General features: G+C 67.3%; 429 protein-coding genes, 2 tRNA genes, 1 other RNA gene, 4 pseudogenes and 2 riboswitches (2 of these 438 running past the window's edge). Of the genes and pseudogenes, 269 read left to right on the top strand and 167 right to left on the bottom strand.

The window, feature by feature from the left end; all coding sequences use genetic code 11:
- Positions 1 to 9130, top strand: partial view of a non-ribosomal peptide synthetase gene (locus ERC79_RS05930; RefSeq protein WP_131576576.1) — the 3' portion only. The gene continues 1556 nt to the left of window position 1, outside the view; the window shows 9130 of its 10686 coding nt (coding positions 1557-10686); its start codon lies beyond the left edge, outside the window; the stop codon is at positions 9128 to 9130.
- Between the two features lie 116 nt (positions 9131 to 9246).
- On the top strand, positions 9247 to 21435 hold the full coding sequence (locus tag ERC79_RS05925; protein ID WP_131576574.1) for a non-ribosomal peptide synthetase: 12189 nt from the start codon (positions 9247 to 9249) through the stop codon (positions 21433 to 21435).
- A 78-nt stretch (positions 21436 to 21513) separates the two neighbouring features.
- Here ERC79_RS05925 and ERC79_RS05920 read toward each other — a convergent pair whose 3' ends face one another.
- From ERC79_RS05920 to ERC79_RS05905, 4 genes are all read right to left on the bottom strand, one after another.
- Entirely contained in the window at positions 21514 to 22431 is a 918-nt protein-coding gene (locus tag ERC79_RS05920) for an alpha/beta fold hydrolase (RefSeq protein WP_131576572.1), read from the bottom strand.
- Positions 22432 to 22582: 151 nt separating this feature from the next.
- Positions 22583 to 23455: an ABC transporter permease gene (locus ERC79_RS05915; protein ID WP_131576570.1), complete on the bottom strand. Its 873-nt coding sequence runs from the start codon at positions 23453 to 23455 to the stop codon at positions 22583 to 22585.
- The gene (locus ERC79_RS05910) at positions 23452 to 24312 is read right to left on the bottom strand and encodes an ABC transporter permease (protein WP_131576568.1); all 861 of its coding nucleotides are present in this window, start codon (positions 24310 to 24312) and stop codon (positions 23452 to 23454) included. Before ERC79_RS05910 ends, ERC79_RS05915 begins: the two co-directional genes overlap by 4 nt.
- The gene (locus tag ERC79_RS05905; RefSeq protein ID WP_131576566.1) at positions 24309 to 25280 is read right to left on the bottom strand and encodes an ATP-binding cassette domain-containing protein; all 972 of its coding nucleotides are present in this window, start codon (positions 25278 to 25280) and stop codon (positions 24309 to 24311) included. The genes ERC79_RS05910 and ERC79_RS05905 overlap by 4 nt, the downstream gene beginning before the upstream one ends.
- A gap of 665 nt (positions 25281 to 25945) precedes the next feature.
- Here ERC79_RS05905 and rpsJ point away from each other — a divergent pair.
- The 24 genes from rpsJ (at position 25946) to map (ending at position 38574) form a co-directional block, all read left to right on the top strand.
- Complete coding sequence (gene rpsJ / locus ERC79_RS05900) at positions 25946 to 26251, top strand: 30S ribosomal protein S10 (protein ID WP_003938093.1); 306 nt, start codon at positions 25946 to 25948, stop codon at positions 26249 to 26251.
- Between the two features lie 28 nt (positions 26252 to 26279).
- The gene (rplC, locus tag ERC79_RS05895) at positions 26280 to 26933 is read left to right on the top strand and encodes a 50S ribosomal protein L3 (RefSeq protein WP_131576564.1); all 654 of its coding nucleotides are present in this window, start codon (positions 26280 to 26282) and stop codon (positions 26931 to 26933) included.
- The gene (gene rplD, locus ERC79_RS05890; RefSeq protein WP_131576562.1) at positions 26930 to 27595 is read left to right on the top strand and encodes a 50S ribosomal protein L4; all 666 of its coding nucleotides are present in this window, start codon (positions 26930 to 26932) and stop codon (positions 27593 to 27595) included. Before rplC ends, rplD begins: the two co-directional genes overlap by 4 nt.
- Positions 27592 to 27897 carry a 50S ribosomal protein L23 gene (gene rplW, locus ERC79_RS05885; protein WP_005518367.1) on the top strand — a complete coding sequence of 102 codons (306 nt, stop codon included), beginning with the start codon at positions 27592 to 27594 and terminating at the stop codon, positions 27895 to 27897. Before rplD ends, rplW begins: the two co-directional genes overlap by 4 nt.
- A 40-nt stretch (positions 27898 to 27937) precedes the next feature.
- Positions 27938 to 28774: a 50S ribosomal protein L2 gene (gene rplB / locus ERC79_RS05880; protein ID WP_131576560.1), complete on the top strand. Its 837-nt coding sequence runs from the start codon at positions 27938 to 27940 to the stop codon at positions 28772 to 28774.
- Between the two features lie 13 nt (positions 28775 to 28787).
- Entirely contained in the window at positions 28788 to 29069 is a 282-nt protein-coding gene (gene rpsS, locus ERC79_RS05875; protein WP_031937763.1) for a 30S ribosomal protein S19, read from the top strand.
- Positions 29066 to 29470, top strand: coding sequence for a 50S ribosomal protein L22 (rplV, locus tag ERC79_RS05870; protein WP_131576558.1), 405 nt, complete (start codon positions 29066 to 29068; stop codon positions 29468 to 29470). The genes rpsS and rplV overlap by 4 nt, the downstream gene beginning before the upstream one ends.
- On the top strand, positions 29470 to 30276 hold the full coding sequence (gene rpsC / locus ERC79_RS05865; RefSeq protein ID WP_131576556.1) for a 30S ribosomal protein S3: 807 nt from the start codon (positions 29470 to 29472) through the stop codon (positions 30274 to 30276). The genes rplV and rpsC overlap by 1 nt, the downstream gene beginning before the upstream one ends.
- 3 nt (positions 30277 to 30279) lie before the next feature.
- Complete coding sequence (rplP, locus tag ERC79_RS05860) at positions 30280 to 30696, top strand: 50S ribosomal protein L16 (protein ID WP_131576554.1); 417 nt, start codon at positions 30280 to 30282, stop codon at positions 30694 to 30696.
- The gene (gene rpmC / locus ERC79_RS05855) at positions 30696 to 30932 is read left to right on the top strand and encodes a 50S ribosomal protein L29 (RefSeq protein WP_131576552.1); all 237 of its coding nucleotides are present in this window, start codon (positions 30696 to 30698) and stop codon (positions 30930 to 30932) included. Before rplP ends, rpmC begins: the two co-directional genes overlap by 1 nt.
- Positions 30929 to 31219, top strand: coding sequence for a 30S ribosomal protein S17 (rpsQ, locus tag ERC79_RS05850; protein ID WP_131576550.1), 291 nt, complete (start codon positions 30929 to 30931; stop codon positions 31217 to 31219). The genes rpmC and rpsQ overlap by 4 nt, the downstream gene beginning before the upstream one ends.
- Before the next feature lie 170 nt (positions 31220 to 31389).
- Positions 31390 to 31758, top strand: a complete 369-nt coding sequence (rplN, locus tag ERC79_RS05845) for a 50S ribosomal protein L14 (protein WP_131576548.1) — start codon at positions 31390 to 31392, stop codon at positions 31756 to 31758.
- Complete coding sequence (rplX, locus tag ERC79_RS05840) at positions 31758 to 32075, top strand: 50S ribosomal protein L24 (RefSeq protein ID WP_131576546.1); 318 nt, start codon at positions 31758 to 31760, stop codon at positions 32073 to 32075. The genes rplN and rplX overlap by 1 nt, the downstream gene beginning before the upstream one ends.
- A 1-nt stretch (position 32076) precedes the next feature.
- On the top strand, positions 32077 to 32643 hold the full coding sequence (gene rplE, locus ERC79_RS05835) for a 50S ribosomal protein L5 (protein ID WP_131576544.1): 567 nt from the start codon (positions 32077 to 32079) through the stop codon (positions 32641 to 32643).
- 4 nt (positions 32644 to 32647) lie between these two features.
- A complete protein-coding gene (locus tag ERC79_RS05830) occupies positions 32648 to 32833 on the top strand; it encodes a type Z 30S ribosomal protein S14 (protein WP_005239644.1) in 186 nt (61 codons plus the stop codon).
- Between the two features lie 193 nt (positions 32834 to 33026).
- Positions 33027 to 33425, top strand: coding sequence for a 30S ribosomal protein S8 (gene rpsH / locus ERC79_RS05825; protein ID WP_131576542.1), 399 nt, complete (start codon positions 33027 to 33029; stop codon positions 33423 to 33425).
- A 14-nt stretch (positions 33426 to 33439) separates the two neighbouring features.
- Positions 33440 to 33976: a 50S ribosomal protein L6 gene (gene rplF / locus ERC79_RS05820; protein WP_131576540.1), complete on the top strand. Its 537-nt coding sequence runs from the start codon at positions 33440 to 33442 to the stop codon at positions 33974 to 33976.
- Between the two features lies 1 nt (position 33977).
- Positions 33978 to 34385: a 50S ribosomal protein L18 gene (gene rplR / locus ERC79_RS05815; protein WP_131576538.1), complete on the top strand. Its 408-nt coding sequence runs from the start codon at positions 33978 to 33980 to the stop codon at positions 34383 to 34385.
- Between the two features lie 31 nt (positions 34386 to 34416).
- A complete protein-coding gene (gene rpsE / locus ERC79_RS05810) occupies positions 34417 to 35064 on the top strand; it encodes a 30S ribosomal protein S5 (RefSeq protein ID WP_131576537.1) in 648 nt (215 codons plus the stop codon).
- Positions 35064 to 35243, top strand: coding sequence for a 50S ribosomal protein L30 (rpmD, locus tag ERC79_RS05805; protein WP_131576535.1), 180 nt, complete (start codon positions 35064 to 35066; stop codon positions 35241 to 35243). The genes rpsE and rpmD overlap by 1 nt, the downstream gene beginning before the upstream one ends.
- A gap of 2 nt (positions 35244 to 35245) precedes the next feature.
- Positions 35246 to 35686, top strand: coding sequence for a 50S ribosomal protein L15 (gene rplO / locus ERC79_RS05800; protein WP_131576533.1), 441 nt, complete (start codon positions 35246 to 35248; stop codon positions 35684 to 35686).
- Positions 35687 to 35906: 220 nt separating this feature from the next.
- Entirely contained in the window at positions 35907 to 37229 is a 1323-nt protein-coding gene (gene secY / locus ERC79_RS05795; RefSeq protein WP_131576531.1) for a preprotein translocase subunit SecY, read from the top strand.
- The gene (locus ERC79_RS05790; protein WP_131576529.1) at positions 37226 to 37771 is read left to right on the top strand and encodes an adenylate kinase; all 546 of its coding nucleotides are present in this window, start codon (positions 37226 to 37228) and stop codon (positions 37769 to 37771) included. Before secY ends, ERC79_RS05790 begins: the two co-directional genes overlap by 4 nt.
- The gene (gene map / locus ERC79_RS05785; protein ID WP_131576527.1) at positions 37771 to 38574 is read left to right on the top strand and encodes a type I methionyl aminopeptidase; all 804 of its coding nucleotides are present in this window, start codon (positions 37771 to 37773) and stop codon (positions 38572 to 38574) included. Before ERC79_RS05790 ends, map begins: the two co-directional genes overlap by 1 nt.
- Before the next feature lie 82 nt (positions 38575 to 38656).
- Here the strand turns inward: map and dtd are convergent, their stop codons facing one another.
- Complete coding sequence (gene dtd / locus ERC79_RS05780) at positions 38657 to 39094, bottom strand: D-aminoacyl-tRNA deacylase (protein WP_131576525.1); 438 nt, start codon at positions 39092 to 39094, stop codon at positions 38657 to 38659.
- Positions 39095 to 39352: 258 nt separating this feature from the next.
- On the opposite strand from dtd, the gene infA reads away from it, so the two are divergent.
- The 8 genes from infA to truA all read left to right on the top strand — a co-directional run bounded on the left by infA (position 39353) and on the right by truA (position 44102).
- Entirely contained in the window at positions 39353 to 39574 is a 222-nt protein-coding gene (gene infA / locus ERC79_RS05775; RefSeq protein ID WP_003418601.1) for a translation initiation factor IF-1, read from the top strand.
- Positions 39575 to 39652: 78 nt separating this feature from the next.
- Entirely contained in the window at positions 39653 to 39766 is a 114-nt protein-coding gene (gene rpmJ, locus ERC79_RS05770; RefSeq protein WP_003938068.1) for a 50S ribosomal protein L36, read from the top strand.
- A 223-nt stretch (positions 39767 to 39989) separates the two neighbouring features.
- Positions 39990 to 40364: a 30S ribosomal protein S13 gene (gene rpsM, locus ERC79_RS05765; protein WP_131576523.1), complete on the top strand. Its 375-nt coding sequence runs from the start codon at positions 39990 to 39992 to the stop codon at positions 40362 to 40364.
- Complete coding sequence (gene rpsK / locus ERC79_RS05760) at positions 40364 to 40777, top strand: 30S ribosomal protein S11 (RefSeq protein WP_005239680.1); 414 nt, start codon at positions 40364 to 40366, stop codon at positions 40775 to 40777. Before rpsM ends, rpsK begins: the two co-directional genes overlap by 1 nt.
- 22 nt (positions 40778 to 40799) lie before the next feature.
- The gene (gene rpsD, locus ERC79_RS05755) at positions 40800 to 41405 is read left to right on the top strand and encodes a 30S ribosomal protein S4 (protein ID WP_131576521.1); all 606 of its coding nucleotides are present in this window, start codon (positions 40800 to 40802) and stop codon (positions 41403 to 41405) included.
- Between the two features lie 118 nt (positions 41406 to 41523).
- Complete coding sequence (locus ERC79_RS05750) at positions 41524 to 42588, top strand: DNA-directed RNA polymerase subunit alpha (RefSeq protein ID WP_131576519.1); 1065 nt, start codon at positions 41524 to 41526, stop codon at positions 42586 to 42588.
- 54 nt (positions 42589 to 42642) lie between these two features.
- Positions 42643 to 43194, top strand: a complete 552-nt coding sequence (gene rplQ, locus ERC79_RS05745; RefSeq protein WP_131576517.1) for a 50S ribosomal protein L17 — start codon at positions 42643 to 42645, stop codon at positions 43192 to 43194.
- Between the two features lie 83 nt (positions 43195 to 43277).
- Positions 43278 to 44102: a tRNA pseudouridine(38-40) synthase TruA gene (gene truA / locus ERC79_RS05740; RefSeq protein ID WP_242676750.1), complete on the top strand. Its 825-nt coding sequence runs from the start codon at positions 43278 to 43280 to the stop codon at positions 44100 to 44102.
- Positions 44103 to 44105: 3 nt separating this feature from the next.
- Here truA and ERC79_RS05735 read toward each other — a convergent pair whose 3' ends face one another.
- Entirely contained in the window at positions 44106 to 45248 is a 1143-nt protein-coding gene (locus ERC79_RS05735) for an acyl-CoA dehydrogenase family protein (RefSeq protein ID WP_131576513.1), read from the bottom strand.
- A gap of 54 nt (positions 45249 to 45302) precedes the next feature.
- Between ERC79_RS05735 and ERC79_RS05730 the strand changes: the two genes are divergently transcribed.
- Together ERC79_RS05730 and ERC79_RS05725 are read left to right on the top strand one after the other, a co-directional pair.
- Positions 45303 to 45872 (top strand): TetR/AcrR family transcriptional regulator, encoded by a 570-nt coding sequence (locus ERC79_RS05730; protein ID WP_131576512.1) that lies wholly within the window; start codon positions 45303 to 45305, stop codon positions 45870 to 45872.
- A 29-nt stretch (positions 45873 to 45901) separates the two neighbouring features.
- Positions 45902 to 46450 carry an NAD(P)H-dependent oxidoreductase gene (locus ERC79_RS05725; RefSeq protein ID WP_131576510.1) on the top strand — a complete coding sequence of 183 codons (549 nt, stop codon included), beginning with the start codon at positions 45902 to 45904 and terminating at the stop codon, positions 46448 to 46450.
- Between the two features lie 20 nt (positions 46451 to 46470).
- Here the strand turns inward: ERC79_RS05725 and eccE are convergent, their stop codons facing one another.
- Positions 46471 to 48129, bottom strand: a complete 1659-nt coding sequence (eccE, locus tag ERC79_RS05720) for a type VII secretion protein EccE (RefSeq protein ID WP_131576509.1) — start codon at positions 48127 to 48129, stop codon at positions 46471 to 46473.
- Positions 48130 to 48241: 112 nt separating this feature from the next.
- Here eccE and eccB point away from each other — a divergent pair, with 112 nt between their 5' ends.
- Positions 48242 to 49714 carry a type VII secretion protein EccB gene (eccB, locus tag ERC79_RS05715; RefSeq protein WP_131576507.1) on the top strand — a complete coding sequence of 491 codons (1473 nt, stop codon included), beginning with the start codon at positions 48242 to 48244 and terminating at the stop codon, positions 49712 to 49714.
- 10 nt (positions 49715 to 49724) lie between these two features.
- On the opposite strand, the gene mycP is transcribed toward eccB, so the two are convergent.
- Both mycP and eccD read right to left on the bottom strand, forming a co-directional pair.
- A complete protein-coding gene (mycP, locus tag ERC79_RS05710; RefSeq protein ID WP_131576506.1) occupies positions 49725 to 51098 on the bottom strand; it encodes a type VII secretion-associated serine protease mycosin in 1374 nt (457 codons plus the stop codon).
- Complete coding sequence (gene eccD / locus ERC79_RS05705) at positions 51095 to 52564, bottom strand: type VII secretion integral membrane protein EccD (RefSeq protein WP_131576504.1); 1470 nt, start codon at positions 52562 to 52564, stop codon at positions 51095 to 51097. Before eccD ends, mycP begins: the two co-directional genes overlap by 4 nt.
- Positions 52565 to 52780: 216 nt before the next feature.
- Here eccD and eccCa point away from each other — a divergent pair, with 216 nt between their 5' ends.
- From eccCa to ERC79_RS05655, 10 genes are all read left to right on the top strand, one after another.
- Positions 52781 to 56794, top strand: coding sequence for a type VII secretion protein EccCa (gene eccCa, locus ERC79_RS05700; protein WP_131576503.1), 4014 nt, complete (start codon positions 52781 to 52783; stop codon positions 56792 to 56794).
- Positions 56776 to 58137, top strand: coding sequence for a type VII secretion-associated protein (locus ERC79_RS05695; protein WP_131576501.1), 1362 nt, complete (start codon positions 56776 to 56778; stop codon positions 58135 to 58137). Before eccCa ends, ERC79_RS05695 begins: the two co-directional genes overlap by 19 nt.
- A gap of 156 nt (positions 58138 to 58293) precedes the next feature.
- Positions 58294 to 58608 carry a WXG100 family type VII secretion target gene (locus ERC79_RS05690; protein WP_131576500.1) on the top strand — a complete coding sequence of 105 codons (315 nt, stop codon included), beginning with the start codon at positions 58294 to 58296 and terminating at the stop codon, positions 58606 to 58608.
- A 50-nt stretch (positions 58609 to 58658) separates the two neighbouring features.
- The gene (locus ERC79_RS05685) at positions 58659 to 58943 is read left to right on the top strand and encodes a WXG100 family type VII secretion target (RefSeq protein WP_131576498.1); all 285 of its coding nucleotides are present in this window, start codon (positions 58659 to 58661) and stop codon (positions 58941 to 58943) included.
- Between the two features lie 185 nt (positions 58944 to 59128).
- On the top strand, positions 59129 to 60340 hold the full coding sequence (gene rocD / locus ERC79_RS05680) for an ornithine--oxo-acid transaminase (protein ID WP_165497203.1): 1212 nt from the start codon (positions 59129 to 59131) through the stop codon (positions 60338 to 60340).
- 170 nt (positions 60341 to 60510) lie between these two features.
- Complete coding sequence (gene rplM / locus ERC79_RS05675; protein WP_131576495.1) at positions 60511 to 60954, top strand: 50S ribosomal protein L13; 444 nt, start codon at positions 60511 to 60513, stop codon at positions 60952 to 60954.
- Positions 60951 to 61457 carry a 30S ribosomal protein S9 gene (rpsI, locus tag ERC79_RS05670; RefSeq protein WP_131576494.1) on the top strand — a complete coding sequence of 169 codons (507 nt, stop codon included), beginning with the start codon at positions 60951 to 60953 and terminating at the stop codon, positions 61455 to 61457. The genes rplM and rpsI overlap by 4 nt, the downstream gene beginning before the upstream one ends.
- Before the next feature lie 126 nt (positions 61458 to 61583).
- Entirely contained in the window at positions 61584 to 62915 is a 1332-nt protein-coding gene (gene glmM, locus ERC79_RS05665) for a phosphoglucosamine mutase (RefSeq protein WP_131576493.1), read from the top strand.
- An 84-nt stretch (positions 62916 to 62999) separates the two neighbouring features.
- Entirely contained in the window at positions 63000 to 63302 is a 303-nt protein-coding gene (locus ERC79_RS05660; RefSeq protein ID WP_131576491.1) for an N-acyl-D-amino-acid deacylase, read from the top strand.
- The gene (locus ERC79_RS05655; RefSeq protein WP_131576490.1) at positions 63302 to 64828 is read left to right on the top strand and encodes a hypothetical protein; all 1527 of its coding nucleotides are present in this window, start codon (positions 63302 to 63304) and stop codon (positions 64826 to 64828) included. Before ERC79_RS05660 ends, ERC79_RS05655 begins: the two co-directional genes overlap by 1 nt.
- A 181-nt stretch (positions 64829 to 65009) precedes the next feature.
- Here ERC79_RS05655 and ERC79_RS05650 read toward each other — a convergent pair whose 3' ends face one another.
- Positions 65010 to 65876, bottom strand: a complete 867-nt coding sequence (locus ERC79_RS05650) for a dienelactone hydrolase family protein (protein WP_131576488.1) — start codon at positions 65874 to 65876, stop codon at positions 65010 to 65012.
- A gap of 98 nt (positions 65877 to 65974) precedes the next feature.
- Between ERC79_RS05650 and glmS the strand changes: the two genes are divergently transcribed.
- On the top strand, positions 65975 to 67840 hold the full coding sequence (glmS, locus tag ERC79_RS05645; protein ID WP_131576487.1) for a glutamine--fructose-6-phosphate transaminase (isomerizing): 1866 nt from the start codon (positions 65975 to 65977) through the stop codon (positions 67838 to 67840).
- Positions 67841 to 67870: 30 nt separating this feature from the next.
- On the opposite strand, the gene ERC79_RS05640 is transcribed toward glmS, so the two are convergent.
- Positions 67871 to 68224, bottom strand: a complete 354-nt coding sequence (locus ERC79_RS05640; protein ID WP_131576485.1) for a cupredoxin domain-containing protein — start codon at positions 68222 to 68224, stop codon at positions 67871 to 67873.
- 60 nt (positions 68225 to 68284) lie between these two features.
- Between ERC79_RS05640 and ERC79_RS05635 the strand changes: the two genes are divergently transcribed.
- The 5 genes from ERC79_RS05635 to tsaE all read left to right on the top strand — a co-directional run bounded on the left by ERC79_RS05635 (position 68285) and on the right by tsaE (position 73345).
- Entirely contained in the window at positions 68285 to 69064 is a 780-nt protein-coding gene (locus tag ERC79_RS05635; RefSeq protein WP_131576483.1) for a VOC family protein, read from the top strand.
- 2 nt (positions 69065 to 69066) lie between these two features.
- Positions 69067 to 70518 carry an NAD(P)H-hydrate dehydratase gene (locus ERC79_RS05630; protein ID WP_131576481.1) on the top strand — a complete coding sequence of 484 codons (1452 nt, stop codon included), beginning with the start codon at positions 69067 to 69069 and terminating at the stop codon, positions 70516 to 70518.
- A 109-nt stretch (positions 70519 to 70627) separates the two neighbouring features.
- Entirely contained in the window at positions 70628 to 71773 is a 1146-nt protein-coding gene (gene alr, locus ERC79_RS05625; RefSeq protein ID WP_242676849.1) for an alanine racemase, read from the top strand.
- The gene (locus ERC79_RS05620; RefSeq protein WP_131576477.1) at positions 71770 to 72855 is read left to right on the top strand and encodes an alpha/beta hydrolase; all 1086 of its coding nucleotides are present in this window, start codon (positions 71770 to 71772) and stop codon (positions 72853 to 72855) included. The genes alr and ERC79_RS05620 overlap by 4 nt, the downstream gene beginning before the upstream one ends.
- Positions 72845 to 73345, top strand: coding sequence for a tRNA (adenosine(37)-N6)-threonylcarbamoyltransferase complex ATPase subunit type 1 TsaE (gene tsaE, locus ERC79_RS05615; RefSeq protein ID WP_131576475.1), 501 nt, complete (start codon positions 72845 to 72847; stop codon positions 73343 to 73345). Before ERC79_RS05620 ends, tsaE begins: the two co-directional genes overlap by 11 nt.
- A gap of 10 nt (positions 73346 to 73355) precedes the next feature.
- Here the strand turns inward: tsaE and ERC79_RS05610 are convergent, their stop codons facing one another.
- Entirely contained in the window at positions 73356 to 74234 is an 879-nt protein-coding gene (locus tag ERC79_RS05610; protein WP_131576473.1) for an oxygenase MpaB family protein, read from the bottom strand.
- Positions 74235 to 74411: 177 nt separating this feature from the next.
- Here ERC79_RS05610 and tsaB point away from each other — a divergent pair, with 177 nt between their 5' ends.
- From tsaB to tsaD, 3 genes are read left to right on the top strand one after another with little or no spacing between them, the layout of a single operon-like run.
- Positions 74412 to 75068 carry a tRNA (adenosine(37)-N6)-threonylcarbamoyltransferase complex dimerization subunit type 1 TsaB gene (gene tsaB / locus ERC79_RS05605; protein WP_131576471.1) on the top strand — a complete coding sequence of 219 codons (657 nt, stop codon included), beginning with the start codon at positions 74412 to 74414 and terminating at the stop codon, positions 75066 to 75068.
- Positions 75065 to 75538 (top strand): ribosomal protein S18-alanine N-acetyltransferase, encoded by a 474-nt coding sequence (rimI, locus tag ERC79_RS05600; protein ID WP_131576469.1) that lies wholly within the window; start codon positions 75065 to 75067, stop codon positions 75536 to 75538. Before tsaB ends, rimI begins: the two co-directional genes overlap by 4 nt.
- A gap of 2 nt (positions 75539 to 75540) precedes the next feature.
- On the top strand, positions 75541 to 76581 hold the full coding sequence (gene tsaD, locus ERC79_RS05595) for a tRNA (adenosine(37)-N6)-threonylcarbamoyltransferase complex transferase subunit TsaD (RefSeq protein ID WP_131576467.1): 1041 nt from the start codon (positions 75541 to 75543) through the stop codon (positions 76579 to 76581).
- Here tsaD and ERC79_RS05590 read toward each other — a convergent pair.
- Positions 76535 to 77806 (bottom strand): exopolyphosphatase, encoded by a 1272-nt coding sequence (locus ERC79_RS05590; RefSeq protein WP_131576465.1) that lies wholly within the window; start codon positions 77804 to 77806, stop codon positions 76535 to 76537. The two genes, tsaD and ERC79_RS05590, sit on opposite strands and share 47 nt — an antisense overlap.
- A gap of 195 nt (positions 77807 to 78001) precedes the next feature.
- On the opposite strand from ERC79_RS05590, the gene ERC79_RS05585 reads away from it, so the two are divergent.
- A complete protein-coding gene (locus ERC79_RS05585; protein WP_131576463.1) occupies positions 78002 to 78583 on the top strand; it encodes a potassium channel family protein in 582 nt (193 codons plus the stop codon).
- Here ERC79_RS05585 and ERC79_RS05580 read toward each other — a convergent pair.
- Both ERC79_RS05580 and ERC79_RS05575 read right to left on the bottom strand, forming a co-directional pair.
- Positions 78580 to 80313, bottom strand: coding sequence for a TIGR03767 family metallophosphoesterase (locus tag ERC79_RS05580; protein ID WP_131576461.1), 1734 nt, complete (start codon positions 80311 to 80313; stop codon positions 78580 to 78582). The genes ERC79_RS05585 and ERC79_RS05580 overlap by 4 nt on opposite strands.
- Before the next feature lie 89 nt (positions 80314 to 80402).
- Positions 80403 to 80987, bottom strand: coding sequence for an XRE family transcriptional regulator (locus ERC79_RS05575; RefSeq protein WP_131576459.1), 585 nt, complete (start codon positions 80985 to 80987; stop codon positions 80403 to 80405).
- Positions 80988 to 81178: 191 nt separating this feature from the next.
- Between ERC79_RS05575 and ERC79_RS05570 the strand changes: the two genes are divergently transcribed.
- From ERC79_RS05570 to ERC79_RS05560, 3 genes are all read left to right on the top strand, one after another.
- Complete coding sequence (locus tag ERC79_RS05570; RefSeq protein ID WP_131576457.1) at positions 81179 to 81985, top strand: IclR family transcriptional regulator; 807 nt, start codon at positions 81179 to 81181, stop codon at positions 81983 to 81985.
- 61 nt (positions 81986 to 82046) lie between these two features.
- On the top strand, positions 82047 to 82979 hold the full coding sequence (locus tag ERC79_RS05565) for a 3-carboxyethylcatechol 2,3-dioxygenase (protein ID WP_131576455.1): 933 nt from the start codon (positions 82047 to 82049) through the stop codon (positions 82977 to 82979).
- A gap of 166 nt (positions 82980 to 83145) precedes the next feature.
- Positions 83146 to 83463 carry a hypothetical protein gene (locus ERC79_RS05560; RefSeq protein ID WP_131576453.1) on the top strand — a complete coding sequence of 106 codons (318 nt, stop codon included), beginning with the start codon at positions 83146 to 83148 and terminating at the stop codon, positions 83461 to 83463.
- Between the two features lie 67 nt (positions 83464 to 83530).
- On the opposite strand, the gene ERC79_RS05555 is transcribed toward ERC79_RS05560, so the two are convergent.
- The gene (locus tag ERC79_RS05555) at positions 83531 to 84046 is read right to left on the bottom strand and encodes a hypothetical protein (protein WP_131576451.1); all 516 of its coding nucleotides are present in this window, start codon (positions 84044 to 84046) and stop codon (positions 83531 to 83533) included.
- A gap of 214 nt (positions 84047 to 84260) precedes the next feature.
- Here ERC79_RS05555 and ERC79_RS05550 point away from each other — a divergent pair, with 214 nt between their 5' ends.
- Positions 84261 to 85313 carry a DUF222 domain-containing protein gene (locus ERC79_RS05550; RefSeq protein WP_131576449.1) on the top strand — a complete coding sequence of 351 codons (1053 nt, stop codon included), beginning with the start codon at positions 84261 to 84263 and terminating at the stop codon, positions 85311 to 85313.
- A 39-nt stretch (positions 85314 to 85352) separates the two neighbouring features.
- On the opposite strand, the gene ERC79_RS05545 is transcribed toward ERC79_RS05550, so the two are convergent.
- The 20 genes and pseudogenes from ERC79_RS05545 to ERC79_RS05455 form a co-directional block, all read right to left on the bottom strand.
- Complete coding sequence (locus ERC79_RS05545; RefSeq protein WP_131576447.1) at positions 85353 to 85685, bottom strand: hypothetical protein; 333 nt, start codon at positions 85683 to 85685, stop codon at positions 85353 to 85355.
- A 166-nt stretch (positions 85686 to 85851) separates the two neighbouring features.
- Positions 85852 to 86244 (bottom strand): hypothetical protein, encoded by a 393-nt coding sequence (locus tag ERC79_RS22925; protein ID WP_165497041.1) that lies wholly within the window; start codon positions 86242 to 86244, stop codon positions 85852 to 85854.
- A 606-nt stretch (positions 86245 to 86850) separates the two neighbouring features.
- Positions 86851 to 87831: an endonuclease/exonuclease/phosphatase family protein gene (locus ERC79_RS05535; protein WP_207390431.1), complete on the bottom strand. Its 981-nt coding sequence runs from the start codon at positions 87829 to 87831 to the stop codon at positions 86851 to 86853.
- A 117-nt stretch (positions 87832 to 87948) separates the two neighbouring features.
- Positions 87949 to 89412 (bottom strand): aldehyde dehydrogenase family protein, encoded by a 1464-nt coding sequence (locus ERC79_RS05530; protein WP_131576445.1) that lies wholly within the window; start codon positions 89410 to 89412, stop codon positions 87949 to 87951.
- Positions 89409 to 90056, bottom strand: a complete 648-nt coding sequence (locus ERC79_RS05525; protein ID WP_131576443.1) for an HD domain-containing protein — start codon at positions 90054 to 90056, stop codon at positions 89409 to 89411. Before ERC79_RS05525 ends, ERC79_RS05530 begins: the two co-directional genes overlap by 4 nt.
- Positions 90057 to 90064: 8 nt before the next feature.
- Positions 90065 to 91372, bottom strand: coding sequence for an FAD-dependent oxidoreductase (locus ERC79_RS05520; protein WP_131576441.1), 1308 nt, complete (start codon positions 91370 to 91372; stop codon positions 90065 to 90067).
- A gap of 2 nt (positions 91373 to 91374) precedes the next feature.
- Complete coding sequence (locus ERC79_RS05515) at positions 91375 to 91695, bottom strand: 2Fe-2S iron-sulfur cluster-binding protein (RefSeq protein ID WP_131576439.1); 321 nt, start codon at positions 91693 to 91695, stop codon at positions 91375 to 91377.
- Positions 91696 to 91706: 11 nt separating this feature from the next.
- Complete coding sequence (locus tag ERC79_RS05510; protein WP_131576437.1) at positions 91707 to 92465, bottom strand: SDR family oxidoreductase; 759 nt, start codon at positions 92463 to 92465, stop codon at positions 91707 to 91709.
- Position 92466: 1 nt separating this feature from the next.
- Positions 92467 to 94281, bottom strand: a complete 1815-nt coding sequence (locus ERC79_RS05505; protein ID WP_131576435.1) for a PEP-utilizing enzyme — start codon at positions 94279 to 94281, stop codon at positions 92467 to 92469.
- A 141-nt stretch (positions 94282 to 94422) separates the two neighbouring features.
- A pseudogene (locus ERC79_RS23235) lies at positions 94423 to 95463 on the bottom strand (PEP/pyruvate-binding domain-containing protein); the annotation flags it as partial.
- Positions 95452 to 96705 (bottom strand): annotated as a pseudogene (locus ERC79_RS05500) (cytochrome P450); the annotation flags it as partial. The pseudogenes ERC79_RS05500 and ERC79_RS23235, both read right to left, overlap by 12 nt.
- Positions 96706 to 96957: 252 nt before the next feature.
- Positions 96958 to 97755 (bottom strand): IclR family transcriptional regulator, encoded by a 798-nt coding sequence (locus ERC79_RS05495; protein ID WP_131576433.1) that lies wholly within the window; start codon positions 97753 to 97755, stop codon positions 96958 to 96960.
- A 137-nt stretch (positions 97756 to 97892) separates the two neighbouring features.
- Positions 97893 to 98279 (bottom strand): hypothetical protein, encoded by a 387-nt coding sequence (locus ERC79_RS05490; RefSeq protein WP_131576431.1) that lies wholly within the window; start codon positions 98277 to 98279, stop codon positions 97893 to 97895.
- Positions 98276 to 99877 (bottom strand): long-chain fatty acid--CoA ligase, encoded by a 1602-nt coding sequence (locus ERC79_RS05485; protein ID WP_131576429.1) that lies wholly within the window; start codon positions 99875 to 99877, stop codon positions 98276 to 98278. Before ERC79_RS05485 ends, ERC79_RS05490 begins: the two co-directional genes overlap by 4 nt.
- Entirely contained in the window at positions 99874 to 100710 is an 837-nt protein-coding gene (gene hcaB, locus ERC79_RS05480) for a 3-(cis-5,6-dihydroxycyclohexa-1,3-dien-1-yl)propanoate dehydrogenase (protein ID WP_131576427.1), read from the bottom strand. Before hcaB ends, ERC79_RS05485 begins: the two co-directional genes overlap by 4 nt.
- Entirely contained in the window at positions 100707 to 101588 is an 882-nt protein-coding gene (locus ERC79_RS05475) for an alpha/beta hydrolase (protein WP_131576425.1), read from the bottom strand. The genes hcaB and ERC79_RS05475 overlap by 4 nt, the downstream gene beginning before the upstream one ends.
- Positions 101589 to 101653: 65 nt before the next feature.
- A complete protein-coding gene (locus ERC79_RS05470) occupies positions 101654 to 102211 on the bottom strand; it encodes a 3-phenylpropionate/cinnamic acid dioxygenase subunit beta (RefSeq protein ID WP_131576423.1) in 558 nt (185 codons plus the stop codon).
- An 8-nt stretch (positions 102212 to 102219) separates the two neighbouring features.
- On the bottom strand, positions 102220 to 103446 hold the full coding sequence (locus ERC79_RS05465) for an FAD-dependent oxidoreductase (RefSeq protein WP_131576422.1): 1227 nt from the start codon (positions 103444 to 103446) through the stop codon (positions 102220 to 102222).
- Complete coding sequence (locus ERC79_RS05460) at positions 103443 to 103793, bottom strand: bifunctional 3-phenylpropionate/cinnamic acid dioxygenase ferredoxin subunit (RefSeq protein ID WP_131576421.1); 351 nt, start codon at positions 103791 to 103793, stop codon at positions 103443 to 103445. The genes ERC79_RS05465 and ERC79_RS05460 overlap by 4 nt, the downstream gene beginning before the upstream one ends.
- Complete coding sequence (locus tag ERC79_RS05455) at positions 103790 to 105130, bottom strand: aromatic ring-hydroxylating dioxygenase subunit alpha (protein ID WP_131576419.1); 1341 nt, start codon at positions 105128 to 105130, stop codon at positions 103790 to 103792. Before ERC79_RS05455 ends, ERC79_RS05460 begins: the two co-directional genes overlap by 4 nt.
- A 162-nt stretch (positions 105131 to 105292) precedes the next feature.
- Between ERC79_RS05455 and ERC79_RS05450 the strand changes: the two genes are divergently transcribed.
- The 4 genes from ERC79_RS05450 (at position 105293) to groL (ending at position 110014) form a co-directional block, all read left to right on the top strand.
- Positions 105293 to 106264, top strand: a complete 972-nt coding sequence (locus tag ERC79_RS05450) for a zinc-binding dehydrogenase (RefSeq protein WP_131576418.1) — start codon at positions 105293 to 105295, stop codon at positions 106262 to 106264.
- A 237-nt stretch (positions 106265 to 106501) separates the two neighbouring features.
- Positions 106502 to 107800 carry an MFS transporter gene (locus tag ERC79_RS05445; protein WP_131576416.1) on the top strand — a complete coding sequence of 433 codons (1299 nt, stop codon included), beginning with the start codon at positions 106502 to 106504 and terminating at the stop codon, positions 107798 to 107800.
- A gap of 183 nt (positions 107801 to 107983) precedes the next feature.
- Positions 107984 to 108286, top strand: a complete 303-nt coding sequence (groES, locus tag ERC79_RS05440) for a co-chaperone GroES (protein ID WP_031938674.1) — start codon at positions 107984 to 107986, stop codon at positions 108284 to 108286.
- Between the two features lie 114 nt (positions 108287 to 108400).
- Entirely contained in the window at positions 108401 to 110014 is a 1614-nt protein-coding gene (groL, locus tag ERC79_RS05435) for a chaperonin GroEL (protein ID WP_131576415.1), read from the top strand.
- Positions 110015 to 110100: 86 nt separating this feature from the next.
- Here the strand turns inward: groL and ERC79_RS05430 are convergent, their stop codons facing one another.
- From ERC79_RS05430 to ERC79_RS05415, 4 genes are all read right to left on the bottom strand, one after another.
- Positions 110101 to 110805, bottom strand: coding sequence for an anti-sigma factor (locus ERC79_RS05430; protein WP_131576413.1), 705 nt, complete (start codon positions 110803 to 110805; stop codon positions 110101 to 110103).
- Position 110806: 1 nt separating this feature from the next.
- The gene (locus ERC79_RS05425) at positions 110807 to 111472 is read right to left on the bottom strand and encodes a sigma-70 family RNA polymerase sigma factor (RefSeq protein ID WP_131576411.1); all 666 of its coding nucleotides are present in this window, start codon (positions 111470 to 111472) and stop codon (positions 110807 to 110809) included.
- Positions 111473 to 111537: 65 nt separating this feature from the next.
- On the bottom strand, positions 111538 to 112209 hold the full coding sequence (locus tag ERC79_RS05420) for a fasciclin domain-containing protein (RefSeq protein WP_131576410.1): 672 nt from the start codon (positions 112207 to 112209) through the stop codon (positions 111538 to 111540).
- A 189-nt stretch (positions 112210 to 112398) separates the two neighbouring features.
- Entirely contained in the window at positions 112399 to 112689 is a 291-nt protein-coding gene (locus ERC79_RS05415; RefSeq protein WP_131576408.1) for a WhiB family transcriptional regulator, read from the bottom strand.
- Between the two features lie 494 nt (positions 112690 to 113183).
- On the opposite strand from ERC79_RS05415, the gene ERC79_RS05410 reads away from it, so the two are divergent.
- From ERC79_RS05410 to ERC79_RS05400, 3 genes are all read left to right on the top strand, one after another.
- Positions 113184 to 113978, top strand: coding sequence for a hypothetical protein (locus ERC79_RS05410; RefSeq protein WP_131576406.1), 795 nt, complete (start codon positions 113184 to 113186; stop codon positions 113976 to 113978).
- Between the two features lie 129 nt (positions 113979 to 114107).
- The gene (locus ERC79_RS05405) at positions 114108 to 114686 is read left to right on the top strand and encodes a sigma-70 family RNA polymerase sigma factor (protein WP_131576405.1); all 579 of its coding nucleotides are present in this window, start codon (positions 114108 to 114110) and stop codon (positions 114684 to 114686) included.
- Positions 114679 to 115644 (top strand): anti-sigma-D factor RsdA, encoded by a 966-nt coding sequence (locus ERC79_RS05400; protein ID WP_131576403.1) that lies wholly within the window; start codon positions 114679 to 114681, stop codon positions 115642 to 115644. The genes ERC79_RS05405 and ERC79_RS05400 overlap by 8 nt, the downstream gene beginning before the upstream one ends.
- 87 nt (positions 115645 to 115731) lie before the next feature.
- On the opposite strand, the gene ERC79_RS05395 is transcribed toward ERC79_RS05400, so the two are convergent.
- Positions 115732 to 116136 (bottom strand): DUF5319 domain-containing protein, encoded by a 405-nt coding sequence (locus ERC79_RS05395; protein ID WP_131576402.1) that lies wholly within the window; start codon positions 116134 to 116136, stop codon positions 115732 to 115734.
- A gap of 190 nt (positions 116137 to 116326) precedes the next feature.
- Here ERC79_RS05395 and guaB point away from each other — a divergent pair, with 190 nt between their 5' ends.
- The 4 genes from guaB (at position 116327) to guaA (ending at position 122558) form a co-directional block, all read left to right on the top strand.
- Complete coding sequence (gene guaB, locus ERC79_RS05390; protein WP_131576400.1) at positions 116327 to 117850, top strand: IMP dehydrogenase; 1524 nt, start codon at positions 116327 to 116329, stop codon at positions 117848 to 117850.
- 30 nt (positions 117851 to 117880) lie between these two features.
- Positions 117881 to 119020 (top strand): GuaB3 family IMP dehydrogenase-related protein, encoded by a 1140-nt coding sequence (locus tag ERC79_RS05385; protein ID WP_131576399.1) that lies wholly within the window; start codon positions 117881 to 117883, stop codon positions 119018 to 119020.
- A gap of 174 nt (positions 119021 to 119194) precedes the next feature.
- Complete coding sequence (locus ERC79_RS05380; protein ID WP_131576397.1) at positions 119195 to 120955, top strand: GMC family oxidoreductase; 1761 nt, start codon at positions 119195 to 119197, stop codon at positions 120953 to 120955.
- Positions 120956 to 120986: 31 nt separating this feature from the next.
- Positions 120987 to 122558 carry a glutamine-hydrolyzing GMP synthase gene (gene guaA / locus ERC79_RS05375; protein ID WP_131576395.1) on the top strand — a complete coding sequence of 524 codons (1572 nt, stop codon included), beginning with the start codon at positions 120987 to 120989 and terminating at the stop codon, positions 122556 to 122558.
- 72 nt (positions 122559 to 122630) lie between these two features.
- On the opposite strand, the gene ERC79_RS05370 is transcribed toward guaA, so the two are convergent.
- Together ERC79_RS05370 and ERC79_RS05365 are read right to left on the bottom strand one after the other, a co-directional pair.
- Positions 122631 to 122876 carry a hypothetical protein gene (locus ERC79_RS05370; protein ID WP_131576393.1) on the bottom strand — a complete coding sequence of 82 codons (246 nt, stop codon included), beginning with the start codon at positions 122874 to 122876 and terminating at the stop codon, positions 122631 to 122633.
- Positions 122869 to 124218, bottom strand: coding sequence for a PspC domain-containing protein (locus tag ERC79_RS05365; RefSeq protein WP_131576391.1), 1350 nt, complete (start codon positions 124216 to 124218; stop codon positions 122869 to 122871). Before ERC79_RS05365 ends, ERC79_RS05370 begins: the two co-directional genes overlap by 8 nt.
- A 66-nt stretch (positions 124219 to 124284) precedes the next feature.
- Between ERC79_RS05365 and ERC79_RS05360 the strand changes: the two genes are divergently transcribed.
- Complete coding sequence (locus ERC79_RS05360; protein WP_131576389.1) at positions 124285 to 125634, top strand: ATP-binding protein; 1350 nt, start codon at positions 124285 to 124287, stop codon at positions 125632 to 125634.
- Between the two features lie 25 nt (positions 125635 to 125659).
- Positions 125660 to 126334, top strand: coding sequence for a response regulator transcription factor (locus tag ERC79_RS05355; protein WP_131576387.1), 675 nt, complete (start codon positions 125660 to 125662; stop codon positions 126332 to 126334).
- A gap of 14 nt (positions 126335 to 126348) precedes the next feature.
- Here the strand turns inward: ERC79_RS05355 and ERC79_RS05350 are convergent, their stop codons facing one another.
- A complete protein-coding gene (locus ERC79_RS05350) occupies positions 126349 to 127512 on the bottom strand; it encodes a serine/threonine-protein kinase (RefSeq protein ID WP_207390489.1) in 1164 nt (387 codons plus the stop codon).
- A 227-nt stretch (positions 127513 to 127739) separates the two neighbouring features.
- Between ERC79_RS05350 and ERC79_RS05345 the strand changes: the two genes are divergently transcribed.
- From ERC79_RS05345 to ERC79_RS05335, 3 genes are read left to right on the top strand one after another with little or no spacing between them, the layout of a single operon-like run.
- Positions 127740 to 128501 carry a hypothetical protein gene (locus tag ERC79_RS05345; protein WP_131576383.1) on the top strand — a complete coding sequence of 254 codons (762 nt, stop codon included), beginning with the start codon at positions 127740 to 127742 and terminating at the stop codon, positions 128499 to 128501.
- Complete coding sequence (locus ERC79_RS05340; protein WP_131576381.1) at positions 128465 to 130054, top strand: DNA polymerase Y family protein; 1590 nt, start codon at positions 128465 to 128467, stop codon at positions 130052 to 130054. Before ERC79_RS05345 ends, ERC79_RS05340 begins: the two co-directional genes overlap by 37 nt.
- A gap of 29 nt (positions 130055 to 130083) precedes the next feature.
- On the top strand, positions 130084 to 130851 hold the full coding sequence (locus tag ERC79_RS05335) for an alpha/beta hydrolase (RefSeq protein WP_207390488.1): 768 nt from the start codon (positions 130084 to 130086) through the stop codon (positions 130849 to 130851).
- 30 nt (positions 130852 to 130881) lie between these two features.
- On the opposite strand, the gene ERC79_RS05330 is transcribed toward ERC79_RS05335, so the two are convergent.
- Positions 130882 to 131664, bottom strand: a complete 783-nt coding sequence (locus ERC79_RS05330; RefSeq protein ID WP_131580770.1) for a class I SAM-dependent methyltransferase — start codon at positions 131662 to 131664, stop codon at positions 130882 to 130884.
- 280 nt (positions 131665 to 131944) lie between these two features.
- Here ERC79_RS05330 and ERC79_RS05325 point away from each other — a divergent pair, with 280 nt between their 5' ends.
- Entirely contained in the window at positions 131945 to 132865 is a 921-nt protein-coding gene (locus ERC79_RS05325) for a sucrase ferredoxin (RefSeq protein WP_131580768.1), read from the top strand.
- Here the strand turns inward: ERC79_RS05325 and ERC79_RS05320 are convergent.
- Positions 132823 to 134289: an NAD(P)/FAD-dependent oxidoreductase gene (locus tag ERC79_RS05320; RefSeq protein ID WP_131576379.1), complete on the bottom strand. Its 1467-nt coding sequence runs from the start codon at positions 134287 to 134289 to the stop codon at positions 132823 to 132825. The genes ERC79_RS05325 and ERC79_RS05320 overlap by 43 nt on opposite strands.
- 138 nt (positions 134290 to 134427) lie before the next feature.
- Entirely contained in the window at positions 134428 to 136422 is a 1995-nt protein-coding gene (locus ERC79_RS05315) for an SDR family oxidoreductase (protein WP_131576377.1), read from the bottom strand.
- Between the two features lie 293 nt (positions 136423 to 136715).
- Here ERC79_RS05315 and ERC79_RS05310 point away from each other — a divergent pair, with 293 nt between their 5' ends.
- The 8 genes from ERC79_RS05310 to ERC79_RS05275 all read left to right on the top strand — a co-directional run bounded on the left by ERC79_RS05310 (position 136716) and on the right by ERC79_RS05275 (position 146217).
- Positions 136716 to 137537 (top strand): DUF4261 domain-containing protein, encoded by an 822-nt coding sequence (locus tag ERC79_RS05310; protein WP_131576375.1) that lies wholly within the window; start codon positions 136716 to 136718, stop codon positions 137535 to 137537.
- A 37-nt stretch (positions 137538 to 137574) separates the two neighbouring features.
- Positions 137575 to 138567 (top strand): helix-turn-helix domain-containing protein, encoded by a 993-nt coding sequence (locus ERC79_RS05305; RefSeq protein WP_131576373.1) that lies wholly within the window; start codon positions 137575 to 137577, stop codon positions 138565 to 138567.
- Between the two features lie 118 nt (positions 138568 to 138685).
- On the top strand, positions 138686 to 139876 hold the full coding sequence (locus ERC79_RS05300) for a serine hydrolase domain-containing protein (protein ID WP_131576371.1): 1191 nt from the start codon (positions 138686 to 138688) through the stop codon (positions 139874 to 139876).
- A 136-nt stretch (positions 139877 to 140012) separates the two neighbouring features.
- The gene (locus ERC79_RS05295; RefSeq protein ID WP_131576369.1) at positions 140013 to 143291 is read left to right on the top strand and encodes an error-prone DNA polymerase; all 3279 of its coding nucleotides are present in this window, start codon (positions 140013 to 140015) and stop codon (positions 143289 to 143291) included.
- Positions 143292 to 143356: 65 nt separating this feature from the next.
- Positions 143357 to 145000: an FAD-dependent oxidoreductase gene (locus ERC79_RS05290; RefSeq protein ID WP_207390487.1), complete on the top strand. Its 1644-nt coding sequence runs from the start codon at positions 143357 to 143359 to the stop codon at positions 144998 to 145000.
- Positions 145001 to 145026: 26 nt separating this feature from the next.
- Positions 145027 to 145335, top strand: coding sequence for a rhodanese-like domain-containing protein (locus ERC79_RS05285; protein WP_131576365.1), 309 nt, complete (start codon positions 145027 to 145029; stop codon positions 145333 to 145335).
- A 167-nt stretch (positions 145336 to 145502) separates the two neighbouring features.
- Positions 145503 to 145769 (top strand): metal-sensitive transcriptional regulator, encoded by a 267-nt coding sequence (locus ERC79_RS05280; protein ID WP_131576363.1) that lies wholly within the window; start codon positions 145503 to 145505, stop codon positions 145767 to 145769.
- Positions 145770 to 145830: 61 nt separating this feature from the next.
- The gene (locus ERC79_RS05275; protein WP_131576362.1) at positions 145831 to 146217 is read left to right on the top strand and encodes a DUF302 domain-containing protein; all 387 of its coding nucleotides are present in this window, start codon (positions 145831 to 145833) and stop codon (positions 146215 to 146217) included.
- Positions 146218 to 146235: 18 nt separating this feature from the next.
- On the opposite strand, the gene ERC79_RS05270 is transcribed toward ERC79_RS05275, so the two are convergent.
- Positions 146236 to 147303, bottom strand: coding sequence for a TDT family transporter (locus tag ERC79_RS05270; RefSeq protein WP_131576359.1), 1068 nt, complete (start codon positions 147301 to 147303; stop codon positions 146236 to 146238).
- 92 nt (positions 147304 to 147395) lie between these two features.
- On the opposite strand from ERC79_RS05270, the gene ERC79_RS05265 reads away from it, so the two are divergent.
- A complete protein-coding gene (locus ERC79_RS05265; RefSeq protein ID WP_131576357.1) occupies positions 147396 to 148310 on the top strand; it encodes a LysR family transcriptional regulator in 915 nt (304 codons plus the stop codon).
- 41 nt (positions 148311 to 148351) lie between these two features.
- Here the strand turns inward: ERC79_RS05265 and ERC79_RS05260 are convergent, their stop codons facing one another.
- Positions 148352 to 148816, bottom strand: coding sequence for a tRNA (cytidine(34)-2'-O)-methyltransferase (locus tag ERC79_RS05260; RefSeq protein ID WP_131576355.1), 465 nt, complete (start codon positions 148814 to 148816; stop codon positions 148352 to 148354).
- 85 nt (positions 148817 to 148901) lie between these two features.
- Here ERC79_RS05260 and ERC79_RS05255 point away from each other — a divergent pair, with 85 nt between their 5' ends.
- The 4 genes from ERC79_RS05255 (at position 148902) to ERC79_RS05240 (ending at position 151275) form a co-directional block, all read left to right on the top strand.
- Positions 148902 to 149252, top strand: a complete 351-nt coding sequence (locus tag ERC79_RS05255) for a zinc ribbon domain-containing protein YjdM (RefSeq protein WP_131576353.1) — start codon at positions 148902 to 148904, stop codon at positions 149250 to 149252.
- Between the two features lie 41 nt (positions 149253 to 149293).
- Entirely contained in the window at positions 149294 to 149911 is a 618-nt protein-coding gene (locus tag ERC79_RS05250; RefSeq protein ID WP_131576351.1) for a pentapeptide repeat-containing protein, read from the top strand.
- A gap of 218 nt (positions 149912 to 150129) precedes the next feature.
- The gene (locus tag ERC79_RS05245; RefSeq protein ID WP_207390486.1) at positions 150130 to 150990 is read left to right on the top strand and encodes a bifunctional methylenetetrahydrofolate dehydrogenase/methenyltetrahydrofolate cyclohydrolase; all 861 of its coding nucleotides are present in this window, start codon (positions 150130 to 150132) and stop codon (positions 150988 to 150990) included.
- A 39-nt stretch (positions 150991 to 151029) separates the two neighbouring features.
- Positions 151030 to 151275 carry a DUF3017 domain-containing protein gene (locus ERC79_RS05240; RefSeq protein ID WP_131580766.1) on the top strand — a complete coding sequence of 82 codons (246 nt, stop codon included), beginning with the start codon at positions 151030 to 151032 and terminating at the stop codon, positions 151273 to 151275.
- 12 nt (positions 151276 to 151287) lie between these two features.
- On the opposite strand, the gene ERC79_RS05235 is transcribed toward ERC79_RS05240, so the two are convergent.
- Together ERC79_RS05235 and ERC79_RS05230 are read right to left on the bottom strand one after the other, a co-directional pair.
- Positions 151288 to 152427 carry a homoserine O-acetyltransferase gene (locus ERC79_RS05235; RefSeq protein ID WP_131576347.1) on the bottom strand — a complete coding sequence of 380 codons (1140 nt, stop codon included), beginning with the start codon at positions 152425 to 152427 and terminating at the stop codon, positions 151288 to 151290.
- The gene (locus ERC79_RS05230) at positions 152424 to 153737 is read right to left on the bottom strand and encodes a bifunctional o-acetylhomoserine/o-acetylserine sulfhydrylase (protein ID WP_131576345.1); all 1314 of its coding nucleotides are present in this window, start codon (positions 153735 to 153737) and stop codon (positions 152424 to 152426) included. Before ERC79_RS05230 ends, ERC79_RS05235 begins: the two co-directional genes overlap by 4 nt.
- Before the next feature lie 137 nt (positions 153738 to 153874).
- A riboswitch (SAM riboswitch) is annotated at positions 153875 to 153990 on the bottom strand.
- A gap of 311 nt (positions 153991 to 154301) precedes the next feature.
- Here ERC79_RS05230 and ERC79_RS05225 point away from each other — a divergent pair.
- From ERC79_RS05225 to yhjD, 5 genes are all read left to right on the top strand, one after another.
- The gene (locus tag ERC79_RS05225) at positions 154302 to 155519 is read left to right on the top strand and encodes an NADP-dependent isocitrate dehydrogenase (protein ID WP_131576343.1); all 1218 of its coding nucleotides are present in this window, start codon (positions 154302 to 154304) and stop codon (positions 155517 to 155519) included.
- Positions 155520 to 155699: 180 nt separating this feature from the next.
- Positions 155700 to 156815 (top strand): MFS transporter, encoded by a 1116-nt coding sequence (locus ERC79_RS05220; RefSeq protein ID WP_131580764.1) that lies wholly within the window; start codon positions 155700 to 155702, stop codon positions 156813 to 156815.
- 37 nt (positions 156816 to 156852) lie between these two features.
- Positions 156853 to 157656 carry an exodeoxyribonuclease III gene (locus ERC79_RS05215; RefSeq protein ID WP_131576341.1) on the top strand — a complete coding sequence of 268 codons (804 nt, stop codon included), beginning with the start codon at positions 156853 to 156855 and terminating at the stop codon, positions 157654 to 157656.
- A 52-nt stretch (positions 157657 to 157708) separates the two neighbouring features.
- Positions 157709 to 158764 (top strand): tryptophan--tRNA ligase, encoded by a 1056-nt coding sequence (gene trpS, locus ERC79_RS05210; protein ID WP_131576339.1) that lies wholly within the window; start codon positions 157709 to 157711, stop codon positions 158762 to 158764.
- 8 nt (positions 158765 to 158772) lie between these two features.
- The gene (gene yhjD / locus ERC79_RS05205; RefSeq protein ID WP_131576337.1) at positions 158773 to 159798 is read left to right on the top strand and encodes an inner membrane protein YhjD; all 1026 of its coding nucleotides are present in this window, start codon (positions 158773 to 158775) and stop codon (positions 159796 to 159798) included.
- A 6-nt stretch (positions 159799 to 159804) separates the two neighbouring features.
- On the opposite strand, the gene ERC79_RS05200 is transcribed toward yhjD, so the two are convergent.
- From ERC79_RS05200 to sdhC, 5 genes are all read right to left on the bottom strand, one after another.
- A complete protein-coding gene (locus ERC79_RS05200) occupies positions 159805 to 161169 on the bottom strand; it encodes a D-alanyl-D-alanine carboxypeptidase family protein (protein ID WP_131576335.1) in 1365 nt (454 codons plus the stop codon).
- A 181-nt stretch (positions 161170 to 161350) separates the two neighbouring features.
- Complete coding sequence (locus ERC79_RS05195; RefSeq protein WP_131576333.1) at positions 161351 to 162127, bottom strand: succinate dehydrogenase iron-sulfur subunit; 777 nt, start codon at positions 162125 to 162127, stop codon at positions 161351 to 161353.
- A complete protein-coding gene (gene sdhA / locus ERC79_RS05190) occupies positions 162127 to 163878 on the bottom strand; it encodes a succinate dehydrogenase flavoprotein subunit (protein ID WP_131576331.1) in 1752 nt (583 codons plus the stop codon). The genes ERC79_RS05195 and sdhA overlap by 1 nt, the downstream gene beginning before the upstream one ends.
- Before the next feature lie 15 nt (positions 163879 to 163893).
- Positions 163894 to 164337 carry a succinate dehydrogenase hydrophobic membrane anchor subunit gene (locus ERC79_RS05185; protein WP_114721834.1) on the bottom strand — a complete coding sequence of 148 codons (444 nt, stop codon included), beginning with the start codon at positions 164335 to 164337 and terminating at the stop codon, positions 163894 to 163896.
- 1 nt (position 164338) lies between these two features.
- Positions 164339 to 164674, bottom strand: coding sequence for a succinate dehydrogenase, cytochrome b556 subunit (gene sdhC, locus ERC79_RS05180; RefSeq protein ID WP_347563593.1), 336 nt, complete (start codon positions 164672 to 164674; stop codon positions 164339 to 164341).
- 322 nt (positions 164675 to 164996) lie between these two features.
- Between sdhC and ERC79_RS05175 the strand changes: the two genes are divergently transcribed.
- The 3 genes from ERC79_RS05175 to ERC79_RS05165 are packed head-to-tail and all read left to right on the top strand — an operon-like array spanning position 164997 to position 167823.
- Positions 164997 to 165407, top strand: a complete 411-nt coding sequence (locus tag ERC79_RS05175; protein ID WP_131576327.1) for a cytidine deaminase — start codon at positions 164997 to 164999, stop codon at positions 165405 to 165407.
- A complete protein-coding gene (locus tag ERC79_RS05170) occupies positions 165404 to 166738 on the top strand; it encodes a thymidine phosphorylase (RefSeq protein ID WP_131576326.1) in 1335 nt (444 codons plus the stop codon). Before ERC79_RS05175 ends, ERC79_RS05170 begins: the two co-directional genes overlap by 4 nt.
- Positions 166735 to 167823 (top strand): adenosine deaminase, encoded by a 1089-nt coding sequence (locus ERC79_RS05165; protein ID WP_131576324.1) that lies wholly within the window; start codon positions 166735 to 166737, stop codon positions 167821 to 167823. Before ERC79_RS05170 ends, ERC79_RS05165 begins: the two co-directional genes overlap by 4 nt.
- A gap of 5 nt (positions 167824 to 167828) precedes the next feature.
- Here ERC79_RS05165 and ERC79_RS05160 read toward each other — a convergent pair whose 3' ends face one another.
- Genes ERC79_RS05160 through ERC79_RS05140 form a run of 5 tightly spaced genes read right to left on the bottom strand, consistent with a single transcriptional unit; the run spans position 167829 to position 171272 of the window.
- Complete coding sequence (locus ERC79_RS05160) at positions 167829 to 169052, bottom strand: primosomal protein (RefSeq protein WP_131576323.1); 1224 nt, start codon at positions 169050 to 169052, stop codon at positions 167829 to 167831.
- Between the two features lie 48 nt (positions 169053 to 169100).
- On the bottom strand, positions 169101 to 169430 hold the full coding sequence (locus ERC79_RS05155) for a YbaB/EbfC family nucleoid-associated protein (RefSeq protein ID WP_131576321.1): 330 nt from the start codon (positions 169428 to 169430) through the stop codon (positions 169101 to 169103).
- Complete coding sequence (locus tag ERC79_RS05150) at positions 169427 to 169771, bottom strand: hypothetical protein (protein WP_131576320.1); 345 nt, start codon at positions 169769 to 169771, stop codon at positions 169427 to 169429. The genes ERC79_RS05155 and ERC79_RS05150 overlap by 4 nt, the downstream gene beginning before the upstream one ends.
- A 20-nt stretch (positions 169772 to 169791) precedes the next feature.
- On the bottom strand, positions 169792 to 170958 hold the full coding sequence (locus ERC79_RS05145; RefSeq protein WP_131576318.1) for a C40 family peptidase: 1167 nt from the start codon (positions 170956 to 170958) through the stop codon (positions 169792 to 169794).
- Positions 170955 to 171272: a type VII secretion target gene (locus ERC79_RS05140; protein ID WP_131576317.1), complete on the bottom strand. Its 318-nt coding sequence runs from the start codon at positions 171270 to 171272 to the stop codon at positions 170955 to 170957. The genes ERC79_RS05145 and ERC79_RS05140 overlap by 4 nt, the downstream gene beginning before the upstream one ends.
- Positions 171273 to 171381: 109 nt before the next feature.
- On the opposite strand from ERC79_RS05140, the gene upp reads away from it, so the two are divergent.
- Positions 171382 to 172005 carry a uracil phosphoribosyltransferase gene (gene upp / locus ERC79_RS05135; RefSeq protein WP_131576315.1) on the top strand — a complete coding sequence of 208 codons (624 nt, stop codon included), beginning with the start codon at positions 171382 to 171384 and terminating at the stop codon, positions 172003 to 172005.
- 11 nt (positions 172006 to 172016) lie between these two features.
- Here the strand turns inward: upp and ERC79_RS05130 are convergent, their stop codons facing one another.
- Entirely contained in the window at positions 172017 to 173507 is a 1491-nt protein-coding gene (locus ERC79_RS05130) for a phospho-sugar mutase (RefSeq protein ID WP_131576314.1), read from the bottom strand.
- Complete coding sequence (locus ERC79_RS05125; protein WP_131576312.1) at positions 173504 to 174289, bottom strand: purine-nucleoside phosphorylase; 786 nt, start codon at positions 174287 to 174289, stop codon at positions 173504 to 173506. Before ERC79_RS05125 ends, ERC79_RS05130 begins: the two co-directional genes overlap by 4 nt.
- Positions 174290 to 174354: 65 nt before the next feature.
- On the opposite strand from ERC79_RS05125, the gene ERC79_RS05120 reads away from it, so the two are divergent.
- The 3 genes from ERC79_RS05120 to ERC79_RS05110 all read left to right on the top strand — a co-directional run bounded on the left by ERC79_RS05120 (position 174355) and on the right by ERC79_RS05110 (position 177438).
- Positions 174355 to 175053, top strand: a complete 699-nt coding sequence (locus ERC79_RS05120; RefSeq protein WP_131576311.1) for an enoyl-CoA hydratase/isomerase family protein — start codon at positions 174355 to 174357, stop codon at positions 175051 to 175053.
- 121 nt (positions 175054 to 175174) lie between these two features.
- Complete coding sequence (locus ERC79_RS05115; protein WP_242676847.1) at positions 175175 to 176290, top strand: M20 family metallopeptidase; 1116 nt, start codon at positions 175175 to 175177, stop codon at positions 176288 to 176290.
- Complete coding sequence (locus ERC79_RS05110) at positions 176287 to 177438, top strand: M20 family metallopeptidase (RefSeq protein WP_131576307.1); 1152 nt, start codon at positions 176287 to 176289, stop codon at positions 177436 to 177438. Before ERC79_RS05115 ends, ERC79_RS05110 begins: the two co-directional genes overlap by 4 nt.
- 59 nt (positions 177439 to 177497) lie before the next feature.
- Here the strand turns inward: ERC79_RS05110 and ERC79_RS05105 are convergent, their stop codons facing one another.
- Positions 177498 to 177959, bottom strand: a complete 462-nt coding sequence (locus ERC79_RS05105) for a gamma-glutamylcyclotransferase (RefSeq protein WP_131576305.1) — start codon at positions 177957 to 177959, stop codon at positions 177498 to 177500.
- Between the two features lie 187 nt (positions 177960 to 178146).
- Between ERC79_RS05105 and ERC79_RS05100 the strand changes: the two genes are divergently transcribed.
- From ERC79_RS05100 to ccsB, 3 genes are all read left to right on the top strand, one after another.
- Positions 178147 to 179550: an NAD(P)H-quinone dehydrogenase gene (locus ERC79_RS05100; protein ID WP_131576303.1), complete on the top strand. Its 1404-nt coding sequence runs from the start codon at positions 178147 to 178149 to the stop codon at positions 179548 to 179550.
- A gap of 197 nt (positions 179551 to 179747) precedes the next feature.
- Complete coding sequence (locus tag ERC79_RS05095; protein ID WP_242676749.1) at positions 179748 to 180947, top strand: PLP-dependent aminotransferase family protein; 1200 nt, start codon at positions 179748 to 179750, stop codon at positions 180945 to 180947.
- A 104-nt stretch (positions 180948 to 181051) separates the two neighbouring features.
- Positions 181052 to 182026, top strand: a complete 975-nt coding sequence (gene ccsB, locus ERC79_RS05090) for a c-type cytochrome biogenesis protein CcsB (protein WP_131576301.1) — start codon at positions 181052 to 181054, stop codon at positions 182024 to 182026.
- A 13-nt stretch (positions 182027 to 182039) separates the two neighbouring features.
- Here the strand turns inward: ccsB and glpK are convergent, their stop codons facing one another.
- Positions 182040 to 183530 (bottom strand): glycerol kinase GlpK, encoded by a 1491-nt coding sequence (gene glpK, locus ERC79_RS05085; RefSeq protein ID WP_131576299.1) that lies wholly within the window; start codon positions 183528 to 183530, stop codon positions 182040 to 182042.
- Positions 183531 to 183611: 81 nt separating this feature from the next.
- Between glpK and ERC79_RS05080 the strand changes: the two genes are divergently transcribed.
- Entirely contained in the window at positions 183612 to 185366 is a 1755-nt protein-coding gene (locus tag ERC79_RS05080) for a glycerol-3-phosphate dehydrogenase/oxidase (RefSeq protein ID WP_131576297.1), read from the top strand.
- Here the strand turns inward: ERC79_RS05080 and ERC79_RS05075 are convergent.
- Complete coding sequence (locus ERC79_RS05075) at positions 185344 to 185883, bottom strand: hypothetical protein (RefSeq protein ID WP_131576295.1); 540 nt, start codon at positions 185881 to 185883, stop codon at positions 185344 to 185346. The genes ERC79_RS05080 and ERC79_RS05075 overlap by 23 nt on opposite strands.
- A gap of 19 nt (positions 185884 to 185902) precedes the next feature.
- The gene (locus ERC79_RS05070) at positions 185903 to 186841 is read right to left on the bottom strand and encodes an oxygenase MpaB family protein (RefSeq protein ID WP_131576293.1); all 939 of its coding nucleotides are present in this window, start codon (positions 186839 to 186841) and stop codon (positions 185903 to 185905) included.
- 80 nt (positions 186842 to 186921) lie between these two features.
- Here ERC79_RS05070 and ERC79_RS05065 point away from each other — a divergent pair, with 80 nt between their 5' ends.
- A complete protein-coding gene (locus ERC79_RS05065; RefSeq protein ID WP_131576291.1) occupies positions 186922 to 187527 on the top strand; it encodes a TetR family transcriptional regulator in 606 nt (201 codons plus the stop codon).
- Here the strand turns inward: ERC79_RS05065 and ERC79_RS05060 are convergent.
- Together ERC79_RS05060 and ERC79_RS05055 are read right to left on the bottom strand one after the other, a co-directional pair.
- Entirely contained in the window at positions 187512 to 188297 is a 786-nt protein-coding gene (locus ERC79_RS05060) for a DNA-formamidopyrimidine glycosylase family protein (protein ID WP_131576289.1), read from the bottom strand. The two genes, ERC79_RS05065 and ERC79_RS05060, sit on opposite strands and share 16 nt — an antisense overlap.
- Before the next feature lie 4 nt (positions 188298 to 188301).
- The gene (locus ERC79_RS05055) at positions 188302 to 192870 is read right to left on the bottom strand and encodes an ATP-dependent helicase (protein WP_131576287.1); all 4569 of its coding nucleotides are present in this window, start codon (positions 192868 to 192870) and stop codon (positions 188302 to 188304) included.
- Positions 192871 to 193067: 197 nt separating this feature from the next.
- Here ERC79_RS05055 and ERC79_RS05050 point away from each other — a divergent pair, with 197 nt between their 5' ends.
- Both ERC79_RS05050 and ERC79_RS05045 read left to right on the top strand, forming a co-directional pair.
- Complete coding sequence (locus tag ERC79_RS05050; RefSeq protein ID WP_131576285.1) at positions 193068 to 193829, top strand: nucleotidyltransferase domain-containing protein; 762 nt, start codon at positions 193068 to 193070, stop codon at positions 193827 to 193829.
- A 246-nt stretch (positions 193830 to 194075) separates the two neighbouring features.
- Positions 194076 to 194675 carry a hypothetical protein gene (locus ERC79_RS05045; protein ID WP_242676748.1) on the top strand — a complete coding sequence of 200 codons (600 nt, stop codon included), beginning with the start codon at positions 194076 to 194078 and terminating at the stop codon, positions 194673 to 194675.
- On the opposite strand, the gene ERC79_RS05040 is transcribed toward ERC79_RS05045, so the two are convergent.
- Positions 194669 to 195301, bottom strand: coding sequence for a TetR/AcrR family transcriptional regulator (locus ERC79_RS05040; RefSeq protein WP_131576283.1), 633 nt, complete (start codon positions 195299 to 195301; stop codon positions 194669 to 194671). The genes ERC79_RS05045 and ERC79_RS05040 overlap by 7 nt on opposite strands.
- 62 nt (positions 195302 to 195363) lie before the next feature.
- Here ERC79_RS05040 and ERC79_RS05035 point away from each other — a divergent pair, with 62 nt between their 5' ends.
- From ERC79_RS05035 to ERC79_RS05025, 3 genes are read left to right on the top strand one after another with little or no spacing between them, the layout of a single operon-like run.
- On the top strand, positions 195364 to 196320 hold the full coding sequence (locus ERC79_RS05035; RefSeq protein ID WP_131576281.1) for a patatin-like phospholipase family protein: 957 nt from the start codon (positions 195364 to 195366) through the stop codon (positions 196318 to 196320).
- Positions 196317 to 197795 carry an NAD(P)/FAD-dependent oxidoreductase gene (locus ERC79_RS05030; RefSeq protein WP_131576279.1) on the top strand — a complete coding sequence of 493 codons (1479 nt, stop codon included), beginning with the start codon at positions 196317 to 196319 and terminating at the stop codon, positions 197793 to 197795. Before ERC79_RS05035 ends, ERC79_RS05030 begins: the two co-directional genes overlap by 4 nt.
- On the top strand, positions 197792 to 198619 hold the full coding sequence (locus ERC79_RS05025) for an SDR family oxidoreductase (RefSeq protein WP_131576277.1): 828 nt from the start codon (positions 197792 to 197794) through the stop codon (positions 198617 to 198619). The genes ERC79_RS05030 and ERC79_RS05025 overlap by 4 nt, the downstream gene beginning before the upstream one ends.
- Here the strand turns inward: ERC79_RS05025 and ERC79_RS05020 are convergent.
- Together ERC79_RS05020 and ERC79_RS05015 are read right to left on the bottom strand one after the other, a co-directional pair.
- The gene (locus ERC79_RS05020; RefSeq protein WP_131576274.1) at positions 198616 to 200145 is read right to left on the bottom strand and encodes an aldehyde dehydrogenase family protein; all 1530 of its coding nucleotides are present in this window, start codon (positions 200143 to 200145) and stop codon (positions 198616 to 198618) included. The genes ERC79_RS05025 and ERC79_RS05020 overlap by 4 nt on opposite strands.
- The gene (locus ERC79_RS05015) at positions 200142 to 201410 is read right to left on the bottom strand and encodes a VOC family protein (RefSeq protein WP_131576272.1); all 1269 of its coding nucleotides are present in this window, start codon (positions 201408 to 201410) and stop codon (positions 200142 to 200144) included. The genes ERC79_RS05020 and ERC79_RS05015 overlap by 4 nt, the downstream gene beginning before the upstream one ends.
- Positions 201411 to 201474: 64 nt before the next feature.
- On the opposite strand from ERC79_RS05015, the gene lat reads away from it, so the two are divergent.
- The 3 genes from lat (at position 201475) to ERC79_RS05000 (ending at position 205428) form a co-directional block, all read left to right on the top strand.
- A complete protein-coding gene (lat, locus tag ERC79_RS05010) occupies positions 201475 to 202827 on the top strand; it encodes an L-lysine 6-transaminase (protein ID WP_131576270.1) in 1353 nt (450 codons plus the stop codon).
- Between the two features lie 109 nt (positions 202828 to 202936).
- Positions 202937 to 204544 carry an MBL fold metallo-hydrolase gene (locus tag ERC79_RS05005; protein WP_131576268.1) on the top strand — a complete coding sequence of 536 codons (1608 nt, stop codon included), beginning with the start codon at positions 202937 to 202939 and terminating at the stop codon, positions 204542 to 204544.
- Between the two features lie 80 nt (positions 204545 to 204624).
- On the top strand, positions 204625 to 205428 hold the full coding sequence (locus ERC79_RS05000) for a tyrosine-protein phosphatase (protein WP_131576266.1): 804 nt from the start codon (positions 204625 to 204627) through the stop codon (positions 205426 to 205428).
- 3 nt (positions 205429 to 205431) lie between these two features.
- Here the strand turns inward: ERC79_RS05000 and ERC79_RS04995 are convergent, their stop codons facing one another.
- The 7 genes from ERC79_RS04995 to ERC79_RS04965 form a co-directional block, all read right to left on the bottom strand.
- On the bottom strand, positions 205432 to 205776 hold the full coding sequence (locus ERC79_RS04995) for a VanZ family protein (RefSeq protein WP_131576264.1): 345 nt from the start codon (positions 205774 to 205776) through the stop codon (positions 205432 to 205434).
- A 5-nt stretch (positions 205777 to 205781) separates the two neighbouring features.
- Positions 205782 to 206123: a hypothetical protein gene (locus ERC79_RS04990; RefSeq protein WP_131576262.1), complete on the bottom strand. Its 342-nt coding sequence runs from the start codon at positions 206121 to 206123 to the stop codon at positions 205782 to 205784.
- A complete protein-coding gene (locus ERC79_RS04985; RefSeq protein ID WP_131576260.1) occupies positions 206123 to 206530 on the bottom strand; it encodes a DUF1707 domain-containing protein in 408 nt (135 codons plus the stop codon). Before ERC79_RS04985 ends, ERC79_RS04990 begins: the two co-directional genes overlap by 1 nt.
- 82 nt (positions 206531 to 206612) lie before the next feature.
- Positions 206613 to 208403: an acetyl/propionyl/methylcrotonyl-CoA carboxylase subunit alpha gene (locus ERC79_RS04980; protein WP_131576258.1), complete on the bottom strand. Its 1791-nt coding sequence runs from the start codon at positions 208401 to 208403 to the stop codon at positions 206613 to 206615.
- A 156-nt stretch (positions 208404 to 208559) separates the two neighbouring features.
- The gene (locus ERC79_RS04975; protein ID WP_131576256.1) at positions 208560 to 209987 is read right to left on the bottom strand and encodes a condensation domain-containing protein; all 1428 of its coding nucleotides are present in this window, start codon (positions 209985 to 209987) and stop codon (positions 208560 to 208562) included.
- A 107-nt stretch (positions 209988 to 210094) separates the two neighbouring features.
- Positions 210095 to 210526: a SufE family protein gene (locus tag ERC79_RS04970; RefSeq protein ID WP_207390485.1), complete on the bottom strand. Its 432-nt coding sequence runs from the start codon at positions 210524 to 210526 to the stop codon at positions 210095 to 210097.
- Positions 210520 to 211431, bottom strand: coding sequence for a sulfurtransferase (locus ERC79_RS04965; protein ID WP_131576253.1), 912 nt, complete (start codon positions 211429 to 211431; stop codon positions 210520 to 210522). The genes ERC79_RS04970 and ERC79_RS04965 overlap by 7 nt, the downstream gene beginning before the upstream one ends.
- 116 nt (positions 211432 to 211547) lie before the next feature.
- On the opposite strand from ERC79_RS04965, the gene ERC79_RS04960 reads away from it, so the two are divergent.
- Positions 211548 to 211934 (top strand): group III truncated hemoglobin, encoded by a 387-nt coding sequence (locus ERC79_RS04960; protein WP_131576251.1) that lies wholly within the window; start codon positions 211548 to 211550, stop codon positions 211932 to 211934.
- Here ERC79_RS04960 and ERC79_RS04955 read toward each other — a convergent pair.
- From ERC79_RS04955 to ERC79_RS04945, 3 genes are read right to left on the bottom strand one after another with little or no spacing between them, the layout of a single operon-like run.
- On the bottom strand, positions 211931 to 212575 hold the full coding sequence (locus ERC79_RS04955; RefSeq protein ID WP_131576249.1) for a nucleoside triphosphate pyrophosphatase: 645 nt from the start codon (positions 212573 to 212575) through the stop codon (positions 211931 to 211933). The genes ERC79_RS04960 and ERC79_RS04955 overlap by 4 nt on opposite strands.
- Before the next feature lie 16 nt (positions 212576 to 212591).
- Positions 212592 to 212930 (bottom strand): acyl-CoA carboxylase subunit epsilon, encoded by a 339-nt coding sequence (locus tag ERC79_RS04950; RefSeq protein ID WP_131576247.1) that lies wholly within the window; start codon positions 212928 to 212930, stop codon positions 212592 to 212594.
- Positions 212927 to 214567, bottom strand: a complete 1641-nt coding sequence (locus ERC79_RS04945; protein WP_131576245.1) for an acyl-CoA carboxylase subunit beta — start codon at positions 214565 to 214567, stop codon at positions 212927 to 212929. Before ERC79_RS04945 ends, ERC79_RS04950 begins: the two co-directional genes overlap by 4 nt.
- A 128-nt stretch (positions 214568 to 214695) precedes the next feature.
- On the opposite strand from ERC79_RS04945, the gene ERC79_RS04940 reads away from it, so the two are divergent.
- Positions 214696 to 215526 carry a biotin--[acetyl-CoA-carboxylase] ligase gene (locus ERC79_RS04940; RefSeq protein WP_131580758.1) on the top strand — a complete coding sequence of 277 codons (831 nt, stop codon included), beginning with the start codon at positions 214696 to 214698 and terminating at the stop codon, positions 215524 to 215526.
- Positions 215527 to 215529: 3 nt separating this feature from the next.
- On the opposite strand, the gene ERC79_RS04935 is transcribed toward ERC79_RS04940, so the two are convergent.
- Positions 215530 to 215949, bottom strand: coding sequence for a hypothetical protein (locus ERC79_RS04935; RefSeq protein ID WP_131576243.1), 420 nt, complete (start codon positions 215947 to 215949; stop codon positions 215530 to 215532).
- 237 nt (positions 215950 to 216186) lie between these two features.
- On the opposite strand from ERC79_RS04935, the gene ERC79_RS04930 reads away from it, so the two are divergent.
- From ERC79_RS04930 to ERC79_RS04910, 5 genes and pseudogenes are all read left to right on the top strand, one after another.
- Positions 216187 to 216783 (top strand): DUF308 domain-containing protein, encoded by a 597-nt coding sequence (locus tag ERC79_RS04930; protein WP_131576241.1) that lies wholly within the window; start codon positions 216187 to 216189, stop codon positions 216781 to 216783.
- A gap of 42 nt (positions 216784 to 216825) precedes the next feature.
- Positions 216826 to 217959: pseudogene (locus ERC79_RS04925) on the top strand (AI-2E family transporter).
- A 35-nt stretch (positions 217960 to 217994) separates the two neighbouring features.
- Positions 217995 to 218600, top strand: coding sequence for a PH domain-containing protein (locus ERC79_RS04920; RefSeq protein WP_131576239.1), 606 nt, complete (start codon positions 217995 to 217997; stop codon positions 218598 to 218600).
- A 39-nt stretch (positions 218601 to 218639) separates the two neighbouring features.
- Positions 218640 to 219320, top strand: coding sequence for a response regulator transcription factor (locus tag ERC79_RS04915; RefSeq protein ID WP_131576237.1), 681 nt, complete (start codon positions 218640 to 218642; stop codon positions 219318 to 219320).
- A 12-nt stretch (positions 219321 to 219332) separates the two neighbouring features.
- Positions 219333 to 220655, top strand: a complete 1323-nt coding sequence (locus tag ERC79_RS04910) for a HAMP domain-containing sensor histidine kinase (RefSeq protein WP_131576235.1) — start codon at positions 219333 to 219335, stop codon at positions 220653 to 220655.
- Here ERC79_RS04910 and ERC79_RS04905 read toward each other — a convergent pair.
- Positions 220652 to 221191: a GtrA family protein gene (locus ERC79_RS04905; RefSeq protein WP_131576233.1), complete on the bottom strand. Its 540-nt coding sequence runs from the start codon at positions 221189 to 221191 to the stop codon at positions 220652 to 220654. The two genes, ERC79_RS04910 and ERC79_RS04905, sit on opposite strands and share 4 nt — an antisense overlap.
- A gap of 113 nt (positions 221192 to 221304) precedes the next feature.
- Here ERC79_RS04905 and ERC79_RS04900 point away from each other — a divergent pair, with 113 nt between their 5' ends.
- The 6 genes from ERC79_RS04900 (at position 221305) to ERC79_RS04875 (ending at position 228361) form a co-directional block, all read left to right on the top strand.
- Entirely contained in the window at positions 221305 to 222609 is a 1305-nt protein-coding gene (locus ERC79_RS04900) for a 5-(carboxyamino)imidazole ribonucleotide synthase (protein WP_131576231.1), read from the top strand.
- A complete protein-coding gene (purE, locus tag ERC79_RS04895; RefSeq protein WP_131576229.1) occupies positions 222606 to 223115 on the top strand; it encodes a 5-(carboxyamino)imidazole ribonucleotide mutase in 510 nt (169 codons plus the stop codon). Before ERC79_RS04900 ends, purE begins: the two co-directional genes overlap by 4 nt.
- A 31-nt stretch (positions 223116 to 223146) precedes the next feature.
- A complete protein-coding gene (locus ERC79_RS04890) occupies positions 223147 to 224328 on the top strand; it encodes a histidine kinase (RefSeq protein ID WP_131576227.1) in 1182 nt (393 codons plus the stop codon).
- A gap of 10 nt (positions 224329 to 224338) precedes the next feature.
- The gene (locus ERC79_RS04885) at positions 224339 to 225028 is read left to right on the top strand and encodes a response regulator transcription factor (RefSeq protein ID WP_131576225.1); all 690 of its coding nucleotides are present in this window, start codon (positions 224339 to 224341) and stop codon (positions 225026 to 225028) included.
- Between the two features lie 124 nt (positions 225029 to 225152).
- The gene (locus ERC79_RS04880) at positions 225153 to 225905 is read left to right on the top strand and encodes an ABC transporter ATP-binding protein (RefSeq protein ID WP_131576223.1); all 753 of its coding nucleotides are present in this window, start codon (positions 225153 to 225155) and stop codon (positions 225903 to 225905) included.
- A complete protein-coding gene (locus ERC79_RS04875; RefSeq protein ID WP_131576221.1) occupies positions 225905 to 228361 on the top strand; it encodes an ABC transporter permease in 2457 nt (818 codons plus the stop codon). The genes ERC79_RS04880 and ERC79_RS04875 overlap by 1 nt, the downstream gene beginning before the upstream one ends.
- A 45-nt stretch (positions 228362 to 228406) precedes the next feature.
- Here the strand turns inward: ERC79_RS04875 and ERC79_RS04870 are convergent, their stop codons facing one another.
- Positions 228407 to 229111, bottom strand: coding sequence for a TIGR03089 family protein (locus ERC79_RS04870; protein ID WP_131576219.1), 705 nt, complete (start codon positions 229109 to 229111; stop codon positions 228407 to 228409).
- Between the two features lie 98 nt (positions 229112 to 229209).
- On the bottom strand, positions 229210 to 230700 hold the full coding sequence (locus tag ERC79_RS04865; RefSeq protein WP_131580756.1) for an LCP family protein: 1491 nt from the start codon (positions 230698 to 230700) through the stop codon (positions 229210 to 229212).
- A 128-nt stretch (positions 230701 to 230828) separates the two neighbouring features.
- Here ERC79_RS04865 and rfbD point away from each other — a divergent pair, with 128 nt between their 5' ends.
- From rfbD to ERC79_RS04835, 6 genes are all read left to right on the top strand, one after another.
- A complete protein-coding gene (rfbD, locus tag ERC79_RS04860; RefSeq protein WP_131576217.1) occupies positions 230829 to 231689 on the top strand; it encodes a dTDP-4-dehydrorhamnose reductase in 861 nt (286 codons plus the stop codon).
- A gap of 35 nt (positions 231690 to 231724) precedes the next feature.
- Positions 231725 to 232627, top strand: a complete 903-nt coding sequence (locus tag ERC79_RS04855) for a glycosyltransferase family 2 protein (protein WP_131576215.1) — start codon at positions 231725 to 231727, stop codon at positions 232625 to 232627.
- Positions 232624 to 233703, top strand: a complete 1080-nt coding sequence (locus ERC79_RS04850) for an NDP-sugar synthase (RefSeq protein ID WP_131576213.1) — start codon at positions 232624 to 232626, stop codon at positions 233701 to 233703. Before ERC79_RS04855 ends, ERC79_RS04850 begins: the two co-directional genes overlap by 4 nt.
- A 49-nt stretch (positions 233704 to 233752) precedes the next feature.
- Entirely contained in the window at positions 233753 to 234529 is a 777-nt protein-coding gene (locus tag ERC79_RS04845) for an SGNH/GDSL hydrolase family protein (protein ID WP_131576211.1), read from the top strand.
- 111 nt (positions 234530 to 234640) lie between these two features.
- Positions 234641 to 235357, top strand: a complete 717-nt coding sequence (locus tag ERC79_RS04840; RefSeq protein ID WP_131580754.1) for an IclR family transcriptional regulator — start codon at positions 234641 to 234643, stop codon at positions 235355 to 235357.
- A gap of 117 nt (positions 235358 to 235474) precedes the next feature.
- A complete protein-coding gene (locus tag ERC79_RS04835; protein ID WP_131576209.1) occupies positions 235475 to 236662 on the top strand; it encodes a 4-hydroxybenzoate 3-monooxygenase in 1188 nt (395 codons plus the stop codon).
- Positions 236663 to 236831: 169 nt separating this feature from the next.
- Here ERC79_RS04835 and ERC79_RS04830 read toward each other — a convergent pair whose 3' ends face one another.
- Genes ERC79_RS04830 through pcaH form a run of 6 tightly spaced genes read right to left on the bottom strand, consistent with a single transcriptional unit; the run spans position 236832 to position 242793 of the window.
- Positions 236832 to 238043, bottom strand: coding sequence for an acetyl-CoA C-acetyltransferase (locus tag ERC79_RS04830; RefSeq protein ID WP_131576207.1), 1212 nt, complete (start codon positions 238041 to 238043; stop codon positions 236832 to 236834).
- Positions 238036 to 238872 carry an IclR family transcriptional regulator C-terminal domain-containing protein gene (locus ERC79_RS04825; protein WP_207390484.1) on the bottom strand — a complete coding sequence of 279 codons (837 nt, stop codon included), beginning with the start codon at positions 238870 to 238872 and terminating at the stop codon, positions 238036 to 238038. The genes ERC79_RS04830 and ERC79_RS04825 overlap by 8 nt, the downstream gene beginning before the upstream one ends.
- A complete protein-coding gene (gene pcaD, locus ERC79_RS04820; RefSeq protein WP_131576203.1) occupies positions 238869 to 240056 on the bottom strand; it encodes a 3-oxoadipate enol-lactonase in 1188 nt (395 codons plus the stop codon). Before pcaD ends, ERC79_RS04825 begins: the two co-directional genes overlap by 4 nt.
- Positions 240053 to 241420 carry a lyase family protein gene (locus ERC79_RS04815; protein WP_131576201.1) on the bottom strand — a complete coding sequence of 456 codons (1368 nt, stop codon included), beginning with the start codon at positions 241418 to 241420 and terminating at the stop codon, positions 240053 to 240055. The genes pcaD and ERC79_RS04815 overlap by 4 nt, the downstream gene beginning before the upstream one ends.
- Positions 241421 to 241433: 13 nt before the next feature.
- Complete coding sequence (pcaG, locus tag ERC79_RS04810) at positions 241434 to 242078, bottom strand: protocatechuate 3,4-dioxygenase subunit alpha (protein WP_131576199.1); 645 nt, start codon at positions 242076 to 242078, stop codon at positions 241434 to 241436.
- Positions 242071 to 242793, bottom strand: a complete 723-nt coding sequence (gene pcaH / locus ERC79_RS04805; protein ID WP_131576198.1) for a protocatechuate 3,4-dioxygenase subunit beta — start codon at positions 242791 to 242793, stop codon at positions 242071 to 242073. The genes pcaG and pcaH overlap by 8 nt, the downstream gene beginning before the upstream one ends.
- A 185-nt stretch (positions 242794 to 242978) precedes the next feature.
- Here pcaH and ERC79_RS04800 point away from each other — a divergent pair, with 185 nt between their 5' ends.
- Together ERC79_RS04800 and ERC79_RS04795 are read left to right on the top strand one after the other, a co-directional pair.
- Positions 242979 to 243725, top strand: a complete 747-nt coding sequence (locus ERC79_RS04800) for a CoA transferase subunit A (protein WP_131580752.1) — start codon at positions 242979 to 242981, stop codon at positions 243723 to 243725.
- Positions 243722 to 244372, top strand: coding sequence for a CoA transferase subunit B (locus ERC79_RS04795; protein WP_131576196.1), 651 nt, complete (start codon positions 243722 to 243724; stop codon positions 244370 to 244372). Before ERC79_RS04800 ends, ERC79_RS04795 begins: the two co-directional genes overlap by 4 nt.
- A gap of 41 nt (positions 244373 to 244413) precedes the next feature.
- Here the strand turns inward: ERC79_RS04795 and ERC79_RS04790 are convergent, their stop codons facing one another.
- Genes ERC79_RS04790 through cofD form a run of 3 tightly spaced genes read right to left on the bottom strand, consistent with a single transcriptional unit; the run spans position 244414 to position 247340 of the window.
- Positions 244414 to 244977 (bottom strand): NUDIX domain-containing protein, encoded by a 564-nt coding sequence (locus ERC79_RS04790; RefSeq protein ID WP_131576194.1) that lies wholly within the window; start codon positions 244975 to 244977, stop codon positions 244414 to 244416.
- Positions 244978 to 246345 (bottom strand): coenzyme F420-0:L-glutamate ligase, encoded by a 1368-nt coding sequence (locus ERC79_RS04785; protein ID WP_131576192.1) that lies wholly within the window; start codon positions 246343 to 246345, stop codon positions 244978 to 244980.
- Complete coding sequence (gene cofD / locus ERC79_RS04780) at positions 246342 to 247340, bottom strand: 2-phospho-L-lactate transferase (protein WP_131576190.1); 999 nt, start codon at positions 247338 to 247340, stop codon at positions 246342 to 246344. Before cofD ends, ERC79_RS04785 begins: the two co-directional genes overlap by 4 nt.
- A 441-nt stretch (positions 247341 to 247781) precedes the next feature.
- Here cofD and ERC79_RS04775 point away from each other — a divergent pair, with 441 nt between their 5' ends.
- On the top strand, positions 247782 to 248051 hold the full coding sequence (locus ERC79_RS04775; RefSeq protein ID WP_207390483.1) for a WhiB family transcriptional regulator: 270 nt from the start codon (positions 247782 to 247784) through the stop codon (positions 248049 to 248051).
- Positions 248052 to 248125: 74 nt separating this feature from the next.
- Here the strand turns inward: ERC79_RS04775 and ERC79_RS04770 are convergent, their stop codons facing one another.
- Entirely contained in the window at positions 248126 to 248908 is a 783-nt protein-coding gene (locus tag ERC79_RS04770; protein ID WP_131576187.1) for a helix-turn-helix transcriptional regulator, read from the bottom strand.
- A gap of 155 nt (positions 248909 to 249063) precedes the next feature.
- Between ERC79_RS04770 and ERC79_RS04765 the strand changes: the two genes are divergently transcribed.
- Positions 249064 to 249561, top strand: coding sequence for an ester cyclase (locus ERC79_RS04765; RefSeq protein ID WP_131576185.1), 498 nt, complete (start codon positions 249064 to 249066; stop codon positions 249559 to 249561).
- A complete protein-coding gene (locus ERC79_RS04760; protein ID WP_131576183.1) occupies positions 249558 to 250409 on the top strand; it encodes an alpha/beta hydrolase in 852 nt (283 codons plus the stop codon). The genes ERC79_RS04765 and ERC79_RS04760 overlap by 4 nt, the downstream gene beginning before the upstream one ends.
- Positions 250410 to 250495: 86 nt before the next feature.
- On the opposite strand, the gene ERC79_RS04755 is transcribed toward ERC79_RS04760, so the two are convergent.
- Positions 250496 to 250987 carry a metallopeptidase family protein gene (locus tag ERC79_RS04755; protein ID WP_131576181.1) on the bottom strand — a complete coding sequence of 164 codons (492 nt, stop codon included), beginning with the start codon at positions 250985 to 250987 and terminating at the stop codon, positions 250496 to 250498.
- Between the two features lie 90 nt (positions 250988 to 251077).
- Between ERC79_RS04755 and ERC79_RS04750 the strand changes: the two genes are divergently transcribed.
- The 19 genes from ERC79_RS04750 to secA all read left to right on the top strand — a co-directional run bounded on the left by ERC79_RS04750 (position 251078) and on the right by secA (position 273084).
- Positions 251078 to 251488, top strand: coding sequence for a DUF3499 domain-containing protein (locus ERC79_RS04750; protein WP_131576179.1), 411 nt, complete (start codon positions 251078 to 251080; stop codon positions 251486 to 251488).
- A 196-nt stretch (positions 251489 to 251684) separates the two neighbouring features.
- Positions 251685 to 253067: a phosphomannomutase/phosphoglucomutase gene (locus tag ERC79_RS04745; RefSeq protein ID WP_131576177.1), complete on the top strand. Its 1383-nt coding sequence runs from the start codon at positions 251685 to 251687 to the stop codon at positions 253065 to 253067.
- A 76-nt stretch (positions 253068 to 253143) separates the two neighbouring features.
- A complete protein-coding gene (locus tag ERC79_RS04740; RefSeq protein ID WP_131576175.1) occupies positions 253144 to 254259 on the top strand; it encodes a tobH protein in 1116 nt (371 codons plus the stop codon).
- Positions 254259 to 255509: a mannose-6-phosphate isomerase, class I gene (gene manA, locus ERC79_RS04735; RefSeq protein WP_131576173.1), complete on the top strand. Its 1251-nt coding sequence runs from the start codon at positions 254259 to 254261 to the stop codon at positions 255507 to 255509. Before ERC79_RS04740 ends, manA begins: the two co-directional genes overlap by 1 nt.
- Positions 255510 to 255591: 82 nt before the next feature.
- Positions 255592 to 256512 carry a cation diffusion facilitator family transporter gene (locus tag ERC79_RS04730; protein ID WP_131576171.1) on the top strand — a complete coding sequence of 307 codons (921 nt, stop codon included), beginning with the start codon at positions 255592 to 255594 and terminating at the stop codon, positions 256510 to 256512.
- A gap of 91 nt (positions 256513 to 256603) precedes the next feature.
- The gene (locus ERC79_RS04725) at positions 256604 to 258100 is read left to right on the top strand and encodes an amino acid permease (protein ID WP_131576169.1); all 1497 of its coding nucleotides are present in this window, start codon (positions 256604 to 256606) and stop codon (positions 258098 to 258100) included.
- 130 nt (positions 258101 to 258230) lie between these two features.
- On the top strand, positions 258231 to 259448 hold the full coding sequence (locus ERC79_RS04720) for an alkane 1-monooxygenase (RefSeq protein WP_131576167.1): 1218 nt from the start codon (positions 258231 to 258233) through the stop codon (positions 259446 to 259448).
- Positions 259445 to 259606, top strand: a complete 162-nt coding sequence (locus tag ERC79_RS04715; RefSeq protein WP_131576165.1) for a rubredoxin — start codon at positions 259445 to 259447, stop codon at positions 259604 to 259606. The genes ERC79_RS04720 and ERC79_RS04715 overlap by 4 nt, the downstream gene beginning before the upstream one ends.
- Before the next feature lie 20 nt (positions 259607 to 259626).
- Positions 259627 to 259809 carry a rubredoxin gene (locus ERC79_RS04710; protein ID WP_131576163.1) on the top strand — a complete coding sequence of 61 codons (183 nt, stop codon included), beginning with the start codon at positions 259627 to 259629 and terminating at the stop codon, positions 259807 to 259809.
- A gap of 10 nt (positions 259810 to 259819) precedes the next feature.
- On the top strand, positions 259820 to 260428 hold the full coding sequence (locus ERC79_RS04705) for a TetR family transcriptional regulator (protein WP_131576161.1): 609 nt from the start codon (positions 259820 to 259822) through the stop codon (positions 260426 to 260428).
- Positions 260429 to 260504: 76 nt separating this feature from the next.
- Positions 260505 to 261983 carry an adenosylhomocysteinase gene (gene ahcY, locus ERC79_RS04700; RefSeq protein ID WP_131576159.1) on the top strand — a complete coding sequence of 493 codons (1479 nt, stop codon included), beginning with the start codon at positions 260505 to 260507 and terminating at the stop codon, positions 261981 to 261983.
- Positions 261984 to 262101: 118 nt separating this feature from the next.
- Complete coding sequence (locus ERC79_RS04695) at positions 262102 to 263430, top strand: amidohydrolase family protein (RefSeq protein WP_131576157.1); 1329 nt, start codon at positions 262102 to 262104, stop codon at positions 263428 to 263430.
- An 11-nt stretch (positions 263431 to 263441) separates the two neighbouring features.
- Positions 263442 to 264101, top strand: coding sequence for a dTMP kinase (locus ERC79_RS04690; RefSeq protein WP_131576155.1), 660 nt, complete (start codon positions 263442 to 263444; stop codon positions 264099 to 264101).
- 67 nt (positions 264102 to 264168) lie between these two features.
- On the top strand, positions 264169 to 264846 hold the full coding sequence (gene mtrA / locus ERC79_RS04685) for an MtrAB system response regulator MtrA (RefSeq protein ID WP_131576153.1): 678 nt from the start codon (positions 264169 to 264171) through the stop codon (positions 264844 to 264846).
- On the top strand, positions 264843 to 266642 hold the full coding sequence (gene mtrB, locus ERC79_RS04680) for an MtrAB system histidine kinase MtrB (protein ID WP_131576151.1): 1800 nt from the start codon (positions 264843 to 264845) through the stop codon (positions 266640 to 266642). Before mtrA ends, mtrB begins: the two co-directional genes overlap by 4 nt.
- Positions 266639 to 268432 (top strand): MtrAB system accessory lipoprotein LpqB, encoded by a 1794-nt coding sequence (gene lpqB / locus ERC79_RS04675; protein ID WP_131576149.1) that lies wholly within the window; start codon positions 266639 to 266641, stop codon positions 268430 to 268432. Before mtrB ends, lpqB begins: the two co-directional genes overlap by 4 nt.
- A 47-nt stretch (positions 268433 to 268479) precedes the next feature.
- The gene (locus ERC79_RS04670) at positions 268480 to 269154 is read left to right on the top strand and encodes a ComF family protein (RefSeq protein WP_131576147.1); all 675 of its coding nucleotides are present in this window, start codon (positions 268480 to 268482) and stop codon (positions 269152 to 269154) included.
- Positions 269155 to 269414: 260 nt separating this feature from the next.
- On the top strand, positions 269415 to 270086 hold the full coding sequence (raiA, locus tag ERC79_RS04665) for a ribosome-associated translation inhibitor RaiA (RefSeq protein WP_131576145.1): 672 nt from the start codon (positions 269415 to 269417) through the stop codon (positions 270084 to 270086).
- A 112-nt stretch (positions 270087 to 270198) separates the two neighbouring features.
- Positions 270199 to 273084: a preprotein translocase subunit SecA gene (secA, locus tag ERC79_RS04660; protein WP_207390429.1), complete on the top strand. Its 2886-nt coding sequence runs from the start codon at positions 270199 to 270201 to the stop codon at positions 273082 to 273084.
- Between the two features lie 8 nt (positions 273085 to 273092).
- Here the strand turns inward: secA and ERC79_RS04655 are convergent, their stop codons facing one another.
- Entirely contained in the window at positions 273093 to 273593 is a 501-nt protein-coding gene (locus ERC79_RS04655; protein WP_131576143.1) for an Rv3235 family protein, read from the bottom strand.
- Between the two features lie 221 nt (positions 273594 to 273814).
- On the opposite strand from ERC79_RS04655, the gene ERC79_RS04650 reads away from it, so the two are divergent.
- From ERC79_RS04650 to ERC79_RS04620, 7 genes are all read left to right on the top strand, one after another.
- On the top strand, positions 273815 to 274276 hold the full coding sequence (locus ERC79_RS04650; protein ID WP_131576141.1) for an HAD-IA family hydrolase: 462 nt from the start codon (positions 273815 to 273817) through the stop codon (positions 274274 to 274276).
- Between the two features lie 5 nt (positions 274277 to 274281).
- The gene (locus ERC79_RS04645) at positions 274282 to 275718 is read left to right on the top strand and encodes a wax ester/triacylglycerol synthase family O-acyltransferase (RefSeq protein ID WP_131576139.1); all 1437 of its coding nucleotides are present in this window, start codon (positions 274282 to 274284) and stop codon (positions 275716 to 275718) included.
- A gap of 60 nt (positions 275719 to 275778) precedes the next feature.
- Positions 275779 to 276303 carry a hypothetical protein gene (locus ERC79_RS04640; RefSeq protein ID WP_131576137.1) on the top strand — a complete coding sequence of 175 codons (525 nt, stop codon included), beginning with the start codon at positions 275779 to 275781 and terminating at the stop codon, positions 276301 to 276303.
- 107 nt (positions 276304 to 276410) lie between these two features.
- The gene (locus tag ERC79_RS04635; RefSeq protein WP_131576135.1) at positions 276411 to 277526 is read left to right on the top strand and encodes a ferredoxin reductase; all 1116 of its coding nucleotides are present in this window, start codon (positions 276411 to 276413) and stop codon (positions 277524 to 277526) included.
- Positions 277527 to 277697: 171 nt separating this feature from the next.
- The gene (locus ERC79_RS04630) at positions 277698 to 278951 is read left to right on the top strand and encodes a fatty acid desaturase (protein WP_131576133.1); all 1254 of its coding nucleotides are present in this window, start codon (positions 277698 to 277700) and stop codon (positions 278949 to 278951) included.
- Positions 278952 to 279011: 60 nt separating this feature from the next.
- Positions 279012 to 280250 (top strand): acyl-CoA desaturase, encoded by a 1239-nt coding sequence (locus tag ERC79_RS04625; protein ID WP_131576131.1) that lies wholly within the window; start codon positions 279012 to 279014, stop codon positions 280248 to 280250.
- A gap of 178 nt (positions 280251 to 280428) precedes the next feature.
- Positions 280429 to 280818, top strand: coding sequence for a PLD nuclease N-terminal domain-containing protein (locus ERC79_RS04620; RefSeq protein ID WP_131576129.1), 390 nt, complete (start codon positions 280429 to 280431; stop codon positions 280816 to 280818).
- A gap of 53 nt (positions 280819 to 280871) precedes the next feature.
- Here the strand turns inward: ERC79_RS04620 and rsgA are convergent, their stop codons facing one another.
- Both rsgA and aroA read right to left on the bottom strand, forming a co-directional pair.
- A complete protein-coding gene (gene rsgA, locus ERC79_RS04615; RefSeq protein WP_207390482.1) occupies positions 280872 to 281864 on the bottom strand; it encodes a ribosome small subunit-dependent GTPase A in 993 nt (330 codons plus the stop codon).
- A complete protein-coding gene (gene aroA, locus ERC79_RS04610; protein ID WP_131576127.1) occupies positions 281861 to 283189 on the bottom strand; it encodes a 3-phosphoshikimate 1-carboxyvinyltransferase in 1329 nt (442 codons plus the stop codon). The genes rsgA and aroA overlap by 4 nt, the downstream gene beginning before the upstream one ends.
- A gap of 92 nt (positions 283190 to 283281) precedes the next feature.
- Here aroA and ERC79_RS04605 point away from each other — a divergent pair, with 92 nt between their 5' ends.
- Positions 283282 to 284046 carry an SOS response-associated peptidase gene (locus tag ERC79_RS04605; protein ID WP_131576125.1) on the top strand — a complete coding sequence of 255 codons (765 nt, stop codon included), beginning with the start codon at positions 283282 to 283284 and terminating at the stop codon, positions 284044 to 284046.
- On the opposite strand, the gene ERC79_RS04600 is transcribed toward ERC79_RS04605, so the two are convergent.
- On the bottom strand, positions 284033 to 285049 hold the full coding sequence (locus ERC79_RS04600; protein ID WP_131576123.1) for an LLM class flavin-dependent oxidoreductase: 1017 nt from the start codon (positions 285047 to 285049) through the stop codon (positions 284033 to 284035). The two genes, ERC79_RS04605 and ERC79_RS04600, sit on opposite strands and share 14 nt — an antisense overlap.
- Before the next feature lie 95 nt (positions 285050 to 285144).
- Entirely contained in the window at positions 285145 to 285639 is a 495-nt protein-coding gene (gene ybaK, locus ERC79_RS04595; protein ID WP_131576121.1) for a Cys-tRNA(Pro) deacylase, read from the bottom strand.
- Positions 285640 to 285814: 175 nt separating this feature from the next.
- Between ybaK and ERC79_RS04590 the strand changes: the two genes are divergently transcribed.
- The 4 genes from ERC79_RS04590 to ERC79_RS04575 all read left to right on the top strand — a co-directional run bounded on the left by ERC79_RS04590 (position 285815) and on the right by ERC79_RS04575 (position 288870).
- On the top strand, positions 285815 to 286525 hold the full coding sequence (locus tag ERC79_RS04590; RefSeq protein WP_131576119.1) for a sigma-70 family RNA polymerase sigma factor: 711 nt from the start codon (positions 285815 to 285817) through the stop codon (positions 286523 to 286525).
- Complete coding sequence (gene rsrA, locus ERC79_RS04585; protein WP_131576117.1) at positions 286522 to 286821, top strand: mycothiol system anti-sigma-R factor; 300 nt, start codon at positions 286522 to 286524, stop codon at positions 286819 to 286821. Before ERC79_RS04590 ends, rsrA begins: the two co-directional genes overlap by 4 nt.
- Positions 286822 to 287120: 299 nt before the next feature.
- Complete coding sequence (locus tag ERC79_RS04580) at positions 287121 to 287336, top strand: biotin/lipoyl-binding carrier protein (RefSeq protein ID WP_131576115.1); 216 nt, start codon at positions 287121 to 287123, stop codon at positions 287334 to 287336.
- Between the two features lie 28 nt (positions 287337 to 287364).
- Positions 287365 to 288870, top strand: coding sequence for a PAS domain-containing sensor histidine kinase (locus ERC79_RS04575; protein WP_131576113.1), 1506 nt, complete (start codon positions 287365 to 287367; stop codon positions 288868 to 288870).
- 109 nt (positions 288871 to 288979) lie between these two features.
- On the opposite strand, the gene ERC79_RS04570 is transcribed toward ERC79_RS04575, so the two are convergent.
- Together ERC79_RS04570 and ERC79_RS04565 are read right to left on the bottom strand one after the other, a co-directional pair.
- Positions 288980 to 289234, bottom strand: a complete 255-nt coding sequence (locus ERC79_RS04570; protein ID WP_131576111.1) for a WhiB family transcriptional regulator — start codon at positions 289232 to 289234, stop codon at positions 288980 to 288982.
- Positions 289235 to 289515: 281 nt separating this feature from the next.
- On the bottom strand, positions 289516 to 290472 hold the full coding sequence (locus ERC79_RS04565; RefSeq protein ID WP_131576109.1) for a diacylglycerol kinase family protein: 957 nt from the start codon (positions 290470 to 290472) through the stop codon (positions 289516 to 289518).
- 46 nt (positions 290473 to 290518) lie between these two features.
- Between ERC79_RS04565 and ERC79_RS04560 the strand changes: the two genes are divergently transcribed.
- Positions 290519 to 290935, top strand: a complete 417-nt coding sequence (locus tag ERC79_RS04560; protein WP_131576107.1) for a hypothetical protein — start codon at positions 290519 to 290521, stop codon at positions 290933 to 290935.
- A gap of 9 nt (positions 290936 to 290944) precedes the next feature.
- Here ERC79_RS04560 and ERC79_RS04555 read toward each other — a convergent pair whose 3' ends face one another.
- Positions 290945 to 291439: a GNAT family N-acetyltransferase gene (locus tag ERC79_RS04555; protein ID WP_131580747.1), complete on the bottom strand. Its 495-nt coding sequence runs from the start codon at positions 291437 to 291439 to the stop codon at positions 290945 to 290947.
- Between the two features lie 53 nt (positions 291440 to 291492).
- Positions 291493 to 292095, bottom strand: coding sequence for an acid phosphatase (locus ERC79_RS04550; RefSeq protein WP_131576105.1), 603 nt, complete (start codon positions 292093 to 292095; stop codon positions 291493 to 291495).
- 66 nt (positions 292096 to 292161) lie between these two features.
- Between ERC79_RS04550 and ERC79_RS04545 the strand changes: the two genes are divergently transcribed.
- Positions 292162 to 292965, top strand: coding sequence for an AAA family ATPase (locus tag ERC79_RS04545; RefSeq protein WP_131576103.1), 804 nt, complete (start codon positions 292162 to 292164; stop codon positions 292963 to 292965).
- Positions 292966 to 292975: 10 nt separating this feature from the next.
- On the opposite strand, the gene ERC79_RS04540 is transcribed toward ERC79_RS04545, so the two are convergent.
- The 3 genes from ERC79_RS04540 to ERC79_RS04530 form a co-directional block, all read right to left on the bottom strand.
- Positions 292976 to 293800 carry an SDR family oxidoreductase gene (locus ERC79_RS04540; RefSeq protein ID WP_131576101.1) on the bottom strand — a complete coding sequence of 275 codons (825 nt, stop codon included), beginning with the start codon at positions 293798 to 293800 and terminating at the stop codon, positions 292976 to 292978.
- An 88-nt stretch (positions 293801 to 293888) separates the two neighbouring features.
- Positions 293889 to 295097: a hypothetical protein gene (locus ERC79_RS04535; RefSeq protein ID WP_131576099.1), complete on the bottom strand. Its 1209-nt coding sequence runs from the start codon at positions 295095 to 295097 to the stop codon at positions 293889 to 293891.
- A gap of 29 nt (positions 295098 to 295126) precedes the next feature.
- On the bottom strand, positions 295127 to 296803 hold the full coding sequence (locus ERC79_RS04530) for a DEAD/DEAH box helicase (RefSeq protein ID WP_131576097.1): 1677 nt from the start codon (positions 296801 to 296803) through the stop codon (positions 295127 to 295129).
- A 392-nt stretch (positions 296804 to 297195) separates the two neighbouring features.
- Between ERC79_RS04530 and ERC79_RS04525 the strand changes: the two genes are divergently transcribed.
- Both ERC79_RS04525 and ERC79_RS04520 read left to right on the top strand, forming a co-directional pair.
- On the top strand, positions 297196 to 297876 hold the full coding sequence (locus tag ERC79_RS04525) for a ferritin-like fold-containing protein (RefSeq protein ID WP_131576096.1): 681 nt from the start codon (positions 297196 to 297198) through the stop codon (positions 297874 to 297876).
- A 106-nt stretch (positions 297877 to 297982) separates the two neighbouring features.
- Positions 297983 to 298216: a DUF3107 domain-containing protein gene (locus ERC79_RS04520; RefSeq protein ID WP_165497039.1), complete on the top strand. Its 234-nt coding sequence runs from the start codon at positions 297983 to 297985 to the stop codon at positions 298214 to 298216.
- Positions 298217 to 298292: 76 nt separating this feature from the next.
- On the opposite strand, the gene ERC79_RS04515 is transcribed toward ERC79_RS04520, so the two are convergent.
- Positions 298293 to 298964: a TetR/AcrR family transcriptional regulator gene (locus ERC79_RS04515; protein WP_131576092.1), complete on the bottom strand. Its 672-nt coding sequence runs from the start codon at positions 298962 to 298964 to the stop codon at positions 298293 to 298295.
- 308 nt (positions 298965 to 299272) lie between these two features.
- Here ERC79_RS04515 and ERC79_RS04510 point away from each other — a divergent pair, with 308 nt between their 5' ends.
- The 4 genes from ERC79_RS04510 to ERC79_RS04495 all read left to right on the top strand — a co-directional run bounded on the left by ERC79_RS04510 (position 299273) and on the right by ERC79_RS04495 (position 303327).
- Positions 299273 to 300367: a DUF3152 domain-containing protein gene (locus tag ERC79_RS04510; RefSeq protein WP_131576090.1), complete on the top strand. Its 1095-nt coding sequence runs from the start codon at positions 299273 to 299275 to the stop codon at positions 300365 to 300367.
- A gap of 52 nt (positions 300368 to 300419) precedes the next feature.
- Positions 300420 to 301163, top strand: coding sequence for a beta-phosphoglucomutase family hydrolase (locus tag ERC79_RS04505; protein WP_131576088.1), 744 nt, complete (start codon positions 300420 to 300422; stop codon positions 301161 to 301163).
- Positions 301164 to 301206: 43 nt separating this feature from the next.
- Complete coding sequence (gene moeZ / locus ERC79_RS04500) at positions 301207 to 302391, top strand: adenylyltransferase/sulfurtransferase MoeZ (RefSeq protein WP_131576086.1); 1185 nt, start codon at positions 301207 to 301209, stop codon at positions 302389 to 302391.
- Positions 302392 to 302472: 81 nt separating this feature from the next.
- Entirely contained in the window at positions 302473 to 303327 is an 855-nt protein-coding gene (locus ERC79_RS04495) for a TIGR02569 family protein (protein WP_131576084.1), read from the top strand.
- A 10-nt stretch (positions 303328 to 303337) separates the two neighbouring features.
- Here ERC79_RS04495 and ERC79_RS04490 read toward each other — a convergent pair whose 3' ends face one another.
- Positions 303338 to 304024: a FadR/GntR family transcriptional regulator gene (locus ERC79_RS04490; protein WP_131576082.1), complete on the bottom strand. Its 687-nt coding sequence runs from the start codon at positions 304022 to 304024 to the stop codon at positions 303338 to 303340.
- Between the two features lie 211 nt (positions 304025 to 304235).
- Between ERC79_RS04490 and ERC79_RS04485 the strand changes: the two genes are divergently transcribed.
- The 8 genes from ERC79_RS04485 to ERC79_RS04450 all read left to right on the top strand — a co-directional run bounded on the left by ERC79_RS04485 (position 304236) and on the right by ERC79_RS04450 (position 315609).
- On the top strand, positions 304236 to 305483 hold the full coding sequence (locus ERC79_RS04485; protein ID WP_131576080.1) for an MFS transporter: 1248 nt from the start codon (positions 304236 to 304238) through the stop codon (positions 305481 to 305483).
- A gap of 183 nt (positions 305484 to 305666) precedes the next feature.
- Positions 305667 to 307064 (top strand): nitrate/nitrite transporter, encoded by a 1398-nt coding sequence (locus ERC79_RS04480; protein WP_207390481.1) that lies wholly within the window; start codon positions 305667 to 305669, stop codon positions 307062 to 307064.
- Positions 307065 to 307129: 65 nt separating this feature from the next.
- Entirely contained in the window at positions 307130 to 309169 is a 2040-nt protein-coding gene (locus tag ERC79_RS04475) for a molybdopterin oxidoreductase family protein (RefSeq protein WP_207390480.1), read from the top strand.
- Positions 309166 to 310692, top strand: a complete 1527-nt coding sequence (locus tag ERC79_RS04470; RefSeq protein WP_207390428.1) for an FAD-dependent oxidoreductase — start codon at positions 309166 to 309168, stop codon at positions 310690 to 310692. Before ERC79_RS04475 ends, ERC79_RS04470 begins: the two co-directional genes overlap by 4 nt.
- Positions 310689 to 313214, top strand: coding sequence for a nitrite reductase large subunit NirB (nirB, locus tag ERC79_RS04465; RefSeq protein WP_131576076.1), 2526 nt, complete (start codon positions 310689 to 310691; stop codon positions 313212 to 313214). Before ERC79_RS04470 ends, nirB begins: the two co-directional genes overlap by 4 nt.
- A 63-nt stretch (positions 313215 to 313277) precedes the next feature.
- Positions 313278 to 313706, top strand: a complete 429-nt coding sequence (gene nirD / locus ERC79_RS04460; protein WP_131576074.1) for a nitrite reductase small subunit NirD — start codon at positions 313278 to 313280, stop codon at positions 313704 to 313706.
- Entirely contained in the window at positions 313703 to 314875 is a 1173-nt protein-coding gene (locus tag ERC79_RS04455) for a uroporphyrinogen-III synthase (RefSeq protein WP_131576072.1), read from the top strand. The genes nirD and ERC79_RS04455 overlap by 4 nt, the downstream gene beginning before the upstream one ends.
- Positions 314872 to 315609 (top strand): sirohydrochlorin chelatase, encoded by a 738-nt coding sequence (locus ERC79_RS04450; protein WP_131576070.1) that lies wholly within the window; start codon positions 314872 to 314874, stop codon positions 315607 to 315609. The genes ERC79_RS04455 and ERC79_RS04450 overlap by 4 nt, the downstream gene beginning before the upstream one ends.
- Here the strand turns inward: ERC79_RS04450 and ERC79_RS04445 are convergent.
- A complete protein-coding gene (locus ERC79_RS04445) occupies positions 315563 to 316369 on the bottom strand; it encodes a thioesterase family protein (protein WP_131576068.1) in 807 nt (268 codons plus the stop codon). The two genes, ERC79_RS04450 and ERC79_RS04445, sit on opposite strands and share 47 nt — an antisense overlap.
- A gap of 262 nt (positions 316370 to 316631) precedes the next feature.
- Between ERC79_RS04445 and ERC79_RS04440 the strand changes: the two genes are divergently transcribed.
- On the top strand, positions 316632 to 317612 hold the full coding sequence (locus tag ERC79_RS04440) for a R2-like ligand-binding oxidase (RefSeq protein ID WP_131576066.1): 981 nt from the start codon (positions 316632 to 316634) through the stop codon (positions 317610 to 317612).
- Positions 317613 to 317848: 236 nt separating this feature from the next.
- Here ERC79_RS04440 and ERC79_RS04435 read toward each other — a convergent pair whose 3' ends face one another.
- A complete protein-coding gene (locus ERC79_RS04435) occupies positions 317849 to 319180 on the bottom strand; it encodes an HNH endonuclease signature motif containing protein (protein ID WP_131576065.1) in 1332 nt (443 codons plus the stop codon).
- A 153-nt stretch (positions 319181 to 319333) separates the two neighbouring features.
- Here ERC79_RS04435 and ERC79_RS04430 point away from each other — a divergent pair, with 153 nt between their 5' ends.
- The 5 genes from ERC79_RS04430 (at position 319334) to ERC79_RS04410 (ending at position 322427) form a co-directional block, all read left to right on the top strand.
- Positions 319334 to 320575, top strand: coding sequence for a transposase family protein (locus ERC79_RS04430; protein ID WP_242676610.1), 1242 nt, complete (start codon positions 319334 to 319336; stop codon positions 320573 to 320575).
- Between the two features lie 91 nt (positions 320576 to 320666).
- Entirely contained in the window at positions 320667 to 321011 is a 345-nt protein-coding gene (locus tag ERC79_RS04425; protein ID WP_207390427.1) for a transposase, read from the top strand.
- Between the two features lie 101 nt (positions 321012 to 321112).
- Positions 321113 to 321406, top strand: coding sequence for an IS3 family transposase (locus ERC79_RS04420; RefSeq protein WP_131576061.1), 294 nt, complete (start codon positions 321113 to 321115; stop codon positions 321404 to 321406).
- 163 nt (positions 321407 to 321569) lie between these two features.
- A complete protein-coding gene (locus ERC79_RS04415) occupies positions 321570 to 321833 on the top strand; it encodes a hypothetical protein (protein ID WP_131576059.1) in 264 nt (87 codons plus the stop codon).
- A 90-nt stretch (positions 321834 to 321923) separates the two neighbouring features.
- Positions 321924 to 322427: a DUF6301 family protein gene (locus ERC79_RS04410; protein ID WP_131576057.1), complete on the top strand. Its 504-nt coding sequence runs from the start codon at positions 321924 to 321926 to the stop codon at positions 322425 to 322427.
- Positions 322428 to 322677: 250 nt separating this feature from the next.
- Here ERC79_RS04410 and ERC79_RS04405 read toward each other — a convergent pair.
- Positions 322678 to 323890 (bottom strand): annotated as a pseudogene (locus ERC79_RS04405) (transposase).
- A 67-nt stretch (positions 323891 to 323957) separates the two neighbouring features.
- Here ERC79_RS04405 and ERC79_RS04400 point away from each other — a divergent pair.
- Both ERC79_RS04400 and ERC79_RS04395 read left to right on the top strand, forming a co-directional pair.
- Positions 323958 to 324443, top strand: coding sequence for a DUF6301 family protein (locus ERC79_RS04400; protein ID WP_131576055.1), 486 nt, complete (start codon positions 323958 to 323960; stop codon positions 324441 to 324443).
- 261 nt (positions 324444 to 324704) lie between these two features.
- The gene (locus ERC79_RS04395; protein WP_131576053.1) at positions 324705 to 325055 is read left to right on the top strand and encodes a PLDc N-terminal domain-containing protein; all 351 of its coding nucleotides are present in this window, start codon (positions 324705 to 324707) and stop codon (positions 325053 to 325055) included.
- Between the two features lie 68 nt (positions 325056 to 325123).
- Here ERC79_RS04395 and ERC79_RS04390 read toward each other — a convergent pair whose 3' ends face one another.
- From ERC79_RS04390 to ERC79_RS04380, 3 genes are read right to left on the bottom strand one after another with little or no spacing between them, the layout of a single operon-like run.
- Complete coding sequence (locus tag ERC79_RS04390) at positions 325124 to 326872, bottom strand: NTP transferase domain-containing protein (RefSeq protein WP_242676747.1); 1749 nt, start codon at positions 326870 to 326872, stop codon at positions 325124 to 325126.
- Between the two features lie 45 nt (positions 326873 to 326917).
- Positions 326918 to 327214 (bottom strand): MGMT family protein, encoded by a 297-nt coding sequence (locus ERC79_RS04385; protein ID WP_131576049.1) that lies wholly within the window; start codon positions 327212 to 327214, stop codon positions 326918 to 326920.
- A gap of 9 nt (positions 327215 to 327223) precedes the next feature.
- Positions 327224 to 328000, bottom strand: coding sequence for an alpha/beta hydrolase (locus ERC79_RS04380; protein WP_165497038.1), 777 nt, complete (start codon positions 327998 to 328000; stop codon positions 327224 to 327226).
- 56 nt (positions 328001 to 328056) lie between these two features.
- Between ERC79_RS04380 and ERC79_RS04375 the strand changes: the two genes are divergently transcribed.
- From ERC79_RS04375 to nudC, 4 genes are all read left to right on the top strand, one after another.
- Positions 328057 to 331371 carry an ATP-dependent DNA helicase gene (locus ERC79_RS04375; RefSeq protein ID WP_131576045.1) on the top strand — a complete coding sequence of 1105 codons (3315 nt, stop codon included), beginning with the start codon at positions 328057 to 328059 and terminating at the stop codon, positions 331369 to 331371.
- Positions 331368 to 334742, top strand: coding sequence for an ATP-dependent DNA helicase (locus tag ERC79_RS04370; protein ID WP_131576043.1), 3375 nt, complete (start codon positions 331368 to 331370; stop codon positions 334740 to 334742). Before ERC79_RS04375 ends, ERC79_RS04370 begins: the two co-directional genes overlap by 4 nt.
- Before the next feature lie 188 nt (positions 334743 to 334930).
- Positions 334931 to 335998, top strand: a complete 1068-nt coding sequence (locus ERC79_RS04365) for a potassium channel family protein (RefSeq protein WP_131576041.1) — start codon at positions 334931 to 334933, stop codon at positions 335996 to 335998.
- A 62-nt stretch (positions 335999 to 336060) separates the two neighbouring features.
- Complete coding sequence (gene nudC / locus ERC79_RS04360) at positions 336061 to 336975, top strand: NAD(+) diphosphatase (protein ID WP_131576039.1); 915 nt, start codon at positions 336061 to 336063, stop codon at positions 336973 to 336975.
- Between the two features lie 4 nt (positions 336976 to 336979).
- Here nudC and ERC79_RS04355 read toward each other — a convergent pair whose 3' ends face one another.
- Complete coding sequence (locus tag ERC79_RS04355) at positions 336980 to 337204, bottom strand: mycoredoxin (RefSeq protein ID WP_131580739.1); 225 nt, start codon at positions 337202 to 337204, stop codon at positions 336980 to 336982.
- 133 nt (positions 337205 to 337337) lie between these two features.
- Between ERC79_RS04355 and ERC79_RS04350 the strand changes: the two genes are divergently transcribed.
- The gene (locus ERC79_RS04350) at positions 337338 to 339512 is read left to right on the top strand and encodes an ATP-dependent DNA helicase UvrD2 (protein ID WP_131576037.1); all 2175 of its coding nucleotides are present in this window, start codon (positions 337338 to 337340) and stop codon (positions 339510 to 339512) included.
- Between the two features lie 577 nt (positions 339513 to 340089).
- A complete protein-coding gene (locus ERC79_RS04345; protein ID WP_131580737.1) occupies positions 340090 to 340377 on the top strand; it encodes a WhiB family transcriptional regulator in 288 nt (95 codons plus the stop codon).
- 121 nt (positions 340378 to 340498) lie between these two features.
- Here ERC79_RS04345 and ERC79_RS04340 read toward each other — a convergent pair whose 3' ends face one another.
- Positions 340499 to 341080, bottom strand: a complete 582-nt coding sequence (locus ERC79_RS04340; RefSeq protein WP_131576035.1) for a heme-binding protein — start codon at positions 341078 to 341080, stop codon at positions 340499 to 340501.
- 198 nt (positions 341081 to 341278) lie between these two features.
- Positions 341279 to 342181, bottom strand: coding sequence for a LysR family transcriptional regulator (locus ERC79_RS04335; protein WP_131576033.1), 903 nt, complete (start codon positions 342179 to 342181; stop codon positions 341279 to 341281).
- A gap of 73 nt (positions 342182 to 342254) precedes the next feature.
- Here ERC79_RS04335 and dapA point away from each other — a divergent pair, with 73 nt between their 5' ends.
- Entirely contained in the window at positions 342255 to 343154 is a 900-nt protein-coding gene (gene dapA, locus ERC79_RS04330) for a 4-hydroxy-tetrahydrodipicolinate synthase (RefSeq protein ID WP_131576031.1), read from the top strand.
- A 10-nt stretch (positions 343155 to 343164) separates the two neighbouring features.
- Here dapA and ERC79_RS04325 read toward each other — a convergent pair whose 3' ends face one another.
- Both ERC79_RS04325 and ERC79_RS04320 read right to left on the bottom strand, forming a co-directional pair.
- Positions 343165 to 344526, bottom strand: coding sequence for an AarF/UbiB family protein (locus tag ERC79_RS04325; RefSeq protein ID WP_131576029.1), 1362 nt, complete (start codon positions 344524 to 344526; stop codon positions 343165 to 343167).
- Between the two features lie 7 nt (positions 344527 to 344533).
- On the bottom strand, positions 344534 to 345424 hold the full coding sequence (locus tag ERC79_RS04320; RefSeq protein ID WP_131576027.1) for a hypothetical protein: 891 nt from the start codon (positions 345422 to 345424) through the stop codon (positions 344534 to 344536).
- A 157-nt stretch (positions 345425 to 345581) separates the two neighbouring features.
- Here ERC79_RS04320 and ERC79_RS04315 point away from each other — a divergent pair, with 157 nt between their 5' ends.
- Positions 345582 to 346178, top strand: coding sequence for a M48 family metallopeptidase (locus ERC79_RS04315; protein ID WP_242676746.1), 597 nt, complete (start codon positions 345582 to 345584; stop codon positions 346176 to 346178).
- On the opposite strand, the gene ERC79_RS04310 is transcribed toward ERC79_RS04315, so the two are convergent.
- A complete protein-coding gene (locus ERC79_RS04310) occupies positions 346175 to 347584 on the bottom strand; it encodes a zinc-dependent metalloprotease (RefSeq protein ID WP_131576025.1) in 1410 nt (469 codons plus the stop codon). The two genes, ERC79_RS04315 and ERC79_RS04310, sit on opposite strands and share 4 nt — an antisense overlap.
- Positions 347585 to 347706: 122 nt before the next feature.
- On the opposite strand from ERC79_RS04310, the gene ERC79_RS04305 reads away from it, so the two are divergent.
- Entirely contained in the window at positions 347707 to 348741 is a 1035-nt protein-coding gene (locus ERC79_RS04305; RefSeq protein WP_207390426.1) for a PDZ domain-containing protein, read from the top strand.
- 6 nt (positions 348742 to 348747) lie between these two features.
- Here ERC79_RS04305 and ERC79_RS04300 read toward each other — a convergent pair whose 3' ends face one another.
- Positions 348748 to 349371: a PPA1309 family protein gene (locus ERC79_RS04300; RefSeq protein ID WP_242676845.1), complete on the bottom strand. Its 624-nt coding sequence runs from the start codon at positions 349369 to 349371 to the stop codon at positions 348748 to 348750.
- Between the two features lie 173 nt (positions 349372 to 349544).
- Between ERC79_RS04300 and ERC79_RS04295 the strand changes: the two genes are divergently transcribed.
- Positions 349545 to 352484 carry a UPF0182 family protein gene (locus tag ERC79_RS04295; protein ID WP_242676745.1) on the top strand — a complete coding sequence of 980 codons (2940 nt, stop codon included), beginning with the start codon at positions 349545 to 349547 and terminating at the stop codon, positions 352482 to 352484.
- 72 nt (positions 352485 to 352556) lie between these two features.
- Here ERC79_RS04295 and ERC79_RS04290 read toward each other — a convergent pair whose 3' ends face one another.
- A complete protein-coding gene (locus ERC79_RS04290; RefSeq protein WP_131576021.1) occupies positions 352557 to 353120 on the bottom strand; it encodes a transglycosylase family protein in 564 nt (187 codons plus the stop codon).
- Between the two features lie 453 nt (positions 353121 to 353573).
- On the opposite strand from ERC79_RS04290, the gene ERC79_RS04285 reads away from it, so the two are divergent.
- Positions 353574 to 353650: transfer RNA gene (locus tag ERC79_RS04285), tRNA-Met, on the top strand.
- A 93-nt stretch (positions 353651 to 353743) separates the two neighbouring features.
- On the opposite strand, the gene ERC79_RS04280 is transcribed toward ERC79_RS04285, so the two are convergent.
- On the bottom strand, positions 353744 to 355393 hold the full coding sequence (locus tag ERC79_RS04280; protein WP_131576019.1) for an acyl-CoA synthetase: 1650 nt from the start codon (positions 355391 to 355393) through the stop codon (positions 353744 to 353746).
- A 139-nt stretch (positions 355394 to 355532) separates the two neighbouring features.
- Here ERC79_RS04280 and ERC79_RS04275 point away from each other — a divergent pair, with 139 nt between their 5' ends.
- The 3 genes from ERC79_RS04275 (at position 355533) to ERC79_RS04265 (ending at position 358196) form a co-directional block, all read left to right on the top strand.
- Positions 355533 to 356069 carry a hypothetical protein gene (locus ERC79_RS04275; RefSeq protein ID WP_131576017.1) on the top strand — a complete coding sequence of 179 codons (537 nt, stop codon included), beginning with the start codon at positions 355533 to 355535 and terminating at the stop codon, positions 356067 to 356069.
- Positions 356070 to 356232: 163 nt separating this feature from the next.
- Positions 356233 to 357720 (top strand): PepSY domain-containing protein, encoded by a 1488-nt coding sequence (locus ERC79_RS04270; protein WP_131576015.1) that lies wholly within the window; start codon positions 356233 to 356235, stop codon positions 357718 to 357720.
- Entirely contained in the window at positions 357717 to 358196 is a 480-nt protein-coding gene (locus ERC79_RS04265; protein ID WP_131576013.1) for a hypothetical protein, read from the top strand. The genes ERC79_RS04270 and ERC79_RS04265 overlap by 4 nt, the downstream gene beginning before the upstream one ends.
- Positions 358197 to 359403: 1207 nt before the next feature.
- Here ERC79_RS04265 and ERC79_RS04260 read toward each other — a convergent pair.
- The 4 genes from ERC79_RS04260 to hisN form a co-directional block, all read right to left on the bottom strand.
- Positions 359404 to 360609, bottom strand: coding sequence for an acyl-CoA dehydrogenase family protein (locus ERC79_RS04260; protein WP_131576011.1), 1206 nt, complete (start codon positions 360607 to 360609; stop codon positions 359404 to 359406).
- Between the two features lie 43 nt (positions 360610 to 360652).
- Positions 360653 to 362056 carry an acyl-CoA dehydrogenase family protein gene (locus ERC79_RS04255; RefSeq protein WP_131576009.1) on the bottom strand — a complete coding sequence of 468 codons (1404 nt, stop codon included), beginning with the start codon at positions 362054 to 362056 and terminating at the stop codon, positions 360653 to 360655.
- Between the two features lie 231 nt (positions 362057 to 362287).
- Entirely contained in the window at positions 362288 to 362614 is a 327-nt protein-coding gene (locus ERC79_RS04250) for a hypothetical protein (protein ID WP_131576007.1), read from the bottom strand.
- A 103-nt stretch (positions 362615 to 362717) separates the two neighbouring features.
- Positions 362718 to 363509: a histidinol-phosphatase gene (gene hisN / locus ERC79_RS04245; RefSeq protein WP_131576005.1), complete on the bottom strand. Its 792-nt coding sequence runs from the start codon at positions 363507 to 363509 to the stop codon at positions 362718 to 362720.
- 186 nt (positions 363510 to 363695) lie between these two features.
- On the opposite strand from hisN, the gene ERC79_RS04240 reads away from it, so the two are divergent.
- The 3 genes from ERC79_RS04240 to ERC79_RS04230 are packed head-to-tail and all read left to right on the top strand — an operon-like array spanning position 363696 to position 366449.
- Complete coding sequence (locus ERC79_RS04240; RefSeq protein ID WP_131576003.1) at positions 363696 to 365195, top strand: aldehyde dehydrogenase family protein; 1500 nt, start codon at positions 363696 to 363698, stop codon at positions 365193 to 365195.
- Positions 365188 to 365979: a gamma-glutamyl-gamma-aminobutyrate hydrolase family protein gene (locus ERC79_RS04235; RefSeq protein ID WP_131576001.1), complete on the top strand. Its 792-nt coding sequence runs from the start codon at positions 365188 to 365190 to the stop codon at positions 365977 to 365979. Before ERC79_RS04240 ends, ERC79_RS04235 begins: the two co-directional genes overlap by 8 nt.
- Entirely contained in the window at positions 365976 to 366449 is a 474-nt protein-coding gene (locus tag ERC79_RS04230; RefSeq protein ID WP_131575999.1) for a DUF3830 family protein, read from the top strand. Before ERC79_RS04235 ends, ERC79_RS04230 begins: the two co-directional genes overlap by 4 nt.
- 199 nt (positions 366450 to 366648) lie before the next feature.
- Here the strand turns inward: ERC79_RS04230 and ERC79_RS04225 are convergent, their stop codons facing one another.
- The 6 genes from ERC79_RS04225 to ERC79_RS04200 all read right to left on the bottom strand — a co-directional run bounded on the left by ERC79_RS04225 (position 366649) and on the right by ERC79_RS04200 (position 371618).
- A complete protein-coding gene (locus ERC79_RS04225; protein ID WP_131575997.1) occupies positions 366649 to 367644 on the bottom strand; it encodes an Lrp/AsnC family transcriptional regulator in 996 nt (331 codons plus the stop codon).
- Positions 367645 to 367710: 66 nt separating this feature from the next.
- The gene (locus ERC79_RS04220; RefSeq protein ID WP_131575995.1) at positions 367711 to 368751 is read right to left on the bottom strand and encodes an ABC transporter ATP-binding protein; all 1041 of its coding nucleotides are present in this window, start codon (positions 368749 to 368751) and stop codon (positions 367711 to 367713) included.
- Positions 368751 to 369551 carry an ABC transporter permease subunit gene (locus tag ERC79_RS04215; protein ID WP_207390425.1) on the bottom strand — a complete coding sequence of 267 codons (801 nt, stop codon included), beginning with the start codon at positions 369549 to 369551 and terminating at the stop codon, positions 368751 to 368753. The genes ERC79_RS04220 and ERC79_RS04215 overlap by 1 nt, the downstream gene beginning before the upstream one ends.
- Positions 369551 to 370378: an ABC transporter permease gene (locus ERC79_RS04210; protein WP_131575993.1), complete on the bottom strand. Its 828-nt coding sequence runs from the start codon at positions 370376 to 370378 to the stop codon at positions 369551 to 369553. The genes ERC79_RS04215 and ERC79_RS04210 overlap by 1 nt, the downstream gene beginning before the upstream one ends.
- Entirely contained in the window at positions 370375 to 371430 is a 1056-nt protein-coding gene (locus ERC79_RS04205; protein ID WP_131575990.1) for an ABC transporter substrate-binding protein, read from the bottom strand. Before ERC79_RS04205 ends, ERC79_RS04210 begins: the two co-directional genes overlap by 4 nt.
- Positions 371427 to 371618 (bottom strand): hypothetical protein, encoded by a 192-nt coding sequence (locus ERC79_RS04200; protein ID WP_131575988.1) that lies wholly within the window; start codon positions 371616 to 371618, stop codon positions 371427 to 371429. The genes ERC79_RS04205 and ERC79_RS04200 overlap by 4 nt, the downstream gene beginning before the upstream one ends.
- Positions 371619 to 371906: 288 nt before the next feature.
- Here ERC79_RS04200 and prfB point away from each other — a divergent pair, with 288 nt between their 5' ends.
- The 6 genes from prfB (at position 371907) to smpB (ending at position 376668) form a co-directional block, all read left to right on the top strand.
- Positions 371907 to 373010, top strand: a complete 1104-nt coding sequence (gene prfB / locus ERC79_RS04195) for a peptide chain release factor 2 (protein ID WP_131580727.1) — start codon at positions 371907 to 371909, stop codon at positions 373008 to 373010.
- Positions 373011 to 373015: 5 nt separating this feature from the next.
- Entirely contained in the window at positions 373016 to 373915 is a 900-nt protein-coding gene (locus tag ERC79_RS04190) for a mechanosensitive ion channel family protein (RefSeq protein WP_131575986.1), read from the top strand.
- Complete coding sequence (locus ERC79_RS04185) at positions 373912 to 374394, top strand: hypothetical protein (RefSeq protein ID WP_131575983.1); 483 nt, start codon at positions 373912 to 373914, stop codon at positions 374392 to 374394. The genes ERC79_RS04190 and ERC79_RS04185 overlap by 4 nt, the downstream gene beginning before the upstream one ends.
- Positions 374395 to 374459: 65 nt before the next feature.
- The gene (gene ftsE / locus ERC79_RS04180; protein ID WP_131575981.1) at positions 374460 to 375149 is read left to right on the top strand and encodes a cell division ATP-binding protein FtsE; all 690 of its coding nucleotides are present in this window, start codon (positions 374460 to 374462) and stop codon (positions 375147 to 375149) included.
- Positions 375150 to 375209: 60 nt separating this feature from the next.
- Complete coding sequence (gene ftsX, locus ERC79_RS04175; RefSeq protein ID WP_131575979.1) at positions 375210 to 376115, top strand: permease-like cell division protein FtsX; 906 nt, start codon at positions 375210 to 375212, stop codon at positions 376113 to 376115.
- A gap of 73 nt (positions 376116 to 376188) precedes the next feature.
- Positions 376189 to 376668 carry an SsrA-binding protein SmpB gene (gene smpB, locus ERC79_RS04170; protein ID WP_131575977.1) on the top strand — a complete coding sequence of 160 codons (480 nt, stop codon included), beginning with the start codon at positions 376189 to 376191 and terminating at the stop codon, positions 376666 to 376668.
- 101 nt (positions 376669 to 376769) lie between these two features.
- Here the strand turns inward: smpB and ERC79_RS04165 are convergent, their stop codons facing one another.
- Both ERC79_RS04165 and ERC79_RS04160 read right to left on the bottom strand, forming a co-directional pair.
- Positions 376770 to 378854: a membrane dipeptidase gene (locus ERC79_RS04165; RefSeq protein ID WP_131575975.1), complete on the bottom strand. Its 2085-nt coding sequence runs from the start codon at positions 378852 to 378854 to the stop codon at positions 376770 to 376772.
- A gap of 152 nt (positions 378855 to 379006) precedes the next feature.
- On the bottom strand, positions 379007 to 380212 hold the full coding sequence (locus ERC79_RS04160; RefSeq protein ID WP_131575973.1) for an alpha/beta fold hydrolase: 1206 nt from the start codon (positions 380210 to 380212) through the stop codon (positions 379007 to 379009).
- A 223-nt stretch (positions 380213 to 380435) separates the two neighbouring features.
- On the opposite strand from ERC79_RS04160, the gene ssrA reads away from it, so the two are divergent.
- The 13 genes from ssrA (at position 380436) to ERC79_RS04095 (ending at position 391613) form a co-directional block, all read left to right on the top strand.
- Positions 380436 to 380807, top strand: a transfer-messenger RNA (tmRNA) gene (ssrA, locus tag ERC79_RS04155).
- A 427-nt stretch (positions 380808 to 381234) separates the two neighbouring features.
- Positions 381235 to 381840: an alpha/beta hydrolase gene (locus ERC79_RS04150; RefSeq protein WP_242676744.1), complete on the top strand. Its 606-nt coding sequence runs from the start codon at positions 381235 to 381237 to the stop codon at positions 381838 to 381840.
- A gap of 25 nt (positions 381841 to 381865) precedes the next feature.
- Positions 381866 to 383158 (top strand): FAD-dependent oxidoreductase, encoded by a 1293-nt coding sequence (locus tag ERC79_RS04145; protein ID WP_207390424.1) that lies wholly within the window; start codon positions 381866 to 381868, stop codon positions 383156 to 383158.
- Between the two features lie 8 nt (positions 383159 to 383166).
- A complete protein-coding gene (locus tag ERC79_RS04140) occupies positions 383167 to 383898 on the top strand; it encodes a DUF1365 domain-containing protein (RefSeq protein ID WP_131580725.1) in 732 nt (243 codons plus the stop codon).
- The gene (locus ERC79_RS04135) at positions 383898 to 385169 is read left to right on the top strand and encodes a cyclopropane-fatty-acyl-phospholipid synthase family protein (RefSeq protein WP_131575969.1); all 1272 of its coding nucleotides are present in this window, start codon (positions 383898 to 383900) and stop codon (positions 385167 to 385169) included. Before ERC79_RS04140 ends, ERC79_RS04135 begins: the two co-directional genes overlap by 1 nt.
- 32 nt (positions 385170 to 385201) lie before the next feature.
- Positions 385202 to 385993, top strand: coding sequence for a DUF1295 domain-containing protein (locus tag ERC79_RS04130; RefSeq protein ID WP_131580721.1), 792 nt, complete (start codon positions 385202 to 385204; stop codon positions 385991 to 385993).
- A gap of 245 nt (positions 385994 to 386238) precedes the next feature.
- Positions 386239 to 386601, top strand: a complete 363-nt coding sequence (locus ERC79_RS04125; RefSeq protein ID WP_131575967.1) for a CrcB family protein — start codon at positions 386239 to 386241, stop codon at positions 386599 to 386601.
- Positions 386598 to 386942, top strand: coding sequence for a fluoride efflux transporter CrcB (crcB, locus tag ERC79_RS04120; RefSeq protein WP_165497036.1), 345 nt, complete (start codon positions 386598 to 386600; stop codon positions 386940 to 386942). The genes ERC79_RS04125 and crcB overlap by 4 nt, the downstream gene beginning before the upstream one ends.
- A 68-nt stretch (positions 386943 to 387010) precedes the next feature.
- A complete protein-coding gene (gene pgm, locus ERC79_RS04115) occupies positions 387011 to 388648 on the top strand; it encodes a phosphoglucomutase (alpha-D-glucose-1,6-bisphosphate-dependent) (RefSeq protein WP_131575964.1) in 1638 nt (545 codons plus the stop codon).
- 35 nt (positions 388649 to 388683) lie between these two features.
- The gene (locus ERC79_RS04110; protein WP_131575962.1) at positions 388684 to 389976 is read left to right on the top strand and encodes an MFS transporter; all 1293 of its coding nucleotides are present in this window, start codon (positions 388684 to 388686) and stop codon (positions 389974 to 389976) included.
- Positions 389977 to 390088: 112 nt separating this feature from the next.
- On the top strand, positions 390089 to 390577 hold the full coding sequence (locus tag ERC79_RS04105) for a MauE/DoxX family redox-associated membrane protein (RefSeq protein ID WP_131575961.1): 489 nt from the start codon (positions 390089 to 390091) through the stop codon (positions 390575 to 390577).
- A gap of 74 nt (positions 390578 to 390651) precedes the next feature.
- Entirely contained in the window at positions 390652 to 391401 is a 750-nt protein-coding gene (locus tag ERC79_RS04100) for a thioredoxin domain-containing protein (RefSeq protein ID WP_131575959.1), read from the top strand.
- Positions 391402 to 391540: 139 nt separating this feature from the next.
- Positions 391541 to 391613, top strand: a tRNA-Ala gene (locus tag ERC79_RS04095).
- 617 nt (positions 391614 to 392230) lie between these two features.
- On the opposite strand, the gene ERC79_RS04090 is transcribed toward ERC79_RS04095, so the two are convergent.
- From ERC79_RS04090 to ERC79_RS04080, 3 genes are all read right to left on the bottom strand, one after another.
- On the bottom strand, positions 392231 to 393358 hold the full coding sequence (locus tag ERC79_RS04090; protein ID WP_278249722.1) for a Fic family protein: 1128 nt from the start codon (positions 393356 to 393358) through the stop codon (positions 392231 to 392233).
- An 845-nt stretch (positions 393359 to 394203) separates the two neighbouring features.
- Entirely contained in the window at positions 394204 to 394866 is a 663-nt protein-coding gene (locus ERC79_RS04085) for a response regulator transcription factor (protein ID WP_131575956.1), read from the bottom strand.
- Positions 394867 to 394924: 58 nt separating this feature from the next.
- Entirely contained in the window at positions 394925 to 396076 is a 1152-nt protein-coding gene (locus ERC79_RS04080) for a histidine kinase (protein WP_131580719.1), read from the bottom strand.
- 524 nt (positions 396077 to 396600) lie between these two features.
- Here ERC79_RS04080 and ERC79_RS04075 point away from each other — a divergent pair.
- Complete coding sequence (locus tag ERC79_RS04075; protein ID WP_131575954.1) at positions 396601 to 397236, top strand: DUF4352 domain-containing protein; 636 nt, start codon at positions 396601 to 396603, stop codon at positions 397234 to 397236.
- Positions 397237 to 397660: 424 nt separating this feature from the next.
- Here ERC79_RS04075 and ERC79_RS04070 read toward each other — a convergent pair whose 3' ends face one another.
- Positions 397661 to 398005 (bottom strand): hypothetical protein, encoded by a 345-nt coding sequence (locus ERC79_RS04070; RefSeq protein ID WP_131575952.1) that lies wholly within the window; start codon positions 398003 to 398005, stop codon positions 397661 to 397663.
- Positions 398006 to 398123: 118 nt separating this feature from the next.
- Positions 398124 to 398483, bottom strand: a complete 360-nt coding sequence (locus tag ERC79_RS04065) for an Rv2640c family ArsR-like transcriptional regulator (protein WP_131575950.1) — start codon at positions 398481 to 398483, stop codon at positions 398124 to 398126.
- A gap of 95 nt (positions 398484 to 398578) precedes the next feature.
- On the opposite strand from ERC79_RS04065, the gene ERC79_RS04060 reads away from it, so the two are divergent.
- Positions 398579 to 399049, top strand: a complete 471-nt coding sequence (locus ERC79_RS04060; RefSeq protein ID WP_131575948.1) for an ArsI/CadI family heavy metal resistance metalloenzyme — start codon at positions 398579 to 398581, stop codon at positions 399047 to 399049.
- Between the two features lie 164 nt (positions 399050 to 399213).
- Positions 399214 to 399600, top strand: coding sequence for a hypothetical protein (locus ERC79_RS04055; RefSeq protein ID WP_131575946.1), 387 nt, complete (start codon positions 399214 to 399216; stop codon positions 399598 to 399600).
- Between the two features lie 128 nt (positions 399601 to 399728).
- Here the strand turns inward: ERC79_RS04055 and ERC79_RS04050 are convergent, their stop codons facing one another.
- The 4 genes from ERC79_RS04050 to ERC79_RS04035 all read right to left on the bottom strand — a co-directional run bounded on the left by ERC79_RS04050 (position 399729) and on the right by ERC79_RS04035 (position 404411).
- Positions 399729 to 400292, bottom strand: a complete 564-nt coding sequence (locus ERC79_RS04050; protein ID WP_131575945.1) for a hypothetical protein — start codon at positions 400290 to 400292, stop codon at positions 399729 to 399731.
- Positions 400289 to 402088 carry an ATP-binding cassette domain-containing protein gene (locus ERC79_RS04045; protein WP_242676743.1) on the bottom strand — a complete coding sequence of 600 codons (1800 nt, stop codon included), beginning with the start codon at positions 402086 to 402088 and terminating at the stop codon, positions 400289 to 400291. Before ERC79_RS04045 ends, ERC79_RS04050 begins: the two co-directional genes overlap by 4 nt.
- Entirely contained in the window at positions 402085 to 403107 is a 1023-nt protein-coding gene (locus tag ERC79_RS04040; protein WP_131580715.1) for an iron ABC transporter permease, read from the bottom strand. The genes ERC79_RS04045 and ERC79_RS04040 overlap by 4 nt, the downstream gene beginning before the upstream one ends.
- 101 nt (positions 403108 to 403208) lie before the next feature.
- Positions 403209 to 404411 carry an ABC transporter substrate-binding protein gene (locus ERC79_RS04035; protein ID WP_131575943.1) on the bottom strand — a complete coding sequence of 401 codons (1203 nt, stop codon included), beginning with the start codon at positions 404409 to 404411 and terminating at the stop codon, positions 403209 to 403211.
- Between the two features lie 279 nt (positions 404412 to 404690).
- Positions 404691 to 404882, bottom strand: a riboswitch (cobalamin riboswitch).
- Positions 404883 to 404961: 79 nt separating this feature from the next.
- On the opposite strand from ERC79_RS04035, the gene ERC79_RS04030 reads away from it, so the two are divergent.
- A complete protein-coding gene (locus ERC79_RS04030) occupies positions 404962 to 406020 on the top strand; it encodes a GTP-binding protein (protein ID WP_131575941.1) in 1059 nt (352 codons plus the stop codon).
- A 46-nt stretch (positions 406021 to 406066) separates the two neighbouring features.
- Positions 406067 to 406696, top strand: a complete 630-nt coding sequence (gene bluB / locus ERC79_RS04025) for a 5,6-dimethylbenzimidazole synthase (RefSeq protein ID WP_131575939.1) — start codon at positions 406067 to 406069, stop codon at positions 406694 to 406696.
- A gap of 14 nt (positions 406697 to 406710) precedes the next feature.
- On the opposite strand, the gene ERC79_RS04020 is transcribed toward bluB, so the two are convergent.
- The 4 genes from ERC79_RS04020 to glp all read right to left on the bottom strand — a co-directional run bounded on the left by ERC79_RS04020 (position 406711) and on the right by glp (position 411057).
- Positions 406711 to 408063, bottom strand: coding sequence for a DEAD/DEAH box helicase (locus tag ERC79_RS04020; RefSeq protein WP_131575938.1), 1353 nt, complete (start codon positions 408061 to 408063; stop codon positions 406711 to 406713).
- A gap of 363 nt (positions 408064 to 408426) precedes the next feature.
- Positions 408427 to 408840, bottom strand: coding sequence for a molybdenum cofactor biosynthesis protein MoaE (locus tag ERC79_RS04015; RefSeq protein ID WP_131575936.1), 414 nt, complete (start codon positions 408838 to 408840; stop codon positions 408427 to 408429).
- Complete coding sequence (gene moaCB, locus ERC79_RS04010) at positions 408833 to 409825, bottom strand: bifunctional molybdenum cofactor biosynthesis protein MoaC/MoaB (RefSeq protein WP_131580713.1); 993 nt, start codon at positions 409823 to 409825, stop codon at positions 408833 to 408835. The genes ERC79_RS04015 and moaCB overlap by 8 nt, the downstream gene beginning before the upstream one ends.
- An 11-nt stretch (positions 409826 to 409836) precedes the next feature.
- Positions 409837 to 411057, bottom strand: a complete 1221-nt coding sequence (gene glp, locus ERC79_RS04005; RefSeq protein ID WP_131575934.1) for a gephyrin-like molybdotransferase Glp — start codon at positions 411055 to 411057, stop codon at positions 409837 to 409839.
- 61 nt (positions 411058 to 411118) lie between these two features.
- Between glp and moaA the strand changes: the two genes are divergently transcribed.
- The 3 genes from moaA (at position 411119) to ERC79_RS03990 (ending at position 413454) form a co-directional block, all read left to right on the top strand.
- On the top strand, positions 411119 to 412192 hold the full coding sequence (moaA, locus tag ERC79_RS04000; RefSeq protein WP_131575932.1) for a GTP 3',8-cyclase MoaA: 1074 nt from the start codon (positions 411119 to 411121) through the stop codon (positions 412190 to 412192).
- On the top strand, positions 412185 to 412454 hold the full coding sequence (locus ERC79_RS03995) for a MoaD/ThiS family protein (RefSeq protein WP_242676742.1): 270 nt from the start codon (positions 412185 to 412187) through the stop codon (positions 412452 to 412454). Before moaA ends, ERC79_RS03995 begins: the two co-directional genes overlap by 8 nt.
- Positions 412455 to 412794: 340 nt before the next feature.
- Complete coding sequence (locus tag ERC79_RS03990; RefSeq protein ID WP_131575930.1) at positions 412795 to 413454, top strand: leucine-rich repeat domain-containing protein; 660 nt, start codon at positions 412795 to 412797, stop codon at positions 413452 to 413454.
- An 860-nt stretch (positions 413455 to 414314) separates the two neighbouring features.
- Here the strand turns inward: ERC79_RS03990 and nadE are convergent.
- Positions 414315 to 415160 (bottom strand): ammonia-dependent NAD(+) synthetase, encoded by an 846-nt coding sequence (gene nadE / locus ERC79_RS03985; protein WP_131575928.1) that lies wholly within the window; start codon positions 415158 to 415160, stop codon positions 414315 to 414317.
- Between the two features lie 113 nt (positions 415161 to 415273).
- Between nadE and ERC79_RS03980 the strand changes: the two genes are divergently transcribed.
- Positions 415274 to 415828 carry a nucleosidase gene (locus ERC79_RS03980; RefSeq protein WP_131575927.1) on the top strand — a complete coding sequence of 185 codons (555 nt, stop codon included), beginning with the start codon at positions 415274 to 415276 and terminating at the stop codon, positions 415826 to 415828.
- Positions 415829 to 415845: 17 nt separating this feature from the next.
- Here ERC79_RS03980 and ERC79_RS03975 read toward each other — a convergent pair whose 3' ends face one another.
- Positions 415846 to 416670 (bottom strand): META domain-containing protein, encoded by an 825-nt coding sequence (locus ERC79_RS03975; RefSeq protein WP_131575925.1) that lies wholly within the window; start codon positions 416668 to 416670, stop codon positions 415846 to 415848.
- Positions 416671 to 416679: 9 nt separating this feature from the next.
- Positions 416680 to 417294, bottom strand: a complete 615-nt coding sequence (locus ERC79_RS03970; protein WP_242676741.1) for a TetR/AcrR family transcriptional regulator — start codon at positions 417292 to 417294, stop codon at positions 416680 to 416682.
- Positions 417295 to 417407: 113 nt separating this feature from the next.
- Here ERC79_RS03970 and ERC79_RS03965 point away from each other — a divergent pair, with 113 nt between their 5' ends.
- Entirely contained in the window at positions 417408 to 417971 is a 564-nt protein-coding gene (locus ERC79_RS03965; RefSeq protein ID WP_131575921.1) for an NAD(P)H-dependent oxidoreductase, read from the top strand.
- A 91-nt stretch (positions 417972 to 418062) separates the two neighbouring features.
- Here the strand turns inward: ERC79_RS03965 and ERC79_RS03960 are convergent, their stop codons facing one another.
- Positions 418063 to 418998, bottom strand: a complete 936-nt coding sequence (locus ERC79_RS03960) for a siderophore-interacting protein (RefSeq protein WP_242676740.1) — start codon at positions 418996 to 418998, stop codon at positions 418063 to 418065.
- A 529-nt stretch (positions 418999 to 419527) separates the two neighbouring features.
- Between ERC79_RS03960 and nrdH the strand changes: the two genes are divergently transcribed.
- From nrdH to nrdF, 4 genes are read left to right on the top strand one after another with little or no spacing between them, the layout of a single operon-like run.
- Positions 419528 to 419761: a glutaredoxin-like protein NrdH gene (gene nrdH, locus ERC79_RS03955; protein ID WP_131575919.1), complete on the top strand. Its 234-nt coding sequence runs from the start codon at positions 419528 to 419530 to the stop codon at positions 419759 to 419761.
- 50 nt (positions 419762 to 419811) lie between these two features.
- On the top strand, positions 419812 to 420270 hold the full coding sequence (gene nrdI, locus ERC79_RS03950; protein ID WP_131575918.1) for a class Ib ribonucleoside-diphosphate reductase assembly flavoprotein NrdI: 459 nt from the start codon (positions 419812 to 419814) through the stop codon (positions 420268 to 420270).
- Complete coding sequence (gene nrdE / locus ERC79_RS03945) at positions 420228 to 422414, top strand: class 1b ribonucleoside-diphosphate reductase subunit alpha (protein WP_131575916.1); 2187 nt, start codon at positions 420228 to 420230, stop codon at positions 422412 to 422414. Before nrdI ends, nrdE begins: the two co-directional genes overlap by 43 nt.
- Positions 422415 to 422460: 46 nt before the next feature.
- On the top strand, positions 422461 to 423468 hold the full coding sequence (gene nrdF / locus ERC79_RS03940) for a class 1b ribonucleoside-diphosphate reductase subunit beta (RefSeq protein WP_131575914.1): 1008 nt from the start codon (positions 422461 to 422463) through the stop codon (positions 423466 to 423468).
- 79 nt (positions 423469 to 423547) lie between these two features.
- On the opposite strand, the gene ERC79_RS03935 is transcribed toward nrdF, so the two are convergent.
- From ERC79_RS03935 to ERC79_RS03925, 3 genes are all read right to left on the bottom strand, one after another.
- Entirely contained in the window at positions 423548 to 424057 is a 510-nt protein-coding gene (locus ERC79_RS03935; RefSeq protein ID WP_131575912.1) for an RDD family protein, read from the bottom strand.
- 71 nt (positions 424058 to 424128) lie between these two features.
- Entirely contained in the window at positions 424129 to 424602 is a 474-nt protein-coding gene (locus ERC79_RS03930) for an NUDIX domain-containing protein (RefSeq protein ID WP_131575910.1), read from the bottom strand.
- 8 nt (positions 424603 to 424610) lie between these two features.
- Positions 424611 to 425573, bottom strand: a complete 963-nt coding sequence (locus tag ERC79_RS03925; protein ID WP_131580707.1) for an ABC transporter substrate-binding protein — start codon at positions 425571 to 425573, stop codon at positions 424611 to 424613.
- Between the two features lie 593 nt (positions 425574 to 426166).
- On the opposite strand from ERC79_RS03925, the gene ctaD reads away from it, so the two are divergent.
- The 8 genes from ctaD (at position 426167) to ERC79_RS03885 (ending at position 434930) form a co-directional block, all read left to right on the top strand.
- Complete coding sequence (ctaD, locus tag ERC79_RS03920) at positions 426167 to 427903, top strand: cytochrome c oxidase subunit I (RefSeq protein WP_131575908.1); 1737 nt, start codon at positions 426167 to 426169, stop codon at positions 427901 to 427903.
- A gap of 153 nt (positions 427904 to 428056) precedes the next feature.
- Complete coding sequence (serB, locus tag ERC79_RS03915) at positions 428057 to 429283, top strand: phosphoserine phosphatase SerB (RefSeq protein ID WP_131575906.1); 1227 nt, start codon at positions 428057 to 428059, stop codon at positions 429281 to 429283.
- On the top strand, positions 429280 to 430029 hold the full coding sequence (locus ERC79_RS03910; protein ID WP_131575905.1) for a peptidyl-tRNA hydrolase: 750 nt from the start codon (positions 429280 to 429282) through the stop codon (positions 430027 to 430029). Before serB ends, ERC79_RS03910 begins: the two co-directional genes overlap by 4 nt.
- 60 nt (positions 430030 to 430089) lie before the next feature.
- A complete protein-coding gene (locus tag ERC79_RS03905; RefSeq protein WP_131575903.1) occupies positions 430090 to 430920 on the top strand; it encodes an ABC transporter ATP-binding protein in 831 nt (276 codons plus the stop codon).
- Positions 430921 to 431015: 95 nt separating this feature from the next.
- Entirely contained in the window at positions 431016 to 431852 is an 837-nt protein-coding gene (locus ERC79_RS03900; protein ID WP_131575901.1) for an NUDIX hydrolase, read from the top strand.
- Between the two features lie 10 nt (positions 431853 to 431862).
- Complete coding sequence (locus ERC79_RS03895) at positions 431863 to 432642, top strand: enoyl-CoA hydratase-related protein (RefSeq protein ID WP_131575899.1); 780 nt, start codon at positions 431863 to 431865, stop codon at positions 432640 to 432642.
- A 130-nt stretch (positions 432643 to 432772) separates the two neighbouring features.
- Positions 432773 to 433756, top strand: coding sequence for a class I SAM-dependent methyltransferase (locus ERC79_RS03890; protein ID WP_131575897.1), 984 nt, complete (start codon positions 432773 to 432775; stop codon positions 433754 to 433756).
- 16 nt (positions 433757 to 433772) lie between these two features.
- Entirely contained in the window at positions 433773 to 434930 is a 1158-nt protein-coding gene (locus ERC79_RS03885) for a class I SAM-dependent methyltransferase (protein WP_131575895.1), read from the top strand.
- 7 nt (positions 434931 to 434937) lie between these two features.
- Here ERC79_RS03885 and ERC79_RS03880 read toward each other — a convergent pair whose 3' ends face one another.
- Positions 434938 to 436245, bottom strand: a complete 1308-nt coding sequence (locus tag ERC79_RS03880; RefSeq protein ID WP_131575893.1) for a PQQ-binding-like beta-propeller repeat protein — start codon at positions 436243 to 436245, stop codon at positions 434938 to 434940.
- Positions 436246 to 436395: 150 nt separating this feature from the next.
- On the opposite strand from ERC79_RS03880, the gene ald reads away from it, so the two are divergent.
- From ald to ERC79_RS03865, 3 genes are all read left to right on the top strand, one after another.
- Positions 436396 to 437520: an alanine dehydrogenase gene (gene ald, locus ERC79_RS03875; protein WP_131575891.1), complete on the top strand. Its 1125-nt coding sequence runs from the start codon at positions 436396 to 436398 to the stop codon at positions 437518 to 437520.
- Between the two features lie 113 nt (positions 437521 to 437633).
- Complete coding sequence (locus tag ERC79_RS03870; RefSeq protein ID WP_131575889.1) at positions 437634 to 438026, top strand: hypothetical protein; 393 nt, start codon at positions 437634 to 437636, stop codon at positions 438024 to 438026.
- Between the two features lie 57 nt (positions 438027 to 438083).
- Positions 438084 to 438869, top strand: coding sequence for an acyltransferase (locus tag ERC79_RS03865; RefSeq protein ID WP_131575887.1), 786 nt, complete (start codon positions 438084 to 438086; stop codon positions 438867 to 438869).
- A gap of 81 nt (positions 438870 to 438950) precedes the next feature.
- Here the strand turns inward: ERC79_RS03865 and ERC79_RS03860 are convergent, their stop codons facing one another.
- The 3 genes from ERC79_RS03860 to ERC79_RS03850 are packed head-to-tail and all read right to left on the bottom strand — an operon-like array spanning position 438951 to position 442644.
- Positions 438951 to 440198 (bottom strand): glycosyltransferase family 4 protein, encoded by a 1248-nt coding sequence (locus ERC79_RS03860; RefSeq protein WP_131575885.1) that lies wholly within the window; start codon positions 440196 to 440198, stop codon positions 438951 to 438953.
- A complete protein-coding gene (locus ERC79_RS03855) occupies positions 440198 to 441724 on the bottom strand; it encodes a glycoside hydrolase family 57 protein (RefSeq protein ID WP_131580705.1) in 1527 nt (508 codons plus the stop codon). The genes ERC79_RS03860 and ERC79_RS03855 overlap by 1 nt, the downstream gene beginning before the upstream one ends.
- Positions 441725 to 441774: 50 nt before the next feature.
- Positions 441775 to 442644: a class I SAM-dependent methyltransferase gene (locus ERC79_RS03850; protein ID WP_242676739.1), complete on the bottom strand. Its 870-nt coding sequence runs from the start codon at positions 442642 to 442644 to the stop codon at positions 441775 to 441777.
- Between the two features lie 186 nt (positions 442645 to 442830).
- Between ERC79_RS03850 and ERC79_RS03845 the strand changes: the two genes are divergently transcribed.
- Both ERC79_RS03845 and ERC79_RS03840 read left to right on the top strand, forming a co-directional pair.
- A complete protein-coding gene (locus ERC79_RS03845; RefSeq protein WP_131575881.1) occupies positions 442831 to 443631 on the top strand; it encodes an electron transfer flavoprotein subunit beta/FixA family protein in 801 nt (266 codons plus the stop codon).
- Positions 443632 to 443675: 44 nt separating this feature from the next.
- Positions 443676 to 444632, top strand: a complete 957-nt coding sequence (locus ERC79_RS03840) for an electron transfer flavoprotein subunit alpha/FixB family protein (RefSeq protein ID WP_131575879.1) — start codon at positions 443676 to 443678, stop codon at positions 444630 to 444632.
- 125 nt (positions 444633 to 444757) lie between these two features.
- Here ERC79_RS03840 and ERC79_RS03835 read toward each other — a convergent pair whose 3' ends face one another.
- Positions 444758 to 445723, bottom strand: a complete 966-nt coding sequence (locus tag ERC79_RS03835) for a hypothetical protein (RefSeq protein WP_242676738.1) — start codon at positions 445721 to 445723, stop codon at positions 444758 to 444760.
- 277 nt (positions 445724 to 446000) lie between these two features.
- Here ERC79_RS03835 and ERC79_RS03830 point away from each other — a divergent pair, with 277 nt between their 5' ends.
- From ERC79_RS03830 to ERC79_RS03800, 7 genes are all read left to right on the top strand, one after another.
- A complete protein-coding gene (locus ERC79_RS03830; RefSeq protein ID WP_242676844.1) occupies positions 446001 to 446789 on the top strand; it encodes a GNAT family N-acyltransferase in 789 nt (262 codons plus the stop codon).
- Positions 446786 to 447634: a 1-acyl-sn-glycerol-3-phosphate acyltransferase gene (locus ERC79_RS03825; protein WP_207390423.1), complete on the top strand. Its 849-nt coding sequence runs from the start codon at positions 446786 to 446788 to the stop codon at positions 447632 to 447634. The genes ERC79_RS03830 and ERC79_RS03825 overlap by 4 nt, the downstream gene beginning before the upstream one ends.
- A gap of 54 nt (positions 447635 to 447688) precedes the next feature.
- Positions 447689 to 448915 (top strand): cysteine desulfurase family protein, encoded by a 1227-nt coding sequence (locus ERC79_RS03820; protein ID WP_131575873.1) that lies wholly within the window; start codon positions 447689 to 447691, stop codon positions 448913 to 448915.
- Positions 448915 to 450033, top strand: a complete 1119-nt coding sequence (gene mnmA, locus ERC79_RS03815) for a tRNA 2-thiouridine(34) synthase MnmA (RefSeq protein ID WP_131575871.1) — start codon at positions 448915 to 448917, stop codon at positions 450031 to 450033. The genes ERC79_RS03820 and mnmA overlap by 1 nt, the downstream gene beginning before the upstream one ends.
- A complete protein-coding gene (locus tag ERC79_RS03810) occupies positions 450030 to 451061 on the top strand; it encodes a methionine synthase (RefSeq protein ID WP_131575869.1) in 1032 nt (343 codons plus the stop codon). Before mnmA ends, ERC79_RS03810 begins: the two co-directional genes overlap by 4 nt.
- A gap of 146 nt (positions 451062 to 451207) precedes the next feature.
- Positions 451208 to 453295: an NAD-dependent DNA ligase LigA gene (gene ligA / locus ERC79_RS03805; protein WP_165497202.1), complete on the top strand. Its 2088-nt coding sequence runs from the start codon at positions 451208 to 451210 to the stop codon at positions 453293 to 453295.
- Between the two features lie 340 nt (positions 453296 to 453635).
- Complete coding sequence (locus ERC79_RS03800; protein WP_131575864.1) at positions 453636 to 454124, top strand: GNAT family N-acetyltransferase; 489 nt, start codon at positions 453636 to 453638, stop codon at positions 454122 to 454124.
- A gap of 8 nt (positions 454125 to 454132) precedes the next feature.
- On the opposite strand, the gene ERC79_RS03795 is transcribed toward ERC79_RS03800, so the two are convergent.
- Positions 454133 to 454783, bottom strand: coding sequence for an ACT domain-containing protein (locus ERC79_RS03795; RefSeq protein ID WP_131575862.1), 651 nt, complete (start codon positions 454781 to 454783; stop codon positions 454133 to 454135).
- A 197-nt stretch (positions 454784 to 454980) separates the two neighbouring features.
- Here ERC79_RS03795 and gatC point away from each other — a divergent pair, with 197 nt between their 5' ends.
- The 3 genes from gatC to ERC79_RS03780 all read left to right on the top strand — a co-directional run bounded on the left by gatC (position 454981) and on the right by ERC79_RS03780 (position 458380).
- Entirely contained in the window at positions 454981 to 455280 is a 300-nt protein-coding gene (gatC, locus tag ERC79_RS03790) for an Asp-tRNA(Asn)/Glu-tRNA(Gln) amidotransferase subunit GatC (protein ID WP_131575860.1), read from the top strand.
- Positions 455277 to 456761 carry an Asp-tRNA(Asn)/Glu-tRNA(Gln) amidotransferase subunit GatA gene (gene gatA, locus ERC79_RS03785; RefSeq protein ID WP_131575858.1) on the top strand — a complete coding sequence of 495 codons (1485 nt, stop codon included), beginning with the start codon at positions 455277 to 455279 and terminating at the stop codon, positions 456759 to 456761. The genes gatC and gatA overlap by 4 nt, the downstream gene beginning before the upstream one ends.
- 104 nt (positions 456762 to 456865) lie before the next feature.
- On the top strand, positions 456866 to 458380 hold the full coding sequence (locus tag ERC79_RS03780) for an NAD(P)/FAD-dependent oxidoreductase (RefSeq protein ID WP_207390422.1): 1515 nt from the start codon (positions 456866 to 456868) through the stop codon (positions 458378 to 458380).
- Here ERC79_RS03780 and ERC79_RS03775 read toward each other — a convergent pair.
- From ERC79_RS03775 to ERC79_RS03765, 3 genes are read right to left on the bottom strand one after another with little or no spacing between them, the layout of a single operon-like run.
- The gene (locus ERC79_RS03775) at positions 458307 to 458834 is read right to left on the bottom strand and encodes a DUF664 domain-containing protein (protein ID WP_131575856.1); all 528 of its coding nucleotides are present in this window, start codon (positions 458832 to 458834) and stop codon (positions 458307 to 458309) included. The genes ERC79_RS03780 and ERC79_RS03775 overlap by 74 nt on opposite strands.
- A gap of 45 nt (positions 458835 to 458879) precedes the next feature.
- Positions 458880 to 460247: an alpha/beta-hydrolase family protein gene (locus ERC79_RS03770; RefSeq protein ID WP_131575854.1), complete on the bottom strand. Its 1368-nt coding sequence runs from the start codon at positions 460245 to 460247 to the stop codon at positions 458880 to 458882.
- Positions 460244 to 460897: a hypothetical protein gene (locus tag ERC79_RS03765; RefSeq protein WP_131575853.1), complete on the bottom strand. Its 654-nt coding sequence runs from the start codon at positions 460895 to 460897 to the stop codon at positions 460244 to 460246. The genes ERC79_RS03770 and ERC79_RS03765 overlap by 4 nt, the downstream gene beginning before the upstream one ends.
- A gap of 187 nt (positions 460898 to 461084) precedes the next feature.
- Here ERC79_RS03765 and ERC79_RS03760 point away from each other — a divergent pair, with 187 nt between their 5' ends.
- A protein-coding gene (locus tag ERC79_RS03760) for a histidine kinase (RefSeq protein WP_242676843.1) crosses the window boundary here: on the top strand, positions 461085 to 461373 show its 5' end (the start). Its footprint extends 938 nt past the window's final position; only the first 289 of its 1227 coding nucleotides appear in the window; it begins with the start codon at positions 461085 to 461087; the stop codon falls past the right edge of the window.

Here is a 461373-nt window from a genome sequence, read left to right as displayed (position 1 = left end):
CGAACTCGGCGAGATCGAGTCGGCGCTGCTGGACCACCCGGCCGTCTCGCAGTCCGTTGTGGTGGTGCACGCCGACGCGGACCTGGGCGATCACCTCGTCGCGTACGTCGTCACCGATGGCGGCGCCGACGTCGACCGACACGAACTCGCCGCCGCGGTGAGCGCGCGCCTGCCCGAGTACATGGTGCCGTCGCTGTTCGTCGCGCTGGCGGAGTTCCCGCTCAACGCCAGCGGCAAGCTCGACCGCAAGGCTCTTCCGTCGCCGGACTTCTCGTCGCTCGCGAGCGAGTACCGGGCCCCGAGCACCCCCACCGAGGAGATGCTCGCCGCGACGTTCGCGGAGGTCCTGGGCGCCGATCGGATCGGCGTCGACGACGACTACTTCGCCCTCGGCGGCAACTCGCTGAGCGCGACTCGCGTCGTCGCGCGGATCAACGCCGATCTCGGCATCCATATCGACGTGCGCGACTTCTTCGATGCGCCGACCGTGGCCCGGCTCGCGGCTCTCGTGGACGCACAGGCCGCGCAGGTCGCCGCGGGCGGCGACACGCGCGCCCCGCTTGTGCCGCAGCCGCGCCCGGAGATCGTGCCGCTGTCGCTCGCACAGCAGCGGATGTGGTTTCTCAACCGGTTCGACACCGACTCCGCGGCGAACAACATCGTCGTGGCGATCCGGCTGTCGGGCTCGCTCGACGTCGCCGCGCTGAGTGGAGCGGTGAACGACGTTGTCGCTCGCCATGAATCGCTGCGCACGGTGTTCCCGGAACGTGACGGCGCCGCGCACCAGGTGATCCTGGCCGCGAATGAGGCCACCGTCGACCTGGACGCCGAGTCGATCTCCGAAGCCGAGATCGTCGGCGCGATCCAGGAGACGATCTCGCGGGGATTCGATGTCACGGCAGCGGTCCCGATCCGGCTGCGATTGCTGGCGGTGTCCGCCACTGAGCACGTGCTCGTCGTCGTGGTCCACCACATCAGCGCCGACGGCTTCTCGATGGGACCGCTGACCCGTGACGTGATGGTCGCCTACGCCGCGCGATCGACGGGAAACCTGCCGGCCTGGGCGCCACTCGACGTGCAGTACGCGGACTATGCGCTGTGGCAGCGCGAGGTGCTCGGCAGCGAGGACGATCCGGAATCGCTGATCGCTCGCCAGGTGGACCACTGGCGCAGCGTTCTCGCCGACCTGCCCGATCGGCTGGATCTGCCCACGGACCGCCCGCGTCCCGCTATCGCCTCGAATATTGGTGCATCGCATCGGTTCTCGATAGATGTGGAGCTCGCGACCCGACTCCACGCCGTCGCGCGCGAACACGGAGCGACACCGTTCATGGTGGTGCACGCCGCGCTGTCGGTGCTGCTGGCCCGGCTCAGCGGCACCACCGACATCGCGATCGGCACGCCCGTCGCGGGCCGCGGCGAGGCGGCGCTCGACGACCTGGTCGGCATGTTCGTCAATACGCTCGTGCTGCGCACCGACGTCCGAGGTGATCTACCGTTCGCCGAACTGCTCGCGCGGGTTCGCGCGTCCGATCTCGAGGCATTCGGTCATGCCGACGTGCCGTTCGAGCGGCTGGTGGAGATCCTGAGCCCGGCCCGCTCGCAGGCCAGGCATCCGCTGTTCCAGGTGGTGCTCTCGTTCCAGAACCTGGACCGGACCGAACTTGTCCTCGGTGACCTCACCGTCGCGGGCGTGGACTTCGATGCCGCCGTCGCGAAGTTCGATCTGGCGGTGACGCTCGCCGAGCCCGATTCGGGTGAAGCAGGATTCGACGTCGACCTCACGTATGCGACGGATCTGTTCGATGCGGCCACGATGCGCGCGTTCTCGGAGCGGTTTCTGCGAGTGCTCGGTGCGGTCGCGAGCGACCCGTCCGTGGTGGTCGGTGACATCGAGATCCTCGACAAGGCTGAGGCATCCCTGCTGACCGCCGCCGGTGAGTCTGCGATCGAATCGGCGTCCCTCCCTCAGATTCTCCGGTCAGCCGCAGGTCGCGATCCGTCCGCGATCGCACTCGTGTCCGGCGACAAGACTGTCACCTACCGAGAGCTCGACGAGCGTTCGTCCAGGCTCGCTCGGGCCCTGATCGCGCGCGGTGCCGGTCCGGAGACGGTGGTGGCCGTCGCGCTGACCCGGTCGATCGAGTCGGTCACGGCCGTCTGGGCAGTCGCGAAGTCCGGTGCCGCGTTCGTTCCCGTCGACCCCAACTACCCGGCCGACCGGGTCGCCCATATGGTCTCGGATTCCCTTGCAGTACTTGGTATCACGATCGCGGAGCACATCGAATCGCTGCCGGGCGCGCTCTCCTGGCTGCTGCTGGACGAGCCGGAAACTGCCGAGCAAGTGGCATCCGAGTCCGAGTCCGTGGTGACCGATTCCGATCGGCTGTGCCCGCTGCACGTGACCCACCCCGCATACGTCATCTACACGTCGGGATCGACGGGTCTGCCCAAGGGCGTAGTCGTCACGCACGCCGGACTCGCCGCGTTCGCGGCCGAACAGATCGAGCGGTACGGGCTTTCGGCCCGTGCCCGTACCCTGCACTTCGCGTCGCCCAGCTTCGACGCCTCGATCCTCGAAATGCTGATGGCGTTCAGCGTGGGTGCCGCCATGGTGATCGCGCCGACCTCGATCTACGGCGGTCGCGAGCTGGCCGACCTGCTTCGCACGCAGCACGTCACGCACGCCTTCATCACGCCGGCGGCGCTGGCATCGATCGATCCCGCGGGGCTCGATGCCCTGCGCGTGGTTGTGGTCGGCGGAGAAGCATGCTCGGCGAACCTCGTGTCCCGTTGGGCCCCCGGACGGCAGCTGTTCAATGCCTACGGCCCCACCGAGGCGACCGTGGCGTCGAACATCTCCGATGCGCTGGTACCGGGGGAGCCCGTCACGATCGGCCGCGCGATCCGCGGCGCCACCGCGTACGTGCTCGACTCCCGGCTGCGGCCGGTGCCGGCGGGGGTGTCCGGCGACCTGTATCTCGAGGGTGCCGGCGTCGCGCGAGGCTATCTGGGCCGTCCCGGACTGACGGCTGAGCGGTTCGTCGCGAACCCGTTCGGAGCGCCCGGCACCCGGCTGTATCGTACCGGCGATGTCGTGCGCACCAGCTCGGACCGCGTGCTCGAGTATGTGGGCCGGGCCGACGACCAGGTGAAGCTGCGTGGCTTCCGGATCGAGCTCGGTGAGATCGAATCGGTCCTGGCTGCACACGAATCCGTCGCGCGGGCCGTTGTACTGGTCGTTCGGGAACAGCTCGTCGCGTACGTCGTCGCCGCGGAAGATCGTGCGATCGACGTGGCCGCGCTCGAGGAGTTCGCGGCGCGGTCGCTGACGTCGTACATGGTTCCATCCGCGGTGGTCGTGGTCTCCGAGATACCGCTCACCGGCAGCGGCAAACTGGACCGCAAGGCCCTGCCGGAGCCGGAGTTCGAGGCAGCAGTGTTCCGGGCGCCGTCCACACCGATCGAGGAAGCCGTGGCCGCGGTGTTCGCCGACGTGCTCGGCGCCGAGCGGGTGGGGCTCGCCGACGACTTCTTCAGCCTGGGCGGTAACTCGTTGCTTGCGACCCAGGTCGCCTCCCGGCTGGGCGCGGCATTGGAGACCCAGATTCCGGTTCGGATGCTGTTCGAGGTGTCGACCGTGGAGGCCCTGGCGGCTCGCGTCGCAGGCGCGGCGGTCGGCACCACGAGGGAACTGACCGCCATGTCACGCCCCGAACGGATCCCGCTGTCACTGGCGCAGCAGCGCATGTGGTTCCTGAACCGATTCGAGCCCGCGTCGGCCGCGAACAACATTCCGCTCGCGATCCGGTTGTCGGGCGCATTGGATGTCGAGTCCCTGCAGGCCGCGATCGGCGACGTTCTCGACCGGCACGAGTCGCTGCGGACGGTGTTCCCCGACATCGACGGCACGGGGCACCAGTTGATCCTGCCCACGGCCCAGGCGATGACGGGCCTTTCGGTCGAACGGGTCTCGGAGACGGAACTGCTCGGCCGGATCGAATCGATGGTGACGTCCGGATTCGATCTGACGACCGATCTACCGGTCCGGGTGCGGCTGTTCGCACTCTCGGCGAACGAGCACGTACTCGTTTTGGTCGCACATCATATTGCCGCCGACGGCTTCTCGATGGGTCCGCTGAGCCGCGACGTCGTGACGGCCTATGCTGCGAGGTCGACCGGTGTGTTGCCCGGCTGGGCACCGCTCGCGGTGCAGTACGCCGACTACACGCTGTGGCAGCGCGAGGTTCTCGGCTCCGAGGACGAACCGGACTCGCCGATCGCCCGCCAGCTCGACCACTGGACTGCGGCCCTGGCTGGGCTGCCCGATCAACTGGACCTCCCGTCGGATCGTCCGCGTCCGGCCGTGGCGTCGAATCGGGGAGCCTCGCATCGTTTCTCGATCGACGCGCAGACCCGAGCGGGAATCGACGCGACCGCGCGCGCACACGGTGCGACCCCGTTCATGGTGGTGCACGCGGCTCTCGCGGCACTGCTGTCGCGGCTGAGTGGCACCTGCGACATCGTGATCGGCACTCCGGTCGCGGGCCGCGGCGCGGCCGCGCTCGACGACCTGGTCGGCATGTTCGTGAACACTCTCGTGCTCCGGACCGACGTGCAGCCGGACCGGACGTTCGAGGACCTGCTCGCTGTCGTTCGTGAGTCGGATCTGGTCGCGTTCGAACACGCCGACGTGCCGTTCGAGCGATTGGTCGAGGCACTCGATCCGCCGCGGTCGCAGGCACGGCACCCGCTGTTCCAGGTGATGTTGACCTTCCAGAACCTCGGTAGCGCGTCCCTGGAACTCCCAGGTCTGACAGTTGCTGGTGTCGAGTTCGACACGGCCGTCGCGAAGTTCGATCTGCAGGTGACGGTGTCGGAATCGGCCGGCGAGTCCGACCCGCCCATGCTCGCGGTGGACCTCACGTACGCGACGGATCTGTTCGACGAGTCGACCGTCATCGCGTTTGCGGAACGCTTCCAGCGGGTGCTGCAGGCGGTGACGGCCGACGGATCGGTGACGACCGGGGATATCGACATCCTGTCGGCGGTCGAACGCGACCGCGTGCTGACGGAATGGAGCGGGCCGGAGCGCGCGGTCGCGCCGTCGACGCTCGTCGAACTGTTCGACGCGCAGGTGGCAGCGTCGCCGGAGGCAACCGCCGTCGTGTCCGATGATGCGGCGCTCACGTATGCCGGGTTCGCTTCTCGGGTACGCCGATTGGCCCGCTTCCTGATCGCGCAGGGCGTCGGCCCCGAATCCCTCGTCGCCGTCGCGATGGGGCGGTCGACGGACCTGCTCGTGGCGGTGCACGCCGTGCTCGCGGCCGGTGGCGCATACGTGCCGCTCGATCCCGATCAGCCGGTCGAGCGGGGCCGTTTCGTCCTCGAACTGGTCCAGCCGGTCCTGCTGCTGCGAACCGCCGGTGAGAATCACATCGAGGCCGACGGCACGCCGGTCGCCGAGGTGGACTCGCTCGAGCTCTCGGGGTACTCCGATGGACCGATCGCCGACGCGGACCGCCGGTCACCACTGGGTGGCGCGAACACCGCCTACGTGATCTTCACCTCCGGCTCGACCGGCCGCCCCAAGGGCGTTGCCGTCACACATGCTTCGGCGACGAACCTGTCGCTGTGGATGCAGGACGAGTACGGCCTCACGGAGCTGGATCGGGTGCTCGTGAAGACCCCGTTCACATTCGACGCATCCGTCTGGGAGCTGTTCTGGCCGTTGCAGACCGGTGCGAGCGCGGTGATCGCGCCCCGCGATGCCCATCGTGATCCGACCGCGCTGGCGGCGGTGATCCGCGATCACGCGGTGACGGTGGCGCAGTTCGTGCCGTCGGTGCTCGACGCGACGATCGACCACCTCGGCAGCGCCGGCGCGGCATCGCTGACCCAGGTGTTCTGTGGCGGTGAGGCACTCACCGCGCGAACGGTCTCGCGCTTGCGCGAGATCACCGGTGCGGCGATCCACAACGTGTACGGGCCGACCGAGGCCACGGTGCAGGCGACCCGGCAGACCGTGGCTGGTCTCGACGGTGCCGGCGTGCCGATCGGTGCGCCCGCGTGGAACACAAGTGCCCTGGTGCTCGACGCCCGCCTGCACCCGGTGCCGGCGGGGGTGGCGGGTGAGCTCTACCTTGCGGGCGCGCAGTTGGCCCGCGGCTACCTCGGCCGCGCCGACCTGACGGCAGAGCGGTTCGTCCCGAATCCGTTCTCCGGCAGTGGTGAGCGAATGTACCGCACCGGTGACCTGGTGAGGTGGAATGCCGGGGGTGAGCTCGAGTACCTGGGCCGCACGGATTTCCAGGTGAAACTGCGCGGTCTGCGGATCGAGCTCGGTGAGATCGAGGCCGCACTGCTCGCGCAGTCGGCCATCGCGCAGTCAGCGGTACTGGCGAAGGCGGATCAGCTGGTGGCCTACCTGGTTCCGGCTTCTGGCCGGAGCCTGGACACCGGGGCCGTGCAGGCGGAGTTGGCGACCTCGCTCGCGTCGTACATGGTGCCGTCCGTGTTCGTCGTCCTCGACCATTTCCCGTTGAACCCGTCCGGCAAGCTCGACCGGAAGGCGTTGCCGGAGCCGGTGATCGAGGCTACGGCGTTCCGTGCCCCGGTCACCCCGGTCGAGGAGATCGTCGCCGGGGTGTTCGCGGATGTGCTCGGAGTCGAGCGAGTGGGTCGAGACGACGACTTCTTCGCCCTCGGTGGCAACTCGCTGGTGGGCACGCAGGTGGTCTCGCGTCTGGGTGCGGCCCTGGACACGACGGTGCCGGTACGGCTGCTGTTCGAGGGATCGACGGTGGAGGCGCTGGCGGCTCGGGTCGCGCGCCTTGACGGCGCCGGCCGGAAGCCGCTGGTGGCCGGTGTGCGGCCGGAACGGATCCCCCTTTCGCTGGCGCAGCAACGCATGTGGTTCCTGAACCGGCTCGAGCCGGAGTCGACCACGTACAACATTCCGTTGGCGATGGAGCTGACCGGCAACCTCGATGTCGCCGCTCTGCAGACCGCGCTGCGCGACGTTCTCGGGCGCCACGAGGCGCTGCGCACGTACTACCCGGAGGACGCCGACGGCCCGCATCAGGTGATCATGTCCGTCGACTGTGTCGGGGCGGATCTCACGCCGATCGTGGCCGAGGACGAGACCGCCCTGCACCGTCGGATCACCGAGCTGCTCGGTGGCGGATTCGACGTCACGGTGGGAGTTCCGCTGCGGGCCGGGCTGTTCCGCACCGGTCCCGACCACCACGTCTTCGCGTTCGTGGTGCACCACATCAGTGCCGACGGCGTATCGATGGCACCCGTCGCACGGGACCTGGTGACGGCGTATGCCGCTCGCGTGCAGGGCGAGGCGCCGCGGTGGACGCCGCTCGCGGTGCAGTACGCGGACTTCGCGCTGTGGCAGCGGGACATTCTGGGCTCCGCGGAGGAGCCCGGCACGGCGGCCGCGGGCCAGCTCGAGTACTGGGCGCGGACCCTCTCGGGCGCACCCGATCTGCTGGCCCTCCCCACCGACCGTCCTCGGCCACCCGTGCAGTCGATGCGGGGAGCCGAGACCGGATTCACCGTCCCCACCGAACTGCACGTGGCTCTGGAATCCCTGGCGCGGCAGCAGAATGCCTCGCTCTTCATGGTCGCCCACAGCGCACTCGCGGTGCTGCTGGCGCGGTTGAGTGGGACCTGGGATGTCACGATCGGTACGCCGATCGCCGGACGCGGCGATGCCGAACTCGACGACCTGGTCGGAATGTTCGTGAACACCCTCGCACTGCGTACCGAGCTCGCGTCGTCGATGACGTTCGCGGAGGTTCTGGCGCGTGCACGCGAGACGGACCTGTCGGCATTCGGCAACGCGGACCTGCCATTCGAGCGCGTGGTCGAGGCCGTGGCCCCGGTCCGGTCCACCGCCCGGCACCCGCTGTTCCAGACGGTGCTGTCATTCCAGAATCAGGAGCAGGCGAGCCTCGAGCTACCCGGGTTGACGGTGAGCGGGGTTCCCGGAACCGAGCCGGCGGCGAAGTTCGATCTTCAGCTGACGTTGGTTCCGGCGGATTCCGGAGCCCTGGAAGCGGTACTGACGTACGCGACCGATCTGTTCGACGAATCCACCGCCGCGATGCTGGGCCGGCGGTTCGTCCGTATCCTCGAGGCCGTCGCCGCGGACTCCGGCGCGGTGATCGGCGACATCGAGATCGCATCCGAGCAGGAAAGGGTGCTGCTGCAGGGAATCTCGACGTCGACCGGGCGGAGCGGGCGGGTCGATTCCACCGGAGCCGTGGAGCCCAGCGACCGGACTGTGCCGCAGGTCCTCGCCGCCGTCGTCGAGGCCGATCCCGAGGCCCCCGCGATTTCGGGCGACGGTGCGGAGACCACCTACCGTGAGCTCGGCGAGCAGTCGTCCCGGTTGGCGCGCCTGCTGATCGCCGAGGGCGTCGGCCCTGGTCATTGCGTGCCCGTCGCGGTGCCCCGTTCGGTCGATGCGGTGGTCGCGGCGTGGGCCGTGCTCGAATCCGGCGCGGCGCTGACTCTGATCGACACGGCAGCGGCGGACGCGGATCGGGGCCCGTCGGAGCTGGCGGCGAAGATCGGCATCACGACATCCGCGTATGCCGACGGTCTCCCCGACAGTGTGGAATGGATCGTGCTGGACGCCGACGCGAGCCGCATCCGCATCGACGAGCAGTCCGGAAGGCCGGTCGGATACTCCGAGCGGATCCGTCGTCTGGGTCCCGAGGATCCCGCCCTCACCGCGTCCGACGGTTCATGGTCCATCACCCACGGGCACCTGGTCGCGCTCGCGGAACGCGATCGAGCGCGTTACGACGTCACCTACGAGTCGCGCGTCGTGTGCACCGGTCCTGTGAGTGGTGTGTGGTGGGCCACAGCGTTACTCCTGGCCTCCACCGCGGGGGCGGTGACCGTGGTCACCGAAGTACCGGGCAGTAACGTCACCGACATTCTGGCCGACGAATGGGTGACCCATGCATTCGTGTCGGCAGCGTGCGCGCAGGCCGTCGACATGGAGGAACTCGAGGATCTCGAGGTCCTGGTGCTCACCGACGGAGCTCCGCCGGAGCAACGGCAGGACGTCCGGCGGGTCGTCGCCGATGCGGAAGCGTGGTTCGCGTGAGGCGATAATGATGGTTTGTTCGGGCGATGTATGTGTAAGGAAAGAGTCATTGTGGTGCGTTGCGAGATGCCAAGTCCTCACGTGTCGGCGATCGACACACGAGGTGTTCGGAACGCATGAGTGAGCAGAGTCGGGAACTGAACGGGAGCGACGGGGACGAGCGCAAGCGCACCAGGCGTCCGCGCCCGGAGCGCAGGCAGCGCCCGGCACGGCGGGCCCGCTCCCGGTCGACGACGTTGCCGCAGCTGCTGGCGATGGCCGTCGAGCGGGACCCATCGGCCATCGCGCTCGTGTGCGGCGACCGCGCCCGCTCCTATGCGGACCTCGACCAGTGGTCCTCGCGGCTCGCCCGAGTCCTGATCGAACAGGGCATCGGACCCGGTGACTGCGTTGCGGTGGCCGTTCCGCGCTCCATCGAGTCCGTGTCGTCCGTGTGGGGTGTCGCGAAGTCCGGGGCCGCGTACGTGCCTGTCGACCCGAACTATCCCGCCGACCGTGTCGCGCACATGGTCACGGACTCCGGCGTCGTCCTAGGACTGACGACCGCCGAATCTCGTGACTCTCTTCCGGACTCCGTCGAGTGGCTGGTCCTCGACGAAGACTTCGAACGCGCACTCTCCGAACGCTCCCCGGAACCGATCTCCTTCGCCGACCGCACCCGCATGTTGGCCGACGCCGATCCCGCGTACGTGATCTACACGTCCGGTTCGACCGGCCGTCCGAAGGGCGTCGTTGTCACCCAGGCCGGTCTGGGCGATTTCTGCGCTGAACAGGTCCGGCGGTACCAGCTCACCCCGGCGGCCCGGACGCTGCACTTTGCCTCGCCCAGCTTCGACGCCTCGGTTCTCGAGCTTCTCCTCGCGGTGGGCGCCGGTTCGACGATGGTGATCGCGCCGCCGACGGTGTACGGCGGCGATGACCTCGCAGAACTGATTGCGACGCAACGGGTCACGCACGGTTTCGTGACACCGGCGGCGCTCGCATCGGTCGATCCCACGGGCCTCGACACCTTCCTCGACGTCGTTGTCGGCGGCGAGGCCTGCCCACCCGAGCTCGTCAGCCGCTGGGCCATCGCCGGACGCAGGTTCTTCAACGGCTACGGCCCCACCGAGACCACCATCATGACGGCAATCTCGGATCCGCTGACCCCAGGCGAGTCGATCACGATCGGCGGCCCCACCCAGGGTATGGCACTGGCGGTGCTCGACGACCGGCTGCGCCCGGCGCCGGTCGGCGTGGCCGGTGAGCTCTACGTCTGCGGCCCCGGTGTCGCCCGCGGCTATCACGACCGATTCGCGCTCACCGCCGAGCGATTCGTCGCCTGCCCGTTCGGTGAGCCCGGTACCCGGATGTACCGCACCGGCGACCTCGTGCGCTGGAACGCGAACCAGCAGCTCGAGTACGTCGGACGCTCCGACTTCCAGGTCAAGATCCGCGGCTTCCGCATCGAGCTCGGTGAGATCGAAGCGGCGCTCACCGACCACGACGACGTCGACTTTGCGGCGGTCCTCGCGCACGAATCGGTCACGGGCAGCAAGGTTCTCGTGGCCTATGTGCGCTACGTCGCTGGGCGCACCGTCGACACTTCGGCGCTGCTCGGGTTCGTGGGCCGATCCCTGCCGCGGCATATGGTGCCGTCAACGGTCATGGTTCTCGACGAGATCCCGCTGACACCCGTGGGCAAGCTGGACCGGCAGGCGTTGCCGGCGCCGGTGTTCGAGGCTCGAGAGTTCCGGGCACCGGTCACTCCGGCGCAGAACCTTGTCGCGTCGGTGTTCGCCGATGTGCTCGATGCCCCGCGGGTGGGACTCGACGACGACTTCTTCGAGCTCGGCGGCAACTCGCTGATCGCGACACAGGTGGTCTCGCGCCTGTCGGCAGCCGTCGATGCACAGATTCCGGTGCGGGCAGTGTTCGAGGCATCCACGGTGGAAGCGCTCGCAGCGCTGGTGTCCGAGCGCACGGGCTCGGGGGCACGTAAGGCGCTGGTGGCAGGTCCGCGCCCCGAGCGGATTCCGTTGTCCCTGGCGCAGCAGCGGCTGTGGTTCCTGAACCGGTTCGATCCCGAATCGTCCGCCTACAACATCCCTCTCGTTCTGCGGATGTCCGGTTCGCTCGATGAGGACGCGCTACAGACCGCGGTCGCGGATGTCGTGGCGCGGCACGAAGTGCTGCGAACTGTCTATCCGACATTCGACGGCGTCTGCTTCCAACAGGTTCTCGAAGTCGGGCTGGGTATCCCGGACCTGGACCCGGCGGATGTTCCCGAAGGCGAGCTGCTCGACCGGGTCACCGACTGGGTCCGGACCCCCTTCGACGTCACGAACGAGGTGCCGTTGCGTGCTCGCCTCTTCCGCCTCGCGGAGGACGACTACGTGCTCGCGGTAGTGGTGCACCACATCGCGGGCGACGGCTTCTCGATGGGCCCACTGTCGCGTGATGTGATGACGGCGTACGCGGCGCGCGCGACCGGTCAGGCACCGGGCTGGGCGCCCCTGCAGGTGCAGTACGCCGACTATGCGCTGTGGCAGCGGGAAGTGCTCGGATCCGACGACGATCCCGACAGTGTGCTGTCCCGCCAGATCGGGTACTGGACGAACGCACTCGCCGGACTTCCCGACGTGCTCGATCTTCCTCTTGATCGTCCCCGGCCGGCGATCGCGTCCGGCCGGGGAGCGACCCGTACCGTGCGCCTGGACGCCGATGTGCATGCGGGGGTGGAGGAGCTCGCCCGGGCACACGGCGCGACGCCGTTCATGGTCGTCCACGCCGCCCTGGCAGTGCTGCTGGCGCGCTACACCGGGACCGGCGACATCGTCGTCGGAACCCCGGTCGCCGGCCGCGGTGAGGCCGCGCTCGACGATCTGATCGGAATGTTCGTCGGAACGCTCGTGTTGCGTGCGGCGGTCGATGACGACCTCGGGTTCGTCGATCTGCTCGCGGCGGTTCGAGACACCGACCTTGCAGCGTTCGAGCACGCCGACCTGCCGTTCGAGCGTCTGGTCGAAGCCGTGGATCCGGTTCGCTCGCAGTCCTACTCGCCCCTGTTTCAGGTGAGCCTGGCGTTCCAGAACCTCGACCGGTCCGCATTCGCCCTGGGCGAGCTGAGCATCGAGGCTGTGGATGCGTCCGTCGCCACGACGCAGTTCGACCTGGACTTCGTGTGCGCCGATCTCCACGACGATTCCGGTCACGCAGCCGGTATCGACGTCCACCTGACCTACGCGACCGACCTGTTCGACGAGCCGACCGCTCGCAGACTCGTCGACGGACTCTCGCGGATCCTGGCGGACGTTGTCGCCCGGCCCGACGTTCGGATCGGATTGCTCGAGATCGAGGATCCGGCCGAGCGCCGCGCCCTCGTCGCGGCGTCCGGTGACGCGGTGCGCGTCGTGGAGCCGGGAACCCTGGTGGACCTGCTCGACGCGCAGGTCGCTGCCCGCCCCGACGCGCCGGCACTGTCGTTCGAGGGGGAGTCGCTGACCTACCGCGAGTTCGACATCCGTGTCAATCGTCTGGCGAGGTTTCTGATCGCGCAGGGTGTGGGCACGGAGTCGCTGGTGGGACTTGCGCTCGAGCGGTCGTTCGAGATGCTGGTGGCAATGTACGCGATCGTCAAGGCCGGCGGCGCGTATGTGCCGATCGATCCGGAACATCCCGCCGAGCGCATCGCCTACGTATCGTCCTCGGCCGCACCGGAGTTGGTGTTGACCACCTCGGCGTACACCGCGGTACTGCCGGACGGGCAGCGGCACGTAGAGCTCGACGGCCTCGAGCTCGACGAGTACGACGCCGCGCCTGTCACCGACGCCGATCGACTGCGGCCGCTACGCGAGACCAACACCGCCTACGTCATCTACACGTCCGGATCGACGGGCCGACCCAAGGGCGTCTCGATCGGCCATGCCGCGATCGTGAATCAGTTGCGCTGGCTCGCGGACGAGTACGCGGTCACTGCTGCGGACCGGATCATGCAGCGCGCCCCGTTCACCTTCGACGTCTCGGTGTGGGAGTGCTTCCTACCGTCGTCGGTCGGTGCGCATCTGGTCATCACCCGGCCCGGCGGACACCGTGAACTGGACTACCTGGCCTCGCTGATGCGCGAGTACCGCATCACTGTGGCCGAGTTCGTGCCGTCGGTGCTGGCGGCGCTGCTGGCCGAGGGGGAGGGCGACGCGCTGGCCTCGCTTCGGCACCTGTTCGCCGGCGGAGAAGAGCTGACCGCCGAGCTGGCCGACGAGCTGCGCGCCCACTGCTCGGGCGCGCTGCACAACACCTACGGTCCGACCGAGGCTGCCATCACCACGACGTACCACGAGCTCACCGGTCCGCCGGGTGCGAGCGTGCCGATCGGACGGCCGGTGTGGAACACGCGGGCTCATGTGCTCGATGCGCGGCTACGTCCGGTGCCGATCGGTGTCGCCGGTGAGCTGTACCTTGCCGGTGCCCAGCTGGCGCGCGGGTACCACCGCCGGGCCGATCTGACGGCCGACCGGTTCGTTGCCAGCCCGTTCGATGCCGGCCGGCGGATGTACCGGACCGGCGACCTGGTGCGGTGGACCAACGAGGGTGAGCTGGTGTACCTGGGCCGTACCGACTTCCAGGTCAAGATCCGCGGATTGCGCATCGAACTCGGCGAGATCGAGTCCGCACTGGCTTCGCAGCCAGGTGTCGCGCAGGCAGCCGTGGTGGCCGTGGCCGACGATCGACTCGTCGGGTATGTCGTGGCGGATCATTCGGTCGGCGATCTCGATGCGTCCGAACTTCGCAGTGCCGCAGCGAGAATGCTGCCGTCGTACATGGTGCCCGCGGCGGTCGTCGTGCTGGCCGAGTTCCCGCTCAGCTCGGCGGGCAAGCTCGACCGGAAGGCGCTACCGGCGCCGGTGTTCGAATCGAAGGCGTTCCGGGAGCCGTCCACGCCGGCCGAGACGATCGTCGCGGGAGTGTTCGCGGATCTACTCGGCGTCGACCGCGTCGGATTGGATGACGACTTCTTCGAGCTCGGTGGCAACTCGCTGGTCGCGACCCAGGTGGTCTCCCGGCTCGGCGCCGCAGTGGACGCCAGGGTGCCGGTGCGAGTGATGTTCGAGGCATCGACGGTGGAGGAGCTCGCGCAGCGGCTGCCCGCGCTGTCCGCGACCGGGGGCCGCGTCCCGCTGGCGCCACAGCCGCGGCCCGAACGGATTCCGTTGTCTCTCGCGCAGCAGCGCATGTGGTTCCTGAACCGGCTCGATCCGGACTCCGCCGTCAACAACGTGCCGATCGCGATCCGCTTGTCGGGGAACCTCGATGTCGAGGCTCTCCGCGCGGCGATGCTCGATGTGGTGCAGCGGCACGAGTCGCTGCGCACCTACTACCCGCAGATCGACGGTGTCGGATTCCAGGAGATCGTTCCGGCGGACGGCGCCGTGACGCTGACGGTCGAGCACGTGACGGAGTCGGAGACGGTCGCGCGGGTCGCGGAGCTGGTGACAACCGGATTCGATGTCACCGCGACGGTTCCCGTCCGGGCCGCGGTGCTGGAGATCGCCGAGACCGAGAGAGTTCTGGTTCTCGTGCTCCACCACATTGCGGCGGACGGCTTCTCCATGGGGCCGCTGACCCGGGATGTGATGACGGCGTACGCCGTCCGCTCGGCTGGTGCGGCCCCGCAGTGGGCCCCGATGCCGGTGCAGTACGCCGACTACGCGCTGTGGCAGCGCACGGCACTCGGCTCGGAGGACGATCCGGAATCGACGATCGCGAAGCAGGTCGGCTACTGGCGGACGGCCCTCACGGGCCTGCCGGACCAGCTGGACCTGCCCACCGATCGCCCGCGACCCGCGATCGCATCCAATCGTGGTGCCACGTACGAGTTCTCTATCGACGCGGCATTGGCGTCGGCAGTCGACGGGCTGGCCCGGAAGCACGGCGCCACTCCGTTCATGGTGGTCCACGCAGCACTGGCGGTGTTGCTCGCCCGGCTCAGCGGCACCACGGACATCGCGATCGGCACCCCCGTCGCGGGCCGTGGTGAGGCCGAGCTCGACGACCTCATCGGCATGTTCGTCAACACCCTCGTCCTGCGCGCCGATGTCCGCGGAGACCGCCCGTTCGCCGAACTGCTCGCACAGGTACGCGCGTCCGATCTCGCGGCCTTCGAGCACGCCGATGTGCCATTCGAGCGGCTCGTGGAGGTACTCAACCCGGAGCGCTCCCAGGCTCGGCACCCACTGTTCCAGGTGGCGTTGGCTTTCCAGAGTATCGAGCAGCCATCGCTGGAGCTGCCCGGGTTGACGGTGTCGGGGGTCGACTTCGACGTCGCACTGGCCAAGTTCGATCTCCAGGTGACGGTCGCGGACACCGTCGACGCGGACACGGCGCAGACGGGCATGGTCGTCGCATTGACCTACGCGACCGATCTGTTCGACGAGTCGTCGATGCGGCTCTTCGGTGAGCGGTTCGTGCGGATTCTCGAATCGGTGGCCGCGGACGCGGCACGGCCGGTAGGCGACCTCGAGCTCCTCTCAGTCGTGGAACGTGACCAGCTCACCCGCATCGCGGGTCCCGCCGTCCCGCATCGGGAGACGTTGGCCGGCATCCTCACCCGGAGCGCGTCGTCCAACCCGGACGGTGCCGCGCTCAGTTGTGATGCGACCACGTTGACCTACCGCGAGCTGGACGAGCGGTCGAGCACCCTGGCTCGTGAGCTGATTGCCGCGGGCGTCGGCCCGGAAAGTGTCGTGGCGCTGAGTTTTCCGCGTTCGTGGGAGATGGTGCTGTGCGTCTGGGCTGTCGCGAAGACCGGGGCCGCGTTCGTGCCCGTCGATCCGACCTATCCGTCCGACCGGGTCTCGCACATGGTGACCGACTCGGGGGCCGTGCTCGGTATCGCGGCCGACACCGGGGCACTGCCCGAGGCGGTGCAGTGGTGGTCGCTCCACGACCTCGAGCGGCAGGCCGCGGCGCAGGGTCGATCGGCTGAGCCGGTCGGCGATGCCGATCGCACTGCGCCGCTGCGCCTCGATCACGTTGCATACGTGATCTACACGTCGGGCTCGACGGGGCGTCCCAAGGGGGTCGCGGTGACGCACCGGGGTCTTTCGGGTCTGGTGGACCAGTCGGTCGATCTCTACGGCGTGACGGCGTCCGACCGGGTGCTGCACATCTGTAGTCCGAGCTTCGACCCGTCGGTGTTCGAGTGGATGCTGGCGGCCGCGGTCGGTGCCGAACTCGTCGTGGTGCCGCCGTCGATCCTCGGTGGTGCGGAACTGCATTCGCTGCTCAGCGAGCGCCGCGTGAGCCTCGCGATCATCACCCCCGCGGTCCTGGGGTCGATGGATGCCCGAGGACTCGACGATCTGCGGCTGTTGTCGGTCGGCGGCGACGCCTCCACCAGCGAACTGGTGGGCCGGTGGGCGCCGGATCGGCAGTTCTTCAATGCGTACGGGCCCACCGAGACCACGATCGTCTCGACTCGATGCGAGTTGTTCGCCGGCAAGCCGGTCACCGTGGGGGCCCCGGTTCCGGGAGTCGGTGCCGTCATCCTGGACCACCGCCTCCAACCAGTACCCGTCGGTGTGTCCGGCGAGCTCTACCTCACCGGAGGCGCGCTCGCCCGCGGATATCGGGGTCGCCCGGGGCTGACCTCGGATCGCTTCGTCGCCAGCCCGTTCGGCGAGCCGGGTGAGCGAATGTACCGGACCGGTGACGTCGTCCGCTGGACCACTGGGGCGGGCGGAGCTGCGGGGAGTGCCACCGACCATTCGATCGAGTACGTCGGCCGCTCCGATTTCCAGATCAAGGTGCGTGGCTACCGCATCGAGCTCGGCGAGATCGATGCGGCCCTCACCGAGCACCCCGGCGTGACCTTCGCGGCGACGCTGGGGCAGTCGATGCCGTCGGGGCAGACGGCGCTCGTCTCCTACCTCGTTGCCGACGCGGGCGTCGAGGTCGCGGCGGTGACCCGGCATGTGCAGTCGAGGCTGCCGTCGTACATGGTGCCCGTATCGATCGTGCTCCTCGACGAGGTGCCGCTGACCCCGGTCGGCAAGCTCGACCGCGGGGCGCTGCCGGTACCTGCCTTCGAGGCCAAGGAGTTCCGGGCACCCGTATCCGCAGCCGAGGAGACCGTTGCGGCGGTGTTCGCGGACGTCCTGGGCGTCGGTCACGTCGGATTGGATGACGACTTCTTCGATCTGGGCGGAAACTCGCTGATCGCGACCCAGGTTGTGTCGCGGCTCGGCGCGATCCTCGGTGCCCGGATCCCGGTCCGTGAGGTCTTCGAGGCTTCGACGGTGGAAGCTCTCGCCGCCCGCGCACAGTCGCTCGTCGGCGACGGCCGCCCCGCGCTGGTCGCGGGGGAGCGGCCGGAGCGGATTCCGCTGTCGCTCGCACAGCAGCGGATGTGGTTCCTCAACCGACTCGAGCCCGAATCTGCGGTCAACAACATTCCGGTCGCGGTTCGACTGTCCGGCGACCTGGACGTGTCGGCGCTGCGCGCCGCGGTCGCGGACGTCATCGAGCGCCACGAATCGCTCCGGACGAGGTACCCCGAGGACGCTGCCGGCGTCGGGTATCAGGTTGTCCTCCCGATCGAGGAGGCGCTGTCCGGTTGGGACATCGGGCCGGTCGCCGTCACCTCCGCGGACCTGCTCGCCCGCGTCACCGAGGTGGCGAAGACCCGGTTCGACGTCACATCCGAGGTGCCGCTGCAGGTGCGACTCTTCGCGGTCACGCCGACGGAACACGTCCTTGCGCTCGTGGTGCATCACATCGCTGCCGACGGTGTGTCGATGGGTCCGCTCGTCCGGGACGTCATGACGGCGTACACCGCGCGTGCTGCAGGCGAGGCTCCGAACTGGGCGCCGATCGCGGTCCAGTACGCGGATTACGCGCTGTGGCAGCGGGCCTCGCTCGGCGACGAGGCCGACCCCGCTTCGGTGGTTGCCAAGCAGATCGCATTCTGGAACACCCGGCTGTCCGGAATCCCGGATCAGCTCGACCTGCCCACCGATCGTCCTCGTCCCGTGCAGCAGTCGTACGCGGGCGCGACGGTCGAAGCCGAGATCGATGCCGCAACGCACCGCGGTCTGGTCGAGCTGGGCAAGGCGTACAACGCGAGTTCGTTCATGGTCATGCATGCCGCGCTCGCCGTCCTGCTGGCGCGCCTGTCCCGATCGGACGACATCGTGGTCGGAACCCCGATCGCGGGGCGCGGCGAGGCGGCCCTCGACGACCTGGTGGGTATGTTCGTGAACACGCTCGCGCTCCGGGCCCGGGTCGATCCGGCGGAGCCGTTCACCGATCTGCTGGCTCGTGTACGGACGGCGGATCTCGATGCCTTCGAGCACGACGACGTTCCGTTCGAGCGTCTCGTCGAGGTGCTCAACCCGGTTCGCTCGACGTCCCGGCATCCGCTGTTCCAGGTCGGATTCTCGTTCCAGAACATGAAACTCGGGTCCCTCGCCCTACCGGGGCTCGAGGTCGGGCCGCTCGAGATCGACTTCGATCTCGCCAAGTTCGATCTGCACGCGACCATCGTCGACAGCACCGACGAGCAGGGCGATCCGGCCGATTTCGCGGTCCATTTCACCTACGCGACCGATCTCTTCACCGAGGAGACGGTGCGGCGGTTCGCCCACATGTACGCCCGGATCCTGCGCGCCGTCGTCGCGGACCCGCTCACTGCGGTCGGCGATCTCGCCATGATCGATCCGGGTGAACGTGATCGGGCGCTGACCGAATGGAACGCCACCGAGCACGCGCTCGACCCGAGTCTGACGCTCGTCGACCTCTTCGTCGCATGTGTCGAGGCCACTCCGGATGCTCCGGCTGTCGTCGCCGGGGGAGAGCGTCTCACCTATGCCGAGTTCGATGCGCGAGTCAACCGTCTCGCGCGCCGGCTGATCGCGATAGGTGTCGGACCGGAGTCCCGGGTGGTGCTGGCGATGCGCCGCTCCGTCGAACTGCTCGTCGGGATGTACGCAATCTCGAAGGCAGGCGGCGCGTACGTGCCGATCGACCCGGACCATCCCGCAGACCGGACCGGATACATCCTCGAGACCGTAGACCCACTCTGTGTGTTGACCACCGTGCGTGACGGTTTCGAGGCCGAACCGCATCTTCCCGTCGTGTATCTCGACACCTTCGACGGCGCCGAGTTCGGTTCCGGCCCGGTCGCGGATCACGAGCGGACCGCGCCGCTGCGCGCTGCGAACACCGCCTACGTGATCTTCACGTCCGGATCGACGGGCCGCCCCAAGGGTGTTGCGGTGAGCCATTCGGCGATCGTCAACCAACTCGAGTGGAAACGTCACGAGTACGGGCTGGACGGGTCGGACGCGTCATTGCTGAAGACCGCGGCGACGTTCGACCTGTCGGTGTGGGAGTTCTGGTCTGCCCTGACGTCCGGCGGACGCGTGGTCGTCGCTGCTGCAGACGGTCACCGCGACCCCGGTTATCTCAACGCCCTCATGCGGCGCGAGGGTGTCACGACGCTGCACGTCGTACCGTCGATGTTGCAGGCACTGCTCGGCGAGTCGGGCGATCGGCTGCCCGAATCGCTGCGCCGCGTTCTCGCGATCGGCGAGGTGCTGCCTGCGGACACTGCGGCCCGGGTTGCCACTGCCGGTGCGGCCGAGCTGTTCAACCTCTACGGGCCCACCGAGGCCGCGGTGTCGGTGACCGCGCAGCGGGTCGGCGAGGTGGACGGTTCCGCGGTTCCGATCGGCGGTCCCGAATGGAACACCCGCTTGCTCGTGCTCGACGACCGTCTCCGTCCGGTGCCGGTCGGTGTCCCCGGCGAGCTGTATCTGGCCGGTTCGCAGCTGGCCCGGGGCTACTACGGTCTCGCGACGCTCACCGCCGACCGGTTCGTGGCCGACCCGTACGGTCCTGCAGGCGACCGGATGTACCGCACCGGAGACGTGGTGTCCTGGCGCCGCGACGGCACGCTCGACTACGTCGGGCGAGCCGATTTCCAGGTGAAGGTCCGTGGCTTCCGGATCGAGCTGGGGGAGATCGAGGCCGCACTGCGGTCGCGGGACGACGTCGCCGAGGCCGTGGTCACGGTGTGGACCGATTCGCGGGCCGGTGACCGTCTCGTCGCCTACGTCGTATCGGCCGCATCCGGCCCGCTCGACACCGCAGCGGTCGAATCGGCACTGGAGGAGGCATTGCCGTCGTACATGGTGCCGTCGGTGTTCGTCGAACTTGGGGCGCTCCCGCTGAACGTGAACGGCAAGATCGACCGAAAGGCGCTACCGGACCCGGTGATCGAGGCCCGCGAGTTCCGTGCACCCGCGACGTCGTGGGAGAAGGCGGTTGCCGAGGCCTTCGGCGAGGTGCTCGGGCTCGAACAGGTCGGTCTCGACGACGACTTCTTCGAACTCGGCGGCAACTCGCTCGTCGCTGTCACCGTAGTCGCCCACTTGCGCAACACGGCCGATGTCGATGTCCCATTGCAGTGGATGTTCATGGATCCGACGGTCGCGAGCATCGCGGCCCGCATCGAAGCCGGTGCCGCGGCCGTGCCGGGCACCACCGAATCTGGCGGACTCGGCGTCGTGCTGCCCTTCCGCGAGTCGGGTGACCAGGCCCCGCTGTTCTGCATCCATCCGATAACCGGACTGTCCTGGGGATTTGCCGGTCTGGCCGGTTACGTCGCCGAAGACCGCCCGATCTACGGAATCCAGTCGCCGGCGCTGAGCGAGGACACCGAGCTGCCGGCCACGATCGAGCAGTGGGCGGCGCGGTATGTCGAGGAGATCCGCCGCATTCAGCCGAGCGGCCCCTACCATCTGCTCGGGTGGTCGATGGGCGGGTCGGTGGCCTACGCGATGGCCGTGCAACTGCGTGCGCTGGGGGAACAGGTACACACCCTCGCGATGCTCGACAGCTACGTCGCTGATCCCGATGCCACCGTCAAGGAGGATCCGTCGCTGGCCGACCTGCTCGGTGATTTCGCAGCGCAACTCGCCGGTGGAGACGTCGCTCTACGGGACCTCGATGCGGCGAAGGTCGAGGACATCCTGCAGGGTCTGCCCGCACCGTTCGATCAGATCACCGAAGGGCGTTGGGACCGGATCCTGGACGGGATCCGGCACTCGTCGGCCCTGCTGGAGCGGTATCGTCCGGCCGACTTCGACGGAAACGTACTGTACTTCAGTGCGGATCTGGAGGGGGAGGCGGGCGTAGACGGATGGCGGGACTCGATCCGCGGGACCGTCGACGTGGTTTCCGTGGCCGTCCTGCATCGCGAGATCACCTCGCCGAAGGCGCTCGAGGTGATCGGACCCGTACTCGACAGGTACCTGCGCGCCTGACACCGCGTCGGACAGAATCGGCGGGCCCCTTCTCACCAGGAGAGGCCCGCCGAGTGTTCCGCGACCGGATAGGCCGGATCAGCAGGGAGCGCTTCGCTGCCCGCGTGCCGGGTCGAGGGCGGCTTGCACCAGGAAGACCGGGCGCGGATCGTACAGAAGGTCGGCATGTGACAGACGTGCGCCCGGGCAGACATCCTGTACCCACATGTTGCGGACCGACGATCCGGGATCGGGCAAGAGGAACGATCCGATTGGCGGTGTGACGATCTCATCGGTCTGAGACGCGATGACCGTGTAGTCGACACCGGGCATGGTTTCCCGGCCGGAGTTGAGCTGCTCGAGGAACCTCGACCCGATCAGCTGCTGGTATGACGCCAAACCGAAGGTGAACTCGACGATCGCCTGGTTGGTCGCCTCGTCCGTCAGCCGGAGTGAGGTGAAGGCGTTGAACAGGTCCTGCATACCGTTGAACGTCGTGCCGTGGGTGGTGGGGGCGAGCATCACGAGACTGCGAACCTTGTTCCGGGCCGGGGTAACCGGATCGGTGCCGCCTTCGAACCGGAGGTACTGGCGGGCCGTGGTGCCACCCTGGGAATGGCCGACGATGTCGACCTGTGCGGCACCGGTACGTGCACGGACGGTGTCGACGAAGGCTGCGAGTTCGCGAGCGGAGTTGCGGATGTCGCCGCTACCCCAGGATTTGGCCGCAGCACCGTAGTTCAACGCGAAGACGCAGTAGCCCTCACCCCGCAGCACGGGGGAAAGCGTGCTCCAGCTCTGCTGCATGCTCATGCCGGTGCCGTGCACGAGAATCACCGGCCGAGGGTGCTGCGGCGAGGGGCGGCAGGCCCAGTCATTGGAGCCCGCGGGGGCCGAATCAGCGCCGGCGCCGCTCGGATCGGCGGCAGCTGTGGCGGTGGTCGACCACACAGACCCGAAGAGGACAAGCACCACAATGGCGAGGACCTCCGCCACCGTGCGTCGTCGCTGCGTCATACTCGTGCTCCTGAAAAGGTCCGAAATGTCCAGTGTAGTCGCTGCAATTCATATCAGACGAACATGCCCGGATTCGGGCGAGTACGGCAAACTTCCCATGGCCGGAACGTGCACCGGTGGCCGAACCGATTCAGACTCGGACGAGCCGTCCTCAGCCGGTGGCCGCCGCGTGCCGGTAGCCGCGGATTGCGGGATAGATGAAGACCGCGATCATGCCGAACGACCATGCGAGGGTCTGCAGCACGGGCTCGAGCACGGGACCGCCGAGCGCGAGACCCCGCATCGCATCCACTGCAACCGACATCGGCTGGGCCGCGACCACCGGCTGCAGCCACGTGGGATAGGCCATGACCGGGACGAATCCGGAGTTGAAGAACATCAGCAGCGTGCACCCGATGGAGACGAGTTCGACGAGCGGAGCGTCACCGGACACGGTCGCCAGCGCCGTCACCATCATCGCGAAGCCCATTCCGAAGAGGATCGGCAGCAACAGCAACAGGATGCTCGGCAGAATCCCCTGATCCATTCGGAAGCCGAGCCCGAAACCGACTGCCAGGATCACGAGTGTCGTGACGAAAACACGGACGGCCTCGGCCATCATGCGGCCCACGAGACCGGATGCGCGGTGCACGGGCAGGGTCCAGAAGCGGGAGAGGAGCCCTGTCTTGCGTTCGGCCCGCAATCCGACGGCGCTGACGATCGAGCCGAACATCGCCCCGACGAGGATGATCATCGGCACATTGCCGTAGATCGCGGGTTGGCCGGTAGCGGCAGTCACTGTGTTGCCGATGACGATGCGGAACATGATCAGCGTCAATGCCGGGTACAACAGCGCCTGGATCATCGTGGAAGGGTCGCGCGCCCAGCGGGTCAACAGCCGCTTGCACTGGATGAGGCTGTGCGTCCACAGCGCCCGGGTTGAATTCTCCCGCCAGACATTGACCGGCGGCGGGAAATCGAAGGTGCCGTGGTCATAGCTCGCCTGTTCGGCTGCGCCGACGGTGGACTTGGTGGACTCGGTCATCGGCGCCTCATACTCGCCCATACGGCCAGCGGTGCGAACACCGCGGCCAACCCGATGCACCACGCGACGGCGGGGAACAACGTCGCGGCGGTCAGACCGCCCTCGGCCATGTCACGCATCGCGAACGAGAACTGGGAGATCGGCTGATTTCGCACGAACGGCCGAATCCACTCGGGAAACCCTGTCTCCGGTACGAACCCGCACGAGAGCATGCCGAGGATCAGCTGCGGCAGGGTCAGTGCCTGGGCAGTGGCCTCGGGCGATTTGGCCATCGTTCCGATCGCATCCGCACCCAGCGACAGCGCCAGGCTGATGGTCAGAGCCATCAGGCAGAAGAGCGCGGCCTGGCCGATGCCGGCACTGAATCGGAATCCGATGACGTAGCCGTAGGCAAGCGCTGCCGTGAGCGCGATCGCGGAACGCACCAGCCCACTGGTCATGCGTGAGATCAGTGGTACCGGACCCGCCACCGGCATCGTCTTGAGCCGGGTGGTGAGGCCGTGCAGTGCCTCGGTAGACGCCAGTTGCGACGCCGAGATCGCCGTGAAGGCCATCGCCTGCAGCACGATGATCGGCATCAGGAACTGTGCGTAGTCGATGCCCTGCAGCTTCATCACGAACCGGAGCGGCAGGTAGAACCCGACCGTGAAGATCAGCGGGGCGATGATTGCCACGGCGAGCTCGCCCGTCTTCACCATCGTCTTGAGAGTCCGCCCGGTCAGCGCCAGCCACTGCTGGAATCCGTTCGGGTCAGGACGGCGATGGGAGCCGACGCGCTTGTCGGGCAGGCTCACGGCGGCCCGCTGGGTGGACGACACCGTAAGACCGGTCGCGGTGCTCTTTGCCGTCGCCGTCACCGCTCGACCTCCGGTGCGGAGTGGCCGGTCAACGACAGGAAGACGTCGTCGAGAGACGGGCGGCGCAGAGCTATGTCGGCGAGTTCGATACCCGCTCGATCTAGTCGTCGGAGGGCTTCGGACAGCGTCGCTGCGCCGTCCGCGGCGGGGATTGACAGCCGGTCGCCGCCCTCCGCGATCTTGGCTCGCACATCGGCCGGAACGAGGTCGCCCAATGCGTGAACGGCCCACGGCAGCTGCTGCGGATCGAGCGGAACCACTTCGCAGTAGCTGCCGCCGGTTCGTGCCTTGAGCTGATCGGCAGTGCCTTCGGCGATGACGGTGCCGCGATCGATGACGATGATGTTGTCGCTCAGCAGGTCGGCCTCCTCGAGGTACTGCGTGGTCAACAGCACGGTGATGCCCTGTGCTTTGAGCGAACTCACCAGCGCCCACACTCCCTGACGGCTGCGCGGATCGAGGCCGGTGGTCGGTTCGTCGAGGAACACCACCTCGGGGCGGACGACGAGCCCGCAGGCGATGTCGATCCGCCGCCGCATGCCGCCCGAGTAGTGCCGCACCGCGCGCTTTCCAGCGTCGAGGAGATCGAACTCACGGAGCAGGTTCTGGGCGCGGTGGCGGGCCGACGCGCGGTCGAGGCCCATCAGACGCCCGAAGAGCTCTATGTTCTCTCGTCCGGAGAGTGTTTCGTCGAGCGCCGCGTACTGACCGGTCATCATGATCGACCGGCGGACCTCGGCGGCGTGGCTCACCACGTCGTGACCGGCGACCACCGCGCGTCCGCGATCGGGTCGCAGCAGTGTCGACAAGACCTTCACCGCGGTCGTCTTCCCGGCGCCGTTCGGCCCGAGAATGCCCAGTACCGTTCCTCGCTCGGCCTGGAAACTGACGCCCCGCAGAGCCTTCACCTCACCGAAGGACTTGTGGACATCGTCGACCAGCACCGCTGAGTCCTGGAATTTGGGCATCGACACTCCGCTGTTCACCTGGGTTGGATGGGCGACCGCTTACCAGGGTCCACGCGTCCATCCATTCGTCGACGTGTATTCCCATCGCTTCCCGGAAATGTTACCCGGCTGAATGATCGAATTCGTTCCGCAGCATCGCCCTGACCGAACCGCTGAGGTGAGAGCCGCAGGTGGCGCAGCCCGAAGTCGCCGATTCGTTCACCTGCTCGGGCAGTTCCAGATTCTGCCGGGCTCGAGGTGGTCCCGGACCCGATTTGAACTCTCGGGTCGCCTACGGCATACTGATCGGGTTGCCTTGGCTGAGACGTGATACGTCACGACTCGAATCGGGCTGGATGAACGTCGAGCGTCGGGCCGAAAGGCCTGGTCACGGCGAATGCAAGACGGAAGCAGTACCCATACTTGTGCCCATTACGGGCGCATTCGGTCCAAGTTTTCGTGGCTCTCGAGGAGAAATTCTCGGCGCCCGAGATTGAGTGGCTGGGCGACACGCCCGACCGCGTGGACCGGAGAACCATGACAGATGAACAGCGGCAGCGGATCGAGTGATGTCTCGATCGCCATTCCATTGTTCGTGTCGTGTTTTCAGTCGGGGGACTGTGCAGACGAGGTAGTCCCCGGCTCGTTCGGGTTCTACGAAACGCGGCAAGAAAAGGACACTAAGCGTGGCGGGACAGAAGATCCGCATCAGGCTCAAGGCCTATGACCATGAGGCGATCGATGCGTCAGCGCGCAAGATCGTCGAGACGGTGACCCGTACCGGGGCCCGTGTGGTCGGCCCTGTGCCGTTGCCTACCGAGAAGAACGTGTACTGCGTCATCCGCTCGCCGCACAAGTACAAGGACTCGCGCGAGCACTTCGAGATGCGTACTCACAAGCGGCTGATCGACATCCTCGACCCGACGCCGAAGACGGTCGACGCACTCATGCGTATCGACCTTCCGGCCAGCGTCGACGTGAACATCCAGTGAGCTTGGGAAGACGCAGCGGAGATATCAAATGACTAATCAGATCAAGGGAATCCTGGGCACCAAGCTCGGCATGACCCAGGTCTTCGACGAGAACAACCGGGTCGTTCCGGTCACCGTCGTCAAGGCTGGACCGAATGTCGTCACCCAGATCCGTACCGAAGAGCGCGACGGCTACAGCGCCGTGCAGCTGGCGTTCGGCGCAATTGACCCGCGCAAGGTGAACAAGCCGACTTCCGGCCAGTTCGCCAAGGCCGGCGTCACCCCCCGTCGCCACGTCGTGGAGTTCCGCGTCGCCGACACCTCCGAGTACGAGGTCGGCCAGGAACTCACCGCCGAGGTCTTCGAGGACGGCGCATACGTCGACGTCACCGGAACCAGCAAGGGCAAAGGCTTCGCCGGCACCATGAAGCGTCACGGCTTCGCCGGTCAGGGTGCTTCCCACGGTACGCAGGCTGTTCACCGTCGCCCGGGTTCCATCGGTGGCTGCGCCACCCCCGGCCGCGTGTTCAAAGGCATGCGTATGTCGGGTCGGATGGGTAACGACCGCATCACGACGCAGAACCTCTCGGTCCACAAGGTGGACGCCGAGAACGGTCTGCTGCTGATCAAGGGTGCGATCCCTGGCCGCAAGGGCGGCCTCGTGATCGTCAAGAGTGCAGTGAAGGGTGGTGCGTCGGCATGACCGAGACCGCAACCAAGCTGACCCTGGACGTCAAGGCTGCCGGTGGGCAGACCAATGGCACTGTCGATCTCCCCGCGGAGATCTTCGACGTGACCTCGAACATCGCTCTGATGCATCAGGTCGTCGTCGCGCAGCTCGCCGCCGCACGTCAGGGCACCCATTCCACCAAGACCCGCGGCGAGGTCCGCGGTGGTGGAAAGAAGCCGTACCGGCAGAAGGGCACCGGCCGCGCCCGTCAGGGCTCGACCCGTGCGCCTCAGTTCGCCGGCGGTGGCATCGTCCACGGTCCGCAGCCGCGTGACTACAGCCAGCGCACCCCCAAGAAGATGAAGGCCGCCGCACTGCGTGGCGCTCTCTCCGATCGGGCTCGCAACGAGCGCATCCACGTCATCACCGAGCTGGTCGCCGGGCAGGTCCCGTCCACCAAGTCGGCGAAGTCCTTCCTGGGTGAGATCTCGGATCGCAAGAAGCTTCTGCTCGTCGTCGGGCGCGAGGACATCGCTGCCTGGAAGAGCGTGCAGAACCTGGAAGGTGTGCATCCCATTGCGCCCGACCAGCTCAACACCTACGACGTGCTCAATAGCGATGACGTCGTGTTCAGCGTCGAGGCTCTGAACGCCTTCATCGCGGGCCCGGCCAAGAACGAGGAGGAGAGCAAGTGACCACCATCGCCGACCCCCGCGACATCTTGCTGGCCCCGGTCATCTCCGAAAAGTCCTACGGACTGATCGAGGAAGGCACCTACACCTTCCTGGTGCACCCGGACTCGAACAAGACGCAGATCAAGATTGCCGTCGAGAAGGTCTTCGGCGTCACCGTGACCAGCGTCAACACCGCTAACCGTCAGGGCAAGCGCAAGCGGACCCGCTTTGGTTACGGCAAGCGCAAGGACACCAAGCGTGCGCTCGTGACCCTCTCGGCCGATAGCAAGCCCATCGAGATCTTCGGAGGCCCGGTCGCGTAAGCGGACGGGACTTGACGAGATATAGAGGACGAGAAGACTCATGGCAATCCGTAAGTACAAGCCGACTACCCCGGGCCGTCGTGGCTCGAGTGTCTCGGACTTCGCCGAGATCACTCGGTCGACGCCTGAGAAGTCGCTGGTTCGCCCGCTGCACGGTCGCGGTGGTCGTAACGCCCACGGTCGCATCACCACCCGTCACAAGGGTGGCGGTCACAAGCGCGCCTACCGCTTGATCGATTTCCGTCGCAACGACAAGGACGGCGTGCCGGCCAAGGTCGCTCACATCGAGTACGACCCCAACCGCACCGCTCGGATCGCGCTGCTGCACTACGCGGACGGCGAGAAGCGCTACATCATCGCCCCCAAGGGCCTGGTGCAGGGTGCCCCGATCGAGTCCGGCGCTGCAGCCGACATCAAGCCGGGCAACAACCTGCCGCTGCGCAACATCCCCACCGGTACCACCATCCACGCGGTCGAGTTGCGTCCGGGTGGCGGCGCCAAGATGGCTCGCTCCGCCGGCGCCAGCATTCAGCTGCTGGGCAAGGAAGGCACCTACGCCACGCTGCGTATGCCGTCCGGCGAAATCCGTCGTGTCGACGTGCGCTGCCGCGCCACCGTCGGCGAGGTCGGCAACGCCGAGCAGTCGAACATCAACTGGGGCAAGGCCGGCCGCATGCGCTGGAAGGGCAAGCGCCCGACCGTTCGTGGTGTGGTCATGAACCCGGTCGACCACCCGCATGGTGGTGGCGAGGGTAAGACCTCCGGTGGTCGCCACCCGGTCAGCCCCTGGGGCAAGCTCGAGGGCAGGACCCGCAAGAACAAGGCGAGCGACAAGCTGATTGTCCGCCGTCGCCGTACCGGCAAGAACAAGCGCTAGGAGGGAGTGAAGGATGCCACGCAGCCTTAAGAAGGGCCCGTTCGTCGATGACCACCTCCTTGCGAAGGTGGACGTGCAGAACGAGAAGGGGACCAAGCAGGTCATCAAGACCTGGTCCCGTCGTTCCACGATCATCCCGGACTTCATCGGTCACACGTTTGCCGTCCACGACGGACGCAAGCACGTTCCGGTGTTCGTGTCGGATGCGATGGTTGGCCACAAGCTCGGAGAGTTTGCACCGACCAGGACGTTCAAGGGCCACATCAAGGACGACCGGAAGAGCAAGCGTCGATGAGTACTGAAACACAGAACCCCACTGCGAAGGCGGTCGCGCGCCATGTGCGCGTGACCCCGATGAAGGCGCGTCGTGTTGTGGACCTGGTCCGCGGACGTTCGGTCGAGGACGCCCTGGCGATCCTCAAGTTCGCGCCGCAGGCCGCCAGCGAGCCGGTTGCCAAGGTGATCGCCAGCGCTGCTGCCAACGCGCAGAACAACCTGAATCTGGATCCGTCCACGCTCGTCGTCGCGACCGCGTTCGTGGACGAGGGTGCGACCCTCAAGCGGTTCCAGCCGCGCGCTCAGGGCCGGGCCTTCCGGATCCGTAAGCGTTCGAGCCACATCACCGTCATCGTGGAAAGTGTTGCGAGCCGGGCCGCTGCGTCGGGCCGTAACCGCCGGAAGGGAAGTGGTCAGTAGTGGGCCAGAAAATCAACCCGCACGGCTTCCGTCTCGGCATCACGACCGACTGGAAGTCGCGCTGGTACGCAGACAAGCAGTACGCGGAGTACGTCAAGGAAGACGTCGCGATCCGTAAGCTCCTCGCCACGGGCATGGAGCGGGCCGGTATCGCGAAGGTCGAGATCGAGCGCACCCGTGACCGTGTGCGTGTGGACATCCACACCGCGCGTCCGGGCATCGTCATCGGGCGCCGCGGCGCCGAGGCCGACCGCATCCGCGCCGAGCTCGAGAAGCTGTCCGGCAAGCAGGTTCAGCTGAACATCCTCGAGGTCAAGAACGCAGAGGCCGAGGCTCAGCTGGTGGCACAGGGTGTCGCCGAGCAGCTGTCGAATCGTGTCGCGTTCCGTCGTGCAATGCGCAAGGCCATCCAGTCGGCCATGCGTCAGCCGAACGTCAAGGGCATCCGTGTGCAGTGCTCGGGCCGCCTCGGCGGCGCCGAGATGAGCCGCTCGGAGTTCTACCGTGAGGGTCGGGTCCCGCTGCACACGCTGCGTGCCGACATCGACTACGGGCTCTACGAGGCCAAGACCACCTTCGGTCGCATCGGCGTGAAGGTCTGGATCTACAAGGGCGACATCGTCGGTGGCAAGCGTGAACTCGCTGCCAACGCTGCAGCGCCGGCGGGCGACCGCCCCCGCCGCGAGCGTCCGACCCGCCCGCGTCGCTCCGGTGCCACCGGCACCACGGCGACCAGCACCGAGGCGGGCCGCGCTGCGACCGCTACGGCCGATGCACCCGCTTCGACTGAACAGAAGGAGGGCTGACGCATGTTGATCCCACGGCGGGTCAAGCACCGCAAGCAGCACCATCCGAGCCGTTCGGGTGCCGCCAAGGGTGGAACCCAGGTGACCTTCGGCGATTACGGCATCCAGGCTCTCGAGCCGGCCTACATCACCAACCGGCAGATCGAGTCCGCTCGTATCGCCATGACCCGACACATCAAGCGTGGCGGCAAGATCTGGATCAACATCTTCCCGGATCGCCCGCTCACCAAGAAGCCTGCCGAGACCCGCATGGGTTCCGGTAAGGGTTCGCCGGAGTGGTGGATCGCGAACGTCAAGCCCGGACGGGTGCTGTTCGAGATGAGCTACCCGAACGAGGAGATCGCCCGCGAGGCCCTGCGCCGCGCGATGCACAAGCTCCCCTGCAAGTGCCGGATCGTGACGAGGGAGGAGCAGTTCTGATGGCAACCGCAAGCCCTGCTACAGAGCTCCGCGAGCTGACCGAAGAAGAACTGGTCACCAAGCTCCGTGAGGCGAAGGAAGAACTGTTCAACCTTCGTTTCCAGATGGCCACCGGCCAGCTGGACAACAACCGCCGACTGCGCACGGTCCGTCACGAGATTGCGCGCATCTACACCGTCCTGCGTGAGCGCGAGCTCGGCCTGGCTACTGGTCCGGACGCAGGTGACGCGGCATGAGTGAGGAAAAGGCAGTGAGCACCAACAGCACCGAAGAGCGCGGTAGCCGCAAGGTCCGCACCGGGTACGTGGTCTCCGACAAAATGGAGAAGACGATCGTGGTCGAGCTCGAAGACCGGGTCAAGCACCCGCTCTACGGCAAGGTCATCCGTCGGACCTCCAAGGTCAAGGCGCACGACGAGAACGGCACCGCCGGCATCGGCGACCGCGTCCAGCTGATGGAGACCCGACCGTTGTCGGCCACCAAGCGCTGGCGTCTGGTCGAGGTCCTTGAGAAGGCCAAGTAAGCACCGAATAGCGTATCCAGTACGATGGTGGGGTTGCCCTGTGTAGAACAGAGGCGGCCCCACCATTGGTGGGCACAGACCGCGCGCGTCGGGTCGGAAATCTGCCGCGCAAGACTGGGCGATTCCTCGGATGTCGCCCGGTCGAACCAAGCCAGGTCAAGGAGAAGTAAGTGATTCAGCAGGAGTCGCGACTGCGTGTCGCCGACAACACGGGTGCCAAGGAGATTCTTTGCATCCGCGTTCTCGGTGGCTCGGCCCGTCGCTACGCCGGGATCGGCGACATCATCGTCGCCACCGTCAAGGACGCCGTCCCGGGTGGAAACGTCAAGAAGGGCGAGGTCGTCAAGGCCGTCATCGTCCGTACCACCAAGGAGCGTCGTCGTCCGGACGGCTCGTACATCAAGTTCGACGAGAATGCTGCCGTCATCATCAAGGCGGACAACGATCCTCGCGGCACTCGTATCTTCGGCCCCGTCGGTCGTGAGCTGCGCGAGAAGAAGTTCATGAAGATCGTTTCGCTCGCCCCGGAGGTGCTGTGATGAAGGTGCACAAGGGTGACACCGTGCTGGTCATCGCCGGCAAGGACAAGGGCGCGAAGGGCAAGGTCATTCAGGCTTTCCCCGCGACCAGCAAGGTCCTCGTCGAAGGCGTGAACCGCATCAAGAAGCACACCGCGGTTTCTGCGAATGAGCGTGGCGCCTCCTCGGGCGGCATCGTGACGCAGGAAGCCCCGATCCACGTTTCCAACGTTGCAGTCGTCGACTCGGACGGTAACCCCACTCGGGTGGGCTACCGGACCGACGAGGAGACCGGCAAGCGCGTTCGGATTTCCCGGAAGAACGGGAAGGACATCTGACATGACCTCCACCGAGAACAAGACTCAGCCGCGTTTGAAGGCCCGCTACCGTGCGGAGATCAAGGACGCGCTGAACGCTGAGTTCGCGTACGCGAACGTCATGCAGATCCCCGGCGTGGTCAAGGTCGTCGTCAACATGGGCGTCGGCGACGCTGCCCGCGACGCGAAGCTGATCAACGGCGCGGTTGCCGATCTCGCTCTGATCACCGGTCAGAAGCCCGAGATCCGCAAGGCCCGCAAGTCCATCGCGCAGTTCAAGCTGCGTGAGGGCATGCCGATCGGCGCGCGCGTCACGCTGCGTGGTGACCGCATGTGGGAGTTCCTGGATCGCCTGGTGTCGATCGCGCTGCCCCGTATCAGGGACTTCCGCGGTCTGTCGGGCAACCAGTTCGACGGCAATGGCAACTACACGTTCGGCCTCAACGAGCAGTCGATGTTCCACGAGATCGATGTGGACAAGATCGATCGTCCGCGCGGTATGGACATCACCGTCGTGACCACCGCCACCAACAACGAAGAAGGCCGTGCGCTGCTCAAGCACCTCGGCTTCCCGTTCAAGGAGAACTGAGCCCATGGCTAAGAAGGCACTGGTCAACAAGGCCAACAAGAAGCCGAAGTTCGCGGTGCGCGCCTACACCCGCTGCCAGCGTTGCGGCCGTCCGCACTCCGTGTTCCGCAAGTTCGGCCTGTGCCGAATCTGCGTTCGCGAGATGGCGCACGCGGGCGAGCTGCCGGGCGTTCACAAGAGCTCCTGGTAGTCAGTTTCTCCGAGCGCCGCTCGCGGAGTGAAAGACTTCCGTCCCGCACCCGCGGAACGGTGAATGTAAGACCCACTTCGTTGTAGGCCCACGGCCGAACCGGCCCCCGGTCTCCCTCACCTGCTGAGGGAGACCGGGGGAGCGGACCGGTGTTGTATGGGAACCGCAACGAGAAAGGTGCACAGGTCGAACTATGACCATGACAGATCCGATCGCAGACTTCTTGACTCGTCTGCGTAATGCCAACTCGGCGTACCACGACGAGGTGAAGCTCCCGCACTCGAAGCTCAAGGCGAACATCGCCGAGATCCTCAAGCGTGAGGGCTACATCGCGGACTACCGCTCCGAGGACGCCGAGGTCGGCAAGACGTTGATCGTCGACCTCAAGTACGGCCCGAGCCGCGAGCGCAGCCTCGCCGGCGTGCGCCGTGTTTCCAAGCCCGGTCTGCGCGTTTACGCGAAGTCCACCAACCTGCCCAAGGTCCTGGGCGGCCTCGGCGTGGCGATCATCTCCACGTCTTCCGGCCTGCTCACCGATCGTCAGGCGGCCAATCAGGGAGTGGGCGGGGAAGTCCTCGCCTACGTCTGGTAAGGGAGGCCACCACAATGTCGCGTATTGGAAAGATTCCGGTCGCCGTCCCCGCGGGCGTCGACGTGACCATCAACGGACAGGACGTCGCGGTCAAGGGCCCCAAGGGCACCCTGACGATGACCGTCTCCGAGCCGATCTCGGTCGCACAGGCGGACGGTGCCTTGCAGGTCACTCGTCCCGATGACGATCGCCGCAGCCGCGCGCTGCACGGTCTGTCGCGCACCCTGGTGCAGAACATGATCACCGGTGTGACCACTGGTTACACCACCAAGATGGAGATCCACGGCGTTGGTTACCGTGTGGCGCTGAAGGGCCAGGACCTCGAGTTCGCCCTCGGCTACAGCCACCCGGTGCCGATCGAGGCTCCGGAGGGCATCACCTTCGCTGTCGAGACGCCGACGCGGTTCTCGATCACCGGCATCGACAAGCAGAAGGTCGGCCAGATCGCGGCCAACATCCGTCGTCTGCGGAAGTCCGACCCGTACAAGGGCAAGGGCATCCGCTACGAGGGTGAGCAGGTCCGTCGCAAGGTCGGAAAGACGGGTAAGTGATATGAGCCAGACTGCAAATCAGAAGGCCAAGCGGATTCCGCTCGGCAAGGACGCGTCCACGACGCGTCGTCTGTCGAAGGCGCGTCGTCACTTCCGTCTGCGCAAGAAGGTCTCCGGTACCCCCGAGCGTCCCCGCCTGGTGGTGAACCGCTCCGCGCGGCACATCCACGTGCAGCTGGTGGACGATCTGGCCGGCAAGACCCTCGCCGCTGCGTCGACCATCGAGGCCGACGTGCGTGCGCTGGACGGCGACAAGAGCGCCCGTGGTGCCAAGGTCGGTCAGCTGATCGCCGAGCGTGCGAAGGCAGCCGGTGTGGAGTCCGTGGTCTTCGACCGCGGTGGCCACACCTACACCGGTCGTATCGCGGCCCTGGCTGACGCCGCTCGCGAAGGCGGGTTGAAGTTCTGATGACCAACGTTACTAACGGAAGGAATGCCTGATGCCGGGACGTCAAAGGCGTGACGGCGGAAGCGGACCCGCCGGACAGAATGGGCCGAACAGCGGCAGTGGCGACAACCGTGGCGGCCGTGACCGTCGCGACAACCGCCGCGACAACGCTGCCGAGAAGTCGAACTTCATCGAGCGGGTTGTCTCCATCAACCGCGTCTCGAAGGTCGTCAAGGGTGGTCGTCGCTTCAGCTTCACCGCTCTGGTGATCGTGGGCGACGGAAATGGACTCGTCGGCGTCGGTTACGGAAAGGCCAAGGAAGTTCCCGCGGCCATCCAGAAGGGTGTCGAGGAGGCTCGCAAGAGCTTCTTCCGCGTTCCCATGATCGCCAAGACCATCACTCACCCGGTTCAGGGTGAGGCGGCGGCCGGTGTGGTCATGCTGCGCCCGGCCAGCCCGGGTACCGGTGTCATCGCCGGTGGCGCGGTGCGTGCCGTGCTCGAGTGCGCGGGAATCCACGACATCCTGTCGAAGTCGCTCGGTAGCGACAATGCGATCAACGTCGTGCACGCGACGGTTGCTGCTCTCAAGGCTCTGCAGCGTCCGGAAGAGGTTGCGGCTCGCCGCGGCCTCCCCATCGAGGACGTTGCACCGGCCGGCATGCTGCGCGCTCGTGCACAGGCTGGGAGCGTGAAGTAATGGCACAGCTCAAGGTCACCCAGGTCAAGAGCACCATCGGCACGAAGCAGAACCAGCGGGACAGCCTGCGCACCCTCGGCCTGAAGGGCATCCGTCAGGAAGTCGTTCGTGAGGACAACGCGCAGAACCGCGGTCTGATCAACGTGGTGCGCCACCTCGTCACAGTTGAGGAGGTCTAACCATGACCATCAAGTTGCACCACCTCCGCCCCGCGCCGGGCGCCAAGACCGACAAGACTCGCGTCGGCCGCGGTGAGGGCTCGAAGGGCAAGACCGCCGGTCGCGGTACGAAGGGCACCAAGGCCCGGAAGAACGTCTCGGCCGGTTTCGAGGGTGGACAGATGCCGCTGCATATGCGTCTGCCCAAGCTCAAGGGCTTCACGAACCCGTTCCGCACGGAGTACCAGGTCGTCAATGTCGGCGACATCGCTCGTCTGTTCCCTGAGGGTGGACAGGTCGGCGTTGCCGAGCTCGTTGCGGCGGGCGCGGTTCGCAAGAACCAGCTCGTCAAGGTTCTCGCCGAGGGTGAGCTCACGGTCGCCGTCCAGGTGACCGCGAACAAGTTCTCCGGCGCTGCCAAAGAGAAGATCGCCGCTGCTGGTGGTACCGCCACCGAGCTGTGATTTCGCTCAGCTAGTCGTCGAATGGCCGCAGTACAGCCTCCGGGTCGTACTGCGGCCATTCGCCGCTCAGGCGTGCTCGAGAACGGGCATACTGGTGAGCGGCTCAGCCTCCGCAACGGGGCTGTAGTTTCATGTGTCACTGTTAGAGTTCTAGAGTTCTTCAATCCATTGGGACGGGTCGCTCGGCCTGCCTCCCCGCTAAGTCGTGCCAGGAGGATCTTTGCTTTCCGCCTTTGTCTCGGCCCTCAGGACTCCGGACCTGAGGCGGAAGATCCTTTTCACTCTCGGTCTCGTAGCGTTGTATCGGCTCGGTGCCACTCTGCCGTCGCCCGGTGTCGACACCGGCAATATCCGGGAATGTATAGACCAGGTATCCGGCGGCGATTCGGCCGGTATCTATTCGCTGATCAACCTGTTCTCCGGTGGCGCGCTCCTGCAGCTGTCGGTGTTCGCGATCGGCATCATGCCCTACATCACGGCGAGCATCATCGTCCAGCTGCTGACTGTTGTGATCCCGAAGTTCGAAGAGCTTCGCAAGGAGGGCCAGTCAGGGCAGGCGAAGATGACGCAGTACACGCGTTATCTCTCGATCGCACTGGCGATTCTGCAATCGACCGGCATCGTAGCCCTCGCCGCCCGTGGCCAGCTACTGCAGGGTTGTACCCAGCCGATCATTGCCGATGAGAGCGTGTTCGGGCTGGTCATCATCGTGCTCGTCATGACGGCCGGTGCGGCCCTCGTGATGTGGTTCGGCGAGCTCATCACCGAACGCGGCGTCGGCAACGGCATGTCCTTGCTGATCTTCGCGGGTATTGCCTCGCGTATCCCGTCGGAGGGTAAGGCGATCCTGGACAGCCGTGGCGGGCTGACGTTCGCGCTGGTGTGTGTTGCCGCGCTGGCGATCATCGCAGGTGTCGTGTTCGTCGAGCAGGGCCAGCGCCGTATCCCCGTGCAGTACGCCAAGCGGATGGTCGGCCGCAAGATGTACGGCGGCTCGTCGACGTACCTCCCGCTCAAGGTCAACCAGGCCGGCGTCATCCCGGTGATCTTCGCGTCGTCGCTGTTGTACCTGCCGAACCTCATCGCGCAGCTCACTGGCGCCAGCACGAATGCCGATCCGAGTTGGTGGCAGCGGTTCATCAACGAGTACCTGGTGAACCCGGCCAACCCCGTGTACATCCTGATCTACTTCGGGATGATCGTCTTCTTCACCTACTTCTACGTCGCGATCACCTTCAATCCGGAAGAGCGCGCGGACGAGATGAAGAAGTTCGGCGGATTCATCCCGGGCATTCGTCCGGGGCGTCCGACCGCCGATTACCTGAACTATGTCCTGAGTCGCATCACCCTGCCGGGTGCCATTTACCTCGGCACCATCGCTGTCCTGCCGAATCTGTTCCTCGATATGGGCAACTCGGGCGGCGCGGCGAACCTGCCGTTCGGCGGCACGGCGGTGCTGATTATGGTCAGTGTGGGTCTCGATACCGTGAAGCAGATCGAGAGCCAGCTAATGCAGCGAAACTATGAAGGGTTCCTCAAGTGAGACTTGTCCTCCTTGGTCCTCCCGGTGCCGGTAAGGGCACCCAGGCCGCGATCCTGTCCGAGAAGCTCGGCGTTCCGCACATCTCCACCGGAGATCTGTTCCGCGCCAACATCGGGCAGGAGACCCCGCTCGGACTCGAGGCCAAGAAGTACCTGGACGCGGGCGACCTGGTACCCAGCGAGATCACCAACAACATGGTCAAGGCGCGTGTGGGCGAGCCGGATGCGGCCAGCGGATTCCTGCTCGACGGTTTCCCGCGCACAGTCGATCAGGCCGAGGCGCTCGAGGGCATCCTCGAGGGTCTGGGTGAGAAGCTCGACGGCGTGCTGGCATTCGACGTCGATGACGACGTTGTCGTGGAGCGCATGCTCGCCCGCGGTCGTGCAGACGATACGGAGGACGTCATCCGCAATCGGATGCGCGTCTACCGCGAGGAGACCGCCCCGTTGCTCGAGTACTTCGCCGGCCAGATCGTCACCGTTGATGCCGTCGGCACTGTCGAAGAGGTCAGCGCGCGTGCGCTGGCTGCGCTGGGGAAGTAATGGCATTCGGCCGCAAGCGCAAGGTCGTCCCGTTCCGCACGGCGGGTGAGCTCGACGCCATGGCGGCGGCGGGCGCGATCGTCGGTACCGCCCTTGTGGCGGTGCGTGACGCGGCCAAGCCGGGGGTCAGCACTCTCGAACTGGATCAGGTTGCCGAGGCAGTGATTCGGGATGCGGGCGCGGTGCCGTCATTCCTCGGCTACCACGGATTCAGCGGATCCATCTGCTCATCGGTCAATGATCGGGTGGTGCACGGCATCCCGTCCGCCGACGACATTCTCGTCGAGGGCGACCTCGTGTCGGTCGATTGTGGGGCCATTCTCGACGGTTGGCACGGCGACTCGGCGTGGACTTTCGGCGTCGGAACTCTCAGCGAGGCCGATGCTCAGCTCAGCGAGGCGACCCGGCTGTCGATGGACGCCGGCATCGCGGCGATGATCGAGGGCAACCGCCTGACGGACGTCTCACACGCAATCGAGTTGGGTACGCGCGCTGCCGAGTCGGCGCACGGGCGTCATTACGGAATCGTCGACGGCTACGGCGGTCATGCGATCGGTCGTGAGATGCACATGGATCCGTTTCTGCCGAACGAGGGTGCGCCGGGTAAGGGACCGCATCTCGTGATCGGCTCGGTCCTGGCGATCGAACCGATGCTGACGCTCGGCACCCACGAGACCGAAGTGCTGGGCGACGACTGGACTGTGGTCACCACAGACGGCAGTCGTGCCGCCCATTGGGAGCACACGGTTGCTGTCACGGAGGACGGTCCGCGGATTCTGACGCTTCGCCCCGGCGGCAACTGAGCTCGGGACGATCTCTACGACGAAACACCGAACGGGCAGTGATCACGTCACTGCCCGTTCGGTGTTTCTGCGTTCGGGCGGGTCAGGCGTCGAGCAGCACGGTGACGGGGCCGTCGTTGACCAGGCTTACCCGCATGTGCTCGCCGAAGCGTCCCGTTTCGACGGTGGCGCCGAGCTCCCGAAGCGCGTCGGCGAACGCGTCGACGAGTGCTTCGGCCACCGGCCTGGATGCGGCTGGTGACCAGGAGGGTCGACGGCTGCGCCGGGTGTCGGCCATGAGTGTGAACTGGCTGACGACCAGAATTGGCGCGCCGACGTCGGAGGCAGACTTCTCGCCGTCGAGGATTCGCAGTCGCCACACACGGCGCGCAAGGTTCGATGCCGATGTCGGATCGTCGTCGTGACCGACGCCGACGAGTACGAGCAGGCCCTGTGCGCCGGCCGGTGGCGCGATCCGGGCTACCTGTTCACCGTCGACATCGACGGAGGCGGATGTGACTCGCTGCACCAGTGCGCGCATGTGCGTGACGTCCCTTCGAGGAAGGCTGCGACACAGGGCGTCCGGCCGCAGGAGACAGCATTTGGCCTGGTCGGCAAATCCCGGTAGGATGGATCAACGGTGCGCCCTGCGTATCGGTTGTTTGCGCGTTCGGCCTTGTGTCGGCGATTCGTTTTCGGCCGGTGAACTGCACTTCGCAGTGTTCAGGGCCACCGCTGTAGCGGATACCGGAGACGGTAGCCGATGCATCCAAACGCCACTCAACGGATCGCGGAGGATATGGCTAAGAAAGACGGGGCCATCGAGGTCGAGGGACGAGTTGTCGAACCGTTGCCCAATGCGATGTTCCGCATTGAGCTCGAGAACGGCCACAAGGTCCTCGCGCACATCAGCGGCAAGATGCGTCAGCACTACATTCGCATCCTTCCCGAGGATCGCGTGGTCGTGGAGCTGTCGCCCTACGACCTGTCGCGTGGACGCATCGTTTACCGCTACAAGTAGAAGCTTCCCCGGCCGCATCCGGCCGGGGAGAACTATGCTCACCGTCCGGTGGGCACACAACAGGAGATCAGACGCAACGTGAAGGTTCAGCCTAGCGTCAAGAAGATCTGCGAGAAGTGCAAGGTGATTCGCCGGAACGGGCGCGTCATGGTGATCTGCGAGAACCTGCGTCACAAGCAGCGTCAGGGCTAAGTCTCTCGGACTGAGTCCAGTAGTTCATCGGCTTCTTCGAAGATCTGCTTGGCAACAAGCAAAGAAGACCTCTCAGCACCAGCCAGTACCGGGGCCCTCGGGCAGGTACTGGTAAACCCCCGGCACGGAGGCCGGGGCCCCACTGCGATGTTGAACCGCAGAGTTTTCTGACGCAGGGGACGGACTGGGAGCAGACCTCCGCACACCGATAGGAAATGCCGACATGGCACGTCTCATGGGTGTCGATCTTCCCCGCGAAAAGCGGATGGAGATCGCACTGACTTACATCTACGGCATCGGCCGTACCCGTTCCAAGGAGATCCTGGACGCGACCGGCGTCAGCCCGGACCTGCGTAGCAAGGATCTCGGCGACGACGACCTGACGAGGCTGCGCGATTACATCGAGGGCTCCGAACTCAAGGTCGAGGGTGACCTGCGCCGCGAGGTTCAGGCCGACATCCGCCGCAAGATCGAGATCGGCTGCTACCAGGGCCTGCGCCACCGTCGTGGTCTGCCCGTGCGTGGACAGCGCACCAAGACCAACGCTCGTACCCGTAAGGGCCCGAAGCGCACGATCGCAGGGAAGAAGAAGAAGTAATGCCCCCTAAGTCACGTAGCACCGGTCCGAAGAAGACCCAGAAGGCGCGCCGCAGGGACAAGAAGAACGTCCCGCACGGTGCCGCTCACATCAAGAGCACCTTCAACAACACGATCGTCTCGATCACCGACCCGGCCGGCAACGTCATCTCCTGGGCGTCGTCGGGCCACGTGGGCTTCAAGGGCTCGCGTAAGTCGACTCCCTTCGCTGCTCAGCTGGCCGCCGAGAACGCCGCCCGCAAGGCGCAGGAGCACGGCGTGAAGAAGGTCGACGTCTTCGTCAAGGGCCCCGGCTCGGGACGCGAGACCGCGATCCGTTCGCTCCAGGCTGCAGGTCTCGAGGTCGGCACGATCTCCGATGTCACCCCCCAGCCCCACAACGGCTGCCGTCCGCCCAAGCGGCGTCGGGTCTAGCGGGAAGGATAGGTAGAAGAAAATGGCACGTTATACCGGACCCATCACCCGCAAGTCGCGTCGTCTGCGCGTCGACCTCGTTGGAGGCGACCAGGCGTTCGAGCGTCGTCCTTACCCGCCGGGCCAGCATGGCCGCGCGCGGATCAAGGAGAGCGAGTACCTGCTCCAGCTGCAGGAGAAGCAGAAGGCTCGCTTCACCTACGGCGTCATGGAGAAGCAGTTCCGCCGCTACTACCAGGAGGCAATCAACCGTCCCGGTAAGTCCGGCGAGAACCTCCTCCAGATCCTGGAGTCACGTCTCGACAACGTCGTGTACCGCGCAGGCCTCGCTCGCACCCGCCGCCAGGCGCGTCAGCTGGTCTCGCACGGCCACTTTCTCGTGAACAACAAGAAGGTCGACATCCCCAGCTACCGCGTCTCGCAGTACGACATCATCGATGTCCGCGAGAAGTCGCTGTCGACGCTGCCCTTCCAGATCGCCCGCGAGACCCAGGGTGACCGCCCGATCCCGGGTTGGCTGCAGGTTGTCGGCGGACGTCTTCGCATCCTGGTGCACCAGCTCCCCGTGCGCGCGCAGATCGAGGTTCCGCTGCAGGAACAGCTGATCGTCGAGTTCTACTCGAAGTAGGGCGCTGCGTGTCCGTGAGGTGGTCGGCGGGTCTCAGGACCGGCCGGCCCCTCACGGGCCCAAGGCCCCTTCCCATCGTGGACGTCAAATAGCGGACGTCCGTACAGGAGGAAATCCAATGCTCATTTCTCAGCGACCTACGCTGACCGAAGAGGTCATCGCTGAAAACCGCTCGAAGTTTGTCATCGAGCCCCTCGAGCCAGGCTTCGGGTACACCCTCGGCAACTCGCTGCGCCGCACCCTGCTGTCGTCGATCCCCGGCGCTGCTGTCACCAGCATCCGTATCGACGGCGTTCTCCACGAGTTCACCACCGTTCCCGGCGTGAAGGAGGATGTCACCGACATCATCCTGAACCTCAAGGGCCTGGTCGTGAGCTCCGAAGAGGATGAGCCGGTCACCATGTACGTCCGCAAGCAGGGCCCCGGGGCCGTGACGGCAGGCGACATCGTTCCCCCGGCCGGTGTGACGGTCAACAACCCGGATCTGCACATTGCCACCCTGAACGACAAGGGAAAGCTGGAGATCGAGCTCGTTGTCGAGCGCGGTCGCGGCTACGTCCCCGCCGTCCAGAACAAGGCGTCCGGCGCCGAGATCGGCCGGATCCCGGTCGACTCGATCTACTCGCCGGTGCTCAAGGTCACCTACAAGGTGGAGGCCACTCGCGTCGAGCAGCGCACCGACTTCGATCGGCTCGTGCTTGACGTCGAGACCAAGAATTCCATCACCGCTCGGGACGCGCTCGCTTCGGCGGGCAAGACCCTGGTTGAGCTCTTCGGCCTGGCCCGTGAGCTGAACGTCGAAGCAGAAGGCATCGAGATCGGACCCTCGCCCGCCGAGGCCGATCACATCGCTTCCTTCGGACTCCCCATCGAGGATCTGGACCTGACGGTCCGTTCCTACAACTGCCTCAAGCGCGAGGGTGTTCACACCGTCGGTGAGCTGGTTGGTCGCACCGAGTCCGATCTGCTGGACATCCGCAATTTCGGACAGAAGTCCATCGACGAGGTGAAGGTCAAGCTGCATTCGCTCGGCCTCGCCCTCAAGGACAGTCCTGCGTCCTTCGATCCCACCACCGTGGCCGGCTACGACGCCGCGACCGGTACGTGGAGCGACACGGACGGCGGTACCTTCAGCGACGCTGAGGGCGCCGAGCAGGACTACGCCGAGACCGAACAGCTGTAACCCGTATCACCCGGCACATGGGCAAATGTGCTGGGCGAGCCCAGAGGAGCTCCAATGCCCAAGCCCAAGAAGGGTGCTCGCTTCGGCGGGTCGGCTTCGCACCAGAAGGCGATCTTCGCCAACCTGGCGACTGCTCTCTTCGAGCACGGCCGAATCACCACCACGGAGTCCAAGGCCAAGGCCCTGCGTCCGTACGCCGAGAAGCTCGTGACCCACGCCAAGGCCGGAACGCTCGCGCACCGTCGCGAGGTTCTCAAGGTCATCCGCAACAAGGATGTCGTGCACACCCTGTTCGCGGAGATCGGTCCGTTCTACGCCGACCGCAACGGCGGCTACACCCGCATCATCAAGACTGTCCCCCGCAAGGGTGACAACGCTCCGATGGCGATCATCGAGCTGGTGCAGGAGAAGACCGTCACCTCCGAGGCCGACCGCGCTCGTCGCGTCGCGGCTTCGCAGGCTCCGGCCGACAGCTCGGAGAACGTGGTGGAGGCCGTCGAGGCCGATGCCACCGAGGCCGAGGTCGAGAATGCTGACGCAGTGATCGAGGCCGTCGAAGACGAGACCGCGACCGCAGCCGACGCCGACGAGGCCAAGAAGGACTAGTCCACTTGGTTTCGGCACACATTTCGCACGATGCCGAATCGAACGAACCCGTCGTCCCCGCTGGGGGCGGCGGGTTCGTTCGATTGCGCCTCGACATAGCGTACGACGGCACCGACTTCTCCGGCTGGGCGCGTCAGCCCGGCCGCCGCACCGTGTGCGGCGAGATCGAGGAGAAGATCGGCGCGATCGTCCGTACCCCTGTTCTACTCACGGTCGCCGGCCGCACCGACGCGGGTGTGCATGCGAGTGGTCAGGTCGCGCACGTGGATGTCCCGGCCGATATGATCCCCGACGATCCGTCGCGTCTGGTGCGTCGACTGGCGCGGTTCCTGCCCAAGGACGTACGGGTGAAGAACGTCTCGTTGGCGCCCGAGCACTTCGACGCGCGGTTCTCCGCGATCCGCCGCCACTATGAGTATCGACTCTCGACGGCACCGTACGGCGTCGACCCGTTGCGGGCGCGGGATACCGTCGCCTGGCCCAAGGACGTGGATCTCGACGCGATGAGTGACGCCTCGTCCCGGCTGCTGGGTCTGCACGATTTCGCTGCGTTCTGCAAGCGGCGGGAGGGCGCGACGACGGTGCGCGAATTGCAGCGCTTCGAGTGGGAGCGCCGTGGCGACGAGTTGACGGCCTTCGTGAGTGCCGACGCGTTCTGCTGGTCGATGGTCCGCAGCCTGGTCGGCGCGATGCTCTCGGTCGGCGAGGGCCGTCGCTCGATCGAGTGGGCCGCAGGACTTCTCGCGGAGCGTGAACGCGCGAGCGCCGTGGCGGTCGCCCCGGCGCACGGGCTGTCGCTCGTGCGGGTGGACTATCCCGCCGACGAGGATCTGGCCGCGCGCAACGAGGCCACCCGGGAGACGCGTAGCGCGGTCGATCCGGGCGGCCTCGGGTGCTGCGGAGGCTGAGCGTCAGCCCGCGAGCTGCCGGGCGATCACCAGACGCTGAATCTGGTTGGTGCCCTCGAAGATCTGCGTGATCTTCGCTTCCCGCATGTACCGCTCGACGGGGAAGTCCTGCGTGTAGCCGTAGCCGCCGAACACCTGGACGGCGTCAGTGGTGACTTTCATGGCGGCGTCGGTTGCGACGAGCTTGGCTACGGATGCGTTGCGGGAGTAGGGCAGCCCCGCATCACGACGGCGGGCAGCGTCGATGTAGGTGGCGCGGGCCGAGTCGACGGCGGCGGCCATGTCGGCGAGTACGAACCCGAGCCCTTGATGGTCGATGATTCGCTTCCCGAATGCCTTGCGCTCCTTGGCGTATGCGACGGCATCGTCGAGCGCGCCCTGCGCCAGCCCGACTGCAACGGCGGCGATGCCGAGGCGTCCGGAATCCAGCGCGCTGAACGCGATGGGCAGGCCCTGTCCGGTCTTGCCGATCAGCCGTTCGCCCGGGACGAATGCGTCGTCGTAGTGGGCGGCGGTGGTGGGGACCGCGCGCAGTCCCATCTTTTCCTCGGGCTTCCCGAAGCTGAGCCCCTCAGTGTCCTTCGGGACGAGGAAGCACGAGATCCCGCGGGCACCTTCGTCGCTCGTGCGAGCGAAGAGGGTATAGAAGTCGGCCCGGCCGCCGTTGGTGATCCACGCCTTGCTGCCGTTGATGCGGAAGCCGCCGTCCACCTCGGCGGCGCGGCATGTCAGCGCGGCGGCGTCGGAGCCGGCCTGCGGTTCGGACAGGCTGTAGGCGCCGATGGTCTCGCCGCCGAGCATGTCAGGAAGCCACTGCGCCTTCTGCTCGTCGGTGCCGTGGGTCGCGAGCGCGAAGCACGACAGGCTGTGCACGCTCGTCGCGACGGCGACGGCCGCCCAGCGCGCCGCGATCTCCTCGAGTACCTGCAGGTAGACCTCGTACGGCTGGTTGCCGCCGCCGAACTCCTCCGGGTAGGGCAGGCTCAGCAGTCCCGCCCGTCCTAGCGCGGGGAACGCTTCATCCGGGAAGGTCTCGTGCTTCTCGTGCTCGTCGACGAGCGGTGCCAGGACCTTGTCGGCAATCTCGCGGGTGAGGTCGATCAGGTCGTGGGCTTCGGGTGTGGGCAGCAGGCGTTCGACGGGCACGTAGTCTCCTCGGGAATATGGTACTAGATTCGATACTGCAGTACTGTCTAGCGTATGGCAACCCCTGTGAAGACGACGGCCCGGCAGTTCGCGCTGTTCGATGCCCTGGTCGAGTTGATCCTGGCGGAAGGGTTCGCGGCTCTCACGCTGGACGACATCGCGGCGCGTCTGCACTGCTCGAAGTCGACCCTCTACCGGCTCGCCGACAGCAAGGACCAGCTGGTCCGCGCGGCGACTGTTCACTTCTTCCGGGGAGCAACCGATCGGGTGGAGGCGAGCCTGGAGGGGGTCGTCGGTGCCCGGGAGCGTATCCGCACGTACCTCGAGGCCGTGGGGGAGCAGCTACGTCCCGCGTCCGCGCGGTTCATGGAGGACCTGTCCGGGGTTTCTGCCGTGCGGGAGGTCTACGAGCGAAACACCCGGTTCGCCGCGCGGCGGGTGCAAGAACTGATCACCGACGGCGTCGAGGCCGGGGAACTGCGGGACGCACACGCGGCCTTCGTGGGCGATGTCGCGGCGGCGGCGATGGTGCGCATCCAGCAGCGCCAGGTGGCGACGTCGACCGGGCTCGACGATGCGCAGGCCTACCAGGAGTTGGCGATTCTGCTGACCGAGGGCCTCTAGGATCGGCGAAAAGGAAAGCGAGTAGGCCGATGGACGAACCCCTGCGTCTCGAAGTGATCGTCGGCAGCGTCCGCACGAAGCGGTTCGCACCGACGATCGCCGACTGGTTCGTCGAGCGCGCCCATGGGCGCGACGCATTCGACACCACAGTCCTCGATCTCGCAGATACTCCGCTGCCCCAGGACCTTTCGAGCACTCCCGGCGTCGAGCGCTTCACCGAACGTATCGGGCAGGCTGACGCATTCGTTGTGGTGACCAGCGAGTACAACCACGGCTACCCGGCCGCCCTGAAGACCGCCCTCGACACAGTCAAGTACGAATGGCGGGCCAAGCCTGTCGGATTTGTCGCGTACGGGGGCATGTCCGGCGGTTTGCGTGCCGTCGAGCAGCTACGTCAGGTCGTTGCCGAACTGCACATGGTCTCGATCCGGGAGAGCGTCAGTTTTCACCAGGCGCGCAAGCACTTCGACCCAGCTGACGGCGCCGCGAACGACGCGGCCGAGCGGATGCTGACCCAGTTGGCCTGGTGGGCGGACGCGCTCCGGATGCAAAGGCGGCGCGCACCCTATCCGGGCTGAGGTGCAGCCGGACTGGAGAGTCAGCGTGCCGGAGCGAGTCGGGTGGCGCTGCGCGGGCGTCCGATGAACGCGGTTTCCGAGGGGATCGTCACCAACACCAATTCGACGCGATGTTCACCCGCGGTGAGCACTACCCGATCGCCACCTGCGCCCGGCTGCACGATCGAGACGTCCGTCGTCGCCGAGAGCCGCAGGCCCGGATCGCTCGACAGGTGGATGGTGGTGACGCCGGCGCGCGCCGGGGGAGCCCCGATGCCGTCGAGCAAGATCGTGTCGAATCCGGTGTCCGACCACGATCCGGTGTCCGACCACGCCGGACCGCCCGCGATCCGCAGTAGATCCGGAGTGGCGACCGCGTCGACCAGGGGTGCCCAGGCGTGCGGTCTGTCGGTGTGGATCAGGATTCGGGCACCGGTCGCCACAGCGCGGAAGACGATCTGTTGCGCGAGGTACAGCTCGCCGGCGACGTGCACATTCGAGACACCTGGTCCCGTGATCCGGGCTGAGACCGCGTGTCCGTCGGAGTCGGAGCCGATGAGCTGACCGCATCCGGACACAGGGAGGCACAGTGCGTCGAGTGTCCGGGGATCGACCTCGGTCATCGGCGCGATGCCGTCGAGTTCCGGTGGTGCGGTGGGAAGCTGGGACAGCAGTCCGTCGCGGTGCCTGCCCTGCATCGAGACCAGCCCGCGCAGGCCGAGCCGTCCGGGCAGCGTACGAGTCGTGCGCCGGAAGGTCGCGCCCACCCGTACCGACTGGGACGCGCGGCCCGGACGCAGATGTATTGCGACGGTCGTATCCAGCCCGGGTGCCGCCCACACCGCGGCGAGCAACTCGCGGGTGAGGCGGCGAGGATCGATCGCGTTGCCCACGTTGTGTGCTCCGGGAGTGGGTACGTGGGACCATTCCTGACCCATGTCGGCTGGGCTCACGCCGTGCGAGAGACGCGCGGCGACCGCTTCGATCTCGGACGCGGTCAGTATCCGGGAGTGGCAACCGGCATCGGCGATCGCTCGGACGATCCGGGTCGCAGCTACGGTCACGGTCCGCGAAGCGCCCTCCTCGCCGCCGCCCCGGCGCGCGACCGAGGCGGCGTTGTCGGCGGCGTCGAAGCGGAGTACGACCCAGACACTGCGTTGTGCGATTGCCGGAAGCGGTCCGATCAGGGTGTCGTAGACGTCGGCAGCGGGGATGCCCGGGGCGGATCGTCGGCCGTGGCTGAGAACGTCGATCCCGCTGAGCGTCACGTCGTGCTGTTCCAGACACTGCGCAAGCGTCGTGACGGGCAGCTGTCCGGGGGAGTCGAAGCCTTCACGTGTGATGCGAGTGAGGCTGCGGGACGGCGGAATCAGCTCCACGACCGCGAGTACCTGCCCGCCGCTCCAATGCAGACCCACGGACTGGCCGGGCGCTCGGAAGTCGACGGTGCGGCCGCTGTCGGGCCGGGTGTCACGCAGGTACCGCCAGCCGTTCTCGGCCCAGGAGAGCACCGGTCGTCCCCCGAAACGCGCGAACGGCAGTGCGCCGACGAGGATCCCTGCCACGACGGCGGCCCATACCGCAGACCCGGCAGACAATGCGAGACAGGCAACCAGAACGGCAAGCGCCTCTCCGGTGATGATCGTGGCGACCAGAACGGCCGCCGATCGTGGACGGCGTCCGACACGGCAATGGTCCACGGTTCCTCCCCGATACCTGAACCAGACGGACAGTGCAGTTGTCCGTCGAAAGGTGTGTTGCAGCGAACTGTACTGTGTGGATCCGTAGCGTGCGCCTCACGGGGGAGGGAAGATGGCAGCACAGCCGACGACGCGATGGCAGGTCAGCGGATACCGGTTTCTGGTCCGGCGGATGGAACACGCGCTGGTCCGTAGAGATGTGCGCATGTTGCACGATCCCATGCGGTCGCAGTCGAGGGCGCTCGCCGTGGGGGCAGTTCTCGCGTGCCTCGGGCTTGCGGCCTGCGCTGCACTGGCTCTGATCCGGCCGCTGGACAAGATCGGTAACGCGTCGATTGTCGTCGGAAAGGACTCGGGCGCAATGTTCGTCGTCGTCGACGGCGCGCTGCATCCCGTCCTCAATCTGGCCTCGGCGCGGCTCATCCTCGGCGAGTCCGCGCAGCCGGTGACGGTCAAGGAGTCCGAGCTCGACACGATGCCGCGTGGCGCCCTCCTCGGAATACCCGGTGCACCCTCCTCACTGCCGAGCGGCGGCACGGACGGGCATCCGTGGACGGTGTGCAACACGGTGTCCTCAGGTGGAAGCCGTTCCGTTGCAACGTCGGTGATCGTGGGAGATCCCGACTGGAGCGATCGGGTCGGCAGGCTCGACCCGGACGAGGCCCTGCTGGTAGAGAGCGATGAGACGACATTCCTGGTGTACGACGGCCGACGCGCACCGATCGATCTTCGCGATCAGGCGGTAACCCGGGCACTCGGGTTGGAGGGCGCGCGCCCCAGGCCCGTCAGCCGCGGCATGCTCAATGCCATCCCGCAAGTGCTGCCGATCGCGCCGCCCGTCATCCCAGGTGCGGGAACGGCCCCCACCTTCGACATCAATGGCAGGACTGTCGGTTCCGTCGTCAAGGTCATGCGCGACGACACCGCCCACTATTACGTGGTACTACGGGACGGGGTGCAGGAGGTGAGTGCCGCTACCGCCTTCCTCATCCAGTTCGCGGACTCGCAGGGACAGTCGGCAATGGCCGCCGTCACCCCCGACGCGCTCGCGAAGGCGCCGACCGCACATGAACTCGAGGTGTCGACATTCCCCCGGTCCGCACCGCGTCTCGTCGGCGATGGCGACGACCCGGTCAGCTGTCTGACCTGGACTCCGATGGGGACTTCCGAGGGCGACGACTCCGGACGCGTCGCTGCCACCCTGTCGTTGTCGGCGGGGCGGGCGCTGCCGATCCCCGAGCAGGCTCGTACGGTCCGGCTCGCGCAGGCGGACGGGTCCGGAGACAAGGCGGACGCGGTCTATTTCCGCCCGGGCAGTAGCGGATTCGTCCAGACCACCGGACTCGAGTCGGGCAGCTCGCGCAAGGGCGCAATGTTCTTCGTCGCGGACACCGGTGTGCGGTACGGCATCCCGAATTCCGACGCTGCCGAGGCGCTCGGATTCGAGGTCCCCGGCCCACCCGCACCCTGGCGGATCGTCGAACTACTCGCGCCCGGACCGACACTGGGCCGGGACGAGGCACTCGTCGCCCATGACGGCGTGGCATCCGATGAAAAGGCCGCACCGATCGCGGCGGGCAACTAGGCAATCACCGCTACCGGCGCCACCGCCGCAGGGGGAACGAGGCGAGTACTCCGAGGAACGCCAGCGCCACGATTGCGCCGGTCCCGGCCAGCGCCACGGTTCGCGGCCGGTTATCCGGTGCCGGTGCCGGTTTCGGAGCGGGCAGGGCGGTCGAGTGCGGCGCGTTGTCGAGGACGAAATCCAGGGGGATGTCGTCACTGACAGCGGCCAGCGGATCGACAACGCCATGCCCCATATAGGGATTCCAGCCTTCGGCCGGAGCGTGCGCGGTGGCTTCGATTCGTGTGATGACCTGCCGTGCCGTCAACTGCGGGTATCGCGCCCGGACCAGTGCGGCGGTCGCGGACACCAGGGGAGCTGCGAAGCTGGTGCCGTCGAACGCGTTCTGCTGGCCTTGCGGGGTGATCCACTCGCGGGTCTGGCCCCGGCCATCGGAATTGAGCGAGACGATCCCGGTTCCGGGCGCGGCGACGTCCACCCACGGCCCGCCGAGGCTGAACTGTGACGAGGATCCGTCGGGGTCGACGGATCCGACGGTCAGCACGTAGTCGTCGTACCACGCCGGTGTCGCGATGGTGACCACTGAATTCCACAGGTCGGCGCCCGGATCGAGCGGATCGGCCGACAGGTTCTGCGGCGTGCACCCGCCGGACTCGTAGTTGCCGGCGGCGGCGACCACCACCGCGTTCTTGACCGTCGCGGCGTACTGGATTGCCGCACCGAGGGACTGGTCACCGATGCCGTCAGCGGCGGATCGGCAGGCAACCTCCGAGATGTTGATGACGGTCGCACCCATGTCCGCGGCGTGCCGGACGGCCATCGCCATGGTCTGGGTATTGCCGTAGCCGGTGGAATTCTGCACGTCGTTCGTGTTCTCGCGGCGCCGGGCCTCGGAGAATTTGGCGCTGGACTGGCGGATCGTGATGATCCGTGCCTCGGGTGCTCCACCCGCGAAGCCGGAACCGGGCACCGGTTCGGCGGCGATCAGTCCGGCGACGATGGTGCCGTGGGCGTCGCAGTCCCCGATGCCATCGCCGTTCGACACGTAGTCGCCGCCGGGAATCAGGTTCGGCAGGCGTGGGTGTCGTGACACCCCGGTGTCGATGACGGCGACCGTCTGGCCGCGGCCGCGGCTGAGTGGCCACACCGACTCGAATCCCATCGTCCGTTGCGGCAGTGGCATATCCGGGTTGTCGGCCATCGGCAGTGCCAACGCACACGCATTGCGCTGTTCGGTCGGCTCGAGCGGTGCCGGCCGACTGGGCGGTGGTAGGCGTCCGGGATCGATCGGGGCCGGTACGACTGCGGCGGCACTGCCCTGGCCGAGCGTGGCGGTGAGCGTGACGATGACGGCGACGAGGGACACCCGCAGGCCGCGGTTCACAGGCCGCGTAGGGCAGCGAAGAGGCCGGAGACCCAGCACACCAGCGGCAACACGGCCGCGATGGCCGTGTAGTCGACCAACTCCGCGAGCCGGCGCTGCACGGGAGAGAAGGATCGCTGCGGTGCGAGAATACCCAGGGCTAGGGCGGCCGCGACGAACACTGTCGCCGCGACGAACAGGGCGAGGCCCGCATGCGGCACCGCGACAGCGGTGCCGGCGAACAGCAGCACGAGGATCGCGCCGCCGCCGGCGATCAGAGCGACTGCCTGCTCGGCGGAACTGTAGGTGCGCCCCCGGAACATCAGCACCGATGCGGCGGCTATGGCGAGACCCGTTCCCGGCCAGTAGATGCTGGACGATCCCGATGGTGTGCAGGCGAGGAGGGCGCCGAAGACGGTGAGCAGACTCATCGCGCTCACCAGCCCCGTGAGATACCGGCGGGCGCGGTCCGCGCGGGCCTCGATGGTCGCGAACGACGGGGACTGCCTGCTGTCGTCGGGGTCGTCCTCGGCGGGGTCGACCGACGTGCCGGGCGCGGGTACCGGCGGGAGGGGCAATTTCGCCAGCAGCATTGCACTGCGCGGTGCGAACACCAATCCGGTGAGTGCTGCACCGGTGAGCAGTGCACCCACCGCGTGCGGGGTTTGTTCGGTGAGGGTCGCCACCGCGGCCGCCCCGGATCCGAGCAATGCGACAGCCGCGGCACCGGTGAACACGGCGGGCCCGACACCGCTGACCCGCAACGAAAGAACGGACGACGCCCCGACGATGACAAGGCCGAGCATCAGGTGGGGTGCGCCCCGGTCACCGGGCACGAGCAGGATGCCCGCCGCGAAGGCGACGGGCAGCGCCGCGGTGCCCAACACAAGTGCGGATGCGCGGTCGTCGTAGATTCGGCTGCTCACGACACCCGCCACGAGGAACAGGACCATCGTGAACAGTCCGCACGCCGCGGCGATGACGGACGTTGTGCCGCCGTCGGTCTGGAGTAGCGCGAACGCGCCCGCGACAGTCGCGGCGATCGCCAGTGCGGAGCCGGTGAGCCGCGCAGCGCGCGGCGTCCACGGATGGCTGTGACCAGCGTCGGCCACCGCGACGTTGTACATGATGTCGTCGAACAGCGGTGGCGGAGCACTCGCCTCAGCGGTGTCGAACACCAGGAGTTCGCCGTCGAGGACACCGTGCTCCTGCAGGCTCATCGCGGGTGACAGCGGCGGTTGGCCCACCCGCGAGAGCGTCCACCGGACCGGCTCGGTGCGGACGCTCGTGACGTCGAACTCGTTCGTGGCGCTGTGCTTTTCGATCAGATCCGCAATTCCCGGAATCAGCAACTCGACGGGGACTGCATTGGGCAGGGCCAGATCGATCTGCGTCCGCGGCGCGAGGACCGTCAGACGGCACAGGTCGGCCGCCCCGCGCGGCCGCGCGCCGACGCTCGATGCATGGTCTGCCTGCACAACTGTCACGATCGACCCCCCGGATTCCGCGACCCGGATCCCCACCCGGATCGCTCGCTACGAAAACACCGGAACTCTACGTCACGGGCTGTCGGGGCCTCGACCGCGTGCAGCGCGTGCCGTGCGGTAGTTTCTCACTTCGCGCGCCGGACCGGTGGGGGAGACTCGGTTTCGGGGTGACGGCGGTTCGGACGCGGACCGCACTTCGTCTTGGGGGGTGAGGCTGTGGGGACCGTGCGTTTCGTAAGGAAGGCGCGTCGGGAGGCGCCGAGGACACCTGGCGGTGAGGTGAGCCTGCAGACACCGCCCGAGATTCCACGGATCACCCCCGGCAACCTGATCACGAAGCTGCTCCCGCTGGTGATGGTCGCGGCGATGATCGGAATGGTCGCGCTGATGTTCACCTCGGGCATGGCGAAGAACCCGATGTCCTTGCTGTTCCCGGCGATGATGATGGTCTCGATGCTGGGCATGCTGGCCGGATCGGGCCGTGGTGGCGGGGCGAAGGCCGCGGAGGCCAATGAGGAGCGCAAGGACTACCTGCGCTACCTCGACCAACTGCGACGCGACGCACTCGACACCGGGCGCCAGCAGCGCAAGGCTCTCGAGTGGAGCCACCCTGACCCACAGTTGCTGTGGACGCTGGCCGGTACCGGGCGGATGTGGGAGCGCCGCGTCACCGATGCGGACTACTGCCATGTGCGCGTGGGGCGGGGCGGCCAGCGGCTCGCGACGCGCCTGATTCCTCCGGAGACCGGACCCGTCGAGGACCTCGAGCCGGTATCCGCGGTGTCGTTACGGCGATTCGTGCGCGCGCATTCGGTGGTCGCGGAACTGCCGACGGCGGTGTCGTTGCGGGGATTCGCGGCGGTTTCGATCGACGGTGATCGGCACGAAGCCCGTGCGCTGGTGCGTTCGATGCTGCTGCAACTGTGCGTGTTCCACGGGCCGGACCAGCTACAGCTGGCGATCGTGTGTGGCCCCGACACGGCGGCGGAGTGGGAGTGGGCGAAATGGCTGCCCCACGCACAGCATCCGGATGCGTTCGACGGCGTCGGGCCGTCCCGCATGGTCTACGGCTCGGTCCTCGAGCTCGAGTCCGCCCTGGGGACGCAGCTGGCCATGCGTGGTCGCTTCGCGCGGAGTGCGCCGCCCACGCTCGGCGTACCGCAGATCGTCGTCGTGATCGACGGCGGAATTCTCGACGGCGAAACCGGATTGGCCGCCGACGGCGGACTGGATTCGGTGACACTGCTCGATCTCAGCGGCTTCTGCCCGCGACTTGCGGCCACTCGCGGTCTGCAGCTCGTGGCCTCCGACGGTTCACTCGGTGCGCGCAGCGGCGCGGGCGTCGAGACGTTCGCTGCGGCGGATCTGCTCACCGAGGCGCAGGCGCGGGCGGCAGCACGCCGATTGGCGCCGTACCGGGCTGCGGACCGCACGTCTACGGACAGCGAGGGCACCGGCATCCCGATAGCCGCGGGGTGGAGCAAGCTGCTCGGACTCGGTGACATCGGGAAGTTCGATCCCGACCGCGCATGGTTGCCACGGCAGGGGCGGGAGCGGTTGCGGGTGCCGATCGGGGTCGGCGTCGACGGCAGCCCGGTCGAGCTCGACCTGAAGGAGGCGGCCGAGAACGGCATGGGTCCGCACGGTCTCTGCATCGGCGCTACGGGGTCGGGCAAATCCGAGTTCCTGCGTACCCTCGTGCTCGGCTTGCTCGCCACCCACTCGCCCGAGGCTCTCAATCTCGTGCTCGTCGACTTCAAGGGCGGCGCCACGTTCCTCGGTCTCGACGAGGCGCCGCACGTAGCCGCGGTCATCACGAATCTGGCCGAGGAACTGGCCATGGTCGACCGGATGAAGGATGCGCTGGCGGGCGAGATGAACCGGCGTCAGGAACTGCTGCGGGCCGCCGGCAACTTTGCGAACGTGACCGACTACGAGAAGGCCCGCACCGCCGGTGCCGAACTGCCGCCGCTGCCGGCTCTGTTCATCGTCGTCGACGAGTTTTCCGAATTACTCAGCCAACAGCCTGAGTTCGCGGATTTGTTCGTCGCGATCGGCAGGCTCGGCCGTTCGTTGCACATGCACCTGCTGCTCGCGAGCCAGCGACTCGAGGAAGGGAAGCTGCGCGGTCTCGACAGTCACCTGTCGTACCGAATCGGGCTGAAGACATTCTCGGCGAACGAGTCCCGAACAGTTCTCGGTGTACCTGATGCGTACCACCTGCCGGCCTCGCCCGGAGCCGGCTACCTCAAGTGCGATTCGGCCGAGATCGTGCGCTTCGCTGCGGCGTACGTTTCGGGGCCGTACGAGAGCGAGCGGGTCCGGAGATCCGCGGGCGTGGCGCAAGCTGCGGTGGACCTGAGGCCGCGGCCGTTCACCGCGGCGCCGGTCCCGCTCGCGGTCTACGGCGGACCGGAGCTGCCGGTACTTCCGGATCCTCTGCCGGAGAACGACTCCGACGGCCGATCGGTCCTCGAGGTGCTCGTCGACCGGATCCGTGGACGCGGTCCGGCCGCGCACGAGGTGTGGCTGCCGCCGCTCGAGTTCGCGCCGACCCTCGATCAGCTGCTGCCGCCGTCGACGCTCAGCGGCCCGGTGCCCGCGACGAGTACGCTGCGAACCCCGATCGGTGTGATCGATCGGCCGTTCGACCAGCGGCGTGATCCGCTGTTCGCGGACTTGTCCGGGGCAACCGGCAACGTGGCCGTCGTGGGCGGCCCGCAGTCCGGGAAGTCCACCGCCTTGCGCACGCTGATCATGTCGATGGCGGCGACGCATTCGCCGGAGCAGGTTCAGTTCTACTGCCTCGATTTCGGCGGTGGCACCCTGTCCGGGGTGGTGGGGCTGCCGCACGTGGGGTCGGTGGCGAACCGTCTCGACGTGGACCTGGTGCGCCGCACCGTCGCCGAGATGAGCACGCTGGTTCGCCGGCGCGAACGCCGGTTCCGGGAACTGGGGATCGAATCGATGGCCGAGTTCCGGCGCTTGCGCGGCATGGACGGCGATGCCGGCCCCGACTCCTCCGGTGTTGCCGCCGATCCGTTCGGCGACGTGTTCCTCGTGGTCGACGGCTGGCCTGGTATCCGGCAGGACTTCGAGGCGCTCGAGGCGCAGATCGGTGCACTCGCCGGGCAGGGGCTCTCGTTCGGCGTCCACGTCATGCTCGCGACCCCACGCTGGGCCGATATCCGGCCCGCGCTCAAGGACCAGCTCGGCACGCGCATCGAGCTGCGGCTGGGAGATCCCGCCGATTCCGATGTGGGACGGGCGAAGGCGATGCGCGTTCCCGCGGGCCGGCCCGGACGCGGGATCACCCGCGACGGGCTGCACCTGCTGACCGCTCTCCCGCGGATCGACGGAATCTCCCGCAGTGACGATCTGGGTGTGGGAGTCGCCGACGCGGTGGCCGTGATCGGGGCCCTCCGATCCGGACGCCCCGCTCCGCCGGTGCGCATGTTGCCGGACCGGATTCCGCGGGAGGAACTGGTCGCGGCGACCGCCGGAGTCTGGCCGGTTCCGGACGCCCTGAGCGGCGCCTGCCTGTCCGTGCCGATCGGAATCAACGAATCCGAGCTGGCACCGGTGTATCTCGACTTCGCCGATCAGCCGCACTTCCTGGCCTTCGGTGACGGCGGCTGCGGCAAGACGACGCTGCTTCGCGGAATCTGCATGGGGCTCATGGAATCGAACACTCCGCAGCAGGCCAAACTGATCGTCGGTGACTACCGGCGCACCATGCTCGGGGTCGTCGAAGGTGATCATCTCGCTGGATACGCCGCCTCCGCAGCCACATTCACCACAATGATGAACGATCTGGCCGGAATTCTCGCCAGCCGCATGCCGGGTCCGGACACCACCCAGCAGCAGTTGCGTGAGCGCTCCTGGTGGTCGGGGCCCGAGATCTACGTGGTGGTCGACGATTACGACCTCGTCGCGACATCGAGCGGAAATCCGCTCACGCCGCTCCTCGACTATCTCGCGCACGCGAAGGATCTCGGCCTCCACCTCATCATCGCGCGCCGGTCCGGCGGTGCAGCGCGTGCACTCTATGAACCGGTCGTAGCGCGCCTGCGCGATCTGGTGTCCGCGGGATTGGTGATGAGTGGAAGCCGTGACGAGGGGAACCTGATCGGTGCTGTCCGTCCCAGCGAGATGCCGCAGGGGCGAGGAACTTTCATTGATCGCAGCGGTACGTCCCTGGTGCAGCTCGCGTGGTTGCCGCCGCTGTGACGACCGGTGGAGTGCATCTGCGGCTGCACCTGACCGACGATGCGGTCTGGGTGGGAATCGGTTCGATGGTCACCTGTGCCCCGAACACCCTCGCGCGGGACTGCATCGACAGAATCGACGACCGCTCGATGACCGTGTCGGGGCGGCCGTGCGCAACTGTCGAGGTGCTGGCCGGGGTACTTCAGCGTGCGATCGAGGGAGTCTGCCGCGAAAACCAGCCCATCAAGGCGGCGACGCTTTCGTGTCCCTCGCATTGGGGCGCCGGACGGCGTGCGGTACTGGAATCGGCCGCGCGGCGAACGGTCCGCGAGGCTTCGGCAGTCCCAGTGGCGCTCCTGGCTGCAGCGGCGCAGGAGAGTGAACGCTGCGTAGTCGTCGAGTGTGCATCGCTGACGACCACGGTGACGCGGATCGAGCGGGGCCGCGACGGCCGACGGCGCATTGCCGCGTGTGAACTTGCGCCGGAAACCGGCAGTGCGGACATACGCGAAGACGGTGATCGAGTGGCGGTGATAGACCGGCTGATCGACGCCGCCGGGGGCGACTGCACACCAGATCTCGTCCTACTCACCGGGAGCGTGACCGCGGATCCCGAGCTGTGCAGCGTCATCACGGACCGACTCGACCGGCCGGTCCTGGTGGTTGCGGACGCGGAGCTGGTGGCCGCCAGCGAGAGCGCGGACGCGGCAGACGGGATTCTTCGCGACGCGCCCGTGGCCCAGTCGCAAGCGCAGTTGCAGGCACGGCCGGACCTGACGTCGACGCCCCGGCCGCGGCGACGGCCGAAAATGCTGGTGGCGTCGGCGGTAGTCGTGCTGATCCTCGCAGGTGCTGCGGCGGTCGTGTGGCAGGTGCGGGCCGACGGAGCCGGTCCGGCTGCCGTGCCCGCGCCGGTGCAGGCCGTAGCTGAGCCGCCGGAACGCTTCGCGATGGGGCGCGTGAGTGTGCAGCTGCCGGGAACCTGGCGCTCGCGGTCGGGTGCGGGTGGCCGCCTGGATCTGGTTCCCGACTCGGGTCCGGATCGGCGGATCGTACTGGTCGGCAAGGACATTGACCAGTGGATCGATACCGCTGCTGTCGCAGCAGCACTCGAACGGAGGATCGCCGAGCGAGGACCCGGCGGACCGTTCTCGGAGTTCGACCCGGAGGCGCGGTTCGCGGGTCGTCGTGGGATTGCCTACACCGAGTCTCCGGATGGGGTGTCCCGGGTGCGGTGGCACGTGCTTGTCGAGGACGGTATGCAAGTGAGCGTGGGATGCCAGTTCCTGGAAGGGGACTGGGGCGACCTGGCGGCCGACTGCGAGCAGGCGCTCCGCAGCCTCGAGGTTTCGCCGCGTCGATGACAGGCGTCGGAGAAACTTTGCGATCGACGGAACCGAACCGGCACACGGATACGTCCAACCATATGTAGGCGCGAACTGGCTGCGGCTGAGGAAGAGTCGATCGGGTGCTCCAGCAGCGGGACGCGGAAGCGCGAGAACGATTCCGAAGGAGTCAATGTGAGCGATCAGATGAGGACCACTGTCGAGACCATGGAGGCCACCTCCCGTCGCGTCAGCGACGTGCGAGCGGAGATCCACGGTCTGCTCAGCACCCTCAGAGGAGAGGTCGAGGGGATCCGCGGCGGCTGGGAGGGGTCGGCAGCCATCGCGTTCCACAGTCTGATGGAGCGATGGGACGGAAGTGCCAACAAGCTGAACCAGGCGCTCGAGGCCATCAGCGAGAACATCAAGTCCAACAGCGTGTCCTACGACGGTGCGCAGCAGGATCACACGAGTTCGCTCAACAACGTCGCAGGAAGCCTGAACATCTGATTCCGAGATCTCTATCGACCGTCTGATCCACCGGACAAGCAGGAGTAGTCATGACCATGCGTTACTCGTTCGCCCAGATCGAAGCGCTCAAGCTTCGGATCGACTCCATCCAGGCCCAGATGAATTCGAAGCTCGACGACCTCAAGGCGCATGTCGCGCCGATGGTTGCCGATTGGGAGGGTTCGGCCTCGGAGGCCTACCAGGCGCAGCAGGCGAAGTGGGACTCTGCGGCGCTCGAGCTCAACCAGATCCTCGACGCCGTAGGCCGGGTCGTCGGCCAGGGCAACGCGGATATGCAGCAGGTGAACACGGCCGCTGCCAACAGCTGGGCGTAGTTCTACTGCGTCCGACTCGTGTGCCCCGGCGGAGGAGAGCCGTCGGGGCACACGTCCGTTTCGGACGAGCACGATTGCTGCCGAGCGCTGGTGAGCGGATACTTGCGGGATCCGAATACGGTGGCGCCGAGCGCCGGACCGGGAGGCGGATCGTGACGGACAAGCTACACCCGAATGCCGCACTCGTGCCGGTCACGGCCGAGACGGCGGCAGCACTCGCTCGGGCAGACGAACACAGCGCGCACAACTATTCGCCGCTGCCGGTGGTGATCGAGTCCGGGGCTGGGGCGTGGGTGCGTGGCATCGACGGCGTCGACTACCTCGACGTCCTGGCTGGATACTCGGCGCTCAACTTCGGTCACGCGCATCCGGAACTGCTCGCGATCGCTCATGAGCAACTGGGGCGGCTCACTCTCACCAGCCGCGCATTCCAGCACGACCGGTTCGCCGCGTTCTGCGCCGACGTCGCGCGACTGTGCGGCAAGGATGCGGTCTTGCCGATGAACACCGGGGCCGAGGCGGTGGAAACGGGGCTCAAGCTCGCCCGTAAATGGGGATACGAGGTCAAGGGCGTGCGCGCCGACTGCGCCGAAATCATCACGTGCTCCGGAAACTTCCACGGCCGCACGATCGGCATCGTGGGGTTCTCGTCCGACCCAGACGCCCGCGAGGGATTCGGCCCGTTCCCGGCGGGCTTCCCATCCGTGGAGTACGGCAGCCTCGATGCGATGGCGAACGCGATCAGCGCCGACACAGTCGCGGTGCTCGTCGAACCGATCCAGGGTGAGGCCGGGGTACTGGTACCGCCGGACGGCTACCTCGCCGGTGTCCGCCGGTTGTGCGACGACCACGGGATCCTGATGCTCGCCGACGAGATCCAGAGCGGCCTCGGGCGGACCGGGGACACCTTCGCATGCGATCACGAGGGGGTGGTCCCCGATGTCTACATCCTGGGGAAGGCGCTGGGTGGCGGCATCGTCCCGGTGTCGGCGGTGGTCGCCGATCGGGACGTGATGGATGTCATCGGCCCGGGCCGGCACGGCAGCACGTTCGGAGGCAATGCCCTGGCCTGCGCGGTCGGTAGCGGCGTCGTGCGGTTGCTCGAGACCGGCGAGTACCAGCGCCGCAGCCGCCAGTTGGGAGAGCATCTGCACGGCCTGCTGAAGGAACTGCCGCCCGACCGCGTCACCGAGGTACGCGGCCGAGGCCTGTGGGCGGGGGTACAGCTAGCGCCGGGCCAGCCGTCGGCGCGGGTGATCTGTGAGCGGCTCCTCGCTCGTCGGGTGCTCGCGAAGGACGCGCACGAGGGCACCATCCGGATTGCTCCGCCCCTCGTGATCACCCGTGAGGAGCTCGCCTGGGCGGTCGGGCAGCTTGCGGATGCGCTGGTCGGATAGCGGCTGCTTTGACCCTGCTCTGCCCAAACCGGTATCGTTCTACGACGGTGTGCCGTCTCTCCTCGTGCCTTGGGTGCGGAGGGATAACGTTCTCGGGTCTCAACTGGCCGCCGAGAACCATCTGTGCGCCATGTGTGGCCAGCAGCAAAACGAACAGACGAGGAAGTTCTGTGCCTACGTATTCCCCGAAGGCCGGAGACGTGACCCGTACCTGGCACGTCATCGACGCCACAGACGTGGTGCTCGGTCGCCTTGCCGTGCAGGCAGCAAACCTGCTCCGCGGCAAGCACAAGCCCACCTTTGCACCACACGTTGACGGCGGCGACTTCGTCGTCATCATCAATGCCGACAAGGTTGCCATCAGCGGCAACAAGCGTCAGGACAAGTTCCTGTACCACCACTCCGGACACCCGGGTGGCCTCAAGGCCCGTTCGGTCGGCGAGGTTCTCGAGAAGAACCCCGATCGTCTCGTGGAGAAGGCCGTCGTCGGCATGCTCCCCAAGAACAAGCTGGGCCGCGCCATCGCGGGCAAGCTGAAGGTCTACGCAGGCCCGAACCACCCCCACGCCGCGCAGCAGCCGGTTCCGTTCGAGATCAAGCAGGTCGCCCAGTGAGCAACGAAGACTTCAACGAGGCCGTCGAGGTCGCGGCAGACGAGATCTCGGAGTACACCACCGAGACCGAGGTTGTCGAGGAGCACGAGGCTGCTCCCCAGGCCCCGATCGTGATCGATCGCCCCGTCCAGACCGTCGGCCGTCGTAAGGAGGCGGTCGTCCGTGTCCGCCTGACCCCCGGCACCGGTGAGTTCAAGCTGAACGGCCGCACCCTCGAGGACTACTTCCCGAACAAGGTGCACCAGCAGCTGATCAAGGCTCCGCTGGTCCTGGTCGAGCGCACCGAGTCGTTCGACATCACCGCGCTGCTGACCGGCGGCGGCCCCTCGGGACAGGCCGGCGCGCTGCGCCTCGCCATCTCCCGTGCGCTCATCGAGGTCACCGCTGAGGATCGCCCCGCGCTCAAGCGCGCCGGCTTCCTGACGCGTGACGCCCGCGCCGTCGAGCGCAAGAAGTACGGTCTGAAGAAGGCCCGCAAGGCATCTCAGTACTCCAAGCGCTGATGTGTCGCCGGAGCCGACATTCGTGTCGGCTCCGGCACCTGTTTCTCCACGAGAGCAGGCGTTCGTAGAGTTCTTCGCTACCGGACGCCTGCTCTTGTGTTTTCCCGGATGTGAAGGGTCGGTTCTATGGGGCGAATGTTCGGCACGGACGGTGTGCGCGGCTTGGCGAATGCCGAGTTGACCGCGGAGTTGGCGTTGAGAGTGGCCGCCGCGGCCGCTGAGGTGCTCGCGCCGTCGGGACCCGAGCGGCCTGTGGCCGTCGTCGGTCGCGACCCGCGCGCGAGTGGCGAGATGCTCGAGGCCGCAGTGACGGCCGGGCTCACCGCCGCCGGTGTCGATGTCGTTCTCGCCGGAATCCTGCCGACTCCCGCCGTCGCCTATCTGACGGGAGCGTACGGCGCCGCGCTGGGTGTGATGATCTCCGCCTCGCACAACCCGATGCCCGATAACGGCATCAAGATCTTCGCCGCCGGCGGCCACAAGCTCGACGACGAGTCCGAGAATCGGATCGAGGCCGCGATCGCCGCAGGCCCGCGACGTCGCCCGACCGGCGCCGGCATCGGCCGCGTCGACGTCGCATTCGACGCCACCAGCAGGTATCTCGCGCATCTGGCCACCGCCCTCAGCACACCACTCGACGGCCTCACCGTGGTGGTGGACTGTGCCCACGGCGCTGCGTCCACCGTCGCTCCGGCCGCCTACCGCGCTGCGGGTGCGACCGTGATCGCGATCAACGCAGACCCGGACGGGCTCAACATCAACGATGGCTGCGGGTCGACGCACCTCGAAACGCTGCAGCGGGCCGTGGTCGAGCACGGCGCCGACCTCGGGCTCGCGCACGACGGAGATGCGGACCGGTGCCTCGCCGTCGACGCGACCGGTGCGGTGGTCGACGGTGACGCAATCATGACGGTGCTGGCAATTGCCATGCGGGACGCCGGTGAGCTGGTGGCCGACACGCTCGTCGCGACGGTGATGAGCAATCTGGGTTTGCACATCGCGATGCGGGAGGCCGGGATCGCGCTGCGCACCACCGCGGTCGGCGACCGGTATGTGCTCGAGGAGTTGCGTGCGGGTGGATTCAGCCTCGGCGGCGAGCAGTCCGGCCATGTCGTGCTGCCGGGACATGGAACGACCGGTGACGGGGTGCTGACCGGCCTGCGGTTGATGGGCCGGATGGCGGTGACCGGCGCGTCGCTCGCTGAGCTGGCGGGTGCGATGACTGCGTTGCCGCAGGTTCTCGTCAATGTCCGCGTCGCCGACAAGGCAGCGGTCGCGGCGGCGCCGCAGGTGCAGGCGGCGGTGGCCGAGGCAGAGTCCGAGCTGGGCGAGACCGGCCGGGTGCTGTTGCGGCCGTCCGGAACCGAACAGCTGGTGCGTGTCATGGTCGAGGCTGCCGATCTCGAGGCCGCGCAGCGTATTGCGGACACGCTCGCTGCGACGGTTGCGTCGGTCTGACGCACGACCCGGGGAACCACCGGACCGCCCGCTGCGTCGAACAGGACATAAGCATCCTGACCGACGAGACGAAGGGCGGACCCCATGGCAGACGCGGTAGTGATCGATCTCGCAGAGGTGCGGGCAGCGGCGCGGGCGCTGCGCACGAGCGCTGACGCGGTCGGGGGCGCGGCACGGACCGTCTCCGACTGCGGGTTCGGGCCCTCAGTCGCCGGACGGGACTGCGGCGCGCACGGCGCCGCGATCCGGGAGGGGTACCTCCGCCTGGCCCGTGCACTCGGCATGTGGGCGTCGGCTTCGGCAGGTTCCGCGCAGGTGCTCGACTCGACGGCGGCCGGTTACAGCCGTCAGGAATCCACGAACACCTCGCGATTCGGCTTGCGGTAATGGACGCGATCCTCGATTCCGGCGCGATCGGTCTGCGCCACTTCGCCGAGTTGCTGCCGCGTGCTCGGTTGGTTGCGCCGATGTCGATCACGTACCAACAGCTGCAGTCCCGCTACTTCGAACAGCGCGGCATGAATCCTGACGTACTCGACGCCGACGCCGAAGCGGTGGGGCGTGTCGCGACGGTCCTGGACCGGCAGCTCGACGACCAGTCGTCCGTAGTCGCAGAGCTGCGAGACGCATGGTCCGGGCAGGGCGCCGACAACGCCGCGGCCCACCTCGCCGATCAGCTGGCACGAGCCGACGGGGTCCGCGCGTCCACGTGGGACCTCGAGGTGGCGCTCGCCGAATCTGCTTGTGCGCTAAGGAAGATCGTCACCGCGAAGGCGCAGTGGGCTGGAAGTCTCGATGCACTGACGATCGGCGGTCTGCCACTCGAGCGGATCGACCGGATGCTCGCCGCGGCCGGGTATCTGCCGGGCTTCGCCAACGGTCTGAACGCGCCCCCGGCGGAGACATGCCGCGAGTGGCTCGTCGATCAGTTCGTTCCGCACGTGCGCGCAGCCGCCGAGGCGTTCGTGACGATGTGCGACCTCACCGCGGCCGCCGTCGACGACGTCTACCTCGCGCTGGCCGAGGTGTTCGCGCTAGTCGACGACAGTGCGTATCCCGTCCCTGACGACGCGGGGCCCGCGTCCACCGGCCCAGTCGCACCGCTGTGTCCGCCCGCTCCGGTACGGGCCTTCACTCCCGCTCCCGCGGCCGTCAGTTCGGATTCCGGCGGATCGTGTCCCGCGCCGAGCCCGGGCGGCTCGGGCTCGCTGGCCACCTCGGTAGCGGCAGGTCCGATGCTCGGTGGGTTGCAGGGCACGCTCGGGTTGCAGGGCACGCTCGGGTTGCAGGGCACAGTCGGGGCACAGGGCCCACCTGGTGTGCCGAACGCACCTGACGTCGATGGTGCCGCTCACGCACTGGGTTCGGTGGTGGGCGCCCTGGCCGGGGTGGCGATCGACGTCGTCGGCGGTGTAGTTCGCGAGATCGTGGAGTCGAGTCGGAGCTTCAGCCTCAATCTGGAGCTCCCACCATCGCCACCCCCACCACCGCCACCGCCCGAACCCCCGCAGCCCACCGAACCCCCGCAGCCCACCGAACCTCCGCAGCCCACCGAACCCCCGGAGTGCGCCGAACCGCCCGAGCCCCCGCAGCCGCCCGAACCCCGGGAGTGCGTCGAACCCACCGCGCCGGCGGAACCGGTCGACGAGTGCGTCGCGCCGCCGGACCCTGACGTCACCGTACGCGTCACCACGGACGAGCCCGTCGACGTTGTCGTGCGAATCGACAGTGACGGCGAGTCGATGGATGCGGCTCCGCGACCCGCAGAGCCTGTGCTGGGCCCGCCGGCGGCCCCGGCGGTACGGCCGCGGCAGGAACCTGCACTCGCCGAGGTAGGCGGAACCACACCGTCAGGTGAGGATCCGGGCGCTGACGCGTCGGGACCGGCGCTCGCCGAGGCCGGTCCGCTGTGAGCCGTGCGGGTCGATTCGGGCAGATCGCGGCTGATCACGCGGCGGCGCTCACTCGGATCCGCGAGCAACTCGACACCACGTGCGGAGCCTTGCGCGGCGCGGCGCCGAATCGGCCAGGGGAGCAGCCGAGTACTGCCGACGCCCGGCCGGCAGCGGCAACCGACGAGGTTGAAGCGGAGGGTTACCGTCCCAGCAGCTGGCTGATCTGAACCCCGGCGCGGTGCTCGGCGGTCTCGGGCTCGCCGGCGGAGTCCGCAGCGACCGGCGGGTGCGCGCCGGGGAATTCGGCGTCCGCATCACCGAATGGCGCGTATGTCTTGTCGCCGGTGAGGTGGAAGAGCAGGAATCCGGTGAGCAGCGCTCGGGTGAGTTGCTGGGTGCGGCGTTCGGACCCCCCGATGCCGAGGGCGCCGAGCAGGCGTCGGCCCTCGATCAGACCGGACGCGGACGCCTTGTCGAGTGTGCGCCGCAGCGCCGGACCCTGCCACGCCGCGCCGAGGGCGAGGGCGTCGCTGGTCAGTGAATCGACGTCCTTCGAGCCGGAGAGGACGAGTCCCGGTGCGGTGATCCTCGCGGCGACGACCACAGCCGACGGTGCGGTCGGGGCAGGGAACAGGGCCGCGACGGCCGCGACCTGTTCGCGCTGGGCGGCGGCGAGGACGGCGATTCCCCCGCCCATCCCGTGCCCCGCGAAGGCGAGGCGGTCCGGGTGGACGCTGATCCGGCCGGGCCCGAGCCGCACACCGGTGCAGATGTCCAGGCACGTGCCGAGGTCGGCGGCGAGCCCGATATGCGATGGCACCGGGCCGCGTTCGGTGTTGGGGGCGGCCGCGACGATGCCCCACGAGGCGAGGTGCTCGAGTGTGTCGGCGTAGTTGCCGACGCCGACCATCCAGTCGTGTGCGAAGGCCACGGCTGGGAGATTGAAGCCCTCCGCCGGCGTGTAGACCAGGCCGGGCTGGCCGGCTAGTGCCAGATCGCCGCGCAGGACCCGGTGTGGGCCACGCTTGGACAGCTTGGATACCAGGGACTTCGGTGTCTGCGCCACGGGGGAGACGTTATCCGATGGCACGCGACACTTGGGAGTGGCGGCAGTCCGCCTGTCCGAGTTCGTTCCGCACTGCGGCCCAAGTACGCTGGTGAACCATGTGCGGAATCGTGGGTTACGTGGGCCACCGCCAGGCTTTGGGTGTCGTCGTGGAGGCGTTGCGGCGGATGGAATACCGCGGTTACGACTCTGCTGGGATCGCGGTGGCAGACGGCGCGGGCGGGCTGGCCACCGAACGCAAGGCAGGGCGTCTGGCCAACCTCGAGGCGGAGCTGGCCGAGACCGGAGACGGCAGGTTCGTCGGCACCACAGGTATGGGTCACACCCGCTGGGCGACCCACGGCAAGCCCACCGACCGCAACGCGCATCCACACCGGGATGCGAGCGGCAAGCTGGCCGTGGTGCACAACGGCATCATCGAGAACTTCGCTCTGCTGCGAGCCGAGCTCGAGGCGGCCGGTGTGGATCTGCTCAGCGATACCGACTCCGAGGTGGCCGTGCACCTCGTGGCGAAGGCGTACGAGAGCGGCCCGACGGCCGGTGACTTCGTGGAGAGCGCGCTGTCGGTGCTGCGTCGGCTCGAGGGTGCGTTCACGCTCGTGTTCACGCACGCCGACCATCCCGACATGATCATCGCGGCCCGCCGTTCGACGCCGCTCGTCATCGGTGTCGGAGAGGGCGAGACGTTCATCGGCTCGGATGTGGCCGCCTTCATCGAACACACGCGTGACGCGGTGGAGTTGGGTCAGGACCAGGTAGTGGTCATCACTGCGGGTGGCTACGCGGTCACCGACTTCTTCGGGAATTCGGACGTCCCGACGCGGCCTTTCACAATCGACTGGGATCTGCAGGCCGCCGAGAAGGGCGGTCACGACTACTTCATGCTCAAGGAGATCCAGGAGCAGCCGCAGGCCGTCTCCGACACCCTGCTCGGGCACTTCGCGGACGGCAGGATCGTGCTCGACGAGCAGCGGCTCTCCGATCAGGAACTGCGTGATGTCGACAAGATCTTCGTCGTCGCGTGCGGCAGCGCGTACCACTCGGGTCTGCTCGCGAAGTACGCGATCGAGCACTGGACCCGGCTTCCTGTCGAGGTGGAGCTCGCGAGCGAGTTCCGCTACCGCGACCCGGTACTGGACCGTTCCACGCTTGTCGTCGCGATCTCGCAGTCGGGCGAGACCGCGGACACGCTCGAGGCCGTCAAGCACGCCAAGGACCAGAAGGCACGTGTCCTCGCGATCTGCAACACCAACGGTGCGCAGATCCCGCGCGAGGCCGACGCGGTCCTCTATACCCGGGCGGGTCCGGAGATCGCTGTGGCCTCCACCAAGGCGTTCCTCGCCCAGGTGACCGCGAACTACCTGGTGGGATTGGCCTTGGCGCAGGCCCGCGGCACCAAGTATCCGGACGAGGTGGCGCGTGAGTATGCAGACCTTGCTGCGATGCCGGAGCTGGTGAGCCGGGTGCTCGGGACCGTCGAGCCGGTACGTGCGCTCGCCCGCGAGTTCGCGCAGTCGCCGGCGGTGCTGTTCCTGGGTCGCCATGTGGGGTACCCGGTGGCGCTCGAGGGTGCGCTCAAGCTCAAGGAGCTCGCGTACATGCACGCCGAGGGTTTCGCTGCCGGCGAGCTCAAGCACGGCCCGATCGCGCTGATCGAGGACGGGCTGCCGGTCATCGTGATCATGCCGTCGCCGAAGGGACGGGCGGTGCTGCACTCGAAGCTGGTGTCGAACATTCAGGAGATCAAGGCCCGCGGTGCGAAGACGATCGTCATCGCCGAGGAGGGCGACGAGGCGGTTCGTGCGCACGCCGATCACCTGATCGAGATTCCGGCGGCGCCGACGCTGCTGCAACCGTTGCTCTCGACGGTGCCCCTGCAGGTGTTCGCGGCGGAGGTTGCGCAGGCCCGAGGCCTCGATGTCGACAAGCCGCGCAACCTCGCGAAGTCCGTCACTGTCGAGTAGTACTCACACAGACCCGGACGCTCGGTGTCGTCACGTCACGATGACGACACCGAGCATGTCCGGATGCAGCGAGCATGTGTAGTTGTAGGTACCCGGCTGGGTGAAGGTGAATTCCCAGGACCCGGACGTCTTCAGCGGACTGCGCAGGACGGCCTTGGCATCGCCGACTCCGACGACATCGTGGGGGGTGCCGCGATCGTCGAAGACCCATGTGACCTTCTGTCCTGCGGAGATGGTGATCGAGGTCGGTGAGTACGTCATGTTCGCGACCTTCACCGTGAGCTCGCTGCCGACCTCGGGCTCGTCGGCTGAGGTGTCGGTGCACCCGGAAAGTACTGCGGCCAAAGTGATTCCGGTGATCGTGGCGGTTGCCAGTCGGTTCATGGGATTCAGCGTAGTCTGGGCACGAGTGTGTCCCTGACCTCGAGCCCACGAGGAGTTGTCATGCCCACCCGTGATTCCGCGCCGCTCGGCGCGCCCTGCTGGGTCGATCTGCAGACCTCCGGCGTCGATCGCGCCGCAGCGTTCTACGACGCGATGTTCGGCTGGACCCATGAGACATCCGGCGAGGAGTACGGCGGCTATGTGATGTTCTTCAAGGATGCGAAGCCGGTGGCCGGCATGATGCCCGGCGAGCCCGGCAATCCGTATGTCGACGTCTGGACCACCTACCTTGCGACTGCCGACGCAGATGCCACCGCGAAGGCGGTGGCCGACTCGGGCGGTCAGGTGATGATGGAGCCGATGACGGTGCCGGCGGCGGGCCGGATGGCGATGTTCATGGACCCGTCGGGTGGTGTCGTCGGGGCCTGGCAGCCGGCCGAGCACAAAGGCTTCGGGGTGATGGGTGAGCATGGTGCCCCCGCGTGGTTCGAACTGGTCAGCAAGAACTACGACGCGGCGCTGCCGTTCTACCGCGACGTGTTCGGGTGGAACCTCGAATCTCTCAGTGACACCGATGAATTCCGTTACACCACAGGGAAGTTCGATGACAACGTCCTCGCCGGGATATTCGACGCGAGCACCGCGATGCCGGCGGAGGTACCGTCGCACTGGCAAATGTTCGTTCAGGTAGACAACACCGACGACGCCGTCGCCAAGCTCGTGGAACTCGGCGGGACGGTGCTGCGCGATCCGTGGGATTCCGAACACGGGCGGATGGCGAACGTCGCCGACCCGAACGGTGCGCAGTTCATGATCGTCGGCCCGTCGGCGGCCGGGTAGCGATGCGGAAGTACTTCACGACGTCGCAGGTCAAAGCCGCCGAGGCGCCGCTGCTCGCGAGCCTGCCGGACGGCGCTCTGATGCGGCGCGCAGCGTACGGGCTGGCGCGGGTCGCGACCGCGGAACTGCGTGCCCGGACCGGCGGCGTGGTCGGTCGCACTGTCACGCTGCTGGTGGGGTCGGGCGACAACGGCGGAGACGCGCTGTGGGCCGGGACGATGTTGCGTAGGCGGGGAGCGTCGGTCACAGCGGTCCTGCTCGACCCGGCCCGTGCCCATGCAGCGGGGCTCGCGGCGTTCACCGCGGCGGGCGGCCGAGTCTCATCGGACCCGGGCACACCTGATCTGGTGCTCGACGGCATTGTCGGGATCTCCGGCAAGGGTCCGCTGCGTCCTGCGGCCGCCGCGATGGTCGCGGACCTCGATGCCCCGATCGTCGCGGTGGACCTGCCGAGCGGCGTCGACCCCGACACCGGTGCCGTCGAGGGTCCCGCCGTCACCGCCGAGGTGACGGTCGCGTTCGGGGCGCTCAAACCCGTGCACGTGCTGGCCGGCGCCCGGTGCGGTCGCGTCGAACTGGTGCCCATCGGCCTGGAGCTGCCGGATCCCGACCTGACCGCGCTCGACGCGTCGGAGGTGGGTCGGTTGTGGCCTGTGCCCCGCGCCTCCGACGACAAGTACTCGCAGGGCGTGGTGGGGATCGTGGCCGGGAGCGACCGCTATCCGGGCGCCGCAGTACTGTCCTCGGGCGCCGCGGTGACCGCGACGGCCGGCATGGTGCGGTACGCGGGCCGAGCCGCCACGCATGTGCTCGACCACTGGCCCGAGGTGGTCGCGGCGCCGTCTCCGGCAGAAGCCGGGCGAGTGCAGGCGTGGGTCGTCGGACCCGGAATCGGCACCGACGCCGTGGCGCTCGACGACGTACGCACGGTCCTGGCATCGGATCAGCCGGTGCTGGTCGACGCTGACGGCTTGAACCTGCTGGCCGAGCGCCCGGAGCTGGTGCGTGGCCGCAGTGCCGCGACGCTACTGACCCCTCATGCGGGCGAGTTCGAGCGGCTCACCGGCGTAGCGCCCGCCCCGGACCGGGTGGCTGCGACGAGGGCGCTGGCCGCCGAGTGGGGTGTCACGGTCCTGCTGAAGGGGCGGTCGACGGTGATCGCCGATCCGCACGGCCGCGTGTACGTCAACGAGGCGGGCAGTTCGTGGGCGGCCACCGCCGGGTCGGGCGACGTGCTCTCGGGCATCGTGGGAGCCCTGATGGCGACAGGCCTCGAACCGGCTCTTGCCGCTGCGGTGGGTGCGCGGGCGCATTCACTCGCGGCCAACCTTGGTGCGCGCGAGGGCGCCGAGGAGACCGGAGAGGCCGGGCTTGCGCCGATCTCGGCGTCGACTCTGCTCGGGCACTTACGGGCGGCGGTCCGGATTCTTCGCTCACATGTGTGCGAATCGTGACTGGTCGGAGTGCACCCGCGGGCCTGCTTTGTCCCGGTGAGTGGCAGGATCGAATGCCGTGAGTACCGCGCAGGAGTCCGAGACCGAACCCAGCAACCCGAGCGGCACCGTGACGGGGGCGCCGCAGGCGGAAGCGGTGATCGATCTCGACGCGGTCGCCCACAACGTCCGGATACTGCGCGAACATGCGGGCGATGCGGCCGTCATGGCGGTAGTGAAGGCGGACGCGTACAACCACGGTGCGGTGCCGGTTGCGCGGGCCGCGCTGGCGGCGGGGGCGCGTGAGCTGGGTGTGACGACACTCGCCGAAGGCCTCGAACTCAAGAATGCGGGCATCGACGTCCCGGTGCTGTCGTGGCTGCATACCGCCGATTCGGACTATGCCCCGGCGATCGCCGCGGGCGTCGAGCTGGGGCTGTCGTCGCCGCGACATCTCGCGGCCGTCGCTGCTGCCGCGCGTGAGGTCGGTGTGGCCGCGGTCGTGACGATCAAGGTCGATACCGGACTCAACCGCAACGGTGTCTCACGGGAAGAGTGGACCGACTTCCTGAAGGAGCTTGCGCGTGTGCAGGCGGAGGGGGCCGTCCGGTTCAAGGGCGTCTTCTCACATCTCGCGCACGCCGACGAGCCGCATCACCCGGTAATCGACGATCAACGCGACCGCTTCATGGGTGCACTCGCGGATGCCAAGCGGATCGGGCTGATGCCGGAGGCGGCTCACCTGTCGAACTCGGCGGCCACCCTCACACGCGCTGACCTGCGATTCGACATGGTTCGGCCCGGAATTGCGATATACGGACTGTCCCCGGTACCGGACCTGGGGACGTTCGGCCTACGGCCGGTCATGACGTTCCGATCGAGGGTGGCGCTGGTGAAGAAGGTGGCAGCTGGTGAGGGTGTGTCCTACGGGCACACATGGGTGGCCCCGCACGACACGACGGTCGCGTTGCTGCCGGTCGGATACGCGGACGGTGTTCCGCGGGCTCTCGGTGGCCGGTTCGAGGTCTGGCTCGGCGACGATCGGCGACCGGGCATCGGGCGCGTATGCATGGATCAGCTGATCGTGGACCTGGGGCCGGACGGTGCAGGCGTCCGTGAGGGGGATACCGCGGTGTTCTTCGGAAGTGGTCAGGACGGCGTACCGCACGCGCAGGACTGGGCCGACGCCCTCGGCACCATCCACTACGAAGTGGTGACATCGGTGCGGGGACGAACGGTGCGAACCTATGTCGGCGGATCGGGCGGTATGTCGTGAACATCCTGAACAGGCTGGGCCTGTTCGGAGGTGTGGCGGGGCTTGCCGCCGTCGGCACGCTCGCGGGACTCAACGCTGTCAAGGCCGTGACGACGCGCCGCGGCCCCGAGATCTACGGTGCCGAGGACTTCGCGTCGATGTCCCGGGACCGGAGCCGGACAGTCAGGGCGGAGGACGGCGTCGCGTTGCTGGTGCGGGAGGTCGGCCCGGATGACGCGCCGCTCACGGTGATCTTCGTGCACGGGTACTGCCTGCGGATGGAGTCGTGGCACTTCCAGCGACAGCAACTCGCCGAACTCTGGGGCAGCGATGTCCGCATGGTGTTCTACGACCAGCGTGGCCACGGTGAATCGGGGATGCCCGCGGTGGAGAGTTGCACCATTGCGCAGCTCGGACGCGACCTCGTGACGGTGATCGAGGAGGTGGCGCCGTCCGGACCGGTGGTACTCGTCGGGCACTCGATGGGTGGTATGACAATCCTCGCGATGGCTCGGCAGTTCCCGGAGTTGTTCGACGACAAGGTGATCGGCGTCGGCCTGTTGGCGACGACTGCGGCGGGCCTGAACAAGTCGGGCCTTGGCCGCAACCTCGACAACCCGGTGATCGACGCCTTCCGGCTCGCGGTGCGTACTGCCCCCGGGATGGTCCAGCAGGCACGCGGGGCGGCGCGCGCGGTGATCGCACCGATCCTGCGGGCCGCGTCGTACGGCACGGACGTCAGCCCGCGACTGGTGGACTTTTCCGAGGGCATTCTCAACTCGACTTCAGTCGTGACCATCGTCAACTTCCTCGAGTCGCTCGAACTGCACGACGAGTCCGAGGCCCTGCCTGTGCTGTCGGATACGCCGGTCCTGGTGCTGTGCGGCGACGCCGACATGATCATCCCGTTCTCGAGCTCCAGGTCGCTCGCCGCCGCGCTGCCGTGTGCGGAGCTGGTCCGGGTCCGCGACGCAGGCCATCTCGTGGAGCTCGAGTTCCCGCAGGTAACCTCCGATGCTATCGATCGGCTGGTCCGGCGCGCCGTGTCGATACGAAGGAATGTGGCGCCGGCAATCGAACTGGAGCGCAGCGATGCCGGCTGACACTCGGATGGCGAGCGAGGGCACGGTGACGCTGCCCACAGTCGAGGACACCGAGGCGTTCGGGCGGCGCCTGGCCCACGACCTGGTCGCGGGTGCCCTGGTGGTGCTCGACGGCCCACTCGGCGCTGGTAAGACTGCGCTGACCCGGGGCATCGCCGCCGGACTCGGGGTCCACGGACGGGTGACGTCGCCGACGTTCATCATCGCACGCGAGCACCGTCCCGGGACGAGACCTGGTGGCGGCGCACCCGTTTCGATGGTTCACGTAGATGCCTATCGGCTCAGTGAGAGCGCCGCCGACATGCTCGACGAACTCGACGCGCTGGATCTCGACACCGATCTGGCCGATGCAGTCGTCGTCGTCGAATGGGGAGAGGGCGTCGTCGAACACCTCGCCGAGCGACACCTGCGGGTGCGGCTGCGGCGCGAACCAGATTCCGACGTGCGTACTGCAAGCTGGGAGTGGGTGTCCGGTCCCGCCGCCCGCTGACTCGGGTCGGTCAGCGGCGTACCCCGTCGATGCCGCGCACCTTGCGGTACGGGTGCGCATCGACCTGCTTCAGAATGTCTGCGATCAGCTTCTCGTAGGGCTTGTTGCGCCGGGCGGCGGCCATGAGCAGGCGGGTCGCCCGGGCGGCGCCGCCGAGGCTCATCGGGCGGCCGGCGACGCCGAACATGGTGCGCGCCCACTCGGGCAGCAGCGCGATGATGCCGTCCTGGATCACGACCGACGACACGACCTTGATCGGGTTGCCCTTCAGCGTCGGCTTGCGCAGCGCGACGGTGGCCTCCGCGGCGGGCAGCGTGACGGCCAGCCACTCCACCTGGGCATGGATGTAGGCGTCGAGTTCGGCCTCGGTGGAGGCCAGCGTCGCCGGGTCGATGCCGACGAGTTCGGCCGCCTTGTGCTGCTCGACGACGAAGCGGTCGCGTTCGGCCGCCGTGAGGCTCGGTCCGTACAGTTCGGAGCTGCGCAGGATGCCCCACACGAGGGTGTTGTGCGTCCACACGAGCCAGTCGGGCTCGTCGGCGACCAGGACGCGGCCGGTGCGCTCGTCGGTCCACTTGGCGTGGCGGTGCATGCGCCGCACCGCTTCGCCGGCAGCGAGGGCGTGCGCGGTGTCCCCGAAGACGGTGGTGTCGAGGTACTTGACGGTGCGCGCCGCCCGGCCTGCCGGATCGCCGTAGTTGTCGGAGACCTTGCTGAACAGCGTCATCATGTCAGGGTTCAGGGTCTGGAGCAGGATGCCGCAGACCGCGCCCAGCGAGGACGCCGGATCGGCGAACAGGCGCCAGGTGATGCTGTCCGGGCCGAAGAGCCCGTCGTCCTGCCGTCGGCTCGGTTCCTGGTCTGCAATGTTCCCGACCGCCTCGCTCATTGGTGGTCCCTTCCGTCTGATGCAACTGCGCTGTGATGAGACTGCCCGGCGGGCATCGAGAGTGATCGTCCCGAAGTTGGACGTTTGTACCAAGCGTGACGCGCGGACGAGTTCGCGGCGGGTGCGTCGGTCGGCCGGTCCGGGAAGCCACTCGAATGGCGAGTAGCCTGGTACATCGTGCTTGTCCTTGCCATCGATACCTCCACTCCCGCCGTCACCGCGGGTGTTGTGAGCCTCGACCGTGATTCGGATTCCGGTGATGCCCGGCTACTCGCGGTCCGGATCACCGTCGACGCCCGCGCGCACGCGGAGGTCCTGACCCCGCAGGTCCTCGAGTGCCTCACGGAATCGGGGCATACCGCTGCCGATCTGGATGCCGTCGTCGTCGGTGTCGGTCCCGGACCGTTCACCGGTCTGCGTGTCGGGATGGCGACCGCCGCGGCGTTCGGTGATGCGCTGGGCATCCCGGTCCACGGCGTGTGCAGCTTGGATGCGATCGCCGCCGACGTCGCCGGCGACGGGGACCTGCTGGTGGTCACCGATGCCCGGCGCCGCGAGGTGTACTGGGCTCGCTACTCGGGTGGCGAGCGGGTGGCGGGGCCGGACGTGATCAAGCCGTCCGAACTCGATGCAGCCCCGTCTCGGGTGATCGCCGGATCGGCGTCGCACGTGGACATGTTCGATCTGCCGGTCGAGCCGGTCGAGACGCCGTCTCCCGCTGGTCTGGTGGCGGTCGCGGCGCAGGCGTTGCGCGTCGGTGTGGAGCCGGAACCGCTGGTGCCGCTCTACCTGCGCCGCCCGGACGCGGTGGAGTTGGCGGACCGGAAGAAATGAGCATCCGGATCGTGCCGATGACCGACGCCGACGCCGACCGGTGCGCCGAACTCGAGCAGGTGCTGTTCCCCGGTGACGATCCGTGGACGGCGCACGCGTTCCGGTCGGAACTTGCGGGTGGGCACAACCACTACTTCACGGCGCGGGACGGTGCCGACACACTCATCGGATACGCGGGGGTGTCCCTGCTCGGCAGCAGCGTGATCCCCGAGGCCGAGGTCCACACGATCGGGGTCGACCCGTCCGCGCAGCGCGGCGGCATCGGCACGGCGCTGCTGGCCGAGCTGTTGCGCGTGGCGGACAAGTGGGGCGGGCCGGTGTTCCTCGAGGTCCGCACCGACAATGCCCCGGCGATCGCGCTCTACGAGCGTGAGGGCTTCGAGATCGTCGGGACCAGGAAGAGGTACTACCAGCCGAGCGGCGCGGACGCGTACACAATGCGCCGCCCGGTGCGGGGCGAGGAGTCATAGCCATGATCGTGATGGGTATCGAAAGCTCTTGCGACGAGACCGGAGTCGGCATCGTCCGGTGGCTCGACGGCGGGCACTGCGAGTTGCTCGCCGACGAGGTGGCCTCCAGCGTCGATCAGCATGCCCGCTACGGCGGCGTCGTGCCCGAGGTGGCTTCGCGCGCGCACCTCGAGGCAATGGTGCCGACCATGCGCCGCGCGCTCGCGGCGGCGGGCATCGAGAAGCCGGACGCGCTTGCGGTGACCATCGGCCCCGGACTGGCGGGCGCGTTGCTGGTCGGGGTCGCGGCCGCGAAGGCGTACGCGGCGGCGTGGAATGTGCCCTTCTATGCGATCAATCATCTCGGTGGGCACGTTGCGGTCGACACCATCGAGCACGGGCCGATGCCGCCATGCGTGGCCCTGCTAGTTTCGGGCGGTCACACCCATCTGCTGCACGTGGAGGAGCTGGGACGCAAGCCGATCGTCGAGCTGGGCACCACCGTCGACGACGCCGCCGGCGAGGCGTTCGACAAGGTGGCCCGGTTGCTGGGGCTCGGGTTCCCGGGTGGTCCGGCGTTGGATCGCCTTGCACAGCAGGGGGACCGCGAGGCGATCGTCTTCCCGCGCGGCATGACCGGATCGCGGGACGCGCGGCACGACTTCTCGTTCTCCGGCCTCAAGACGGCAGTCGCCCGGTTCGTCGAGGCGAAGGAGCGCGCCGGTGAACAGGTTCCGATGGCCGATGTCGCGGCGGGATTCCAGGAGTCCGTCGCGGACGTGCTGACGATGAAGGCGGTGCGTGCGGCCCGAGACGTCGGCGTCGACACTCTGGTCCTCGGCGGCGGAGCCACCGCGAATTCCCGGATCCGGTCACTGGCCGAGGAACGCTGTGCCGCAGCTGGATTGACTCTGCGCGTGCCGAGTCCCAGGCTGTGCACCGACAACGGCGTGATGATTGCGGCGCTGGGCGCTCACATCATCGCAGGCGGCGCGGAGCCGTCCGAGTTCACCTCGGCTACGAATCCGGGGCTTCCGGTGTCGGTGAGCCAGATTCGGGACTGACTGGCGGATCGACCTCGGTCGTGGGGAGTTCCACGCTGGCCGACGTTTCGGGCGCCGACGGTGTGGTGGATACCGTTGGTGACGTCGTCGGAGTCTGACTCGGTTGCTGTGAACTCGAGGTCGGTGGCGGCACCAGGTCAGGCAGGCCGGTCGGCAGTTCGGGCCACTTCGGCGGGATCCACGGCAGTTCGGGCTTGGTAGACGGGGTTTCCGATGTGACCGTCCGAGGGGGAACGGCGGTGCTCGTGTGCGACGACATCGGGGCAGTTGTCACGATCGGCGGCGTGTACGGCAGCGGCTGCTCGGATGTCGGGTCCGGATCTTCGGTGGGGATGCCGGTTTCCTCCGGCAGGACCGCCGGCACATCGTCGGGGACCTGCACGACATCGCTGCTGGTGGGAGCGAAGTTCTCCGGGCTCCGCGGCACGACGGTCCGAAGGCCGTACCCGAGGACCAGCAGTCCGACCACCAGCGCACCGATCAGCGCGCCGGATACGTGGCCCCCTGTCCCGGCGACCACCGGATACTCCTGTCGCTCACCCGATACCGCAAGTAGCGCGGTGCCTTTTGCGGTGGCGGCCTCGGGCTCGGGAACCATGATCACCGGGCCCTCGAATTCGGGTTCGAGGGTCTGACCGACTTCGGGGATGTTTGCTCCGCCGCCAACCAGAACGACGGCCTCGGGTACGCGGAGTGCCTGCCGACAGATCCGGTTGGTGAACTCCGCTACGCGCTCGCCGATTGTGGAACCGGGCGTCGTGGCCGCTGCGTCGCCGCTGACGTCATGGGTCCGTTCGCGGCGATGGACGGTCCCCTCGGCCCGGTCGACGACTGTGACGGTGAGCCCGGACGCGCCGAGGTCGACGATCCCGATGGTTCCGTACCGATCGACGAGTCCGGTGCTGCGTAGATAGGTGAGGGTCGCGACGGTCTCCGGCACGAGACGGATGTCGCGCCGCTGACGCTTCGCCGCCGAACGCAGCGTGGACGCATGGCTCTCCGAACGGTAGGCGACCGCGATCGCGTCCGGTTCGATCCTGCAGTCCGGCACCTGGATGGTCATCAGATCGATGGCAGAGAGCGTCAGATCACCGAGCCCGGTGTCCGAGCCCGTGTCCAGGGACAGTGTCCGGTACTCGACGTAATGAGTTCCCGACTCGTCGGTGGTGACGAGTGCGGTGCACACGCCCGCTGCTCCTGCAGAGATTCCGAGTGAGTTTCGCATTGTCCACCTCCTGCTTGTCGGCGTCTGCGAATCCGACTCGTCCGGCTCCGCAGATACTCGAAAGCTGAGATACTTCCCTTCCAGGCGTTGGGCGTCGTTACCCGAACGTTACAGAACATCGCGCCTCGGTGCTGGGTTCGAGGATGTCGAGGATGTCGCCGCACATCGCACAGGTGGGTGGCAAGGTGGGTTGGTATGGCCGACAGGCACACATTGAAGGAGCTGAGTACGGGGGGTCGGCTGCGGCTCGTGTGGGTGATGTTCGTGCGGCCGTCGGTCCTGGTTGTTGTGCTGACCGTCGCGTACTTCACCTTGCCGATGGACCGATTGTCCGACACCGGCGCGGTCGTCGTCCTGTTCAGTGGTCTCGGATCCGTGGTTGCCCTGTGCGCGTGGCAGGTGTGGCGGATCATTCGATCGAAGACCCCCGCACTGCGCGCCGCTCAGGCACTTCTGGTGACGTTGCCGATCTATCTCCTGGGTTCGGCAACTGCGGATTTCCTGCTGGCACAGTTGGATCACGAGTCGTTCAATGAGCCGCTGACCCGACTGGATGCCCTCTACTTCACCCTCACCGTGTTCGGTACCGTCGGCTTCGGCGACATCGTGGCTATCGGCCAGACGGCGCGCGCGGTCGTCACGGTGCAGATCATGGGCAACCTGGTGATGATTGCAGTCGGCGTGAAACTCCTGCTGCAGGCTGCGAAATGGGGTAAGGCCCGGCGGGAGAACGAAGGCGGCGCGGACGCCCCGGAGGACGCCCGCGCCGACAGCTAGCGCAGTGTGGCCAGGACCAGTTCGACGTTGTGGTCCGGCGAACCGCCCAGCAGCTTCGGGTCGGCATGGATGTCGTTGAACGACAGCTCGCGGTACAGCGACGCGAGTCCGAGCTGGGAGAAGTCGTCGTAGTCGGCCTGATAGGGGCTGTCGGCCTCGATCAGCGTGGTCAGCAGCGAGACCGTGCCGTCCGCGTTGTCGACTACCTCGATGATGCGCCCCTGCTGCGGGAAGTCGATGTGCGAGGCCGTGTTGATCTCCCAGAAGCCCTGGGCCGGGGTCTGTCCCACCTGCGGGGTGATCCGGTTCTCGTGGGTGTGACCGTTGACCCAGGCGAGCACATTCGGGAAGCGGTGCAGCATATCCACGAGCTGGGCGCCCTTGTAGCGCGGCTCGAGTGGACGCTCCGGATCGGGGAGCGTGTTCGCCATCGTCGTGCTCGTGTGGTGGCTGAACAGGACGAAGTAGGTGTCGGTGCGGCTTTGCGTGACCAGCGCGCCATTGGTGTCGTAGTACTTGCTACTGCCGGCCAGCAGGACCTGTTCGATCCACTTGAACTGTGCCTCACCCAGCGAGCCGTCGACGAAACCGGCACGGTTGGTCGAGTCCATGCTGATCCCGATGACGCCGGGTGCGATCTCGAAGGTGTAGTAGCCGATTCCGGTCTCGGCGGCATCGGGCGCGAATCCGTGCCCGATCGGGCCGGGACCCTTGTTCGCCGGATCCAGGTGCGCCGCAATGTACTCGCGCGGGGTGAACGGCTTGCGCCGGGCATCAGGGGTGACGATGCGTGGCGGGGTCGTGATCGCGGACAGCAGATTGAGCAGCGCGGTCGGGTCCGAGCTGAGCGCGCTGGAGATCTGCGCCGACTGCTCGGACGAGTCCGGGACCTCGAACTTCTTGTCGCCCGTGTACATCGCCTCGAGCGGGGGGATTCCGCTGGGGAGAGTGCCCTCGACGGAGTCGTCGTGATTGCCGAATACGCTGTACCACTTGGTCTGTAGTCCGGGGCTGGTGACGGGCTGCAGGGCTGCGGACAGCAAACCCGGGATCTCCGGGAAGCCGACCTTCTTGTAGATGTCGCGGATCGACGATTCGGGGTTCCAGTACAGGTCGGCACCCGAGTTCTGCACGCCCTCGTACCGCGTCGGATCGCCTGTGTTGGGGGTGATCGTGCCGCCGTTGAGAGCGGTGAGGAACCAGCCGAGTTCCACGAACTCCTTGTTGTCGGAGTTGTCGCCGGTGGTGACCACGGCGTCGAAGTCGCGACGGGTGTGGGGGCCCATCCGCAGCGAGTTCACGCGGGAGATCAGTGAGATCAGGCCCTGTGCCGTCATCGTCTCCTGAGGCCGGAACGCGGCGCCCTGGAAAGGATGGACGTATTCGAAACGCACGGGCGACTGGGAGTCGAGCACGTGGACGTCGGTGAGCTGGACGACGGAGGCGAGCGCCGTGCGTCGGTCTTCGCGCCCCGATTGTGGCGCGGCCAGGTCGGTGCGGACCACCAGTGGCCAGCCGGGCCCCGCCGTCAGGCGGCGATACCCGCTGGTGCCCAGGGGAACTGCCACCGACTCGAGGGTGGTGCCGGCGATCGAAGCGGTCGGCGGTGCGGCCGCGGCCCGCGCGGTGAGGGGATTCCACGAGCGGCTGCCGAGGAGCGGGATCCCGGAAAGCCCGAGCGCTCCGACACCGGCAGCACCGAGGAAGGTGCGGCGGTTCAACCTGTTCATCTGATGTTCATGTTGGCCCACGGCGCTCACTGTAAGGGACGAATCAGCCGTACGAGCCCAGTTCGGGGTTACTACGGTGACGTGTCGGGTCAGGTGGTCTCGTCGGTGAGTGGGCCGAACTGCGGAACCTGGGGCATTGTGGTGACGATGTGCACGGTTGCTTCGGCGCTCAACGCGGTCAGCACGTGGGGTACGTCGCTGGGGAACTGGACGAAGTCGCCGGTGTCGAGGTCGGTGAGTTCGTTCGCGGGGCCGACGCGGACCCTTCCGGCGATCACATAGGCATGGATCAGCGTCCCGGTGGAATCGGGGGTCCGGAGCAGTTCGGCGTCGTCCGCCGCGCGTAGTCGAGTCAGGCTGGTGCGTACATAGCCGGAGCCGTAGATCTGGTCGAGCACCTTGGTGGCTCCGCCGGGCTTGCCGGCCCAGGTGCCTTCGCTGGCGCGGACGATGAAGACTCTGGTGCCCCATTCGGTAACGAGGCGACGCAGTGGGACGTCGAGGGCCTCTGCGATCGCGTCGATAGTCTCCACCGTCGGATTGCCTACGCCCTGTTCGATCTTCGAGAGGGTCTGCTTGGACAGGTTGGCGCGCTTGGCGAGTTCGCCCATGCTCATTTGCCGTTCGCCGCGGAACCGCTGCACGTTGCGTGCGATCAGGCCGTTGCTGTCCATCGAACCTCCTCTCCTCGAGCGTCACGGGAATGCGCTCACTGCTTCGCATGATTAAAGCCGAGCGAGCATGGGTGTCACTTTTAATATAACTATCGTCCATCTTGACATATAAACGGCCGGTGGGCAGACTCGATCGCGTCGACGCGCTGCGTCTGGGATGGCCGTTTCCGGAAGTGAATGGGTAGGGACCGATGGATGTGCAGGAGCTGACCGATCTGTCGCATTCGAGCTCGGCGCGTGACGGGCGTGCGGCCGTTGACAAAGCGATGAGCCTGCTCACCAGCTTCGGCCGTGAAGCGCATTCGGGCGTCGGGGTCAGCGAGCTGGCCCGCCGCTCGGGGTTGAGTAAGTCCACCGCGCACCGCATTCTCGGGATGCTCGAGCGCAACCACGCCGTCGAGCGGGTCGGCAGCGACTACCGGCTCGGGGCAGAACTGCACAACCTCGGCGAGCGGGTCTACGCGCCGCACCACTCGGTGATTCGCGACGTCCTTACACCGTATCTCGCGGACCTGTACGAGGCGACGCGGCAGACCGTCCATCTCGCGGTGCTCCACGGGCCGGATGTGCTCTATATCAACAAGCTCTACGGGCACCGGCACGTCGCATCGCCGTCGCGTGTGGGTGGACGTTCGCCGGCCCACTGCACCGCGGTCGGCAAGGCGTTGCTTGCGTACTCGAACGAAGACATCGAAGGTCTGCTCGGCCGGGACCTCGTCGCCCGCACCGAACGCACTGTGACGGACGCGGTCCGGCTGCGTGCCGAACTCGGCCAGGTCCGTCGGACCGGGGTGGCGTTCGACCGCGAGGAGACCCGCGACGGTCTGGTCTGCATCGGCGGGGCGGTCGCGGGGCCGGGTTTGCGTGTGGCAGCAGCTTTCTCGGTGTCGGGCCCCGTGTCGAGCTTCTCCCCGGCGAGTGTCGAGCCCGCGCTGCGCAGGGTGAGCCTGGCCGCATCGCGGGCGCTGTGCGCCGCGCACAGCGCACTCGCGTCGTAACGCCGTCACAACTTCCCGGAACGAATGTTGCCGGAAACGGATTCAGGCGAAGGAGTCTTTCATGACAGTAGCGCTGGTTGCGCTGTCCCATTCACCGTTGATCGGGCTCAACGATCCGGACCAGGAGGTGCTCGACGAGGTCGATCACGCCGTCGCCGGGGCCCGCACATTCATCGAGGAGTTCGATCCCGAGATCGTCGTGCTGTTCGCGCCGGATCACTACAACGGCTTCTTCTACGAGAAGATGCCCCCGTTCGCGATTGCGACGGGCGCGATCGCGGTGGGCGACTTCGGATCCGCCGAGGGGGAGATTCTGGTCGACGCGGAGTCGGCCAATGCGATGGCAGAGGGCGTGCTCGAGCGTGACATCGATCTGACGATCTCGGCTCGCATGGTGGTCGATCACGGGTTCGTGCAGCCGCTCGAGATGCTGTTCGGCGGAATCCGGTCGGTCCCAGTGGTGCCGGTATTCATCAACGGCGTTGCGGCGCCACTCGGTCCGGTGCGCCGGATCCGCCAGTTCGGCAAGGCGCTCGGCGAGGCGGCGAGGCTACTCGACAAGCGTGTGCTGTTCCTGGCGTCAGGCGGTCTGTCGCACGATCCGCCGGTACCGATCCTCGCGGGTGCCCCGCCGCGGGTCGCGGAGGCGCTGATTCTCGGTAATCCGCCCACGCCCGAGCAGCGCGCTCGGGGTGAGCAGCGCGTCGTGCAGTCCGGAATCGACCTGGCTGCAGGAACTTCCACGCGTAAACCGCTGAACCCGGAGTGGGACAACGATGTTCTCGACATCGTCGCCGCAGGCGATCTCGAGGTGTTCGACGGCTGGACCAACGAGTTCTTCGAGGAGCAGGCCGGCGGTTCGTCGCACGAGGTGCGGACATGGATCGCTGCGTATGCGGCACTCGCGGCCTCGGGTTCGTACGAGGTGCGGTTGCGTTACTACCGGCCCATTCCCGAATGGGTCGCGGGATTTGCGGTGACCACGGCGCGGTAGAGGTTCGGCAGCGGCTCCGGCGCCGACGGCGGAACGGTCGATCGATGATGCCGGAGCCTCGCCGGCTTCTCGGGCCGGCGGCAAACGAACAATGTGGGTGCACCGGCAGATCGAGAAGAACCTGGCGTCACGCTTGGCCAGTGTTCAGGCTTGTTACTGTGAGCATATGCCCGTCCGCTACCACGTCACTTCGGCACTGAACCGAACGTCGATTCAGCGATTCGGCTTGGACTGGCGCCGCATGGGTGCTGCGCCCGGTATTGCAGGCAGTCGTCTACCGGAACAGGAAGGCTGCTTCCTGGCTGCCGACGAGTTCGAGCGTGATTGGTTTGTGCGGATGAACAGCACCGGTGGCCCCGTGGATGTCTGGGAGGTCCACGGCGTCGATGCTGCCGACCTGGTTCTGTCGCCGGAGGGCCACCACTACCTTCCCGGTGTCATTCCGATCGGGAATGTTCGGTTGGCGCAACGCGACCTGCCGTAGCTCTTTCGGTCCAGTCGGTGATCGATGCACAGGGCGCTGTCCGAATGGACTTTGCGGTGATCTGCACTCATGTTGCGTACTCGAATTCGTACCAGGAACCGTCGATGTGCCTGAGCGATATGAAGTTCCGCTGCTCACCCGGGTTTCCGGTCGGCGAGTAGATCCATCCGTGTGTCGTCCCGAACGAGGTATCGGATTCTATGAAGTACACGGCTCCGCCGCTGCGCTGTTCGACTCGGCTGATATCGATCCCGCCGACGTCCAGACCGCTCCGTGTGCTCCCTGGAGCAGCGATGATCTCGAGCGCGATTTCCTCGAGCCGAGGGCGGGCTTCGTCGAAACCGGCTGGCGGAAGCGCCAGGGCAACAAAAGCTGCTGTGACGACGACACCGGGGGGGGCTGGAAGACCCCACCACGACCAACCTTCCCTACCGCGGACGTACGGCAACGCTCGATGAATCCAGAACAGTGCAGCAGCACCAAGTATCAGGAGCATCGGCGCCGCGATGAACAGCTTGCGGTCATAGTCCGCATCGCCTCCGACCAGAGGCCACCGGTAGTAGAGGCCCAACAACACGATCACCGGCAGCGTGGTCAGTATCAGGACGCAAATGTCCGCGGCTACTCTCGGATGCTCAACGACGCGGGCTGAAACTGAGATGTCTGCGTAACTACGGGCTTTGAGAGGGGCTGTCGCTCAGTGTGTGCCTCGCGAAGCCGCTCTGACGGCCGCGCGTCTGGAATGACCTTCTCGATTCCGTCCGTGTTTGTCGGTGGGGTTCGATAGAATCGAAACTATGTTCGATATCGGGGGTGGGGTCGGTGAGGCGCTGACGGACGCGGTCGTGGGGGACGCGGCACGGTTCGTGGAGTTGTCTGTGTTGGCGCGGGTGGAGAACGTGTGTGCGGCGCGGAAGGTGTTGTTGGCGGGTGAGTTGACGTTGTCGGCGCTCGAGCGGGACGTGCGGTTGCGGGGTGGGGATGTGCGTGACTGCGGTAACGAGGCGATCGCGGAGGTGTCGACGCGGTTGGGGTGTTCGCACACGATGGCGTCGCATTTCTGTGATCTGGGGGTGGATCTGCGGTTACGTCTGCCGGTGACGCGGGCGGCGTTCCTGGCGGGGGATGTCGATTATGCGCGGGTGTGGCGGATTCATTGTGAGACGACGGGGTTGTCGGCGGAGACGGTGGTTTTGTTGGAGGCGGAGATCGTGGCGGGCGAGTCCGCAGGAGCCCCTCACACCGCCCCAGAAACCACCCATCCCACCGAGCTCGAGCACACCATCCACACCAAAGCGGCGGCTCTCATCCCGTCACCTGACGGGACATGCCATCACCCCAGGTCACGACATGAGAAATCGCCCACACCCAGCGTGGGTGTGAGGGTCGAATCCTACGTGGAGCCCTCCCTAAAGAGGATCGACAACCAGCCACCACACAATGCCTCTGACATTCCAAAGCTCGCCTGGATTATCGAGTGCCGCCGCGTACACGGCTTCAGCTTGCTCTCCAGTGATCTCGCCGCTCGAGCCCGACGGTGGACTGGGCCCAAGGAACTCGTAAGGGTCGGGTCCGGGCCACACAGGAACCTCATCAGCCGGGAAGCCGATATCGACGAACCCCGGCTGATGTACCACGACCCGGTCGGGACGAGGCACGGTTGCCACCACCGCCGCGATATCCGTTGTCCCCGAGCCTGCATCACCTCCGCTACCGCAACCTCCAACTGCAAGAGCAAGTCCCACCCCTGCGAACCCCGCCACCACGCGACGTACCCACACCGCTACCCCCTCCTGTCACCTGCCCCTTACGACACCATCATCTCACCCACAAGGCGTTCCCGAACCTGAATGCGACACCTCGGACCCGGGATCCTCCCAGCTCAGCCACTAAAGGCCCTCAAATCCACCGTGGGTGCGAAGGCCGAACCGTGCTGCGCCGACGCTATCGACCACACTGACGAACGGGACCGGCCCGGCGACTTCGGGCCGGTCCCACCCGCATCCGATCGGGCCTAACCTCGGGGCAGCCGCATCGTGCTCGACAGGACGGACCGCGATCCCCTCCCGCTCGACACCGGTGAACCCCGCGTCGAACGGGGCAGCGAGCGCGTCGCTCAGGTCCACACAATCGAGGCCCAGGCCCGGAGCCACGTTCACTGCCACCCGGTGGTGTGACACCTCGGTCCACTCGATCTCCACGGTCTGCATCTCGCTCGTCATCCGTCGGTTCCCTCCCCCCGCCCCCGCGCGGGACGTGTCGTTTTCGCTGGGCACAGTCTCAGAGTCGATCCGAACCTCGACATCTCCCGTGAACGTCAAGGTCTCGGCATCAACGATCAGGCCGCCCGTCTCCGGGTCGATCCATGCGTTAACCCCCGCCGCCTGGTCAGCGGACAACGCGAAGTAGATGTGCGCGCCCGGCCCACCGTCCAGCGGGCACGTCGCCGTTGCGGGCGACCGCCACCGAGTTGGGCATCTCGAGAAGCACCCTGACCCGGAACGTGTGGAACGAGCGAACGGCGGGTCGGGCGATGTCGACTCGGGCCAGCGAGTTCGAGGACGAGGTCTTCCTTCGTGTCGGTCGCGACAGGCTCGCATCTCCACAGGCGCGGTTCGCGGCGGAACTGATCAGCGAGTACGAGCGGGACGCGCTGATCGACGAACACCGACGCGGGCAGATGCAGATCCCGGACCAGATCCGGGAGGCCGTCGAGAAGTACCCGGGCATCAGCAACCTCGATCTCCCGCGAATGATCGTGATGGCCGTCGCGAAGGGCACCGTCCCGGACCTGCGGCATCATGCCGAAGCGGCGCGGCCCGAATCCGGTTGTGACATAGCCGACGTGGTTCTGCAGTGTGTTAGGCGGGAAGGTGGCCTGGCATCTGACACCAGTGGGATCTGGATCAGTACGCCGAGACCGATGAGGTCGAAGATGAGCCGAATCGGCGGTTGCTTGGCGTTCCTTCGGAGCCGTGGTCGAATCGCCGGTCGACGAGTTCAACCGGCCGGTGCACCGTGGGTGACTTCCGTCTGCGTGTCCCGCGTTCCCAGCGCAAGATGCGTGATTTCTTTGCGCGCAGCCCTGCGATGCCTCCCGAGTCACTCGACTGTCCGGCTCGTGGGCCTGTATGTGCGGGACTACCTCACGCTGCGTCGCCGTCGGCAAAACATGTGGTGTCGGAGGAGATTCGGGGAGCCGGAGCAGTTTTCCTACCTGCGGCCCAGCACCGCGGAGAGAGTCGTTGCCCGCATTACGGACTGGTGGGGCTGGTTCCCTCCGGGCATGACGTGTCGGCTTGTTGACGTCGTGACGAAGGAAAGCGTGACGATCGGGCCCGAGACAACTACGAGGAACCCGCACGGTCCTGCGAATCGGTGGCCGCGTCAGGACCCGTTGCTCAACTGCACGTCCGCGATGAGGCCGTGGTGGTCCGAGCCGACGATGGCGATGCGCTCGAGCGATGTCGCAGCGGCACCCTTCGTGAGAATGTGATCGATTCCGACGACGGCGGGGTAACGCTTGTCGGTGGGATACGTCGGCAGAATTCCAGCGCCCAATTGATCGGCGGCGTCGACGTATCCGCCGCGGCGCAGGTCGCGGAACTTGCTGTGCGAGTAGGTCGCATTGAAGTCGCCGCTGACGATGACGTTGTCGCTTCCGGCGGTCGAGTCGAGGGCGTCGCGTAGCCGATCGAAATCCTCGGTCCAGTGCGCTGCCGGAGCGATGTACGCGGGAACTGGATGCACGTCGTACACGATCACCGGCCTCGCCAGCCCGGCGTCGACCTCGGTCACCAGATTGGTGAGCGCCATCCCGTCGACCCGACTACCGTTCGCCAACGGCAGCCTGCTGTAGATGCCGCCGCCACCACCACCGGTCGCGTAGGGCGCGAGAAACTGATGGGGCAGCAGTTTCTCGAGTCCGGCTGCGCGTAGCGCCTCGACGGACGGGTCGGTCAGTTCCTGAATCGTCAGTACATCGATGCCGCGCTCCCGCACCGTCTGCACCAGCGCCTCCGGATCGGCCGACCCCACCATGATGTTGGCCTGCATCACCCGGATCGACGGCCCGCTAGCGTCCACAGCCGGCTCGCCGGACGCTCCAGCGACGAACAACGGGCCGTATGCCCAGGCGCCTAGGCCGACAACGACAACCGAGGCCGCGAGCAGCAGCCACCGACGGGCGACGGCGGATACGATCGCGCCGACCACCGTCGCGAGCAACAGCAGCGGTGCGAACGACGCGAGCACGATCACCAGATTGTTGGAGGCGCCGGATTTGAACGCGGCCAAGGCTGCGACCCCGGCCACGAGTCCTGCCGCGCCGACTCCTGCGGCGAGCAGTCGTAGCGTTCTGGATCCCATCACCGACACTTCGCCCCCATCGCCTCCGTAACCGGTTTGTGATGGGCAGTCTATCCGTTTCGTCCCGTCCGAGGGTTCAGTCGAGTCCGATATGCCACGAGCTGGGTTCGCGTCGCCCTACGTTCGGTGGTGAACCGATTGCGGGGTCAGGTACGCGTTGAGACCTTCGATTCCGAACTCGACTCCCAGCCCCGAGTCGCGTCGACCGCCGAACGGCGCACTGTGGTTCGAGGCGAAGAAGTTGATTCCGACCGATCCCGTGTCGATTCTGCGTGCCAGCGCGATGGCCTGAGTCTCGTTACGGGAGAAGATGATTCCGCCGAGCCCGAAATCGGTGTCGTTCGCAATCCGGATTGCGTCGTCGACGGTCTCGTACGGCAGGATTGTGACAACCGGGCCGAAGATCTCCTCGCGAGCAATGGTCATGTCCGGGGTTACATCGGCGAGGACGGTGGGCTGCACGAAGTACCCGCGGTCGGTGGCGGCGCGGCCACCGCCGGTAGTGACACGGGCTCCCTCGGCTCGGGCGCTGTCGAGGTACTTCAGGACGATCTTGTACTGCTCCTCGGTGGCCGACGGACCGAAGTCGGTGTCCGCGTCGAGCGGGTCGCCCTGCTTGGCAGCGGCGACGGTTCGGGTAACCGTGTCGACCACTTCCGCGTACCGCGCCGCAGGCGCCAGAATTCTGGTCGAGATGTAACACGTCTGGCCCGTGTTGCGCATGCAGGACCGGATCAAGACCTGTGCGAAGGCGTCCAGATCGGCATCCTCGAGCACGATCGCCGACGACTTGCCGCCGAGTTCGAGTGTGACCGGCCGCAACAGTTCACCGCAGGCCGCGGCGATCTTCCTTCCGACGGGTGTCGACCCGGTGAAGGCGACCTTGCGGACCAGCGGATGACGCACGAGGCGATCCCCGACGGCACCCGTGCCGGTCACCAGGTTGACCACGCCGGGCGGGACACCGGCCGCCGAGACGGCCTCGATGACGAACCGAATCGACAGCGGAGTCGACTCGGCAGGTTTGATCACCACCGTGCAACCGGCAATCAGCGCGGGCGCCAGCTTGGCGACGACGAGGTTGATCGGGAAGTTCCACGGCGCAATGAGTGCACAGACACCGACGGGGTCGCGAAAGACGGTGGTCGTTCCCAGACCGTTCGGATAGGGACGCTCGTCGTCGTTCTCGAGATACGAGGCCAGTGACGCGAAGTATCGGAAGATCCCGGCGGCGTTGGAAGCGCTGCCCGAGGTCTCGGCGACAGGGCTGCCGTTCTCCCGGGTGTTGGTCCACGACATGGGTTCGGCCCGCTCTTCGATCTCGTCCGCGATCCGCAAGAGATATTCTGCCCGCGCAGACGGACGCAGATCCGACCAGCCCGGGGTGTGAAAGGCACGGTCCGCGGCGCGCACCGCCGCATCGACATCCTCGGTGGTCGCATCGGGCACCGAACCCCAGACCTCCTCGGTGGCCGGGTCGACGACCTCGATGCGTTCGGTTCCGGCCGACGTGACCCAACGGCCTCCCACAAACAGGTCGTCGACGTGGGTGTAGGGGAGCGCGAGCGATGCCCGGTTCATCGCAGCACGTCCGTCCTCAGCAAGGCACGCGATCTGGCGAGATCGGCGACTGCGATCTGATGGGCGGCTTCGGTTTTCAGCTCGGGCAGGATCTCGATCTCGAGGCGATCGCAGTACAGCGCCGGGGTCATTCCGAACCACGACGACGCCAATGCGATCCCGGTGGGCCCGAAGCGCCACAGCCGGTCCGCGTCGCGCACCAACTCGTCTTCGAGGGAGTGTGCGTCCTGGCGAGTGTCGTGGCCGTCGATGATTGCGCAGACGCGTTCGACGAAATCCTCGCTGTATCCCAGAGGCGGTAGGACCTCGCGTGCGATGAGGCAGCCCTGGCGCTCGTGCTCGTAACGGATCGCGGCCTTGCGCCAGTCTCCGCTGAAGCCTTCGGAAATAATGCGCGATTCATCCACTCGACCCCATCCGGTGTCGTGCAGCAGGATTGCGACGCGGACGACGAGTGCGTCCGCGTCCGGATAGCAGTCGCACAGGCGCTCCGCATAGGCGAACGACGTGGGCAGGTGGATGTCGTTGCCACGCGTTCGCGTCTCGGGGACGACGGACTTCCAGATCGGATCCAGGTCGGTGGCAGCGTCGGGCGCCGCGGCGATCGGGGAAGTGTCGACGGGGCGGGTGGTGGGGGTACGCATCGGTGCGTTTACCTCGATTCGGGCGATGGCGGAGCCGAGAGAACGAGAGCGCCCTCGGTCGTGATCGTCTTCAGAGCTGTCGTGGGATCGGCCGCCAGGTCGGCGGGGATGTCAGCGCGTTTCGCCAGGGCGTTCCTGACGGCCATGAAGTCGAGTGGGTTGTTGACACAGTCGGCGGCGATGATGCGCCCGTTGCGGTAGTACAGGACGGAGAACTTGCCTTTCGCGTCGTCCCGACGCACCACGGTGTCGTCGTATCCGGTGGCCAATCCCGCGATCTGCAGTTTCAGATCGGCTTGGTTCGACCAGAACCACGGTGTACCGGTGTATTCGGTGTGCCGGCCGGTAAGGGAGTACGCCGCAACCTTGGCATGCTCGATCGCGTTGTTGACGCTTTCGACGCGGATCCGGTCGCCGGGCGGTGCCCCTGGTACGGGGTTGGGCATGTTCGCGCAGTCACCCACGGCAACGGTCGTTCCATCCGAGGCCAGGGCGTACTCGTCGACACGGATACCGTTGTCGCACAACAGACCCATCGACTGCGCCAGTTCGACGTTGGGCACCACTCCGATGCCCACGAGGACGATCTGCGCGGCTATGACCCGTCCGTCGGCGAGCTCGACACCGGTGACCGTGCCGTTCTCGCCGACGATTCGAGCGACCGTCGCATCGAGCTCGATCCGGAGACCGCGGTCGCGGTGTGCCTGCAGGAAGAACGCGGACGTTTGTTGGCCCACAGCCCGTCCGATCAGCCGCGGACCTGCTTCCAGAACGGTTGCCCGTTTGCCCATCTTCCGTGCGCTCGAAGCGGCCTCGAGTCCGATGAATCCTCCGCCGACCACGACGACATCGGTGGCGTCGGGCATGCGTCGTCGCAGATCGAGCGCGTCGTCGGCATTGCGCAGGTACAGCACTCCGTCCAATCCGCTGCCCTCTACCTGGAGGGGCCGAGGCCGGGCACCGACGGTGAGCGCCAATCGGTCGAAGGGGAACTGCGCTCCGGACGCCGCGGTTGCGACACCCGACCCGTCGACTCGGCGGTCGACGGTCGTGATGCGCTCGCCCATGATCAATCGGATGCGGTGCTCGTCCCAGTACTCGGCGGTCCGGAAGATCAGCGACTCGGAGGTGACCAGTCCCTGGAGGAACTCCTTGGACAGCGCCGGTCGCTGGTACGGGCGGTGGTTCTCGTCTCCCAGGAGCGTGATGGGCGGTTCGTATCCGAGGGCGCGCAGTGAGCCGGCGAGCTGTACCCCGGCCTGGCTCGCCCCGACGATCAGCAGTCCGTCCTCGCCGGCGGAGGTGTGAGAGTCCATCGCTAGACCTGCGTTTCCGGTGTGCTCACGTCCAGATCGAGGTCCTCGGTGAGCTTGATCTGGCAGGACAGCCGCGAGTTCGCCTGTCGTTCCACTGCTGTGCCGTACAGCATTTCGTCCTCCATGTCGTCCATGGCGGGCAGTTCGTCGAACTGGTCCGGGCGGACGAAGACATGGCACGTCGCGCACGACAGCGAGCCGCCGCATTCGGCAACGATGCCGGCTACTCCGTTGCGCATCGCGACTTCCATGACGGAGTCACCGACATTGCCTTCGACTGCTCGGGCGTTCCCGTCGCAGTCGGTGTACGTAACTTTGGGCATTGCTGCTTCTCCTAGATGAACTGTCGTCCGCCGTCGACGACGAGAGTTTGGCCGGTGATGTACTCGCTGTCCGGGCTGGCCAGGAACAGTGCGGCACCGACGATGTCCTCGGGCCGGCTGGCCCGCTTGAGTGCGCCGCGGTCGACACCGTAGGTTTCGGCCCCTTCCATCAGGCCGTAGCTGGCCTCGGTCAGGGTGAAGCCCGGAGCGATGGCGTTGACGGTGATCGACCTAGCCCCCAACTCCTTGGCCATCACTCGGGTGAGGGCCACGACACCGCCCTTCGAGGCGACGTAGTGCATCCAGTTCGCGGAGCCGCTGAGGATCGTGGCCGAGGACAGGTTCACCACAGAGCCGCCGTCCGCGAGGTGTGGGCTGCACGCCCGCGCACACATCCAGGGGCCCTTCAGATTCACTGCCATGACTCGGTCCCATTCGGCGGGATCGATCTCCTCGAAGCGCGACCGCGTCACACCCGCATAGATCGCAGCGTTGTTGACCAGGACGTCGATATGGCCACCGCCGAACTCCGCAACCGAGGCGGCCATCGCGTCCGTGGATTCGACCGAGGTCACATCCACTGTGACCGACGTTGCAGCGGCGCCACTCTCACGCAGAAGCCTTGCGGTCTCGTCCGCGCCGGTTCCGTCGATATCGGCCACCGCGACCCGATAGCCTCGTTCGGCGAAGCCCAGAGCGAATGCGCGACCCAGTCCGCCGGCCCCGCCGGTGATCAAAACCGTTCTGCCCGTGCCATTTTTGTCTGTCATGTCATTCGCTCAGAACGGTGACGACACCCTTGGTGCCGTCGACGTGGAGCCGCTGTCCGGTCTTGATCTGGGTGGACGCGGATCCGGTGCCGGTCACCGCCGGCAGGCCGTATTCGCGGCACACGATCGCGGCGTGGCTCATCATGCCGCCGATGTCGGTAACGGTGGCCTTGATCTTTCCGAAGATCGGACCCCACGACGGTGCGGTCACAGGTGCGACGAGGATTTCCCCGTCCTGGATCTCGGATAGTTCGTCCGAGCTGGTGATCACGCGGGCGATGCCCTCCACGACGCCCGGCGATGCTGCCATCCCGCGCAGATGGTCGCTGGATTCCTCGTCGTCACTGAGCCACTGCTGGACCTGCTCGGTGGTGATGCCGTACAGCATGCTGGTGAACGGCTCGGTGATGAACTCGGGAGGGGTGTTCAGCGCCGGTTCCGGTCGGCGGGACTTGAGCGCGTCGATGATGCCCCTCCGGCGGTCGATCTCCGCAGGCCAGTAGTGCGGTCCGATCGGCTCCGCGCCGACACCCCAGGCGGTGGCCAGGTCGAACAGTGCCTCGCGCACCTCACCGCGGTTGAGGTACAGCAGGTCGTCCGGCTCGGCCCAGAATCCCTCCTCGTGCAGCATGCGGGACAGTTCACGCACCTTGCGCCAGAACACGCCCATCGTCCAGTGCTCGATGTAGAAGTTGTGGTTCTCGACGTACGGGTAGGCGGTTCGGGCGAGGGCGATCTTGGCGTCGAACGTCTCTCGTGCCTCGCCGTCGAGGACATCGCGGTACTCGGCGGCGATCCGGTCACGCTCGACGGCGAGCTCGGCGACCGGACGCATGATGTCCTGTCCCTCGTTCAAACGGCGGATGTAGTCGGCGATATAGCCCAGTGGCAGGTCCTGGTGCTCGATCCAGTACTTGTCGTGCCCGTAGAAGCCGTTGCCGACCGTGAAGTTGAACCACGGATCCTGGGCGGCTTCGTACTGGGAGATCCACCGGGCCCCGTTCTCGGCCTGAGCGATCCGGGCCAGGGTTCCGTCGACGTCCGCGGTGTCGTCGAACAGCGAGGTGAGGTCGAGCTCGACGGCAAGCTTGGCCAGTTCCTTCAGTTCGTCGTCTGGGCGGAACAGTTCCATGTCCACGCCCTGGACCATGGTTGCAATCGACTGGTCCGGGATGTTCGGGAAGGCCTCTTTGCAGAAGCCGAAGAAGTCGAGGTAGGCGATGTACCCGAGGTTGAGGAACTCGAAGTGGTACTGCCAGTTCTGGTAGCAGAGCTGGATCAGCCGATCGTAGTTCTCGAGCAGGACCTCGGTGCCGTCCTTGGCCTTACCGGACCGGATGTCCTCGATCGGCACCATGGCCGGCAGCTTCTCGAAGGACAGCGCCTCCATCTCGTCGATGGTCAGCCGAACCTTCTTGTGCCACTTCTCGAGCAGCGGCTCCCAGTTCTGGTAGTAGTACGCGGCCCGCTCTTCGAACAGTGGCACCCGCGCGTCGAACTCCTCCTCGGGAGCGGGGATCGGCGACATGTACAGGTAGCCGAGGTGGATCCGGAACTCGATGCCGTTCGAGTTGGGAATCAACAGATGCTTGGTGTTGTACTGCCCCAGGCATTTGACGGCGAACTCGCCGCCGATCGTCTCGAACGGTTTGAACACGGTGGGCCAGTGCTGGCTGTCGCAGAACCAGAACTTGCCGTCCTCGACGTCCTTGCGGCTCGGCTGGAAGACCAAGTTGTAGGGGTAGAGCTCCTCCCATCCCTCGGCGCCCGCAGGGGTTTCGAGGTCGAAGGGGCTTGGGAAGGACTTCATCGTCATGTGAGGTTTCCTTTCGCGATCGCCGAGGAGGGGATCGGCGACGGAGGTCAGTGGTTACGCGGTGCGGGGCCGGGTCATCGCCCGGCTGATTCCGGTCAGGTCGAGCCCCGGCCGGGCAGACTTCTTTGATTCGGTCACTTTGTCCTGCTTGGGTTTCGAGGACCACACCGTTTCGGGTCGGGACTGTAGGAGCAGCAGGTTCTCGCCGTCCGGCAGGTCGGCGTCGAGCGCCCATTCGATGTCCTGCGGGCACCCGTAGTGCTTCTCGGCGCGCTTGGCGATCGCGGCGACGGCCTGCAGTTCCTGGTCGGTCAGGCTTCGTCGGGTGCGGCGGTCGGCGTCGACGTCTCTTTCCACGAGGCGGTGTGATCCGGGGTCTGGAACGAGCTCGGCGTGCTTGTCGCCGATGGTCTCCGAAACCACGGTCAACATCACTTTGTCCATGACGATGTTGTCCGGGGTGACCTGTCCGGAGACCACCATCTCGCCGACGCCATACGATGCGTCGACGGTGATCTTGGATCGATCGCCATTGGTCGGATCCATCGTCATCGCGACGCCGGCGACCTTGGCGCTGACCATCTTCTGGACCGCGACGGCCATGGACAGCCCCGTGTCGGGAATGTTGTTCTTGAGCCGGTAGATGATGGCGCGGCTGGTGTACAGCGATGCCCAGCAACAACGGATGCGTTCGAGTACCTCGTCGATTCCGTTGAGCCACAGGTATGTGTCCTGCTGCCCGGCGAAGCTTGCGTCGGGAAGGTCCTCCGCCGTCGCCGAGGATCGCACAGCGACCGGTACGGGCTGATCGAAGCGGGCCTGCAATCTGTGGTAGGCATCGATCGTCAGGCGCCGGAGCGGTTCGGGGACCGCACGCGAGGTGATCGCATCGCGGATCTGGGCGGAGACCGCGTCGACGTGAGCAACGTCTTCGGGGTCGAGGCCGTCCAGCAACCGCTGGATCTCGTCGGCGATGCCGGCTTCCTCGATGAAGGAATCGTAGAGCGCGGTGGTCAGTGCAAACCCGGGCGGCACCGGCATCCCCGCCGTGGTCAGAGATACCAGTGATGCGCACTTGCCGCCGAGCTGATCGTGCTGCGGCGCTTGCAGGTCGTCGAAGAACTGGATGTACCGGGCGGGGGAGTCCTCGGTTGTGTCGCTGCTCGGATCGTCCCAGCGCACTGGTACCGCCGTCGGGGCCCGGAACGAGAGGTTGTCGCCGAAGGTGATGGCCTCGGGGTCGACGAGTTCGAGGAACGGAGCAGTCTTCAACAGCTCCTCGACAACGATCTTCACCTGGAGTTTGGCGAGCATGTTTCCCAGGCAGTAGTGCAGGCCGAACCCGAATGCGAGATGCTCACGTGCATTGCCTCGGGTGATGTCGAAGACCTCGGGATCGGTGAACTTCGATTCGTCCCGGTTCCCGGATCCCATGACGAGCAGGATCTCGGCACCGGCAGGAATCGGGGTTTCTCCGATCACCGTGTCCTCGAGTGCCTTACGTCGCCAGCCGACGATCGAGGGACTGAATCGGAGGACCTCGTCGATTGCCTGCGGAATCTTCTTCGGGTCCTGGGCGAGGGCCTCCCACTGATCGCGGTGGGCGAGCAGGAGACGAAGCGTGTTCGAGATCAATGTCGTGGTCGTCTCGTGGCCGGCGAACAGCAGGCTGTAGCAGACCGACGCGATCTCGTGATCGGTGATCTCGCTTCCTTCTTCCTGCGCGCGGACGAGATCGGCGACCAGATTGTCGCCGCCGTGCTCGTGGGCGTGCGCCACCAGACGCAGGCACTCGTGCCAGTACTCGACGAGATTGTGTGCGTGCGGGACCTGCTCGTCGTCGCTGAGATCACCCCAGGTCATCGCCGCGCGCGAGTCGGACCAGCGCTTGAACTGGTCGACCTTGTCGGCGTCCGCGCCGATCAGCGTCAAGATCGTGACGGTCGGCACGTCGTAGGCGAGGTCGCGCAGCAGGTCGCCCCGGCGATCCTCATGCGCGAGCAGCGCGCGCAGCTGCCGGTCCACGTTGTCGCGGATGAATGGTTCGAGAGCCTTGTAGCGGCGCGGGGTGAACGCCTTGGATACCGCTTTCCGGATCCGCGTGTGCTCCGGAGGCCGTCGGGCCGACAGCCCTGAATAGGCCGTGAAACCGCCGTCCGCCATGATCTTCTTCGCCTGCGATCCACGTTCGCGGACCGGCGCCTGCGCGTTCTCGCTGCTGAAGGTCTCCCAGTCGTCGAAGACCGCCTTGATGTCCTCGTAACGGCTGACTACCCAGCATCCGATTCGTTCGTCGAACATCACCGGCTCCTCCGATCGGAGGCGCGCATAGGCGGGGAACGGGTCGTTCATCTTGAACGGCTCGTAGCCATGGTGGTCGACGGGATAATTACGCGTGGCAGCAGGGTCGGTGGGGGCGGGCATTGTCACTCCTGGATCTGGGAGGGCGCGGGCGCGCGTTGTCTGTTGCTTCGGCAGACGACTATGGAAGGCCGGCGCTACTGTGCGGGTTCGTCGATAGCGGCTGTGGGCGCATCGACGTCGGCGAGGAGGCCGTTGTCGTCGTTGTCGCCTCGATGTCGTGTGGTGACAGTCTCCATGCGGTCCTCCTTATGACATGGACCACTCTTGCGCCCGACCGCGAAGCAGCCAAGCGAATCCTTCCGATGAACGGAATCAGCCGAGCCAGAAGGTTCGTATTGCCTGTTCAACGGGCTGCGGAAGAGCCTTGAAGACCCTCTCCAGGCGTGCGCCGGTGCCTCGGAGCGGTGGCAGGAAGCGCGCCATGTCGGCTGATCGGCTGCTGGGGAGTACGACGCCGATGGCAGCGACAACTTCGTCGTTCGGCGCCCGAACCGGGATCGCAATCGAACATGACCCGAGGGCCATCTCCTCCTGCGTCTTCGCAAAGCCTTGCTCTCGGATGGTGTCGAGTTCCCGCGCGAGCCGCGCCGGTTCGGTGATTGTGAATCTCGAGCGCCGCTCCAGCGAATGGGCGAGGTACGTCTCCCTGAACCACGGGTCCTGATATGCCAGCATCACCTTTCCGACAGCGGTCGGGTGCAGGGGCAATCGGCTACCGACGCGCGCCAGTCGTGGGACGCGCCTGCTTCCGTAGATGCGATCTACGTAGATCACTTCGGTTCCGCGCCGCACCACGAAGTGAACCGTCTCGTGAGTCAGATCGAACAGGTCCTGCAGTGGCGGATGGACGATGTCACGAAGCCGAAGCCCGGCATTCTGGCCGATCGCCCACAGCCGGATGCCGATCTGGTAGCGGCCGTCCGGTCCGCGCAGGAGTGCGCCCCACTGCTCGAGTTCGCCTACCAAGCGATAGACCGTCGTCAACGGCATGCCCGTCGTGGCCGCAATGTCGCTCAACGCCAGCGGCCCAGGGTCCTCCTCGAACACTTCCAGGATCGCAAGTATCCGCGACGCTGTGGTTCGGCCGGCTTCTCGAGGAGTACCTGCCATGTCGAACCGCCTCCTTCCTCGATCCGCCCTCGCTATGGAGATGCTGCTCCGAGCGGTCGATCGTCTCCACCCTGGAAATGGTGAAAGGGCGGTGGGTTCCGATGTGGAACCCACCGCCCTGAGTTTGTCAGACGAAACTACCTCTGCGACCGACCGATCTCGGTGACCCATCCAGGTTCCAGGACCATGAGGGAAAGCTCGGTGATCTGGCTCAGCTCGCCTCGAACGTCAACGTCGACGACGTATCGAAATCCGGCGTCCTCGGCGTGGCCGATCGCCACGAGATCGCCGGCCGCGACGGGCAGCACGACGCGGCGACACGCGGGATGGTCAGCCAGGATGCGGCGGCCGAGGACTGTCAGCGCCTGGGCGTCGCGCAATCCCTCGATGTCGATCTCCAGGTCGGCTACACCGGCCGGGTACGCGTTGCCGAGAGGTCCGCGCACGGCGTAACGTGCGCGGACCTCGAACGGGGCACCATCGACGTCCATCGTGTACTTCAGTGGCCAGCCCGGTGTGCTCATCGGTTCAGTGCGCGATGGCCGTCGGCTGCGAGCTTGCGCAGTGAGACCTTGTCGAGCTTGCCGGAGCCGTTGCGCGGCAACGAATCCAAGACGAGCAGTTCCTTGGGGAGCTTGTACCGGGCGAGGCGCTCGCCGGTGAACGCGCGGATCTCCTCGAGCGTCGGGTCCTTCTCGCTCGACACGCAGAGCACCGCGACCACAACCTCGCCCCACTTGGGATCGGGGGCACCGACGACGGCCGCATCGGTCACTCCCGGGTACTCGACGAGCACCCGCTCGACCTCGGCGGGATAGACGTTCTCGCCGCCCGTGATCACCATGTCCTTGATCCGGTCGACGATGTAGAGGAAGCCCTCCTCGTCCAGGCAGCCCAGATCGCCGGAGTGGAACCAGTTCTCGGCGTCGAATGCAGCGTCGGTGGCCTGCTGGTTGGCCCAGTAGCCGGGCGTGACGTTCGGGCCGCGCACGCAGATCTCACCGGCCGCATTGGCCTCGGTGAGTGTCGCACCCGTCACCGGATCGACGATCTTGATTTCCGTGAACGGCATCGGCAGGCCCGCCGACGACGCCCGCTCGAGCGTCCGCTCGGGCGGCAGTGACGTCGCGAACGGTGCCGTCTCGGTCAGACCCCACGCCTGCTGCAGCGAGACACCGCGGCGGCCGTACTCCTTGACCAGGCTCGGCGGCACCGGAGCCCCGGCGACGATCGCCGAGCGCAGCTGCGACAGGTCCGCGTCCGCGAACTCGGGCAACTGTGCGATCGCGGAGAACATCGCGGGTACCGCGAAGATCGTGTTGACCTTGTGCTCCACCAGGTCGGCGAGCGTGCCCGCGGGGTCGAACGTGCGACGGACCAGCGTCGCGCCGCCGCGGCTGAGGCTGCGCAGTGTGAACGAGTTGAGGCATCCGATATGGAACAGCGGAGCCACTGCGAGGTTGATGTCACGGCGGTTGGTGTCCACCACCGAGTCCACGTTGAACGAGTTCCACCAGATGTTGCCGTGCGTGAGCATGACGCCCTTGGGACGTCCCGTGGTGCCCGACGTGTACATCAGCGCAGCCAGGTCGTCCGCGAAGCGGGGTAGCGGTGTCAGCTCCGTCTCGAGTGCAGCGCCGCGCGCGAGTGCGGTGGTCAGCTTCTCCCAGCGTCCCGACGGCGCATCGCTGAGCGGCACCGCGTCGTCGTTGTCGACCGCGATCATCCGCGGCGGCTGGACTGCTGGGTCGATCTCCTCGATCACCGGCATGTGCCCGGGCTCGACGATCAGTACACGAGGTCCGAAATCGCCTAGCTGATACGCGATCTCGGCGGCGGCGAGACGGAAGTTGACCGGTACGTACACCGCGCCCACCCAGGCCGCTGCCAGGTAGGTCACCAGGAACGTCGGGCTGTTGAGGCCGAGGTATGCCACGCGGTCGCCTTTGCGGACACCCGAGGCGTGCAGTGCCAGCGCCATTGCGTGTACGCGAGCGGTGAGATCGCGGTAGTCGATCGTGTGGTCCTCGTAGATCAGCGCGGTGCTGGCGCCGTGCAGGCGGCCCAGTGATTGCAGTGCGCGGGCGGGGCTGATATCGACGGGGGCCTTGTCGGTGCTCACAGATCGTCACCGCCTGCTGCGGTGCGGAATCCGCGGGCGGCGATGCCGCCGTCGACGGGGATGATCGCACCGGTGATGTTGGAGCTGTTGGCTGCGGAAGCCAGCAGCACGTAGGGCGCCGTGAAATCGGCGGGATCGACGCTGGCGTCGTGCAACGGCAGCAGCGGGTTGTCACCGGTCGTGGTGCCGCGTGCGAACGACGCCTCGATGGACCGATCGGCCAGACCGATCGACTCGGGGCCACGCAGATCGGTGCGCATACCGCCGGCCGCGACGCCGTTCACCCGGACCTTGGGGGCCAGTTCGTACGCCAGCTCGAGCACGAGCCCGCGGCAGGCGTGCTTGCTCGCGGTGTACAGCGGTCCGCCTCCGTTCGGATAGAAGGCCGAGTTCGACAGCGTCATCACGACACTGCCGCGGGTCTTGACCAGCTCACGCCACGCGGCCTCGACGGCCAGCAGGTAGCCCTTGACGTTGATCGCGAACAACTCGTCGAACGCCGCGGACAGGGCTTCGCCATCCAGGCGGGTGATGCTGCGCTGGTAGTCCCAGATACCCGCGTTCGGCACCAGGGTGTCGAGCTTACCGAAGCGCGCGACGGCCTCCGAGACCGCGCGATGCTGGTCGGCGGTCGACCGGACATCGGCCTCCACCGTGTGGACGCGATCGGCGCGATCGCCGGCCGCCTCCACCAGCTCGCTCAGCTTGGCCGGATCACGGTCCGCGACGACGACCGAGGAGCCCTCGTCGAGGAACCGTTCGGCGACGGCCCGGCCCAGTCCGGAACCGCCGCCGGTGATGAGGGCGACATTGCCCTCGAGCCACCCGGTCACGCGTCCTCCGAACAGTCGGTCAGGAAGTCCACCACGAGCCGCTCGAACTCCTTCTGGCGCTCGACCTGCACCCAGTGGCCGCACTTGCTGAACGCGTGCAGCTGCACGTCGGGGATCTGCTTGAGCATCAGTTGCGAGCCTTCGAACGTGATGGTGCGGTCCTCGGTGCCCCACAGCAGCAGCGTCGGGGCCTTGATCTTGTGGGCGTCGCGCCACAGCGGATCCATGCCGTGACGACGCGCGAACGCGGCGTTGTAGCGGTGATAGAACTCCATGTGGCTCTCGTCCAGCGACGCCTCGTAGCGGGCCTCGATGTTGGCGTCGTCGAACTGCTTGGGATCGGCGACCATGGTGCGGACGAAGTCCTTCATCTTCTTCACGGTCGGGCCGCCGCCGTTGTAGTAGCGGAACATCGCCTTCTGACCCTCGGTCGGCGTCGGGCCGAACGGCAGCCAGCCACCGCCCGGAGCCATCAGCACCAGACGGGTGACGCGGTGCGGGATCGCCAGCGCGAGGGCGATCGCGGCGGCACCACCGAGGCTGTTGCCCATCAGGTGGAACTCCTCGATGCCCATCGCGTCGAGCGTCTGGATCAGTGCGTCCACCGTGATCTGCGTGATGCTCCGCTGCTGGAGGTCTTCCTCCGTAGGGCGGTAGCTGCCACCGAAGCCCGGCTGGTCCGGCAGCACGACGGTGAAGTGCGGCGTCAGAGCGGGGAGGTTCTGGCTGTAGTTCGCGATCGCCGACGCACCCGGGCCACCGCCGTGCAGCATCACCAGGACCGGGCCGCCGCCGGCCTCGCTCACCTTGATGGTGCCGAGCGAGGTCTCGACCTCGCGGCTGGTCACGGCCGTCTCTACCGCTGCATTCGTTGTCACTGTGTCACGCGCTCCTTGTGTCTGGGGAGGATCGTCGCCTGGTAGTTCCGAGGGGGAATGAGAGATCAGAAGAAGGTGCTGATGTTCTTGGCCAGCAACACGTTCTGATCGAGCAGGATCTTGCGGCGGGCGACCACCAGGCCGCCGCTCTCGGTCTCGCGGAGGATGTCCTCCCGGCCGCCGGAGTAGATGTCGACCTCGCGCTCGAGCCGGTTGCGGTAGACGATGAAGTTCGAGCGTGCGTACCACTGCCCGATCTTCTGCTCGTCCTCGTCCGCGTGGCGGACGACGACGTTGCTCACCAGGTGCCGGGTGCGCGACGGCGGATCCTCGGCCCAGGCCATGCCCGAGTCGAAGCGGCGAATGCGCCAGGCCAGGCTCGCGCGGGTCTCGTCGTAGAAGGCGGCCTCACCGCGCGCGGCGACCGCGAGCGACTGCTGACGCCGCAGCCGGTTGGTACGCGTAGGTGCCCAGTAGTGCAGGTCCTCGGCCAGCAGGTCCAGCCAGTCGGTGAATCGGCCGTCGTCGATCAGTTCGGCCTCACGGAAATACAGCTGCTGGACGCGGAAGTGAGTGTCGGCGTCAGCGAGGTCACGGTGTGCGGGGGTGGTGTCAGAAGCCATCAGTCAGGTCATCCTTTGGCGAGCTTGCGCAGGTTCACGGTCGGGTCGGCCAGTGCGGCCGGATCCACCGCAAGAGCGCGGTCGATGATGATGCGGGCGGCCCGCACGGCCGGGCCGCCGTCGATGAACGCTGCTCCGACCAGGGTGTTGCCCCGGACTCGGAACACCATCTGCGGGCGGGTGGCGTCGTCGGGGTGCGGCCGGATCACGGTCTCGCCCGCCGCCGTCATCGACCCGACGCCCTGCACGTGGATGCCGTGCCGATCGGACCAGAACCAGCCCGAGCACTCGGGCTCGGGTTCCTGTCCCAGGACGCGGGCGGCGACGGCACGAGCACTGAGTTGTGCTGCTTCCCAATGCTCCTCGCGTCGGTGCAGGGCGCCGTCGGCATCGCGTCGACGGGCGACGTCACCGGCGGCGAATACCGCCGGGTGGCTCGTGCGGAAGTGCTCGTCGACGAGCACGCCCCCGTCGACGTCGAGGCCCGCGGCCTCCGCGAGCTCGGTCGACGGGATCGACCCGATACCCACGAGCACCGCGTCGGCGGGCAGTTCCTCGCCGGTGGTGAGCACGACGGTCACCGCATCACCGGTGCTCCGGATCTCCGTGACGCCCGCGGTGTGTACGGCGATGCCGTGCTCGGTGTGCTGGTCGTGCAGGTAGCGCGCCAGCTCCGGGCCCACCGCGGGAACGATCGGCGGGTCGGCTGGGTCGACCAGAGTGACCTGGGCGCCGAGCTGCAATGCCGCCGAGGCGGTTTCGGCGCCGATCAGGCCGGCCCCGATCACGACCAGACGTGCGCCGGGGACGAGCCGGGCCTTGAGGGCACGGGCGTCGTCGATGGTGCGGAGCAGATGGACCTGCGGCAGGTCGCCGCCCGGCACCGGCAGCGGACGGGCGCCCGCACCCGTGGTCAGGATCGTCACATCCGCGTCCAGGCGGGTGCCGTCGGCGAGTTCGACCACGCCCTCATCCGGCTTCAGCGCCGTCGCCGGCATTCCGGTCCGCAGCGTGATCTTCTGCGCAACATACCAATCCGGCTTGGCCAGGGCGAGATCCGCCTCGTCCGCGGTACCGAACATGAACGCCTTGGACAGCGGCGGACGGTCGTACGGGGTGGGTCCGCCGTCGATCAGCGTGATCTCACCCTCGAAGCCGCGGGTGCGGAGTTCGCCGGCGGCACTGACGCCGGCGAGCCCGCCGCCGACCACGACGACGCTGGCGGGGGTGCTCATTGCGCGACTGCGCTCTGGCCCGGGTACAGCCAGATCTCGTCGCCCTCGATCTCGACCCTGTGCGTCGGGGCGTTCTCGGTGGCCGGCATCGACAGTACCGCGCCGGTGCGCAGGCAGAACTTGCCCGAGTGCAGCGGGCACTCCACCTGGCCGCCCTCGATCCAGCCGTCCGCGAGGGACGCTTCGCCGTGGCTACAGCGGTCGTTGAGCGCGAAGTACTCGCCCTCGTCGTGGAAGACCGCGATCGGCTCGCCCGTGCCGGTCTGCTCGGCGTCGACGACCAGCGCCTCGCCGTCCTCGATGTCGCCGACCGCGCCGACCTTGAACTTGGTGGTGGTCTCGCTCACTTCGCGCCCTTTTCGTGCCAAGCCGGTGTGTTCATCAGTTCTGCCCAGCGCCGGTAGAAGCCGCGGCCGGCAGCGTCGCTGTACAGCTCGCTGGTCTTGCCGGGGTAGACGCCGTCCTCGCGCTCGGAGCCCAGGCCCATCTGGTAGTTCAGCGGCACACTGTTGGTGATGAAACCGCCTGCGATGGACTGGCACTCGCTCCAGTTCTCTCCGTCGTCCTGCTCGAAGATGCCGCTGGGGCCGAACGTGCGGAGGTTGTAGAGGCGCTGCGCCTCACGCACGTCCTCGGGCATCGACCTGTCGACGATGGTCCACGCCCACACCTCCATCTTGTCCGGTCCCTTGGGGTGCCAGACGCGGATGCTGCCGTTGACCGGCAGGTACGAGAAGTTGGGGAAGACGGTCGCGTGACCGGTGGTCATCGGACCCTCGACGCGCTCGTCGCCGAGACGCTCACGCAGCACGTCGTAGTCGTAGTACTCGTGCACCGGCTGCGCGTCGAAGCGGCTGCGCGGGTGCGTCGGGAAACCGGCGCCGTGACCCATCGGGTCGCTGAACTGGCGGCCCGGGGTGTTGACGATCTCGGCCTTCGGCCCGCGGCCGGTGGGGGAGAGCACCATCAGCGCGGACGCGTGCGACATGTTGACGTGGTACCAGTCGGTGGCGAACTGCTCGGCCGCCAGCTTCCAGTTGCCGTCGAGCACCCACTTGTGAATGCCGCCGACGGCGACCGTGCCTTCCGGATCGCGATCGAGCATCGCGTCCATGTAGTAGGTCATGCCCCCGAGGGCTTCCTTCAGCGGCGGCGCCGCCGGGTTCCACGTCGCGAAGATCAGTCCGTGGTAGGTGTCGAGCTGGGCGACCTCGACCAGGCCCCAGTCCTTCTTGTCGAAGGACTCCGGGTAGCCGGCCTCGTTCGGGACACTCACCAGCTGCCCGGCAGTGTCGAAGCTCCAGCCGTGGTAGGTGCAGGTGAAGTTCTTGGTGGCGCCGAAGTCCGCGCGGCACACCCGCGCACCGCGGTGGCGGCACGAGTTGAGGAACGCCCGGATCTTGCGGTCCTTGCCCATCGAGACGATGACCGGGTCCTCACCCATGTAGGTGGTGAGGAACTCGCCAGGCTTGGAGATCTGCGACGTGTGACCCAGGAACAGCCAGCTCGGCGCGAAGATGCGGCGCAGCTCCTGCTGGTAGATCGAGTGGTCGGTGAAGACCGCGCGATCGACGTAGCCGTTGTCGGTGTCGACCATCGTCGCCACGTCGACGAACTTGGTGAGGGCGGCCGGCCGCTGGATCGAGCCCTGAGGCACGGCGCCGCCGTCGGAGGTACTTGGCATGCATACAGGAGACTCTCGCGGTGACCTCCGATGCCAGCAGTCGTGCCGAGGTACGGAACGGCTCCTCGCGTGGGATCCGGGTGGCGTCGAACATGGTTACCCGAACACGTATTTCGCAACCGCAGCATCGGCGTGGTTGTGTCCGACAGCACAGGAGAATCCATGCTCGCAGCCGTCGCCGTCGCCCAGAACGCGGACGATCCGCTCAGTGGCCTCGAACTCCGCGAGGTTCCCGACCCGGTCGTTCCCGACGGCTGGGCCAAGGTCGCGGTGCGATCGTCCGCTCTCAACATGCACGACGTGTGGACGCTGCGCGGTGTCGGGCACCCGGCCGACCGGATCCCGATGATTCTGGGCTGTGACGCGGCGGGTGTCGACGAGGACGGCAACGAGGTGATCATCTACCCGGTGATCGCCGACGCGGACGGTGGCGGCGGCGACGAGACACTCGACCCGGGCCGCGCACTGCTGTCCGAGCAGCACGACGGAGCCTTTGCCGAGTACCTCGTGGTGCCCCGGCGCAACCTGATCCCCAAGCCCGAGTGGCTGTCGTTCGACGAGGCCGCATGTCTGCCCGTCGCGTGGACCACGGCGTACCGAATGTTGTTCACGCAGGCGCAGATCAAGGCCGGTGACCGGGTGCTCGTGCAGGGTGCCGGCGGCGGCGTCGCGACCGCCGCGATCAGCCTGGCTTCAGCCGCGGGTGCCAAGGTGTACGCCGCGAGCCGCAGCGCGGAGAAGCGCGCTACCGCGCTCGAACTGGGTGCGCACACCGCGGTCGAGGCCGGCGCGCGGCTGCCCGAGAAGGTCGACGTCGTGATCGAAACCGTCGGTGAGGCCACGTGGGCGCACTCGATGCGTTCGCTGCGCCCCGGCGGCACCATCGTGATCGCCGGTGCGACGTCGGGCTCCAACCCGCCGGCCGACCTCACCCGCATCTTCTACCTGCAGCAGCGGATCCTCGGGTCCACCGGATGCACCCGTGCCGAGCTGGTGTCGATGCTCCGCATGATGGAGGCGACCGGCCTGCGACCCAAGATCGACCGTCGAATTTCTCTGCAGGACATTCACGCTGGGTTCCAGGCAATGATCGACGGCGACGTGAACGGCAAGGTCGTGGTGAAGGTCTCGTGAGCATCTGGATCGGGTTGTAGTACTGACAGTCGATGACGGTCAAGTGGCGCTGGGGCATTCGCCTCGGCGCCACTTTCGTTTCGCGAGTGCGAGGCATCGGTTCCGCCAGGTGTTCCATCTGACGGCACATGCACTCGCACGTGGTGTGGGTCACGGCGAGGATTTCGGCCGACGTGGTCTCAGTCACACCTTCGCCCGAGCGATCCGCACGGGCGGCTCCCATGAAAGGCGTTCTCCATGACGGCAATTGCTCCGCCGCAACCGGACACCTCCGCGAAACACCGCATGCCACTTCGGGCCCTGTTTGCCGCCGGCCTCGGCAATGCGATCGAATGGTTCGACTGGACCGTGTACGCAACGTTCTCGATCTACTTCGCGACACAGATCTTCCCGCCTGGCAACCAGGCGCTGGCGCTGATGAGTACCTTCGCGACGTACGCCCTCGCGTTCTTCTTCCGTCCGCTCGGCGGAATCATCATCGGCCGAATCTCCGATATGCGCGGTCGCAAGGTGGGCCTCGTCGTCACGGTCTCGATGATGGCCGGCGGCTCGTTGGTCTTCGCAATCCTGCCCACCTACGGGCAGGTGGGCTGGCTCGCCCCAGTCCTGCTGCTGCTCGCACGCATCGTCCAGGGCATCTCGATGGGCGGTGAGACATCCAGCGCAGCATCGTATCTGGCGGAGATCGCGCCGCCGGACCGGCGTGGCCGGTACTCGTCGGTCTACTACATGTCGACAGGTGTCGCGGTGCTGCTGGCATCGCTGCTGGGCGTCGCCGCTACCAACCTGCTCACCGACGGCCAGCTCGATGCGTGGGGCTGGCGCGTCCCGTTCGTGATCGGGGGCCTGCTCGGCCTGCTCGCGCTGTGGCTGCGCCGCAACCTCGATGAGACCGAGATGTCCAAGAAGGCGCAGGCCGACGCCGCCGAGATGCGGAACCCGCTGCGGACCACGCTACGCACGCATCCGCGGTCCGTGGTGCACCTCATCGGTTTCATCATGATGCCCTGCCTGGCCTACTACACCTTCTACTCGGCCATTACGCCCTATGCGGTCAAGAGCGAGGGCGCCGACGCGTCCGACGTCTTCACGGCGCTGGCGATCGGCAGCGTCTTCTTCATCGCGCTCCAGTACCCGGCCGGCGCGATGTCCGACCGCTTCGGGCGTAAGCCGCAGCTGCTGTTCTACTGCGCCTTCATGGCGGTGTTCACCGTTCCGGCATCGTTCCTCATCGGCCCCGGTCTGGGGAACATGCTGATTCTGTTCGTGATCGGGCTGTCGGTGTTCGCTATCAATACCTCGATCGTGCCGTGCACCATGGCCGAGATGTTCCCGACGAAGCTGCGGGGAGTCGGGATCGGTACCTGGTACAACGTCACCGTCGCCTTGTTCGGTGGTACGGCGCCGCTGCTCATGACCTCGCTGATGTCCGCCGGAATCGGCCGCTACTTCTTCGTCTATCTCGCTGTGTGCGCCGTGATCTCCGGTGTGATCGTCTCTACGATGCCCGAGACCAAGGGCAAGGTGCTCGATTAGGCGCGCTCGAACGGCCACTGCCCTTGAGTGCTGGCACTCGCATGTATAGAGTGCTAGTCGACACCGAGCGAGTCCCGGCACCCGCGACGACGGGCCTTGTGAAGGGTCACTGTGATGACTGAACAATCGTGGTCCGAGGAGCAGCTTCGGGCCCAACAAACCCCTGAAAGTGGAGGGCTCATCGTGGCGAGCGTGAACATCAAGCCGCTCGAGGACAAGATCCTCGTCCAGGCCAACGAGGCCGAGACGACGACTGCCTCCGGCCTCGTCATCCCCGACACGGCGAAGGAGAAGCCCCAGGAGGGCACCGTCGTCGCTGTTGGTCCCGGCCGCTGGGACGAGGATGGCGAGAAGCGCATCCCCCTGGACGTCCAGGAAGGCGACACCGTCATCTACAGCAAGTACGGCGGAACCGAGATCAAGTACGCCGGTCAGGAGTACCTGATCCTTTCGGCGCGCGACGTTCTGGCTGTCGTCTCCAAGTAAGCCTCACGCATACCGCCCCGGAGTTCCGCATCGGACCCGGGGCGGCGTGCGTTCCGGCTGAACCCTGAATCCGTTTCGGGACGAAACCCTGAAAGTCCAGGAGTAGCTGAATCAATGTCCAAGCAAATTGAGTTCAACGAGAACGCACGCCGGGCACTCGAGCGTGGCGTCGACCAGCTCGCCGACGCTGTCAAGGTCACCATCGGCCCCCGCGGCCGCCACGTGGTCCTTGCCAAGGCGTTCGGCGGCCCTACCGTCACCAACGACGGTGTGAGCATCGCCCGCGAGATCGAGCTCGAGGATCCGTTCGAGAATCTCGGTGCCCAGCTCGTCAAGAGCGTCGCCACGAAGACCAACGACGTCGCGGGCGACGGCACCACCACCGCCACCGTGCTCGCCCAGGCGCTGGTCAAGGCCGGCCTCAAGAACGTTGCCGCGGGCGCCAACCCGATCGCTCTCGGTGTCGGCATCAGCAAGGCCGCCGACGCCGTGTCCGAGGCGTTGATCGCCGCGGCTACCCCGGTCGAGGGCAAGGAAGCCATCGCGCAGGTTGCCACCGTTTCCTCGCGTGACGAGGAGATCGGTGAGCTGGTCGGCGAGGCGATGACCCGCGTCGGCGTCGACGGCGTCGTCACGGTCGAGGAATCCTCGACTCTGCACACCGAGCTCGTCGTCACCGAGGGTGTCCAGTTCGACAAGGGCTTCCTCTCGCCGTACTTCGTCACCGACGTCGATGCCCAGCGCGCCGTGTTCGAGGACGCGCTGGTGCTGATGTACCGCGAGAAGATCAGCTCGCTGCCGGATTTCCTGCCGCTGCTCGAGAAGATCGCCGAGTCCGGCAAGCCTGTCCTGATCATCGCCGAGGACGTCGAGGGTGAGGTGCTCTCCACGCTGGTGGTGAACTCGATCCGCAAGACGATCAAGGCTGTTGCCGTGAAGGCGCCGTTCTTCGGTGACCGCCGCAAGGCGTTCCTCGAGGACCTCGCCGTCGTGACCGCGGGCACCGTCATCAACACGGACATGGGTCTGACGTTGAAGGAAGCCGGTCTGGACCTCCTCGGCAGCGCTCGTCGCGTCGTGGTCACCAAGGACGAGACCACCATCGTCGACGGCGCCGGCACCGAGGCCGACATCGCGACCCGCGTCGCGCAGCTGCGTCGTGAGATCGAGAACACCGACTCCGACTGGGATCGTGAGAAGCTCGAGGAGCGTCTGGCGAAGCTCTCCGGCGGTGTCGCGGTCATCAAGGTCGGCGCGGCCACCGAGACCGACCTCAAGGAGCGCAAGTTCCGCGTCGAGGACGCGGTCAACGCGGCCAAGGCTGCGGTCGAGGAAGGTATCGTCCCCGGCGGCGGGTCGGCGTTGGTGCAGGCCGGACAGGTCCTGCCGGCACTCGCCGCGTCGCTCTCGGGCGACGAGGCTACCGGTGTCGAGGTTGTCCGCACCGCGCTCGCGGCTCCGCTGTACTGGATCGCCTCCAATGCCGGCCTCGACGGCTCTGTCGTGGTCAGCAAGGTTGCCGACGCACCGAAGGGTCACGGCTTCAACGCCGCGAACCTCACCTACGGTGACCTGCTCGCCGACGGTGTCGTCGATCCGGTCAAGGTGACCCGTTCAGCTGTCGTCAACGCGGCCTCGGTCGCACGGATGGTGCTCACCACCGAGAGCGCTGTCGTCGAGAAGCCCGCCGAGGCTGTAGCGGACACCGGCCACGGCCACGCTCACTGATCCACTCGGCAGTTGCCGAAATGTCGAGGCCCCCCGGACGAAATCGTCCGGGGGGCCTCGACATTCTCGAGGTCGACCGAGTGCGGTCAGGTGAGCGGGATCGCGGCGAACATGGTTCCCGTCGGGGTTGCCGAACCGCCGGGCGGCTCGATCGTGAAGCCGAGCTTCGTGGCACCGTCGATGCCCTCGAGGACCGCGGTCGTGGTTGGGGAGACCTGTTCGGGTGACATCGTTCCCGCCGACACCGGCTGCGCGCCGCCCATGAGCCACATCTGGTACACCGAATCCGGCTGGGGCGGAGCGACACCGTTCATCACGAGCATGGCCGCGTTGGCTTGCTTGGAGTACATCGCGGTCGCGGTGCCGCCCCCGGGAATCGCGGCCGAGGACGACTGCATATCGGGGGCGTCCATGATCTGCGCGGAGATCGACGGGGGCGGTACGGTTTCCGTGATTTGACGGCCGACCACGACGCCACCGGCCAGCAGGGCTGCGGCTGCGGCCACCGATGCAATGGCAATCCGCCAGCCGCGCCTCGGGTTTCGCCGGGCGGCGATCTCGTCACCCGGCACCTGCTCCAGCAGATTGTGGCGCAGTGAGCTGGGTGGGGTGACCGCGACGAGGGAGCTGGCCACCGCCATCGTCTCGCGGGCGAGCCGCACCGCGGTGTCGAACTCGGCTCGGGCCGCCGCGTCTGCCGCGGCCAGTCGTGCGTCGAGTTCGCGCCGGTCGGAGTCGTCGAGGGCGTGCAATGCGTCGGCGTGCGCCCACTCGATCAGGTCGTCGTCCATCTCACATCACCCCCAGACATCCTCTGAGCCTTGTCAATCCGTCTCTGATCCGGGACTTGACCGTGGGCACCGCGACCCCGAGGTCGGCAGCCACCTCACGATAGGTTCGGCCGCCGTAGTAGGCGAGTGTCACGGATTGCCGCTGTATGTCGGTGAGTGTCTGGAGACAGTCCAGAACTGCCTGCCGTTCGGCACGGTGCTGGACCTCTTCCGTCACTTGGTCGAACGCATCCACGCGATTCGTGGTCTCGTAGACCACCTCGCGGTCGGAGTGAGACTGCTCCGAGCGGACCCGGTCGATCGCCCGTCGATGGGCGAGAGTCATGAGCCACGACATCGGTGACCCGCGTTCGGGATCGTAACTTGTCGCCGACTTCCATACCTGGAGGTAGACCTCCTGTGTGGTCTCCTCCGAGAAGCCTGGATCGCGCAGGACCCGCAGGACCATTCCGTATACCCGCGCGCCGGTCCGGTCATAGAAGTCTGCGAACGCCGCACGATCGCCCTCGGCGATACTCGCCAACAGCTTTCGCAGCCGAATCGACTCTTCGTGGCGGGCGGCGATGAGATTTCGGTTGTCGGCAGGGCAGAAGTCATCGCCGCCGGAGGATCCGGCCGAATTCACGTGGCGCCGTTCGATTGCATCGAGGACTACCGTAGCGTCCATCGGCCGGATCCTCTCGGATTGGGGCGGCTAGTCGTTCTGTGGTCGAAGACCGCCGGCCCTCGTGATTACTGCGGCATCAGGACCGAGTCCACGAGGTACACCGTTGCATTGGCGGTCTTGACGCCGCCGCATACGACGCCGGCCGTGTTGACCTTCAGGTTGTCGCCGGACCCGGTGACGGTGACGTCGGAGCCCTCGACCGTCGTGTGTGTGCCGTCGATCTCGCTGGGCGCCAACTGTCCCGGAACGACGTGGTAGGTGAGGATCTTCGTCAGCAGCGCGTCATCGGTCTTCAGTGTGTCCACGGTCGCCGGATCCAGCTTGGCGAAAGCCGCGTCCGTCGGTGCGAACACCGTGAACTGGCCACCGTTGAGGGTGCCGACGAGGTTGACGTCCGGATTGAGCTCGCCGGACACCGCGGCCGTGAGTGTCGTCAGCATCGGGTTGTTCGACGCTGCGACCGCGACCGGGTCCTGCGCCATTCCGGCAACGGAGCCGGGGCCGGAGGGGACGGTTGCCGCGTACTCCGCGCAACCCGGGCCGACCAGGTCCGCGGCAGGTGCGGCGCTGCCGGACGGCGCCATTGCGGACTCGCTCGATTGGGTGCTGGACATCGTGGCGGAACTCGAGGTCGTGGAGTTGTCCGACGAGTCGTCGGACGAACACGCAGCGACGCCGAGGAGCGCGATCGAAGCGGCGGCGGCGACGGCAACTGTGCGGGACGTCTTGATGCTCATGAGACTGCCTTCCTGACGGGTGGTGTTCTGCACTGTCAGGGAGGGCTTCGGAGCGCGGACTGTCCCGGATGGGTCGGGGGCAGAGGTGACGTCGAAAGGAGGGCGCACAGCCCCCGGGGCGCCGAGATCTCGGCGCCCCGGGGGCTGCATGTGGCTCCTTCACCCCCCGGATGAACGGGGGTCGTCGGCTCAGGCGATCCGGCGACGCATCTGGCGAGTGTGAAGTTCGCGCTCGGCCTCCGACATCCCGCCCCAGATGCCGTACGGCTCACACACCGCCAGCGCGTGATTGCGGCACTGGGCGAGCACGGGGCACCGTCGGCACATCTCCTTGGCTCGGTTCTCCCGCTGTGCGCGGGCACGGCCACGCTCACCGTCGGGATGGAAGAACACTGCGGAATCCACCCCACGACACAGTCCGTGGATCTGCCAGTCCCAGACGTCGGCATTCGGGCCGGGAAGGTGATTCGGAACAGCCATCAGGACTCCTCTGTATGCAGGCTCACGGTGAAGCTGCGAGCGGCCCGAACGCCTCACGACGCCGGGACCATGTAAACGGTCACGCCCCGCAACCGTAAAGGCGTATATGAAATCTCGTCAATAGTTTCGACAAGTGGCGATTTGCATATCCCGCGGTCACAGAATTAACGCGTTGGACATTTACATCGCGCAGGCGCTGTGATTGTGTTTGGTCCCGTGCGGGATAGCGCCAGCGTAGCCCTGCCCGGTCCTCACCTGGACGATCGTCTTATTTGAGGCCGCGGACTGAGTCCGTGTGAGCCGTCGGCGACGATTCCCGTTAACCTCACTGTCGCATATTCTTCAAGATTGAATCATGTTTCGAACCATGCACCGCACTTATGGTGCAGATATGAGCTTAAACGGTCGTCCAGTTTGAGGGATCGGGTCGGTTGGACTGTTCTTCAAGCGGTATCGGATGAAATCAGCGGGGCGGGCAGTGCGATGATCGCCCGATGCTGCGCGACGTTGCGTTCGGATCAAACCCGGGCCGGTTCCCCCTGCCGTTGCCCTCCGATCCGGTGGGGCGGTGGATGGGTGCCGTCGCGCTCGGCGGGCAGGGGCGCTACGCCCGAGCGCGGGCCGAACTCGACGATCTGCGGCAGTTGTCGACGACCCGGCCGGAGATCGCGGCGCTGGCCGCGAGCACGCAGGCATCGCTGCTGCGTCAGCTCGGATCGCACGCTCGCGCGTCGGCCTTCGACGGCGCCGCCCTGGCATTGGTCGGGATGCGGCGCGCGGACGACCACTGGTGGCTTGAGGCACGCTGCGACGCACTGACCGGGCTGGCGGCCGCCGCCCTCGGGTGCGGCCGGTTGGCGCTCGGACGCCGGTTACTCGAACGATGCGGGACCTACCTGACAATGGTGGGTGACGAGAATCGGCTCTGGCGTCAGCACATCCGCTTGAACTGGGTCACGGCGGAGATATCACTCGCGTCCGGCGACTTCGTCACCGCGACGGTGCACGCGCAGGCCGCCGTCGATCGGGCCGCGGACGGTCCGTCGGTCCGCCACCGGATCAAGTCGGAGCTCTTGCTGGCGGCCGCAGCCACGGGCCGTCCCGAACCGGACCTCGCGCTCGAGACGGCGGAGCGCGTTCTCGCTGCGGCCGGTGCCCACGGGCTCGTGCCGTTGCGGTGGGCGGCGGCCATGCTCCTCGAGAACTTGGCGCCGAGCTCCCGTGCGGGCGAGGTTCGGGACGAATGCCGCGCCATGATCGCCCGTCGAGGCGGAAGGTTCCAGGAATGATGACCCGATTTTCGAACGATGCACGGTCGGGCCGAACGGTGTCGTTACTCTTACAAGCGTTCCGCCGTGAGGCGGAAGCACACCCGGCTGGGGGGACGTGCCACTGTAACGCCAGGATTCTTGCTGACGATGTCTAACACGGGTGAGGAGTTGAACTCCGCCGTCACTGCAGCCGCGCAGGGCGATCGGAATGCTCTGGCCCAGGTCCTCAAGAGTATTCGCCCCCTGGTTGTGCGGTATTGCAGAGCGAGGGTCGGTGCTGCTGAGCGGGGTCAGCTCTCAGCGGATGACGTGGCGCAGGAGGTGTGCCTTGCTGTCATGACGGCACTTCCGCGGTACCAGGATCAGGGTCGCCCCTTCATGGCATTCGTCTACGGTATCGCCGCTCACAAGGTGGCGGATGCACACCGAAACGCGGCGCGTAACAAATCCGATCCGGTTGCAGAAGTACCAGATGTCGTATCCGCCGAGGACAGTCCAGAGGAACGGGCGCTGAACTCGGAAGCGAGCCGACAGATGAGCGCATTGCTGGAAACGCTTCCCGAGAAGCATCGCGAGATCCTCGTGCTCCGGCTGGTCGTCGGTCTGTCGGCCGAGGAGACGGCGGCCGCGGTCGGAAGCACCGCGGGAGCTGTGCGGGTGGCTCAACACCGAGCCCTCGCCAAGTTGAAGAAGGAAGTGACGAGAGCAGGTGAGAGGCATGGCTAGGGGAGACAGGGGTGGCGAGCAGCGCGATCCCTTTGCCGATCTCGCCGGAAACGGCATGCCGGTCGATGTTGCGGCGGTGCGCCGCGACGACGCGCTGATCGACGCGATCGTCGGCGACGGTCCAGTTGCCACCGACAGCCCGGAGGAGTATCAGGTCGCCGCCTTGCTGGCGAACTGGCGCACCGAGATCCTGGCGCAGCCCATGCCGGCCGAGCCGGACCTCGACGACATCGTCGCTCGGGTCAGCCGGGAGCTGGGGGCGCAGGAGGCGCTCACCACCCGCAGCCGCTCCGGCCGGAACCAACTCCGTCTGCTCCGCCCCGTTGCCGCGGCGGCTGCCGTCGTGGCGATCGCGATGGGGGGCATGACGGTCTTCTCGTACAACGCCGAACCCGGCGATCCGCTGTGGGGGATCACGCAGGTCGTCTTCTCGGAGAAGGCGAACTCGACCGTCGCGAAGATCGACACGACGTCCAATCTCGAGGACGCCGAACGGCTCATCGCGTCGGGCGATGCGGCCGGTGCGCGGGCCAAGCTCGATTCCGCCAGTGCACGGGCCAGCGCCGTCAACGAGGCGAGAACACGCGATCAGCTGAATGGATGGCGGGAGCGTCTGCTCGCCGAGTTGCAGAAGGCAGTTCCGCCGCAGGTGCCTTCGTTACCGGCTGGGCCCCCGTCGAACACTCCGGGAGGCAGCACATCGGGCGTTCCGCAGACTCCGGCGCCGCAGACCGGATCACCTGGCACGTCCGTCATCCCGCTGCCGCTCACTTCGGCCACGTCGGTGCCCGTCGAGCCGTCCGCACCCGTGACGACGCTGCCGTCGCCCACCCAGACGCCGAGCCCCGGCGACTCGGGCACGGAGTCGCCCGGGCCGACGACGTCTCCCCCGTTCACGACCACCACCAGCAAACTGCCGAGCGGGTCGACCGGCAGTACACAGCAGTCGACTCCCTGACAGTGGCGTCCTGACAACCGAACGGCGGAGGCCCGGCAAGTTCAACTTGCCGGGCCTCCGCCGTTTCAGGCTGTCAGTTCCAGGTTCTCAGAGATCGAATCCGTCGCCGTGCAGCGCGTCGTTCATCGAGGCATCCGCATACCCGCGGCAGTAGTCCCACGTCACATACGCCTCGGGCGACGGATCGTACGCAGGCTCGTGGGGGCGGACCGTGCCGTCGACGAGCAGCTGAAGCAGGTTCGCCCGCAGCATGTCCCAGTCGTGGTAGTGATCCTGTTGGCAGTCCTCGCAGCACACGACGAGGCCACGGATGCCGCGGTGGCCCAGCAGTGCTTCGTAGACGGCCAGGTCTGCCAGGTCCTCTTCCACAGCCAAGCGCTCGTGGGGATCCAGGGGCTGGCCCGGCTCGATCGCGTCGAGCGCAGCAGACGGGTCGGCGGGGTCGCCGGCGAAGGGGTCCGGCGGTAGGCCGGGAGGCAATTGATCGCGCACAACACCACGGTACGCAGGTCAGCCCGGTCCGCGCTAGCTGATACCGGCCGGAGCGTCGTCGGGAGGGCTCGCGTGCGCTCCGGGACGAGCCGATACCATGGTGGTCGTAGGTTGCAGGCGGCCGGAATATTCTCCGCCGCCTGTCCCTTCTTCCTTTACCATTCGACGCTTCATGGAGGGCCCGAGCCGCATGAGTAGTACCGGAGGGCACGTGCACACCGGGGGAGACGACCCGAACAAGGTCGCGATGTTGGGTCTCACCTTCGACGACGTGCTGCTACTGCCGGCGGCCTCGGACGTCGTTCCCAATCAGGTGGAGACCTCGAGCCAGCTGACTCGCGAGATTCGTCTGAACGTGCCGCTGGTGAGCTCGGCGATGGACACCGTCACCGAGGCCCGCATGGCCATCGCGATGGCTCGCGCCGGCGGTATGGGTGTGCTGCATCGCAACTCGTCGGTCGAGACGCAGGCTGGCCAGGTCGAGACGGTCAAGCGGTCCGAGGCGGGCATGGTGACCGATCCGGTTACCTGCAAGCCGTCGGACACCCTCGCCGAGGTCGACGCGAAATGCGCACGGTTCCGTATCTCCGGTCTGCCCGTCACGGACGAGACCGGCACCCTGGTCGGCATCATCACCAACCGCGATATGCGGTTCGAGGTGGACGAGAGCCGTCCGGTGGCTGAGGTGATGACCAAGGCGCCGCTGATCACGGCGCGTGAGGGCGTCACCGCGGAGGTCGCGCTGGGCCTGCTGCGTCGCCACAAGATCGAGAAGCTGCCGATCGTCGACGGTCAGGGCAAGCTCACCGGTCTGATCACGGTCAAGGACTTCGTCAAGACCGAGCAGCACCCCAACGCCACCAAGGACAGTGACGGACGCCTGTTGGTCGGCGCGGCAGTCGGTGTCGGTGACGACGCCTGGGTTCGCGCCCTCACACTGGCTGATGCCGGCGTGGACGTGCTGGTCGTCGACAGTGCCCACGGGCATTCCCGCGGCGTGCTCGAGATGATCACCAAGCTCAAGGGTGAGATCGGTGATCGCGTCCAGCTCATCGGCGGCAACGTCGCAACGCGTGCAGGCGCCCTTGCACTGGTCGAGGCCGGCGCCGACGCCGTCAAGGTCGGTGTCGGACCCGGCTCCATCTGCACCACTCGCGTCATCGCCGGTGTCGGTGCCCCGCAGATCACCGCGATCCTGGAAGCAACTGCGGCTGCCGCGGCGCACGGCGTCCCGGTCATCGCCGACGGTGGACTGCAGTTCTCCGGCGACGTCGCCAAGGCCCTCGCGGCCGGGGCGTCCACCGCGATGCTCGGATCGCTCCTGGCCGGTACCGCCGAATCCCCGGGCGAGCTCATCCTGGTCGGCGGCAAGCAGTTCAAGAGCTACCGCGGAATGGGTTCGCTGGGCGCGATGCAGAGCCGTGGCCAGGGCAAGTCCTACTCCAAGGATCGCTACTTCCAGGATGACGTGCTGGCCGAGGACAAGCTGGTTCCCGAGGGGATCGAGGGCCGGGTCCCGTTCCGCGGTCCACTGTCGCAGGTCATCCACCAGCTCACCGGCGGTCTTCGGGCAGCCATGGGCTACACCGGTTCCGGCACGATCGAGGAGCTGCAGAAGGCGCAGTTCGTGCAGATCACCGCGGCTGGGCTCAAGGAGAGCCATCCGCACGACATCACGATGACGGTCGAAGCGCCCAACTACGCTGCCCGTTAAGCACACCTCACAATCGAGAAAGGGGCGCGCGTGCGCGACCTCGTTGAGATCGGCATGGGCAGGACTGCCCGACGTACCTACGAGTTGGACGATGTCAACATCGTTCCCTCTCGCCGGACCCGCTCCTCGAAGGAGGTGTCGACGGCCTGGCAGATCGACGCCTACCGCTTCGATATCCCGGTGCTGGCCCATCCGACCGACGCGCTGGTGTCGCCGTCGTTCGCGATCGAACTGGGCAAGGCTGGTGGTCTGGGGGTCATCAACGGTGAGGGCCTGTGGGGCCGGCACCCCGACGTCGAGGCGGAGCTGACCAAGCTCGCCGAACTGGCCGAGGCCGAGATCGATCCCGACGCGGCCGTCGCGCGTCTGCAGGAACTGCATGCCGCGCCGCTGCAGCCGGAGCTGCTCGCGGCGGCCGTCGCACGGGTTCGTGACGCCGGTGTCACCACCGCCGTCCGGGTGAGCCCGCAGAATGCGCTCGCGCTCACCCCGGAGCTGGTGAAGGCCGGGATCGATCTCCTGGTCATCCACGGCACGATCATCTCCGCCGAGCACGTCGCACATGGGGAGAGTGAACCGCTCAACCTCAAGACGTTCATCTCCGAGCTGGACGTGCCGGTCATCGCCGGTGGCGTCAGTGATCACCGCACCGCATTGCACCTGATGCGTACCGGCGCGGCCGGTGTGATCGTCGGTTACGGCTCCACCGAGGGCGCGACCACCACCCGCGAGGTGCTCGGCATCGGTGTTCCGATGGCAACCGCGATCGCCGACGCCGCCGCGGCCCGCCGGGACTACCTCGACGAGACCGGCGGACGCTATGTCCACGTCATCGCCGACGGCGATATCACCTCGTCCGGCGACTTCGCCAAGGCCATCGCATGCGGCGCCGACGCTGCGGTTCTCGGAGCACCCCTCGCCGTCGCGCAGGAGGCTCCCGGCGGCGGCTGGTACTGGCCTTCCGCGGCCGCGCATCCGTCTATGCCGCGCGGCTCGCTGCTGCCGGTCGCCTACGGTGAGCGTCCCGGCCTGGACCAGGTCCTCAACGGCCCCTCGGACGACCCGTACGGTTCGCTCAACTTCGTCGGCGGCCTGCGCCGGTCGATGGCGAAGGCTGGCTACTCCGACCTCAAGGAGTTCCAGAAGGTCGGCCTGAGCGTTCGCGCCTGAAATCGGATCTCGGCGAGTGGCCCGGCACCGTGGTGCCGGGCCACTCGCGTGTTTCGGGGAACCCGCACCGTTTGTGGAACCTGTAGTTACAGTTAGGGCACCCTTGTGGCTCGAGTCACAGAGTTACGGTGCATACTGGCGAGTAGCAAATCCGGTTCATGGTGGAGGTGTGCAATGGGGCAGCGGGACAAGCAGCGCGCAACCGACTACGACGTGCTCATCGTCGGTTCCGGATTCGGTGGCAGTGTCACCGCGCTCCGGCTCGTCGAGAAGGGTTACAAGGTCGGCGTGCTCGAGGCGGGACGCCGGTACGCCGATGCGGACTTCGCCAAGACCAGCTGGGACCTCAAGCGGTTCCTGTGGGCGCCGGCGCTCGGCTGCTACGGCATCCAGCGCGTACACCTGCTGCGCGATGTGTTGATCCTCGCCGGTGCGGGCGTCGGCGGCGGGTCACTCAACTACGCCAACACTCTCTACAAGCCGCCGGCGTCGTTCTTCGAGGACCCGCAGTGGCGCGATATCACCGACTGGGATGCCGAGCTCACGCCGCACTACGAGCAGGCCCGCAAGATGCTCGGCGTCGTGCAGAACCCGCACATGACCCCCGCCGACGAGGTCATCAAGTCCGTCGCCGAGGACATGGGTGTGGGCGAGACGTTCATCCAGACGCCGGTCGGCGTGTTCTTCGGCGAGCCCGGCAAGACCGTGGAAGATCCGTACTTCGGCGGCGCCGGCCCCGCTCGCACCGGCTGCATCGAGTGCGGTGAGTGCATGACCGGCTGTCGGCACGGCGCCAAGAACACGCTGATCAAGAACTATCTCGGGCTCGCCGAGAAGGCGGGCGCCACGATCGTCCCGATGACGACCGTCGAGTCGCTGTACGAGGCGTCGGACGGCACGTGGGACGTCGTGACCCGCCGCACCGGCGCCAAGGTTCGCAAGAACCACAAGACCTACACCGCCAAGCACGTCGTCGTCGCGGCCGGCACGTGGGGCACCCAGCAGTTGCTGCACAAGATGAAGGACACCGGCGCGCTGCCCAGGCTGTCGGACCGGCTGGGCGAGCTCACCCGCACCAACTCCGAATCCATCGTCGGGGCGGGGAAGATGAAGGTCGATCCCGCGATGGACCTCACTCACGGTGTCGCGATCACGTCGTCGTTCTATCCGACGTCGGACACCCACATCGAGCCGGTCCGCTACGGCAAGGGCTCCAACGCGATGGGCCTGCTGCAGACGCTCATGACCGACGGCGGCGGTTCCACGCCGCGCTTCGTGAAGCTCCTGAAGGCAATTGTCGCGAATCCCGGGCAGATGCTGCGCATGCTGTCGGTGAAGGATTGGAGCGAGCGCACCATCATCGCGCTGGTGATGCAGAACCTCGACAACTCGATCACCACGTACACCAAGAAGGGGATCCTCGGCCGCCGCAAGGTCACCAGCAAGCAGGGCCACGGTGAGCCGAACCCGACGTGGATTCCCGCCGGCAACGACGCCACCCGGCGGATCGCCGAGAAGATCGACGGTGTCGCGGGCGGCACCTGGGGTGAGGTCTTCAACGTCCCACTCACCGCGCACTTCCTCGGCGGCTGCGCGATCGGATCGGACGCGGACCATGGCGTGATCGATCCCTACCACCGCGTGTACGGTTACCCGACGCTCAGCGTCGTCGACGGCGCCTCGGTGTCCGCGAACCTGGGCGTGAACCCGTCGCTGACGATCAGCGCGCAGGCCGAGCGGGCGGCGTCGCTGTGGCCGAACAAGGGCGAACAGGACACCCGGCCCGCGCAGGGCGCCGACTACCAGCGGATTGCGCCGGTTGCGCCGAAGAACCCGGTGGTCCCGGCAGGTGCTCCCGCCGCGTTGACATTGCCGATCGTGGAGATCCGCGGGGGCGAGAAGGCCGGTACCGGTAGCGGGAGTGGGGTCGCGTAGGGGTCGGAGCTGGGCATATTAGACTGTCCGGGTGTCAGAAACCCAGCAGGACAGGCCGGTTCTCGTCGTCGACTTCGGTGCCCAGTACGCGCAGCTGATCGCTCGCCGCGTCCGTGAGGCCAAGGTCTACTCGGAAGTGGTGCCGCACACCACGACCGTCGAGGAGATTGCGGCGAAGAACCCGCTCGCGGTCGTCCTGTCCGGCGGACCGTCCAGTGTGTACGAAGAGGGGGCGCCGAAGCTCGACGCCGCTCTCTTCGACCTGGGCATCCCCGTCTTCGGTATCTGCTATGGCTTCCAGGCGATGGCGGATGCGCTCGGCGGCACCGTCGCGCACACCGGCGCCCGCGAGTACGGCCGTACCGAGATGACCGTCAGCGGCGGCGTTCTGCACGACGGCCTGCCCGCGATGCAGCCGGTATGGATGAGCCACGGCGACGGCGTCACCGCAGCACCCGAGGGCTTCGAGGTCACCGCGTCCAGCGCCGGTGCGCCGGTCGCCGCGTTCGAGAACCGTGCCCGCAAGCTCGCCGGCGTCCAGTACCACCCCGAGGTCCTGCACTCCCCGCACGGCCAGCAGGTGCTCAGCCGCTTCCTGCACGAGATCGCCGGCATCCCCGGTGCGTGGACGGCGGCCAACATCGCCGACTCGCTCATCGAGCGGGTCCGCGAGCAGGTCGGCGACGGCAAGGCCATCTGCGGTCTGTCCGGCGGTGTCGACTCCGCCGTCGCCGCGGCGCTGGTGCAGCGCGCGATCGGTGACCGCCTCACCTGCGTGTTCGTCGATCACGGACTCATGCGTGCCGGTGAGCGCCAGCAGGTCGAGAAGGACTTTGTCGCCGCGACCGGTGCCCGCCTGATCACCGTCGACGCGTCTGAGACGTTCCTGCGCGAGCTGGCCGGCGTGTCCGATCCGGAGACCAAGCGCAAGATCATCGGCCGCGAGTTCATCCGCAGCTTCGAGGACGCGGTGTCCGAGGTGCTCGGCGAGAGCGCCGCGCACGGCGAGACCGTCGACTTCCTCGTCCAGGGCACCCTGTACCCCGACGTCGTCGAGTCGGGCGGCGGCACCGGTACCGCGAACATCAAGAGCCACCACAACGTCGGCGGCCTGCCCGAGGACCTGCAGTTCAAGCTCGTCGAGCCGCTGCGCCTGCTGTTCAAGGACGAGGTGCGCGCCGTCGGTCGCGAACTGGGTCTGCCCGAGGAGATCGTCGGACGCCAGCCGTTCCCCGGCCCCGGTCTGGGTATCCGCATCATCGGCGAGGTCACGCAGGAGCGCCTCGAGATCCTGCGCCACGCGGATTCCATTGCGCGCGAGGAGCTCACCGCTGCGGGGCTCGACGACCAGATCTGGCAGTGTCCCGTCGTACTGCTCGCCGATGTCCGCAGCGTCGGCGTCCAGGGCGACGGCCGCACCTACGGGCATCCGATCGTGCTGCGTCCGGTCTCGAGCGAGGACGCGATGACCGCCGACTGGACCCGTCTGCCGTACGAGACCCTCGAGCGCATCTCCACCCGCATCACCAACGAGGTCGCGGATGTCAACCGCGTCGTGCTCGACGTCACCAGCAAGCCGCCGGGAACGATCGAGTGGGAGTGATTCCCGGGTGAAAGCAAGCGCCCCGACCGGACGGTCGGGGCGCTTTCGTCTGCTCGGTTCTGTTTGAGGCAGCTACTTTCGCCTGCCCGGCGAGAACACCAGAACCGCGCCGACCGCGACCGCCACGATCACGAACAGCCAGCGGAACTCCACATTCGCGAGCGGGTCCAGGGAGAACGGCCCGATCAGGGCCCATGCGCTGACCAGGAGAGCTGCGAGACCGGTGAGGAACAGCGGCCAGGAAGCGCGCCGGGGTGTCCTCGATGTGCTCGACGCATTCGGCTCGTCTGGCGCTTGCGTCTGTCCGAACTCAGCCATGCTGCACCCCTACACTTCCCATCGTTCCGTGGGCCTTGACGGTCAGGACCGGACTGCCATCCGGGGCATTCGTTCCTCGATGCACGCCCGAGTCGAGACACCCGCTCGCGTCACCGAGCGTGACGGTGCAGATGTTCTCGACGCTCATGGTGGGCGGCACGATCACATTGAACTCGCCGAACTTCGTATCGACTTCCACTGTCGTGTCTTTCGTCAGTTTCATCATGCTCAGATCGAGGGTGAAGTCCCCGAATCCGCCGGAGTACGACGACTGGAGTTCCGCGGCAGTGGCCGGGAACCATCTCTGTTGCCCGGTCGCATCGAAGTTGAGCGGTCCGACCAGGGACGCGAGAACGACGAATCCGATCAGCGGTCCGGTGACCACGAGCAGTCCGTAGCCGCGGCGCAGGAACCCGCCGAGCACCAGGCCGATGCCGACAACGGCGAGTGAGATTGCACCGATCCGGCCGGGGGACAACCACTCCGAGCCCACTGCGGCCGACACCGCTGCTGCTGCGGCGGCGGCCAGCACAGCGAGCCCGAGGATGACCGATGTGAACCGGGTGCGCTTGCGCGGCAGCTCCGCCGGGAGTCCCGGTGGTGTCGCCGGGTCGGGTAGATCCCACGCAAACGGGGCGACTCCGAGGGGATCCCAAGCCGGGGGAGTCGGGTACGGCTGCGCGGTTGCCTCTGCGTTCGGGGCCTGAGGTTGCGCCGGTGCCGGTGCCGGTGCCGGTGTCGGTGACGGTTCGTAGTGGTCCGGTAGCAGGGTGTACGGGCTGTACGCCTGGCCCGGGAAGGTGGCCGCCGACACCGTCTGGAACGGCGTCACGGGGAAGCCCTGCGGCGTCCCTGCGGGAAGCGGCGGGGGGACCGGCTGGCGCTGGAACAGCAACCACAGACCGCCCAGCATGAGCGCGAAGCTGATCAGCCCCGACCCGCCCATCCCTATCCCGATCGGGCCGAGCGTACTCATTGCGATCGCGAGGGCGACCAGCAGCACGACGGTCTTGGTCCCGGACTGTGAACTCTGGCCGCGTCCCAGCAGCGACTCGGCGGGCGACACCTGATCGCCGGGCTTGCTCAGCAGCAGCCACCCCGCGAGATACAGGACGATGCCCGCACCGCCGAAAATCGTCGACACTACGAACGCGACGCGCACCAGTACGGGGTCTACGCGGTAGCGGTGGCCGATACCGGCCGCGACACCGGCGATGTGACCCTGCACCGGCAGCCGGACAGGGCGGGTCCGCCACAGGTCGTGAAGCTGATCGGTGAAGCTCCCGGTGGTCCTTTCAGTGCTCATGGAACCATCGTCGCGATCGGACTGGCGCCGCACCATCGGGAACTACCCTGATCTTTCCCTGAAGCCGCGGCCAGGTCCCACAGATCTCAGGGTCGGGCCCTGATGTCGGACGACGGCTGCCGTGCCAGTATCGGGACTGTGCAACCTTTGGCCGACCCGAACCAGGCTGTGAACACGGCGCTGGACCCCGCCCGGGACGAGACTCTCTACCCCCAGCTCCGGCGTCGGGTCGGAGGCCGAATCGTGGGCGGTGTCGCCGGTGGTGTCGCGGATCATCTCGGCGTCGATCCGTTCAAGGTGCGGATCGCGTTCACCTTGCTGGCATCGCTCGCAGGCGCCGGAATCATGGCTTACGGGCTGTTGTGGATCTTCACCCCGCCCGGAACCGACACCGAGAAACCCAGCCCCGCCGAGCGCCGGCGAGCAGTTGGCCTGGCGGTGCTCGGCCTCGGTGTCGCGGCAAGCCTGAGCTGGTTGGTCAACGGGACCGCTGCGTCGGTGATCACGCCGTTCATCGTCGTCGCGGTCGGTGCCGCGCTGGTGTGGCGGGAATTCGACACCGACGGATCTCGCTCGGTGCTGGGGCTGCCGCACCGCCCGACGGTGCTCACCTGGGCTCGCGTCCTGGGCGGTGTGACACTGATCGTGGCCGGCCTCGGGGTGGTGATCCTCGCGCAGGTGGACATCGAGGCGCTGCGCTCGTCGCTGCTCGCGGTGGTGGTGACCCTGATCGGGGCGGGGCTGCTGACGGTCCCGCTGTGGCTGCGGATGTGGCGAGCGCTCGGTGAGGAGCGGGCGGCCCGCATCCGCAACGAGGAGCGCGAGGAGATCGCCTCGCACCTGCACGACTCGGTGTTGCAGACCCTCGCACTGATCCAGAAGCAGGCCGATTCTCCGCAGGAGGTGACCCGGCTGGCCCGCGGGCAGGAGCGGGAGCTGCGCCGGTGGCTGTTCAGTGGCGGCGAGACGGCGCACACGAGCCTGGCGGAGGCACTGCAGACGATCGCAGGGGAGGTCGAGGACCAGCACGGGGTGACCGTGCGGCCGGTAACCGTCGGTGATGTCGACCTGGACACCGGCGATGGGTCCGGGCTGTCCCGGGAGTGCTTCACCGCGCTGCTGGGGGCGACCCGGGAATCGCTGGTCAACGCCGCGAAGCATTCGGGGGTGCCCAATATCGACCTGTTCGCCGAAACGGAACGCGACCAGGTGAGCATCTTCGTGCGCGACCGCGGGGTCGGCTTCGACCCCGCGTCGGTGCCCGAGGATCGGCAGGGTCTTGCGAAGTCGATCCACGCGCGCGTCGAACGCCGGGGCGGACGGGTCGACATCCGCTCGACGGTGGGGAAGGGGACCGAGGTGCGGATCCACATGCCGCGGCCGGTGTCCGAAGACGGCGCTGTACACACCTCCGCCGAGGAGGTCTCGGGAGAGTCCGAAGCGATGTCATAGGGAAGCGATGTCCTAGGGTAGGGCCGTGACTCTTCCGTCCTTCGCTGCGTCCAGCCCCGACAAGTTTCGCGTGTTCCTCGTCGACGATCACGCGGTCTTCCGGGCCGGGGTGCGCGCCGAACTCGGCCGTGAACCGGACATGGAGGTCGTCGGTGAGGCCGGTGGTGTCGCCGAGGCGGTGGCGGGTATCAACGCCCTGCGTCCACAGGTGGTACTGCTCGACGTCCATATGCCGGACGGTGGCGGCGTCGCAGTGCTGAACGGAATCGACTCGGGGCCGGTGTGTCTGGCGCTGAGCGTCTCGGATGCCGCTGAGGACGTGATCGCGGTGATCCGGGCCGGTGCGCGCGGGTACGTCACGAAGACCATCTCGGGTACCGAGCTCGCCGACGGGGTACGCCGGGTCGCCGGTGGTGACGCGGTGTTCGGCCCGCGGCTCGCGGGATTCGTCCTGGACTCGTTCACGGGACGCTCGAATGTGCCGGAGCCGCCGCTGGATCCGGAGCTGGACTCGCTCACACCGCGCGAGCTCGAGGTGCTACGGCTGCTGGCACGCGGCTATACCTACCGGGAGATCGCGGAGGAGTTGGTGATCTCGGTGAAGACCGTCGAGACCCACGCATCCAATGTGCTGCGAAAGACGCAGCAGTCCAACCGGAATGCGCTCACCCGGTGGGCGCATCGCCGTCGTATCGACTGAGCGGCCCGCCTCTCCTACTGCAGGAGTGCGACGATCAGGACCACGACGAAGGCCAGCACGATGATGCCGACCATGACCGCCATCGCCAGCGGAGCTGCCGCGATCACCTTGCCCCGCAGATCGGTCGGGGCCTGCGGGCCCGTCAGACCCTCGGTGAGCTGGCGGAGCCACGCTCGACCGGCTGGGCGTGGAACTGAGCTGAGCGGCGTGTTCATCTGTGCGGCAGGAAGATCCGTGGCAGTGGTTGAAGCCAGGCGGCGACGAGGGATAGCTGCCGGTGCCGACCGATAGGCCCAGTTGGGGGTGGTGCCATCGGTGGTTTTGACCGGTTCCCCGATCAGCTGACCGACGTGCACGCTGGGGTCGGAGCCGAGCGCGACGGCCGCGAGGGCGTCACGCGCCTGTGCCATGGTCGGGCGTCGGCGCGGATCGGGTTCGAGCATGTGCAGCAGTGTGTCGGTGAGGGGACCGCTGCGGCTGGGCCGGTAGATCTCGGCCTTCGCCACGCGGTGCAGTAGGGCGATGGGATCGTCGTCCAGTCCGAATGGGGGCAACCCCTCGACCGCGGTGTACAGGGTGGCGCCGAGGGAGAATACGTCGCTGGCCTCGGTGGGGTCGTCGCCCCGGGCCACCTCGGGTGCAAAGTACGCCGGCGTTCCGGTGATGACGCCCGGCTTGCCGCTGGGGGCGTCACCCTTGGCGCGGGCAATTCCGAAGTCGCTGATCTTGACCGTGCCCAGTGTTGGGCCGCGGTCGGCGACGAGGATGTTGCCGGGCTTGATGTCCCGGTGCAGGATCTCGGCCGCGTGCGCCTCGGTGAGGGCGGCGGCGATCTGTGCGCCGATCTGCGCGACCTCGAGCGGGGGCAGCGAGTCGACGAAGTTCATCGCCTGGGCCAGGCTGCGTGAGGGCAGGTACTCCATGACGAGCCACGGCTCGCCGGACTCGACGGCGACGTCGTACATCGCGATGGCGTGCTCATGCGACAGCTGTGCGGCATTGCGGCCCTCACGCAGGGCACGTTCGCGGATCTCGCGGGCCTCTGTGTCGCCGAGGCCTGCAGTCGAGGTCACCTGTTTGACGGCGACGTCCCGCTCGAGCAGTGTGTCGTGCGCGAGCCACACCGCGCCCATGCCGCCGCCCCCGAGCTTGGACTGCAGCCGGTACCTGCCCGCCATCAGGTAGTCGGGTCCGACCACCGCCCGGTTCTCCCTGCGTCGTCGGGTGCGTTCCTGCTCGGTCACGTCTTCGAGGTTAGTGGATCGGCGGCGCTCTTCTTGACGTGCCGACCGGGAGGGGCTTTACTGGACTTGATTCGAAACTATGTTCGAATCAAGATCGAATGCCGCGTCTTCCCCGTGGCCGAACAGCCCAGAAGAACCAGAAGTGTGTCCGGGGAGTGAATATGGCCGAACCAGCTCGACTGACCGAACCCCCGTCAGCGGTATCCGACCGGTTGGCGGGGCTGTCGCGGCGGGAACGCCTGGAGTATCTGCGTCGCCGGATCGCGGCCGTGCCGGCGCGGGGTGGGGCGGTATCCGATGCGTCCGTTCCCGGTGAGTCTGCTCAGGTGCTCCCGGTGCCGACGCCGCTGGCCACGCTCCTGCCGAATGGCGGGCTGGCGCGGGGGTCCGTGGTTGCGGTCTCCGGGGCGACGTCGTTGTTGCTGGGTCTGCTGGCGACGGTGACGGCGGCGGGTGGTCACGCAGCGGTGATCGGCCGCCCCGGGCTCGGGCTGCTCGCGGCCACCGAGATGGGGGCGCAGTTGCAGCGGCTGGCGTTCGTTCCGGATCCCGGGCCGGATCCGGTGGAGGTGGCGGCGGTGCTGCTCGACGGCATGGACCTGGTGGTGCTCGGGCTCGGCGGCGCCTCGGTGCCGCCGTCGCGGGCGCGGGCTGTGGTGGCGCGGGTGCGGAGCAAGCGGTCCACACTGGTGGTAACGGACGGGCACTGGGACGGGGCCGAGGTCCGGTTGGACGCGCAGGTGCGTGGCTATGACGGGGTGGGCAGCGGCGCCGACGCCGGACGCGGGCGAGTATGCGCGGTCCGGTTGGCGGTGCGGGCACAGGGCCGGGCGTTTCGCCCGCGGAGCACATGCCTGGACCTGCGCTCGGCGCAGGGGCGGGTGGAATGGGTGCCGGAGACGGCGATGTCGGTGGCACTGTGAGTACACGGGTACTGGCCCTGTGGTGTCCGGACTGGCCCGCCGTGGCAGCGGCGGCGTCCGCGGAGCTGCCGGTCACTCGTCCGGTCGCGGTGCTGTCCGCCAACCGTGTGATTGCGTGTTCGGTGACGGCCCGGGCAGAGGGGGTGCGCCGCGGGCTGCGGCGTCGCGAGGCGCAGGCGCGATGTCCGGAACTATATGTGGCCCAGTCGGATCCGGACCGTGATGCCCGATTGTTCGAGCCGGTGGCCGCCGCAGTGGATGCGACGGCGCCCGGGGTGGAGGTGCTGCGCCCGGGGCTGCTGGTGCTGGCGGCGCGCGGCGCGATCCGGTACTTCGGATCCGAGGAGTCTGCGGCCGAACGGTTGGTGGACGAGGTGTCCGCGGCCGGGGCGGAATGCCAGATCGGCATTGCCGATGAGTTGTCTACTGCGGTGATCGCGGCCCGCCACGCGGCGCTCGTGCCGACCGGCGACGGCGCCCGATTCCTGGCGTCGTTGCCGATCACGGAGATCGCGGTCGAGCCGAGCCTGGCGGACCCGGGCCGGGCGGATCTGGTGGACCTGCTGCGTCGGCTCGGGTTGCGCACTGTCGGAGCCTTCGCGGCGTTGTCCGCGGTGGATGTGGCATCGCGGTTCGGCACGGACGCGGTGCGCGCCCACCGCAGCGCTCGCGGCGAGCCCGAGCGCCCGCCGTCGGCGCGGGTGCTCCCGCCGGACCTGGAGGTGGAGCAGCACTGCGATCCGCCGATCGACCGCGTCGACGCAGCGGCCTTCGCCGGACGGGCGCTGGCGGAGCGTCTGCATACGAAACTCGCGGCGGCGGCTGTGGCGTGTACGCGTCTGCAGGTCTCTGCGAGTACCGGGAACGGTGAGCACCTGTCGCGTACGTGGAGGTGTGCCGAACCTCTGACCCCGGAGGGGACGGCAGACCGCGTTCGCTGGCAGCTGGACGGCTGGCTCACCGGCCGTAGCGAGTCCCGGCCCACCGCCGGCATCACGGTGCTGCGGCTCGAACCGATTGAGGTGGTGGCAGCGAGTGCCCTGCAATTGGGGCTGTGGGGCGGAGTCGGGGAGGAGGAGGAACGGGCCCGCCGCTCCCTGGTGCGAGTGCAGGGTCTACTCGGCGGTGAGTCGGTACTGGTGGGGGTGCTCAGCGGCGGACGCGGCCCGATGGAACGAATCACATTGGTGCCGTTGGGAGACGAGCTGATTCCCGGCGCAGATCCGGCAGCACCGTGGCCTGGGCGGTTGCCCGAACCGGCGCCGGCGACGGTCCTGCCCGCTACCCCGACGGTGTCGCTCGAGGACGGTTCGGGAAGCTCCGTGCGGGTCACCGACCGGGGCGAGTTCAGTGCCGCACCTGCCCGGCTGAGGTGGGGGAGCAAGGAGTGGCGGGTACAGGGCTGGGCGGGGCCGTGGTCGGTGGACGAACGCTGGTGGGACACCTCGAGTGCGCGGGCAGCAGCCCGCGCACAGGTATTGCTTGCCGAATCACGAGCATTGCTTCTGATCTGCGATGAAGGAAGATGGGCGGTGGAGGGCATCTACGAGTAGTCGTGGCAGCACGATTACGCTCGGTGACCGTGGAGATGACCGAGACGACAGTGGGCCGGAGCGGCCACACGATCGCGTATCGCGACAGTGGTCTTACCGGATCTGCTGTGACACATGATGTTCCGGTAGTGCTGGTGCACGGGATGGGTGGAGACAGTCGCACGTGGGATCGGTTCGCTCGTGCGGTGGCCGCCAAGGGCCGCCGGGTACTCGCGGTGGACCTGCGCGGACACGGGCGCAGCGCACACGCGGAGTCGTACCTGTTCGGTGAGTTCGGCGACGATGTGCTCGGACTCTGCGAGGATCTCGAGTTCGACCGGGTGGATCTGGTGGGGCACTCACTGGGCGGTCACGCGATCTCGCTGGTCGCGCAGCAGCGGCCGGATCTGGTGCGTCGGCTCGTGCTCGAGGAGGCGCCACTGCCGTTGCGTCCCGGCGATCCCGCTCCGACCTTCGGCGGGCGGCTGCCCTCGCCGGTCGAGCTGTGGCACGCAGCCACCAGCCTTCTGCGTAGCCCGCGTGCGGTCTGGGCGTTCGACCGGTCGATGACAGCATCGGCGCTCACTCAGTTCCACGAGCCGAACCCTGCATGGTGGCAACGGCTCCCGAACATCGAAGCAGCCACACTGGTTCTGCGCGGCGGCCCCACCGGAATGGTGGATCCGGTGCTGCTCGAGGCAATGGTCGCCGCCATACCCGACTGCGAGGTGGTCTCGTTCACATGCGGTCACAGCATCCACCGCGACCGGTACCGGGATTTCGAGGCCGCAGTCCTGCCGTTCCTGATGGTGCCCTGACGGCCGTCCCAGGTGTGCAGACAGCGCTGCTCAGCTGCGGATTGCCTCGAAGGTCCACACGTCATCGGCGGGGGTCGGGGCATGGTCGACGCGGTAACCGCCATGGACGGATACTTCGGTGAATCCGGCGTGGCGCAGCATGGCGGTGAACTCGGCCATTCCGAACCACAGCAGCGAGAAGATCTGCAGTTCGGTTCGGCTCAGCGTGCCGGCTTCCCAGAGTTCGTAGCGGAGCCAGCTGGTCGATCGCTGGGCGATCGGGTCGACAGTCTTCTGCCAGGTGCTGAGCGTGAGCAGGTCCCCGTCGCGCCACCAATGGCGAACCGGGTCGTGCCCGGGGTCGATGCGCAGGGCCGGCGGCTCGATATCGACGATGAGCCGTCCTCCCGGCGTGAGGTTGCCGTGCATCGCTTCGAGTGCGGCGAGGGCGCTGTCACGGTCCGGGAGCAGCGCGAAAGAGCCGGTCGGGATGACGATTGCCTCGTACGCGTGTTCGTCGCGGTAGCTGGTCATGTCGCCCTCGACGACGTCGGCGGTGAGTCCGTATCGCGCGCAGTTGGTGCGGCACTGTTCGAGCATGGTGGCCGACGTGTCGTATCCCCGTACGGAAAGGCCCTGCTCGAGAAGGGGAATGAGGATTCGGCCCGTGCCCACCGCGGGTTCGAGCACGCGCCCCGTCACGCCGTGCAGACGCGACGAGTAGAACTCGACGTCCCCGAACGATGTTCCGATCGGCTTGTCGAGTTCGTATGCCAGCGTGGCCAGTGGCCCGTATTCCCACGCTGCGCCTGCCGCTGCTGCGCCCGCTTCCATCGACACCAATCCACCTCACGATCCAGTCGGCGCCGCGGCGCCGGTAACGACATCGCAGTGCACGTTATCCGCCGTAGCATGTTCCGGTCGAACCTATTTCGGGCAGCTCGCGGGACGGCTGGAAAGTCTCGTCCTCGCCGTCGACCCGCGGCACCTTCGGGCGTGGGTCGGCGCGCCGATTGCGACGTGCGTGGAGCGGTTCACCGAGGGCCGCAAGTTCCATGGCTGGACGCCGGTACACAATGGCAGGGTGAGTGAATCTGCGCCCCAGCCCGGCCCCATGACGTGTTCCGCGCTGTCCGCGGCCGATGAGCCGCTGCCCGGTACCGCGGCGCAGGTCGGCGGCTGGGTATGCATCGAGTACCCGGGCGCCTGGGGGAGGGACGTGCTCGACGGGACGGCGCTCGGTGCCGAGCTGGCCCGCGAGCTCACCCTACGAGCCGACGCGGCAGGGGTGCGTATCATGTTCATTCGCCGGCCGGGGCGGTCCGAGACGGCGCACGGCTCCCGCACGGTGCTGCTGGCCAATTCTCGTCCGGAGCACTCATGGTGCGAGCGGCTCGCGATCGGGGACGTCTCCGACCTGCTGAGCCTGGACCTGGCCCGGGTTTCCGGACCGGCTCCGGGGCTGGGTGAGCGGGTGACCGATCCGGTGGTCCTGGTATGTGCGCACGGCAAGCGGGACCAATGCTGCGCCGTCCTGGGGCGCCCGGTGGCCGCTGTTCTGGCCGCGGAGTTCGGCGACGCCGTATGGGAGTGCTCGCACACCGGTGGGCACCGGTTCGCGCCGTCGATGATTCTGCTGCCCAGCGGCAACACCTACGGCCGGCTCGGATCGGACGGGAGTCTCCTCGCGGTGCATGCGGCCGCCGACGGCCGGGTGTACCTGCCCGGGTTGCGGGGCCGGAGCAGCTGGAGTCCCCGTGGACAGGTCGCGGAGGTCGCGGTGCGGCAGCAGGTGCTCGCCGGGGTGGACGAACTAGCAGTGGACGAGCGTGCCGGCGACGACCCCGTCGTGGTGCATCGCGACGGCCGACGGTGGCAGGTCACATTGGAGCAGCGTGAACTCGCGCCCCGGCCGGCGAGCTGTGGCGCCGAGGCCAAGCCCGTCCGGCCGGTGGTCGCGGTGAGGGTGCAGGAGCTCCCGGACCGGGAGGGTCAGCCCGACAGTTCGGAGGATGTCGCCACCGGGCGGGTGTGAGCGCGCGCCCGTCGGGTTGCCATACGCGTGACGTTCTTCGGCGCGGATACACCTGCCGTGCCGAAATCATTGTTCAGGAACGATTCCGCAGAATCGTCGAGAATGTTGAGCCACTCGTCGTGCAGAGGAGGGGCGACCGTGCCGGTCAGCGTCGAGGTGTAGCTGCGATTCCGGTAGCCCATGATGTCGGACTTCTTGTCCTTCTTCCACTGCTTGAAGAGCTCGCCCTGTTCTTCGACATGGAATTCTGGATAGTCGGTCCGGTCTACGAGATCACGAATATAGGCGGCCTGGAAATCGATCTCCTCGATCGCGGATCCCAGAGCCTGCTCGCGATTTCGCCATTCCTCGATGTCGCGTTCCCGGGTTTCTGCGTCCGGCAATTCGATTCGACCGAGAATGATGTCGCGGGTGTACCACGCCTGTGCGTCGAACATATTGAACGTGAAATACTGATCCTGCATTCCGAGATAGAACAGCTGCGAATTCGCCTGCGAGACGATGCCCTTGTAGATCCCCGCCGGGTACAGCCGATTGTTGGTCCGCAGCGCCAGCTCGTCCGGCAGGAACGGGAAGTGGTGCTGGTAGCCGGTGCACAGCACGATCGCGTCCACCTCGCGGGTGCTCCCGTCCTGGAAGCGGGCGGTGTCGCCGTCGATTCCGGTCAGCAGCGGGACCTCGGAGAAGCCCTCCGGCCAGTCGTGTCCCATCGGTTTGGTTCGGTAGCTGAAGGTGACCTCGGCCGCGCCGTACTTGAAGCACTGGGTGCCGATGTCCTCCGCTGAGTAACTGCTGCCGATCAGTAGAAGCCGTTTGCCTGTGAATTCCCGCGCATCCCGGAAGTCGTGGGCATGCAGGATGCGGCCGGGGAAGTTCTCGAGGCCGTCGAAGTGCGGAACGTTGGGTGTGGAGAAATGTCCGGTCGCCACAATCACGTGGTCGAACAGTTCGGTTTCGAGTGAGTCGGTCTTGTGGTCGGCGACCGTTACCGCGAACCGTCCGGCCTCAGCCTTGTTCGTGGGTTCGACGTACTCCACCCAGCGCACGACGGTGTCGAAGCGGATGTACTTGCGCACGTCGCTCTGATCGACCCTGCCCATGATGTAGTCGCGCAGCACGGCGCGCGGCGGGTAGGACGGAATCGGTCGGCCGAAATGTTCCTCGAAAGAATAGTCGGCGAACTCCAGGCATTCCTTCGGTCCGTTGGACCAGAGGAATCGGTACATGCTTGCGTGCACCGGCTCGCCGTATTGATCGAGTCCGGTGCGCCATGTGTAGTTCCACATGCCGCCCAGATCGCTCTGCTTTTCGAAACAAACAATTTCGGGCATCGACCCAAGACCTGATTTACGTGCTGACTCGAATGCCCTCAGCTGTGCGAGGCCGCTCGGACCGGCTCCCAAAATCGCGATCCTTGGCGTCAAAGTTTTCTCCCTATTTTCGTTGGTCCCCTATCCTGCTTAGCACAGCGAAAGACGGTTTGGCGAATTTCCGAGGCTGAAAAACCGGAAATTTTACGCGGTTGGCCTCCTGGGAAACGCCGGTTCACCAGCGCCGATGCGTCACCAGTGCACGCCGGGAAGCAGCCGGGCCAGCTGGCGGGCGAATCGGGTCGCCGCGACCACCGGACTGCGCGGGGGATCGGCGGTCGCCACGGTGTCGGGGACAGGCTCCGGTTCGGCGGTCACCTCGCCCCGGGCCGCGGGGGAATCCGGGAATGCGTGGTACAGCTGCGACAGCGCGCGGTCTTTGATGCGGGGCGCGAAGATGCCACCGAGTTCCGCGAGCGTACCGACCGGGACGTCGATGCGCTTGGGGCGTTCGACGAGCGCCCGCACCACCATTGCGGCGGCCTTCTCGGGACTCGCCACGGGCCCGGCGTTGTACTGACCGGTCGGTGCGATCATCGGCGTCCGGACGAGTGGCATGTGGATTGTGGTGAACGTGATGCCGTCGGAGAGCGTCTCGGCCGCGGCCACGTCCGAGAATCCGTCGAGCGCCGACTTGCTTGCCACATACGCCGCGAAGCGGGGCGTGCGGGCCTGGACGCCTGCCGAACTGATGTTGACGATGTGGCCGAACCGCCGCCGCCGCATATGGGGAAGCAGTGCGAGAACCATGCGCACCGCACCGAAGTAGTTGACCGCCATGGTGCGTTCGAAGTCGTGCAGGCGGTCGGTGGACCGGTACAGGCCGCGGCGGATGGAGCGGCCCGCGTTGTTGACGAGCATGTCGACGTGATCATGGTCGGCAAGAATCGTCTGCACGGTTCGATCGACGGCCTCGGTATCGGTGATGTCGCACTGGTACGCGAACGCGGACCCTCCCGACTCGCGGATCTGTGACACGACGACGTCCAGTTCGTCGGCGCGGCGGGCGATGAGCAGCACGATGGCCCCCTCGGCGGCCGTCGCGATCGCGGCTGCGCGGCCGATGCCGGAGGAGGCGCCGGTGATGACGATATGACGGCCGACGAGGGAACCGGCAGGATCGTCACGCCGGGCCCGGTCCGGATCGAGGTGTTCGCGCCAATACGACCACAGTTTCGATGCGTAGGACGCGAACGGGGGCACCGAAATTCCGCTGTCCTCGAGCGCTTCACGGGTGCGGTCGGTGGTGAACTGTGTCGGCAGGGTCAGGTGGTCGAGCAGCACCGGCGGGATGCCCATCCGGCGCAGGACGAGGTTGCGGGCGGGCCGGATCCGATCCGGTGGGTTCAGCAGCGGTGCGGCCAGTCCGCCGGGTAGGTCGGCCACCGGTGTCGGCGCGTGGGCGGCCTCGGCGAGGGCGGCGTAGATCTCCCGGACCGGTTGCGGCTCGGGGGAGACGAGGTGGAACGTGCGGCCGTCGAGACCGGGCCGAAGCATCAGCTCGACGATCGCGGCGGCGACGAAGTCGACCGGAACCACGTTGGTGCAGCCGAGTTTCGGTACGGCGACCGGCAGGACGGCAGGCAGTTTCGACAGTGCAGCGAGAGCGGGAAAGAAGTAGTAGGGTCCGTCGACCTTGTCCATCTCGCCGGTGCCGGAACTTCCCACGACGGCCGACGGCCGAAAGATCCGCCACCGCACATTCGATGCGCGTACCAGACGTTCGGCTTCGAACTTGGTGCGGTGATAGGGCGTCGGAAACCCTTGGCCCAGATCGAAGTCGTCCTCGGTGAAGCGGCCGTGATGATCCCCCGCAACTGCGATAGATGAGATGTGGTGCAGGGTGGCGCCGGTCCGGGCGGCGAGTTCGATGATCGATCGGGTGCCGTCGATGTTCGTCGACGACTGCTCCTCGCCGGCCGTCAGATCGTAGATCGCGCCGAGGTGCAGGATGTGATCGGCTGACGGCGGCGCGGTGTCCAGGCCCAGCGCCGGTTCGGTGAGATCGCCGACCAGCGGGTGGACGCGCTCGCCGCCAGGCCAGGCCATCGACATCCGCTCGAGCTTCGAGACCGAGGCCGGTCGGACGAGAACGTGGATCTCCGCGCCCGGGTCACGATCGAGCAGTCGCTCGATCGTGTGCCTGCCGAGGAATCCGGTGCCGCCCGTGACGATGTACGTGGCCATGAGCCGAAACTTACTCCGAAGTAAGAAAGGGCGCCAGGGGTGGCGGCGTCTTCACCGACGAGGACCTCGCTGCCAGCCGCGGGAGACTGTGGTGTCGGCTAGATGTATGCCGCCTCGAGCCACGAACAGCCCGGGTATGCCCTGATTCGATCGCGGGGCCGACAGCCGTGAGTCGCGCTGGCAGACCGCCGAGGGTCTTCCGGTCTGCGGATAGGGTGTAGCGCGACGCGGCCACTGGAAGCATCCCCTCTGGTGGCCGATCGTGTTGGCAGACATAAGTCTCGGAGGAACCCATGCCCGCGCTCGCGATGCTGTTCCAGGATCGGCTCGACGCCGATATCACGGCCGAAGCCCTCGCTGCGCAGCTGCACCTGGACTGGCCGGACGTCGACTTCTCCGACCTGGCCGCCGATCAGGACGCATCCGCGGACCGGGACGGGCCGGTGTGCCTCGATCTGGACGGCCGGATGATCGCGCTGCTCACAGTTCCTTCCCCGGTGGGTGACGACGTCGCCGACATCGCCGAGCACAGTCGCCTGTGGCCGAAGCACGTGCCTGCGCCGACCGACTACGCCGCGCACACGATTGTCACCGTCCTTCGCCCCGGGAGTGCAGAGGACGAAGCGATCGCCGACGCGGTGTTGTTGTCCCGCGTCATTGCGTCACTCGTCGCGCTCAGTGGCACCATCCGTGCCGTGTACTTCGGCAGTGCGAATCACATCATCCTGCCTGAACTCTTTCGAGACCTCGTGAAGGACGTGCTGCCCGAGCCGCCGCTGCTCGCGTGGGTCGCGATCAACGTCGGCCAGCGTCCGGACGGCGGGATGACCGGCCACACACGCGGTCTCCAGATGCTCGACCTCCCGGACATCGAGATCCCGGCAACCCCCGAGTCCGCCGGTGACACGTTCGACCGCCTCACCGGGATTGCCTCGTACCTTCTCGAGCAAGGGCCCGTCATCGCCGACGGCGATACGATCGGAAGCACCGAGGCCGCCGAGATCGTCGTCGACCACGCCCCGAGCGACGTCGACCCCGAACGCACGGTGCTGCGGCTGAGATTCGATGCCGGGCAGCGCACACGCAAGCGGGGTTGGTTCGGCCGCCGGCGCTGACCTGACCATGGGAGGCAAAGCTGCCTATGCTCCCGGTGTGCTGCCGACATTCGATCCCAGGACCTGCGGTGAGCGGGCCGCTGGTCTTGTCACCGACTGGGATGAGATAAAGCAGTGGTCGGATACGGTGTACATGCCCTACGAGGTGCGCCCGGTCGGTCGTTCGCTTGCCCCGGCGTCCAGCATGTTCTCGGCAAAGATCGGCGAGATGACGCTGACCCGATTCTGCTACGGGGTCCCGGTGACGATCGGTGAGTTCGCCCCGGAGGCGGGCAACATCCTGGTGCTCACCACCCTCGCCGGGTGGACGCGCCATGCGGTCACCGCGAAGTCGAGTGTCGATCTGACAATCGGGGAGACCTTCGTCGCCGACTGCAGCCGGGTCGACTACCGGCTCGACGCGGACGCTGCACACCTGCAACTGAACCTCACGGTTCCGCACCGCATGCTCGCCGATCTGGCACTGAGCTGGTGGGGGTGGGTGCCCGACGACCGGTTGTGGCGGCACAAGTGTGTCATCGGGGGGCCGGGCAGCCCGTGGCTTGCGTTGATGGAGTATGTCACTCGCACCCTGTCGGGTTCCCGGGACCTGGTCGATCACGAACGTGTCGGAGTCAACCTGCAAGAACTGATCGCCGCGCAGCTACTCGCGGACTGGGCTGCCGGTGCCGGCATCGAGCCGACGTCGACGAGCGGTGTTCGTGCCCCGGGCTATGTCCGGCGCGCCGTTCGCTACATCGAGGACAATGCGCAGGACCTACCGACCGTGTCGGAGGTGGCGGGGTCGGTAGGTGTCAGTGTGCGGGCCCTCTCCGGCGCGTTCCGTGAGTACCTGGGGATCACGCCGCGGGATTGTCTGCGGGAACAACGGTTACAGGGGGTACGGCGAGAACTGTCGGCGTCGACGACGACCACGGTCGCGGCCGCCGCCGGCGCGTGGGGGTACGTGAACATGGGTGTGTTCGCGGCCGCCTACCGGCGGCGATTCGGCGAGAATCCGTCTGACACCCTGAGTCGCGCGCGGGGGTGACGCGGCTCACGAACGGCTGCCGATTCGGGACGGGCGCTGCCGATCTGGGACGTGGATGCCGCGCAGATCTCCGTAGGTTGCTCTCCTGCAACGACCTTTCGCCGACAGGAGACAAACCATGGGGCAACGTGATTCGGAACTGAACGCCGTTCTGCGCGACGTGACGGGGGCCGACGGCGCCGGGCAGGTGCCCGGTGTGGTCGCGATGCTCACCGACCGGGACGGCACCGTGTTCGAGGGCGCCGCTGGGCTCCGGTCGGTCGGCGACACGGACCAGCCGATGACCCTCGACACGGTCTTTGCGATGTTCTCGACCACGAAGGCGATCACCGGCACCGCCGTGCTGCAGTGCGTGGAGGAGGGGCTCGTCGACCTCGATGCGCCAGCGGCGCGGTACCTCCCGGAGATCGGAAAACTACAGGTCATCGACGGGTTCGACGCAGCGGGTGTCCCGGTGCTGCGGGCACCCAGGCGTGAGATCACTACGCGCATGCTGCTGTTGCACACTGCAGGATTGGGCTACTCCTTCTTCGACGAGACCTACCACCGGCTGGCCGTTGAACACGGGCAGCCCAGTGTGATTACGGCGACCAGGGCGTCGCTGGAGACACCGCTGCTGTTCGAGCCCGGTGAACGCTGGCAGTACGGCTCGAACATCGACTGGGCCGGGCTCGTGGTGGAGGCCGTCAGAGGCAAGCGGTTGGGGGATGTGATGGCGGAGCGAATCTTCGCTCCGCTGGGGATGACGGATACCGCGTTCACACTCGACCCGGCCATGAACTCGCGCCGCGCCACGATCCACCAACGTCGGTTCGACGGAACCTTGGAGCCGCTCGACCTGGTGCTGCCACAGGATCCCGAGGTGCACATGGGTGGTCACGGGCTCTATTCGACGGCCGGTGACTACACGAAGTTCCTGCGCATGTGGCTCGGTGACGGCGCTGGGGAGCACGGGCGCGTCCTCGCTCCGGACACTGTGCGGCAGGCGGTGCGCAACGGGTTGGACGGTCAGCAGGTGACGATGCTGCCCGGCGTCGAACCCGAACTCTCGCACGATGCAGAGTTCTTCCCCGGTCAGCCCAAGTCCTGGGCCTGCACGTTCATGGTCAACGACGAGGACGCGCCGACCGGCCGACCGGCCGGGTCTCTCGGCTGGGCGGGGCTCGCGAACCTCTACTACTGGATCGACCGACGCAATGGCATCGCCGGATTCTGGGCGACGCAGATCCTGCCGTTCGTCGATCCGGCATCGATCGGGGGCTACCTCGACTTCGAGACCAGCACCTATCGCAACCTCGACCGGAAGTAGGCGGTTGCCCGGCGGGGCCCGCGTTGACCCTGCCGGGCGCACGTGCCACACTCGAATGTGAGTTCGAAAGATGCGTCTTCCCCTTCGGCATCTTCCCTGGTGTGCAGGTCGGTGCCTGCGGGAAGGCTGCAGTGGGATGGGATGGGGTAACGGCCCGCCTACGTGGGCGGAAATGGAACGGGTGTTGTCCGGGCGGCCGCGTCACGAGTCGCGGTTCCCGGGCGACGGCAGCGACAGCCCGGCGTGGTCCCGTAGGCGTGGAGAGTATCGAGGTGGAACGTCCCGGCCCGTCGGCGCCACAGTTCCCTATGCGGAACTACACACGCACTCTGCTTTCAGCTTCCTCGACGGCGCGAGCCCGCCCGAAGAGCTGGTGGAGGAGGCGGTGCGGCTCGGTCTCGACGCCGTCGCGCTCACCGACCATGACGGGCTGTACGGGGTGGTCCGGTTCGCCGAGGCCGCGAAGGAGCTGAACATGCGGACGGTGTTCGGTGCCGAGTTGTCCTTGGACGCGGCGCCGCGCACCGGTACTCCCGACCCCGACGGCACCCATCTGCTGGTGCTCGCCCGCGGGCAGGAGGGTTACCGGCGGCTGTCCCGGCAGATCGCGGCCGCGCATCTCGCGGGTGGAGAAAAGGGCAAGCCGCGCTACGACTACGACGCACTCGCCGAGGCTGCGGGCGGGCACTGGCAGATCCTCACCGGTTGCCGCAAGGGGCACGTGCGGAGTGCCCTCGCGGCCGGTGGGCCTGACGCTGCCGGCGCCGCGCTGCGCGATCTCGTCGACCGCTTCGGAGCGGATAGGGTGACGGTTGAACTCACTCATCGCGGCCTGCCCGAGGATGTCGAGGTCAATTCGAACCTCGCTGAACTTGCTCGTGCGCAAGGACTTTCCGTGATCGCCTCCACTGCGGCGCACTTCGGGGACCCGTCCCGGAGACGGCTCGCGATGGCGATGGCTGCGGTGCGGGCGCGGCAGAGCCTCGACGATGCCGCGGGCTGGCTCGCGCCCACCGGTGGCGCACACCTGCGGTCCGGTGCCGAGATGGCTCGGCTGTTCGCGTGGTACCCGGAGGCAGTGGCGGGGGCGGCCGAACTCGGACTCGAGTGCGCGTTCGACCTTCGGCTGATCGCGCCGCAGCTGCCGCCGTTCGACGTCCCTGCCGGGCACACCGAGGCAAGCTGGCTGAGGGAAATCACAATGGCCGGGGCGCGTCGACGGTACGGTCCGCCCTCCGGGAACCCGGCTGCCTACGCACAGATCGAACACGAACTCGGGATCATCGAGCGACTGACCTTCCCTGGCTACTTCCTTGTAGTCCACGACATCGTCTCGTTCTGCAAGAACAATGACATTCTCTGCCAGGGAAGGGGATCGGCGGCCAACTCGGCGGTCTGCTACGCGATCGGGATCACCAACGTCGACCCGGTGCGCAACCAGTTGCTGTTCGAGCGGTTCCTCTCGCCGGAGCGGGACGGCCCACCCGACATCGATGTCGACATCGAATCCGACCGCCGCGAGGAGGCGATCCAGCACGTCTACGCCAAGTACGGCCGCGAGTACGCCGCGCAGGTCGCCAACGTCATCACCTACCGAGGCAAGTCCTCGGTGCGGGACATGGCCCGGGCGCTCGGTTTCTCGCAGGGACAGCAGGACGCGTGGAGCAAACAGGTCAGCCGCTGGAGCGGCGTCGGCAGGGAGACGGGTACGGACATCCCGCCCGCCGTGCTGGAGTTGGCGGCCCAGATCGAGGGGTTCCCGCGACACCTCGGCATCCACTCCGGCGGCATGGTGATCTGCGACCGTCCCATCGCCGACGTGTGTCCGGTGGAGTGGGCGCGTATGGAGAACCGCAGCGTGCTGCAGTGGGACAAGGACGACTGTGCCGCAGTGGGATTGGTGAAGTTCGATCTACTGGGTCTCGGCATGCTCTCCGCGCTGCACTACATGATCGATCTGGTGGCCGAACACAAGGGAATCGAGGTGGATCTGGCGCAGCTGGATCTCTCGGAGGATGCGGTCTACGAGATGCTCCAGCGGGCCGACTCGGTGGGCGTGTTCCAGGTGGAGTCGCGCGCCCAGATGGCGACCCTGCCGCGGCTCAAGCCGCGCAACTTCTACGACCTGGTGGTGGAGGTCGCGCTGATCCGGCCCGGGCCGATCCAGGGCGGTTCGGTGCATCCGTACATCCGGCGGCGCAACGGCCGCGAACCCGTCACCTACGATCACCCATGTCTGGAGAAGGCGCTGAAACGGACTCTGGGGGTGCCGCTGTTCCAGGAGCAGCTCATGCAGATGGCGGTCGATGTCGCCGGATTCAGTGCCGCAGAGGCGGACCAGCTGCGCCGGGCGATGGGCTCCAAACGTTCACCGGAGAAGATGGAGCGGCTGCGTGGACGGTTGTACCAAGGGATGCAGGAGCTGCACGGCATCACCGATGCGGTGGCCGACCGGATCTACGAGAAGCTGTACGCTTTCGCGAACTTCGGTTTCCCCGAAAGTCATTCGCAGAGTTTCGCGTCGCTGGTGTTCTATTCGTCGTGGTTCAAGTTGCATCATCCGGCGGCATTCTGTGCCGGGCTGCTGCGGGCGCAGCCGATGGGGTTCTACTCGCCGCAGTCCCTGGTGGCCGATGCCCGACGGCACGGGGTGCGAGTGCACGGTGCGGATGTCAATGCGAGCCTCGCGCATGCGACGCTCGAGGCCGCGGGCGCCGAGGTGCGTCTGGGTCTGGGAGGGGTCCGCAACATCGGGACGGCGCTGGCCGAGCGGATCGTCGCGGCCCGCGAGGAGTGCGGGCCGTTCACCTCGTTCCTGGATCTGACCGGGCGGGTAGAGCTGAGCACGGCGCAGGCAGAGTCGCTGGCCACAGCCGGTGCTCTCGGGTGTTTCGGGATCTCGCGGCGGGAAGCGCTGTGGGCGGCAGGTGCCGCGGCGGGCGAGCGTCCAGACCGGCTGCCGGGGATGGGTGCGTCCACGCGTGCCCCGACACTGCCCGGCATGAGCGATGTGGAACTCGCCGCCGCCGATGTGTGGGCCACTGGTGTCTCGCCGGATACCTACCCCACCGAGTTCCTGCGCCCGCAACTCGACGCGCTCGGGGTGGTCCCGGCATCGCAATTGCTCGACGTCCCGGACGGGGACCGGGTGCTGGTCGGGGGAGCGGTGACACACCGGCAGCGTCCCGCGACGGCTGCCGGGGTGACCTTTGTCAACCTCGAGGACGAGACCGGAATGGTCAATGTCGTGTGCTCGGTTGGACTGTGGGCGAAGTACCGCAAGTTGGCGAACAGCGCTCCAGCCCTGCTGGTGCGCGGGCGGGTGCAGAACGCGGAAGGCGCGGTGACGATCGTCGCGGACCATCTCCAACTGATGGATCTGCGGATGTCGACCACATCGCGGGACTTCCGCTGAGAGCGGATTCACACGCGGGTTATATACCCCCTGGGGTATACTCGACTTCAACATCGAGGAGGTAGATCGTGAAGGTTGTCATCGTCGGAGGTGTCGCCGGCGGCATGTCCGCGGCCACCCGCATGCGTCGTCTGGACGAATCGGCGGAGATCGTCGTGTTCGAACGGGGCGCGCACGTGTCGTTCGCGAACTGCGGTCTGCCGTACTACGCGGGCGGCATCATCGAGGACCGTGACGAGCTGCTACTGCAGACGCCGGAGAGTCTCGGCGCGCGCTTCCGGCTGGACGTTCGAGTGCGAAGCGAGGTCGTTGCGATCGAGCCCGACGCCCGCACCGTCACCGTCCACAACCTCGACTCGGGCGACACCTACGTCGAGAGCTACGACGAGCTGGTCCTGAGCACCGGCGCGAGCCCAATCGTGCCGCCACTGCCGGGCGTCGAGCGTGCCCTGATCCTGCGTGATGTCGAGGATGTCGACCGTCTGGTCGGTCAGATGGCGTCGGCGCGCAGTGCGGTCATCGTCGGTGCCGGGTTCATCGGCGTCGAATTGGCCGAGAATCTGCGTCACCGCGACCTGGACGTCACCGTCGTCGAGCTCGCCGATCAGGTGCTCGCTCCGCTCGATCCCGAGATGGCCGCACCGGTGGCCGACCGGATGCGCGAGAACGGGGTGCGCCTCGAACTCGGCACCCAGCTGACCGCCATCGGCGCAAACACTGTCGACTTGGCGGACGGGCGCACCGTCCCGGCAGATGTCGTCGTCATGGCGATCGGAGTCCGGCCCGAGACGGCCCTCGCGAAGATGGCCGGCCTGACGCTGGGCGAGCGCGGCGGGATCGCAGTCGACGACCAGATGCGCACGTCGGCGCCACACATCTTCGCTGTCGGCGACACCGTCGAGAAGCACGACGCGATCGGCGACACCGCCGCCCTGATTCCGCTGGCGAACCCGGCGAACCGGCAGGGCCGACTGGTGGCCGACGTCATCGCGGGCCGGCCCGTGCATGCGCGAGCGTCATCGGGTACCGCGGTCGTGGGGGTCTTCGGATTGATCGTTACCGCGACCGGCTGGAACGAGAAGCGGCTGCGGGCATCCGGTCGCGCCTACAACGCGATCCACACGCATCCGCAGTCGCACGCCGGGTACTACCCGGGCGCTCAGCAGATGTCGATCAAGCTGCTGGTCGATCCGGAAACTGATGCGATCCTCGGTGCTCAGGCCGTGGGCGGCGAGGGCGTCGACAAGCGCATCGACATCATCGCCACCGCAATGACCGGTGGGCTGACGGCGTCCGATCTGGCCGACCTGGAGCTCGCATACGCGCCGCAGTTCGGTTCGGCAAAGGACCCGGTGAACATGCTCGGCTACATCGCCGACAACATGCGCACCGGCTCCACCCGTACCGTCCAGTGGCACGAACTCGATGGTCTGTTGGCTGGCGGCGCGTCGCTGGTCGACGTCCGTACCGCTGACGAGTTCGCGGCCGGCGCCATCCCCGGCGCTGTGAACGTGCCGCTCGACGAGCTCAGGGAACGGGTCGGTGAACTTCCGGCCGGCGACTTGATCGTGCACTGCCAGGTGGGCCAGCGTGGACACACCGCGGTGCGGCTGCTCGGACAGCTGGGGCGGCCCGCGGCTAACCTCGACGGCGGCTACATCACGTGGGACGCGGGGCGACGTGTGCACACGCCGGTCGGCGTCTCCTGAACCACAGAACCTTCGGAAAGGGCCCCATGCGCGAAATTGACGTGACCGAACTCGAATCGGTGCTGGCCACGGGCGCCCCGCTCGTCGATGTCCGGGAGACGGACGAGTTCGTCGAGGTGCGCGTCCCCGGCTCGGTCTCGATCCCGTTGAGCGAGTTCGTCGCGCGCGTCGACGAGGTTCCGGCCGATGACACGGTGTATGTCATCTGTGCTGTGGGCGGGCGCAGTGCGCAAGCCGCGCAGTACCTCGAGGCTCGCGGGATCGATGCCGTGAACGTCGCGGGCGGCACCATGGCGTGGCTGCAGTCCGGCCGCGCCGTCGAGTCCGGCAGCTAGTTCCCCGAAGTCCGGTCGAGGTCTCGAGTGCTCGACCGGACCTTCGTGGACCACCAGACAGCGGCGAACGAAGCCGCCGCGAATTCTCACCCGGATGACGGTGGTCACACCGCCATGGAGCAGATACCCCTGTGGGTAATCTGGGACAAGGAAACGAGGAGGTCCCAATGACCGGAGACGACGAGAGCATCGCGTTGGTGCTCAACCGGCTGCGCCGAGCGCAGGGCCAGCTGGCGGGCGTGATCTCGATGATCGAGAACGGCCGTGACTGTAAGGACGTGGTGACCCAGCTGGCCGCGGTGTCGCGGGCCCTGGACCGGGCCGGGTTCAAGATCGTCGCGACCGGGCTGCGTGAATGCCTTGCCGGCGACGGCACGGCGTCCGAGCCGTTGACCGAGGCCGAGCTGGAGAAGTTGTTCCTCGCCCTCGCGTAGCCGGGCGCTCGTGTAACTGGGCGCTCGTGTAACTGGGAAGTGCCAACCGAAGGAGCGAACGATGGATCTGGGAATTACCACCCGGCTGAACACCGGGTTCGACGATGCGATTGCCAAGACGCGGGCTGCGTTGCAGGAGCAGGGTTTCGGTGTGCTCACCGAGATCGACATGCAGGCGACGCTGAAGGCGAAGATCGGCGCAGAGATGGAACCGTACGTCATCCTCGGCGCGTGCAATCCGCAGCTCGCGCACCGCGCCGTCGGCGTCGATCGTCAGATCGGTCTGCTGCTGCCGTGCAACGTTCTGGTCCGTGCAGATGGTGACGAGGTGGTGGTCGAGGCGATGAATCCCCGGCTCATGGTCGAGGTGACCAACGAGCCGGGGCTCGAGTCGGTCGCCGCCGAAGCCACCACCCGGCTCCAGGCCGCGATCGACGCACTGGCCTGACCGCCCCGTCCCGGCCGATCAGGCCGGGACGGTGGGCAGTGCCTTGGTCCGAACCCCGTGTGCGGTGTGCACTGCGACCACGCACCAGGCGATGAGCAGGGCACCCAGTAGGGCTGCCGACAGCACGCGTGCGACCGCGAAGTCGCCAGCTACGCCGAACGCACCCATCCCGACAGCGCACGCGCCCACGGGGAAGGTGAAGCTCCACCAGCTCATGGTGAACTTCAGGCCCTGTCGGAAGGCCCGCACGGTCACGACGCTGACCGCGGTAAGGGCGAAGACCATCACGCTGCACATCAGCAGGCCGTACGCGAGCCCGAAGATATGCAGGGCATCGGCGAAACCGTGGTCGATGGTGCTCGCTGCCGCTGTGCCGAGCAGGTTCGCCGCCGCCACCGACTGTCCGACGATGCCGAGCGGGATCCACACGGTCGGCAGCATCTGGACTGGGGGAAGTCCCCGCTCGTTGATCTCGAATCCCACCATCACGATGATTCCGAGTGCGGCCACCAGGGCCAGGGTGAACAGGGCGTAGCAGCCGGCGAGCATCGCCACACGAGCCGCACCCTCGGGTAGGTGGTAGACCAGGGCCGCGCCGGTCGCGGCCGACACCATGGGGGGCACGACGGGCATCAGCCATGCGGGGGTGGGGTTGCCGCGGTCGGCGACGGCACGCAGACGCATCCCCATCACCGAACAGGTCACCAGCCCGCCGAGGGTGCCGATGCCCCACAGGGTGCCCGCGATCCCGTATGCGATCCCGCTGCCGATCAGCTGAGGCCCCACCGCTGCAGTGCCGGCGCCCACGGTGAGCACGGCCATCGGCAACGCGCCGTAGAAGGGGAACATTGCGGCGCTGCGGGCGTAGGTGCGGGCGTGCTCGGTGTAGCGCATCCAGTGGACTGCGAAAGCAGCGACGAGCACGGTCAACAGCGCCACTGCCAGCAGCCAGAAGGTGAGGGCGATTCCGCGTCGGCCCGGCAGGCTCACCGGGAGTGAAGTCGTAGCAACGGCGATGATGCCGGTTCCCATCACCATGGCGAACCAGTTGGGGGTCAGGTGGGCCAGACGCGGACGTGTGATCATGAAACTGAGTCTGCGGCATTCGGGGTTGTCCCCGGTAGAAGCCTCGGGGTAGATGGGGTACAAACACCGTTTGTGGGTCTAGCCTTAGTGGTATGCCGCTTTCGCACCATGTCCCCGAGCTCGCTGCGCTGGATGTGCTGGTCGCGGTCGGCAGGCTCGGCAGTATGGGTGCGGCCGGCCGTGAACACGGCCTCAGTCAGCAGGCGGTGAGTGCGCGGGTACGTTCCGCCGAACGTCAACTGGGCATCCGAGTGTTCGACCGCGGCGCCGGCGGCGTCCAGCCCACTGCCGAGGGCGCACTGATCCTGGAATGGGCGTCCGCGATCCTCGCCTCGGCCGAGGAACTCGCGTCGGGCGTCGCAGCGTTGCGCGGCGAACGGGAGGCCAACCTCACGGTCGCGGCGAGCATGACCATCGCCGAATACCTCGTTCCGGGCTGGACGGTGACGATGCGCCGCAAGCATCCCGGTGTCGTCACCTCGGTCCGGCTGCTCAACTCCACCGATGTCGCCGCGCAGGTGCGTGCGGGGGAAGCCGACCTCGGCTTCGTCGAGGGCCCGGTCGTCCCGAACGGGCTGCGCTCGGTCGAGGTGGCCCGGGACGAGCTGGTGGTGATCGTCCCGCCCGGGCACAAGTGGATCCGGCGCGCGCCGATCGCGGCCGCCGAACTGGCCGAGACCGCGTTGATCCAGCGGGAACCCGGCTCCGGCACCCGCACGACGCTCGAGCACGCCGTGCCCGGATGCGTCGCACCGCTGCTCGAGCTCACGTCGTGCACGGCCGTCAAGGCAGCCGTGGTGGCGGGCAACGCACCCGCCGTCGTGTCATCGCTCGCGGTCGAGGCCGACCTCACCGACGGCCGACTCGTCTCGGTGGACGTGGCGGGGCTGCGGATGCCGCGGCGGCTGCAGGCGGTATGGGACGAGTCCCGCGGGCTGCGCGGCGCCGCCCGGGACTTCCTGGACATCGCGATGGCCCGCGACGGCATGGGGCTCGCCAGGAGCTAGCGGGCGCTGGGGCTGTTCATTCGCCTCCGGCGCTGCGTTGTTCATTCGCCTCCGGCGAAGCCGTGCTGGCGCCACGCCTCGTACGTGACTACGGCGGCCGCGTTCGACAGGTTCAGCGACCGGCGGCCCGGCACCATCGGGATCCGCACGTGAGAGGTCACGTGTGGATCGGCCAGCACCTCGCTCGAGAGACCGGTCGGTTCCGGCCCGAACAGCAGCACGTCGCCCTCCCGATACGAGATGTCGGCATACGACGTCGTCGCGTGTGCGGTGAACGCGAACACCCGCTCCGGCGCCAGCGCCGTCCACGCCGCATCGAGATTCTCATGCACGGTGACCGAGGCCAGATCGTGGTAGTCCAGACCTGCGCGGCGCAGCTTCGGCTCGGACAGGTCGAACCCCAGCGGGCCGACGAGATGCAGCTCGCACCCGGTTCCGGCGACCATGCGGATCGCGTTGCCGGTGTTGGGCGGGATCCGCGGCTCGTGGAACATCACTCGAAACACGCGTTCAGCTTGCCAGCCGCGAGCTTGGCGGGTTGTACGTGGCCGGGCGGAAGCCTCCGACGAGGTCTCGAATACGATCGCCCGAATGGACCAGACCCTGCCGCCCTGTCCCCATTGTTCGTGCGAATACACCTACGAGATGGGGTCGCTGCTGGTGTGCCCGGAGTGCGCGCACGAGTGGGCGCCGACGTCCGAAGAAGCGGCGTCCGGGGAGTCTGGAGTGATCCGAGATGCCGTTGGCAACGTCCTCGCCGACGGCGACACGGTCACGGTCGTCAAGGGACTCAAGGTCAAGGGCAGCCCCAGCGGCATCAAGGCCGGAACGAAGGTTCGCAACATCCGCCTCGTCGACGGGGTGGACGGGCACGACATCGACTGCAAGGTCGACGGCTTCGGGCCCATGCAGCTCAAGTCCAGCGTGGTCAAGAAGGTCTGATCGGCTGGGCTGTCCACACATTGTCAGTGGATGGGAGCACCATGGATCTCATGACCGTGGATGTCGAGCAGATCGTCGGCGAGGACTTTTCGAACGCGTGCATCGCGCAGCAGTCGTGGAGCCGCCGACACTACACCGTGTGCAGCTTTCGCGATGCGGATCTCAGCGAACTCCGGACCGAGTTCGTGGTGTTCACCGAGTGCGACTTCACGGGCGCCGATCTCACCGATTCACATCACTTCGGGTCCGCATTCCGATCCTGTACGTTTGCGAGGACGACGCTGTGGCACAGCAGTTTCCGGTCTTCCAGCCTGCTCGGATCGACGTTCTCGGACTGTCGGTTGCGGCCCCTGGTGGTCGACGAGGTGGACTTCACGCTGGTATCGCTCGGCGGGGCCGACCTGCGGGGGCTGGATTTCACGGACTGCCGATTCCGGGAGGCCAACCTTGTCGAAACTGACATGCGGAAGGCGATCCTGCGGTCGGTCGACCTGACCGGCGCGAGGGTCGGGGGTCTGCGCCTCGAGGGTGCCGATCTGCGCGGCGCACATGTCGATCCCGGCCTCTGGACCAGCGCCAAGCTGGACAAGACACAGGTGGAGCTCACGCAGGCGGTGGCGTACGCGAACGCGACCGGGTTGGTAGTCGAGCCCTACTGATCCTGGAGCCCCTACTGATCCTGGAGCCCTGCTGATCCTGGAGCACGGTCAGGTCCCACCAACCGCCGAACTTGCCATCACCCGGAGTCGGAGCAACTGCACTGGTCGAGGGTGTCGGCGCCGTGGTGCCACCGCTGAGGTAGGCCGGGAGAACTCGTGGACCAGGAAGATCTGGAGCCGGTGACAACTAGCCAAGCTAGCCTGGAACAATGGTCGCCGTGACTGCAACGATCCTGGATGGCAAAGCAACCCGCGACGAGATTTTCGTCGACCTCGAGGCCAGGGTGGCAGCCCTGAAGGAGAAGGGCATCACGCCCGGACTTGGTACGGTGCTGGTCGGCGACGATCCGGGATCGGCTGCCTACGTGCGCGGTAAGCACAACGACTGCGCCAAGGTCGGCATCACCTCGATCCGCCGCGACCTGCCGGCCGACATCACGCAGGCCGATCTCGAAGCCACCATCGATGAACTCAATGCCAACCCCGAGTGCACCGGCTACATCGTGCAGCTGCCGCTGCCCAAGCACCTCGACGAGAACGCCGCGCTCGAGCGCATCGATCCCGAGAAGGATGCCGACGGCCTGCACCCGGTGAACCTGGGCCGCCTGGTCCTCGGCAAAGAGGCCCCGCTGCCGTGTACCCCGCGCGGCATCGTCCACCTGCTGCGCCGCTACGAGGTCCCGATCGCCGGTGCGCACGTCGTGGTCGTAGGCCGTGGTGTCACGGTTGGCCGGCCCATCGGCCTGCTACTCACCCGCCGGTCGGAGAACGCGACGGTTACGTTGTGCCACACCGGAACCCGTGATCTCGCTGCGCAGGTGCGCCAGGCCGACATCGTGATCGCGGCCGCCGGCGTGCCGGGCCTGATCACGGCCGACATGGTGAAGCCGGGCGCCGCAGTCCTCGACGTCGGCGTCAGCCGGACCGCCGACGGACTACGAGGGGACGTCGCCGACGACGTCCGCGAGGTCGCCGGATTCATCTCGCCGAACCCGGGTGGAGTGGGGCCGCTGACGCGCGCCTTCTTGCTCAGCAATGTCGTGGAGCGGGCCGAACAACTCGCTGGTGTGCGTGCCTAGGCTCACGCAGTGACGCGGTTCGCGCGCCGGAACCTGCCGATGCTGGCCGTCCTCCTCGTGGTGGCGGCCGCATTTGTGCTGGTCATCGCCGACCGTTGGCGGCGAGGCGCTTTCGTCCTCGGCGGCGCCATGCTGCTGGCTGCGGTGCTGCGTGCGATCCTCGCGCCCGAACGCGTCGGATTACTCGAGGTGCGCGGCAAGTGGTTCGACGTGGGCGCGATGACCCTGGTGGGCGTCGCGATCATCGGGCTCGCGGTCTCGATCGATCCACTCGGCACCGACTGACGCGTTGCGGACCTAGCGGGCCGCGCGCGCCAGTTCGATCGTCTCGGTCAGTAGCTTGGCTACGGCGGCGGCTTCGGTGAGGAAACCGTCGTGCCCATCCTTGGACTCGAGCACGCGTAACCCGGCGCAGCCGGGCAGCCCGTCTGCGAGTTCCTGCTGCAGTCGCAACGGGTACAGCCGATCCGAGTCCACTCCGCCGACGATCACCGGAACGTCGGTGGACGCCAGCGCGGCCTCGACGCCGCCGCGGCCGCGTCCCACGTCGTGGCGGTTCATCGCCTCGGTGAGCAGCACGTAGGTGCTGGGGTCGAACCGCGCAACCAGCTTGTCGGCCTGATGCTCGAGATAGCTCTGCACTGCGTAGCGTCCGCCGTCCCAAGGGTTTTCGTCACCCTGGTTGTGGTTGGCGAACCGCGAGTCCAGCTCGTTCTCGGCGCGGTAGGTCAAGTGTGCGATCCGGCGGGCCAGGCCCAGTCCGGTGCGCGGAATGCGACCGGTGCCGTGGTAATCGCCGCCCTGCCAGTCCGGATCGTTGGTGATGATCTCGATCTGAGTGGTCTGCGTGCCGATCTGGTCTGCCGTCGCGCGCGCACCCACCGCGAGGATCAGTGCCGCGGCGACCCGGTCGGGATGACCGACGATCCACTCGAGCGCGCGCATGCCGCCCATCGAGCCGCCGACGACGGCCGCGAAACGTTCGATACCGAGCAGGTCGGCCAGCGCGACCTCGGCGGTCACCTGATCGCGGATGGAGATCTCCGGGAACCGGGAACCCCACACCGAGCCGTCGGCGGCGAGTGACCCTGGGCCGGTCGTGCCGCGGCAGCCGCCGAGCACGTTGGTCGCGAGCACGCACCACTCGTCGGTGTCGATCGGAGCGCCTGGGCCGATCATCCCGTTCCACCAGCCGGGCGAGGGATGCTCGTCGTTCGCGGGACCGGTGACGTGCGAGTCACCGGTCAACGCGTGCTCGACGAGGATCACGTTGTCCCGGTTGGGGGAGAGCTCGCCCCACCGTTGGATCGCGAGAGTCACATCGGGCAGCACTACACCGTTCTCGAGCTCGAGTGAGCCGATCTGGATGCTGCTCAACTGCCCGTCCGGCGGAGGAAATCCGGCCGGACGGGCGTTGCGCACAGAGCTGACTGTCAAGATGCTGCCGCCGCGAACCCGGCATCGAGATCGGCGAGGATGTCGTCGATGCCCTCGATACCGACCGCGAGCCGGACCAGCCCCGGTGTCACACCCGAAGCCAGCTGTTCTGCCGGAGTCAGCTGCGAGTGGGTGGTCGATGCCGGGTGGATGACCAGCGAGCGGACGTCACCGATGTTGGCGACGTGGCTGTGCAGGCTCAGAGCGTTGACGAACTTCTTGCCCGCGTCGACGCCACCGGCCAGCTCGAACGCAACGATCGCGCCGGTGCCGCGGGGGGCGATCGTCTTGGAACGCTCGTGCCACGGCGACGACGGCAGACCGGCGTAGGACACCGAAGTGACCTCCGGCCGGGCCTCGAGGTACTCGGCAACGGCCTTCGCATTTGCGACGTGGCGCTCCATCCGCAGGCTCAGCGTCTCGATGCCCTGCGCGATGAGGAATGCGTTGAACGGCGAGATGGCCGCACCCAGGTCGCGCAGCAGCGTCACGCGCGCCTTGAGGGCGAAGGCCGGTGCGCCCAGGTCTGCGTACACCACGCCGTGGTAGCTGGGGTCGGCCGTGGTGAAGTTGGTGTGCCGGCCCTGTGTCCAGTCGAACTTGCCGCTGTCGACGATCACGCCGGCGACCGCGGTGCCGTGGCCGCCGAGGTACTTGGTGGCCGAGTGGACGACGATGTCTGCGCCGTGCTCGAACGGACGGATCAGGTACGGGCTCGCGACCGTGTTGTCGACGATCAGCGGCAGGCCGTTCTCGTGTGCGACCTTCGAGATCCCGGGGATGTCCAGGATGTCGTTGCGCGGGTTGGAGATCGACTCGCCGTAGAACGCCTTGGTGTTCGGGCGGATGGCGGCACGCCACTGCTCGATATCGTCGGGATCCTCGACGAACGAGACCTCGATGCCGAGCTTGCGCAGCGAGTAGTGGAACAGGTTGTACGTCCCGCCGTACAGGCGCGGGCTCGACACGATGTGGTCGCCGGCCTCGGCGAGGTTGAGAATCGCGAACGTCTCGGCCGCCTGGCCGGAGGCCAGCAGCAGTGCCGCGACGCCACCTTCGAGGGCGGCGATCCGCTGCTCGACCGCGTCCTGCGTCGGATTCATGATGCGGGTGTAGATGTTGCCCGGCTCGGCCAGCCCGAACAGCGCCGCCGCGTGGTCGGTGTTGTTGAACGTGTACGAGGTGGTCTGGTAGATCGGCAACGCGCGGGCGTTGGTGGCGCCGTCGGGCAACTGACCCGAGTGGATCTGCTTGGTCTCGAAGCTCCAGTTGGCCGTCGGATCGATCGTGGCATCCGTGATTTCGGTCATGAGTGCTCTAACTCCAGGTTCTGAAAGTGGTGTCGGCGCAGCGCCGCGCGCGCGCCCGGGAATCTGGGCTATCTGCGACAACAACACATGATGAACCTCCGGTGGGGCATGGCCCGGTCAGTGGGTCCGTCCCAGCGGACCCGCGCTTGTCACCCGACTTGCGTCGGGAAACCTGGTCATCACCCGGGGCACCCCACCGCGGTTGGAGGGTTGCCGGCCAGCAAGCCGGGGCTCGATGCTGACACTCATGACCTTGCCGTGATCTTAGCGGCAGATACCGGTGCGGGAAAAGCAGGGCACCGGATATTTCCGGCGAAAGGGTCCGCGTGGGTCTCGGAGTCCGCAAAGTTACCGGTAGGTAGCGTCTCCGGTTCCGGGGTCGCGGTTGCGGCAGCGAGCGATAGCAGTACGCTCGTCATGTTTGGGTCGTCCCTCACCCGGGGGCCCGGACCGTATACGTTTGATAATTGAACCGTTGGCGGGCTCACTCACAAAGTGGCCCGCACACCCGCATTACCCAGGGAACGGAACCAGGGAAACTTCCTAGGAGGACGCGAAGCCCCCATGTCCAAGATCAAGGTCGAAGGCAAGGTCGTCGAACTCGACGGCGACGAGATGACTCGCATCATCTGGCAGTTCATCAAAGACAAGCTGATCCATCCTTACCTGGATGTCGATCTGGAGTACTACGACCTGGGGATCGAGCATCGCGATGCGACCGACGACCAGGTGACGATCGATGCGGCGAACGCAATCAAGGAGCACGGCGTCGGCGTCAAGTGCGCGACGATCACCCCCGACGAGGCTCGGGTCGAGGAATTCGGCCTGAAGAAGATGTGGCGTTCCCCGAACGGCACCATCCGCAACATCCTCGGCGGCACCATCTTCCGCGCGCCGATTCTGATCTCGAATGTTCCGCGTCTGGTCCCGGGTTGGACCAAGCCGGTCATCGTCGGCCGTCACGCGTTCGGTGATCAGTACCGCGCCACGGACTTCAAGGTCCCCGGCGCCGGCACCGTCACCATCACGTACACCCCCGAGGACGGCTCCGAGCCGATCCAGCACGAGGTGTGCCAGATGCCCGAAGACGGCGGCGTCGTCATGGGTATGTACAACTACAAGAAGTCCATCCAGGACTTCGCGCGGGCGTCGCTGGCCTACGGTTTGCAGCAGAACTACCCGGTGTACCTCTCCACCAAGAACACGATCCTCAAGGCCTACGACGGCATGTTCAAGGACGAGTTCCAGCGGATCTACGAGGAGGAGTTCAAGGCAGAGTTCGACGCTGCGGGCCTCACCTACGAGCACCGCCTCATCGACGACATGGTCGCCTCCTCGCTCAAGTGGGAGGGTGGCTACGTCTGGGCCTGCAAGAACTACGACGGCGATGTGCAGTCGGACACCGTCGCACAGGGTTACGGCTCGCTGGGTCTGATGACCTCCGTGCTGATGACCCCGGACGGCCGCACGGTCGAGGCGGAGGCCGCACACGGCACCGTCACGCGCCACTACCGCCAGCACCAGCAGGGCAAGCCCACCTCGACGAACCCGATCGCGTCCATCTTCGCGTGGACCCGGGGACTCGAGCACCGCGGCAAGCTCGACAACACCCCCGAGGTCATCGACTTCGCGCAGCAGCTCGAGGATGTCGTCATCAAGACCGTCGAGAACGGCCAGATGACCAAGGACCTCGCACTGCTGATCGGACCCGACCAGGGTTGGCAGACCACCGAGGAGTTCCTCGGTACGCTCGACGAGAATCTGCAGAAGGCCCGCGCGTAATCGCGTAACCCCTTCACCGAAACGGGACGTTCCCCTACTGGGAACGTCCCGTTTCCTTTTGTTCACTAACGTCCTCGCGATGGAAAGCATGGTCTCGTGACGGTCTCGGCCCCCGCCCCGGTGGTTACGGGCACACATCTGTCGTCGGCGGCGCGTCGCCGGGCGACGTTCGCGCTCGCGATGGGTGGCTTCGGCATCGGCACCACCGAGTTCGTCGCGATGGGCCTGCTGCCCGAGATCGCGGCTGGGACGGGCGTCAGCGAGCCGACGGCCGGGCACGTCATCACTGCGTACGCACTCGGCGTGGTGGTGGGCGCGCCGCTCATCGCCGCCCTCGCGGCACGCATGCCCCGCAAGAGGCTGTTGATCGCGCTGATGGTCGCCTTCGCCGTCGGGAACGGCATCACCGTGCTTGCCCCGAACTACGAGGCCCTGATGCTCGCGCGGTTCGTCGCCGGACTGCCGCACGGCGCCTACTTCGGTGTCGCATCGCTGGTGGCCGCGCACCTCGCAGAGCGCGGTCACCGCGCCAAGGCGGTTGCCTCGGTGCTGATGGGGCTGTCGATCGCCAACGTCCTGGGCGTGCCCGCGGCGGCATGGATCGGACAGGGCCTGGGATGGCGCAGCGCGTTCGCACTCGTCGCGGCGATCGCTGCGGTGACCGTGCTCGCGATCTCGGCGTGGGTGCCACCGCTGCGGGACATCCGCGTCACCAGTCCGGTCGTCGAGCTCGGCGCCCTGCGGCGCGGCCAGGTGTGGTTGACGCTGGCGGTTGCCGCGGTGGGCTGCGGCGGTACATTCGCCGTCTACACGTACGTGAGCACGACCCTGACCGACGTGGCGGGGCTCCCGAAAGCGCTCGTGCCGATCGCTCTCATGATCTACGGAGTCGGTCTCGTGCTCGGCAACGTCGTCGGTGGCCGCCTGGCGGACCTGGCCCCCACCAGGGGGCCGTTCGCGGCGATGTGCGCACTCGCGGTGCTGCTCGCCCTGTTCGCCGCAGCCGCACACAACCCCTACACGGCGCTGGTCGTGCTCTTTCTGGTCGGTGTGGCCGGCGCGGCGCTGGGCCCGGGCCTGCAGACCCGGTTGATGGACGTCGCGGCGGACGCCCAAACCCTCGCGGCCTCGCTGAACCATGCGGCTTTCAACCTCGCCAATGCGTTCGGAGCGTGGATCGGCGGCGTCGTCATCGCTGCCGGATTCGGCTACACCGCACCCGCCCTGGTGGGAGCGGTTCTCGCTGTCGCTGGTGCAGGGATCTTCGCCGTAGCGGTGGTGACGGCTCGCCGGTGACGGCCCCGTGTCCCTTCCGTCGGCTACGGTTCTTCGCGTGCCACACATCATCACCACGGTCAATGTCAATGGCGTCCGCGCCGCCGCCCGCAAGGGGCTGCTCGAGTGGATCGAGGGTTCGCAGGCCGATGTCGTGTGCCTGCAGGAGACTCGGGCCTCGGACAAGCAGTTGCACGAAACGCTCGCGCCCGCCGTCGACACCGGCTGGCACCTGGCCTCTGCCGAGCCGTCCGCCAAGGGCCGCAACGGGGTTGCGGTCCTGTCCCGCCGTCCGGCCGACGCCGTTCGGATCGGATTCGGCGACGACGAATTCGCCGACGCCGGCCGCTACATCGAAGCCGATTTCGACGCGGTGACCGTGGGCAGCCTCTACCTGCCCACCGGAGAGGCGGAGACGCCGAAGCAGGCGGAGAAGGAGCGCTTCATGGCGTCCTTCGCCGCGCACCTGGCGCGCAGCGCGGAGTCGACCGCAGCCGCGGGTCGCGAGATGGTGGTGTGCGGCGACTGGAACATCGCGCACACCGAGCGGGACATCAAGAACTGGAAGGGCAATGTCAAGAAGTCCGGGTTCCTGCCGGGCGAGCGTGCCTGGCTCGACTCGCTGTTCGCCGACGGTGCCTGGACGGATGTCGTGCGCACGCTGCACCCCGACGTCGACGGGCCGTACTCGTGGTGGTCCTACCGCGGCAAAGCGTTCGACACCGACGCCGGTTGGCGCATCGACTATCACCTGACCACTCCGGGTCTCGCCGAGCGTGCCAAGGAGTCCCGCGTCGAACGGGCCGACACGTACGCAGAGCGCTGGTCCGACCACGCACCCGTTACGGTCCAGTTCCGCTGACGACGCACCTCGCTCGCATTGCCGATCGCGGCGCGTGACAGGATCGAGAACCATGTCGAGCACTGCAGAGAACACCCAGACGAACCCCGCTGCCCCGGCGCCGGCCAAGCCGCGCGTTCTCTCCGGAATCCAGCCGACCGCGGACTCGTTCCACCTCGGCAACTTCCTCGGTGCGCTGCAGCAGTGGGTGCCGCTGCAGGACGAGTTCGACGCGTTCTACTTTATCCCCGACATGCATGCCATCACGGTGCCGCAGGACCCCAAGGAGCTGCGCATGCGCACTCTGCGGGCGGTTGCGCAGCTGCTGGCTCTGGGCATCGACCCCGAGCGCTCGACGCTGTTCGTGCAGAGCCAGGTGCCTCAGCATGCGGAACTGGCGTGGGTGCTCAACTGCATCACCGGTTTCGGTGAGGCCAGCCGGATGACGCAGTTCAAGGACAAGGCGGCCCGGCAGGGCAGCGAACAGGCGAGTGTCGGTCTGTTCACCTACCCGGTCCTGATGGCCGCAGACATTCTGCTCTATCGCCCGCAGCGCGTCCCGGTGGGAGAGGACCAGCGCCAGCATCTCGAGCTCGCCCGCGACCTCGCCGGTCGTTTCAACACCCGCTTCGGTAAGACGTTCGTGATTCCCGAGCCGCAGATCATCAAGGGCACCGCGAAGATCTACGACCTGCAGGATCCGCGGTCGAAGATGAGCAAGTCCGGCCCGACTCCGGCGGGCCTGATCAACCTGCTCGACGACCCGAAGGTCTCGGCCAAGAAGATCAAGTCGGCGGTCACCGACAACGAGCGCGAGATCCGTTTCGATCAGGCGAACAAGCCCGGCGTGAGCAACCTGCTCACGATCCAGTCCGCGCTGTCGGGCAAGAGCATCGAGGATCTCGTCGCCGGTTACGAGGGTCGCGGTTACGGCGATCTCAAGTCCGATACCGCCGAGGTCCTCGCCGAGTTCGTCACTCCGCTCCGAGCGAGGGTCGACAGCTACCTGTCCGATCGCACCGAGTTGGACGGCATCCTGGCCGCAGGCGCTGATCGCGCCCGCGAGGTCGCTGCCCGGACACTTGGTCAGGTCTATGAGAAGGTGGGATTTCTGACCAGTAGGGGGTAGATCCACACATGGCGGACGACGCGCCGAGCTTTCTCGACAGGCAGCGAGCCGCGCGGCCGTGGCTCGATCACCTGATCCGGGCGGGTGGGCGCTATCAGCAGCAGAAGGGCGACTATTACGCCGCCGGGATCACCTACTTCACGGTGCTGGCGCTGGTGCCGCTGCTGATGGTCGCGTTCGCAGTCGGGGGCTTCCTCCTCGCCGGTCATCCCGAGTGGCTCACCGAGATTCAGTACCAGGTGAGCCAGAACATCCCCGGCGGGCTGGGTGAGACGATCAATGATCTGATCGACTCCGCGATCAACGCCCGTACCAGCGTCGGTGTGCTGGGTCTGCTCGGCGCCGCATACGCGGGGCTCGGGTGGATTGCGAATGTGCGCGACGCACTGACGGCGATGTGGGAGACCACCCGCGAGCCGCGCGGGATGATCATGACCAAGCTGAGAGACTTCGTCGCGCTACTCGGCCTGGGCCTGGCCCTGGTGGTCTCGTTCGGATTGTCGGCGCTCAGCAACGGACCGGTCGCGACCCGCGTGATCGAATGGCTCGGCGCGGAGAATGTGACCGGAATCGGGGTCCTCGTGCGAATCGTGTCGTTCGCCGTCGGCCTGCTCGCAACCTGGGCGGTGTTCACCTGGGTGATCGCGCGTCTGCCGCGGGAACCAGTGACGCTGCGCAGTGCGGCTCGGGCCGCACTGGCCGCGGCAATCGTGTTCGAGATCTTCCGGCAGGTCGGCGCGATCTACCTGGCGGTGGTCAGCCGCGGGCCGGCCGGTGTGGCATTCGGCCCCATCATCGGTCTGCTGGTGTTCAGTTATCTGACGGCCCGGCTGCTGCTGTTCGTCACGGCGTGGGCGGCGACGGCGCACGAGAACCTCGCCAACGCGCATGTGCCGCCACCGGACTCGGCGGTCATCCGGCCGCGGGTGGAGGTACGACGAACCCCGTCGGTGCGTGAGGCCCTCGCACTGGCCGGAGCCGGCGCACTGGCCGCGATCGGCCTCGCCGGGCTGTGGAAGCGGCGCGGCGACTGACGGGCGTCAGCGGCGCCGTCGGACCAGTGCACGGGCCCAGCCGAGCAGCCCCACGACCACACCGGAGCCGACGACACCCACCGCGACGCGGCCGGCCAGGTCCTTGTTGGGCAGGTCCGAGCCCGATGCCAGGTCCATTCCTCCCGGTCCGTGGGTATCGGGGCCGGCGACCAGGACGGCCGGCCCGCCGGACACCGGAACTGGATCGACCAGCGTCCCCACCGACGCCGTGGGATCGAGTGCGTAGCCGTAGTCGAGCAGGCGTGCGGCCTGTTCCCACGGCCGGATCGGCAGGACGTCCGCGGCCATGAGCGTCACTGCGAGCTGGCGGCCGTCCCGGTCGGCGCCACCGACGAACGTCTGGCGGGCATCGTCGGTGTAGCCGGTCTTACCGCCGAGCGCGCCCGCATAGTTTGCGAGCAGCAGGTTGTCGTTGTAGATCGGGTAGGGCTCGACCGGCTTGCTGTCGGGCACGGTGGGGTCTGCCGGGTGACCCGGGAACATCATCGACTCCGTCGAGATCAGCTGAGCGAATGTCGGGTTCTGCATCGCCGCGCGAAAGACCAGCGCGAGGTCGTAGGGGGAGGTCGACATGCCGGGGCCGTCCAGCCCCGAGACAGACGCCGTCCGAGTGTCCAGTGCGCCGAGGGTCTGCGCCATCGCGTTCATCTTGGCAACCGTGGCCTCGACGCCCCCGAGTTGCTGTGCGAGCGCCTCGGCGGCGTCGTTGCCGGACCGCATCACGAGGCCCTGCATCAGTTGCAGGTTGGTATATGTGCCACCGACACCCAGACCGGCGGAACTGCCCTCGACGGACGCTGCCGCGGTGTCTGCCACGATCGTCGTGTTCAGGTCGAGTTCGTCCAGCGCCACGAGCGCGAGCAGCACCTTGATCGTGCTGGCGGGCCGGTAGCGGCCGTGCGGGTCCTTCGCGGCGAGGACCTGGCCGGTGTCGAGGTCGGAGACAAGCCAGCCGGTCGCGGAGATCTCGGCAGGTAGCGGCGGTGTACCCGGGGCGGTGACGATGCCACAGCCGCCGAGCGCGTCGCCGCCGACGGGGCTGTCCGGCACCGGGACCGGCGCCGGCGCCGTCTCTCCGGGGCGCGGCACCTCGGACAAGTCGATCGCCGGGGGCGGCGACGCGCGGTGCGGGCAGCTGTCGGTGCTCGGGGTGCTGAACGGGGGAGTGGTGGTGGGCGCGACACCGGCATCGACCGCCGGCGGTGGCTGGGCCGCTGCGGGGAGCGCAGCTGCCGGAGCAGCCGCGGCACCGAAGGCGAACGCGGCGGCCGTGGCAGTCAGCAGAATGCGCCGTCGCACAGTCCTGTCGAGCACAGTCCTGTCGAGCACAGTCTTGTCGAGAGCAGTCATTACGACAGTCCAGGGTAGGGAAGGTGTCCCTGAGTGTCGCGGTGAGACTGGTCACGGGCGTGTCGCGGCACCCTCACATGACCTGCCCCTGATACGCGTTTTGCGCACCTGTCGCGCCCCGGAAACACCGGGAACAGCGACAAGTGCGCAAAACGAGGTTGAGCAGAGTGCTACGGGAACATCACTTGCGGGCGAAGAGCAGCGCGCGCTTGACTTCCTGGATCGCCTTCGTCACCTGGATGCCACGGGGGCATGCTTCGGTGCAGTTGAAGGTCGTGCGGCAGCGCCACACGCCTTCCTTGTCGTTCAGGATGTCGAGACGCTCGGCGGCGCCCTCGTCACGGCTGTCGAAGATGAAGCGGTGCGCGTTCACGATCGCGGCCGGGCCGAAGTAGCTGCCATCGCTCCAGTACACCGGGCACGACGTGGTGCAGCAGGCACACAGGATGCACTTGGTGGTGTCGTCGAAGCGGGCCCGGTCCGCCTGCGACTGGATGCGCTCGCGGGTCGGCTCGTTGCCCGAGGTCATGAGGAACGGCTTCACGGCGCGGAAAGCGTCGAAGAAGGGCTCCATGTCGACGAGCAGATCCTTCTCCACCGGCAGACCCTTGATGGGCTCGACGGTGATGGTGATCGGCCGGCCGTCCTTGGGCAGCATGTCGCGCATCAGGACCTTGCAGGCCAGACGGTTGACGCCGTTGATCCGCATCGCGTCGCTGCCACACACGCCGTGCGCGCAGGAGCGACGGAACGTCAGGGTGCCGTCCAGATAGCCCTTCACGTACAGCAGCAGGTTCAGCAGACGGTCGGTCGGCAGAGTGGGGACCTGGAAGCTCTCCCAGTGCTGGCCCTCGCCGTCCTCGGGGTTGAACCGGGCGATCTTGAGGGTGACCATGACGGCGCCCTCAGGCACGGGCGGCAGCGCGGGTGCGTCCTTGTCCATGACAGGTGCGGACATCAGTACTTACGCTCCATGGGCTCGTAGCGGGTCTGGACCACCGGCTTGTAGTCGAGACGGATGTCGGAGAGCAGACCGTCGCCCACCTTGTAGGCCATGGTGTGCTGCATGTACTCGGCGTCGTTGCGGTCCGGGTAGTCCTCGCGGGCGTGGCCGCCACGCGATTCCTTGCGGTTGAGTGCGCCGACGACGGTGACCTCGGCCATTTCGAGCAGGAAGCCGAGCTCGACGGCCTCGAGCAGGTCGCTGTTGTAGCGCTTGCCCTTGTCCTGGACCGTGATGTGGTTGTAGCGCTCCTTGAGAGCACGCACATCCTTGAGCGCCTGGGTCAGCGTGGTCTCGGTGCGGAACACCGATGCATTGTTGTCCATGGTCTGCTGCAGTTCGGTCCGGATGTCCGCGACGCGCTCGTGGCCGTGGTCGGACAGGATGACCTGGAGCCAGTCCTCGACCATCTTCGCCGGGTTCTCCGGCAGCGGCACGAAGTCGCTGTTCTCGGCGTGCTCTGCGGCGGCAATGCCGGCGCGGCGGCCGAAGACGTTGATGTCGAGCAGCGAGTTGGTGCCCAGACGGTTCGCGCCGTGCACCGACACGCACGCGCACTCGCCGGCGGCGTACAGGCCGGGGACGATGTCCTCGTTGTTGCGCAGCACCTCACCGCGGATCTTGGTGGGGATACCGCCCATGACGTAGTGGCAGGTCGGGTACACCGGGACGAGCTCGGTGACCGGGTCGACGCCCAGGTAGGTGCGCGCGAACTCGGTGATGTCGGGGAGCTTCTCCTCGAGCACGTCCTCGCCGAGGTGCGTGACGTCGATGTAGACGTAATCCTTGTTCGGGCCGGCGCCGCGACCCTCGAGCACCTCGAGCACCATCGAGCGGGCGACGATGTCGCGCGGCGCGAGGTCCTTGATGGTGGGGGCGTAACGCTCCATGAACCGTTCGCCGTCGGCGTTACGGAGGATGCCGCCCTCGCCGCGGACGGCCTCGGAGATGAGGATGCCGAGTCCGGCCAGGCCCGTCGGATGGAACTGGTGGAACTCCATGTCCTCGAGCGGCAGGCCCTTGCGGAAGATGATGCCCATGCCGTCACCGGTGAGGGTGTGTGCATTGGACGTCGTCTTGTACATGCGGCCCGAGCCACCGGTGGCGAACACGATCGACTTGGCGTGGAAGACGTGGATCTCGCCGGTGGACAGTTCGTAGGCGATGACACCGGTCGCGACGGGACCCTCAGGGGTCTCCGTCATTGCGATATCGAGCGCGTAGAACTCGTTGAAGAACTCGACGTCGTGCTTGACGCAGTTCTGGTAAAGCGTCTGCAGGATCATGTGGCCGGTACGGTCCGCGGCGTAGCAGGCCCGGCGAACCGGAGCCTTGCCGTGATCGCGGGTGTGACCACCGAAACGACGCTGGTCGATCTTCCCCTCGGGCGTGCGGTTGAAGGGGAGACCCATCTTCTCGAGGTCGAGCACCGCGTCGATGGCTTCCTTGGCCATGATCTCGACGGCGTCCTGGTCAGCGAGGTAGTCGCCACCCTTGACGGTGTCGAAGGTGTGCCACTCCCAGTTGTCTTCCTCGACGTTGGCCAGCGCGGCGCACATACCACCCTGCGCGGCACCGGTGTGGCTGCGCGTGGGGTACAGCTTGGTCAGGACCGCGGTGCGGGCGCGGGGCCCGGCCTCGATGGCTGCGCGCATGCCTGCGCCGCCGGCGCCGACGATGACGACGTCATAACGATGTTCCTGCATGAAGTTTCTGCTCCCCTAGCTCGCCGAGATGTTGGGGTCGAAGGTGAAGATGACGTAGGTGCCCAGGCCCATGATCAGGATCATCGACACGACCAGGATCGTGTTGAGCCAGAACCGGGTGGAGTCCTTACGCGAGTAGTCCGCGATGACCGTGCGCAGGCCGTTACCGCCGTGCAGCTGGGCGAGCCAGAGCATGGTGAGGTCCCAGAACTGCCAGAACGGGCTGGACCAGCGACCCGCGACGAACGCGAAGTTGATGCGGTGCACACCGTCGTCGAGCATCAGCATGATGAACAGGTGGCCCAGTACCAGCACGATGAGTGCCAGGCCCGAGAACCGCATGAACAGCCATGCGTAGAGCTCGAAGTTGTTCTTCGCGGCGCGACGCGGCGAGCGAGGGTTGTCCAGGCTGGCCGGGCGGTCGTATGCCGTGCCCAGCGACTTGGCTTCTGTCGTCATGTCAGTGCCCCGCAAACATGTTGTAGAAGATGCGCCCTGCGGCCGGAATCATCACCACGAACCAGATCGCGAGGATGCCCCAGAGCATGACGCGCTGGTACTGGGGGCCCTTCGACCAGAAGTCCACCAGCATCACCCGCAGGCCGTTCAATGCGTGGTAGAGCACCATAGCCACGAGCGCGAGCTCCATGAGACCGACAAGGGGGTTCTTGTAGGTCTCGATGACTCGGTCGTAGGTGTCCGGATTGACGCGCACGAGTGCGGTGTCCAGGACGTGGACGAAGAGAAAGAAGAATGTTGCGACGCCGGTGATCCGGTGTAGTACCCAGGACCACATGCCGGGGTCGCCCCGGTATAGCGACCGGGTGCGCTCCTTTGCGGGAGCGGCTTCCGTCGTGCTGCTCATCGAGTGCTGTGCCTCCAACGTCTTTGGTGGGCGCGTCGAGCCTGCAACACTGTTCGGGAGTACCACAGCTCGGGCTCGACGAGAACCTAAACCGACTCCTGTGAACTCTAAACCCAACCGAATCCGGGAACTAATTCCCGTAGCAGTTCGTACGCCCTCCGAAATATTTGTTAGGTTTGCCTGCCCATATCGCCGCTGGTGCTTACTGTCGATTCTCTGCATCCATTCAGGTCGCATGGTTGGATGGGGGTCTATGGCTCTGGTCGACTGGAAGTTGTTGCGCGACAATGCGCATCGGGTAATGGGGGCTGCCTATGCGCCGTACTCGCGGTACCCGGTGGGGGCGGCAGCGCTCGTGGACGACGGACGCATCGTCGCGGGATGCAATGTGGAAAATGTCTCATACGGTCTCAGTTTGTGTGCCGAATGTGTACTCATCGGTAACTTAATTTCCGGTGGTGGCGGGCGTCTGAGAGCATTCACCTGCTGCGATGGGAAGGGGGAGATCCTGATGCCGTGTGGACGCTGTCGGCAGCTCCTGCTCGAGCACGGCGGCGCCGAATTGCTCGTCGACACCCGAACCGGGCCGCGCCCACTCGGTGACCTGCTTCCCGATGCCTTCGGCCCCGACGAGGCCGGGGTTCTCCGCGGGGATCTCACATGACCGATGCTGTGTCGATCATCGCGGCCAAGCGGGATGGTCTGGAGCTGACCGGTGCGCAGATCGACTGGGTGCTCGAGGCGTTTACCCAGGGCATCGTCGCTGACGAGCAGATGTCGGCGCTCGCGATGGCGATATTCCTGCGGGGCATGACCCGGAGGGAGACCGCACGGTGGACCGCCGCGATGATCGCCTCGGGCGGGCGCATGGACTTCTCCGAACTGGGGCTGCCGACGGTGGACAAGCACTCGACCGGCGGGGTAGGAGACAAGATCACGTTGCCGCTGGTCCCACTCGTCGCGGCTTGCGGCGCGGCGGTGCCGCAGCTGTCCGGCCGCGGACTCGGCCACACCGGCGGCACGCTCGACAAGCTCGAATCGATTCCCGGCTGGCGCGCTGACCTCGGCGGCGCCGAGCTGGTCGACATCTTGTCCGACCCGCAGATCGGTGCCGTGATCTGTGCGGCGGGGGCCGGCCTGGTGCCCGCCGACCGCAAGCTCTACGCCTTGCGCGACGTCACCGGCACGGTCGAGTCGATCCCCCTCCTCGCGAGCTCGATCATGAGCAAGAAGATCGCGGAGGGCACTGGTGCGCTGGTGCTCGACGTGAAGGTGGGCAGCGGCGCATTCATGAAGGAAATCGCCGGAGCCCGCGAACTCGCGCGGACGATGGTCGAGATCGGCACCGACGCCGGACTTCGAACGGTCGCGCTGATTACGTCGATGGACACACCACTCGGCCGTACTGTCGGCAACGCACTCGAGGTGGCCGAGTCGGTCGAGGTTCTCGCTGGCGGCGGACCCGACGATGTCGTCGAGCTGACGCTGGCGCTGGCCCGGGAGATGCTCGCCGCGGCGGGCATCGACGGCATCGACCCCGCGGATCGGCTGCGTGACGGCAGCGCGATGGATCGGTGGCGCTCGATGATCGCGGCGCAGGGCGGCGACCCGGACGCGTCGCTGCCCTGCGCCACCCATTCGACCACCCTGTCCGTACCGGAGTCCGGGATACTCACCCGCCTCGACGCGATGGCGGTGGGCGTTGCCGCGTGGCGGCTCGGGGCGGGCCGCGAGCGGCAGGGCATGGCGGTACAGGCCGGCGCCGGGATCGAACTGCATGTCCAGCAGGGCAAGCCGGTGAGGGCCGGCGATCCGCTGCTCACGCTGCACACCGATACCCCCGAGCGGTTTGCCGCCGCGGTGGCCGCCCTCGACGGTGCGTGGACGATCGGGCCGGAGGCGCCCGCGCGCAGCCCACTCGTTATCGAACGTTTCGACGCGACACACCTGGGTGACGAGTATTCGACGGGCGGTGCGGCTACCGTCGACCCATGACAGCGCCGCTGGATCTCGAGTACATCCGCCGGGCCCCGAAGGTATTGCTGCACGATCACCTCGACGGGGGGCTACGCCCGTCGACAGTCGCGGATCTTGCAGTCGAGTGTGGATACACCGGACTCCCCGCGACAACTCCCGACGCCCTCGCCGTGTGGTTCCGCGATGCGGCCGACAGTGGATCGCTCGAGCGGTACCTGGAGACCTTCGCCCACACCGTCGCGGTCATGCAGACCCCCGCCGGGCTCGAACGCGTGGCGCGCGAGTGCGCCGAGGACCTCGCTGCCGACGGCGTCGTCTATGCGGAGGTGCGGTTCGCCCCCGAACAGCACCTCGAGGAGGGGCTCAGCCTGGACGACGTCGTCGAGCACGTGCTGACCGGGTTCCGCCTGGGGGAGGCTGCGGCGCGGGCGGCCGGTCGAGAGATCCGTGTCGGATGTCTGCTCACCGCGATGCGGCACGCGGCGCGGTCCCGGGAGATCGCGGAGCTCACGGTCCGGTTCCGGGATCGCGGCGTGGTGGGGTTCGACATCGCCGGGGCAGAGGCGGGATATCCACCGAGTCGGCATCTCGATGCCTTCGAGTACATGCGAACGTGCAACGCGCACTTCACGATCCATGCGGGCGAGGCATTCGGTCTGCCATCCATTCACGAGGCCATCGCATTCTGCGGCACCGACCGTCTCGGTCACGGTGTCCGCATCACCGACGACATCACGGTGGCGCGGGACGGCAGTGCGACTCTCGGTCGGCTCGCAAACTTCGTTCGTGACAAGCGCATTCCGCTCGAGCTGTGCCCGAGCTCCAATGTCCAGACCGGGGCGGTCGCCACGCTCGAGGAACACCCGTTCGACCTGCTGGCGCGGCTGCGGTTCCGCGTCACCGTGAACACTGACAACCGCTTGATGAGCGACACCTCGATGAGCCGCGAGATGCTCATGCTGGCCGCCACCTTCGGATACGGGTGGAGTGATCTCGAACGATTCACCATCAACGCGATGAAGTCAGCGTTCATCCCGTTCGACCAGCGGCTGGCGCTGATAGACGACGTGATCAAGCCTGGTTACGCGGTGCTCATCGGCTGAGGGTCTCACTCCGGGTGCAGGCGTGCCTCGAACTCGCGCTCGAGCGCCCGCCACGACTCGGACTCGGCAGTGTACGGCGGGTTCGGCGTCATTCGGCTCGGGCTCGGCTCGAGGATGTAGGAGATGTACCAGCCCAAGGGGGTGGATGCGGCGAGCGCGGCGTCGGTGGTGTCGTCCTTCGCGAAGTCGGCGGCGTCGGTGAACAGTTCCACCGCCAATTCGAGCTGGTCGGCGTCCACGGCATCGGGTCCTTCGGCCAAATCGTCGGCCAGCCCCGGCAGCACGTAGACGTTCTCGTCGGTGACCTCGATCTCGAGCGATCCGTCGACGGCCGCGGTCTGCACCTGTTCGTACGTGCTGACGCGCGCGAGGTCGTGCTCGTGGTTGTCGGCGAGGTACCGCGCCAGCGCGCGCTCCGAGCTGAACACCGAGATCCGGCCTCCTCTGCCGAGGAACACCGCGTGATCGTCGAGGTAGCAGCGCAGCGAGTAATACGTGGCGTCGGAGGTGATGATCCGGATCGGGTCGATCCCGACGAGATTCCAGAAGGTCTCTTCGACCTCTTCGTCCTCGGTGTCGTACTCGTCGTAGTCCGCGTCGGTGTCGTCTTCGGCGTCGAGCACGTTCTCTTCGGCCGCGAGCACCTCGGCTTCGGCGACGGCGACGGCGTTCGCATCGACATCCGGTGTGGCGACGATCGAGTCCACCGCGTCGAGCACCGCGTCCCAGTCGGTGGCGACGGCGGCACCGATCTGATCCCACAGCGCCTCGCCTTCGCGGCCGGCGAACTCACCGACCCCGCCGCGCAGGTAGCCGAGGACCGGGTGCGCCTCGAAGAACTTCAGGATGGGATCGAGGTCGCAGACCTCGCCGATGTTGCGGGTCATGTCAAGTGTGCGCTCGAGCTCCGTAATGACCAGGGCCTCGGGGTCGCCTGCGGCTAGCTCGGGCACACCGACGAGATCGAACGTGAAGTTCTCGTCGGGCTCGAGCTCGGGTGCGGCCAACTTGGAGACGACGGGCCACGCCGGATGCTCGACGAGGTCGTTGTCGCTGTCGGTTCGGATGAACGCGGCGAGTTCGGCGACGGACCGGAATCCGTACAGGTCCTCTTCGTGTCCGAGGAAGGCCTCCCACTCGTCGTCGCCCTCGCGCCAGCGAGGTGCCCACAGCGTGACGAGGTCGCCTCGGGTGAGTCCGAGTTCGATCGGGACGATGTCTCCAGCCATGGCCGGAAGCCTAGCCAGCTCCGGCCCAAAGATATAGCGGGACACAGCTCAGCCGATCCTCGAGCGATTCCCGGACGGGGCCGCGAACATGTCGTAGAGAGCTGTCGTGACCCGGATCCGTTCCTCCGCCGCAGCGGCCGCGGCTCGGTGGGCGGTGTGTGTGATCGTCTGCGCGAGAGCCCGGGCATCGACGTCGAGGAGCGATTCGCTCAGCCACAGCCCGGTCAGCGTGCCGTGTCCGTCGACCTCTGCGCGCACCCGACCGTCCTCGCTCGAGGCGACAGCCCGGATGGACTGCAGCGCGGTCAGCGTCTCTTCGAGGAGGTCCACCTGTGCGGTCGCACGAGCGACGAGCGCGTCCATCTCCCGTTCGCTCATACCGGCCGCATCCAGGTCAGGGGAGCCGCATGACTCTCGTCGTCGATCTGCTGCGCTGCGGCCACCTGATCGCGGGTGGGCAGCCCGAGCCGGTCGAGCAGCTCGGCGGGCACGCCGTCGCGGGCAAGCTCCTCGCGTCGCCGGGCACCGGCCTCGCGGGCGGCCTGCTGGCACAGTCGCAGGATCTGGTCAGCCAGGCGCGGACCACCGTACTGCAGTTCCCGTGCGTCGATCAGCACGTCGAGCGGTAGGCCGGACTCGGTAGCCCGGACCGCGACGGTTCGCGCGCGGTTGTGCGCGGTCGCGGCGACAGTCGTCGGTGGGGGTGTGTCGGTGGTCATGACCGTTTCTCCCGATCGGATCATTCGGTGGGACGGTAGAAGCCGTAGAAGGCCATACCGATGTTGGTGGTGCGAATCGAGCTGACACTGACCGGGTCCCCGGCTTCGACCATCTGACCGTTGCCGATCACCATCGCGACGTGACCGTCCCACACCGCGAGATCGCCGGGCATCAGGTTTTCCGGATCCACCGGGGTGCCGACGGTTTGTTCCTGCGCGAGGCGGGGCAGGTCGACGCCTGCCTCGCCGTAGGCCCATTGCGTGAGGCCGCTGCAGTCCAGACCCTGCCCCGGTGAGGTTCCTCCCCACTGGTACGGCACGCCCTGTTGGGTGAGTGCGTAACGGACCGCGTCGGCGGCCTCCTTGTTGGGTGCCACCGCAGTACTGCCGTCGGGTAGCAGGACTTCGACGCCGCTCCCGCCGAATCGTGGGTCGTACGAACTGGACCCCGCACCGCTACCGGTGTCGACGGACGAGCGTGCCCCGAGGCCGTAGGGAGTGGTGCGGGCGGTGGCGCTGCGGAATGCCGAGGTGGTGGGGATGTACGAGCCGGCGAAGCTGGACGCGAATCGGCTCACGGCGTCGGACTGAGCGGCGCCCGGGGCCGGGATCGCCGCGGCGGCCGTGGTGGGCGTGCCGGATGCCGGGGCGCTGACGGACGCGGCGACCGTTCGCGCCTCGGTGTGGACCGAGTCTGGTGCGGTGAGCGTGACCATCGACGCGGTGTGCCCAGCCAGTTCGCTACGTACCCGCGCGACGACTGCGAGTGCCCGGCCCAGGTGCTCGATCGCGGCGCTGATGAGCATCGCCTGACCGGCCGGCGTTGCCAGGACCGGGAGTGCGTTGGTCGCGATCGACAGGAACGATTGCAGGATGCCCTGTAGTTCGGCGGTGCCGGCGCGGACGCACTCCGAGGCGGCGTCGACGACGGCGGCGATTTCGCGTCCCCGGTCCGAGAGCTGCACCGACGACGCCTGCGTCGCCTCGGCCTTGCCGATCGCGGCGTCGGCGGCGACACCGGTCCAGACCCCGCCGAGGTCGCTGATTCCGGTACGGCCCAGCGCGTGGACGGCGTCGATCGCGGCGGATGCCGCGCGCATCGCGTCGGCGGGCGACCCGCTGGGCAGTGCACCCGATCCGAATGTGCCGAGCAGGTCGATGATGGGGCGGGCGAGCACGTCGATCACGCGGGGACTCCTGTCCTGCCCAGCGAGGCGGCGGCGCCGGAATCCGTGACGTCGTAGGCGGTGGCGGTCGTGATGGCGGCCGCGCCGATCGAAGCCCACAGCGAGGACAGTCGACTGATCTCGGTCGTGTGGGAGGTGTGTGCCGACGCGAAGGCCGCAACGAAGTCCCCTCCGATCAGCCCGAACACCGGTCCGAGCAGGGCCGGTCCGGCCGCGATCGCTCCCGCTGCGGCGGCCTCCGACTGCGCGGCCATGGTGGCCGCGGTGGCTCCGAAGGCCGCGATTGCCTCGGTTGCCGCCGACATCTCACTCATCGTGCCCCCCGATCCGAATTGAATCCGTCACAGGGTTCGACGTTCGTGCCGGTCAATCGGTTCCATGCAATCGCGGCCGGCCTCGCGGGCCGCACTATCCTCTGACGTCATGGAAACGCACGTGGTCGACCATCCTCTGGCAGCTGCACTTCTGACGAGGATGCGAGACGAACGCAGCGACAACGCAGCGTTCCGCTCCGCGTTGCGCAGGCTCACCCAGATGTTGATCTACGAGGCCATCCGGGACGCGCCGGTCGAGGAGTTCGAGGTCACGACCCCGGTCGCTGTCACCACCGGAGTCCGGTTGGCCCGGCCGCCGTTGCTGGTTCCAGTTCTGCGGGCCGGGCTCGGCATGGTTGAGCAGGCGAGTTCGCTGATCCCGCAATCCCAGGTCGGGTTCGTCGGCATGGCCCGTGACGAGGAGACCCATCAGCCGGTTCCGTATCTCGAATCGCTGCCCGCGGACCTGTCCGGTATTCCCGTGTACGTGCTCGACCCGATGCTCGCGACCGGCGGTTCGATGGTGCACACGTTCGACCTGCTCGTCGCGCGTGGCGCCACCGACATCACCGCGGTGTGTGTCGTCGCCGCCCCGCAAGGCGTGGAGGCGCTCGCGAACTCCGGGTATCCGGTGCGCCTCGTGACTGCCACCGTCGACGAGGGGCTCGACGAGAACGCGTTCATCGTGCCGGGCCTCGGTGATGCCGGCGACCGGCAATTCGGCCCGCGCTAGCGGATAAGCAGTCAGAGCGCCTGCGCGAACCGCCGGATGCTCTCGAGTCGCGTAAGTGCCGCGGCCCGGGCGGCCGATAGCGCGGCGCGGCCGGGCACCGGCTCGACCACCTCGAAGTAGCACTTGAGCTTGGGTTCGGTACCGGACGGGCGAACCGTCACGTGGAGATCCCGGCCGGTGAACGTGACCGCGTCCGTGCGCAGCGGCCCGCGTACCTCACTGAGGTCCACCGTCTCCACCGGGCTGCCTGCGATCTCGGCCGGGGGATGCGCGCGGACCCGGTTCATGATGCGGGTGATGTCGGCGAGGTCCTCGACCCGCAGCGATACCTGACCGGTGGCGTGCACGCCGAATTCGACGGCGAGATCGTCGAGTGTGTCGAGCAGCGTGCGGTTCTCGGAAGCGAGCTCGGCTGCCAGATCGGCGACGAGAACGGCCGCGGATATCCCGTCCTTGTCCCGGACGACGTCGGGGTCGGCGCAGTGTCCGACGGCCTCCTCGTAGGCGTAGACCAGGCCGTCCCCGGCTCGTACGAGCCACTTGAATCCGGTGAGAGTCCGCGCGCTGCGGAAGCCGCGAGCGTCCGCGATCTTGCCGAGCAGTGTCGACGACACGATCGTGGTCGCCACGAGCGATCCGGTGGGGGCATGCGCGAGGATCCGCTGACCGAGCAGGGCGCCGGTTTCGTCGCCGGTGAGCATCCGCCAGCCGTCGGGCGCGGGTACGCCGACGGCGCAGCGGTCCGCGTCGGGGTCGAGAGCGATTGCGATGTCGGCATTCACCGCGGCCGCGAGTGCGAGCAGTTCGTCCGGGGTGCCCGGCTCCTCGGGGTTGGGGAACGCGACCGTGGGGAAGTCCGGGTCCGGCACGAACTGCGATGCGACGGTGTGGATGTCGGTGAATCCCGCCGCCCGCAGGGCAGCCACCACGGTTTCCCCACCGACTCCGTGCAGCGGGGTCAGCGCGATCCGGATATCTCGGCGAGTGCCGAAGGGCAGCGTCGCCACTCGGGAGAGGTACTCGTGGAGCAGAGTGTCGTCGATCGGGGTGACCGGGCTGCGTCGAATCTGCGTGATCCGCGCGATCGCGGTCTCGATCTCGCGGTCCGCTGGGGCCGCGAGCGGGGCGCCACCGGACAGATACACCTTGTAGCCGTTGTCGGTGGGCGGATTGTGTGACGCCGTGATCTGGACTCCGGCCACCGCGCCGAGGCGGCGGACTGCGAACGGCACGAGGGGAGTGGGCAACGGACGCGGCAGCAGCGCCACCGCGAATCCTTCGGCGGCAAGAACTTCCGCGGTGGCAACCGCAAACTCGGCGGAACCGTGGCGGGCATCGCGTCCGACGACGACGGTGCCGCCTCCGAGGCAGCGGTCCTGCAGCCACCGTGCGAGCCCGGCCGTCGTGCGTTCGACGACGTCGATGTTGATGCACTCGGGGCCGTCTCCGACCGGACCGCGCAGGCCGGCCGTGCCGAAATGCACCGTGCTCTGGGTGGTCACAGCCGCGACACGAGTTCGCGCAGCAGCTCGCCCATCCGGGCGGCCGACGCCAGTCCGGCGGCGAGGACCTCGGCATGGTCGAGCGGCTCACCGGTGACTCCGGCCGCGAGGTTCGTCACCAGCGAGATTCCGAGGACGCGGGCGCCGAGCGCACGGGCCGCGATGGTCTCGTGGACGGTGGACATCCCGACCAGGTCGGCGCCGAGCGTGCGCAGCATGCGGATCTCGGCGGGGGTCTCGTAGTGCGGTCCCGGCAGGCCCGCGTACACCCCCTCACTCAGGGAGGGGTCGATCGTGCGGGCAAGGCTGCGCAACTGCGGACTGTACGCATCGACCAGGTCCACGAAATCGGCGCCGACGAGGGGTGAGCGTGCGGTGAGGTTGAGGTGGTCGCTGATGAGGACGGGCTCGCCGACACGCATGTCCGCACGGATGCCGCCGGCCGCGTTGGTGAGGATGACGGTCTCCGCTCCGGCCGCGATCGCGGTCCGGACCGGGTGCACCACGCGGGCGAGGTCGTGACCCTCGTAGGCGTGGGCGCGGCCGAGCAGCACCAGGATCGGGGTCTCGCCGACACGCACCGACAGCACCGAGCCGGCATGGCCGGATGCGGATGGGGTCGCGAACCCGGGCAGCTCAGCCATCGGCACCACCCCAACGGGCTCGCCGAGCGCGTCGGCGGCGGCCTGCCAGCCGGAACCGAGGATGACGGCAGCTGCATGCTTTGCGACGCCGGTGCGTTCGGCCAGGATGTCGGAGGCCTGCTGCTCGAGTGTGTGCATGAACGAACACAGTAGTGGTGCCACCAAAAGTTACTCACGGGTAGTAAATGGGTAATATCGCTGACATGCCATACCTGAATCGCCAAGGCGACGTCTTCGTCCTCTACCTCGGTTCCGAGGGCGAGACGGACAACGAGAATCGGTTCCACCCCGACTGGATCGATGCCACCCACGCACTGCTCGACGAGGTCGAGGCGCACGAGGGTCCCGCGGCGCTGGTCACCACCGCGACCGGCAAGTTCTTCACCAACGGGCTCGACACCGACTGGATCTTCGTCAACCTCGACAAGCTGCCCGGGTATCTGGACCGGGTCCACACGATCTTCTCGCGGATCCTGACCTTCCCGATGGCAACCGTCGCGGCGGTGCAGGGCCACGCGTTCGGGGCGGGCGCGATGCTGGCGAGTTCTCACGATTTCCGGGTGATGCGCAGTGACCGTGGCTACTACTGCCTGCCCGAGGTCAACCTGACCATGCCCTTCACCGTGGGCATGTCGACGTTGCTGTCGACGCGGCTGCCCCGGCAGACGGCCGTCGAGGCGATGACGACGGGTCGGCGCTACGGCGGAGCCGATGCGCTCGCTGCCGGAATCGTCGACGACGCCGTCGAGGGCGATCTGGTGCTCGGGGCTGCCGTCGCGCGAGCATCGGCGCTGGTAGCGACCCACGGAGCCAATCTGTCCGGCATCAAGAGCGGGATTCACCGGGATGCGCTGGTGGCACTGGGCACCTTGACCGACGAGAGCAACTTCAAGCTCGGATAGTCGGGCCCCGCTTCGGTGGGGTGACAGACTGGGGACTGTGAATTCAGGGTTCTCGGCTGCAGGCTCGCCGTCCGCACCATCGGCAGCGGCGTCCGCGGCGGTACTCGCCGCGCGGCCCGACTTGGTTGCGCTGTCTCATTCCATCCATGCCGAACCCGAGCTCGCGTTCGAGGAGCACCGCAGCGCGGCCAAGGTTTCCGAGTTGCTTCGCGAACGCGGGTTCGAGGTGCGCTCCGGCATCGCTGATCTGCCGACGGCGTTCGACGCGACCTTCGGCAGTGGCGAGCTGGTGATCGGGATCTGTGCCGAGTACGACGCGCTGCCCGAGATCGGGCATGCGTGCGGGCACAACATCATTGCGGCGGCGGCCGTCGGCGCGGGAGTTGCGCTGGCGCCGCTCGCCGATCAGCTCGGTATCACCGTCCGCGTCATCGGCACGCCTGCGGAGGAAACCGGCGGCGGCAAGGTCCTGATGCTCGAGCGAGGTGCATTCGACGGTGTCGCCGCGGCGCTCATGGTGCATCCGGGCCCGTTCGACATCGTCGGTGCGACCTCGCTGGCGCTCGCGGACATCGCGGTGACCTACACAGGCCGGGAGGCGCATGCCTCGGCTGCACCGGAGTTCGGCCGCAACGCCGCCGACGCCACCACCGTCGCACAGGTGTCTCTGGCGCTGTTGCGTCAGCATCTCGCACCGGGGCAGCAGTTGCATGGCATCGTCAGCGACGGTGGCGCCGCGCCGAACATCGTTCCGGCGCGAACCGAGATGCTGTACTACCTACGCGCGCGGACCGCGGAGTCCCTCGAGGAACTGGCTGCGCGGGCCGAGGCCTGTTTTGCGGCAGGCGCCCTCGCGACCGGCTGCACTCACGCAGTGCGGACGGTGTCACCGACCTACGCGGAACTGAAACCGGACCCGTGGCTGGTCGGCGCCTACCGTGACGAGATCGGCGATCTGGGCCGCACGCCACTGCCCGTGGACCTGGAATCATCACGCCCGCTGGGCAGTACGGACATGGGCAATGTCACCCATGTGCTGCCCGGCATCCACCCGGTCGTCGGCATCGACTCCGGTGGCGCGGTGACCCATCAGCCGGAGTTCGCTGCGGCCAGTGTGAACGAGTCCGCAGATCGGGCCGTTGTCGACGGTGCGATCGCCCTGGCGCGCACCGCGATCCGGGCCGCGCTCGACGAAGATCAGCGGGTGCGCCTGCTCGAGGGGGTGGCTCGACGGTGAACGTCGGGATCGAGAACTGGCTGGCGGATCACGCGATGGACCTGTCGCGTTGGCGACGGCACTTCCATGCAAATCCGGAACTGGCGCGACACGAGTTCGCGACCACCGCGTTCGTCGCGAGCACTCTGTCGGCGGCTGGGATGTCGCCGCTGCTGCTTCCCGGCGGGACGGGCGTGGTCTGCGATATCGGCCCGGGCGGAATGCGAATCGGTCTGCGGGCAGACATGGACGCGCTGCCGATGCACGAGGCGACCGGTGCGCCGTACACGTCGCAGGTTCCCGGCGTCTCGCACGCATGTGGCCACGACGCCCACACCGCGATCCTGCTCGGCACGGCACTCGCGCTGAACTCGTTGCCACAGTTGCCGATCGGGGTGCGGCTGATCTTCCAGCCGGCCGAGGAGGTCATGCCCGGCGGCGCGCTGGACGTCGTCGCCGCGGGCGGTATGCAGGGAGTGTCGAGAATTTTTGCGCTGCACTGCGATCCGCGCCTCGAAGCAGGCAAGGTTGGGGTGCGTGTCGGCGCGATCACCTCGGCCGCCGACACCGTCGAACTCGTGCTCGATTCGCCGGGAGGCCACACGTCCCGTCCGCACCTGACGACCGATCTGGTGTACGCGATCGGTACGGTGATCACCGGGCTGCCCGGGATGCTCAGCCGCCGGATCGATCCGCGCAGCGGCACCGTCATGGTGTGGGGCGCGGTGAGTGCCGGCCAGGCCCCCAACGCGATCCCGCGCAGCGGCATCCTCACCGGCACGGTGCGCACGGGCGACCACGACACGTGGGCACTGCTCGAGCCGACGGTCCGCGAGATCGTGCACGGGCTGCTCGCGCCCACCGGGGTGCGGTACGAGCTCAACTATCGGCGGGGCGTGCCACCCGTTGTCAACGACGAGATCTCCGCGCGCATGTTCGAGGACGCGGTGCGGGCGATCGGCCCGGACGCGCTCGCCGACACGCCGCAGTCGGGCGGCGGCGAGGATTTCTCCTGGTACCTCGAGGAGGCTCCCGGTGCGATGGCGCGGCTGGGGGTGTGGTCCGGTCACGGCGAGCAACTGGATATCCACCAGCCGACGTTCGACATCGACGAGCGGGCTCTGACGACCGGAGTGCGGGTGCTGACGAACCTGGTGCTGCAGACCTGAGCTGCGCCGGACTGCTGAGCCGGGTGGTGAAGGTGGTGGAGGCGGTGAAGGCGCTGAGATTACGGGGTGCCGGGCCCGACATTGCGGCTGTTGCGGGTGCGCAGGCTGCGCACGTAGTCGGCGGGGGCGCCGGCGATCTCCGCGGCGTCGGCCATCACACCGAGGTAGCGAGCGGACGGCAGGCCGCCCTCGTAGGCGTCGAGCACGTACAGCCAGGCCAGCACCGGCCCGTCGGCGGTGTCGACGCGGAGCCGGATCTTGCGATGGATGCCGAGCTCGGAGCCCTCCCAGCGGTCGAGCCGCACCTCGTCCTCGTCGGGCACGTCGTACAGGACGACGAACACCTTGGAGTCAGGGTCCTCGACGACGGTGGCCAGCGCGCCCTCCCAGCCGATGTCGCCGCCGCTGAAGGTCAGCCGCCATCCGTTGAGCCACCCGGTCCCCGCCATCGGCGAGTGCGGGCAGCGCTCGAGCATCTGTTCCGGATGCATGTTGGACCCGTAGGCGGCATAGATCGGCACGGCGGCAAGCCTAATCCGTGTTCACGGGTGGCGGGTAGCGGGAGACCGTCCGGCGCTCGTCCGGGCTCGTTCGGCGCCGATGTAGACGTCGACGGGGGACCTTCGCCCGCGTGGTCCCGGTCACTGGAATAGCGTTGTCATCGGGCCTGCTGGAGATCCCGGCGGGCGCGGCGAGCTTGGAGGACGAATGAGCCGGATTGTGATCATCGGTGGCGGACCTGCCGGATACGAGGCAGCGCTGGTAGCCGCACAACACGGCGCTTCCGTGTCTCTGGTCGATTCCGACGGCATCGGTGGTGCGTGTGTCCTGTTCGACTGTGTGCCGTCGAAGACGTTCATCGCCTCGACCGGCATCCGCACCGACATGCGCCGCGCCACCGACCTGGGCATTTCTCTCGATCCGGCCGGCGCGTCGATCTCGCTGCCGCAGATCAACTCCCGGGTCAAGAACCTCGCTCAGGTCCAGTCGTCCGACATCCGCACCCGCCTGCAGAGCGTCGGCGTCCAGCTTCTGTCGGGTACGGCCGAACTGATCGACCCGCAGGTCGGCATGGCTGCGCACCAGGTCCGCGCGACCCTGGCCACCGGCGAGGAGAAGGTTCTCGAAGCCGACGTCGTCCTCATCGCCACCGGCGCCAGCCCCCGTGTGCTGCCGGGCGCGGTGCCGGACGGAGAGCGGATCCTCACGTGGCGCCACCTGTACGACCTCGAGGAGTTGCCTTCGCATCTGGTGGTCGTCGGTTCCGGTGTCACGGGCGCCGAGTTCGTGTCCGCGTACACGGAGATGGGCGTCAAGGTCACGCTGGTGTCCAGCCGTGACCGCGTCATGCCGCACGAGGACGCCGATGCTGCGCTGGTTCTCGAGGACGTCCTCGCGGAGCGCGGCGTGACGCTCGTCAAGCACGCACGGGCCGATGCCGTCGAGCGCACCGAGGACGGCGTTGTCGTCAAGCTCTCGGACGGCCGAACCGTGTCCGGCAGCCATGCCCTGATGGCGGTCGGCTCTACCCCCAACACCGGCGGTCTCGGCCTCGAGAAGGTCGGCATCGAGTTGGACAAGGGTGGGTACCTGCGCGTCGACCGCGTCTCCCGCACCTCCGTATCGGGTGTTTATGCCGCCGGTGACTGCACCGGCCTCCTGCCGCTCGCCTCGGTTGCGGCGATGCAGGGCCGGATCGCGATGTACCACGCGCTCGGTGAGGGCGTGAGCCCGATCAAGCTCAAGACCGTCGCTTCGGCGGTGTTCACTCGCCCCGAGATCGCCAACGTCGGCGTCAGCCAGGCCGCGATCGATAACGGCGAGGTCCCCGCCCGCACCGTCATGCTGCCGCTCAGCACCAACCCGCGAGCCAAGATGTCCGGTCTGCGTCGCGGTTTCGTGAAGATCTTCTGCCGGCCCGCGACCGGTGTGGTCATCGGTGGTGTCGTGGTCGCGGCGACGGCGTCCGAGTTGATCCTGCCGATCGCGATCGCCGTCCAGAACAACCTCACTGTCAACGATCTGGCGCAGACATTCTCGGTGTACCCGTCGCTGTCGGGGTCCATCACCGAGGCCTCACGGCAGCTCATGCGGCACGACGACCTGGACTGATCCATTCGCTCACCACCATGTGGGATGTCAGTTTCACATGGTGGTGAGAGCTGTGGGATGATCCGATAGGTGGGTCGAGAACCATCGGCCTACCGCATCGCTCTCCGCCACGAGGATCCGTCGGCGACCTGGGTGTTCCTGCCTTCGTCCTTCGCCGTCGTGCGCGACGGCAGTTCCTCGACTGCGGAGTTGTCTCCATGCCATTCGATTCGTTTCCCGGTTCCTCCCTCGCGCTGTCCACACGCATGGCGGGCCTGCACAGTTCGGCCATCCGTGACCTGCTGACGCTCACCTCTCGTCCGGAGGTCGTCAGTCTCGCCGGCGGGCTTCCGGCAACGGAGATGATTCCCGCCGAACGTATTTCGCAGGCCGCGACGCGAGCGCTGCAGGATCCGCGGGCGGTCCAGTACGGCGAGACGCCGGGCTGGGCGCCATTACGTGAGACCGTCGCGGCGTGGGAGTGCGAACGCATCGGGCGACGGGTGGAGACGGACGAGGTGGTGGTGACGCACGGCTCGCAGCAGGCGCTCAGCCTGCTCGCGCAGGTGCTCCTCGATCCCGGCGAAGCCGTCGTCGTCGAGGACCCCGGCTATACCGGTGCGCTCCAAGTGTTCCGCGCCGCGCAGGCCCAGTTGGTGCCCGTCGCGCTCGACGAGAACGGCATGGACACTGCAGCGCTCGAGCGGGTGCTCGCGTCCGGTCTGCGGCCCAAACTCGTCCACACGGTCAGTAACTTCCACAACCCTCGCGGCGTGGTGCTTTCGGCACCGCGACGTGCGCACCTCGCGCACCTCGCAGACCGGTACGGCTTCTGGATCATCGAGGACGATCCGTACGGCGAGCTGTGGTTCGGTACGCCCGCGCCCGTGCCCGTCGCGGCCCATTCCGACCGCGTCATCCGGTTGTCGAGTGCATCGAAGGTACTGGCGCCGGCACTGCGGGTGGGCTGGCTGCACGGCGACCGGCGAGTGTGCGAGGCCGTCGAACTACTCAAGCAAGGCGCGGACCTGTGCGGATCGTCGCTCACCCAGCAGATCGCGGCGGAACTGCTCGGGGACCGCCCATGGTTGAGCGGGCATCTGGACACCATCCGGACGGTGTATTCGGGCCGGGCCCGGGCGCTTCTCGGGGCGCTCGAGGGTGCGTTCGGTGACCGCATCGCGCAGGCATCCGTGCACGGCGGCATGTTCTGCTGGATCGAGTTCACGGATGGGACCGACACGGCGGTACTACTCGAGGCTGCGGTGGGGCGCGGCGTCGCCTTCGTGCCGGGCTCGGCATTCGCACTCGGCAGCGGGCATGCGCACGGCGCCCGGCTGTGTTTCGCGACCAATTCCGCGCAGACTCTGAACGAGGCCGTGGCGCGACTCGCGGCGGCGCACCGAGCTCTGGGCTGAGACGGAGTGTGTAGCGCCGGGGGTGCGGGGATGGTGTGGATCCCGCCGCATGGCCACCGTCTACGATCTGCTGTAGTAGTAGACGAGTTCCGGGGGTGGAATCCATGCCGGTCGATACGGCCTTGGCCCAATACAGTGATTACGCGTTCGCGTCAGCGTTTGCGATCTACATTCTTGCGCTTGTTCTTTCGGTGTTCGATTTCGCGGGAGCGTCGGTCCGGAATCGCGTTGCAGCCGACGTTCGCGCGCGGGTGTCCGTAGGAGCGGGAGGTCCGGCTTCCGTCGAGCCGCCCGTTGCGGGAACGACGCCGGGGCGGCGGCCCTGGAGTGAACGGGCCGGGCGGGCGGCGGTCGCCGTGACGATCGTCGCGGCTGCGCTCAACATAGCGGCAATCGTGCTGCGAGGTCTGGCCACGAGCCGCTGGCCCCTCGGCAACCTCTACGAGTATGCGTTGTTCCTGTGCGCGGCCACGGTCATCTGCTGGCTGGTGGCATTGCGTCGGTTCCCTATCCGCACCTTGACGGTGTTCGTCCTGGCGCCGGTGGTCATTCTGCTCTTCGTCGCCGCTGCGGCGATGTATGCCGACGCGGCTCCGGTGGTGCCGGCGTTGCGGTCCTACTGGATAGCCATCCACGTCACGGTCATCGTCACGGCATCCGGCATCTTGACCTTCGCCAGCACCGCGAGCCTCCTTCACGTACTCGCGGTCCGAGGCAACGGGAGTGCTCACCGGCCGATTGCGTGGATCGCTGCGCGCCTGCCCGAGGCGAGCCTGCTCGACCGGGTCGCGTACCGCACCACGATCATCGGGTTCCCGCTCTACACGATCGGGATCATCTGCGGCGCGATCTGGGCCGAAGCCGCCTGGGGCCGATTCTGGGGGTGGGACCCGAAGGAAACGGTCTCCTTCATCGCCTGGGTGCTCTATGCCGCTTACCTGCACGCCCGTTCCACCAGTGGCTGGCGCAGTCTGCGGGCCTCGTGGATCAACGTGGCCGCGTTGGCGACGACCTTGTTCAACATGTTCGCCATCAACTTCGTCGTTTCCGGGCTTCACTCCTACGCCGGACTGAACTGACTCGTACCCCGGGTCAGTCCTCCCACCCGTAGGTGCGTTCGACGGCTTTGTTCCATCCGCTGTAGAGACGGTCGCATTCGGCCTCGTCCATGGCCGGCTGCCACGTCTTGTCCTCGGCCCAGTTGCTGCGGATCTCGTCCTCACTCTTCCAGAAGCCGACCGCCAGGCCCGCGGCGTAAGCGGCGCCGAGTGCGGTCGTCTCGTTCACGACGGGGCGGGTGACCGGAACACCGAGGATGTCGGACTGGAACTGCATGAGCGTCTCGTTGACGACCATGCCACCGTCGACCTTGAGCGAGCTGAGCTCGACGCCGGAGTCGGCCCGCATTGCCTCGATGACCTCGCGGGTCTGGTAGGCGGTCGCCTCGAGTGCAGCTCGGGCGAGGTGGCCCTTGTTGACGAACCGGGTCAGCCCGGCGATGACGCCGCGCGCGTCGGGCCGCCACCGTGGTGCGAACAGACCGGAGAAGGCCGGGACGAAATACGCGCCACCGTTGTCGTCCACCGTCTTGGCAAGCGGTTCGATATCCTTGGCGGACTGGATGATTCCGAGGTTGTCGCGCAACCACTGCACCAGCGAGCCGGTGACTGCCACCGAGCCCTCGAGGGCGTAGACCGCCGGTTTGCCGCCAAGTTTGTAGCAGACAGTGGTGAGCAGTCCGTGGTCGCTCTGTACCGCCGTCGTTCCGGTGTTGAGCAACAAGAAGTTTCCGGTGCCGTAGGTGTTCTTGGCCTCGCCGACGGACAGGCACGCCTGTCCGAAGGTCGCGGCCTGCTGATCGCCGAGGATCCCGGCTATCGGAATACCCGCCGAGATTCCGGGCAGCATGAGGTCGCCGTATACCTCCGATGAACTGCGGATCTCGGGCAGCATCGACATCGGGACTCCGATTGCGTCGCAGATGTCCGGGTCCCAGTCGAGGGTTTCGAGGTTCATCAGCAGCGTGCGGGACGCGTTGGTGACGTCGGTGATATGCCGGCCGCCGGTGAGGTTCCAGATGAGCCAGGAATCGATCGTGCCGAAGCACAGTTTTCCGGCCTCGGCGCGCTCGCGGGCGCCGTCGACATTGTCCAGGATCCACCGGATCTTGGGGCCGGAGAAGTACGTGGACAACGGCAGCCCGGTGGCTGCGCGGAACCGGCCGCGTCCCTCGTCGCCGCCGATCTCGGCGCACAGGTGATCTGTCCGAGTGTCCTGCCACACGATCGCGTTGTAGACGGGCTTGCCGGTCTCTCGGTCCCACACCACTGTGGTCTCGCGTTGGTTCGTGATGCCGACCGCGGCGATGTCCCCGGCCGTCAGATTCGTCTTCGCCAGCACCGCGCCCACCATCTCTCGGGTGTTGCTCCAGAGCTGGTCAGGATCGTGCTCAACCCAGCCTGGTTGCGGGAAGATCTGGTTGTGTTCCTTCTGCGCGACGCCGACCACCTGACCGCCGTGGTCGAAGATCATGCACCGGCTCGACGTGGTGCCCTGATCGATGGCGGCGATGTACTCAGTCACAGGCGTCCTCGTCTCTCGGCGGTGTGGGCACGAAGCTACTAGCCTGGAGTGAGATTCGTCGACAAGCCACGGGAGCCCGAGTTGGACAAGCAGCCTGGTGTGCAATTCCTGGGTCCGCGACAGCGGGAGCAGGCCTGGGAGAAGTTGGGGACCGAGCAGTTCGACGTTGTCGTCATCGGTGGCGGCGTCGTAGGCGTGGGCGCTGCGCTGGACGCCGCGACGCGTGGACTGAGGGTCGCGCTGGTGGAGGCGCGGGATTTCGCGTCCGGCACGTCGTCTCGCTCCTCGAAGATGTTCCACGGTGGGCTCCGCTACCTCGAGCAGCTAGAGGTCGGATTGGTCTCCGAGGCGCTGCACGAGCGCGAACTGTCGATGTCGACGCTCGCGCCGCACCTGGTCAAGCCGCTGAAATTCCTTTTCCCCCTGACGCATCGGGTGTGGGAGCGGCCCTATATGGCGGCGGGATTCCTGCTCTACGACCGGATGGGCGGTTCGAAGTCCGTTCCAGCGCAGAAGCACCTCACCAGGGCCGGTGCACTGCGGATGGCGCCGGGGCTCAAGCGGCATTCGCTCGTCGGCGGAATCCGGTACTACGACACCGTCGTCGACGACGCCCGCCACACCATGACCGTCGCGCGGACCGCTGCGCACTACGGAGCAGTCGTGCGCACATCTACCCAGGTGGTGGGATTCCTGCGGGAGGCCGACCGGGTGTCGGGCGTGCGGGTCCGGGACTCCGAGACCGGCGCGACCACCGAGGTGAAGGGACACGTCGTCATCAACGCGACGGGTGTGTGGACCGATGAGATCCAGGCACTGTCCCGCCAGCGAGGGCGTTTCCGGGTCCGCGCGTCGAAGGGCGTCCACATTGTGGTTCCCCGTGATCGGATCGTCAGCGACGCCGCGATCATCCTGCGCACCGAAAAGTCGGTGCTGTTCGTCATCCCGTGGGGCGGTCACTGGATCATCGGCACCACCGACACCGACTGGAACCTCGACCTCGCGCATCCGGCCGCGACCAAGGCCGACATCGACTACATCCTCGGCCACGTCAACAAGGTCCTGGTCACCCCGCTCACACACGACGACATCGACGGCGTCTACGCCGGTCTGCGCCCGCTGCTGGCGGGCGAGAGCGACGAGACGTCGAAGCTCTCGCGCGAGCACGCTGTCGCACGGGTCGCGCCGGGTCTGGTCGCGATCGCGGGCGGCAAGTACACCACATACCGGGTGATGGGGATGGACGCCGTCGACCTCGCATCGGAGGACATCCCGGCCCGCGTCGCGCCGTCGATCACCGAGAAGGTGCCGCTGGTCGGCGCCGATGGGTACTTCGCACTCGTCAATCAGGCGGTGCAGTTAGGTGAGGCGCACGGTCTGCACCCGTATCGCGTCAAGCACCTGCTGGACCGTTACGGCTCGCTGATCGGCGAGGTCCTCGATTTGGCGAAGGACAGCCCCGAGTTGCTGCAACCGATTACCGATGCCCCCGACTACCTGCAGGTGGAGGCCGTGTACGCGGCCGCCGCCGAGGGCGCGCTGCATCTCGAGGACGTCCTCGCGCGGCGCACCCGGATCTCGATCGAGTACTCGCACCGCGGTGTGAACTGTGCCGAGCAGGTGGCCGAACTGGTTGCACCGGTCCTGGGCTGGGACCGTGCGATGATCGACCGGGAGGTCGAGACCTTCCGCGCCCGAGTCGAGGCGGAGGTGATGTCGCAGGCGCAGCCGGACGACTTGTCCGCGGACGCGCTGCGGGCGGCCGCACCGGAGGCCAGATCGGAGATTCTGGAACCGGTTCCGGGTGCGGTCTCTAGTGAGTCAGCACGACCTTGAGGATGACGATCGCCGTGGCGCCGACCGCCAGTGCCGCTGCGGCGATCAGCGTGTTACCCGAGGGGCGTTCGCCCCGTAGACGAGTGATGACGAACACCATCGACGCGATCCGGACCAGGATCGCGACCTCGGCGATCACCTGAGCGGTGAACGGCTCGAGCCACCCGAGGACTGCGGTCGTGAGCACGATGATCGGGACGACCGCCGAGCTGAGTACCGGCACCGAGTCGCGCAGTTCGGTCAGCCGTTCGGCGGTCGTCAGCTGGCGGCCCGAGCGGACCGACTTACCCACCCCTTCGGCGAACGCGTGCGCGATGAACGTCGACAGTGCGGTGCCGGCAACCACAGCGATGGTTCGGGAGTCGCTGCGGGAGACGGTTTCCGGAATCAGCACGGCCAGAATCAGGATGTTGCCGTACACGTAGGCGCTGATCCGGCTCGCAGCGTTGTCTCTGTCGAGTGGCACCGAACGACTCAGTAGGGGCCGGTGCATCAATGAGTGGAGATCCGATTCCATGGGACAGAGCGTTGCACAATCAGCTCATGGGCGGGACATAGTGGCTCGGGTCGTCGCGGTGTTCGAGGGGCGGCAGATTGCGTGCCGGTGTGTGCACCAGCGGCGCATCGGCCGGCACGCGTCCACTGGCCCGGTCCATGCCGCTGCGCGCGCGGGGATGTTTGCGCAGGCGGGTCGGCACCAGACGGAAGACGGCGTTGACGAGGCGGCCGACCCTGCGGTGCACCCACGCGTCGACCGGACGCCACCGGAAGCCGAGGAGATCGCGGACCGGCTGGTCGTAGAGCCCGATGGTGAGCCACACGAAGCCCTTCGACACCGGTATCCGGGCGATGCGCCAGATCGGTTCGGGCAACCACATGAGGAACGGGGGCCGGCCGATATCCGACAGATCGAGCACGTCGCGGGCGGCCTTGTTGTCCTCGAGGACGTTGCGGCACATATGATCCCAATAGTGCTGGAAGTCCTCCCAGGTTTCGGGGACCGGACGCATACTCATCCCGTAGAGCCGGTACCACTGGATGTGCTCGGTGAACAGTTGTCGCTTCTGGGCCTCCGTGATGCCGCCGGCGAAGTGGTCGGCGGCCAGGATCGTGCCCATGAAGAAAGTGGCATGCGCCCAGTAGAACGTCTCCGGATCGAGTGCGTGATAGCGACGGCCCTTCGCGTCGACGCCCTTGATGCCCCGGTGGTAGTCGCGGACCTCCTCGGCCGTCATCCGTGCGCGGTCGCCGTCGAACACCACACCGCCGATCGGGTACAGCGAGCGGAAGAGCCGCTCCCACCGCTCCTCGAAGAACCTGGAGTGCTGCTCGACGCCCGCGCCGAGGCCGGGATGCATGTTCTGCATCGACCCGGCCCACAGCCCCTGGAGCATGCCGCGCCAGTCGCCGAAGTAGCGCCAGGTCAGCGAGTCGGGTCCGAGCGGTATCGGTGCCGACGTATCCGAACGGGTCATGAGGGCCGCCTTCCGGATGCAATTGACTACACCCGTTGTCAGATTAGGATCGGGCTGGTACGCGGTCAAGGCTCGGAGGTGTGGTGGGTACGCGGCGGACGTGGGCGGGCACCGGCATCGAGCAGCGCCGTGCGGCTCGGCGCGATGCACTGCTCGCCGCGGGCATCGAACTGCTGGGCGCGCAGGGCGGTGCGGCCGTCGGTGTCCGTGGGGTCTGCCGCGCCGCCGGGCTCACCGAACGGTACTTCTACGAGAGTTACGCCGATCGGGACGAATTTGTCCGCGCTGTGTACGAGGAAGTGGGGCGACAGGCCCATGACGCGCTGGTGGCCGCCGTCGCATCAGTCGATTCGGGGCGGGAACGGGCGTCGGCAGCCGTATCGGCGTTCGTGAAGCTGATGGTCGACCACCCGGCACGCGGTCGGGTGTTGCTCCTCGCGCCGCTCACCGAACCCGCGTTGGGCGGGCATGGGCTCGAACTGGCACCGGCGTTTGTGCTCCTCGTGCACGAGCAGCTGTCGCAGATCACCGACGCCGATGAGCGGCAGATGACCGCCGTCGGACTGGTCGGTGCGCTGACGAGTCTGTTCATCGGATACCTCGACGGCACAGTGGACACCACTCGCGATCGGTTCGTCGCGCACTGTGTCGGTCTGCTCGTCGGTGCCGGTCAGCGCTGCGGTTGACAGTTGGGGCAGCGGAAGATCGAACGTTCGCGGCCGGGTTCCTCTCCGAATTCCTCGGTAACGATCAGGGTTCCGCAGCGCAGGCATGGTTGGCCGGCGCGCCCGTAGACCCAGTCGCGTCGGCCGGGCCGCCGATCACCGGTGGTGACGCGGACGGTGCGAGCGCGGTTGGCCTGGAGCAGTCGGTGCGCCAGGCCGACCACCTTCGGCAGGTCGGGGACCCGGGAGGTGGGGGTGCGGGGATCGATGCCGCGCAGGAAGCAGATCTCGTTGCGGTACACGTTGCCGATGCCTGCCATGATGCGCTGATCGAGCAACGCCTCACCGATCGGACGGTTCTCGGCCGCAGCCAGATTCGCTGTCGCAGTCGCGGCGTCCCAGTCCGGGCCGAGCAGATCCGGACCCAGGTGCCCGACGACGGAGCTCTCGTCGGCGGTGGCGATCACCTCGGTGACACCGAGCGAGAATCCCACGGCAACGGTGTCTTCGGTGCCCAACACGATCCGGGCCTGGTGTGCGGGGCGCTTCCACCGTGCTCCCCGCGAGTACACATGCCAGGCGCCCTCCATCTTCAGATGGGTGTGGATCGTGTGATCGCCGACGCGGGTGAGCAGGTGCTTGCCGCGGGGGATCACCGAGCCGACCGTGTGCCCGGACAGGTCGATGGTCGCGTAACGCGGCACCCGGATGTCACATTCGGTCAGTGTGTGACCGGCGAGGGCTGTGTCGAGCCGGTGCGCGGCCTGCCAGACGGTGTCTCCCTCGGGCATTCGCTCACGCCCGCAATCGGAATCCGCGGGGCGTCGCCGAGAAGCCGACCTCGGCCAGCAGTTGCGCGAAGTCGCTGCCGTGAATCGTCGCGCCGTCCACCTTCTCGACGACTACCTTGTCGATGCCGCCGCGCTTGACGGTGGCGGCCAGTGACTCGGCGGCCGTCCGCAGCGCCCCGATGTCATCGGTGAACGTGAGCACGGTGCGTCCGCCGCGTTCGACGAACAGCACCAGCTCGCCCTCGACGAGCACCACGAGTCCACCGGCCTTGCGGCCGGGCCGGTGCCGTGGTGCGTCCTGGCCCGACATCGACGGCGGCCACGGCAGCGCCGCGCCGTACGGGTTCGCGGGGTCGCACGCTGCCAGCGTCACGGCGGGGGTGGAGGTGTGCCGGCCCTCGATCGAGTCGCTGTAGCTTCGCAGCCGGTCGACCACGTCCGAGGTGGAGAACTGGGCACCGCCGAGGGTGTCGACGAAGTAGCCGCGGCGGCAGCGTCCGCCGTCCTCGAAGCCACTGAAGACCTTGTACATCAACGCGAATCCGCCGGGAACGTTCTCGCTCACAACCGATCCTCGGGTGACGACGCCGTAGCGCTCGAGTAGCAGGTCCGCGGTGGCGTGCGCGCGCAGCGTCGGGTCCGGGTCCGGTTCCGGCAGTATCGACCAGCGTCCTCCCGCGGTGGGCGGTCCGGGCCTGGTGGGCATCGTGGGCCGACCCAGCCGCCGGTAAGCGTGTGCGCGGGGAGCGCGCCGGGGTGTGCGGTGGCTCGGGGTGGAGCGCGACGTGTCCGACAGCAGCGCTCGCAGCGGCGCGAGGGTGTCGTTGCCGATGTATCCGGCCCACACCAGATCCCACAGGGCGGAAGTCAGGGCGGCGTCGTCGACGCCGCGGGAGGCGGTCATGCCCGCTGCGCCGAGTGCGTCCGACAGTTGACGGAAGAAGTACGCGCCGCCGCCGGAGAGGGTGTCGAGGACGGCGCGGTGCATCTCGGTGAGGTCCGCGCGATCACCGTCGGAGCGCGCGGCGAGGGTGAGCGGCGACGACTCGGCCAGGTGCAGGCTCACCCAGCCGTCCTTTCCGGAGATCTGTCCGGAGCCCGCCCACAGCACCTCGCCGGTCGCGGTGAGTTCGTCGAGCATCGTGGGGGAGTAGTCCCGGACCCGCGCACCCAGGATCAGTGATTCGAGAGCCGACGCCGGAACCGGTACGCCTGCAAGCTGTTCCACGACGGTCGCGACACCGTCCAGTCCGTGCAGCGAGCCTCCGACATGTTGCCAGCTCGGCAGGAACCGCCCCAGAGTCGCGGTGCTCACCGGCTCGATGTCCTCGCGGGCCGCGGCCAGCGAACGCCGGCGCAGACGACGCAGCACCTCCGCCTCGCACCACTCGCTGCCGGTGGCGCCGGGCCGGAATTCGCCCTCCACCACGCGCTTGTCGTTCGCGAGTCGGATCAGCACGTCCCGGGCGACGGCCGAGCCGATGCCGAACCGGTCGGCGGCCTCGGAGAGCGTGAACGGACCGTGGGTGCGCGCGAAGCGACTCAACAGATCGCCCAGCGGGTCGTCGACCGGTTCGATGAACGCCGCGGGCGTGCCGATCGGCAGCGGCACCCCCAGGCCGTCGCGCAGCCGGGCGGCGTCCTCGATTGCGGTCCACCATTGACGGCCCGCGAACGAGACATGCAGTGCCCGACGGTGTTTCACCAGATTCTCGAGCCACGGCAACGGGTCGACGGTCGCGCGGGCGGCGGCCTCCTCGGTGGTGAGTGGACCGAGCATCCGCAGTAGGTCGGCGACGCCCTCCACGTCGTGGGCGTGGCGCTCGGGCACCAGGCGTTGCAGCTCACGCTCGGCCTTGTCGATGACGTCGGCGTCGAGGAGTTCTCGCAACTCCACGCGGCCGAGCAATTCGGCGAGCAGCGTCGAGTCGAGGGACAGCGCCGCAGCCCGACGCTCGGCGAGCGGGCTGTCGCCCTCGTACATGAACGCGCCGACGTAGTCGAACAGCAGTGCGCTCGCGAACGGCGACGGTGACGCCGTCTCGACCTCGACGATGCGGATCTGCCGCCGGGCGATACGGCCGAAGAGGTCGCGCAGTGCGGGCAGGTCGTAGACGTCCTGCAGGCATTCGCGCACCGTCTCGAGCAGGATCGGGAAAGTCGGGTACTTGCGGGCGACGTCGAGCAGTTGTGCGGAGCGTTGCCGCTGCTGCCACAGCGGTGCCCGCTTGCCAGGGGTGCGGCGCGGCAACAGCAGTGCGCGGGCGGCACATTCGCGGAACCGTGAGGCGAACAGCGCGGAGCCGCCCACCTCGTCGGTGACGATGTCCTCGATCTCGTCGCGCTCGAATGCGAACAGTTCGGCGCCGGGTGGGTCGTCCTCGGTGTCGGGGAGGCGCACGATGATCCCGTCATCGGACGCGGTGGGCGCGGCGTCGACGCCGAAGCGCTCCCGTAGTCTGGCGCCGACCGCGAGTGCCCACGGCGCGTGCACGCGTAGGCCGTAGGGGGAGTGCAGGACCAGTCGCCAGTCGCCGAGTTCGTCGCGGAACCGTTCCACCACCAGCGTTTTGTCGGTGGGCACGCGCCCGGTCGCCTGCTGCTGGTCGTCGATCAGTGCCGTGAGGTTGGAGGTGGCGTTGGTGTCGAGGCCGCTTGCCGCGAGCCGGGTGGTCACCTCTTCCTGCGTACTGGTGGACAACTCTCGCAGGAACCCGCCGAGCGCCTCCCCGAGTTCGGCGGGGCGGCCGAGTCCGTCGCCGTGCCAGAACGGCAGGCGTCCGGGGAGCCCGTAGGCGGGGCTGACCAGCACACGGTCGAACGTGATTTCCTCGATCCGCCAGCTGGTGGCGCCGAGCGCGAACACGTCGCCGACGCGAGACTCGTACACCATCTCCTCATCGAGTTCGCCGACCCTCGATTGCCGCTCACCGATCATGTACACGGCGAACAGACCCCGATCGGGGATGGCACCGCCGGAGGTGACGGCGAGCCGCTGCGATCCGGGCCGACCGGTGAGGGTGCCGGCGTCGCGGTCCCACACCAGGCGCGGCCGCAGTTCGGCGAACTCGTCCGACGGGTAGCGCCCCGCGAGCAGGTCGAGTGTCGACTCGTACGCCGACCGCGGCAGAGTCGCGAACGAGCCACTGCGCCGGACCACCTCGTACCAATGCTCCACGTCGAGCGGTTCGAGTGCGGTGGCGGCCACGGTTTGCTGCGCCAGGATGTCAAGGGGGTTTGTGGGGATTTCGATTCTCTCGATCTGCCCCGCCGACATGCGTTCGACGGTGACGGCGCAGTGGATGAGGTCGGTGCGGTGCTTGGGGAACAGCACGCCGCGGGAGACCTCACCCACCTGGTGGCCGGCCCGGCCGACGCGTTGCAGTCCGCTCGCGACCGACGGCGGTGCCTCCACCTGGACGACGAGATCGACCGCACCCATGTCGATTCCGAGTTCGAGGCTGCTGGTGGCGACGACGCAGCGCAGCCGACCGGATTTGAGATCGTCCTCGATGATCGCGCGCTGGTCCTTGCTGACCGACCCGTGGTGGGCCCGCGCGAGCAGAGGGTCGGCGCCGTAGTTGACCTCGGTGGGAGCCCCGATCTGTGCGGGCGGCTTGCCCTGCTTCTCGACGGTCCCGCCGAGGCGCTCGGCATAGATCTCGTTGAGGCGTGCGGTCAGCTTCTCGGCCAGACGACGCGAGTTCGCGAACACGATCGACGAGCGGTGCTCGAGGATCAAATCGACGATCTGCTCCTCGACGTGCGGCCAGATGGACCCGGCCTGCGGCGTCGGCGACACCGAGTCCGGATCGGGTTCGGCGGTGCCCAGTTCGGTCATGTCCTCGACCGGGACCCGCACCGTCAGATCGAACGTCTTCGCCGCCGGCGGGGCGACGATCCGGATCGGCTCAGCACCGGCGAGGAACCGGCCCACCTCCTCGTGCGGACGGACGGTGGCCGACAATCCGATCCGCTGGGCGGGCTTCGTGAGGAGCTGGTCGAGGCGCTCGAGCGACAGCGCGAGGTGCGCGCCGCGTTTGGTCCCGGCTACCGCGTGCACCTCGTCGACGATGACGGTATCCACACCGGTCAGGGTCTCCCGGGCCGAGGACGTCAGCATCAAGAACAGCGATTCGGGGGTGGTGATGAGGATGTCGGGAGGCGTCTTGATCAGCTTGCGTCGTTCGCCGGTGGGGGTGTCGCCGGAACGCACACCCACCCGTATCTCCGGCGGCTCGGCGCCGAGGCGCTTCGCGGTCTGGGTGATGCCGACCAGCGGGGCACGCAGGTTGCGTTCGACATCCACACCCAGCGCCTTGAGCGGGGAGATGTAGAGGACCTTCGTCGTACGGCGTTCGGCGTCGGGGTCGGGTGGGGTGGACGCCAGCTGATCGAGCGCCCACAGGAACGCGGACAGCGTCTTCCCGGACCCGGTAGGGGCGACGACGAGCGTGTGTGCCCCGCTCGCGATGGAGTCCCACGCGCCCAGCTGCGCCGGCGTGGGGGCGTGAAAGGCACCGTCGAACCACTCCCGGGTGGGTGCGGAGAAGCGGGCAAGGACGGCGTCCATGCAGTCCATCTTGCCTGTCGGCACCGACACACTTCGCCAACCCGCCCGCGACCTGTCTGCGTGTAAACTGCTGCGCGTGAAGTGAGAACTGCGTCCGCCCCGATTTCGCTGACAGTCGCGCCGTTGAGCCCCGCTCCGGCGTGTTGTGAATTGTGTATCGACGTTCGTTTTTACTTCACTTCCACAGGAGCGTGTTCATGCCTGAATCTGACACCACTTTCCTCGACAGTGTCGCTGACACTCTTGCAGTTCTTCCCGGAGTGCACGCCGTCACTCTCGGCGGCTCGCGCGGGCTCGGGACGAACACGCCGGACAGTGACTGGGACTTGGCCGTCTACTACCGCGAGGGCTTTCTTCCTGATCACTTGCGGGCAGTTGGTTGGTCCGGCGAGGTCTCCGACTTCGGCGCCTGGGGTGGCGGGGTGTTCAACGGCGGCGCTCTGCTGGAGATCAGCGGCCGCAAGGTCGATATTCACTACCGCGACCTTGCGGTGGTCGAGCGTGAGCTGGAGGAGGCCGCCCAGGGACGGTTTCACTGGGAGCCGCTGATGTTCCACCTGGCCGGCATCCCGAGCTATTTGTTGCTGGCAGAACTCGCCTCGAACCGCCAGCTGCGCGGTGAAAGACTGCCACAGCCGACGTTCCCGGACGCGTTGCGCGCGTCCGCATCGACGATGTGGCGGGGCAACGCCGCGCTCACGCTGAGTTATGCAGAGGACGGTTACGCCGCGCGCGGTCAGCTTGCGGAGGTTGCCGGCGCGCTGGTGACCGCGGCAATGCAGACCGCCCACGCGGTGCTGGCTGAGCGTGGTGAATGGGTCACCAACGAAAAGCGTCTCCTCGGCCGTGCCGGTCTGCGAGATATCGACCAGATCATCGGGAGCCTCACACCGGACCGGGAGAGTCTCCGGGCAGCGATCCGCTCTGCGCGAGACCTGCTGCAGCAAGACGCACGCTAGGCAGCGGTCGGTGGCGTCCCTACCGCGTTCCCCACCGCGACGCGGTGGAGGCGGTCAATGCGGTCGAATCGGACATCGCCGGGCGCTGCCCAGCGGGCGACGGGACCCGTCGTCGAAGTCGGCCGAGAGTCGGTCGAGAATCTCGGATAGGCCGTACGGACCGGCCTCCACTTAACTAGTCTAGTGGATGTTCCGGACGGTCTTTGACCTGGTCGGGGCCGTCTTCCTGTCCAGAAGGGAGCCCCCATGAAACTCCACAGGACTACCGCCGTGTCCGTGCTTGCCATCGCGGCGCTGGGTGTGGCCACGGGCACCGCCTACGCCGAGCCGGGGCCGCCGGCCGGCCCCGGCGCCATCCACTATCAGACGCAGATCGGCGCGAACGGCACATCGCTCGATACCGTTCTCGATTCCGGAACCTTCCGGGTCGCGGGCAACGGTGTCGAGGTTGTCGACCCGGAAGGTGCAACCGTTGGCGCAATCCCGCTGACATACCAGGTGGCCGGAGTCGACGTACCGCTGATTCCGTCCGTCGACGGCAGCAGGCTCACCCTGACACCGGCGATCCCGGCACAGGGCGTCGCGGCGCTGCACAACGTGGACGCTCGCCAGGATGCTTACGACAATATGGTCCGGCAGATCGAGCAGGGCTGGTTCAACGGTGGGGCGATGAATGCGCAGATCGGCGCGGGAGTCGGTGCCGTCGTGGGCTGCGTGCTCTTCCTGTTCGTCGGCTGCATCCCGGGTGCGGCGATCGGTGGTGCGATCGGCGCAGTCACCGGGATCACCAACAACAATCCAGCGGTTCAGCCCGCCGTCTTCGATTTCATCGCCACGCTCTACTGACCTGGCCGATCGCTCGCCTCAGAGTCGGGGAGGGGCGGGCTCTGGCGGAGCAGTGCGCGCAGGTTGTCGGTGACGATGCGCGCCGAGATGGTGGGATCGATCGCGCGCTGGATGCCGAGTCCGATGCCCAGGCTGAGGATGCTGCGGGCGGCGTCGTCGGGTGGGATCGGGAGCGTCGTCCCGCTCGCCTCCGTCAGTGGATTCAGCAGTGCCAGAACCATTCCGTGAGCCATCCCCAGTGTGGAGGCCAGTGCGGCCTGCACATCCGGATCGTGGCGGGACGCGGCGATGAACTCGAATTCGAGCATCGTCCAGCCGACATCGCCGAGTGTGCGTTCGGCCCAGTCCTGGAAGCGGGCGAGCGTGCTGTCGAGCCCGTCGTCCGCCGCGAGCAGTTCGGCAACCTCTTCGAATTTTGTCGAGTGGATCAGGTGCAGGACCTCGAGGCACAACTCCTTCTTGCCCCGGAAGTTCGAGTACACCGCGCCCTTCGTGTACCCGGCGGTCTCGGCGACCTTCTCCAGCGACGTCGCGGCATAACCGTCCGTCAGGAACAGGTCGCGGGCGGTGGCCAGCAGGTCGGCCCGGGTGTGGGCCTGGCTCTCCGAGCGGGTCAGACGGGGCATCCGGATAATCTCCTCGGGCATTTGGGGTACCAAGAGTATCTGGATCCTGTTAGTTTCTGGATATGACGTCGAGTGACACACATCTCAGTCGTGGCTTGGTGATCGGATGCGGGGGAACTCTGGGCGCAGCATGGACGGTCGCCGCCCTGGTCGCGGTGCGGGACGTGTTCGGCTGGGATCCGCGTGACGCCGATGTCCTGATGGGTACCTCGGCCGGCGCCGAACTGGTGACGATGCTGGGCAGCGGAATCGGTGTCGACGAGATTCTCGCGATGCAGTTGGGGGAGTCGACGCATCCGGCGCTCGCGGACCACCTCGCGGCTGCACCCGGGCGGTTGCCGCCGCTGCCCAGGCTGCGTTTCGGATCGCCCGGGCTGATCAGGCGTGGGCCGTCGACCATCACCGCGCTGAGTGGGCTACTGCCGCAGGGCGGCGGCGATCCGGGCTGGCTGGACCGGCTCGCGACCCGTCTCGCCGCCGACGATGGTTGGGTCTCCCATCCGGACACCCGGCTGGTCGCGATGGACTACGACACCGGCGAGCGAGTCGCGTTCGGTTCTCCCGGTGCCCCGGAGGCGACACTGTCGCAGGCGTTGCGTGCGTCCTGGGCGATCCCGGGGTGGATGCCCCCGGTGCAGGTCGGTACTCGGCGCTTCGTCGACGGCGGCGCGGCGTCCACTGCGTCGGTGGATCTGCTGGCTCGCTGCGGCCTGGACGAGGTGATCGTGCTGGCGCCCATGGCCTCTCGTGGCAGGACGAAGGCCCGTGGCGCCGCGGTCTTCGAGCGCCTGGCACTCCGGAACTGGATGAGCGCCGGCCTGGACGCCGAGGTTGCGAGGCTCGAGGCGTCCGGCACCCGGGTTGTCCGCCTCGACGCGACCGCTGACGATCTGGCGGTGATGGGCCCGAATTTCATGGATGACCGGCGCCGGCTGGCGACCCTCGAACACTCGCTGCGCAGCACCCGCACCGCCGCGCAGCAGGCCGCCATCACGCGATCGACAGGAGCCCGCGCATGACCCGCCACCACGAGGTGATCGTCGTCGGCGCCGGGATCTCCGGCATCGGTGCCGTGATCCGGTTGCAGCGGAGGGGGATCGGCGACATTGTCGTGCTCGAGAAGAGTGACATGCTCGGCGGAACCTGGCGGGACAACACGTATCCGGGGTGCGCGTGCGACGTGCCATCGGCGCTGTACTCGTACTCGTTTGCGCCCAATACCGGCTGGAGCCGACTGTTCGCGGGGCAGAACGAGATCCGCGAGTACATCGAGCGGACAGCCGCCGAACACCGGGTGCACCAGCGCGTAGAGTTCGGCACCGAACTGCTGCGGGCCGACTGGGACGAGCCGGCGCACCGATGGAGGCTGGAGACGTCGAAGGGGACGTTCACGGCGAACGTGGTGATTGCGGCGGCCGGGCCCTGGAACCAGCCACTGATCCCCGATGTCCCGGGACTCGCCACCTTCCCCGGCAAGGTCTTCCACTCGTCGCGCTGGGACCATGACTACGACCTGACGGGCAAGCGCGTGGCAGTCGTCGGGACCGGCGCATCTGCAGTGCAGTTCGTACCCGAGATCGCGCCCACAGTAGGCGAGCTGCACCTCTATCAGCGCACTGCGCAGTGGGTGCTGCCCAAGCCGGACGCGCTGTTGCCCGCACCCGTGCGGTCCGCGATGGGGCGCATTCCGGGAGCGTCGAGGGCATTGCGGCGCACCCAGTACGGCCTCATGGAGGCGCTCGGCGTCGGGTTCGGGAAGCCGTGGATCCTGCGGATCATCCAGCAGATCGGCCGCGCCCAGCTACGGGCGCAAATCCGGTGCCGGGAGCTCCGCCGGGACCTGACGCCGGATTACACGCTCGGGTGTAAACGGCTGCTGATGTCCAACACGTACTATCCGGCGTTGAATCGCTCCAACGTCGAGGTGCATGCCAACGCGGTGCGGACTGTGCGGGGCAGCGTCGTCATCGGTGCAGACGGTCAGGAACGGCGGGTGGATGCCATCATCTTCGGGACCGGATTCCACATCCTCGACATGCCCATCGCCGGCAGGATCTTCGACGGTCAGGGCCGCAGCCTCGACGACCACTGGAAGGGCAGCCCCCAGGCCTACCTGGGCACCACGGTCGCCGGATTCCCCAATGCATTCTTGCTGCTCGGTCCGTCGCTCGGAACCGGTCACTCGTCGGCATTCATGGTCCTCGAAGCGCAGCTGAACTACCTGGCCGCAGCCCTTACTGCCGCCCGGGCCGCGGGCTGGACCCGGATGGAGACCCGGCCCGAGGTCCAGGCAGCGTTCAACGCCGAGGTTCAGGAGGCCCTCGCCACCACCGTCTACAATGCCGGCGGCTGTCAGAGCTACTCTCTGGACGTCAACGGCCGCAACAGTTTCAACTGGCCGTGGTCGACGGGCCGGATGCGAGAACGACTGCGGGAATTCGACGAATCGGCGTATCTCACCTCGGTGGATACCTCAGAGAAGGTGGCGCAGTGAGCTACCCACGGATCGATCTCGCCGGTGCCCGGGTCCTGGTGACCGGGGCCGGCCGCGGCATCGGCCGCGCCACCGCGAAGGCCTTCGCCGCGCACGGTGCGATAGTGGCGCTCGCCGACATCGACCGGGACGCGGTGGAGTCCTCCGCGGCCGGTGTCGGCACCGCGCACGTGCTCGACGTGCGCTCGCGGCCGTCATGGGCGGCCTGCGTAGATGCGGTCGGCCCGCTCGACATCCTCGTCAACAACGCGGGCGTGATGCCCGTCGGCGCGTTCCTGGACGTGCCGGACGCGACCTGTGAGACGACGCTCGACGTCAATGTGTGGGGCCCGATCCACGGTATGCGGACCGTGGTTCCCACCATGATCGAGCGCGGACGCGGTCACGTCGTGAACGTCGCTTCGCTGGCCGGGAAGATCGCGATCCCCGGGCTGGCGGTGTACAACGCGAGCAAGTATGCGGTCGTGGGGCTTTCGGCCGCAGCCCGGCTCGAGTTCGCCGAGTACGGGGTCAGTGTCAGTACGGTCCTGCCGAGCGCAGCCCGCACGACCTTGACGTCGGGAATCCCTCTGGGCAAGGGCCTGCCCACGGTCGACGCCGAGGACATCGCCGACGCGATCCTTCGCACCGTCCGTACCCGTCGGGCCGAGACGCCGGTGCCCGGCTATCTCGCGGCCCTCGATCTTGGGCTGGCGGTGGCACCGGAACGACTGGTGCGCTTGTTCCGGCGCGCCATCGGCGGCGAGCGAGCACTGACCCGCGTAGACCCCACCGCCCGGGCCGACTACGACGCACGGTTGCGGCGTGGCGAGCAGGCCGGCTAGCCGAACTCGACCCCTTGGGCGAGGGGAAGTTCGTCGGAGTAGTTGACGGTGTTGGTGGCGCGGCGCATGTACGCCTTCCAGGCGTCCGAACCGGATTCGCGTCCACCGCCGGTCTCCTTCTCGCCGCCGAAGGCACCGCCGATTTCGGCGCCCGACGTGCCGATGTTGACGTTCGCGATCCCGCAGTCCGAACCGTCCGCTGCGAGGAAGCGTTCGGCCTCCCGCTGATCGGTCGTGAAGATCGCCGACGACAAGCCCTGCGGCACACCGTTGTGCAGTGCGATTGCTTCGTCGAACGTGTCGTATGAGAGGACGTACAGGATCGGGGCGAAGGTCTCGGCGCGCACGATCGCGGTTTGGGCCGGCATCGAGACGACCGCTGGAGTGACGTAGAAGGATTCGCCGGATCCTATCCTCTCGCCGCCGGTCACCAGGATCCCGCCGTCGGATCGTGCGGTATCGAGTGCCGCCTGCATTGCGCTGCAGGCTGATTCGTTGATCAGTGGACCCACCAGGACGCCGTCGTCGAACGGATTGCCCACCGTCAGTTGCCGGTATGCGGCCGCGATCCGGTTCGTGACGTCGTTGACGATCGAGCGGTGCACGATCAAGCGCCGCAGCGTCGTGCACCGTTGGCCCGCCGTGCCCGCGGCGGCGAACACGATGCCACGCACCGCCAGATCCAGGTCCGCCGACGGCGTCACGACCGCGGCGTTGTTGCCGCCCAGCTCCAGCAGGCACCTCCCGAATCGGGCCGCTACCCGCGGCGCCACCGCGCGGCCCATCCGCACCGAACCGGTGGCGCTGACCAGCGCGACGCGGGGGTCGTCGACGAGCTGCTCACCCACCATCGCCGTTCCGAGTACCAACTGGTGCAGCCCGTCCGGTGCGCCCACGTCGGTGGCTGCGCGGCGGAGCAGTGCGTCACACGCGATCGCCGTCAACGGCGTCGCCTCCGACGGCTTCCACACCACCGTGTCGCCGCACACGAGCGCGACCGCGGTGTTCCATGCCCATACGGCGACGGGGAAGTTGAATGCCGAGATCACCCCGACCACGCCGAGTGGATGCCAGGTCTCCATCAGCCGGTGCCCGGGACGCTCGGACGCCATTGTCCGGCCGTACAACTGGCGAGAGAGCCCCACCGCGAACTCGCAGATGTCGATCATCTCCTGCACCTCGCCGAGCGCCTCGGAACGGATCTTGCCCGCTTCCAGGGTGACCAGGCCGGCGAGGTCGGTCTTGTGCTCGGTGAGCAGTTCGCCGAGCCGCCGGACCACCGCGCCGCGCTTGGGTGCCGGGACTGACCGCCATGCGAGGAAGGCCTCGTGTGCCCGCCCGATCGCGATCTCGACCTCGGCAGTGGTAGTGGGGTGCAACTGCGCGAGCGCGGATCCGTCGATCGGGGTGCGGGCGGTCAGTGGGGCCGGGCTGGTCTCGCCGGTGGGCTCGGGAATCGCTGCGCCGCAGTGATTCAGTGCCCGGATCGCACGGTCCGCCAGCGTCTCGGTGCCGGGAAGTGTCATCGTCTCGCCTCTCCTGGATATCGCTGCTGACCGAGTTCCTGCTGCTGCCGGTAGAGCTCGTACGGGTCGTGCACGTCACGGCCGACAGCCTGCGACAGCCAGCCGCGGTCGTAGGCGGCGCCGGCCACTCCGGCCGCGGCACTGGTGTCCGTATCGAGGTTCGACCGGAAGATGCCTGCCGCCGAGCGCGGAAGGAAGTCCTCGTAGACGATCGGTCGCCGAGTCCCGTCCTGGCAAGTGAAGTAGGCCATCCCGCGCGCCTCCAGTTCGTCCTCAGTGCTCGGGAAACGGCCGTCCCACAACCCGTTCGCATTCGACGGATCCGCCGTCATCAGCTGGTCGTACAGCTCCCGGCCCGCCGGGGTGAGCGCAATGCCACGCGCCTCGACCTCACCGAACCGGACCCGCAGTGCGCCGTCGGAGATCGAACCGTCCGGCTCGGCGAAGCGCCGCGGCTCGGCCAGCGCCCGGAACGAGGTCTGCCGCAGCAGCACCGCCGGGCCGTCCCACCGCGGTGGGCCCTGAATTCGGTCGATCATCGCAATTCCGCGCGCCTGCATCCGGGCGTACAGGTCGTCGATGTCCAGAACCCGCGGCGTCAGGTGGTTGATGTGGGTGCTGGTCACGCCCCCGATGTCGGCGGCCACCGCGGACACCTGCTCGAGTTCGCGATACCAGCCGCCGTCGACGGGTTCGGAGGACAGCTCGAATACGCCGGTGGCGAGTTCGACGAACCGCCCGGCGTCGGGTTCACCGAGTCCGTTGTCGTCGGCCGAGCGACGCGCCAGCGACAACAGGACATCGGGGAACAGTCGCCGCCGCGTCAGGAAGCCCTCGAGCCGGCGCTGGAGGTCGGCGTCGAAGAACCGTCGATCGGCGGTCGTGAGCATCGAGGTGAACACCCGGAACGGGTTGCGGTCCAGCTCGCCGGCGTCGATCGGGCGAAACGCTGTGGACACCACCGGGACCGGTGGCGTGGCCTCCCTCAGGTCATAGAACCCGACGGGATGCATCCCGAACCCGGCGAACAGGATTGTGACGTCCCGCATCTCGGCTGGAGTGCCGACCCGGATCGCGCCGTGACGTTCCGCGGTGACCCGCGCGATGCTGCCGAGATGCTCGGCCGAATCGGGATGTGCGGCCAGAAAGTCCGCATTGACCGCTTCGGTGACCGCTACGAGTGTCGCGTAGGCGGGTACCTCGCGGCCGTACATACGAGACAGCGCCGCAGCGAATCTCGACCGCAGTTCGTGGATTTCGGCCATTGCCTTCGATGGTACGAGTCAACCGCGCCCGCCGTGACACGGAATGCTGCCGTAGCCTTTGTCTATGAGCACCGCAGTCCGCCCCGCGGCGGGTGACTCGGAACTGCCACCCGGCCGCGTACTCGACGTCCTGCGCGCACACATGCTCGCGGACGGGTTCGACTTCGTCCTCGACCTCGAGACCTCCCGCGGTGCCCACATCGTCGACCTGCGCGATGGCACGACGTATCTGGACATGTTCGGGTTCTTCGCATCCTCGGCGCTCGGCATGAACCATCCCGCGCTCGCCGACGACGAGCAGTTCCGGCACGAACTGGCCGCGGCGGCGGTGAACAAGCCCAGCAACTCCGACGTCTACACCGTCCCGATGGCCCGGTTCGTGGACACGTTCGCCCGAGTGCTGGGCGACCCGGCGCTGCCGCACCTGTTCTTCGTCGACGGCGGCGCCCTCGCGGTGGAGAACGCGCTCAAGGTGGCGTTCGACTGGAAGAGCCGCCTGAACGAGTCCCGCGGGATCGACCCGAGCCGGGGCACCCGGGTGCTGCACCTGACCGAGGCTTTCCACGGCCGCAGCGGATACACGCTCTCGCTCACCAACACCGACCCGGCCAAGGTGGCACGGTTCCCGAAGTTCGACTGGCCGCGCATCGACGCGCCGTACCTCGCCGACGGTCGGGATGTGGAGCAGGCCGAGGACCGGGCGCTCGAGCAGGCTCGGCGCGCGTTCGCCGAGAACCCGGACGACATCGCGTGCTTCATCGCCGAGCCCATCCAGGGGGAGGGCGGTGACCACCACTTCGATCCGGAGTTCTTCCGGAAGATGCAGGCGTTGTGTCACCAGCACGACGCCCTGCTGATCCTCGACGAGGTGCAGACCGGGTGCGGGCTCACCGGGACCGCGTGGGCCTATCAACAGCTGGGAGTTGCGCCCGATGTCGTCGCATTCGGGAAGAAAACCCAGGTGTGCGGGATCATGGCCGGCGGACGCGTCGACGAGGTCCACGACAATGTCTTCGAGGTGAGCTCGCGGATCAACTCGACATGGGGCGGCAACCTCACCGATATGGTGCGGGCCCGCCGCATCCTCGAGGTGATCGAGGAGGACCGGCTCATCGACCGGGCCCGACTGTGCGGGACGCACCTGCTGGGCCGGCTCGAGGAGCTGGCGGGCCGACACGGCACGGTCACGGAACCTCGGGGCCGCGGACTGATGTGCGCGCTCACTCTGCCGTCTGCGGCCGAGCGTGACCGGGTGGTGGACGAGCTGCGCGAGCGCGAACGGGTCCTGTTCCTCGCAACCGGAGAGCGCGGGATCCGATTCCGACCGCCGCTGACGGTCACCATCGCCGAACTCGATGCCGCCGTCGACGCGCTCGATCGGGTGCTCGACCGGGCCGGCGCCCGGGACACCGCGTAGGGGCTTCGGTCCCGAATACCAGGTGTTCCGGCCCACAACCGTGGTGCGCCGGGTGGGTCCACGGCTTCGTCTCGTTACGATTGTCGAGGTCAATCGAGGAGGCAGACGAGTGCAGATCACCAGCGTCGGACACGCCGGATTCCACATCCAGACCGAAGCGGGGTCGATTCTCTGCGACCCGTGGGTGAATCCCGCGTACTTCGCGTCGTGGTTCCCGTTCCCGGACAACACCGGTCTCGACTGGGACGCCCTCGGCGACGTCGACTACCTGTACGTCTCGCACCTGCACAAGGACCACTTCGACCCGGAGACGCTCGCGCGGCACGTCGACAAGGACGCGACCGTTCTGCTGCCGGACTACCCGGTGCCGGACCTCGAGCGTGAACTCCGCAAGTTGGGGTTCACCAAGTTCTTCGAGACTCAGGACTCCGTCAAGCACCGGATCGGGCCCAGCGGGATCGAGGTCGCTCCGCAGGCTCCGCTCGAGCCGGGCGACCTGGACATCATGATCATCGCGCTGCGGGCGCCCGCCGACGGCCCGATCGGTGACTCCGGCCTGGTCGTCTCCGACGGCGAGACGGTGTGCTTCAACATGAACGACGCCCGCCCGGTCGACATGGACCCGATGCTCGAGGCGTTCGGCAAGATCGACATCCACCTGCTGCAGTACTCGGGCGCCATCTGGTACCCGATGGTCTACGACATCCCGGCCGGCACCAAGCGCAACTTCGGCAAGCAGAAGCGTCAGCGCGGTATGGACCGTTGCCGCAGCTACATCGAGCAGGTCGGCGCCACGTGGGTCGTGCCGTCCGCCGGTCCGCCGGTGTTCCTCGACGACGCGCTGCGCGACCTGAACGACGATCACGGCGACGAGGGCAACATCTTCCCCGACCAGATCGTGTTCCTCGAGCAGATGCGGATCCACGCCGATGACGGGCGGGACGGGGGGGTGGTTCCACAAGGCCTGCTGATGATCCCCGGCTCGACCGTCGACATCCACGGCGAGAAGGCGACGCTGGCGCACCCGATCCCGGACGCCGACGTCGAGAAGATCTTCTCCGACAAGGCCGCCTACATCGAGGACATGGCGCAGCGGACGGCCCCGGTCATCGCGGCCGAGAAGGCCACGTGGGCGCCGGCGGAGGGCGAGCCGCTGCTCGGCCCGCTCAAGGCCAAGTTCGAGCCGATCATGGCGCAGTCCGACCTGATCTGCGACGGCATCGGCTACCCGGTGGGCCTCGTGATGGGTGACGAGACCGTCGTCCTGGACTTCCCGAACCGTACGGTCCGGGCGCCGCGGGACGGCGACGGCAAGTACCGTTACGGCTTCCGGATTGCGCCGGAACTGGTGCGCACCGTCCTGCGCGACGACGAGCCGGACTGGGTCAACACGATCTTCCTGTCCACCCGCTTCGAGGCGTGGCGCGTCGGCGGCTACAACGAGTTCCTCTACACGTTCTTCAAATGCCTCACCGACGAGCGCATCGCGTACGCCGACGGCTGGTTCGCCGAGGCGCACGACGACAGCGCCTCGATCGAGGTGGGCGGCTACGAGATCCAGCGCCGCTGCCCGCACCTCAAGGCGGACCTGAGCAAGTTCGGCGTCGTCGAGGGCTCCACCCTCACGTGCAACCTGCACGGCTGGCAGTGGGATCTCGAGACCGGACGCTGCAAGACGTCGAAGGGGCACGAGCTGCGGTCGAAGAAGCTCGGCTGACGAAGTCCGCGTAGACACGAACCCGGACGCCGAGGCACCGCAGCGGTGCCTCGGCGTCCGGGTTCGTCTAATTTGGGCCAATGACCACTTCGCCTGGCACGAGTATCCCGATCCTGTCCGTCCCGAACCTGCGGGAGATCGGTGGCTACCGCACTCGCGAGGGCGCTACGGTCCGATTCGGCCGCTTCTACCGGTCGACTGATTTGAGCAAGGTCACCGCTGACGACGCCGCCAGACTTGCCGAACTGGGCCTGGTGACCGTGTTCGATCTACGGACTCTGTCCGAACGCGACGTCGCCCCCGACCGGGCGCCGATGTCGGCGCGTGAGGTCCCGCTGGATGTGCTGGCAGACAAGGTGGGCGGATCGATGGTCGCCCAGATGCGGGCCCTGATGGAGGACCCGTCGATCCTCCGGCGGTACCTCGGCGACGAGCAGGCAATGGATCTCTTCCGGCAGACCTATCGCGACCTGATAGTGCTGCCGAGTGCGCTTGCGTCCTATCGCGGGATGTTCACCCACCTCGCGGAGCCGGAGGCCCTCCCGGCCCTCGTCCACTGCACCACCGGCAAGGACCGCACCGGCTGGGCCACGGCGTCGTTGCTTCTCCTGCTGGGCGTCGACGAGGACGACGTCTTCCACGATTACCTGCTCACCAACGAACAGTTGCTGCCGTCATTCAAGCAGGTGTTCGACAAGTTCGCTGCCGCCGGTGGCGATCCCACGATGCTCGAACTGGTGCTCGGAGTCCGCGCCGAGTACCTCCAGACCGCGCTGGCCCAGATGCGGCAGAGCTTCGGCTCGATCGAGGGCTACTTCACCGAAGGACTCGGCATCGACGCCTCCGGCCAGGACACGATCCGCACCCACCTGCTCGAGGGTTGAGGATCAGGCGGGTATCTGCAGCGGCCGGGCGAACACCCGCGCGAGCATCAGCCCGATCGCGATGCCGACGGCGTCGGCCGCCGCGTCCCACACCGATCCGCTGCGCTGGATCGGCAGCGCGCCCTGCAGGACCTCCGAGACCGCGGCGAACGCCAGCAGCCACGTGGCGGTCCATCCGACGCCGATGCGGGCGTAGCGGGAGGTGAATGCCAGCGCCGCGAACATCAGCGCGTGGGTGACCTTGTCGCTGTTCTCCGGGCCACTCGGGACGGTCGAACCAGGGGAGAAGAGCATCAGGAGAACGACGACCGTCGCGATCACGAGCGGTACCTGGCGCCTGTCGAGCATCGGCGTCAGGTTCGCGAGACGGTGAGACCGAGGGCGCCCTCCGCGAAGCGGCGGACGGAGTCGGTGGCGGTCTCGAGGGCGTCCTCGTGGCCGGGGCGTGCCCAGCCGCTCAGGACGCCGTCGGATCCGTTCGGAGTCAGACCTACCTCGGCGAGCAGTTCGCCCGTCGTCGGCTCACACACGGCCCAGGAACAGTGCTCGTCGGTCGCCCATTGACCACGCCGTCGCGCGACGTAATCGGGATCGGTGATGCCGCCGCCCTGCAGCGCGGGCCGATCGTCGACCCGTTCGTCGGCCCGCAGTGCGCGTAGGTACCAGGCCCCGGCGTTGATCTCGATCGGCTCCATCAGCGGCCGCGGCGCTTTCCGTCGCGGCGCTTTCCGCCGGCGCCGAACAGGATCGCGGCCGTCGCGGGGATCAGGAGGAAGAACAACCAGCTGTTGTCGATCGGGACGAGGAAGAACAGTGCGAGCGCCACGAACGGGATCACCGCCATGACGGTGTTGCGCCAGCCCAGAGAGTCGTCCGTGTCGTCCGCGTCGTCGGTGGTGGCGGGCGTCGCCGTGGGCGTAGGCGAGGGCAGATCGACGAACACCTGCTCGAGTTGCCCTCGCGTGGTCGCTGCGGCGATCCGGCCGCTGCGTTCGTCGAACTCGGTGACCGTGAGCCGACCATCGCTGAAATGGCGCGTGAGTGTATCGAGCGCGCGCTCGCGTTCGGCGGTACCGATTCGGATCTCTGGGACGTCGGCCATGTCTGGATAGTACTGTGCGCGCCTTGCGAATCGGAGATCCGCAAGGCGCGCACAGGTGGGGTAGTGGTTTGCTACCGAGGTGTCACTTCAGCTCGGCGAGAACCGTGCCCTGGGTGATCGCGGCGCCGGCCTCGACTGCCAGGCCCGTCACGACACCGGCCTTGTGGGCGGTGACCGGGTTCTCCATCTTCATGGCCTCGAGCACCACGATCAGATCGCCCTCGGCGACCTCCTGGCCCTCCTCGACGGCGACCTTGACGACGGTGCCCTGCATCGGGGCGGTCACTGCGTCACCGGATGCTGCGCCCGCGCCGGCACCGCCACGCTTACGCGCCTTCGGCTTCTTGCGAATGGCACCCGCGGGAGCGCCGCCGGTGCCGATCGAGAACTGACCGGGCAGCGAGACCTCGACGCGGCGGCCACCGACCTCGACGACGACCGACTGACGGGGCAGGTTCTCCTCCTCGTCCGCGGCAGCACCCGAACCGGCGAACGGCTCGATGGTGTTGTCCCACTCGGTCTCGATCCACTTGGTGTAGACGTCGAACTTCTCGCCGTCACCGATGAACGCCGGGTTCTCGACGATGTGGCGGTGGAACGGGATGACGGTGGCGAGACCGTCGACCTCGAATTCGGCGAGCGCACGTGCGGCGCGCTGCAGAGCCTGCTCGCGGTTCTCGCCGGTGACGATCAGCTTGGCGAGCATCGAGTCGAACTGGCCGCCGATGACGTCGCCCTGGACGACGCCGGAGTCGACGCGCACGCCGGGGCCCGACGGCTCCTTGTAGACGGTGATGGGGCCGGGAGCGGGCATGAAGCCACGGCCGGCGTCCTCGCCGTTGATGCGGAACTCGAAGGAGTGTCCACGCGGGGTGGGGTCTTCCTTGATCTCGAGCTCTTCACCGTTGGCGATGCGGAACTGCTGACGCACCAGGTCGATACCGGCGGTCTCCTCGGTGACCGGGTGCTCGACCTGCAGGCGGGTGTTGACCTCGAGGAACGAGACCGTGTCACCCTGGACCAGGTACTCGACCGTGCCGGCGCCGTAGTAGCCGGCCTCCTTGCAGATGGCCTTCGCGGACGCGTGGATGCGCGCGCGCTGGTCGTCGGTCAGGAACGGCGCGGGGGCCTCCTCGACGAGCTTCTGGAAACGGCGCTGCAGCGAGCAGTCGCGGGTGCCGGCGACGACGACGTTGCCGTGCTGGTCGGCGATGACCTGGGCCTCGACGTGGCGGGCCTTGTCCAGGTACTGCTCCACGAAGCACTCGCCGCGACCGAAGGCCGCGATGGCCTCACGGGTGGCGGACTCGAAGAGTTCGGGAATCTCCTCGATGGTCTGCGCGACCTTCATGCCGCGGCCACCGCCACCGAAGGCGGCCTTGATCGCGACCGGCACGCCGTACTGCTTGGCGAACTCGACGACCTCGTCGGCGTTCTTGACCGGGTCCTTGGTGCCGGCGGCCATCGGAGCCTTGGCGCGCTCGGCAATGTGGCGGGCGGTGACCTTGTCACCGAGGTCGCGAATGGACTGCGGTGAGGGGCCGATCCAGATCAGCCCGGCGTCGATGACAGCCTGGGCGAAGTCGGCGTTCTCGGACAGGAAGCCGTAGCCGGGGTGGATCGCGTCGGCGCCGGACTTCTTCGCGGCGTCGAGGATCTTGTCGAAGACCAGGTAGGACTCGGCCGAGGTTTGACCGCCGAGGGCGAACGCTTCGTCAGCCAGCTTCACGAACTGTGCGTCCGCATCCGGTTCGGCGTAGACGGCGACGCTTCCGTAGCCGGCATCCTTCGCAGCTCGGATGACCCGCACAGCGATCTCGCCGCGGTTGGCGACGAGCACCTTCGTGATGTGCGCGCTGGCATGACTGGGCACTGAGCCTCCTGTGTTTCGCATGGTCTTTCCCCGCGGCTTACTGTGGGCGTCACCGGGAGGTGTTGTTGGCATCTCATCGGAGTGTAGGCACCAATCCGATAGACGATGTAACCGGATAGCGCTTACACATTAAGGGCTGCGCTCGGCTCCGCAACTCTACTGACCAGTAGCGTCGACGGCGTCGGCCCGCACAACCGGAGCGGTCGGTGACACGGGGCGCTGCGACTCCGCGACCGCCAGAAGGGCGCGTCGTGCTCGGGCAAGGTACCGACGGACATTCTCCGTCGCGATGGGCGTCTGTGGAAAGCGGGCGGACACGTTGACGCCGTGGGGTGTTCGATTCACCCAGATGTACACGTCGTGGGTGTAGTGGCGGCTGCGGAGCGCGCGCGCCCGCACATCCGGCCACTGCTGTGCCATCGGCACGAACCGCACGTCCATGTAGGACACGACGAATCGCGGGCGGATCGGGAAGTCGAGGAGTTCCTCGATCCGTGCGAACGGCACCTTCGCGGTCGCGCGCGTCGCCGCCAGCGCAGCGGTGGCCCGGCCCGCGGCCGTCTGGACGTCCTCGGCGCCGGCGATGTCGAACTCGACGGGCGAGAGCCCGACGAACCAGCCGAGCGAGCTTGCCCAGTGCGGATCGTTGCGGGTGTGGACCGGCGTCACCGTCCGGAACACGGTGTCCCCGGTCAGTTCGGCGCCCGCGAGGGCAAAGCAGGCCAGCACACCCGGAAAGAACCCCTGACCGGCGCGGCGGCATGCCGCGTTGAAGGCACCTGCCTGCCCGGCGTCGAGGATCCATTCCGAGAGGGCGTGCTGCGCCGTCCGCTGATCGGGTCGCGGACCCAGATCGAGTGGAAACTCGGATAGCCGACCGCCGCTGCGCTCGACAGCCGATCGCCAGCATTCGACCGCTGAGTGCCGGGCGTCGACAGCCGCTGCCGCGGCCCGCTCCTCGGCGCCGAAGTCGATGTAGCTGCCCACCGGAATCAAATCGGAGGGCATGCCCGAGCGGGCCTCGGTGTACAGGCGGGTGATCTCGTGAGCCACCAGGATCACTGACAACCCGTCGATGAGGGAGTGGTCGGCGGCAAACAGAACGGTGCAGTCCGGCGCCGGGTCGGTGTGCTCGATCGTGACGAACAGATAGGCCGGCCAGCGGTGCGGGGATGTCAGCTCGTCGAACAGATCGTGGATGCGCTCGAACGCGGTATCGGCGTCGAACTCGTATTCGTGACGTACCTCATTGAGCTCGATCGCGTTCGCATCGATTGTGCGCCTGCGGATTCGGCCGTCGTAACTGAGCTCGGCGTGGCTCCGGAGCGGCTCGTGACGCGCGATCCACGCGTGGACGGCGGTACGGAATGCATCGCGGTCGAGTGTGCCCGGTAGCTGGAAGGCGGTGCCGAGCCACGACTCGCGGCCGTCGTCGTGGGTGCCGTCCGCGGTCCGGCGCAGGTGCGCCTCGTGGATGTACGAGGCGGGACGGCTGTCCTCGATCCAGTCGGTACCGGCTTCCGGAAGCCACTCGGTGAGTATGCCCGGTGAGATCGCGTAGTCCGCGAGCTCGGTGAATTCCATTGTGGAGAATCCAAACTCTTGTGCCGCCGCTGTTGGTGGCGGTGAAGATTGTCACAGTGCAGTCTTGTTCGCGGGAGGGTCGCTCCCAGGATCAGGTGTAGGAGTTCTCAGTGGTGTGCTGCTGCGCCGCGCAGGTGCCGCTTGATGCGGGCAAGCATGGCGCTCATCCCGCGCAGCCGTAGGGGGCTGACCGCATCGGCCAGGCCCAGATCCGAGTAGAAGTCGTCGGGAACCGCGAGAATGGTTGTGGCGCTTTGCCCGTCGAGTCCCTGGTGGAGGATCGACGCGAAGCCCCGGGTGGTGGGTGCCTCGGCGGGAGCGCTGAAGTGCAGGCGCACATGCTCGGGATTCGCGGAATCGACGAACAGGAACAGCGGCGACTGGCACTCCGGTACCGGTTCCATCGCATCCTGCTCCAGCTCGGCCGGCAACGGCGCGAGCTCCCGGCTGAATTCGAGCAGCAACTGCAGTTTGTCCTGCCCATCGACGGCGGCGAAGTCGTCGACGATCTCGGCAAGCGGTTCGGGCAGGCTCACGATGAGCGTCCCACCGCGGCGCCCGGCGCGTCGCCGGGCTGCTCACCCTTGACGATCGGCACCCGTACGACGTTGCCCCACTCGGTCCACGAGCCGTCGTAGTTACGGACGTTCGGGAAGCCGAGCAGGTGGGTCAGCACGAACCACGTGTGGCTCGAACGCTCACCGATGCGGCAGTAGGCGACGATGTCGTCGTCGTGGGAGAAGCCCGCGTAGATCTCCTCGAGCTCGGCCCGGCTGCGGAAACGCCCGTCCGGTGCGGCGGCGCGGGCCCAGGGGATGGACACCGCGGTGGGGATATGGCCGCCGCGCAGCGCGCCCTCCTCCGGATAGTCCGGCATGTGGCTTCGCTCGCCCGTGTACTCCTGCGGCGACCGCACATCCACCAGTGGGCCGCGGCCGAGATGCGCGAGGACGTCGTCCTTGAAGGCGCGGATCTTGCTGTCATCGCGTTCGACGACCGGGTACCGCGTCGGAGCCGGGTTCGGCACGTTGAACGTGGTGTCGCGGTTCTCCGACATCCACGCGTCACGGCCACCGTCGAGCAGGCGCACGTCCTTGTGACCGAACAGCGTGAACACCCACAGTGCGTATGCCGCCCACCAGTTGCTCTTGTCGCCGTAGATCACGACCGTGTCGGACCGGTCGATACCCTTGCGGCTCATCAGGTCGGCGAACCGGTGGCCGTCGATGTAATCCCGGGTCACGGGATCGTTGAGGTCGAGGTGCCAGTCGATCTTCACCGCGCCGGGGATGTGGCCGATGTCGTAGAGCAGAACGTCCTCGTCCGACTCCACCACCTTGACGCCGGGCGCGCCCAGATTGACGGACAGCCATTCCGTCGAGACGAGTCGCTCCGGATGCGTGAACGCAGCGAAGGCAGGATTGGGATCGGGTGCGACGGGCACGGGTGGGCTCCTGAGGCAGGTGTGGGTGGAGGTTGTCCGACTCCGATTCTAGGTGGTCGGTAGTTCGGGAGCGCGGCCGAGATCGCGAGCGCTACCGGCGGGTACTGTCGGCCACCGTGACGTGCCCCGACGACCACCGTGACGAACTGGCCTCCCGCGCCGACGTCGATCGTCTGCTGCGATCCTTCTACGAGCGCGCCCTCGTCGACCCCCTGCTCGCGCCGGTGTTCGAGACCCTCGCGGTGGTCGGCCTGGACGAGCACCTGCCCGTGGTCGGAGACTTCTGGGAGCAGATACTGTTCCGTACTGCCCGCTATCGGGGACACCTCGGGCCCGTGCACGAGGCGCTGCACCGGCAGCACGACCTCACCGACGAGCGGTTCGAGCGCTGGCTGGTGTTGTGGTGCGACACCGTGGACGAGTCGTTCGCGGGCGTCGACGCGGAACGGGCCAAGTCGAAGGCTCACGCGATGGCGGAGGCGCTGCAGCGCGCGCGGCGCTAGCGCACCAGGGCGTTGGTGGCCCACAGCTGCGCGACGGAAACACCGACATCGGTGAGTAGGCGCCGCACCAGGGGCAGGCCGATACCGATCACGCTGGAGGGATCACCCTCGATCCGTTCGACGAACCATCCGCCGAGGCTGTCGAGTGTGAACGCGCCCGCGACCTTCAGCGGTTCACCCGTCGCGAGATACGCCTCGAGATCCTCCGGCGACGGGCTGGCGAAGTGCACGATGGTGCCGCTGTGGCCGGAGGCGTCCGCGACGATGACACCGTCGGAGATCCGCAGGACGCTGTGCCCGGTGAGCAGGGTCGCGCTGCGGCCCATCATCGACTGCCAGCGGGTGCGGGCGACGTCGACGGTGTGTGGCTTGCCCTGTAGTTCGCCGTCGATCAGCAGCATCGAATCGCAGCCGATCACGACGGCGTCGGTGCGCCCTTCGTCGATCAGAGCGGGTATCACGTCGCGGGCCTTGGCCACTGCGAGCGCGGTGACGACCAGTTCGGGGGCCGCGGACGGTCCCAGCCGGTCGATGATGGCGTCCTCGTCCACCCCGGAGACGCGGACGGTCGGCTCGACCCCGGCGCTCCGCAGCACGGACAGCCGTGCCGGGGACGCCGAGGCGAGAACGAGATGGGTCACTACCGGAACCGTTCGATCAGAACGGGCGCGGCGCGACCGGGTTGCCGAAGGCGTACGGCGAGAACGGTGCACGAACGCGGTGCATGCGAGTCGGTGCACCCCACGTCTCGGGCGGCCTCTGATCGGACACGGCATCGCCGGCCGCAGCAGCTGCCGCGGACAGGACCGCGACGAGTGCCGCGATGTCCTGGTCCGTCGGGTTGCCCTTGACGATCTTGATCACGGGACCTTGCGACCCTGCGGCAATGTCGGGCTCCAGACCTGCGAGCGCTTCAGCCAACGCCGCCCCCTCGAGTGACGACGCGTCGAGTAGCTCGGCGTCGGTGAGTACGGCTTCCCGGGTGGTCGCTGTCATAGGGGGATGTTCCCATGCTTCTTGGGCGGAAGTGAAACCATCTTGCGTTCCAGCAGACGCAGCGCCGCGACAATCTGTCCGCGGGTGTGCGACGGCGGAATGACCGCGTCGATGTAGCCGCGCTCGGCAGCGACGTACGGGTTCACCAGTGTGTCCTCGTACTCGGCCTGCAGCTGCAGGCGCAGTGCGTCGACGTCCTCACCATTCTTGGCGGCCTCGAGCAGTTGCTTACGGTAGACGAAGCCGACGGCGCCGGACGCGCCCATCACGGCGATCTGTGCGGTCGGCCATGCCAGGTTGACGTCCGCACCCATGTGCTTGGAGCCCATGACGTCGTACGCGCCGCCGTACGCCTTGCGGGTGATGACGGTGATCTTGCCGACCGTGGCCTCACCGTACGCGTACAGCAGCTTCGCGCCGCGACGGATGATGCCGTTGTACTCCTGCTCGGTGCCGGGCAGGAAGCCCGGGACGTCGACCAGGGTGATGATCGGGACGTTGAAGGCGTCGCAGGTGCGGACGAAGCGCGCCGCCTTCTCCGAGGCGTCGATGTCCAGGCAGCCCGCGAACTGGGTGGGCTGGTTGGCGACGATGCCGACGCTGCGGCCGTCTACGCGACCGAAACCGACGACGACGTTCATCGCGCGCTCGGCCTGCACCTCGAGGAACTCGTCGTCATCGAGGATGCGGCGGATGACCTCGTGCATGTCGTACGGCTGGTTCGCCGAGTCGGGAATCAGGGTGTCCAGCTCGCGGTCCTCGTCGGTGAGCGAGTCCTCGATCGAGCCGACGATCGGATCGGACGGGGCCAGGCGCGGCGTCGCGGCCTGGTTGTTGCTCGGCAGGTAGGACAGCAGGTCCTTGACGTAGTCGAGCGCGTCCTGCTCGCCGGAAGCGACGTAGTGTGCGACACCCGATTTCACCATGTGGGTCCGGGCGCCGCCCAGATCCTCCATGGTGACGTCCTCACCGGTGACCGTCTTGATGACGTCCGGGCCGGTGACGAACATCTGGCTGGTCTCGTCGACCATGACCACGAAGTCGGTCAGCGCAGGGGAGTAGACATGGCCGCCGGCGGCCGGGCCCATGATCAGGGAGATCTGCGGGATGACACCCGAGGCCTGGACGTTGCGGTGGAAGATCTCGCCGTACAGGCCGAGCGAGACGACGCCCTCCTGGATACGTGCGCCGGCGCCTTCGTTGATGCCGATCAGCGGGCGGCCGGTCTTGAGTGCGAGATCCATGACCTTGACGATCTTCTCGCCGTAGATCTCGCCGAGGCTGCCGCCGAACACGGTGGCGTCCTGGCTGAAGACGCACACGTCGCGGCCGTCGATGGTGCCGTAGCCGGTGACGACGCCATCGCCGAGCGGGCGGTTGTCGGCGAGGCCGAAGTTGGTGCTGCGGTGCCGGGCCAGGGCATCGAGCTCGACGAACGAGCCCTCATCCAGCAGCGCGGTGATGCGCTCGCGCGCCGTCAGCTTGCCCTTGGCGTGAACCTTCTCGACGGCGGATTCGCCCATCGGCTGCATTGCCTGCGCCTGACGGCTGCGCAGGTCAGCGAGCTTTCCCGCCGTCGTGTGGATATCCGGGGTATTCGCCGCCTCCGCCGCGGCTGGCTCCTGCACACTGGTCATGGCAAGTGAGCTTAGCCAGGTCGCCCGGTACTCGTTTGCACGAGGTCGGGTTGCGTTGAATTATTGAACCTAAGCTACTGGCGAGTCACTTTCCAGTCGCATCCTAGGCTGGTCGAATGGCTGGACATATGTGGACCGATCTCAACCGCCCGCCGCTCGACCCCGACGCGCTGCGCCGGGCACTCGTCCGGGACGGAAGTGACCCGGATGCCTTCTGGTCCCGTCTCGACGTGGTGGCGGAGACAGGCTCGACCAACGCCGATCTACTGGCCCGGATGCAGGGCCCGGACTTCGATCGCAGCGTCCTGATCGCCGAGTTCCAGACCGGTGGCCGCGGTCGGCACGCTCGGTCCTGGGTGAGTACGCCCCGCGCCCTGGTCACGGTGTCCGTGGTTCTCGGCATGCCGGGACTGAGCCTGACCGATATCGGCTGGGTACCACTGTTGTCCGGTATCGCGGTGGTGGATGCGTTGCGCCGGGTTGCCGAGGTGGACGCGGAACTCAAGTGGCCCAACGACGTTCTCATCGACGGCAGGAAGGTGGCGGGCATCCTCGCCGAGGTGGCGGCCACGTCGCCGGTGCCGACCGTCGTCGTCGGGATCGGACTCAACGTCAGTCTCACCGAGGATGAACTGCCGGTGCCCACGGCCACGTCACTCGCGCTGGAGAATGCGGCAATCACCGATCGCGACATCCTGGTGCGGGCGGTGTTGCGGGAGTTGGCCGTCCGCTGGCAACAGTGGCACTCGGCGGAATGGAGTGTCGACGACCTCGCGGCGGCCTACCGGGAGCGGTGCGGAACGCTCGGCCGACGGGTCCGCGCGGAACTTCCGGGCGATCGGGAACTGGTCGGCATCGCGACGGACGTGGACACCGAGGGTCGGATCGTGATCAAGGCAGAAGGTGAGCCGCCGGTCGCGGTGTCGGCCGGCGACATCACCCATCTGCGCGCGGTGTAACTGTCAGACCCGCTCGGCGTCCCAGGTCGTGACGGCCCAGATCACCACGATATCGAGTGCGATGATGAGGATCGACCACAGCGGATACCACGGAATCCACAGGAAGTTCGCGATGATCGACAGCGCCGCGATGATGATCGCGGCCACCCGCGCCCACGTCGCGCCGGTCAGCAATCCGAGCCCGATGAGGATCACCACGATGCCGATCACCAGGTGGATCCATCCCCAGGTGGTCAGATCGAACTGGTAGACGTACTCGGGGCCCACGACGAAGACATCGTCTTTCGCTAGCGCCGAAATACCCTGGATAATCTGCAGAACTCCGACGGTCATCAGGACGATAGCGGCGGCGATCGAGGCCCCGGCCGCGAATCCCTGTCTGGCGCCGCCGGTGTTATGGCTCGCCGGTGTGCGATCCGTCATGGCGTTTCCCCTTTCGATCGGCCGAGCAATCAATCCAACAGCTGGAGTGTCCGTCGATTCGGGTGCCGGATCCTCACCTGCCGAGGGTGAAACTGTGCTCCGAAGGACAGGTCAGGTGGCCGCGAAACGTCGAGAAAACCCCATGGGGAAATGCTACTGCGCGTGGCGCTCGCGGTGGCACGATTACTGATACTTTGACGCTGATCCACGATTCTCGTGAGACGAAGGGGACGAATGATGAACTCTCACAACGCCGCGTCGGCGGGCTCGGAAGAGGTCTGGGTGGCCGGCGATTCGGTCGATGTCGAAAGTGCTCGTCGATTCCTGACCGGACTGACAGTGGTGTTCGGGGTCCTCACACTCGGCCTCGGAGTCGCGATCCTCGTGTGGCCCAGCGCCACCCTCGTCGTCGCCGCAGTCCTCATTGCGATCCAGGTCTTCGCGTTCGGCATCATCCAGATCGTCCGCTCGTTCGCGGAGGTGGGCGCGCCCGCTGCCGCGCGCACATTGACCGGGCTGTCGGGAGCCCTTGCGATCCTGCTGGGATTCCTGGTACTCCGCAGCCCGCTGCAGACAGTGGTCGTCATCGCGCTCGTCATCGGTGCGTGGTGGGTTTTCCGGGGTGTACTCGACATCGTCGCTGGCGCGTCGGAGGTTCCGGGTAATCGCGCGGTCGGCATCGTGCTCGGCATCATCAGCGTCGTCGCGGGCGCCATCGTCCTGCTCCAGCCGGAACTCTCGCTCGAGGTGTTCAGGATCGTCGTCGGTGTCTGGATGGTGCTGTACGGCCTCGTTGTCGTCGCCGCGCCATTCCTTGTCCGTCGCATGAGCTGACCAGGCGGAGACCTGAGCGGCCCGCACAGATCCGGAGGTCGGATGACGCGGAAGACGCTGCGGCAACCGCCCGATCCGGTGAATCGCTCGGACTGGGCGATCCCGCGCGGGCTGATCGTGCTGCTGGGTCTCGCCGGCATCGTGGTCGCGGTTGCCGGAATGAAGTCGTTCTCCGGTGTTCTCGGCCCGGTGTTGCTGGCGCTGATGCTCACCATCGGTGTCCAGCCGATCCAGGACTGGGTGCGTCGGCGCGGTTGGCCGCGATGGATCGGCATGCTCGGTGCACTGATCGCCGTGTATGCGATTCTGCTGGGACTCGTGGGCGCGCTGGCGATCTCGGTGGCACAGTTCGCGACGCTGTTACCGCAGTATTCCGACGACGCCCAGTAACTGCTGGACCAGGCGCGCGGGCAGCTGGAGCAACGGGGTATCGGGTCGGAACAGATCCAGAACGCGCTGTCCGGTATCGACTTCGGTAAGGCGGTCGGCTACATCGAGTCTGCCCTCTCGGGACTGCTCGGGGTGTTCTCGAATCTGTTCTTCATCCTCGCGCTGTTGCTGTTCATGGCGTTGGACGGCATGTCGATGAGCGACCGGCTCTCGGTCGTCGCGCGCAACCGGCCCGAGATTGCCTACGCAATCGAGACGTTCGCGTCGGGCACTCGCAGCTACCTCATCGTGTCCACCGTATTCGGCCTGATTGTCGCGGTCATCGACGGCTTCGCGCTGTGGTGGCTCGACATCCCGTTGCCGGTCCTGTGGGCGCTGCTGTCATTCATCACCAACTACATCCCGAACATCGGATTCGTACTCGGGCTCGTGCCACCGGCGTTACTCGGGTTGCTGCAGGGCGGACCGAAACTCGCGATCATCGTGATCGTCGTCTACAGCGCCATCAACGTGCTCATCCAGTCTGTGATCCAGCCCAAGATCGTCGGAGACGCCGTCGGGCTGTCGGTCACGGTGACCTTTCTCGCGCTCGTGTTCTGGGGGTGGGTGCTGGGTCCGCTGGGGGCATTGCTCGCAATCCCGATGTCGCTGTTGGTCAAGGCATTTCTGATCGACATCGATCCGGCGACTCGGTGGGCCGACGTGTTCATCAGAGGATCGGTCGCTCGAGATGTCGAGTCCCCGCCGGCGAAGCCTGTCGAGAAGCCGGTGCCCGACGCGGGCTGAGTTCGGTCCGGCACCGAACCTGTCACACTCTTGGCATGGGATATCCGCAGGACGCGCTGGCGGCGGACGAGGAACTGGTGCTGCACCGGCACCCGCACTGGAAGATGCTCGTGCTCCCCGCGATCATCTTCATCCTGGCGACCGCGCTCGCCGGATTCGCTGCCGGGCTGGCCCAGTCGCAGCTCACCGGTGGGGCAACGACGGTCGTGCTGATCGCCGTCGCCGTCGCGTGGGCGGGAATCGTGGGCTGGAAGACACTCGTTCCACTGCTGCAGTGGAAGTCCACCCACTTCATCGTCACCGACCGCCGGGTGATGATCCGCCACGGCGTCATGACCCATACGGGAATCGACATCCCGATGGGCCGAATCAGCAACGTGCAGTTCCGTCACGGTCTCGTCGACCGGATGCTGCGGACCGGCACTCTTGTGATCGTCGCATCCTCGGATGACCCACTCGAGTTCGACAACATTCCGGAAGTGCAGAAGGTCCATTCGATGCTCTATCACCAGGTGCTCGACGCGACGAGCACGCGCCGTGACGAACGCCGTGACGAACACTGGAGCGATCACCGAGATGAACCCCGGAACGAGTTCGGGGGCCCCGGGGATACACGTCACGATTTCCGAAAAGGCTGGTAATAGGGACCGCGGGGACGAAAGCAACCGTAGGCTGTCGTCGTGACCGCCGTATTGCTTGCCGAAGATGACGAGGCCATCGCTGCGCCACTGTCGCGTGCGCTCGGTCGCGAAGGCTACACCGTCACCATCGAACACACCGGGCCAGCCGCGCTCGAACGCGCGCTCACCGGCGAGTTCGAGCTGCTGATCCTCGACCTCGGTCTGCCCGGTATGGACGGCCTCGAGGTGTGTCGTCAGTTGCGCGCACACAGCCTCGATCTCGCGGTACTGATGCTGACCGCCCGAACCGACGAGGTGGACTTCGTGGTGGGGCTCGATGCGGGTGCTGACGACTATGTCGGCAAGCCGTTCCGTCTCGCCGAGCTGATGGCCCGGGTCCGGGCGCTGCTGCGGCGCGGTGGTGCGGGCGAGGACCTCGTGGTCGAGGTTGCCGGCATCCGTCTCGAGCCCGCGGCGCGCCGGGTGCTCGTGAACGGGTCGGAGGTCGCGCTCGCGAACAAGGAGTACGAACTGCTGCGGGTCCTGCTCGAACATGCCGGCCAGGTGGTCTCGCGGGACACGATTCTGCGTGAGGTCTGGGGCGACGTGGAGCTGCGGGGATCGAAGACCCTCGACATGCACATGTCCTGGTTGCGTCGGAAGATCGGCGACGAGGGAGCGGGCTCCGACCGTCGGATTGCGACTGTGCGCGGCGTCGGCTTCCGCATCAACACGGACTAGGTTTCCCGCGCAGTGCGTCGCAGAATCCTGCAGTCGATCCTCGCCGTCGTCATTCTCACGGGGCTTCTGCTCGGCGTGCCGCTGATCTACACCGCGTGGCTGTGGGTCGAGGACTTCACCCGCAGTGACCTGCAGGCCCGACTGGATCGGATGGCCGCGGAGATCATCGTCCAGGAGGGTCGGAGCGGCGTCATCGAGAATGGACTCGACACGACATCGCTGCGTCTGGTGGTCCCCGAGGGCGGCAAACTCGTCGTGGTGTACCCCACTCCCGAGCAGGGTGCCGCCCGGCTGGACATCGGCGCAAGCGAGGTGCTGTCGCCGCTCGTGGAATCGCTGTCGATGGGCACCTCGGGTTCCCTGCGGCTCGAGGTGCCGTCGGATCGGACGCGGACCCTCCAACGGCAGGCGATCGGTGCGGTCACCCTGCTGGTGCTGGCATCGATGGGTGCCGGCGCCGGTGTCGCGGTGGTCACCGCCAAGCGGCTCGCCGATCCGCTCAAAGACGTCGCCGAGCGTGCCGCGCGGCTCGCGGAGGGCGATTTCCGTGAAGTCCCGCGGCGGCACGGGATTCCCGAACTGGACCGGGTGTCGGACGTTCTCGATTCCGCCACCGTCGAGATCGCCGGGAGATTGCAGCGCGAGCATGCGCTCGTCGCCGACGTTTCGCATCAGCTGCGCAGCCGCCTCACGGCCGTCCGGCTGCGGCTCGACGAGCTCTCGGGGCATGCAGATCCCGCGGTGGTCCACGAGGCGGAGGAGGCGATGGCGCAGGTCGACCGGCTCACCGTAGCAGTGGACGACCTGGTGCGCTCCTCGCGTAACAGCAGTGCGGCCGATCGCACACCGGTGTCCGTGGTCGGTGAGCTCGCGAGTGTCGTCGCCGACTGGCAGGGCCCGTACAAGGAGGCCGGGCGGGTGCTCCGGCTGCGCGGCGAGCCGCGCCTGATGGCCGCGACCACCGGCTCACGACTGCGTGAGGCGATCTCGGTGCTGATCGACAATGCGCTCCGGCACGGGGCTGGGACGTGCACGGTGTCGGTGCGCCTGGTCTCCCCGGCCGGACGGGAAACGCCCAAGGAGACCCGTGTGTGCGTCGAAGTGTCGGACGAGGGCGAGGGCGTGAGCGACCGGCTTGCCCCGCACATCTTCGACCGGGGATTCTCGGGTTCCGGTTCCACTGGTCTCGGACTGGCGTTGGCGCGGGCGCTGATCGAGGCCGATGGTGGCCGTCTGGAGCTGCAGCGGCGCCGGCCGGCGTTGTTCGCTGCCTTTCTGGCCGCAGTCAAGGACGAGGCGCCGACCCGCGTGGTCGGTATTCACGAACCGCGCTAGCGGCCGGGTTCCTCCCCGGCGAGCTCCACCGGTTCGCCGGCGGACTCGGGGCCGCTGGTCTGCTCGGGGAACACCCATCGCCGGAACGACCAGAAGCGGAAGATCATCTGCAGCAGGTTTCCGATGATGTAATTCAGGACGAAGTCGACGACGAGCACCGTGGTGAGGCTGGCCGATGCGCGGACATCGAAGATGTTGTTGGCGATCCACAGCGGCGCCGCCGCGATCAGGACGCCGATGCCGCTGATGGTGAAGAACAGCAGCGCCTCGTGATGGCGCTCGCGGCCACCGCGATGTTTGAACGACCACTCGCGGTTGAGGATGTAACTCAGGATGGTCGCCACCACGCCGGAGATGATCTTGGCGACGACGGGCTTCTGCTCGAGGATGGTCAGGCTCAGCGAATAGAAGATGGCAAGGTCGACCACCATGGTCGTGCCGCCGACGATTGCGAACTTGATCAACTCGTGGTGGCGCAGCACGATCGCCCGGAACGGCTGGGGCACTCGGCTCATCGCCACGTCGACAAAAGACACAACGAAGTAGTGTACGAACCCCAGATCTCGATCGATGCAGTGGATCATGCCTTATCAGGTTCTTCACAGGTTGCGACCGGGGATGACCTCGGCAGAACCGTTGCGACACGCGCATGACACCATGGTGTGTCGTGACCGGAAAATCTGAATCCGAATCTCGCCCCACCACTCCGCGCGACCTCCCGAGTGGAATGCCCGTGGTGACGATGATCGGCGGCGGCCAGCTCGCCCGAATGACGCACCAGGCGGCCATCGAGCTCGGACAGACCCTGCGGGTCCTCGCGGGCAGCATCGACGAGCCCGCCGCGCAGGTCAGCCCGGACGTCGTGCTCGGCAGTCACACGGATCTGGTGGCGCTGCGCAAGGCCGCGCTCGGATCGAACGCGCTCACCTTCGACCATGAGCATGTCCCCACCGAGCACCTCGACGTCCTGGTCTCCGAGGGCGTCAACGTGCAGCCACCGCCGCAGGCGCTCGTGTACGCGCAGGACAAGCTGGCCATGCGCCGCAAGCTGACCGAGATGGGTGTGCCCGTCCCGGCGTTCACCGAGGTGACCTGGGCAGAGGATGTTGTCCGGTTCGGTGCCGAACATGGCTGGCCCGTGGTGATCAAGGCGGTTCGTGGCGGCTACGACGGTCGTGGGGTGTGGATCACCGGCGACTCCGACGAGGCCGAGGCGATCGTGACCGAGCAGCTGGACAAGGGCGTCCAGCTCATGGTCGAGCAGGCGATCGACATGAGGCGTGAGCTCTCCGCGATGGTCGCGCGGTCCCCGTTCGGACAGGGCGCGTCGTGGCCTGTGGTCGAGACGGTGCAGCTGTCCGGCCAGTGCGCCGTCGTGCTCGCGCCGGCCCCTGATCTGTCCGATGAGCTGGCGGCGGAGGCTGAGCAGCTCGCGCTGCGGATCTCGTCCGAGCTGGGCGTCGTGGGTGCGATGGCGGCGGAGCTCTTCGAAACCACCGACGGCAGGCTTGTGGTCAACGAGCTCGCCATGCGCCCGCACAACTCGGGCCACTGGACCCAGGACGGTGCGCGGACGTCGCAGTTCGAGCAGCACCTGCGGGCGGTGTTGGATTATCCGCTCGGCGATACCTCGCCACTCGCGCCGCTGACCGTGATGGCGAACGTGCTCGGCGCCCCGGAGGCGCCGGAGATGAGCATGGACGAGCGTCTGCACCACCTCTTCGCCCGGATTCCGGACGCGAAGGTGCACTTGTACGGCAAGGGCGAGCGCAAGGATCGCAAGATCGGGCACGTGAACGTGGTCGGCGCCGCTGCCGGTTCGCCGGACGACCCGGCGTACGTCGCGGCGGTCCGTGAACGCGCGGAGCGCGCCGCGCACTGGCTTTCACACGGCGAATGGACTGATGGATGGGACTCTCACGGTGAGAGCACAGCGACGGGGAACGTGGCATGACTGATTCGAACGGGCCTGCTGTCGGGCTGATCATGGGCAGCGACTCGGACTGGCCGACGATGGAGGCCGCCGCCGAGGCGCTCGCCGAGTTCGGAATCCGCTTCGAGGTGGGTGTCGTGTCGGCGCACCGCACGCCGCAGCGCATGCTCGACTACGCGCGTGACGCGGCAGCTCGGGGACTCAAGGTCATCATCGCGGGTGCCGGCGGTGCCGCGCACCTGCCGGGCATGGTCGCGTCGGCGACGCCGCTGCCGGTGATCGGTGTGCCGGTTCCGCTCAAGTACCTCGACGGCATGGACTCACTGCTCTCGATCGTGCAGATGCCCGCGGGTGTCCCCGTCGCGACCGTGTCGATCGGCGGCGCCCGCAACGCAGGTCTGCTGGCCGCGCGCATCCTCGGCGCGTCGGATCCGTCCCTGCAGCAGCGGATGGCCGACTTCCAGGCCGGTCTCGAGAAGATGGTCCTGGAGAAGGACGAGGCCCTGCGTGTGAAGCTGCTCGGCTGAGCAGTTCGGGGTGGGTCCTACGCTGAACGGTATGGCCCGATTCCCCCTGAGTGAGCGCTGGTATCGCTGGAGCGCCGCCCACGCGGTCGGAATCGACCGCGTGGTGGCGGTGTTCCTGTCGCTGTTCTGTCTGGCAGGGGCGGTCGACGGCGATGCGGCGGCGGTGATCGTCTCGCTCGGTATGACGGTGCCGCTCGCGTGGCGCCGGTCGCGGACCGTCGTCTCCGGCTTCGTGATCGCGGCCTTCGCGTTCGCGCACCTCCTGCTGGTTCCGGGGACGCTGCTGCCGAGTGTGATCGCGGTGCCGATCGCCCTCTACGCGTTCGCGGCCTACACACCGCGGTGGAGCAGCTACACGGCGCTGGTGATCGCGATCCTGGGTGCCACGGCGGCCGGACTCGAGTATTTTGCGTACGAGGGGCGCGGCTGGGAAGAGACTCTGGCCACCTCGACGTTCCTCGTCGTGTTCGTCCTCGCGGTGTGGGCGTTCGGCGATCTACGACGGGTGCGCCTGCAGGAATTCGAGGGTGTGGTCGAGCGGGCCCGGTTGCTGGAACTCGAGCGTGCACAAGAAGCGGAACTGGCCGCGATCGGTGAGCGAACCCGCATCGCCCGTGAGATGCACGATATCGTCGCCCACTCGCTGACCGTCGTCATCGCGCAGGCCGACGGCGGACGTTACAGCGCCGCACAGGATCCCGCTGCCGCGGTCGCCGCGCTCGAGACCATCTCCTCCACCGGGCGCCAGGCCTTGCAGGACATGCGGGCGCTGCTGTCGGTGCTGCGTGAGGATCGCCCGCGTGACTTTTCGTCCATGCCCGGTGCCGCGGACATCGAGGGTCTGGTGTCGGAGTTGCATCGCGGCGGCCTCGACGTCGAGTTGCGAGTCACCGGCGACCCTCGTGCGCTGTCGGCAGGCGCGGGCCTGACCGCATACCGGATCGTCCAGGAGTCGTTGACGAATGTGCTCAAGCATGCCGGTCCGCACGCGAAGGCCGTTGTCGAGGTGAACTGGGGCACCGTCGGGGTGGAGCTGGTCGTCACCGACGACGGGCGTGGCCGGGCGGCTGCGCTCATCGAGGGGACGCCGGGAGGTCAGGGCGTGATCGGCATGACCGAGCGGGCCAAGCTGCACGGCGGAACCCTCACCGCGGGGCCTGTCGTCGGCGGCGGCTATCGCGTGCACGGGCTCCTCCCGTATGCGACGACCTAGGCTGGCAGGCATGGACGAAACTGCCGTAGCGCCGATCCGAGTCGCCCTCGTCGATGACCAACAGCTCGTTCGTGCAGGGTTCCGGATGGTGATCGATTCGCAGCCCGACCTCACCGTTGTGGTGGAGGCTTCCGACGGTGAGCAGGGGCTACGGGAGCTCGCCGCGACCGGCGCGGATGTCGTCCTGATGGATGTGCAGATGCCCCACCTCGACGGTATCGAGGCCACGCGCCGGCTCACGGCCCATCCGGATTCGCCGAAGGTGGTGGTGCTCACCACGTTCGAGAACGACGAGTACGTCATGTCCGCGATCAGCGCGGGCGCGAGCGGGTTCCTCCTCAAGGACGTGCCACCGGAACAGTTGCTCGATGCGATCCGTACCGTGCACAGTGGCGACGCGGTGATCGAGGCCCGTTCCACTCGGAAGCTGCTGCAACATGTCGGGCCGCTGCTCAGTCGATCGACGCCGCCGACATTGCCGGAGGAACTCACTCCCCGTGAGGTCGAGGTGCTCGAGGCGATGGCGCACGGGTTGTCCAATTCCGAGATCGCCGCGAAGCTCGTCGTATCCGAAGCGACGGTGAAAACCCATGTGGGCCGGGTGCTTTCGAAGACCGGATCCCGCGATCGGGTGCAGGCGGTGGTGTTCGCCTTCCAGATCGGCCTCGTGCGTCCGCAAGACCTGCTCGGCTCCGGCTGACTCCCCTCGGACGCAGTCGCCGCCGAGGCTGATGCCGGGTCCTACCGGGGTATGACGCCGGACCGACCGTAGATCGCCCCCCGCTCCGATGTGGCAGGACCCGGACCGGCAATAACGTCGGGGCATGACAACTGAGCAGATGGTGCGGGCCCGCGGGCTGACCAAGATTTACGGCGCAGGCGACACCGCAGTGCGGGCGCTGGACGGCGTCGACGTGGACTTCTCCCGCGGGGCATTCACCGCGATCATGGGCCCGTCCGGTTCGGGTAAGTCGACGCTCATGCACTGCCTCGCCGGGCTGGACATGGCGACATCGGGGACTGTGCACCTCTCCGGCACCGAGATCACCGCGCTGGGTGACCGGGCGCTCACCGAGTTGCGTCGGGAGCGAATCGGTTTCGTGTTCCAGGCATTCAACCTGTTGCCGGTGCTCTCGGCCGAGGAGAACATGCTGCTGCCGATGCGGCTCGCGGGCCGGGTTCCCGAGCGTGGTTGGCGGGACGAGGTGGTGCGCCGGCTCGGGCTGTCCGACCGGCTCGAACACCGGCCGCACGAGCTGTCGGGCGGTCAGCAGCAGCGCGTCGCGGTGGCGCGCGCCCTGCTGTCGCAGCCCGATGTCGTCTTCGCGGACGAGCCCACCGGTAACCTCGACTCGCGGACCGGCGCGGAGGTGCTGGACTTGCTGCGCTCGAGTGTCCGCGAGACGGGGCAGACCGTGGTGATGGTGACCCACGATCCGGTGGCGGCGTCGTACGCCGATCGCGTGGTACTGATCGCTGACGGCCGGATCGCGGGCGAGATCGATCGACCCACAACGGATTCGGTGATCGAGACGATGCGCGCGCTCGGCGCCGACGACCTGAGCGGGGCACGCTGATGCGCGGCCTGGCCTGGGCGCAGATGCGTGTTCACGCCGGACGCTATCTCGCGTCCATGCTGGCGGTCGTCATCGCCGTCGCGTTCATCGTGGCGACGCTGACACTCAACTCGACGCTCAAGGCCAGCGTCACGGATTCGCTGGCCGGACAGTATGCGGCGACGGACGTCGCGGTGACCGGCGGCGGTAGCTCGGCGGCTGTGGCCGCGGTCGGCGCGGTGCCGGGAGTGCGCGCGGTGACGGAGGACGTGTCGACCTCGGTGAAGATTCGTCGCGACGGCGCGGGCGCGTCGTACGGTTCGGCGGTTTCGCTGTCGCAGGATGCGGGTCTGCGCTGGCAGAAGCTCGCGGACGGGCGGCTTCCTGCGGGACCGGGAGAGGTTGCGGTGGCTGCAGATTCGGGGATGCCGATCGGATCCGAGCTGACGGTCGTGGCACAGCGTACGGACAGCCAGATCACCGACAGGGTGAAGGTGGTCGGCGAGATCGACCTCGCGGGTTCGGCGCAGCAGGCCAACGGAACCACCGTGTTCGCGACCTCGGCCCAGCTGGACGAGTGGACGTCCGGTGAGGGGCTGCGCGAGCTGAGGATTGCAGGTGACGGGTCGGTGTCCCCGGAGCAGTTGGTCGAGCGAGTCCGGGCGGTGCTGCCTGAAGGCGCGACCGCGGAAACCGGCGCTCGGCAGGCCGAACTGGCGTCGCAGCAGTTCCTCGGCGAATCCGACATTCTGGCGAGTGTGCTGCTGGCGTTCGGTGCGATCGCGGTGGTCGTGGCGGCGCTCGTCATCTCGAACACATTCGCGGTACTGCTCGCCGCCCGGACCCAGGAGCTGGCCCTGCTGCGTTGTGTCGGCGCCACGGCTGCACAGGTTCGCCGCAGTGTGCGCGCCGAGGCGGCCGGGGTCGGCGCGGTGGCGTCGGTGCTGGGCGTCGGCTCCGGAATCGCGTTGGCGTGGCTGGTGAGCCGGATCGCGGTGGCTGCTGATGTCCCGATTCCGTTGCGCACGTTGAGCGTCACACCGGTGACGGTGATCGTGGGCCTCGTCGTCGGCGTCGTGATGACGCTGACCGCGGCGTCGGCGCCCGGTCGCGCGGCGACGCGCGTCTCGCCCCTGGCAGCGCTGGCGCCACTGGAATCCACGCCGGAGACGGTTCTGGTTTCGCGGACCCGCCGGCTCGTCGGCACAGTGGCGCTGATCGTTGGGATCGGCGTTCTCGGCGCCGGCGTGGTGATGACGCAGGTCCTCGTCGCGTGTGCCGGCGGCCTGGTCACCTTCGTCGCGGTGGTGTTGTTGAGTCAGCGAATAGTTCCGGCGGGGATCGCCCGGGTGGGTGCCGTGCTGGGGCGATTCGGCGGGCCGGTGGGCCTGCTCGCGGCGGGCAACGCGGGTCGCAATCCGCGGCGTACTGCGGCGACCGCGACCGCCCTGCTGATCGGCGTCACACTCACCAGCACACTGGTGGTCGGGATTGCGGTGACGAAGGCCAGCGCGCCCGGGAAGTTCGACGACCAGTTCCCGGTGGACGTGACCATCGGTTCGCCGGGATCGGCCGGGTTGCCGATCGAGTTGGCGGACCGGGTCCGGGGGCTCGACGGGGTGGACGCGGTGAGTGCGCTCGGGACGGCTGATCTGGCGCTTGCCGATGGGCGAATGCTCTCGGTGACAGGCGTCGATGTCGCGGCCGTGCGGGCCACCCTGCGGACGGATGTCGATCTGCCAGGCTCGTGGCAGCTGCTGTTGCCGCCGGACGAGCTCCGCGCCCTCGGGCTCGCGGCGGGCGGGACGATCGCGGTGACCGGCAACGCGGGACGGGGGGAGCTCACCGTCGGATCCGGGGTGGACGGCGCACCGGCACTCACCGACGAGCGCGCGCTGGCGGCACTGTCGTCGCAGGTGAAGACCGATCAGATGTGGATCCGGCTCGCGGACCGGCTCAGCGACGACGACCGCCGGGCGGTACAGGACGAGATCACCTCGGCCGCCGAGCAGGTGGCACCGGGCAGCGATGTGGGTGGCTCGCTGGCCATGCGCTCGACTCTCGACACCGTCCTGGACACGTTGTTGCTGATCGTCGCCGGGCTGCTGTCGGTGGCGGTAGTGATCGCCCTGATCGGCGTCGGCAACACGATGGCGCTGTCGGTGCTCGAACGCCGCCGCGAGTCGGGGCTGCTGCGTGCGCTGGGGCTGGCCCGGTCGGGGCTGCGCTCACTGTTGTTGTGGGAGGCGGTGCTGATTGCGGGGGTGGCGTCGGCGCTGGGCGTCGCGCTCGGCCTGGCGTTCGGCATCACCGGTTCGGCGTCATTGTTCGGGTTCGACGACCTGGTTCTGAGCACGCTGCCGTGGTTGGCGCTGGTGCTGATCACGCTCGGCGGCGGACTGGCCGGGGTCGTGGCGGCGCTGCTGCCGGCGCGCCGGGCGGCGCGCACGGCTCCGGTGGCGGCACTCGCGGGATGAGTGCCAGGCGGGATCGGGCCGAGCGCGGCCGGATCCCGCCGGTCGTCACAGCCGGGTGGTGACCTTTTCCGATTCGACGCGGCGGGCCACTGCCGCGTCGTCCGGGTTCGCTACCTGCACCAGAGAGGCGCCGGCAGCGAACACCGCGATCAGGCCGGCGATGAGCTCGGCGTCGGTGTCCCAGGGCTGGACCGACAGGACGCGGTCGGTGGCGGTGAGGTTCTGCTCGGCAGCGGCAGCGCGTGCGGCGGTCAGCACCTCGTCGACGCCGCGGCCGTCGAGCGCAGCCGGTCCGGATGCAGCAGCGCGGAACTGGTCACCATGCACGCGTACCGCGGTCGCGTAGTCGGTCACGCCGACCGGAAGATCCGGTACCGGGCGGCCGAAGGCGTCGAGTGAGAGAACCGCGACCTCGGGGATCTCGGCGACGTCGTCGAGGCGATCGAGGGTCACCAGCGCGGCGTCGGCGCCGGGATCGGCGTCGAGGGTTACCTCGAGCCCTGCCCACCACGCGCCCAGCAGCACCGCGGCGGTCTGCCAGTGCGCCGGCAGCAGAACCGCGACGCGGGCGCCGGGGATCAGCGCGAACTCGTCACACAACAGGTTCGCGGTCTTGGCCGCCCAGTTCGCGAGAGTCAGGGCTGAGAGCTCTACTCGTTCGCCGGTAGCGTCGTCGTAGTAGGTGATCCGCGGACCGGCCGGGTCGGCCGCCAGGATGGGATCCAGGATCGCGGTGGTCAGGTTGGTCACGGGTGATTCCGATCGGTCGACACGAGCACGGGCGCTCGATTGGCAGCTCAGTTGATGCAGTCCCTCAGTTCACACAGTCCCTCAGGTGACGCAGTCCCTCAGTTCACACAGTGTGGACCCTTTGTTCCGGCGTCGATGGGGGGGCCGGGTTCCACGGGGGTGGGGGAGGTTCCTGCGCTCCCGACGCCGCCGGACGCCGATGCCGTCGACGACCCTGAGGGCCCCTTGTAGTCGCCGGCGAGGACAACCCGGACCTCTCCCGATTTCAGTGACGAGTCGGTTTCGATCGGCAGTCCACCGAGGGTGACCGAAACCGCTTGTGCGCCCTTGCTGTCGGAGTCGTTCGCGAACACGGTGCTGCGGGTGACGGATTCGCCGGTGTTGTTGCCGACATCGCCGAGTCCGAAGCCCTTGTTCTCGAGCGCTGTCCCGACGCTCGAGGCGAGGCCGCTGATGTTGCTGTCGTTGGCGACGTCGACGGCGACGGTCGAGGTGTCGATGTCGGGCATTTCGGTCGGTGTCGTGGATGTGGTGGTCTCGGAGTCGTCCTCCGCCGGTTCCGCACCGACGAGCCCGGCGACGTACTTGCGCACGGCCTTGGGATCGACCTGCACGATCGATTCGCCGTAGTCGGTCATGCCATTGATGTCGACGACGGGGATGGTCTCGAACTGCACTTTGCCGCCGGCGAGATCCTGCAGCTGGGTCGCGAATTCGATGATGTCCCAGTCGGAGTCGAGCACCACGGACCGCTGGACAGCCGAGCTGAGCTGGTTGAGCTTGCCCGGGCTGGTGAGGGTCTTGGCGCTGAGGACCTGGCGCACCAGCGAGGCCATGAACACCTGCTGGCGGACGATCCGGTCGAGGTCGCCGCGGGGCAGGTTGTGGCGCTGGCGCACAAAGCTCAGCGCGTTCGCACCGGTGAGGGTCTGCTCGCCGGCCGGGAACTTCGCGCCCGAGAGTGGTTCGTCGACAGGCGCATTGAGGCACACGTCGACACCACCCACCGCATCGGTGAGGAGGACGAACCCGAGCAGGCCGACTTCTGCATAGTGGTCGACGGTGATGCCGGTGAGCTTTGCAACCGATTTGATCAGCGCCTCGCGGCCGGCTCGGGTGGCTTCCTTGTCGGCCTTCGTGTCCGATTCGCCGTCCTCGACCAGCTTCTGGCGCTCGGTCTCCTTGGTCGCGCCGTACGCCGCGTTGATCTTCGACATGCCGATGCCCGGTACGTCGACATAGGCGTCGCGGGGGATGGAGATCGCGGTGGCGGAGCTGCCATCGGTGGGCACGCGCACGAGCACGATCGTGTCGGTGTTGGACGCGACCTCGTTGCCGGCGTGCAGTGCGTCGAGCTCGGACTGGCTGAGCGGGTTGCCGTGGGCGTCGGTGCGACTGTCGGTGCCGACCAGCAGGATGTCGACCGCGCCGTCCTTGACGCCGCCGAGACCGAGGCCTCCGACAGTCGCGAGGTTCGATCGCAGCGAGTCGATACTGCGCCAGGCGAATCCGGTGACGACGAGCACGAGGACCGCCGCGATTGCGATCGCAATCTGGGTGCGTGAGACCGGAGCTGTCGGTCGCGGCACCTCCCGTGCGGTCGGCTCCTGCGGCACGTGTGACCCCTCCCTGACGTTCGAACTTCTACCGTGGTCAAGGCTACTGGTGTTCGTCCGTCGGTTCGGGAAGTGATCCCCGGCGTGCCAGACTCTGGCCTGTGAAGAGGATTCTGGTGACCGGTGCCCACGGCCAGTTGGGTACGCAGCTGCTGCGCTGCGCGCCCGGCGTTGCGGTGCCCGTCTCGGGCGTCGGGTCCGCGGAGCTCGACATCACCGACCGTGATGCGGTGGATGCGTGGGTGGAGCCGGATTCGGTGGTGATCAACTGCGCCGCGTACACGGCCGTCGACGCCGCAGAGTCGGACGAGGCGAGAGCGACCGCGGTCAACGAGATCGGTCCACGGAACCTGGCTCGAGCGTGCGCGAACCTGGGTGCGCATCTGATCCACGTCTCCACGGATTATGTCTTCGCGGGCGACCGGGCCGGTGACTCTGCTGCGCCGTACGAGACGGACGCACCCACCGGTCCCCGGTCCGTGTACGGGCGCACCAAGCTCGCCGGTGAGGTGGCTGTCCGGTCCGAGCTGCCGAGTGCCCAGATAGTCCGCACTGCTTGGGTCTACACCGGTGCGGGAAGCGACTTCGTCGCGACGATGCTGCGGCTCGAGCGGGAACGCGACACGGTGAGCGTGGTCGCCGACCAGGTGGGCTCGCCGACGTATGCGGCCGATTTGGCTGCCGGACTGATCGAGCTGGCCGTCACCGGAGGGAGGGGTGTGAGGACGCTGCACGCGACCAATGCGGGGATCGCGACGTGGTTCGACCTCGCACGGGCGACGTTCGAGGGCGTCGGCGCCGATCCAGGTCGGGTCTTGCAGTGCACGAGCGCCGAATTCGTCCGGCCCGCGCCCCGGCCCGCATACTCGGTGCTGTCGTCACGTGCGTGGGATGCGGCCGGGCTGACTCCGCTCCGTCCGTGGCGCGACGCGCTGACCGACGCACTGGCGCAACTTCGATGAAGCCGTGCCGCGATGCAGCGGTTAGGCTGGCCCGCGTGAGTTCGAAGCTGGCCGTGGTGACGGTGACCTACTCGCCCGGCGAGCACCTCGAGCATTTCCTGGGCACCCTGGGTGACGCGACGACCGAGAATCCGCAGGTGATCCTGGCCGACAATGGATCAGTGGACGGCGCCCCCGAAGCCGCGGCGGCGGCGCATGAGCACGTCCGGCTGCTCCGGACCGGCGGGAACATCGGCTACGGCGGCGCGATCAACCGCGCGGTCGCCGAGATCGACGAAGACATCGAGTTCGTCCTCGTGGTCAATCCCGACGTGCGCTGGTCGCCCGGCTCGATCGACGAGCTGCTCGCCGCCGCCGAGCGGTGGCCGCGCGCGGGCGCGCTGGGTCCGATGGTTCGCGAACCCGACGGCAGCGTCTACCCGTCTGCCCGTCAGGTGCCCGATCTGATCTCCGGTGCCGGTCACGCTGTGCTCGGCTCTGTGTGGCCGTCGAATCCGTGGTCGCTGCGGTACCGGCAGGAGACCGAGACCATCACCGAGCGTCCCGCCGGCTGGCTGTCCGGCTCGTGCCTGCTGCTGCGCCGAGCCGCGTTCGATTCGGTCGACGGCTTCGATTCCCGCTACTTCATGTACATGGAGGACGTGGACCTGGGCGATCGGCTCGGCAAGGCAGGCTGGCTCAACGTCTATGTGCCCTCTGCCGAGGTGACCCACGCGAAGGGCCACGCCGCGGGCAGGCATCCAGAGCTGATGTTGCCCGCGCATCATCAGAGCGCATACCGCTTCCAGGCCGATCGTCACCCGTTGTGGTGGCAGGCGCCGTTGCGATGGGCGCTGCGGGGCGGACTCGCCTTGCGTTCGAAACTGGCCGTTGCTGCCGCGGTGCGTGCGCGCCGCGAGTACGAGCGTCACGAGATCGAGATTGAGGGGAAAGCATGACATCTGCTTCGGCGACCGACGCCGTAGTCCTGGTCGGAGGCAAGGGAACCCGGTTGCGTCCGTTGACGCTGTCCGCGCCCAAGCCCATGCTCCCGACCGCCGGATTGCCGTTCCTCACCCACCTGCTGGCGCGTATCAGGGCTGCGGGCATCGACCATGTCGTGCTGGGGACGTCGTTCAAGGCGGAGGTGTTCGAGGAGCACTTCGGTGACGGGAGCAGCCTGGGCCTCGAGCTCGAGTACGTCACCGAGACCGAGCCGCTCGGCACCGGAGGCGGCATCCGCAACGTGCTGCCGAGTCTGCGGGCCGACAACATCATGGTGTTCAACGGCGACGTCCTGGGCGGCACCGACCTCGGAGGTGTTCTCGACACCCACTACAGCACCGACGCCGATGTCACACTGCATCTCGTGCGGGTCGGAGATCCTCGCGCGTTCGGTTGCGTGCCCACCGACGAGGAAGGCCGCGTCACGGCGTTTCTGGAGAAGACGCAGGATCCGCCGACTGATCAGATCAACGCCGGCTGCTATGTCTTCCGCCGCGAGATCATCGAGAAGATTCCGGCAGGTCGCCCGGTCTCGGTCGAGCGCGAGGTATTCCCGTCGCTGCTGGCCGACGGCGCCCGCGTGTTCGGTCACGTCGACAGCTCGTACTGGCGTGACATGGGAACGCCGGAGGACTTCGTCCGAGGTTCCGCCGACCTGGTCCGCGGCATCGCGCCGTCGCCCGCGCTCGAGGGTCCGCGCGGTGAGTCGCTGGTGCATCCCGGTGCCGGCGTAGCACCCGGTGCGGTGCTGATCGGCGGCACGGTCGTCGGCCGCGGTGCGGAGGTCGGTGCGGGGGCACGCCTCGACGGTGCGGTGCTGTTCGACGGTGCGGTCGTCGAGGCCGGTGCAACAGTGGAGCGGTCCATCGTCGGTTTCGGTGCCCGGATCGGTCCGCGCGCGCTGGTGCGGGACGCGGTGATCGGCGACGGTGCGGATGTCGGAGCCCGTTGTGAGCTGCTGCGCGGTGCCCGAGTGTGGCCCGGTGTCTCGCTTCCCGACGGTGGTGTGCGCTTCAGCACTGACGTGTGATGCGGCACTGAGCAGGGATTCTTAGTCTTGCTACTGAAATACTGGGGGCATGATGTTGCAGGAACCCATCTTCCGCCGGTACGTCGCCCTCGGTGACTCGTTCACCGAGGGTGTCGGCGATCCCGACGCCACCCGGCCCAACGGGCTGCGGGGCTGGGCCGATCGGGTGGCCGAGGAGCTCGCCCGTCGCAACGCCGACTTCGGCTACGCCAACCTCGCGATTCGCGGTCGGCTACTCGGCCAGATCATCGACGAGCAGCTCGACGCGGCGATTGCGCTCGAACCGGACCTCGTGACGATCTATGCCGGCGGCAACGACTTCATGCGGCCCAGGATCGACCTCGACGCGCTGGTCACGCGCTACGACGAGGCGATCGGCAAGCTGGCCGCCACCGGGGCGACCGTGCTCGTGTGGACCGCGTTCGACGCCGGCTGGTCGGCGGTGTTCGGCAAACTGCGCGGCCGCTCGGCGATCTACAACGAACTGGTGCGCGCGGCGGCTGACCGGCACGGCGCTCGCATCGTCGATTTCTGGCGCTTCGACGAGTACCGGGACCTGCGGATGTGGGACTGGGATCGGTTGCACATGTCGACGCCCGGCCACCAGAACATGGCCATTCGGGTGCTCGAGACCCTGGGCGTCGAGCACCATATCGTGATGGATCCGCTCGGCCCGGAACTGCCCGCCGACCGGGCCGCGCAGCGGCGGGCCGACCTCGCATGGACGAAGGATTTCCTCGTGCCGTGGGTGAGCCGCCGGATTCGGGGCACCTCGTCCGGCGACGGTGTCAGCGCCAAGCGGCCGACGCCGGCACCGATCCGGTAGACCGCACACGAACGGCGAACGCCGATCGCGAACCCGGGGGTTCCTGCGTCCGGCCGGTTGTGGTCCGGCCACACTGGACGGGTGACCGACGAGAGCGGAATCGACCGGAGCATGCTCGGTCGGGCGTTCCGGGTGCTGAACTCCTTCACTGCCGGACGACCACGGATGACGCAGTCCGAGCTGAGCCGTCGAACCGGGCTGCCGCTGCCCACGGTGCACCGGCTGTGCGCGCAGTTGACGGACAACGGCGCGCTCGAGCGCAACGCGGACGGACGGTACGAGATCGGTGTCCGGTTGTGGGAACTGGGCGCCCTCGCGCCGCGGGCGCACGGACTCCGGCAGGTTGCCATGCCCTATCTGGAGGACCTCTACGAGGCCACCCACGAGAACGTTCAGCTCATCGTGCGTGAAGGGCTCGAGGCCCTCTGCATCGAGCGGCTTTCCGCACGGGGGGCGGTAACTGTGGTCGGCCGCGCGGGCGGCCGGTTGCCGTTGCATGCATCGAGTGGAGGGCTGGTTCTGCTCGCGCACGGGGGAGCCGATCTCCTCGCCGAGGTGCTGGCCGCCGGGCTGGAGCGTTTCACCTCGAACACGATCACCACCGAGCATCGCCTGCGGTCGACGCTCGACGAGATCCGGCGGACCGGGTACATCGTGTGCCGAGAGCATCTCAATATCGGCACGTTGGCCGTCGCGGCGCCGATCCTGCGAGCCGACGGAGCGGTGGCCGCATCCATCTCTGTCGTCGTCAGGGCGACCGACGATCCGGCTCCGCTCATTCCCGCGCTGAGGGCCGCGGCGCGGGGGATCTCTCGCGGGGCGAGCTGACCCGGATCGCCCGGCCGTCGCGGAATTCCGTTCTTTCACTGAGTGAAAGTGATGCTGGTGCGGTAGTCGGCCGGCGGGAACAGTGGTGGCGGTCACGATCTACCTAGGAGTAACCACATGACGAACTCGAGCACCCAGGTCGGCATCGTCGGCGCCGGCCCGGCCGGACTGATGCTCTCCCACCTCCTGCACCTGCGCGGTATCGAATCCGTGGTGCTCGAGGCACGGACGCGGGAAGAGGTCGAAGGCACCATCCGCGCCGGTGTACTCGAGCAGAACACCGTCGACCTGATGGTCGCGACGGGGCTTGGCGACCGGGTGAAGGCCGAGGGCCTCGAGCACCACGGAATCGAGCTGCGCTTCGGCGGGCGTGGGCACCGCATCGCGTTCGACGAGCTCACCGACGGCCGTGCGGTGACGGTCTACCCGCAGCACGAGGTTCTCAAGGACCTCATCGCCAAGCGTTTGGCCGACGGCGGCGATATCCGGTTCGGTGTCTCCGACGTCGAGGTTCATGACCACACCACCGACACGCCGTCCATCACGTACACGGACGCGGACGGCAACCCGCAGACCGTCACGTGTGCCCTCGTCGGAGGCTGCGACGGCTCGCGGACGAAGACCCGCAGCCTCATCCCCGAGCCGTCGATCCGGCAGGATCACTTCCGCCAGTACCCGTTCGCGTGGTTCGGCATCCTCGCCGAGGCGCCGCCGTCGTCCGAGGAACTGATCTACGCCAACCATCCGCGCGGGTTCGCGCTCATCAGCACCCGAACCCAGGAGGTCCAGCGCCACTACCTCCAGGTGGATCCGGACGACTCGGTGGACAACTGGTCCGACGACCGTATCTGGTCGGAGCTGCATGCCCGGGTAGATGGAGAGGGTGCGGAGATCAAGGACGGCAAGATCTTCGAGAAGTCGATCCTGCAGTTCCGCAGCTTCGTGTGCGAGCCGATGCAGCATGGCAATTTGTTCCTGGCCGGCGATGCCGCACACACGGTGCCGCCGACCGGCGCGAAGGGTCTCAACCTCGCCGTCGCCGACGTCTACGTGCTGTCGAAGGGGATGGCCGAGTTCTTCGAGACCGGCAACCGCGGGCGCCTCGATGCCTACACCGAGACAGTCCTGCCGCGCATCTGGCGCACGCAGCACTTCTCGTGGTGGATGTCGTCGATGCTGCACCGCCTGCCCGATGCGTCCGGCTTCGACCACAAGCGTCAGGTCGCCGAGCTGGACATGGTGACCCGATCGGTCGCTGGGCGCACCCTGATCGCGGAGAACTATGTGGGCACGCCGCTCGGCTGATCGGCAGTTCGACCGACCCCGTGTCGGGGGCGGGGCCGGCCGAATCTGAAGGGCAGGCACAGTCATGGTGCGCCTAGCGCCCATCACGCCCGGATGGCAGCACGAAAGGGCCGGTTCCACTGGATGATTCGGGAAATCCAGTGGAACCGGCCCTTGTCTCGTACTCGGGTCAGGCGATGCGCTCGAACACCGCGGCCAGGCCTTGGCCGCCGCCGATGCACATTGTCTCGAGGCCGTAGCGGGCCTCGCGGCGGTCCATCTCGCGCAGCAGTGTCGCGAGGATGCGGGCGCCGGTCGCGCCGACCGGGTGGCCGAGCGAGATGCCCGAGCCGTTGGGGTTCAGGCGCGCGTCGTCGGCCTCGAGTCCCCATGATCGGGTCACGGCGAGGGCTTGCGCGGCGAATGCCTCGTTGAGTTCGATCACGCCCATGTCGGCCAGGCCCAGGCCGAGCCGCGCGAGCGCCTTCTCGGTGGATGGGACGGGGCCGATGCCCATCGTGCGCGGCGGGACGCCGGCGACGGCCCAGCTCGCGAGCCGGGCGAGCGGGCGCAGGCCGAGGGCCTTCGCCTTCTCCGGCGTCGTCACGATCGCGATTGCGGCGCCGTCGTTCTGGCCGCTGGCGTTGCCGGCGGTGACGGTGGATTCGGGGTCGACCTTGCCGCGGATCGGGCGCAGTTTCGCGAGTGATTCGACGCTGGTGTCGGCGCGGGGGTGCTCGTCGGTGTCGACGACCAGCGGGTCGCCCTTGCGCTGGGGGACCGACACGGGGACGATCTCCTGCGCGAACACCCCGTTGTTCTGGGCCGCGACGGCGCGCTGGTGCGACTGTACTGCGAGTGCGTCCTGATCCTCGCGGCTGATGGAGAACTCGGCGCGCAGATTCTCGGCGGTCTCGATCATGCCACCGGGAACCGGATAGTTTCGCCCGCCAGCGGTGACGCGGGCGCGGGCCAGCCGGTCATTGAGTGCCAGCGACTCACCCCGCACGCCGTACCGCATTCCGGTGGCGTAGAACTCGGCTTGACTCATGGACTCGACGCCGCCGGCGAGGACGAGGTCGCTGCCGCCGGACTGGACCTGCATGACGGCCTGGATGATCGCCTGCAGGCCGGAGCCGCAGCGGCGGTCCACCTGTAGGCCCGGAACATCCACGCCGAGACCGGCATTGAGCGCCGCTATGCGGCCGATCGCGGGGGCCTCGCCGCCGGGTGACGCCTGACCCAGGATGACGTCGTCGATGTCGGCACCGGAAATGCCGGTTCGGCCGACCAGTTCGCTGATGACGGTTGCCGCTAGGTCCTCGGGGGCGATGTCGCGGAACACGCCGCCGAAACGGCCGACCGGCGTGCGGAGGGGTTCGCAGATGACTGCGTCAGGCATGGCTACTTCCTTGGTGATGAGATGATTGCGACTGGGTGCGTGCGAGATCGGCCGAGATGGCTTCTGCGGTGGCGACTGCGGCCGGGACGAGGGTGTCGTACACCGCCTCCGTCGAATACCGAGCCGCTTGTGTCGAGATGTTCACGGCCGCAATGACGGTGCCCGAGCCGTCCCGGATCGGTGCCGCGAGGGAGCGCAGACCCTCCTCGAGTTCCTGGTCGACCACGCAGAAGCCGTCGGATCGGATCTTGTCGAGCTCGGAGCGCAGCGCCTCGGGCGTCGCGAGGGTGCGTCCGGTGAGCGGAGTCAGTTCGACCCGTGCCAGGTACGCGTCCAGGTCGGCGGGGCTCAGCCCAGCCAGCAGCACGCGACCCATCGAGGTCGCGAATGCGGGGAAGCGGGTGCCGATCGTGATGGACACCGTCATGATCCGCCGTACCGGTACCCGGGCGACGTATACGACGTCATCCTCGTCGAGGATCGAGACCGAGGTCGACTCGTGGACCCGGTCCGACAGTGCCTCGAGGTGCGGTGCGGCGATGTCGGGCAGCGACAGGCTCGACAGGTAGCTGTACCCGAGTTCGAGCACGCGTGGGGTCAGCCAGAAGGCGGAGCCGTCGGTGCGGACGTAGCCGAGTTCGGTGAGGGTGAGCAGGAACCGGCGGGCCGTCGCGCGGGTGAGGTCGGTGGCGCGGGCGACGTCGCTCAGCGTTCGGCGCGGGTTCTCCGCGCCGAATGCCCTGATGACGGACAGTCCGCGCGCGAGTGACTGGACATAATCGGTCGAGGCTCCGGTCGGTTCGGTCCCGCCCTTGTTCGTCACTGTCAGGAACTCCCCTCGGTGGTACTCGCCAGATCGGCGAGCGCCTGCTTACCGAGCGCGAAGGCCCGGTTGCTGTTCGGCACACCCGCGTAGACCGCGGTATGGAGGAATACTTCCACGAACAGCTCCGGGTCCATGCCCGCGCGCAGCGCGGCGCGGATGTGCATGTCGAGTTCGTGTTCGTTGCCGACAGCGGTGAGGATCGCCATCGTGAGCAGCCGACGAGTCTGGTGATCGAGGCCCTCGCGGGCCCAGATATCGCCCCACGCGGTGCGGGTGATGAAGTCCTGGAACGGTTCCGTGAAGTCGGTGGTGCCGGCGATCGCCCGGTCGACGTGCGCGTCGCCGAGCACCGAGCGGCGCACCGACATTCCGGTGTCGTACACGGCGCGGCGGACCACACCGACGGGCGAGGCGCCGGCGACGTGCTGCGCGATCAGCCGGGTGATCGCACCGGCCTGCTCGACGTTGGCGAGATGCGCTCCGGGAGACAGCACGTGGAACTCGGCGCCCGCGACGCCGTCGGCGATCGCCTGCAGTGCCGCCGGGGGAGTGGGGCCGTCCTGCTCCGCCGCGATCACCATCGTGGGGGCGACGATGCGCGCGAGGTCGGCGCGGCCGTCCCACTCGGACAGTGCCTCGCAGCACGCGGCGTAGCCCTCGTCGGAGGTGCCGCGGACCATCTCGACGTGCCGCGCGACGAGCTCCGGATCACGTTGTGCCAGTTCGGGAGTGAACCAGCGCCCGACGATCGACTCGGCGATCGACGCGATGCCGTCGGCGCGGACGGTCGCGGCCCGGTCCAGCCACGGCTGCGCCGGGGCGAACTGTGCCGCCGTGCACATCACGGTCAGCGTCTGCACCCGTCGCGGGTGGTGCGCGGCCAGCCACTGTCCGACGGCGCCGCCGAGGGACAGGCCCACGAAGTGCACCGCGTCCAGGCCGAGCGTGTCGAGCAGCGCGAGCACGTCACCGCCGAGGTCGGCGATCGTGTACGGGCCGGCCGGGGCGGGGGAGCCGCCGTGGCCGCGGTGGTCGACGGCGATCACGTGGGCGCGGGTCGACAGCGCGCGGATCTGGGGATCCCACATGTGCAGGTCCGAGCCCAGCGAGCCGAGCAGCAGGACCGGTGGGGCGGCGGGATCGCCATGCAGTTCGAAGTGCAGGGCGCAGGGCCCGTCCTGGGTCATTCGAGTCCTCCGAGGGTTCGGTCGGTCTGTGTGCTCCGGACGGCCAGCGCACGATCGACGAGGTCGACGGCGTGGCCGAGGTAGTGCGACGGATTCAGCAGGTCGTGCAGTTCGCCTTCGGTCAGGTGCGCGGTGATTTCGGGATCCTGTTCGAGCGGGTGTCCGGATGCTGCTGCGGCGGAGACGATGTCACGCGCCGTATCGGTGTGCGCGGCGAGCGCCCCGGTGACCCGCTCGGCAAGGATGAGCCCGCCGGTGAGGTCGAGGTTGCGGGCCATCGTGTCGGTGTGGACGTGAAGCCCACCGAGGCTGGATGCCAGCCGATGGGCTGCTCCGCCGGTGAGCCGCAGCAGATCGGTGATCGTCTCCCACTCGGCGTGCCATGCGCCGGCCGCGCGGGCGAACTCGTGGTCCATCGACGACAGGATCGTCGAGACGAGTCCCGGCACCCGCCGGGCGGCGGCGCGGGCGGTGATCGCGGCCACCGGATTCTGCTTGTGCGGCATGGCCGACGATCCGCCCGGGGCACCCTCGGCGAGTTCGCCGAACTCGGTCGAGGCCATTGCGACGATGTCGGTGGCCGGCTTCGACAGCGCACCCGCCACGACGCCCAGCGCGGCTGCCAACGCCGCGACGGGGGTGCGGGTGGTATGCCACGGCACGACCTGCCGGGCCAGACCGAGTTCGTCAGCGAGGGTGTCCGCGATCGCGAGTCCGTGCGGGTGCACGGCCGCGAGAGTGCCTGCCGCGCCTCCGAACTGGACGGGCAGCGCGGACAGTGCATGCTCGAGCCCTGCGGTCGCGTCGTCGAGGCCGGTGAACCAGCACACGGCCAGCGCCCCGAACGTGGTCGGGAGGGCTTGCTGCCCGAGCGTGCGCGCCACCATGGGGGTGGTGCGGTGCAGCCGGGCGAGTTCGGCCGCGGAGTTCGCCGCTGCCCGCAGATCGGCGAGCAGGTGATGACCGGCCCTGCGCGACAACAGCATCAACGCCGAATCCATCACGTCCTGACTGGTTGCGCCGACGTGCACGGCCGAGGTGGGAACACCGTCGGCGGCGCAGGTCGTCCGCAGGATCTTCACCAGCGGTATCACGGGGTTGCCGCCGGCTGCGGACCTGCGGCCGAGGTCGGCGATGTCGAGCCCGCCGGGCTCGGCGAGCCGGGACGCCACCGCCGTCACCGTCGTTGCGTGCTCCGCCGCGACCAGGCCTGCGGCGGAAGCCGCCCGGGACAGGGCGGCCTCCACCTCGAGTAGGGCCACCACCCACGCGCGGTCCGAGACCGCCGCGGCGACGCCGGAATCGCCAGGATTCGGGCCGGCGCCGAAGAGAGGGTCGAACAGTTCGCCGCGGGTGTGGTTCACGAAAGGCTCCTGATCACAGCTCGAAGAACGGCGTCTCGACGCCCTCGGGATCGCTGTCCTGAACATAGACCGTGAGGCGGTAGCCGTCGTCGGTCTTGTGTGCGATCAGCTTGGGCCGCTGCGATTCGGGCAGCGACGCGAGTACCGGGTCGGCGGCGTGTGCGGCGGTGTCCTCGGGGAAGTACAGCCGGGTATACAGGCGCTCGAGCATGCCGCGGGCGAAGATGCCGACGTTCACGTGCGGCGCCTCCACCGTGTCGTTCTCGGCGGGGAGCGGGCCCGGCTTCACGGTGTGGATCACCGCGGTTCCGGTCTCGTCGGCGCCCGCCCGGCCGAAGCCCCGGAATCCCGCAGGCACCGGCTCGAGCACGCCGCGCGGGTCGTCGGTGTGCGTGAAGCGGCCCGCGGCGTCGGCCTGCCAGGTCTCGACCATCGCGTCCGCGACCGGAACTCGATTGCCGTCGATGACGCTGATACGCAGGGTGATCCGGCCGGGTGCGTCAACGGGGGCGGCGTCGGGGCCGTCCTCCCACGGCAGCCCGATGTGCCAGTACGGACCGACCGTTTGCGACGGGGTGACGCCGAACTCGGCCGTGGTGAAGTCGCCGGGTGTGACCGGGTAGAGCGGTGCGGTGTGCTGGGAGGCGGTGTCAGTCATCGTGGTCCTCGTCGGCGTCGAACGGGGTGGCGTCGCGTCCGCGCAGGACGATGTCGAAACGGAAACCCAGGGCCCGATCGGCCACGGTTGCGTCGTAGTCGAAGACGCTGACCATGCGGTGGCGGGCCGCGGCGGGGACGGCGTTGTAGATCGGGTCCTGGAAGAACAGCGGATCGTCCGGGAAGTACATCTGCGTCACGAGGCGCTGCGTGAAGGCCTGGCCGAACAGCGAGAAATGGATGTGGGACGGGCGCCACGCGTTGTCGTGGTTGCGCCACGGGTATGCACCCGGCTTGATCGTGGTGAAGCGGTAGTGGCCATCGGCGTCGGTGACACAACGGCCGACACCGTCGAAGTGCGGGTCGAGCGGAGCGGGCCAGTTGTCACCGACATGCCGGTACCGTCCGCCGGCATTCGCCTGCCACACCTCGATCAGTGTGTTCGGCACGGCCTTGCCGCCCGAGTCGAGGACCCGGCCGTGCACCACGATGCGCTGGCCCTGCGCCTCGCCGCCGTTCGCGATGCTCAGGTCGGTGTCGCCCGGCTGGACGCGATCCGCGCCGAACACCGGGGCAGTGATCTCGGTGAGTCGCTGCGGGATCAACTTCAGCGGCTGGCGCGGGCTGCGCAGACCGGTCGTCTTGTAGTCGGCGAAGTCCGGCGGGGCGTTCACGCCGGCGCCGGGCGACCGGTACTGCGGGGGCAGATGAAGCATGGAAGACCTCTTCGGAAACACGGACGAGGGGAATCGAGAGATTCTGTTCGCAATGTGGACGATGTGACGCTATGCGAACACCCTAGTGCGTTCACGTTCGGCAATCAACGGCATCGGGGTCCAAATGTTCGCTATGCGGACGGTGGTTCACAATACGCACGACTCGTCGTATGCTGGCCGCCATGATGGACAAAGTCATTGACACGCCGGCCGAGGCCGTCGCAGACGTACCCGACGGTGCGACGATCGCCGTCGGTGGATTCGGCCTGGTCGGAGTGCCGGAGATCCTCATCAACGCACTGCTCGAGCAGGGTGCGACGGGCCTGGAGACGGTGAGCAACAACTGCGGCACCGACGGCTTCGGGCTCGGCATGCTGCTCGAGAAGGGGCGCATTCGCCGCACAATCAGCTCGTACGTGGGCGACAACAAGGAGTTCGCGCGCCAGTACCTGTCCGGGGAGCTCGAGGTGGAGCTGACCCCGCAGGGCACGCTCGCCGAGCGTCTGCGCGCGGGTGGCGCGGGCATCCCCGCGTTCTTCACCCCGGCCGGCGTCGGAACGCAGGTCGCCGAAGGTGGCCTGCCCCGCCGGTACGACGGCAACGGCGGCATCGCCGTCGCGAGCCCGGTCAAGGAGACCCGCGAGTTCGACGGCACGACGTATGTCATGGAGCGTGGCATCGTGGCCGATTTCGCTCTCGTGCACGCGTGGAAGGGTGACCGCCACGGCAACCTGGTCTTCCGCCGCAGCGCCCGCAATTTCAACCCGCCCGCCGCCGCAGCGGGCCGGATCACGATCGCGCAGGTCGAACACCTCGTCGAGCCGGGTGAGCTGGATCCCGATCAGATCCACACCCCGGGCATCCACGTGCAGCGCGTCGTGCACGTGGGCAAGGTCACTGTCGGAATCGAGAAGCGAACGGTGCGAGCATGACTCAGGTAGTGACCCAGAAGCTGACCCGCGAGCAGATGGCCGCGCGGGTGGCCCGTGAGCTCTCCGACGGGCAGTACGTCAACCTCGGCATCGGCATGCCGACGCTGGTGCCGAACTACATCCCCGACGACATCACCGTCGTCCTCCATTCCGAGAACGGTGTCCTCGGGGTGGGCCCGTATCCCACCGAGGACGAACTCGACCCCGAACTGATCAATGCCGGCAAGGAGACCATCACGGTCCTGCCGGGCGCGTCGTACTTCGATTCCTCGCAGTCGTTCGGCATGATCCGCGGCGGCCAGGTGGATGTCGCGGTGCTCGGGGCGATGCAGGTCAGCGCCCGTGGTGACCTCGCGAACTGGATGATCCCCGGCCACATGGTCAAGGGCATGGGGGGCGCGATGGACCTCGTCCACGGCGCGGGGCGCGTCATCGTGATGATGGAGCACGTATCCAAGAAGGGCGAGTCGAAGATCCTCGACGAGTGCACCCTTCCGCTCACCGGCAAGGCGTGCGTGCAGCGGATCATCACCGACATGGCCGTCCTCGACGTCACCGACGAGGGGCTGCGGCTGGTCGAGACCGCGCCCGGCGTCAGCGTCGACGAGGTCGTCGCCGCGACCGCCGCGACACTGCTGGTCCAGTAGTAGGCGGCTGCGCCGCCCGTGCGCGCTTTCGGTAGCTCTGGCTACCCAAAGCGCGCACGGGCGCGCAGCGCCAGATGGTCGATCGTCTCCTTCTCGGCGCCGTCGGGCAGGTCGTCGATCGGCCACCAACGCAGATCCTGGGACTCGTCGCTGATCACGATCGGCACGGCCGATGCGGGTCCGGGCGCCCGGACGAGGAACCGCAGATCCAGGTGCCGCGTCGGAACGCCCAGCGAACATGTGATGGGGTGCGTGTGCGCCGACAGCAGCCGCGGATCGATGCGCAGCCCCTCTATGCCCGACTCCTCACGAGCCTCCCGCAGCGCGGAGTCGACGACGGTCTCGTCACTCTCCTCGCAGTGGCCACCCAGCTGGATCCACCGTCCGACCCTCGGATGCAGTGTCAGCAGGACGTGTGAACCGTCCTCGTCCAAGACGAGCGACGACGCCGTGATGTGCCCCGGCGCGTGCTTGCGCAGACAGCCGTCCGGCGCCGAGCCGAGGAACGCGAGCATCGTGTGCCGGAGCGACTCGGCATCGCCGGACTCGGTGTGCCAGTTCTCGAGCGCGTCCACCGCCGAGGCATGCAGCGACTGTGCCGTCATCTACAGCTCCAGCAGCGCGTCGCCGGGCGTGACCGGTTCGCGCACCGTCAACGCCTCGAGGGGATGCCCGACGGCGATCGCGCCGAGCGGCTGCCAGTCGCCAGGCAGCTCCAGCGCCTTCCGTACCGTGTCGGCCGCGAAGATCGTCGAGCCGATCCAGCAACTGCCGATCCCCTTGGCAGCCAACGACACCAGCAGCCCCTGCACGGCTGCACCGACCGCGACGGTGAACATCGTGGACTCGGCGCGTGTGCGGCGTTCGTCCGGGTAGTCGTGCGCGCCGTCCGGGACGCAGAACGGGATCACCACTTCCGGCGCGCGGAAGAGGATGTCGCCCCGCGCTACTCGCCGCTCGATGTGCTCGGCGCTCATGCCGTCTGCAGCGAGGTCCTCGCGCCAGCGCTGCTGCATCGTGTCGAGCACACGCTTGCGTATCTCTGGGGTACGCAGCCATACGAACCGCACCGGCCGGGTGTGGTGCGGGGCCGGTGCGGTGAGCGCCTCGGCGATCGACTCGCGCATCGTCTCGGGATCCACCGGCTCGTCGGAGAATTCGCGGACCGATCGGCGCAGTAACAGCGCCTCGCGGCGGCCCTGTTGGAAGGACTCCTCGGTGCCGAGCCAGAACAGGTCTTCCGGACCCCGCCGGATCAGCTTCTCGGCCGCCGAACCGTCGTCGGCTAGGTCGAGCCCGCGGACCACCGCGATCGGCACGCCGCCGAGCTTGCCCTTCACCAGATCGCCCGCGGCGGCGATCTCGTCGGCGACGGCGACCTCGGTGACGAACAGTTCGTTGCCCTGACTGTCGACCGCGCCTGCGTACGCGTGCAGAACCGGAATGCCCGACGAGCCGATCGCGGCGTCGGTCTGCCCGATTCGCCACGCTCGTCCCATCGTGTCGGTGACCACCACCGCGACGTCGATGCCGAGCCGGCCACGTAGCTCTTCGCGCAGCTTCCGCGCGCTGCCGTCCGGATCCTCCGGTAGCAGAGCAAGTTCAGAGGCGTCGACATTGGAGCCGTCGATACCCGAGGCCGCCTGCACGATGCCGAGCCGGTTCTCGGTGATGAGGGTGCGGCCCTTACGGGCGACGACGCGCACCGCCTCCTGGTCGACGAGTGCGCGGCGGGCCGCGTCGCGTTCCTCGGGATCGGTGGGTGACGCCACGATCCGTCCCTCGACCTTCGAAAGCACCTTGCTCGTGACGACGAGGACGTCGCCGTCGGCGAGCCACGACGCGGCGGCGGCAACGGCGGCGGCGAGGTCGTCGCCCGGCCGGAACTCGGGCAGACCGGACACGGGCAGGATCTCGATCGCGCGCCCTGCGCCGTGGTCGCGGACGCGCCCGGGCGCGCTACCGTCGTTCACAAGTTCACTCCGGCAAGGTCGAATGCGGCCCGCACCATCTCCGCGGTGGTTTCGGGGCTGGACATGATCAGTGGCACGCTGCGCACCTCGACGCCCGGCAGATCGGCCTCGTCGGTGGAGTGGATCAACCACCCGTCGAGGATTCCGGTGCCCGACCGCGCACCGTAGTGGCGGCCGATCGCCTCCGCGGAGGTTTCGACGCCGATCACGTCGAGACACTCGTCGGCCATGCCGCGCAAGGGTTTTCCGCCGATGATGGGGGAGAGGCCGACGATCTTGGCGGTCGTCGTCCGCAGTGCGCCGCGGATACCCGGGATCGCGAGGATGGCGCCGATGCTCACGACCGGATTCGACGGCGCGAGTAGGACGATGTCTGCCGATTCGATCGCCTCGAGCACGCCGGGCGCGGGCTTCGCCTGGTCGGCGCCGATGTACGCGAAGCTGTGGGTGGGGACCTGCGCGCGGTACCGGACCCACCACTCCTGGAAGTGGATCGCACGCTGCTGGCCGGCGGCGGGATCCGTGTGGTTGTCGGGGTCGGTGATGACGACGTGGGTTTCGCTGCGATCGTCGGACACCGGCAGCAGCGCGACGCCCGGCTGCCAGCGGTTGCACAGCGCTTCGGTGACCGCGGAGAGCGGGTAACCGGTACGCAGCATCTGGCTGCGGATGAGGTGCGTCGCGATGTCCCGGTCGCCGAGGCCGAACCAGTCCGGCTGCGCGCCGTAGGCTGCGAGTTCCTCTTTCGCATTCCAGGTTTCGTCGGCGTGTCCCCACCCGCGCTCGGGATCGATCCCGCCACCGAGGGTGTACATGCAGGTGTCGAGGTCGGGGCAGATCCGCAGGCCGTGCATCCACACGTCGTCGCCGACGTTGACGACGGCGGTAATCCGGTGTTCGGCCGAGTCGCCGGAACGGTCAGAGCCGAGCAGGCTCCGAACTCCCTGGAGGAAACGGGCACCTCCGACGCCGCCAACCAATACAGTCACGTTCACGACCCGAAGCCTAGGTGGTGGCGAAGTGGCGAGTGCGACGCCGTCTCATCCGGCCGGGTTGTACCAGAGTGCGCGAGGGGCGTGGGATAGTAAACGACTTTCCCGTTTCAGCTTGACCCCGACACGCACTGGCGTGTCTAATCACATGGATGTCATTCCAGGTTCGAGGGGCGAGTTCACTTGGAGCGGCCCTCGGTTCGATCGATTTTTCGAACTTCGGCCCGGATCGTCATCCGGGCGGGAGCGGCAGCACGAGATTCGATAGCAATCGACAGCAATCGACACTATCTGCGCTACAACAGGTGAGGAGGCGGAGCGATGCCCTACCAGCACTTTGAGTTCGATACCCCTCTGAGCGTGGTCGGCGACGAACCGCGGACCAATTCCGAAGCGGGCGTGGTACCTAGCGTCTGCTACGACGAGTTCGAGCTCGGGGTCACCGTGCCCCAGCTCAGCGTGATTCCAGGCTTCGACGCGTTGTTCGACGCCATCGAGGACCAGTGGCAGGACCGCGCGCTGTGCGCGCAGACCGACCCCGAGGCGTTTTTCCCCGAGAAGGGCGGCTCCACTCGCGAGGCCAAGCGCATCTGCATGGGCTGCGAGGTTCGCGGCGAGTGCCTCGAATACGCATTGTCCAACGACGAGCGATTCGGCATCTGGGGCGGGCTCTCCGAGCGTGAGCGCCGTCGCCTCAAGCGCGGAATCGTCTAGGCGTTTCTGTTGCGCAGTCCATCCGTTGCCTGTCAGTCCCGTTGGCGGTTGTGAGCAGCTGCTGGGACACGTGGTCACCCTGCCGCGGGGGACTCGCTTCCAGCCGCAGTGTGGTGTGCCATCACCGGCCGCCACATCGCGGCTAGCTCGGTCCGCGACTGCACCCCCAGCTTCGCGAGCACCCGGGTGATGTGCTTCTTCACGGTCGACTCGCCGATGTCCAGATGCTTGCTGATTGCGCGATTCGTCCAGCCGTCGGCGACCAACCGCGCCACTTGATGCTCGCGGATGGTGAGCGGGCTGGCATCGACGTGTGCTGCGGCGAGTCGTAGATGCCTTCGTAGCTGTGCCGCGAGATGGGGCCGCAGCTCCGCGAGGATCTCTGCGTCGCGTGGATCGAGGACTGCGTCCCCGACGCCGATGACCCCGAGGAACCCGTGCACCGGTAGTTCGGTGTCGAGCCAGACCATCACCTTGTCCGTAATTCCGTTCGGGACAAGGAAGTTCTCGATGTAAGCGTCTTGGGGTGGGGCAATTGCCGCCTGGAGCAGTTGCGGCAGGCATGCGGTGCCATGCAAGTGCAATACGGTGCGGGCTTGCTCGGTGGCAAAGACGTCGTCCCGGGCGAAACGCGCGAGATAGCTGTCGATCAATGGCTCCGCGAGCCCGACGGTCACTGGGTCCCGCAGTTCCAACTCGAGGGTGGGATGCTGTCCCAGGAAGAATGTCAGGTGCTCGTAGCCGAGCCGCTCCGTCACGGAGTCCAGCACCGCCGCTCGGAACTCCTCCGTGTCCTCCGCCTGCGCGCAGTCGCGCAGCACGCCGAGGATCGAGCGATAGTCGCTGGCGCTCAACATGTGTTCCACCTCTCAGCGTCGGACCCCGACCCTAGGTCGAGTGGCACCGATTCACCAGGGCATCCGAGTAGCACCTTTGGACCATTGCCGCCCCGATGTGATTGCAACCACACTTCTTCTTGCTGATCGAGATGCCCACCAGGAGGAGGACAACAATGTCGCTGACCAACGAAGAGAAGATCGCTCTGCAGCGTGCGACCATTGTCGAGCACATGGCCGCAGAGAACGCCCACGACTGGGAATCCGTGTACGACACCTTCATCCGTGATGACCGCGCGTCCTATGACGTCATTCCGTTCTCCGCCCGCTATGCAGGCTTCGGTGGCGTGCAGGACTTCTATCAGGCGTTCGAGTCTGCCTTCCCCGACTTCGTCCTTGTCAGCACGCACGAGTACGACGTCCCGGGAACGTCCATCCGCGAGGTCACTGTCACAGCCACTCACCAGGGCGAGTTCGCCGGCGTTCCCGCGTCCGGCAACCCGGTGACCTTCGAGCTTGCCGCCTTCTACATTTTCGGCACCACCGACGAGGAGGCCGGCAAGCTGCTGGCCGAGCGCGTGTACTTCGACACCGACACCGTGGTCCGACAACTGCGCGGCGAAGACGGGGGTACCGGCGTCGGCCTTGCCGAGGACGAAAAGGTTGTCGCATGACCGCCGCCCTGACCGTCGATCATGAGATGCGCGAGCTCACCGTCACCGGCGCTCAGGGGTGTGCGCTCCTGGTCCGCGACTTCGGTCCGAGGGAGGCGCCGGCAATCGTCCTGGTCCACGGACTAGGCGCCGACGGACTGGTCTGGCGGCACCAGATCGACGCACTTGCGGGTGAGCACCGCGTCATCGTGGTCGACTTGCGGGGGCACGGCCGGTCCGAGGCGCCGGACGATGCCAGCTACAGCAGCTCGTCGACCTGGGCCGCAGACCTCGCCGCTGTGCTGGCGCAAACCGGGGTCTTCCGCCCCGTGGTGATCGGATGGTCCTATGGCGGACTGGTGGTCGCCGACTACGTCGCCGCTCACGGCACCGATTCCATCGCGGGCATCGCACTGGTGGCGCCCTTGCGCAAGGTCGGCACCGACGAGGCGTTCGGCCTGCTCGCGGAGGTGTTTCTGGGAGTCGTGCCGGGACTGCTTGCGGACACCTTGCCCGAATCCGTGGCCGCCGCGAGAACGTTCGTCGACCTCATCCCCGGCGTGCCGTGGACCGATGCCGAACGTTACGAGCGGCTCGGTGCGGCCCTGACGGTGTCTCCTGCGGTTCGCGCGGCCATGTTCGCCCGCGAATGCGACACCGACTCCGTGTGGGTCGATGTGAAGGTGCCAATGTTGCTCGCATACGGCACGGCGGACCAGATCGTCAAGCAGGAGTCCACGATGTCCCTGGCAGAGCTGCTTCCGGACGCTACCGTCAGCGTGTACGACTCTGCAGGGCATTCGCCCTTCACCGACGCCGCCGACCGGTTCAACCGGGACGTCCGGGACCTCGTCGCCCGAACCCGTTGAGAACAGCGAGGCGCTCGCCTGGGACACCCCGGCCGAGCGCCTCGCTCAACTCGTCACCGTCGTCGCCCGCGCGCTGGTCCAATCGGTCACTCGTCGGTTCCGGGAAACTCGGGGTCGATCAGTTCAGGGTCGACGCCCAGATATGTCGACACCTGTTGCACCAGCACATCGCAGACGAGATCCTCGAGATCCTCGACACCCTTGGCGCGCAGTTCGATCGGGCGTCGGAACAACACGATGCGTGCCCGCGTCGCCGTCCCGTGCCGATCGATGCCGGCCGGGATCAGGCGCGACAGCGGAACCGGGCCGTCCGCTACCACCTCCGGCGGCCAGTTCACCGAATCCGGATCGAGCGCGCGGATTCTCGGGACGTCGTCCACCGCGATGTCGAGCTTCGTCAGCCGATCGTGCCACCGGCCGTCGATTGGTTCGAACGCGCGGAGCACCAGTAGATCGAACTTCTCGGCACGGGTGCGAGCCGCCGGAAGATCTGGCGGCAGGAGTGGCCCGCGGATGCCTCGACCCCGCCGCGACACCGAACGCGAAGTCAGCGGGCGGGGACGTCGAGCTCTGGACATATCCTCGACATTACGACAGCGGGGCGCGTCGCCGTCGTTCCGGTGTGTCCGAGTAGGCCAACCGGTCACATGCGGTTAGTCTCCTTGCTTGTGAGATCACTGCGTCGCTGCGTTCGGCCTGGGTGCAAGAACCCTGCTGTCGCGACCTTGACGTACGTGTACTCCGATTCCACCGCTGTCGTCGGGCCGTTGGCCACTGTCGCCGAGCCTCATTCGTGGGATCTGTGCGACCCGCATGCGTCGCGCATCACCGCGCCCAAGGGCTGGGAACTTGTGCGTTACGAGGGCGGGTTCTCCTCGAGTACGCCCGACGAAGACGATCTGACCGCGCTTGCCGAGGCCGTTCGTGAGGCCGGTCTGGGTGAGCGTCCCCGTGCCGACACCGGATCGTCGGGTGGATCGTCGGAGTTTCGTACCGGCTCTGCTCAGCCGTCGGCTCCGCCGACCGCGCGGACCGGTCGCCGCGGCCATCTCCGGGTCTTACCCGATCCAGCGAACTGACCGGTCGGGTCGAGTTCTCCCAGGCCTCGGTCCAGTCGATTCCCGATGCGGTTCAGCCGATCGGGCAGCCACGGATCCTGCTCGGGAGGCGTGGTCGGGGTACGGACCACTAGGCTCGGTGGGCGAACTTGGTGGCACGACTCGCTCAGACCACCAGCGTGTGCGTTGCATCTACGAACAGCAGGAGTAACCAGTAGTGGCTCGATCTGTCGAATCCGTGAATGCCGTGATCAAAGCCTACGACGTGCGTGGTGTCGTGGGTGATCAGATCGATGACGACTTCGTGCGGGATGTCGGTGCGGCGTTCGCGCGCCTGGTCCGCGACGAGCAGACCGGCACCGAGCCGGTGCACCGTGTGGTCATCGGCCACGACATGCGCGCCTCTTCGCCGGAGCTGTCCCGCGCCTTCGCGGAGGGTGTGACGGCGCAGGGGCTGGACGTGGTGCTCATCGGCCTCGCGTCCACCGATCAGCTGTACTTCGCCTCCGGCATTCTGGACTGCCCCGGTGCGATGTTCACCGCGAGTCACAACCCGGCCAAGTACAACGGGATCAAGTTGTGCCGCGCCGGTGCCAAGCCGGTCGGTCAGGACACCGGACTCGCCGTGATCGCCGGTGAGGTCGCTGCCGGAGTGCCCATGTTCGACGGACCGGAGGGCGAGATCACCGAGCAGGATCTGCTCGCCGAGTACGCCAGCTTCGTGCGTGGCCTGGTGAACCTCGCCGATCTCCGCCCGTTGAAGATCGCCGTCGACGCCGGCAACGGCATGGGCGGGCATACGGTGCCCGCGGTGTTCGAGCCGATGCCGGTGACGGTGCTGCCGCTGTACTTCGAGCTCGACGGGACCTTTCCGAACCACGAGGCCAACCCGCTCGACCCCGCCAACCTGGTGGATCTGCAGGAGCACGTGCGTGCGACAGGCGCCGATATCGGCCTCGCATTCGACGGCGACGCGGACCGGTGCTTCGTGGTGGACGAGCTGGGTAACCCGGTGTCGCCGTCGGCGGTGACCGCGCTGGTCGCCGAGCGCGAGCTTTCCAAGGAGCCCGGCGCCACGATCATCCACAACCTGATCACGTCGCGGGCGGTCCCGGAACTGGTCGAGAAGCTCGGCGGCGTCGCGGTGCGCACCCGGGTGGGCCACTCCTTCATCAAGCAGCAGATGGCCGAGACCGGTGCGGTGTTCGGCGGTGAACACTCCGCCCACTACTACTTCCGCGACTTCTGGGGAGCCGACTCGGGCATGCTCGCGGCCCTGCACGTCCTCGCCGCGCTCGGGGAACAGGATCGTCCACTGTCCGAGCTGATGCGCGAGTACGAGGGTTACGCGGCGTCCGGCGAGATCAACTCGACTGTCGCCGACGCCTCCGAGCGCACCGCGGCCGTCGTCGCGGCGTTCGGTGACCGCACGGTATCGGTGGACCGCCTCGACGGCGTCACCGTCGATCTCGGTGACGGCGCCTGGTTCAACCTGCGGGCATCCAACACGGAGCCATTGCTGCGACTCAACGTCGAGGCGCGCACCACTGCCGATGTGGACGCGCTGGTTGCGGAGATCCTCGGAGTTGTCCGCGCCTAGTCAGTGATTTGCTGGGATACTCGAGGCACCTGAACTCGTCGGGGAAGCGAGTGGGAGAAAGGGAGGTGTGTTCGCTATGACAGCTCCGTCGTCTCTACTCGATCTCGACGACGCCGAGGCGCTCCTCGCCGCCGATGTCGATGGTGCGCTGCGATTCGCCGCACTCGGTGGCGCCCAGATCCGGGCTACCGCTGCAGCCGTCGACGAGGACGGACTGACGCGGCTGCGCGGTCTGCAGCCGCGTAGCGTCGTGCTCGTCACCGGTAATGGCCGGGCCGCTCGCGCGGCCTCCCTCATCGTGGCTGCAGTAGGCGATCGGCTCGGTGTCCCGCTGCTCGGCAGCGGGGGCACACCGATATGGGCCGGGCCACTCGACATCGTCGTCGTGGCCGGTGACGACGCTGGTGATCCGCGGCTCGCCGAATCCGTCGACAGCGCACTGCGCCGTGGCGCCGAGGTGGTGGTGGTCGCCCCCGCCGAGGGGCCGTTGCGCGCCGCTGGAGCCGGCCGCGCGATGGTGTTGCCGCCCCGCGTCGCGGTGCCCGAGCAGCACGGTCTGTTGCGCTACCTGACGGCCTTTCTCGCGGTGCTGGCCGCTGTCGAGGCGGGTCGTTCCACGTTGTTCCTGCCGGATCTGGGGCGGCTCGCAGATGCGGTGGACGAGGAGTCGCTGCGCGATCATCCGCGCAACGAGTTGTTCCACAACCCGGCCAAGTCGCTCGCCGCCCGGATGCAGGGTAGGCGCGTGGTGCTCAGCGGTGATTCTCGCGCGACGGCGGATCTGGCCCGGCACGGCAGCGAGGTGTTGCTGCGCAGCGGCGCTGCGGTGACCGCGGCTGCGGACCTGTCCGATGTTCTGGCTGGAGCACACAGGTTCGAGCCGGATACCTCCCCGATGCCGCCAGGCTACGACCCGCTCTTTCACGACGAGCAGTTGGATGGCCCCGTGCCCAGTGCGCCGCTGCGCTTCATCGTGCTTGCGTCGGAGGCTGGACGAACCCAGGTGGAGCGCCGGATCGCCGCGCTCGCGGATGCAGACGTCGTGGTCGCGTCGTCGGAGGAGGCCTCGATGACGATCGCACCCTCGGATCGGTCCGCGGTGTCCCCGCGGACCGAGATCGAACAGATCGCAATTCTCGCCGGCCGGCTCGAGATGAGTGCGGCCTATCTACGGTTGATCGGTGGTAACTAGTGCGCCAACTCGAAGGTGCGCTCCGGTCTTACGCATGGGGGTCACGGACCGCGCTCGCGGAGCTGTGCGGGCGTCCCAGTCCCAGTGCGCATCCGGAAGCGGAACTCTGGCTGGGCGCGCATCCCGGCGATCCGGCCCGAGTGATCGAGGACAACGAACCCCGTTCGTTGTGGGACGTCGTAGCCGAGGCACCGAGGCGTGAACTCGGTGAGCGGAGCATTGCAGCTTTCGGGGAACGGTTACCGTTCCTGCTGAAGGTACTGGCGGCGGAGGAGCCGCTGTCGCTGCAGGCACATCCGAGTGCCGAGCAGGCCCGCGAGGGATTCGAGCGGGAGGAGCGGTCCGGGGTTCCGGCCGACTCGCCTATGCGCAATTATCGCGACGGTAGCCACAAGCCCGAACTGGTGGTCGCGCTTACCCGGTTCGAGGCCCTCGCCGGATTCCGTGACCCGCACCGGACGGTCCGGCTACTCGGTGCGCTCGACGTGCCGGAGCTCGAGAACTACGTTGCGCTGCTGGCGGGTCAGCCGGATCCCGACGGCCTCCGGGCCCTGTTCACCACCTGGATCACGTTGCCGCCGCATGCTTTGGCCGCGTTGCTGCCGCGCGTGCTCGACGGCTGTGTCGGCTATCTTTCGTCCCGGACTGATCCGGCCGATACAGAGTTCGTTCCCGAGGTTCGGACCGCGCTCGAACTCAGCGAGGGCTATCCGGGTGACGCGGGCGTGCTCGCGTCGTTGTTGCTCAACAGGGTGACCCTCGAGCCGGGCCAGGGCCTGTTCCTCGACGCCGGAAACTTGCATGCATACCTGCACGGAACGGCGGTCGAGATCATGGCGAACTCCGACAACGTCCTGCGCGGCGGGCTCACGCCCAAACACGTCGACGTCCCGGAGTTGTTGCGGGTCCTGGATTTCGAGTCCGTCGATGTCCCGGTGCTCACGGCCGAGGGGACCGAGCGGGCGGGGGAGTTCGTCTACCGGACACCGGCGCCCGAGTTCATGCTGTCGCGGATCGACCTCGATGCGTCCGGCGCGAGCGCCGTGGCGGTCGGCGAGGTCGATTCGGACGGACCGCAGATCCTGCTGTGTACGTCGGGTGCTGCGAAGCTGTCCAGCGGGTCGCAGTCGATGATGCTCGAGCGGGGAGCTGCCGCATGGATCTCGGCTGCGGACAACGAAGTTCAGATCCAGGCGTCCGCAGAGGACACACAGATCTTCCGGGCCGGGGTCGGCGCTCTCCTGTCCTGACCGGGGGATCCCGCGGGTTGCCGGTAATCCTCGATCGTCCCGTAGCCTGTGAGCCGCGCAGGGTCCAGGAGAGGAGTAGCCAGTGTCGGCTCACGCGGGTAAGAAGGCGATTCTCGCGGCATTGACCGCGAACGCGGGTATCGCGGTGGCGAAGTTCACGGGTTTCCTGATCACCGGATCGTCATCGATGCTGGCGGAATCGGTTCACTCGGTCGCAGACACGTCGAACCAGGGCCTGCTCCTGTTCGGCCAGAATCGCGCCGAGCAGCAGGCCGACAAACTGCACCAGTTCGGGTACGGGCGCAACCGGTACTTCTATTCGTTCGTCGTGGCGCTGGTGCTGTTCACCCTCGGCTCGCTGTTCGCGGTCTACGAGGGTGTGCACAAGATCCAGCATCCGGAGGACCTGTCCTCGCCGATCGTGGCCGTAGTGATCCTGGTGGTCGCGATCGCGCTCGAGTCCTACAGCTTCCGCACCGCGGTGAAGGAATCTCGTCCGCTCAAGGGCAAGGCGAGCTGGTGGAGCTTCATCCGCACCTCTCGCACCCCCGAACTGCCCGTCGTGCTGCTCGAGGACGCCGGCGCACTGATCGGCCTGGTTCTCGCTCTCGGCGGCGTCGGACTGACGATGCTCACCGGTGAGCCGGTGTGGGACGGCATCGGCACTCTCTGCATCGGCGTGCTACTCGGGGTGATTGCGATCGTTCTCATCATCGAGATGAAGAGCCTGTTGATCGGTGAGGGTGCCACGCAGGACGAGGAAGACCGTATCCTCGCGGCTCTCGTCGACGGGGTGCGGATCGATCGGGTCATCCACTGCCGGACGCAGTATCTGGGTCCGGAGGAGATCCTGGTCGCGGCGAAGGTCGCGATCACGCCCGGATCCGGGATCGAGGATGTCGCGACGGCGATCGACGAGGCGGAATCGCGCGTCCGTGCGGCCGTGCCCGCGGCCCGTCTGATCTATCTCGAACCGGACCTGTACCGCGTCGCGGGGAAGTAGTCGGTTCGGCAACGGCCGACGAGGAAACCGTGCTGGGCGCGGTGACCGGGCATACGCTTGACGATCATCCCCACCTCCAGAGGAGGCTGCGATGGCGTCACCGGACCGCAGGGGCACGAAGAGCCGCTCCGGGCTGTTTCGAACCAAATCGATCGAGCAATCGATCCTGGAAACCGACGAACCCGAAACGAAGCTACGCAAGGATCTGACTGCCTGGGACCTGACCGTTTTCGGCGTCGCCGTCGTGATCGGTGCCGGTATCTTCACGCTCACTGCCCGGACGGCCGGCAACGTTGCCGGACCTTCGGTGTCACTGGCCTTCGTGTTCGCGGCGATCGCGTGTGCGCTCGCCGCGCTGTGCTACGCCGAGTTCGCGTCGACAGTGCCCGTCGCGGGCAGCGCGTATACATTCTCTTATGCGACATTCGGTGAATTCGTCGCATGGATCATCGGCTGGGACCTCACTCTCGAGTTCGCGCTCGCCGCATCGGTGGTCGCGAAGGGCTGGTCGCTGTATCTCGGAGAAGTTCTCGGAAGTGCGTCGCCGATCCTGCACATCGGATCGGTGAAGGTCGACTGGGGTGCGGTGCTGATCGTCGCGATCATCACGGTTCTGCTGGCGACCGGGACCAAGCTGTCATCACGTGTTTCGGCCGTCATCACCGCGATCAAGGTCGCGGTGGTGCTGTTCGTCGTCGTGGTGGGAGCCTTCTACATCAAGAGTGCCAACTACTCGCCGTACATTCCGCCGTCGGAGGCCGGTTCCACCGGGGAGGGCATCCGCCAGTCGCTCTTCTCGTACGTGACCGGCGCTGGCGGCAGCACGTTCGGCTGGTATGGACTGCTTGCCGCAGCCAGCCTGGTGTTCTTCGCATTCATCGGATTCGATGTGGTCGCGACCACTGCCGAGGAGACCAAGGATCCGCAGAAAGCACTGCCGCGAGGCATTCTCGGCTCGTTGGCCATCGTGACCGTCCTGTATGTCGCGGTTTCGCTGGTGCTCACCGGGATGGTCAAGTACACCGATCTTGCGGGTGACGACTCGACCCTCGCGACCGCCTTCGCCCTCAACGGGATGGAATGGGCGAAGAACCTCATCTCGTTCGGCGCGCTCGCCGGCCTCACCACCGTTGTCATGGTCTTGATGCTCGGGCAGAGCCGCGTGTTGTTCGCGATGTCGCGGGACGGCCTCGTACCGCGGTCGCTCGCGCCCACCGGGCGCCGCGGCACACCGGTGCGGATCACGGTGCTGGTCGGAGTCGTCGTCGGACTTCTCGCGGCGTTCTTTCCGATCGGCACGCTGGAGGAGATGGTGAACATCGGCACGCTCTTCGCGTTCGTGCTGGTTTCGATGGGTGTTGTGATTCTGCGCCGGACCCGCCCGGATCTGCCCCGTGGATTCAGGGTGCCGCTCGTGCCGCTGGTGCCGATCCTGGCCGTGGTCGCGTGCCTGTGGCTGATGGTCAATCTCTCGATCGAGACGTGGTTGCGGTTCGTCGTGTGGATGGCGCTCGGCATTGTCGTCTACTTCGCTTACAGCCGCAGTCATTCGATACTCGCGGTCCGCGCGAGAGCGGCGGAGCGGTAGGCGCCCTGGTCCGCGTCGATCGCCGCGGGTGATTTACAAAATTACTAGATTTGTCTAGTCACAGTACGAGCTGACGGGTATCGTCCAATTCATGGTGATGTCGCTCACATGAGCGGTCTCGTGAAAGGGGATTTCCGTGGCGACGCATGCAACCGCCGATTCGGCGGTGTGGAGGGACAAGAAGCGCTATCTCTGGCTCCTGGGGCTGATTCCGCCGACGGCAATCTTCCTGGCGATCGGGTTGGTGTGGCTGACCGATCGGGTGGGGCTCGGGGTGGTCGCACCGGTGTGGTGGTGGATCGGACCGCTGCTCGTATACGTGCTCCTGCCCATCCTCGACCTCGCCTTCGGTGCGGACGGCCAGAATCCACCGGACGAGGTGATGGAGCAGCTCGAGAACGACCGGTATTACCGCTGGTGTACCTATGCCTACATCCCGTTGCAGATCGTGACCATCGTCCTCGCGTGCTACCTGTGGTCAGCTGACGACCTGGGGTGGATCGGAGTCGACGGCGGGCTCGGGATCATCTCGAAGATCGGTCTGGCGATCAGTGTGGGGTGCGTTGCGGGCATCGGGATCAACACCGCCCACGAACTCGGGCACAAGAAGGACAACCTGGAGCGCTGGCTGTCGAAAATTACGCTCGCGCAGTCCTTCTACGGTCACTTCTACATCGAGCACAACCGCGGGCATCATGTGCGGGTCGCGACGCCGGAGGACCCGGCGAGTTCCCGATTCGGTGAGAGTTTCTGGGCATTCCTGCCGCGCAGTGTATGGGGAAGTCTGCGGTCGTCGTGGGGTCTGGAGAAGGCTCGGCTCGAACGGTTGGGCAAGGGGCCGTGGACGATTCGCAACGACGTCCTCAATGCATGGCTGATGTCGGTCGTACTGTTCGGGGCGATGATCGTGATCTTCGGATGGGAGGTGGCGCCGTATCTGGTGCTGCAGGCCGTCTTCGGTTTCACGCTCCTCGAGACCGTGAACTATCTCGAGCACTACGGGCTGCTGCGCCAGCGCACCGCGAGTGGACGGTACGAGCGTTGCACGCCGGCGCACAGCTGGAACAGCGACCACATCTGTACCAATATCTTTCTGTACCACCTGCAGCGGCACAGTGACCATCACGCGAATCCGACACGGCGCTATCAGACGTTGCGCAGCATGGACATTGCGCCGAACCTGCCGAGTGGCTACGCGAGCATGATCATGCTCGCGTATGTGCCGCCGCTGTGGCGGTCGGTGATGGATCGGAAAGTGCTCGCCCACTATGGCGGTGACATCACCCAGGTGAATCTGCAGCCGAGTAAACGCGAGAAGCTGCTCGCGACGTATGGAGGTGCGGTGTGAGTGCGTATCGGTGCCCGGTGTGCGAGTACGTGTTCGATGAGGCCGTCGGCGCACCACGTGAGGGATTCCCGGCCGGCACGACATGGGACGCGGTGCCCGAGGACTGGTGCTGCCCCGACTGCGGAGTGCGGGAGAAGATCGATTTCGAGCCCTTCTGACGGGGAACAGGACGGTGATCATGAACGAGTACAAGCTGTATCAGTGTGCGCAGTGTGGATTCGAATACGACGAGGAGCTCGGCTGGCCAGAGGACGGCATTGCGCCCGGCACCCGGTGGGACGACATCCCTGACGACTGGAGTTGCCCCGATTGTGGTGCGGCCAAGGAGGACTTCTTCATGGTCGAGGTGGAGCGCAGTTAGGGTCGAACCCATGACCGAGTCATATGAGCGGGTGCCGTATCAGGAGGCGGCACGGCTCCTCCTGCGCGAGTCGATCCTGGGCGCCGTGCACGATCTGTTGCTCGAGCGGGACTGGTCGAAGGTGACGATGACGGACGTCGCGGCCATGGCCGGCATCAGTCGTCAGACGCTGTACAACGAGTTCGGGTCGCGACAGGGGCTCGCAGAAGGGTATGCGCTGCGGCTGGTCGATCGGTTCGTCGATGCGGTGGAGTCCGCGGTGTACGCCCATGTCGGCGACGCGCGCGCGGCCCTGGTGGACGGTTTCGCGGTGTATTTCCACGCCAGTGCCGAGGATCCGCTGGTCCGGTCGTTGCGGAACGGGGCTGCCAAGCCCGATCTGTTACGGATCGTCACGACCGACAGTGCGCCGCTGGTCGCGCGTGCGTCGGAGCGGTTGGCGGAGACGTTCCGGCGGAGCTGGATTCAGGCACCGGAGGCGGATTCGTCGATCCTGGCCCACGGCGTCGTGCGCATCGCCCTCAGCTATGTCTCGATGCCGCCGGCATCGGATCGTGACGATGCGCAGGAGCTGGCGGCGCTGTTGGCGCCCTACGTGGATATCGTGACCAGGGTGTGAGGTACTGCCCGTCCCCAAGGGCGAATGAGTACCCGATAGCCTGGGGAGCATTCCAGACAGCGAACAGGAGAGGCATATGACGACCTCAGTTACTTCGGGGCCGGTGGCAGAGCGCCGCAACGGTATCGATTTCAAGGTGGCGGATCTTTCGCTCGCCGAGTTCGGCCGCAAGGAGATCCGTCTCGCCGAGCACGAGATGCCCGGCTTGATGGCATTGCGCCGTGAATACGCAGACGTGTTGCCGCTCAAGGGCGCTCGCATCTCGGGCTCGCTTCACATGACGATCCAGACCGCGGTCCTGATCGAGACCCTGGTCGCGCTCGGTGCCGAAGTTCGATGGGCGTCGTGCAACATCTTCTCGACCCAGGACCACGCCGCCGCGGCAGTCGTCGTCGGCCCGCACGGCACCGTCGAGGAGCCCAAGGGCGTCCCCGTGTTCGCGTGGAAGGGCGAGACCCTCGAGGAGTACTGGTGGGCGGCCGAGCAGATGCTCACCTGGCCCGGCACGACCGCGAACATGATTCTCGACGACGGCGGCGACGCCACGATGCTGGTGCTGCGCGGCGCGCAGTACGAGAAGGCCGGCGTCGTCCCGCCCACCGACGACGAGCACGACTCGGACGAGTACAAGGTGTTCCTGGCGCTGCTACGTAAGTCGCTCGAGGCCGAGGGCGGCAAGTGGACCGCGATCGCCGAGTCGGTGAAGGGGGTCACCGAGGAGACCACCACCGGCGTGCTGCGCCTGTACCAGTTCGCTGCCGCGGGTGAGCTGGCGTTCCCGGCGATCAACGTCAACGACTCGGTCACCAAGAGCAAGTTCGACAACAAGTACGGCACTCGCCACTCGCTGCTCGACGGCATCAACCGCGGTACCGACGTCCTGATCGGCGGCAAGGCCGCGCTGGTGTGTGGCTACGGCGATGTGGGCAAGGGCTGCGCCGAGGCGCTGCGCGGCCAGGGCGCCCGCGTCACGGTCACCGAGATCGACCCGATCAACGCGCTCCAGGCGCTGATGGACGGCTTCAACGTCAAGACCGTCGAGGAGTTCATCGGCGAGGCCGACATCGTGATCACCGCGACGGGCAACAAGGACATCATCTCCTTCGAGCACATGAAGCAGATGAAGCACCAGGCCATTCTCGGCAACATCGGTCACTTCGACAACGAGATCGACATGGCCGGCCTCGAGCGTGCCAGCGACGTCACCCGCATCAATATCAAGCCGCAGGTCGACGAGTTCACGTTCGCCGACGGTCATTCGATCATCGTGCTGTCCGAGGGTCGTCTGCTGAACCTCGGCAACGCCACCGGTCATCCGTCGTTCGTGATGTCGAACTCCTTCGCGAACCAGACCATCGCGCAGATCGAGCTCTGGACCAAGCCGGACGAGTACGACAACGAGGTGTACCGCCTGCCCAAGCACCTCGACGAGAAGGTCGCGAAGATCCACGTCGAGGCGCTCGGCGGCTCGATCACCAAGCTCACCAAGGACCAGGCCGAGTACATCGGCGTGGACGTCGAGGGCCCGTACAAGCCGGAGCATTACCGGTACTGAGGTACCGCTGACGCTCGGCATCCCCCTTCGGCTGTGGCCGGGAATCGTGTCTCATGATTCCCGGCCACAGGTGGTAATCGGCGGTCCCGTGGACCTTCCCGCGCTACTGTCACCACGTATGACAGCTATAGCGCGAACCGGTGAGCGTCTACTCTTTCGCGACGTCCGGGTGTTCGACGGAGTCTCCGCAGATCTCGTTCACGGCGACGTCCTGATCGAGGGCGGCACGATTGCCGCGGTCTCCGACTCGCCGATAGGCGATGCGCCTGCCCGCGACACCGTGGTCCTCGACGGCGGTGGCCGGGTGCTGATGCCCGGCATGAGCGATGCGCACGTCCATCTGGTCGGCAACGCGAACACGTACATCGACCTGCTGACGGGAACACAGGCCCACATCGCGCTCAATGGCGTCGCCGAGGCGCGGAACATGCTGATGCGTGGCTTCACGACCGTACGGGACATGGCAGGTGATACCGCGAGCATAAAGTCCGCGATCGACCGGGGCCTGTTCCCCGGTCCGCGCATCTATCCGAGCCAGGCCGCGATCTCCCAGACGAGCGGCCACGGCGACTTCGGCAATGTCTACGACACCCCGACCGCACTGGGCGGTGCACCCAACCGGTCCGAAGAGATCGGCTTCATGCGCATTGCGGACGGCGAGCAGCGCGTTCTCGCAGCGGTACGGGAGCAGCTCAAACGGGGAGCCTCGCAGATCAAGCTGATGGTGGGTGGTGGTGCCGCGTCCACCTACGACCCCCTGTACACCGTGCAGTTCACAGCGGGCGAGCTGCGGGCAGCGGTCGATGCGGCCACTGATTACGGAACCTACGTCGCCACCCACGTGTACAACGTCACGGGCATCAGACGGGCCATCGATGCCGGAGTCAAGTCGATCGAGCACGGTCACCTTGCGGACGAGGCGACCATTGCCTTGATGGCCGAGGCGGACGTGTGGTTGTCGATGCAGCCGTTCGCGGAGGACGATCACCACTTCCCGGACCCGGATCGTGCGGAGAAGAACCGCCGGATCTGTGAGGGAGTGGCGGACGTGTACGGCTGGGCGAAGAAGCACGGCGTCAACGTCGCGTTCGGTACCGACCTGTTGCTCGAACCGCAATCTGCCGCCCGGCAGAGCGATATGGCTGTCCGGCTCGCCGACTACTACGGCAACGTCGGGGCGCTGCGAATGCTGACGTCGGGTAACGCGCGTCTGTTCCGTCTCGCCGGCGAACGTGACCCGTACCGGGATGCGCCCTTCGGTGTGATCCAGGCCGGGGCGTGGGCGGATGTGCTGCTCGTCGACGGAAACCCGCTCGACGATCTCGCCCTGCTGGCGGAGCCGGACAAGTACCTGTCCGTCATCGTCAAGAACGGTGAGGTGGTCAAGAACGCGCTGCAGCAGTCCTTTTCGGACGCGAGCTCGGGCGGTGGCCGCGAGCACCGATAGGCTCGGCGTCCGTGGGAACTCTCATCGCACTGGAAGGCCTTGACGGCGCGGGCAAGCGGACACTCGTCGGCAAGGTGGTCGAGCACCTCGAACGCGTCGGATTGACGGTCGCCACGCTCGACTTTCCGCGGTACGGCAGCTCCGTGCACGCGGATCTGGCGTCGGAGGCGCTCAAAGGCGCACACGGCGACCTGAGTGATTCCGTCCACGCGATGGCCGTGATGTTCGCACTCGACCGGGCCGGCGCGGCCGCGCATCTGCGGGAGCTCGTCGCCGGGCGCGACGTGGTGATCCTCGACCGTTACGTCGCGTCGAATGCCGCATATGGTGCTGCGCGGATGCACCAGCACGCCGACGGCGAATTCGTCACGTGGATCGAGGCCCTCGAGTTCGATCGCCTCGGGCTGCCCCGGCCGGATCTGCAGATCTATCTCGACGTGCCGGTCGCCCTCGCCGAGGAACGGGCCCGGCTACGGGAGGCAGCCGACAGCGCCCGGGCGCTCGACGCCTACGAAAGGGACCGTGACCTGCAGTCCCGCACCGGTGAGGTGTACCGGGAACTGGCGGCAGCCGACTGGAATTCGCCGTGGTTGACCGTCATGCCCGATGTCGATCCGGGCACGCTCGCCGATAAACTGGCACTCTTGCATGAGCACAGGGTGCGCCACTGAAGCAATGAACGGCACGCCGTAGGAGCGAACGCGCCTCCCACGGCGTCGAAGGTGTAACGATAGGGATATGAAGCCAAGGATTCTGGTTGTCGACGATGACACAGCTCTCGCCGAGATGCTCACCATCGTGCTTCGCGGTGAGGGATTCGAGCCTTACGTAGTGGGGGACGGCAGTCAGGCGCTGCCGGCTGTCCGTGAGATCCGGCCGGACTTGGTGCTGCTCGACCTCATGCTTCCGGGTATGAACGGTATCGACGTGTGCCGTGTGCTGCGGGCGGAGTCGGGTGTCCCGATCGTGATGCTCACGGCCCGGACGGACACGGTGGACGTCGTCCTGGGTCTCGAATCGGGTGCGGACGACTACATCATGAAGCCGTTCAAGCCGAAGGAACTGGTGGCCCGGGTGCGCGCACGATTGCGCCGCACCGAGGAGGAGCCGGCGGAAGTCCTGAGTATCGGCGACATCATGATCGACGTGCCCGCGCACAAGGTGACTCGTGACAACGCGCTGATCTCGCTCACCCCGCTCGAGTTCGACCTGCTGGTCGCTCTCGCGCGTAAGCCGCGTCAGGTCTTCACGCGTGAGGTCCTCCTCGAGCAGGTGTGGGGGTACCGGCATGCGGCCGATACGCGTCTGGTGAACGTGCACGTCCAGCGCTTGCGCGCGAAGGTTGAGAAGGATCCGGAGAATCCCGAGGTGGTGCTGACTGTCAGGGGGGTCGGCTACAAGGCCGGACCGCCGTGATCGGTGCCGGCCGGACCCGGCGGCGAGCCAATAGGGCGTTTTCGCCGCTGATCCGCTGGTGCCGAGCGTGTGGCAACTGGTTGGCACACGCTTGGCGTCGGTCTCTGCAGCTCCGGGTCGTCGTCTCGACCCTGTCGCTGTCACTGATCGTGATCACGATCCTCGGTGTGGTGCTGACCAGCCAGATCACCGACCGCCTTCTCGAAGCGAAAATCACCGCGGCAACCGAGGAAATCGACCGTGCCCGGAGCACGGTCGAGGCCGAGCTGTCCGGCGCCGACGACAGTGGATCGCTGGAAGTTCGGCTCGAAAGCGCCAGACTCTCGCTCACCAACCGGGCGACGGACGGTGCCCAGACGTCGGGATCTGCGGGTACCTTCGATCCGGTGCTGATCGTGCCCGGGGACGGACCACGTCCGCCCACGTCCAGTGGGCCGGCAGACCAGATACCCGAGAGTTTGCGCGATTTCGTCCGCGCGAACCAGATCGCTTCCCAGTTCGCGACGGTGTCCGATCCGGGTGGTTACTCCGGTCCGGCGTTGATCATCGGCAGCCCGACGGCGTCGGACATCTCGACGCTCGAACTGTATCTCGTCTTCCCGCTCGCGAGCGAGGACCGCAGTCTGTCGTTGGTGCGGGGCACCCTGTTGATCGGCGGCGCTGTTCTCGCGGTGCTGCTGGCGGCGATCTCGATGCTGGTGGCCCGCCAGGTGGTCCTGCCGATTCGGTCGGCGTCGCGGATCGCCGTGCGGTTCGCGGACGGCCGTCTCAAGGAGAGGATGCCGGTCCGCGGTGAGGACGATATGGCCCGGCTGGCGATGTCGTTCAACGAGATGGCGGAGAGCCTGTCGAAGCAGATCACCCAGCTCGAGGAGTTCGGCAATCTGCAGAAGCGGTTCACCTCGGACGTCAGCCACGAGCTGCGCACTCCGCTCACCACCGTCCGCATGGCCGCCGATCTCATCCACGACAGCAGCGACGAGCTGGACCCGGTGCTGAAACGGTCCTCGGAGCTGCTGGTCACGGAGTTGGACCGGTTCGAGAGCCTGCTCGCCGACCTGCTCGAGATCTCCCGTCACGATGCGGGCGTTGCTGAGCTCGCGGCCGAGCAATTGGATCTGCGGATGTGTGCGCGGGCGGCCATCTCGACCGTTCGGCACCTCGCGAAGGATACGTCCACGGAGCTCATTGTCGACCTGCCGGAAGACGCTGTCGTCGCGGAGGTCGATCCCCGGCGGGTGGAGCGCATCCTGCGTAACCTGCTCGCCAACGCGATCGATCACGGTGAGGGCAAGCCGGTGCTGCTGCGTCTGCGGGCCGACGACGATGCTGCCGCGTTCATCGTGCGGGACCAGGGAGTCGGTCTGCGTCCGGGTGAGGAGAAGTTGGTGTTCAACCGGTTCTGGCGGTCGGACCCGTCGCGGGTCCGCCGCTCCGGCGGTACGGGTCTGGGACTGGCGATCAGCGTCGAGGACGCGAACTTGCACAACGGCATGCTCGAAGCGTGGGGCGAACCCGGCCAGGGCGCGTGCTTCCGGTTGACGCTGCCGCGGGTCCGCGGACGCAAGGTGCTTCGCAGCCCACTGCCGCTGAAGCCACCATCGGGCAAGAAGGCTCCGGGGCAGGCACTGCCCGGCGAGAAGGCCGTCGAGCCGGCCGAGACCGCGCCTGCACCCCCGTCGCCACCCGCGCCGGCCAGTACCGACCGGACTGAGTTGACACTGCCGGTGTCGGTCGATCAGCCCGACCCGGACGAAGCGCCGACCGTGCCGCGTGTTCGGGAGCGGGAATCGTGACCGGCACCCGACCCGGAGGGCGCCCGGTCCGCGCCGCTGCGGTTGCTCTGCTGGCCGTGCTGGCGTTGTTGGCCGCCGGTTGTGCGAACCTGCCGGATTCGTCGACCCCGCTTGCGCTCGGGACCATCGAGCGCCCCCCGGTGAGCACGAGCGTGGAGGCGCCGGCCCCCGGCCGGGAACCCGATCTGCTGCTGCGAGACTTCGTCGAGGCCAGCACCGATCCGGCCAACCGTCATCTCGCGGCGCGGCAGTTCCTGACCAAGGACATGTCCGGGCGCTGGGACGATGCGGCGAGCGCCACGATCGTCGACAAGATCGACCTGATCCTGGAGAACCGCACTGCCGACCGGGCGGTCTACACGATTCGGGCGAACCGCGTCGGACAGCTCGAGCCGGGTGGCCTCTACCAAGCCCGAGAAGGAACGTACGAGGCGCGGTTCAGTTGGGTGAAGGTCGACGGAGAGTGGCGGATCGAAGACATGCCTCCGGGCGTGATCATGGACCGTCCGAAGTTCCTGAACTCGTACGAACGCAAGTCGCTGTACTTCCTGGATCCGACGGCACAGACGGTAGTGCCCGATCTACGGTGGGTTGCGACCAGCCAGGACCAGATGGCAACGCAGCTGATCGGGCTGCTCATCGACGGTCCCAAGCCGTCACTGGCCGGTGCGGTGCGCAACGAGCTCGGCAGCGGTGTCTCGGTTCTCGGCACCATCACCAAGGCGGATGGGCGGTCGTCCCAGGTCGGGGTGGGGCTCGGCGGGATCCGTGTCGACTTCCAAGGCCTGGGGAAGATGAACACGCAATCCCGGGAACTGCTTGCGGCGCAGGTGGTCTGGACACTGTCGAGTGCTGATATTTCAGGTCCGTACGTACTCCTCGCCGATGGTCACCCGCTGGATGAGCGCTATAAGGATGGTTGGACGACAGCCGACGTCGCGTCGCTCAACCCGCTGGCGACTGCCGGCGCAACGGTGGGTCTGCACGCGCTGCGCGGGGGTGGATTGGTCAGTGTCGGCGACTCCGGGGTGACTGCGGTGCCCGGCTACTTCGGTGCGTCCGGCAATCTGCGTTCGCTCGCGCTGTCGCAGGACGGATCGCTCGCGGCGGCCGTCGCCGAGACCCGCAGGCCGGTACCGGAGGCGCAGAACGCGTTCGTGGTGGGTACCTACGACGGGAACGTCGCCACCGCACTCGAGGCGCAATCGGTGACGCGACCGTCGTGGTCGCTCGACGGTGCCACGGTGTGGGCGGCAATCAACGGATCGACCGTGGTGCGCGTAGTCCGTGAGACCGGGACCGGCAAGCTCACGGTGGTGAATGTGGAGACCGGCGAGATCTCGGCGCTGGGCGGCCCTATCACGGAACTGCGCCTGTCGCGGGACGGTGTGCGCGCGGCAATGATCGTGGACGGAAAGGTCTATGTGGCCACCGTGATCCGATTGCGGGACGGCGAGTACACGCTCACCAACCCCCGGGCGATCGCCCACGGACTCGGCGGCGCGGCGCTGGCGCTCGACTGGAGTACGGGCGACACGGTGGTCGTGGTCCGATCGGGCGCGGAGATTCCCGTGGTGCAGCTGGCCGTGGACGGTTCGCGGATGGATCCGCTGCCGAGCCGGAACCTCACGTCTCCGGTGCTGACGGTCGAGGCGTCGTCGACGACCGAGTACGTCGCGGACTCGCGCGCGGTGTTCCAGCTCAACAACAACGATCCGGCGGGGGACCGGTACTGGCGTGAGGTCCCCGGACTGACCGGGGTGGGGGCTGTTCCGGTCCTGCCGGGCTGAATCTCGGTCTGGCCGAGCTTGTCGGTGCGCAGCGGCACAATCGGCGGGTGCGCGCCCTCCTGGACCTGATTCTGCCGCTCGAGTGTGGGGGCTGCGGCGACTCCGGTTCCGGATGGTGCGAGCGGTGCCGTAGAACCCTGGCGGACGATCCGGTGGCCGTCCGCCCGCGTGTCGATCCCGGCGTCCCGGTGTGGGCGCTGGGGCCGTATGCGGGGCCGCGGCGGGGCGCGGTGATTGCGGCCAAGGAACGTGGCCGCCGGGATCTGGCGGTGCCGATGGGAATGGCCCTCGCGGGTGCGGTGAACACGTTGCGCCGATGGGGCGAACTCGATCCGCCCGAGCTGGCCCCGTTGTGGTTGGTGCCGGCACCGACCCGGGCTCGTGCGGCCCGGGCGCGTGGCGGCGACCCGGTGCTTCGCATCGCCAGTGTCGTCGCGACGGCCACGGGACGCGGTAGCCGAGTGTGCCCGGCGTTGTCGATGGGCCGCGGGGTGCGAGATTCGGTGGGGCTGTCGGCGGCGCAGCGTCAGGACAATCTGGCGGGCCGGGTTCGCGTGTCGGACAAGGTGCCGGACGATTTTCTTCGCACCCGCCGATCGTGTCCGGAAGTTGTTCTCGTCGACGACGTCCTCACGACGGGGGCGACCGCCGCCGAGTCGGTTCGGGTCCTCGCGACCGCTGGAGTGCAGGTGGGAGCGGTGCTTGTTCTCGCGTACGCATGATCAGACAACTCGGACACCGCCGCCGCGGCTCAGGAAGGTATCTGCACCGGTCGCGGACCGAATGATTGTTTCGCACGACACGCCGGTGAATTCGGTCTGAAGAGTGGCACATGGCGCGGTTACGTACTAGCGTCGCGTTCACACCCGAAGACACAGGTGGGAGGTGATATTTCACGTTCTGACGCCGGGTGGTTCCCTGCCCGGTCTAGATCGAACTCGCCGGTCTCCGAAGTGAGCCGGCCGATATTCGGGAGGTACGAGTGACGACCCCTACGCACGCCTCGGTTTTCGTCGAAGACGACACCGCAGAGGCTCGAGGCACATCGAGCGCGAACAACGCTGAAATCGTCGTCAAAGGACGCAACGTAGAGGTTCCGGATCACTTCCGGGTCTACGTTTCCGAGAAGCTCGCGCGACTCGAGCGCTTCGATCCCTCCATTTTCCACTTCGACGTGGAACTCCAGCATGAACGCAATCGCCGGCAGGCCAAGAGTTGTCAGCGGGTCGAGATCACGGCTCGCGGCAAGGGCCCAATCGTTCGCGCGGAAGCCAGCGCGGACAGTTTCTACGCGGCATTCGAATCCGTGACTGCCAAATTGGAAAGCCGACTGCGTCGCTCGAAGGACCGTCGAAAGGTCCATTACGGAGAGAAGACGCCCGTTTCCGTCGCGCAGGCCACGGCCGCGCTGGCCGAGGACGACTCGCTGGCGATCGATCACGACATTTCCCTCGACGGCGAGGCGCCGCCCGGCCCCGGCCAGATCGTGCGGACGAAGATTCACACCGCCGAACCGATGACTGTCGACGACGCGCTGTACGAGATGGAGCTGGTCGGGCACGACTTCTATCTGTTCCACGACAAGGAGACCGATCGAGCCTCCGTCGTGTACCGACGCCACGCGTTCGACTACGGATTGATACGCCTGGCATGACATTGCGGGTGGTCGGGCTACTCTCTCGACCGTGATTGCGCATACCATGGGATCCGGCTGGGGTCACCCGACCTCGGCCGGATTCCGTTTGTCACATATCTGACACCGAGGAATGAGGACGAAGAAGACCGTGCCGTCACTGTCGCTATCGAAGCTGCTCCGTGTAGGTGAAGGTCGCATGGTCAAGCGGCTCAAGCACATCGCCGATCATGTCTCCTCCCTTTCCCCGGAGGTCGAGAAGCTGTCCGACGAGCAACTCCGGGCCAAGACCGACGAGTTCCGCAAGCGCTACGGCGACGGCGAGACGCTCGACGAAATGCTGCCCGAGGCGTTCGCCGTTGCCCGGGAGGCCGCCAGCCGAGTGCTCAGCCAGCGTCATTTCGACGTGCAGGTGATGGGCGGCGCGGCGTTGCACTTCGGCAATGTCGCCGAGATGAAGACAGGTGAGGGCAAGACCCTCACCTGTGTGCTCCCGGCGTACCTCAACGCGATCTCCGGCGACGGCGTGCACGTCGTCACCGTCAACGACTACCTCGCCCGGCGAGATTCCGAGTGGATGGGCCGCGTGCACCGTTTCCTCGGGCTCGAGGTCGACGTGATCCTGTCCGGGATGACCCCCGCTGAGCGTCGCAAGGCATACGCCGCGGACATCACCTACGGCACCAACAACGAGTTCGGCTTCGACTACCTGCGCGACAACATGACGCACAGCCTCGACGACCTGGTGCAGCGCGGCCACAACTTCGCCGTCGTCGACGAGGTGGACTCGATCCTCATCGACGAGGCGCGTACGCCATTGATCATCTCGGGCCCGGCCGACGCGTCCAGCAAGTGGTACGGCGAGTTCGCCCGTATCGCGCCGCTACTCAAGCGTGACGTCCACTACGAGGTCGACATTCGCAAGCGCACCGTCGGTGTGCACGAGGCCGGTGTCGAGTTCGTCGAGGACCAGCTGGGTATCGACAACCTGTACGAGGCCGCGAACTCGCCGCTGGTGAGCTACTTGAACAACGCCGTCAAGGCCAAGGAGCTCTACCAGAAGGACAAGGACTACATCGTCCGCGACGGCGAGGTCATCATCGTCGACGAGTTCACCGGCCGTGTGCTGGTGGGCCGCCGCTACAACGAGGGCATGCACCAGGCGATCGAGGCCAAGGAGAAGGTCGAGATCAAGGCCGAGAACCAGACCCTCGCCACGATCACGCTGCAGAACTACTTCCGGCTGTACGAGCGGCTCTCGGGTATGACCGGTACCGCCGAGACCGAGGCCGCCGAGCTGCACCAGACGTACGGCCTGGGCGTCATCCCGATCCCGACGAACCGTCCGCTGATCCGTGTCGACAACGGCGACCTGATCTACAAGACCGAAGAGGCCAAGTTCGACGCCGTTGTCGACGACGTCGTCGAGCGGCACCAGAAGGGTCAGCCGGTCCTGATCGGTACCACCAGCGTCGAGCGTTCGGAGTACCTCTCCAAGCAGTTCACCAAGCGCGGAGTGGTGCACAGCGTGCTCAATGCCAAGTTCCACGAGCAGGAGGCGACCATCGTCGCCGAGGCGGGGCGCTCGGGTGCGGTGACCGTGGCGACCAACATGGCCGGCCGTGGTACCGACGTCGTGCTCGGCGGCAACCCGGACATCATCGCCGACCTCGTGCTGCGTAAGCAGGGGCTCGATCCGGTGCACAACCCGGAGGAGTACGAGGCGGCCTGGGAGGGCGTGCTCGAGAAGGTCAAGGCCGAGGTCAAGGAAGACGCAGACAAGGTTCGCGACGCGGGTGGCCTGTACGTGCTCGGCACCGAGCGTCACGAATCGCGCCGTATCGACAACCAGTTGCGCGGTCGTTCCGGCCGTCAGGGCGATCCCGGTGAATCGCGTTTCTACCTGTCGCTAGGCGACGAGTTGATGCGACGCTTCAACGGTGCGGCGCTCGAGTCGATCATGACCCGTCTCAACCTGCCCGATGATGTACCGATCGAGGCCAAGATGGTCTCGAAGGCGATCAAGAGTGCACAGACGCAGGTGGAGCAGCAGAACTTCGAGATCCGCAAGAACGTCCTCAAGTACGACGAGGTGATGAACAAGCAGCGCACCGTCATCTACGCGGAGCGCCGCCGTATCCTCGAGGGCGAGGACCTCGAGGGGCAGATCGATTCGATGATCACCGACGTGATCACTGCATACGTCAACGGCGCGGCCGGCGAGGGGTATGTCGAGGACTGGGATCTGGACCAGTTGTGGACGGCCCTCAAGACGCTCTACCCGGTGGGCGTCGATCACAAGGAGCTGCTGGGCGCGGCCGAGGCCGGAGAGTCGGACCTGGGTCGTGAGGAGCTGCTCGAGGCGCTGCTGAAGGACGCGAGGGATGCGTACGCCAAGCGTGAGCAGCAGGTCGACGAGATCGCCGGCGTGGGGGGTATGCGTGAGCTCGAGCGTCGCGTGCTGCTGTCCGTGCTGGACCGCAAGTGGCGCGAGCACCTCTACGAGATGGACTACCTCAAGGAGGGCATCGGGCTGCGCGCGATGGCGCAGCGCGACCCGCTGGTCGAGTACCAGCGCGAGGGCTACGACATGTTCATCGCGATGCTCGAGGGCCTCAAGGAGGAGTCGGTCGGATTCCTGTTCAACCTCCAGGTGGAGGCCGGTACCCCACAGGGCGGCGGTTCCCCGGTGAGCGTCACTGCGGCGTCCGCAGCGGCTGCAGCAGCTGGCGGCCCGGCGTTGTCCCAGGGCCAGGGTTCGCAGCCGTTGCCTACCGAGCAGGCAGCCCAGGAGCAGACGCGTCCCGCGGCTCCCGCGGCGCTCAAGGCCAAGGGTCTCGACGAGGTCGAACCGCGCGGGCTGACCTTCTCCGGTCCCGCCGAGGACGGCAGCGCGCAGGTCAGCCGGGTGGCGTCCGAGTCCGATGGAGACACGGGCTCTCGCCGTGAGCGTCGCCAGGCGGCCCGCGAGGATGCGAAGGCCACGAAGAAGGCGCCGCGCACGAAGCGGAAGCGTTAGCGATGATCTCAGGCGATCCGCAGTGATGTGATCGCCCAGCCGGCCGGGTGTCTGCTGTTGCCGCGTTCGATACGGGCGGCGACGGCGAACACCCGGCCGCCGCGGTTGTAGGTGCCGAAAACCTCGGCAGCCTGGTGGTGAACCGGCCGGACATGGACGCGTGCGAGCGTCGCCGTGCCCAGGTGGGTACCGGCCGGCGCCGACCGGGCCAGTGTTTGCACGAGGTCGTGCACCGCGGGCGTCAGCAGCGGACGTAGTTGAGTCGGCGGTCGGCGGCGGTCGAGCACTTCGAGTGTCAGTCGCAGGGCGTGCTCTGCGAACCGCCGAGCATCCGATGCCGGTCGGGTCGAATCTGCGGTGACGGGTGCGGACCCGTTCCTGGGTGAGCGCCCGCTGTGCGGCGAGCGGCGGGCGGCCGCCGCTACCGTGGTTCGGGACGGTCGTGCGGCCCCCGTAGCGGGTGGTTCGAATTGCGGTGCGCGGGAAAGAAATCGGTGCTCGGTGTTCATTGTGGCCTCTCCGTTGTCGCGGACCTGGGTTCGCGACATGTGGTTGTCGACGGATGCCGGTGGGGGTCGCTGGTTCGGACGTTCCTGCCGGGCGATCTCGGGTCGACTCCGCGGAGAGTTACGGAATCTGGCGGCAAGCATTGCACGATCCGTGCCGTCTCGGTAGGGGTCAGCGGCGACTCGTCTCGCCGGACCCGGGAGAAGCGTCCTAGGGTGAAGGCGTGCGCGGATTGGTGCTGGACTTCGGTGGGGTACTCGCGGGATTCGGCGCGGATGCAGATCTGATGGCCGGCCTCGTCGACGCCGCACGGCGCCGGGGTGTGCGAACCGCGATCCTGAGCAACGATCCGGGTGGTCCGGCGGGGCAGCGGCTGCGCGATCTCGCGGGGGTGTTCGTCGACGAAGTGGTGTTGTCCGGTGACGTCGGAATGGCGAAGCCGGATACGCGGATCTATCGGCTGACTGCTGCCCGCCTCGGTTTGGACCCCGGTGAGTGCGTGTTTGTCGACGACCTCGTTGCGAATGTGCGCGGAGCGGTGGCGTCGGGCATGGTGGGGGTGCACCATGCCGACGCGGCGCAGGCCGCGGAAGAGATTGGGATTCTTCTCGATTCGGGCGATGCGCGCGAATCGGGCGGCTGGGGTTCGGTAGACGGCAGGGGTCCGTCGGACAGGGGGCGGTAGCAGCAATGGCGACGAGGTTGACCACGCAGGACGCGTCGTTCTATTTTCTCGATGCGAGCAGTACCCCGATGCACTTGGGGTCGCTGGCGATCCTGCAGCTGCCCGAGGAGGGATTGGACTTCGAAGATCTGCTCCGGCTGATCGAAGGACGACTACACCTGGTGCCACGGTACCGGCAGAAGGTTCGAGAGGTCGCGTACGGGTATGCCCGGCCGGTCTGGGTCGACGACCAGGACTTCGATATCACCTATCACGTCCGACGGTCGGCGCTGCCGATGCCAGGGTCGGACGAGCAGTTGCAGGATCTGGTAGCCAGGCTCACTTCGCGGCCGCTGGACACCTCCCGGCCGCTGTGGGAGATGTACCTGGTCGAGGGGTTGGAGGGTAACCGGTGCGCCGTCTTCACCAAGTCGCACTCGGCTCTGGTCGACGGTGAGAAGGCGCTCGAGATCAGCCAGGTGATCCTGGACGAGGCGGACGCGCCTCGCGTCACCAGTGACGACCTGTGGATGCCGGAGCCGGTTCCGGGCGAGCCGACGCTGGTCGCGGCGGCCCTCGCGCAACTGGTGTCGAGGCCGAGCGAGGGTCTCGCGACACTGCGAATGACATTGGGGGACATGACCTCCGTCCTCGACGAGGCGGCGAACATGGTCGGCAAGCTCGCGGCCCTGGCTCGGACTGCGGCACAGCCGGCCCCGGTCAGTCCGCTGAACGTGCCGATCTCGCGCAACCGGCGTTTTGCGGTCGCGCGGACCGACCTCGAGCGGTATCGAAGGATCCGGGGCCGCTACGGATGCTCGATCAACGACGTCGTACTGACGGTGGTGTCGGGTGCGATGCGGAACTGGCTGCTCTCACGCGGCGAGCCGGTCGCCGAGGCCACGACGCTGCGCGCGTTGGTGCCGATGTCGATCTGCGAGTCTCAGCCCGGTACGAACGGGGCGAGCGTCGTCGACGTGTGCAGCGAGAACGAGGCGTCCCGGCCACACGGGCGGACCTCGTCGTTCCTCGTGGATCTCCCAGTCGGTGAACCCAACCCGGTGGTGCGCCTGTCGCACGTCGCGCACGCGACGGAGGCGTTCGCGCGGCAGAGTCGCCAGGTGACCGCACAGACGATGATCCGGCTCTCCGGGTTCGCGCCGGCCTCGCTGCACGCTCGAGGTGCGCGTGCGGCGAGCAACCTGTCGCAGCGGATGTTCAACCTGATGATCACGAATGCGCCGGGGCCACAGATCCCGCTGTATCTTGCGGGCATGCGCATGGTCGAGATGTATCCCGTGTCGCCGCTGTTGAAGAATCAGACCCTGAGCATCGCGCTGACGTCCTACGACGGCAATGTCTACTACGGTTTGAATGCAGATCGCGACGCCATGGCCGATGTGGATGTGGTGGCCGCGTTGTTGCACGAGTCTCTCGAGGAGTTGGTGGATGCCAGTGGCTGAGTCGGTCGGCGGGCGCGGATGGACGCGAGTGGCGCGCGCGTGGACTGCGGGAGCGCGGGCATGAGGATCTACGTGCCCGCGACGATCGCGATGTTGCAGAAGCTGGTCGCGGACGGCGAGGTGCTGCCGGTGAGCAGGACCGCGTTCGCCCTCACCCCAGCCCTCCGGGAGGCGTACAGCTCGGGTGATGACGACGAGCTCTCGGAGGTTGCGATGGCCGAGGCCGCGCGTGCGTCGTTGCGGCTGATCGCCACCGAGACGCCCGAGGACGGCGGTGGGGCCGGCGAGGGCACAGCGCCCCGGTTCCGCCGCGCGGTCATTGCGGCCGATGTCGACGACGTGACCCCGCGCCCGGACCTCGATGATGCGGTCGTACGGCTGGCGGGCGTGGTGACGATCGAACAGGTTGCGTCCGTGCATGTCGACCTGGCGGAGGCCGAGGCCGACGTCGAGAAGGCCGTCGAGGCGATCGATGCCGCCGATCTCGGTGACGCGGATGCGGAGTTCGATCTCGGCGACGCGGAGGATCATGAGCTTGCCTGGTACGCGACACAAGAGCTGCCGTTCTTGCTCGAACTTCTCTGACCGACGGCCCACCCGGACCTTCCCGGATCCGCACTGTGCCGTAACTTACGCGACCGTAGCCTGATGGATTACGCTAATCGTGAGCTCGGAAACGTGATGGAGGCCGGATGGGACTGAAGAGCTGGATCGAGGCGCCTGCGGCCAGGGTCGCTGGCTCGAACCGGTCGGTGGCGAACCTGGTGCGCGGAGCCGTGACCAGGTTGACGACGCCGCTACTTCCCGACGACTACCTGCATCTGGTCAATCCGTTGTGGTCCGCGCGTGAACTCCGCGGCCGTATCGTCGAGGTCCGCCCGGAGACGGTCGACTCGGCGACGCTCGTGATAAGGCCGGGCTGGGGATTCGATTTCGGGTATCAGCCGGGTCAGTATGTCGGCATCGGCCTTCATGTGGACGGTCGCTGGCACTGGCGCTCGTACTCGCTGACGTCGGCACCGAACATCGACAACAAGCTGATCTCGATCACTGTCAAGGCGATGCCCGAGGGCTTCCTGTCGAGTCACCTCGTCAACGGAGTTCCGGCGGGCACGATCGTGCGCCTCGCGGCGCCGACCGGCAACTTCGCGCTGCCCGAGCCCCCGCCGGCGAAGATGCTGTTCCTCACCGCGGGCAGCGGTATCACCCCGGTGATGTCGATGTTGCGGACCATGGATCGGCGCGGCGATCTGCCCGACGTGGTCCACGTACATTCCGCGCCGACTCAGAACGACGTGATGTTCGGTGACGAACTCGCGCGGCTGCAGGCCGAGCACAGTTCGCTGCGCTGCCATATTCGCCACACCCGCACCGGCGGCAAGTTCGCGCTGGCGTCGCTGGACGAGGTGTGCCCGGACTGGCGTGAGCGGCAGACGTGGGCGTGTGGTCCACTCGGCATGCTCGACGAGATCGAGGAGATGTGGGACCGGGAGGGGATCACCGACCGGCTGCATCTGGAACGATTCGCGGTCTCCCGGGCCGACCTGTCGGGTGCGGGCGGCACCGTCACCTTTGCCAAGTCCGGCAAGGTCATCGAGGTCGACGGCGCGACGACGCTGCTCGAGGCGGGCGAGAAGGCCGGTGCTCTGATGCCGTTCGGCTGCCGCATGGGCATCTGTCAGACGTGCGTCGTCCCGCTCGCGTCCGGGCACGCCGTCGACCTGCGTTCGGGCAAGGAGCACGCGGAGGGGGAGCGGATTCAGACCTGCATCTCCGCGGCCGCCGGCGACTGCACTCTCGAGGCGTGACGGCCCGGGAAACGGACCGCGGTTCGACTTCCGGGCTCGAGTGTGATCCCGGCGGCCGTGACGACTGCGGGTGTCCGGATTCCCGTATCGTTGAAGGCAGTTATTTGCGTCGGTGGCTGGCGCCGGTGGTCTGATCGTGTCAGACCTGGTCTATTCAACGGAGGATCTTCGGTGGCCATCACGAACATCACAGAGTTCGCCCACCTCACAGACAGTGATATCGAAGCGCTGGGGCGTGAGCTGGACGCGATTCGCCGCGATGTCGAGGAGTCGCGGGGCCTGCGAGATGCCCGCTACATTCGGCGCACGATCCGGTTGCAGCGTTCACTCGAACTCGCAGGACGGCTGGTGCTGTTCGGGAGCCGGCGGCGTCCCGCCTGGATCGCGGGCACGGTGCTGCTCTCGTTCGCGAAGTGCATCGAGAACATGGAGCTCGGGCACAATGTGATGCACGGGCAGTGGGACTGGATGAACGATCCGGAGATCCACTCCACTACGTGGGAGTGGGACCAGACCGGGCCGTCCGAGCACTGGAAGCGCGCGCACAACTACTCGCATCACACCTACACCAACATCGTCGGCATGGACGACGACGTGGGATTCGGCATCCTGCGGATGACGCGTGACGAGAAGTGGCGTCCGATCAACCTTCTGCAGCCGATTGCGAACGTGATCCTGGCGGCCGCATTCGAGTGGGGTATTGCCCTGCACGATCTGGAAGCGCAATTGCGGCTCGAGGGCGACGACCGACAACGGTGGAACTCGAAGCCCAAGAAGGAGTTCGCGGTCAAGATCGCCCGTCAAGTCGGCAAGGACTTCGTGCTGTTCCCCTTGCTGACGGGTCCGGCGTGGAAGCACACGCTGGCCGCGAACGCGACGGCGAATCTGGCGCGCAACCTGTGGACGTACGCCGTGATCTTCTGTGGGCACTTCCCGGACGGTGCGGAGAAGTTCACCGTCGACCAGTTCGAGAACGAGACGCGGGCGCAGTGGTACCTGCGGCAGATGCTCGGCAGTGCGAACATCGATGCCGGCCCCGTGATGGCGTTCATGACCGGCAACCTCTGCTACCAGATCGAGCACCACCTGTTCCCGGATCTGCCGTCCAACCGGTACGCCGAGATTGCTGTACGGGTGCGGTCGCTGTGCGAGAAGTACGACCTGCCCTATACGACCGGTCCGCTCAGTCGGCAGTACCTACTGGCGCTGCGGACGGTGCACAAGCTAGCGCTGCCGGACAAGCTCCTGTTGCGGACGGCGGACGACGCCCCGGAAACGTCGTCCGAGCGCAAGTTCGCCGGCACGGGTGCGAAGATCGCCGAGGCTCTGCGGATCGACACGGACACCGGTCGGCGCCGCGGACTGCTGTCGGCGCTGCGGGACCACAAGGCGGCCCGCTCGCGCCGCCTCATGCGCCAATCGTGATCTGAAGCACAGTGCGACTTCCTTAACCTACGGTCTCGTAACTTACGATACGGTAGGGCCGTGGCTATTACGGACATCAAGGAGTATGCGCATCTGACGGATGCCGATGTCGAGGCCCTCGGCCGGGAACTCGACGCGATCCGCAGGGACGTCGAGGACGCGCGCGGGGAGCGCGATGCCCGCTACATCCGCAATACGATCCGGCTCCAGCGTGGGCTCGAGATCGGTGGGCGTGCGGTGCTGTTCGGCAGCCGGAAGCGGCCGCTGTGGCTGCTCGGTACCGGAATGCTCGGCGTCGCGAAGATCATCGAGAACATGGAGCTCGGGCACAATGTGATGCACGGGCAGTGGGACTGGATGAACGACCCGGAGATCCACTCCGCGAGCTGGGAGTGGGACAACGTCGACCCGTCGGCGCACTGGAAGCAAACCCACAACTACCTGCATCACAAGTACACGAACATCCTGGGCATGGACGACGACGTGGGCTACGGCCTGCTACGCGTCACCCGCGACCAGCGCTGGCGCCCATTCAACTACGGCAACGTCGCGTACAACGCGATCCTGGCGCTGCTGTTCGAGTACGGCATTGCGATCCAGCTGCTCGAGTTGGGTAAGGTCGCGGCCGGCCGCGACGACCGCGAGTTCACCAAGCGGAACGCGAAGGAAGTCGGCGCCAAGATCGCCAAGCAGGTCGCCAAGGACTACGTCGTCTACCCGGCGCTCACCGGCAAGGCATGGAAGTCGACACTCACCGCAAATCTCACCGCCGGTGTCATCCGCAACCTCTGGACCAACGCCGTCATCTTCTGTGGCCACTTCCCGGACGGTGCGGAGAAGTTCACCAAGGCCGACGTCGACAACGAGACGAAGGCCGAGTGGTACCTGCGGCAGATGCTCGGCAGCGCCAACATCTCCGGCGGACCCGTCATGGACTTCATGACCGGCAACCTCAGCTACCAGATCGAGCACCACATCTACCCGGACCTGCCGTCCAACCGGTACGCCGAGATCGCGGTCAAGGTGCGGGCGCTGTGCGAGAAGTACGACCTTCCGTACACCACCGGCCCGCTTCCGGTGCAGTACCTCAAGTCCTGGCGCACCATCGCGAAGCTGTCGCTGCCGAACAAGTACCTCAAGGACACCGCCGACGATGCCCCGGAGACCGCGTCGGAGCGCAAGTTCGGCGGCAATGCCGTCCCGACCGTCGACCCGCTCACCGGCCGACGGCGCGGATTGCTCTCGGCGATCAAGGCGTCCAAGAAGCGTCGCGGACTGCGCGCGCTGGTGTCGCGCTAGACGGTCGCACTCGTCCCGATCCCCGGTGCCGCACGAACCGATCAGGCTCGAGTCCCGCCGGGGATCGTCGCGATCGCCATGTTTGCTGTGTTGGTCGAGGCCTGGACCGGGCCCCGCAGTGAGTGAGAGAGTATCCAGGCAGGGTCTTTTCGAGCTCGTCAGCTGAACGGAGCGGACAATGGACTCGTTTTGGGATTGGTTCTGGTTTGCCTTCGCCTGGTTCGCGTTTGCGGCCTATCTGATGGTCCTCATCGCGATCCTCACGGACCTGGTACGCGACCATCGGACGTCCGGCTGGATGAAAGCGGTGTGGGTCCTCTTCCTGTTCGTCGTGCCGGTCCTCACGGCCGTCGTGTATCTGATCGTGAGAGGCCGTGGCATGGCAGAACGCTCCGCCGCGGCGGTACGCGGGTACGAACTAGCCGAGGACCTGAACATCGGGGATGTGACCGGCACGTCGGCGGACCGTGAACTCGCCACGGCGCGGGCGCTTCTCGACGAGGGAACGATCAATGCGGACGAGTACCGCACCCTCGCGGCGCGGGCGCGCCGGACCTCGACGCAGTGAGTCAGGTCCACGACTTCGTGGAGTGAGTCCGGTCCACGACCTCGCGGAGTGAGTCAGTTCCACGACTCGTTCGTCGAGAGTGCCTCGAGTAGGAGGCGGACCGCAGCTACGCGGTCCGCAGACTTGCTCGTGAGCTTGTCCAGCGCACATTCGGGGTCGGCTGGCGGGCCCAGATGGGTGCAGCCTCGGGGGCAGTCCTCGGCGGCTGCCGCGAGATCGGTGAAGGCCCCCACGACGTTCTCCGGCGAAATGTGAGCGAGCCCGAACGATCGGATGCCGGGGGTATCGACGACCCAGCCGCCGCCCGGCAGCGGCAGTGCGACGGACTGCGTCGAGGTGTGTCGGCCCTTGCCGACGCCCGAGACCACGCCGGTGGCCCGATCGGCATCGGGTACAAGACGATTGACCAACGTCGACTTCCCGACGCCCGAGTGTCCGATGAGTGCGGTCACCTGGCCGTTGAGAATCGCGGTGAGTTCGTCGAGCGGGTCGTCCCGGCCCGCGACGACCACCGGTATGTCGAGGCCGGCGAACGTCGCGGCGAACTCGTCCGGCGTGGCCAGGTCGCTCTTGGTCAGGCACAGGATCGGCTTCAGCCCGCCCACATAGGCGGCGACCAGAGCCCGCTCGACGAAGCCGGTCCGCGGCGGCGGGTCGGCCAGCGCGACGACGATCAACAACTGCGCCGCATTCGCGACGACAATCCGCTCGTACGGGTCGGTGTCGTCGGCCGTCCGGCGAAGTACCGTCTTGCGTTCGGCGACACGCACGATGCGGGCGAGTGTGTCGGGCTTGCCGGACAGGTCGCCGACGATGCTCACCTGGTCGCCCACCACGATCGGGGTGCGCCCGAGCTCGCGGGCGCGCATCGAAACCACCACGTGGTCGGGGTCGCCGCCCAGCGCGCAGCCCCAGCGTCCGCGGTCGACCGAGACGACCATCGATTCCTCGGCGCTGAGGTGCTCCGGCCGGGTCTTGGTCCGCGGCCGCGTCCCCTTGCCAGGCCGGATCCGGACGTCGGACTCGTCGTACCGCCGGCGACTCAGGACACCGCTCCCTGCTGGGAGGATGCGGACGCGTCCAGCATTGTCGCCCAGAGGTTCTCGAATCCGGGCAACGTCTTCGCGGTGGTGCCGATGTCCTCGATCTCGACGCCGTCCACGACGAGGCCGATGATTGCGCCGGCCGTGGCCATCCGGTGGTCCGCGTACGAGTGCCACTGCCCGCCATGCAGCGGACGCGGCTCGATGCGCAGGCCGTCGTCCGTCTCGGTGACGGCGCCGCCGAGCTTGTTGATCTCGGTGGCCAGTGCAGCGAGCCGGTCGGTCTCGTGGCCGCGCAGGTGCGCGATGCCGCGCAGCACCGACGGACCGTCCGCAAGCGCCGCAAGTGCCGCGACGGTGGGGGTGAGCTCGCCGATGTCGTGCAGATCGATGTCGATGCCGCGCAACGTCTTCGGTCCGGTGACGGTGAGGATTCCCGCAGCGCCCTCCGAGAGGCGTGCGCCGGCGCCCATGTCGGTGAGGATGCCGCGAATCGCGTCACCGGGCTGCGTCGTGCGCGACGGCCACAGTGGCACCCGCACGGTGCCACCGGTTACCGCGGCTGCCGCCAGGAACGGCGTTGCGTTCGACAGGTCGGGCTCGATCACCCAGTTCACCGGGTCCACCGCGCCGGGTGACACTCTCCAGGTGTCGGCGTCGCCGCTCTCGCCGGGGGTGTGGACGGTGACGCCGGCCTGGCGCAGCATCTCGACGGTCATGTCGATGTGCGGCATCGACGGTAGCGAGCCGCCCTGATGCCGCACGGTGACACCCTCGTCGAAGCGGGCCGCCGACAGCAGCAGTCCGGACACGAACTGTGACGACCCGGACGCGTCGATCGTGACCGTGCCGCCACGCAGGGCGCCGCGCCCGTGCACCGTGAAGGGCAGCGCGTCACCGTCGATGTCGGCGCCCAGCCCGCGCAGGGCGTCGAGGATCGTGCCGAGTGGCCGAGTGCGGGCCTGCTCGTCACCGTCGACGGCGACGGTGCCGTCGGCCAGGGCGGCGGCGGGCGGCAGGAAGCGCATCACCGTGCCGGCGAGGCCGCAGTCGACGGTGCCGCCGGTCATCGGGCCGGGGACCACGCGCAGGGTGGTGCCGGTCGCGGCGTCGGGCGTGGCGGTGATCGAGACGCCGAGCGCCCGCAGTCCCTGGATCATGAGGTCGGTGTCGCGGCTGCGCAGCGCGCCGGTGATGGTGGACGGCCCCGACGCGAGGGCCGCGAGGATCAGCGCCCGGTTGGTGATCGACTTCGATCCGGGCAGCGTCACGGACGCATCCACGGGGGCTTCGGCTCGGGGCGCTTTCCACAGGCTTTCAACACTCACCCGTCCATCTTCGCCTATGCGTGGGCGCCTCGTGGTAACCGTGCCAGCATGGGAGTGGACGGTTACACGCGACGACGAGGGAGTGGGCAGGCATGTGCGGCAGGTATGCGACGACGGCCGACCCGGCGACGCTCGCGGTGGAACTCGACGCCGTGAACGAGACAGGGGAATCCGGTCCCGAGACGGCGGACTACAACGTCGCGCCCACGACGCAGGTGCTCACCGTCGTCGCGCGGCACGATCACGGCGACGACCACAGCCCGGTGCGCCGCCGGATCCGGCGCATGCGCTGGGGGCTGGTGCCCTCGTACGCGACCGAACCGGGCAAGGGTGCGCCGCTGTTCAACGCCCGCTCCGAGACGGTCGCCACCAAGGCCGCGTTCAAGACGTCGCTGCGGTTCAAGCGATGCCTGGTACCGATGGACGGCTGGTACGAGTGGCAGACCGAGCCGGCCCCCGGCGACACTGCCGGCAAGGTCGTGAAGGTCCCGTACTACATGTCCCGCGGCGATGGTGAGCGGCTGTTCATGGCCGGTTTGTGGTCGGTGTGGCACGACCCGAAAGCGCCCCGGGAGGCGCCGTTGCTGTCCACCACGATCCTCACCACCGACTCGGTGGACCAGCTGGCGAACGTGCATGACCGGATGCCGCTGATCATGCCGCCCGACCGCTGGGATGCCTGGCTGGATCCCGACAGCCTCGGCCACCCGGACCTGATCCGCCCGAGCCTCGAATCCGTCGCGCCTGTGGAGATCCGCCGGGTGTCACCGCGGGTGAACAGCGTTCGCAACAACGGCCCCGATCTCCTCACGCCCGACACGGGGGAGCGGGCGGGGGAACAGATCAGCCTGCTGTGACCGCAGTCCGGGCGGCGAGGCCGGTCACGTCGGCGACCAGTTCCAGCGAGCGCATCCATGCGGTCCGCTCGGTGGCCGAGGACACGACCATCAACTCGTCCGCGCCGGTCTGCCCGGCGAACCGGTCCAGGTAGTCGCGTACGACGGTCGGGGTGCCGACGGCCGAGTACCGCACCATCGCGAGTACCTGTTGCCCGGCCGGCGAGTCGAGGATCATGTCGGCCTCTTCCGACGTGAACGTCCGGCCGCGGCCCACGAACAGCCCCACTCGCTTGCGCTTGGTTTCCAGGAAGAGCCGGTCCGCCTCATCCTGGGTGTCCGCGGCGATCACGTTGACTGCCGCGATCACGTACGGCTCGTCCAGCTGCGCCGATGGGCGGAACTCACGCCGGTAGATCGCGACCGCGTCCAACAGTGCATTCGGTGCGAAGTGCGAGGCGAACGCGTACGGCAGGCCCAGGGCGGCGGCCAGTCGGGCGCCGAACAGGGACGACCCGAGAATGTAGAGCGGCACATCCGTCCCCTTGCCGGGTGTCGCCTCGATACCGGGAACCCGCGACGGCCCGGTCAGGTAGCCCTGGAGTTCCAGTACGTCCTGTGGGAACGACTCCGCCGAACTCGGGTCGCGGCGCAGTGCCCGCATGGTCTGCTGGTCGCTGCCCGGCGCGCGGCCGACGCCCAGATCGATCCGGCCCGGATGCAGTTCGGCGAGGGTCCCGAACTGCTCGGCGATCGTCAACGGCGCATGGTTGGGCAGCATGATGCCGCCCGCGCCGAGCCGGATCCGCTCGGTGTTCGCGGCGATGTGTGCGATCAGCACACTGGTTGCAGACGATCCGATGGACGGCATGTTGTGGTGCTCGGCATACCAGATCCGGTTGTAACCCCACCCTTCGGCGTTGCGGGCCATCTCCACGCTGGCCCGGAAGCTGTCGCCGGCAGTCTCACCCGCGCCGATGTGGGCGAGGTCGAGGATGGAGAGAGGGAGGGGGAGGGCAGTCACGCGGATACCGGCTTTCACTTGCTGAGATGGGTGAGATCGGTCAGATCTGTCTTCACGTGATGGAACCACGCTGAGCGGCCGAGAATTCCGCCCCGTCAGCCGACGGCTAGCTCCGCGACGACCGCGCCCGACAGCCGGACCAAGTCCTGCGGAGCCACCTCGATCTCGAGGCCGCGGCGTCCCGCGCTGCACAGGATGCGGTCCCAGTGCAGGGCGGAGGCGTCGATCACCGTCGGCAGCCGCTTGCGCTGCCCGAGCGGTGAGATGCCGCCCAGGACATAGCCGGTGGAGCGTTCCGCGTCGGTCTGCTCGGCCATCACGGCTTTGCTTGCGCCCACCGCCGCCGCGGCGGACTTGAGCGAGAGTTTCGAGGGCACCGGCAACACTGCGACCGCCAGCTTGCCCGAGTCCGTCTTGATCACGAGGGTTTTGAAGATCTGGGCCGGTTCCACTCCGAGGTGACCGGCGAGCGAGTCCACCGCCTCATCGCCGAAGGATGCAGCGCGCGCGTCGTGGTCGTAGCTGTGGATCCGATGGGCCACCTTCTCCCTGGCGAGCAGCATTGTTGCGGGAGTCGAGGTTCCAGCCATGATGACGACTCTAGAGCCCGCCCGATCCGGGTCGGGAACACGCGGAGCCCCCGCGCTGTTGAATTCACCCGAGAAGCTGCATCAGCGAAGGGAGTGGTCGGTGCCGGTGTTGTGTGCAGAGCGGGCTCGTCCGGATACCGCGGCGGAGTCGAGTCGTCCAGCTGTCGTGCGGGGGATGGCGGTAGCCTTGACCCCTACGGCAAGCGAAGGGATCAGCGTGCGCGGCGATCACGACCACGAAGACGGCCTCGCGAGCCCGGCCCACCTCACCGGTGACGGACCGGAGCCTCACGATCGGCTGATCGAGCGGTTCGAGCGCGATGCGCTGCCGCTCCTCGATCAGCTGTACGGCGCTGCGCTGCGCATGACGCGCAATCCGGCGGATGCCGAGGACCTGGTCCAGGAGACGTACGTCAAGGCGTACTCGGCGTTTCGTTCCTTCAAAGAGGGGACCAATCTCAAGGCCTGGCTGTATCGGATCCTCACCAACACCTACATCAACTCTTACCGCAAGAAGCAGCGCCAGCCTGCGCAGTACCCGACCGACGAGATCACGGACTGGCAGCTCGCGGCGACCGCCGAACACACGTCGACGGGTCTGCGTTCGGCCGAGGTCGAGGCGCTGGACGCATTGCCCGACGACGACATCAAGGCTGCGCTGCAGGCTCTGCCGGAGGAGTTCCGGATGGCCGTGTACTACGCGGACGTCGAGGGCTTCCCGTACAAGGAGATTGCGGAGATCATGGGTACACCCATCGGCACGGTGATGTCTCGGTTGCACCGCGGACGGAAGCAGTTGCGGGGTCTGCTCGCGGATGTGGCCCGGGAACGGGGATTCAACCGAAATGGCGCAGTCGACGCTGCGGAGCAGGAGGTGACTCGGTGACCGGGGACAACGAGTTCGAGCAGTTGGACTGCTCGGCGGTGATCGCGGATGTCTGGTTGCTGCTCGACAGCGAGTGTGACGAGAACGTGCGGGAGCGGATCCAGCGGCATCTCGACAATTGCGGAGCCTGCTTCGAGTCCTACGGCATCGAGGAGAAGGTCAAGCGTCTGATCGGGCGAAAGTGCGGTGGTGAGCATGCGCCGGCTGGACTGCGCGAACGGTTGTCGGTCGAGATTCGGCGCACGGTGATCCTCACCGAAACCGAATTCGCCGTCGATCGCGACCCTGAAGACTGACCCTGAAGACTGACCCGGAGGGATCGGGCGCGCCAGGGTACTCGACGCGCCTGGAAGCGAGATCAGGGGCCCGCAAGCGGATGCTTGCGGGCCCCTGATCAGGTCAGTGCGCGTCTCAGGCGTTGGGACGCTTGCCGTGGTTGGCGGCGTTGCCCTTGCGGCTGCGCTTCTTACGACCACGCTTACCCATGAGTAGCTCCTTTTCTGTTCCGAAGTCGAGTCCATCCTAGTGTTTCACGTGTGGTCGGGTGTGGTTCCATTGGCTGGTCCGCGACCGTCCGGGAAGAGTGAGGTGCTCGATGGCAGAAGATGTGCGCGCCGAGATGGTTTCGACCGTCTACCAGGTAGTTGTCACCGAAGGTGCAGAGGTGAACGAGGGGGATACCCTGGTGATCCTCGAGTCCATGAAGATGGAAATCCCCGTCCTGGCCGAGGTGGCGGGCAAGGTCACGTCGGTCGATGTCACGGTCGGCGATGTCATTCAGCAGGGCGACCTGATCGCCACTATCAGCTGATTTCGCGAGTCGATCCGGAGCCTGGCACATGTCGACACTGAGTGACCTGCTCGCCGAGCACACCGACCTCCCCGGAAGCGCGGTCGATCACCTGCAGCAGGTGGTGGGCGAATGGCAGCTACTCGCGGATCTGTCCTTCGCCGACGTCCTGCTATGGGTGGCGACCGAGGGTCACGGCGATCGCGACGAACCGGGCTCGGTCGTGTGTGTGGCTCAGTGCCGGCCGACCACGGCGTCGACTGCATTCCCGGACGACGCGGTGGGGTCGGTGGTCTCCGAGTCCGAGCATCCGCAGGTGCTGCGGGCTTTCGTCGAGGGCGAGATCGTCACCGAGGTGGACGACTCGTGGCGAGGTGGGACTCCGTTGCGGCGCGAGGCGGTCCCGGTGCGCTGCGACGGCGAGGTCATCGCGGTTTTGAGCCGCGACACCAATCTGGCGCAGCAGCGCGCCCAGAGCCCCCTCGAGATCGCGTACCTGGACTGCGCGGCCGACCTGTGCCAGATGATCAGCGAGGGTACGTTCCCCAATCCGGTATCGCGTTCGGACACCAACTCCAGCCCGCGTGCGGGTGACGGATTCATCCGCCTCGATCCGGATGGCCGCGTTGTCTATGCGAGTCCCAATGCACTGTCTGCATACCACCGGATGGGTTTGAATACCGACCTGTCCGGTCAGGACCTGGCGTCCACCACCCGGTCGCTGATCACCGATCCGTTCGAGTCGCAGGAGGTTGCCGACTACATCAGCGGAACCCTCTCCGGCCGGCTCGGTCATCGGATGGAGATCGAGGCGCGTGGCGCGATCGTGCTGCTGCGCGCGCTGGTTCTCAAGCCACACGGCAAGATCGTCGGCGCCGCGGTGGTGATTCGTGACGTTACCGAGGTCAAGCGTCGGGACCGCGCGCTCCTGAGCAAGGACGCCACCATCCGGGAGATCCATCACCGGGTGAAGAACAACCTCCAGACGGTTGCGGCTCTGCTGCGTCTGCAGGCGCGCAGGACGGAGAACGAGGAGGCGCGGCAGGCGCTGAGTGAATCGGTGCGGCGCGTGACGTCGATCGCGCTCGTGCACGAGACACTCTCGATGTCGGTGGACGAGGAGGTCGACCTCGACGAGGTAGTGGACCGCCTCGTGCCGATCCTGGCGGACGTGGCCTCCGTCAACCTGCCGATCAAGATTCAGCGCGTGGGCAGTCTCGGTGTCTTCTCTGCCGAACGCGCGACACCGCTGGTGATGGTGCTGACCGAATTGGTGCAGAACGCGATCGAGCACGGCTTCGAGCCCGGGGAGCCCGGCACGGTGTACCTGCGTGCGGATCGCTCGGCGCGCTGGCTCGACGTTGTCATCCACGACGACGGGCGCGGTCTGCCGGAAGGGTTCAGCCTGGAACGCTCCGATCGGCTCGGGTTGCAGATCGTGCGGACGCTGGTGGGTGCGGAACTCGGCGGATCGCTCGGTCTGCACCCGTCACCGGACGGTGGAACCGACGCTGTGCTCAGGGTCCCGCTCGGTCGGCGATCGCCGCGGCTGTGAAACGGGCCTGAGCCTGACCCGGCGGCCTCCGGGATGCAGGTGAGGACCGGCACGATACACGTGAGGCCCGGCACCGTCGGTGCCGGGCCTCACGTGTCGGTCTGGAGAATCAGACTGCGGTGCGTGCGCGGGTGCGGGCGTTGCGGCGCTTGAGTGCGCGACGTTCGTCCTCGCTCATGCCGCCCCAGACGCCGGCGTCCTGGCCGGATTCGAGGGCCCACGACAGGCACTCCGCAGTTACGGAGCACCGGTTGCACACCACCTTGGCATCAGCGATCTGAGCGAGGGCCGGACCGCTGTTTCCCACTGGGAAGAACAGCTCGGGGTCCTCGTCGCGACAGATTGCCTTGTGGCGCCAGTCCATCCTTCTACTCCTTAACTGGGTGCGCCGTGCACCGTTTTGTATTCACTAGTTCATGGGTGCTTACTTGGTTGTTTCAGCACTGTTACTTGTGAATGCTTTCACGAACGAGAGGGAAGTCAATAGGAATCGGCTGCACCGTGGGGAAGCTCACTCGGTTAGGCTCGCCTATGCAGCACTGCGTTCCTTTGTACACCCACCTGCGGCGATGCGCACCCCATGTGGGCATTTCGGTCTTGTATCGGTCGGCGACAGGTAGCTCGGGCTCCCAATCCGACGTTAGATCAAGGTCGGGTGGGGGCTACGACCTCGAGTGCTTCGGGTACCGAAACGAATGTGACGTCGGTCCGCATCCCGATATAGTCCCCGTCCATTTGAAGACCGATCGGGGCGCTCGCGTGGATACGGATTCGAGCTACATCGTCGAATCGAATCAATGCGCGTGATTTAGGTGACAATCCTGCCGAAAGTAGTTGACGAACGACGCGAAGACTGGCAAAGACGCCGGTCGTCCGCATTGCGAACAGGCCGAGCCCGGTGTCGAACGTCGTGCCCGGGTTCGTGTGCACCTCCCGCTTGTTCAGATAGGTCCACGGCGTCGAGTTGGACACGAACGCGTAGTGGACCCCGTCTATCGGGTCGTGATCGGGCACCTCGACGGTCAGGGTCGGTTCGGCGCGCTTGCTGCGGAAGAAGGCGCGGATCGCGTGCCGGACGTAGCGGCCCGGCGTGACGGCCTCACCGTTGGTGCGACCGGCGTCCACGGCCTCGCACACCTGCGCATCGAGTCCCATGCCGGCGTTGAACGTGAACCAGCGGTTGTCGCAATGGCCCAGACCGATGGTGCGGCGGGTCCGGCGCCCGAGGAGGTCGATCAGCTGGTTGGTGGCATCGACCGGGTCGGCGGCAATACCGAGCGAGCGTGCGAACACGTTCGCGGAGCCACCGGGGACGACAGCGATCAGCGGGATGGGACCGATCGGCACCGAGCGCATCGTCTTGGGGTGCGGTGCACCGAGAAGGCCGTTGATCACCTCGTTCACGGTGCCGTCGCCGCCGTGAACGATGATCAGTGCGATGCCGTCGGTGCGAGCCTTCGCGGCGAGTTCGGCAGCGTGTCCGCGGTGCGTGGTGTGGACGACGGTCAGCCGTACCCGGCTCGACAGCGCGTGCGCGAGGAGGTCGCGGCCCGCAGGCGTGGTCGAGGTGGCGTTGGGATTGACGATCAGCAGCGCACGCACGGGGCATCAGCCTAGCCGGGTCCCGGCCGTGATCTAGGCTGGCTGCGTGTCGAACCCGCCTGAATCTGTCCAGACTCCCAGTACGGTCCGTGGGGCCGGAGCGCTGGTTGCCCTCGAGGGTGCCATTGCGGTGGGTATCGCGATCGTTCTGGTGATGCGTGGCTTGCTCGGCCATGACCAGAGCATGACCAATGGGTACGGCACCGCTGCATGGTTCGCGATTCTCGGTGGGGCCGTCCTGGCGGCGGGTATCGGTCTGCTCCTCGGTCATCGCTGGGGACGCACGATCGGCCTTCTCACCCAGCTGCTGTTGCTGCCGGTCACGTGGTATGTGCTGACCTCGCACCGGGTGGTCTGGGGCATCCTGCTGGGCGCGGTGGTGCTCACTGCCCTGGTGCTGCTGTTCGCGGGTAGCACGTCGCGGTGGATGGCCGAGGGCTACGGCGCCCCCGACGAGGACTAGGCCCAGCCGTTACCGAGCCTGGGTCGCCAGTGCGGCCAGCGCGTCGCCGCTGAGGCGGTATGCGGTCCACTCGTCCTGAGCGACGGCACCCAGGGACTCGTAAAATCCGATCGACGGGGTGTTCCACTTCAGGACGGACCAGGCCAGGCGGGTGTAGCCCTTCGCGATGCACTCCTCGGCCAGGGTCGCGAGCAGCGCTGTGCCGTACCCCGATCCGCGATGTTCGGGTGTGACGTACAGGTCCTCGAGGTAGATCCCGTGGACACCGTCCCACGTCGAGAAGTTCCGGAACCACAGCGCCGTCCCCACGATCACCGGCCTCCGGTTCCCCGGGGTCACCACCTCCACGACGTGCGCGAAGGCGGCCGGTTCAGGACCGAACAGCGCGGTCTCGATCTGATCGGGCACGACCGTGCATTCGTGGCGGGCCTTCTCGTACTCGGCGAGCTCGTAGATCAGGCCGGTGATCGCGGCGACGTCGTCGGGGGTGGCGCGCCGGATCACCGCCACGGAATGTGCGCGTCCGGCCGCTGGGCCGAAGTTCTGCTGTCCGGGTGTCACCGCAGTCCCTCCTGTGGTGTCACGTTGTGGGTGAGCACCATCCGCGAACCGTGTTCGTATCCGAGCACTGTGTGTGCGGCGGGATAGAGGGCGAACCGCCGTCCCTCGGACGTTGGCAGACCGATCCACCGCGCGATCACCGCGCGGAAGAAGTGGCCGTGCCCCACCAGCACCACGTCCCGGTCGGCGAGTGCTGCCTCGGATGTGTGCACCACCAGGTCGGCGCGCGCGGCGACCTGCTCGTGCGTCTCGCCGCCGGGACAGTGGTGGGTCCAGACAGTCCAGTTCGGAACCTGTTCGCGGATCTCCGGTGTGGTCAGCCCCTCGAACTCGCCGTAGTTCCACTCCGTGAGGGCATCCCAGCGGCGGTCCTCCGTCAGGCCCGCGAGGTCGGCGGTGAGGTGGGCCCGGCGTCGCGGACTGGTGACTACCAGCGGATCGCGCAGCTTCAACTCGGCCAGTTGTGCGCCCGCCTGGCGCGCCTGTACCTCGCCGCGGGCAGTGAGTGGAATCTCAGTCGTGCTGGTGTGACGGCCGAGCAGTGCCCACTCTGTCTCTCCGTGTCGCATCAGGACGAGGCGGCGGTCGGGTGAGGTCATGGATCAATCATGCCGGGTGTGCCCGAACCCTCGCGCTCGGGCCTCGAGTGCGCAAGGATCGAGGCCGTGACGACGGTACTGGCTGTGGCGAATCAAAAGGGTGGGGTGGCCAAGACCACGACGGTGGCTTCGCTGGGAGCGGCCCTCGCGGGTCTGGGCCGGCGCGTGCTGGTGGTGGACCTCGATCCGCAGGGGTGTCTGACATTCTCGTTGGGGCACAACCCCGACCGGCTCGAGGCGTCCCTGCACGAGGTACTCACGGGAGAGATCGAGGCGAAGGACGTGCTCCTCGAAACCGACGACGGGGTGATGCTGCTGCCGGCGACCATCGATCTGGCCGGCGCGGAGGCGCTGCTGTTGATGCGTCCTGGACGGGAGTTCGCTCTCAAGCGGGCGCTGGCCCCGTTGCACGACGACTTCGACGTGATCGTCATCGACTGCCCACCGTCGTTGGGCGTGCTCACCCTCAATGGACTGACCGCTGCGCAGTCGGTGCTGGTGCCGCTGCAGTGCGAGACACTCGCGCACCGCGGCGTCGGGCAGTTGCTGCGGACGGTCTCCGAGGTGCAGCAGATCACCAACCCGGACCTGGTGCTCCTCGGTGCGTTGCCGACGTTGTACGACGCTCGTACCACGCACAGCCGGGACGTACTCTCCGATGTCTCCGACCGCTACGACCTTCCGGTGCTCGCGCCGCCGATTCCGCGGACAGTGCGATTTGCGGAGGCCTCGGCGTCGGGATCGACGGTGCTCTCCGGCCGGAAGAACAAGGGTGCTGAGGCATATCGCGAACTGGCACAACATCTCTCGGCCTACTGGTCGTCCGGCGCGGAACTGGTCACCTTCTCGTCGTTCGAGGGAACAGCGTGACCTTCGTGGCTCAGCCCGCGAAGTGCCGGGTGAGGTCCTCCGGGGTCGGCTCCCAGATCGAGGGCCAATCGGTCTGACGCAGCAGGGCGTCGGTGCCGCCATCGGCGAACAGGACACTGCCGCACAGCAGTGATGCTGTGTCGCCGGTCAGGAACTCGATGAGTGCCGCGATCTCGTCTGGCCGGCCCCGCCGTCCGAGGGGCACCGGGTAGAAGTCCAGGGCTTTCGCGAGGCCCGGATCGAGGTCGGGCCCCGATGTCATCGGCGTGTCGATCATTCCGGGCGCGATGGCGTTGAGCCGGATGCCCGCCCCGATCCAGTCCGCTGTGACCGCGCTGCGCCGCACCCAGTGAGCCAGCGCCAGCTTCGACGCCGGATATGCGGGAATGGCACCGACGGTATCGCCGAGTGCCACCGCGGCGGACTCGTCGCCCGCGAGGCAGGCCGCGACCAGTTTCTCGGGGATTCCGGGCTGGGTGCTGGTGCTACTCGACGAGATCGCGACCGCGTACGCCTGTCCCGCGCGAGCCAGTGCGGGCCGCAGGCCGTCGAGGAAGTTGACGGCGCCGAAGTAGTTGACCGCCACCAGTTTCCCGCCCGAATGCGAGGACAATGGGCCCAGGCCCGCGCAGCACACGACGCCGTGCACGAGGCCGGAGGTGGAGTCCAGCACCGCGGCAACGGCATCCTGGCGACCTTCGATGCTCGCAAGATCGGCAGTGATGTCCGTGCCGGCAAGATCGACGCCGATCGCGTCGTGACCGGACGTGCGCAGGCGGTCGAGCGTGGCGGCGCCGATGCCGGAGGCGGCGCCCGTGACGACGATGTTGACCATGGTCGAATTAGAACATGTTGCAATCGGGGACCGGTGCACATCGGCGGCGCCGTTCTTTCAGCGGGGCGCCGTGCTCAGCAGTGCCGTTTCAGCGCAGTGCCACGACGTCGTCCCCGCGCTGTTCGAGTACTACGTCGCCGAGGACGGCGGTGCTGATCGGTGCGACGTCGCTGTCACGGATGACGGGGATCAACCGCTGCTGGGTGCCGGTCGAGGGATCGAGTACCGCGATCGCGCCGGTGACGGGGACGATCAGCGAGCCGGCCATCAACGAGCCGGGGCCGAGTGCGCCGGGGTAGGTCCAGCGTGGTGCCAGCTCTGTGGAGGAGAGGGCGACCAGGTCGGTGCCCGTCCACCACGTGAACACCGAGCCGTTGCGGGCGGCGACGGCGTCGGCGTCGGCGTCGGTCGTGACGGGATACTGCGCCACCGGGTTTCCGGTGCCGTCGTAGACGCCGATGCGGGGTCCGGCGGTGGGTCCGGCTGGCAGGTACACCGCGGTCCGGTCGCCCGACGACGCGATGATGCGGGCTCCGGGTGATTGAAGGTCGGTGAGTACGGCCGAGCCGAACTCCTCGGGTTCCTGGCTGTCCTTCGGCGCGGCGTCGAGCACCGTGATCCGTTCGACCGGCTCGCCCGGGCAGTGCTGCAGTACCGAGACGCGGGTACCGCTCGCGGCCGCGGAGGACAGCCCGCATCCCGGGTGTGGTTGCTTGCCTGGATTGACCGGGGCGTCGACGCGACCGTACTCGAGCGTGCGCACCAGGTCTGATCGCCACAGCTCCATGCGCGAGGACCCGCGGGAGACGACGTACGTGCCGTCGTACGACAGTGCTACCGAATCGTCGGCGTCGCTGGTGCGCTGGGCCTCGCGTACTCCGGTGGCCCCGGCGAGCTGGGTGACCTGACTGCACCCGCGGTGGTCGCGGTACACCGAGACCACCGTGTTCCATGCGCCGATGACGCCGCAGAGGTCGAGATCCCGCTGATAGCGCCACAGCTCGGCGCCGGTGAGCCGGTCCCGGCCGGTGACGGTGCCGCCCTCCCCGGTTGCGACAGCCCCGCCGGCCACGACGGGTGCCGTGGTGGCGGGGCTGGGGGAACGCCAGATCTCGTGCAACGACTCGGGGACGGACAGGGCCGTATTTACTTCTGCTGCAGGTGCATCCGCAGTGATCGAGGTGGTGCCCCGAGCGTCGCTGCGGAACCAGATCACCGCCGTAGCGGCCGCGACGACGATCACGATGATCGCCGCGACGGCGACGTCGAGGCGGGTACGACGCTCGGGTGCCAGCACAGGTGGCAGGTTACTCCGAGTTGCTTCGGCTACGCGCTCGTCCGCTCCGAGCCAGCCGCGACGCCCGCTGCCTCGGCGCCGGACTGGTCCGGTGCACCTGCGGCGTTGGACCGCCGACGGCGACGGCGACGGCTCGGAGCCGACGGCTGATCATCCGAGGCGGGCCCGGCAGCGGTGGGTGCATTCTCGGCGGCGACCACAACGGTGCCGTCGGCCTGTGCGCCGCCGTTCTCGGACTTGCCTCCGCGGGTGCGGCGACGTGTGCGGGTGCTCTTCGGGGTATCCGACTTGTGGGTGTCGGTGGCCGTTTCAGTGGCCGGTTCGGCGGCCGGACGCTCGGCCCGCGGCTTGCGGATCGTGCCCTTCGCGTCGGCCGGGATGCCAAGGTCCTCGAACAGGTGCGGGGAGCTCGAGTACGTCTCGGCGGGCTCCGCGATGCCGAGGTCGAGTGCCTTGTCGATCAGCTGCCAGCGGGGGATGTCGTCCCAGTCGACCAGCGTGATCGCGATACCCGTTCGGCCCGCGCGACCGGTGCGGCCGATGCGGTGCACGTAGGTCTTCTCGTCCTCGGGACACTGGTAGTTGATGACGTGGGTGACGTCGTCGATGTCGATGCCGCGGGCAGCGACGTCGGTCGCGACGAGCACGTCGACCTTGCCGGAGCGGAATCCCTTGAGCGCCTTTTCGCGCGCGATCTGGCCGAGGTCACCGTGGACGGCACCGACGTTGAAGCCGCGCTCGCCCAGATCGTCGGCGACCTTCTGCGCGGTGCGCTTGGTGCGGGTGAAGATCATCGTCGCGCCGCGGCCCTCGGCCTGCAGGACACGGGCGACCATCTCGGCCTTGTCGAGTGCGTGTGCGCGATAGATGTACTGGGCGGTGCGCTCGTGGACCGCGGACGAGTCCGCTTCCTCGGCGCGGATGTGCGTCGGCTGCGTCAGGAACGTGCGGGCCAGCGTGATGATCGGGCCCGGCATCGTGGCCGAGAACAGCATCGTCTGGCGACCGGGAGCGGAGCCTGCGGAGCGACCCGTCGGACCAGCGGGAACCATGCCGAGGATGCGCTCGATGTCGGGCAGGAAGCCGAGGTCGAGCATCTCGTCGGCCTCGTCGAGGACGAGGACGCCGATCTTGCCGAGGATCAGATGACCCTGGTTGGCGAGGTCGAGCAGGCGACCTGGGGTGCCGACGATGACGTCGACGCCCTTGCGGAGCGCGTCGATCTGCTGCTCGTAGGGGCGACCGCCGTAGATCGAGAGGACCTGCAGCGGCTTGGTGCCGGCCTTCAGGTACTTCGAGGCATTCTCGAGGTCCTGCGTGACCTGGATGCACAGCTCGCGGGTCGGGACGATCACCAGGGCGCGGGGGGTGCCGTCGAGCGGGGTGGTGCCGGACCCGATGGTCGCGACCCTGTGTAGAAGCGGGACGCCGAACCCGAAGGTCTTACCCATGCCGGTACGGGCCTGGCCGATGAGATCGTCGCCGGCGAGTGCGAGCGGGAGCGTCAGCTCCTGGATGGCGAAGGTGCGCTCGATGCCGATTTCGCCGAGTGCCTTGACGATCTCGTCGCGGACACCGAGCTCACTGAACGTCGGCGGGGTGTGTGTCTCGTCCAACTGCGCGGAGAGTGTGGTTTCGGTTGCTTCGTCTTCGTGGTCGATCGTGATCTTGCTCAGGGAACTGGCCTTCCTCGTATCGGCACGCACGCACGAGGTAAGGGGCCAGGCCGTAAGTCGGCCGATGTCGGTGCCCTCTTGTGTCGGTGTCCGCCGGGCCGTCTTCTCGGCCGCTGCCTCAGCACGGAAATCGGTGTCGATTTCGGCGAGATACGGTGGACACCGTCGATCAGGTGCGCGCACATTATCTTCGGGATTCCGATTCCGAGTCCGAACCGCGTGCGAATCGTCTCGATCCACGTCCGAAATCAGGTTCGGTTCCTCGGCTCCGCAGCGAGAACTACGGCGCGGAATTCACGGACTCCCGCGCCAATTGTAGCTCTCGTGCAGGTGCTATCCCGCACATCCATGGCGTAGGTCACCATTTCGGGTGTGTCCTGTCGGGCAAGGCGGGCCCTCTCGACGGATTAGGCTGTGTCGTCATGGGAGCCGATTCGTCAACCTCGTCCGCGCCGATCATCGCCGCCGACCACTCCGGAGTCGCGGATCTGTTCGCGGTCCTTGCCTACGGTGAGATCTCCGCGTTCTACCGTCTTGCCGAAGATGCCCAAATGGCTCCCACGCTGCAGGGACGGGTTGCGTTCGCGAGCATGGCGGCCGCCGAGATGTCGCATTTCGAGACGCTCGAGCGGGCCCTGACCGAACGTGGCTTCGAGATCTACGCGGCGATGGATCCCTTCGTGCGGGCGCTCGACGCCTACCACGCATCCACCGACCCCTCGACCTGGCTGGAGTCGCTTGTGAAGGCGTATGTCGGAGACGGGATCGCTGCCGATTTCTACCGCGAGATCGCGCACTCCCTGGACCCCACAGTGGGTGGCATCGTCCGTGAGGTGCTCGCCGAGGTGGGGCACTCCGAGTTCGTCGTGCACGAGGTTCGGGCCGCCGTCACTGCCAGCAAGCAGGAGAAGGACCGGCTGATGCTGTGGGGCCGTCGGCTCCTCGGCGAGGCCATCACACAGGCGCAGTTCGTACTGGCCCGCCGCGAGGACCTCACCGACCTCGTGATCACCGCCACCGGGAGTCTCAACGGTGTCGCGGCGCTGTTCGACAACATGCAGGCCAAGCACGCCGAGCGGATGGCGGTACTGGGTCTGGTCTGACCGCGTTGTTCGCTGTCAGCACAGCGCTCGGACAGGCTGGCAGGCGCTGCGCTGCACTAATCTGGCCGGGACAGCTGAAAGCGTTCGAAGAGTTCGGAGGTTGACCGTGGAGGTCAAGATCGGTGTAACTGACAGCCCGCGTGAGCTCGTCGTCAGCAGCGTTCAGACGCCTGAAGAGGTGGAAACGCTCGTCACGAACGCGCTCGGCGGCAAGGCGGACGGCGTCCTTTCGCTCGTCGACGAGAAGGGACGGAAGTTTCTGGTCCAGGCGAGCCGGATCACCTACGTGGAGATCGGACCGTCGGACAGCCGCAAGGTCGGATTCGCGGCCACGAGCTAGAAAACACACAGGTAGGGCGCGCGGTCTACAAAGATCGCGCGCCCTACCTGTGTTTTCTGATGTCTGCTTCGCCCGGCTACTTCGGATCGTTGTGCAGCGGTACGTGCGACAGGCCGCCCCATGCGAGCGCGACGGTGGTGTCGACCGCCTCTTCTTTCGGGATCGGACGCGCCGCCTCGAGCCAGTACCGGGCGGTGAACTGGCTGGTGCCGACCAGGCCGACGGCGAGGATCCGCGCCCGGTAGGGATCGAGTCCGGAGTCGTGGGCGACCAGGTCGAAGACGGCGTCGACGCACGCCTCGGTGGCCTGCTCGACGCGTCGCTGCACCTGTGGCTCGCCCATCAGATCCGACTCGAACACGAGCCGGAAGCCCTGGCTGTCGTTGTCGACGAAGTCGAAGAACGCCTGGACGGCCGCGCGCACCCGCTGCCGGTTGTCGGTGGTGGACCGCAGCGCCTGGCGGACACCCGAGATAAGGCTGTCCACGTAGCTCTGGAGTACCGCCACGTACAGTTCGAGCTTGCCGGGGAAGTGCTGGTAAAGCACCGGTTTGCTCACTCCGGCGCACTCGGCGATCTCGTCCATCCCGGCGGCGTGGTAGCCGCGGCTGACGAACACCTCGCTGGCAGCTGCAAGCAACTGAAGGCGCCGCGCGTCCCGCGGCAGTCGGGTGCTGCGGCGGGCGCCTTGACCGCTTGCGGTCGTGGCGGCGCGATCGGATGGGGTCCGATCCGCGAGTTCAGTCATGTCGCTCCCAATCTGCACAAAGAGCCCCGTTTCTATCGCGTGCGAATGCTCTCGAACGCGTCGGGGCAAGATAAATCATTTGCACGATACCCGGACGGTTCTTCGTCGTATTCGCTGTACGGAGTTGTCGCTGACTGCGAGTACTCCAGGATACGACGATCGGGAGCCGTCGGGCGAGAGTTCGGGCTACCCGTGCACGCGTGGACGGCAACATCGCTCCGGTGGCACACTTCACTTCGATGTCCGGTTCGGGTCGTTGATCCGGCGTGCCGGGTGAACAGTGCGACGGACTGTGAGATTCTGGCGGGGTGACTGACCGAGGAGGACCGCGCCTGCGGGGCAGAGTTCCCGAGGTTCCCGAGGATCGCGCGGCGCTCGCCGCAGACAATCACGGCGGCAACGATTCCGCACGCGCCCCCGACCCGCACGAACCGTTGCGGGCACTGTGGGATCCCACCCGCCGGAACATCGGTCGGCCTCGTGTGCCGCGTCCGGACCGGGGCGTCAAGAAGCAAAGCCGGCTCGGCAGGTTCGTCTCGATGTACGGCTGGCGCGCGTATGCAATCCCGGTACTGGTGGTCGTGACGTTGCTGGTGCTGGTGGATGCGGTCCGTAGCGTCGGCGATACCGAGTCCACCGGTTCGGCGGACCCCGGCTTCGGGGTACGCAGTGACTCCGACGGCACGGACGTCATCGGTGTCCCGCCGGTCGCAGACGGCAACTACGCGGGGACGGTCCCGGCCGGGGCTCTACCCGAGGGCGGGCCGTTCACCGTGGCCGGCGCCGGCACATGGCACGTGGTGCCGGGTGCTACCGGGAAGATCGGTGAAGGTACCGAGCGGGTGTTCAGATACACCGTCGAGATCGAGGACGGCGTCGACACGGCCGGGTTCGGCGGCGACGAGTCGTTCGGCCGGATGGTGGACCAGACCCTCGGCAACCCGAAGAGCTGGACCAAGGACCCGCGGTTCGCGTTCCAGCGGATCGATCAGAGTGATCCGGCGCTGGCTCCCGGTGGCGCCGGTCCGGATTTCCGCATCTCGCTCACCTCGCAGATGACCATCCGGCAAGCCTGCGGCTACGACATCCAGCTCGAGGTGTCCTGCTACAACCCCGGCATCGACCGTGTGGTGCTCAACGAGCCCCGCTGGGTGCGCGGCGCGATCGCGTTCCAGGGCGATATCGGGTCGTACCGGCAGTACCAGATCAACCACGAGGTGGGGCACGCCATCGGATACCAGGCGCACCAACCGTGCGAGACGGACGGTGGGCTGGCGCCGGTGATGATGCAGCAGTCGTTCGGCACCGCCAACAACGACATCGCCGTCCTGGACCCCAAGGGCGTCGTCCCGATGGACGGCAAGGTGTGCCGCTTCAACCCCTGGCCGTACCCGAGAGTCTGACTGGGGGGGGTCTGACAGCTGGGGAGCCCGACAACCGGAGAGGCAGGGTCCTGTGCCCGCGTACATCGGTGACATCGTTTGTGCCGGGTTCCTCTTCGACTTGGACGGCGTGGTCACCGATACCGCGCAGGTGCATGCGCGGGCGTGGACCCGGCTGTTCGATCAGTTCTTCGACCAGCGCGGGCGTGGCGACGCGCCATTCACCCCGGACGATTACATCGACCATGTGGACGGTCGTCCCCGCGTCGACGGGGTGGCGTCGTTCCTTGCGTCTCGGTCGATCGAGATCCCTCGCGGTAGCCCGTCGGACGATCCGTCGCAGCACACGGTGTGTGGTCTAGCCGCGCGCAAGGATGCGTTGTTCCTGCACGAGCTCGACGCACACGGCGTCGACGTGTTCCCCGGGACGATCGCGCTCATCGAGCGGCTGCGCGGCGCCGGGACACCGACCGCGCTCGTCACCGCGAGCCGCAACGCCGATCGGGTCCTCACCGCGGCGGGGGTGGCCGGGCTGTTCGATGTCCGAGTCGACGGCACCGACGTCGACCGGCTACATCTGGCCGGCAAACCTGACCCCGCCACGTACCTCGAGGCGGCCCGCAGGCTCGGCCTGGAGGCAGGCGAATGCGTCGTGGTGGAAGACGCTCTGTCAGGTGTCGAGGCGGGTCGCCGCGGCGCTTTCGGCGTCGTCGTCGGCGTTGACCGCACGCACCACGCGGACGCACTGCGGAAGGCGGGAGCCGATATCGTGGTCGCGGACCTGAGCGATCTCGAGGTGCGTTTCTCAACCGCCTAGGCTGGACATCGAGCGTTGAACGGTCGATGTCAGGAGCGTGTTGGTGTCCGCGAAGAGTCCGCTGCCCCCACTGGTGGAGCCCGCTGGGGAACTGAGTCGCGAAGAAGTCGCGCGATACAGCCGCCATCTGATCATTCCCGATGTCGGGACGTCCGGACAGCGGCGGCTCGCGAACGCGCGGGTGCTGGTGATCGGTGCCGGAGGTCTCGGGTCGCCCGCGCTGCTGTACCTGGCCGCGGCCGGGGTCGGAACGATCGGCATCGTCGATTTCGACGTGGTCGACGAATCGAATCTGCAGCGGCAGGTCATCCACGGCACCGCCGATGTCGGCCGGTCCAAGGCCGAGAGTGCCCGCGAGTCGATCCGTGGCCTCAACCCGCACGTCACGGTTCGCTTGCACCAGTTCCGGCTGGAGGCGTCCAACGCAATCGAACTGTTCGGCGAGTACGACCTGATCCTCGACGGCACCGACAACTTCGCCACCCGTTACCTCGTCAACGATGCCGCAGCCCTTGCGCACCGGCCGTACGTGTGGGGATCGATCTACCGGTTCCAGGGCCAGGTATCGGTGTTCTGGGAGGACGCCCCCGGCGATCGAGGCATCACGCTGCGCGACCTGTACCCGGAGGCGCCTGCGCCGGGCACTGTGCCGTCGTGCGCGGAAGGTGGCGTGCTCGGGGTGCTGTGCGCATCGGTCGGCTCGATCATGGCCACCGAGGCGATCAAGCTGATCACTGGAATCGGTGACTCGCTGCTGGGCCGGCTGATGATCTACGACGCCCTGGCCATGACGTACCGCACCGTCCGGTTGAGCCGGGATCCCGGCCGCGGGCCGGTAACCGAGCTCATCGACTACGACGCGTTCTGCGGAGTCCTGCCGGCGGTCGAGGAGGACGCCGACGCCGACGCCACCATCACTCCGCGCGAGCTGCGGGAGCTGCTCGACGCGGGTGCCGACATCGCGATCGTCGATGTCCGTGAGCCGGTCGAGTGGGACATCGTGCACCTGCCCGGTGCCACGCTGATTCCCAAGGACCGGATCCTGTCGGGGGAGGCACTCGCCGAACTGCCGCAGGACAAGCGCATCGTGCTGCATTGCAAGACCGGGATCCGTTCGGCCGAGGCGCTGGCCGCGGTGCGCCGGGCCGGATTCGCGGACGCGGTCCACCTTCGAGGCGGCGTGATCGCATGGGCCGATCAGGTCGATCCGTCCCTCCCGGTCTACTGAGCGGCAACTGACCGGGTCCGGTGGGGTGGTCCCCGGAGCGCCTCACCTGTCCGAGGGGTCGGCGACGGTAGCGTGACGGCCGTGAGCTCAGTCCAACCGCCTCAACACGTCTGTTCGACGTTCGGTCTCCGCGAGGTCGAACCCGTTGCGCTGGGCGCAGACTGGGACGGCGGCTGGCGCTGCGGAGATGTCGTGCTGTCGGCCGTAGCCGATCACGCCCGTGCCGCATGGTCGGCGAAGGTGCGCGAGACGCTGGCCGTGGACGCTGTGCGGCTGGCGCGCCCGGTGCGTTCCACCGACGGCCGGTACGTGGTCTCGGGCTGGCGAGCGGACACATTCATCACCGGTACCCCGGAGCCGCGGCACGACGAGGTCGTCTCGCTGTCGCTGCGCCTGCACGCCGCGACGGCGCAGCTCGAGCGTCCGCGTTTCCTCGCGCAGCCGCCGGTCGCTCCATGGGCCGACGTCGACGTCTTCGTCGCCGCCGACCGGGCCGCGTGGGAGACGGTGCCGCTGCGGACCGCCCGTGCGGCCGGCGCGCTCGACCAGCTCACCCCGGATCGCCAGCGCAGTGTCGAGCTCATCGGACAGCTCGCGACGCTTCGCAAGGCCGTACGCTCGCCGGATCAGCTGGTTCATGGCGATCTGTTCGGCACGGTCCTCTTCGCCGGCAGCGCTGCGCCCGGCGTTACCGACATCACGCCCTATTGGCGCCCCTCCGCGTGGGCGGCCGGCGTGGTGGTCGTCGACGCGCTGTCGTGGGGCGGCGCCGACGAGGGCCTGATCGGACGCTGGGAGGATCTGCCGGAGTGGCCGCAGATGTTGTTGCGGGCGTTGCTGTTCCGGCTATCGGTGCATGCACTGCACCCGAGGTCGACGCCGGAGGCGCTGCCCGGGCTGATGCGGACCGCTGAACTCGTACGGCTGATCCTCTAGCGCTGGTTCGCTATTCCGGTGGGACCCGCTCGGTCGTGTAGCCGGCGAGCAGTTCGTCGAAGAAGCAGCGTGCGGCCGCGACGGCGCGGTCGGCGTCGCCGTCGATGACGGCCTCGATGAGATCGTGGTGTTCGCCGTGGAATCCCGCGCCGGTTGCGGAGGCGTGCTTGAAGACCGTGTCCTCGATCGCGGGGAGCAGTGAGTCGTAGAACTCCAGGTACACCTGGTTGTGGCTGGCCGCGACGATTCCGCGGTGCAGGGCTATGTCGGCGGCGATCGCGGTGCGCAGGTCGGCGGTTTCCCAGGCGAGCGTGCGCGCATCGAGCAGGGTGCGCAGGGTTTCGATGTCGGCGGCGTTGCGGCGCTTGGCCGCCAGTCCGGCCGCGGTCACGTCGAGCGATCGGCGCAGTTCGAGGACGTCGCGTTCGTGCGCGCTGGCGAAGTAGCGGCCGAGGGTGCTGCCCATTTCGGAGGCCGCGAGGACGAAGGTGCCCGAGCCCTGCCGTCGTTCGAGCAGTCCGGTGTGGACGAGTGCCTGGACGGCCTCACGGACCGTGTTGCGTCCGGTTCCGGTCAGCTCGGACAGTTCGGGCTCGGTGGGGATGCGCGTGCCGACCGGCCAGTTGCCGGATCGGATCTCGTCCCGGAGCTGTTCGGTCACCTGGGTGATCAGGGTGCTGCGGCGGACGGGTTGCACGGCGCTCCTGCGGGGTAGGCGGATGTCTCACGGTGGTTTCGCGCGGGTGGTCTCGCACGGTGGTTTCGCACGGCGGCTTCGAAGAACGATGGGTCTCGAGAATTATGCTTTGCAGACTTTCATCCGGTCATCCTATGATTTGTCGGGTCGAGTGCGCAGCCCTTCGTGGTAGTCATTCGCGAATCGCATCAACGACGGAACGAGGCAGTCCATGACCGCGCCCGCGACGGCCGCAATCGCCAGAGGGCCCCAGCCCCTGTTCGCGGGGCGCCTCTTGGTGTTCGCCGCGATCGCGATGTCGGCGCTCACGCTGCGCCTTGCGGTTACCTCCTTCAGTCCCCTCGCGTCCCAGATCAGCGGCGACCTGGGCTTTTCGTCCACTGTCGTCGGTGTCTTCGGCATGATTCCGACGGCGATGTTCGCCGTGTTCGGTCTGCTCACGCCCGCGATCGCGCGCAGGCTGGGGCTCGAATGGACCGCGTTGCTGGCGATGATGATGGCTGGCGTCGGCATGCTCACCCGCGCGATGGTGGGCGATACGTGGTCGCTGCTGACGTTGTCGGCGCTCGCGCTCGGTGGCATGGGCATCGGCAACGTCGTGATTCCGCCGCTGGTAAAGCGCTACTTCGGTGACCGACTGGCATTGATGAGCTCGATCTACATCACCGGCGTACAGATCGGCACGATCGTGCCTGCCCTGGTGGCGGTGCCGCTCGCGGAGGTGTTCGACTGGCGGATCTCACTCGGGGTGTGGTCGCTGCTCGGCTTCGCGGCTGCGGCGCCGTGGCTGATGATCCTGGCCCGCGGCCGCAAGCGGTCCGACGGCACTGCCGCGCCTGAGCGGCCGTCCGAGTCTCACGCACCCGGACGGCCGTGGCGGTCGCCGGTGGGCTGGGGCATGGCGGGCATGTTCGGTATGACCTCGCTCATCACGTACTCGATGTTCACATGGATCCCGAAGATCCTCACCGAGGCCGGCGCCAGCGAGGCATTCGCCGGCAGCATGGTCGCGGTGTTCTCGTTCATGGGCCTGATTGCGGCATTCGCGGCACCCAGCGTGTGCGCCCGCATGCGCAATCCGTTCCCGATCGTCGTCGGTTGTGCGGTCTGCTACGCGATCGGTTTCACCGGACTGTTCCTCGCGCCGATGTCGGCGCCGATCCTGTGGGTGCTGGTCATCGGCCTCGGACCCAGCACGTTCCCGATGTCGTTGACGCTGATCAACCTGCGGACCCGCACGCATGCCGGGTCGGCGGCGCTGTCCGGGTTCACGCAGGGCATCGGCTATACGGTCGCGTGCATCGGCCCGCTGCTGTTCGGCGTGTTGCACGAGTCGACCGGCGGATGGGGTGCGCCGTTCGCGCTGCTTGCCGCCGCGGTCGTCGTGGTCCTGATTTCCGCGTGGGCGGCGTGCAAGCCGCGGATGCTCGAGGACAGCTGGGGCGCGAAGACCGCCTGACCTGGTATTCCGTCGACCTCACCGCCTCGAATGCGGTGGGTGAGCGAGTGTTGACGGACGGGTCATCGGGGGCAGCACCGACGCAACACCGGCCTCCTACCTTGGGGTTTCCCACACAGGTAGGAGGTCCAGGTGACCACACTCTCCGATCGGTCCACAGCACCGGATGCGAGCGCGCCGACGGTGCAGGGGCACTACATCGACCGCTGGGACGCCGAGAACGTCGAGGCGTGGGAGGCCGGCGGCAAGGACATCGCCCGCCGCAATCTCGTCTGGTCGGTGATCGCCGAGCACGTCGGCTTCTCGGTCTGGTCCATCTGGTCGGTGATGGTGCTGTTCATGCCTACCGACGTCTTCGGCATCGACGCCGCCGGCAAGTTCTTCCTCGTCGCGGTGCCGACCCTCGTCGGGTCGGTGCTGCGTATCCCGTACACCGTGGCCACCGCCCGGTTCGGCGGCCGGAACTGGACGGTGTTCAGCGCGCTGGTGCTGCTGATCCCGACATTGCTGACGCTGTGGTTCGTGCAGCATCCCGGCACGTCCTACACGACGTTCCTGTTGGTGGCCGCCACCGTGGGTGTCGGCGGCGGCAACTTCGCGTCGTCGATGGCGAACATCAACGCCTTCTACCCACAGCGGCTCAAGGGCTGGGCGCTGGGCCTGAACGCGGGCGGCGGGAACATCGGAGTGCCAGCCATCCAGTTGGTGGGCTTGCTCGTGATCGCGACCGTCGGCAATACCGCCCCGTATCTCGTGTGTGCGGTGTACCTCGTGCTGATCGCGGTCGCTGCGGTGGGCGCGGCGCTGTTCATGGACAACCTCGGTAACCAGAAGGCGGACCTGCGTTCGATGGTCGCGGCCCTGCGGGTACGGGACTCGTGGATCGTGAGCTTCCTCTACATCGGCACCTTCGGCTCGTTCATCGGTTTCAGCTTCGCGTTCGGTCAGGTGTTGCAGATCAACTTCCTCGCCGGCGGCGAGACACCCGCGCAGGCCGCGCTGCACGCGGCGCAGATCGCGTTCATCGGACCGCTGCTCGGTTCCATCGCCCGGCCGCTCGGTGGGAGGTTCGCGGACCGCGTCGGCGGTGGGCGGATCACGCTGTACACGTTCGCGGCGATGGTGCTGGCCACTGCGGTCCTGGTCAGTGCGGGCACGGCCGACGACGCGACGCCCGGCTCCGCATCCGGCGTGACGATGGCCGCGCTCGTGATCGGGTTCGTTGCGCTGTTCGTCCTCTCCGGTATCGGCAATGGCTCGGTGTACAAGATGATCCCGTCGATCTTCGAGGCCCGCTCGCGCTCGCTGATCGGGCTCGACGAGCCGGACCGGGCGGGGTGGTCGCGCAACATGTCCGGCGCGCTGATCGGCTTCGCCGGCGCAATCGGCGGACTCGGCGGCGTCGGCATCAACCTGGTGCTGCGTGCGTCGTACAGCAGCCCCGCGAAATCGGCGACGATGGCCTTCTGGGTGTTCCTCGGCTTCTATGTGGTGTGCGCGCTGGTCACGTGGACCGTATTCGTGCGACGCAGGCCGGTCACGAAAGAGGCTGCCGGACAGTCGATCGCGGTGACGTCGTGAACGCGGTATCCGCCATCTCCAGCCGGGCCGAGACCCACTGCCCGTACTGCGGCCTGCAGTGCGCGATGACGCTCAGCCCAGATGCGGGAAGCGTGACGGTGACCGGCCGTCAGTTCCCCACCAACCGCGGCGGATTGTGCCAGAAGGGGTGGACCAGCGCCGAACTGCTGCGACATCCGGACCGGCTCACCACCCCGCTGATCCGGATCGACGGGCGTCTGCGCCCGGCCTCGTGGGACGACGCCCTCGACCGGGTCGCCGAGGGCCTCCGCGCCGCGCAGGTGGCCGGGGGACGCGACGCGGTGGGCATCTTCGGTGGCGGCGGGCTCACCAACGAGAAGGCATACATGCTCGGCAAGTTCGCGCGCGTCGCGCTCGGCACGTCGAACATCGACTACAACGGGCGGTTCTGCATGTCGTCGGCGGCCGCCGCCGGGATCCGCGCGTTCGGCCTCGATCGCGGACTGCCGTTCCCGGTCTCGGATCTCACGTCGGCGAAGGCGATCCTGCTGGCCGGCGGCAACGTCGCCGAGACGATGCCGCCGCTCGTCGGGCACCTGAAAGCGGCGGCCGATGCGGGTGGGCTGATCGTCGCGGACCCGCGGCGCACCGCGACCGCGGACCTTGCCGTCCTCGGCGGTGGGGTGCATCTGCAACTGGCACCGGGCACGGATCTGCCGCTGGCGCTGGGCATGGTGCACCTCGCGGTGATCGAGGGGCACCTCGACCGCGAGTTCGTCGAGGCTCGCACGGACGGTTTCGACGACGCGTGGCTCGCGGCGGCGCAGTGGTGGCCCGAACGCACCGAACGCGTCACGGGTGTGCCGGTCGCGTCGTTACGCCGGGCGGTGGAGATCCTGTCGCATTCCAGGCGCTCGGACACCGGCGCCTACATCCTCACTGCCCGGGGCGCCGAGCAGCACGCGACCGGCACCGACACCGTGTCCGCGTGGATCGCGCTGGCGCTCACGCTGGGACTGCCGGGGCGTCGTGGCAGCGGCTACGGTGCAATCACCGGTCAGGGCAACGGGCAGGGTGGTCGCGAGCACGGGCAGAAGGCCGACCAGCTGCCCGGCTACCGCAGAATCACCGATCCTGTTGCGCGCGAACATGTCGCGCGGGTGTGGGGGATCGATCCGTCGGAGCTGCCCGGTCCGGGGCGCAGCGCATACGAGTTGCTCGACGCGCTCGGCCACCCCGACGGCCCGCGTGCGCTGATGGTGCACGGCGCAAATCTTGCGGTGTCGGCGCCGCGGGCGGGTCACGTCGTCGACCGGCTGCGGTCGCTGGACCTGCTGGTGGTGTGTGACTTCCTGCTCTCGGAGACGGCCGCGATGGCCGATGTCGTGTTGCCGGTCCTGCAGTGGGCCGAGGAGGAGGGCACCATGACGAGCCTCGAGGGCCGGGTACTGCGTCGCCGACGCGGGGTGGCGCCACCGGCCGGGGCGCGCAGTGAGCTCGAGGTGTTGCAGGAGTTGGCCGTTCGGCTCGGTCAGCCGGTGTCGAGGTTCCCGGCGGAGCCCGAGGTGGTGTTCGACGAACTGCGCCGCGCCTCGGCCGGTGGCGTCGCCGACTACGCGGGAGTGACCTACGACCGCCTCGATGCGGGGGAGGCGCTGTACTGGCCGTGCCCCGACGTCGGGCATCCGGGCACGCCGAGGCTGTTCCTGGACCGGTTTGCCACCGACGACGGACGGGCGCGGTTCACCGCCGTCGAGCATCGTGGTCCCGCCGAGCCGACAGATACCGAGTTCCCGTTGGTTGCGACCACGGGACGTGTTCTGGCGCAATATCAGTCGGGCACGCAGACCCGGCGGGTGGCCGAACTCGCCGCGGCGGCGGGGCCGATGTTCGTGCAGGTCCACCCGGACACTGCCGAGCGTTCCGGCCTGCGGGACGGTGACAGGGCGACCGTGCTGGGTCGGCGGGGCGCCGTGTCTGCGGCGGTGCGATGTGACGACTCGATGCGGCTCGACACGGTGTTCCTGCCGTTCCACTTCGCGGGCGACGCCCGGGCGAATCTGCTGACCAACCCCGCCCTCGATCCGACGAGCCGGATGCCGGAGTTCAAGGTGTGTGCGGTGCGGCTGGAGGCGGCATCGTGACTCGGGTCGTGATCGTCGGAAACGGCATGGTCGGCGCGCGGCTGGCCGAGGAGTTGCGCCGCCGCGACCGTGACCCCGAGCGTCTCGAGGTCGTGGTGTTCGGGGCGGAACCCCGGGCCGCATACAACCGGATCCTGCTGTCGAACGTATTGGCCGGCAGCATCACTGCGCGCGACACACGGCTGCGGCCGGACGACTGGTGGGCGCGCAACCACGTCGACGTGCGGATCGGGGTGCGGGTGGAGGCGGTCGACACCGAGGCGCGCGTCGTGCGCTGCGACGACGGCAAGCTGCTCGGCTACGACGAGCTGGTCCTGGCGACCGGCAGCACGTCGTTCGTGCCGCCGATCGAGGGGATGCACGTCGATGCCGACGGGGTGGCCGCGTTCCGGACCGTGGAGGACTGTGACCGGATCACCGGCGCCGCGTCGCCGGGGTGCCGGGCGGTGATTCTCGGCGGCGGCCTACTCGGGCTCGAGGCGGCGCGCGGGCTGCTGCTGCGCGGCGCCGACGTCACCGTTGTGCATCCGAAGGCGGTGCCGATGGAACGGCAGATGGATCCGGGTGGCGGTGCGGTCCTGGGTCGCGTGCTCACCGGCCTGGGTATGCGGGTTCTGCTCAACCGGCGCGCGATTGCGCTGCGCGGCACAGGCGCCGCGCGTGTGCTCGTTCTCGACGATGGCACCGAACTGCCTGTCGATCTGGTGGTGCTGACGGCGGGCGTCCGGCCCGCCACCGCTGTGGCGCGGGCCGCCGGCGTCATCGTTGACTACGGGGTGGTGGTCGACGACGGACTGCGCACGAGCGCCCCGCACGTGTGGGCGATCGGGGAGTGCGCGCAGCACCGCGGCGAGGTGTACGGCCTGGTGCAGCCTGGCTGGGAGCAGGCCGCGGTGGTGGCCGCCCGGATCACCGGGGCGGATCCGGGCGCCGAGTACCACGGCAGCGAAACTGTCACCCGGCTCAAGGCCCACGACATCGACCTTGCGTCGATGGGTGACGTGAGTGCCGACCTGCACGACACGGACCACGAGGTGCTCACGCTCGCGGACCCGGCACGCGGACGCTACGCCAAACTCGTTGTACGCGAAGAACGGATAGTCGGCGCCGTACTGCTCGGCAGCCCCGATGTGGTCGGTACCGTCACGCAGTTGTTCGACGCGCGGCTTCCGGTGCCGCAGGACCGCATGGTGCTGCTCACGGGTCGCGGCGCAGCCACCACCGAGTCGGTGAGCCCCGCCGGCATGCCGGGCGGTGCGGTGATCTGCCGCTGCAACTCGGTGACCAAGACGAACCTCACGGCGGCATGGCGGTCCGGGGCACGCTCGGTGGCCGCACTCGCAACCGCGACCCGCGCGACAACGGGGTGCGGCGGATGCAGTTCCACGGTCGAGGGCATATGCGAGTGGTTACGGAGCAGCGATCCCCAGAGCGCCGATCTCCGGAACGACGACGCGGCCCACGGTGACCAGCAGCACGGCGACGAACGAGAAGTATCGGCTCGGAAGGAAGGTGCGGCATGAACGAACGGACCGCGATCGTGATCGGACACGGCATGGTGGGCCATCGCTTCGTCGAAGCGCTGCGTGCTCGAGACGAGGTCGGCACCTGGGCGGTGATCGTGCTGTGCGAGGAGGACGTGCCGGCCTACGACCGGGTAGCGCTGTCGTCGTACGTCGACTCGTGGGACGTGCGGGAAATTGCGTTGGCGGGCAACGACTTCGCCGGCGATCCCGCAGTGGACCTGCGGGTGGGAGTACGGGCCGACGTGATCGATCGGGCCGGGCACACCGTGACCACGTCGGCGGGCGAGACACTGGGTTACGACGCGCTGGTGCTCGCGACGGGCTCGTACCCGTTCGTGCCGCCGGTGCCGGGCCACGACCACGATCTGTGTTTCGTCTACCGCACTCCGTCCGATCTGGACGGCATCCGGGCCCGCGCGGAGGCGGCTGGACCGGGCGCCGTCGGCGTCGTGGTCGGTGGTGGCCTGCTCGGGCTCGAGGCCGCGAACGCGCTGCGCCAGTTGGGTATGTCGGCGCATGTCGTCGAACACAACGCCCGGCTGATGCCGCTGCAGGTCGACGAGGGCGGCGGCGCCGTGCTCGCCAGGCTGGTGACCGACCTGGGGCTCACGCTGCACACCGGAACCGGGATCGGTTCGATCACCGACGGATCCGACGGTGTGCGGGTGGAGCTGTCCGACGGCTCCGTGATCGATGCCGCGCTGCTGGTGTTCTCCGCAGGCGTCCGCCCGCAGGATCGGCTGGCCCGTGACGCGGGCCTGGACATCGCCGAGCGCGGCGGCGTCCTTACCGACAGTGGTTGCGTCACCTCTGATCCCGCGGTGTTTGCAGTCGGCGAGTGTGCCGCCGTGGAGGGCCGGTGCTACGGGCTGGTTGCCCCTGGTTACTCGACGGCCGAGGTGGTCGCGGACCGGCTCCTCGGTGGGGACGCGGTGTTCCCCGGAGCCGACCTGTCCACCAAGCTCAAGCTGCTCGGCGTGGACGTCGCGAGCTTCGGTGACGTGCACGCCGCGACGCCGGGCGCGCTCGAGGTGGTGCTCAGCGACGCCGCGAAGGGCACGTACACCAAGCTCGTCGTCTCGGACGACGCGAGGACGCTGCTCGGCGGGATCCTCGTCGGCGACGCGTCGGCCTATGGGTCGTTGCGCCCGCTCGTCGGGCGGGAACTCCCCGGCGATCCGGCCGCGCTGATCTCCCCGGCCGGCGAGAAGCCCGGCGCCGGAGCGCTTCCCGATGACGCCCAGGTGTGCTCGTGCAACGCCGTCACCAAGGGGGCGATCTGCGCGGCGATCGCTGACGGTGCGTGCGATGTCGCGGCGGTCAAGGCCTGTACCAATGCGGGTACCACGTGCGGCGGCTGCCTGCCGACGGTGAAGGCGCTGCTCGCGTCGTCCGGCGTGGAGCTGTCGAAGGCACTGTGCGAGCACTTCACCCAGTCCCGGGCCGAGCTGTTCGAGATCGTCCGGGCCACCGGCACGCGGACCTTCTCCGGCCTGATCGCGCGATACGGCACAGGAACCGGCTGCGACATCTGCAAGCCCGTCGTCGCGTCGATCCTCGCGTCGACATCGTCGGAACATGTCCTCGATGGTGAGCAGGCGTCGCTCCAGGACACCAACGACCACTTCCTGGCGAACATCCAGCGCAACGGCACCTATTCGGTGGTGCCGAGGATGCCCGGGGGCGAGTGCACGCCCGAGCAGCTCATCACGATCGGGGAGATCGCCCGCGACTACGGGCTTTACCTCAAGGTCACCGGTGGTCAGCGGATCGACCTGTTCGGCGCGCGGGTGGAACAGTTGCCGGAGATCTGGCAGCGGCTCGTCGATGTCGGCATGGAATCCGGTCAGGCGTACGGGAAGTCGCTGCGCACCGTGAAGAGCTGCGTCGGGTCCACGTGGTGCAGGTACGGCGTGCAGGACTCGGTGGGGATGGCGGTGCGGCTCGAGAACCGGTACCGGGGCCTACGTTCGCCGCACAAGATCAAGTTCGGGGTGTCGGGGTGTGCGCGCGAGTGCGCCGAGGCTCGCGGCAAGGACGTCGGCGTCATCGCGACAGAGAACGGCTGGAATCTGTATGTAGGCGGCAACGGTGGTCAGTCGCCCAGGCATGCGCAGTTGCTCGCGGGCGGACTCGATGACGACACCCTGATCCGGTACATCGACCGCTACCTCATGTTCTACGTGCGCACCGCCGACCGGTTGCAGCGCACCGCGCCGTGGGTGGAATCGCTGGAGGGCGGACTCGACCATCTGGAGGCCGTGGTGTGCGAGGACAGCCTCGGGATCGCCGACGATCTCGAGTCGGCGATGGCCCGGCACGTCGCCGGCTACCGCGACGAGTGGGCAGGCGTGCTCGAGGATCCGGACAAGTTGTCGCGGTTCGTGTCCTTCGTCAACGCCCCCGAGGTGCCCGATCCGACGGTGGTGTTCGACGACTCCGGGCCGCGCAAGGTGCCCGTCCTGATGGGCATACCGGACGTTCCGGAACGCCGATCGGAACTCTCCTCGCGCCGGTAATCGCGGAGTAACGCTGCGGAAACAACCCGACTTTTGAATGAGCACAGCACAGGGAGGTCTGCGATGACGGTGATGGAGAGCTGGGTGTCCGGCGAGGTCGGCACCCATGAGGCGCCCTATGTAGGGGAGGGACGGCACTGGACGTCCGCGTGCACGCGGGGCCATCTGATCCCGGGGCGCGGCGTGGCCGTGCTGCTGCGGGGCGGCGCTCAAGCGGCGCTGTTCTTGTTGCCGGACGGGAGCCTGCGGGCGGTCGGCAACATTGACCCGTTCGGGCGGGCCGCCGTGATCTCCCGCGGACTGGTCGGTGACCGGCACGGCGAACCGACGGTCGCGTCCCCACTGCTCAAGCAGGTGTTCTCGCTGGTCGACGGCCGCTGTCTCGACGACGAGGCGGTGCGTCTACCGGTCTACCCCGTGCGGGTGGTCAGCGGCGGCGCTGAAGACGTCGTGCAGGTGGGCGCCTTCTCGATGGGTGATGGATCGCCGTGACGGCCGTGGGGGCTGCAGGGGCGGGCGAACTTCGAGGATTCACGGTCGGGATCACGGCATCGCGCCGAGCCGACGAACTGGCGACACTGCTGATCCGCCGCGGTGCCGCCGTCGTGCACGCTCCGGCGATCCGGATCATCCCGCTCTCGGATGACACCGAACTGTCGCGGGTCACGGACGCGATCGTGGCCGATCCCCCGGACGTCATCGTTGCGACGACCGGCATAGGCTTTCGCGGCTGGATGGGCGCCGCCGAGGGGTGGGGGCGCGCGGATCAGTTGCTGGGCGCACTGGGTGCGAGTCGGATCCTCGCTCGTGGGCCCAAGGCCAAAGGTGCGGTCCGCGCCGCCGACCTGCGGGAGGAATGGTCACCGGCATCCGAATCCTCGGCGGAGGTCCTGGACTACCTGCTGTCGGAGGGGGTGGACGGGCGGCGGATAGCGGTGCAGTTGCACGGTGCGACAACCGAGTGGGAGCCCATCCCGGACTTCTGCGCGGCGCTGCGCAACGCCGGCGCCGACGTGATCGCCGTGCCCGTGTACCGGTGGACGCCTCCTGACGACTGCGGAGCGCTGGACCGGATGATCGACAGCATTGCGGCGGGTGGGCTGGACGCCGTCAGCTTCACCAGTGCACCCGCAGTGGCGTCGATCCTCGGGCGGGCCAAGGAAGCCGGTGTACTCGAGCCGCTTCTGACCGCGCTGAATGGCCGCGTGCTGGCGGCGTGTGTAGGGCCGGTGACCGCGGCGCCTCTCACCGCGCTGGGGGTGCGCACGACGGCGCCGGCACGGTCGCGGCTGGGTTCACTGGCCCGGCACATTGCGGAGGAACTGCCGCAGCGGAGCGGCCCGGTGCGCGCCGGTGGTCACGAGATCAGCGTGCGAGGAAACTGCGTTCTGGTCGACGGCGAGGTGCGGCAGCTCCCGCCGGCGGGCATGGCGCTGATGCGCCGCCTGGCCGAGCGTCCGGGTCTGGTCGTCTCGCGCGCGGATCTGCTGTCGGCGTTGCCTGGCGGTAGTGACGACACGCACGCTGTCGAGACGGCCATAGCTCGGTTGCGCGGTCATCTCGGTGCGCCCAAGGCCGTGCAGACGGTAGTCAAGCGCGGATACCGGCTGGCGCTCGACCCCGCCGACTACGACAGGTTGCTCGAGCGGAGCAGTCCGTGATCGGCCCGGCATTCGTGCTCGTGGCCCACGGCACCCGCAGCCGTACCGGCGTCGAGACCGTCGCCGCGCTAGCGGGCGCGGTGGCGCGTCGGGTGGGAACGGTGCGGACGGCGTTCGTGGACGTGCTGGGTCCTTCGCCCGCGGAAGTACTGCGGGGCGTCGACGGCCCCGCCGTGCTTGTTCCGGCCTTCCTGGCCTCGGGCTATCACGTGCACTCGGACGTGCCGCGCGGTCTGCTCGAGAGCGGTCACCCGCGAGTGACGGTCACCCGGGCGCTCGGCCCGCATCCTGTGCTGGCCCGGGTGCTGGAAGAGCGTCTGATCGAATCCGGTTGGTGTCCAGGAGATTCGGTGGTCTTCGCGGCGGCGGGTTCTTCCGATTCGCGGGCTCGGAACGACCTCCGGCGGGCAGCTGCGATGCTGTCGGCGCGGGTGGGCGGAGAGGTAACGGTCGCCTATGTCGCGACCGGCTCACCGACCGTGTCAGAGGCGGTCGACCGGCTGCGTGCAGACGGCGCACGGCGCGTGTTCATAGCGTCGTACCTGTTGGCCCCGGGCCTGTTCCATACACGGTTGGAACAGGCCGGGTCAGACGGGGTCGCCGCGCCGCTCGGCGTGCACCCGGCGGTAGTGGATCTGGTGGCCGCACGGTTCCGTGGTGCTCGGGCTGGGCAGCCCAACTCGGCGCTCAGTTCGCGAATCCCAGTTGTCGTTCGGCGTTCGACAGTGCCGTGACGACGCAGGTGCCGATCGGCCCGCGGCGATCGAACATGGTCGTGGTGCCCACCGAGATTCCGTCCACGCTGATGTGGTTGTCGGCCTCGAGGCCGATCTCCGGGCCCTCCGGTAGCCGGGACAGCGCTAAGGTGAGGTCGGCGTTGATGAACCCGATTCCCGCGGATCCCCAGTTGGTCACCAGGCTCGTGGTCTCGCCGACCATTGCCGCGCGAACGAACGGTGACGGCTCCTCGCCGGAGACGACAGGAATCTGATACTGCCACAGTCGTTTTCGACTTGAACCTTCGTGGTCACCGAGTGATGGGGACCAGCCGGCCGGGTGGTCATCGCTGCCGATCCACGGATGTGAGGGCGCCTGCAGCGGTTCGAGGACACTCAGGGGCGGCGGCTGCGGTGCATCCGGCCGGGTCCACAGCTCGCCCGGCGGTTGTGCGGAGCGGCGCAGGAATACGACGGACGCGCGCGCGACGACCTTGCCGTTCTGAATGACCTCGGCGTCCGCCAGCCGGATCCGGTTGCCATTGCGGACACTGCGGGTGACCACGTCGATCCGCTGCGCGCGCGCCGGCCGGAACAGGTCGACCGTCAGCCGAGCAGGAACGAATCCCTCTGCACCGTGCTCGTTCTCGATGGCCCGAGCCAGAATTCCGGAGATTGCCGGGCCATTGATCATGTCGGACGACCACTTCCCGATGCCCAGCGGAAGAGGCGTGAACCCGTCCCCGTCACGGGTGAGGAACCCGAGCGATTCATTCATGTGTGGAACCCTCCTTGTCGCGCGCTTGGTCGCGTCTGTGGAAGATACGACAAGGCAGACGAGGGGGCTGACGGGCGTCACACCGCCCGCGTCTGGGGCAGCAGCTTTCTTGCGCATCGGTGTGCAAATATCGCCCCGATTCGGTCGGTACCGGGCTACCGTGAGAAATGACCGGGCACGCTCGGCCCACTGATACTTCCAGGTCCAGGATGCAGAGCGTGCGAGGCGGACGTCGGCGCAGCGCCGGGAAGAAGGTTCCGAGATGACCGCGACATCAGTCGACAGGCAGGGCTTCAGTTCGCTCCGACAGGGTGGACTCAACTGGGATGCGTTTCCCCTCCGATTGTTCGCGAAGGGAAACGCGAAGTTCTGGAACCCCGCCGACCTCGACTTCACGAAGGACGCGCAGGACTGGCAGGAACTCAGCAGTGAGCAGCAGCGCAGCGCAACTTATCTGTGCGCGCAGTTCATTGCGGGGGAGGAGGCCGTCACCGAGGATATCCAGCCGTTCATGCGTGCGATGGCGACCGAGGGTCGGTTCGCCGATGAGATGTACCTGACGCAATTCTGTTTCGAGGAAGCCAAGCACACCGAGGTGTTTCGTCGCTGGATGGATGCGGTGGGGCTCACCGGCGATCTGCACTCGTTCGTCGCGGAGAATCCCTACTACCGCACGCTCTTCTATGAGGAGCTGCCCCGATCGTTGCGGCTACTCGAGACGGATCCGAGCCCTGCCAACCAGGTTCGCGCCAGTGTCACCTACAACCACGTCATCGAGGGCAGTCTCGCACTCACCGGCTACTACGCGTGGCAGAAGGTCTGCACGCAGCGCGACATCCTGCCCGGCATGCAGGAGCTGATCCGTCGGATCGGCGACGACGAACGCCGCCACATGGCCTGGGGCACCTTCACCTGCCGGCGGCATGTGGCGGCCGACGACCGGAACTGGGATCTGGTGCAGGAACGTATGGGCGAGCTGCTGCCGCACGCCCTCGGCATGATCCAGTGGGTCAACGACCAGTTCGAGGAGCAGCCGTTCGGGCTGGACCCGCAGGAGTTCGTCGACTATGCCGCCGATCGCGCGCAGCGGCGGCTCGGTGCCATCGAGTCGGCCCGTGGCCGCCGGGTCGAGGAGATCGACCTCGACTACTCGCCCGAAACCCTCGAGGACAAGTTCGGCGAGGAAGATGCAGCGGCGATTACACAGATTTCGGCGGATGCGGCGGTCTCAGAGAACGCTTGATCAGGGCCGCCGGCATTCACGGTTGTCGGCTGATTCCTTGTCGATCCGTTCTTGTGGACCTGGAGCAACCTGCAGCAGACGAGCGTGCCGCGGTCCCCGCTGTTCGCAGGGGTGAACAATTGATGCAGGTGGACGCACGCTCGACGACCGCGTGAACCAGTTGTCCGGCGGGCCCGCGCATCACCTGGGCCCACGCGTCACCCGGGCCGAATGACCGGGGCTCAGGCGATGGGAGGTCACGCGGCGGTGGGGCCGGCTCGGTTGTTGGCGGGTAGGGGTTGTTGTCGGGGGTCGATGCTGGTGGGTGGGATGAATTCGGGGTGGCGGGTGGGTCCGATGCGGACGTGCCAGTGGGAGTGGTGGAGCAGGTTGTGGTGGAAGCGGCAGAGTAGGACGAGGTTGTCGAGGTTGGTGGGTCCGCCGTCGGCCCAGTGCCGTATGTGGTGGCCGTCGCACCAGGAGGGTGGGGTGCTGCAGCCGGGGAAGGCGCATCCGGTGTCGCGGGCGATGAGGGCGCGGCGTTGGGCGGCGCTGATGGTGCGCATGGTGCGGCCGAGGTTGATCGGGGCGGCGTGCTCGTCCATCACGATGGGCGAGAGGATGCAGTCGCAGGTCAGGCGTCGGGTGGTGGTGACGGTGATCGGTCCGGCCCAGGGGAGCCGGCCGACTCCGGTGTCACCGAGCAGGTTCGCCAGCAAGCTCGTGTCGGTTTCGGTGTCGCGGGTTTTGCTCGCGCTACTGCCTGTGTTCGTGCTGCAGTGTCCGAACACACTGTGGTCGGCCAAGTCTCGGGCGTTGATGTGTAGGTGCAGGTGTGGTTTCGTGCCGCCGTCGGTCGGGGATACCGCGGAGTCGAGGTAGCGGCGTAGTAGTTCGGTGAGTGCGTCCGCCCGTCGCTGCGCGGGCGGCCGCGGATCGGGTGTGCCGTCTACTCCCGGGTGCGGGGCCGACAGTGGGGAGAGTGCGGATTGGAGCATGTCGCCGGTGACGGCGTCGAGGTCTCCGCGGACGGCATAGCGGCCGTTGAGGGTTTTCGAGACGTGGAGTTCGTTGCGGTCGGTCTCTTCCGATGGCGGTGGGTCGTCGGATTCGAAGATCCGCTCGAGTTTGTGGATCTGTGTGTGCACGTAGGCGGTGTTCGTGGCGGGACCGCGGGCGGCCTCGAGGAGTACTCGCCGGGCTGGCCAGAGTGCTTCGTCGGGCATGCCGCGGGGTGGTTTCTGACAGAATGTCAGCACCAGTGCCGTGTGGGCGGCCGAGATCTCACAGGCGTCGAACATCTCCCGGATGTCCGGTTCCTCGCGCAGGCCCCGGGCCAGGTTCAGGATCCGGCCCGCCTCACTGACCTCGAGCAGGGTCGTCGCCGCGAGCCACTGTCTGACGTCTCTGAACCCGAGGACGTCGGTGGTGCAGCGGGAATCGACCGCGCCGACCAGCCGGACGCGCCGGGTCTGCAGCCGTGCGATCTCCGCGCACACCGACAGTGTCTCGTCCAACAATTCTTGTTCGGTCAGACGCCAGTACGACTCGCCGTCGACCGGCACGGTGTTCTCGCCCCCCAGCGTCATACCGACAGTTTAGTTCGAACACACTTTCGAGTCAAGGCTCCGCGTTGACTCATCAAAGATGCCCGCGTAGGTCCCATCGTTGACTCATCCGAGAATGCCCGCGTAGCGGCGTGTCGGTCCGGTCGATGCCGGTGGGGGCGGTAGGGCCGGGTGATGGGACTGTCTATGGCGGAACGTAAGTCTGTGACGAGGGCGATCGCGACCCGATATGCCCGGGCCGACAGGTCGGGGAAGTCCCGGATTCTCGACGAGTTGTGCGCGACGACGGGGTGGCATCGTGATCATGCCCGCAGGATGTTGCGGTCTGCTCTGATGCCGCGGGTGGTGCGTCCGCGGGCTCCACGTCCGGTCAAGTATGGTTCGGAAGTTGTTGCAGCACTGACATTCTGTTGGGCGGTGCTCGGCATGCCGGCAGGGAAGCGTCTTGTCCCGATCCTGCCGGAGCTGGTTCCGGTGTTGCGGCGGTTCGGGGAACTCGACATCGACGACGACACCGCGGCGTTGCTGGTGCGGATGTCGGCGGCGACCGTGGATCGGCGGCTGGCCCCGCAGCGCAAGTCGCTCGAACTCAAGGGTCGCTCGCACACGAAGCCGGGATCGCTGCTCAAGTCGCAGATACCGATCCGGACGTGGGCGCAGTGGGACGATGCGGTGCCGGGGTTCGTGGAGATCGATCTGGTCGGTCACGAGGGCGGGAACGCGGTCGGTGAGCATGCGTACACGTTGACGGTGACCGATATCGCCACCGGGTGGACGGAGAACCGGTCGGTGCCGAACAAGGCCCTCAAGTGGGTGGTCGCGGCGCTCGACGAGATCGCCGGGGTGTTGCCGTTCCCGCTGCTCGGTGTGGACTCCGACAACGGCAGCGAGTTCATCAACCATCATCTGCTGGCGTGGTGTGAACGGCGGGAGATCACGTTCACCCGCTCGCGGCCGGGGAACTCGAATGATGGTGCGCACGTCGAGCAGAAGAACTGGGCCATCGTGCGTACCGTTGTCGGCTATCTTCGCTACGACACTCCTGCGGAACTTTTGTTACTCAACAAGATTTGGGTTCTGCAATCGAATATGACGAACTTCTTCTCGCCGCAGCAGAAGCTGATCTCCAAGGTTCGGGACGGCGCGAAGGTGACCAAGAAGTACGACACCGCGACCACTCCACACCGGCGTGCGAGCGCTCACCCCGCGGTGACCGCCGACACGAAGGACGCTCTCGATGCGGCCTACGCGAGCGTCAATCCCGCGGCGGTCCAACGACAGATCCAGGCCCTTACCGCCGAGTTGATCACCCTCGCCACCAGTAAACGAACACCGACGAAGAAGCCCGGATCCGCCACCACTCCCTCGCGGACATCCACAAATGAGGCAACGAATCACGCTTCGCGGGCATCTTGACATGAGGCAACAGGGGCTCTTCTCCTGCGTCAGACTTTCTGGCAGGGTCCCGGCGTTTACGCTCCGGGACACGAGCCGGAAGGGGAGGCGTGTGGCGAGGTCACGGCGGACGAAGATCCCGGTCGAGGTGAAGATGTGGGTGGTATTGGGAGTGTTGTCCGGGGAGATGAGCGGTGCCGAGGCCGCCCGTCGGCACGGGGTGTCGGACATGTCGGTGTCGAAGTGGAAGCAGCAGTTCCTCGATGCCGGCCGCGAGCGGCTCGAGGAACAACCGTTCGGCACCGCCGGGCACCGCGGCACGGTCGAGGAACGCCGCCTGCGCAGCGAGAACGAACAGTTGAAGCTGGCGTTGGCGGAGGCGACGGTGCAGCTGCGGATCTGGCAGCACGGCGCGAAGCTGGTCGACGAGGTCCCTTCGCAACCCTCGAATCCCTGAGAGAGGCAGCCGGGCTGCCGGTTTCGAGGTTCGCACCACTCGCTCAGATCCCCGAAAGCGCCTACCGCCGGCGCCTCGCTCGCAATCACGACGGTGTGCCGGTGAAGGGGCCGTGGCCGGCGCCGAAGGTCGACCGTTACGAGGCGCTGTCCGCGAAGTACGCGCAGGACTGGCCTGCCTGGGGGCACCGCAAGATCGCCGCCCTGATGCGCGCCGACGGCCACGCGGTGTCGGACTCGACCGTCGAGCGGGCGCTGCGCCGCCGCGGGCTGCTGCTCCCGGTCGGGTTCCGCGCCGACCGCAGGGCCTGGGCAAAGGCCATCGACTGGCCTTGTCGGATTGGATGTGAACCGACCGCCGGTGTCTCGCTGGATCAGCGCGGATTGCTCACCTGAATGGTGCTCCTCGAACTGGTGTTGATTCAACTGTCGCAAGTCGAATTATCCCAGTTCAGGGCACCATTCTTCGTTTATGACACGGACTTCCGCTCAGTCAGCGTGAAAGCGCGAGGCTACGCTGCGCGGGGTCGCACTACCGTTACCACAGGCCAACCCTATCGTGGGGGCGGGGAACTTCCCGGTCGGTGTGCTCGGTCAGGCCGGTAGCTGGCTCGGTGGCCTGATCCAGGCAGGGTTGCACGATGTCGCCGCGATCGGGCAACTCGCTGTTCCAGTACCTGCGGTGCCTGCCCTGCTACCCGGGTTCCGGCCCCCTCGAACACCGGCAAACGAATCATTGACAGTCAACGTCGTGCAGCACACGCCGCCGCCCGGACAGATCGTCTCGGATGAAGAACGCCTCCGCGGCATGACTTACCTGTGAGTACTTGGCCCCGTCGTGATGTGGGACGCTACGACCGCCGTGACGGCCACTACCGAACCACCAACTCTGACTACGAGAGAGCTGCAAAAGATGCGAGCAGATATCGAACGCGCTGCCCAGGCGGTGCGCGCGGCCGCTGAGTTCGACTGGACGTGGACCGTCAATGACCTGCCGCTGTTCTGTGGTCAGGTTGGCTGGCAGTTCAGCGGCCTCGATGAGCAGGTGCCAGCAGCCGTGACCAATCTCGAAGTCAATCGCCCTGATGTGAGGGTATCCGTCGCGGACGTATCGACAACCGAATTGTCGCGAGCGATCGATGCGATCTCCTTCCGTGCCAGTGATGTGGTTCTCGGTCAGAGCGACTTGGAGCCTGAGCTGGATGAAGTTTTCGATGCACTCGTGCAGCGGATGTTCGAACTGCTCGGGCAGCGGCCCACGGATTGGTGGATCGAACCGACCCGCGGCCTGCGCTGGGACCTTCCGGGCCTGGTGGTGAGGGCCCAAATCGGTGTCTCATCGGTCAGGGTGTATCTGGTCAGTCCTGCGTACCAGCAATGGAACGACGAAATCGAGCAGAGCGCCGAAGTTGAGTAGACGTGAGGTCGGTTGAGGCTGCGGCCGGCCCGACTCGCTGTCATTCCTGAAAATCGATAGCTTGCGCACCTCGCACCAGCCTCGATCTTTCGTGAGGCCCGCGTGCTGGCCTGAGCGGCTTCGTACTGGGTGTCTCGATCGAGGAAACGTGTTCGTCCGTGAGCGAGTACCCGACGCGGTCGGGTGACGTCGGGGTCCACGGCCCCGAATGTGGCTTGCCTTTCGTCTCGGTCGAGCAGTTTGACGCAGGTCAGGTCGGAACCGGTAGCGCGGCGAGGCGCCCGAGTCCGGCGGTCAGCAGGTCCACGTGCGGTGCGTGCGCGGACAGTCTCGAGTGACTACGGCGGGCATGCCGGGCGATACGGCCGGCGATCGAGAGCAGACGCAACCGCAGGCGTTTGGGTTCCCAGCGGCGTGCCGGATCAGTGTTGAAGACGAGCATCTGCGTCCACGCAGTCGGCTCGCACGCCAACTGCACGACCGCCAGCCAGATCCGGTTCTGGTCAAACCCGTGCAGCGGAAGGCTTTGCTGTCCGGTGTCTTTCGTGGACCGGATGCGGTCCTCGCAGCGCGCCCGCCTCCGGTGCCGTAGTTTCGAGATCCGGCAGCTGGCCGCGAGTGGTGTTGGTGACGAACGCGGTCAGTCTCAGCCCGTCGGTGTCGGTGAATCGCAACTGCGCACCGGGGTGCGGTCGTTCCTTCCGGACGATCACCCGCATCCCGGTCTGCCAGCCCGAAAGATCCAGTAGGCCGGTCAGTTCGGCGACCAGGCGCCGTCGCGGACCGTCCCGTCGGCGTCGTAGGCCGGGGTCCACACCTCCTTCGGGATCATCGCGATCTTGGCGGCCATCGTGTCGGTGAGTGAGAACCCGATCGAGTACCCAGGTGGCGTTTGGTCAGGTACTCGATCAGGGCGTGGGTGCCGCCGGCACCGTCGGTGCGGATCATGACCTTGCGGCCGACCCGCTAACCGGGATCGGACGGCAGCTGCGCCAACGCGTCCTTGACGACGGCGATGGGGGTACCGCCCTGCACGGAGTGCTTGGGGGAGAGTCGGCGGCGGTGTTGGAGCCGGTGCGGTGGTCGGGGGCGTGTTCGCCGGCCGCCGCCCAGGCGTTGGCCCGAGCGGTGCGGCGTGCGGTGTTGATCACTGCGAGTGCTTTCGGGGCGTCGGCGGCCAGTGTGGTGACCAGGCGTGAGACGGTCGGGTCGGAGGCGACCCGGCCGAAGACCTCCGGGTGGTTGCGCAGTTGGGCGATGTCGGCGAGGCAGTCGCCATCGAGTGCGAGGGTCACCGCGAGGTCCAATACGATCTTGCCGGGATCGTGGCTGGCCAGCGGCTTGCGCCACGGTGCCAACCCGGTCGACAGAGCGGTGGTCAAGCCAGTTTTCTCGGCGGTGCGCAGCAGCAGGACTGTGCCGGCGTGCGACACGACACCGGTTCTGGTGGCGTCTACGGACATGTGGGGGTAGGCGCGGGTAGGTCCATGGGTTGCCGGAACTACAGTCGAGCGAAAGTAGCATCCACACATGCACGTCGACATCGAAGTCGCCACCCGTATCGCCCGCCTCGCCGCAGAATTCGATTGGACCTGGGCCGTCGATGACCTGGAACCCTTCTGCGCACAGGCTGGATGGGAGGTCGTTGAATTGAATCAAACTGGCGCCCCGATTCGGACGAACCTTCATGTCAGCCGGCCGGAGGCGGACATGTACAGGCGGAACCGTTCGATGCGCTACATCTCGATCTTCGTCTCGGACGTGGCAGATGACGCCACGCCCATGACAGTGGTGCGTCCGTTGCTGGACGAAGGGTTTACGAACCTTGATATGGCATTTACTGCACTCCTGGGGACAGCGACGAGCGCCGAACCCGGACCAACGGCAGTTCTCAGGTGGGATCTGCCGAAAGCGGTCATTACGCTGAACCTGAGTGTCGGTGCGATCTTCCTCGATCTGAAGAGTCCGGGGTATCAGGCACGGGTGGATGAGCCCGAACCGGAGTACGAGGACTAGCGATCGAGGTCGGCGAGATCGCATCCGGTGCGGGAACAGGTTTGCGCGCTCCTCACACGAATTGGACCACTCACCACTCCAACCTGCAATGCGGTCAATCCCCGCCAGGTTCTTGACGCAAGACACTCTCTTGAGTCTCCGCATGGAGCGATAGTTGCGCTAAGTACCGTGAAGTTGGTTTCATCGACGGGCACATGTGGTCGGGGAAGCACGGTGTCGTTGCCGTCTGCGGTCGGCACGAATGGGGAGGCTTGTCGTCGTATGCCGTATCTAGGTCTGATCGTGATGATCCTGTGGATCGTCTGTCTGGTCGACGTCATCGTTGCTGAAGAGCACCAGGTTCGGAACATTCCGAAGATCGCCTGGGTGATCGTCGTCCTGCTGCTTCCGCTCGTCGGGTCGGTGCTCTGGCTGGTTGCCGGGCGGCCCGAGGGTGGGATGGGTGGCCACCGGCGCCCTGCGTCTCCGTCCGCCTTCCCGGAGTACGACCGGCCGGGTCGGCAGATTGCGCAGCAGTCGGAGGCGGACGAAGAGTTTCTGCGTCGCTGTCGCGAACGGGCGGAGGAACAACGCCGCATCGGACGTCAGCAGCGCGGGGATGGACACAGCTAGGGCGGTCGTCCGATCATGAGGTTCTCGAGACGGAAAGTCCGATACTCCGGAGGCGAGAGCTGGTCGAATCACTCAGGTAAAAAGAGCAATTCGACGGTCTGTTCGTCGATGGGATGTGGTGGGAGGAGTGCGAGTGCCTCGCGCCCGATCAGTCCAGCGAGATGCGCCGTGCGAACGACAGTGTCGGCGCGCCAGGTCCCGTTCGCCTGCCGCGCGGCGGGCACGATTCTCGTGACGGCGGTCCCGGCCGCTGCGGCGTTGACCACCGCGCCGGTCATCGGCGCCGTCGACGTCCGGGCAGTGAGGCCGTCGACGATTGCGGGCAGCATCACCAGCAGGGTCGACAACGCCGCCAGGGGGTTGCCGGGTAGCCCGAGGACGACGCGACCGTCCGGCATCAGTGCTGTGACCTGGGAGCCGCCGGGACGGCACCGAACGCGCTCGACAATCACCCGGGCGCCGGCCCGTAGCAGGGCTGTCCGCAGCTGATCTGCGGCGCCGCCCCCGGTTGCGCCGACCACCACGATCAGGTCGGCGTCCCGACAATCGCGCAGTACGGTGTCGAACCCGTCCGCGGTGTCGCGTAGGTGGGTGTCGGCAACGGTTCGGACTCCGCAGTGGGACAGTACATTTGGAAGGATCGGGCCGAGGGAGTCGCGGGTCTGTCCGTCCAGTAGGGGTCCGTCGCGCCGGATCTCGTCGCCGGTCACTACGACGTGAGCCCGCACCGGGCCGCGCACGGCAGCCAATGTGACCTCGGCGCTCGTGGCTGCCGACACCACCGCGGGAGATATGGTGGTCCCGGCCTCCGCGAGGTGATGGCCGGGCTGCCAGTCCTCGCCGCGCCGTCGGGTGTCGTCGCGCACTGGGGAGCCGGATCGGAGCACGACCATTCTTCCGACGGAATCCGTTGCAATGTCGACGAACTCGTCGCGGACTACGGTCGTCGAGCCGACTGGTACCTGGGCGCCGGTCGCGATGCGAACCGCGTCGCCATCGTCCAGGGACAGTGCCGACGACGATCCGGCGTAACAAATCTCGTCTCGCAGCCGCCACGGCCCCGGTCCGGACACGGCGTAGCCGTCCATCGCGGAGACATCGAATCGGGGTAGGGCCTCGGCGGCGACGAGTGGCGTCGCGAGCGCCGCACCGAGCGCGTCGACAATCCGGACCTCGCGAATCGGAAGGGGAGCCAGCGCTTCTCGGATCGCCGAACGTGCCTCGGCGATGTCCATCGGTTCCGGAATGTGTACTGAGCGGGCCCGCTCGACGTCTGCAGGGGTGTCGCAGTCGGTGGCCCCCGAGCACGCGAGTGTGACGTGACGATCGGGAATGAGCGCCTTCATCGGCTGATTCTCCCGGCCGGCGAGTGCATCGAGGCGCTCAGTCAGCGCTGCCCGACGCCATACGCTGAGCAAGAACTGCATGCGCCCGGCCGGGTCGACCGCGAACGATGCGTCCGCGACGGCATCCTCGGCGAGGGCTGAGACGAGCGCCGAGACGGAGGCACGGTCGATGAACGGCAGGTCCGCCGCGAGGATCACCACGAGCTCGTCGTCCGGTCCGGATAGAGATGCCAGCCCGGCAGCCACAGCCGACACCGGACCCGACCCGATCGGCGTTTCCTGTGTCTGCAGTATGCGTGGATTCAAGTCGTCGCGGTGCGGTCCGACGACAACGACCCGGGAGCTGTCGGCCGCGGCTTCGAGGACGGTATCCAGCATTCGGCGTCCGCCGACGGCGATTGCCGGTTTGTCCACGCCGCCCATCCGGTTGGCGCGGCCACCGGCCAGGATGATCGCGTCGAAAGTGGTCATGGCCCAATGCTGCCGCATTCGGAGCGTGGATGTGCCGATCGGTGTTCAGAACCGGTGCCGGGCCGCCGCGAGGTCCACCCGACCGTCGCGGATCGGGACGCCTTCGAGTTCGAGCCTCGCCAACTGGCGGTGGGCGAGGTGGGCCGCCGGCCGTCCGGAGGCACCCAGCACCCGGTGCCACGGCAGATCTACCGCATCGGTCCGCATGATCCAGCCCACTGTCCGAGGACTGGAAAGCGCTGCAGCCGAAGCGATGTCGCCGTAGGTGGCGACGGTGCCCGGGGGAATGGAAGCGACCAGCTCGCGGACTCGTTCGATCTGTTCCTCGGTAGTGGCCGCCACGAGATGCCCCTACAGCAGCTTGCGGACGAGCATGGCGACCTCGTCGGGTTCGGCGTGCGCGACCATGTGGTCGCAATCGAGGTCGGCGAGCGTCAGATCAGGGCCGAGCGTCTCGGCGAGAGCGGCCCGGAACTCGGCCGTCACGTACGGCGGCTGGACGCGCATCGCCTGTACCAGGACGGTGGGTGTGCCGGGCGGCGGCACGACGAAGTCGCGGGCCATCTCGCCCCACGACGCGACGACCGCGGGGATGGACATGCGCCAGCCGACGCGGCCGTTCTCCAGTTCGACCAGATGCTCGGCGAGGTCGGCATCGAGCGCGGCCGCGGGCACGTCGGCCCACGCGCCGTGGACCTTCTCCGAGCGGGCCTCCGCGGCATCCGTGTAGTCCGGATGTGCGATGACGAGTTCGGCGATGCGCCCCATCGTCTCGGGCGGCAGCCCGATCGCGGGATCGAGCAGGACGAGGCCGCGCACCCGCTCCGGCGCCGACTTTGCGAGATGCAACGCGATCGCGCCGCCGTACGAGTGGGCGACCACCACGACGGGCCCGGTCGCGTGCTCGTCGAGGACCTCGATCAGATCGGCGACGTGCGTGTCGATGCCCCACGGCGGCGTCCATGGCGAGCGGCCGTGACCACGGAGGTCGGGCGCGATGATCCGGGTGTCGCTGAGCAGGCCGGTCCCGAGGTCCTCCCACCGTCGACCATGCCCCGTCAGCCCGTGGACCGCGAGCACCTCGGGCGCTCCGGGAGCGCCGAACAGATATGTGTGGAGACCGCGCATAGGCATCACTATGCCGGATGCGGTTGATGTCGGACCCGTCTGGTGAGATTCCTTGCATGACCGAACCGGGCGCACGCACTCGACTGTCGACGCCCGGTGCGCGCCTGATCGGGCGGCAGTTCGTGAAGTCTCCGGTACGGACGTGGCCGGCCGCCGCGGCGCGGGTCCTGACCGGTGCCCCGCCCGGCCGCGGTTGGCATCCGTGGCAGATTCTCGGCGGGCCGGGTACGGGCAAGACGTCTCTGGTGGTCGACGCGGCGGTCGCGCGGATCGCAGCCGGTGCAGATCCCGAATCGGTGCTGGTGCTGACGCAGTCTCGGCGGGCGGCGACGGCGATCCGGGAACAGATCACCACCGGGCTGCTGGAGGGGGCGCCGGAGCCGGGTCCCGCGGCACGCCCTCGGGCCACCCGGGAACCGCTGGTGCGGACGGTGCACTCCTACGCCTTCGCGGTGCTGCGCCTGCAGGCCGCCGCACACGGCAACCCGCCGCCGCGGCTCATCACCGGTTCCGAGCAGGACGCAGTGCTGCGTGAGTTGCTGCGCGGCGACATCGCCGACGGTGGCGCCATGTGGCCGGATCGGATACGGCCGGCGCTGGGCATGTCCGGTTTTGCGGTGGAGTTGCGGAATCTGATGCTGCGGGCGAACGAGCGCGGCCTTGGGCCGGAGGACCTCGCCGAGCTGGGCAGAGCACACGGGCGCCCGGAGTGGGTCGCGGCGGGCCGATTCGCGATGAACTATGAGCAGGGCATGCTGCTACGCGGAGCGGTAGGGATGGAGGCCCCCGAGGCTACGGCCCCCGCACTCGATGCCGCCGAACTGATCACCGCCGCCCTCACTGCCTTCGCCACCGATCCGGTTCTGCTGCAACGGGAACGGGTGCGCGTGCGGCACCTACTGGTCGACGACGCACAGCACCTCGATCCGCAGGCGGCGCAGCTGGTGCGGCTGATCGGCACCGGAACCGCGATGACGGCGGTCGCCGGCGATCCGGACCAGTCGATCTTCGCGTTCCGTGGCGCTGACCCGAGCTTCCTCGCTGATCTTGCCGGCCGCGGGGAGCCCGCACAGGTCGTCCTCGACACCAATTTTCGGGCCGCTCCCGAAGTAGCGGCGGTTACCGCTCGGATTGCCGCACGGCTGCCGGGCAATCCGCCGCATCGCGGCTTCACCGTGGCCGAGGACCCCGGCCCCGATCCGGGCCGCGCGGTGATACGGGTGCTGTCGACACCGGCGAAGGAGGCGGCGCTGGTGGCCGACACACTGCGCCGCGCGCATCTGCTCGACGGCGTGCCGTGGTCGCAGATGGCAATCGTCGTGCGTTCGGTGCCACGGGTGCTGCCGCCGCTGCGGCGGGCATTGCTCGCAGCCGGGGTACCGGTTACGACCGCGGCCAGCGAATTGCCCCTCGCCCGGCAACATGGGGTGGCCGGGTTGCTGCTGGTGCTGCGCGCGCTGGTGGGTGGCGAGTTCACGGGGGAGGATGCTCTGGCGCTGCTGTCGGGGCCGGTGGGCGGCGCGGAGCCGGTGAGCCTACGTCGGCTGCGGCGCGGTCTGCGGCGCGTCGAGCTGGCGTCGGGTGGTGACCGTGACTCGTCGGATCTGCTTCGGGCGATCATCGTCGACGGGCCAGAGGCCCCCGATGTCGCGCATCTGCTGCCGGGCCTCACAGACGTCGAATCCCTGTCGTTGAGACGGGTGCTCAAGGTCCTGCGGCGTGCCAGGGTCCCACTGCAGCGCGGCCGTGGCGTCGAGGAGGTGCTGTGGGCGGTATGGCAGGCCACGGGCCTCGAGCGTCGCTGGGCCGCGGCATCCGCTCATGGCGGGCCGATCGGTGCGCAGGCCGACCGCGACCTCGACGCCGTTGTCGCGCTGTTCGACGCTGCCGCGAACTACGTAGACCGTCTGCCCCGTGCACAGCTCGGCGGGTTCGTGGACTACCTCGTAGAACAGGCCATTCCCGGCCCGGCCCGCTCGCGGACGGTGATTGCGCAGGAGTCGGTGACCGTCCTGAGCGCCCACTCGGCAGCCGGCCGGCAATGGCAGGTGGTCGCGGTGGCCGGGGTGCAGGAGGGTCTGTGGCCGAGCCTCGGTGCGCGCGGCAGCCTGCTGCGCACAGAGGACCTGATCGAGATCACGAGCGGGATGGGGGAGGTGGAACCGACGTTGTCGCGCACCGCGCCACTCCTCGCGGAGGAGCGGCGGCTGTTCCTGGTGGCGTGTAGTCGCGCGCGCAGCTCGCTGCTGGTGACCGCGGTGGATTCGTCGAGTGGCGATGCCGAACTGGTCCGCTCCCGGTTCGTCGACGATCTGCTGCGCGGCGAGGACGGCAGCGACGACGCCGACGTCACGCCGATCGAGTTCGAGAATCCGCGGGTGCTGGCATTGCCTGCACTGGTTGCCGAACTACGGAGCGTCGTGTGCGATCCCGGTGTTGCGGCCACCGATCCGGCCCGACAGCAGCGGGCTGCGCATCAGCTCGCGCGTCTCGCTCAGGCCGGGGTGCGGGGTGCCCACCCGGACCGGTGGTACGGCACGCTCGAACCGAGTTCGGATCTGGCGCTGTGGAATCCGGCGGATGGCCCGGTCGCCCTGTCTCCGTCGACGATCGAACTCATCAACAGTTGCCCGCTGCGCTGGATGTTCGAACGGCACGGCGGCAGCGACGGGGACAACACACATGCGATCGCTGGCACGCTCGTGCACACGCTGGTTCAGGCGGTCGCTGGCCGGATCCCGCCCGACCAGGTGGACCGCGCGCTCGAGAGTGCTTGGGACGCGGTGGATCTGGGATCGCAGTGGTACTCGAGGCGTGAGCTGGAACGGACTCGCCGAATGCTCGACGCCTTCGCGGCGTGGCTGAGCACGACGCGTTCCGAACTCACCGAGATCGGCGTAGAGGTCGAGGTCGACGGTGTGCTCGAGCCGCGCGCAGAGGGCGATCCGCAGGTGCGGATCCGCGGCCGTATCGACCGGCTCGAACGCGATCCCGACGGCCGTCCCGTGATCGTCGACGTGAAGACCGCGAAGACAGCGGTGACGAAGGAACAGGCGCAGCAGCACGCTCAACTAGCGGCATATCAGGTTGCCGCCGCGAAGGGCGCGATCGTCGGCGAGCCGGCATCCCCGCCCGGCGGGGCACGGCTCGTGTTCGTGGCCAAGCCGCACAACAGGGAGGGCGCAACCCAGCGGATCCAGGCGCCGCTCGACGACGACTCGATCGCGCAGTGGGAGGACGCGATCCACGATGCGGCTTCGGCGACCCGGGGGCCGACCTTCATCGCGCGGATCAACGATGGATGCAGGCACTGCCCGGTGGTCTCGAGCTGTCCGGCGCATGACGAGGGACGGCAGGTGACGGCGGAATGAGCACACACAGGGTCAGTCCGGTTCAGTTGGCGGAGGCCCTCGGTCAGTTCCCGCCCACCGCGGAACAGGCCGCGGTCATCGAGGCACCCCTCGGCCCCACGCTGGTGGTTGCGGGCGCCGGCGCAGGCAAGACGGAGACGATGGCCGCGCGCGTGGTGTGGCTGGTTGCCAACGGGCTGGTCGAGCCCGAACAGGTTCTGGGCCTGACCTTCACCCGCAAGGCTGCGCAGCAGCTCACCACCCGCATCCGGCAGCGGCTCGCGAAGCTCGCCGGCTCGGCACTGGTACGCGACCTGGACCCGAGTGGTGGACTGCGGGCCCGCATCCTCGGCAGCGAGCCCGAGGTGAGCACCTACCACTCGTATGCGGGACGGCTGTTGTCCGAGCACGGGCTACTGCTGCCGATCGAGCCGTCGGCGACGCTGCTGTCCGAGACCGAGCTGTGGCAGCTGGCATACCGCGTGGTCAGCGCGTGGGACGGCGATCTGGATACCGACCGCAACCCGGCGTCGATCACGGAATCGGTGCTCGCGCTGTCGGGGCAGCTCGCCGAGCACCTCGTCGCGCCCGAGGATCTGCGTGAGGCGCACACCGAACTGGACAAATTGATCCACACGCTGCCCGCCGGGCCGAAGCAACGTGGCAAGCCGTCGAAGGGACTGCTCGACATTCTCGAGGCCCAGCATCAGCGCCTGGACTTGCTGCCCCTGGTCCAGCGGCTGGCCGACACCCTGCGCCGGGAGAGCGCGCTCGACTTCGGTAGTCAGATGTCGCTCGCGGCGCGGGTCGCGTCCGAGCACCCAGAGGTCGGCCGCAGTGAGCGCGAACGGTTCCGGGTGGTGTTGCTCGACGAGTACCAGGACACCGGGCACGCGCAGCGGGTGCTGCTGTCGTCGCTGTTCGGTGGCGGCGAGGACGCGGGGCTCGCACTCACCGCAGTGGGTGACCCCATGCAGTCGATCTACGGCTGGCGTGGTGCGTCCGCCGCCAACCTGCCGCGGTTCGCGACTGATTTCCCTCTGGCCGACGGCTCGCCTGCCCCGAAGCTCGAGTTGCTCACCAGTTGGCGCAATCCGCCGGAGGCCCTGGCGCTGGCAAACATGGTGTCGGACCCGTTGCGGGACAAGGGTGTCGCGGTGAGCATGCTCAGGGCCCGGCCGGGCGCGGTGCCGGGCGATGTGCGGCTGGCGCTGCTCGACGACATCGAAGTCGAGCGAGCATGGGTAGCCGACCGGATCGCCGAACAGTACGCCGCGGCGCGCGCTGCCGGGGAGGCCCCGCCGACCGTGGCGGTGTTGGTGCGGCGCAACGCGGATGCGGCGCCGATCGCCGACGAACTGCGGGCCCGGGATCTGGCGGTGGAGGTGGTGGGCCTCGGCGGCCTGTTGCACACTCCCGAGGTCGCGGACGTCGTGGCGATGCTGCGACTGGTGGCCGATCCGATGGCAGGCAGTGCCGCGGTACGGGTGCTCACCGGGGCGCGCTGGCAGCTCGGGGCGTCCGATCTCCGGGCCCTGTGGAAGCGTGCGGGCGAGCTCGGTATCCGGACGGGCTACGGCACTGCCGGTGCCGTCTCGGACAGTGCGGCGCTGAACGAGGCGCTCGACAGCGCGCTGCCCGGCGAACACTCCGAACAGGCAGGGCTCGCCGACGCACTGGCCGATCCTGGCCCGGCGCAGCGATATTCGGAGTCAGGGTACGTTCGGATCTGCGCGGTGGCCGCCGAACTCGCCTCGCTGCGCGAGCGGCTCGGTCAGCCGCTCACCGAGTTGGTCGCCGAGGTGGAGCGGGTCATCGGGATCGGGATCGAAGCACAGGCCCGGACTCGAACCGGCGTTGTCGGTGGTGCCGGCCGCGAACACCTCGATGCGTTTGCGGACGTGGTCTCCGGGTACGCGAGCCGCTCGTCGGCAACGCTTACCGGACTGCTGTCGTTTCTCTCCGCGGCCGAGCATGTCGAGAACGGGCTTGCGCCCGGCGAGATCGAGGTGGCGCCTGACCGCGTCCAGGTCCTCACCGTGCACTCGGCGAAGGGGCTCGAGTGGGAGGTTGTGGCGGTGCCGCACCTCACCGCCGGTGTTTTCCCGTCGTCGACCGCGGCGGCCACGTGGCTGGGCTCGGTCGCGGAATTGCCGACCGCCTTGCGCGGCGACCGCGCGTACGACGGCGAGTCTGCGGACGGGGTGCCGGTACTCGATCTCGAGAATGTCTGTGATCGTAAGGATCTCGAGGACGTGATCAAGGCGCACAAGGCGGCGCTGTCGTCTCGCCGACTCGACGAGGATCGCCGACTGCTCTACGTCGCGCTCACCCGGACCGAGCGTGCACTGTTCGTCTCCGGCCACTACTGGGCCGAGTCGGGGGCCGAACCGAAGGGGCCATCGCCATTCCTGCTAGAGCTGGAAGCGCTCGTCTCAGCTGCGGAGGGTCCGGCGCTCGGTGTCATCGACGTGTGGGCGCCCGTACCCGAGCCGGGCAGCGAGAATCCGCTGACTGCGGTGCCTCGCTCTGCGCTGTGGCCGCGGGACCCGCTGGGTCACCGTCGCGCCGATGTCGAGCATGGTGCACAACTGGTGCGTGCCGCTCTCGCCGGACTCGATGGATCCGCTGCGAGTACCGGTGCAGGCCCCGGCGAGGAGGACGATCCCGACAATTGGGCGGCGGATGTCGATGCGCTGCTCGCCGAGCGGGCGGCCCGGTCGCACATTCGGGCCGAGGTGGAGTTGCCGGCTCAGCTCTCCGTGAGCCAGTTGGTGGATCTGGCGGCTGACCCGGACGAGTTGGCGGCGCGGTTGCGCCGGCCGTTGCCGTACCCGCCGAACCCGTTGGCCCGCCGCGGCACCGCGTTCCATGCATGGGTGGAGCAGCGTTTCGGAGCGACCCGTCTACTCGACCTGGATGAGCTGCCCGGGGCCGCCGACTCCGGTGCGAGCGCCGAGACCGAACTGTCTCTGCTCCAGGACGCCTTTCTCCGCTCACAGTGGGCGGATCGCAGCCCGGTGGAGGTGGAGGTGCCGTTCGAGACTTCGGTCGCCGGGACGGTGCTACGTGGCCGGATCGATGCGGTGTTTGCGGACCCGGACGGTGGATGGACCGTGATCGACTGGAAGACCGGCGCCGAACCGTCCGCCGCGGACGAGCACGCGGTTGTGATGCAGTTGGCCGCCTACCGGTTGGCATGGGCGGAGCTGATGGCGGCGCGCCGGTCCCACATCACCGGGGCCCCGGTGGAGTTACCGCTGGAGAAGGTGCGTGCCGCGTTCCACTACGTGCGCACCGGGCGGACTATCGCCCCGGAGAACCTTCCCGATGCGGACGAGCTCGCGCGGCTCGTCAGCACCGCCGGAGCCGAGGTGCCGGCCGACGGCTGACCCGGGCAGGGCGCGACGCGGAGGGCGCGTCACCCCGCCACGGGCCAATTGCCAGGCGCACCGATTTCGGTCCTGAGTATCCGGGGGATTGCCAGGGACGTTCCGTGAGCGCCCCATGCGCGGCTAGGCTGCGTTTCGGCGTGTCAGGTTGTGAAGAGGTTAGGTGTGGAAGAGATTGCGACGGATTGATGCTCGGTAGGTTGAGCTCGCGGTTCCGGAATTCGGACAGGCTGACGGAGCGCCCGGATTTCGCCCTCGTGGGCGTGCTCAGGGTGCCGGAGCTACAGACGAGCCCTGCCCGCGCGATCGCGCGCCGTGTGTCCTATGCCCTCACGGCTCTCGCGCTCGCGGTGCTGGTTGTCTACATCGACCGCGACGGCTACCAGGATGCGCAGGAGAACCAGCTGTCGCTGCTGGACTGTATCTACTACGCCACGGTGTCCCTGTCGACCACGGGGTACGGCGATATCACCCCGATCACCCCGGAGGCGCGACTGATCAATGTTCTGATCGTCACGCCGCTCCGCATCTTCTTTCTCATCGTCCTGGTCGGAACCACGCTCTCCGCGCTCACCGAGAGTTCCCGTCAGGCATTCAAGATTCAGCGTTGGAGGCACCGCGTGCGCAACCACACCGTCGTCGTCGGGTTCGGTACCAAGGGTCGCACCGCGATCGACGCCATGCTCGGCGACGGCATCCTCCCCTCGGACATTGTGGTGGTCGACACCGACCAGGTGGTGCTCGACGCAGCCGCTGCTCTCGGTCTGGTGACCGTCCACGGTTCGGCCACCAAGTCCGACGTGCTGCGACTGGCCGGCGTGCAGAACGCCGCGTCGATCATCGTCGCTGCAAACCGCGACGACACCGCAGTGCTGGTCACGCTCACCGCCCGTGAGCTTGCGCCGAAGGCAAAGATCGTGGCGGCCATCCGAGAGACGGACAACGCGCACCTGCTCCGCCAGTCCGGTGCCGACTCGGTGGTGGTGTCCTCGGAGACCGCGGGACGGCTGCTCGGCATCGCCCGCACCACGCCGAGTGTCGTGGAGATGGTTGAGGACCTGCTCACGCCCGAGGCCGGGTTCGCCATCGCCGAACGTGAGGTCGAGCGCGACGAGGTCGGTGGATCGCCGCGCCACCTGTCGGACATCGTCCTCGGTGTCGTGCGCGGCGGTCGGTTGCTGCGGGTGGGCTCGCCGGAGGTCGACGCGGTGGAGGCCGACGACCGCCTGCTCTACATCCGGCGCGTCAGCCGCTGATACTGCGCGTCAGCCGCTGACACTGCGTGTCGGGTCTCGGCCGCCGCAGTAGGGTCGTGATCGTGTCCGACTTCAGACTGATTGAGACCCCGCTGCTATCGCGTGCTGCCGTCGACCGTGCAGAGGAATTACGTTCGGACACCGCTGCTTTGCACGCGGGTTGGGCGACGGCGCTGCTACTGCGGGTGAACCATCGTGGCCAGGTGCGGGTGGCGGACGGCGAGCTGGTGTTCGACATGGCCACGTCGGTGGGTGATGCGCCGCCCGAGGGGTCGGTGTTCCTGGGGTTGCACGACGGTCGGCACGTGTGGGCCGTGCGGGTTGCGGCGATGACGGGGGAACTCGGTGACCTGCGGATGATCGGTCACCGGCTGGACGAGTCCGGCGCGGGTCTGGTGACGACCGCCGTTGCACTGCTGAATTGGCACGATCATGCCGGGTTCAGTGCTATCGACGGCGCCCCCACGGCGCCGACGCTGTCGGGCTGGTCGCGGATCAGCGCCAGCACCGGGCACGAGGAGTTCCCGCGCACCGACTCCGCGGTGATCTGCCTGGTGCACGACGGCGGCGATCGCGTCCTGCTGGCACGTCAGCCCACCTGGCCACCACGGATGTTCTCGGTGCTCGCCGGATTCGTCGAGGCGGGCGAATCGCTGGAAACGTGCGTGGTGCGTGAAATCAAGGAGGAGGTCGGCCTCGACGTGCGCGACGTCCGCTACCTGGGTAGCCAGCCCTGGCCGTTTCCGCGGTCGGTGATGATCGGATTCTCGGCCGTCGGCGATCCCGCCGCCGCGCTCGTGTTCGCGGATGGCGAGATCGCCGAGGCCCACTGGTTCACCCGGGAGCAGGTGCGCGCGGCGCTTGTCGCGGGCGACTGGTCGTCCAGCAGCCGCGAGTCGTCGGACGCCGAGTTGCTGCTGCCAGGTTCGATCTCGATCGCCCGGGTGATGGTCGAGTCCTGGGCGAAGGCGGGTTGACGCCCTAGAGGCCGAGGGCCGACTTGACCTGGGAGAGAGACGGATTGGTGGCGGTACTGCCATCCGCGTACTTGACGGTGGGGACGACGTGATTGCCGTTGTTCACGCTGCCGACGAAGTCGGCGGACGCGGGATCGTGCTCGATATCGATCTCGAGGTACGAGATACCGTTCTCGTCGAGCTGCTTCTTGAGCCGACGGCAGTATCCGCACCAGGTGGTCGAGTACATGGTCAGGGCGGGGGCTTCGGTAGTCACAGCGCCTATAACACCACGATCGGAGGACGTGTTCCCGCCCGGTCGCACGTCACAACCGTCGCGGGCGGGGGCGTCGATGTCGGTGCGCCCTGAGAGGATGGACGGCATGTCAGCGGATGCCACCCCGGAAGCTCGCAGGGACGCCCGACCCGAAGGTGCCGACGCGGGTCTGGATCCGGAGCAGTCGGCGGCGGTCACGGCTCCGCGCGGCCCGGTGTGTGTTCTTGCGGGCGCCGGCACAGGGAAGACGCGGACAATCACTCGACGCATCGCACACCTTGTCGCGGGCGGTCATGTCTCGGCCGGTCAGGTCCTCGCGGTAACCTTCACGGCCCGTGCCGCGGGGGAGATGCGCGGACGCCTCCGCAGCCTGGGCATCGGGGGTGGCGGGCCGCAGGTGCAGGCTCGCACGTTCCACGCCGCGGCCCTTCGGCAGCTGCGCTACTTCTGGCCGCAGGTGATCGGCGACACCGAGTGGCAGCTGCTCGACCGCAAGTTCGCGATCGTCGGGCAGGCCGCGAGCCGGGCTGGACTGTCCACCAGCACCGAGAGCATCCGCGACCTCGCGAGCGAGATCGAGTGGTCCAAGGGCTCGCTGATCGCGCCCGAGGACTATCCGGCGGCCGCCGCACGCGCCCGACGCGACATCCCGGCCGACGCGGCGAAGGTGGCCGCGGTGTACGCCGGCTACGAAGAACTCAAAGCCCGTAACTACGACGGCATGCTGTTGGACTTCGACGACCTGCTGTTGCACACCGCGGCCGCACTCGAAGAGCACTCCACAGTGGCAGACGAGTTCCGGGACCGATACCGCTGTTTCGTCGTCGACGAGTACCAGGACGTCACTCCGCTCCAGCAGCGAGTGCTCGACGCGTGGCTAGGTGATCGGGACGATCTCACCGTCGTCGGCGATGCCAACCAGACCATCTACTCGTTCACTGGCGCCACTCCGAAGTACCTGCTGGACTTTTCGCGGCGGTTCCCGGATGCCACCGTCGTGCGGCTCGAACGCGACTACCGTTCGACACCGGAGGTGGTGTCGCTCGCGAACCGGGTGATCGGGGCCGCACGCGGTCGGATCGCCGGGACCCGGCTGCAGCTGATCGGTCAGAGGGCACCGGGTCCGGAGCCCACCTTCGCCGAGTACGACGACGAGCCGGCGGAGGCCGCTGCCGTCGCCCGGCGCATCAAGAAGCTGATCGAGCTGGGCACCGAGCCCGCGGAGATCGCGGTGCTGTATCGCATCAACGCGCAGTCCGAGGTCCACGAGCAGGCGCTCACGGAGCTCGGCATCCCGTACCAAGTGCGCGGCGGTGAGGGCTTCTTCACTCGGCAGGAGGTCCGCCAAGCGATCAATGCACTTCGTCAGGTGGCCGGCCGGGATGATCTGCCGGATGGCGCCGACCGGGGCGAGGCGCTCATCACTCTCGTTCGGGCGGTACTGGTGCCGCTGGGGCTCACCGACGAGGAGCCCACGGGCGCTCAGGCCCGCGAGCGGTGGGGGTCGCTGACCGCGCTCGTCGCGCTCACGGAAGAGCAGCTCGCGCACGATCCGGAGCTCACCCTCGGTGGGCTGCTCGCTGAACTCGCCGCCCGCGCAGAGTCTCGGCATCCACCGGTGGTTCAGGGTGTGACGCTGGCGTCGCTGCACGCTGCGAAGGGGCTCGAGTGGGACGCTGTGTTCCTGGTCGGTCTCACCGAGGGCACGTTGCCTATTGCACACGTGCTCGGCGACTCGAAGTCGCCCGGTGACGAGGCCGGGATCGAGGAGGAGCGGCGCCTGTTGTACGTCGGGGTCACCCGTGCACGCGAGCACTTGGCACTGTCGTGGGCGCTGGCCCGGAACGCGGGCGGACGCAAGTCCCGGCGCCGGTCGCGGTTCCTCAACGGACTGATCCCGGAGGATTCGCCGGCGTCTCGGATCGCGGCTCCAGCCCAGTCCCGGAAGCAGCGTCCGCGTTGCCGGGTGTGCGGAAAGCAGCTGATGGGATCGACGTCCACCATGCTCGGCCGGTGCGAGGCCTGCCCGTCGAATCTCGACATCGAACTTCTCGAGGCGCTCAAGGAGTGGCGACGCGAGAAGTCCCGCGAGCTGAAGGTGCCCGCATACGTGGTGTTCAGCGACAACACTCTGACTGCGATAGCAGAGCAGCAGCCGAAGGACGATAGGGCCCTTGTCGCGATTCCCGGGATCGGGGCGAAGAAGCTCGAACGGTTCGGCGCCGATGTCCTTGCGGTGGTGCGCGGCGAGCGCTCTGCCGCGGCACTGGATCTGATGTGATGTGATGCGCGATTCCCGGTGATTGCGCAGGTCAAAAATAGCTTGTGCGGTCTGTTTGGGTTGTATAGCCTGGACTTCGATGCCATGGGGATGACCCGTGTGCGACGCAGGTTCGATGTTGATCCGAGTAGATGTCCGCGACGAGATGAAAGGGAGGTGGCGATGATGAAGAACTGGAATGCCGCAATGGCGCTTGCAGCTGTGCCCGCATTGGCACTTGCAGCTGTGCCCGCATTCGCACGCGCCTCCCGCACCTCGGCCGCATCGGCCGCCGCGAGGATCGCAGCGACAGCACCGCATGCAATCCGTCTGCGTAGCGCAGCAGTAGCAACTGCAGCACCCCCCGCATCCGTGTTCAGGAGCCGGCGCCGAGTAGTCATTCGGTAGTCAACTCCAGCCCTTCTCTCGAGGCCACGGATCGCGATTGCGAACCGTGGCCTTTGTGTTTCGAGCTCCGTAGCTCTAGGCCTTCGCCCCGGTTCGTACGACCACCGAAAGCCGGCACGAGCCGCGAAACGAATCAGAGGAGAACGACGTGTCTACCGTGACATGCCGAGTACAGATCGAGAACCGCACCGTGGCCAGCGGATTCGAAGTCGGATCGGTACACCGGGAGCTGCCCTGCCGGGCCGGCGATCCGGACCTGTGGTTCGCCGAGACGCCAGCCGAACTGGAACGTGCCAAGTCCTTGTGCGGGCAGTGCCCCATCCGAAGCCGGTGTCTGAGCGCTGCGCTCGATCGTGCCGAGCCGTGGGGGGTGTGGGGGGGTGAGATCTTCGAGCAGGGCGTTGTGATCGCCCGCAAGCGACCTCGAGGTCGGCCACGAAAGAGTCCGAAGCCCGAGAAGACCCTGGTCTGCGCCTGACAGTCAACGGCAGAGTCCTGTGGGTATCCGATCCACGCGGATACCCACAGGGCCCGATAGTCGTTCGCGGGCATCGACCGGAGCATCAGCGGCCTGAGACCGGTCCTGATCGCAACCTCAGTCAGCGGGCCGCAACCGGGACCACCACCTCATTGCGACGGAGGAACGGGATGGTCCATGGCGGATCGTAGAACCAGGCGACGGGTTCGCCGTTCGGTACCCACGCGGTGCTCTCGAGCGCGCGCACAAGTTCGGCGGTACGCACAGCGACCGCCTTGTGACTGCGGTCGCCGGTGAAACGCAGCGCCGCCACCATCTCGCCGCGGACCTCGACGAGTTCCACGTTCTGGTCCTGAGGGGTGGGCAGTGTGTCCATCGTCCATCGCGACGGCATGTAGAACCGGACGACCCACGAGTCCCCGGGACCGCTTGCCTGGGATACCGGCGCGGTCATCGCAATCTCTGATTTGCTGGCATTGGCGCCGAAGATATAGCCGGCCAGCCGACGGAATCCTGCGCTACGGGCGCTCTCCTCATCTCCTGATGCGGTGGTCTCGGCAGCGATACGCGGACCGTACCGGCGGATCTCGAGGCCACGAGTCCGCTCCTGGACTTCATAGCGAGGCTCTTCGGTGCCGTTGCGAATTCCTACTAGCGAGCCAACACCCTTCGCCACTTCAGTCACCATCGTCGTCACCCGCATCTCGGCCTCCTGTCGGATTGCTTCGCCGCGAACTTCCACGGTAGGCCCGCCGGGGTCATTACGTGTCCGGCCACCGTCAAACCAGCGATGTGTGATGCCCCGCGTTAACCGCGAGCGACACCATTTTGTGCAAATCGGTTTCGCCGTCGTACGTGGTTGTCGGCCTGCTGTGGAGTGGGTTCATCGCGCCCAACCTGTTCAACCGGCGTCGGGGCGGAGGAGTTCAGCGACCACCGCTCTGATCGCCGGGCTGGCGTCGGCGCTGCGCCTCCAGGCAGCCGAAACCTGACGCATGGGCGGTGGATGCAGGGGCCGGGCGACAAGGTCGTGGCCAAGGGGTGGCCTCGCGAGGCGCGGGACGAGGGCGATGACACCGCTGGTCGCGACAAGCGACAGCTGGGTCGCGAAGTCGTCGACGAGGTGGCGGACGTCGGGGTCACCAGGCCGGTCCGAAACCAGGCGCCGGAACCACTGGTGACACACCGTGCCGGGTGGACTCGTCACCCATGCATGGCCGGCAACCAGCGCGCTGGTCAGCGGTTCGCGGGCTGTGGCGAGCGGGTGGCAGCGATGCATCACCAGGTCGCCGAGATCGGTGTAGACGTGCCGGTCGATGATCGCGCTCGGCAGCTGGGGCGGGAGCCCATCGGCGTCGTGGATGATCGCCAGGTCTGCCGTGCCCCCCGCGACTGAATGGAGCGCTTGGTCAGGGTCTTGTTCGGTGACCTGCACGTGCAGTTCAGGGCATTCGACTGCCAGCCGCGGTAGGCGTGGAGCCAATAGTCCGCGGATTGCAGTGGAGAAGGCGACCACTCGCAAGACCCCGGTAGGTGTGCCGTCGGCGATGGATCGGGCTGCTTCGGCGCAGCGCTCCAGAGCCTGGAAGACCTCGGGAGCTGCGTCGAGTAATGCCTGACCGGCGGGGGTGAGGACGACACCGCGCCCAGCGGGAGCAAGCAACGAGACGCCTATCTGGCGTTCGAGGCGCTTGATCTGCTGGGAGACCGCTGAGGCAGTGAACCCGAGTTCGTCCGCTGCGCGCGCGATGGTCCCGAGGACAGCGACCGAGCGCAGCGCGTTCAGGGATCCGACATCGATCATGAAGTCAGGCTACGCATTACTGGAAAGAAAGCATCGCTAGACCGGTGTAAACAGGGTGGGCAGGATCGAACTCATGACAAGTAGTCGTGAGTCCGCGGTGATGTTGTTCGGATCGAACCTGGTCGCGATGGTGACCCCGATGGAAGCTGATGGATCAGTCAGCTCTGAAGGGGTTGCCAGCTTGGTCGAACACCTCTTGGCGACCGGGTGCGATGGGATCGTGGTGGGCGGCACTACCGGCGAGATATCGACGCTGACAGCAGACGAGGTGGTCGACCTGGTCGCGGCGGTGGCCCAGCAGGTGCGGGGCCGGGCGAAGGTGATTGCGGGTGTCGGCACCTACGACACGGCCGGCAGCATCCAGCGGGCCGGTCAGGTCGAGTCTGCTGGCGCCGACGCACTGCTCGTCGTGTGTCCGTACTACTCCAGACCGACCCAGGCGGGAGTCGTCGCGCACTGCCTGGCGATTGCCGACGCCACGGACTTGCCTGTGATGCTCTACGACGTCCCCGCGCGGACTGGCATCTCGCTGGAGATGAACACTCTCACCGAACTCGCCCAGCACCCGCGGATCCGGGCGGTGAAGGATGCCAAGGGCGACCTCTTCGAGGCCGCGACCGTCATGGCCGACACCTCGCTGGCCTACTACTGCGGAAGTGACGAACTCAACCTGCCCTACTTGGCGATCGGGGCCAGCGGTGTGGTCAGCGTCGTGGGCAATATCGTCGCCGACCGCACCGCAGACCTGATCCGGGCCGTCGCCAGCGGTGATCTCGAATCAGCCCGATCCATCGATGGATCCGTGCGTGACTTGACCGAGACTCTGATGCGGACCTCGCAGGGGGCCATCATGGCGAAGGCGGCCCTGGCTGAGCTGGGAATCATCCCGCACGCGACGGTCCGCATGCCGCTCCTCGAATCGCAGGAGCAGGACCTCGCCAAGCTTGGAAAAGCCCTGGCAACCCACCGCTGAACCCGGCGTACTAGACGCCGTCGAGACTCTCGCGGAGCTCGCCGGCGGCACCGGATTCGTCGGGCTCGCAGAAACCGGGGAGCCACCTCGTGAGGATCGCCATGTACGGCGCGTAGGCGTCGAGCTGCGCGCAGATGCCGACGGAACCGAGCAGCACGCGAAAAATCATGACGTACTCGGCCGGCAGGTTGAGGGCCCGGGCCGTCCGGAACTGCGCGCTCGACAGGTCGGTCGCGGTGCCGGCGGCCTTCTGCAGCCAAGCGCGGGTGAAATGGAACGACTCGGTCCGGATCGGGTCGGTGAACGGACGCAGGTAGTCGGCGATCTCCTGATCGGTAACCGTGCGACCGGGCAGCACGAAACCGTTGGCGCGCAACAGCTCCGTCAGTTCGTCGAACTGCTCGTTGACCGAGAGCCGGACCATCGTGCCCAGCACCGGTGGCAGCCCGTTCGGCATCGGTGCGGTGGCGCCGAAGTCGATGATCCCGAGGCGGCCGTCGTCGTGCAGCATGAAGTTCCCCGGGTGCGGATCGCAGTGCAGCAAGCCGACGCGGGCGGGGGAGACGAAGTGGAACTCCGCGAGCAGCGCGCCCGCAGTGTTGCGTTGTTCGACGGTTCCACCGGTGATGATCGCCGACAGCGGGGTCGCGGACATCCACTCGGTGACCACGACTTTCGGTGCGCTCGCCACGACGTGTGGCACCACGAACCTGGGGTCGCCGTCGAACGCCTTAGCGAATGCGCGCTGGTTCTCGGCCTCGATCCGGTAGTCGAGCTCCTCCTCGGTGCGCGCACTGAGCTCGTCGAGCACCGGCTTGATGTCGGTGCCCGGCATCACCGAGGTGAAAAGTCCGGCGAACCGCGACAACGTCTTGAGGTCGGCGCGCAGGGCCTCGTCGGCGCCCGGGTACTGAACCTTGACCGCGACCTCGCGGCCGTCGGCCCACACCGCTCGGTGCACCTGTCCGATGCTGGCCGACGCGGTGGGTGTGTCGTCGAACTCGGCGAATCGCTGCCGCCACTTGGTGCCGAGCTGCTGATCGAGCACACGGTGCACGGCCTTCGCGGGCAGCGGGGGAGCTTCGGCTTGTAGCTTGGTCAGCGCCTCACGGTACGGCTCGGCGAACTCCTCGGGAACCGTGGCTTCCATCACGCTGAGGGCCTGGCCCAGCTTCATCGCGCCACCCTTGAGCTCCCCGAGCACGGTGAACAACTGTTCGGCAGCCTTCGCGGTCAGCTGGGCGTCGATCTCGTCCTTGTCGCCGCCAGCGAGCTTCCTTCCGAAGCCCAGCGCGGCTCGCCCGGCAATGCCCAGCGGAATGCTCGCGAGCTTGGCGGTGCGGGCGGAGCTGCTGCGGGGGATTTCGGGCACCCGACCATCATGGCTGACGAATTGGGGGTTCGTCCAAGTTCAGAGTCGAGCGGGAGCATCCACACCGGGGGTTGCGCGTCCAGTGCCGGACCGCGAAACGGTGGTGCCAGAGGTCGATTTCCAGGGTGGCGTCCAGGCTCGCGGGGACCGGCCAGGCCGCCCCGGAGAGCACCAGTTCGAGCTGTCCGAGCGCCACTGCGGCGGTGGCCAGTATCGTCGCCGGGCTCGCGTGACCGACGCTGCCGAGCAGCTGCGCCGCGACGTGCGGCCACTCCTCATCGGCTGCGCAGCGGGTCAGATCGGCGCACCGCAAGCAGCTGGTACGGCCCGGCAGGACCAGCGGGCCGACGATGCCGCGGCCGTCACGCAGTCGGACCTGCAGGTGTGGGATTCCGGCCTCGACGAGTGCCATGACGAGACGTGGATCGGGGACGAGGTCGTCTGCCAGCACCACACACACGCAATCCCACCGTGTGACGTCGGCGTCGGCGGTGTAACTCGTGGACCTGCTCACCCGCGCCGCGCTGCCGACAAGCCCATCGGTGATGGCGTCCGACAGCGGGCCGCGGCCGTGGATCCGGATCGGTGTGGCGGTGTCCGGTCGTGCCGGGGTCGACCGGAGCAGTCCGGTCTCTTCGAGCTCACTGAGCAGCGTCGACATGTCGGTGGGCGTGATTCCGTGATCGACCGCGGCCCACACCACGCGGGGCCGGGAGTGCTGACCGTCGAGCATCCGTAGGACGGTGACGAGGTCAGCGGGCTCAACCGTGTCGGGCGGGGTGAGGATCAGCGCGGTCTCGGGGTCCCAGCCGATCTGGATGCGGCCGCTGGGCCGGACCACGATCGGCAGCCGTGGATCCAGTTGGGGGCGGTTCGTTCGGGTCGGCACAGGTGTCATGGCACGACGATCGCATCCCCGAGCTCGCCGGCTGGCCGCACGAGGCGGGTTGTCCACAGGGCAGAACCCGCTGTGACGTGGGATTCTTCCGGCGCGGACGACTCGCGCGAAATCCGCGCCGATCCGGTGTCGGGGCGGCCCGCTAGCGTGTCACCCCGTGACGACCGACAGTGCAATCGGCCCCGAGGTGGAGATCCGCCGCAGCGCCCGGCGTCGGCGCACCATCAGCGCGCGCCGGGAGGGCGACAAGGTGGTCGTGCTGATGCCGACCGGCCTGTCGAAGAAGGCAGAGGCCGACTTGGTCGCGGAGATGATCGGGAAGCTCGAGCGGGCCGACCGCCGGGCAGAGGCGCGGGCCGAACGGGGCGATGTCGAACTCGGTGAGCGGTCGGCGCGGCTCTCGAGCCGGTGGCTCGGCGGCGCGGCGGCCCCGGTCTCGGTCCGGTGGGTGCCATCGATGCGGACGCGGTGGGCGTCCTGTACACCAGTCGACGGCACGATCCGGGTCAGCGAGCTCCTGCGAACGGTGCCGGAATACGTCCTGGATTACGTGCTGGTCCACGAGCTGGCGCACCTGTATGTGCCGGGTGGCCACAACGAGTTCTTCTGGCGTGAGGTGCGGCGCTATCCGAAAACCGAACGCGCCATCGGCTACCTCGAGGCGTACGCCACGGTGACCCGCCGACCGGACTTGTGCGACGTCGTCGACGATCTGGAGAAGGCCGTCGACGACGTCGAGAACACCTCGGCTTAGGCGTCGCCCTCGCCGGCGTCACGGCCTTTCTGCTCACGCTCGTTGGCCTCGGTCTGCTCGAGCTGCGCGATCGGATCGTGGAACGTCTCGGTGTCGCCGCCGAGCACGCGGTCGACGAACGCCGTCGGGTTGTCGAGGTCGGACGAGTCGGGCAGCAGGTCGGGGTGCGCCCACACGCCGTCACGGGCATCGGCGCCGGCGTCGTCGGTGAGTCGACGCCATAGCTGCGCCGCCTCTCGAACCTTGCGCGGACGCAGTTCGAGGCCGACGAGCGTGGCGAACGTCTGCTCGGCGGGTCCCCCGGCCGCGCGGCGCCGTCGCAGGGTCTCGGTGAGCGCCGCCGTGCCCGGGAGCCGCTCGCCGAGCGCGTCGGAGACGACCGTCTCCACCCAGCCCTCGACGAGGGCAAGCATCGTCTCGAGGCGCTCGAGAGCCTGCTTCTGCTCGGGTGTCGTCTGTGGCTCGAACGTGCCTTGCTGCAGGATCTTCTCCATCTGTGACGGATCGGTCAGCGCCGAGGGATCGATTCCCCGCGCAGCCTCCTCGATGGCGGAGAAGTCCATCCGGATGCCCCGTGCGTAGTCCTCGACAGTTGCAAGGAGACGCTGCCGCAGCCACGGCACGTGGTTGTACAGGCGCTGGTAGGCGGCCTCGCGAGCGGAGATGAACACGAGCACCTCGCGATGTGGCTGCTCGAGACCTTCGGCGAACGCTTCGATTGCCGCGGGCAGTAGCGCGGCGGTACCGACAGGTCCCAGCGGCAGTCCGATATCGGTGGAGGTCAGCACCTCCTTCGAGAGCTGGCCGAGCGCCTGTCCCAGCTGGGAACCGAACGTGAGCCCGCCCATCTGGTTGAGCATCCCCGCCATCGGGCCCATCATGTTGCGGGCCTCCTCGGGCAGACCCTGCACCCACATGCCGGCGACCTGTTCGGCTACGGGGTCGCAGAGACGCTTCCACGTGTCGAGGGTGCCGTCGAGCCAGTCGTCGGCCGTCCACGCGAGCGTCCTGGTGGCACCGGCCGGCAGCGTCGTCGATCCGTCCAGCCAGAGTTCCGCGAGCCGTGCGGCGTCGGCGATCGCCGACGCCGTGCCCTCGGTGATGGGGGAGACGGAGCCGATCTGCTGGCGTGCCAGATTCTTGGCGATCTCGTAGTTGACGGGGCCGGACTGTCCGCCGGTGCCCATCGCGCTGCCCATGCCGCTGAGCATCTGGCCGAACTGGGACAGCATCTGGCCGAGCGCGGCCGGATCGAAGCCGCCCGCGCCTGCGCCACCGACCCCGAAGGCACTCGGATCGAAACCGAACGGCTGGCCTCCCGAGCCGCCCTGACCACCGCCCGAGGAGTCCTTCTTGCGGTCCGGGTCGTCGTCGGAACTGGAGAAGCCAAAGGGCAGATCGCTCATGGTTCAACGGTACAAGGCGCGCGGGCACATGGCCCGTGCTGGAATCACGCCTACGGCGAACATCGGGTGCGTAGGCCCCAGGCTTCCGAATGCTCCCGTGGGCGGCGCTCTATCCTGGCCGGGTGAACCGACGGATCGTGACCCTGCTGGCAGCGTTGGCCCCTGTGGTGGCGTTGGGAGTCCTCGGGACGACGGTCAACGTGCCGTTCGTCGCGCTCGGTCCGGGCCCCACGTTCAACACGCTCGGCGAGGTGGACGACAAGCCGGTCGTCGACATCGAGGGCATCGCGGTCGATCCGACCAGCGGCAATCTCAACATGACGACCGTCGCGGTCCGCGACAAGCTGAGCCTGTTCGACGCACTCGGCCTGTGGGCCAGCGGGCGGCAGGGTCTGGTGCCGCGCGAGGAGGTGTACCCGCCGCAGAAGTCGAAGGACGAGGTACAGCAGGAGAACTCCGCTCAGTTCGCGAAGTCGGAGAACAGCGCCGAACTGGCCGCGCTTCGCTACCTGGGTAAGCCGTTTGCGGTCCGGATCGAGACGGTGTCGCCGGACGGAGTCGCATCGAGTGTGCTGCGTGAGGGCGATCTGGTATTGCGGGTGGGTGACACGCCTGTCGACACCGTCCAGGGTTTGCAGCAGACGGTGGCGCAGGCCGGAGCCGGCTCGACTGTCGACTTGACCTTCATGCGGGACGGCGTGGAGATCACCGCCCCGGTGACGCTGGGAGCGCGCCCTGGCGCCGAGGGCGACGACGCGAAGAGGGGTTACCTCGGGGTGGGCGCGCAGGAGGTTCCGAACGTGCCGTTCACGATCGATTTCAACCTCGCCGATGTCGGTGGCCCGTCCGCAGGTCTGATGTTCAGTCTTGCCGTAGTGGACAAGCTCAGCAGCGGTGAGATCAACGGCGGGAAATTCGTTGCGGGCACCGGCACGATCGACCCCGAGGGCGATGTCGGGCCGATCGGTGGGATCCCGTACAAGCTCACCGCCGCCAGCGAGGCGGGCGCGACCACGTTCCTCGTTCCGGCAAAGAACTGTGACGAGGCCCGTGCCAATGCGCCCGAGGGCCTGGCGCTGGTGAAGGTCGAGACTCTCGGCGGCGCCGTCGACGCTCTGGCGGCCATCAACGCCGGCGGCACCGCGCCGAGTTGCTAGGCGCTGTCAGTCGTCGGCCGCTTCGAGCGTCGCGTACAGCGCAGCGATCAGGTTCGGCGCCAGGTTGTCGTAGTAGAGCAGTTCGATCGGCGCGTAGGGGTCGGCGTCCTCATCGGGCCGCAGCTGGAGCAGGGCAAGTGCCGGACCATCGCGCAGCACCGCCGCGATCAGCCGTGCCTCGCGCCGCTCCGGATGGGATTCCGCGGCGGCTCGTGCGGCCTCGTCGGCGGCGTGCCGGTCGGCCAGCTGTGGGGACAGGACATCGTCCAGGTCCGTCTCCGCGTCAGGCGGCAGAACGATGATCTCCTGCACCAGAGCGCAGCCGACTACCTCTTCAGGCCAGCTGGTGGTGGCCAGGAACTCGTCGAGCGCAGGGGAACCGCCCTCGACGTCGTCGGGCAGGGACGCCTGCTCGATCGGAGTCAGCTCGGCGCCGTCGTCCAGCTGGTCCAGTAGGGCGGGTTCGGCTGCGGCGACGAGCGCGGTCGGCACGAGCGCGAACATCGTGGGCGGCTGGCTCCAACCGCCGGCGTCGACGAACTCGATCACTTCCTGAACACACCGGCCGAGAGGGTCGCTGGAGGGGCCTGTATTCGCGTCATCCTCGAAGAACACGCCATCGCTATCGATCACGTCCTTATCCTTGCACCATAGGGTGGCAGCGGTGCGGCGCGGTCGTGGCGCTGCCGAATGCTGCCTGTTACGTAGAGTGAGACGAAACGGTCACTCCCAGGTGACGCTGGACGGTGCATTGGCTGCGGCGCGAAGGCGTCGCCGGATTATTGGGAGAGTGGCAAGTGGGCATGAGGCCCCCCACCGGTTTACCTTCGCTGTCGAAGCGCACGAGAGTGCTGCTGATCTTGGCGTTGATCGCCGCGGCGCTGTTGTTGATCGGTCCCCGGTTCATCGATATGTACACCGACTGGATGTGGTTCGGCGAGGTCGACTTCCGCGGGGTGTACAGCAAGGTGCTGTTCACCCGCATCGCGTTGTTCCTGATCGTCGGACTTGTCGTCGGCGCGATCGTGTGGCTGGCGTTGTTGCTGGCATATCGCTCGCGGCCGATGTTCCTGCCGTCGGCGGGTGCCAATGATCCGGTGGCGCGCTATCGCACCGCGGTGATGGCGCGTCAGAAGCTGTTCGGACTCGGGATCCCGATCGTGATCGGGCTGTTCGCGGGACTCGTCGCGCAGTCCAGCTGGGCGACGGTGCAGCTGTTCTTCAACGGCGATTCGTTCGGGATCACGGACCCGCAGTTCGGCAAGGACATCGGCTTCTACTCGTTCGATCTGCCGTTCTACCAGTTCGTGCTCAACTGGCTGTTCGTCGCGGTGATCATTGCGTTCTTCGCAAGTCTGGTGACGCACTACATCTTCGGTGGCCTTCGACTCAGCGGTCGGCAGGGTGCCCTCACGCGTGCAGCCCGGGTGCAGCTCGCGGTGCTCGCCGGCACATTCGTGCTACTCAAGGCGGTGGCCTACTGGTTCGACCGGTACGCCCTGCTGTGGAGCAGCCGCAAGGAGCCGACGTTCACCGGCGGTAGCTACACCGACATGAATGCGGTGCTGCAGGCCAAGCTGATCCTGCTCGCTATCGCGGTGATCTGCGCAATCGCGTTCTTCGCGGCGATCTTCCTGCGGGACCTGCGGATTCCGGCGATGGCGGTCGCTCTGCTGGTGTTGTCGTCCGTCCTGGTCGGTGCGGTGTGGCCGTTGGTGGTGGAGCAGTTCTCGGTCAAGCCGAACGCGGCGGACAAGGAACGCGTCTACATCGAACGCAACATCGCGGCCACCCGGGAGGCGTACGGGATCACCGACGCGAACGTCGAGACCGTTCCGTACTCGGGCGTGGCGAAGAAGCAGCCCAAGGACGTCCCCGCGGATGTCACGACGATCGCGAACACACGACTGCTCGATCCGAACGTCCTCTCACCGACGTTCACCGCGCAGCAGCAGCTCAAGAACTTCTACGCGTTCCCGAAGTCGCTGAACATAGACCGTTACGAGACGAACGGCCAGCTCCGAGACTTCGTCGTCGCGGCCCGTGAGCTGTCGCCGACCAGTCTGCAGGGCAACCAGACCGACTGGATCAACAAGCACACCGTCTACACCCACGGCAACGGCTTCGTCGCCGCGGCCGCGAACCAGGTGACGGCGGTGAGTGGCGACAGCCAGAACAACACCGGCGGCTACCCGATCTACAGCGTCAGCGACCTCAAGACGCAGCCGTCGGATCCGGCATTGAAGGTCGACAACCCGCGCGTCTACTACGGCCCGGTGATCGCGGCGTCCGACGCGGACTACGCGATCGTCGGCGGCGAGCCCGGCAGCGCTCCCCGCGAGTACGACACGGACGACCAGAAGTACACCTACACCGGTGAGGGCGGCGTCGGGATCGGCAACTGGTTCAACCGTCTCGCATTCGCAGGCCGGTACACCGAGCGCAACATCCTGTTCTCCAGTGCGATCGGCCCGGATTCGAAGATCATCTACCACCGGGATCCGGCGGAGCGCGTGAAGAAGGTGGCGCCGTGGCTCACCACCGATGGCACCGTCTATCCCGCGGTGGTGAACGGGCGAATGCAGTGGATCGTCGACGGATACACGACGCTCGACAACTACCCGTACGCGCAGCGGTCTTCGCTCGAGGGACTGGTGCAGGACAGCACCAACCAGGCCACCGGACGGCTGCTGCCGAAGAAGGAGGTCTCGTACATCCGCAACTCGGTGAAGGCCACCGTGGACGCGTATGACGGCACTGTCACGCTGTACCAGGTCGATGAGAAGGATCCGGTTCTGAACGCGTGGATGGGCGTCTTCCCGGGGACGGTGGAGCCGCAGAGCGCGGTCAGTGACGACCTCCGGGCACACTTCCGCTACCCGGAAGACCTGTTCAAGGTCCAGCGCGAGATGCTCGCCAAGTACCACGTGGACGATCCGGGCGAGTTCTTCAGTAACAACGCGTTCTGGTCGGTGCCGAGTGATCCGACGGTGGAGACGGACAAGAACCAGCCGCCGTACTACGTGTTGTCCGGCAACCCGGAGACCGCGAAGCCGCAGTTCGTGCTGACCAGTCCGATGGTGGGCTACCAGCGCGAGTTGCTGTCCGCGTACATCTCGGTGCAGTCGGACCCGGAGAACTACGGCAAGTTCACGGTGCTGCAGTTGCCGACAGAGACACAGACGCAGGGTCCGCAGCAAGCGCAGACGGCGATGACGTCGAACCAGCGGGTCGCCAGTGCGTTGTCGCTGATCCAGCAGTCGAACAAGCTGCAGTACGGAAACCTGTTGACGCTGCCGATCGCGGACGGCGGCATTCTCTACGTTGAGCCGCTGTACACGCAGCGTAAGGCGCAGAATGCCTTCCCGCAGCTCACCGCCGTGCTGGTGAGCTTCACCGACACCAGCGGAATCCGGGTCGGCTACGCGCCGACGTTGGCGGAGGCGCTGGACCAGGTGTTCGGTTCGGGCACGGGCAACGCGGCGACTGCGCCGAGCGGCGAACCCGCTCCCGCTCAACCGGAGCAGAGCGGTCAGGCGCCGTCCGGGACCACCCCGCCGACCCCGCCGACCACGCCGGCGCCCGGAGGCCCGGCACCGGACAAGGCCGCCGCGGTCGCGGAACTCGACGCTGCGCTGGCGAACCTGAGGGCGGCCCAGCAGGGCGGCGACTTCAAGGCCTACGGCGACGCGCTCGATCGACTGCAGAAGGCGGTCGAGGGCTACCAGTCGGCCGGCGGCTAGTTCCTCGCAGAAAAGCGGAAAGGTCCCTTCATGCGCTACCCGCGCATGAAGGGACCTTTCGTTTGTGAGGGTCTACTTGGCGAGCGCGGCCTGGACGTCGGCGAGCGCGGGGCCGTGCACGGAGAGCAGCTGCTGGAACTGGTCGGCGAAACCGTGCTGGGCCGCGGTGTCACCGGCGAGCTGCAGGGCGCGGTCGATGTACTCGGATGCGGTCGCCTGCATCGGCGCGGGCTGGGGCGCGACCACGGCCGGGGCCGGGGTGGGCTCGACGGCCGGGGCAGGGGCGGCGGGGGCCGATTCGGTGGTCAGGTACTGACCGCACGTGGGCCATGCGCCGGGTCCCTGCGAGGCGAGGGTGTTCTCGGCGACGCGGATCTGCTCCGCCTTGGACGCGGTGTGCGGCGAGCCGCTGCCGCCGTTTGCCGTCCATGTGCTCTGCGAGAACTGCAGGCCGCCGTAGTAGCCGTTGCCGGTGTTGATGGCCCAGTTGCCGCCGCTCTCGCACTGCGCGACGCCGTCCCAGTTGTGGGTGGCGGCGGAAGCGGTGCCGGTGGCGAGGCCGAAGGGAACCGCGACGAGGGCGCCGGTCACGGCGGCCCAGCCGAGGGCACGCTTGCTGAAGCTGATGTTGGTCATGCGGGGTGGATCCTCTCCTGCGCTGACACGGTCGGCCGGCGGGGCGACAATGTGGCCGTCCCGGGCGTGCGATCTTCGCGTCCCTGCCCCTCGAAGGGTTTGTCGAGTCCGATCCCGCGGGGGCAGTGCTAGGCAGCGGCGGGCCGGTTCCGTACGTCGATCATCACGAGCTGGTAACGAACGTACGACAGGGTTCCGGCCGGAGCCAGTTTGCCAAAACAGACCGGTCGACCCGTAGGTAGCCGCTCTCGGAGGGTGTTCCCGCAGGCAGGAGTGTGCTGACGCGCCGACGATCTCGGAGTGTTACATGCTCGTTATGTGAGATGGATTACTGGGTTTTGGTGAGTTGCGTCACTGAATTGTGTTGTGCGGGCGGCGGATCCGCTTGCCGGCAGCGTTCTTTCCCGGCGATTTGCCTTCTGTTCCGCGGCTCGTGTAACTTCGTTCTTGCAACGCGGGGTGGAGCAGCTCGGTAGCTCGCTGGGCTCATAACCCAGAGGTCGCAGGTTCAAATCCTGTCCCCGCTACCAATGAAAAACCCCCGTCCTGAAACAGGGCGGGGGTTCTTTGCTTTCGATTGGGCACTCGCGGACGGTTGCCGTGGTCGGTGGAGTGGCGGCGAGTCAGTCCGTCTCCGTCTCCGTCTCCATCTCGATCAGCACCCGCCGAAGCAGCTTCCCGGTGGCGTTGCGGGGCAGTTCCTCGATGAAGATGACGTCACGTGGCACCTTGTAGCGGGCCAGGTTCGACTTCACATGGGTTCGGATCTCGTTCGCGTCCCGCGCCGACGACGGGGCGGCAACGACGAAAGCGCGTAGCCGGTGTCCGAATTCGTCGTCCTCGACGCCGATCACCGCCACGTCGAGGACATCGGGGCGTTCGGCGATGACGTTCTCCACCTCGAGTGGGTACACATTCTCGCCGCCGGAGATGATCATGTCGTCGTCTCGGCCGTCGACGAACAGCAGCCCGTCCTTGTCGAAGTGCCCGACGTCGCCGGTGGACAGCATTCCGTCGATGCGTTCCTTGTCGCGGCCGTCGGTGTAGCCCTCGAAGCTCAATCCGCTCTTGGCGAAGATGCGGCCGACGATGTCGGGTTCGGTGATCCGCCTACCGGCGTCGTCGATGAGGGCGACATGGCACGTGGCCGGGGGACGGCCGGCGGTGCCGGGGGCGCGCTCGAGGTCGTCGGGGGTGGCGACGGTGACGGCGGCGACCTCGGTGGAGCCGTAGAAGTTGTGTAGCACCTTCCCGAACGCGTCCTGGGTGCGAATGCACAGGTCGGGGGAGAGTGCTGAGCCGGCAGCGAAGATCACTTTGAGCGAGGACGTGTTGTACTTCGACAGGACGTCGGGACCGAGGTCGATGATTCGCTGCAGCATCGTCGGTACCAGCACCAGGGTGTCGGCGCGGTGCTCGGCGAGGAGGCGGACGGTCGACTCGGGATCGAAGCGTCGCTGCATCACGACGGTGTTCTCGAGCGCGAGTCCCAGTCCCAGCTGGGACAATCCGGTCCCGTGGAAGGCTGGCGCGGCCATCAGCATGGTCTGCTTGGGGCGCAACGGGATTCGATCCAGGAACTGTGCGGTGACGAACGGTGAAGTCCGTCCACGTGGTGCTCCCTTGGGGGTGCCGGTGGTGCCGCTGGTCAGGAGAATCGAGACGCCGTGTTGCTTCGGCGCGGGCACGGCATCGGTGGATTGGCCGGCGATGAGGTCGTCGAGGGTGCGGGGCGGCTGTTCGGCCGGCGGCGTGGACAGTGTCTCGTCCACCCAGGACAGGAACGTGGTGATGTCGGTGGGCAGGGCATCGGCAATGTCCGAGAACTCGCTGTCGAAGACGAAGTGGCGCAGGCCCTCCCTGTGTGCGACGTCGACCAACTGAGGTCGGGCGAACCCGGTGTTCATCAGCACCAGGCGCACGCCACTCTTCGCGGCGGCGAGCATGGTGAGGACGAGCCCGCGGTGATTACGGCACATGGCGCCGACGACGGACCCGACACCGATGCCCTCGGCCTGCCATGCCCGCGCGAGCGCGTTGGACTGCTCTTCGAGCTCCCGGTAGGTGAGCGGTCCGCGCTCGTCGATCAATGCGACACGGCCGTGCCCCTGCGCGGCGTGTGCATGGACGGAGCCCGCGAACGGCCCGTACTTGCTGACCGCCAGGAGCACCCCGATGCCCTCGTCCACCCGCGGGAACGGGATCAGTCCGGAGCGCTGCATCACCCGCACCGCGCCGAGCGTGTCGGTGATCTTCGTCAGTACATCCTGCATGGCTACCCCCAGAAGGCCCCGGCCGGCTGGTGCCGGCAGGATCAGCATAGTGGTGAGATGCGTCACATTGGGGGGATTGGTCCGGTATCCCGTCGAACGCGCGTGTACTCGCCGCCGGAGTAGAAGTTAGTCTCGCGTGGTGAATTCCCCGGCCGACGCTGTCGCGCGTATGCGCGGCATGTTCGTCGGCTCGGCGTCCGGCGCGGTGAGTATCGCCGCGCATGGTCTGGGCGGCGGCGTCTCCGTTCCGAGTGAGCAGGCGGTGGTGCTGCTCGTCGCGGCGGGCGCTGTCGTCGGTGCGGTCGTAGCCTCGCTACGAACCCTGCACCATCCCTTGCTCTTCCTGTGTGGGGTGCTTGCTGTCGGACAGGGCATGGGACACCTCACACTCACCGCGGCGTCCGATCACGTTCACGGGCTGCACCTGACGCCGCAGATGCTCGCGGCTCACACCGCCGCCACCGTCCTCGGAGCTCTGCTGATTCGCGGTGCAGAACGGGCACTGCTGACGGCACTCGCCGCGGTGGCCCGCGTCGTCGTCACGGTGCTGTCGGCGCCCCCGGTCCCGGATGTTCGACGGTGGTCGCCCACCGCGGTTCGCCGCGTCGATCCCACGACCTCCCGGGTTGCCCGCGCTGCCGGTGGCACCCGAGGTCCGCCCACTCCTTCCCGGTAGTCGCCGCGCCCGCTCTCGCGTACCCGCGTCGGCTCTGAACTCTCCGCTGTCCACACCCGGTCATCGCACGTGCCGGGTGTGGTCGGCGTGTCCTTCGCGGCGCCCGCGTCCGACCTCTCGTAATCCGCGCTCGCCGTAAACCTTTTTCAGGGAAAGAGCTTTCATGAATGCTCCTGAGACCGTGGGGACCACCCCTGCGCATCTTCCGGTCGATCCGAAGGACCAGTCCGAGTCCAAGGACCCGTCCCCACCGGGCGCACTGCGCCGCCTTGTCCTGCGACTGCATTTCTATGCCGGCATCCTGGTTGCGCCATTCCTGATCATTGCTGCGGTCAGCGGCGGCCTGTACGCCGTCGCGCCCACCATCGAACAGTTCGTCTACCGCGACTACCTGCAGGTGGAGTCGACCGGACCGGCTGCGCCGGTGAGTGAACAGGTGGAGGCCGCTCAGGCGGCACGGCCCGATCTGACGGTGTCGGCGGTGCGCCCGGCATCCGAACCGGGTGACACCACCCGGGTGCTGTTCACCGATCCCACGCTAGGCGACTCGGAGCGGCTCGCGGTGTTCGTGGACCCGGCCGCAGCACGGCCCGTCGGCGAACTCGTCGTCTACGGCAGCAGCGGCGCCCTGCCGCTGCGGACGTGGATCTCGCAGCTGCACGTCAATCTGCATCTCGGCGATCCTGGCCGTCTCTACAGTGAACTGGCGGCGTCGTGGCTGTGGGTGATCGCTCTCGGCGGCACCTACCTGTGGGTCCGGCGGTATCGGACTGCACGGGACCGTAGTGGCGCTGCCGCGCCTCGGTTGTGGACAGTCAAACGTGGTGGGCGGGGACGCAATCGCGCGCTCAGGTGGCACGGCGCGCTCGGCCTGTGGATCGCGGCGGGCCTGGTCTTCCTGTCCGCTACGGGTCTGACCTGGTCGAAGTATGCGGGGGAGAACGTCACGGAGCTGCGCACATCGCTGGGTTGGACCACGCCGTCGGTGTCGAAGAAGCTGGGCGGCTCCGACACGACTCGGCCGAGTGAGCACGGCGGGCACGGCGGGGATGCTGCGTCCGCAGCGGATGGTGTGAACGTACTCGACACCAATGTCCGACGCCTCGACGACGTGCTCGCGGTCGCTGTGGGCGCGGGAGTGGCGGGTGCGGTGGAGGCGTCCATCCCGTCCAAGCCGGATACGGCGTTCACCGTCGCACAGACCCGGCAGCCGTGGCAGTTCTCCACCAACTCGGCGGCGATCGACGGCGCGACCGGACGGATCACCGACATCTCGATGTTCGCGGACTGGCCATTGGCCGCGAAGCTCACCTTCTGGGGGATCGGCGTGCACATGGGCATCCTGTTCGGTCTGCTGAACCAGATCGCGCTCCTGGTGCTGGCAGCGGCGCTACTTGCGGTGATCGTCCTCGGGTACATCATGTGGTGGCGGCGTCGGCCGTCGCGCGTGGCCCGGCGGTGGGGCCGGCCGCCGGTGCGCGGCGCCCTCCGTGGCCTGCATCCGGCCGTCGTGGCCACGATCGTTGCCGTGACCGTTCTCGTCGGATGGTTCGTGCCGCTACTAGGGCTGAGCCTGTTGGGATTTGTCGTCGTGGATATCGTCGTGGGCGTGTTTCAACGCAGACGAGCATCAGCCGGTGTGACCGAATGAGCGAGGATCTGTCGCTACTGCGGCGGGAGTTGTCCGCGATCGAGGAGCGGGTGGCCCGGGAGGTGGATCCGCGCGGGCGCGGACCCGTCATCGGGTGCGCCGTGATGATTCTGGTGGTGGCCCTAGCTGCGCCGCAGGTCGACGGCCTGCGTGCGTGGCAGCTGCTGGCAGGGGGGCATCACGAGGTCGCGGCGCTGTCCCGGCTGTTCACGTGGTTCGTCGTGGTGTTCGGCATCGGAGTGTCCGCGATCGCGGTGTTGAGCCGGCGATGGGTCGTTGCGTGGGTCGCGATGGCCGGGGTCACCGTCGGGTCGGCTCTCGGGCTGTTGGCCTACTGGTCGCAGCACAGTGTCCGGAGCGGTGCCCACACCGGCAGCATCGGCTACGGCCTGCTCGTGGAGTGGGCGGCGATGGCTGTGCTGGCTGTGCTGTGGATTCCGGTGGTGGCCGGCCGGAGCAACCTGCTGCAACGGTGAGTCGGTGAATCGGGGGAGTTCGCCGCCTGCAGAACACGCCGTCGTACAGGGCGGTGCTCGACAGGGAGCGCGCGAACCGATCTCGCCGACGTCGCGTTGATCGGTTCGCGCGTTGCAGTTTCGGCGAAGCCTCGGGCTCTGCATGAGGTCAGGCCGTCGAGTGCATGGTGTGGGTCTTCGTCGACGAGGTGAGCAAGAAGAGACGGTGCCTGCTGGAGTGCGTGGGCGCGTGACGGGCGGTAGGCCCAGTCGACACGGAATTGCACTGCAGTACATGAATTGGCTGGGCCTGCGACTTGATTATTGGACTGCGGTGCAACATTTCGTGTTTCGCGATTCTTGGTCGAAAAGCGCGACAATTCGGGTTGGGGCGGGATACGGTGACATCGTCTTGATCAAATGTTCGACAGCCTGCCTTGGGAGCGGCTGTGGTCGAGACGCTGATGCCCAAATGTGTTTCGCCTGCAGGTGGAGGCGTATTTCTGCGTGCGTGGGATCCGTTTGGCTGTCGACAACCCCGAGTTTCGCGGTAGGCGCCGTGGTGTGCCTGCCTGTGTACCCCTCGTTTCAGTGGAAAGGCGTGCTGTGTCTATCGACTTCGCAAAACTCATCGCCCCTCTCGGTCATACGTTGATCGATACCTTCTTCGGGTCCCTCGGGACCCTTATGACCATGTCGGCGTGACCGGCGCGAATCTGTTTAGGAGACTGTCGTGACTTCACTTTCTGAGCTCATGCCCATGGCCGCAATGATGTTCAAGCTTCTCTTGGTCGACACGCCGATCCGGATCTCGCTCGGCGAGATTCCGCAGTAAGGAGAAAATGATGAGTAAAGACCTGATGATGTTGTGGACTGGATCGGTGGACGACGTCCTGCGCGCAGTTTTGTTGGACTTCGTCCTCGGCTCAATTGTGTTCCCCCCCCAGAACTGAACGGAGACGCAGATGCTCGTACACCTTGTCCAGACCTTGGTCGGCTCGGCCTATGCCACGATCAGCTTGCCCAACCTCGGAAGCATGATGGGCGCCTTGAAGATGAGCTGACGCCGACTTGCGAGGATGGAGGCCTCCTGATTCCTCCGGTGACGCAGTGCCTTCCGCGACTCATGCGCGGGAGGCACTGCGCCGTTCCGGGGCGGTGGTAACTCGGAACAGAACGAGGCCCCGCCGCTGGTGCGGCGGGGCCTCGAAATGTCTGTCAGGCGTTGCTACTTCAGCTCAGCCGAGCTCTTGCCCAACAGGCGCCGAGCGATGATCAGCTGCTGAATCTGTTGCGTCCCTTCGAAAATGTCGAGGATCTTGCTGTCGCGGGCCCACTTCTCGAGCAGTGGACGCTGCGAGTAGCCGTAGCTGCCGGCGAGCTCGACGGTCTTGAGCGACACCGCGGTTCCGGTGCGTCCGGCCTTCGCCTTCGACATCGATGCCTCGAGCGAGTTGGGCTTCTTGTTGTCGGCCATCCACGCCGCGCGTAGCGCCAGCAGGTACGAGGCCTCCCAGTCGGCCTCGAGTGCCAGGAACTCGGCAGCCGCGGCGTGCTGATTGTAAGCGGGGGTGTCGTAGGAGATCTCGACGCCGGCTTCCTCCAGGATCCCGCGCAGCTCCTCGAGTGCTGCGCGGCCGAGGCCGATAGCCATGCCCGCGACGATGGGGCGGGTGTTGTCGAACGTCTGCATGACGCCCGCGAAACCCTTCTCCACGTTCACTTCCGGGCTGCCGAGGAGGTTGTCCTTCGGGATGCGGCAGTCCTGCAGCAGCAGCACCGCAGTGTCGGACGCCTTGATGCCGAGCTTGTGCTCGAGCCGAGCGACGCTCAGTCCCGGGGCGTCCCGTGGTACGACGAACGACTTGATCGCCGCGCGGCCCAGAGACTTGTCGACCGTCGCCCACACCACGATATGGGTGGAGCGTTCGCCGGCGGTGACGAAGATCTTCTCGCCGTTGAGGACATACTCGTCACCGTCGAGCACTGCGGTGGTGGTGACGGCCGCGGAGTCGGAGCCGAAGCTGGGCTCGGTGATCGCCATCGAGGCCCACACCTTGCCGAACCGTTCGAGCTGCTCGTCGGTCGCGACGGCGGCGATCGCCGAGTTGCCGAGGCCCTGATAGGGGATCGACAGGGTCAGGCCCACGTCACCCCAACAGGTTTCGATCACGTTCATGAGGGACGCCATGTTGCCGCCGTTGGCGTTGCCGACCACTTTCGGCTCGTCGCTGCGACCGAGGGCGGCCCCGGATGCCGCCTGGCCGGAGTCGGCCAAACCCTCGACCATGGCGGCCATGGTGTCGAGTTCCTTGGGGTACTCGTGCTCGGCCAGGTCGTACTTACGGGAGATGGGCCGGAAGATTTCCGCTGCTACCTGATGCGCCTGGTTCGCAGAGGCCTTGAGCTTCTTGGGAAGTTCGAGATTGATCATCGAGAAGGTCTCCTAGTCGAAAGATCTGACGGATCGGTCGACGTCAGATGAGGACGATGCCCTCGGCCACGCCGATGGCTCGCAGGTCGCGGTACCAGCGTTCCACCGGGTGCTCCTTGGTGAAACCGTGGCCGCCGAGCAATTGGACGCCGTCCAGGCCGATCTGCATGCCCTTCTCGGAAGCTAGCCTGCGGGCCAGCGCCGCCTCGCGGGCGAACGACAGGCCCTGCTCCGCGCGGGACGCGCCGCGCAGTGTCACCAGGCGCATGCCGTCGAGTTCGATCGCGATGTTCGAGATCATGAACGCCACGGCCTGGCGGTGACTGATCGGCTCGCCGAACGCCTCACGCTCGTTGGCGTAGGGGATCACGTAGTCCAGCACGGCCTGGCTGGTGCCCACGGCGAGCGACGCCCAGCCCAGGCGGGCCAGACGGATCGCGTCGGCGTACTCGCGGGCACGCTGATCGGCGTCGCCGTTACCGAGGATCGCGGACTCGGGCACCGCGACGTCGGTGAGGACCAGCCGGCCCAGGCCGGCGGCGCGCAGACCCATACTCGGATCCGCCTCCACGACAAGGCCCTTGGTGTCGGACTCGACGATGAAGAAGGCCGGGCGGCCGTCGAGTTCGGCGGCAACGACGAACAGCTCGGCCGAACCGGCCGCGGGGACGAGACTCTTGACGCCGTTGAGCTTGTAGCCGCTGGGGGAGCGGACGGCCTTGGTCTGCAGCGCGAACGGGTCGAACAGCGCGCGCGGCTCGCTCACCACGACCGCGGCGGCCGGCACGTTCCCACCGGCGAACGACGGCAGATACGTCTGCTGCTGCGCGTCGGTGCCCCACTGGGTGAGGGCGACGGCCACGCCGCTCGGCGCGAGAATCGGCAGCGCCAGGCCCATGTCGCCGTGCGCGAGGGCCTCGGCCACCAGTGAGTTGGTGACCGCGCCACGCTCGGACGCCACACCCTCGAACTCCTCGGCGATGTTGATGAGCGTGATGCCGAGCTCGGCCGAGCGCTCGAGGAGGTCGGTGGGTGCGGCGGCCGCCTCGTCGGCGTCATGCGCGGCCGGACGGAGGATCTCGGCCGAGAACTCGCGGACGGTCTCGACGATCATTTTCTGCTCGTCGTCCGGCGTCAGGTCGAAGTAGCCGGCATTCTTGGCGGCGCCGTCGGGCAGACGCGTGGGAGCCCCGCCGCCGGAGACCCGGTTGAACGTGCGGGTCGCGGCGCCGAGGGTTTTGAACCCGGTCTTGGTGCCCTCGTAGGTGACGCGGTCGATGGTCTCCCGCAGGTTGTACTTCGCGGCCAGGTCGGACCCGGTGATCCGGGTCAGCACGCGCATCGCGACGCCCATCGCGTCCCGCTTGACCGGGTTCAGGCCGACCGCCGAGGTATCGCGGGGCTCACGCTTGGCGCCGTTCGTCTGCGCAACGTCTTGCTTGCTCATGATGACCACTTCTCGGGGTTCGGTCTCGGACAAGGCATAACCTTACTCTAAAGTAAGATAGGAAGCGAGCTAATCCCCGCACGTTTTGTGCGGATTTCGGGAGCTCGGGACGACGCCAAGTGCGCCAAACGCCACGATTCGTCACACGTACCAACGGGAGGTGACGAATCGTGGGCGAGCCCGATAGGTCCCCGTAGTCACGGTGCCGCGGTGAAGTCGGTGGTCTCGATGTCAGCGCCACGGAGTGATCGGCGGCTTGACCCACATGATCTTCTCGTCGGCGTGTGACGGGATCGCCCGTGGATCACCGGGATGGGACTGGGCCCACCGGGTCTTCTCGTCGATCAGCTCCGCGGCCACCGTCCACGTCTCCTGCGTGCTCGGCGGGTTCTCGCCGGCGGCTCGGGCCAGTTTGCGGAGCTGTTGGTCGGGCAGTGCGGTCAGCTCGGCGCCGGTGATCCCGCGGTCCCACGCGAATCGGGCCAGCCCCACTGCCTTCTCGCGACGCTTGCGGCTGGCCTGATCGGTGTGGGCGAAATCGACCTCATCGCCGTCCATGACTTGCTCTCCCGCCTGCTGGTCTCCGCGTTGTGCGCACTCAGCGCGGATTCTTGCGAATCGGAACCGCGCCATGTGCGCGAAACGCGGCGGAAGGGTAGACCTATGGACCTACCCGCAGACGGGTGAGCACCTCGTCGTGTAGCAGTCCGTTGCTGGCGACGGCACTGCCGCCGTGCGGGCCGTCGGTGCCGTCGAGGCTGGTGAAGCGCCCGCCGGCTTCGCGGACCAGCAGATCCAGCGGCGCCAGGTCCCACAGCGACACCTCGGGCTCGGCCGCGATCTCGACCGCGCCCTCCGCGAGCAGGCAGTAGGAGAAGAAGTCGCCGTAGCCGCGGATGCGCCACACGTCGTCGGTGAGGTCCACGAACTGGTCGCGGATGCCGCGATCCTTCCAGCCGGACAGCGACGAAAAACTCAGGCTCGACGAAGCCAGATCGCCCACGCCCGACACGGACAGGCGTCGCGCGTCGCCGCCGTCGTGCGACATCCACGCGCCGCCGCCTGCCGAGGCCCACCAGCGCCGGTTCAGGGCGGGCGCGCTCACGACGCCGACGACGGGGACGCCGTCCTCGAGCAGTGCGATCAGTGTGGCCCACACCGGGACTCCGCGCACGAAGTTCTTGGTGCCGTCGATCGGGTCGACCACCCACTGCCGGCCCTCGAACTTCGCGTCGCCGCCGAACTCCTCGCCGAGCACCGCGTCGTCCGGTCGCTCTTCGGCCAGCCTCGCGCGTACTGCTCGCTCCACCGCGAGGTCCGCGTCCGACACCGGGGTGAGGTCCGGCTTGGAATCGACCTTCAGGTCCAGCGCGCCGAACCGGGAGCTGGTCAGGGCGTCGGCTTCGTCGGCGATGCGGAGGGCCAGGGTCAGGTCGGCGGCGAGTGCAGTCACGACCGCAGAGCCTACCGGCGCCCCGACTACGGCCGCCGTCTGAGAACCCGCGAGGCGGATTTGGATGTACGAACGGCATTTGATGTCGAATGTCGACTACTGATTGCCGAATTGTGGCGGATATGACACTCTTAGTTTCAAATCGTGGCGGAAGCCACACTCCTTGGTCGTCGAAGGGACGGTTACATGTCGCTGAGCTCAACCGCGCGCGACGCAATGCAGGATGTCGTGCGGCTCGAGGGTGCCTATCTCGGCGGACGGATCGTGGCGCTCGACGGCGCCGAACGCGTGCCGGTGATCTCGCCCCGGGACGGCAAGTCGATCGGGGTGCTGCACGCGGCCGACGAAACTCAGGTCGACCGGGCGGTCACTATCGCCCGGACGGCCTTCCAGACGTCGGGTTGGGCCACCGCCGCGGCGCGCGAGCGGGGCGAGGTCCTCAAGAAGTGGGCACTTCTCGTCGGAGAGAACGCTCAGGAGTTGGCCACCATGATCTCGCTCGAGATGGGCAAGCCGGTATCCCAGGCGCTCAACGTGGAACTGGCCGCGGTCGAGAAGTGCCTCAGGTGGTACGGAGAGCTCTCGGACAAGGTGTCCGACAAGCTGATCGCACACGAGGAGTCCGTGCTGGCGTACTCCTTCGAGGCCCCGGCGGGGGTGGTGGCGGCGGTGGTGCCGTGGAACTTCCCGCTCACGATGACGGCATGGAAGCTTGCCCCCGCACTCCTCGCCGGCAACTCGGTGGTGGTGAAACCCTCCGAGCAGACACCGTTCTCGGCACTGCGGCTGGCGGAGCTGGCCGGGCAGGCGGGGCTGCCGCCCGGCGTGCTGAACGTCGTGAACGGCCTGGGCCGCGACACCGGTCAAGCACTCGGCCGACACCCCGACGTCGATGTCCTGACGTTCACCGGATCACCCGCCGTCGGGCGCGCATTCATGAAGTACAGCGCCGAATCGAACGGTAAGCGCGTATGGCCGGAGCTCGGTGGGAAGTCCGCCACCGTTGCGCTGCCCGACGCCGACATCCGCGCGGCCGCGGCGAGCGCCGCCGAGAACGCCTTCTTCAACCAGGGCCAGATGTGCAGTGCCTCGTCTCGGCTGATCGTGTTCGAGGACAACGCCGATGAGGCGGTCGCTGCCGCGTGCGAGGTCGCGGCTGCACTGCAGCCGCGAGACCCGCTGGACGCCGGCGCTTCGTTCGGCGCCATCGTCAGCGCCGGTGCTGTCGCCGGCATCGAGGCGAAGGTTGCGGATGCGCTCGAGCAGGGTGCGACTCTGGCCGCCGGTAGTGCACAGCGCGCCGTCGTGGACGGTCTCGAGGGGGGCTCGTACTTCGCTCCTGTGGTTCTCGATCACGTCGATCCCAGTTCCCGGATTGCACAGGAGGAGGTCTTCGGGCCGGTCCTGTCGATCATCCGGGTGGGTAGTGAGGCCGAGGCCATCCGGGTCGCCAACGACACCCGGTACGGGCTCGCCGCCTCGGTCTGGGGCAGCGACGTCGGCGCCATCCACCGCGTGACACGCGGCGTGAAGGCAGGCGTCATCTGGGTGAACTGCTATGAGGAGGGCGATATGCGCCTGCCCTTCGGCGGGGTGAAGGAGAGCGGGTTCGGTCGCGACAAGGGTGCCGACGCCCTGCACAAGTACACCGACACCACCTCGGTCTGGATGAAGCTCGATGGGTGATCGGCCGACGATCGCCGTCACGACGTGGCGGCGCGACCTCCCCACCTATCTGGGTGAGAACACCGATCTGTTCACGGTGGGAACCGAGTACGTCCGGTTCTTCTCCTCGCTCGGGATGTCGGTGATCCTCATTCCGGAGTGCACCGGCGACGACGCGGCCTCGTTGCTCTCCCACGTGAGCGGGCTCGTACTTTCCGGGGGAGAGGACGTCGGCGACTGGATCGCCCGCGGTGAGGACGCCTGCGCCCCGCCCGACGCCACCAGCCGGGATACCACCGAGCATGCGCTCGTCGCGGCGGCGCGAGATCTGCGTCTGCCTGTGTTCGGGATTTGCCGGGGCATGCAGTTGCTTGCGGCGCTGCACGGCAGCCGGGTGGTCGACCTGCCGGAGGGACGCGCGCTGCATCCGTACGGGCTCGACGCCGCCGCGCAGCTCGATTGCAGGCACGAGATCGAGCTCCGTCCCACCGCATCGGCGTCGCTCGGTGACGAGCGGCCACGCCGTATGAGGGTCAATTCGATTCATCAACAGGTGATCTCGCACTGCCCTGAGGGCTTCGCCGTCACCGCGGTGGCCGCAGACGGGTCGATCGAAGCGATCGAGTCGACCACCGACTGGTACGCCGCGGGTGTCCAGTGGCATCCCGAGAAGATGAACGGCCCTGGCGAATTCGGCGAGCAGAAGCCGTTCGTCAGTCGGTTTGTCGAGGCCGTCGAGAACTATTGCCCAACCCCTGATTCCACAAGACCGACAGTTGCACGAACAGAAAGAGGAAAACCGTGACCGAGCAGAAGCTCTTCTTCGAATACGAGAACGGCCCGCGCGCCATTGCCACCATGCACCTCGACCTCGCGCCGAAGACGTGCGAGGCGCTGTGGAACGCACTGGCGAAGCCGGTGACCGTCGACGCGATGCACGCGATGTACGCCGGCCCAGAGGTGATGACCGGACTTCCCGAGGAGGCCCAGAACTTCGATCCCGAGGCGGTTCCGTTCGAGAACCAGCAGGTCATCCCGGGCGTCGGCGACGTGCTCTGGTACTACCAGCGTCCGATGCAGATGGGCGGTCTGCCGTTCGAGTGGTACGAGGTCGGTGTCTGCTACGCCCCCGGCGTGCGCACGTTCGGCCCGCTCGGATGGACTCCGGTCAACGTGTTCGCCACTGTCACCGAGGGTCTCGCCGACTTCGCGAAGGCCTCCGCGGACATCCGCATCACCGGCCTCAAGAAGCTCACCATCGGTCGAATCGACTAGCACCACGACGAACGGGACCCTGCCCGCTGCCGACGACGCCGGCGGGCAGGGTCCCGTTCTTGTTTGGTTCAGGGCGGATGCGTCGACGCTGCACGCACGGTAGGAGACGGACCGTGTCTGCCCTTGCTGCCACCGACGAGTTTCGCCGCACCACATCTCGTGTGGTGCGGCGAAACTCCTTGGTCGATTGGAGCGGGTATCAGGCCACGATGTCGTCGACGGACAGCGGGCCGCGGCGAACTGCCTTGAGGACGACCCGCGATTCGGCAATCTCCACGGACGCCAGGGATCCGATGACGCCGTTCTGGAAGTCGAACAACGCTTCCTCGTCTTTGAACAGGCCGTCGACCAGCAGACCGGCATGGCCGGTGAGCGCGGCGCAGTAGCGAACGGACGGATGGTTGGCCAGCGCCGTGCCGATGCTCTCGACGTCACCGCCCCGGATATGCAGCCACAGCATCGCCTCGACCTTGACCCCGAAGAACGAGGGTGCAACCTCGGTACGCACCCTGAGAACCCCGACGCCGAACAGCGCATCGAGTCGACGGCGTACCGTCTGCGCGTTGATCCCGGCATCCTGGGCGAGCATCGAGATCGTGGCCCGGCCGTCGTTGCTCAGCTGGTCGATGAGATTCTGGTCGACCGCATCGAGGACCACTGGTGTGGAGGTCACGGACGGCGCGTGCCAGGGCGCGGACTTGCGAAGTGCCTCGACCTGCTCCGCCGGCAGAATGCCGGCGTGCCAGTCCAGCCCCATCAAGTAGGACCGCAGAACCGTGCTGACCTCGAAGGACAGCAGGCCGGGAATCGCCGGGAGAGTCTGCAGCAACAGCGCTTGATGGGCTTCGGCGTTCTCCACGAGGACCAGTGCGGCAATGTCGCCCGAGCCCTCGAGGACGGACACCGAGGAGGCGCCTGGGAGGGCAGCGACACTGCGAGCAACCTCGGCCACCCGGTGCATCTCGGTCTCGAGGCGAATGAGCACGCCCCGCGCATGTAACAGCTTGCTCGCGTCGACGTAGGTTGACACCCGCACACACCTCGTGTCGAGAAGGTGCTGTCCACGTCGCATGACAGTGCGCGAGGGCAGATCGATGACGCGACTGATGGCCTCCCAGGAGGCGCGCCCGTTGACCTGAAGCGCGCTCGCAATCAATCGATCGGTGTCGTCCGTGTCGTTGCCCTTCTGACTCATTGTCTGCCTTCGCGTGAGAATTTTTGTGCGGGAAGAGAATTACACAGTGTAGCCACTTCGCCGCTGTTACTTCGTGAGGATCCGGCTTTGCTCGCTAGTCCAGGAAACCGTCACTTCGCTGTCCGGATACACGAGGGTCGACGTCGAGGTGACGACTCGAATCTCCTGTCCTGCAGCATCGAGAACCAGGAGTAGTTCACTTCCCCGGAAGACTCGTGATGTGACGACCGCAGTCAGATGCGCGTCGCAGCCATCCGGTGCGTTGACCCGAATGTCTTCCTGGCGGACCATGAGCAGTGCCTCGCCGTCGAAATCCTCCGGCGACGGCACTGTCGCGGAACCTACCGCGGCCTGCTTGCCGGGCGCCGCAGTGACATCGAGCAGGTTCGCCGCTCCGAGGAAGTCGGCGGCGAACCTGGTGGCCGGGTTCGAATACAGGTCCTCCGGGGTGCCGGACTGCTCGACCACGCCGCCCTGCATCAGGACGACCTGGTCGGACATGCTCAGGGCTTCGTCCTGATCGTGCGTGACGAAGACCGTGGTCACGCCCAGACTTCGCTGCAGCGACACGAGTTCCACCTGCATGTCCTCCCGCAGGCGCGCATCGAGATTCGACAGTGGTTCGTCGAGCAGGATCAGCCGCGGGCCGCCTACGATTGCGCGGGCCAGCGCAACGCGTTGCTGCTGGCCGCCGGACAGCTGCCGGGGCATCCGCGAAGCCAGATGATCCATCTGGACCTGTTCGAGTGCGCGAACGGCGAGATCTCGCTGTGCAGCCCGGTTTCCGTAGGTCTTTCCGCGCATTCGCAACGGAAAGCGGACGTTCTCGAGCACACTCATATGCGGAAGCAGCGCATAGCTCTGGAACATCATGCTCAGCCGACGCTCCTCCGGCGCAATGTCGGTGACGTCCTCTCCGCCGACCGAGATGGATCCGGTGTCGACGGTTTCGAGACCCGCGATGCAGCGCAGGAGCGTCGACTTCCCGCAGCCACTCGAGCCGAGCAGGGACACGAAGCTGCCGGACTTCGCGTGTATGTCGACACCGTTGAGTACCTTCACGTCCCCGAATGTCTTGTGGACGTTCGCGATAGTGAGATCGGCCATTAGCTGAAGACCTTTCCGAGCCCGACGATCTTCTCGATCGCCAGAATTGAGACCGCTGTGAGGGCCATCGACAGAGTCGACACGGCCGCCACCGTGGGCGATGCGCTGAACTCGAGCTGCCCGTAGATGGCGAGGGGGAGGGTTTGGAGCTGTGGAGTCCGCAGGAACAGCGCGATGACCGCATCGTCGAAGGAAACGATGAAGGCAAGGAAGCCTCCGGCGATGATGCCGGGGCGGCACATCGGCAGCAGTACGTGCCAATAGCGCTGCCACCAGCGGGCACCCATCACGCGGACGGCCTCTTCGGTGAACCCGTCCGACCTGGCGATCACGCCGAGAACCGTCCGGACCACGTACGGGACTGTGACGACGACGTGCGCGAGCATCAGGATCCACGCCGCAGACCCACCGAGCAACTGCGACACCGTCTGGAGGATGCCGATTGCGAAGATGATGCTCGGCATCGTCAGAGGGGACAGCGCGAACGATTGCAGCGCACCTGAACCGGGAACCTTGTGCCGTGCAATACCGATGGCGAACAGCGTCCCGATCGCGGCGGCACCTACCGCCGCGATCAGGGCGACCTGAAGGCTGAACAGGAACGGATACGTGTACGTGGTGTCGGCCACTGCATCCGCGAACCATTCCAGGCTGAGGCCTGCGGGAGGGAAGGCGAGGAACTGGTCGGCGTTGAAGGCAGCGCCCACCACCACCGCGAGTGGGGCCAGCATGAACAGCGCGATGAGGACGAGGAACACCTTGCCGGCGATCCTCAACGGAAGCGGAGTTGAACGAACCACTATTTCATCCTCGCGTTTGCAATTCGATTGGTCGCCGCGATCGTGACGACCACGACTGCCAGGATCAGTACTGCCTGCGTCGCGGCGAACGGGATGTCGTTGCTGACCGTTGCGTCGTGGTAGATGAATCCGGCGAGAACCGGAAGCTGAGCTCCACCAATGAGGTTCGGTGTGATGAACGAGCTGATCGACAGTGCGAAGCACAGTGTGGCGCCCGAGACGATGCCCGGTAGAGACAGCGGAAGCACCACGTGGCGAAAGGTTCCGACGAAGCTCGCCCCCATGGTTCGGGATGCTTCCCTGAGTCGGCCGTCGATCCCGTTGATGACACCGAGAACGGAGAGGACGGCGAACGGCACCAGTACCTGGACCATCGCGATGTTCACTCCGAGCTCGGTTCCCAACAGGCCCTGGCGAGCCTGACTCAGTTCCAGGAAACCCGGAATCTTCGCCAGCGGGCCGGACGGCCCCATGAGGATGACCCAGCCGAACGTCCGGATGACGACACTCGTCATCAGCGGAAGGATCGTCGCGATCATCATGAAGGCCCGCGCTTTCGCGGAGAGCCCGGCCATGATGTACGCGAGCGGTACCGCGATCACGACGGAGACGATCGTCTGGATGAAGGCCATCCGGAGAGATCGCTCCGACGCGCCGAGCGAGACCGACGACCCGAAGAACCTGGTGAAGTTGCTGAGGGTGAACCCGGCGGAATCAGTGGTGAAACTGGCCAGAAGTGTTCTGGCGACGGGGATCACGAATGCGATCAGAAGCAACGCAACCAGCGGCAGCACCAACAGCCAGGGTTCGGCGGAGCGCTTCCTCATCGTGCGATCTGTTCCTGCCACTGGTTCTGCCACGCCGCCGAGTTTCCGGTGATCAGCGCCGGATCGAACCGGACCAGCTTCTCCAGCGTCGGGCCTGACAGGATCTTGGACTGCATGTCAGCGGGAACGACTGCCTTCGTGTTCACCGGTGAGTAGGCCATGCCGGTGACGAACTTCTCCTGGGCGCCGGCGCTCAGCGCGTAGTCGATGAACTTGGTGGCGAGGTCGGTGTTGGGGCGGCCGGCAACGGCGTTGGCGGTGATGTACGAACCGGTAGTGCCCTCACGCGGCATGGTGAAGCCGACAGGCTGACCGGCCTTGCGCAGCGTCTCGGCGTAGTCCTGCGAGTACGGGGCCAGCCAGATGTCGCGGGCCGCGAACGCCTGCTGGAGATCGGACGACGTCTTGGTGATGATGGCGTCGCCGGCGCGGGCCGACTGACCGATCGCGTCGATACCGGGGGTGACGTTGTCGATCGTCCCGCCGCGGGTGCTGTTGATCATCAACATTCCGAGGGTGCCGTAGCTGTTCGACAGGTCCGTGAAGGCAACGTGCTGCCGGTAGTCGGGGTTGAAGGCGTCATTCCACGAGGTGGGCTCGCTGATCTTGTCAGTGCGGTAGAGCAGCCCCATCGGGGTGATCTGGACCACCGGTCCCTGTCCACCCGCCAGACCGGTGCTCGCCTGCGAGATCAGGTCGGGCGCGTTGGTCAGCGCCGACGGGTCGATGGGCGCGAGCAGCCCGTCCTTCGCCGCCACCACCTCCTGGCCTCCGGAGAAGAAGACGACATCCATCTGCGGACTCGACTTCTGGGCCTGCAGCTGGGCGAGTGCGTCGGAGCTGTACAGCGTCACTTGCTTGATTGTGACGTTGTTCTCTTTCTCGAACGGCTTCACCACGGCATCGGTGAAGTTCTTCTGCCACTCGCCGCCGAACGTGGTGACGACGAGTTCGGTCGCGGACGACGTCCCCGGCGTGCATGCGGTCATTGTCAAGGCGGCGGCAGCGCTCAGGGAGAGCGCGATTGCGGTGAGTGCGAAGCGACGTTTCATCTGACTTCCTGACTGTCGGTTGGGCGTCGGTGCCTATCGGTGCGGCCGACGGTGAGGACCTTCGGGCCGGTGATCGTGGTGCTTGCTGTTCGCGGCGCCTCGGACGTTCCCGCTGCGGGCGCGAGATGGGTGGTGGCCACGGGATGCGGACCCATCTCGTTCTCGAAGAAGAGTGTCTGTTCGGCCACGGGAGACCTTTCGAACGTTAGATACGGGCTTGTGACCCAGGCCACGGTGCGGTCAGTGTTGCATATTCGCCAGATTCACGCAATCGACTGTTTGAAGTCGACAAATCAACAGCCTGTGTTCAATGGAACTCGCCGAATATGGGTGTGAGAGTGGATTCGGATCGAACCGGAGGGTTCGTGTCGGCCGGGGCGATGGAACATGTGGTGGAGGCGGCTGCGAGCACAGTCGTCGGCGCCACGCATCTCCTGCGGCAGCTTCCTGCTGCGGACCCGGTAGCCTGGATAACTGTGCATCCTGATGTTTCTGCTGACCTGGCCGAGCTCGACACCACTCTGACGACCGTCGAGAAGGTTCTCGACGTCGAGGAGCTGCGCCGCCGGATCGACGAGCTCGAGCATCAGGCCGCTGACCCCGAGCTCTGGAATGACCAGGAGCACGCGCAGAAGGTGACGAGCCAGCTGTCGCACGCCCAAGCCGAGCTGCGCCGCGTCGAAGGTCTGCGCAGCCGCCTCGATGATATGTCGGTGCTGTACGAGCTTGCCGAGGAGGAGGGCGCCGACGCGGTCGCCGACGTCCACGCCGAGCGCGCGTTGCTCCGCGCCGATATCGAGGCGATGGAAGTCAAGACGATGCTCTCCGGCGAGTACGACCAGCGTGATGCGCTCGTCAACATCCGTGCCGGCGCCGGCGGCATCGACGCCGCGGATTGGGCCGAGATGCTGATGCGCATGTACATCCGCTGGGCGGAGAAGCGCGGTTACGGCGTCGAGGTGTACGACACCTCCTACGCCGAAGAGGCCGGCATCAAGAGTGCGACGTTCGCGGTCAAGGCGCCCTACAGCTACGGCACCCTGTCCGTCGAGATGGGAACCCACCGCCTCGTGCGCATCAGCCCGTTCGACAACCAGGGCCGTCGCCAGACCTCGTTCGCCGAGGTCGAGGTGCTGCCGGTGGTCGAGACCACCGACCACATCGATGTCGATGAGAACGACGTCCGGGTCGATGTGTACCGCTCGTCCGGCCCCGGCGGCCAGTCGGTCAACACCACCGACTCCGCGGTGCGCCTGACACACATCCCCACCGGCATCGTCGTGACGTGTCAGAACGAGAAGTCGCAGCTGCAGAACAAGGTGTCCGCGATGCGTGTGTTGCAGGCCAAGCTGCTCGAGGTCAAGCGCAAGGAAGAGCGCGCCGAGATGGATGCGCTCAAGGGCGACGGCGGTAGCTCGTGGGGAAACCAGATGCGCTCGTATGTGCTGCACCCTTATCAGATGGTCAAGGACCTGCGCACCGAGTTCGAGGTCAACAACCCTTCATCGGTTCTGGACGGTGAGATCGACGGCTTCCTCGAGGCCGGCATCCGCTGGCGGATGAGCGAAACCCAGGCCTGAGCCGTATGCCGACGACGTTCGCCCTGTCCTTCGCTGCCACCGATACGTTCAAGACATGGTTGACCGACACCGGTCTTCCGATAACGCTGACGGTCCTCGGTGCGCTCATCCTGGCGCGGTTCGCCGGCTGGGCCGGCGGCCGGATCACCAAGCGGATCGACGACAACTACCAGCAGGGTGACGCGCTGGTCCGATCCGAGGCGACCAAACATCGGCACTCGGTCGCGCAGGTCATCACGTGGGTCGTCATCACGATCATCTACGTCATCGCGACGATGAAGGTCCTCGGGCAGCTGGACATGCCCATCGGCGGCCTCGTCGCCCCCGCGACCGTTCTCGGTGCCGCGTTGGGCTTCGGTGCGCAGCGCGTGGTGCAGGACATTCTCGCGGGTTTCTTCATCATCACCGAGCGGCAGTACGGCTTCGGCGACACTGTCCAGATCGCTATCACCGGCTCGGCCACCGACGCCGAGGGTGTGATCGAGGACGTCACCCTCCGAGTGACCAGGATGCGGAACGCCGACGGCGAGGTCATCACCGTGCCGAACGGGCAGATCGTCAAGGCCGTCAACCTGTCCAAGGACTGGGCTCGCGCGGTCGTGGACGTGCCGATCCCGGCCACCGCGGACATCAACCGCGTCAACGACATCCTCCACCGGGTAGGAGTCGATGCGTATGCGGACACGGGGCTACGGCCGCTGCTGCTCGATACGCCTTCCGTGATGGGCGTCGAGAGTCTCGAGGTCGATCAGGTGAGCATCCGGATGGTGGCGCGCACACTGCCCGGAAAGCAGTTTCAGGTCGGCCGTGCGCTTCGCGTGCGGGTGGTCACGGCGCTGCGCCGCGCCGGCATCACCGTCGCTGCCGAGCTCGAGAACGACGCGGTCGTGGGGGAGGCACAGTGAGCCCGCAGGAGAAGCTCGCGGTGCTGTGGCGGCGGATCCCGCGCAAGCTGTTCGGTGGCCGGATGCGCACCACGACGCTGTTCATGTGCGTGCTGTGGCTGGCACTCGCGGTCCTCAACGCCCAACTTGTCGAGGACGCCCAGAACTTGAAGGACGCCACGAGTTCCGTCAACGTCGAGCGGCCCAAGGACGACGCACCGGCGCCGAAGAAGACGCCACCCGAGCCCTCGACGAGCACACAAACGTCGACCCAGACCGCGACGCCGTCGTCGGAGGCGTCTTCCACACCGTCGGAGAGCGGCCGAACCAGCCAGCCGCCGGCGACGCCGCCGGGCACCACGACGCCCGGCCGTGAGACGACGACGCCCGGTTCGGCTACATCGCGGACTACACGGTCGCAGACTCCGGCGGAGTCCAGGGAACCGAACCAGAACCCGTCTGCGGATGTGACCACGACGCTGTCGGTCCCCGGCGGCTGAGTCTCGGCGCGCGGTGTGAGCCGTTACCCAAGGTCACTGTTCGATAACGGCTAGACTGACTTTCCGTGATCAGCGTCAAGGATGTCTCCAAGTTCTACAAGGCCTCCACCAGGCCCGCCCTGGACAAGGTGAGCGTCGAGGTCGACAAGGGTGAGTTCGTCTTCCTGATCGGGCCCTCGGGCTCGGGGAAGAGCACCTTCATGCAACTCCTGCTGAAGGAGGACACGCCCACCTCGGGTGACATCTACGTCGCTGACTTCCACGTCAACAAGCTGGCCGGTCGCCGGGTGCCGAAGCTGCGTCAGAGCGTCGGCTATGTTTTCCAGGACTTTCGCCTGCTGCAGCGCAAGACGGTGTCCGAGAATGTCGCATTCGCGCTCGAGGTGATCGGCAAGCCGCGTTCGGTGATCGCGCGGACGGTGCCTGAGGTGCTCGACCTCGTCGGACTGTCGGGCAAGGCCGACCGCATGCCCACCGAGTTGTCCGGCGGCGAACAGCAGCGCGTCGCGATCGCCCGCGCGTTCGTCAACCGCCCGCTGGTCCTGCTCGCCGACGAGCCCACCGGCAACCTCGACCCGGACACCAGCGGTGACATCATGCTGCTACTCGAGCGAATCAACCGCACCGGCACCACCGTGCTGATGGCAACGCACGACCACCACATCGTCGACTCGATGCGCCGCCGTGTCGTCGAACTCGACCTCGGCAAGGTGGTCCGCGACGAAGCGAGAGGCGTGTACGGCGTCGGGCGCTGAGTCCCGCACCGTCACTCACCGACCCTCTCGAACGAACGACCTAAGGACGTCGATTTCCCGATGCGTGCCAGTTTCATTTTCAGCGAGGTCCTGACCGGCCTGCGCCGCAACATCACGATGACCGTCGCCATGATCCTGACGACCGCGATCTCCCTGGGCCTGTTCGGCGGCGGCCTGCTGGTCGTGCAGATGGCGTCCAAGACCCAGCAGATCTTCCTGGACCGCGTCGAGGTACAGCTGTTCCTCACCGACGACATCTCGGCATCGGACCCCGACTGCATCCAGGACATCTGCCGCGGGCTGCGTACCGACCTCGAGAACACCGACTCGGTGGTGTCGGTGCAGTACCTCAACCGCGATGACGCCGTCGCCGACGCCACCGACCGCGTGTTCAAGGACAACCCGGAGCTCGCGTCGCTGGTGACCGCGGACGCGTTCCCCGCATCGTTCAAGGTCAAGCTCAGTGATCCCGAACGGTTCGGTGTCATCAACGACTCGTTCGCCTTCCGGCCGGGCATCGAGAGCGTGCTCAACCAGCGTGAGCTGGTCGATCGTTTGTTCAGCGTGCTCGGCGGTATCCGCAATGCGGCGTTCGCGATCGCCGTCGTGCAGGCGATCGCGGCGATCTTCCTGATCGCCAACATGGTTCAGGTGGCTGCCCTGACCCGTAAGACGGAGGTGGGGATCATGCGGCTGGTCGGTGCCACCCGCTGGTACACACAGCTGCCATTCCTGCTCGAGGCCGTGGTCGCGGCGCTGATCGGATCGGTGCTCGCGGTCGTCGGACTGTTCGTCGCGAAGGGCGCGTTCGTCGACAACATGCTCGCCGACATCTACGACGCCAACATTGTCGCCCGGATCACCGACTCCGACGTGTTGCTGGTGGCACCGTTCGTGGTGCTGGTCGGCGCCGGCATGGCCGCGGTGACTGCCTATATCGCGCTGCGCCTGTACGTTCGGGATTAATCGAATTGCGCAGGCTCCTATGCTGGAACAGTACGAAGTATGACCGCGGATCGAGGACTGTGAGGGCCCGTACGTGAAAGAGAAGGGCCGTAAGGTCATTGCGACCAACCGCAAGGCGCGACACAACTACACCATCATCGACACCTACGAGGCCGGCGTGGCGCTCCTGGGTACCGAGGTGAAGAGCCTGCGGGACGGCAAGGCGTCGCTGGTCGATGCGTTCGCCACGGTCGACGACGGCGAGGTGTGGTTGCGCGGTCTGCACATCCCCGAGTACACGCAGGGCTCGTGGACCAACCACTCGCCGCGCCGCACCCGCAAGCTGCTGCTGCACAAGCGCGAGATCGAGCACCTCGTCGGCAAGACCCGCGAGGGCAACCAGACCCTGGTGCCGCTGTCGATGTACTTCTCCGACGGCAAGGTCAAGGTGGAACTCGCGTTGGCGAAGGGCAAGCAGGACTACGACAAGCGTCAGGATCTCGCCCGGCGCACCGCCGAGCGCGAGGTGACCCGCGAGATCGGGCGTCGCGTCAAGGGCATGACCCGAGGCTGATCGCTCAGCCGGCACGATCATGCGTGCTGAAGGCCGTGGCCGCCCCGTCGTGAGAACGGGGCGGCCACGGCCTTCTGGTCAGCGGCGTCTGCGCGAGGCTCTCACTCGGCGACCCGCTCCCACATCTGCAGGTAGGCCTCCGGGCCGCGGGTCATGTCGTCCATGAACTGGGCGCCGTCCTTTCCGGCGTACACGCGCATGTCCTCGATCCAGTCGGGAATCAGACCGTACTGTGCGAGACCGTCGGTGTTGAAGTCGAACACTCGGTCGCCGGCCCGTTGCCGATCCATCACCGTGCCGCCGTCGAATGTCGTGAACGGATACCGGACCGATCTGGTGCCGTCCAGGCGCGGCGCGGGTTGCGAGCCGAACCCGTTGGTGTCGGCCCCGAATCCGTAGCCGAAGAAATAGTCGTCGTCGCGATCCTTGCGCGCTGCTCGCCACTCGTCCACGAAGTTCTCCGACGACCCCGCGTACGATGCGACGAAGCCGCCCAGCTGGTAGATCCGCGGGTAGTTCGACGGGTCGGTCCAGCCGTGGCTGGACACGACGCCGGAGTAGTTGGCGTCCTCGAGAATGCGCAGGGTCTGGTCGGCGGTCTTGACGCTCATGTGGTCGATGTCGACGATCATGCCGCGCTGCATCATTGCGCGAACCGCGTGCTCACCGAGCGGCGTCAGACCTCGCGTATTGCAGACCTCTTCGGCCGGGTAGGCGGGCAGGACGATGCCCGGTGGCAGCGACTTCGTCATCTCGATCACTTCCTCGCCGGCATACCCGATCGGGTTGTCCGCCGCGACCCCGGTGCACGGCTCCACATTCCAGAATTCGCCGGTGGACAGGAAGTTGCCGACGTTGATTGCGGCGCCGGTGATTCCGGCGTCAAAGCGGACGCCGCCGAACGCGTTGTCGAACTTGTGAGTGAGGATCATCTGACGCACGCCCATCGCATACAGCTCGTCGAGGCCGCGGTCGACATCCTGCTCGGTGCACTGCAGCCCACCGCCCAGCACCCCGCCGGGCATGCGGCAGCCGAACGGTTCCGAGATCTCGACGCCGAGGGTGACGGCAAGCTTGCCCGACGCGGCGACGTGGCGCGCGTCCTCGGGAGAGCTGACGATCCGGAACCAGCCGCGGCCCGGTCCGCCGTACTGCGCATCCACGTAGTCCTGGATCTCGCGGGCCTGACGGGCCTCGATCCGGACGGTCTCCATCTCGTCGCACGGGTTGGATTTCAGCGGGTACAGCTCGCACAGCACGCGATTGGAGACGAGCAGGTTGGTGAACATCCGCAGCCCGCCGCGCCACGCGCGTTCGACCCATCGGTAGTACAGCTGCTCGTGGGTCATCGAGTCGTAGGACGGTACGTCGGTGAAACTCGGCCACATCGTGGTGTCGTGGGACTCGAACGGATTACCGTGCGAGAGGACGTTTTCGAGCACCGCAGGCACGCCGCCGGGCTGGTGGTCCTCGCAGTCCTGCAGTGCCACGGTGATGCCCTGCGGATCGTAGGGCTTGCCGCACCGGATCTCGCCGCCGATGAATTCGTTGGCGTTCATGTGGACATGTGCGTCGATGAAGCCGCGCACCTCGCCGGTCGACGACGTCAACGGCGCACCTGTGGCGTTCACGTCGGCCTCGGGGAAGTCGGCGCAGCCCTCGGCGGGCTGCAGGCGGAATCGTCCCGCGGACGGATCCGTGCCTGGAGCCGTGACCACGAGGGCACCCGTGGGACGGTCGACGCTCAGCTGCCGTCCGGTGGAGGTGGCCGTTGCCGTGTATGCGCCGTCGGTGAACGTGAGCGTCCAGTCGGTGGCGGGAGTCGGCTGCGCGGACGCAATGGCCTTGTCGGCGTCCCCGGTCGCGATCAGTGCGGTGTCGGAGCCGAAGAACATGAAGCGTCCCAGCTGGGCTGCCTGTAGCCGAAATCTCTCTGCGGTGCCGGCCTTGGCTCCGGTTCGAAAGCCGCTTCCGTCGCGGGAGACGAACCCTGAACCGGTGTCGGACTCGAGGCTGTAACATCCGCCCGCGAGCCCGTACACCGGGTCGCTGGGCGGGCCGGGATCGGTGGGGTTCGGCGACCGTGGCACGGATACCGCGATCGCGGTGCAGGTCACGGCCAGCGCGACGGTGGCGCCGAGCACGGGGAGCGCCCGGCGGCGAACGAATCTGGATCGAGCGGACATTTCGGCAGGTTTCCCCTAACAGGCGCAACTCTCGTTATATGGCGAGCAGGCTAGGGGAAACTGAACGTTCGTCCAGGTGCTTTCGCGAACGAATCTCGAGGGGTGGACATATACGATTCGTTCTCTGACGTAAACGGCTGGTCGTGCGCATTTCAGCAGTTACTGGGCGCGGGCAGTCCGGCGAAACGATCCTTGAGGTACATGAACGCGGAAGGCAATCCGACGACGGCGTTGGTCATGTGCTCGGCGATCGGGTAGCCCACGAACTCGACGGTCGCCCCAGCCTTGCAATAGCGGTCGACGGTCTCGACCACCGACCGGTACGGCGTGAGCTCGTCCGTCGCGCCGTGCCACATGAAGACCGGAGCGGTCGGTACGCCCGCGTACTCGACCAGGCTGTTCTCGCGCATCACCGCGAGGGTGTTCTGATCTTGCAGCAGGCTTGTGGAGTTCGCGACGTCGGTAACGCTGTGAAACAGGCCCTTGGCGATGATCATCGACCGGCACTCGTCCTTGAGTTCATCGCGCAGGGCGATCCCGCGCCGCTTGAGCTGGGAGCTCACGGGCAGGCGGTCGGGGTACTCGCGCTCGAGGCCCATCGCGGCGGCGAAGCCGAGCCCGAATCCAGGATGCTGGTTCGCCAGACCGAGCCCCGCTGCCATCTGTTCGATACTTGCGGGTACCCCGCCCTGCGCGACGCCGGCGAGTGTCACGTCCGGTGCATAGGTCGGGTTGAGGGCGGCTGCCCACGCGGTTGCCATACCGCCGCCGGAGTAGCCGGCGAGCGCGACAGGGCTGTTCGACAGACGGAGCTCCGGCAGTCGTTTGACCGCGCGGACTCCGTCGAGCGTGATCATGCCGCCGAGCCGGGCGGCGCCGTATGCGCTGTTGGGGCCGAGGTGATCGGGGATTGCGACCGCCCATCCCATCGCCAGCGCGAGCGGTAGTCCGAAGACGTCCTTGATCTCGCCGGTGAACAGGGCGGCGGACGGTGCGCAGCGCAGCCCGAGCGAGTTGACGATGGCCTGGTACGACAGCACCGGCATGTCCGTCGGCGCGCCGACGGGCTTGATCACCGTGGTGATCGCGGGAATCGGCTGGCCGGCCGAGTTGGTCGATCGGTACTTGATCTGCCACACCTCGCTTCCGGGCAGCAGCCACGTGTCGGCGCGCCGGGTTGCGAGGATGTCGCCGGGCGCCTTGGTCGCGATGTCCGCGGGGGCGGCGAGGAAGGGGTCCGGCAGGGGTGTGGGATACGCGGGTGTTGCGCCGGCGGCGGGTGGGGCGAGTGTGCCGGCCACCACGACGGAGAGTGCGAGTGCTGCGGCGGTCGCCCATCGACGTGCAAACGACGTCATCCCTGCCCCCCGTGAATATGTCTTGTGATGAACATCACTGAACGGTGCCTCTCGGGGCACGACGTTAACGGAATCGCGGGGTTCGGAGGGGTGAAACGCATGTATGTGGCGGATGCGGACGGCCGCCCGCGGGGCGGGAGTCGAACCACGGGCGATAATCGGGATGATTCCTGCGCCCGCGCGGGTTAAAGTAAGTAACCCCGTGAAAGCCGCGGGGCCGTACGGGGCTGAACGGTTTCGACTGCGTACGTTGAGGTAGGGGAAGCGTGTCGGTGCAGGCAAGAGACCACCGTGAGCGTCGCTGCAAACCAATAAGCGCCGATTCCAATCAGCGCGACTACGCCCTCGCTGCCTAAGTAGCGACTGCGTGTCTGTCAGTCCGGGTTCGCCCTCGGCCCGGGTACTGGCATCAGCTAGAGGGCTCTACCGTTCCACTCGGTCGCGGAGTGGGTCGGGACATCAAACAGCGACTGGGATCGTCATCACGGCTTGTTCGCGAGACCGGGAGATCCAAGTAGAGGCATAGCGAACTGCACACGGAGAAGCCCTAGCGAAGCGGCGGAGGACCCGGGTTCGATTCCCGGCAGCTCCACCAGAGGGCCCGATCAGGAAGTGTTTCGACACGACCCGGTCGGGCCCTTTTTGCTGTCCTGGGATCGTCCGAGAGTATTCGGGGTTTGGGGGGCCGGGCGGCGGCGCGTGGCGCACGCCGCCCGGCGGCGGCCCGCCCAAGTTAGGGGGGATCTTGGGTCGGCCGCGATTGCTGCTCCGGGGGGGTGGGGCAGCAAATTGCACTGTAGTGCAATTTGACGGGAATGGCGCTGGTATTCGTCAGATTCCTCACGAATGCCCACGTCCGAGTGGATGTCGCCCGGCACGTTCCCCGGGTGTGTCGCGCGCCGGTGCCGACGGTGGCACTCGACGCTGCGCGGACCTGCCCGGGCCATCCACGCGGTGCGCCGGTCCGAATAACTGGTGTGAGTGCGCGAGGTTGGGCAGGAACAGTCCGAGGCAGAAGCAGCGTGTCGCCGGGGTTGGTGGTGCTGGTGCTTCCCGGCGGCAGGGTCAGCGATCGTCGACGTGCGCGCCGGTGGCAGAGTGCGAACCTGAGGATGGCGTCGTTCGCGCGGGGGCTGCGCCGGGCAGGACAGTCGCACGGGGTCGGGGTGTGGCTGGCTCGGTACCGGCTGCGGGGATGGAACGGCAGCGACCGCAGCCCCGTGCCCGACGTCCGCCGCACACTCGCCGAGATTCGTCGCCGTCACGGTGATGTCCCGGTCGTGCTGATCGGTCATTCGATGGGCGGCCGGGTGGGAGCCGTCGTCGCCGACGAGCCACAAGTCCAAGCGTTGCTTGCGCTCGCCCCCTGGTGGCCGGACGGCGAGGGCGCACGCGTCCCGCTGTCGGTGCGGTTGGCGGTCGCGCATGGAACCGCGGACCGCTGGACCGATCCATTCGCGTCGCAGATGCAGGTGGAACTCGCACGTGCCCGCGGCGTCGACGCGACCTGGATCGCCGTCCCCGGCGCGGGTCACGCGATGATCCGGCACCGCGACGTGTGGAACCGCATCGCCGTCGATTTCATCCTGGACCAATCGCGGCGGGTCTCCTCTCCGAATGTCTCGTGAGACAGGCGCAGAAAGTGGGAGGACAATGGTGGCTCGGATACAGAGCGGTGATGGCAGACGCCGGATTGCGGTGGTGGGTGGAGGTGTCGCCGGGCTGACTGCAGCCTGGGTGCTGAAGAGAGACGCCGACGTCACGCTGTACGAGGCCGACGGCCGGCTCGGCGGTCACGCCGATACCCATCGGATCACCACCCCGGTCGGCGAGCGGCTTGCGGTGGATACCGGCTTCATCGTGCACAACGACCGCACGTATCCGACATTGCTGAGGCTGTTCGCCGAACTCGGTGTGCCGACGCAGGAGTCGGACATGAGCATGTCGGTGCGCTGTGACGGCTGTGCGCTCGAGTACTCGGGTGGGCAGGGGTTGAGTGGGATCGTGCCAGCTGCGGGGACACTGTTGCGCGGTGAGTACCTGCGAATGCTGTTCGAGGTCAGGCGGTTCCATCGACAGGCGCGGGACGTACTGGCCGACCAGGCGCGCGACCGGTGGACGCTCGCGGATTTCCTCGACGCCGGCAGATTCTCCGACTATTTCACCGCGCACTTCATGACGCCGCTCGTCTCCGCGGTGTGGTCGTGCGACCCGAAGACGGCGCTGCGGTACCCGGCCCGCTACCTGTTCACCTTTCTCGACCATCACGGAATGCTCACTGTCGGAGGTTCCCCCACGTGGCGAACGGTGACTGGCGGCAGCGTCGAGTATGTCCGCCGAGTTGCCGCCTCGATCGGCGAGGTGAGGTTGTCGGCGCCGGTGCGGGCGATCCACCGGCACGCCGACCGCGTCGAGATCCGTGACGACGGCGACGATCTGCGTGAGTTCGACGCGGTGGTGATCGCGACGCACCCGCAGCAGGCGCTGAAGATGCTTGCCGCGCCGACGCCGCAACAGCACGAGGTGCTCGGGGCGATGCCGTACTCGGTCAATCGCACTCAGCTGCACACCGACGAGACAGTGCTGCCGAGGAATCCGCGGGCGCGGGCGTCGTGGAACTATCGAATCCCGTTCTGCACAGCGCGCCCAGAGCAGGTGCTGGTCAGCTACGACATGACGCGGCTACAGAGATTGCCGGACACCGGCTCCCGCTATCTGGTGACCCTCGGCGGGGCGGAGATGGTGGACCCGGACCGGGTGATCGACACCATGGTTTACGAGCATCCGCAGTACACCCCGGCCTCGCTCGCCGCGCAGCGCCGGTTGCCGGAGCTCAGTGACGGTGTCCTCGCGTTCGCGGGCGCATACCACGGCTGGGGCTTCCATGAGGACGGTGCGCTGTCGGGACTGCGGGCCGCGGAGAGCGTCGGAGGGCAGTGGATGTGACTGCGCAGATGCTCCCCGAGACGCCCGCGATCTACCGGACGGTGATCAGCCACGTGCGGACCGCACCGCTGCGAAACATGTTCCGCTACCGCAGCTACAGCTGGTTCGTCGACGTCGACGAACTGCCCCGGTTGCCCCGGCTGCTCGGGCCCCTGGCCGGATTCGCGTCGGCCGACCACCTGGGCGATCTGTCGCGGACGCTGCGCGAAAACGTCGATGCATTCCTCGCCGCCCATGGAATCGACCTGAATGGCGGCAGGGTCGTCCTGCTCGCCAACGCCCGCGTGTTCGGCTACGTGTTCAATCCGCTCAGTGTCTTCTGGTGTCACGACGCCGATGGTCGCCAAGTCTGTGTGATTGCCGAGGTCCACAACACATACGGCGAGCGGCACTGCTATCTGCTGCGACCGGACAGCGGGGGCGGGGCGAGGGCCGCCAAGGAGTTCTACGTCTCGCCGTTCAATGACGTCGACGGCGAGTATCGAATGACGCTGCCGACCCCGGACGAGGCGCTGCGTTTGGCCATCTCGCTGGAACGGCCCGAGCAGCCGCCATTCGTGGCGACGGTAGTCGGAGAGCGTCGCGATGCGACGCCACGCGAAATCCTGCGGGCGGTGCTCGCTGTGCCGGTGGCTCCGTTGCGGGTCGCGGCGCAGATCCGCTGGCAGGGAATTCGCTTGTGGGCCAGGGGGCTCGAGATCCGCCCACGGCCGACCCATCGACGACAGGAGGCAGTGTGATGACAACGACCGTGACGGTGGACGCGCCCGCGCCGACCCGCCGCGATTGGGGCGACGTGCACCAGGCGCCATCCGGTGTGCGCGCCGGGGCGGCGGGCCGGGTGGCCGACGCTCTGTTCCGTCACGTGATCGCGCGCCTACCCGTCCGGGTGTATCTGCCCGGCGGGCAGTACCTCGGGGATCCTGCGGCAGACGCGCCGACGATGGTGCTGCATCGTCCGCAAGACTTCGCAGCGCGGGTGGGGCGCAGCGGGCTCATCGGCTTCGGCGAGTCCTATATGGCCGGGGACTGGTCGGCACCGGACCTCACCGCGGTGCTCGAGGTCTTCGCGGCGCGGGCAGCCACGTTGATTCCGCGTCCGCTGCAGCGCTTGCGGGGCATGGTGATTCCCAAGCCGCCGGGCAGCGAGCGGAACACCACCCGCAACACTCGCTCCAACATCTCCCGTCACTACGACCTCTCGAATGAGCTGTTCGGGCTGTTCCTCGATGACACGCTCACGTACTCGAGCGCGCTGTTTCCTCCCGGCACTCGCGCACCTGCGTGGGACGATCTGGCCGCGGCGCAGCACCGCAAGATCGACCGGCTGCTCGACGCGGCCGGCGTGGGGGAGGGCACTCGCGTGCTCGAGATAGGTACTGGCTGGGGCGAACTGGCGATTCGGGCGGCGGCGCGCGGCGCGACGGTCCGGTCGGTGACGCTGTCGACCGAGCAGCAGGAACTGGCGTGCAAACGGATCGCCGAGGCCGGTCTCGCCGACCGTGTCCAGGTCGATCTACTCGACTACCGGCAGGTGCCGGGCACCTACGACGCGGTGGTGTCGGTGGAAATGATCGAGGCGGTCGGACACCAGTTCTGGGGCACCTACTTCCGCACCCTCGATCGCGTCCTGGCGCCTGGCGGACGCGTCGCGATCCAGGCGATCACCATGCCGCACGACCGGATGCTCGCCACCCGAAACACCTACACGTGGGTGCACAAGTACATCTTCCCCGGGGGATTCCTTCCGTCGGTCCGCGCAATCGAGGAGATTACCGAACGCAGGACGAGCCTGCGGGTGCGGCAGCGTTTGTCGATGGGTGACCACTATGCCCGGACCCTGAGACTGTGGGACGCGCGGTTCACCGAGCGCTCCGATGAGGTGGAGGCGCTCGGATTCGACGACGTGTTCCGCCGGATGTGGCACTTCTACCTGTGCTACTCGGAGGCGGGTTTCCGCTCTGGCTACCTGGATGTGCAACAGATCGTGCTGGACCGGCGGGAGGCGTGATGACGGCGTCTACGGACGAAGTGGGAGTAGTGGTGGACGGATTCGATTGGAGCGGTTTCGCACTCGTGAGCATCACGAGCCTGCTCGCCGCGGCGATCCTGATGGTGATCACCGCGGCGTTCGGGTTCCGCTGGGGCCGGCACAACGTCGTCGATGTCTCGTGGGGTGCGGGCTTCGTGCTCATTGCGCTCATCGCGGCGGCCTTCGGCGACGGTGATGCCTGGCGCCGGTGGCTGCTCGCGGGACTTGTGGCGGTGTGGGGGCTGCGGCTGGCCTCGCACATGGCGCGGCGGTCGAGCGGGCACGGGGAGGATCCCCGATACAAGCGAATGCTCGACGACGCCGGCGGGAACCGGACCCTGACTGCAATCCGCAAGATCTACCTCACACAGGGACTTGCGCTGTGGTTCGTCTCGCTGCCGGTGCAGGTCTCGGCCGTCACCCATGGAAGCCTCGGGGTTTTCACCGCCGTCGGCGCCGTATTGTGGCTCGTCGGTGTCATGTTCGAGTCGGTCGGCGACGCGCAGATGTCGGCGTTCAAGGCGGACCCGTCGAACCGCGGCACCATCATGGACCGTGGGCTCTGGGGCTGGACCCGGCACCCGAACTACTTCGGCGACGCGTGTGTGTGGTGGGGTATCTACCTCATCGCCGCGCAGACCTGGCCCGGCGTGCTCACCGCGGCGTCCCCGCTGGCGATGACGTACTTCCTCGTCTACGCGACCGGGGCCCGACTGCTCGAGCAACACATGGCCGAGCGTCCCGGGTATCGGGAGTACCAGGCGCGCACCAGCTACTTCCTGCCCCGGCCGCCGCGGCCCTGAGCAGGGTAGCGCCCGCTGCAGGGTGACGGCGGCGTCGAGGGTGTACTCCTCCGCCTGGAGACACCCGGCGCGACACGCTGCCCTTCCCCCGCGAAGCATCGGTTCGCCGATACCGGAGAATTGCCGCGCCGGTACGTTGTGGCGGCAATGATCATCCGGGCACGGACACCCGAGTCGCCTAGCCGCTCCCGAGCTACGCGGACCGAGTCCGCAGCGGGGTGACTTCAGGTAGGCAGGAGCGTGCGATGGCCGAGACGCGGGCGCTGGCCGTGGTGGTGGCGGGCGGTGCTGTGGGCGCGAGCGGTCGGTATCTGCTGTCCCAGCAGTTCCCCGGCATCTGGACCGTCATGCTGATCAACATCGTGGGCTCGCTGCTGCTGGGCGTCCTCGCTGCGGTACTCGGCCCCGACCGGCTGTGGCGGCTGTTTCTCGGAGTCGGGGTCCTGGGCGGGTTCACTACGTTCTCGACATTTGCGGTCGATGTAGTGCAGAACCCGGGATCGGCCGTCGTGTACATCCTCGCAACGTTGGTGCCGGCGTTGCTCGCCGCGCGTCTGGGCATGGCGATCGGTGAGGTGTGGCACACGCGACGGGGGACGGCGTCGTGACGGTGCTGTGGGTCGCGCTCGGCGGCGGCGCCGGCGCGGGCCTGCGGTATCTCGCCGGCCGGCACCTGTCCTCGTACGGCAGTTTCCCGGTGCCCACGTTCGTCGTGAATGCCGTGGGGAGCCTGATCCTCGGGCTGCTGGCCGGCGCGACACTGGCGCCCGCCGTGTTCGCCCTGCTGGCCACCGGCTTCTGCGGCGGACTCACGACCTACTCGACGTTCGCGACCGAAGCGGTCGGACTCGCTCGCGTGCGGCGGCCGGTCACGTCCGTCGTCTATGTCGCGGCCAGTCTCACCGTCGGTATCGGATTCGCGTGGTTGGGGTTTCGGATCACCGCTTGAACGCGCCGGAAGCCCCCGGCCCTGGCACGATGGAATCGAGTTTCCAGTTTCAGAACGCGGAGGGGTCGATGGTGCACGAACGAGCGGGACAGGTGGCGTTGCCGGAGGATCTGGAGGATCTGGCGCACTTGGTGTCCGCGTACTACACGCATACCCCCGACCCGGCGGACCCGATGCAGCAGGTGGTGTTCGGCACGTCGGGCCATCGGGGCTCGAGCCTCGATTCCGCCTTCAACGAGGCGCACATCCTCGCGACGACGCAGGCGATCGTCGAGTACCGCGCTACGCAGGGCATCACCGGCCCGCTGTTCCTCGGCCGTGACACACATGCCCTGTCGGAGCCGGCGTGGGCGACGGCGCTCGAGGTTCTCGTCGCCAACGACGTTGTGGTGGTGATCGATTCGCGCGACGGCTACACTCCGACGCCCGCGGTCAGCCATGCGATTCTGCGGCACAACGCCACGGGTTCGGCCACCCGTGCCGACGGCATCGTCGTCACGCCTTCGCACAATCCGCCTCGGGACGGCGGCTTCAAGTACAACCCTCCGCACGGAGGGCCCGCGGACAGCGATGTCACCGCCGTGATCGCCGACCGTGCCAACGACCTGCTGCGCGCCGGCCTGTCGGGGATCGCCCGGGTGCCGCTGATGCGGGCGCTCGAGGTGGCGCGGCGTTACGACTTCCTGGCCGAGTACGTCGACGACCTGCCCAGCGTGCTCGACCTCGACGCGATCCGGGCGTCCGGCCTGCGGATCGGAGCCGACCCGCTGGGCGGCGCGTCCGTCGACTACTGGGGGGCCATCGCAGAGCGGCACCGACTCGACCTCACCGTGGTCAACCCGCTCGTCGACGCCACGTGGCGGTTCATGACCCTCGACGGCGACGGCAAGATCCGGATGGACTGCTCGTCGCCGCATGCGATGGCGTCGCTCATCGCGGCCCGGGACCGGTTCGACCTGGCGACCGGCAACGACGCCGACGCCGATCGGCACGGCATCGTCACCCCCGACGGTGGTCTGATGAACCCGAACCACTACCTTGCCGTCGCGATCGACTATCTCTACACCTACCGGGCGGGCTGGTCGCCGACGACGAAGGTCGGCAAGACCCTCGTCAGTTCGTCGATGATCGACCGGGTGGCCGGCGGGCTCGGCCGCCCCGTCGTCGAGGTGCCGGTCGGCTTCAAGTGGTTCGTGCCGGGACTGCTGGACGGTTCGCTCGGCTTCGGCGGCGAGGAGAGCGCGGGCGCGTCCTTCCTGCGGCACGACGGCACCGTGTGGACCACCGACAAGGACGGCATCCTGCTCGCGCTGCTGGCTGCGGAGATCACCGCCGTCACCGGGCAGAGCCCGTCGGTTCGGTACCGCGAACTCACCCGGCAGTACGGTGATCCCGCGTATGCCCGCATCGATGCGCCCGCGACGCGCGAGCAGAAGGCGGCGCTGTCGAAGCTGTCGCCGGAACAGATCACCGCTGCCGAACTCGCTGGGGAACCGGTGACCGCGACGCTTACCGCGGCGCCCGGAAACGGCGCCTCGATCGGTGGGATCAAGGTCACCACCGAGAACGCGTGGTTCGCGGCCCGGCCGTCCGGAACGGAGGACGTCTACAAGATCTACGCCGAGTCCTTCCGGGGCCCCGATCATCTCGCACAGGTGCAGGCCGCCGCTCAGGACGTGGTGTCCCGGGCATTGGGGCTGGGCTGAACCACCATCCGGGTCCGCCGATAGATTCATCGGCGATGGCAAACTCGATGATGTCCCCGGCGAACACCGACACGAAGCTTCCCAAGGAGATTTGGGTTCTCGTCGTGTCGGCCTTCATCGTGGCGGTGGGATTCGGGATCGTGGCCCCCGCACTGCCTCAGTTCGCGCGCAGCTTCGATGTCGGATACACCGCGGCCAGCGCCGTGATCAGTGCCTTCGCGCTGATGCGGCTGCTGTTCGCGCCGATGAGTGGGCGGCTGGTCCAGCGGCTGGGGGAACGGCCCACGTACCTGACGGGCCTGATCATCACTGCGATGTCGACGGGTGCCTGCGCGTTCGCGGACTCCTACTGGCAGCTGCTGGTGTTCCGTGGTCTCGGCGGTATCGGCTCGACGATGTTCACGGTCTCTGCGCTGGGCCTGCTGATCCGGATGTCCCCGCCGGGCGGGCGGGGCCGGGTGTCCGGGGTGTACTCGGCGGCGTTTCTGATCGGCACCATCACCGGTCCGCTGTTCGGTGGTGCGCTGGTCCGGTTCGGTCTGCGCGTTCCGTTCGTGATCTACGCCGTCGCGCTTCTGATCGCCGCCGCTGTCGTCTACTTCGCGCTCCGCAAGTCGCACCTGGCCGAACCGCAGGGCGACAGCGAACTGCGCATGATGACACTGCGGGAGGGCCTGCGATCGCCCATGTTCCGGGCCACACTGGGATCGAACTTCGTGAGCGGGTGGGTGATCTTCGGCGTTCGCATCGCGCTGGTTCCGCTGTTCGTCGTGGCCGCCCTGGACGGCGACGAGACGACCGCAGCAATTGCCCTCACCGTCTTTGCGCTCGGCAACGCCTCCGTTCTGATCAAGTCCGGACCGATGTCGGATCGGATCGGTCGCAGACCTTTCGTGCTGCTCGGGCTCGCACTTTCCGGCCTGTCCACGATCGGGATGGGTTTCGCCGACAACGTCATCGTCTTCTACATCGCGACTGCGGTGTGCGGTATCGGGTCGGGCGTGATGGGCCCGGCGCAGCAGGCCGCGGTGGCCGATGTCGTCGGATCCAAGGCCCGTGGCGGCCCGCTCCTGGCCGCGTTCCAGATGGTCAACGACGTCGGCGCGTTTGCGGGTCCGCTGGTCGCAGGTTACCTGGCCCAGCAGTGGTCGTTCGGAGTCGCGTGGGCGGTGACCGGCGCGATCATGCTGCTGCCGATGATCAGTTGGTTCTTCGTTCCGAAGGGGCGAGCCGTGGATGACACCGCAGTGGACGCAGGATCAGCCGGGAACGCCGACGCCGACGAGCACGCTGGCAAGACATGTGGTTCCGACGGCGACCGCACCTAGCCGGAACCGCCGAACGGTGTCACGGCCCTCACGGTCGTGCACACGCCGATTCACCTGCGCAGACACTGTTGATCTAGAAGGCTGAGCCCTTCCGGTTCGGTACCGTAGGAGCGTGTTGATACGCATCATGAGCCTGCTGGCGCGCTTCGGACTGGCCGCCGTGTGGCTGATTTCCGGGTGGATCAAGTTCATCGACCCGACTCAGACCATCGTCGCCGTCCGGGCCTATCAGCTACTGCCCGAGGATCTGGTCCGTCCCGTCGCGTACGCGATGCCGATGCTCGAGATCGCGCTGGGGTTGTTCCTGATCCTCGGTCTGGCAGTGCGCCTGACCGCAGCGGTGTCGGCCGCGGCGCTGCTGGTGCTGATCAGCGTCATCATCTCGGTGTGGGCCCGCGGCCTGTCGATCGACTGTGGTTGCTTCGGCGGGGGAGGCGTGGCCGACGTCGACGCCTGGGACTACGCCCGGGAGATCGCCCGGGACATCGGATTCCTGGCGCTCGCGGTGTGGTTGGTCGTGTTCCCTCGCAGCCCATTCTCGCTCGGTCCCCGCTCACAGGGGCCGTTCTCAGTGCCCGCTCAGCCGGCAATGGCAGAGTAGTCGCCGAGTAGTGCCGCTATCGGCACTCGGATCAGTTCCTGCACGGATCTCACACCCATGACGAAGGACGTGAAGTGAGTTCGAAGAAACCGAAGTCGGTCAAGTACAACCCCCAGCCGACCTCCAGCAAGGCCACCTACATCGTCGGCGGTATCGCAATCCTTGTGATCGCGGCGCTGGTCGTCGGCGGCGTCCTGTGGTCGACCAACAAGGGAAAGACCCGTAACGAGGGCTACGGCGCGGTACAGAACTCCGCGGTCCAGGTGGCAATGGAGGACGCCGGGGTGGTCCGGCTCGGTTTGCCCGAGGTGACGAACACGATCGATGTGTTCGAGGATCCGATGTGCCCGTTCTGCGCGCAGCTCGAGGAGAAGCACGGTCAGGAGGTGGCACAGGCCATCGATGAGGGCAAGCTTGCGGTTCGCTACCACATCCTCAACTTCCTCGACCGGCTCTCGGCCAGCGGTGACTACTCCACCCGCGCTGTCGCTGCGTCGCAGTGCGTCGCCGAGACCGGCAACGCGATCGCCTACTCCAAGTTCCACGGCGAGCTGTTCTCCCCGGCCAATCAGCCGGAGGAGAAGGGCAAGTCGGATCTGTCCAACGACGACCTCGCCGGCCTCGCCCGTGACGCGGGCGCCGGCGACGATGCCGCGACGTGCATCACCGGCGGCGAGCGCCTGCCGCAGGCCGCCGCGGACGCCGAGACCGGTCGCCAGGCGCTTGCGGCCTCCGGGGCCACCGGCACCCCGGCCGTTGTCCACAACGGCCAGGTGATTGATGCGCTCGGCAACGACAACTGGGTGGCCCAGGTGAGCCAGTAAGTTGCAGGTGGTGGCCGGTGCGACCGGCCACCACCGCGTCACTGCCCTGACCAGTGGATTTGTTGCCCGCGACGGCGATGGTGTAACTTTCTTTCAGCGCAAGGGAAGTGCTTCTCGGGCGCGGGAAACAACTGAACACGGGGCTATGGCGCAGCTGGTAGCGCACCACACTGGCAGTGTGGGGGTCAGGGGTTCGAGTCCCCTTAGCTCCACCGAAGTGGCGACGATCGAACCCGCATGGTTTGAATGGGTTGTCCAGACGATGGAATCTCCCTCGGACATTTGTCCGGGGGATTCTGCTTTGGCGGACGTCAGAATCTGGATGCCCCTGGTTTGGTCTACTTCATCGATCCGGGGACGACCTCGACCAGGATTCGGTCGAACCATGCCTGATCGAACTCGCGGCGGACTTGCGGTTCGGATCGCAGGCTGAGATTGCCGCACCGTTCCAGTAGATCCAACGCACGTGTGATCGTGGCGGCGTGGTCGGTGTCAAGATCGCTGAGGTTCGCCTTCTGCTGCTCCAGTTGTGCGAGCTGACGCGCGAGCTTGACCTGCTACTCCTTCGCGATGTCGAGAGGAACAGCGCCGTCCATGGCGAGATCGGCCCAGCGGCGACATCTCTGGAGCTTGTTCATGGGTAGCGGCAGCTGCCGCGCCGTTGGTCGTTGAGTGAGGCTGCGGGTCTCTTGACGTAGTTCCCGGGCAGGTTGTGAACGGCGCGGGCACTACATCTAGATCGTGGTCACGGTTGGACCGCGGCCCCTGGCGCTGGAACAGTTCGACGGCAGCTATAGCGCCACCTAGCCCATCTGCGACCTGGCGAGGATCACTCCCCGTCCAGTTCGAGTAGCGATACGCCGCGCGCTGTGAGCCGGAAACGCAGCGGTCTCTTCGTAACCGTCTCAATGATCCCGGCATCGTCTAGGCGCCGAAGTCGCGGGCGGATGAACTGGCTGGATCGACCCACCACCTCCGCCAGGGTGTTCAACTTGACGGCGCGGTTCGCATCGAAGTAGTGGGCCTGGCCCAGGGTGAACAGGACATGACCGATGGCGTCGCTGTCAATCGGCGGCGTCGACTCCCGGTCGAGTCCCAGGTTCAGCGGAAATTGCTCATCATCCACCAGAACGCCGATACGCGCCGCGAGTATGTCGATCTTCTGCCGGCGCTCGGAGAGGTCGAGCAGCAGGCGATGTTGCGCCTCGGCGATGATCTCCAGCATGTCGATCAGGTAGGGCGTCAGATCTCCGCGATTCAAAGGATTCTCTGCGTCAGAGAACGCCCGGTAGTAGCGATCCTTGTTGTCGGCGACCGTCGCCGACAATGCCAGGCTCGCATACGGAGCCAGCACCTGTCCGAGATCCAGCGCGAGAAGGTAGCGCCCGGTTCGGCCGTTTCCGTCGTAGAACGGGTGCGTGTACTCGAAGACGAAGTGCGCGACCACTGCTCTGATCAGCCGAGGGATCGAGTCGTCGCGCCCCTGGCTCAGCATGAGAGTCAGGGCGTCGTCGATCGCAGATTCGGGCAACACTCCGGTGTGCACGACCTCGATTCCTGATGTGATCGACACTGGTCCTTGCCGGAACCGCTTCCCGTCGGGGGCGTCCTCGTCGCGAATCTCGCCCCGGGTTACCTCGTCGTAGACGGCCCGGATGTCGTCGAGCGTTTGCGGACTTTCGGCCTGGTCGTTGCCGATGTCGAGGTATAGCCGCACCATCTCCGCGAACCGCTTGTTCGCGAGAGGCTGTTCCGACTGCACCACTTTGATTGCCTCGCTGATCTCCTTCCGGGTCGAGCGGACCTGTTCGATCTCGTTCGTTGCCTGGATCTCGTCGATCACCATGCGATGCAGGTAGTGGCTGCGCGCGCGGACTGGCAGCCCGTCCCACTCGGCTTGAATCTTGGGCTCGAAGCTCATGATCCGTTCGATCAGCGCTGCGAGTTCGGGTGTCATCAGCGCGAACATCGAGTGCTCGCCGATCTGTAGGTCCCAGTGGACGGCGGCGGGAGACTCTCGTCGCGCTCGTTCCTCAGCATCGGCACCAGTACGATCTCGTTGGTGAAAGATCGATTTCAACGTCCTGTACGCCATCTGGTCTTTCCCTGTCTCCACGCCATGTAGTGGCCTTGTCTGCCACGTCTATCTTATCCAGAATGGGATCTGGATAAGATAAGACTGCGGCGCGGGCGTCATTCCATGACCAACGCGGGCTGCAGGAGCGGATGTGGCCATAGCTCCCCGAACCGGGATCAGGGTGTCGGGGGGCCACCTCGGAGTCACGCAGCAGCATTCCGATGCGGAACACTGCGCGGCCAGGGAAGGAGGCGATGCGAGAGGCGGAAGAGGGGCTCTTGTTGACGACGGTTGAAAACCAGGCCAGAAACGACGGTTGAAATCTAGGCCACCCAACCAAGATCATGTGTGATGCCCGGACGCATGGCTGACAGTTCGTGCGCGGGACATCCCTGACACCCTTCCGAGGGTGCGAGCGATGAGCGTGAACGAACGATGGCTGGAGATCCTGTTGATCCCACTGCGCGACGGGATCACCGGCGCAGACCTCCCCGGAGATCGAGGCTCGGATCGTGACGATGCGCACCGACAACCCGCGATGGGGTGCACGCACGATTCACGCCCGGCTGATCCGTGCCGGACTGGCACGGCCACCGGCGCCTGGCTCCAGAACCGGATGGACCGACAATTGGGGACCTGTCAGAGTCGTTCTGAGTGCCTGTGGTGAGCACTCTCGGTATTGAGATGACGCGGGCGACGACAGTGTTGGTCCGGTTGCATACGTGTTAGTGGACGAGGCCGGCCCGGAAGGCGACGAGGGCGGCTTCGACCCTGTTGCGGGCCCCGAGTTTGGTGAAGACGGAGGAGATGTGGGTCTTGACTGTCGTTTCGCTGAGGAACAGTCCCGCCGCGATATCGGCGTTCGAGGCGCCGGTGGCGAGGGTACGCAGCACGTCGCGTTCGCGTTCACTGAGCATTCCGACATCAGCAGGCGGCGGGAAGGCCGTCTGAGGTGCGTGGGGTGCGTTCGCGACTATGCGGCGTAGGGAGTCCTGGCTGAAAAGGGTGTTCCCGGACGCGACTGCGCGAACGGACTGATGGAACGTTTCGGGGGCCTCATCCTTGGACAGGAAGCTGTGTGCGCCGGCGGCGACTGCCTGGATGACGAGGTCGTCGACGTCCATTGCGGTCATCGCAATCACTCGAGGCGGATCCGGGAGGGTCATGAGGTGCCGGGTGGCGTCGAGTCCGCCGATGCGCCGCATCTTCAAGTCCATCAACACCACGCGGGGCCGGTGAGTGGCGACTGCGGCAGGGACGCGGTCGCCGTCGTCGACCCCCGCGATGACGGTGATGTCGGTGGTGGCGGCGAAAATATCGGCTACGCCGCGGCGGACGAACGGGTCGTCGTCGGCGATGAGCACGGTGATGGCGTCTTCTCCAGTCATGGTGCGGACAGAGTATTCCCCGCTGCGCGGCACCGAACAGTGGGCAGCCGTAACCGGTTCAGGCGTACCAGGGGAGCCAACAGTCGACGACGAATTCGTTGCCGAGGACGCCGGCATTGAGGGTGCCGCCGATGTCACGAGTCTGTTCGGAAAGCCCGTGCAGGCCGGCACGAGAACCGAGTGGAACGACGGGTGGCTGCGAACTCAGCGTGTTCCGGATGTCAATACGGATGCCGTCATCGTCGGCGCCGGTGATGGCGATCCGTACGGTCTGGTCGCTCGCGTACTTCTGGGCGTTGGTAAGCGATTCCTGCACGACCCGGAACGCGACATGCCCCGTCACAGTGCCGATATCGCCGGGACGCAGGTCAGTGAACAGTGTGGTGTGCAGCCCGGCGGCGCGCGCGGATTGCACGAGATCTGCGACGGTGTCGATGCCCTGATGGCTGCTCGCCCTGGTGCCCGCAGCTGCGGTCCCGCGCAGGACCCCGACAATATTTTTGAGGTCATCGAGGGCATTGTGGGCGGTGGAACGGATCATCGAGGCCGTATTGGCGACCTTCTCCGGGTTGTCGGCGCCGTTGACTTGGAGGGCGCCGGCGAACAGGGAGATCCGGCTCAGGCTCGCGGCGAGAGTGTCGTGCATGTCCCGGGCGATGCGGGTGCGTTCCTCGGTCCGGATCATCTCGTCGCGCATCGCGTGACTCTGGCTGTGCGCACGGTCGCGGCTGTGCTCGGCCTCGGCCAGCTCTGTCCGGGTGTGCTTGAGCAGGGCGATTCCGACCACGATCGCCACCAGCATCGCGGCAACGAACCACGGGATCCACAGTGCGATATCCCATTCCGGCTTCGGCGCACCCTTTTCGGGCTTCGTCGACGCGATCGTCAGGACTGAGTTGTCACGGGTCCGGTTGGCGTCGTAGGTCAACGACACACCACACGCGAGGAACACGCCCACCGCTGCGGCGGCGAGCCGCTCGCCGCGCTCGGATCCAGCGATCGCGTAGAGCACGATCAGCGCGGCCGTGGCATCGGTCGAGAAGAACAGTGGCCCGGCCAACGCGATCGCGAGTACCAGCCACGGGCGTTCGTGCCGCCACACCAACGCCACGGCCGCCGCAAGGTTCAATGTCAGCCCGAGACCGATGTTGAGATCGTGGACGTTCCCTGAGTCCGCAGACAGACCGAGAGTCATCAAGGTGCAGAACATGCTCAGCGCCACCGCGCCCGTCGTCCAGGCACGGCGACGGATCGTCTCGGATATCGCGGTCACCCAGTGGAGGCTACGCGGCGCCGCACATTGGCCGACATGACCTGAATGGAGGAACCCTCCTCCGAGATCCGGCCGAAAGGACGACCAACACTGTCCGGTCGGATGAGGCGCTGGCCTGTGCTCGTCGCGTGAACTATCGATGCCAACACAACCGCAGCGAGAGGGGGCAGGCCCATGATCAGCTTGTAGCTGCGAATCTCTCGAGCCGGACTCACACAAAGACAACACAACCCAAGTCGTCCCCCCCCGGGGGCATGCCCGCTGCTGATGACGCGCTACCCGACCGAATCGTCGGCAACCTTCAGCCGCTCGGGAAACGGAGCGTTCGTCGCTGACACACCGCGAACCGATCACGAACCGGTAGTAGGCAGTTCAGTGCAATCTGCGACGGGCGGTAAGTCGACCCCATATCAACACCATCCCCGGTTCAGCCGAGCTGGGGCTTCCCAGGAGACACAAACATGACCGACCCCAACCAGTCCCACCCCGGACAGCCGTACCCGCAGGATCAGTACCCGCCGCAGCCGCCGGCGAAGAAGAAGCGCAAGGTGTGGCCCTGGATCATCGTCGGCGTCCCGATCCTGATCTTCGGCGGCTGCACCGTCGCGATGGTCTCCGCAGTTGGTGGAGACAAGGACGCCGCGGTGTCCTCCGGACCCGGCGAGGCAGCAGCTCGGTCCGCCAACGGTGGCCCGGACTTCCCGGGCAAGCTCAACAAGGACACCTCCGCGCTAGCCGGTGACACCATCACGCGCGACAACCTTGCCTACACGGTGACGCCGCTCGAGCAGGCGAGCAGCGTGATCGGAAACAACTTGTGTAGCAACGTCACGATCAAAAACGTCGGCGACAAGCAGAACGACTTCAACGGCTACCTGGATTGGAAGATGCAGGATCCGAATGGCGCAATCCGTGACGCAACTTTCGCCCCGGACAAGGAACTGCTGAACTCCGGACAACTAGCTCCCGGTGGGCAAGCCTCGGGCAGCGTCTGCTTCGACGCACGCCAGGGTTCGGCCCCGGGGACCTACGTCGTGCTGTTCAACGACACCTTCTCTCTGTCCTCGGACCGAATCGCCTGGGTCAACACTCTCTAGCCCCCCGCCACATCCGCACAGCTGCCTGCTTCGGGCTGGGGTCGCGGGTGCGTCGCCGACAATGATCGGGACTACCTCGGATGAGGGCGTGCACATCGGATGGGGAGTTCCGGGCGTGTCGCAGGCTCGGTCGGCCGTTGCACATCGACCTCACCATGACGCAGCAACTGCGCCCCGGACGAAACTGTCCGGGGCGCAGTTGTCCTCGGAGTTCGTCGCCACGGCGAAATCCCCGGGTGGACAGTCACACCCGAACTTGGTGCCGAGGAGCCCAAGTCCCTCCGGCGCTGAACTGGGCGGATATTGCCGTTCCGTAGCGCATTAGTTGATTGCCGGCGTCGAGGCTGTAGAGGCTGGTTCATTTTTCGTTGGGGGGCGACCGGTTGGGTCGGTCGTGCTGACACGCTGTCGCAGAAACCGGTTCTCATGTCTGTGAAGATGACGTTGATCTCGTCGAACCGACCCGCGCTCCGGGTGCGATCACAGTGCCGAAGTCGTCGCCGAGAACCGGGCCGGTCACCAGTCCGAGAATTTCGAGTCGCCCGCCCGAGTTGCTGGCCGGCCCGTTGCACATGCCGTGGACGATTGCTTCCCCGCCTGCGAGCACGCGAACGCCGGCGACCATGCCGCGGATGTTCGCAACGCCGCCGCGGTTGACCGTCACCTGTCCCGTGACCATTCCCTCGAGATCGAGTACGGCGCCGCTTGTCACGGTCACGTTGTCTCGAAGTGTCGTCAGGATCCTCTGCTTTCCTCGGATAGTGATCATTCGGGCATCGTATCCGAGTGAGCGTCCGTTCAATGAGAGTACATATTCTTGGACTTAGGTCTAATTTGTTGGGCCGCTTGCACATTCGTGGCATGTTGTGCCATCCGGCAGAATCGGCCTACCGGCAGCAGTTGGGATCGAGGACGAGCCGAAGGGCGTCCAGGGCGTCCGCGCGCGGCTGGTAATAGACGTTCATGCCTCGTCGGGTCGGCTCGACCATGCCGGCCTTCTTGAGTTGCCCGAGGTGGTGGCTGACGGTCGACTCGGCCAGGCCGACGGCGACGGCCAGGTCGCATGTGCAGACCTCGCCGTCGCCTGCAGTGAGCAGGATGGACATGAGTTTGATGCGAACCGGGTCGGCCAGTGCCTTCAGGCGGAGCGCAACTTCGAGAGCGGCATCGTCGCTCATCGGCGCGGCGGACACCGGCGCGCAGCAGATCGGCGCGCTCACGTCGATCGCCGGGAGTGTCTTGGGCATGCTCAGATCATGACACACCTACTTGACATATATCGAAATAGTGCGAGGCTATGGGGAGGTAATTCGATATATGTCACATCAGTCGGAGGTTCGTCATGTCCCGCGCGCAACTCGCTCTCAACGTCGACGATCTGGATGCAGCCGTCACGTTCTACTCCAAGCTCTTCGGAACCGAACCGGCCAAGCTGAAGCCGGGGTACGCCAACTTTGCCATTGTGGACCCGCCGCTGAAGCTGGTCCTGCTCGAGAATCCCGGCAACGGCGGGACGGTCAACCACCTGGGCGTCGAGGTCGGATCCAGCGCCGAGGTGCACGAGGAAATCGCCCGGCTCACCGGCGAGGGACTGTTCACCGATGAGGAGATCGGCACCACCTGTTGCTTCGCCACTCAGGACAAGGTGTGGGTGACCGGTCCGGCGGGGGAGAAATGGGAGATCTACACCGTGCTCGCCGACTCCGAGACCTTCGGGTCGGGTCCGCGGCATGACGACTCCGGCGACGAGTCGCAGGACGGAGTTTGCTGCGGTTCGGCCGAAGATCGCGCGGCCGGTACCTCCTGCTGCTGACCGGTGCGAGCGCCTGCGCGTCGTCGGGCGGTATCGATTCGACCGATCGTGAAATAGGATCGATACGGCGAAACGAGACTTCCAGGACCTCGAAAGGGGGTCCGGTCCGTATGAGCCGCCGCCACAGCCGATGCATCGGCCTCCAGTGAAGAGGAGAGCACGACGTGCCCCGCAGGCAGGAACATTCCGAGCAGTATGCCGACGCGTTGGTTGCCCTCGCCGCCGCGACGCACCGCCCGGTCAACGTGGTCAACGCCGACGGCGAGTACGCAATCCGGGTCGATTTCGCGTTCGGTGTCTATGCGTTGGCAACCAACTCCGAGAGTGGGTTGAGTGCAGATCCGGATGCGGGCGAGGTCTGGCGGGTCCGCTTCGTCGGTCAGCGCGAGGTCGGTGACGAGCTCCTCTCCGAGGCTCGGCACGAGTGGCTCGCCGACGCATTCGACGCGGCTCTCGACGAGTTCCGGCGGGCGGGTCACTGGAAGTCGTCCGACGCGATGCTGCACGAGTTGGCTCGCAGGCCCGGGGAGCCGGAGCCCGACGGGCGGTAGGCGCGCATCGGCGACGCGATCGACACGGGCGAGCCGGACTCCGGTCGGCCGCAATTCTCCGTCGGGGCAACCTCAACGAAAGGCCGCACCGGAATCCGGTACGGCCCTTCGTTGATTGCGGCGGCGGTCTACTCTGCGCGCTGGCCGAATCCCTTCCCCTGGCGATCCGCGGTGTCCGGCCCGATGCCCAGGAACTCCTCGCGCAGACGGTCCCACAGCTCGAGCTGCGACCAGTCCGGTTCGTCCCGGAGCTTCTGCCGGTTGGTCAGGAACGGGTTCGGCAGCATCGCGGTCATCAGCTGGTCGTCGCGGCCGTTGAACAGACGCAAGCCCCACGAACTCGGAGCTCCGTCTGTGTCCAGCGTCCGGTACATCTCCGCGCGTGAGCAGCGGCGAATCCGTCCGAGATCGGGGCCGCTGGCCTCGTGCTGACCGATGCACAGGTGGAAGTGCCAACGGCCGAAGTCGACGGTGACGTAACCGTCGAACATCGAGATCCGTTCGGGAGCATTGGGGGCGGCCACCTCCCACGCGGCCCCCTCGGCGAAGTTGCCGAACCAGATGTCGTCCCAGTGCTCCTCGAACAGGATGTGTACAAGGCTGAGCAACGACTTCTCGTCGGTCGGGAACGGCCAACGCTGTTCGCGGCGCCCGCTCTCGGTCGTGATCTCGATCGGCTCTGTGGCAGTCATGCGGTTACCTCTTCGTCGTGGGTGGGGCGGGTGAGCACGCAGTCTCCGCAGTACCCGGCGCCCGGGGTGCGATAGAACAAGCAGCAGCTACGGCGGCGGTAGCCGGTGTGCTCGGGTTCGAGTGCGCCGGTCAGCCGGGGATCGCGGAGGATGGCTTCGGTGGCAAGTTGCGCGCGGTGGGTGGTGTCGGCGCTGGATCCATCGTCGATGACGCGGGCCGCGCCGATCAGCGCGGACGCGACGTTGCCCCACAGGAGTCGAGCAGACATCGGTTCAGCGTTCCGGATTGCATCGATCATTGGTGCGAGGTGGCGGTCGAGAACCATCTCCCTCGCCAGTTCGGTCAGGTCACCGCCCTTCCATCCCTGCGGGTTTCGCAGGTTCAGGCTGATTCTCCCTTCTTCGCAGATCCATTCCAGGTCGTCGGGATCGAGATCGGGCAACCGGCCGGTCAGGATCACGCCGCCGAGCGCCGACTTCCACAGCCGTGCGGCATATCCGAAGAACAGAGTGGATGCGGCGACCCGAGACTCGGTGGGGCCTATCCGGGCCCGCACGTCGGCCACGGCTTCGGCCAGTACGCCCGCGTTCTCGTACAGGGTGCGGACCGGCCGCCAGTGTCCCGGTCCGGGCTCGCCGGTGGTCGTCGCGAGATATGGACTGACGGCTGCGATCTCGGCCAGTGTGCCGACGATCTCGGTGGGTTCCACTACGCGCAGCGCCGATTCAGGAAGTGCACGCAGTACGTCGGGGAGGGAGTCGAGTCCGGAGAGCCTTCGGGTCTGCCCGTCGGCCCGGATCACCACCCGGGTTCCGGAATCGGCCTCGATGGACAAATGCGCATCCTCCCCGGCTGCGGCTACGGCGAATCCTTCTCGGCTGAGCAGGCGGGTTACTGCGGACGCGGCGGGGTCGGTACCCGACACCCTGACCCCGCGTTGTTGCTCGCCGCGCGTCGAATCGAGCACGAATACTCCGGTACCGGCATCGAATCGCATTGCCTGCGAATCGAATACCTCGCCGATGCGGCCGTCGAGTGCGAGCTGTTCAGGGGTCCCGGTGTCGAGTCGGCCGGCACGGTCGAGCAGCCACACATGGTCGGCGACCCGCAGCGCCAGTTCGAGGTCGTGCGTCGACATCACCACGGCCAGGTCGTGCTCGCGGGCCGCCCGGCGCATCAGTTCGACCAGCGCGACCCGGGACGGGACGTCCAGGAACGCGGTCGGTTCGTCGAGAACGAGTAGCGTCGGCTCCTGCGCGAGGGCGCGGGCGCTGAGGATCCGCTGTCGTTCGCCGTCGGACATCTCGGCGGCCGGACGGTCCGCGAGGTGGTTCGCGCCCACCGCGTCCAGAGCCCAGGACACCACCTCGTGATCGTGATGACTCATCCTGCCGCCGAGCCCGAGGTGTGGGGTACGGCCGAGCCCGGCGAGTTCGCGGCCGGACAGCATTCCGGGCTCGACCCGTTCCGTGAGCACCACGGCGATCGCCCGGGCGATCTCGTCGGCCGCCATGTCGCGGATGTTCCTGCCGCCCAGCGTGATCTGGCCACCGAGCGCCGGCTGCAACCCGCAGATCGTGCGCAACAGTGTGGACTTGCCGCTGCCGTTGGGGCCGAGCAGTACGGTCAGTTCACCCTGCCGTGCGGTGGCACAGAGCCCGGAGGTGACGGCCCGGGCGACAGATGGGCGAAAGGTCCGCCGCGTCGAGTAACCGGTGGTGGTTCCGGACAGCCGTAGGGCGACGTCGCCGGTGGACTCCGCCGGTGCGGACGAGTTCGTGGTGTCGGGGTTCACAGGGAGGCTCCATCGATTCCGCGTCGAGCCCGGATGAGCACGGTGATCACGATGGGGGCGCCGATCATCGCGGTCACCGCGTTGAGTGGAAGTACTCGGTCGCTGTTCGGGACCTGGCTGACGATGCCGCAGGCGAGTGCCACCGCGGAACCCATCAACATCACCGTGGGCATCAGTGCCCGATGGTCCGAGGTACCGATGGCCAGGCGTGCCAGGTGCGGGACCGCGAGTCCGAGGAATCCGATCGGTCCGCAGAACGCGGTGGTGACGCCGGCGAGCAACGAGGCTGCCAGCAGTGTGATCAGCCGTGCACGACGGACATCGATGCCCATGGTTCGGGCGTAGCCCTCTCCGAGAAGCAGTGCGTTGAGAGGGCGCACGGTGGCCAGGGCCGCCGCTGCGGCGGCGATCACGATCGGTGCCATCAGCGCCAGGTCGGACCACGTCGTCGAGGCGAAGCTGCCCAGCCCCCACAGCAGGAACAGTTGCGCGCGTACCGGATCGGCGTACACCAGCAGGACGCTGACGACCGCGGTGGTAGCGGATCCGACCATCACGCCGACCAGGAGCAACGTCACGGAAGAGCGGACCCAGCGCGAGAGGAGCAGGACCAGCAGCAGCACCAGGGCCGCGCCGCTCGCGGCGGCCAGCACGACGCCGGCCCGTCCCATTCCGGCGAGTCCGGCCGTGAAGGATGCGGATCCCGCGGTGCCGGCCGTGATGACGACCAGCGCCACACCGAGGCTCGCGCCTGAGCTCGCGCCGAGCACGTAGGGGTCGGCGAGCGCGTTGCGGAACAGGGTCTGCATCTGCAGTCCCGCTATGCCGAGGGCTGCACCGGCGATGACCGCAGTCAGCGCGCGTGGCAGTCGTAGTTCGTGCACCACCACCTGCCAGCGTGGGTCCGAGGGTTCGGCACCGAGGACGACGCGGATCGTGTCGGCAAGCGGGACGCGGACCGGTCCGAGGACCAGCGCCAGCAGGAACAGTGCCGCGGTGGCCGCGATGAGGCAGGCCATCGCGACAGCTGCTCTACGGGAGAAGGCTCTGGGCCGGGCAGTGGCGTCCCGCCCGCCCGCCGCCCCGGTATGCGGGGCCGGAGGGCGGGTCAGGAGTGTCGTCATGCCCGGGGTACCGGCCGGTAGAACGCGAACTCGTGGTCGGGGGAGAGTTCGGGGTGCACGATCGCAACGAGGTCGCCGAGGACGAGGTCGGGGCGCAGGACACCGAGCTGGTAGAAGTTGTTTCCACCGTCGGGGCCCACATCCTTGGTGCCGGACCACACCTGCCCGTCTTTGACCGCGGTCAGCTGTCCGTAGCGCTGATCCTCGTCGGTCGCGTCGGCCGTGCTCGCCCAGTCGCTCATCACGATCCAGGTGGGGGCGGTGCCACCCTGCGTGTACACCGTCTCGAAGTTCAGTTGGAGGCTGCCGGTGGACGGGTCACCCTCCCACGGGTAGCTGGCCCCCGCGTCCCGCAGCAGCTGGCCGACGTAGCTGCCACCCGCCGGCATGTACCAGGTGCCCTGGTACATGGTTCCCGGCAGGACCGGCTGCTTCGCAACTCCGGCCGCGGTGGCGGCAACCTTCTCGTAGTCGCTGCGGATCGTCGTGAAGAGCGCCGCTGCCTCTGCTTCGGTACCGGTGAGGGCGGCCATCATCTTGACCCACTCGGCGCGGCCGAGGGCGGTGGACTCGAGGTATTCCGCGTTGGCCACCACCGGGATGCCGGCGGAGCGCAGCTTCACATAGGACGGATCGTCCGTGCCCTGAGTCATCAGCACGTCCGGATCCGCCGTGACGACCTTCTCGACGTTGACGGTCTTTCCGGATGCGTACTCGGTGATCTTGCCCTCTGCGATCCGCGCGCGAATGTCTTCGCCGTTGACGTTGCCGGCATTCGCGACTCCCGTCAGGATGTCGAGTTGACCGAGTTCGGTGATGAGCGGCAGATGGGTGGTCGACCCCGAGTACAGGCTCGTGATCGGCGTCGTGATCTTCGGTGCGGTGGCGAGTCCGCCGGACAGTTCCGGTTCGGGGGCGCCGCACTTGACCAGCACGTACGACTCGGGGGAGGCCCCGGGGAACGGCTGGTTCACCGTGAGGACCTGGTAGCTGCCGTGGTAGTCGATGCTGAAGTTCTTTGCATCCGACAGGGTCGACTTGTCGGGGAAGTAGTCGGTGTTCGCGTCGAAGTCGGTGATGCAGCCGCGGGCGTCCAGCGTGGTGCCGGACGCCCTCTCGGATGTCGAGGAGCAGCCTGCGAGCAGCAGGCTCACGGCGGTGACTACGGAAAGTGCGGTGGTCGTGGACCGTTGGGACATGGGTTCTCCACAGATGAGCGGGATGGTTGGCTTCGGCTCAACTCGTTCTCAGGTACGCGAGCGACGCGAACCAGGCCGACTTCGCGGACTGAAATCTGACGAACGAGGTTGGCCTGACGAAGGGCGATGACGCTTCAGCGCGGAATCGGGCGTCAGGCTCGACAGTGGAGAGGGTCGCCGCCGGAGCGGTCACCACCGGGCGACGTGGGGCGAGGACGGTAAGACAACGCGAGGTTCAGCATGGTGGACTAGCCACCTCTCTCAGGGAAATCCGCCCCGAATAGGAGGTTGCGATGACGGGAGTCTCCTGGCTCTCGGATCGGCACTTCCCTCCGCCTTCCGGTCGTTGACCGTGGCGTGTGGAGGGTCGCTCCCCGAATACAGTGGCGGGACCGCGCCGGCTTCGCACCGGCTTCCTCTTTCGTCATCACCTGACTGGGGCATTCTTGCACGCGAGGCTGCCCATGCGAAATCCTGCGAAATCCTGACGGCGGGAAGCGAGTACGATGGGCTGCCGGTCGGTGGTGTCGGTGGCGCGGAGGATCAAGGCGTGGCGAAGAAGCAGAGTCCTCGGCGGATTCCTGTCGTTCTGGTCGCCGGATTCCTGGGCTCGGGGAAGACCAGCCTGCTCAATCACCTACTGCGCAACAACGGCGGCACTCGCATCGGCGTGATCGTCAACGACTTCGGCTCGGTCAATGTCGATTCGATGATGGTTGCCGGACAGGTCGATTCGATGATGGCGCTGAGCAACGGCTGCCTCTGCTGCGCGGTGGACGTGAGCGACATGGACGCGATGCTGAACCGGCTGGCGCATCGCAAGTCGGAGATCGACGTCATCGTCGTCGAGGCCAGTGGATTGGCTGAGCCGCGCAACATGATTCGTCTGATTCTCGGCAGCGAGAACGAGTACATCACCTACGGCGGACTGGTCATGGTCGTCGACGGCGCCGAGTACCCGAGCAGTCGGGCGCGACATCCGGAACTCGACCAACACATCGCGCTTGCGGATCTGGTCGTCCTCAACAAGACCGACCGGATCGACGAGGAGGCCCACGACACCTTGCTCAGTGAGGTGTGCCGGATCAATCCCCGGGCCGCGGTTGTCTCGACCGTGCACGGGCGGGTGGATCCGGGGTTGCTGTTCGATCGGACGCCGCGCCGCGAGCCCCGGCCGGGTGAGCAGTTGACGTTCGACGATCTCCTCGCCGAGGAACACGACCACGATCACGGAGAGTGTGGGGACCGGCACATCCATTCGATGTACGAGAGTGTGACTTTCGCATCGGCGTTGCCGATGCATCCTCGCCGACTCATCCGGTTCCTCGAGAATCAGCCAGCCGGCTTGTACCGGATCAAGGGATACGTGTACTTCGGGGTTCCCGGCTACCAGCAGAAGTATTTGCTGCAGGTCGTCGGGGACCACGTCAGCTTCCATCCGCAGCGCTGGGAGCCAGGGGAGGGACGGCGCACCGAGCTCGTCGTCATCGGCACCGACCTGGACCCGGACTCGGTCGATGCGCTGCTCGACTCGTGCGTGGAATCCGAGGCCGAGGGCCTCGGCGCCGACACGATGATGGGTGTGCACAGGTACACCGCGTCCGTGTGATCCGGATGGCGAGTTCGGATGGGAGGGCTCCGGCTACCGTGGAGTCGTGACCGAGTCTCTTGTTTCCGTGTACGAAGCTATCCGTCGACGCCGCGATGTCCGTGCCGAGTTCAGCGGTGACCTGATCCCCGACGAGACGCTGCAGCGCGTCCTGGGCGCGGCCCACGCGGCACCGAGCGTCGGCAACACCCAGCCCTGGGATTTCGTCGTGGTGCGTCGCCCCGACACCCTCGAGGCCTTTGCCGAGCACGTCGCGGGCCGCCGGCGGGCGTTCGCCGCTTCTCTGCCCGAGGATCGCCGGAAGACGTTCGACCCCATCAAGATCGAGGGAATCCGGGAGAGCGGCACGGGAATCGTCGTCACGTATGACCCGTCCCGCGGCGGTGACAACATCCTCGGCCGGCACACCATCGACGACACCGGGCTGTTCTCGGCGGTGCTGGCCATCCAGAACCTCTGGCTGGCCGCGGCCGCCGAGAACATCGGTGTCGGTTGGGTGTCCTTCTACGAGGAGGACTTCCTCACCGAACTGCTCGATATCCCGGCACCGGTGCGTCCCATCGCGTGGCTGTGCGTCGGGAAGGTCGAGCAGTTCCAGGAGGTCCCGGACCTCGAGCGCTTCGGTTGGCGGACGCGCCGGGATCTGGCCGACGCGATCCACTGGGAACGCTACTGAAGGCGGTAGCCGGGTCAGCCGCGGCGTCGGCTTCCGCCGCTGCGCGGTGCGCCTGAGCCGGAACCGGCGGCGGCGCCCGAACCGGCGCGTCGCCGTCCGCCGCCGACAGCCTCGGACCGCGGACCGCGGCCACCCTGTCCGGCGCCTCGGCCACCCTGCCCGGAGCCGCCGCGGGCCGGACGGGCTCCGCCCTGGCGTCGGCCGTCTCCGCCGGCGGGCTTCTCGGACTTGGGGGCGGGCGGCACGTGGGCCGCGGGCTCGCCGACCAGACGGGTCACATGCTCGGACTCCGCGGTCACCTGGACCGGGGTGACCTTGATCGCGGCCTTGCGCATCAGCACCTGCAGGTCCTTGCGCTGTTCCGGCAGCACGATGGTGACGACATCACCGGCGCTGCCGGCGCGCGCGGTGCGCCCCGAGCGGTGCAGGTATGCCTTGTGCTCGGCCGGCGGATCGACGTGGACAACGAGTTCGACGTCATCGACGTGGACGCCGCGGGCAGCGACGTCGGTGGCGACGAGGACCCGCGCGGAGCCCTCGGAGAATGCAGCCAGGTTGCGGTCACGCGCAGCCTGGGACAAGTTGCCGTGCAGATCGACGGACGGGATCCCGGCCTCGGTGAGCTGCCGGGCCAGCTTGCGGGCCTGGTGCTTGGTCCGCATGAACAGGATGCGCCGGCCCTGACCGGACGCCAGCTTCTGGACGAGGTTCTTCTTGGCTTCCACACCGTTGACGTCGAAGACGTGGTGGGTCATCGCGGCAACGGGGGAGTTGGCCTCGTCGACGGAGTGCAGCACCTCGTTGTGGAGGAAACGCTTGACCAGCTTGTCGACGCCGTTGTCCAGCGTCGCCGAGAACAGCAGACGCTGGCCGCTCTGTGGGGTCGCGTTGAGGATGCGGGTGACTCCGGGCAGGAAGCCGAGGTCGGCCATGTGGTCGGCCTCGTCGAGAATTGTCATCTCGATGCCGTCGAGCGAGACGAAGCCCTGCTTCATCAGGTCCTCGAGGCGGCCGGGGCACGCGACGACGATGTCGACGCCGCCCTTGAGCGCACTGACCTGACGGTGCTGGGACACGCCGCCGAAGATCGTGGTGACGCGCAGATCGTGGGCGTTCGCGAGCGGCTCGAGGGCCGCGGTGATCTGCGTGGCCAGCTCGCGGGTGGGGGCGAGTACGAGGCCGCGGGGCTTACCCGGACGGCGCTTGCCGCCGGCGAGCCGTGCGGCCAACGGGATCGAGAACGCGAGGGTCTTGCCGCTGCCTGTCTTACCTCGGCCGAGGACGTCGCGTCCGGCCAGGGTGTCGGGAAGGGTGTCGACCTGAATCGGGAACGCGGTGGTGATGCCGCCTGCCGACAGAGCGGTCACGATCGGACCGGGAACTCCGAGGGAGGCGAAGGACACGGGGGCGGACTCGCCGGACGGGGATGTAGCGCTGGTGGACAAGGTTGTCGGTGCCTTTCGGGCATTCGTGCACACCCGAACGGCCGGGAGCTTCCCGGTGCACGGCCTGCACAAGATGGCGACATTGCCGGTAGGCAAGATCGATCGCCGCAAGAATTGCCTGTGCTGGTGCACTCGCCGACGGGCGTGGATGCCCGTTCAGGGCACCGAGCGCGAGGCTCGGATCCGGCGCGAAGTGAAAGCGTTCTACGACGCTGGATGTCTCGCAAGCGGACCTCCAGTGCTTCCACCATACCGGGTCAAGGTTTCCAGGTCGGCTTCGGGCGACTACAGACCGACCCATTCGGAGATGCCGCTCGCGAACTGTTGGCGCTTCCAGATCGGTACCTCGGCCTTGATGCACTCCACCAGCTCGGCGCATGCGGCGAACGCCTCGGCGCGGTGCGGGGCGGCGACCGCCGCAACCAGCGCCAGATCGCCGATGGTCAACTGGCCCACGCGATGTACCGCGGCGACCGGTAGCCCGCTACGCGCAGACACGCGCTCGCAGCAGCGCCGCAGGAATCGTTCGGCGTCGGGGTGTGCCTGGTACTCGAGGGCGGAAACGGAACGTCCGCCGTCGTGATCGCGGACCACGCCTGTGAAAACCACCACAGCACCGTGTTCAGGCCCGGCGACGGCCGCGTCGACGACCGCGGGATCGAGCAGTTCGGCGGAGATCCGGGCGAGTAGTTCACTCATCGTGCGCACCGCCGCCGGCAACCTGTGCCAGCAGATGATCGAGGAGTGGTCCCAGAACCGCCAGCCCATCCTTCACCCCGCCCGGTGAGCCGGGCAGGTTGACCACGAGGGTGCGGCCGGACAGACCCGCGACCCCGCGGCTGAGCGCCGCGTGCGGGGTCACCTCGGTGCCTCGACGGCGCATCTCTTCGGCGATGCCGGGCAGTTCGCGGTCGAGGACGGCGCGCGTCGCCTCCGGAGTGGCATCGGTGGGGGAGGCGCCGGTGCCACCGGTGCTGATCACGAGGGAAGGGCCGTCGGAGAGGGCGTCGGCCAGGCCGGCCGCGATGTCGGCATCCGCGTAGACCAACGGTCCGCGGACGCTGAATCCGCGGCCGCCGAGCCAGTCGGCGATCTGCGGTCCGGTGGTGTCGGGCCGCGTGCCGCGTGCCCCGCCGGTGGATGCGACCAGGACCGTGGCGGACCCGGGCCGGATGCCGGAGGTGGTGGCGGGATCCGGCGGGTGAACCGTAGGCTCGTCGCGCCGCCAGTGGCCGCGCTTGCCGCCCTCCTTGGTGAGCAGACGTACCCGGTCGAGGGTGGCGGCGGGGTCGACGGCCTTGACCATGTCGTGCAGCGTCAGCCCGGCCACCGCGACCGCGGTGAGGGCCTCCATCTCGACGCCCGTGGGGCCCTTGGTTTTCGCGGTGGCCTCGATGGTGATGGAGGTGTCGGTGAAGCCGAACTCCACCTTCACCGACGACAACGCCAACTGATGGCACAGCGGGATCAGCTCGGAGGTCTTCTTGGCGCCCGAGATTCCGGCGATGCGGGCGGTGGCGAGGACGTCGGCCTTGGGTAGGTCGTCGGTGCGGACGAGTGCGATCACCTCGGGGGTGGTCACCAGTTCGCCGGCGGCGACCGCGATTCGCGTCGTGTCCGACTTTGCGCTCACATCCACCATCCGGGCCCGGCCCGCGCCGTCCAGATGGGTCAATTCACCTATGTTCTGCTCGCTCACGACAGGGGCCACACCTTCACTCGCTCACCCGCGTCGAGGACCGTCGCCTCGGCGGGAACATCGATCAACACATCGGCCCATGCGAATGCCGCCACCAGGTGGGACCCGGGCCCGGAGACCACCTCGACGCTGTCGGCGGTGCGGCGGCCACGCAGGAACTGCCGCTTGCCGGCTACCGACGTCACGGGGTGCGCGAGTTCGGCTTCCTCGATCGGGACGGGAGGCACGCCCGTCGCGCGTCGCAGCAGCGGACGCAGGAACACCTCGAACGAGACCATCGTGCTCACCGGGTTACCCGGGAACGTGAGCACGGGGACGCCGTCGACCACGGCCGTGCCCTGTGGTCCGCCGGGCTGCATCGCCACCGGGCCGAACCACGCGCCGGCCTCACCGAGGACATCCCGGACCACCTCGAAGTCGCCCATCGACACCCCACCGGAGGTGATGACCAGCTCGGCGCGGGCCACCGCCCGACGCAGGGCCGCGCGGAAGACTTCAGGCTCGTCGGTGCTGCGGTCCACCGTCGCGACCTCGACGCCCTCGGCCCGCAGGCTCGCCGCAAGCGCCGCGCCGTTGGAGTCGTAGATCTGCCCGGGGGCCAGGATGGTTCCGGCGTCCGCCAGTTCCGCGCCGGTGGTGATGACGGACACGCGCGGACGAGTGTGTACGGCCACCGACGTCAAGCCCACCGCCGCGAGCACCCCGAGATGTCGGGGCGCGAGAACAGCTCCGGCCGGCAGCAGCAGGGTGCCGGTGCGCACGTCGCTGCCGCGGTCCCGGACGTACTCGCCGGCGGCGCGCGAGCGCAGGACGGTGACCTTGCCGTCGGTGATCTCCGTGTCCTCCACCGGGACAATCGCATCGGCGCCCTCAGGAATCACGGCACCGGTCATGATGCGCATCGCGGTGCCGGGCACGTGGGCATCCGGGCACGCCGGACCGGCGGCGATGGTGCCCAGGATCGGCAGGGTCGTCGGAGCTACGGCGATGGCTGCGGCGTCGACGGCGAATCCGTCCATCTGCGAGTTGCGGAACATCGGCAGATCCACCGGCGAGGCGATGTCGTGGGAGAGCGCGCGACCCAGCGCGTCCTCGATGCGGACCGATTCGGATGGTCGCGTCAGGAGGGGGGTGAGGAGCTCCGCCACCTCGGCGGCGTGCTCCGCGACGGATCGCGCGCGCGATCCGATGCCGTGCCTGTGCTCCCGCGGTGCCATGACAGCCAATCCTAGGCATCTCCATCGCACTCGGGAGTCTCGGCGGCGGCATACTGATCGCATGACGGTGGTACGAACGGGGACGGTGGTGGACGTCGGCATTCCTGCTGTGCGGACCGCTCCCGACGTGGCCGGGCGGCCCGACGTCCCCGAGCTGGTCGACAGCTTCGGCCGGGTCGCACGGGACCTGCGCGTGTCGATCACCGAGAAGTGCTCGCTGCGCTGCACGTACTGCATGCCGGCGGAAGGCCTGCCCGCAGTCCCTCGGACACAGTTGCTCACCACCGACGAGATCGTCCGGCTGGTGGGCGTCGCCGTGCATCGTCTCGGGGTGCGGGAGGTGCGGTTCACCGGCGGCGAGCCGTTGATGCGCCGCGACCTCGAGGACATAGTCGCCGGCTGTGCCGAGCGAGTGCCCGGGATCCCCCTGGCGATGACCACCAACGCGGTCGGCCTCGAGCATCGTGCCGACGCGCTGGCACGCGCTGGACTCACCCGGGTGAACGTCTCGCTGGACACCGTCGACCGTGCACACTTCGCGGAGCTCACCCGCCGAGATCGGTTGCCCTCCGTGCTCACCGGGATCCGCGCCGCGCAGCAGGCCGGACTCGCCCCGATGAAGATCAATGCCGTATTGATGTCCGAAACCCTCAGTGGTGCAGCAGAGTTGCTCGAATGGTGTCTCGCGGCGGGATGTGCGTTGCGGTTCATCGAGCAGATGCCGCTGGATGCCGACCACGAGTGGGCCAGGGAGAACATGGTCGGCGCGCAGGCCCTGCTGAACGTGCTCGGGGCCCGGTTCGCGCTCGAGGAGATCGGCCGCGAGGATCCGTCCTCCCCGGCAGAGGAATGGCTGGTGAACGGGGGTCCGGCCACCGTCGGGATCATCGGCTCGGTGACCCGCCCGTTCTGCGAGGACTGCGACCGCACCCGGCTCACCGCGGAGGGCACGGTCCGGTCATGCCTGTTCAGTGACCAGGAGGTCGATCTGCGCGATGCGCTGCGATCCGGTGCCACGGACGAGGACCTCGCGTTGCTGTGGCGCGCGGCGATGTGGGGCAAGTGGGCCGGGCACGGCATCAACGCGGCGGGATTCATTCCCCCACAACGCAGTATGGGAGCGATCGGTGGATGAAGCGGCTGTGTCGTCCGTGGGTGTTCAGGTGCGGTACTTCGCGGCCGCGGCGGACGCCGCCGGCTGTACCGAGGAGTCACTGTTGCTGCGACCGGATGCGGATCTGGGCGCGCTCAAGGCTGTGCTGATCGACCGCTACGGCGATCGAATGGCGCGGATTCTCGACGTCGCGGCGTTCCTCGTCGATTCCGATCTCACTAGGGATCTCACTCGTCCGGCGACGGGGCAGGTGGACGTGCTGCCGCCGTTCGCGGGCGGCTGATCGGCAGGGGTCACCAGGCGGATGATGCCCGCTGGACGTCCAGTTCGATGAGCCGAGGCTCCCCAGCGACCCGGTCGCGATTCTGGCCGAGCGCCGCACCGACGGCGTGCACCACTGCGCCTGCGGACGCCACTACGTTCTCGGTACTGGCTCGTAGCCCAGAGGAAGTCAGCAGTGCGACCAGCTCACGGGGCCATCACCAGGGTCCGAGCGAATTTACTGTCGTAACGTACTCGCATACTGTGCGGGTGCGATCTGAGGTGCCCCCTGCCGCTACACGCGCCCTCCCGGGCAGCGTGACCCGCCGGACCATGTCCCGAAAAGGCAAAGGATCAGAACAATGAGCCCGAGACGTAGCATGCGTCGCGGGGCGGCTGGTGTGCTTGCTGCGGTGAACGCGCAGCTGGGCCGTCCGATCTCGACACCTCTGGAGTCTGAAGCCATCGCCCGGACTGCGTTCCTCGAGCTTGATCAGCTGCCCGCGGCGGATTTGGCCCCTTTGTCCGAACTGTCGAACCTGACCGAACTGCGATTGCATGGAGAGGCAGTGATCGATCTTCGCCCGCTGTCGACGCTGACCGCGTTGCAGAGGCTCGACCTGCGTTGGTCGCCTGTGCGGGAGCTGTCCCCGTTGGCGGGTCTGCACGGTCTCACCCATCTCTACCTCAGCGGAACGGAGGTCAATGATGTGTCCCCGCTTGCCAGTCTGACCGGACTTGAGTTTCTGGACCTGCGCTGGACGCCACTCCGGGACGTCGACCCCCTGGGGGGCCTGAGCGGCCTCACCTGCCTCAAGCTCGCGGGGACCGAGGTGGTCGATGTGGCTGCGTTGGCGGGTCTGACGGGCCTGACCTGGCTCGACCTCGAGGGGACCTCGATCACGGACGTCTCGCCACTGGCCGGCTTGCCGCATCTGAGAATGCTCGAACTCTCCGGATCACACGTCACAGATGTTTCCTCGCTGCACGGTATGGCCAACCTGACTGTCATCGACGGGTGAGTGGACGGAGGGACGACTGGGTGCGTCGCTCCCCGAGATGGAGCGGGTCGCTGCGGTCCCTGCCAGGGAGCCGCTGTGCGGCTCGATGGCGGTGGCGTCAAGCTGCCGTCGATCGCGTCGCTGCGCTCCACTCGAAACCGAAATAGCATTCTCGCCAAGATTGTTCACCGTCACCCTCGCGAGGTCCGCCGTGGGGAAAGCGAGACGGGGACGCACTGCGCGCGCCCGCGCCACGGCCCGAAATCGTGCACGCCAACACATCACACTGCGCAAGAACTCCCGACCGCGGATGTACCAATTTGATTCACAAATGTTTTTGCACCACAAGACAATTCAAAACCCGCCCTCACGCCGCCCCTACGCGCACCACACACCACCCCCAGGCCACCCCGCCCGGCCCGAGCACACCACCCACACCACACACCCGCCCAAAGTGCCGGCCCCACCCACCCCGCAACCGCCGGCCCCACCCGGGACACGCCATCACCCCAGCTCACACACCAAAACGGCCCCCACACCTAAAAACCTCGGTCCACTCGATCACCACAGTCCGCATCGTCGGCATCAGTTTCCTTCCCCACCCACGCGGGCGGGACATGCCATCAGTGCAGGTCAAGCCGCGTCGTTGTCGGTCCAGGGTTCGCCGTCGCGCTCCTCGATGTAGTCCCCGCCCGGCGGGTCGTCGTAGTGTCCCAGCAGCGCGCCCCCGCCTTCTCGGATGCTGCTGCCAGGTTCTCGTCCCGGGCGTGCTTCCAGTCGTCCCAGTGCCAGCCCGCGCCCGCGTCGATACTCGCCGCCGAGGAACGCCTCGGATCTGGTGAAGGCGATCGCTGGGGCTGACCCCGCCCGCCGGGAATGTGTCAGTTCTCGCGCCACCACGTGTCGAGTGGCGTGACCGGGACGGTCCGTTTGTGGCGCGTGTTCAGATACATCCGCTCCAGCTTCTCGGCGATTTCGGCGGTCACGGTCTTGCCCTCGAGGTAGTCGTCGATTTCGGTGTAGGTCACGCCCAATGCGACCTCGTCGGGCAGGGACGGCCGGTTGTCCTCGAGGTCTGCGGTCGGCACCTTGCGCCATGTGCTGTCGGGCGCGCCGAGCTCGCGCAGCAGGGCTGCGCCCTGACGCTTCGTGAGCCCGGTGAGCGGGGTCAGGTCCACGCCGCCGTCGCCGAACTTGGTGAAGAACCCGGTGAGCGCTTCGGCAGCGTGATCGGTGCCTACCACGAGATACCCGAGCTCTCCGGCAATTGCGTACTGGATCATCATCCGCTCGCGCGCTTTGATGTTGCCGCGCACGAAGTCCCGCAGCAGTCCGCCGTCGCCGAGGAGTCCGCGCATTGCCTGCGATGCTTCGGCGATCGTCGCGTCGGCGCCGGGCTTCACGTTGACGGTCAGCGAGCGGTCCGGCGCGATGAACTTCAGGGCCACCTGCGCGTCCTCCTCGTCGAACTGCGTCCCGTACGGCAGGCGGACGGTGATGAATTCGGCGGAATGGCCCTCAGCCCGCAGTTCCTCGGCGGCCAGCTGGCTGAGCCGTCCGGCGAGCGTGCTGTCCTGGCCGCCGCTGATCCCGAGTACGAGGCCCTGCGCGGGGGTGGATCGCAGATAGTCCTTGATGAACTGCACGCGGTCGCGGATCTCGCTCGCAGGATCGACTATCGGCCTCACACCCAGGTCCTCGATGATCCGCGCACGTAGATTCGCCATGGCGAGAACTGTAGCGAGCACGGGTCGGCTCCGCATTCGCGCGAGTGGACACGGCAGGATGTGATCCGGGCGCCGACAGGCGCCGGGACACAGGACGAGTTCTGGAGGCGTGCATGAGTCGGACCGGCATCCTTGTAGTCAGCGCCACCGAGTCCGAGGCGGCGCACGTGCCCGATGGTGTCGACGTCGTCGTCACCGGGATCGGCAAGGTCGCGGCCGCAGTCGCGGTGACCCGCGCGCTCGCGTCGTATCCGGCCGATCGGCTACCGCTCGTGGTCAACATCGGCACCGCCGGCGCCTTGCACACCCATCACACCGGGCTCTACCTGCCCTCGGCAGTGGTCAACCACGACATCAGCAGCACGGTGCTGCGCTCACTCGGATACCCGGTGCGCGATGTGATCGAACTCGACGACGGCGACGGTTCCGTGCTCGCCACCGGCGATTCGTTCATCTCCGACGCCGAGGTGCGGGATGCCCTCGCCACCCGTGCCGACCTGGTGGACATGGAGGGCTTCGCGGTGGCGTTCGCGTGCGCGGAACTAGGAGCCCGCTGCCGTCTGGCCAAGCATGTCAGCGATCAGGCCGACGACTCTGCACTGGACTGGCCGTCACAGGTGGACGCCAGTGCCCGCGTTCTCGGCGCCTGGCTGCGCGACCTCCGCTGAGGGCGGGTGGTGTTCGCCTACTCTCCTCGCAGACCCAGGCCGAGACCGTCCGGCCGCATCAGCTTCATGGTGTCGGCGTCGATCGCGTAGGTGACCTCACCGTCGAGCACCGCGAGGACCGCACGCTCAACCTCGGTGACATCGGTGGGGCAGGTCAGGTGGGTGGTCACCAGCGGTCCGAACGTGATGGTGCCGTTGCCCAGCTGCGCCGGACCGTTGAAGCGGTTGCAGCCGGTGGTGCCTGTCGCCCGGCCGTTCTCGGCGATGGTGAGCGTCGGCGCCGACGTCTCGAGCGCGGTCGACGTGCTGACCGCGTCGGGGCTGATCAGGGTGTCGACCACCCACGTCGTCCCGATGACGGGCCGATCGGGACTCGTCACCGTCTTGGCAGTCAGCGAGACCGTCGTTTCGGGCGAAACGAGGGTGAGTGTTTCGGCGTCCAGCTTCCAGGTCGGTCTGGCTGCGAAGAAGTCGGTCATCCACTTGTCGGCACCCGCGATGTCGCCGGGACAGGCCATCATCGTCGTCGCGATCGGGCCGGTGTTCACGATGCCGCCGGCGAGCTCGACGCTGCCCACCCCGCGGTTGCAGCCCGCGCTCATTGCGATCTGCCCGGGCTGGGGGAAGGCGACCTCGAGTGGGCCGCCGCCGGGAATGGGAGTGCCTGAGACGTCCGTGGAGAAGAACGTCCGGCCCCACAGGGCGTCGGCGGGCGATGCCGGCGCCACCTCGGCACTGGTTTCCGTCGACACCGTGGTGGTCGAGCCGTCGTCGGAACTGTTGCCGCACGCGGAGAGCGCGGCGGCGGACAGGAGGACGAGAGCTACCAGGCGTGTGCGCATGCGCACACCCTAATCCGGGAGGGCGTCGATCCGCGCGATCCTCAGGGCCAGGTCCTGCCAGCCGTCGGCGATCCGCTCGATCGGCATCCCGAGCGTGCGGCACTGGTACAGGACCAGGGCCGCGTCGAGTGGGGCGAGCAGCGCGGTTCCGAGTAGTTCGACGTCGCCGTCGACCTGGGCGTCCGTCAGGAGGGTCACGATGTGTCGAAGGCTGACCGCCCGTGCTGGACCGGAGAACCGGAACTCGGGGGAGTTCTCGGCTGCCCGGAGGATGTCGCCCTGGACTGCCACCATGTCGAGCCGGGCGCGGCCGAAAGCAACGAGGCGGACGATGGGATCGGCGTCCGGGCCGAGCGGCGGCGGGCCGAACATGAACGCGTGCTGCAGTTCGCGTTCGGTGTGGTCGAGCATCGCGTTCATCAGACCCGAACGGCTGCCGAAGCGCCGGAACACCGTGCCCTTGCCCACTCCTGCCTTCGCGGCGACGACCTCCATCGTGACGGCATCGACGCCCCGTTCCGCAACGAGAGTAGCGGCTGCGTCGAGGAGCAGCTTCCGGTTGCGGGCGGCATCACATCGCTCGGGGATCTCGGCGTCCACCAGCGGCAGCAGCGGGCTGTTCACGTCTGCATCGTAGCCCAACGGGAACATAAGTGGACCGCGGTCCGCTTATGCTGCTATACATGCTCGCAGCGTTGTCGATTCAGCGTTGCCGTTCGCACCACCGAAGGAATCTCATGTCTCAGTCCCGTGTTCTCGTCCTCGTCGGCAGCTTGCGCGCCGGCTCTGTCAACCGGAAGCTCGCCGAGACGGCCGTGGCCGTCTCGCCCGAGGGCGTCGAAATCACCATCTTCGAGGGGCTCGGCAAGCTCCCCTTCTACAACGAGGACGTCGACGTCCCCGGTGCCTCCATCGCCGGTGTCGACGGGTTCCGTGCGGCTGCCGCCGAGTCCGACGCCATCCTTCTGGTCACCCCGGAGTACAACGGCACGATCCCCGCCGTGCTCAAGAACGCGATCGACTGGCTCTCGCGCCCCTACGGCGCCGGCGCCGTCAAGGACAAGCCGGTCGCAGTGATCAGCGCGTCCCCGAGCCACAACGCTGCCAAGTGGGCCCACGACGACGCACGCAGGGCCCTCCGCATCGCCGGCGGCAACGTGCTCGAGGTCGAGTTGTCCATCGGTGGCACCATCCAAAAGTTCGGCGAGCTGCACCCGCGCGAGAATGCCGAGGTCGCGCAGCAGGTTGCCGGCGTCGTCGCGGCCCTCGCCGGTGCCTCGAAGGTCCTCGCCGACGCCTGACACGCTCCATTCGTCGGCTGAAAGGTCCCTCACATGCGCGCGCAGCGCACGAAGGGACCTTTCAGCTCGCTCGGGCGGGGCGCTTCCGGACCTACAGCCCGGCCTGGTCCATTGCGGCGTCGACGGCGTCGCGAACAGAGTCGAAGTCGCCACCGGCGGCGAGTGCTGCGGTCTGCGCTGCCTCGATCCGCTCGCGCACCTGTTCGTACCGCTCGGTCCACGCCTCCTTGTCGGCGCGCCAGTAGCCGATGACGTCGTAGCGCCCGGTGGGCCAGCCCAGATCGTGGCGTACCCAGCGTCGGACCTCCCGCGAGACCCCGGCCTCGCCCGCAAACCACACATAGCCCTGGCCGTCCGGGCGGAGCCACCGGCGTGCCGTCGAGGCGAGAACGCTGGGGCCGACGCCGTTGCCGGTGCCGTGCAGCCATGTGTAGGAGACGTCGCCGGCGGTGGCGAGATGTTGCTCGTCCGCAGACGTCGTCACCTCCGCGATCACGTGGACGCGGACCCCGGGTTCGAGGCCCTCCACGATTCGTCCCACCGCGGGCAGCGCTGTCATGTCCGCGATCAGCAGTTGCCAGGCGGTGCCGGTTGATGGCTCGTACCACCCGGATGCCGCCGTGACCCCGAGGACCTGGCCGGGCCTGGCCTGCAGGGCCCACCGGACGGCCGCGCCGCCGTCGTGTACGGCGAAATCGATATCCATCTCGTGGGTCGCCGCGTCCCAGCGGCGGACGGTGTAGCTGCGTAGCTCCGTGCGCGCGGGCCCAGGGAATTCCCACCCCTGTCCGACGGGCTGCGGCGTCGGTGGGCGGTCTGCCTCCTCGGGAGGGAAGGCCACCAGTAGTCGCTCGTCGGGGTCGCCGCTCGAGGTGAAGCGAGTCAGGTCCCCGCCGCGAAGGGTGACGCGTTGCATGTTCGGGGTCAGGCGCACCACATGCGACACGGTCGCGAAGTAGTAGGGATTGTCGTTCGACGGCACCTGTTCACCCTGGCATACCGCGGCCTCGGCGGTAGCACCGAACACCCTTCAGTTACCAGGCAGTTAATTCGATCGGGCGCGTCCGTCGAGGTGATGGTAGCGACGTCCGGGTCGGCCCGGACCGGAACGGGTCCGGCGGCGTCCGGCGGCGTCCGGCGGCGTCGGGCAGTGTCCGGCAGTGGCGCCGCGGGGTACCTGGGGGAGTGGTGCCGTGGTGGTGTGGGAGATATCGAGGACGTCCAGTGGGGGTGTCTTCGGCGTGTCTTCGGCGTGTCGCGTGCGGGCCCCGCCCGGGGCGGCGCCGAGGTGACCGAACTCACGGACAAATGTGTGACCTGCGGCACTCTGAAGGCCTGATTCGGAGGGGTGTTCGGGGGGTGCCGACCTGCGAATATCAACCGTGTCACTCACAAGATCTCGGGTTGTGCGTTTCTGTCGGCCACTAGGTGTAGTGTCTACACAGCCGAGGGGCACAATGGGAACGCACCGGATCCCGGGTCGGAAAACAGGCTCTTTCCTCGGCACGCAGAGCACACATCCGTAGCTCGCAAGGCCGTGGAAAGAGGGACCATCAATGAGCATCACCGTCTACACCAAGCCCGCCTGCGTTCAGTGCAATGCCACCTACCGTGCCCTCGACAAGGCCGGTCTCGAATACGACATTGTCGACATCTCCGAGAACCCCGAGGCGCGTGACTTCGTCATGGCGCTCGGGTACCTCCAGGCGCCCGTCGTGGTGGCCGGGGACGACCACTGGTCCGGCTTCCGTCCGGATCGCATCAAGACCCTCACCGCTAACGCTGCTTGAAGCGTCAGGGGGCCGGTCGAATCTCAGCTCGAGTAAGAGGGTGAACACCGATGGCATCGCTGGTGTACTTCTCCAGCGCGTCGGAGAACACGCACCGATTCGTCCAGCGGCTCGGTGTCCTCGCCGCGCGCATCCCGCTTCATGACCGCGAAGGCACGTTCGAGGTCGACGAACCATACGTACTGATCGTCCCCACCTACGGTGGCGGCACAACGGCGATGGGTCGCGACACCAGTTACGTGCCCAAGCAAGTCATCCGATTCTTGAACAACAAGCACAATCGCTCGCTGATACGCGGGGTGATTGCTGCAGGCAACACGAACTTCGGCGAGTCCTACTGCTTCGCCGGGAACGTGATTGCCCAGAAGTGTCAGGTCCCGTACCTGTACCGCTTCGAACTCATGGGAACACCAGAGGATGTCGTCGCCGTGCGCGAGGGCCTCGAACAATTCATGGAGAGTGAACAGTGGCACCGACCATCACAGATTCAGCCCCGGCTGGGAGTGTAGAGCGCGCTGCGGCACGACCCGACGCATCGGCGGGCGAGCTGGACTACCACGCGCTCAACGCGATGCTGAACCTGTACGGCCCGAACGGAGAGATCCAGTTCGAGAAGGACCGCGAGGCGGCCAATCAGTACTTTCTCCAGCACGTCAACCAGAACACCGTCTTCTTCCACAACCTGGACGAGAAGCTGGACTACCTGGTCAAGGAGAACTACTACGAGCCCGAGGTGCTCGACCAGTACTCCCGTACGTTCGTGAAGTCACTGATCGACCGCGCCTACGCGAAGAAGTTCCGCTTCCCGACGTTCCTCGGTGCTTTCAAGTACTACACCTCGTACACGCTCAAGACGTTCGACGGCAAGCGTTACCTCGAGCGCTTCGAGGACCGTGTCTGCATGGTCGCGCTCACCCTCGCGGCAGGTGACGAGACGCTCGCGACCCAGTTGGTCGACGAGATCATCGCCGGACGCTTCCAGCCGGCGACCCCGACGTTCCTCAACTCCGGCAAGAAGCAGCGCGGCGAGCCCGTGTCGTGTTTCCTGCTGCGCATCGAGGACAACATGGAGTCCATCGGGCGCTCCATCAACTCGGCCCTGCAGCTGTCCAAGCGCGGCGGCGGAGTTGCCTTGCTGCTCACCAACGTTCGTGAGCACGGCGCTCCGATCAAGAAGATCGAGAACCAGAGCTCGGGCGTCATCCCGATCATGAAGCTGCTCGAGGACTCGTTCTCGTACGCCAACCAGCTCGGTGCCCGTCAGGGCGCCGGTGCGGTGTACCTGCACGCGCACCACCCGGACATCTACCGGTTCCTCGATACCAAGCGTGAGAACGCGGACGAGAAGATCCGCATCAAGACCCTGTCGCTGGGCGTCGTGATCCCGGACATCACGTTCGAGCTCGCGAAGAAGAACGAGGACATGTACCTGTTCTCGCCGTACGACGTCGAGCGCATCTACGGTGTGCCGTTCGCGGACATCAACGTCACCGAGAAGTACCACGAGATGGTCGACGACAAGCGGATCCGCAAGTCGAAGATCAAGGCGCGCGAGTTCTTCCAGACCCTCGCGGAGCTGCAGTTCGAGTCGGGTTACCCGTACATCATGTTCGAGGACACGGTGAACCGGGCGAACCCCATCGAGGGCAAGATCACGCACTCGAACCTGTGCTCGGAGATCCTGCAGGTCTCGACGCCGTCGACATTCAACGACGACCTGTCCTACAGCCATGTCGGCAAGGACATCTCGTGCAACCTGGGCTCGCTCAACATTGCACTGACGATGGACTCGCCCGACTTCGCGAAGACCATCGAGACCTCGATTCGTGCGCTCACCGCGGTGTCGGATCAGACGCACATCTACTCGGTGCCGTCGATCGAGCAGGGCAACAACGACTCTCACGCCATCGGCCTGGGGCAGATGAATCTGCACGGCTACCTCGCCCGTGAGCGCATCCACTACGGCTCCGAAGAGGGCATCGACTTCACGAACATCTACTTCTACACGGTCGTGTTCCACGCGGTCCGCGCGTCGAACGAGATCGCCAAGGAGCGCGGCACCTACTTCAAGGGCTTCCCGCAGTCCAAGTACGCGTCGGGCGAGTACTTCGACAAGTACACCGACCGGGTGTGGGAGCCCGCCACCGACCGGGTGCGCGCGCTGTTCGCGGACGCCGGCGTGCACATCCCGACGCAGGACGACTGGCGTGAGCTCAAGGCGTCGGTGCAGAAGTACGGCATCTACAACCAGAACCTGCAGGCGGTCCCGCCGACCGGCTCGATCTCGTACATCAACAACTCCACCAGCTCCATCCACCCGGTGGCCGCGAAGATCGAGATCCGCAAGGAAGGCAAGATCGGGCGCGTCTACTATCCGGCCCCGTACCTGACGAACGACAACCTGGAGTACTACCAGGATGCGTACGAGATCGGGTACGAGAAGATCATCGACACCTACGCTGCGGCGACGCAGCACGTCGACCAGGGCCTGTCGCTGACGCTGTTCTTCAAGGACACCGCCAGCACGCGTGACGTCAACCGCGCGCAGATCTACGCGTGGCGTAAGGGCATCAAGACGCTGTACTACATCCGTCTTCGCCAGATGGCACTCGAGGGCACTGAGGTGGAGGGTTGCGTCTCATGCATGTTGTGATCGTCAATTCCGAAGCCCCGCACCGAAACTCGAAGAGGGAAGAACGATGACCACCGCTCCCCATGCGCACTCTCCGGCCGACGGCACGCGCATCAAGTTGATCGACCGCGTTTCGGCGATCAACTGGAACCGCGTCCCCGACGAGAAGGACTCCGAGGTGTGGGACCGCCTCACCGGCAACTTCTGGCTGCCGGAGAAGGTGCCGGTGTCCAACGACATCCAGTCGTGGGCCACGCTGACCCCCACCGAGCAGCAGCTCACGATGCGCGTGTTCACCGGCCTGACACTGCTGGACACCATCCAGGGCACCGTCGGCGCCGTGAGCCTCATCCCCGATGCGGTCACCCCGCACGAGGAGGCCGTGCTCACCAACATTGCGTTCATGGAGTCCGTGCACGCGAAGAGCTACTCGCAGATCTTCTCGACGCTGTGCACCACGCGCGAGATCGACGATGCGTTCCGCTGGTCCGAGGAGAACCCGAACCTCCAGCGCAAGGCGCAGATCGTGCTCGACTACTACCGCGGTGAGGATCCACTCAAGCGCAAGGTCGCCTCGACGCTGCTCGAGAGCTTCCTGTTCTACTCAGGTTTCTACCTGCCGATGTACTGGTCGTCGCGGGCCAAGCTCACCAACACGGCCGACATGATTCGCCTGATCATCCGCGATGAAGCGGTGCACGGCTACTACATCGGCTACAAGTACCAGCGTGGACTCGAGCAAATCACCGAGGCCGAACGCGAGGAGCTCAAGAACTACACGTTCGAGCTGCTGTTCGAGCTGTACGACAACGAGGTCGAGTACACCCAGGACCTGTACGACGAGGTCGGGCTCACCGAGGACGTCAAGAAGTTCCTGCGCTACAACGCCAACAAGGCGCTGATGAACCTCGGCTACGAGGGCCTGTTCCCGAAGGACGAGACGGACGTCAACCCGGCGATCCTCTCGGCACTCTCGCCGAACGCGGACGAGAACCACGACTTCTTCTCCGGGTCGGGTTCGAGCTACGTCATCGGCAAGGCCGTCAACACCGAGGACGAGGACTGGGACTTCTAGTTCCATCCCACCCGCTGTGGCCGTGTGTCACATGCGTTCAGTGCACGCTGAACGCATGTGACACACGGCCGTCGGCGTTTCAGAGATCGGTTCGGAGGGATCGGAGGGCGACGACATCCCGGAGGCGGACAGCGGACGGCGAGTTGTCGTAGCTGCCCAGCCACGTGCTGTTCGAAAAGGTGCTGAGGACGTCGAACGCCCCGATCAGCCACCACTTCAGCAGGTACCCGAGCGTCGGCCACTGACCGTCGGAGGGGCGGATGACGCACAGTCCGGTCAGGGCCTTGCCGATCGTCGTGTGGAAGATGCGCTGGGCCACGACGCGCTGCAGGAGCGAGGCGAGAATCCACCCGATGGGCAGCGCGAGCGGTGCCCAGTCTGCGACGGCCGGGATGTCGAGGCAGACGATCATCGCGACGACCCCGACCGCGATGTGCAGGAAGAGATCGACGACGAAGGCGATCACCTGACGTAGTTGACGCGGCGATGGATATCGCGGATCGTCGGCCTCGCCGTGTTTCGACGGGGGGTGATCCGGTGTCGGCACGGTCCCCGGGGGTATTGCTGCGTCGAATCCTGGTGTGGTCACCGGAAGAGATTGGCGCAGCGAGGGCGGGATTCGCAATGTCTGGACCGGATTTCGTCGGGTCCGGCACGGCGTCAGGCGTGGAACCAGGCCTCGGGGCGGCCGGCGAGCGCCTTGTCGATCCGCCGGCGCGACGACTCGGTCATGTCAGTCGGCAGTTCGTCGGGCGGGAACCATCGAACCTCGAGGTTCTCGTCGTCGGCGACGTGCGCCTCACCGGAGACGGCGCGAGCAAGGAAGCACACGTCGAGATAGCTCGCGATGTCGCCGTTCGCGTAGGTGATGGGTCCGGCGGTGTCGACACTGGTGACTCGTACGAGTTCCGCGTCCAGCCCGGTCTCCTCACGAATCTCCCGCAGTACCGCTGGGCCCGGTTCCTCATCGGGTTCGAGGATGCCCGACACGACTGCCCACAGGCCGTTGTCCGCGCGCAGAGTGAGCAGGACGCGGTTGTCACGGTCGAGCACTACAGCACTCACGCCTGCCAGCCACAGGGGAGCGTGCCCGACATGTTCACGCAGTGCTGCAACGAATTCGGGGATCGGCATCGAGGGTCCTAGTTGACGTACCCGTTGAGGGTGGCCCTCAGATCGGTGAGAACCGCGCGAGCGGCGACCAGGCCATTGCCGGCGTTCCAGATCTCGTCCTCGACGGCGAAGACCCGATTGTCGGTGACAGCGCCGAGTTCGTGCCAAGCGTCGGATTCCATTACCTCGGTGCCGTGAGTCAGTCCGTCCGATCCGTCGAAGCTGACGTAGATCAGGTCTCCCTCCGCGTCACCGAGGTTGTCGATGTCCTTGGATGCGACGTCGATTCGCTGATATGGCGGACGCTGCACACCGGCGTCCGCGAGCACCTGCCCGGAGAAGCTGCCCGGCCCCTCGATCGCTGTCGTATCCGAACGGAAAAGGATGACCGACGCCTGCGTCAGGCGCGCGTCGATATCGGTTCCGGTCCGCGCTGCGTCCGCGAGATAGGAGTCTAGGGCCTGCTGTGCCGCGACGGCACGCCCCATCGCCTTTCCGGAGGCGAGGAACTGCGCCTTCCAGAACACCGGGTCGCCGCCGGTGAAGACGGTGGGTGCGACGGCATTGAGCTGACCTGCCAGCTCCGGACTCGCCGGGGCGGACCCGAGGATGAGCTCGGGTGCTGCCTCGCGGATTCGGGCCATGTCCGGATTCGAGACCGGCCCGATGCTCGGCAGTTCCGAGATCCCGGTGCCCAGGTACGACGGCTGTGGGGTGTCGCCGGAGCCGGTGGCGGCGCCGACGACGCGCTCCCACAGCCCCAGAGCGCACACCGAATCCATCGCTGCACTGTCCAGTACGACAATCCGCTGTGGGTCCGGTGCGCCTGGATCGGCGGGTGTCGGAGTGGCACATGCGGCGCGGGTGTCCCGCTCGATCCCCACGACGCCGGCGCCGGCGATTCGCGTCGTCGTGCGCACGATCGTGCTTGCGTCGTCGTCGGTCGTGCTACCGCATGCGGTGAGTCCCGCGAGGACCGCGGTGGCCGCCATCAGGGCGGTGGCGGCGCGGCGGACTGGACGGGCGAGCGTGGCACTGGACAATTCGACGACTTCCTGTTCGACGAGATCCTGCGATCGGGCCGATTCAGGTTAGCTGCTGTGCGGGTCGACTCCGAACGTCTGCGCCAGGTCGTCGTTGCTGTCGACAACCATGACCCGTTGGTTGCTGGGTGGTGATGTCGCCGGCGCCGCGGAGGTGCCCGAAGGAGCGTGGGAACGCTGCCGAGGGGTGGGACGTTGTGACGGTGGACGAGCTGATGGGCGAGCGGAGATGAGGACAGGGTTCGTGGGCAGGTTCTGGTGAGGGAATCCTTACAGTTCAGCGAGTGGTAGTCGAGTGCGCGGGTGTTCCGGTGGTCACCGCTCGGTCCCGCCGCCGACACGCCGACGCTCCCGGGGAGGCGCCCCCGTTGTGCTGACAAAGGCCAGGTTGCGGGCTGTGAACACCCGGTCTGAGGGCGGCAAGTACGACAGTGAGTAGGACCCGGTCCACGGAGTCTGAAGGCACCGTCTACGATTCGTAGAGCGCAAGCCAGAGAACGTTCGCCTCGCAGCCCGGGGCAGACGCGCATTCAGGAGGATCAGTGACTGCCGTAGCGCCCCAGCCAGTCCCGGAGATAGCAGCGAGGCCATACCCGCCGCGGCAGGGACCTAAGGGCTCGTTCATCTATAAAATGATCACGACCACCGATCCCAAGGTGCTCGGTGTCATGTACCTGGTGACGTCGTTCGCGTTCTTCCTCATCGGTGGCCTCATGGCGCTGCTGATGCGTAGCGAACTCGCCGTCCCGGGTCTGCAGTTCCTGTCGAACGAGCAGTTCAACCAGCTGTTCACGATGCACGGCACGATCATGCTGCTGCTGTACGCGACGCCGGTGGTGTTCGGTTTCGCGAACTACATCCTGCCGCTGCAGATCGGTGCCCCCGACGTGGCGTTCCCGCGTCTGAACGCGTTCAGCTACTGGCTGTACCTGTTCGGCGCGATCATCACCACGGCCGGCTTCATCACCCCCGGTGGTGCCGCCGACTTCGGTTGGACCGCCTACACCCCGCTGTCGAGCGCACTGCACTCGCCTGGCGTCGGCGCAGATCTGTGGATCATGGGCCTCGCGATCGCGGGCCTCGGTACCATCCTCGGCGGCGTGAACATGATCACGACGGTGGTGTGCTTGCGCGCCCCCGGTATGACGATGTTCCGGATGCCGATCTTCACCTGGAACATCCTGATCACCAGCATCCTCATCCTGCTGGCGTTCCCGCTGCTGACCGCCGCCTTCATGGGTCTGTGGGTGGATCGCCATCTCGGTGGCCATATCTTCGACCCCGCTACCGGTGGCGTCCTGCTGTGGCAGCACCTGTTCTGGTTCTTCGGCCACCCCGAGGTCTACATCATCGCGCTGCCGTTCTTCGGCATCGTCTCGGAGATCTTCCCGGTGTTCTCCCGTAAGCCGATCTTCGGCTACAGCGGCCTGGTCTACGCGACCATGGCGATCGCGGCACTCTCGATCGCGGTGTGGGCGCACCACATGTACGCCACCGGCGCCGTTCTGCTGCCGTTCTTCTCGTTCATGACATTCCTCATCGCGGTTCCGACCGGCGTGAAGTTCTTCAACTGGATCGGCACGATGTGGAAGGGCCAGTTGACGTTCGAATCCCCGATGCTCTTCTCGGTCGGCTTCCTGGTGACCTTCCTCTTCGGTGGTCTGTCGGGTGTGCTGCTCGCGAGCCCGCCGATCGACTTCCACGTCACCGACTCGTACTTCGTGATCGCCCACTTCCACTACGTGCTCTTCGGCACCATCGTGTTCGCCACCTACGCGGGCATCTACTTCTGGTTCCCGAAGATGACCGGCCGCATGCTGGACGAGCGACTCGGCAAGTGGCACTTCTGGTTGACCTTCCTCGGTTTCCACGCCACCTTCCTGGTGCAGCACTGGCTCGGTGCGGAGGGCATGCCGCGCCGTTACGCCGACTACCTCCCGTCCGACGGCTTCACCATGCTGAACTCGATCTCCACGATCGGCTCGTTCATCCTGGGCGCTTCGACGCTGCCGTTCCTGTGGAACGTCTTCAAGAGCTACCGCTACGGTGAGGTCGTCACGGTCGACGACCCGTGGGGCTACGGCAACTCGCTCGAATGGGCCACCACGTGCCCGCCGCCGCGGCACAACTTCACCGAGCTGCCCCGGATCCGCAGCGAGCGTCCGGCCTTCGAGCTGCACTACCCGCACATGGTCGAGCGCATGCGCGAGGAGGCACACGTCGGAATCGGCCACGGCGGCAAGCACGCCACCGCGGTCTTGGAAGACAGCAAGTCCTAGCGGACCGAACGGTCCCAGCTCTATCGGAAGGCCCCACCCGAACCCTGTATGCAGAGGGATCGGGCGGGGCCTTTCCCGTGTCCCAGCGCTGGCTTGGCAGAATGGGGCGGTATTCATTTGCACATAGTTCGAGTTGAACGATCGGAGTTCTGGGTGGGTGCGTCAGACGCCACTGTTCTGGTGACGGTTACAGGTCCGGACCGGCCCGGCGTGACGTCGGTGCTCTTCGCGGCGTTGTCTCGTCACGACGTGAGCCTGCTCGATGTGGAACAGGTCGTGATCCGCGGCCGTCTCACGCTCGGTGTTCTGGTTGTGTGTCCCACCGATCCGGAGGCTCTCCAGGAGGAGCTCGAGGAGGCGATGGACACAGTCGGCATGCATGTCGACGTCGAGATCGGTGCCGATCCGGCAGGCCGCCAGCATGTGTCCACCCATGCCGTGGTCGTGCTCGGCAGCCCTGTCAGTGCGCGCGCGTTCCGCTCGCTGTCCCGCGAGCTGGCCCGCCAGGGCGCCAACATCGACTCGATCCGTGGCATCGCCGACTACCCGGTCACCGGGCTCGAGCTGATGGTCACGGCGTCGAATACCGGTGCCGACGCGGATGCGCAGCTGCGCACCGGCCTCGCCGGGATCGCGGCCGGCGAGAACGTCGATGTGGCGGTCGAGCACGCGGGTCTGGCGAGGCGCGCCAAGCGCCTCATCGTGTTCGATGTCGATTCGACGCTTGTACAGGGCGAGGTCATCGAGATGCTGGCGGCCCGAGCCGGAGTGGAGGACGAGGTCCGCGCCGTCACCGAGTCGGCGATGCGCGGCGAGATCGACTTCGCCGAGTCTCTGCACCAGCGGGTCGCCACGCTCGCCGGTCTCGACGCATCCGTTATCGATGACGTCGCCGCCGAGCTGCAGCTGACACCGGGTGCCCGGACCACGATCCGGACCCTGCGCCGCCTCGGCTACCACTGTGGCGTCGTTTCCGGCGGCTTCCGCCAGGTGATCGAGGGTCTCGCGCACGAGCTGGAACTCGACTTCGTCCAAGCCAACACGCTCGAGATCGTCGACGGCCGGCTCACCGGCCGAGTGGTCGGCGAGATTGTCGACCGCGCCGCCAAGGCCACGGCGCTTCGGAAGTTCGCCGCCGAGGTCGGGGTGCCCATGGAGCAGACCGTCGCGGTCGGCGACGGCGCCAACGACATCGACATGCTCAACGCTGCCGGGCTCGGCGTGGCGTTCAATGCCAAGCCCGCGCTGCGGGAGGTCGCGGATACGGCGCTCTCGCACCCGTTCCTCGACGCGGTGCTGTTCGTACTCGGTGTCACCCGTGACGAGGTCGAGGCCGCGGACGCGGTGGATGGCGTCGTACGGCGCGTGCCGATCCCATGACCGTGACGGCGGACGGGTTGGCGGTCCGGCACGCGGTGTTGGCCGCAGGCTACGGTCATGCGCCGGACCCGTCCGATCCCGCCCGGGTGCTCGCGATGCCCCTGGTGCTGCACATCCCCAAGATTGATCCGCCTGCTCGCAGCGCCCTGCTCGCGGCGGCGGCGTCGGCGACCGTCGCGCTGTGCCTCGACGAGCGCGTCGGGCCGGACGCGGACGGCCAACCCGGGCCGTGGCAGCAGGCCTACCGGGAATGGACCGGTGCCCGCATCCGCAAGGTTGCGCGGCGGGCTCGTGGTGCCCAGTGGCTCGCGGCACAGGACGTGGACGGCGTCACCGTCGATATCGCCGGCGCCCGCGCCCGCGCCCTGGTACCCGGGCCGGTCGGCGACCTCGATCCGCGGATCAAGAAACTGCAGATCGGCGGCACCGACCTCGAGCACGACGAGCCGGGCCCGTCCGACCCCGCGGTTCCGACATTGTGGATCAACGCATCCCTCGAGATGACCGTCGGGAAGGCCGCAGCCCAGGTAGGGCATGCGTCCATGCTGCTCGCGGGTGCGATGTCACTCGACCGGGTCCGGCGGTGGGCGGCCGACTCCTTCCACTGTGCGGTCCGAGACGCCGATCCCCGGCGGTGGGCGGCGCTGTGCGCCGAGGTCGCGAACGGAACCGCGATCGCGGTGCGGGACGCGGGCTTCACCGAGGTGGAACCCGGCTCGATGACGGTGATCGCACCGATCCGCTGACAGCACAGGCCGACACGCACGTCCGGTCCGGTCTGCGAGGTTGGCAAGCGATACGGGAGGATGGTCGCTGTGTCGGAACCAGATCCTGATCTCCTCATCGATTTCGAAGACGTCCTGATTCGCCGTGGCGGAGCGACCCTCGTCGGCCCGGTCTCCTGGAAAGTGGAGTTGGACGAGAAGTGGGTCGTACTCGGCCCCAACGGCGCGGGCAAGACGTCGCTGCTGCGCATGGCCGCCGCCGAGATACACCCGACGTCCGGCGTCGCCCGCCTGTTCGGCGAGACGTTCGGCCAGGTCGACATCACCGAACTGCGTCCGCGGATCGGATTGTCGTCGTCGGCGCTCGCGCACCGGGTTCCGGCCGACGAGGTCGTGAGCGACCTGGTGGTGTCGGCGGGCTACTCGGTGCTCGGACGCTGGCGTGAGCGCTACGAGGACATGGACACCGAGCGGGCCGTCGAGACGCTCGAGAGCCTCGGCGCCGAGCACCTCGCCAACCGCACCTACGGCACGCTGTCCGAAGGGGAGCGCAAGCGCGTCCTCATCGCCCGTGCGCTGATGACGGATCCCGAACTTCTGCTGCTCGACGAGCCCGCCGCCGGCCTCGACCTCGGAGGCCGCGAGGAACTGGTCGCTCGTCTCGGGGACCTCGCCGCCGATCCGGATTCGCCCGCGACCGTCCTCATCACGCACCACGTCGAGGAGATCCCGCCCGGCTTCACACACGCGCTGCTGCTCACGGAGGGACGTGTCGTGTCGCAGGGCCTGCTCGACGACGTGATCACCGCCGAGAACCTCAGCGCGGCATTCAGCCAGTCCATCAGCCTGGACCGGGTCGACGGCCGGTTCTTCGCGCGCCGTACCCGGCATCCCGGGCTGCACCGGGCCTGACACCCCGGCCGGGCTTGCGGCCGTGTAAACGGGCCGTGCAGACACCAGTGGGACTGCCTATGCGGCCTCGGTCGCTCGACGCGTAGGTTCCGGGTATGGGAACTACGCGTGAGCCGGATACCGTCGAGCAGGACAAAGCAGCCGTACCGGCGCCGAAGGATGCGTCCACCGTCATGCTCGTTCGTGACGGCGAGGCCGGTGTCGAGGTATTCCTGCTCCGGCGGGTGGCAGGCATGGCATTTGCGGGCGGGATGACGGTGTTCCCCGGCGGCGGGGTCGACCAGTCCGACGGCGAGGCCGACGTTCGCTGGGCAGGTCCGCCGGTCTCGTGGTGGGCCGAGCGGTTCGGCGTCGACGAGGCACGGGCCAAGGCACTGGTGTGCGCGGCGGTCCGCGAGACGTTCGAGGAGTGCGGCGTGCTGCTTGCAGGTCCCACCGCCGATACCGTCGTCGCCGACACCACCGGGTACTCGGATGCGCGCCGTCAACTCGAGTCGCGGGAGTTGTCGTTCGCCGATTTCCTCGCTCGCGAGAATCTCGTGCTGCGAGCGGATCTGCTGCGCCCGTGGGCCAATTGGATCACCCCGGTGCAGGAGGGGAGGCGCTACGACACTCGCTTCTTCGTCGCGGTACTGCCGGAGGGTCAGCTGGCGGACGGGAACACATCGGAGGCCGCGGAGGTCGCGTGGCGGACCCCGGCGGCAGCGGTCGAGGATTGGCGCGAGCGCCGCAGCGTCCTGCTGCCGCCCACGTGGAGCCAGCTCGATGCCCTCGGTGGATTCGACGGCGTCGACGCGATTCTCGCGGCGGAGCCGGAGATCTCGCCGATCCTGCCGGATCTCAGTTTCGTCGACGGCAAGCCGCGCGTCGCCTTCCCCGGGGATGAGGGCTACTACGACACCGGGGCATTGCCCTGGGGTGCCGACCAGTAGCCTGAGCCACATGGCTGAGTTTGTGACCCTCGAGGTTTCCGAAGGTATCGGCACGATCCGTCTGTCGCGTCCCCCGATGAACGCCCTGAACCGTCAGGTGCAGGAAGAGATTCGGGCTGCGGCACGCGAGGCGACGGTCGATCCGGAGGTCAAGGTTGTCATCGTCTACGGCGGCGAGAAGGTGTTCGCTGCGGGTGCGGACATCAAGGAGATGGCCGAGCTGAACTTCGGGCAGATGAGCGACATCATCGGCGACCTGCAGTCGGCGCTCGGTTCGATCTCGGACATCCCCAAGCCGACGGTCGCTGCAATCACCGGCTATGCACTCGGCGGCGGGCTCGAAGTCGCACTCGGCGCCGACCGTCGTATCGCCGGCGACAACGTCAAGCTCGGAGTCCCGGAGATCCTGCTGGGCATCATTCCCGGTGGCGGCGGCACGCAGCGTCTGGCCCGTCTCGTGGGTCCGGCCAAGGCAAAGGACATGGTGTTCACCGGTCGCTTCGTCGGTGCCGAGGAGGCCCTGCAGATCGGCCTGATCGACGAGATGGTCGCTCCTGACGAGGTGTACAACGCGGCCCGGACGTGGGCCTCACAGTTCACCGGGGCCGCGAGCCGCGCGCTCGCCGCCGCGAAGGCCGCAATCGACGAGGGCCTCGACACCGATCTGGCGACGGGGCTCAAGATCGAGCGCCACCTGTTCGCCTCGCTGTTTGCGACCGCGGACCGCACGATCGGCATGGAGTCGTTCGTCGAGAACGGCCCCGGTAAGGCGAAGTTCACCGGGGAGTGACTCGTCTCGCGATTTGCGCACCTGCCGTCGTTTCCTGCCGCCAGGAACCACGACAGGTGCGCAAATCGCGGCCTGGAACGGCGCAAAACTAGAACTTGTTCATTCCTTACCATTGGGTAGGATTTCCTGCATGACTGCAAGCCCGAACGACGGGATCGATCCCGCGCCGAACCCGCACGCAACCGCCGAACAGGTCGAGGCTGCGCTGAAGGATACGAAGCTCGCCCAGGTGCTTTACCACGACTGGGAAGCCGAGACCTACGACGACAAGTGGTCGATCTCGTACGACGAGCGTTGCATCGAGTACGCGCGGGGCCGGTTCGACGCAGTGGCGGGCGATCAGCCGTTGCCGTACGAGCGTGCGCTGGAGCTCGGCTGCGGCACGGGCTTCTTCCTGCTCAACCTCATGCAGGGTGGCGTCGCCAAGACCGGTTCGGTCACCGACCTGTCTCCGGGCATGGTCAAGGTCGCAATGCGCAACGCGGAACACCTGGGGCTGTCGGTCGACGGGCGCGTGGCCGACGCCGAGACCATCCCGTACGAGGACAACACGTTCGACCTCGTCGTCGGGCACGCCGTGCTGCACCACATCCCGGACGTCGAACAGTCGATGCGCGAGGTGCTGCGCGTCCTCAAGCCGGGTGGCCGTTTCGTCTTCGCCGGCGAGCCCAGCACGGTCGGCAACTTCTACGCTCGCTGGCTCGGGCGTGCGACGTGGGCGGCCACCACCAATGTCACGAAGCTGCCGTTCCTCTCGGATTGGCGTCGTCCGCAGGCCGAGCTCGACGAGTCGTCCCGTGCCGCGGCACTCGAGGCCGTCGTCGATCTGCACACGTTCGATCCCACCGACCTCGAGAACATTGCGAAGTCCGCCGGTGCGGTAGAGGTCAAGGCCAAGACGGAGGAGTTCGCCGCGGCGTTGCTGGGCTGGCCGGTCCGCACCTTCGAGGCAGCCGTGCCGCCGGAGAAACTGGGCCGGGGATGGGCCATGTTCGCGTTCGGTGGTTTCAAGACGCTGAGCTGGCTGGACGACAAGCTGCTCCAGCATGTGGTTCCGCGGAACTTCTTCTACAACGTGATGATCACCGGTGTGAAGCCCGGCGTCACCAACTGAGCTGAACCGACGACCCTTGGGCTACGACTTCACGATCGCCGACGTCGGGTACCTGCGCAGCGAGGAAGGTATCGCCGCGCTGGCGGAGACGGCAGGGTCGGAACTGTCCACGCGCACGCGCCTGGCCGACATCGGCAGGGCGCGTGCGCGTTTCGGTGACCGGGCGGCACTGCTGATCGAAACGGTGCTGCTGCGGCGCAAGGCACAGGCCAAGCTCGACGAGGCCGAGTCCTGGTTGTTCACCGACGACGCACTGCAGCAGGCGACGCCGTCCGTGGTGGCCCGCCACCGCGGTGCTCGCCTTGCCGGACGCATCGTCCACGACGTCACCTGTTCGATCGGCGCCGAGCTGTCGGCACTGGTCCCGTTGGCGGACAGGGTGATCGGCAGCGACCTCGATCCGGTGCGGCTGGTCATGGCCGCACACAACGTGCCCGGCGCCGCGCTCGTCCGAGCGGATGCGCTGCACCCCTGCACGCGCGACACCGTCGTGATCGCCGATCCGGCACGGCGATCCGGAGGTAAGCGCACCCACGATCCGGCGGCGCTCATGCCGCCGCTGCCGGATCTCCTCGACGTCTATGCCGGTCGCGATCTCGCGGTCAAGTGCGCACCGGGACTGGATTTCGACCGGCTCGACTGGGACGGCGAGGTGGAGGTGGTCTCGCTCGACGGCGGGGTGCGCGAAGCGTGCCTGTGGTCGCCGGGTCTGGCGGATCCAGGGGTACGGCGCCGCGCGAGCGTGCTGCAATCGGGTGGAATGTCGTGGGATCTCACCGATGCCGAGCCGGACGACATCCCGGAGCGCGAACCGGGGGAGTGGATCATCGATCCCGACGGAGCAGTCGTGCGTTCCGGGCTGGTTCGCCACTACGCGGCCCGGCACGGGCTGTGGCAGTTGGACCCGCGGATCGCGTACCTCACCGGCGACAGCGTCCCCGAGGGCGTGCGGGGCTTCCGAGTGCTGGCCCAGCTCAAGTACACCGAGAAGGCACTGCGTCAGGAACTGGCCGCGCGCGACTGTGGATCGGCCGAGATTCTGGTCCGCGGCCTCGACATCGACCCGGCCGTGCTGCGGCCGCGGCTGAAGCTGCGCGGCACCACGCCATTGTCGGTGGTGCTCACGCGAATCGGACGTACGCCCATCGCCTTCGTGTGCGCGGCGCGGGACTGAGCACTGTCTACTTCAGGACGAACAACTCCCCGATCAGGGTCAGGGTGAGGATCTCGCCGTCCGGGCCGACCGATGTGCCGACGGTGAGCCCCGTCGCGCCGGGAAGCGTGTCCTGGTCCTGGGTTTCGCCGCTTCCGGTATCGAACGCGAGCATCGCGAGCCCGGCGTCGCCTCCGCGGACAACGGTGTAGCCGGTGTTGCCTGCGGTCTGCGCCGGCGCACCCAGGTGCAGCAGATCGCCACGCTCCCAAACCAGTTCGGCACGGTCGCCGAGATCGCGGAGTGCGAGCAGACGGCCGTTCTCGCCGCCGGCCGGGATGATCAGTCCGTCAGCGGACGTCGACGGGCTGCCCAGCGCGGTGTACCCGAGATCGTAGCTCCACTTCGGATCACCGGTCGTGGCGTCGACAGCCCACATGTGTTCGGCATTGTCATTGGCGTACACGGTCTTTCCGTCCGCCGACAGGTCAGGGCTCGATGCACTGCCGCCGGGAAGCGTCCCGGTGGACCAGTCCTCGACGATTCCAGGGTTGTCACCGCCGGTGTACCGCATGGCCACCAGGTCAGCCTGTGTCGCTCCGGGACGCCACAGCGTGAAGACGAATCGGCCACTGTCCAGATCCATCGCGGGGGCGTTGGCCACTGGGCAGCGCTCGGATCCGAGGAAGCACGCGTCGAGCCCCTGGGTGTTCGGTACCGGTTCGACGTTCATGCCCTGTGTCCACGACGCCGGCGGGATGAGGTCGTACGACGGGACCACCTTGAAGCCGGTCTGCGGGTCGAGGACGTTGATCTGACCGAGCTGAGTGATGAACAGCAGATTGCCGTCACCGGTGAACTGCGCAGAGAGCGGGGTGCCCGTCACCGGTGTGCGCCAACGCAGCTGGCCGTGTTCGTTGAACGAGTTCATCGCCCCGTCCTCGCCCACGTAGATGTTGGTCGCGGTGTCGATGACGGGCGTCGCGTCGGCCACTCCCGGGCCTACTCGGTTGCACCAGCGTTTGCGGCCGGTGTCCATCTGGAACGAGAAGAGATTGCAGCCCTTCTCCGACCGTGACGTGAGGAAGATCTGGCCGTTGGCGGCCACCGACGCGTACGTGGGCGTCGGGCTTCCGATGGGGCGGGACCACGCGAGGTCGAGCGACCGCGAGCCCGTGACGGAGCTGGTGTCGCTGTTGCGGGCGTCGGAGTGCATGCCTGGCCATCCGCCGGCACCGAAGACGTCGACGGTGCCGGAACTCCCGCCGCATCCGGTGAGAAGGAGGGCCGAGATCGCCGTCAGCGCCACTGCCGACGTACGTAGGGCATGCCGCATTACATCTCCTCGCGTCGAGATCTGCTCGGACCAGAGACTATCCCGGCGCCGAGTCGCTGCCGACGGACCGCCCCGCCGCATTTCGTGGGATCCTCGAAACAGCTGGCGATGCGCAGCCGATGGACGATCCGCCCGGTTGGAGGTGCGGTCATGAGAATTGGTGTGCCGAAGGAGATCAAGAGCGGGGAACTGCGGGTGGCATTGACCCCCTTTGCTGTCGCCGAGCTCCTCGCCCGCGGGCACAGCGTCCTGATCGAGCGCGGTGCCGGGACCGGGTCGTCGATGCCCGACGCGGATTTCGCCGCGGCCGGAGCGCGGATCCTGGATCGTGCCGAGGATGTGTGGGCCGACGCGGATCTCATCGTGAAGGTCAAGGAGCCACTTGCGCCGGAGTTCGCCCTGATGCGCCGGGGGCAGGTGCTGTTCACCTACCTGCACCTGGCGGCCTCGATCGCATGTACCGAGGCCCTGCTCGGCAGCGGCGTGACTGCCATCGCGTACGAGACCGTCGAGCGCGCCGACGGCTCCCTGCCGCTGCTGGCACCGATGAGTGAGGTCGCGGGACGCCTGGCCACCCAGGTGGGTGCCCACGCCCTTCAGGCCACCGCGGGTGGAGTCGGGCGCGGCATCCTGCTCGGGAGTGTGCCGGGTGTGCCACCGGGACACGTCGTTGTCATCGGGGCGGGCAGCGCGGGAACCCATGCAACGGGGGTCGCGGTCGGAATGGGCGCCCGCGTGACGGTGCTGGATCGCGACGTCGAGCGATTGCGGGCGCTGCACGCACGCTTCGGGTCCCGGATCGCCACCGTCGTGTCGACGCGGACCGAACTCGACGGCATTCTTCCCGAGGCGGATCTGGTGATCGGCGCGGTGTTGGTGCACGGCGCCCGCGCGCCGAAGCTGATCTCGTCCGAGCAGGTCTCACGGATGACCGCGGGGAGTGTTCTCGTCGACATCGCAATTGATCAAGGTGGATGTTTCGAGGATTCGCGGCCAACCACACACGATCATCCGACATACGTGGTTCACGATTCGGTCTTTTACGCTGTTCCCAATATGCCGAGCATTGTTCCCCATACTTCGACCCGCGCTTTGGTAAACGTTACATTGCCGTTCATTTCCGCGGTGGCGGAAAAAGGTTGGCGGGATGCGATGCTCGCCGACTCGGCGCTGGCGAGGGGGTTGAACACGTGTGCTGGCCAGGTCACTCACGAACCGGTTGCAGCTGCGCACTCCATTCCGTTCGTTCCGGTGATCGAAGCGCTCGGCGGCTGAATTGTCGGATAGGGCCGAACATCATCGATGCAATTTATTCGCGCACTGATCGTTGTCGATCATTTATCGAAATTCGACGCGACGGGCGGTCGGAAATTGTGTCTAATGGATTCATGAAGCCGGGAACGCGGACAGAAGCGGAAGCCATGACGCGGGAGTCGTCTCCCACCGACCCGATCGACAACCATCTGCTGGGCACGCGCTTCGCCGGCCATGTGGTCACCACGATGCTCGTCGCGGGGATCGCCGGCGCCGTCGGCATCGTGCTGGCGTCGGTCGTGGCGCTACTCGTGACCGCAGTAGGCGGCGCCGTGACGGCTTGTCTCGTCGCGTACGACGACGAGCTGGTCCGTCGGCGTCGGCGCCGGATCCGAGAGCGCACCGTCGCCCGCGAGCGGGTGCGCGCACAGCACCACACACGCGGCGGACCGCGCGAAAGCGGCCGCGGAGGCATCGGTGTCCGGAACGTATGGAGCGGGCACAGTGTGGGCCGGCACGCGGCCTGATGATCCATGCGGGGCACGTGACGCGGGGCACAGTGCCGGTCCGTAGGCTTGTGTCTCATGACGAGCATGTGGGGCGCACCGTTGCGCTCGAGGTGGCGCGGATCTCGGCGCCACGACAGTGACCAGGCGCGCTTCCTGACGCTGGACTCGCTGAAGTGGGTGCTGGCGAACAAGGCGTACACGCCCTGGTATCTGGTCCGCTACTACCGCCTGGCGAAGTTCAAGCTGGCCAACCCGCACGTGATCTTGCGCGGCATGGTGTTCCTCGGCAAGCGCGTCGAGATCCACTCCACGCCCGGGCTGTCCCGGCTCGAGATCGGTAAGTGGGTTCACATCGGCGACGGCAACGCAATCCGTTGCCATGAGGGCTCGCTGCGCATCGGCGACAAGGTCGTGTTCGGCAAGGACAACGTCGTCAACACCTACCTCGACATCGAGATCGGTGCGTCGACGCTGGTCGCCGACTGGTGCTATATCTGCGACTTCGACCACCGGATGGACGACGTCAATGTTCCGATCAAGGATCAGGGCATCGTCAAGGGCCCGGTCCGCATCGGGCCGGACACCTGGATCGCGGCGAAGGTCACCGTGCTGCGCAACACCCGCGTCGGCCGTGGCTGCGTGCTGGGTGCGCACGCGGTGGTCAAGGGTGATATCCCGGACTTCAGCATCGCGGTCGGATCGCCGGCGAAGGCGGTCAAGAACCGTCGTGCCGACTGGGAAGCAGGTGCAGCCGAGCGGGCGAAGTACATTGCCGCGCTCGAGGACATCGCGCGTAAGAAGGCGGCGAACGACGCCGGAACCAACGGCGCGGCCGTGGGCGGCAACGGTTCCGGAGTCTAGCCGGTAGTGGGCTCCGGCACGGCGGGCAGCGGAGTGCGGAAATGGCGACCGACGCCGGCGACCGCTGCGGGTCGCCGATGTTCACCCGCGGTCGGGCAGTGGGCGTTCGGGAATCGTCGGGCGTGCCAAGGGGTGCCGTACGCGTCGCTTGGCCGCGGCGTACACCTGTACCGTCTCCTCGGCTACCTTGTGCCAGTCGAAGTCCGCGGTCAGACGGTCCCGGGCAGCTCGCGCGCGTAGCTGCGCTGCGGCCGGATCGTCGAGCACCTCGCGGACTGCGGAGGTGAGGCCGTCCACGTCGCCGGGCTCGAACGAGAGCCCGGTCAGTCCGTCCACGACGGCCTCGCCGAGCCCGCCTGCGGTGGACGTGATCAGCGGCGTCCCGGCAGCCGCCGCCTCGAGTGCGATGATGCCGAACGGCTCGTACCGGCTGGGCAGCACGATCGCGTCCGCGCCGTGCAGCCAGCCCAGCAGTTCCTCGTGGTCGAGGTTGCCGAGGAACGTGACCGAACGCGCGACCCGGTGGGTGCGGGCCTGCTGCTGCAACCACTCGAACTGGGTGCCCTCGCCGGCGACGGCCAGCGTCGTCCCGGGATGGCTGCGCCGGATCCGGGGCAGCGCGGCGATCGCGTCCTGCACGCCCTTCTCGTATTCGAGCCGGCCGACGTACAGCAGAGTTGCCGGACCCGATCGCGGCGATCGCGGCCGGTAACTCCAGGTGGTGACATCGATGCCGTTACGGATCACGGTGATCGGCGGCAGTTCCGGCCCGTACAGCTGGGTGACCTCGTCCTGCATCGACGCCGAACAGGTGATGATCGAGTCGGACTCGTTGGCAAGCCACCATTCGACCGAGTGCACCTGACGGTTGATCCGCCCCGAGATCCAGCCGCTGTGCCGCCCGGCCTCCGAGGCGTGCAGCGTCGAGACCAGCGGGACGTCGTAGAACTCGGCGAGCGCGACAGCGGGATGCGCTACCAGCCAGTCGTGCGCGTGCACCACGTCGGGCTGCCAGCCCTCGCCGATGCCGCCCTTCGCCAGCGCGACCCCGGCCCGGACCATCGCGTGACCCATCGCGAGCGTCCACGCCAGCATGTCTTCACCGAAGATGAAGTGCGGCGGATCCTCCGCAACCGCCACCACCAGCACGCCTTCGGAGATCTCGGTGACGGTGGGATGCGTCGACGGGTCCGTGCCCGAGGGACGCCGCGAGAGAACTACCACCTCGTTCCCGGCCTTCGCGAGCTCGGTTGCGAGATGGTGGACGTGCCGGCCGAGGCCGCCGACGACGACCGGCGGGTACTCCCACGAGACGATCAGGATTCTCATCACACGCTCCCAGCGAGTGCAGTGGCATCGGGCAGTCGACGCGCATCGAGCGCGGGGAACAACCCGTCCGCGGCGTTCCAGCCGTCGGCGAGCCTGCGGGCTGTCTCGTTCCGGCCGGACGCCACGGCGCCTGCGATCTCGCGCAACGCGTGTGCGTGCTTGTGGGCCCGATCGCGGGCGTATGCGGCGGCGGTGTCCTTGCTCACCATGAACGCCCAGTCGCTCGAGACCGTCATCAGCGTCTCACGCAGCATCTGGTCGTGGACGCGATTGCGCAGTTCGGGGCCCTGTTCATTGTTGCCCCGCGACTTGTCGATCGTGTCGAGTGCGGTCCGCACCACCTCGGCGTTGAGCTGGACGAGGTCGGCCACCTGATCGCCGGCCCACACGCGCCAGTCCTTGCCCGAGCCCCACGACGAATCCTGCAGCTCGACAGGCTTGCCGACATAGCCGCGGGCACGCGCGTCGGCGAGGGTGCCGATGTCGATCCCGGCCTCGGGGAGCGCACGCAGCACCTTCTCGAGCCACTGCGGCCCTTCGAACCACCAGTGCCCGAACAGTTCGGTATCGAACGCGGCCACCACGAGGGCGGGGCGGCCGACGCGCTCGGATTCGCGGCGAAGCCGGCGGCGGACGGTCTCGACGAAGTCCGCGACGTGCTTGTCGACGGCAGCGGCGGCAAGCTCGGGGTCGTACGGCGCCTTGTCCTCGGATGCGACGGATCGCCCGGTGACGCGGGATGGTTTGAGCCCGGTCGCGTGGTCGTAGGTATGGAAGTCGCGGTACGCGGCGTGGCCGGGGTAGCCGGTCTTCGGCGACCATACTCGGTAGCTGACCTCGAGATCACGCCCGAAGGCCACCACGTCGGAGTCCCACACCGGCCGGCCGGCCGAGGTGTCACCGCGCAGTGCGGGGCCGTCGACCATGAAGTGCGACACACCCGCGGCGGCGTACCCGAGCTCCATGCCCGGCGTATATCCGCACTCGGGCGCCCAGATGCCGGACGGCGTGTGGTCCCAGCGGGCCCGCGCATCGGAGAGTCCCTCGCTGAGTGAGAACGCACGCAGACGCGGGTCGAGCAGCGGCTGGAACGGATGAGCGAGCGGTCCGCCGAGCAGCTCGATGGTGTCGGCGTCGATCAGCTCGCGCAGGACGGGGGAGCCGCCGTGGCGCCAGCGGGTCTCGAAGTCCTCGAGCGCCGCAGCGGACGCGCGATGCTCTCGGGCGCCGAGTTCACGGTGTGAAGCCGACGGCATCCCGGCTGCCTCGTGCGCCCGGATCTGCCAGTTGCCGAGCCAGTGGTGCATGCCGTCCAGGCTGTGTGGGTCGTCGAGCTGCGCGGCCAGCACCGGGGTGACGCCCAGTGTCAGCAGGTGTGAGCGGCCCTCTGCGGCGAGTCGGCGCAGTGCCGAGGTCAACGGCAGGTACGACGCGGCCCACGACTGGTACAGCCACTCCTCGCCGACGGGCCAGCGCCCGTGGTTTGCGAGCCACGGCAGATGCGAGTGCAGGACCAGGCAAAACATGCCGGGCTCGGGGGAAGCCACTGTTCTTCCCCGGGTGTGCGTCACGCCGCTCAATTCAGGGGGTCCTTGATCGCGATGGCGACGAGGTCGAGGCTGTCGTCGATATCGGCCTCGCGGAGTTCGAAGTCGTCGGCGTCGACGTCCTCGACATCGCGGGTGAGGTCCGCCGGCCACGGCTCGCCCGCGAGGGCGCGGTCGATCTGGGCGTTGATGAAAGAGCCGCCGTGCTTGGCATCGAGTTCGCGCAACCGGGGTCCGTGATGGACGCCGGTCATGACGGCCACGCGAAAGCCGGCTTCCACGAGCAGTTCGCTGAGTTCGGCGGCGTTGAGCTCACGGGTGTGGAATGGGTTGAGTGGGGTGTCGCGGCCCGGCGAGAATGTGATCCGGTTCGGTGTACTCACGAGAAGTTCGCCGCCCGGAGCGAGGACTCGGTGGCACTCGCGCAAGAACTGCGCCTGGTCCCAGAGGTGTTCGATCACTTGGAAGTTGACGACCGTCTGAACCGAACCGTCGCCGAGGGGCAGCTCGGCGAGATTGCCGTGCAGCATCTCCACGCGGGGGTACCGGGCGCGTACGTGTTCGACGGCCGAGATGTCGTAGTCGAGTCCGGTAACGCTCGTCGCGACATCGGCAATCATGTTGGCGCCATAGCCTTCTCCCGATCCGGCCTCGAGGACGGTGCGGCCCTCGCAGCGGGGGAGCAGGTCTCGGTAGACCACCTCGTGGCGCCGGAACCAGTAGTTCTCCTCGGGGATTCCGGGCACGGTCCGCTCGCCGGTCAGTGGCAGGGTCGCGGCGCCGTCCGGGGACGCCGCCGCGGTCTCGAGGGACTCGGCAGTGGAACCAACTGTGGATTCGCTCACCTCAGCGAGGTTAGTGCCAACGGTATCGGCGAGAGTCGGGGTGGTCCACATCACAGCCGTGAAAGCCCCCGGTGGCGGTTATGGTGGGACCGGATTCCGCCTAAGTTACCTGTCAGTAACTTAACGTGGGGTAATCTGTCGCTCAGTCAACGTGCGACGAAATTACTTACGAGAGCTCGGCATCTCGCGGAGCCGCTCGCGATCATCAGGTAGATAGACACAGGAGGTCGACGAAGACCCATGACGAACATCGTCGTTTTGATCAAGCAGGTCCCCGACACGTGGTCTGAGCGCAAGCTCTCCGACGGCGACTTCACGCTTGACCGCGAGGCCGCCGACGCAGTGCTCGACGAGATCAACGAGCGCGCCGTCGAAGAAGCTCTCCTCATCAAGGAGCGCGATGGCGGTGAGGTCACCGTGCTGTGCGCCGGACCGGACCGCGCCACCGACGCCATCCGCAAGGCGCTGTCGATGGGCGCCGACAAGGCCGTTCACGTCAACGACCCGGCCCTGCACGGCTCCGATGCCATCCAGACCGGCTGGACCCTCGCTGCAGCACTCGGCCAGATCAGCTTCGAGAACGGCGAGGCTGCCGATCTCGTGATCGCGGGCAATGAGGCCACCGATGGTCGCATCGGTGCGGTCCCGGCCATCATCGCCGAGTACCTGGGCCTGCCGCAGCTCACGCAGCTGCGCAAGCTGACCCTCGCTGACGGCAAGGTCACCGGCGAGCGCGAGACCGATGAGGGCGTCTTCGGCCTCGAGGCCGGCCTGCCGGCCATCGTCTCCGTCACCGAGAAGATCAACGAGCCTCGCTTCCCGTCGTTCAAGGGCATCATGGCCGCGAAGAAGAAGGAAGTTCAGGTCCTGACCCTGGCCGACCTCGGTGTCGATCCGGAGACCGTCGGCGTCGCCAATGCCGGCACCACCGTCACCGCGTCCACCCCCAAGCCCCCGCGTACCGCTGGTGAGCGCGTTGCCGACGAGGGCGACGGCGGCAGCAAGATCGCCGCGTACCTCGTGGGTCAGAAGATCATCTGATCCGGCCCCTCGAGACCAGCAGACAAGACAGGGAGAAGTAAGCAATGGCAGAAGTACTCGTGCTCGTCGAGCACGCCGAGGGTGCCCTCAAGAAGGTCAGCACCGAGCTCATCACCGCCGCCCGCGTGCTGGGTGAGCCGTCCGCGGTCGTCACCGGCCCGGCCGGCACCGCGGGCAAGCTCGCCGAGGCGCTCGCCGCCGCCGGCGCTGCGAAGATCTACGTCGCCGAGTCCGACGACATCGACGGCTACCTGGTGACCCCGAAGGTCGACGTCCTGGCCAACCTGGTCGAGACCGTTTCCCCCGCCGCCGTCATCACCGCGGCCAGCACCGAGGGCAAGGAGGTCGCCGGACGCCTGGCGGCCCGCATCGGCTCCGGCCTGCTGTCCGACGTCGTCGAGATCAAGGCCGACGGCAGCGCTGTCCACTCGATCTTCGGCGGCGCCTTCACCGTCGAGGCCAAGGCCAACGGCGATGCTCCGGTCATCTCGGTTCGCCCGGGTGCCGTCGAGGCCCAGCCGCAGGCCGGCGCCGGCGAGGAGATCGTCGTCGAGGTTCCGGCTCAGGACGAGAGCGCCGTCAAGGTCGTCTCGCGTGAGCCGATCGTCGGTGGCGATCGTCCGGAGCTCACCGAGGCGAATGTCGTCGTCTCCGGTGGTCGTGGCGTCGGCTCCGCCGACAAGTTCTCGGTCGTCGAGGAGCTTGCCGATTCGCTCGGTGCTGCCGTCGGTGCGTCCCGCGCCGCCGTCGACTCCGGTTACTACCCGGGCCAGTTCCAGGTCGGTCAGACCGGTAAGACGGTCTCGCCGCAGCTGTACATCGCGCTCGGTATCTCCGGTGCCATCCAGCACCGCGCCGGCATGCAGACCTCGAAGACCATCGTCGCGGTCAACAAGGACGAAGAGGCCCCGATCTTCGAGATTGCGGACTACGGCGTCGTGGGCGACCTGTTCAACGTCGCACCGCAGCTCACCGAGGCCGTCAAGGCTCACAAGGGCTGATCAGCGCCCCTTTGGTTCAGGCAGGCCCCCGTCACCGTTTCGGTGGCGGGGGCCTGTGCATTGGGTCGGGTATCCCCGCCGCGCGCAACTTCGCCTCCCGCGCGCGCGACCGTGCGCGCGGGGCGTCAATTCGCGCGCAGCACCGTACCGATCGGCCGGGGTCGACCCGCAGACCGGCTCATTGCCCGGCGGATCCGCGTGCCGATCACTTCCGGGCGGCGGAAGTCGCGCCAGATCCATCGCGTCACTTCCCAGCCCGCATCCCGGATCCGGTCCTCTCGCTGCTTCTCCGCGAACACCGCATCACCGGGGGACTGGCCGGGACGTAGGTACTTGCCGTACTTGACCCGGCCGTCGAATTCGCCAACGACGCCCTCGTTCGGGAAAAGGAAGTCGACGCGTCCGAGCAGCAGACCGTCCGGATCCAGCAACGACGGTTGCAGAACCGGTGCGGGCAGGCCCAGGTTCGCCAGCACGACACGACTGCGCGATTCGCCGACGCTCTCGCTGCGCCCATCGAGGAAGGAGAGCGCTCGGCGCGCCGCAGGATGACCGGGGCGACCCTTCGCGTATGCCAGCGCGGCACCGATGTCGTCGAGGTGAAGCCCGGGATCCGTCAATGCCGAATCCCCGACGACCACTGCTTGCTCGAACGGCACGGTCCGGCACAAGTCCGCGATCGTGCGGGCGACTGTTGTCACCGGCATCCCGTTCAGGTCCGCTACATCCTGGTCGGGGAGCGGTGCGCTGTGTGAGTGCAGGTGCCTGGTCCGGCGTCCGCCGCCGGAGAGTGCTCGGGTGACGTGGACCCGATCGAGCGGGGTGCGCCACAGCGACAGACCGTGCAGTATCGCCGCGGACTGGTGGCTGACGACCGCGTCTGAGCTCAGCTCGGGCAGTGTCGCGGCGATCAGTGCCCGGTGCCGAGCCTCGGCGCCGAGCGAGTCTTGTGCCTGCGGAGACAGGTAGCTGCCCGGTCGCAGGCGCTGCCAGCCGTTGCTGCGGCACAACGTCCGCAGTTCGGAATCGGTGTAGCCGCGGGCGAGGGCGTCGCGTCGGCGCAGCGGATGGGGTGTCGGTTCGGTTGCCACGACGCTCATCGTGCAGTCCGGGGGGAGCGCCGGGACAGTGCGCGGGCAGGTTGTGGATACATCGAACGGTTGTCCACAACGTGCCGCGCGCAACCTTGCGACCTGCGCGCGCAATTGCCCGCGCGCGGCGTCAATTCGCGCGCCGGGCGTTCACCGAACCTGCATCCATGTGTCACGTGTGCGATGCCGCGATGCCGCACCCGCTCGATAGACCTTCGCCATGACAACTTCGTCGCTCGCCGAAACCGTCTACCAACGCGATCAGCCCGCCCGGGAAATGTCCGAAATGCCTGGCGGAAACCGCTATTCCCTCATTGTCTCCTCCGATGCCGAGCACCGCGTCGCCGCGCAGCGGCTGCGCTACCGGGTGTTCGGTGCGGAACCTGGCTTCGTGATCCCCGACTCGCCCGAGCAGCTCGACGCCGATCGGTTCGACACCTTCTGCGACCACCTACTGGTTCGCGACAATGCGTCCGACGAGTTCGTCGGCTGTTACCGGATGCTGCCGCCCGACGCCGCCGTCGCGGCCGGTGGCTACTACACCGCCACCGAATTCGACCTCACTGCGCTCGACCCCGCTGCCCACCGCATCGTCGAGATGGGCCGCGCGTGCGTCGACATGCGACACCGCTCCGGGTCGGTCCTCGCGTTGATGTGGGCCGGGATCCTGCACTACCTGCAATTGACCGGCCACGACACGGTGATGGGCTGCGTGTCGGTGCCCATGCAGGACGCGCCCGACGCTGTCGCGGGGGCGAATGTGCGGGGCGTGCGGGACGTCCTGCTGAGCCGGCACGCCGCAGACCGCTCGCGCTGGGTGCGCCCGCTGCGCCCGGTGCGGGCGGATGGGCGTCCTCTCGAGGACATCGCGGCCCCACTGCGCCCGTCGGTGCCGCCGCTCCTGCGCGGGTACCTCCGGCTGGGGGCGAAGATCTGCGGCGAACCCGCGCACGATCCGGACTTCGGGGTCGCCGACTTCGTGGCGCTGCAGAGCCGTCACGATGCCGATGTCCGCTACCTCGAGCGGCTGCGTCGCGCATCGGCGGCGATCGAGGTGGCGGCGTGAGCCACCCGTGGCTCCCGTCGAGCCCGTGTGGGACGGGCTGCCTGCCGCAGAGTCCGGCACGGGTGTCCGGGGTGACGGTTTGTGCTCGCTGGCTGGCGCTGGTGCTGGTCGCGTCGTCCTCTCTGTTGCTTCCGGCGACGCGGCTGCTGCCATCGCGATGGCGGACACTGTGCCACCGGTCTTTGGCGCGAACAGCGCTGCGCAGCATCGGGATTCGGCTCTCGGTTGAGCGGCGGGAGCGGCACTTCGAGGGTGGGTCGCTGGTGGTCGCGGGGCATGTCTCGTGGCTCGACATTCTGGTGCTGGCGGCCGTGACGCCAGGGCAATTCGTCGCGAGGGCGGACCTGCTGACCTGGCCGCTCCTGGGGGCACTGGCCCGGCGGGTGCGGGTGATCCCGATCGAGCGGGATCGGCTGCGGAGCCTGCCGCTGACCGTCGCGGCGGCGCGGGAGCATCTGCGGAGCGGCGACACCGTGATCGTGTTCCCGGAAGGGACCACGTGGTGTGGGCGTGCGTTCGGGCGGTTCCGTCCCGCGCTGTTCCAGGCGGCGATCGACGCGCAGCGTCCGGTCCAGCCGGTGACTGTGCATTACGAGGACCGCTCGGACGCCCCGACCACCGAGCCGTGCTTCGTCGGCGACGAGTCCATCGGCCGTTCGATGCGCAGGGTGCTTCGGGCGAAGGGCCTGCGTGCCCGCGTCGTCCTGGAGGCGCCGCAGCAGCCCGGGACCGACCGTCGGGAGCTGGCCGAACGGTGCGAGCGCCTGGTGCGGCGCGAGGCCGACCTCGGCGCCGACGGGATCGTCGCTCAGCTGATGGGGCGCCGTCACGTGGATGCGGCGTGACGGGGAACTCTGCCGACATGCCGGTTTCCGGTGAAGGGCTATTCTTGTCGGGTCATGATCTCGCCTGCCCCCAGTTCAGCTGTCTACCTCGACCACGCCGCGACCACGCCCATGTATCCGGCCGCGATCGAGGCGATGACCGATGTCTTCGCAACGGTGGGTAACGCCTCGTCGCTGCATGGATCGGGCCGCTCGGCCCGCCGCCGCATCGAGGAGTCCCGCGAGTCCATAGCCGCCTGTCTCGGTGCCCGGCCGTCCGAGGTGATCTTCACCTCCGGCGGCACCGAGAGCGACAACCTGGCCGTCAAGGGCATCTTCTGGTCGCGGCGCGACGCCGACCCTCGGCGCATTCGTATCCTCGCCAGTGCCGTCGAACATCACGCGGTGCTCGACGCCGTCGAGTGGCTGGTGACGCACGAGGGCGCTCAGGTGACGTGGTTGCCGGTGGACACGTCCGGCGCCGTAGACCCGGAGGTGGTGCGGGCCGAGCTGTCGGTGCACGGTGACGAGGTGGCGCTGATCACGGTCATGTGGGCCAACAACGAGATCGGCACGATAAACCCCATCGCCGAGATCGCCGCGATCGCGTCCGAGTACGGCATCCCGATCCATTCCGACGCGGTCCAGGCTGCGGCACACCTGCCGATCGACTTCTCGGCCAGCGGGCTGTCGGCGCTGAGCATCGCCGGGCACAAGCTGGGCGGGCCGCAGGGCGTCGGAGCGCTGCTGCTGGGCCGGCAGGTGCCGTGTGCACCGCTGCTACACGGCGGCGGGCACGAGCGGGACCTGCGATCCGGCACGCAGGACACCGCGTCGATCGTGGGTCTCGCGTCGGCGCTACGGATCGCGATGGCCGAAATGGATGCGCGTACGGCGGAGCTGGTTGCATTGCGAGAGAGCCTGATCGACGGTGTCCTTCGGCTGGTCCCCGACGCCGTGCTCAACGGCGGGATCGGTGACGCGCGGCTTCCGGGCAACGCGCACTTCACTTTTCCCGGCTGCGAGGGTGACTCGCTGCTGATGCTGCTCGACGTCGCGGGTGTCGAGTGTTCTACCGGTTCCGCGTGTACTGCGGGGGTTGCGAGCGCGAGTCATGTACTGACCGCGATGGGCGTCGACCCGGTGGTTGCCCGCGGATCGTTGCGCTTCTCGCTGGGGCACACGTCGACCGAACGGGACGTCGAGGCGCTGCTGTCTGCGTTGCCTCAGGTGATCGAGCGTGCCCGCGCCGCTGGACTGGCAAGCGTCGGCGGCACGGGACGACACGGAGGGGATCGTTGATGCGAGTTCTGGCTGCGATGAGTGGAGGCGTCGACTCGGCGGTCGCCGCGGCGCGCGCGGTGGCGGCCGGCCACGACGTGGTCGGTGTGCACCTGGCACTGTCCACCGCACCGGGCACGCTGCGCAGCGGTTCGCGGGGATGCTGCTCCAAGGAGGACGCCGGTGACGCCAAGCGCGCTGCGGATATTCTCGGAATCCCTTTCTATGTATGGGATTTCGCGGATCGATTCAAGGAAGACGTGATCGACGACTTCGTCGAATCGTATGCCGCCGGGGAGACTCCCAACCCGTGCCTGCGCTGCAATGAGAAGATCAAGTTCTCGGCCCTGGCCGACCGTGCGCTGGCTCTCGGATTCGATGCGGTGGCGACGGGTCACTACGCGCGGCTCGAGGACGGCGTGCTGCGGCGTGCGGTCGACGACGACAAAGACCAGTCCTACGTGCTCGCGGTGCTGACCTCGGAACAGTTGTCGCGGGCGATGTTCCCGGTCGGCGACACCCCCAAGGAGCAGATCCGGGCCGAGGCCGCCGAGCGGGGACTCGCGGTCGCGAACAAGCCCGACAGCCACGACATCTGCTTCATCCCGTCGGGTGACACGCGCGCGTTCCTCGGCGCGAAGATCGGGATCCGGCCCGGCGCGGTGGTCGATGCCGACACCGGCGAGGTGCTCGCACAGCATGAGGGTGTGCACGGCTTCACGATCGGCCAGCGTAAGGGGCTCGGTGTGCAGGGCCCGGCGGCTGACGGTCAGCCCCGCTACGTGACGTCGATCGAGCCCGAGACCGCAACGGTGCGCGTGGGATCGGCGGAACGCTTACAGGTGTGGTCCATTTCGGCGGATCGTGCGATCTGGACCTCCGGGCAGGCGCCCGAGGGCCCGATCGAGTGCGTCGTGCAGGTTCGGGCTCACGGTGGCACGGCGCGTGCTGTCGCCGAGGCGGTGCGAGGCGAGCGAGGCGCCGGGGAGCGTCACGACGGGGGTATCACCGTGCAGCTTTCGGAGCCGCTGACGGGTGTCGCCCGAGGTCAGGCCGTCGTGCTGTACCGGCCGGACGAGGCCGGGGACGTGGTCATCGGTAGCGGAACGATCACCGGTACCGAGACGGACCGCCCGTGACGGATGCGCGCATTCCCGTCGGGGTAGCGACGGGCGCCGGTTCGTGGCCGGGCACCGATCCGCGGGAGGCTGCCGCGATCGTCGTCGGCGAACTGCCGGCGCTGCCGCACCTCGTGGAGTTGCCGGCTCGCGGAATCGGCGCCGACATGATCGGTCGGGCCGCCGCGCTGCTGGTCGACATGCCGCTCGACACTTCCACCACCGGCTACCGGATGGCCCAGCACGCGGGCCCGGTGACCCGGACCGCACGTGACCTGCTGGCTCGCGACCTCGATGCGCTCGAGGAGGCGTGGGAGGTCGCCGGCCGACGGGGGAGCGATCAGCCGGTGAAGCTGCAGTCCGCGGGGCCGCTGACGCTGGCCTCGCAGGTGGAACTCGGCGGCGGGCACCGGGTACTGACCGACCGGGGTGCGATGCGTGATGTCGCCGAGTCGCTGGCAGAGGGCCTTGTCGCACATGCCGCGGAGGCCGCTCGACGGCTCGGTTCACCCGTAGTGGTGCAGCTCGACGAGCCGGGTCTGCCGGCTGTGCTCGCCGGATCGCTGACCGGTGTCTCGATCCTGCAAACCCCGCGGGCGCTCCCCGAGCCGGAGGCCCTAGCCGTGCTGCAGTCGGTGATCGAACGGCTCGACCTTCCCGTGCTCGTGCACTGCTGCGCCGCCGAGGCACCGCTCGCTCTGCTGCGCCGCAGCGGAGCCTCGGCCGTCGGACTCGACGTCAGCCTGCTGCGCACCGACGACCTCGATGGCGTCGGTGAACTCCTCGACGCGGGCGTCGACCTGGCGCTCGGTCTGGTTCCGGCGGCGGGCGTGGAACGGATGCCAGGTTGGCGGGATTTGGCCGAGCCAGCCGTCAGACTCGTTGACCGACTGGGCTTTCCACGGACCCTGCTGGCCGATCGGGTGCTCGTCACGCCGCGCTGTGGGTTGGCGGGTGCGAGTGCGGACGGTGCCCGCGCGGCGCTGCGCAGCGCTGCCGAGCTGGCCCGCGCGTTCGCGGACGGCGCCGACCCCGACGCGATGGCCTGAACGGGAGGTCGCGACACGTTTTCGTGCCCGGGGCGACCGGTGCTCCCGTTCGCGCCGGGTCGATCGGTGTCGGTAGCCTGCGATAGCCTTCCGAGGTGGACGAGAACGAAGCCGCTACCGCAACAACCAGCCCGTCCGATGCCGTGGTGGAGCCCGCGAGCGCGGAGGATCGCGAACGCTGGCAGGAACTCGCCGAGGTTGTTCGCAACCACCAGTTCCGCTACTACGTGCTCGATTCGCCGATCATCTCGGACGGCGAGTTCGACGCGCTGCTCGGTGAGCTGAATGCGCTCGAGGAACGCCACCCGGATCTGCGGACGCCGGACTCGCCCACGCAGCTCGTCGGTGGTGGTTTCGCTACCGACTTCGCCGCTGTCGACCATCTCGAGCGAATGCTCAGTCTCGACAACGTCTTCGACCTCGACGAGCTGCGGACCTGGGCCAGCCGGGTGGAGGGTGAGGTGTTCGACGGGCGCTCTGCAGGCTCTGCTCCTGGCGGACCTGATCTCCACTATCTGTGCGAGGTCAAGATCGACGGCGTCGCGCTCAACCTCGTGTACGAGAACGGCAGGCTGGTCCGCGCGGCCACACGCGGCGACGGGCGCACCGGCGAGGACGTCACGCTCAATGCCCGCACCATCGGTAACATTCCCGAAACACTCACGCCCAGTGACGAATTCCCGATTCCGGCGCTGCTCGAGGTGCGCGGAGAGGTGTTCTTCCGCCTCGAGGATTTCGCCACCCTCAATGCATCGCTCGTCCAGGACGGTAAGGCGCCCTTCGCCAATCCGCGCAACTCGGCGGCCGGTTCGTTGCGCCAGAAGAACCCGGCCGTCACGGCGCGCCGTCGCCTCGGCATGATCTGCCACGGTCTCGGTCGTACCGAGGGCTTCGATCCCGTCGGGCAGTACGCCGCCTATACCGCGCTCGCAGCGTGGGGGCTGCCGGTGTCGTCACACACCTCCCGGGTGGTCGGGATCGATGCCGTCATCGAGAAGGTGAAGTACTGGGACGAGCACCGGCACGATGTCGAGCACGAGATCGACGGCCTGGTGGTGAAGGTTGACGAGATGGCGCTGCATCGTCGTCTCGGCTCGACGTCCCGTGCGCCGCGCTGGGCCGTCGCGTACAAGTACCCGCCGGAGGAGGCGACCACCAAGCTGCTCGACATCCGGGTCAGCGTCGGCCGCACCGGCCGGGTCACTCCGTTCGCGTACATGGCGCCGGTGACGGTGGCTGGGTCGACGGTGTCACTCGCGACCCTGCACAACGGGTCCGAGGTCAAGCGCAAGGGCGTGCTGATCGGCGACACCGTCGTGATCCGCAAGGCCGGTGAGGTGATCCCTGAGGTCCTGGGTCCGGTCGTCGACGTGCGCGACGGCTCCGAGTATCCATTCGAGATGCCCACCGTGTGCCCGGAGTGTCACACCCCGCTCGCCCCGGCGAAGGAGGGCGATGCGGACATCCGCTGCCCCAATCAGCGTTCCTGCCCGGCGCAGTTGCGGGAGAGAGTCTTCCACGTCGCGGGCCGCGGCGCATTCGATATCGAGGTGCTCGGATACGAGGCCGCGACGGCATTGCTCGAGGCCGGGGTGATCATCGACGAGGGCGACCTGTTCTCGCTCACCGAAGACGATTTGATGAAGACGTCGCTGTTCACCACGAAGGCCGGCACGCTCTCGGCGAATGGACGTCGGCTGCTCGACAATCTGGGCTCGGCCAAGCAGCAGCCGCTGTGGCGGGTGCTGGTTGCCCTGTCCATCCGGCACGTCGGCCCGACGGCGGCACGGGCGCTGGCGGGTGAGTTCGGCGGACTGGAACGGATCGAGAACGCCACCGTCGAGGAGCTCGCGGCCGTCGACGGCGTCGGCGGCACGATCGCGGCGGCGGTCGTGGAATGGTTCACCGTCGACTGGCACCGCGAGATCGTCGACAAGTGGCGCAACGCCGGGGTGTCGATGGAGGACGAGCGGGACGAGTCGATCGAGCGGAATCTCGAGGGGCTGTCGATCGTTGTGACCGGGTCTCTCGAGGGGTTCTCCCGCGACGAGGCCAAGGAGGCGATCCTGGCGCGCGGTGGTAAGGCGGCTGGTTCGGTGTCGAAGAAGACGGCGTTCGTGGTTATCGGTGACGCGCCCGGATCGAAGGCAGACAAGGCTGCCGACCTCGGAGTTCCCATTCTCGACGAGGCCGGATTCCGGCGGTTGCTCGAAAGCGGACCGGACGGAATCTGACTGTTCGGAGCAGAAGCGCAGCGCGACAGGACGATTCACACGAGGGCGCCGCGGTTGTCTACGTGATGAACACCACGCTACGACGTTGCGTCGTTGATCGGGGTTTCCCGGTGAACGGAAAACTGCTGCGTGACGGCAGGTGTTCAGATGTCGCACAAGGTGCCGTCTGTGCTGGTGGGAATCGGTTCGTGCGCAGTCCGGGGTGTGCCCGGCGGGCACCTGTCCGTGCGGTGGCGGTCCGATCCGGCGGTCCGGCCGGATGTGGTGGGAGTCTCATTTCCACCGGTGAGGGCGGGCGAATCGGCTTTTTCCGGCGGGGCGTGGCTGTCATAGTGACGCCATGATCGATATCCGGGCCGTGACACCGGCCGAATTCGAGGCGGTCGGGGAGCTCACCGCCCAGGTGTACGTCGAGGGTGGCTTCGTCGCCGACTCCGACCGGTACGCATCCCAGTTGCGGGACACCAAGACCCGCGCGGAGCAGGCTGAGGTCGTGGTCGCGCTGATCGGCGGCGAGATCGTCGGATCGGTGACCATCGCCGAACCGACCTCGCCGTTCGCGGATGTTGCCGGGGACGGAGAACTCGAGTTCCGCATGCTCGCGGTCGCGCCGTCGGCCCGCGGCAAGGGCGTCGGTTCGGCCCTGGTGCGCCACGTTCTCGACATCGCCTACGATCGCGGCGACCGGGCGGTTGTCATTTCGACCCAACCGGAGATGGTCGAGGCGCGTCGCATCTACGACCGCAACGGGTTCGTCCCTGTACCGGAACGCAACTGGGCACCGGCTCCCGGTATCGAACTCACCGCCCTGGTGCGCGAACTGGTCTAGGGGAAGATTCAGCCCAGGACGGTGGCGACAATGCCTGCGAGGTAGCCCAGTCGAGCCACCTCCGAGGGGCGGAACTCCGGCCCGCCGGGCCGTCCCAGCAGCAGCACGCGGCCGGTGTTTCCGATCGGCGCTGCCGCGAGGGTGGTGTCCATCTCGCGCCACACCTGCGGCACCCAGTCGGCGTCGCCGTCGAGCATGGTGGCCTTCTTCAACGGCATCCACGGGGCGTCGCCTGCGTGGGTCTCGGGTGCGCCGGGGCTGCCCACGACGCGGAACGCGCCGTGCGGGCCGATCTCCATCACCGTGCTCCAGCCGACCCGCAGCACGCGGGAAGCGCCGTCGACGAGGACCTGTAGCCGGTTGGAGTGTGCGGTAGCGACGTGGTCGATCAGCTCGAGCTCACGGTGTGTGTCGAGCATGCCCGAGTACGGGCGGATGGAGTCGACATGGACGTCGGGGAGTTTCTCGGCCGCCGTGATCAGGGTGTCCGGCAACGAACCGGCCTCGACGTCGACGACCAGATCGTCGACGGCGAATCCGGAGCCCCGCTCGACGACATCGAGCGAGAGGATGTCCGCACCCACCGATCCGAGTGCGACGGCGAGTGCGCCGAGGCTGCCCGGCCGGTCGGGGAGCTGGACGCGGAGCAGGTAGGACACGTGCGGCCTTTCCGTCTGTTCGACGCCGGTTCGGTACCGGGTTCGATGTCGCGGAAGGGACACGGTTCGAGCCCCCGCCGTTTCCTATCCTTTCACCCCAGACCCACGACCGCTGGGGTGACGGGCTGCACGGCGGATCAGGCCACGCTCTAGGCTGGTCGGAAATGCCCACTCCGACCTGAAAGGGGTCACCGAAGGTGCCTGCCATCTCCCGTGACGAGGTCGCCCACCTCGCCCGGCTGTCCCGGCTCGCCCTGACCGACGCCGAACTCGACGAGTTCGCCGGTCAGCTGGATTCGATTCTCAGCCACGTGAAGGCGGTGTCCGAGGTCGCGGCAGAGGATGTCCCGCCCACCGCGAACCCCAATCCGATCACGAATGTGACCCGGCCCGACGTAATCGTGCCGGGGCTGACGCCCGAGCAGGCGCTGTCCGGTGCCCCGGCCGTCGAACAGGATCGCTTCGCCGTTCCGCAGATCCTGGGAGAGGGCGAATGAGCACCGATCTGACCCGTCTCGACGCCTCCGAACTGGCGTCGAAGATCCACTCCCGCGAGATCTCCTCGGTCGAGGCCACACAGGCGCACATCGACCGGATCGGTGAGGTCGACGGCGAGCTGCACGCGTTCCTGCATGTCGCCGGCGAACAGGCTCTCGTGGCCGCGAAGGAGGTCGATTCCGCCCTCGCCGCCGGTGACGAGCCGGCATCGGCGCTCGCGGGTGTGCCGATCGCGCTCAAGGACGTCTTCACCACGACGGACATGCCGACGACATGCGCGTCGAAGATCCTCGAGGGCTGGGTGTCGCCCTACGACGCGACGCTGACGACCAAGCTGCGCGAGGCCGGGATTCCGATCCTGGGCAAGACCAACATGGACGAGTTCGCGATGGGCTCGTCCACCGAGAACTCCGCGTATGGACCTACCCGGAATCCGTGGGACACCACGCGCATCCCGGGTGGCTCGGGCGGCGGTTCGGCGGCGGCGCTCGCGTCGTACCAGGCCCCGCTCGCGATCGGCACCGACACCGGCGGCTCCATCCGTCAGCCCGCCGCGGTGACCGCTACGGTCGGTACCAAGCCCACGTACGGCACCGTCTCGCGTTTCGGCCTCGTCGCATGTGCGTCGTCGCTGGATCAAGGCGGCCCGTGCGGCCGCACCGTGCTCGACACCGCGCTGTTGCACGAGGTGATCGCCGGGCACGACCCGCGTGACTCCACATCGGTGAAGGAGCCGGTTCGGCCGGTCGTCGCGGCAGCCCGCCAGGGCGCTGCCGGCGACCTGAAGGGCGTGCGCGTCGGTGTGGTCAAGGAGCTGCGCTCCGACAGCTACCAGGCGGGGGTCATCGCGTCGTTCGACGCCGCGGTCGCGCAGCTCACTGCGCTCGGTGCCGAGGTGGTCGAGGTCTCGTGTCCCAACTTCGAGTACGCGCTCGCGTCGTACTACCTGATCCTGCCGAGTGAGGTGTCCTCCAACCTCGCGCGTTTCGACGCCATGCGTTACGGCCTGCGCGTCGACGAGGGTGGCATGAGCGCCGAGCAGGTCATGGCCGCGACCCGCGCCGCCGGATTCGGCAAGGAAGTCAAGCGTCGCATCATGATCGGCACCTACGCGCTCTCGTCCGGTTACTACGACGCTTACTACGGTTCGGCACTCAAAGTCCGCACCCTGATCGCGCGCGACTTCGATGCCGCGTACGAGAAGGTGGACGTCCTGGTGTCGCCGACGAGCCCGTTCACGCCGTGGAAGCTGGGCGAGAAGGTGAACGATCCGCTCGCGATGTACCTGTCCGACCTGTGCACGCTGCCGACCAACCTGGCCGGCCACTGCGCGATGTCGGTGCCGTCGGGTGTGTCGGCGGATGACGGCCTGCCGGTCGGCCTGCAGATCATGGCACCGGCACTGGCCGACGAGCGCCTGTACCGCGTCGGCGCGGCCTACGAGGCGGCCCGCGGGCCGATCGCATCGCCTGTCGCGTAGAACTGCTCCGCCACGACAGCCCGGATCCGCGCGGATCCGGGCTGTCGGCGTCCACGGAGGACTAGGCTCCGAGACAGGACGAATCGGGTGGCAGGAGGGCCGGCGTGGGGCAGCCGTCGATCATGATCATCGGCGCGGGATTCGGTGGGATCACGCTGGCGCTGGAGTTGCGGCGGGCCGGTCTCACGGACATCACGATCCTCGAGAAGGGCGACGACGTCGGCGGGGTGTGGCGCGTCAACACCTATCCGGGCGCGGCGTGTGATGTGCCGTCGCCGCTGTATTCGATCTCCACCGAACCCAATCCCGAATGGCCCCGCCGGTTCTCGGAGCAGCCGGACATTCTCGCGTACCTTCGCGGCGTCGTCGCCGATCATGGGCTGCGGCGGCTCATCCGGTTCGGTGTCGAGGTCAGGACGGCCGAGTTCGACGAGCAGACGAACCGGTGGTCGGTGCGCACCGCCGATGGTGAGGTATTCGAATCCGACGTCCTCGTCACCGCGGTGGGGCAGCTGTCTCGGCCGGCGATCCCTGCGCTCCCCGGTCGGGACACCTTCGCGGGCGAAGCGTTCCACTCCGCCGAGTGGGACCACGACATTCCGCTGGCGGGACGACGGGTCGCAGTGATCGGCACCGGCGCGAGTGCCATCCAGTTCGTACCGGCGATTGCGCCGGTCGTCGGACGGCTGACGCTGTTTCAGCGGTCGGCGCCCTGGATCCTGCCGAAACCCGACACCGAGTACCGCCCGTGGCATCACAGGTTGTTCCGGGCCGTCCCCGCAGCGCAGCGGGCCGAGAGGCTCCTCACGTGGGGGGTCTTCGAGATCCTCACGGTCGCACTGGTCGACACGAAGTCGCGCGGCAGACTGGCCGGCCGGCTGGCTCGGCGGCACCTCGAGAGGCAGGTCGCGGACCCGGTGCTGCGCGCGGCGCTCACCCCGGACCACGAACCGGGATGCAAGCGGATGCTCCTGTCGGACGACTACTATCCGGCCGTCGCCCGCTCCAACGTGGAAGTGGTGGTCGACGGCATCGAGCGCATCGAGCCAGAGGGGGTACGTGCATCCGACGGGACGCTGTACCCGGCCGACGTCATCGTCTACGGAACCGGCTTCGCCGCAACCGAATTCCTCGCACCCATGACGATTCGCGGCCGCGGCGGGCTGACGCTCGCCGAGGCGTGGTCCGACGGTGCGCAGGCCTATCTCGGTATGACCACCGCCGGGTTCCCGAACCTGTTCATGATGTACGGCCCCAATACGAATCTCGGCTCCGGGTCGATCGTGTACATGCTCGAATCGCAGGCCCGACACATCGTCGGGCTGGTGCAGTGGCTGATCGAGCAGCCGGGTCTCGCCGTCGAGGTGGATGCGGGTGTCGAGCGGCGGTTCAACGAGCGGATCCAGCGCAGGCTCGCGACATCGGTGTGGAGCCTGTGCGCGAGCTGGTATCGCAGCGCGTCCGGCAAGATCACCACCAACTGGCCCGGCACCGTCACCGCGTACCGCCATCGCACCCGGCGGGTGGACCGCCGCGACTACCGGATCACCGCGACTCGAACAGTCCCCGCACATACGCCACCTGCCCCAGGTGCTGCAGGCAGTCACCGATCACGCTGACGAGTCGTACCGACACGGTGACGGGCGGATCCCAGCGCCGATCGACGATCCGGGCGAGCTCCTCGTCGGTGAGTTCATCGACGTACTCCAGCGTCGCCAGGTGCACGTCCCCGTGATAGTCCGCGAGTAGCTGCGCGTCTGCGTGCATGGCTCCGACGTCGGCGCTGCTCTGGCCGTATCCGATGTCGCCCGGCGGGTAGGGGAGATCGAACCGTTCCAGCCATCCCCTGGACGTCCACGCTTGCGCTGCGCCGGCGGCGTCGCTGACATGATCGTCCTGAACGCGGGTGAGGTGCCAGAGCAGCCACGCGATCGAGTTGGCGTCCCGACCCGGGCGGTAGCCGGACATCTCCGGCGTGAGGCCGTCGGTCGACGCCACTACCAGCTCGCGGATCCGTTCGAAATTGTCCCGCAGGATCGCGCGCGCCGCTTCCGTCTGTGGATCTCGGCTCATGGTTCCCACGGTAGGCCGGTGGCGCGTGCTGTGGGCCGGATCCGGTCAGTCGCAGTCGGCCATCCGGGCGCCCTGGTCGGCGCCGTAGCGGTGGCCGTGGCCGGAGGGGGAGTCGAGTGCGAACAGCATGTCCACGCTTGCCTGGAGGAAGCTGACCCCGGGAAGCCACTGCGGCACCGGCGCATCGACACGGACGTGGTCCAGCTCGGGTGGGCGGACCATCAGCATCGGTGACCACCACACCACCGGGTCGGAGCTGTTGGCCAGCACGGTGGCGCCGTCCTGCCGGACCGCGCCGGCCGGCGGACCCGCCCACAGGGCGCTGCACGTGCGGGCCCGCAGGTCACCCGCGTCGTCGAAGATCGCGCTGCCACCCACTGAACCGAGGCTCTGCCCATACACGTGCAGCGCGGGCCGGGCATCGACAGGAAACCGCGCAGTGTGGTCCGCCACTGCGGTGAACAGCGCCCGCGCGGACTGCTCGGCGCTGTCGCGGCCGAACAGGAACGTCGCCCAACTCGGCGCATACGAGTACTGCATGCCCACCAGCGCGGTGTCGCCGCCGAACCGCCGCTCTAGCCCCGTGGCAGCCTCGCCGTCGATCCAGCCGGATCCGGTGGGGACCACGATCACGACATGCCCGCGGGTGAAGGCGCCGGTGCGTTCGAGTTCCTGGACGGCCAGCGCCGCGCGGGAGGACACATCGGACGCCGAATCCAGTCCTGCGTAGACTCGGATGCTCGACGAATCCGTCCTTCCCGCAATGAAAATGCGGCCCTCGGCGCCGATCGATTCCCACGGGATGAGCGATCCGGGCACGCCGGTTCCGAGGGTGGGATCGATGACAGCATTCGAATCGCGGAAGTGTTGTGCGGCAACTGCGGTGGCCGACGGTGTCGCGAAGTACCCAGCGGTCACGATCACCGCCGCGAGCGCTACCGCGCGGAGCAGCCGGAGTCTGCGGGCTACGGTGCCGACTGCGCGGGTGAAGCCGAACAGCGTCAGGCACACCACCACCGCCCAGAACGCGACCTGCACCCAGTGTGAGGGACCGATGGCCGGCACGTGCATCGCCGCCCGCAGGGCGCTCTGCCATTGGTGCGCCGCGAGGGTGGCCCACAGCAGCACAATCGCGGCGAGCGCGAAGGCAGCGATCCGTCGCCCGTCCTGAGCGTCGTCCGGCGTGCGGCGCGCGAGACGCCGGGCCGCCGCCGCCAGTCCCCAACCGGTGGCCGCGAGCAGCCCGGTCACCACACCCTGCGCCAGCGGGGAGCGGGGGAGCAGCGACGGCGCCATCGAGATCATGCTTGCGCCGGTGACGGCGACGGTTGTGCCGACCCGTGGCAGCGCTGCGGCCACTGCGGTGAGCGTGCCGCCACGGATGCGGGACGTGACTTCCGCACCTGCGCTCATGCCGGTGCCCCGCTGCCGAGATTCCGTATCCGGACGGTCGGTAGCCGGTGCCGCACGCGCCGCACCGCGGCGGACGCGAGGGCGATTCCGGTGAAGGCGAGCGCGCCGCCGACCCCGTAGCGCAGCCACGGCTCCTCGACCGGGGTGCCGTAGCCCTGTCGCCAGGAGTTCGCGTCGACCGCGGTGGTCGCGGCATTGGCCATCATGTAACAGGAGGCGCGGTCGGTGTCCCGGACGTCGCATGCGGCGTGCATGCGACGGTCGAGCTGGGCATCGAGATCGGTGCGCGCCCAGGTACCCAGGTCGCCACCGCTGACCCGCGCATAGCGGAGCAGATCGTAGCCGAGATCGTGTGCCATACAAGCGGTCTCGAACTCGGTGGGGAGAGGGACCGGGGAGGAGCAGTCTCCGTGTGGGTTGACCAGGATCCCGTCCCGGACTTGCGGACGGTATCCGATGACCTCGGCGAAATCACCGGGTAGTGCCTGTGCCGCGCGGTGGGCGTCATCGGACACGAGCGCGGCCACTGCCCGGGTTGCGGTGGCGCTTTCACGCTGCGGGGCGTGTGCCTCCGCTTGGGGGGCCGCCATCGTCGTGGTCAGTATCGCCGCGCCGGCGAGGACGGCGCCGGCCCATCTCGTGGTTCCCATGCCACAGAACGTTAGAAATGGGCGTTACGCAGGCACATCACTCCGCGGTTCCGATTCTGGGCGGCTCCGGGGGTGGCCGTGGACGCCGCCCTCGTACCGGGGAGCCAGTGCCATCTCACCCTGAGGTATGAGGACTTTTCGGGGCCCGGTTCCTACTGTTCTGGGGGTGAGAAGGAAAAAACGCCCGCTGGGGCATGCCGCACACGGCGCCGTCGCGGCAGCAGGCCCGAGGCTCGGCAGGCTCAGCACCGGTCAGCGCCTCGACGGGCTCGTGCTGTTCGTCACCGCGGTGCTGTACGCGATCGCATGGCCCACCCTGCACGTGACGCACCTCGTTCCGGCAGGCGTGCAGCCGCTCATCGCCGGACTTGCCGCGCTGCCAATGGTGTTGATCCGGGCCAATCCTGCTCTGGGATGGGCGATCTCGGCGTCCGGCGCACTGGTGATTCCGGTGGTGTACGAACGTGTCGGCGACT

Origin of the sequence: Rhodococcus sp. ABRD24 (assembly GCF_004328705.1) — a bacterium.
Lineage (GTDB): Bacteria > Actinomycetota > Actinomycetes > Mycobacteriales > Mycobacteriaceae > Prescottella.
The sequence above is the reverse complement of the archived record's forward strand: the minus strand, read 5'-3'. Positions and strand labels throughout refer to the sequence as shown.

Coding starts and splice junctions, on each gene's coding strand:
- ERC79_RS05925 (WP_131576574.1), top strand. CDS start 9,247: ATGAGTGAGCAGAGTCGGGAACTGAACGGGAGCGACGGGGACGAGCGC.
- ERC79_RS05920 (WP_131576572.1), bottom strand. CDS start 22,431: ATGACGCAGCGACGACGCACGGTGGCGGAGGTCCTCGCCATTGTGGTG.
- ERC79_RS05915 (WP_131576570.1), bottom strand. CDS start 23,455: ATGACCGAGTCCACCAAGTCCACCGTCGGCGCAGCCGAACAGGCGAGC.
- ERC79_RS05905 (WP_131576566.1), bottom strand. CDS start 25,280: ATGCCCAAATTCCAGGACTCAGCGGTGCTGGTCGACGATGTCCACAAG.
- rplC (WP_131576564.1), top strand. CDS start 26,280: ATGACTAATCAGATCAAGGGAATCCTGGGCACCAAGCTCGGCATGACC.
- rplD (WP_131576562.1), top strand. CDS start 26,930: ATGACCGAGACCGCAACCAAGCTGACCCTGGACGTCAAGGCTGCCGGT.
- rplB (WP_131576560.1), top strand. CDS start 27,938: ATGGCAATCCGTAAGTACAAGCCGACTACCCCGGGCCGTCGTGGCTCG.
- rpsS (WP_031937763.1), top strand. CDS start 28,788: ATGCCACGCAGCCTTAAGAAGGGCCCGTTCGTCGATGACCACCTCCTT.
- rplV (WP_131576558.1), top strand. CDS start 29,066: ATGAGTACTGAAACACAGAACCCCACTGCGAAGGCGGTCGCGCGCCAT.
- rplP (WP_131576554.1), top strand. CDS start 30,280: ATGTTGATCCCACGGCGGGTCAAGCACCGCAAGCAGCACCATCCGAGC.
- rpmC (WP_131576552.1), top strand. CDS start 30,696: ATGGCAACCGCAAGCCCTGCTACAGAGCTCCGCGAGCTGACCGAAGAA.
- rpsQ (WP_131576550.1), top strand. CDS start 30,929: ATGAGTGAGGAAAAGGCAGTGAGCACCAACAGCACCGAAGAGCGCGGT.
- rplX (WP_131576546.1), top strand. CDS start 31,758: ATGAAGGTGCACAAGGGTGACACCGTGCTGGTCATCGCCGGCAAGGAC.
- rplE (WP_131576544.1), top strand. CDS start 32,077: ATGACCTCCACCGAGAACAAGACTCAGCCGCGTTTGAAGGCCCGCTAC.
- ERC79_RS05830 (WP_005239644.1), top strand. CDS start 32,648: ATGGCTAAGAAGGCACTGGTCAACAAGGCCAACAAGAAGCCGAAGTTC.
- rpsH (WP_131576542.1), top strand. CDS start 33,027: ATGACCATGACAGATCCGATCGCAGACTTCTTGACTCGTCTGCGTAAT.
- rplF (WP_131576540.1), top strand. CDS start 33,440: ATGTCGCGTATTGGAAAGATTCCGGTCGCCGTCCCCGCGGGCGTCGAC.
- rplR (WP_131576538.1), top strand. CDS start 33,978: ATGAGCCAGACTGCAAATCAGAAGGCCAAGCGGATTCCGCTCGGCAAG.
- rpsE (WP_131576537.1), top strand. CDS start 34,417: ATGCCGGGACGTCAAAGGCGTGACGGCGGAAGCGGACCCGCCGGACAG.
- rpmD (WP_131576535.1), top strand. CDS start 35,064: ATGGCACAGCTCAAGGTCACCCAGGTCAAGAGCACCATCGGCACGAAG.
- rplO (WP_131576533.1), top strand. CDS start 35,246: ATGACCATCAAGTTGCACCACCTCCGCCCCGCGCCGGGCGCCAAGACC.
- map (WP_131576527.1), top strand. CDS start 37,771: ATGGCATTCGGCCGCAAGCGCAAGGTCGTCCCGTTCCGCACGGCGGGT.
- dtd (WP_131576525.1), bottom strand. CDS start 39,094: ATGCGCGCACTGGTGCAGCGAGTCACATCCGCCTCCGTCGATGTCGAC.
- infA (WP_003418601.1), top strand. CDS start 39,353: ATGGCTAAGAAAGACGGGGCCATCGAGGTCGAGGGACGAGTTGTCGAA.
- rpsM (WP_131576523.1), top strand. CDS start 39,990: ATGGCACGTCTCATGGGTGTCGATCTTCCCCGCGAAAAGCGGATGGAG.
- rpsK (WP_005239680.1), top strand. CDS start 40,364: ATGCCCCCTAAGTCACGTAGCACCGGTCCGAAGAAGACCCAGAAGGCG.
- rpsD (WP_131576521.1), top strand. CDS start 40,800: ATGGCACGTTATACCGGACCCATCACCCGCAAGTCGCGTCGTCTGCGC.
- ERC79_RS05750 (WP_131576519.1), top strand. CDS start 41,524: ATGCTCATTTCTCAGCGACCTACGCTGACCGAAGAGGTCATCGCTGAA.
- rplQ (WP_131576517.1), top strand. CDS start 42,643: ATGCCCAAGCCCAAGAAGGGTGCTCGCTTCGGCGGGTCGGCTTCGCAC.
- ERC79_RS05730 (WP_131576512.1), top strand. CDS start 45,303: ATGGCAACCCCTGTGAAGACGACGGCCCGGCAGTTCGCGCTGTTCGAT.
- ERC79_RS05725 (WP_131576510.1), top strand. CDS start 45,902: ATGGACGAACCCCTGCGTCTCGAAGTGATCGTCGGCAGCGTCCGCACG.
- eccB (WP_131576507.1), top strand. CDS start 48,242: ATGGCAGCACAGCCGACGACGCGATGGCAGGTCAGCGGATACCGGTTT.
- ERC79_RS05685 (WP_131576498.1), top strand. CDS start 58,659: ATGACCATGCGTTACTCGTTCGCCCAGATCGAAGCGCTCAAGCTTCGG.
- glmM (WP_131576493.1), top strand. CDS start 61,584: ATGGGGCGAATGTTCGGCACGGACGGTGTGCGCGGCTTGGCGAATGCC.
- ERC79_RS05660 (WP_131576491.1), top strand. CDS start 63,000: ATGGCAGACGCGGTAGTGATCGATCTCGCAGAGGTGCGGGCAGCGGCG.
- ERC79_RS05655 (WP_131576490.1), top strand. CDS start 63,302: ATGGACGCGATCCTCGATTCCGGCGCGATCGGTCTGCGCCACTTCGCC.
- glmS (WP_131576487.1), top strand. CDS start 65,975: ATGTGCGGAATCGTGGGTTACGTGGGCCACCGCCAGGCTTTGGGTGTC.
- ERC79_RS05640 (WP_131576485.1), bottom strand. CDS start 68,224: ATGAACCGACTGGCAACCGCCACGATCACCGGAATCACTTTGGCCGCA.
- ERC79_RS05635 (WP_131576483.1), top strand. CDS start 68,285: ATGCCCACCCGTGATTCCGCGCCGCTCGGCGCGCCCTGCTGGGTCGAT.
- ERC79_RS05630 (WP_131576481.1), top strand. CDS start 69,067: ATGCGGAAGTACTTCACGACGTCGCAGGTCAAAGCCGCCGAGGCGCCG.
- tsaE (WP_131576475.1), top strand. CDS start 72,845: ATGCCGGCTGACACTCGGATGGCGAGCGAGGGCACGGTGACGCTGCCC.
- ERC79_RS05610 (WP_131576473.1), bottom strand. CDS start 74,234: ATGAGCGAGGCGGTCGGGAACATTGCAGACCAGGAACCGAGCCGACGG.
- rimI (WP_131576469.1), top strand. CDS start 75,065: ATGAGCATCCGGATCGTGCCGATGACCGACGCCGACGCCGACCGGTGC.
- tsaD (WP_131576467.1), top strand. CDS start 75,541: ATGATCGTGATGGGTATCGAAAGCTCTTGCGACGAGACCGGAGTCGGC.
- ERC79_RS05590 (WP_131576465.1), bottom strand. CDS start 77,806: ATGCGAAACTCACTCGGAATCTCTGCAGGAGCAGCGGGCGTGTGCACC.
- ERC79_RS05585 (WP_131576463.1), top strand. CDS start 78,002: ATGGCCGACAGGCACACATTGAAGGAGCTGAGTACGGGGGGTCGGCTG.
- ERC79_RS05580 (WP_131576461.1), bottom strand. CDS start 80,313: ATGAACAGGTTGAACCGCCGCACCTTCCTCGGTGCTGCCGGTGTCGGA.
- ERC79_RS05575 (WP_131576459.1), bottom strand. CDS start 80,987: ATGGACAGCAACGGCCTGATCGCACGCAACGTGCAGCGGTTCCGCGGC.
- ERC79_RS05570 (WP_131576457.1), top strand. CDS start 81,179: ATGGATGTGCAGGAGCTGACCGATCTGTCGCATTCGAGCTCGGCGCGT.
- ERC79_RS05565 (WP_131576455.1), top strand. CDS start 82,047: ATGACAGTAGCGCTGGTTGCGCTGTCCCATTCACCGTTGATCGGGCTC.
- ERC79_RS05560 (WP_131576453.1), top strand. CDS start 83,146: ATGCCCGTCCGCTACCACGTCACTTCGGCACTGAACCGAACGTCGATT.
- ERC79_RS05550 (WP_131576449.1), top strand. CDS start 84,261: ATGTTCGATATCGGGGGTGGGGTCGGTGAGGCGCTGACGGACGCGGTC.
- ERC79_RS05545 (WP_131576447.1), bottom strand. CDS start 85,685: ATGACGAGCGAGATGCAGACCGTGGAGATCGAGTGGACCGAGGTGTCA.
- ERC79_RS05535 (WP_207390431.1), bottom strand. CDS start 87,831: ATGGGATCCAGAACGCTACGACTGCTCGCCGCAGGAGTCGGCGCGGCA.
- ERC79_RS05530 (WP_131576445.1), bottom strand. CDS start 89,412: ATGAACCGGGCATCGCTCGCGCTCCCCTACACCCACGTCGACGACCTG.
- ERC79_RS05525 (WP_131576443.1), bottom strand. CDS start 90,056: ATGCGTACCCCCACCACCCGCCCCGTCGACACTTCCCCGATCGCCGCG.
- ERC79_RS05520 (WP_131576441.1), bottom strand. CDS start 91,372: ATGGACTCTCACACCTCCGCCGGCGAGGACGGACTGCTGATCGTCGGG.
- ERC79_RS05515 (WP_131576439.1), bottom strand. CDS start 91,695: ATGCCCAAAGTTACGTACACCGACTGCGACGGGAACGCCCGAGCAGTC.
- ERC79_RS05510 (WP_131576437.1), bottom strand. CDS start 92,465: ATGACAGACAAAAATGGCACGGGCAGAACGGTTTTGATCACCGGCGGG.
- ERC79_RS05505 (WP_131576435.1), bottom strand. CDS start 94,281: ATGACGATGAAGTCCTTCCCAAGCCCCTTCGACCTCGAAACCCCTGCG.
- ERC79_RS05495 (WP_131576433.1), bottom strand. CDS start 97,755: ATGGCAGGTACTCCTCGAGAAGCCGGCCGAACCACAGCGTCGCGGATA.
- ERC79_RS05490 (WP_131576431.1), bottom strand. CDS start 98,279: ATGAGCACACCGGGCTGGCCACTGAAGTACACGATGGACGTCGATGGT.
- ERC79_RS05470 (WP_131576423.1), bottom strand. CDS start 102,211: ATGGCTTCTGACACCACCCCCGCACACCGTGACCTCGCTGACGCCGAC.
- ERC79_RS05465 (WP_131576422.1), bottom strand. CDS start 103,446: ATGAGCACCCCCGCCAGCGTCGTCGTGGTCGGCGGCGGGCTCGCCGGC.
- ERC79_RS05455 (WP_131576419.1), bottom strand. CDS start 105,130: ATGCCAAGTACCTCCGACGGCGGCGCCGTGCCTCAGGGCTCGATCCAG.
- ERC79_RS05450 (WP_131576418.1), top strand. CDS start 105,293: ATGCTCGCAGCCGTCGCCGTCGCCCAGAACGCGGACGATCCGCTCAGT.
- ERC79_RS05445 (WP_131576416.1), top strand. CDS start 106,502: ATGACGGCAATTGCTCCGCCGCAACCGGACACCTCCGCGAAACACCGC.
- groL (WP_131576415.1), top strand. CDS start 108,401: ATGTCCAAGCAAATTGAGTTCAACGAGAACGCACGCCGGGCACTCGAG.
- ERC79_RS05430 (WP_131576413.1), bottom strand. CDS start 110,805: ATGGACGACGACCTGATCGAGTGGGCGCACGCCGACGCATTGCACGCC.
- ERC79_RS05425 (WP_131576411.1), bottom strand. CDS start 111,472: ATGGACGCTACGGTAGTCCTCGATGCAATCGAACGGCGCCACGTGAAT.
- ERC79_RS05420 (WP_131576410.1), bottom strand. CDS start 112,209: ATGAGCATCAAGACGTCCCGCACAGTTGCCGTCGCCGCCGCCGCTTCG.
- ERC79_RS05415 (WP_131576408.1), bottom strand. CDS start 112,689: ATGGCTGTTCCGAATCACCTTCCCGGCCCGAATGCCGACGTCTGGGAC.
- ERC79_RS05410 (WP_131576406.1), top strand. CDS start 113,184: ATGCTGCGCGACGTTGCGTTCGGATCAAACCCGGGCCGGTTCCCCCTG.
- ERC79_RS05405 (WP_131576405.1), top strand. CDS start 114,108: ATGTCTAACACGGGTGAGGAGTTGAACTCCGCCGTCACTGCAGCCGCG.
- ERC79_RS05400 (WP_131576403.1), top strand. CDS start 114,679: ATGGCTAGGGGAGACAGGGGTGGCGAGCAGCGCGATCCCTTTGCCGAT.
- guaB (WP_131576400.1), top strand. CDS start 116,327: ATGAGTAGTACCGGAGGGCACGTGCACACCGGGGGAGACGACCCGAAC.
- ERC79_RS05380 (WP_131576397.1), top strand. CDS start 119,195: ATGGGGCAGCGGGACAAGCAGCGCGCAACCGACTACGACGTGCTCATC.
- ERC79_RS05370 (WP_131576393.1), bottom strand. CDS start 122,876: ATGGCTGAGTTCGGACAGACGCAAGCGCCAGACGAGCCGAATGCGTCG.
- ERC79_RS05365 (WP_131576391.1), bottom strand. CDS start 124,218: ATGGTGCGGCGCCAGTCCGATCGCGACGATGGTTCCATGAGCACTGAA.
- ERC79_RS05360 (WP_131576389.1), top strand. CDS start 124,285: ATGTCGGACGACGGCTGCCGTGCCAGTATCGGGACTGTGCAACCTTTG.
- ERC79_RS05350 (WP_207390489.1), bottom strand. CDS start 127,512: ATGGCGGGCAGGTACCGGCTGCAGTCCAAGCTCGGGGGCGGCGGCATG.
- ERC79_RS05345 (WP_131576383.1), top strand. CDS start 127,740: ATGGCCGAACCAGCTCGACTGACCGAACCCCCGTCAGCGGTATCCGAC.
- ERC79_RS05340 (WP_131576381.1), top strand. CDS start 128,465: ATGGGTGCCGGAGACGGCGATGTCGGTGGCACTGTGAGTACACGGGTA.
- ERC79_RS05330 (WP_131580770.1), bottom strand. CDS start 131,664: ATGGAAGCGGGCGCAGCAGCGGCAGGCGCAGCGTGGGAATACGGGCCA.
- ERC79_RS05325 (WP_131580768.1), top strand. CDS start 131,945: ATGACGTGTTCCGCGCTGTCCGCGGCCGATGAGCCGCTGCCCGGTACC.
- ERC79_RS05315 (WP_131576377.1), bottom strand. CDS start 136,422: ATGGCCACGTACATCGTCACGGGCGGCACCGGATTCCTCGGCAGGCAC.
- ERC79_RS05310 (WP_131576375.1), top strand. CDS start 136,716: ATGCCCGCGCTCGCGATGCTGTTCCAGGATCGGCTCGACGCCGATATC.
- ERC79_RS05300 (WP_131576371.1), top strand. CDS start 138,686: ATGGGGCAACGTGATTCGGAACTGAACGCCGTTCTGCGCGACGTGACG.
- ERC79_RS05295 (WP_131576369.1), top strand. CDS start 140,013: ATGGGATGGGGTAACGGCCCGCCTACGTGGGCGGAAATGGAACGGGTG.
- ERC79_RS05285 (WP_131576365.1), top strand. CDS start 145,027: ATGCGCGAAATTGACGTGACCGAACTCGAATCGGTGCTGGCCACGGGC.
- ERC79_RS05280 (WP_131576363.1), top strand. CDS start 145,503: ATGACCGGAGACGACGAGAGCATCGCGTTGGTGCTCAACCGGCTGCGC.
- ERC79_RS05275 (WP_131576362.1), top strand. CDS start 145,831: ATGGATCTGGGAATTACCACCCGGCTGAACACCGGGTTCGACGATGCG.
- ERC79_RS05270 (WP_131576359.1), bottom strand. CDS start 147,303: ATGATCACACGTCCGCGTCTGGCCCACCTGACCCCCAACTGGTTCGCC.
- ERC79_RS05265 (WP_131576357.1), top strand. CDS start 147,396: ATGCCGCTTTCGCACCATGTCCCCGAGCTCGCTGCGCTGGATGTGCTG.
- ERC79_RS05255 (WP_131576353.1), top strand. CDS start 148,902: ATGGACCAGACCCTGCCGCCCTGTCCCCATTGTTCGTGCGAATACACC.
- ERC79_RS05250 (WP_131576351.1), top strand. CDS start 149,294: ATGGATCTCATGACCGTGGATGTCGAGCAGATCGTCGGCGAGGACTTT.
- ERC79_RS05240 (WP_131580766.1), top strand. CDS start 151,030: ATGCTGGCCGTCCTCCTCGTGGTGGCGGCCGCATTTGTGCTGGTCATC.
- ERC79_RS05230 (WP_131576345.1), bottom strand. CDS start 153,737: ATGACCGAAATCACGGATGCCACGATCGATCCGACGGCCAACTGGAGC.
- ERC79_RS05225 (WP_131576343.1), top strand. CDS start 154,302: ATGTCCAAGATCAAGGTCGAAGGCAAGGTCGTCGAACTCGACGGCGAC.
- ERC79_RS05220 (WP_131580764.1), top strand. CDS start 155,700: ATGGGTGGCTTCGGCATCGGCACCACCGAGTTCGTCGCGATGGGCCTG.
- trpS (WP_131576339.1), top strand. CDS start 157,709: ATGTCGAGCACTGCAGAGAACACCCAGACGAACCCCGCTGCCCCGGCG.
- yhjD (WP_131576337.1), top strand. CDS start 158,773: ATGGCGGACGACGCGCCGAGCTTTCTCGACAGGCAGCGAGCCGCGCGG.
- ERC79_RS05200 (WP_131576335.1), bottom strand. CDS start 161,169: ATGACTGCTCTCGACAAGACTGTGCTCGACAGGACTGTGCTCGACAGG.
- ERC79_RS05195 (WP_131576333.1), bottom strand. CDS start 162,127: ATGTCCGCACCTGTCATGGACAAGGACGCACCCGCGCTGCCGCCCGTG.
- sdhA (WP_131576331.1), bottom strand. CDS start 163,878: ATGCAGGAACATCGTTATGACGTCGTCATCGTCGGCGCCGGCGGCGCA.
- ERC79_RS05185 (WP_114721834.1), bottom strand. CDS start 164,337: ATGACGACAGAAGCCAAGTCGCTGGGCACGGCATACGACCGCCCGGCC.
- sdhC (WP_347563593.1), bottom strand. CDS start 164,674: ATGTGGTCCTGGGTACTACACCGGATCACCGGCGTCGCAACATTCTTC.
- ERC79_RS05175 (WP_131576327.1), top strand. CDS start 164,997: ATGGCTCTGGTCGACTGGAAGTTGTTGCGCGACAATGCGCATCGGGTA.
- ERC79_RS05170 (WP_131576326.1), top strand. CDS start 165,404: ATGACCGATGCTGTGTCGATCATCGCGGCCAAGCGGGATGGTCTGGAG.
- ERC79_RS05165 (WP_131576324.1), top strand. CDS start 166,735: ATGACAGCGCCGCTGGATCTCGAGTACATCCGCCGGGCCCCGAAGGTA.
- ERC79_RS05160 (WP_131576323.1), bottom strand. CDS start 169,052: ATGGCTGGAGACATCGTCCCGATCGAACTCGGACTCACCCGAGGCGAC.
- ERC79_RS05155 (WP_131576321.1), bottom strand. CDS start 169,430: ATGAGCGAACGGGAGATGGACGCGCTCGTCGCTCGTGCGACCGCACAG.
- ERC79_RS05150 (WP_131576320.1), bottom strand. CDS start 169,771: ATGACCACCGACACACCCCCACCGACGACTGTCGCCGCGACCGCGCAC.
- ERC79_RS05140 (WP_131576317.1), bottom strand. CDS start 171,272: ATGAGTGAGATGTCGGCGGCAACCGAGGCAATCGCGGCCTTCGGAGCC.
- upp (WP_131576315.1), top strand. CDS start 171,382: ATGGAAACGCACGTGGTCGACCATCCTCTGGCAGCTGCACTTCTGACG.
- ERC79_RS05125 (WP_131576312.1), bottom strand. CDS start 174,289: ATGCACACACTCGAGCAGCAGGCCTCCGACATCCTGGCCGAACGCACC.
- ERC79_RS05120 (WP_131576311.1), top strand. CDS start 174,355: ATGCCATACCTGAATCGCCAAGGCGACGTCTTCGTCCTCTACCTCGGT.
- ERC79_RS05100 (WP_131576303.1), top strand. CDS start 178,147: ATGAGCCGGATTGTGATCATCGGTGGCGGACCTGCCGGATACGAGGCA.
- ERC79_RS05095 (WP_242676749.1), top strand. CDS start 179,748: ATGCCATTCGATTCGTTTCCCGGTTCCTCCCTCGCGCTGTCCACACGC.
- ccsB (WP_131576301.1), top strand. CDS start 181,052: ATGCCGGTCGATACGGCCTTGGCCCAATACAGTGATTACGCGTTCGCG.
- ERC79_RS05075 (WP_131576295.1), bottom strand. CDS start 185,883: ATGGAATCGGATCTCCACTCATTGATGCACCGGCCCCTACTGAGTCGT.
- ERC79_RS05070 (WP_131576293.1), bottom strand. CDS start 186,841: ATGACCCGTTCGGATACGTCGGCACCGATACCGCTCGGACCCGACTCG.
- ERC79_RS05060 (WP_131576289.1), bottom strand. CDS start 188,297: ATGCCCGAGGGAGACACCGTCTGGCAGGCCGCGCACCGGCTCGACACA.
- ERC79_RS05055 (WP_131576287.1), bottom strand. CDS start 192,870: ATGGACGCCGTCCTTGCCCGCTTCTCCGCACCCACCCGGGAGTGGTTC.
- ERC79_RS05050 (WP_131576285.1), top strand. CDS start 193,068: ATGCCTGAATCTGACACCACTTTCCTCGACAGTGTCGCTGACACTCTT.
- ERC79_RS05045 (WP_242676748.1), top strand. CDS start 194,076: ATGAAACTCCACAGGACTACCGCCGTGTCCGTGCTTGCCATCGCGGCG.
- ERC79_RS05040 (WP_131576283.1), bottom strand. CDS start 195,301: ATGCCCCGTCTGACCCGCTCGGAGAGCCAGGCCCACACCCGGGCCGAC.
- ERC79_RS05035 (WP_131576281.1), top strand. CDS start 195,364: ATGACGTCGAGTGACACACATCTCAGTCGTGGCTTGGTGATCGGATGC.
- ERC79_RS05030 (WP_131576279.1), top strand. CDS start 196,317: ATGACCCGCCACCACGAGGTGATCGTCGTCGGCGCCGGGATCTCCGGC.
- ERC79_RS05020 (WP_131576274.1), bottom strand. CDS start 200,145: ATGACACTTCCCGGCACCGAGACGCTGGCGGACCGTGCGATCCGGGCA.
- ERC79_RS05015 (WP_131576272.1), bottom strand. CDS start 201,410: ATGGCCGAAATCCACGAACTGCGGTCGAGATTCGCTGCGGCGCTGTCT.
- lat (WP_131576270.1), top strand. CDS start 201,475: ATGAGCACCGCAGTCCGCCCCGCGGCGGGTGACTCGGAACTGCCACCC.
- ERC79_RS05000 (WP_131576266.1), top strand. CDS start 204,625: ATGACCACTTCGCCTGGCACGAGTATCCCGATCCTGTCCGTCCCGAAC.
- ERC79_RS04995 (WP_131576264.1), bottom strand. CDS start 205,776: ATGCTCGACAGGCGCCAGGTACCGCTCGTGATCGCGACGGTCGTCGTT.
- ERC79_RS04990 (WP_131576262.1), bottom strand. CDS start 206,123: ATGGAGCCGATCGAGATCAACGCCGGGGCCTGGTACCTACGCGCACTG.
- ERC79_RS04985 (WP_131576260.1), bottom strand. CDS start 206,530: ATGGCCGACGTCCCAGAGATCCGAATCGGTACCGCCGAACGCGAGCGC.
- ERC79_RS04975 (WP_131576256.1), bottom strand. CDS start 209,987: ATGGAATTCACCGAGCTCGCGGACTACGCGATCTCACCGGGCATACTC.
- ERC79_RS04950 (WP_131576247.1), bottom strand. CDS start 212,930: ATGACAGCGACCACCCGGGAAGCCGTACTCACCGACGCCGAGCTACTC.
- ERC79_RS04945 (WP_131576245.1), bottom strand. CDS start 214,567: ATGACCAGTGTGCAGGAGCCAGCCGCGGCGGAGGCGGCGAATACCCCG.
- ERC79_RS04940 (WP_131580758.1), top strand. CDS start 214,696: ATGTGGACCGATCTCAACCGCCCGCCGCTCGACCCCGACGCGCTGCGC.
- ERC79_RS04935 (WP_131576243.1), bottom strand. CDS start 215,949: ATGACGGATCGCACACCGGCGAGCCATAACACCGGCGGCGCCAGACAG.
- ERC79_RS04930 (WP_131576241.1), top strand. CDS start 216,187: ATGAACTCTCACAACGCCGCGTCGGCGGGCTCGGAAGAGGTCTGGGTG.
- ERC79_RS04920 (WP_131576239.1), top strand. CDS start 217,995: ATGGGATATCCGCAGGACGCGCTGGCGGCGGACGAGGAACTGGTGCTG.
- ERC79_RS04900 (WP_131576231.1), top strand. CDS start 221,305: ATGACACCATGGTGTGTCGTGACCGGAAAATCTGAATCCGAATCTCGC.
- purE (WP_131576229.1), top strand. CDS start 222,606: ATGACTGATTCGAACGGGCCTGCTGTCGGGCTGATCATGGGCAGCGAC.
- ERC79_RS04890 (WP_131576227.1), top strand. CDS start 223,147: ATGGCCCGATTCCCCCTGAGTGAGCGCTGGTATCGCTGGAGCGCCGCC.
- ERC79_RS04885 (WP_131576225.1), top strand. CDS start 224,339: ATGGACGAAACTGCCGTAGCGCCGATCCGAGTCGCCCTCGTCGATGAC.
- ERC79_RS04880 (WP_131576223.1), top strand. CDS start 225,153: ATGACAACTGAGCAGATGGTGCGGGCCCGCGGGCTGACCAAGATTTAC.
- ERC79_RS04875 (WP_131576221.1), top strand. CDS start 225,905: ATGCGCGGCCTGGCCTGGGCGCAGATGCGTGTTCACGCCGGACGCTAT.
- ERC79_RS04850 (WP_131576213.1), top strand. CDS start 232,624: ATGACATCTGCTTCGGCGACCGACGCCGTAGTCCTGGTCGGAGGCAAG.
- ERC79_RS04845 (WP_131576211.1), top strand. CDS start 233,753: ATGATGTTGCAGGAACCCATCTTCCGCCGGTACGTCGCCCTCGGTGAC.
- ERC79_RS04840 (WP_131580754.1), top strand. CDS start 234,641: ATGCTCGGTCGGGCGTTCCGGGTGCTGAACTCCTTCACTGCCGGACGA.
- ERC79_RS04835 (WP_131576209.1), top strand. CDS start 235,475: ATGACGAACTCGAGCACCCAGGTCGGCATCGTCGGCGCCGGCCCGGCC.
- ERC79_RS04830 (WP_131576207.1), bottom strand. CDS start 238,043: ATGCCTGACGCAGTCATCTGCGAACCCCTCCGCACGCCGGTCGGCCGT.
- pcaD (WP_131576203.1), bottom strand. CDS start 240,056: ATGACCCAGGACGGGCCCTGCGCCCTGCACTTCGAACTGCATGGCGAT.
- pcaG (WP_131576199.1), bottom strand. CDS start 242,078: ATGACTGACACCGCCTCCCAGCACACCGCACCGCTCTACCCGGTCACA.
- pcaH (WP_131576198.1), bottom strand. CDS start 242,793: ATGCTTCATCTGCCCCCGCAGTACCGGTCGCCCGGCGCCGGCGTGAAC.
- ERC79_RS04800 (WP_131580752.1), top strand. CDS start 242,979: ATGGACAAAGTCATTGACACGCCGGCCGAGGCCGTCGCAGACGTACCC.
- ERC79_RS04795 (WP_131576196.1), top strand. CDS start 243,722: ATGACTCAGGTAGTGACCCAGAAGCTGACCCGCGAGCAGATGGCCGCG.
- ERC79_RS04790 (WP_131576194.1), bottom strand. CDS start 244,977: ATGACGGCACAGTCGCTGCATGCCTCGGCGGTGGACGCGCTCGAGAAC.
- ERC79_RS04770 (WP_131576187.1), bottom strand. CDS start 248,908: ATGTTGAGCGCCAGCGACTATCGCTCGATCCTCGGCGTGCTGCGCGAC.
- ERC79_RS04765 (WP_131576185.1), top strand. CDS start 249,064: ATGTCGCTGACCAACGAAGAGAAGATCGCTCTGCAGCGTGCGACCATT.
- ERC79_RS04760 (WP_131576183.1), top strand. CDS start 249,558: ATGACCGCCGCCCTGACCGTCGATCATGAGATGCGCGAGCTCACCGTC.
- ERC79_RS04755 (WP_131576181.1), bottom strand. CDS start 250,987: ATGTCCAGAGCTCGACGTCCCCGCCCGCTGACTTCGCGTTCGGTGTCG.
- ERC79_RS04740 (WP_131576175.1), top strand. CDS start 253,144: ATGACAGCTCCGTCGTCTCTACTCGATCTCGACGACGCCGAGGCGCTC.
- ERC79_RS04725 (WP_131576169.1), top strand. CDS start 256,604: ATGGCGTCACCGGACCGCAGGGGCACGAAGAGCCGCTCCGGGCTGTTT.
- ERC79_RS04710 (WP_131576163.1), top strand. CDS start 259,627: ATGAACGAGTACAAGCTGTATCAGTGTGCGCAGTGTGGATTCGAATAC.
- ERC79_RS04705 (WP_131576161.1), top strand. CDS start 259,820: ATGACCGAGTCATATGAGCGGGTGCCGTATCAGGAGGCGGCACGGCTC.
- ahcY (WP_131576159.1), top strand. CDS start 260,505: ATGACGACCTCAGTTACTTCGGGGCCGGTGGCAGAGCGCCGCAACGGT.
- ERC79_RS04695 (WP_131576157.1), top strand. CDS start 262,102: ATGACAGCTATAGCGCGAACCGGTGAGCGTCTACTCTTTCGCGACGTC.
- mtrA (WP_131576153.1), top strand. CDS start 264,169: ATGAAGCCAAGGATTCTGGTTGTCGACGATGACACAGCTCTCGCCGAG.
- secA (WP_207390429.1), top strand. CDS start 270,199: ATGAGGACGAAGAAGACCGTGCCGTCACTGTCGCTATCGAAGCTGCTC.
- ERC79_RS04655 (WP_131576143.1), bottom strand. CDS start 273,593: ATGAACACCGAGCACCGATTTCTTTCCCGCGCACCGCAATTCGAACCA.
- ERC79_RS04645 (WP_131576139.1), top strand. CDS start 274,282: ATGGCGACGAGGTTGACCACGCAGGACGCGTCGTTCTATTTTCTCGAT.
- ERC79_RS04640 (WP_131576137.1), top strand. CDS start 275,779: ATGAGGATCTACGTGCCCGCGACGATCGCGATGTTGCAGAAGCTGGTC.
- ERC79_RS04635 (WP_131576135.1), top strand. CDS start 276,411: ATGGGACTGAAGAGCTGGATCGAGGCGCCTGCGGCCAGGGTCGCTGGC.
- ERC79_RS04620 (WP_131576129.1), top strand. CDS start 280,429: ATGGACTCGTTTTGGGATTGGTTCTGGTTTGCCTTCGCCTGGTTCGCG.
- ERC79_RS04605 (WP_131576125.1), top strand. CDS start 283,282: ATGTGCGGCAGGTATGCGACGACGGCCGACCCGGCGACGCTCGCGGTG.
- ybaK (WP_131576121.1), bottom strand. CDS start 285,639: ATGGCTGGAACCTCGACTCCCGCAACAATGCTGCTCGCCAGGGAGAAG.
- ERC79_RS04590 (WP_131576119.1), top strand. CDS start 285,815: ATGGCGGTAGCCTTGACCCCTACGGCAAGCGAAGGGATCAGCGTGCGC.
- ERC79_RS04580 (WP_131576115.1), top strand. CDS start 287,121: ATGGCAGAAGATGTGCGCGCCGAGATGGTTTCGACCGTCTACCAGGTA.
- ERC79_RS04575 (WP_131576113.1), top strand. CDS start 287,365: ATGTCGACACTGAGTGACCTGCTCGCCGAGCACACCGACCTCCCCGGA.
- ERC79_RS04570 (WP_131576111.1), bottom strand. CDS start 289,234: ATGGACTGGCGCCACAAGGCAATCTGTCGCGACGAGGACCCCGAGCTG.
- ERC79_RS04550 (WP_131576105.1), bottom strand. CDS start 292,095: ATGACCTCACCCGACCGCCGCCTCGTCCTGATGCGACACGGAGAGACA.
- ERC79_RS04540 (WP_131576101.1), bottom strand. CDS start 293,800: ATGGTCAACATCGTCGTCACGGGCGCCGCCTCCGGCATCGGCGCCGCC.
- ERC79_RS04525 (WP_131576096.1), top strand. CDS start 297,196: ATGGGAGCCGATTCGTCAACCTCGTCCGCGCCGATCATCGCCGCCGAC.
- ERC79_RS04515 (WP_131576092.1), bottom strand. CDS start 298,964: ATGACTGAACTCGCGGATCGGACCCCATCCGATCGCGCCGCCACGACC.
- ERC79_RS04485 (WP_131576080.1), top strand. CDS start 304,236: ATGACCGCGCCCGCGACGGCCGCAATCGCCAGAGGGCCCCAGCCCCTG.
- ERC79_RS04475 (WP_207390480.1), top strand. CDS start 307,130: ATGACGCTCAGCCCAGATGCGGGAAGCGTGACGGTGACCGGCCGTCAG.
- nirB (WP_131576076.1), top strand. CDS start 310,689: ATGAACGAACGGACCGCGATCGTGATCGGACACGGCATGGTGGGCCAT.
- nirD (WP_131576074.1), top strand. CDS start 313,278: ATGACGGTGATGGAGAGCTGGGTGTCCGGCGAGGTCGGCACCCATGAG.
- ERC79_RS04445 (WP_131576068.1), bottom strand. CDS start 316,369: ATGAATGAATCGCTCGGGTTCCTCACCCGTGACGGGGACGGGTTCACG.
- ERC79_RS04440 (WP_131576066.1), top strand. CDS start 316,632: ATGACCGCGACATCAGTCGACAGGCAGGGCTTCAGTTCGCTCCGACAG.
- ERC79_RS04435 (WP_131576065.1), bottom strand. CDS start 319,180: ATGACGCTGGGGGGCGAGAACACCGTGCCGGTCGACGGCGAGTCGTAC.
- ERC79_RS04430 (WP_242676610.1), top strand. CDS start 319,334: ATGGGACTGTCTATGGCGGAACGTAAGTCTGTGACGAGGGCGATCGCG.
- ERC79_RS04410 (WP_131576057.1), top strand. CDS start 321,924: ATGCGAGCAGATATCGAACGCGCTGCCCAGGCGGTGCGCGCGGCCGCT.
- ERC79_RS04400 (WP_131576055.1), top strand. CDS start 323,958: ATGCACGTCGACATCGAAGTCGCCACCCGTATCGCCCGCCTCGCCGCA.
- ERC79_RS04395 (WP_131576053.1), top strand. CDS start 324,705: ATGCCGTATCTAGGTCTGATCGTGATGATCCTGTGGATCGTCTGTCTG.
- ERC79_RS04390 (WP_242676747.1), bottom strand. CDS start 326,872: ATGACCACTTTCGACGCGATCATCCTGGCCGGTGGCCGCGCCAACCGG.
- ERC79_RS04380 (WP_165497038.1), bottom strand. CDS start 328,000: ATGCGCGGTCTCCACACATATCTGTTCGGCGCTCCCGGAGCGCCCGAG.
- ERC79_RS04375 (WP_131576045.1), top strand. CDS start 328,057: ATGACCGAACCGGGCGCACGCACTCGACTGTCGACGCCCGGTGCGCGC.
- ERC79_RS04370 (WP_131576043.1), top strand. CDS start 331,368: ATGAGCACACACAGGGTCAGTCCGGTTCAGTTGGCGGAGGCCCTCGGT.
- ERC79_RS04365 (WP_131576041.1), top strand. CDS start 334,931: ATGCTCGGTAGGTTGAGCTCGCGGTTCCGGAATTCGGACAGGCTGACG.
- ERC79_RS04355 (WP_131580739.1), bottom strand. CDS start 337,204: ATGTACTCGACCACCTGGTGCGGATACTGCCGTCGGCTCAAGAAGCAG.
- ERC79_RS04350 (WP_131576037.1), top strand. CDS start 337,338: ATGTCAGCGGATGCCACCCCGGAAGCTCGCAGGGACGCCCGACCCGAA.
- ERC79_RS04340 (WP_131576035.1), bottom strand. CDS start 341,080: ATGCGGGTGACGACGATGGTGACTGAAGTGGCGAAGGGTGTTGGCTCG.
- ERC79_RS04335 (WP_131576033.1), bottom strand. CDS start 342,181: ATGATCGATGTCGGATCCCTGAACGCGCTGCGCTCGGTCGCTGTCCTC.
- dapA (WP_131576031.1), top strand. CDS start 342,255: ATGACAAGTAGTCGTGAGTCCGCGGTGATGTTGTTCGGATCGAACCTG.
- ERC79_RS04320 (WP_131576027.1), bottom strand. CDS start 345,424: ATGACACCTGTGCCGACCCGAACGAACCGCCCCCAACTGGATCCACGG.
- ERC79_RS04310 (WP_131576025.1), bottom strand. CDS start 347,584: ATGAGCGATCTGCCCTTTGGCTTCTCCAGTTCCGACGACGACCCGGAC.
- ERC79_RS04295 (WP_242676745.1), top strand. CDS start 349,545: ATGAGGCCCCCCACCGGTTTACCTTCGCTGTCGAAGCGCACGAGAGTG.
- ERC79_RS04290 (WP_131576021.1), bottom strand. CDS start 353,120: ATGACCAACATCAGCTTCAGCAAGCGTGCCCTCGGCTGGGCCGCCGTG.
- ERC79_RS04280 (WP_131576019.1), bottom strand. CDS start 355,393: ATGCAGGATGTACTGACGAAGATCACCGACACGCTCGGCGCGGTGCGG.
- ERC79_RS04270 (WP_131576015.1), top strand. CDS start 356,233: ATGAATGCTCCTGAGACCGTGGGGACCACCCCTGCGCATCTTCCGGTC.
- ERC79_RS04265 (WP_131576013.1), top strand. CDS start 357,717: ATGAGCGAGGATCTGTCGCTACTGCGGCGGGAGTTGTCCGCGATCGAG.
- ERC79_RS04260 (WP_131576011.1), bottom strand. CDS start 360,609: ATGATCAATCTCGAACTTCCCAAGAAGCTCAAGGCCTCTGCGAACCAG.
- ERC79_RS04255 (WP_131576009.1), bottom strand. CDS start 362,056: ATGAGCAAGCAAGACGTTGCGCAGACGAACGGCGCCAAGCGTGAGCCC.
- ERC79_RS04250 (WP_131576007.1), bottom strand. CDS start 362,614: ATGGACGGCGATGAGGTCGATTTCGCCCACACCGATCAGGCCAGCCGC.
- ERC79_RS04240 (WP_131576003.1), top strand. CDS start 363,696: ATGTCGCTGAGCTCAACCGCGCGCGACGCAATGCAGGATGTCGTGCGG.
- ERC79_RS04235 (WP_131576001.1), top strand. CDS start 365,188: ATGGGTGATCGGCCGACGATCGCCGTCACGACGTGGCGGCGCGACCTC.
- ERC79_RS04225 (WP_131575997.1), bottom strand. CDS start 367,644: ATGAGTCAGAAGGGCAACGACACGGACGACACCGATCGATTGATTGCG.
- ERC79_RS04220 (WP_131575995.1), bottom strand. CDS start 368,751: ATGGCCGATCTCACTATCGCGAACGTCCACAAGACATTCGGGGACGTG.
- ERC79_RS04210 (WP_131575993.1), bottom strand. CDS start 370,378: ATGAGGAAGCGCTCCGCCGAACCCTGGCTGTTGGTGCTGCCGCTGGTT.
- ERC79_RS04205 (WP_131575990.1), bottom strand. CDS start 371,430: ATGAAACGTCGCTTCGCACTCACCGCAATCGCGCTCTCCCTGAGCGCT.
- ERC79_RS04190 (WP_131575986.1), top strand. CDS start 373,016: ATGCCGACGACGTTCGCCCTGTCCTTCGCTGCCACCGATACGTTCAAG.
- ftsX (WP_131575979.1), top strand. CDS start 375,210: ATGCGTGCCAGTTTCATTTTCAGCGAGGTCCTGACCGGCCTGCGCCGC.
- ERC79_RS04165 (WP_131575975.1), bottom strand. CDS start 378,854: ATGTCCGCTCGATCCAGATTCGTTCGCCGCCGGGCGCTCCCCGTGCTC.
- ERC79_RS04160 (WP_131575973.1), bottom strand. CDS start 380,212: ATGACGTCGTTTGCACGTCGATGGGCGACCGCCGCAGCACTCGCACTC.
- ERC79_RS04145 (WP_207390424.1), top strand. CDS start 381,866: ATGGTGGCTCGGATACAGAGCGGTGATGGCAGACGCCGGATTGCGGTG.
- ERC79_RS04140 (WP_131580725.1), top strand. CDS start 383,167: ATGCTCCCCGAGACGCCCGCGATCTACCGGACGGTGATCAGCCACGTG.
- ERC79_RS04135 (WP_131575969.1), top strand. CDS start 383,898: ATGACAACGACCGTGACGGTGGACGCGCCCGCGCCGACCCGCCGCGAT.
- ERC79_RS04125 (WP_131575967.1), top strand. CDS start 386,239: ATGGCCGAGACGCGGGCGCTGGCCGTGGTGGTGGCGGGCGGTGCTGTG.
- pgm (WP_131575964.1), top strand. CDS start 387,011: ATGGTGCACGAACGAGCGGGACAGGTGGCGTTGCCGGAGGATCTGGAG.
- ERC79_RS04110 (WP_131575962.1), top strand. CDS start 388,684: ATGGCAAACTCGATGATGTCCCCGGCGAACACCGACACGAAGCTTCCC.
- ERC79_RS04090 (WP_278249722.1), bottom strand. CDS start 393,358: ATGACACCCGAACTCGCAGCGCTGATCGAACGGATCATGAGCTTCGAG.
- ERC79_RS04085 (WP_131575956.1), bottom strand. CDS start 394,866: ATGACTGGAGAAGACGCCATCACCGTGCTCATCGCCGACGACGACCCG.
- ERC79_RS04080 (WP_131580719.1), bottom strand. CDS start 396,076: ATGTTCTGCACCTTGATGACTCTCGGTCTGTCTGCGGACTCAGGGAAC.
- ERC79_RS04075 (WP_131575954.1), top strand. CDS start 396,601: ATGACCGACCCCAACCAGTCCCACCCCGGACAGCCGTACCCGCAGGAT.
- ERC79_RS04070 (WP_131575952.1), bottom strand. CDS start 398,005: ATGATCACTATCCGAGGAAAGCAGAGGATCCTGACGACACTTCGAGAC.
- ERC79_RS04065 (WP_131575950.1), bottom strand. CDS start 398,483: ATGCCCAAGACACTCCCGGCGATCGACGTGAGCGCGCCGATCTGCTGC.
- ERC79_RS04060 (WP_131575948.1), top strand. CDS start 398,579: ATGTCCCGCGCGCAACTCGCTCTCAACGTCGACGATCTGGATGCAGCC.
- ERC79_RS04050 (WP_131575945.1), bottom strand. CDS start 400,292: ATGACTGCCACAGAGCCGATCGAGATCACGACCGAGAGCGGGCGCCGC.
- ERC79_RS04040 (WP_131580715.1), bottom strand. CDS start 403,107: ATGGCCTGCCTCATCGCGGCCACCGCGGCACTGTTCCTGCTGGCGCTG.
- ERC79_RS04035 (WP_131575943.1), bottom strand. CDS start 404,411: ATGTCCCAACGGTCCACGACCACCGCACTTTCCGTAGTCACCGCCGTG.
- ERC79_RS04015 (WP_131575936.1), bottom strand. CDS start 408,840: ATGAGTGAACTACTCGCCCGGATCTCCGCCGAACTGCTCGATCCCGCG.
- glp (WP_131575934.1), bottom strand. CDS start 411,057: ATGGCACCGCGGGAGCACAGGCACGGCATCGGATCGCGCGCGCGATCC.
- moaA (WP_131575932.1), top strand. CDS start 411,119: ATGACGGTGGTACGAACGGGGACGGTGGTGGACGTCGGCATTCCTGCT.
- ERC79_RS03990 (WP_131575930.1), top strand. CDS start 412,795: ATGAGCCCGAGACGTAGCATGCGTCGCGGGGCGGCTGGTGTGCTTGCT.
- nadE (WP_131575928.1), bottom strand. CDS start 415,160: ATGGCGAATCTACGTGCGCGGATCATCGAGGACCTGGGTGTGAGGCCG.
- ERC79_RS03980 (WP_131575927.1), top strand. CDS start 415,274: ATGAGTCGGACCGGCATCCTTGTAGTCAGCGCCACCGAGTCCGAGGCG.
- ERC79_RS03975 (WP_131575925.1), bottom strand. CDS start 416,670: ATGCGCACACGCCTGGTAGCTCTCGTCCTCCTGTCCGCCGCCGCGCTC.
- ERC79_RS03965 (WP_131575921.1), top strand. CDS start 417,408: ATGTCTCAGTCCCGTGTTCTCGTCCTCGTCGGCAGCTTGCGCGCCGGC.
- nrdH (WP_131575919.1), top strand. CDS start 419,528: ATGAGCATCACCGTCTACACCAAGCCCGCCTGCGTTCAGTGCAATGCC.
- nrdI (WP_131575918.1), top strand. CDS start 419,812: ATGGCATCGCTGGTGTACTTCTCCAGCGCGTCGGAGAACACGCACCGA.
- nrdF (WP_131575914.1), top strand. CDS start 422,461: ATGACCACCGCTCCCCATGCGCACTCTCCGGCCGACGGCACGCGCATC.
- ERC79_RS03930 (WP_131575910.1), bottom strand. CDS start 424,602: ATGCCGATCCCCGAATTCGTTGCAGCACTGCGTGAACATGTCGGGCAC.
- ERC79_RS03925 (WP_131580707.1), bottom strand. CDS start 425,573: ATGGCGGCCACCGCGGTCCTCGCGGGACTCACCGCATGCGGTAGCACG.
- ERC79_RS03910 (WP_131575905.1), top strand. CDS start 429,280: ATGACCGTGACGGCGGACGGGTTGGCGGTCCGGCACGCGGTGTTGGCC.
- ERC79_RS03905 (WP_131575903.1), top strand. CDS start 430,090: ATGGTCGCTGTGTCGGAACCAGATCCTGATCTCCTCATCGATTTCGAA.
- ERC79_RS03900 (WP_131575901.1), top strand. CDS start 431,016: ATGGGAACTACGCGTGAGCCGGATACCGTCGAGCAGGACAAAGCAGCC.
- ERC79_RS03895 (WP_131575899.1), top strand. CDS start 431,863: ATGGCTGAGTTTGTGACCCTCGAGGTTTCCGAAGGTATCGGCACGATC.
- ERC79_RS03890 (WP_131575897.1), top strand. CDS start 432,773: ATGACTGCAAGCCCGAACGACGGGATCGATCCCGCGCCGAACCCGCAC.
- ERC79_RS03880 (WP_131575893.1), bottom strand. CDS start 436,245: ATGCGGCATGCCCTACGTACGTCGGCAGTGGCGCTGACGGCGATCTCG.
- ald (WP_131575891.1), top strand. CDS start 436,396: ATGAGAATTGGTGTGCCGAAGGAGATCAAGAGCGGGGAACTGCGGGTG.
- ERC79_RS03870 (WP_131575889.1), top strand. CDS start 437,634: ATGAAGCCGGGAACGCGGACAGAAGCGGAAGCCATGACGCGGGAGTCG.
- ERC79_RS03865 (WP_131575887.1), top strand. CDS start 438,084: ATGACGAGCATGTGGGGCGCACCGTTGCGCTCGAGGTGGCGCGGATCT.
- ERC79_RS03860 (WP_131575885.1), bottom strand. CDS start 440,198: ATGAGAATCCTGATCGTCTCGTGGGAGTACCCGCCGGTCGTCGTCGGC.
- ERC79_RS03855 (WP_131580705.1), bottom strand. CDS start 441,724: ATGTTTTGCCTGGTCCTGCACTCGCATCTGCCGTGGCTCGCAAACCAC.
- ERC79_RS03845 (WP_131575881.1), top strand. CDS start 442,831: ATGACGAACATCGTCGTTTTGATCAAGCAGGTCCCCGACACGTGGTCT.
- ERC79_RS03840 (WP_131575879.1), top strand. CDS start 443,676: ATGGCAGAAGTACTCGTGCTCGTCGAGCACGCCGAGGGTGCCCTCAAG.
- ERC79_RS03830 (WP_242676844.1), top strand. CDS start 446,001: ATGTCCGAAATGCCTGGCGGAAACCGCTATTCCCTCATTGTCTCCTCC.
- ERC79_RS03820 (WP_131575873.1), top strand. CDS start 447,689: ATGATCTCGCCTGCCCCCAGTTCAGCTGTCTACCTCGACCACGCCGCG.
- mnmA (WP_131575871.1), top strand. CDS start 448,915: ATGCGAGTTCTGGCTGCGATGAGTGGAGGCGTCGACTCGGCGGTCGCC.
- ERC79_RS03800 (WP_131575864.1), top strand. CDS start 453,636: ATGATCGATATCCGGGCCGTGACACCGGCCGAATTCGAGGCGGTCGGG.
- gatA (WP_131575858.1), top strand. CDS start 455,277: ATGAGCACCGATCTGACCCGTCTCGACGCCTCCGAACTGGCGTCGAAG.
- ERC79_RS03775 (WP_131575856.1), bottom strand. CDS start 458,834: ATGAGCCGAGATCCACAGACGGAAGCGGCGCGCGCGATCCTGCGGGAC.
- ERC79_RS03770 (WP_131575854.1), bottom strand. CDS start 460,247: ATGAGCGCAGGTGCGGAAGTCACGTCCCGCATCCGTGGCGGCACGCTC.
- ERC79_RS03765 (WP_131575853.1), bottom strand. CDS start 460,897: ATGGGAACCACGAGATGGGCCGGCGCCGTCCTCGCCGGCGCGGCGATA.